386 protein-coding genes, 13 pseudogenes and 1 riboswitch (2 of these 400 cut by a window edge) are annotated in these 461,373 nt (G+C 72.2%); of the genes and pseudogenes, 230 read left to right on the forward strand and 169 right to left on the reverse strand.

The features are described 5' to 3' along the window. A protein-coding gene (locus HYQ63_RS31080) for a serine protease (protein ID WP_179937126.1) crosses the window boundary here: on the reverse strand, positions 1-746 show its 5' portion. Its footprint begins 430 nt before the window's first position; 746 of the gene's 1,176 nt are visible here — the first part of the coding sequence; the start codon lies at positions 744-746; the stop codon falls past the left edge of the window. Positions 747-1,005: 259 nt separating this feature from the next. Here HYQ63_RS31080 and HYQ63_RS31085 point away from each other — a divergent pair, with 259 nt between their 5' ends. From HYQ63_RS31085 to HYQ63_RS31100, 4 genes are all read left to right on the forward strand, one after another. After that, complete coding sequence (locus HYQ63_RS31085) at positions 1,006-2,532, forward strand: diaminobutyrate--2-oxoglutarate transaminase family protein (protein ID WP_179940679.1); 1,527 nt, start codon at positions 1,006-1,008, stop codon at positions 2,530-2,532. 349 nt (positions 2,533-2,881) lie between these two features. Then, the gene (locus HYQ63_RS31090) at positions 2,882-5,248 is read left to right on the forward strand and encodes an IucA/IucC family protein (protein ID WP_257232261.1); all 2,367 of its coding nucleotides are present in this window, start codon (positions 2,882-2,884) and stop codon (positions 5,246-5,248) included. Between the two features lie 67 nt (positions 5,249-5,315). After that, positions 5,316-5,999 carry a GNAT family N-acetyltransferase gene (locus HYQ63_RS31095; RefSeq protein WP_179937127.1) on the forward strand — a complete coding sequence of 228 codons (684 nt, stop codon included), beginning with the start codon at positions 5,316-5,318 and terminating at the stop codon, positions 5,997-5,999. A gap of 167 nt (positions 6,000-6,166) precedes the next feature. Next, positions 6,167-8,167 carry an ATP-dependent DNA helicase gene (locus HYQ63_RS31100; RefSeq protein ID WP_179937128.1) on the forward strand — a complete coding sequence of 667 codons (2,001 nt, stop codon included), beginning with the start codon at positions 6,167-6,169 and terminating at the stop codon, positions 8,165-8,167. Positions 8,168-8,260: 93 nt separating this feature from the next. Here HYQ63_RS31100 and lexA read toward each other — a convergent pair whose 3' ends face one another. Next, complete coding sequence (gene lexA, locus HYQ63_RS31105; RefSeq protein ID WP_179937129.1) at positions 8,261-9,064, reverse strand: transcriptional repressor LexA; 804 nt, start codon at positions 9,062-9,064, stop codon at positions 8,261-8,263. Between the two features lie 523 nt (positions 9,065-9,587). On the opposite strand from lexA, the gene nrdR reads away from it, so the two are divergent. The 4 genes and pseudogenes from nrdR (at position 9,588) to HYQ63_RS31125 (ending at position 15,379) form a co-directional block, all read left to right on the forward strand. Beyond that, complete coding sequence (gene nrdR / locus HYQ63_RS31110; RefSeq protein ID WP_179937130.1) at positions 9,588-10,109, forward strand: transcriptional regulator NrdR; 522 nt, start codon at positions 9,588-9,590, stop codon at positions 10,107-10,109. Between the two features lie 114 nt (positions 10,110-10,223). Further along, entirely contained in the window at positions 10,224-13,088 is a 2,865-nt protein-coding gene (locus tag HYQ63_RS31115; RefSeq protein ID WP_179937131.1) for a vitamin B12-dependent ribonucleotide reductase, read from the forward strand. 357 nt (positions 13,089-13,445) lie between these two features. Further along, positions 13,446-14,630: pseudogene (locus HYQ63_RS31120) on the forward strand (histidinol-phosphate transaminase); the annotation flags it as partial. 143 nt (positions 14,631-14,773) lie between these two features. Further along, on the forward strand, positions 14,774-15,379 hold the full coding sequence (locus HYQ63_RS31125) for a YdbC family protein (protein ID WP_179937132.1): 606 nt from the start codon (positions 14,774-14,776) through the stop codon (positions 15,377-15,379). Positions 15,380-15,425: 46 nt separating this feature from the next. Here HYQ63_RS31125 and HYQ63_RS31130 read toward each other — a convergent pair whose 3' ends face one another. Beyond that, entirely contained in the window at positions 15,426-16,052 is a 627-nt protein-coding gene (locus HYQ63_RS31130; RefSeq protein WP_179937133.1) for a TetR/AcrR family transcriptional regulator, read from the reverse strand. A 92-nt stretch (positions 16,053-16,144) separates the two neighbouring features. Here HYQ63_RS31130 and abc-f point away from each other — a divergent pair, with 92 nt between their 5' ends. From abc-f to HYQ63_RS31155, 5 genes are all read left to right on the forward strand, one after another. After that, complete coding sequence (gene abc-f / locus HYQ63_RS31135; protein WP_179937134.1) at positions 16,145-17,809, forward strand: ribosomal protection-like ABC-F family protein; 1,665 nt, start codon at positions 16,145-16,147, stop codon at positions 17,807-17,809. 10 nt (positions 17,810-17,819) lie between these two features. Next, entirely contained in the window at positions 17,820-18,479 is a 660-nt protein-coding gene (locus tag HYQ63_RS31140; RefSeq protein WP_063735930.1) for a histidine phosphatase family protein, read from the forward strand. An 11-nt stretch (positions 18,480-18,490) separates the two neighbouring features. Further along, positions 18,491-19,381, forward strand: a complete 891-nt coding sequence (locus HYQ63_RS31145) for an ADP-ribosylglycohydrolase family protein (protein WP_179937135.1) — start codon at positions 18,491-18,493, stop codon at positions 19,379-19,381. A 192-nt stretch (positions 19,382-19,573) separates the two neighbouring features. Then, on the forward strand, positions 19,574-20,275 hold the full coding sequence (locus tag HYQ63_RS31150; RefSeq protein WP_179937136.1) for a ribonuclease HII: 702 nt from the start codon (positions 19,574-19,576) through the stop codon (positions 20,273-20,275). A 68-nt stretch (positions 20,276-20,343) separates the two neighbouring features. Next, a complete protein-coding gene (locus HYQ63_RS31155) occupies positions 20,344-21,000 on the forward strand; it encodes a hypothetical protein (protein WP_179937137.1) in 657 nt (218 codons plus the stop codon). Positions 21,001-21,080: 80 nt separating this feature from the next. Here HYQ63_RS31155 and HYQ63_RS31160 read toward each other — a convergent pair whose 3' ends face one another. Further along, entirely contained in the window at positions 21,081-21,701 is a 621-nt protein-coding gene (locus tag HYQ63_RS31160) for a hypothetical protein (RefSeq protein ID WP_179937138.1), read from the reverse strand. A 220-nt stretch (positions 21,702-21,921) separates the two neighbouring features. Further along, a pseudogene (locus HYQ63_RS31165) lies at positions 21,922-22,420 on the reverse strand (recombinase RecQ); the annotation flags it as partial. Between the two features lie 338 nt (positions 22,421-22,758). Between HYQ63_RS31165 and HYQ63_RS31170 the strand changes: the two are divergent. Beyond that, positions 22,759-24,918 (forward strand): RecQ family ATP-dependent DNA helicase, encoded by a 2,160-nt coding sequence (locus HYQ63_RS31170; protein ID WP_179937139.1) that lies wholly within the window; start codon positions 22,759-22,761, stop codon positions 24,916-24,918. Between the two features lie 164 nt (positions 24,919-25,082). After that, positions 25,083-25,191: pseudogene (locus HYQ63_RS46115) on the forward strand (site-specific integrase); the annotation flags it as partial. Between the two features lie 29 nt (positions 25,192-25,220). Here the strand turns inward: HYQ63_RS46115 and HYQ63_RS31175 are convergent. Continuing rightward, on the reverse strand, positions 25,221-26,465 hold the full coding sequence (locus HYQ63_RS31175; RefSeq protein ID WP_179937140.1) for an MFS transporter: 1,245 nt from the start codon (positions 26,463-26,465) through the stop codon (positions 25,221-25,223). Between the two features lie 95 nt (positions 26,466-26,560). Here HYQ63_RS31175 and HYQ63_RS31180 point away from each other — a divergent pair. Then, a pseudogene (locus HYQ63_RS31180) lies at positions 26,561-27,566 on the forward strand (DUF5937 family protein); the annotation flags it as partial. A 238-nt stretch (positions 27,567-27,804) separates the two neighbouring features. After that, a complete protein-coding gene (locus HYQ63_RS45005) occupies positions 27,805-28,080 on the forward strand; it encodes a transposase (protein WP_257232671.1) in 276 nt (91 codons plus the stop codon). Here the strand turns inward: HYQ63_RS45005 and HYQ63_RS46120 are convergent. Continuing rightward, positions 28,050-28,523, reverse strand: a complete 474-nt coding sequence (locus tag HYQ63_RS46120; RefSeq protein WP_373689163.1) for a response regulator transcription factor — start codon at positions 28,521-28,523, stop codon at positions 28,050-28,052. The two genes, HYQ63_RS45005 and HYQ63_RS46120, sit on opposite strands and share 31 nt — an antisense overlap. A 930-nt stretch (positions 28,524-29,453) precedes the next feature. Between HYQ63_RS46120 and HYQ63_RS31195 the strand changes: the two are divergent. Then, positions 29,454-29,755, forward strand: a pseudogene (locus tag HYQ63_RS31195) (IS701 family transposase); the annotation flags it as partial. 488 nt (positions 29,756-30,243) lie between these two features. Here HYQ63_RS31195 and hisC read toward each other — a convergent pair. Together hisC and aroA are read right to left on the reverse strand one after the other, a co-directional pair. Then, positions 30,244-31,314: a histidinol-phosphate transaminase gene (gene hisC / locus HYQ63_RS31200; protein ID WP_179937141.1), complete on the reverse strand. Its 1,071-nt coding sequence runs from the start codon at positions 31,312-31,314 to the stop codon at positions 30,244-30,246. 218 nt (positions 31,315-31,532) lie between these two features. Continuing rightward, positions 31,533-33,125: a 3-phosphoshikimate 1-carboxyvinyltransferase gene (aroA, locus tag HYQ63_RS31205; RefSeq protein ID WP_306664848.1), complete on the reverse strand. Its 1,593-nt coding sequence runs from the start codon at positions 33,123-33,125 to the stop codon at positions 31,533-31,535. 786 nt (positions 33,126-33,911) lie between these two features. Here aroA and HYQ63_RS46125 point away from each other — a divergent pair. The 13 genes from HYQ63_RS46125 to HYQ63_RS31270 all read left to right on the forward strand — a co-directional run bounded on the left by HYQ63_RS46125 (position 33,912) and on the right by HYQ63_RS31270 (position 50,351). Beyond that, positions 33,912-34,331, forward strand: coding sequence for a hypothetical protein (locus tag HYQ63_RS46125; RefSeq protein ID WP_179937143.1), 420 nt, complete (start codon positions 33,912-33,914; stop codon positions 34,329-34,331). 181 nt (positions 34,332-34,512) lie between these two features. Then, positions 34,513-35,754 (forward strand): acetyl-CoA carboxylase biotin carboxylase subunit family protein, encoded by a 1,242-nt coding sequence (locus HYQ63_RS31215; RefSeq protein ID WP_179937144.1) that lies wholly within the window; start codon positions 34,513-34,515, stop codon positions 35,752-35,754. A 58-nt stretch (positions 35,755-35,812) separates the two neighbouring features. Next, positions 35,813-36,907 (forward strand): DUF1611 domain-containing protein, encoded by a 1,095-nt coding sequence (locus HYQ63_RS31220; protein WP_179937145.1) that lies wholly within the window; start codon positions 35,813-35,815, stop codon positions 36,905-36,907. A gap of 32 nt (positions 36,908-36,939) precedes the next feature. Further along, on the forward strand, positions 36,940-38,256 hold the full coding sequence (locus HYQ63_RS31225) for an acetyl-CoA carboxylase biotin carboxylase subunit family protein (RefSeq protein ID WP_179937146.1): 1,317 nt from the start codon (positions 36,940-36,942) through the stop codon (positions 38,254-38,256). A gap of 222 nt (positions 38,257-38,478) precedes the next feature. Next, the gene (locus HYQ63_RS31230) at positions 38,479-39,228 is read left to right on the forward strand and encodes an iron-containing redox enzyme family protein (protein WP_179937147.1); all 750 of its coding nucleotides are present in this window, start codon (positions 38,479-38,481) and stop codon (positions 39,226-39,228) included. Between the two features lie 325 nt (positions 39,229-39,553). After that, the gene (locus HYQ63_RS31235) at positions 39,554-40,435 is read left to right on the forward strand and encodes a phytanoyl-CoA dioxygenase family protein (RefSeq protein ID WP_179937148.1); all 882 of its coding nucleotides are present in this window, start codon (positions 39,554-39,556) and stop codon (positions 40,433-40,435) included. A 7-nt stretch (positions 40,436-40,442) separates the two neighbouring features. After that, complete coding sequence (locus HYQ63_RS31240; protein ID WP_179937149.1) at positions 40,443-41,309, forward strand: PhzF family phenazine biosynthesis protein; 867 nt, start codon at positions 40,443-40,445, stop codon at positions 41,307-41,309. A 264-nt stretch (positions 41,310-41,573) separates the two neighbouring features. Beyond that, positions 41,574-42,962, forward strand: a complete 1,389-nt coding sequence (locus HYQ63_RS31245) for a DUF4192 domain-containing protein (RefSeq protein ID WP_179937150.1) — start codon at positions 41,574-41,576, stop codon at positions 42,960-42,962. Between the two features lie 166 nt (positions 42,963-43,128). After that, on the forward strand, positions 43,129-43,890 hold the full coding sequence (locus HYQ63_RS31250; RefSeq protein WP_009714572.1) for an NUDIX domain-containing protein: 762 nt from the start codon (positions 43,129-43,131) through the stop codon (positions 43,888-43,890). A gap of 130 nt (positions 43,891-44,020) precedes the next feature. Continuing rightward, positions 44,021-46,069: an ABC transporter ATP-binding protein gene (locus HYQ63_RS31255; protein WP_179937151.1), complete on the forward strand. Its 2,049-nt coding sequence runs from the start codon at positions 44,021-44,023 to the stop codon at positions 46,067-46,069. A gap of 193 nt (positions 46,070-46,262) precedes the next feature. Continuing rightward, entirely contained in the window at positions 46,263-47,213 is a 951-nt protein-coding gene (locus HYQ63_RS31260) for a FadR/GntR family transcriptional regulator (RefSeq protein ID WP_063631560.1), read from the forward strand. 505 nt (positions 47,214-47,718) lie between these two features. Continuing rightward, positions 47,719-49,290: an RNA polymerase sigma factor gene (locus tag HYQ63_RS31265; protein WP_179937152.1), complete on the forward strand. Its 1,572-nt coding sequence runs from the start codon at positions 47,719-47,721 to the stop codon at positions 49,288-49,290. Between the two features lie 218 nt (positions 49,291-49,508). Beyond that, a complete protein-coding gene (locus HYQ63_RS31270; protein WP_179937153.1) occupies positions 49,509-50,351 on the forward strand; it encodes a trypsin-like serine protease in 843 nt (280 codons plus the stop codon). 200 nt (positions 50,352-50,551) lie between these two features. Here HYQ63_RS31270 and HYQ63_RS31275 read toward each other — a convergent pair whose 3' ends face one another. Beyond that, positions 50,552-50,782, reverse strand: coding sequence for a hypothetical protein (locus tag HYQ63_RS31275; RefSeq protein WP_123103422.1), 231 nt, complete (start codon positions 50,780-50,782; stop codon positions 50,552-50,554). Positions 50,783-51,224: 442 nt separating this feature from the next. Here HYQ63_RS31275 and HYQ63_RS31280 point away from each other — a divergent pair, with 442 nt between their 5' ends. The 3 genes from HYQ63_RS31280 to HYQ63_RS31290 all read left to right on the forward strand — a co-directional run bounded on the left by HYQ63_RS31280 (position 51,225) and on the right by HYQ63_RS31290 (position 55,634). Further along, positions 51,225-53,348, forward strand: coding sequence for a type IIA DNA topoisomerase subunit B (locus HYQ63_RS31280; protein ID WP_179937154.1), 2,124 nt, complete (start codon positions 51,225-51,227; stop codon positions 53,346-53,348). 220 nt (positions 53,349-53,568) lie between these two features. After that, complete coding sequence (locus HYQ63_RS31285) at positions 53,569-54,030, forward strand: DUF485 domain-containing protein (protein WP_179937155.1); 462 nt, start codon at positions 53,569-53,571, stop codon at positions 54,028-54,030. After that, positions 54,027-55,634, forward strand: coding sequence for a cation acetate symporter (locus tag HYQ63_RS31290; protein WP_179937156.1), 1,608 nt, complete (start codon positions 54,027-54,029; stop codon positions 55,632-55,634). Before HYQ63_RS31285 ends, HYQ63_RS31290 begins: the two co-directional genes overlap by 4 nt. 22 nt (positions 55,635-55,656) lie before the next feature. Here the strand turns inward: HYQ63_RS31290 and HYQ63_RS31295 are convergent, their stop codons facing one another. The 3 genes from HYQ63_RS31295 to HYQ63_RS31305 all read right to left on the reverse strand — a co-directional run bounded on the left by HYQ63_RS31295 (position 55,657) and on the right by HYQ63_RS31305 (position 59,127). Then, entirely contained in the window at positions 55,657-56,358 is a 702-nt protein-coding gene (locus HYQ63_RS31295; protein WP_179937157.1) for a response regulator, read from the reverse strand. After that, positions 56,355-58,037 carry a sensor histidine kinase gene (locus HYQ63_RS31300; protein WP_179937158.1) on the reverse strand — a complete coding sequence of 561 codons (1,683 nt, stop codon included), beginning with the start codon at positions 58,035-58,037 and terminating at the stop codon, positions 56,355-56,357. Before HYQ63_RS31300 ends, HYQ63_RS31295 begins: the two co-directional genes overlap by 4 nt. Before the next feature lie 103 nt (positions 58,038-58,140). Continuing rightward, entirely contained in the window at positions 58,141-59,127 is a 987-nt protein-coding gene (locus tag HYQ63_RS31305; protein ID WP_179937159.1) for a sucrase ferredoxin, read from the reverse strand. Between the two features lie 227 nt (positions 59,128-59,354). Here HYQ63_RS31305 and HYQ63_RS31310 point away from each other — a divergent pair, with 227 nt between their 5' ends. After that, complete coding sequence (locus tag HYQ63_RS31310) at positions 59,355-59,690, forward strand: tetratricopeptide repeat protein (RefSeq protein WP_257232262.1); 336 nt, start codon at positions 59,355-59,357, stop codon at positions 59,688-59,690. 93 nt (positions 59,691-59,783) lie between these two features. Here HYQ63_RS31310 and HYQ63_RS31315 read toward each other — a convergent pair whose 3' ends face one another. Next, positions 59,784-62,234 carry a DNA topoisomerase (ATP-hydrolyzing) subunit A gene (locus tag HYQ63_RS31315; protein WP_179937161.1) on the reverse strand — a complete coding sequence of 817 codons (2,451 nt, stop codon included), beginning with the start codon at positions 62,232-62,234 and terminating at the stop codon, positions 59,784-59,786. A 230-nt stretch (positions 62,235-62,464) separates the two neighbouring features. Between HYQ63_RS31315 and HYQ63_RS31320 the strand changes: the two genes are divergently transcribed. The 4 genes from HYQ63_RS31320 (at position 62,465) to HYQ63_RS31335 (ending at position 67,442) form a co-directional block, all read left to right on the forward strand. Then, entirely contained in the window at positions 62,465-63,841 is a 1,377-nt protein-coding gene (locus tag HYQ63_RS31320) for a pitrilysin family protein (RefSeq protein WP_179937162.1), read from the forward strand. Between the two features lie 20 nt (positions 63,842-63,861). Continuing rightward, positions 63,862-65,247 carry a M16 family metallopeptidase gene (locus HYQ63_RS31325; RefSeq protein ID WP_373689220.1) on the forward strand — a complete coding sequence of 462 codons (1,386 nt, stop codon included), beginning with the start codon at positions 63,862-63,864 and terminating at the stop codon, positions 65,245-65,247. Positions 65,248-65,471: 224 nt separating this feature from the next. Next, positions 65,472-65,634, forward strand: a riboswitch (cyclic di-AMP (ydaO/yuaA leader). A 14-nt stretch (positions 65,635-65,648) separates the two neighbouring features. Beyond that, on the forward strand, positions 65,649-66,443 hold the full coding sequence (locus tag HYQ63_RS31330) for a M23 family metallopeptidase (protein ID WP_179937164.1): 795 nt from the start codon (positions 65,649-65,651) through the stop codon (positions 66,441-66,443). Between the two features lie 210 nt (positions 66,444-66,653). Beyond that, on the forward strand, positions 66,654-67,442 hold the full coding sequence (locus HYQ63_RS31335; RefSeq protein WP_257232263.1) for a GntR family transcriptional regulator: 789 nt from the start codon (positions 66,654-66,656) through the stop codon (positions 67,440-67,442). A gap of 114 nt (positions 67,443-67,556) precedes the next feature. Here HYQ63_RS31335 and HYQ63_RS31340 read toward each other — a convergent pair whose 3' ends face one another. Then, on the reverse strand, positions 67,557-67,838 hold the full coding sequence (locus HYQ63_RS31340; protein WP_179937166.1) for an HPr family phosphocarrier protein: 282 nt from the start codon (positions 67,836-67,838) through the stop codon (positions 67,557-67,559). A gap of 200 nt (positions 67,839-68,038) precedes the next feature. On the opposite strand from HYQ63_RS31340, the gene HYQ63_RS31345 reads away from it, so the two are divergent. The 4 genes from HYQ63_RS31345 to HYQ63_RS31360 all read left to right on the forward strand — a co-directional run bounded on the left by HYQ63_RS31345 (position 68,039) and on the right by HYQ63_RS31360 (position 73,607). After that, complete coding sequence (locus HYQ63_RS31345; RefSeq protein ID WP_179937167.1) at positions 68,039-70,978, forward strand: bifunctional GNAT family N-acetyltransferase/acetate--CoA ligase family protein; 2,940 nt, start codon at positions 68,039-68,041, stop codon at positions 70,976-70,978. A gap of 62 nt (positions 70,979-71,040) precedes the next feature. Beyond that, positions 71,041-71,637 carry a DUF5998 family protein gene (locus tag HYQ63_RS31350; RefSeq protein WP_063735875.1) on the forward strand — a complete coding sequence of 199 codons (597 nt, stop codon included), beginning with the start codon at positions 71,041-71,043 and terminating at the stop codon, positions 71,635-71,637. After that, positions 71,637-72,866: an alkaline phosphatase family protein gene (locus tag HYQ63_RS31355; RefSeq protein ID WP_179937168.1), complete on the forward strand. Its 1,230-nt coding sequence runs from the start codon at positions 71,637-71,639 to the stop codon at positions 72,864-72,866. The genes HYQ63_RS31350 and HYQ63_RS31355 overlap by 1 nt, the downstream gene beginning before the upstream one ends. 66 nt (positions 72,867-72,932) lie before the next feature. Then, positions 72,933-73,607, forward strand: coding sequence for a thymidine kinase (locus tag HYQ63_RS31360; RefSeq protein WP_179937169.1), 675 nt, complete (start codon positions 72,933-72,935; stop codon positions 73,605-73,607). Here the strand turns inward: HYQ63_RS31360 and HYQ63_RS31365 are convergent. After that, on the reverse strand, positions 73,604-74,398 hold the full coding sequence (locus tag HYQ63_RS31365; protein ID WP_179937170.1) for a VOC family protein: 795 nt from the start codon (positions 74,396-74,398) through the stop codon (positions 73,604-73,606). The two genes, HYQ63_RS31360 and HYQ63_RS31365, sit on opposite strands and share 4 nt — an antisense overlap. A gap of 286 nt (positions 74,399-74,684) precedes the next feature. Here HYQ63_RS31365 and HYQ63_RS31370 point away from each other — a divergent pair, with 286 nt between their 5' ends. Beyond that, entirely contained in the window at positions 74,685-75,521 is an 837-nt protein-coding gene (locus HYQ63_RS31370; RefSeq protein WP_179937171.1) for a sulfurtransferase, read from the forward strand. A gap of 82 nt (positions 75,522-75,603) precedes the next feature. Here HYQ63_RS31370 and sepH read toward each other — a convergent pair whose 3' ends face one another. The 3 genes from sepH to HYQ63_RS31385 form a co-directional block, all read right to left on the reverse strand. After that, positions 75,604-76,731: a septation protein SepH gene (gene sepH / locus HYQ63_RS31375; protein ID WP_179937172.1), complete on the reverse strand. Its 1,128-nt coding sequence runs from the start codon at positions 76,729-76,731 to the stop codon at positions 75,604-75,606. 407 nt (positions 76,732-77,138) lie between these two features. Continuing rightward, positions 77,139-78,464: a D-arabinono-1,4-lactone oxidase gene (locus HYQ63_RS31380; RefSeq protein ID WP_179937173.1), complete on the reverse strand. Its 1,326-nt coding sequence runs from the start codon at positions 78,462-78,464 to the stop codon at positions 77,139-77,141. Next, a complete protein-coding gene (locus HYQ63_RS31385; RefSeq protein ID WP_179937174.1) occupies positions 78,418-79,674 on the reverse strand; it encodes an MFS transporter in 1,257 nt (418 codons plus the stop codon). Before HYQ63_RS31385 ends, HYQ63_RS31380 begins: the two co-directional genes overlap by 47 nt. A 172-nt stretch (positions 79,675-79,846) precedes the next feature. Between HYQ63_RS31385 and HYQ63_RS31390 the strand changes: the two genes are divergently transcribed. Continuing rightward, positions 79,847-80,989, forward strand: coding sequence for a ferrochelatase (locus HYQ63_RS31390; protein ID WP_179937175.1), 1,143 nt, complete (start codon positions 79,847-79,849; stop codon positions 80,987-80,989). Between the two features lie 84 nt (positions 80,990-81,073). After that, the gene (locus HYQ63_RS31395) at positions 81,074-81,874 is read left to right on the forward strand and encodes an inositol monophosphatase family protein (protein WP_179937176.1); all 801 of its coding nucleotides are present in this window, start codon (positions 81,074-81,076) and stop codon (positions 81,872-81,874) included. 185 nt (positions 81,875-82,059) lie between these two features. Here the strand turns inward: HYQ63_RS31395 and HYQ63_RS31400 are convergent, their stop codons facing one another. After that, complete coding sequence (locus tag HYQ63_RS31400) at positions 82,060-82,227, reverse strand: hypothetical protein (RefSeq protein ID WP_179937177.1); 168 nt, start codon at positions 82,225-82,227, stop codon at positions 82,060-82,062. 312 nt (positions 82,228-82,539) lie between these two features. Here HYQ63_RS31400 and HYQ63_RS31405 point away from each other — a divergent pair, with 312 nt between their 5' ends. The 4 genes from HYQ63_RS31405 (at position 82,540) to HYQ63_RS31420 (ending at position 85,965) form a co-directional block, all read left to right on the forward strand. After that, on the forward strand, positions 82,540-83,193 hold the full coding sequence (locus HYQ63_RS31405; protein ID WP_009714539.1) for a response regulator transcription factor: 654 nt from the start codon (positions 82,540-82,542) through the stop codon (positions 83,191-83,193). Between the two features lie 6 nt (positions 83,194-83,199). Then, positions 83,200-84,435, forward strand: a complete 1,236-nt coding sequence (locus tag HYQ63_RS31410; RefSeq protein ID WP_179937178.1) for a cell wall metabolism sensor histidine kinase WalK — start codon at positions 83,200-83,202, stop codon at positions 84,433-84,435. Positions 84,436-84,848: 413 nt separating this feature from the next. Continuing rightward, entirely contained in the window at positions 84,849-85,151 is a 303-nt protein-coding gene (locus tag HYQ63_RS31415; protein ID WP_123101731.1) for a DUF4193 domain-containing protein, read from the forward strand. A 19-nt stretch (positions 85,152-85,170) separates the two neighbouring features. Continuing rightward, complete coding sequence (locus HYQ63_RS31420; protein ID WP_373689164.1) at positions 85,171-85,965, forward strand: hypothetical protein; 795 nt, start codon at positions 85,171-85,173, stop codon at positions 85,963-85,965. Here HYQ63_RS31420 and HYQ63_RS31425 read toward each other — a convergent pair. Beyond that, positions 85,962-86,414 carry a DUF3093 domain-containing protein gene (locus HYQ63_RS31425; RefSeq protein WP_179937179.1) on the reverse strand — a complete coding sequence of 151 codons (453 nt, stop codon included), beginning with the start codon at positions 86,412-86,414 and terminating at the stop codon, positions 85,962-85,964. The genes HYQ63_RS31420 and HYQ63_RS31425 overlap by 4 nt on opposite strands. 59 nt (positions 86,415-86,473) lie before the next feature. On the opposite strand from HYQ63_RS31425, the gene HYQ63_RS31430 reads away from it, so the two are divergent. The 12 genes from HYQ63_RS31430 to HYQ63_RS31485 all read left to right on the forward strand — a co-directional run bounded on the left by HYQ63_RS31430 (position 86,474) and on the right by HYQ63_RS31485 (position 98,945). Next, positions 86,474-87,055 (forward strand): PaaI family thioesterase, encoded by a 582-nt coding sequence (locus tag HYQ63_RS31430; RefSeq protein ID WP_179937180.1) that lies wholly within the window; start codon positions 86,474-86,476, stop codon positions 87,053-87,055. Then, positions 87,052-87,567, forward strand: a complete 516-nt coding sequence (dut, locus tag HYQ63_RS31435) for a dUTP diphosphatase (RefSeq protein WP_179937181.1) — start codon at positions 87,052-87,054, stop codon at positions 87,565-87,567. Before HYQ63_RS31430 ends, dut begins: the two co-directional genes overlap by 4 nt. 1 nt (position 87,568) lies before the next feature. Next, positions 87,569-88,351: a DUF3710 domain-containing protein gene (locus HYQ63_RS31440; RefSeq protein ID WP_179937182.1), complete on the forward strand. Its 783-nt coding sequence runs from the start codon at positions 87,569-87,571 to the stop codon at positions 88,349-88,351. A 215-nt stretch (positions 88,352-88,566) separates the two neighbouring features. Continuing rightward, the gene (locus tag HYQ63_RS31445) at positions 88,567-89,442 is read left to right on the forward strand and encodes a hypothetical protein (RefSeq protein WP_179937183.1); all 876 of its coding nucleotides are present in this window, start codon (positions 88,567-88,569) and stop codon (positions 89,440-89,442) included. Between the two features lie 318 nt (positions 89,443-89,760). Next, complete coding sequence (gene kdpF, locus HYQ63_RS31450; RefSeq protein WP_037817630.1) at positions 89,761-89,850, forward strand: K(+)-transporting ATPase subunit F; 90 nt, start codon at positions 89,761-89,763, stop codon at positions 89,848-89,850. A 7-nt stretch (positions 89,851-89,857) separates the two neighbouring features. After that, positions 89,858-91,543, forward strand: coding sequence for a potassium-transporting ATPase subunit KdpA (kdpA, locus tag HYQ63_RS31455; RefSeq protein WP_179937184.1), 1,686 nt, complete (start codon positions 89,858-89,860; stop codon positions 91,541-91,543). Beyond that, complete coding sequence (gene kdpB, locus HYQ63_RS31460; protein WP_179937185.1) at positions 91,540-93,648, forward strand: potassium-transporting ATPase subunit KdpB; 2,109 nt, start codon at positions 91,540-91,542, stop codon at positions 93,646-93,648. The genes kdpA and kdpB overlap by 4 nt, the downstream gene beginning before the upstream one ends. 9 nt (positions 93,649-93,657) lie before the next feature. Continuing rightward, positions 93,658-94,314, forward strand: coding sequence for a potassium-transporting ATPase subunit KdpC (kdpC, locus tag HYQ63_RS31465; RefSeq protein WP_179937186.1), 657 nt, complete (start codon positions 93,658-93,660; stop codon positions 94,312-94,314). A gap of 59 nt (positions 94,315-94,373) precedes the next feature. Beyond that, the gene (locus HYQ63_RS31470) at positions 94,374-96,953 is read left to right on the forward strand and encodes a sensor histidine kinase KdpD (protein WP_179937187.1); all 2,580 of its coding nucleotides are present in this window, start codon (positions 94,374-94,376) and stop codon (positions 96,951-96,953) included. After that, positions 96,950-97,633 carry a response regulator gene (locus HYQ63_RS31475; RefSeq protein ID WP_179937188.1) on the forward strand — a complete coding sequence of 228 codons (684 nt, stop codon included), beginning with the start codon at positions 96,950-96,952 and terminating at the stop codon, positions 97,631-97,633. The genes HYQ63_RS31470 and HYQ63_RS31475 overlap by 4 nt, the downstream gene beginning before the upstream one ends. A gap of 61 nt (positions 97,634-97,694) precedes the next feature. After that, a complete protein-coding gene (locus tag HYQ63_RS31480) occupies positions 97,695-98,105 on the forward strand; it encodes an OB-fold nucleic acid binding domain-containing protein (RefSeq protein WP_179937189.1) in 411 nt (136 codons plus the stop codon). 3 nt (positions 98,106-98,108) lie between these two features. Further along, a complete protein-coding gene (locus HYQ63_RS31485; RefSeq protein ID WP_179937190.1) occupies positions 98,109-98,945 on the forward strand; it encodes a DUF3159 domain-containing protein in 837 nt (278 codons plus the stop codon). A gap of 78 nt (positions 98,946-99,023) precedes the next feature. On the opposite strand, the gene HYQ63_RS31490 is transcribed toward HYQ63_RS31485, so the two are convergent. Continuing rightward, positions 99,024-99,707: a TrkA family potassium uptake protein gene (locus tag HYQ63_RS31490; protein ID WP_179937191.1), complete on the reverse strand. Its 684-nt coding sequence runs from the start codon at positions 99,705-99,707 to the stop codon at positions 99,024-99,026. Further along, positions 99,704-100,372, reverse strand: a complete 669-nt coding sequence (locus HYQ63_RS31495) for a TrkA family potassium uptake protein (protein WP_009714521.1) — start codon at positions 100,370-100,372, stop codon at positions 99,704-99,706. The genes HYQ63_RS31490 and HYQ63_RS31495 overlap by 4 nt, the downstream gene beginning before the upstream one ends. A 483-nt stretch (positions 100,373-100,855) precedes the next feature. Between HYQ63_RS31495 and HYQ63_RS31500 the strand changes: the two genes are divergently transcribed. The 8 genes from HYQ63_RS31500 to HYQ63_RS31530 all read left to right on the forward strand — a co-directional run bounded on the left by HYQ63_RS31500 (position 100,856) and on the right by HYQ63_RS31530 (position 109,971). Beyond that, on the forward strand, positions 100,856-102,349 hold the full coding sequence (locus HYQ63_RS31500; protein WP_179937192.1) for an ATP-binding protein: 1,494 nt from the start codon (positions 100,856-100,858) through the stop codon (positions 102,347-102,349). Further along, complete coding sequence (locus tag HYQ63_RS31505) at positions 102,346-102,774, forward strand: roadblock/LC7 domain-containing protein (RefSeq protein ID WP_123103938.1); 429 nt, start codon at positions 102,346-102,348, stop codon at positions 102,772-102,774. Before HYQ63_RS31500 ends, HYQ63_RS31505 begins: the two co-directional genes overlap by 4 nt. Next, a complete protein-coding gene (locus tag HYQ63_RS31510) occupies positions 102,771-103,127 on the forward strand; it encodes a DUF742 domain-containing protein (protein ID WP_179937193.1) in 357 nt (118 codons plus the stop codon). The genes HYQ63_RS31505 and HYQ63_RS31510 overlap by 4 nt, the downstream gene beginning before the upstream one ends. Then, entirely contained in the window at positions 103,105-103,701 is a 597-nt protein-coding gene (locus HYQ63_RS31515) for an ATP/GTP-binding protein (protein ID WP_179937194.1), read from the forward strand. The genes HYQ63_RS31510 and HYQ63_RS31515 overlap by 23 nt, the downstream gene beginning before the upstream one ends. Before the next feature lie 138 nt (positions 103,702-103,839). Continuing rightward, positions 103,840-105,225 carry a cytochrome P450 gene (locus HYQ63_RS45030; RefSeq protein ID WP_373689221.1) on the forward strand — a complete coding sequence of 462 codons (1,386 nt, stop codon included), beginning with the start codon at positions 103,840-103,842 and terminating at the stop codon, positions 105,223-105,225. Further along, entirely contained in the window at positions 105,207-106,322 is a 1,116-nt protein-coding gene (locus tag HYQ63_RS31520; RefSeq protein ID WP_257232267.1) for a cytochrome P450, read from the forward strand. The genes HYQ63_RS45030 and HYQ63_RS31520 overlap by 19 nt, the downstream gene beginning before the upstream one ends. An 88-nt stretch (positions 106,323-106,410) precedes the next feature. Beyond that, positions 106,411-108,492, forward strand: coding sequence for an APC family permease (locus HYQ63_RS31525; RefSeq protein ID WP_179937196.1), 2,082 nt, complete (start codon positions 106,411-106,413; stop codon positions 108,490-108,492). Between the two features lie 135 nt (positions 108,493-108,627). Then, positions 108,628-109,971, forward strand: coding sequence for a class I SAM-dependent RNA methyltransferase (locus HYQ63_RS31530; RefSeq protein ID WP_179937197.1), 1,344 nt, complete (start codon positions 108,628-108,630; stop codon positions 109,969-109,971). A gap of 75 nt (positions 109,972-110,046) precedes the next feature. Here the strand turns inward: HYQ63_RS31530 and HYQ63_RS31535 are convergent, their stop codons facing one another. Both HYQ63_RS31535 and HYQ63_RS31540 read right to left on the reverse strand, forming a co-directional pair. Continuing rightward, positions 110,047-110,457 carry an MmpS family transport accessory protein gene (locus HYQ63_RS31535; RefSeq protein ID WP_179937198.1) on the reverse strand — a complete coding sequence of 137 codons (411 nt, stop codon included), beginning with the start codon at positions 110,455-110,457 and terminating at the stop codon, positions 110,047-110,049. Between the two features lie 86 nt (positions 110,458-110,543). After that, on the reverse strand, positions 110,544-111,068 hold the full coding sequence (locus tag HYQ63_RS31540) for a hypothetical protein (RefSeq protein ID WP_179937199.1): 525 nt from the start codon (positions 111,066-111,068) through the stop codon (positions 110,544-110,546). Between the two features lie 106 nt (positions 111,069-111,174). On the opposite strand from HYQ63_RS31540, the gene HYQ63_RS31545 reads away from it, so the two are divergent. The 13 genes from HYQ63_RS31545 to argF all read left to right on the forward strand — a co-directional run bounded on the left by HYQ63_RS31545 (position 111,175) and on the right by argF (position 126,296). Beyond that, positions 111,175-112,329 (forward strand): AAA family ATPase, encoded by a 1,155-nt coding sequence (locus tag HYQ63_RS31545; RefSeq protein ID WP_179937200.1) that lies wholly within the window; start codon positions 111,175-111,177, stop codon positions 112,327-112,329. A 55-nt stretch (positions 112,330-112,384) separates the two neighbouring features. Next, positions 112,385-112,723 (forward strand): nucleotide pyrophosphohydrolase, encoded by a 339-nt coding sequence (locus HYQ63_RS31550; protein WP_179940685.1) that lies wholly within the window; start codon positions 112,385-112,387, stop codon positions 112,721-112,723. 132 nt (positions 112,724-112,855) lie between these two features. Then, positions 112,856-113,341 (forward strand): DUF6099 family protein, encoded by a 486-nt coding sequence (locus HYQ63_RS31555; protein WP_123107935.1) that lies wholly within the window; start codon positions 112,856-112,858, stop codon positions 113,339-113,341. An 18-nt stretch (positions 113,342-113,359) separates the two neighbouring features. Continuing rightward, a complete protein-coding gene (locus HYQ63_RS31560) occupies positions 113,360-114,283 on the forward strand; it encodes an LLM class F420-dependent oxidoreductase (RefSeq protein WP_179937201.1) in 924 nt (307 codons plus the stop codon). A 109-nt stretch (positions 114,284-114,392) separates the two neighbouring features. Next, complete coding sequence (gene mmuM / locus HYQ63_RS31565) at positions 114,393-115,310, forward strand: homocysteine S-methyltransferase (RefSeq protein WP_179937202.1); 918 nt, start codon at positions 114,393-114,395, stop codon at positions 115,308-115,310. 34 nt (positions 115,311-115,344) lie between these two features. Further along, a complete protein-coding gene (locus HYQ63_RS31570; RefSeq protein ID WP_179937203.1) occupies positions 115,345-116,955 on the forward strand; it encodes a 3' terminal RNA ribose 2'-O-methyltransferase Hen1 in 1,611 nt (536 codons plus the stop codon). Continuing rightward, positions 116,952-119,558 (forward strand): polynucleotide kinase-phosphatase, encoded by a 2,607-nt coding sequence (locus HYQ63_RS31575; protein ID WP_373689165.1) that lies wholly within the window; start codon positions 116,952-116,954, stop codon positions 119,556-119,558. Before HYQ63_RS31570 ends, HYQ63_RS31575 begins: the two co-directional genes overlap by 4 nt. A gap of 53 nt (positions 119,559-119,611) precedes the next feature. Next, complete coding sequence (locus HYQ63_RS31580) at positions 119,612-119,890, forward strand: hypothetical protein (RefSeq protein ID WP_179931906.1); 279 nt, start codon at positions 119,612-119,614, stop codon at positions 119,888-119,890. Positions 119,891-119,974: 84 nt separating this feature from the next. Beyond that, on the forward strand, positions 119,975-120,694 hold the full coding sequence (locus tag HYQ63_RS31585) for a Crp/Fnr family transcriptional regulator (protein ID WP_179937204.1): 720 nt from the start codon (positions 119,975-119,977) through the stop codon (positions 120,692-120,694). A 260-nt stretch (positions 120,695-120,954) separates the two neighbouring features. After that, a complete protein-coding gene (locus HYQ63_RS31590) occupies positions 120,955-123,000 on the forward strand; it encodes a hypothetical protein (RefSeq protein ID WP_257232268.1) in 2,046 nt (681 codons plus the stop codon). A gap of 14 nt (positions 123,001-123,014) precedes the next feature. Next, complete coding sequence (locus HYQ63_RS31595; protein ID WP_179937206.1) at positions 123,015-123,806, forward strand: hypothetical protein; 792 nt, start codon at positions 123,015-123,017, stop codon at positions 123,804-123,806. A 105-nt stretch (positions 123,807-123,911) separates the two neighbouring features. Continuing rightward, positions 123,912-125,141, forward strand: coding sequence for an arginine deiminase (locus tag HYQ63_RS31600; protein WP_179937207.1), 1,230 nt, complete (start codon positions 123,912-123,914; stop codon positions 125,139-125,141). A 150-nt stretch (positions 125,142-125,291) separates the two neighbouring features. Next, a complete protein-coding gene (gene argF, locus HYQ63_RS31605; protein ID WP_179937208.1) occupies positions 125,292-126,296 on the forward strand; it encodes an ornithine carbamoyltransferase in 1,005 nt (334 codons plus the stop codon). Positions 126,297-126,299: 3 nt separating this feature from the next. Here the strand turns inward: argF and HYQ63_RS31610 are convergent, their stop codons facing one another. Beyond that, a complete protein-coding gene (locus HYQ63_RS31610; RefSeq protein WP_373689222.1) occupies positions 126,300-126,869 on the reverse strand; it encodes an ATP-binding protein in 570 nt (189 codons plus the stop codon). Positions 126,870-127,096: 227 nt separating this feature from the next. On the opposite strand from HYQ63_RS31610, the gene HYQ63_RS31615 reads away from it, so the two are divergent. Together HYQ63_RS31615 and HYQ63_RS31620 are read left to right on the forward strand one after the other, a co-directional pair. Beyond that, positions 127,097-127,924: an enoyl-CoA hydratase family protein gene (locus tag HYQ63_RS31615; protein ID WP_123100735.1), complete on the forward strand. Its 828-nt coding sequence runs from the start codon at positions 127,097-127,099 to the stop codon at positions 127,922-127,924. Further along, a complete protein-coding gene (locus tag HYQ63_RS31620) occupies positions 127,921-130,224 on the forward strand; it encodes a bifunctional salicylyl-CoA 5-hydroxylase/oxidoreductase (protein ID WP_179937210.1) in 2,304 nt (767 codons plus the stop codon). The genes HYQ63_RS31615 and HYQ63_RS31620 overlap by 4 nt, the downstream gene beginning before the upstream one ends. On the opposite strand, the gene HYQ63_RS31625 is transcribed toward HYQ63_RS31620, so the two are convergent. The 3 genes from HYQ63_RS31625 to HYQ63_RS31635 are packed head-to-tail and all read right to left on the reverse strand — an operon-like array spanning position 130,221 to position 132,350. After that, the gene (locus HYQ63_RS31625) at positions 130,221-130,892 is read right to left on the reverse strand and encodes a TetR/AcrR family transcriptional regulator (protein WP_179937211.1); all 672 of its coding nucleotides are present in this window, start codon (positions 130,890-130,892) and stop codon (positions 130,221-130,223) included. The genes HYQ63_RS31620 and HYQ63_RS31625 overlap by 4 nt on opposite strands. 28 nt (positions 130,893-130,920) lie before the next feature. Further along, positions 130,921-131,115, reverse strand: coding sequence for a ferredoxin (locus HYQ63_RS31630; RefSeq protein WP_179937212.1), 195 nt, complete (start codon positions 131,113-131,115; stop codon positions 130,921-130,923). Between the two features lie 20 nt (positions 131,116-131,135). After that, entirely contained in the window at positions 131,136-132,350 is a 1,215-nt protein-coding gene (locus tag HYQ63_RS31635; protein WP_179937213.1) for a cytochrome P450, read from the reverse strand. 143 nt (positions 132,351-132,493) lie between these two features. Between HYQ63_RS31635 and HYQ63_RS31640 the strand changes: the two genes are divergently transcribed. Continuing rightward, entirely contained in the window at positions 132,494-134,494 is a 2,001-nt protein-coding gene (locus HYQ63_RS31640; RefSeq protein ID WP_179937214.1) for a PE-PGRS family protein, read from the forward strand. 17 nt (positions 134,495-134,511) lie between these two features. Here the strand turns inward: HYQ63_RS31640 and HYQ63_RS31645 are convergent, their stop codons facing one another. Next, complete coding sequence (locus HYQ63_RS31645; RefSeq protein ID WP_373689223.1) at positions 134,512-135,204, reverse strand: 5-formyltetrahydrofolate cyclo-ligase; 693 nt, start codon at positions 135,202-135,204, stop codon at positions 134,512-134,514. 130 nt (positions 135,205-135,334) lie between these two features. Further along, positions 135,335-135,814 carry a helix-turn-helix transcriptional regulator gene (locus tag HYQ63_RS31650; RefSeq protein WP_306664849.1) on the reverse strand — a complete coding sequence of 160 codons (480 nt, stop codon included), beginning with the start codon at positions 135,812-135,814 and terminating at the stop codon, positions 135,335-135,337. Positions 135,815-135,900: 86 nt separating this feature from the next. Here HYQ63_RS31650 and HYQ63_RS45035 point away from each other — a divergent pair, with 86 nt between their 5' ends. Both HYQ63_RS45035 and HYQ63_RS31660 read left to right on the forward strand, forming a co-directional pair. Next, the gene (locus HYQ63_RS45035) at positions 135,901-136,701 is read left to right on the forward strand and encodes a recombinase family protein (RefSeq protein WP_257232269.1); all 801 of its coding nucleotides are present in this window, start codon (positions 135,901-135,903) and stop codon (positions 136,699-136,701) included. A gap of 5 nt (positions 136,702-136,706) precedes the next feature. Further along, positions 136,707-136,907, forward strand: coding sequence for a hypothetical protein (locus HYQ63_RS31660; RefSeq protein WP_179937216.1), 201 nt, complete (start codon positions 136,707-136,709; stop codon positions 136,905-136,907). Positions 136,908-136,933: 26 nt separating this feature from the next. On the opposite strand, the gene HYQ63_RS31665 is transcribed toward HYQ63_RS31660, so the two are convergent. Genes HYQ63_RS31665 through HYQ63_RS31675 form a run of 3 tightly spaced genes read right to left on the reverse strand, consistent with a single transcriptional unit; the run spans position 136,934 to position 139,684 of the window. Next, complete coding sequence (locus tag HYQ63_RS31665; RefSeq protein ID WP_179937217.1) at positions 136,934-137,203, reverse strand: hypothetical protein; 270 nt, start codon at positions 137,201-137,203, stop codon at positions 136,934-136,936. Next, positions 137,203-138,045, reverse strand: a complete 843-nt coding sequence (locus tag HYQ63_RS31670; RefSeq protein WP_179937218.1) for a PaaX family transcriptional regulator C-terminal domain-containing protein — start codon at positions 138,043-138,045, stop codon at positions 137,203-137,205. The genes HYQ63_RS31665 and HYQ63_RS31670 overlap by 1 nt, the downstream gene beginning before the upstream one ends. A 4-nt stretch (positions 138,046-138,049) precedes the next feature. Beyond that, complete coding sequence (locus HYQ63_RS31675; protein WP_179937219.1) at positions 138,050-139,684, reverse strand: AMP-binding protein; 1,635 nt, start codon at positions 139,682-139,684, stop codon at positions 138,050-138,052. A gap of 127 nt (positions 139,685-139,811) precedes the next feature. Between HYQ63_RS31675 and HYQ63_RS31680 the strand changes: the two genes are divergently transcribed. From HYQ63_RS31680 to HYQ63_RS31695, 4 genes are read left to right on the forward strand one after another with little or no spacing between them, the layout of a single operon-like run. Further along, positions 139,812-140,936 carry an acyl-CoA dehydrogenase family protein gene (locus HYQ63_RS31680; RefSeq protein ID WP_179937220.1) on the forward strand — a complete coding sequence of 375 codons (1,125 nt, stop codon included), beginning with the start codon at positions 139,812-139,814 and terminating at the stop codon, positions 140,934-140,936. After that, positions 140,933-141,337 (forward strand): RidA family protein, encoded by a 405-nt coding sequence (locus HYQ63_RS31685; protein ID WP_179937221.1) that lies wholly within the window; start codon positions 140,933-140,935, stop codon positions 141,335-141,337. Before HYQ63_RS31680 ends, HYQ63_RS31685 begins: the two co-directional genes overlap by 4 nt. A 47-nt stretch (positions 141,338-141,384) precedes the next feature. Then, on the forward strand, positions 141,385-141,900 hold the full coding sequence (locus HYQ63_RS31690) for a helix-turn-helix transcriptional regulator (protein ID WP_179937222.1): 516 nt from the start codon (positions 141,385-141,387) through the stop codon (positions 141,898-141,900). A gap of 3 nt (positions 141,901-141,903) precedes the next feature. Continuing rightward, a complete protein-coding gene (locus tag HYQ63_RS31695; RefSeq protein ID WP_179937223.1) occupies positions 141,904-142,998 on the forward strand; it encodes a serine hydrolase in 1,095 nt (364 codons plus the stop codon). A 124-nt stretch (positions 142,999-143,122) separates the two neighbouring features. Here the strand turns inward: HYQ63_RS31695 and HYQ63_RS31700 are convergent, their stop codons facing one another. Continuing rightward, positions 143,123-144,652 (reverse strand): UDP-N-acetylglucosamine 1-carboxyvinyltransferase, encoded by a 1,530-nt coding sequence (locus tag HYQ63_RS31700; RefSeq protein WP_123100717.1) that lies wholly within the window; start codon positions 144,650-144,652, stop codon positions 143,123-143,125. Positions 144,653-144,763: 111 nt separating this feature from the next. Here HYQ63_RS31700 and HYQ63_RS31705 point away from each other — a divergent pair, with 111 nt between their 5' ends. Beyond that, positions 144,764-145,426, forward strand: coding sequence for a hypothetical protein (locus HYQ63_RS31705; protein ID WP_179937224.1), 663 nt, complete (start codon positions 144,764-144,766; stop codon positions 145,424-145,426). A gap of 2 nt (positions 145,427-145,428) precedes the next feature. Then, positions 145,429-145,788 (forward strand): GntR family transcriptional regulator, encoded by a 360-nt coding sequence (locus HYQ63_RS31710; RefSeq protein WP_123100715.1) that lies wholly within the window; start codon positions 145,429-145,431, stop codon positions 145,786-145,788. A gap of 18 nt (positions 145,789-145,806) precedes the next feature. On the opposite strand, the gene HYQ63_RS31715 is transcribed toward HYQ63_RS31710, so the two are convergent. Together HYQ63_RS31715 and HYQ63_RS31720 are read right to left on the reverse strand one after the other, a co-directional pair. After that, positions 145,807-146,373, reverse strand: coding sequence for a Uma2 family endonuclease (locus tag HYQ63_RS31715; RefSeq protein WP_179937225.1), 567 nt, complete (start codon positions 146,371-146,373; stop codon positions 145,807-145,809). Positions 146,374-146,463: 90 nt separating this feature from the next. Then, positions 146,464-147,363 carry a LysR family transcriptional regulator gene (locus tag HYQ63_RS31720; RefSeq protein WP_179937226.1) on the reverse strand — a complete coding sequence of 300 codons (900 nt, stop codon included), beginning with the start codon at positions 147,361-147,363 and terminating at the stop codon, positions 146,464-146,466. A gap of 193 nt (positions 147,364-147,556) precedes the next feature. Here HYQ63_RS31720 and HYQ63_RS31725 point away from each other — a divergent pair, with 193 nt between their 5' ends. Together HYQ63_RS31725 and acnA are read left to right on the forward strand one after the other, a co-directional pair. After that, entirely contained in the window at positions 147,557-148,399 is an 843-nt protein-coding gene (locus HYQ63_RS31725; protein ID WP_179937227.1) for an urea carboxylase-associated family protein, read from the forward strand. Positions 148,400-148,605: 206 nt separating this feature from the next. Continuing rightward, a complete protein-coding gene (gene acnA, locus HYQ63_RS31730) occupies positions 148,606-151,323 on the forward strand; it encodes an aconitate hydratase AcnA (protein WP_306664850.1) in 2,718 nt (905 codons plus the stop codon). A 76-nt stretch (positions 151,324-151,399) separates the two neighbouring features. Here the strand turns inward: acnA and HYQ63_RS31735 are convergent, their stop codons facing one another. Next, positions 151,400-152,287, reverse strand: a complete 888-nt coding sequence (locus tag HYQ63_RS31735) for a GNAT family N-acetyltransferase (protein WP_179937229.1) — start codon at positions 152,285-152,287, stop codon at positions 151,400-151,402. 74 nt (positions 152,288-152,361) lie between these two features. Here HYQ63_RS31735 and HYQ63_RS31740 point away from each other — a divergent pair, with 74 nt between their 5' ends. The 3 genes from HYQ63_RS31740 to HYQ63_RS31750 all read left to right on the forward strand — a co-directional run bounded on the left by HYQ63_RS31740 (position 152,362) and on the right by HYQ63_RS31750 (position 154,755). Beyond that, a complete protein-coding gene (locus tag HYQ63_RS31740; protein WP_179937230.1) occupies positions 152,362-153,360 on the forward strand; it encodes an NAD-dependent epimerase/dehydratase family protein in 999 nt (332 codons plus the stop codon). A 73-nt stretch (positions 153,361-153,433) separates the two neighbouring features. Beyond that, a complete protein-coding gene (locus tag HYQ63_RS31745) occupies positions 153,434-154,291 on the forward strand; it encodes a hypothetical protein (protein WP_179937231.1) in 858 nt (285 codons plus the stop codon). Further along, entirely contained in the window at positions 154,291-154,755 is a 465-nt protein-coding gene (locus HYQ63_RS31750; RefSeq protein WP_179937232.1) for a hypothetical protein, read from the forward strand. Before HYQ63_RS31745 ends, HYQ63_RS31750 begins: the two co-directional genes overlap by 1 nt. On the opposite strand, the gene HYQ63_RS31755 is transcribed toward HYQ63_RS31750, so the two are convergent. The 3 genes from HYQ63_RS31755 to HYQ63_RS31765 all read right to left on the reverse strand — a co-directional run bounded on the left by HYQ63_RS31755 (position 154,752) and on the right by HYQ63_RS31765 (position 160,202). Continuing rightward, complete coding sequence (locus HYQ63_RS31755; protein WP_179937233.1) at positions 154,752-155,522, reverse strand: PIG-L deacetylase family protein; 771 nt, start codon at positions 155,520-155,522, stop codon at positions 154,752-154,754. The genes HYQ63_RS31750 and HYQ63_RS31755 overlap by 4 nt on opposite strands. 44 nt (positions 155,523-155,566) lie before the next feature. Then, entirely contained in the window at positions 155,567-159,430 is a 3,864-nt protein-coding gene (locus tag HYQ63_RS31760; protein ID WP_179937234.1) for a GH92 family glycosyl hydrolase, read from the reverse strand. 238 nt (positions 159,431-159,668) lie between these two features. Next, the gene (locus tag HYQ63_RS31765) at positions 159,669-160,202 is read right to left on the reverse strand and encodes a hypothetical protein (RefSeq protein WP_179937235.1); all 534 of its coding nucleotides are present in this window, start codon (positions 160,200-160,202) and stop codon (positions 159,669-159,671) included. 338 nt (positions 160,203-160,540) lie between these two features. On the opposite strand from HYQ63_RS31765, the gene ngcE reads away from it, so the two are divergent. From ngcE to HYQ63_RS31810, 9 genes are all read left to right on the forward strand, one after another. Continuing rightward, positions 160,541-161,980, forward strand: coding sequence for an N-acetylglucosamine/diacetylchitobiose ABC transporter substrate-binding protein (gene ngcE / locus HYQ63_RS31770; protein WP_179937236.1), 1,440 nt, complete (start codon positions 160,541-160,543; stop codon positions 161,978-161,980). A 73-nt stretch (positions 161,981-162,053) separates the two neighbouring features. After that, complete coding sequence (locus HYQ63_RS31775; RefSeq protein WP_179937237.1) at positions 162,054-162,971, forward strand: carbohydrate ABC transporter permease; 918 nt, start codon at positions 162,054-162,056, stop codon at positions 162,969-162,971. A gap of 61 nt (positions 162,972-163,032) precedes the next feature. Beyond that, positions 163,033-163,977, forward strand: a complete 945-nt coding sequence (locus HYQ63_RS31780) for a carbohydrate ABC transporter permease (RefSeq protein ID WP_179937238.1) — start codon at positions 163,033-163,035, stop codon at positions 163,975-163,977. A 270-nt stretch (positions 163,978-164,247) separates the two neighbouring features. Further along, on the forward strand, positions 164,248-165,447 hold the full coding sequence (locus tag HYQ63_RS31785; protein ID WP_306664884.1) for an ROK family transcriptional regulator: 1,200 nt from the start codon (positions 164,248-164,250) through the stop codon (positions 165,445-165,447). 239 nt (positions 165,448-165,686) lie between these two features. After that, complete coding sequence (locus HYQ63_RS31790; RefSeq protein ID WP_179937240.1) at positions 165,687-166,784, forward strand: substrate-binding domain-containing protein; 1,098 nt, start codon at positions 165,687-165,689, stop codon at positions 166,782-166,784. A 134-nt stretch (positions 166,785-166,918) separates the two neighbouring features. Continuing rightward, positions 166,919-167,707, forward strand: coding sequence for an ATP-binding cassette domain-containing protein (locus HYQ63_RS31795; RefSeq protein ID WP_179937241.1), 789 nt, complete (start codon positions 166,919-166,921; stop codon positions 167,705-167,707). Further along, positions 167,704-169,044: a sugar ABC transporter permease gene (locus tag HYQ63_RS31800; RefSeq protein WP_179937242.1), complete on the forward strand. Its 1,341-nt coding sequence runs from the start codon at positions 167,704-167,706 to the stop codon at positions 169,042-169,044. Before HYQ63_RS31795 ends, HYQ63_RS31800 begins: the two co-directional genes overlap by 4 nt. A 163-nt stretch (positions 169,045-169,207) precedes the next feature. Then, the gene (gene dxs / locus HYQ63_RS31805) at positions 169,208-171,196 is read left to right on the forward strand and encodes a 1-deoxy-D-xylulose-5-phosphate synthase (protein WP_179937243.1); all 1,989 of its coding nucleotides are present in this window, start codon (positions 169,208-169,210) and stop codon (positions 171,194-171,196) included. Between the two features lie 185 nt (positions 171,197-171,381). After that, positions 171,382-172,929, forward strand: coding sequence for an amino acid permease (locus HYQ63_RS31810; protein WP_373689224.1), 1,548 nt, complete (start codon positions 171,382-171,384; stop codon positions 172,927-172,929). A gap of 48 nt (positions 172,930-172,977) precedes the next feature. On the opposite strand, the gene HYQ63_RS31815 is transcribed toward HYQ63_RS31810, so the two are convergent. After that, a complete protein-coding gene (locus tag HYQ63_RS31815) occupies positions 172,978-173,382 on the reverse strand; it encodes an NTP pyrophosphohydrolase (protein ID WP_179937244.1) in 405 nt (134 codons plus the stop codon). 67 nt (positions 173,383-173,449) lie between these two features. On the opposite strand from HYQ63_RS31815, the gene HYQ63_RS31820 reads away from it, so the two are divergent. Continuing rightward, positions 173,450-174,496: a hypothetical protein gene (locus HYQ63_RS31820; RefSeq protein ID WP_179937245.1), complete on the forward strand. Its 1,047-nt coding sequence runs from the start codon at positions 173,450-173,452 to the stop codon at positions 174,494-174,496. A gap of 89 nt (positions 174,497-174,585) precedes the next feature. On the opposite strand, the gene HYQ63_RS31825 is transcribed toward HYQ63_RS31820, so the two are convergent. The 5 genes from HYQ63_RS31825 to HYQ63_RS31845 all read right to left on the reverse strand — a co-directional run bounded on the left by HYQ63_RS31825 (position 174,586) and on the right by HYQ63_RS31845 (position 181,163). Next, a complete protein-coding gene (locus HYQ63_RS31825) occupies positions 174,586-176,715 on the reverse strand; it encodes a 3-hydroxyacyl-CoA dehydrogenase NAD-binding domain-containing protein (protein ID WP_179937246.1) in 2,130 nt (709 codons plus the stop codon). Further along, positions 176,712-177,929, reverse strand: coding sequence for an acetyl-CoA C-acyltransferase (locus HYQ63_RS31830; RefSeq protein ID WP_179937247.1), 1,218 nt, complete (start codon positions 177,927-177,929; stop codon positions 176,712-176,714). Before HYQ63_RS31830 ends, HYQ63_RS31825 begins: the two co-directional genes overlap by 4 nt. Positions 177,930-178,132: 203 nt before the next feature. Next, on the reverse strand, positions 178,133-179,410 hold the full coding sequence (locus tag HYQ63_RS31835; RefSeq protein ID WP_179937248.1) for a ribonuclease D: 1,278 nt from the start codon (positions 179,408-179,410) through the stop codon (positions 178,133-178,135). A 106-nt stretch (positions 179,411-179,516) separates the two neighbouring features. Further along, on the reverse strand, positions 179,517-180,179 hold the full coding sequence (locus HYQ63_RS31840) for a response regulator transcription factor (protein WP_063730929.1): 663 nt from the start codon (positions 180,177-180,179) through the stop codon (positions 179,517-179,519). Between the two features lie 255 nt (positions 180,180-180,434). Beyond that, a complete protein-coding gene (locus tag HYQ63_RS31845) occupies positions 180,435-181,163 on the reverse strand; it encodes a DUF3000 domain-containing protein (RefSeq protein WP_179937249.1) in 729 nt (242 codons plus the stop codon). Between the two features lie 91 nt (positions 181,164-181,254). Here HYQ63_RS31845 and hemE point away from each other — a divergent pair, with 91 nt between their 5' ends. Further along, a complete protein-coding gene (gene hemE, locus HYQ63_RS31850) occupies positions 181,255-182,340 on the forward strand; it encodes a uroporphyrinogen decarboxylase (protein WP_179937250.1) in 1,086 nt (361 codons plus the stop codon). 44 nt (positions 182,341-182,384) lie between these two features. Here the strand turns inward: hemE and HYQ63_RS31855 are convergent, their stop codons facing one another. From HYQ63_RS31855 to HYQ63_RS31870, 4 genes are all read right to left on the reverse strand, one after another. After that, the gene (locus tag HYQ63_RS31855; RefSeq protein WP_179937251.1) at positions 182,385-183,776 is read right to left on the reverse strand and encodes an FAD-dependent oxidoreductase; all 1,392 of its coding nucleotides are present in this window, start codon (positions 183,774-183,776) and stop codon (positions 182,385-182,387) included. Between the two features lie 48 nt (positions 183,777-183,824). Continuing rightward, positions 183,825-185,270 (reverse strand): MFS transporter, encoded by a 1,446-nt coding sequence (locus tag HYQ63_RS31860; protein ID WP_179937252.1) that lies wholly within the window; start codon positions 185,268-185,270, stop codon positions 183,825-183,827. 205 nt (positions 185,271-185,475) lie between these two features. Continuing rightward, a complete protein-coding gene (locus HYQ63_RS31865; RefSeq protein WP_257232271.1) occupies positions 185,476-186,270 on the reverse strand; it encodes an IclR family transcriptional regulator in 795 nt (264 codons plus the stop codon). Further along, positions 186,267-187,463: a 4-hydroxybenzoate 3-monooxygenase gene (locus HYQ63_RS31870; protein ID WP_179937253.1), complete on the reverse strand. Its 1,197-nt coding sequence runs from the start codon at positions 187,461-187,463 to the stop codon at positions 186,267-186,269. The genes HYQ63_RS31865 and HYQ63_RS31870 overlap by 4 nt, the downstream gene beginning before the upstream one ends. Positions 187,464-187,546: 83 nt before the next feature. Between HYQ63_RS31870 and HYQ63_RS31875 the strand changes: the two genes are divergently transcribed. The 3 genes from HYQ63_RS31875 to hemQ are packed head-to-tail and all read left to right on the forward strand — an operon-like array spanning position 187,547 to position 191,519. Beyond that, complete coding sequence (locus HYQ63_RS31875) at positions 187,547-189,319, forward strand: IclR family transcriptional regulator C-terminal domain-containing protein (RefSeq protein ID WP_179937254.1); 1,773 nt, start codon at positions 187,547-187,549, stop codon at positions 189,317-189,319. Further along, positions 189,316-190,764 carry a protoporphyrinogen oxidase gene (gene hemG / locus HYQ63_RS31880; RefSeq protein WP_179937255.1) on the forward strand — a complete coding sequence of 483 codons (1,449 nt, stop codon included), beginning with the start codon at positions 189,316-189,318 and terminating at the stop codon, positions 190,762-190,764. Before HYQ63_RS31875 ends, hemG begins: the two co-directional genes overlap by 4 nt. A gap of 5 nt (positions 190,765-190,769) precedes the next feature. Then, a complete protein-coding gene (gene hemQ / locus HYQ63_RS31885) occupies positions 190,770-191,519 on the forward strand; it encodes a hydrogen peroxide-dependent heme synthase (RefSeq protein WP_179937256.1) in 750 nt (249 codons plus the stop codon). A gap of 18 nt (positions 191,520-191,537) precedes the next feature. Here hemQ and HYQ63_RS31890 read toward each other — a convergent pair whose 3' ends face one another. The 3 genes from HYQ63_RS31890 to HYQ63_RS31900 all read right to left on the reverse strand — a co-directional run bounded on the left by HYQ63_RS31890 (position 191,538) and on the right by HYQ63_RS31900 (position 195,646). Continuing rightward, positions 191,538-193,325, reverse strand: coding sequence for an alpha/beta hydrolase (locus HYQ63_RS31890; protein ID WP_179937257.1), 1,788 nt, complete (start codon positions 193,323-193,325; stop codon positions 191,538-191,540). Between the two features lie 108 nt (positions 193,326-193,433). Further along, a complete protein-coding gene (locus HYQ63_RS31895) occupies positions 193,434-194,246 on the reverse strand; it encodes a TIGR04222 domain-containing membrane protein (RefSeq protein ID WP_179937258.1) in 813 nt (270 codons plus the stop codon). Positions 194,247-194,341: 95 nt separating this feature from the next. Next, positions 194,342-195,646, reverse strand: coding sequence for a DUF692 domain-containing protein (locus HYQ63_RS31900; protein ID WP_179937259.1), 1,305 nt, complete (start codon positions 195,644-195,646; stop codon positions 194,342-194,344). Between the two features lie 361 nt (positions 195,647-196,007). Here HYQ63_RS31900 and HYQ63_RS31905 point away from each other — a divergent pair, with 361 nt between their 5' ends. Further along, entirely contained in the window at positions 196,008-198,041 is a 2,034-nt protein-coding gene (locus HYQ63_RS31905; RefSeq protein ID WP_257232674.1) for a transglycosylase domain-containing protein, read from the forward strand. Between the two features lie 77 nt (positions 198,042-198,118). Here the strand turns inward: HYQ63_RS31905 and HYQ63_RS31910 are convergent, their stop codons facing one another. Both HYQ63_RS31910 and HYQ63_RS31915 read right to left on the reverse strand, forming a co-directional pair. After that, positions 198,119-199,369, reverse strand: a complete 1,251-nt coding sequence (locus tag HYQ63_RS31910; protein WP_257232272.1) for a hypothetical protein — start codon at positions 199,367-199,369, stop codon at positions 198,119-198,121. Between the two features lie 174 nt (positions 199,370-199,543). Next, positions 199,544-200,953 (reverse strand): hypothetical protein, encoded by a 1,410-nt coding sequence (locus HYQ63_RS31915; RefSeq protein ID WP_179937261.1) that lies wholly within the window; start codon positions 200,951-200,953, stop codon positions 199,544-199,546. A 186-nt stretch (positions 200,954-201,139) separates the two neighbouring features. Here HYQ63_RS31915 and HYQ63_RS31920 point away from each other — a divergent pair, with 186 nt between their 5' ends. Together HYQ63_RS31920 and HYQ63_RS31925 are read left to right on the forward strand one after the other, a co-directional pair. Further along, positions 201,140-202,417 (forward strand): molybdopterin-dependent oxidoreductase, encoded by a 1,278-nt coding sequence (locus HYQ63_RS31920; RefSeq protein ID WP_179937262.1) that lies wholly within the window; start codon positions 201,140-201,142, stop codon positions 202,415-202,417. Continuing rightward, positions 202,414-202,887 carry a hypothetical protein gene (locus tag HYQ63_RS31925; RefSeq protein ID WP_179937263.1) on the forward strand — a complete coding sequence of 158 codons (474 nt, stop codon included), beginning with the start codon at positions 202,414-202,416 and terminating at the stop codon, positions 202,885-202,887. Before HYQ63_RS31920 ends, HYQ63_RS31925 begins: the two co-directional genes overlap by 4 nt. On the opposite strand, the gene HYQ63_RS31930 is transcribed toward HYQ63_RS31925, so the two are convergent. The 3 genes from HYQ63_RS31930 to HYQ63_RS31940 are packed head-to-tail and all read right to left on the reverse strand — an operon-like array spanning position 202,835 to position 204,938. Next, the gene (locus HYQ63_RS31930; protein WP_179937264.1) at positions 202,835-203,539 is read right to left on the reverse strand and encodes a methyltransferase domain-containing protein; all 705 of its coding nucleotides are present in this window, start codon (positions 203,537-203,539) and stop codon (positions 202,835-202,837) included. The two genes, HYQ63_RS31925 and HYQ63_RS31930, sit on opposite strands and share 53 nt — an antisense overlap. Further along, the gene (locus tag HYQ63_RS31935) at positions 203,536-204,216 is read right to left on the reverse strand and encodes a DUF2064 domain-containing protein (RefSeq protein ID WP_257232273.1); all 681 of its coding nucleotides are present in this window, start codon (positions 204,214-204,216) and stop codon (positions 203,536-203,538) included. Before HYQ63_RS31935 ends, HYQ63_RS31930 begins: the two co-directional genes overlap by 4 nt. Beyond that, a complete protein-coding gene (locus HYQ63_RS31940; RefSeq protein WP_179937265.1) occupies positions 204,213-204,938 on the reverse strand; it encodes a glycosyltransferase family 2 protein in 726 nt (241 codons plus the stop codon). The genes HYQ63_RS31935 and HYQ63_RS31940 overlap by 4 nt, the downstream gene beginning before the upstream one ends. A 115-nt stretch (positions 204,939-205,053) precedes the next feature. On the opposite strand from HYQ63_RS31940, the gene HYQ63_RS31945 reads away from it, so the two are divergent. After that, positions 205,054-205,869, forward strand: coding sequence for a response regulator transcription factor (locus HYQ63_RS31945; protein ID WP_179937266.1), 816 nt, complete (start codon positions 205,054-205,056; stop codon positions 205,867-205,869). Further along, positions 205,862-206,974 (forward strand): sensor histidine kinase KdpD, encoded by a 1,113-nt coding sequence (locus HYQ63_RS31950; protein ID WP_179937267.1) that lies wholly within the window; start codon positions 205,862-205,864, stop codon positions 206,972-206,974. Before HYQ63_RS31945 ends, HYQ63_RS31950 begins: the two co-directional genes overlap by 8 nt. A 6-nt stretch (positions 206,975-206,980) precedes the next feature. Here the strand turns inward: HYQ63_RS31950 and HYQ63_RS31955 are convergent, their stop codons facing one another. Beyond that, entirely contained in the window at positions 206,981-208,060 is a 1,080-nt protein-coding gene (locus HYQ63_RS31955; protein ID WP_179937268.1) for an NAD(P)-dependent oxidoreductase, read from the reverse strand. A gap of 235 nt (positions 208,061-208,295) precedes the next feature. Between HYQ63_RS31955 and HYQ63_RS31960 the strand changes: the two genes are divergently transcribed. Next, positions 208,296-209,213, forward strand: coding sequence for a class I SAM-dependent methyltransferase (locus HYQ63_RS31960; protein ID WP_179937269.1), 918 nt, complete (start codon positions 208,296-208,298; stop codon positions 209,211-209,213). A gap of 47 nt (positions 209,214-209,260) precedes the next feature. Here the strand turns inward: HYQ63_RS31960 and HYQ63_RS46130 are convergent. Both HYQ63_RS46130 and HYQ63_RS31965 read right to left on the reverse strand, forming a co-directional pair. After that, positions 209,261-209,371 (reverse strand): annotated as a pseudogene (locus HYQ63_RS46130) (LysR family transcriptional regulator); the annotation flags it as partial. A 12-nt stretch (positions 209,372-209,383) separates the two neighbouring features. Continuing rightward, positions 209,384-210,157 carry a peptidyl-tRNA hydrolase gene (locus HYQ63_RS31965; RefSeq protein ID WP_306664851.1) on the reverse strand — a complete coding sequence of 258 codons (774 nt, stop codon included), beginning with the start codon at positions 210,155-210,157 and terminating at the stop codon, positions 209,384-209,386. A gap of 70 nt (positions 210,158-210,227) precedes the next feature. Between HYQ63_RS31965 and HYQ63_RS31970 the strand changes: the two genes are divergently transcribed. Together HYQ63_RS31970 and HYQ63_RS31975 are read left to right on the forward strand one after the other, a co-directional pair. Beyond that, the gene (locus HYQ63_RS31970) at positions 210,228-211,250 is read left to right on the forward strand and encodes an ATP-binding cassette domain-containing protein (RefSeq protein ID WP_179937271.1); all 1,023 of its coding nucleotides are present in this window, start codon (positions 210,228-210,230) and stop codon (positions 211,248-211,250) included. Continuing rightward, a complete protein-coding gene (locus tag HYQ63_RS31975; RefSeq protein WP_179937272.1) occupies positions 211,247-211,915 on the forward strand; it encodes an ABC transporter in 669 nt (222 codons plus the stop codon). Before HYQ63_RS31970 ends, HYQ63_RS31975 begins: the two co-directional genes overlap by 4 nt. A gap of 59 nt (positions 211,916-211,974) precedes the next feature. Here HYQ63_RS31975 and HYQ63_RS31980 read toward each other — a convergent pair whose 3' ends face one another. Together HYQ63_RS31980 and zapE are read right to left on the reverse strand one after the other, a co-directional pair. Next, positions 211,975-213,387, reverse strand: coding sequence for an alkaline phosphatase PhoX (locus HYQ63_RS31980; RefSeq protein ID WP_179937273.1), 1,413 nt, complete (start codon positions 213,385-213,387; stop codon positions 211,975-211,977). Positions 213,388-213,501: 114 nt separating this feature from the next. Then, positions 213,502-214,608 carry a cell division protein ZapE gene (zapE, locus tag HYQ63_RS31985; RefSeq protein ID WP_257232274.1) on the reverse strand — a complete coding sequence of 369 codons (1,107 nt, stop codon included), beginning with the start codon at positions 214,606-214,608 and terminating at the stop codon, positions 213,502-213,504. Between the two features lie 66 nt (positions 214,609-214,674). On the opposite strand from zapE, the gene HYQ63_RS31990 reads away from it, so the two are divergent. The 4 genes from HYQ63_RS31990 to msrB all read left to right on the forward strand — a co-directional run bounded on the left by HYQ63_RS31990 (position 214,675) and on the right by msrB (position 218,054). Then, a complete protein-coding gene (locus tag HYQ63_RS31990; protein WP_179937274.1) occupies positions 214,675-215,475 on the forward strand; it encodes a pyrimidine reductase family protein in 801 nt (266 codons plus the stop codon). A gap of 86 nt (positions 215,476-215,561) precedes the next feature. After that, the gene (locus tag HYQ63_RS31995) at positions 215,562-216,047 is read left to right on the forward strand and encodes an indole-3-glycerol phosphate synthase (protein WP_179940703.1); all 486 of its coding nucleotides are present in this window, start codon (positions 215,562-215,564) and stop codon (positions 216,045-216,047) included. A gap of 149 nt (positions 216,048-216,196) precedes the next feature. Then, positions 216,197-217,618: a UDP-N-acetylmuramate--L-alanine ligase gene (gene murC / locus HYQ63_RS32000; RefSeq protein ID WP_179937275.1), complete on the forward strand. Its 1,422-nt coding sequence runs from the start codon at positions 216,197-216,199 to the stop codon at positions 217,616-217,618. A gap of 28 nt (positions 217,619-217,646) precedes the next feature. Continuing rightward, entirely contained in the window at positions 217,647-218,054 is a 408-nt protein-coding gene (gene msrB, locus HYQ63_RS32005) for a peptide-methionine (R)-S-oxide reductase MsrB (RefSeq protein WP_123103251.1), read from the forward strand. Here msrB and treZ read toward each other — a convergent pair. The 3 genes from treZ to lpdA form a co-directional block, all read right to left on the reverse strand. Beyond that, entirely contained in the window at positions 218,014-219,834 is a 1,821-nt protein-coding gene (gene treZ, locus HYQ63_RS32010) for a malto-oligosyltrehalose trehalohydrolase (RefSeq protein ID WP_179937276.1), read from the reverse strand. The two genes, msrB and treZ, sit on opposite strands and share 41 nt — an antisense overlap. A gap of 96 nt (positions 219,835-219,930) precedes the next feature. Continuing rightward, positions 219,931-220,839, reverse strand: coding sequence for a GNAT family N-acetyltransferase (locus HYQ63_RS32015; RefSeq protein ID WP_179937277.1), 909 nt, complete (start codon positions 220,837-220,839; stop codon positions 219,931-219,933). 201 nt (positions 220,840-221,040) lie between these two features. Next, positions 221,041-222,465 (reverse strand): dihydrolipoyl dehydrogenase, encoded by a 1,425-nt coding sequence (gene lpdA / locus HYQ63_RS32020; RefSeq protein WP_179937278.1) that lies wholly within the window; start codon positions 222,463-222,465, stop codon positions 221,041-221,043. 89 nt (positions 222,466-222,554) lie between these two features. Between lpdA and HYQ63_RS32025 the strand changes: the two genes are divergently transcribed. Together HYQ63_RS32025 and HYQ63_RS32030 are read left to right on the forward strand one after the other, a co-directional pair. After that, entirely contained in the window at positions 222,555-223,478 is a 924-nt protein-coding gene (locus tag HYQ63_RS32025) for a LysR family transcriptional regulator (protein ID WP_179937279.1), read from the forward strand. A 9-nt stretch (positions 223,479-223,487) separates the two neighbouring features. Continuing rightward, entirely contained in the window at positions 223,488-224,084 is a 597-nt protein-coding gene (locus HYQ63_RS32030) for a hypothetical protein (RefSeq protein WP_179937280.1), read from the forward strand. 72 nt (positions 224,085-224,156) lie between these two features. Here the strand turns inward: HYQ63_RS32030 and HYQ63_RS32035 are convergent, their stop codons facing one another. The 3 genes from HYQ63_RS32035 to treY form a co-directional block, all read right to left on the reverse strand. After that, positions 224,157-224,546 (reverse strand): VOC family protein, encoded by a 390-nt coding sequence (locus HYQ63_RS32035; protein WP_179937281.1) that lies wholly within the window; start codon positions 224,544-224,546, stop codon positions 224,157-224,159. 160 nt (positions 224,547-224,706) lie between these two features. Beyond that, positions 224,707-225,807: a lytic polysaccharide monooxygenase gene (locus HYQ63_RS32040; RefSeq protein WP_179937282.1), complete on the reverse strand. Its 1,101-nt coding sequence runs from the start codon at positions 225,805-225,807 to the stop codon at positions 224,707-224,709. A gap of 163 nt (positions 225,808-225,970) precedes the next feature. Beyond that, the gene (treY, locus tag HYQ63_RS32045) at positions 225,971-228,388 is read right to left on the reverse strand and encodes a malto-oligosyltrehalose synthase (protein WP_179937283.1); all 2,418 of its coding nucleotides are present in this window, start codon (positions 228,386-228,388) and stop codon (positions 225,971-225,973) included. Positions 228,389-228,569: 181 nt separating this feature from the next. Between treY and HYQ63_RS32050 the strand changes: the two genes are divergently transcribed. Then, positions 228,570-229,037 (forward strand): hypothetical protein, encoded by a 468-nt coding sequence (locus HYQ63_RS32050; RefSeq protein ID WP_179937284.1) that lies wholly within the window; start codon positions 228,570-228,572, stop codon positions 229,035-229,037. A 15-nt stretch (positions 229,038-229,052) separates the two neighbouring features. Here the strand turns inward: HYQ63_RS32050 and glgX are convergent, their stop codons facing one another. Next, positions 229,053-231,191 carry a glycogen debranching protein GlgX gene (gene glgX, locus HYQ63_RS32055; protein ID WP_179937285.1) on the reverse strand — a complete coding sequence of 713 codons (2,139 nt, stop codon included), beginning with the start codon at positions 231,189-231,191 and terminating at the stop codon, positions 229,053-229,055. Between the two features lie 242 nt (positions 231,192-231,433). Between glgX and HYQ63_RS32060 the strand changes: the two genes are divergently transcribed. The 4 genes from HYQ63_RS32060 to HYQ63_RS32075 all read left to right on the forward strand — a co-directional run bounded on the left by HYQ63_RS32060 (position 231,434) and on the right by HYQ63_RS32075 (position 235,521). Beyond that, positions 231,434-232,243: a Tat pathway signal sequence domain protein gene (locus HYQ63_RS32060; protein WP_257232275.1), complete on the forward strand. Its 810-nt coding sequence runs from the start codon at positions 231,434-231,436 to the stop codon at positions 232,241-232,243. 61 nt (positions 232,244-232,304) lie between these two features. Then, positions 232,305-233,615 (forward strand): copper amine oxidase, encoded by a 1,311-nt coding sequence (locus HYQ63_RS32065; protein WP_179937287.1) that lies wholly within the window; start codon positions 232,305-232,307, stop codon positions 233,613-233,615. A 94-nt stretch (positions 233,616-233,709) separates the two neighbouring features. After that, the gene (locus HYQ63_RS32070; protein WP_179937288.1) at positions 233,710-234,960 is read left to right on the forward strand and encodes an SAV2148 family HEPN domain-containing protein; all 1,251 of its coding nucleotides are present in this window, start codon (positions 233,710-233,712) and stop codon (positions 234,958-234,960) included. A 39-nt stretch (positions 234,961-234,999) separates the two neighbouring features. Beyond that, positions 235,000-235,521, forward strand: coding sequence for a hypothetical protein (locus tag HYQ63_RS32075; protein ID WP_179937289.1), 522 nt, complete (start codon positions 235,000-235,002; stop codon positions 235,519-235,521). On the opposite strand, the gene HYQ63_RS32080 is transcribed toward HYQ63_RS32075, so the two are convergent. Together HYQ63_RS32080 and HYQ63_RS32085 are read right to left on the reverse strand one after the other, a co-directional pair. Then, the gene (locus HYQ63_RS32080; RefSeq protein ID WP_179937290.1) at positions 235,467-236,315 is read right to left on the reverse strand and encodes an ABC transporter ATP-binding protein; all 849 of its coding nucleotides are present in this window, start codon (positions 236,313-236,315) and stop codon (positions 235,467-235,469) included. The two genes, HYQ63_RS32075 and HYQ63_RS32080, sit on opposite strands and share 55 nt — an antisense overlap. Beyond that, positions 236,312-237,001, reverse strand: coding sequence for a FadR/GntR family transcriptional regulator (locus HYQ63_RS32085; protein WP_179937291.1), 690 nt, complete (start codon positions 236,999-237,001; stop codon positions 236,312-236,314). The genes HYQ63_RS32080 and HYQ63_RS32085 overlap by 4 nt, the downstream gene beginning before the upstream one ends. Before the next feature lie 195 nt (positions 237,002-237,196). On the opposite strand from HYQ63_RS32085, the gene HYQ63_RS32090 reads away from it, so the two are divergent. Genes HYQ63_RS32090 through HYQ63_RS32115 form a run of 6 tightly spaced genes read left to right on the forward strand, consistent with a single transcriptional unit; the run spans position 237,197 to position 245,301 of the window. After that, entirely contained in the window at positions 237,197-238,285 is a 1,089-nt protein-coding gene (locus HYQ63_RS32090; RefSeq protein WP_179937292.1) for a radical SAM protein, read from the forward strand. Then, complete coding sequence (locus HYQ63_RS32095) at positions 238,282-238,992, forward strand: iron-containing redox enzyme family protein (protein WP_179937293.1); 711 nt, start codon at positions 238,282-238,284, stop codon at positions 238,990-238,992. The genes HYQ63_RS32090 and HYQ63_RS32095 overlap by 4 nt, the downstream gene beginning before the upstream one ends. Further along, complete coding sequence (locus HYQ63_RS32100; RefSeq protein WP_179937294.1) at positions 238,992-240,491, forward strand: MFS transporter; 1,500 nt, start codon at positions 238,992-238,994, stop codon at positions 240,489-240,491. The genes HYQ63_RS32095 and HYQ63_RS32100 overlap by 1 nt, the downstream gene beginning before the upstream one ends. 50 nt (positions 240,492-240,541) lie before the next feature. Then, positions 240,542-243,853: an adenylate/guanylate cyclase domain-containing protein gene (locus tag HYQ63_RS32105; protein WP_257232676.1), complete on the forward strand. Its 3,312-nt coding sequence runs from the start codon at positions 240,542-240,544 to the stop codon at positions 243,851-243,853. After that, positions 243,850-244,671, forward strand: a complete 822-nt coding sequence (locus tag HYQ63_RS32110) for a S8 family serine peptidase (RefSeq protein WP_179937296.1) — start codon at positions 243,850-243,852, stop codon at positions 244,669-244,671. Before HYQ63_RS32105 ends, HYQ63_RS32110 begins: the two co-directional genes overlap by 4 nt. Beyond that, positions 244,672-245,301: a GAF domain-containing protein gene (locus HYQ63_RS32115; protein ID WP_179937297.1), complete on the forward strand. Its 630-nt coding sequence runs from the start codon at positions 244,672-244,674 to the stop codon at positions 245,299-245,301. Positions 245,302-245,477: 176 nt separating this feature from the next. On the opposite strand, the gene HYQ63_RS32120 is transcribed toward HYQ63_RS32115, so the two are convergent. The 8 genes from HYQ63_RS32120 to HYQ63_RS32155 all read right to left on the reverse strand — a co-directional run bounded on the left by HYQ63_RS32120 (position 245,478) and on the right by HYQ63_RS32155 (position 256,711). Continuing rightward, complete coding sequence (locus HYQ63_RS32120; RefSeq protein ID WP_179937298.1) at positions 245,478-247,310, reverse strand: BTAD domain-containing putative transcriptional regulator; 1,833 nt, start codon at positions 247,308-247,310, stop codon at positions 245,478-245,480. Between the two features lie 144 nt (positions 247,311-247,454). Beyond that, a complete protein-coding gene (locus HYQ63_RS32125; protein ID WP_039937244.1) occupies positions 247,455-247,655 on the reverse strand; it encodes an aroma-sacti cluster domain-containing protein in 201 nt (66 codons plus the stop codon). A 110-nt stretch (positions 247,656-247,765) separates the two neighbouring features. After that, entirely contained in the window at positions 247,766-248,398 is a 633-nt protein-coding gene (locus HYQ63_RS32130; RefSeq protein WP_257232276.1) for an iron-containing redox enzyme family protein, read from the reverse strand. A 102-nt stretch (positions 248,399-248,500) separates the two neighbouring features. Continuing rightward, the gene (locus HYQ63_RS32135) at positions 248,501-249,481 is read right to left on the reverse strand and encodes a radical SAM protein (RefSeq protein WP_179937300.1); all 981 of its coding nucleotides are present in this window, start codon (positions 249,479-249,481) and stop codon (positions 248,501-248,503) included. After that, positions 249,478-250,617, reverse strand: a complete 1,140-nt coding sequence (locus tag HYQ63_RS32140; protein ID WP_179937301.1) for a radical SAM protein — start codon at positions 250,615-250,617, stop codon at positions 249,478-249,480. Before HYQ63_RS32140 ends, HYQ63_RS32135 begins: the two co-directional genes overlap by 4 nt. Before the next feature lie 130 nt (positions 250,618-250,747). After that, on the reverse strand, positions 250,748-253,315 hold the full coding sequence (locus HYQ63_RS32145; protein ID WP_179937302.1) for an FtsX-like permease family protein: 2,568 nt from the start codon (positions 253,313-253,315) through the stop codon (positions 250,748-250,750). A gap of 2 nt (positions 253,316-253,317) precedes the next feature. Next, positions 253,318-254,085, reverse strand: a complete 768-nt coding sequence (locus HYQ63_RS32150) for an ABC transporter ATP-binding protein (protein WP_257232277.1) — start codon at positions 254,083-254,085, stop codon at positions 253,318-253,320. A gap of 49 nt (positions 254,086-254,134) precedes the next feature. After that, a complete protein-coding gene (locus HYQ63_RS32155) occupies positions 254,135-256,711 on the reverse strand; it encodes an FtsX-like permease family protein (RefSeq protein WP_179937303.1) in 2,577 nt (858 codons plus the stop codon). 166 nt (positions 256,712-256,877) lie between these two features. On the opposite strand from HYQ63_RS32155, the gene HYQ63_RS32160 reads away from it, so the two are divergent. From HYQ63_RS32160 to HYQ63_RS32170, 3 genes are all read left to right on the forward strand, one after another. After that, positions 256,878-260,036 (forward strand): BTAD domain-containing putative transcriptional regulator, encoded by a 3,159-nt coding sequence (locus tag HYQ63_RS32160; protein WP_179937304.1) that lies wholly within the window; start codon positions 256,878-256,880, stop codon positions 260,034-260,036. Positions 260,037-260,116: 80 nt separating this feature from the next. Beyond that, a complete protein-coding gene (locus HYQ63_RS32165) occupies positions 260,117-260,836 on the forward strand; it encodes a 3'-5' exonuclease (protein WP_179937305.1) in 720 nt (239 codons plus the stop codon). Between the two features lie 80 nt (positions 260,837-260,916). Then, positions 260,917-261,498: a TIGR03086 family metal-binding protein gene (locus HYQ63_RS32170; RefSeq protein WP_179937306.1), complete on the forward strand. Its 582-nt coding sequence runs from the start codon at positions 260,917-260,919 to the stop codon at positions 261,496-261,498. A 9-nt stretch (positions 261,499-261,507) separates the two neighbouring features. Here the strand turns inward: HYQ63_RS32170 and HYQ63_RS32175 are convergent, their stop codons facing one another. The 8 genes from HYQ63_RS32175 to HYQ63_RS32210 all read right to left on the reverse strand — a co-directional run bounded on the left by HYQ63_RS32175 (position 261,508) and on the right by HYQ63_RS32210 (position 271,123). Further along, positions 261,508-262,416 (reverse strand): phosphotransferase enzyme family protein, encoded by a 909-nt coding sequence (locus tag HYQ63_RS32175; RefSeq protein ID WP_179937307.1) that lies wholly within the window; start codon positions 262,414-262,416, stop codon positions 261,508-261,510. 288 nt (positions 262,417-262,704) lie between these two features. After that, entirely contained in the window at positions 262,705-263,253 is a 549-nt protein-coding gene (locus HYQ63_RS32180) for a nitroreductase (protein WP_179937308.1), read from the reverse strand. Then, positions 263,244-264,311: an NAD(P)/FAD-dependent oxidoreductase gene (locus HYQ63_RS32185; RefSeq protein ID WP_257232278.1), complete on the reverse strand. Its 1,068-nt coding sequence runs from the start codon at positions 264,309-264,311 to the stop codon at positions 263,244-263,246. The genes HYQ63_RS32180 and HYQ63_RS32185 overlap by 10 nt, the downstream gene beginning before the upstream one ends. Then, positions 264,308-265,720 (reverse strand): FAD-dependent oxidoreductase, encoded by a 1,413-nt coding sequence (locus HYQ63_RS32190; RefSeq protein WP_179937309.1) that lies wholly within the window; start codon positions 265,718-265,720, stop codon positions 264,308-264,310. The genes HYQ63_RS32185 and HYQ63_RS32190 overlap by 4 nt, the downstream gene beginning before the upstream one ends. Then, positions 265,717-267,861: a molybdopterin oxidoreductase family protein gene (locus HYQ63_RS32195; RefSeq protein ID WP_257232279.1), complete on the reverse strand. Its 2,145-nt coding sequence runs from the start codon at positions 267,859-267,861 to the stop codon at positions 265,717-265,719. Before HYQ63_RS32195 ends, HYQ63_RS32190 begins: the two co-directional genes overlap by 4 nt. Next, entirely contained in the window at positions 267,854-269,239 is a 1,386-nt protein-coding gene (locus tag HYQ63_RS32200) for an MFS transporter (RefSeq protein ID WP_179937310.1), read from the reverse strand. Before HYQ63_RS32200 ends, HYQ63_RS32195 begins: the two co-directional genes overlap by 8 nt. Positions 269,240-269,496: 257 nt before the next feature. Then, positions 269,497-269,799, reverse strand: coding sequence for a response regulator transcription factor (locus HYQ63_RS32205; protein WP_179937311.1), 303 nt, complete (start codon positions 269,797-269,799; stop codon positions 269,497-269,499). A 328-nt stretch (positions 269,800-270,127) separates the two neighbouring features. Next, the gene (locus HYQ63_RS32210; protein ID WP_179937312.1) at positions 270,128-271,123 is read right to left on the reverse strand and encodes a DMT family transporter; all 996 of its coding nucleotides are present in this window, start codon (positions 271,121-271,123) and stop codon (positions 270,128-270,130) included. A gap of 458 nt (positions 271,124-271,581) precedes the next feature. Here HYQ63_RS32210 and HYQ63_RS32215 point away from each other — a divergent pair, with 458 nt between their 5' ends. The 8 genes from HYQ63_RS32215 to HYQ63_RS32250 all read left to right on the forward strand — a co-directional run bounded on the left by HYQ63_RS32215 (position 271,582) and on the right by HYQ63_RS32250 (position 279,656). Then, positions 271,582-273,117: an amino acid adenylation domain-containing protein gene (locus HYQ63_RS32215; protein WP_257232280.1), complete on the forward strand. Its 1,536-nt coding sequence runs from the start codon at positions 271,582-271,584 to the stop codon at positions 273,115-273,117. Then, on the forward strand, positions 273,114-273,377 hold the full coding sequence (locus HYQ63_RS32220) for a phosphopantetheine-binding protein (RefSeq protein ID WP_179937314.1): 264 nt from the start codon (positions 273,114-273,116) through the stop codon (positions 273,375-273,377). The genes HYQ63_RS32215 and HYQ63_RS32220 overlap by 4 nt, the downstream gene beginning before the upstream one ends. Before the next feature lie 16 nt (positions 273,378-273,393). Beyond that, positions 273,394-274,368 (forward strand): chlorinating enzyme, encoded by a 975-nt coding sequence (locus tag HYQ63_RS32225; protein WP_179937315.1) that lies wholly within the window; start codon positions 273,394-273,396, stop codon positions 274,366-274,368. Positions 274,369-274,478: 110 nt separating this feature from the next. Continuing rightward, the gene (locus tag HYQ63_RS32230; RefSeq protein ID WP_123100362.1) at positions 274,479-275,213 is read left to right on the forward strand and encodes a thioesterase II family protein; all 735 of its coding nucleotides are present in this window, start codon (positions 274,479-274,481) and stop codon (positions 275,211-275,213) included. Positions 275,214-275,253: 40 nt separating this feature from the next. Further along, positions 275,254-276,204 (forward strand): carbohydrate ABC transporter permease, encoded by a 951-nt coding sequence (locus HYQ63_RS32235; RefSeq protein ID WP_179937316.1) that lies wholly within the window; start codon positions 275,254-275,256, stop codon positions 276,202-276,204. Continuing rightward, complete coding sequence (locus tag HYQ63_RS32240; protein ID WP_179937317.1) at positions 276,201-277,055, forward strand: carbohydrate ABC transporter permease; 855 nt, start codon at positions 276,201-276,203, stop codon at positions 277,053-277,055. The genes HYQ63_RS32235 and HYQ63_RS32240 overlap by 4 nt, the downstream gene beginning before the upstream one ends. Next, positions 277,055-278,320: an ABC transporter substrate-binding protein gene (locus HYQ63_RS32245; protein WP_179937318.1), complete on the forward strand. Its 1,266-nt coding sequence runs from the start codon at positions 277,055-277,057 to the stop codon at positions 278,318-278,320. Before HYQ63_RS32240 ends, HYQ63_RS32245 begins: the two co-directional genes overlap by 1 nt. 28 nt (positions 278,321-278,348) lie before the next feature. Next, positions 278,349-279,656 (forward strand): macrolide family glycosyltransferase, encoded by a 1,308-nt coding sequence (locus HYQ63_RS32250; protein WP_373689166.1) that lies wholly within the window; start codon positions 278,349-278,351, stop codon positions 279,654-279,656. Between the two features lie 126 nt (positions 279,657-279,782). On the opposite strand, the pseudogene HYQ63_RS46135 reads toward HYQ63_RS32250, so the two are convergent. After that, a pseudogene (locus tag HYQ63_RS46135) lies at positions 279,783-279,875 on the reverse strand (MMPL family transporter); the annotation flags it as partial. Then, positions 279,875-280,135, reverse strand: a pseudogene (locus HYQ63_RS32260) (hypothetical protein); the annotation flags it as partial. The pseudogenes HYQ63_RS32260 and HYQ63_RS46135, both read right to left, overlap by 1 nt. 338 nt (positions 280,136-280,473) lie before the next feature. Here HYQ63_RS32260 and HYQ63_RS32265 point away from each other — a divergent pair. After that, positions 280,474-281,694 (forward strand): S8 family peptidase, encoded by a 1,221-nt coding sequence (locus HYQ63_RS32265; protein WP_179937320.1) that lies wholly within the window; start codon positions 280,474-280,476, stop codon positions 281,692-281,694. A gap of 138 nt (positions 281,695-281,832) precedes the next feature. Then, positions 281,833-282,156 (forward strand): cupin domain-containing protein, encoded by a 324-nt coding sequence (locus HYQ63_RS32270; protein WP_179937321.1) that lies wholly within the window; start codon positions 281,833-281,835, stop codon positions 282,154-282,156. Positions 282,157-282,263: 107 nt separating this feature from the next. Here the strand turns inward: HYQ63_RS32270 and HYQ63_RS32275 are convergent, their stop codons facing one another. The 11 genes from HYQ63_RS32275 to HYQ63_RS32325 form a co-directional block, all read right to left on the reverse strand. Continuing rightward, complete coding sequence (locus tag HYQ63_RS32275; RefSeq protein ID WP_179937322.1) at positions 282,264-283,016, reverse strand: sirohydrochlorin chelatase; 753 nt, start codon at positions 283,014-283,016, stop codon at positions 282,264-282,266. A 20-nt stretch (positions 283,017-283,036) separates the two neighbouring features. Continuing rightward, positions 283,037-283,960: an ABC transporter permease gene (locus HYQ63_RS32280; protein ID WP_179937323.1), complete on the reverse strand. Its 924-nt coding sequence runs from the start codon at positions 283,958-283,960 to the stop codon at positions 283,037-283,039. Further along, positions 283,947-284,741 (reverse strand): ABC transporter ATP-binding protein, encoded by a 795-nt coding sequence (locus HYQ63_RS32285; RefSeq protein ID WP_179937324.1) that lies wholly within the window; start codon positions 284,739-284,741, stop codon positions 283,947-283,949. Before HYQ63_RS32285 ends, HYQ63_RS32280 begins: the two co-directional genes overlap by 14 nt. A gap of 54 nt (positions 284,742-284,795) precedes the next feature. Further along, a complete protein-coding gene (locus HYQ63_RS32290; protein WP_179937325.1) occupies positions 284,796-285,932 on the reverse strand; it encodes an aliphatic sulfonate ABC transporter substrate-binding protein in 1,137 nt (378 codons plus the stop codon). Between the two features lie 209 nt (positions 285,933-286,141). Next, the gene (locus HYQ63_RS32295; protein ID WP_179937326.1) at positions 286,142-287,524 is read right to left on the reverse strand and encodes a sulfate adenylyltransferase subunit 1; all 1,383 of its coding nucleotides are present in this window, start codon (positions 287,522-287,524) and stop codon (positions 286,142-286,144) included. Positions 287,525-287,526: 2 nt separating this feature from the next. Continuing rightward, on the reverse strand, positions 287,527-288,477 hold the full coding sequence (gene cysD / locus HYQ63_RS32300; protein ID WP_179937327.1) for a sulfate adenylyltransferase subunit CysD: 951 nt from the start codon (positions 288,475-288,477) through the stop codon (positions 287,527-287,529). After that, the gene (gene cysC / locus HYQ63_RS32305) at positions 288,474-289,046 is read right to left on the reverse strand and encodes an adenylyl-sulfate kinase (RefSeq protein WP_373689167.1); all 573 of its coding nucleotides are present in this window, start codon (positions 289,044-289,046) and stop codon (positions 288,474-288,476) included. Before cysC ends, cysD begins: the two co-directional genes overlap by 4 nt. Next, positions 289,046-289,747, reverse strand: a complete 702-nt coding sequence (locus HYQ63_RS32310; protein ID WP_179937329.1) for a phosphoadenylyl-sulfate reductase — start codon at positions 289,745-289,747, stop codon at positions 289,046-289,048. Before HYQ63_RS32310 ends, cysC begins: the two co-directional genes overlap by 1 nt. Further along, positions 289,744-289,929, reverse strand: coding sequence for a hypothetical protein (locus HYQ63_RS32315; protein WP_179937330.1), 186 nt, complete (start codon positions 289,927-289,929; stop codon positions 289,744-289,746). The genes HYQ63_RS32310 and HYQ63_RS32315 overlap by 4 nt, the downstream gene beginning before the upstream one ends. Positions 289,930-290,044: 115 nt before the next feature. Next, positions 290,045-291,739: a nitrite/sulfite reductase gene (locus HYQ63_RS32320; protein ID WP_179937331.1), complete on the reverse strand. Its 1,695-nt coding sequence runs from the start codon at positions 291,737-291,739 to the stop codon at positions 290,045-290,047. Positions 291,740-292,128: 389 nt separating this feature from the next. Next, complete coding sequence (locus tag HYQ63_RS32325) at positions 292,129-292,662, reverse strand: GNAT family N-acetyltransferase (RefSeq protein WP_179937332.1); 534 nt, start codon at positions 292,660-292,662, stop codon at positions 292,129-292,131. Between the two features lie 293 nt (positions 292,663-292,955). Between HYQ63_RS32325 and HYQ63_RS32330 the strand changes: the two genes are divergently transcribed. From HYQ63_RS32330 to HYQ63_RS32340, 3 genes are all read left to right on the forward strand, one after another. After that, positions 292,956-294,224, forward strand: coding sequence for a YihY/virulence factor BrkB family protein (locus HYQ63_RS32330; protein WP_257232282.1), 1,269 nt, complete (start codon positions 292,956-292,958; stop codon positions 294,222-294,224). Positions 294,225-294,267: 43 nt separating this feature from the next. Further along, on the forward strand, positions 294,268-294,969 hold the full coding sequence (locus tag HYQ63_RS32335) for a class I SAM-dependent methyltransferase (protein ID WP_179937333.1): 702 nt from the start codon (positions 294,268-294,270) through the stop codon (positions 294,967-294,969). A gap of 108 nt (positions 294,970-295,077) precedes the next feature. Further along, on the forward strand, positions 295,078-295,215 hold the full coding sequence (locus tag HYQ63_RS32340; protein ID WP_179937334.1) for a hypothetical protein: 138 nt from the start codon (positions 295,078-295,080) through the stop codon (positions 295,213-295,215). Between the two features lie 34 nt (positions 295,216-295,249). On the opposite strand, the gene HYQ63_RS32345 is transcribed toward HYQ63_RS32340, so the two are convergent. Continuing rightward, the gene (locus HYQ63_RS32345; RefSeq protein ID WP_306664852.1) at positions 295,250-298,372 is read right to left on the reverse strand and encodes a BTAD domain-containing putative transcriptional regulator; all 3,123 of its coding nucleotides are present in this window, start codon (positions 298,370-298,372) and stop codon (positions 295,250-295,252) included. A gap of 381 nt (positions 298,373-298,753) precedes the next feature. On the opposite strand from HYQ63_RS32345, the gene HYQ63_RS32350 reads away from it, so the two are divergent. Beyond that, the gene (locus HYQ63_RS32350) at positions 298,754-300,037 is read left to right on the forward strand and encodes a hypothetical protein (RefSeq protein WP_179937336.1); all 1,284 of its coding nucleotides are present in this window, start codon (positions 298,754-298,756) and stop codon (positions 300,035-300,037) included. 571 nt (positions 300,038-300,608) lie between these two features. On the opposite strand, the gene HYQ63_RS32355 is transcribed toward HYQ63_RS32350, so the two are convergent. Further along, the gene (locus tag HYQ63_RS32355) at positions 300,609-302,792 is read right to left on the reverse strand and encodes an NB-ARC domain-containing protein (RefSeq protein ID WP_179940713.1); all 2,184 of its coding nucleotides are present in this window, start codon (positions 302,790-302,792) and stop codon (positions 300,609-300,611) included. A 566-nt stretch (positions 302,793-303,358) separates the two neighbouring features. Between HYQ63_RS32355 and rsgA the strand changes: the two genes are divergently transcribed. The 4 genes and pseudogenes from rsgA (at position 303,359) to HYQ63_RS32375 (ending at position 309,433) form a co-directional block, all read left to right on the forward strand. After that, entirely contained in the window at positions 303,359-304,477 is a 1,119-nt protein-coding gene (rsgA, locus tag HYQ63_RS32360) for a ribosome small subunit-dependent GTPase A (protein ID WP_373689168.1), read from the forward strand. Between the two features lie 139 nt (positions 304,478-304,616). Continuing rightward, on the forward strand, positions 304,617-306,056 hold the full coding sequence (locus HYQ63_RS32365; RefSeq protein WP_179937338.1) for an NAD(P)/FAD-dependent oxidoreductase: 1,440 nt from the start codon (positions 304,617-304,619) through the stop codon (positions 306,054-306,056). A 103-nt stretch (positions 306,057-306,159) separates the two neighbouring features. Further along, positions 306,160-307,515 (forward strand): protein phosphatase 2C domain-containing protein, encoded by a 1,356-nt coding sequence (locus HYQ63_RS32370; protein ID WP_306664853.1) that lies wholly within the window; start codon positions 306,160-306,162, stop codon positions 307,513-307,515. Positions 307,516-307,637: 122 nt separating this feature from the next. Then, positions 307,638-309,433: pseudogene (locus HYQ63_RS32375) on the forward strand (pyruvate oxidase). A 39-nt stretch (positions 309,434-309,472) separates the two neighbouring features. Here the strand turns inward: HYQ63_RS32375 and HYQ63_RS32380 are convergent. After that, entirely contained in the window at positions 309,473-310,225 is a 753-nt protein-coding gene (locus HYQ63_RS32380; RefSeq protein ID WP_179937339.1) for an ABC transporter permease, read from the reverse strand. A 27-nt stretch (positions 310,226-310,252) separates the two neighbouring features. Continuing rightward, a complete protein-coding gene (locus HYQ63_RS32385; RefSeq protein ID WP_179937340.1) occupies positions 310,253-311,050 on the reverse strand; it encodes an ABC transporter ATP-binding protein in 798 nt (265 codons plus the stop codon). Positions 311,051-311,123: 73 nt separating this feature from the next. Between HYQ63_RS32385 and HYQ63_RS32390 the strand changes: the two genes are divergently transcribed. Both HYQ63_RS32390 and HYQ63_RS32395 read left to right on the forward strand, forming a co-directional pair. Beyond that, positions 311,124-311,783: a TetR/AcrR family transcriptional regulator gene (locus tag HYQ63_RS32390; RefSeq protein WP_179937341.1), complete on the forward strand. Its 660-nt coding sequence runs from the start codon at positions 311,124-311,126 to the stop codon at positions 311,781-311,783. Next, positions 311,771-312,079: a DUF6204 family protein gene (locus HYQ63_RS32395; RefSeq protein WP_179937342.1), complete on the forward strand. Its 309-nt coding sequence runs from the start codon at positions 311,771-311,773 to the stop codon at positions 312,077-312,079. Before HYQ63_RS32390 ends, HYQ63_RS32395 begins: the two co-directional genes overlap by 13 nt. Positions 312,080-312,138: 59 nt before the next feature. Here HYQ63_RS32395 and HYQ63_RS32400 read toward each other — a convergent pair whose 3' ends face one another. Continuing rightward, a complete protein-coding gene (locus HYQ63_RS32400; protein WP_179937343.1) occupies positions 312,139-315,303 on the reverse strand; it encodes a glycoside hydrolase family 38 C-terminal domain-containing protein in 3,165 nt (1,054 codons plus the stop codon). Between the two features lie 148 nt (positions 315,304-315,451). Here HYQ63_RS32400 and HYQ63_RS32405 point away from each other — a divergent pair, with 148 nt between their 5' ends. Beyond that, positions 315,452-315,934, forward strand: a complete 483-nt coding sequence (locus HYQ63_RS32405; protein WP_257232283.1) for an ATP-binding protein — start codon at positions 315,452-315,454, stop codon at positions 315,932-315,934. A gap of 37 nt (positions 315,935-315,971) precedes the next feature. Here HYQ63_RS32405 and HYQ63_RS32410 read toward each other — a convergent pair whose 3' ends face one another. Then, complete coding sequence (locus HYQ63_RS32410; RefSeq protein WP_179937344.1) at positions 315,972-317,195, reverse strand: DUF2637 domain-containing protein; 1,224 nt, start codon at positions 317,193-317,195, stop codon at positions 315,972-315,974. 568 nt (positions 317,196-317,763) lie between these two features. On the opposite strand from HYQ63_RS32410, the gene HYQ63_RS32415 reads away from it, so the two are divergent. Next, complete coding sequence (locus HYQ63_RS32415; protein WP_179937345.1) at positions 317,764-318,453, forward strand: GntR family transcriptional regulator; 690 nt, start codon at positions 317,764-317,766, stop codon at positions 318,451-318,453. Positions 318,454-318,844: 391 nt separating this feature from the next. On the opposite strand, the gene HYQ63_RS32420 is transcribed toward HYQ63_RS32415, so the two are convergent. Then, on the reverse strand, positions 318,845-319,648 hold the full coding sequence (locus tag HYQ63_RS32420; RefSeq protein ID WP_179937346.1) for a hypothetical protein: 804 nt from the start codon (positions 319,646-319,648) through the stop codon (positions 318,845-318,847). A 202-nt stretch (positions 319,649-319,850) separates the two neighbouring features. Further along, positions 319,851-321,569, reverse strand: a complete 1,719-nt coding sequence (locus tag HYQ63_RS32425; protein WP_179937347.1) for a PucR family transcriptional regulator ligand-binding domain-containing protein — start codon at positions 321,567-321,569, stop codon at positions 319,851-319,853. Between the two features lie 219 nt (positions 321,570-321,788). On the opposite strand from HYQ63_RS32425, the gene HYQ63_RS32430 reads away from it, so the two are divergent. The 4 genes from HYQ63_RS32430 to HYQ63_RS32445 all read left to right on the forward strand — a co-directional run bounded on the left by HYQ63_RS32430 (position 321,789) and on the right by HYQ63_RS32445 (position 327,377). Beyond that, on the forward strand, positions 321,789-322,679 hold the full coding sequence (locus HYQ63_RS32430; RefSeq protein WP_179937348.1) for a xanthine dehydrogenase family protein subunit M: 891 nt from the start codon (positions 321,789-321,791) through the stop codon (positions 322,677-322,679). Further along, positions 322,670-323,194: a (2Fe-2S)-binding protein gene (locus HYQ63_RS32435; RefSeq protein WP_179937349.1), complete on the forward strand. Its 525-nt coding sequence runs from the start codon at positions 322,670-322,672 to the stop codon at positions 323,192-323,194. The genes HYQ63_RS32430 and HYQ63_RS32435 overlap by 10 nt, the downstream gene beginning before the upstream one ends. Before the next feature lie 2 nt (positions 323,195-323,196). Further along, positions 323,197-325,566, forward strand: a complete 2,370-nt coding sequence (gene pucD / locus HYQ63_RS32440; protein ID WP_179937350.1) for a xanthine dehydrogenase subunit D — start codon at positions 323,197-323,199, stop codon at positions 325,564-325,566. A gap of 197 nt (positions 325,567-325,763) precedes the next feature. Beyond that, the gene (locus tag HYQ63_RS32445) at positions 325,764-327,377 is read left to right on the forward strand and encodes a glycoside hydrolase family 6 protein (RefSeq protein ID WP_257232284.1); all 1,614 of its coding nucleotides are present in this window, start codon (positions 325,764-325,766) and stop codon (positions 327,375-327,377) included. Positions 327,378-327,434: 57 nt separating this feature from the next. Here the strand turns inward: HYQ63_RS32445 and HYQ63_RS32450 are convergent, their stop codons facing one another. Continuing rightward, complete coding sequence (locus tag HYQ63_RS32450; protein ID WP_179937351.1) at positions 327,435-328,319, reverse strand: phosphatidylinositol-specific phospholipase C; 885 nt, start codon at positions 328,317-328,319, stop codon at positions 327,435-327,437. Between the two features lie 340 nt (positions 328,320-328,659). Between HYQ63_RS32450 and HYQ63_RS32455 the strand changes: the two genes are divergently transcribed. Next, positions 328,660-329,826, forward strand: coding sequence for a transposase (locus HYQ63_RS32455; protein ID WP_257232285.1), 1,167 nt, complete (start codon positions 328,660-328,662; stop codon positions 329,824-329,826). A gap of 106 nt (positions 329,827-329,932) precedes the next feature. Continuing rightward, positions 329,933-330,217: pseudogene (locus HYQ63_RS32460) on the forward strand (hypothetical protein); the annotation flags it as partial. A 64-nt stretch (positions 330,218-330,281) separates the two neighbouring features. Here the strand turns inward: HYQ63_RS32460 and HYQ63_RS32465 are convergent. The 4 genes and pseudogenes from HYQ63_RS32465 to HYQ63_RS32485 all read right to left on the reverse strand — a co-directional run bounded on the left by HYQ63_RS32465 (position 330,282) and on the right by HYQ63_RS32485 (position 334,636). After that, positions 330,282-330,923 (reverse strand): cutinase family protein, encoded by a 642-nt coding sequence (locus tag HYQ63_RS32465; protein ID WP_179937353.1) that lies wholly within the window; start codon positions 330,921-330,923, stop codon positions 330,282-330,284. Positions 330,924-331,004: 81 nt separating this feature from the next. Further along, on the reverse strand, positions 331,005-332,426 hold the full coding sequence (locus tag HYQ63_RS45040) for a CdaR family transcriptional regulator (protein ID WP_257232286.1): 1,422 nt from the start codon (positions 332,424-332,426) through the stop codon (positions 331,005-331,007). Between the two features lie 122 nt (positions 332,427-332,548). Then, positions 332,549-333,115, reverse strand: a pseudogene (locus HYQ63_RS32480) (alpha/beta hydrolase); the annotation flags it as partial. A 333-nt stretch (positions 333,116-333,448) separates the two neighbouring features. Beyond that, a complete protein-coding gene (locus HYQ63_RS32485; RefSeq protein WP_179937354.1) occupies positions 333,449-334,636 on the reverse strand; it encodes a magnesium and cobalt transport protein CorA in 1,188 nt (395 codons plus the stop codon). 341 nt (positions 334,637-334,977) lie between these two features. On the opposite strand from HYQ63_RS32485, the gene HYQ63_RS32490 reads away from it, so the two are divergent. Then, positions 334,978-335,607, forward strand: coding sequence for a TetR family transcriptional regulator (locus HYQ63_RS32490; RefSeq protein ID WP_179937355.1), 630 nt, complete (start codon positions 334,978-334,980; stop codon positions 335,605-335,607). A gap of 34 nt (positions 335,608-335,641) precedes the next feature. Here the strand turns inward: HYQ63_RS32490 and HYQ63_RS32495 are convergent, their stop codons facing one another. Next, the gene (locus HYQ63_RS32495) at positions 335,642-336,487 is read right to left on the reverse strand and encodes a LuxR family transcriptional regulator (protein WP_257232287.1); all 846 of its coding nucleotides are present in this window, start codon (positions 336,485-336,487) and stop codon (positions 335,642-335,644) included. Positions 336,488-336,598: 111 nt separating this feature from the next. On the opposite strand from HYQ63_RS32495, the gene HYQ63_RS32500 reads away from it, so the two are divergent. Beyond that, entirely contained in the window at positions 336,599-338,326 is a 1,728-nt protein-coding gene (locus tag HYQ63_RS32500; protein ID WP_179937356.1) for an AMP-binding protein, read from the forward strand. Positions 338,327-338,379: 53 nt separating this feature from the next. Further along, on the forward strand, positions 338,380-340,083 hold the full coding sequence (locus HYQ63_RS32505) for an AMP-binding protein (RefSeq protein WP_179937357.1): 1,704 nt from the start codon (positions 338,380-338,382) through the stop codon (positions 340,081-340,083). A 6-nt stretch (positions 340,084-340,089) separates the two neighbouring features. On the opposite strand, the gene HYQ63_RS32510 is transcribed toward HYQ63_RS32505, so the two are convergent. The 3 genes from HYQ63_RS32510 to HYQ63_RS32520 all read right to left on the reverse strand — a co-directional run bounded on the left by HYQ63_RS32510 (position 340,090) and on the right by HYQ63_RS32520 (position 342,702). Continuing rightward, a complete protein-coding gene (locus HYQ63_RS32510; RefSeq protein WP_257232288.1) occupies positions 340,090-340,779 on the reverse strand; it encodes a neutral zinc metallopeptidase in 690 nt (229 codons plus the stop codon). A 102-nt stretch (positions 340,780-340,881) separates the two neighbouring features. Continuing rightward, positions 340,882-341,808 (reverse strand): alpha/beta fold hydrolase, encoded by a 927-nt coding sequence (locus HYQ63_RS32515; RefSeq protein WP_179937359.1) that lies wholly within the window; start codon positions 341,806-341,808, stop codon positions 340,882-340,884. Between the two features lie 135 nt (positions 341,809-341,943). Further along, entirely contained in the window at positions 341,944-342,702 is a 759-nt protein-coding gene (locus HYQ63_RS32520) for a hypothetical protein (RefSeq protein WP_179937360.1), read from the reverse strand. Positions 342,703-342,920: 218 nt separating this feature from the next. On the opposite strand from HYQ63_RS32520, the gene HYQ63_RS32525 reads away from it, so the two are divergent. After that, entirely contained in the window at positions 342,921-343,172 is a 252-nt protein-coding gene (locus HYQ63_RS32525; protein ID WP_009714285.1) for a hypothetical protein, read from the forward strand. After that, positions 343,169-343,567, forward strand: coding sequence for a helix-turn-helix domain-containing protein (locus HYQ63_RS32530; RefSeq protein WP_179937361.1), 399 nt, complete (start codon positions 343,169-343,171; stop codon positions 343,565-343,567). Before HYQ63_RS32525 ends, HYQ63_RS32530 begins: the two co-directional genes overlap by 4 nt. Here the strand turns inward: HYQ63_RS32530 and HYQ63_RS32535 are convergent. Further along, positions 343,515-343,979 (reverse strand): hydrolase, encoded by a 465-nt coding sequence (locus HYQ63_RS32535; protein WP_179937362.1) that lies wholly within the window; start codon positions 343,977-343,979, stop codon positions 343,515-343,517. The two genes, HYQ63_RS32530 and HYQ63_RS32535, sit on opposite strands and share 53 nt — an antisense overlap. A 102-nt stretch (positions 343,980-344,081) precedes the next feature. Between HYQ63_RS32535 and uraD the strand changes: the two genes are divergently transcribed. The 5 genes from uraD to HYQ63_RS32560 all read left to right on the forward strand — a co-directional run bounded on the left by uraD (position 344,082) and on the right by HYQ63_RS32560 (position 349,260). After that, complete coding sequence (gene uraD / locus HYQ63_RS32540) at positions 344,082-344,633, forward strand: 2-oxo-4-hydroxy-4-carboxy-5-ureidoimidazoline decarboxylase (RefSeq protein WP_179937363.1); 552 nt, start codon at positions 344,082-344,084, stop codon at positions 344,631-344,633. After that, positions 344,633-344,962: a hydroxyisourate hydrolase gene (gene uraH / locus HYQ63_RS32545; protein ID WP_179937364.1), complete on the forward strand. Its 330-nt coding sequence runs from the start codon at positions 344,633-344,635 to the stop codon at positions 344,960-344,962. The genes uraD and uraH overlap by 1 nt, the downstream gene beginning before the upstream one ends. Before the next feature lie 5 nt (positions 344,963-344,967). Beyond that, complete coding sequence (pucL, locus tag HYQ63_RS32550; RefSeq protein ID WP_179937365.1) at positions 344,968-345,849, forward strand: factor-independent urate hydroxylase; 882 nt, start codon at positions 344,968-344,970, stop codon at positions 345,847-345,849. Positions 345,850-345,874: 25 nt separating this feature from the next. Next, complete coding sequence (locus HYQ63_RS32555; protein WP_179937366.1) at positions 345,875-347,245, forward strand: 8-oxoguanine deaminase; 1,371 nt, start codon at positions 345,875-345,877, stop codon at positions 347,243-347,245. Between the two features lie 146 nt (positions 347,246-347,391). Beyond that, positions 347,392-349,260 (forward strand): alpha-L-fucosidase, encoded by a 1,869-nt coding sequence (locus HYQ63_RS32560; protein ID WP_179937367.1) that lies wholly within the window; start codon positions 347,392-347,394, stop codon positions 349,258-349,260. Between the two features lie 69 nt (positions 349,261-349,329). Here the strand turns inward: HYQ63_RS32560 and aceB are convergent, their stop codons facing one another. Next, positions 349,330-350,949 (reverse strand): malate synthase A, encoded by a 1,620-nt coding sequence (gene aceB, locus HYQ63_RS32565; RefSeq protein ID WP_179937368.1) that lies wholly within the window; start codon positions 350,947-350,949, stop codon positions 349,330-349,332. A gap of 122 nt (positions 350,950-351,071) precedes the next feature. Next, positions 351,072-351,680 (reverse strand): NTP transferase domain-containing protein, encoded by a 609-nt coding sequence (locus HYQ63_RS32570; protein WP_179937369.1) that lies wholly within the window; start codon positions 351,678-351,680, stop codon positions 351,072-351,074. 221 nt (positions 351,681-351,901) lie between these two features. Here HYQ63_RS32570 and HYQ63_RS32575 point away from each other — a divergent pair, with 221 nt between their 5' ends. Further along, on the forward strand, positions 351,902-352,186 hold the full coding sequence (locus HYQ63_RS32575) for a DUF5955 family protein (RefSeq protein ID WP_179940722.1): 285 nt from the start codon (positions 351,902-351,904) through the stop codon (positions 352,184-352,186). A 40-nt stretch (positions 352,187-352,226) separates the two neighbouring features. Here the strand turns inward: HYQ63_RS32575 and HYQ63_RS32580 are convergent, their stop codons facing one another. Beyond that, positions 352,227-353,039 (reverse strand): IclR family transcriptional regulator, encoded by an 813-nt coding sequence (locus tag HYQ63_RS32580; protein WP_373689225.1) that lies wholly within the window; start codon positions 353,037-353,039, stop codon positions 352,227-352,229. 213 nt (positions 353,040-353,252) lie between these two features. Here HYQ63_RS32580 and allB point away from each other — a divergent pair, with 213 nt between their 5' ends. Together allB and alc are read left to right on the forward strand one after the other, a co-directional pair. Further along, positions 353,253-354,626, forward strand: a complete 1,374-nt coding sequence (allB, locus tag HYQ63_RS32585; protein ID WP_373689169.1) for an allantoinase AllB — start codon at positions 353,253-353,255, stop codon at positions 354,624-354,626. Continuing rightward, positions 354,623-355,753 carry an allantoicase gene (alc, locus tag HYQ63_RS32590; RefSeq protein WP_179937371.1) on the forward strand — a complete coding sequence of 377 codons (1,131 nt, stop codon included), beginning with the start codon at positions 354,623-354,625 and terminating at the stop codon, positions 355,751-355,753. The genes allB and alc overlap by 4 nt, the downstream gene beginning before the upstream one ends. A 58-nt stretch (positions 355,754-355,811) precedes the next feature. Here the strand turns inward: alc and HYQ63_RS32595 are convergent, their stop codons facing one another. Beyond that, positions 355,812-356,630 (reverse strand): SDR family NAD(P)-dependent oxidoreductase, encoded by an 819-nt coding sequence (locus HYQ63_RS32595; protein ID WP_179937372.1) that lies wholly within the window; start codon positions 356,628-356,630, stop codon positions 355,812-355,814. Positions 356,631-356,716: 86 nt separating this feature from the next. On the opposite strand from HYQ63_RS32595, the gene HYQ63_RS32600 reads away from it, so the two are divergent. Further along, entirely contained in the window at positions 356,717-357,568 is an 852-nt protein-coding gene (locus HYQ63_RS32600) for a helix-turn-helix transcriptional regulator (protein ID WP_179937373.1), read from the forward strand. A gap of 76 nt (positions 357,569-357,644) precedes the next feature. Next, entirely contained in the window at positions 357,645-358,904 is a 1,260-nt protein-coding gene (locus HYQ63_RS32605) for an APC family permease (RefSeq protein ID WP_179937374.1), read from the forward strand. A 46-nt stretch (positions 358,905-358,950) separates the two neighbouring features. On the opposite strand, the gene HYQ63_RS32610 is transcribed toward HYQ63_RS32605, so the two are convergent. The 5 genes from HYQ63_RS32610 to HYQ63_RS32630 all read right to left on the reverse strand — a co-directional run bounded on the left by HYQ63_RS32610 (position 358,951) and on the right by HYQ63_RS32630 (position 362,176). Continuing rightward, positions 358,951-359,424 (reverse strand): carboxymuconolactone decarboxylase family protein, encoded by a 474-nt coding sequence (locus tag HYQ63_RS32610; protein WP_179937375.1) that lies wholly within the window; start codon positions 359,422-359,424, stop codon positions 358,951-358,953. A gap of 86 nt (positions 359,425-359,510) precedes the next feature. Next, positions 359,511-360,371, reverse strand: coding sequence for a hypothetical protein (locus tag HYQ63_RS32615; protein WP_179937376.1), 861 nt, complete (start codon positions 360,369-360,371; stop codon positions 359,511-359,513). A gap of 48 nt (positions 360,372-360,419) precedes the next feature. Then, complete coding sequence (locus HYQ63_RS32620; RefSeq protein WP_179937377.1) at positions 360,420-361,277, reverse strand: maleylpyruvate isomerase family mycothiol-dependent enzyme; 858 nt, start codon at positions 361,275-361,277, stop codon at positions 360,420-360,422. Between the two features lie 69 nt (positions 361,278-361,346). Continuing rightward, entirely contained in the window at positions 361,347-361,523 is a 177-nt protein-coding gene (locus tag HYQ63_RS32625) for a DUF6126 family protein (protein WP_179937378.1), read from the reverse strand. Continuing rightward, a complete protein-coding gene (locus tag HYQ63_RS32630; RefSeq protein WP_179937379.1) occupies positions 361,520-362,176 on the reverse strand; it encodes a helix-turn-helix domain-containing protein in 657 nt (218 codons plus the stop codon). The genes HYQ63_RS32625 and HYQ63_RS32630 overlap by 4 nt, the downstream gene beginning before the upstream one ends. Positions 362,177-362,345: 169 nt before the next feature. Between HYQ63_RS32630 and HYQ63_RS32635 the strand changes: the two genes are divergently transcribed. From HYQ63_RS32635 to HYQ63_RS32655, 5 genes are all read left to right on the forward strand, one after another. Continuing rightward, positions 362,346-362,771 (forward strand): ribonuclease, encoded by a 426-nt coding sequence (locus HYQ63_RS32635; protein WP_179937380.1) that lies wholly within the window; start codon positions 362,346-362,348, stop codon positions 362,769-362,771. 205 nt (positions 362,772-362,976) lie between these two features. Next, positions 362,977-363,942: a sugar kinase gene (locus tag HYQ63_RS32640; protein ID WP_179937381.1), complete on the forward strand. Its 966-nt coding sequence runs from the start codon at positions 362,977-362,979 to the stop codon at positions 363,940-363,942. A gap of 207 nt (positions 363,943-364,149) precedes the next feature. Continuing rightward, positions 364,150-364,803, forward strand: coding sequence for a bifunctional 4-hydroxy-2-oxoglutarate aldolase/2-dehydro-3-deoxy-phosphogluconate aldolase (locus tag HYQ63_RS32645; protein ID WP_179937382.1), 654 nt, complete (start codon positions 364,150-364,152; stop codon positions 364,801-364,803). 191 nt (positions 364,804-364,994) lie between these two features. Further along, positions 364,995-365,843 (forward strand): transporter substrate-binding domain-containing protein, encoded by an 849-nt coding sequence (locus HYQ63_RS32650; protein ID WP_179937383.1) that lies wholly within the window; start codon positions 364,995-364,997, stop codon positions 365,841-365,843. 148 nt (positions 365,844-365,991) lie between these two features. After that, on the forward strand, positions 365,992-367,275 hold the full coding sequence (locus HYQ63_RS32655; protein ID WP_257232289.1) for a cytochrome P450: 1,284 nt from the start codon (positions 365,992-365,994) through the stop codon (positions 367,273-367,275). Between the two features lie 61 nt (positions 367,276-367,336). Here HYQ63_RS32655 and HYQ63_RS32660 read toward each other — a convergent pair. Together HYQ63_RS32660 and sigJ are read right to left on the reverse strand one after the other, a co-directional pair. Beyond that, a pseudogene (locus HYQ63_RS32660) lies at positions 367,337-368,784 on the reverse strand (oxidoreductase). A gap of 9 nt (positions 368,785-368,793) precedes the next feature. Beyond that, positions 368,794-369,722, reverse strand: a pseudogene (gene sigJ / locus HYQ63_RS32665) (RNA polymerase sigma factor SigJ). Positions 369,723-369,830: 108 nt separating this feature from the next. Here sigJ and HYQ63_RS32670 point away from each other — a divergent pair. Both HYQ63_RS32670 and HYQ63_RS32675 read left to right on the forward strand, forming a co-directional pair. After that, on the forward strand, positions 369,831-370,205 hold the full coding sequence (locus HYQ63_RS32670; RefSeq protein WP_179937384.1) for a hypothetical protein: 375 nt from the start codon (positions 369,831-369,833) through the stop codon (positions 370,203-370,205). A gap of 63 nt (positions 370,206-370,268) precedes the next feature. After that, positions 370,269-370,847: a GNAT family N-acetyltransferase gene (locus HYQ63_RS32675; RefSeq protein ID WP_179937385.1), complete on the forward strand. Its 579-nt coding sequence runs from the start codon at positions 370,269-370,271 to the stop codon at positions 370,845-370,847. Positions 370,848-370,891: 44 nt separating this feature from the next. Here HYQ63_RS32675 and HYQ63_RS32680 read toward each other — a convergent pair whose 3' ends face one another. Beyond that, positions 370,892-372,115 carry an MFS transporter gene (locus HYQ63_RS32680; RefSeq protein WP_179937386.1) on the reverse strand — a complete coding sequence of 408 codons (1,224 nt, stop codon included), beginning with the start codon at positions 372,113-372,115 and terminating at the stop codon, positions 370,892-370,894. Between the two features lie 53 nt (positions 372,116-372,168). Here HYQ63_RS32680 and HYQ63_RS32685 point away from each other — a divergent pair, with 53 nt between their 5' ends. Both HYQ63_RS32685 and HYQ63_RS32690 read left to right on the forward strand, forming a co-directional pair. Then, the gene (locus HYQ63_RS32685; RefSeq protein WP_179937387.1) at positions 372,169-372,576 is read left to right on the forward strand and encodes a MerR family transcriptional regulator; all 408 of its coding nucleotides are present in this window, start codon (positions 372,169-372,171) and stop codon (positions 372,574-372,576) included. A 50-nt stretch (positions 372,577-372,626) separates the two neighbouring features. Continuing rightward, positions 372,627-372,770 (forward strand): hypothetical protein, encoded by a 144-nt coding sequence (locus HYQ63_RS32690; RefSeq protein WP_179937388.1) that lies wholly within the window; start codon positions 372,627-372,629, stop codon positions 372,768-372,770. A 24-nt stretch (positions 372,771-372,794) separates the two neighbouring features. Here the strand turns inward: HYQ63_RS32690 and HYQ63_RS32695 are convergent, their stop codons facing one another. Then, a complete protein-coding gene (locus HYQ63_RS32695; protein ID WP_179937389.1) occupies positions 372,795-374,756 on the reverse strand; it encodes a cellulase family glycosylhydrolase in 1,962 nt (653 codons plus the stop codon). Between the two features lie 319 nt (positions 374,757-375,075). Here HYQ63_RS32695 and HYQ63_RS32700 point away from each other — a divergent pair, with 319 nt between their 5' ends. The 14 genes from HYQ63_RS32700 (at position 375,076) to HYQ63_RS32765 (ending at position 389,450) form a co-directional block, all read left to right on the forward strand. Beyond that, on the forward strand, positions 375,076-376,818 hold the full coding sequence (locus HYQ63_RS32700; protein WP_257232291.1) for an ABC transporter substrate-binding protein: 1,743 nt from the start codon (positions 375,076-375,078) through the stop codon (positions 376,816-376,818). A gap of 17 nt (positions 376,819-376,835) precedes the next feature. Next, a complete protein-coding gene (locus HYQ63_RS32705) occupies positions 376,836-377,819 on the forward strand; it encodes an ABC transporter permease (RefSeq protein WP_179937390.1) in 984 nt (327 codons plus the stop codon). 8 nt (positions 377,820-377,827) lie between these two features. Further along, positions 377,828-378,700: an ABC transporter permease gene (locus tag HYQ63_RS32710; protein WP_257232292.1), complete on the forward strand. Its 873-nt coding sequence runs from the start codon at positions 377,828-377,830 to the stop codon at positions 378,698-378,700. Further along, positions 378,697-379,722, forward strand: coding sequence for an ABC transporter ATP-binding protein (locus HYQ63_RS32715; protein ID WP_179937392.1), 1,026 nt, complete (start codon positions 378,697-378,699; stop codon positions 379,720-379,722). Before HYQ63_RS32710 ends, HYQ63_RS32715 begins: the two co-directional genes overlap by 4 nt. Further along, entirely contained in the window at positions 379,719-380,714 is a 996-nt protein-coding gene (locus tag HYQ63_RS32720; protein ID WP_179937393.1) for an ABC transporter ATP-binding protein, read from the forward strand. Before HYQ63_RS32715 ends, HYQ63_RS32720 begins: the two co-directional genes overlap by 4 nt. A 116-nt stretch (positions 380,715-380,830) precedes the next feature. After that, complete coding sequence (locus HYQ63_RS32725; protein ID WP_179940727.1) at positions 380,831-381,550, forward strand: GntR family transcriptional regulator; 720 nt, start codon at positions 380,831-380,833, stop codon at positions 381,548-381,550. 158 nt (positions 381,551-381,708) lie between these two features. Beyond that, entirely contained in the window at positions 381,709-382,692 is a 984-nt protein-coding gene (locus tag HYQ63_RS32730; RefSeq protein WP_179940729.1) for a sugar ABC transporter substrate-binding protein, read from the forward strand. Continuing rightward, positions 382,689-383,768 carry an ABC transporter permease gene (locus HYQ63_RS32735; protein WP_179937394.1) on the forward strand — a complete coding sequence of 360 codons (1,080 nt, stop codon included), beginning with the start codon at positions 382,689-382,691 and terminating at the stop codon, positions 383,766-383,768. Before HYQ63_RS32730 ends, HYQ63_RS32735 begins: the two co-directional genes overlap by 4 nt. Next, entirely contained in the window at positions 383,765-384,547 is a 783-nt protein-coding gene (locus HYQ63_RS32740; protein ID WP_179937395.1) for an ATP-binding cassette domain-containing protein, read from the forward strand. Before HYQ63_RS32735 ends, HYQ63_RS32740 begins: the two co-directional genes overlap by 4 nt. Positions 384,548-384,751: 204 nt before the next feature. Further along, a complete protein-coding gene (locus HYQ63_RS32745; RefSeq protein ID WP_063730771.1) occupies positions 384,752-385,906 on the forward strand; it encodes an ROK family glucokinase in 1,155 nt (384 codons plus the stop codon). Further along, positions 385,903-386,547, forward strand: a complete 645-nt coding sequence (locus HYQ63_RS32750; RefSeq protein WP_179937396.1) for a hypothetical protein — start codon at positions 385,903-385,905, stop codon at positions 386,545-386,547. The genes HYQ63_RS32745 and HYQ63_RS32750 overlap by 4 nt, the downstream gene beginning before the upstream one ends. Before the next feature lie 33 nt (positions 386,548-386,580). Next, positions 386,581-387,921, forward strand: coding sequence for a 4-carboxymuconolactone decarboxylase (pcaC, locus tag HYQ63_RS32755; RefSeq protein WP_179937397.1), 1,341 nt, complete (start codon positions 386,581-386,583; stop codon positions 387,919-387,921). A gap of 53 nt (positions 387,922-387,974) precedes the next feature. Beyond that, on the forward strand, positions 387,975-388,619 hold the full coding sequence (locus tag HYQ63_RS32760) for an MBL fold metallo-hydrolase (protein WP_179937398.1): 645 nt from the start codon (positions 387,975-387,977) through the stop codon (positions 388,617-388,619). A 51-nt stretch (positions 388,620-388,670) separates the two neighbouring features. After that, positions 388,671-389,450: an exodeoxyribonuclease III gene (locus tag HYQ63_RS32765; protein ID WP_179937399.1), complete on the forward strand. Its 780-nt coding sequence runs from the start codon at positions 388,671-388,673 to the stop codon at positions 389,448-389,450. 85 nt (positions 389,451-389,535) lie between these two features. Here the strand turns inward: HYQ63_RS32765 and HYQ63_RS32770 are convergent, their stop codons facing one another. Together HYQ63_RS32770 and HYQ63_RS32775 are read right to left on the reverse strand one after the other, a co-directional pair. After that, positions 389,536-389,922 carry a hypothetical protein gene (locus HYQ63_RS32770; RefSeq protein ID WP_179937400.1) on the reverse strand — a complete coding sequence of 129 codons (387 nt, stop codon included), beginning with the start codon at positions 389,920-389,922 and terminating at the stop codon, positions 389,536-389,538. A gap of 180 nt (positions 389,923-390,102) precedes the next feature. After that, a complete protein-coding gene (locus HYQ63_RS32775) occupies positions 390,103-391,929 on the reverse strand; it encodes an SGNH/GDSL hydrolase family protein (RefSeq protein WP_179937401.1) in 1,827 nt (608 codons plus the stop codon). Between the two features lie 154 nt (positions 391,930-392,083). On the opposite strand from HYQ63_RS32775, the gene HYQ63_RS32780 reads away from it, so the two are divergent. From HYQ63_RS32780 to HYQ63_RS32800, 5 genes are all read left to right on the forward strand, one after another. After that, complete coding sequence (locus HYQ63_RS32780; protein ID WP_179937402.1) at positions 392,084-392,524, forward strand: DUF6278 family protein; 441 nt, start codon at positions 392,084-392,086, stop codon at positions 392,522-392,524. Positions 392,525-392,608: 84 nt separating this feature from the next. Next, entirely contained in the window at positions 392,609-393,355 is a 747-nt protein-coding gene (locus tag HYQ63_RS32785; RefSeq protein ID WP_306664854.1) for an amino acid ABC transporter ATP-binding protein, read from the forward strand. An 8-nt stretch (positions 393,356-393,363) separates the two neighbouring features. Further along, on the forward strand, positions 393,364-394,272 hold the full coding sequence (locus HYQ63_RS32790) for a glutamate ABC transporter substrate-binding protein (RefSeq protein ID WP_179937403.1): 909 nt from the start codon (positions 393,364-393,366) through the stop codon (positions 394,270-394,272). Between the two features lie 11 nt (positions 394,273-394,283). Beyond that, complete coding sequence (locus tag HYQ63_RS32795) at positions 394,284-394,928, forward strand: amino acid ABC transporter permease (protein WP_179937404.1); 645 nt, start codon at positions 394,284-394,286, stop codon at positions 394,926-394,928. Further along, positions 394,925-395,785: an amino acid ABC transporter permease gene (locus HYQ63_RS32800; protein WP_179937405.1), complete on the forward strand. Its 861-nt coding sequence runs from the start codon at positions 394,925-394,927 to the stop codon at positions 395,783-395,785. Before HYQ63_RS32795 ends, HYQ63_RS32800 begins: the two co-directional genes overlap by 4 nt. On the opposite strand, the gene HYQ63_RS32805 is transcribed toward HYQ63_RS32800, so the two are convergent. Both HYQ63_RS32805 and HYQ63_RS32810 read right to left on the reverse strand, forming a co-directional pair. Next, complete coding sequence (locus HYQ63_RS32805) at positions 395,786-397,384, reverse strand: alpha/beta fold hydrolase (RefSeq protein WP_179937406.1); 1,599 nt, start codon at positions 397,382-397,384, stop codon at positions 395,786-395,788. It lies immediately after the preceding gene. A gap of 233 nt (positions 397,385-397,617) precedes the next feature. Then, complete coding sequence (locus tag HYQ63_RS32810; protein ID WP_179937407.1) at positions 397,618-398,370, reverse strand: hypothetical protein; 753 nt, start codon at positions 398,368-398,370, stop codon at positions 397,618-397,620. A 227-nt stretch (positions 398,371-398,597) separates the two neighbouring features. Here HYQ63_RS32810 and ggt point away from each other — a divergent pair, with 227 nt between their 5' ends. From ggt to HYQ63_RS32840, 6 genes are all read left to right on the forward strand, one after another. Then, a complete protein-coding gene (ggt, locus tag HYQ63_RS32815; protein WP_257232677.1) occupies positions 398,598-400,376 on the forward strand; it encodes a gamma-glutamyltransferase in 1,779 nt (592 codons plus the stop codon). A 148-nt stretch (positions 400,377-400,524) separates the two neighbouring features. Beyond that, positions 400,525-402,411, forward strand: a complete 1,887-nt coding sequence (locus HYQ63_RS32820; protein ID WP_179937409.1) for a hypothetical protein — start codon at positions 400,525-400,527, stop codon at positions 402,409-402,411. 176 nt (positions 402,412-402,587) lie between these two features. After that, positions 402,588-403,430 carry a nitrilase-related carbon-nitrogen hydrolase gene (locus HYQ63_RS32825; protein WP_179937410.1) on the forward strand — a complete coding sequence of 281 codons (843 nt, stop codon included), beginning with the start codon at positions 402,588-402,590 and terminating at the stop codon, positions 403,428-403,430. Beyond that, positions 403,427-404,770, forward strand: a complete 1,344-nt coding sequence (locus tag HYQ63_RS32830; RefSeq protein ID WP_179937411.1) for an aspartate aminotransferase family protein — start codon at positions 403,427-403,429, stop codon at positions 404,768-404,770. Before HYQ63_RS32825 ends, HYQ63_RS32830 begins: the two co-directional genes overlap by 4 nt. Further along, positions 404,767-406,170, forward strand: a complete 1,404-nt coding sequence (gene hydA, locus HYQ63_RS32835) for a dihydropyrimidinase (RefSeq protein WP_179940733.1) — start codon at positions 404,767-404,769, stop codon at positions 406,168-406,170. Before HYQ63_RS32830 ends, hydA begins: the two co-directional genes overlap by 4 nt. 11 nt (positions 406,171-406,181) lie before the next feature. Further along, the gene (locus tag HYQ63_RS32840; protein ID WP_179937412.1) at positions 406,182-407,186 is read left to right on the forward strand and encodes a TIGR03842 family LLM class F420-dependent oxidoreductase; all 1,005 of its coding nucleotides are present in this window, start codon (positions 406,182-406,184) and stop codon (positions 407,184-407,186) included. 66 nt (positions 407,187-407,252) lie between these two features. Here HYQ63_RS32840 and HYQ63_RS32845 read toward each other — a convergent pair whose 3' ends face one another. The 5 genes from HYQ63_RS32845 to HYQ63_RS32865 all read right to left on the reverse strand — a co-directional run bounded on the left by HYQ63_RS32845 (position 407,253) and on the right by HYQ63_RS32865 (position 412,369). Then, positions 407,253-407,684 carry a hypothetical protein gene (locus HYQ63_RS32845; protein ID WP_179937413.1) on the reverse strand — a complete coding sequence of 144 codons (432 nt, stop codon included), beginning with the start codon at positions 407,682-407,684 and terminating at the stop codon, positions 407,253-407,255. A gap of 128 nt (positions 407,685-407,812) precedes the next feature. Continuing rightward, positions 407,813-408,412: a bifunctional 2-polyprenyl-6-hydroxyphenol methylase/3-demethylubiquinol 3-O-methyltransferase UbiG gene (locus HYQ63_RS32850; protein WP_179937414.1), complete on the reverse strand. Its 600-nt coding sequence runs from the start codon at positions 408,410-408,412 to the stop codon at positions 407,813-407,815. A gap of 30 nt (positions 408,413-408,442) precedes the next feature. Beyond that, the gene (locus HYQ63_RS32855; RefSeq protein WP_179937415.1) at positions 408,443-409,768 is read right to left on the reverse strand and encodes an MFS transporter; all 1,326 of its coding nucleotides are present in this window, start codon (positions 409,766-409,768) and stop codon (positions 408,443-408,445) included. A 54-nt stretch (positions 409,769-409,822) separates the two neighbouring features. Further along, positions 409,823-410,947, reverse strand: coding sequence for a Gfo/Idh/MocA family protein (locus tag HYQ63_RS32860; protein ID WP_179937416.1), 1,125 nt, complete (start codon positions 410,945-410,947; stop codon positions 409,823-409,825). A 156-nt stretch (positions 410,948-411,103) separates the two neighbouring features. Further along, a complete protein-coding gene (locus tag HYQ63_RS32865; protein ID WP_179937417.1) occupies positions 411,104-412,369 on the reverse strand; it encodes an ROK family transcriptional regulator in 1,266 nt (421 codons plus the stop codon). A 180-nt stretch (positions 412,370-412,549) separates the two neighbouring features. Between HYQ63_RS32865 and HYQ63_RS32870 the strand changes: the two genes are divergently transcribed. The 3 genes from HYQ63_RS32870 to HYQ63_RS32880 are packed head-to-tail and all read left to right on the forward strand — an operon-like array spanning position 412,550 to position 415,408. Then, entirely contained in the window at positions 412,550-413,653 is a 1,104-nt protein-coding gene (locus tag HYQ63_RS32870; RefSeq protein WP_257232678.1) for a Gfo/Idh/MocA family protein, read from the forward strand. A 4-nt stretch (positions 413,654-413,657) separates the two neighbouring features. Then, a complete protein-coding gene (locus HYQ63_RS32875) occupies positions 413,658-414,578 on the forward strand; it encodes a sugar phosphate isomerase/epimerase (protein ID WP_179937418.1) in 921 nt (306 codons plus the stop codon). Between the two features lie 26 nt (positions 414,579-414,604). Then, positions 414,605-415,408, forward strand: coding sequence for a sugar phosphate isomerase/epimerase (locus tag HYQ63_RS32880; protein WP_257232293.1), 804 nt, complete (start codon positions 414,605-414,607; stop codon positions 415,406-415,408). Positions 415,409-415,433: 25 nt separating this feature from the next. On the opposite strand, the gene HYQ63_RS32885 is transcribed toward HYQ63_RS32880, so the two are convergent. From HYQ63_RS32885 to HYQ63_RS32925, 9 genes are all read right to left on the reverse strand, one after another. Beyond that, positions 415,434-416,201, reverse strand: coding sequence for an SDR family oxidoreductase (locus HYQ63_RS32885; protein WP_179937419.1), 768 nt, complete (start codon positions 416,199-416,201; stop codon positions 415,434-415,436). Between the two features lie 40 nt (positions 416,202-416,241). Further along, positions 416,242-417,270 carry a sugar-binding transcriptional regulator gene (locus tag HYQ63_RS32890; RefSeq protein ID WP_257232294.1) on the reverse strand — a complete coding sequence of 343 codons (1,029 nt, stop codon included), beginning with the start codon at positions 417,268-417,270 and terminating at the stop codon, positions 416,242-416,244. 7 nt (positions 417,271-417,277) lie between these two features. Continuing rightward, the gene (locus tag HYQ63_RS32895) at positions 417,278-418,783 is read right to left on the reverse strand and encodes a sugar ABC transporter ATP-binding protein (protein WP_179937420.1); all 1,506 of its coding nucleotides are present in this window, start codon (positions 418,781-418,783) and stop codon (positions 417,278-417,280) included. Positions 418,784-418,817: 34 nt separating this feature from the next. After that, positions 418,818-419,795, reverse strand: coding sequence for a sugar ABC transporter substrate-binding protein (locus HYQ63_RS32900; protein WP_257232295.1), 978 nt, complete (start codon positions 419,793-419,795; stop codon positions 418,818-418,820). 76 nt (positions 419,796-419,871) lie between these two features. Next, positions 419,872-420,894 (reverse strand): ABC transporter permease, encoded by a 1,023-nt coding sequence (locus HYQ63_RS32905; RefSeq protein WP_179937421.1) that lies wholly within the window; start codon positions 420,892-420,894, stop codon positions 419,872-419,874. A gap of 35 nt (positions 420,895-420,929) precedes the next feature. After that, positions 420,930-421,718 carry an SDR family oxidoreductase gene (locus tag HYQ63_RS32910; RefSeq protein ID WP_179937422.1) on the reverse strand — a complete coding sequence of 263 codons (789 nt, stop codon included), beginning with the start codon at positions 421,716-421,718 and terminating at the stop codon, positions 420,930-420,932. Further along, positions 421,715-423,289 carry an FGGY family carbohydrate kinase gene (locus tag HYQ63_RS32915; protein ID WP_179937423.1) on the reverse strand — a complete coding sequence of 525 codons (1,575 nt, stop codon included), beginning with the start codon at positions 423,287-423,289 and terminating at the stop codon, positions 421,715-421,717. The genes HYQ63_RS32910 and HYQ63_RS32915 overlap by 4 nt, the downstream gene beginning before the upstream one ends. Then, positions 423,276-424,247 (reverse strand): transketolase family protein, encoded by a 972-nt coding sequence (locus HYQ63_RS32920; protein WP_179937424.1) that lies wholly within the window; start codon positions 424,245-424,247, stop codon positions 423,276-423,278. The genes HYQ63_RS32915 and HYQ63_RS32920 overlap by 14 nt, the downstream gene beginning before the upstream one ends. After that, positions 424,244-425,125, reverse strand: a complete 882-nt coding sequence (locus HYQ63_RS32925; protein ID WP_179937425.1) for a transketolase — start codon at positions 425,123-425,125, stop codon at positions 424,244-424,246. Before HYQ63_RS32925 ends, HYQ63_RS32920 begins: the two co-directional genes overlap by 4 nt. A 239-nt stretch (positions 425,126-425,364) precedes the next feature. Between HYQ63_RS32925 and HYQ63_RS32930 the strand changes: the two genes are divergently transcribed. Together HYQ63_RS32930 and HYQ63_RS32935 are read left to right on the forward strand one after the other, a co-directional pair. Further along, positions 425,365-426,192, forward strand: coding sequence for an inositol monophosphatase family protein (locus HYQ63_RS32930; RefSeq protein WP_179937426.1), 828 nt, complete (start codon positions 425,365-425,367; stop codon positions 426,190-426,192). 59 nt (positions 426,193-426,251) lie between these two features. After that, the gene (locus HYQ63_RS32935) at positions 426,252-427,658 is read left to right on the forward strand and encodes an NAD(P)/FAD-dependent oxidoreductase (RefSeq protein ID WP_179940742.1); all 1,407 of its coding nucleotides are present in this window, start codon (positions 426,252-426,254) and stop codon (positions 427,656-427,658) included. Positions 427,659-427,717: 59 nt separating this feature from the next. On the opposite strand, the gene HYQ63_RS32940 is transcribed toward HYQ63_RS32935, so the two are convergent. Then, positions 427,718-428,218, reverse strand: a complete 501-nt coding sequence (locus HYQ63_RS32940) for a hypothetical protein (protein ID WP_179937427.1) — start codon at positions 428,216-428,218, stop codon at positions 427,718-427,720. A gap of 238 nt (positions 428,219-428,456) precedes the next feature. On the opposite strand from HYQ63_RS32940, the gene HYQ63_RS32945 reads away from it, so the two are divergent. Next, entirely contained in the window at positions 428,457-429,440 is a 984-nt protein-coding gene (locus HYQ63_RS32945) for a winged helix-turn-helix domain-containing protein (RefSeq protein ID WP_179937428.1), read from the forward strand. Here the strand turns inward: HYQ63_RS32945 and hemC are convergent. The 5 genes from hemC to HYQ63_RS32970 all read right to left on the reverse strand — a co-directional run bounded on the left by hemC (position 429,437) and on the right by HYQ63_RS32970 (position 438,336). Continuing rightward, the gene (gene hemC / locus HYQ63_RS32950) at positions 429,437-430,372 is read right to left on the reverse strand and encodes a hydroxymethylbilane synthase (RefSeq protein ID WP_179937429.1); all 936 of its coding nucleotides are present in this window, start codon (positions 430,370-430,372) and stop codon (positions 429,437-429,439) included. The two genes, HYQ63_RS32945 and hemC, sit on opposite strands and share 4 nt — an antisense overlap. Before the next feature lie 30 nt (positions 430,373-430,402). Further along, complete coding sequence (locus HYQ63_RS32955) at positions 430,403-434,602, reverse strand: SAV_2336 N-terminal domain-related protein (RefSeq protein WP_257232296.1); 4,200 nt, start codon at positions 434,600-434,602, stop codon at positions 430,403-430,405. Between the two features lie 3 nt (positions 434,603-434,605). After that, positions 434,606-435,589, reverse strand: a complete 984-nt coding sequence (locus HYQ63_RS32960; RefSeq protein WP_179937430.1) for a MoxR family ATPase — start codon at positions 435,587-435,589, stop codon at positions 434,606-434,608. A gap of 68 nt (positions 435,590-435,657) precedes the next feature. After that, the gene (locus HYQ63_RS32965) at positions 435,658-437,853 is read right to left on the reverse strand and encodes a trypsin-like peptidase domain-containing protein (RefSeq protein WP_179937431.1); all 2,196 of its coding nucleotides are present in this window, start codon (positions 437,851-437,853) and stop codon (positions 435,658-435,660) included. 3 nt (positions 437,854-437,856) lie between these two features. Next, complete coding sequence (locus tag HYQ63_RS32970; RefSeq protein WP_179937432.1) at positions 437,857-438,336, reverse strand: CU044_2847 family protein; 480 nt, start codon at positions 438,334-438,336, stop codon at positions 437,857-437,859. 150 nt (positions 438,337-438,486) lie between these two features. On the opposite strand from HYQ63_RS32970, the gene HYQ63_RS32975 reads away from it, so the two are divergent. After that, on the forward strand, positions 438,487-439,959 hold the full coding sequence (locus HYQ63_RS32975) for an AlkA N-terminal domain-containing protein (RefSeq protein ID WP_179937433.1): 1,473 nt from the start codon (positions 438,487-438,489) through the stop codon (positions 439,957-439,959). Between the two features lie 80 nt (positions 439,960-440,039). Continuing rightward, positions 440,040-440,534 carry a methylated-DNA--[protein]-cysteine S-methyltransferase gene (locus HYQ63_RS32980; protein ID WP_179937434.1) on the forward strand — a complete coding sequence of 165 codons (495 nt, stop codon included), beginning with the start codon at positions 440,040-440,042 and terminating at the stop codon, positions 440,532-440,534. A gap of 11 nt (positions 440,535-440,545) precedes the next feature. Here the strand turns inward: HYQ63_RS32980 and HYQ63_RS32985 are convergent, their stop codons facing one another. Continuing rightward, the gene (locus tag HYQ63_RS32985; RefSeq protein WP_179937435.1) at positions 440,546-441,295 is read right to left on the reverse strand and encodes a Sir2 family NAD-dependent protein deacetylase; all 750 of its coding nucleotides are present in this window, start codon (positions 441,293-441,295) and stop codon (positions 440,546-440,548) included. A 107-nt stretch (positions 441,296-441,402) separates the two neighbouring features. Here HYQ63_RS32985 and HYQ63_RS32990 point away from each other — a divergent pair, with 107 nt between their 5' ends. Continuing rightward, the gene (locus tag HYQ63_RS32990) at positions 441,403-442,107 is read left to right on the forward strand and encodes a hypothetical protein (RefSeq protein ID WP_179937436.1); all 705 of its coding nucleotides are present in this window, start codon (positions 441,403-441,405) and stop codon (positions 442,105-442,107) included. 159 nt (positions 442,108-442,266) lie between these two features. Continuing rightward, a complete protein-coding gene (locus tag HYQ63_RS32995) occupies positions 442,267-442,980 on the forward strand; it encodes a hypothetical protein (RefSeq protein ID WP_179937437.1) in 714 nt (237 codons plus the stop codon). Positions 442,981-443,015: 35 nt separating this feature from the next. On the opposite strand, the gene HYQ63_RS33000 is transcribed toward HYQ63_RS32995, so the two are convergent. Next, positions 443,016-444,161, reverse strand: a complete 1,146-nt coding sequence (locus HYQ63_RS33000) for an ADP-ribosylglycohydrolase family protein (protein ID WP_257232297.1) — start codon at positions 444,159-444,161, stop codon at positions 443,016-443,018. Between the two features lie 181 nt (positions 444,162-444,342). Between HYQ63_RS33000 and HYQ63_RS33005 the strand changes: the two genes are divergently transcribed. Continuing rightward, positions 444,343-445,476, forward strand: a complete 1,134-nt coding sequence (locus tag HYQ63_RS33005) for a glycerate kinase (RefSeq protein WP_179940747.1) — start codon at positions 444,343-444,345, stop codon at positions 445,474-445,476. 316 nt (positions 445,477-445,792) lie between these two features. On the opposite strand, the gene pssA is transcribed toward HYQ63_RS33005, so the two are convergent. From pssA to HYQ63_RS33045, 8 genes are all read right to left on the reverse strand, one after another. Beyond that, positions 445,793-446,653, reverse strand: coding sequence for a CDP-diacylglycerol--serine O-phosphatidyltransferase (gene pssA / locus HYQ63_RS33010; protein ID WP_179937438.1), 861 nt, complete (start codon positions 446,651-446,653; stop codon positions 445,793-445,795). Next, complete coding sequence (locus HYQ63_RS33015; protein WP_009714172.1) at positions 446,640-447,287, reverse strand: phosphatidylserine decarboxylase; 648 nt, start codon at positions 447,285-447,287, stop codon at positions 446,640-446,642. Before HYQ63_RS33015 ends, pssA begins: the two co-directional genes overlap by 14 nt. A gap of 179 nt (positions 447,288-447,466) precedes the next feature. Continuing rightward, on the reverse strand, positions 447,467-448,669 hold the full coding sequence (locus HYQ63_RS33020; RefSeq protein WP_123107388.1) for an acyl-CoA dehydrogenase family protein: 1,203 nt from the start codon (positions 448,667-448,669) through the stop codon (positions 447,467-447,469). Position 448,670: 1 nt separating this feature from the next. Then, positions 448,671-449,177, reverse strand: a complete 507-nt coding sequence (locus HYQ63_RS33025) for a MaoC family dehydratase (RefSeq protein WP_179940749.1) — start codon at positions 449,175-449,177, stop codon at positions 448,671-448,673. A gap of 5 nt (positions 449,178-449,182) precedes the next feature. Beyond that, positions 449,183-450,157, reverse strand: a complete 975-nt coding sequence (locus tag HYQ63_RS33030) for a CoA ester lyase (protein WP_179937439.1) — start codon at positions 450,155-450,157, stop codon at positions 449,183-449,185. After that, positions 450,154-452,172 (reverse strand): protein meaA, encoded by a 2,019-nt coding sequence (locus tag HYQ63_RS33035; protein WP_179937440.1) that lies wholly within the window; start codon positions 452,170-452,172, stop codon positions 450,154-450,156. Before HYQ63_RS33035 ends, HYQ63_RS33030 begins: the two co-directional genes overlap by 4 nt. Continuing rightward, positions 452,172-453,509 (reverse strand): crotonyl-CoA carboxylase/reductase, encoded by a 1,338-nt coding sequence (gene ccrA, locus HYQ63_RS33040; RefSeq protein WP_179937441.1) that lies wholly within the window; start codon positions 453,507-453,509, stop codon positions 452,172-452,174. The genes HYQ63_RS33035 and ccrA overlap by 1 nt, the downstream gene beginning before the upstream one ends. A gap of 383 nt (positions 453,510-453,892) precedes the next feature. Further along, positions 453,893-456,769 (reverse strand): twin-arginine translocation signal domain-containing protein, encoded by a 2,877-nt coding sequence (locus HYQ63_RS33045; protein WP_179937442.1) that lies wholly within the window; start codon positions 456,767-456,769, stop codon positions 453,893-453,895. Positions 456,770-456,951: 182 nt separating this feature from the next. Between HYQ63_RS33045 and HYQ63_RS33050 the strand changes: the two genes are divergently transcribed. Continuing rightward, on the forward strand, positions 456,952-458,820 hold the full coding sequence (locus HYQ63_RS33050) for a glycoside hydrolase family 97 protein (protein WP_179937443.1): 1,869 nt from the start codon (positions 456,952-456,954) through the stop codon (positions 458,818-458,820). 566 nt (positions 458,821-459,386) lie between these two features. Here the strand turns inward: HYQ63_RS33050 and HYQ63_RS33055 are convergent. After that, positions 459,387-460,208, reverse strand: coding sequence for a TetR family transcriptional regulator (locus HYQ63_RS33055; RefSeq protein ID WP_179937444.1), 822 nt, complete (start codon positions 460,206-460,208; stop codon positions 459,387-459,389). An 85-nt stretch (positions 460,209-460,293) separates the two neighbouring features. After that, positions 460,294-461,373, reverse strand: partial view of a 3-hydroxyacyl-CoA dehydrogenase family protein gene (locus tag HYQ63_RS33060; protein ID WP_179937445.1) — the 3' portion only. The gene runs 756 nt beyond the window's last position; only the last 1,080 of its 1,836 coding nucleotides appear in the window; the start codon falls outside the window, past its right edge; the stop codon is at positions 460,294-460,296.

Raw genomic sequence — 461,373 nt, forward strand, 5'->3', positions numbered from 1 at the left:
CCCTTGCCGCCGGTGGCCGCGCCGCTGTCGATCCACTGGGAGGAGGTCTGCGCCCAGTCGGCCCACCAGACACCCTTGGGGGCGAGCTCTTCCCGGGTGGCGTTCTCCAGCTCGGCCGCCGACTTGCCGGAGTCGTTGTACGAGGGCACGAACATCAGGTTCTTGTACCAGCCGCCGCCCTTGCCCGCGTGGACGCAGTGGCCCGCGGTCCAGACCATGTTGGACTTGCCGGGGTGGGCGGGGTCCTTGACCACGGTCGCGGAGCAGACCATCGACCCCTCGGGGCCGTCGAAGAAGACCTTGCCCGCGTAGGGGACGCGGGAGCTGTACGGGCTGTCGACCTCCTGCGCCTTCACCGGCTGCGGATCGGGGTCGGTCACCCCCTGGTCGTCAGCGATGTCGCTGTCGTCGACCTGCTCCTCCGGCTCCTGGGCATCCCGCATCCGGTCCGGCTTCCACAGCCCCTTGATGATCGGGTTGATGAAGTCGCCCGCCTCGCGGAGCCAGTCGTCCCGGTCCCACTTGTTCCAGGCGCCGTTCTTCCACTCGTCCAGGTCGACGCCGAGGTTCTTCAGCTTGTCGTTGATGTTGTCGGGCAGCTTGATGTCGTCCGCGCCCTGCTGCGCCGACGATGCGGACGCCTTGGCATCGGCCGAGTCGTCCGACGATCCGCACGCGGTGGCGGTGAGCGCCAGCACCGCGGCGATGGCCGCCGTGGCGAGCGCGGGTCGGCGTTTGAAAGGCATGGGCGGGACTCCCCCTGATGTTCTGAACTGCTTCACGGCCTGTCCGGAATTGTCATGCTCCCCCCGACAGTGGGGTGATCCCCCACTATGCCGGTGCCGCCTACGACGGCTACAGGCGGGTCCTTGGTTCCCTGCGGCAAGGATCTTCGGTCAGCCCGTGATCCCGGGCCTGACCCGTCGTTGGTACGTACGGGGGACAGTCGGAGGGCGTTCAGCAGCGAGAGGACCGTGAGCCGTGGCCATGACCCAGCTCCCGCCGATGAGGCCGGACCCTTCGCCGCCCGTCGTGCCGGACGGCGAAGGGTCCGGCGAGGACGCTCCGGCCATCCTGCGGCGCCAGTCGCTGCGGGAGTCGGCCGCCCGCACCTACGCCCGGGCGCTGCCCATCGTCCCGGTGCGCGCCCGCGGGCTGACGATCGAGGGCGCCGACGGCCGCCGCTACCTCGACTGCCTCTCCGGAGCCGGGGCGCTGGCGCTCGGTCACAACCACCCGGTGGTGCTGGAAGCGATCCGAGCCGTCCTGGACTCGGGAGCCCCGCTCCAGGTCCTGGACCTGGCCACGCCGGTCAAGGACGCCTTCACGGACGAGCTGTTCGCCACGCTGCCGCCCGAACTCGCCGCCCACGCACGGATCCAGTTCTGCGGGCCCGCGGGCACGGACGCGGTCGAAGCCGCACTCAAGCTGGTACGGACCGCCACGGGGCGAGACGGTCTGCTGGCCTTCTCCGGGGCCTACCACGGGATGACGGCCGGGGCGCTGGCGGCCTCCGGCGGCACCCCCGCGGTGAGCGTGACCCGGCTGCCCTTCCCCTACGACTATCGCTGCCCGTTCGGGGTGGGCGGCGAGCGCGGCGCGGACCTCGCGGCGCGCTGGACCGAGCGACTGCTGGACGACCCGAAAGGCGGGGTCGCCGCACCGGCCGGGATGATCCTCGAACCGGTGCAGGGCGAGGGCGGGGTGATCCCCGCACCGGACGGCTGGCTGCGCCGGATGCGGGAGATTACCGCGGCCCGCGGCATCCCCCTCATCGCGGACGAGGTGCAGACCGGCGTGGGGCGCACCGGTTCCTTCTGGGCGGTCGGACACAGCGGCGTGGTGCCCGATGTGATGGTGCTGTCGAAAGCCATCGGCGGCAGCTTGCCGCTGGCCGTCGTGGTCTACCGGGAGGAGCTGGACGCCTGGCCGCCCGGCGCCCACGCGGGCACGTTCCGGGGCAACCAGCTGGCCATGGCGGCGGGCGCGGCCACCCTCGCGTACGTCCGCGAGAACGACCTCGCGCAGCGGGCCGCGGTCGTCGGCGAGCGGATGCTGACCCGGCTGCGCGCCCTCGCCGCGCAGTGCCCCCACATCGGGGACGTCCGCGGCCGCGGCCTCATGATCGGCCTGGAGCTGGTCGACCCGGCGCAGCCGGACTCCGGCCCGGGGTGCCCCGAGGATACGACCGAGACCGCCCTGACGACCGGTGCCTTCGCCGGTGCGGACGGCCGCGCGGACGGCCGCGCAGGCGACCGTACGGACACCGGTGCCGCCGCCCGTCGCGCCGCCCCGATGCTGGCGGCGGAAGTGCAGCGGGAGTGCCTGCACCGCGGCCTCATCGTCGAACTCGGCGGCCGCCACTCCGCCGTGATCCGTCTCCTTCCTCCATTGACCATCACCGACGAGCAGGCCGAAGCCGTTCTGGACCGGCTCGCCGATGCCCTGGACGCCGCGATCCGCGCCCTGGGCGACCGCGCCGCCCATGAACTCCCGCCACCCGCCCCGCCCTTCACCAGAGGCCGCCGGTGACGCGCCCCGCGGCCGTAGGGGGTGTCTTGCCGATCATGCCGGGCTCCCGACGCCTGGCACGGCACCTCGCGGCGCCGCATTCGTCGCACGCAGCGCCGCTGCGCTCTCCTCACGCGGGTTGCGATGTTCCCCCAGCTACCGCTGGGAGGTGCCCCCTGCACCAGACGCCGCTCGCTGATCCGGCCCGATCGACAAGACACCCCCTAGGACCGCACCACCACCGCACCATCGAAGGAGGCAGGCGCCAGGCTCCCGGCGTGAAGGCCGTGACGCGAGCGCCGCACCCACCATGCCGCACTCCCCTGGGCGAGCCCCCCTGTATCCCCAGCCGGACCCGGAGGACGGCGCCATGAGCGACCGGACGGCCCGCACCGCTCCCGGGCACCCCCAAGCCGGAGGCGAGGCACCGCCCGCCGCGCCCTCTGCGCCGCCGCGGGCCGCCGCGGAGACGACGACGGGGTCCCCACCCGCGACCGCGCCGAAGGGACCACAGCGACAGGTGCTGCACTCCGCGGCGGCACGGCCCCAGCCCGCAGCCCCGCCGCCCGAGTCGGCAACACCCCCGGCCGGGCCGCCGGTTGTAGGGCCCTCCACCACCGAGCCGTTCGTGCCCCAGCCGCCCGCAGCCGTGACCGCCGGGAAGCCCACCACCGGACTCCCGCCCGCGCTGCCCAAGGCCGCGCCGTCCCACCCGGCACCGCCCCAGGCCGCGCCGACCGGGCCCGCGCCGACACAGGCCACGGTGACCCAGCCCGCACCGTCGCAGTCCGCATCGCCTGAGCCTGAGCCTGAGCCTGAGCCCGCGCCGACCCGGGCCACGGCACTCGCACCGTCGGAAGCCTCTGCCGAGCCGCCCCTCGCCGGGACGGCCCCTGTACCGCGCCAGGACCACAGCGGTCATGACGCACCCGAGGTGCCCGCTCCCACCGCCGGGCAGGACCCGCTCGACCACCCCGACCCGCAGCTCGCTGCCGATGCCGCGGGGGTCGAGAACCTGCTGCGCTGCTGGGCACGGGAGACCGCCGCAGGGCCCCCGGACGGCGACATCCTCCGCATCCCCCTCGCCGCGAGTGGCACCTCCCTCCAGGTGCCCGTGCGCTACTGGTCGGCCACCGGCTGCCACCGCTTCGGCGAACCGGTGCTGGAACACGGCCCCTGGGACGCCCCCGCAGTCGGCGCGGTGGCCCTCGCGGCGCTGCTCACCCGGGAGGCGGCGTACGCAGCCCGGCAGGACGAGACCACCGCGGAGGCCTCCGAACTCATCGGCCGGGTAGCGGACTCCGTACGACGCACCGCCCAATTCCTGGCCCACCGCCGGGCCGCGCCCGCCGACCCTGACGCCGGAACCCCCTTTCTCAGCGCGGAACAGTCCCTCCTTCTCGGTCACCCCCTTCATCCCACGCCGAAGAGCCGCGAAGGTCTCTCCGACGCTGCCTCACCTGTGTGCTCACCCGAATCGCGTGGCTCCTTTCCCCTGCACTGGCTCGCCGTTGACCGGTCCGTGCTCGCCTGCGAGTCGGCCTGGACCGAACGTGGCAGAACGGTGCCCGCCGAGAGGCTGGCCCTCTCTCTCGCGGGCAGTGGTCTGCAACTGCCCCCCGGATCCGTGCCCTTGCCCCTGCACCCCTGGCAGGCCCACGAGATCCGGCACCGCCCGGCCGTCGCCGCGCTGTTCGACGCGGGCCTGCTGCACGACCTCGGCCCGGCCGGCGGACACTGGCACCCCACCTCCTCGGTTCGCACCGTCTACCGGCCCGGTGCGCCCGCGATGCTCAAACTCTCCCTCGGTCTGCGGATCACCAACTCCCGCCGTGAGAACCTCCGCAAGGAGCTTCGCCGCGGCGTCGAGGTGCACCGGCTGCTGCGCAGCGGGCTGGCGGAGCAGTGGCGGTGCGCCTTCCCCGGATCCGGCTTCGACATCGTCCGTGACCCGGCCTGGCTCGCGGTGGACGGGCCGGATGGCGACCCCCTGACCGGGCTCGACGTCGTCATCCGGCACAACCCGTTCGGCCCGGGCGACGACGCCGTCTGCGTCGCCGGGCTCCTCTCCCTCCGGACCTGGCCGGGGCAGTCCGCGATGCGCTCACGCCTGGCCCACCTCGTCGCCCGGCTCGCCGCCCGCACCGGCCGCTCCTCCGCGGCCGTCAGCGCCGAGTGGTTCCTGCGCTATCTGCACACGGTCGTACGCCCCGTGCTCTGGCTGGACGGAGAGGCAGGCATCGCCCTGGAGGCACACCAGCAGAACACCCTGGTGCTGCTGGACCCGGACGGCTGGCCGGTCGGGGGCCGCTACCGGGACAACCAGGGCTACTACTTCCGTGAGTCCCGCTATGACGATCTCCAGCGGCGGCTGCCCGGGATCGGCGGGCGCAGCGACACCTTCGTGTCCGACGAGGTCACCGATGAGCGCTTCGCCTACTACCTCGGCGTCAACAACGTCCTCGGTGTGATCGGAGCGTTCGGGTCGCAGCGGCTCGCGGACGAGCGCGTGCTGCTGGCCGCGTTCCGCCGGTTCCTCGCCGACGCCGCGTCCGGCCCCGGCAAGCTCCGCTCGCGGTTGCCCGCCCGCCTCCTCGAGACGCCCACCCTGCGCTGCAAGGCCAATCTGCTCACCCGCCTGCGCGGCCTGGACGAACTCGTCGGGCCGGTCGACACCCAGTCCGTCTACGTCACCATCACCAACCCCCTTGTCACTTCCGCCGCTTCCACGGCATGACGTCCGTCCACCCCGCCGATCACGCCCCTCACGGCGCGTCTGACATCCATGAGAGGAGAGCGTCGCCGTGTCGCACTCCGACTCCAGCACCGACGACACCATCGACATGCGGATGCGCCAGGAAGACACCGCGCGTATCCCCGAGAGCCAGCTGACCGGCCCGGAGTTCGGCAGCCGCCCCGATCTCCTCGACCGCATCGCCGAATGGGGGCCCACCAGCACCCCGGCGGGGGCCTTCCAACTGGTCCCGGTCCGCATCGGGCGCGATCTGCGGCTCATCGCCCGATGGATGAACGACCCCGCCGTGGCCGCCTTCTGGGAACTCGGCGGCCCGGACGACATCACGGCGAGCCACCTGGACGGCCAGCTCGACGGCGATGGCCGGAGCGTGCCCTGTCTGGGAGTGCTGGACGGAGTCCCGATGAGCTACTGGGAGGTCTACCGCGCCGACCTCGACCCGCTCGCCCGGTACTATCCGGCCCGGCCGCACGACACCGGCATCCACCTGCTCATCGGTCGTGTCAGGGACCGTGGCCAGGGCCTCGGCACGACTCTGCTTCGCGCCGCGGCCGATCTCGTACTCGAACACCGCCCGTCCTGCGCGCGCGTCGTGGCCGAACCCGACCTGCGCAACACGCCCTCCGTCGCGGCCTTCCTCGGCGCCGGTTTCCGCTTCTCCGCCGAGGTGGACCTTCCCGGCAAACGCGCCGCACTGATGCTGCGCGACCGCGCCCTGCGCCACCTGCTGTGAGCCATCGTGACCCCCTGCGATCCGCGGCGGCTTCCGATCGCCGCCCTTTCCTGTGATACACCGCTCGGCCCGGCCAGGTTCCGCCGATGCCACGCGTTCTCTCCACGGAGGGTGATGCGACCGCCAGCGAGAGTGATGTCGGTGCCGCCGCGTAGGCTGGCAGCCCTATGACTGACACGTCCTCGCCTCAGCTCGCAGATCTGCTGCATGCCGCCGTCACCGCCGTCGGCGGCACCGAACGCCCTGGTCAGACAGCCATGGCCGAAGCCGTGGCCGAGGCGATCGACGACAACTCCCATCTGCTGGTCCAGGCCGGTACCGGCACCGGAAAGTCCCTCGGCTATCTGGTGCCCGCTCTCGCCCACGGCGAGCCCGTCGTCGTCGCCACGGCGACCCTCGCCCTCCAGCGCCAGCTCGTCGAGCGCGATCTGCCGCGTACCGTCGACGCCCTGCATCCGCTGCTGCGCCGCCGCCCCGAGTTCGCCATGCTCAAGGGGCGGTCCAACTACCTGTGCCTGCACCGCCTCCACGAAGGCGTGCCGCAGGACGACGCCGACGAGGCCGGGCTGTTCGACCCCTTCGAGGCGGCCGCGCCCACCAGCAAGCTGGGCAAGGACCTGATGCGGCTGCGCGACTGGTCCGACGAGACCGAGACCGGTGACCGCGACGACCTGACGCCAGGCGTCTCCGACCGTGCGTGGTCCCAGGTGTCGGTCACCTCCCGGGAGTGCCTCGGCGCGTCCAAGTGCGCCTACGGTGCGGAGTGCTTCGCCGAGGCCGCCCGCGAGCGCGCCAAGCTCGCCGAGGTGATCGTCACCAACCACGCGCTGCTCGCCATCGATGCCATCGAGGGTGCCCCGGTTCTGCCCAGCCACGAGGTGCTGATCGTCGACGAGGCGCATGAGCTGGTCTCCCGCGTCACCGGCGTCGCCAGCGGCGAGCTCACCCCCGGCCAGGTCAACCGGGCCGTGCGGCGCGCCGCCAAGCTGGTCAACGAGAAGGCGGCCGACGCTCTCCAGACCGCCTCGGAGACCTTCGAGCGGATCATGGAGCTGGCTCTGCCCGGCCGCCTCGAGACCATCCCCGAGGACCTGAGCTATGCCCTGATGGCGTTGCGCGACGCGGCCCGCACGGTGATCTCCGCGCTCGGCGCCACCCGTGATGCCTCGGTTCAGGACGAGGACGCCGTCCGCAAGCAGGCCCTGGGTGCGGTGGAGAACATCCACCAGGTGGCGGAGCGGATCGTGGAGGGCTCCGAGTTCGACGTGGTCTGGTACGAGCGGCACGACCGTTTCGGTGCCTCGCTGCGCGTCGCCCCGCTGTCCGTGTCCGGCCTGCTGCGCGAGAAGCTGTTCGAGGACCGCTCGGTGATCCTCACCTCCGCCACTCTCAAGATCGGTGGGGATTTCAACGGGGTGGCCGCGTCGCTCGGTCTCGCTCCCGAGAGCCCGCAGGACCCCGAGGGCGGCGAGGAGTCCGCGCCGCGCTGGCAGGGCCTCGACGTCGGCTCGCCCTTCGACTACGCGAAGCAGGGGATCCTCTACGTCGCCAAGCATCTCGCCCAGCCCGGCCGCGAGGGCAGCCGCAGCGACATGCTGGATGAGCTGGCCGAGCTGGTGGAGGCCGCGGGCGGGCGCACGCTCGGGCTGTTCTCGTCCATGCGCGCCGCGCAGGCCGCCGCGGAGGAGCTGCGCGGACGGCTCGACATGCCCATCCTCCTCCAGGGCGAGGAGACCCTCGGCGAGCTGATCCGGGCCTTCGCCGCCGACGCCAGGACCTGCCTGTTCGGCACGCTGTCGCTGTGGCAGGGCGTGGATGTGCCCGGCCCGAGCTGTCAGCTGGTGGTCATGGACCGGGTGCCCTTCCCGCGCCCCGACGACCCGCTGATGAGCGCTCGCCAGAAGGCCGTGGAGGAGGCCGGTGGCAATGGCTTCATGGCGGTCGCGGCCACGCACGCCGCCCTTTTGATGGCGCAGGGCGCGGGCCGACTCGTGCGGGCCTCCGGGGACCGCGGCATCGTCGCCGTCCTCGACCCGCGGGTCGAGCGGGCCCGCTACGGCTCGTTCCTGCGCAAGACCATGCCGGACTTCTGGTACACGACCGACCGCAACCAGGTGCGCCGTTCCCTGGCCGCGATCGACGCGGCGGCCAAGGCCGAGGGGGCGTAGGGGGCACGGGCATACAGCAGGGCCCCGGAACCGGCGCAGTGGTCCCGGGGCCCGGTCGTTGGGCGCGCCAGTGGCGCACCTCGGTCCGTCGGCTCAGACGCGCCGCAGCACCGCGACGACCTTGCCCAGAATGGTCGCCTCGTCACCGGGGATCGGCTGGTACGCGGCGTTGTGCGGGAGCAGCCAGACATGGCCGTCCTCGCGCTTGAACCGCTTCACCGTCGCTTCCCCGTCGAGCATCGCGGCGACGATGTCACCGTTCTCTGCGACGGGCTGGCGGCGCACCGTGACCCAGTCCCCGTCGCAGATGGCGGCCTCGATCATGGAGTCGCCGACCACCTTCAGGACGAACAGCTCACCGTCGCCGACCAGCTGGCGGGGGAGGGGGAAGACATCCTCGACCGACTCCTCGGCGAGGATGGGCCCGCCGGCCGCGATCCGGCCGACCAGCGGCACATAGGAGGCGGCGGGCTTGCCGGTGGTGTCTGTCGGCTGCGCGCTGGGCTGGTCCGAGCCACGGACCTCGTACGCCCGGGGCCGGTGGGGGTCACGCCGCAGGAAGCCCTTGCGCTCCAGGGCCATCAGCTGATGGGCGACGGACGAGGTGCTGGAGAGGCCCACCGCCTGACCGATCTCCCGCATGGACGGGGGGTAGCCGCGCCGCTGCACAGAGTCGCGGATGACTTCGATGACGCGACGCTGCCGGTCGGTCAGCCCTGAACTGTCCGCCCGGATGCCTGGAGGTCGCCCGGGTAGTGATCGGGTCGTCTTCTGCCCCTCCGGGTTCGTGCTCGCGTCGTTGATCGCCTGAGTCTGATTCATCGCGTGCGTCTGTTCGAGTCGGCTCTGGGAGCGCTCCTGGGCGGTAACAGTGGCGCTCTCTGCGGTGGTGGTCACGACGGCCCCTCTCGAGATGTTCTCCCTAGTTGGACAACGGTAGTTGCTTTCGAAAGGTTGCGCCAAACACACGTTCGAGTGAAATTTCCCAGATGAGCTGACGTGATCACAGGCATGGGTGTATAAGGCGGTTCCGGTACGGGCTGAGGAGTGGGCTTCGGCCGTACCCGGTGGCGGGTTTCGGTCGTGTCCTGCGGCAGGCTTCGGCCATGTCCGGTGGCGGGTTTCGGCCGTGTCCGGCGTCGGGTCTCAGTCTTGCATCCCGGCCCCTGTGAATCCGGGACCCGTGGGGTTCGCGTAGTCTCGTGCCTGCTCCCGAGTCGTGACACGCCACGCGGTGCGAATGGGTGCCAGACCCCAGATCTAGTGGTTTGATGGATGTCAGCCACCCACAGCTTGTGGTCCCTGGTGATTCGTTGCCGAGATCTTCGCCTATGCTTGTGGTCGCTTCGACGGGCCCGCGCGGCCGGTCGGAGCTTGTCAGTCATGCGCCGTTCTTGAGGGTGAGGGAGGGTACGGAATCATGCACTGCCCCTTCTGTAGGCACCCCGACAGCCGCGTCGTCGACAGCCGGACCACGGACGACGGCTGCTCGATCCGCAGGCGCCGCCAGTGCCCCGACTGTGCACGCCGCTTCACGACCGTGGAGACCGCGTCACTGATGGTGATCAAGCGGAGCGGGGTCACCGAGCCCTTCAGCCGCGACAAGGTCATCTCCGGGGTCCGCAAGGCATGCCAGGGCCGTCCCGTCACCGAGGACGCCCTCGCCAAGCTCGGCCAGCGCGTGGAGGAGGCCGTACGGGCCACCGGAAGCGCCGAGCTGTCCACCCATGACGTGGGGCTCGCCATACTCGGCCCGCTCCAGGAGCTCGACCTCGTCGCCTACCTCCGCTTCGCCTCCGTCTACCGCGCCTTCGACTCGCTCGAGGATTTCGAGGCCGCGGTCGCGGAGCTGCGTGACCAGCAACGGCCTCCCGCGCGCGACCGCGGGCCCGGCGCCGAAGGGGCCGCGGAGGCCCCCGCGCCCGTCACTGCCGCCGACTGACCGGCGGCCGAAGACCTGCCCGGGGCGCATCGCGCCTCCGGGTGAAAGACAGAGACACCGTGCCCGGGAAGAAATGGGCACATCAGGGCGTTTTCGCCCGTACAGGGAGGCGGAATGACAGAGACGACGAGCGGCCCCGCACGAGGCTCCCGCTCCAAGGGAAGCAAGAACAAGGGTCTGCGTATCGAGCGCGTCCACACCACCCCCGGCGTGCATCCGTACGACGAGGTGGTCTGGGAGCGTCGTGACGTCGTCATGACCAACTGGCGTGACGGGTCGGTCAATTTCGAGCAGCGCGGCGTGGAGTTCCCCGACTTCTGGTCGGTGAACGCGGTCAACATCGTCACGAGCAAGTACTTCCGCGGCGCGGTCGGCTCCCCGACCCGTGAGGCGAGCCTGAAGCAGCTCATCGACCGGGTGGTGGGCACCTACCGCAAGTCCGGCGAGGCCAATGGCTACTTCGCCTCCCCCGAGGACGCCGAGATCTTCGATCACGAGCTCACGTACGCGTTGCTGCACCAGGTCTTCAGCTTCAACTCGCCCGTGTGGTTCAACGTCGGCACCAAGCAGCCGCAGCAGGTCAGCGCCTGCTTCATCCTCTCCGTGGACGACTCCATGGAGTCGATCCTGGACTGGTACAAGGAAGAGGGGATGATCTTCAAGGGCGGCTCCGGCGCCGGCCTGAACCTCTCCCGCATCCGCTCCTCCAAGGAGCTGCTCTCCTCCGGCGGCAACGCCTCCGGGCCCGTCTCCTTCATGCGCGGCGCCGACGCCTCCGCCGGAACGATCAAGTCGGGCGGTGCGACGCGCCGGGCCGCCAAGATGGTCGTGCTCGACGTCGACCACCCTGACGTCGAGGCGTTCATCGAGACCAAGGTCAAGGAGGAGGAGAAGATCCGCGCCCTGCGCGACGCGGGCTTCGACATGGACCTGGGCGGCGACGACATCACGTCCGTCCAGTACCAGAACGCCAACAACTCGGTCCGTGTGAACGACACGTTCATGAAGGCCGTGGAGTCCGGCTCGCAGTTCGGCCTGCGCAGCCGCCTGAACGGTGAGCCCATCGAGGAGGTCGACGCCAAGTCCCTCTTCCGCAAGATGGCCGAGGCGGCCTGGGCCTGCGCCGACCCGGGCATTCAGTACGACGACACGATCAACCACTGGCACACCTCGCCGGAGACGGGCCGGATCACCGCCTCCAACCCGTGCAGCGAGTACATGCACCTGGACAACTCCTCGTGCAACCTGGCGTCGCTCAACCTCATGAAGTTCCTCGAGGACGACGACGCCGGCAACCAGCGCTTCGACGCCGAGCGCTTCGCCAAGGTCGTCGAGCTGGTCATCACGGCGATGGACATCTCCATCTGCTTCGCGGACTTCCCGACCCAGAAGATCGGCGAGACGACCCGCGCCTTCCGCCAGCTGGGCATCGGCTACGCCAACCTCGGCGCCCTGCTGATGGCCACCGGCCACGCCTACGACAGCGACGGCGGCCGGGCCCTGGCCGGAGCCATCACCTCCCTGATGACCGGCACCTCGTACAAGCGCTCCGCCGAGCTGGCGGCCGTCGTCGGCCCGTACGACGGCTACGCCCGCAACGCGGACGCCCACCAGCGCGTCATGAAGCAGCACTCGGACGCCAACGCCATCGCGAAGCGCGTGGACGACCTGGACACCCCGGTCTGGGCGGCGGCCACCGAGGCATGGCAGGACGTGCTGCGCCTCGGCGAGAAGAGCGGCTTCCGTAACGCTCAGGCATCGGTGCTCGCCCCCACCGGCACCATCGGCCTGATGATGGACTGCGACACCACGGGCGTCGAGCCGGATCTGGCCCTGGTGAAGTTCAAGAAGCTGGTCGGCGGCGGCTCGATGCAGATCGTGAACAACACGGTCCCCAAGGCGCTCAAGCGGCTCGGCTACCAGCCGGAGCAGGTCGAGGCGATCGTCGCCCACATCGCCGAGCACGGCAATGTGATCGACGCGCCGGGGCTGAAGCTCGAGCACTACGAGGTCTTCGACTGCGCGATGGGCGATCGCTCCATCTCGCCGATGGGCCATGTGCGGATGATGGCGGCTGCCCAGCCGTTCCTGTCCGGCGCGATCTCCAAGACGGTCAACATGCCGGAGTCGGCCTCCATCGAGGAGATCGAGGAGATCTACTTCGAGGGCTGGAAGCTGGGCCTCAAGGCGCTGGCGATCTACCGCGACAACTGCAAGGTCGGCCAGCCGCTCTCCGCCAAGAAGAAGGAGGAGAAGGCGGCGGAGCAGGCCGAGCCGGTGGTCGAGAAGGTCGTCGAGTACCGCCCGGTCCGCAAGCGCCTGCCCAAGGGGCGCCCCGGCATCACCACCTCCTTCACGGTCGGCGGCGCCGAGGGCTACATGACGGCGAACTCCTACCCCGACGACGGGCTCGGTGAGGTCTTCCTGAAGATGTCCAAGCAGGGCTCGACCCTCGCGGGCATGATGGACGCCTTCTCCATCGCCGTCTCGGTCGGCCTCCAGTACGGGGTGCCGCTGGAGACGTACGTCTCGAAGTTCACCAACATGCGCTTCGAGCCGGCCGGTATGACCGACGACCCGGACGTGCGGATGGCCCAGTCGATCGTCGACTACATCTTCCGCCGGCTGGCGCTGGACTTCCTGCCGTTCGAGACCCGGTCGGCGCTCGGCATCCACTCCGCCGAGGAGCGCCAGCGTCACCTGGAGACCGGTTCCTACGAGGCGTCCGAGGACGATGTCGACGTCGAGGGCCTGGCCCAGTCGGCGCCGCGGCGGCTGGAGGCCCCGAAGGCCACCACGACCGCGGCCCAGTCCGAGACGTCCGCCCCTAAGGAGGCCCACAGCTCGACCGAGCTGGTCGAGATCCAGCTGGGCCTGAACGCCGACGCACCGCTGTGCTTCTCCTGCGGCACCAAGATGCGCCGCGCGGGCAGCTGCTACCTGTGCGAGGGCTGCGGCTCGACGAGCGGTTGCAGCTGATCGTCCGCCCTGGCGGGTGACCTTCGACGCGGGGCGTGGCCTTCGGGCCGCGCCCCGCTCGCGTGGGTGGAGGCGGGTTCGCCGGTGCCGTGGTCTCCCGGGAGGCAGACAGAAGTCGGGGGGACTGTAGCGGTTCCGGTATCTCCTGTCACTCGACTTCTCACACGCACCATGAAATTCGGCAACGCCCCGACTGGCGGTGGCTCGTGCGCGACGCTCTGTGCAAGCGGAGCCGAACGTCGTGCCCAGCACGGCCCATGTGACCGAGGAGGTCTTGCTGTGACTGTCGCCGCCATCGGCAACACGGGTAATGCCGCACAGCTCTTCCGGGGCACCAACCACAGTCCGTCGTACTTCATGCTGAATCGCGCGGGAGTTTCAGGCGGCGGACAGGACATCGTGGATTTCTGTATCCCCTGTAATCCCTACTTCCCCACCCCCGGCATGTTCGACGAGCTGTCGGCCATGCTGCGGGACATTCTCACCTATTACCCCAGCTCCGCCGATACGATCACAGCCGAACTGGCGCACCTGCTCGATCTCCAGCCACAGACCATGGCGATGGGCAACGGCTCGACGGAACTCATCACCTGGATCGACCATTTGCTGGTCAAGGACAGCCTGGCCGTGCCGATCCCCACCTTCGGCCGGTGGACGGATCAGCCGGACGAAACCGGCAAGCGCGTGGACATGTTCCGGCTGCCGGAACGGCACGGCTTCGCCCTCGATCCCGATGCCTTCGTTTCGTTCATTCGGCAGCGAGGATCACGTACCGCCGTCATCTGCAATCCCAACAATCCCGACGGTGGTCTCCTCTCCCGTGACGCCGTCATATCGTTCATGGACTCCCTCGCGGACCTCGATCTGGTCGTCATCGACGAGTCCTTCCTGGAGTTCGTCGACCCTGAGTCCGGTCCGTGGCCGAGCGTCGTCGACGAGGCCGTGGTGCGTCCGAACGTCGTCGTCCTGCGCAGTCTGGGAAAGAACTTCGGTCTGCACGGCGTGCGCTTCGGCTACCTGGTGGCGAACCCCTCGCTCGCCCGGAAGGTCCGCTCCAGGCTGCCGAAGTGGAACCTCAATTCTTTCGCCGAGATCATCGTCTTCATGCTCAAGGACCACCAGCAGGATTACGAGATGAGCCTGCGGATGCTCGCCCGCGACCGGCAGGAAATGATTTCGCAGCTGGGATGTCTGCCGGGAATGACCGTCTTCCCCTCACAGGGAAACTTCGTGTTCGTCAAACTGCCGGAGGGGGCGGACGGCGTGCAGGTGCGGGACCGGCTGCTGTCCGAACACGGCGTGCTGGTGCGCGAGTGCGGCAACAAGCTCGGCAGCAGCAGCCAGTTCATGCGGCTGGTGGTGCGATCGGAACCCGATGTGCAACGGCTGTTGTCCGGGCTCAGCAACGTCCTGTACGGAAGCGCCTGGTACGCGCCTCTGCCCGGGGGGCAGCAATTGCAGGCGGCGTACGCGCCGAGTCCGGGCATGCGGATGTCGGCCCCCGGTGCCGGAATGCCAGGTGCGGGTGCGGGACTTCCGGGGCCGGGGCGCAGGCGGCGCTGACCGGAGGCCCATGGGGCGACCGGATACGGCCTCCGTCGTGGCACCGCCCGTCCACCCCCGATGCGCGGGGCGGACGGTTCGCTGTGTGATGCGGGCCACCGTCGGGGCCGTAGGATGGCGCGGTGCTGGTCAAGTGGATTCGCTGCACCGTGGTGGACCGCCCGGGGTTCGAGCGGGGGCAGCGGAAGTGGGCGGGGATGCCCGGCGAGCCGGGATTCCGGGGGCAGGGCGGTGGCTGGAGCCGGGGGCGGCCGAACGTGGCGCACATCTTCGCGTTCTGGGAGAGCCGGGCGTTCTACGACTCCTTCATGGCGCGGTCGCACAATCGGTTGGCGGCCGCGCAGTCGGGCACGTACCGGAATATGCAGGTCCGGCTCTTCGAGCATCGCTTCGATGTGAAGGTCGGCTTCCAGCCCCGGTTCAACGACGCGGACGTGCTGCGGGTCGCGCACTGCCGGGTGCACGCGGACCGGGTGGACCACTTCACGCTGGTGCAGGAGAAGGTGTGGAATCCGGCGATGGCCGGGTCGCCCGGCATGCTGCGCGGGGTCTTCGGCGAGGCGCCGGGAAACGAGTTCCTCGTGCTGTCGATGTGGGACTCGGCCGCCGAATACGGGAAGTACCGGGTGGAGCGGGTGGAGCGGCTGGGGCTGCGCGCGCAGACGGAGGCGGACGTGGCCGCGATAGCCGGCGATGTGGTGGGCGTCGAGTCCGCCTGGACGGTCTGAGGGCGCGACCGCGCCCGGTTGCGGCTTTGGGCCGCGCGTCCGATAGTCACCCGGCCGGGAGGTACGCCCCGGCCCGGACGGCGGCGGCGACGGCGGCCGCCGACTGGTCGGCGAGCGGTGTGCCGATGGGTTCGCGGGTGATCAGTACCCGGAAGAACAGCGGGGCGGACACGGCCCGGACGACCGCCGCGGCATCGGTGCCGACGGGCGCCTCGCCGCGCTCGACCGCCCGCGTCACCACGGATTCACACCGGGCGAACCGCTCGGCGTAGAAGTCATGGAGCGCCTCCGCCGCGCGCCGGGACTGGAACGCGGCGGCGACGAAGGCGGTTGGTGCGGCCGCGGCCGGTGCGTCGCCGAACGTCTCGGTCACCTCGCGGGCCAGGGTCCGTAGATCGCCGTCGAGGCTGCCGGTGTCGGGGGGCGTCCAGGAATCCTCCCCGGCGAGCTGGAGCGCGTCGGCCACCAGCCCCTCGACGCTGCCCCAGCGCCGGTAGACCGTCGTCTTGTGGACGCCCGAGTGCTCGGCGACGTACTCGACCGTCAGACCCGGGTAGCCGTGCTCGGCGAGGCCGGTGAGCACGGCGTCACGCACCGCGGCACGGGTGCGCGCGGTGCGCCCGCCGGGACGGACGGTGCCGGGCGTGTGGGACGCACTCTCCGACAATTGCAACTCCGGTTGTGTTAGTGAGTTTCCTGTGTCACCCTGAGGGTAATGCAACTATGGTTGTGTTTACAGGCTCTGTCGTATGACGTACCGCTCAGATGCGCGGAGGTGTGCCCTTGCCCACTCAGATCTCACTGCACGGTGTGACGCTGTCCCGAGGTGACCGGACCCTGCTCGACGACGTGTCGTTCGCGGTGCGCCCCGGTGAGCGCGTGGGCATCGTCGGGGAGAACGGCGCAGGAAAGTCCACGCTCCTGCGTGCCCTGGCCGGTACCGAACCGCCGGACGACGGCGCGGTGGTCACCATGGCCGACGGCGGACTGGGGCACCTCGGCCAGACGCCCGAGTTGCCCCCTGACCGCACGGTCCGCGACGCCATCGACGCTGCCCTGGCCGAGGTCCGTGCCATGGAGCGCAGACTGCGCGAGCTGGAGGCCGACCTCACCGGCTCCGCTCCGGACGCGCTCACCGAGTACGGCGAGGTGCTCACGGCCTTCGAGGCGCGCGGGGGCTATGCCGCGGACAGCCGGGTCGACAAGGCTCTGCACGGTCTGGGGCTGGGGTCTGTCGGGAGGGAGCGACGGCTCGGCAGCCTCTCCGGGGGCGAGCAGGCCCGGCTCGGGCTGGCCTGTCTGATCGCCGCGGCTCCCGAGGTGATGCTTCTCGACGAGCCCACGAACCATCTCGACGGCGCGGCGCTCACCTGGCTCGAGGAGGCGCTGCGGGCCCATCCGGGCACGCTCGTGGCGGTCTCCCACGACCGCATGTTCCTGGAGCGGGTGGCGACCGCGATCGTCGAGGTGGACGCCGACCGGCACACCTTGGTGCGGTACGGCGGGGGCTATCGCGGATTCCTCGCCGAACAGGCCGCCGCCCGCCGCCGCTGGGAGCAGGCCTACGAGGAGTGGTGCGCGGAGACGGCCGCGCTGGCCGAGTCCGCCACGACGGTGGCACGGCGGGTCGCGCCGGGCCGGGGCATGAAAGACGGCAACAAGATGGCCTACGACCGCGACAAGGGGCGGGTGCAGTCCTCGGTCTCCAGCCGTGTGCGCAACGCCCGGGAGCGGCTGCGCAGGCTCCAGGAGGACCCGGTGCCGCGCCCGCCGGAACCGCTGCGGTTCGCCGGGAGCCCCGCGGCGGGCGGCGAGCAAGGGACGCTCGTCGGCCTGGACGGGGTCCGGGTGGGTGACCGGCTGGCGGTGGACGCGCTCACGGTGGCCGCGGGCGAGAGGCTGCTCGTCCACGGTGCGAACGGGGCGGGCAAGTCCACACTGCTGCGGGTGATGGCCGGTGTGGAGCAGCCGGACGAGGGCCACGTGGTGCGTCGAGGCCGCATCGGCTACCTCGCGCAGGAGATCCCGGTCGCCCGCCCGAGGGAGCGGTTGTTATCGGCCTTCGGGCTCGGGCTGCCGGGGACGGCGGAGGAGCACGCCGCCTTGCTGCTGTCATACGGCCTGTTCCACGAGCGTGATCTCCATGTGCCGGTGGGGGCGCTCTCCGCGGGCCAGCGCCGCCGCCTGGCCCTCGCCCGGCTGCTGGCCCGCCCCGCCGATCTCCTGCTGCTCGACGAGCCCGCCAACCATCTCGCCCTCGGCCTCGTGGAGCAGCTGGAGCAGGCGCTGGACCGGTGGGAAGGCGCGCTGGTGGTGGTCTCGCACGACCGGCTGCTGCGCCGCCGGTTCACCGGCCGTCTCTGCGAGATACGCGACGGCCGTCTGGTGACGGAGGAGGGGAGCGAGGCGCTTCCCGCACGCCCGATCTAGGGTGGGCGGCATGGCACGACCCCGGCGCATCATCCTCATACGGCACGGAGAATCGGAGGGGAATGCCGATGACTCGGTGTACGAACGCGTGCCCGACCATGCCCTGAGGCTGACCGAGACCGGGCGGCAGCAGGCGCAGGAGGCGGGTGTCGGGCTGCGTGCCACCTTCGCCGACGAGCGCGTTTCGGTCTATGTGTCGCCGTACCGTCGCACCCACCAGACCCTGGAGCTGCTCGGCCTGGATCCGTCCCGCACCCGGGTCAGGGAGGAGCCGCGGCTGCGCGAGCAGGACTGGGGAAACTGGCAGGACCGCGAGGACGTGCGGAAGCAGAAGGCGTACCGCGACGCCTACGGGCACTTCTTCTACCGCTTCGCGCAGGGCGAGTCCGGGGCCGACGTCTACGACCGGGTGGACGCGTTCCTGGAGAGCCTGTGGCGCAGCTTCGAGGACCCGGCGCACCCGCCGAACGTCCTGCTGGTCACCCATGGGCTGACCATGAGGCTGTTCTGCATGCGCTGGCTGCACTGGAGCGTGGCCGAATTCGAGTCCCTGTCCAATCCGGACAACGCCGAGACGCGGATGCTGCTGCTGGGTTCCGACGGCCGCTACCACCTCGACCGCCCCTTCGAGCGCTGGTGTACGCCCGAGCCCTACGGACTCACCGGTTAGAGTGCCCAGCGATGACCGCTGACCGTTACCACCGGGCTCTGGGGAGCCTGCGCGGGCTGTCCGTGGGCGACGCCCTCGGCTCCCAGTTCTTCGTTCCCGCCAACTATCCCTTCCTCAAGCGCCGCAAACTGCCGCCGGCCCCCTGGCAGTGGACCGACGACACCGAGATGGGCTGCTCCGTGCTGGCCGTCCTCGCCGAGCACGGCCGGATCGACCAGGACGACCTGGCCCGGTCGTTCGCCGTGCGCCATGACTTCGACCGGGGGTACGGCCCCGCCGTGAACCGGATGCTCCGGCTGGTCAGGGAGGGCGGCGACTGGCGCGATCTGGCCTCCGGACTGTTCCAGGGGCAGGGATCATGGGGTAACGGCGCCGCCATGCGGATCGCTCCGCTGGGCGCCTGGTACGCCGGGGACGTGGAGCAGGCGACGCATCAGGCGGAGATCTCCGCGTACACCACGCACCAGCACCGGGAAGCCGTGGCGGGGGCGATGGCGGTGGCCGCCGCGGCAGCCGTGGTGGCCGACCCGGCGGGCCACGGCGGGCCGGAAGCCCTGCTGGACCGGGTGGTCGAGGCGGTCCCGCGCAGCGCCGTCCAGGCAGGGCTGCGGCGCGCCCGCGACATGCTGGACTACGCGGACGCCGGTACCGTCGCCGCGGTGCTGGGGTGCGGCCGCCGCACCAGCGCCCATGACACCGTGCCCTTCGCCCTGTGGGCCGCGGCCCGGCACCTGGACTCCTTCGAGGACGCGTTCTGGACGACCGCCCAGGCCGGCGGGGACGTGGACACCACCTGCGCGATCGCAGGGGGAGTGGTCGCGTCCGGTTCTGGCGGCGCACCGCCTCGCGCATGGCAGGAGCTCACCGAGCCGCTCCCGGCCTGGATCCCGGCGGCGGACTGACGGACGGCACCGAGTGCCGTCCCAGATCGCGGCCGGGTACCCCGCACCGCCGAATCGCCCCCGCGCCGCCTCCGGTTGGGTACGGAGGGGCGCCGAAGCCGTCCGCGGCCGGACCCGTTCCGGCCACCCGGGGGCGCAGCGCCTGATCCGGGTACACGCCGCCCCGGTGAGCGGCGTAATGTTGTCCTCGCCATGGCCTACCAACCGCCCACCCACAGTGTCGAGCGCTCGCTCCGCGCCACGACAGGAGCCAAGATCGTCGTCGGTGTCGACGAGGTCGGGCGAGGGGCCTGGGCGGGCCCGGTGACGGTCTGCGCGGCGGTCACCGGTCTGCGGCGCCCGCCGACCGGACTCACGGACTCCAAGCTGCTGAGCCCCAAGAGGCGCACGGAGCTGGCGCACGAGTTGGAGACGTGGGTCACCGCGCACGCCCTGGGTCACTCCTCGCCCGAGGAGATCGACGACCTGGGGATGACGGCCGCCCTCCGGCTCGCCGCCACCCGGGCTCTCGAAGGGCTGCCCGTCCGTCCGGACGCGGTGATCCTCGATGGCAAGCACGACTACCTCGGCGCTCCCTGGAGGGTCCGCACGGTCATCAAGGGCGATCAGTCCTGCGTGGCCGTCGCTGCCGCCTCCGTGATCGCCAAGGTGCGGCGGGACGCGTTGATGGCCGAACTGGGAGACGCACACGCGGACTTCCGGTTCGGGGACAACGCCGGATACCCGTCCCCCGTGCACCGCGCCGCCCTGCGGGAACAGGGGCCCACGCCCCACCACCGGCTGTCCTGGGCCTACCTGGACGGGCTGCCCCGCTGGCGGCATCTCAAGCGCGTGCGCACCACACCTGGACCGTCCGAGCTGGAGGTCGACGGCCAACTCGGCTTCGACTTCTGAGCAGACCGAACGGTCCAAACCACCACCCGCCGGTGCGACTCGCACCGACGTTTGATAGACATCAGCCCATGCCTCTCATCCCCGAGGAGCCTCAGATTCACGAGAGTGTCCCGGGTCCTCGCGCGACACCGGCCGCAGGCCGCACCGCGCCGACCCCTCGTCCTGTCCCTGGTCCCGGCCCCCGGCCCGCCCCGCGGCGGCCCGGCAGCCCCGGTCCGAACCGTGGTTCCGCCGGGACCTCGTCGGCTCCGTCGCAGCGCACCACGAGCGATGCGGCGAAGCCTGCGCCGACCGCACCGACGGCCTCGGCTGCCAAGACTGCCCCCGCCTCGACGGCCGCGCCCCAGATCCAGCTGATCCCCGCCTCGGTGGACGGCGCCCTGGACGCGGCGGACGAGGCGGTCGACCTGCTGCTGGACTCCGGCCGGGCGCCAGGCGACATCCTGGTGCTCACCACCGGGGACCAGCATCCGTGGGCGGCACACGAGTTGTCCTTCGGCGAGGCGTCCTACTGGGCGCAGCACGACGCCGGTGACGACGTCTTCTACGCCGCTGCGGACGCCGACCGCCCCAAGGGCCGCCCGGTCGTGGTCGTCGCCGTCAACGGCGGAGCGGACGATGCCGTGGCCGGCGCCCTGCCCCAGGCGATGAGCCGTGCCTCGGCGCTGCTGATCGTCTGCGGTGACCCGCAGCGCATCAACAGCCTCATGACCGCGGGCGTCTGATTCCGCAGTTCCCGTACGCCCGGTGCCCGGCAGCCCATGACGCACGTCACGGAGCTGTCCGGCGTCCGGACGGTCGGCGGTCACACGGCCGCTGAGCGGTGCAGCACCTCGTGTGTCCCGTTCAAGGGACGCGGCAGGGGCGCCGCGTCGCCATCGGGTGCGGGGGCGATCCCCAGGGTGGTCCGGAGCGAAGCGGAGTGCGGCCGACGGCCGCCCCGCCCCTCTCCCAGGACCTGCCAGCCCTCCCGGGTCAGCGTGATGTACGCACCACAGCGCAGCCCGTGCAGGGTGCAGGCGTCCCGGAGACCCCACATCCAGGCGCCGTCCTCTTCGGTCCACCGGCTCTCACCCTCGCGGCAGTAGAGCAGCACGGCGGTGCGGATCGGTGAGCGGCGCCGCAGATCGTGCGCGATCACCCGGCGCAGCTGCGCCAGGAGCGCGTTGCGGAAGGCCCATCCGTCGGGTGCGGCGGAGCCGTGCTGCCTGAACGAGGCGCTTGCCGTCAGGCGCTCCTCCGGATCGAGGACCGCGACGACGGCCGTCGAGGGAATCGGCAGATGGCGGCTGTGCAGCCCGAGGACGACCTCGCGCGGATTGCGCAGCAGCGGAATGCCGGCGGCGGCCCATTCGGCGGGTTCGAGCATCCGGCCCAGCCGGACAGCGGGGTCGGCGGACGGTGGCGGAGCGAAGCCGAAGGTCACGGTCCTCCCTTCGTCTGCGCGCCCATGGTCCGTGCGAGGGTCGGGCGCGGGCGCACACCACGACACGGCCCCGTCAGGACCACGAGAGGGCCGGCGCGGGGAGCTTCTGACAATTCTTGCGGGAAGCGCTCGCGCGCGGCAATGAGCAGTTGGCACACCTGGCCGGTTTGCGGCTATGTGCCTCCTATATTCCTCACCCCTCCCCGGACCACCGCCGTGCTCAGCCCTGCACGGCGAGGACCAGCGGAAACACCGCGGCCGAACCGGCCCGGCGGAGCGATCGGGTTGCGACCGCCAAGGTCCGTCCGGTGTCCGTCAGGTCGTCGACCAGCAGCACCGGACCGTCGGCCTCGGCGAAGCCGCCGCCAGTGCGGGCGGCACGGTCAGCGCCCCGTGCAGCGCCCGCAGCCGCTGCGCGCTGTTGGTCCGCGGCACGCGGGTGCCCACCCCGGTGTCGTGGTAGGAGAAGGTTCCCAGCAGCGGCATCCGGCCGATGGCGGCGATCCGCTCCGCGAGGCTCTGGATGAGCTGAGGCGGGGTGTGCGAGGTGATCGAGACAACCCCGACCGGACGGGCCGGTGCGTCCTGGTCGCCCACCGGGATACGTCCCTTGAGGTCGACGCCGACTGCGGCAGCCCGGTCGGCCACTTGCGGCGCGGCTCCACCTCCACACCGGGCCGCCCCAACTCGCCACGCGCCGCGTCGAGCGAAGCGTCGGACCGCCCCGTCCACGTCGAACTGCTCCTCGGGCGGGAAGGCGAGTGAGGCGAAACAGCGCCAGTCGGAGATGCGGTGTGCCTCGTCCACGACCAGCAGTCCGGTGGCGGCGGCGAGCCGCGGCAGCACCTGATCGCGGAAATCGGGGTTGTTCAGCCGCTCCGGGTACAGAACCGGGAAGGCATTCAAATTCCAGGCGGAATTGGGGCCCTGACCTGTATAAACGGGTCGATCGACCCTCGCCGTCCTTGATCCGTGCGCGGCAGGCGAGCCCTGATCGAGCCCTTTGCCACGCTGGATGAATTGGCCGATTGTCAGTGCCATCGGGTTGCATGGAGGCATGGACAACCTGGAGCTCCGCACTGAAGCCGACGCCATCCTCGCTGAGCTCGTCGGTGCCCCGGAGGGTTCGGCGCGGCTGCGGGAGGATCAGTGGCAGGCGGTGGCGGCGCTGGTGGAGGAGCGTCGGCGGGCACTGGTGGTGCAGCGGACCGGCTGGGGCAAGTCGGCGGTGTATTTCGTCGCCACCGCTTTGCTGCGGCGGCGTGGCTCGGGTCCTACGGTGATCATCTCGCCGCTGCTGGCGCTGATGCGTAACCAGGTCGACTCAGCGGCGCGTGCCGGTATCCAGGCGCGCACGATCAACTCGGCCAACCCGGAGGAATGGGACACCATCTACGGAGAGGTCGAGCGTGGCGAGACCGATGTTCTCCTCGTAAGTCCGGAACGTCTCAATTCCGTGGATTTCCGCGATCAGGTGCTGCCCAAGCTTGCGGCCACGACTGGTCTGCTGGTGGTTGACGAGGCGCACTGTATTTCCGACTGGGGGCACGACTTCCGGCCCGACTACCGTCGGTTGCGCACGATGCTGGCGGAGTTGCCGACGGGTGTGCCGGTCCTGGCCACGACGGCGACCGCGAACGCGCGGGTGACCACGGACGTGGCCGAGCAGTTGGGCACGGGGGGTGGGGATGCTCTGGTGCTGCGGGGGCCGCTGGACCGGGAGAGCCTGCGCTTGGGGGTGCTGGAGCTGCCGGATGCGGCGCATCGGCTGGCGTGGCTGGGGGAGCGGCTGGGGGATCTGCCGGGTTCGGGGATCATTTACACGCTGACGGTGGCGGCGGCGGAGGAGGTCGCGGCGTTCCTGCGGCAGCGCGGGTATCCGGTGGCTTCGTACACGGGGAAGACGGAGAACGCTGATCGGTTGCAGGCGGAGGAGGACCTGCTGGCGAACCGGGTGAAGGCGCTGGTGGCGACCTCGGCGCTGGGGATGGGCTTTGACAAGCCGGACCTGGGGTTCGTGGTGCACCTGGGGTCGCCCTCGTCCCCGATCGCCTATTACCAGCAAGTGGGCCGTGCGGGGCGTGGTGTGGACCATGCGGATGTGCTGCTGCTGCCGGGGCGGGAGGACGAGGCGATCTGGGCGTACTTCGCGTCGGTGGGCTTCCCGCCCGAGGAGCAGGTGCGGCGCACGCTGGGGGTTCTGGAGCAGGCGGGGCGTCCGTTGTCGCTGCCGGCGCTGGAGCCGTTGGTGGATCTTCGGCGTTCGCGGCTGGAGACGATGCTGAAGGTCCTGGACGTGGACGGGGCGGTCAAGCGAGTGAAGGGGGGCTGGACTGCCACCGGCGAGCCGTGGGTGTACGACGCGGAGCGGTATGCGTGGGTGGCCCGGCAGCGGGAGGCGGAGCAGCAGGCCATGCGGGACTACGTGGCGACCACGGGGTGCCGGATGGAGTTCCTGCAACGGCAGCTCGACGACGAGAAGGCGGCTCCGTGCGGTCGCTGCGACACCTGCGCCGGGCCCTGGCTCGATCCCGCCGTCTCGCCCGGAGCCCTCGCGGCAGCGACAGGCGAGCTGGACCGCCCGGGAGTCGAGGTCGAGCCACGCCGCATGTGGCCTACGGGTATGTCCGCGGTCGGGGTCGACCTCAAGGGCCGTATCCCAGCGGCCCAGCAGGCGGCCCCCGGGCGCGCGCTCGGCAGGCTCTCGGACATCGGCTGGGGCAACCGCCTACGTCCGCTGCTGTCGGAGCAGGCCACGGATGGGCCGGTCCCAGACGACGTACTGGCTGCCGTCGTGACGACGGTTGCCGACTGGGCCCGCTCCCCGGGCGGCTGGGCCAGCGGCTCCCCTGACGCGGCGGCACGACCCGTGGGGGTCGTCGCCATGCCGTCCCGCACTCGCCCGCAGCTGGTCGCCTCACTGGCCGGGGGCCTGGCCCGGGTCGGCAGGCTCCCGCTGCTGGGCAGCCTGACCTACACCCCGCAGGCTGACGAGCATGCGGCGCACCGCAGCAACTCCGCCCAGCGGCTGCGCGCCCTGGCCGCCTCGTTCACCGTGCCCGACGAACTCACCGCCGCCCTGGCCGGCACCCCCGGCCCGGTCCTGCTCGTCGACGACTACACCGACTCCGGCTGGACCCTGGCCGTAGGCGCACGCCTCCTGCGCCAGAACGGAGCCGACCAGGTACTCCCACTCGTCCTTGCTCTGGCCGGGTAAGCGTGCCTCGCTGACCGCAGCACTCCTCAAGCGCGTGCCGCAGGTTCGCTCGGCAACCCGAAACACAATCCGGAACTACGGGATTGGGGTGGGCAAGACCGCCGAACGACTCGGCGAGGTCCGGCCGCTGGCATCGGTCGCGGACGACGAGATCGGCGAGGCTCTACGTGCTGGAGCCCGTGTACTGGGGTGCCGGTACCGCTCGGCTGCTGCCCCGTCTGCTGAAAGGCCCGCACCCGCGGGCCGGTGTTCGTCACCCACCGCCGTCCGGGGCAAGCCGTCCCCCGAGGCGATCGCCGAGCTCACGAGCCTGCTCGCGCCCGGCGGAAGCAACCGCTGAGCCGCGGCGTTCCTTGATCCTTCTCGGTGGCAACAGCGAAGGCGGACAGAAGCGTCGCAGCGGCGAGGCTGCCCCAGAGGGCAGCCGAGCTGTGGGAGGCGAGAGTGGTGATGATCGCCGGGGAGATGGCGAGGCCGAAGCCCCAGGTGAGCTGGAAGCGGGCGAGGGCGCGTCCCAGGACATGGGCCGGGGCGAGGGCGGTGACGAGCGCGGTTGCGCTGCCGGTATAGATGATCTCGCCGATGGTGCAGACCACGGACACCGCGGCGACGGCCGGGGCACTCCAGCCGTGTCCCAGCGAGGTGGCCGCGAGGAAGCCGAGGTAGGACGCGGCGAGCACCACGCCGGCAAGAGCCATCGCGGTCCGCCGGGAGAAGCGGGACATCAGGACAGTGACCGGAACCTGCAGGGTGACCACCAGCACGGTGTTCGCCACGAAGATGGCTGCCGACCACACCGGGGATGCATGTAACTGTGTCACCAGGACCAGAGGCAGAGCGATTTCGGGGACGTTGAGGCAGAAGACGTAGACCACGTTGGCGGCCAGCAGCACGCGCATCCGGGGTGTTGGCCCGTCGGCCTTGTCCTTGGCCGAAATAGCGGCCGGATGCGTGTGCACGTGAACCGACCATGCCAAGACGGCCGCAGCGAAATAGGCGAGCCCGGTGACGGCTGCCAGCGCCTGCAACGCGGTGGTGCCGCCCGCCAGGCATGCGGTGGCGATGAGCGCGCCGACGCCCAGGCCGGCGTTGCGCAGAGCGCGGCCTGCCGCGAGGGCGGCGTCACGTTCCCGGCCCTGGGCGACCGTGGCGACGAGAGCCGCGTGGGCGGCCGGCCAGGCCTGGTTGCCGATGCCGAGGAAGAGCGCAGCCGTCGCGAACAGCCAGACGTGCCCCGCCGGGGCGATCAGCAGCAGCGCCACGCCCACCACCCGCACCAGCATCGACGCCGCCACGACCGTGCTGCGTGCGCCCCGGTCCAGCCATCGACCCACCGCGGGCGTGCACACCAGACCCACGACGATGCCGGCCGTCATGGCGACGCCGGTGGCCGCCGCGGACAGCTTCAGCACCGTTATCCCGTAGAGCAGCAGAAAGGGCCGCAGCAAGCCGGTGCCGAGCGCGTCCACGGCCAGGGCGACGGCATAGCGGGGGCCTCCGGAGGCACGGACGAGGACGCGCGGCCGGATCTTGGTGGTGGTTTCCATGGCGTCAATGGTGCGTTCCGCCGCCGGGCCGACCATGTCAGTTGACGGACATCGTCAATCGACGTGGCGGTCATCCGGCCAGCGATGATGAGGGGATGACGTTGAGGATCGACATCGGCGGCCTGCCTTCCGTGCGACTGCGGTTCGCTGCCTCCCCGCTGGCCGAGCTGACCGCGATGCTGCACGTGCTGGCCGAACCCGCGCATCACCCGCAGCTCGCTGGCTGGGCCGGGGACGTCTGGGCTGGGCTGTGGCCGGAGCTGGCCGAGCGGCTCACGGAGGCGGAGTTCCTCTGGCGTTCCTCACGAGCCGACTTCCTGGTCCCCGCTCGCCCCCGGCCGACCCTCACCGAGGAACTGGACGATGTAGACCGGATCGACGATGAAGCCTATGTGACCGCCGCGCTCATCACCACGTGCGGCAGCAACCGGGTCCACTTCGCCGCGCCGTCGCCGCTCGCCGACGCGACGGCGCGTGAGCGGGCCCTGGACCTGGCCCAGGCCCGCGGCGCGCTCCAAGAGGCCTTCGCGGAACGGCTGCTCGCGGACCCGGCCGTCGTGCGGGCACGGGTGCGGCACACCCGCGAACAGTGCGCCGAGGCCTTCTTCGACGCCGCTTGGACGGGCGTCGCCGTGCACTCGCCACCGACCTGCGCCTGAAGAACGACCTGCTGAAGCGCCAGGGCATCGGGGCGGCACTCGCATCGGTCTCCAGCGCCGTCACCTTGGCACCGGACGGCAACTGCATCATCGTGGACAAGTTGCAGGACACTGCGACCGCCGCCCACGGTACCGGGGTCACCTTCCTCCTCAGCGTCTTCGGCCGCCCGCACCTGGTGGTGGTCCACGCGCCCGGGTGGCAGCCGGTGGTGCAGTACCCGGTGGCCGGGGCGAGTCCATCGGAGCCGGTATCGCTGGAAACGGTCACGTTACGGCTGGAGGCACTTGCGCATCCGGTACGGCTGCGGCTGCTGCGCACCCTGGCCCGCGGCCCGCACACCACCGGTGAGCCGGCCACGCCTGGGAACTTTCACCGCCGGAGGTTTCCCGCCACCTCGCTGTCCCGCGCCGCGCGGGCCTGCTCACGGCCCGGCGGCAGGGCGACCACCGGCTGACCCCGCCGGACAACCTCCAGCTACTCGCCTCCCGTATCCCCGGTGCCCGCACCCGCCTCTTCCTGGGTGCCCGGCACGCTTACTTCGAGGAGTGCCAGGACGAGGCGGGGAAGCTGGCGCGGAGGTTCCTCGTCGAGGGGGGATGACGGTGAGCGGCAGTAGGAACGCTGAGATTGTCCCTCCCCTCATAGCGTGGAGCCCGTGATTGCAGGCGAGTTGGGGTTCATGGGGTCCAAGCAACGGACATGTACACCTGAGTTTCGTGAGGGTGCCGTACGCATCGTGATCGAGGCCGGGAGGCCGATCCCGGAGGTCGCTGAGGAGCTCGGTGTCCACTCGGGCACGCTGCACAGCTGGGTCTCGGCGCTGGCGGAGCGCGCCGAGCGGAAGTGGGAATCCCCCTCCACACGGCAGTGCTCTGGCTCCATGTGGGAGGGATGCCCTCGGAGAAAGGTCCCGCTGCGGGCCGCTCAGGAGGCGAGGTCGACGTCTTGGGCGTAGAGGGCGGCCTGAGTGCGGTGGGCGGCGCCGATCTTGAGGTATATGCTGCTGAGATGGTTCTTGACGGTCTTCTCGGATATGTCAAGCCTTCGGGCGATGAGCCGGTTACTTAACCCCCGGGCCAGCAGGCAGAGTACGCCCCGCTCGCGTGCGGTGAGGGCGGGGCCGGCGGGCGGCGCATCTTTCTCGGGGACGGGAGCGGACGCCGGAGCGGACGGAGCCGCTTCCTCGAGGTCGGTCAGGCCGACGTGTCGAGCGTAGAGGGCGGCCTGAATGCGGTCGGTGGCGCCGATCTTCGAGTAGATGCTGCTGAGATGGTTCTTCGCGGTCTTCTCGGATATGTCGAGTCTTCGGGCGATGAGCCGGTTACTTAACCCCCGGGCCAGCAGGCGGAGTACATCTAACTCCCGGGAGGTGAGTTTTGCGACCGGTGCTTCTTCCACGTCTTGCCTCTTCCTTGCTTCTCCGAAAGGGCATGAGAAAAAACGTCCAAGGACTTCATTCACGCGGCACCCCCTGGCGCTGAGCGGTGAGCGCCGGCAGGTCACCTGACAGGCGGCGGTCACGGCAGGCGGCCCAGCGTCTCGCTCAGCCAGGCCGTTCAGGCCGGGGAGCGCAGGACGTCGGTGTGGCCGCCGGGGAAGGTGTGAAGGGGGAAGGGGCCGGACGTGACGCGGCGCCAGGGGACCAGGCCAAGGGCGCTGGTGAGGGGGTCGGCGTCACCGCGCAGCGCGAGGGCGGAGGCGGCCCCTAACCGGGCAAGGAGGCGGAGGTCCTGGAAGGTGGTCCACGACGATCTCCCGCCATTCGTCGCAGGGGGGCATCGGCCAGGGCGGCGTGGGAGGCGGTGGCCTTCTCGGGCAGTTTCAGGAGCCCTGGGCGGCGGCTCCGGACCTCAGCAGGGCGGCGACCTCGCTTCCGGCCTCCTCCAGTCAAGCTATGCCCTGTTATTGACCTATCCGTAACTCCGCCGGGTAGATCGAATTTCACCGCTGGACTGATGGCCCTCATTTTGGAAGTCTCGCCATGAATGTCGAAGCCCAGCGGAACGATGGAAAGCGCATATGGGCATGACGTCAAAGCAATCTCCCCTGTGTAAGCATGCCAAATCGTTCGCAGACGAAATGGCAACGCTGCAAAGAACCGGTGGCGCGACTGCAAAACGGCACGCATCTGGCCGGCGACGGCGTCCCCCCCCTGACGCTCGCTCGAGGCGCAGACTGAAACTGCTCAAGCGTGGTTCAAGCTACATGCTTGTGCGAGCAATTGACTAGTGTTTCTCGGTCAAATATTGGACTAACGATGAGACAGTAGCCGTAAGTCACAGCATAATGCCGTATCACGGGACGGTTCGCCCGGGGGGTCGAACCACGGTGCTGGTCGTGGACGAGACCGGCGATGTGAAGAAGGGCGTCCACACTGTCGGGGGCCAGCGCCAGTACACCGGCACGGCCGGGCTCGACCAGGACATCGCCTTCGCGACCAGACCAGAGCTGGCCCGCAGGATGATCGAACGGTTCCGGGACGCCGGACACCGTGTCGGCTGGGTCGCCGGCGACGAGGTCTACGGCGGCAACCCCGGCAGAAGCTGTCGGCAGGCGCGGGAGCCAAGGGCAACCGCTTCTACGACTGGGCCGTCATCGACCTGGCCGAGCCCGGCCCCGGCCACCGGCAATCAAGCCCGATCCCGCACCAGCCACTACCAACGACAAGCCGCTGCTCAGACATCAGGGTGACCGCATCGTATTGCCGGGGTCCGTTCAAAGCTGCCGGCGCCCGTGTCATGGAGTCGGGGCCAGCAGGACGGCGGATGCCTCGGCCCGCTTCACGACGGCCGGGGAGCCCGGGATCGTCAATCCCCTCGCGTCGTGGAGACCTTTCAAGCGGCCAACTCCACAGCGGGGCCGGCCTGGTGGTCTCGTCTTGGGCCTGACGAGGCAGAACCTGCCGTCCTGGACCGCTCCGAAGGCAGTGGCATGGCATCCGCCCACGGGGTGTCTGGCGGCGGCTACGTCCTGGCCGAGGCGTCCGGCGACCAGCCGCGGGTGATCCTCGTCGCCACCGGCAGCGAAGTGCTGCCGGATCCAGCCTCGACCGTATGGACTCGGTCTGACCCGCCTCGTACCGCTCCACTTCTGGGACGCGGGGTCTGCGGCGGGGGCCTCACACCCGTCGCCAGTCGCCCGCGATCTTCAGCAGATGGTCGTTCTCCTCGGGAGTACCGATGGTGATCCGCACCCCCTCGTCGCCGAAGGGGCGCACCATGACACCCGCCGCCTCGCACGCGTCGGCGAACGCCGGTGTATGCGAGCCGAGGCGCAGCCAGACGAAGTTGGCCTGGCTGTCAGGAACGTTCCAGCCCGCGGCCCGCAGAGCACGGGTGACCCGGGCGCGCTCGGCCACCAGGGTCTGTACCCGCTCCAGCAGTTCGGGTCCCGCGTTCAGCGAGGCCCGCGCGGCGGCCTGGGCGAGTCCGCTGACGCCGAACGGCACGGCGCAGGCCCGCAGCGCGGCCGCGACCGGCGGATGCGCGACCGCGTAGCCGACGCGCAGTCGCGCCAGCCCGTACGCCTTGGAGAAGGTGCGCAGAACGGCGATGTTGGGACGGTCGCGGTAGAGCTCGATGCCGTCGGGTACGTCGGTGTCGTCGACGAACTCGCGGTACGCCTCGTCGAGCACCACCAGCACGTGGCCCGGCACCCGGTCGAGGAAGCGCTCGAGCTCACCGCGGTGCACGGCCGTGCCGGTCGGGTTGTTGGGATTGCACACGATGATCATGCGAGTGCGGTGTGTCACCGCATCGGCCATGGCCTCCAGATCATGCCGCTCGTCACGCAGCGGAATCTGCACACCAGTTGCCCCGGTGGCCCAGATGAGCAGCGGGTACGCCTCGAACGAGCGCCAGGCGAACAGCACCTCGTCCCCTTCGCCGGCCGCGGCGCACAACAGGTCCTTGGTGACCCCGAGGGATCCGGTGCCGGGCACGAGGTGCTCCGGGGGCACCGCGAGGGCTGCGGACAGCTCCGTGACCAGTTCACTGCTCTTGGAATCGGGATAGCGGTTGACGCGCCCCAGCTCCTCGCGCATCGAGGCGACGACCGACGGCAGCGGGGGGTAGGGGTTCTCGTTCGATGACAACTTGTCCACCAGGTCGCTGGGCGCGGCCCGGCCGGGGACGTAGCGAGGCAACCCGGAGACATCGGCGCGCAGCCGGGGGGCAGGTGCAGAAGGCATCGAGGGAACTTCCTGAACGGGGGAAGCGGACGGTCGTGCGGGGGTGTCCTGCATCCGGGGTTTCGGGGGGCATGCGCCGCGACGGGGCGCGCGGGCGTGAGATCCAGCCCGCGCGCCGACACCTCTGCCATGGTCAGCAGCGCGTCTCGCTCACCTGTTGGGTCCGGCGGCGCGCGCCACTGCGGCACAGCGGACCGCCGAGGTTGCCGCGGGCAGGGTCAGCCGACGGCCCCAGCGGGCGCGTTCTCCTCCTCAACGGCCGTGGTCCGTACCCCTGCCTTGGTGAACTCCTCCATGAAGGTGGGGAAGGACAGCCGGACGTCTTCGAAGCCCGAGAACCGGTTGGCGGACTGCATCCGCAGGCCTGCCACGAACAGCGACATGAAGATGCGGTGGTCGCCCCAACTGGACAGCGTCACTCCGCCGGGGTACGTCCGCGCGCCGCGGACCTCGAAGCCGTCGCAGATCCCATCGTCGTACAGAACCTCGATGTCCACGCCCGCGCGGGTCAGTTCGGCGGCCATGGCCTCGATGCGTGACGCCTTGTGGAAGCGGGTCAGGCGTCCGCCGGTCACCCGCAGGCTGCCCTGCACGTACGCCCCGAGGGCGGCGAGCGTGGGCACGATGTTGGGGCAGTCCCGCACATCCACCTCGAAGGCGCCGCACAGACTGCCCGGCGGGTTGTCGACGGTCAGCGACGAGGTGGCCCGGTCGAAGGTGACGCTCACCCCGAGCTGCTCCAGGATCGGGACGATCGCGAACTCGCCCTGCATGCTGTCGCCATACACGTTGGTCAGGACAGTCCGGCCCGGGAAGAGCGCGGCGGCGGCCAGCAGGTACGAGGCCGAGGTGTAGTCCTCGTGAATGGTGACGTCCTGGGCCTGGTAGGAGGAGGGCTCCACCTGGTAGTGACGCATGTCCTCCGACGCGGAGACCTTGATACCCGCGTCAGTCAGGCTCGCCAGCGTCTGCCGGATGTATGACTGGGAATAGACCTCGCCCGTCACCTCGATCTCCACCGGGCCGTCGGCCAGCGGCGCGGCGAACAGGATGGCGGTGATGAACTGCGAGCTGATGTCGCCCGGCAGCCGGCATGTGCCGCCCTTCAGGCCGCGTCCCCAGTTGACGACCGGGGCCTTGTTCTCGCTGACGATCGACTCGATGTCCGCGCCGAGTTCGCGCAGCGCCTGTAGCAGGGGCTCCATCACGCGGTTGCACAGGGTCGCGTCGCCCGTCACCACGACCGGCGACGGCAGTACGGACGCCAGCGCCGTCACGACGCGGAACACCAGACCCGAGCCGCGGGACTGGATGACGCGCCGGATCTGCGGGAGCGCCCCTCCGATGCCCTGGATCTCCAGGAATCCGTCGTGCTCGGTTATCTTGGCACCGAAGGCACGGCAGGCGTTCTTCATGGTCTCCGTCTCGTCGCAACGGAGGTCGTTGTAAACGCGTGACGTGCCCTCGGCCAGTGTGCCGGTCAGAATTGCCCGTTGCGTCTCCGGTTTCGAAGACGGGACGCGGAAAGTTCCGGAAAAGGAATCGACCGGATCAACCTTCAGCAGCATCCTCGTATCTCCCGTTTCCCATCGTTCGCCGTCTGATACCTTGCAAGCGATGTCGCTTTGACGTCCGGGGCCGGCGATATCCGCGGAGCGAGAACATGTCATCCCACCGCTTGGCGCTTCGATGTCGGGGCGGCAGTTCGAGAAAAGCCTCCTGGCGCACACGACAGCCCTCCTCCGGCGGTGGGGGCGCGATAAGAATTCTGTGTCCCGTGCGGCGCGCGGGCAATAGGTCCATCTGCCCATGGCGTTTCCGGCGCAAAGTGGTCCGGACCCTCTTTACCACCGAGTGTGTTGCCACGTCGGCGGACATGAGATGACCTTGGTCGGGGTGGGGGAGAGGCCGGTGGTAGTGGGTGAGTCACCGTCGTACAAGGACACTGGTACCCGGCGGAAATACCCTGTGGCGGGTCGCGAGCCAGGATTTCCGGCTCACCCGATCCCACCGGAGCCACCAGTAGAACTGGTCCAGAAGGCCGGCCGTTCGGGTCATCGCGCCGTGCGGAGACCTCGCTACCGCATGGGGAGATTGCCTCTCCAGCTCGACGAGCGTTCCCGCGGCAGTCGGCAGTCGGCAGTCGGCAGTCCGCCGGACGTACGGGACAGGCCGTTCGATGCGAATGTGGCGGCGCCTTTGGTCGCGAACTGCTTGCCAGCGGTGTGTTCGGGGCCCAGCACGCTCACCGCGAAGTACCCGCAGGAGGCGAACGCCGCGAAGGAGTCGGCCGAGTTCGCTGGACAGACCAAGATCAGCGGTGGCGCAGTGACACCGAGGTCGTCACCACCACGACCCCGGCCGCGAGCCGAACCATCGCCGCCCGGAAGCCCTCGGAGCTCACCCGCCGTACCGTCTCCGTCCCCTCCGGCACGGCAGCACCACCACCTGTCCCGCGAAATTGGCGCGCACGACAGCCGTCCTCCGGCGGTGGGGGCGCGATAAGAATTCTGTGTCCCGTGCGGCGCGCGGGCAATAGGTCCATCTGCCCATGGCGTTTCCGGCACAAGGCGGTCCGGACCCTCTTTACCGCCGGGATGACGCAATCGTCGGTGCTCAGCGACATCACCGGGGCCGGCGGCCGGGCCATCATCAACGCATTGATCAACGGCGAACGTGCCCCGCAGACCCTGGCCGAGCTGGCCATCCGCCGGGCCCGCAGCAAGATCCCGGCCCTCATCGAAGCCCTGGACGGAACCTTCACCGAACACCACGCGTTCATGTGCCGGCATTACCTGGACGAGATCGACCACCTCGCCACCGTGGTCGGCCAGTTGGACACAGGGATCACCGCGCTGCTGGCCCGGATGGAGCTGGTCGCAGTGATGCACGATCTCAGCGGCCTGAACCGCACACTCACCCAATTTTTTCGTGTCAGAGTCCCGGTATTGAGGCTAGCCAGGCAGCACGTGCCCGCGTGCTCGCGCACCTGCAACGCCGGGGGCGCCGGGACTTAGGTCCTATTCTGACCAGGCCGGTCCCATGCGAGGCTGAGGCAGTGCGAACAACGCGTGCCGTTCCCGGGATTCAGGTTCGGGTTCATTCTTCGGTTCCGAAAGGCCCGCCGTCGCCGCCGCCGTCAACCGGCCCCCCGGCCGGGCACGTCCATGCACCATGTGAACCGTGAGGACGACATCCATGTCCGGCGCAATCCTGTTTTTGAACCGCTGGCCCTTGTACGAGGACGAGCGGCGCTGGGAGAACCGCCTTGCCGCTCCCGAGATCGTCTTCCGCCCGGAGACCGACCGCGTCACGTACGTTTGCGACGAGGGCGGCCGCAGCGGAGTGCCCGCCGACGCCGAACGGGTCCACGTCGTACCGGACTTCGGCGACCTGGACGGCGTGCTGGGGCTCGTTGACGCCGTCGTTCGCGACGAAGGCCCGTTCGACCACGTCATCTGCTTCTCCGAAATGCTCCTCGACCTCGCGGCGACCCTGCGCGAGCGGTACTGCATCCCGGGCTCCAGCCCCGAGGAGACCTCCCGGCTCCGCGACAAGACCGTCATGAAGGAGACGGTGTCGCGGGCTGGCATCCGAGTGCCGCGTTGGGCGCCCTGCCGCACCGAGGACCAGGTCCTCGCGGCCGCCGAGGAGTTCGGCTACCCCGTGATCGTCAAGCCGGTGCGAGGGGCGTCCAGCCAGGGTGTGCGCGAGATCGCCTCTGCCGAGGAGCTGCGGGCCCTGTGCGCCGAACGGAGCCTGCACGACCTCGAGATCGAGGAGTTCGTACGGGGCGAGATCCTGCACGTCGACGGCGTCCTGGACGCCGCGGGCAAACCGCTGTTCCTGTGTACCTCGCGCTACGTCTCCTCCTGCCTGGACTTCGAGCTCCTGGGCGAACCGCTCGGCTCCGTCTTCCAGACGGATCCCGCGGTGCGCGGCCGCTGCGAGGACTTCGCTGTGCGCTGCCTGACCGCGCTCGGCCTGCGGAGCTCCGCCTTCCACCTCGAACTCTTCGACACCGGCGACGAGCTGGTGTTCCTGGAGGTCGGAGCCCGGGTGCCAGGCGCCGACGTGCCGTACGTCATCCACGACGTCCACGGCGTCAATCTCTTCCGGCTGTGGGTCGACGTGCTGCTGGGCCGCCTGGTGGACCCGCCGGCCCCCGACCCGGAGCAGAGCGGCGGCTGGCTGATCATCCCAGGGCCCAAGCCGCTGCCCCAGAAGGTCACCGCCGCCACCTCGCTCCTGGGTGAAGTTACCTACCTGTACCGGGAGTTGGTGCCGAGGGCGGGTGAGGTTCTGGTCTCCCGGCCCGGCTCGTACGCCACGCTCCAAGGCGGCCGCTTCCTTTTCCGGGGCGGCACCCAGGAGCAGATCGAGGAGGCCGTGCGCCAGGTGCGTGCGCGGTACCGCCTGACGACTGAGCCCGTGCCGTAGACCGCCCGAACCATCTCGTGCCGTCGACAATCGAACCGTCGAGTCCGTGGAGGAAGACGTGGGTCAGTTGAACCATGCGGAGCTGGTCGACAAGAACTTCGTGGTGTTCGCCGAGGGGTGCTTCGGGCTCTTTACGAGCAAGATCGCCGCCTCACTGATCCGCTACCGCGGGGACCGCTGCGTCGCCGTGATCGACAGCCGCAAGGCCGGCCGGACCGTCCAGGACGAGCTCGGCTACGGCGGCCCGATCCCGATCGTCGGCCGCGTCGAGGACGCTTTGCACCTGCGCCCCGAGGTCCTGGTCATCGGCAAGGGCCTGCATTCCGCCGAACTGCCCTCCGGCTGGAAGCCGCACCTCCTCGCGGCCGTCCAGAACGGCCTCCACCTGATCAACTCGATCCACTTCCGCCTTACCGGCGACCCGGACATCGCCCGTGCCGTCCGTGAGAAGGGCATCACCGTCTGGGAGACCAAGGACGCGCCGAAGGTGCCGCTCAACAAGGCCCGCGTCCTGGACCTGGACACCTGGGTCATCCACACGTGCGGCAGCGACTCCAACATCGGCAAGAAGACCGCCGGCCTGGAGATCTGGAACGAGGCCAACCGCCGTGGCATCCCCACCGGCTTCGCTGCCACCGGCCAGAGCGGCATGATGATCTCCGGCCATGGCGTCGCGGTCGACGGCGTGCCCGGCGACTTCATGGCCGGCGCCGTCGAGCAGGTCGTCATGGAGGCCGCCGCCGGCAACGAATGGGTCGTCGTCGAGGGCCAGGGTTCCCTCAACCACATCGGGTTCAGCAGCGTCGCCCTCGCCATCCTCCACGGCGCCCTGCCGCACGCCCTGGTCTTCTGCCACCGCCTCGGCGCCGAGCGCACCAAGGTCTGGGAGACGCCCATCATCCCTATCCCCGAGCTCATCCGCATCAACGAGGAGCTCACCGTCTTCGAACGACCCGCCAAGGTCGCCGCCGTCAGCGTCAACAGCAGCGGCTTCACCGAGGAGGAATACCGCCGCGAGGCCGAGAAGCTGGAGGCCGATACCGGACTGCCCGTCGTCGACCCGGTCCGTGAGGGCGGCGCCGCCCAGCTCGTGGACATCCTGCGCGCCCACCAGCGCGAGACCGTGGACCGGCTGCCGGTCCGCCAGCGCTGAGGACGGACCCGGAACTCCAAGGAGGTGCACAGATGAAGAGAGCGGTCCTGCTCCTCATGCACCAAGGCAAGTCGTACACCGAGGAGGTCGCCGCGGCCACCGCCGGGCTCGGCCTGACCCTGGTCGCCCTCAGCTCCCGGCCGGAGACGCCAGGGGTCCTGGACGCGAGCCGCCGCCACGTGGCGGACTGCGTGGTCACCGAGGAACCCGAACTGCGCTCCAGCGACGTCGAGAAGGCCGTTCGCGAACTCGCCGACCGGGGCTACCGGGTCGAGGCCGCCATCGCCACCTTCGAGGGCTACCGGCTCCTGATGGCCGAGCTCAACGAGCGGCTCGGCGCGCGCGACTCCGCCGAGCCCGCGCTGCGCCTCTGCCTCGACAAGTACGAACTGCGCCGCTACCTCTTCGCCGAGGGACTGAGCGAGGTCCGGGTCCGCCGGCTCGCCCCTGGCGTGACCCCCGAACTCGACTCTTCCACACGCTGGTTCGTCAAGCCGGTGCGCGGTGCCTCGTCCTTCGCGACCTTCGTCCTGGAGGACGTCAACGACCTGGCCGACCTGCCCGCAATCCAGGAGCAGATGCGCGCCGACCAGCGCATGAAGGCGATCTTCATGGACCGGTACGACTTCCTCGTCGAGGAGTACGTCGAGGGCCCGGAGTTCAGCTTCGAGACGTTCGTCCTCGACGGACGGGTCCACCACCTGTGCGTCCACGAGAAGGCCCGCGTGGAACGCCTGGAGCGGACCACCCTGGAGGGGATGTCGGTCAGCCCGCCCGCCAGCCTCGACCGTGAACTCGTCCTGGAGGGATCCGACTACGTCACCCGGTGCCTCGCCGCGCTGGCGGAGCACGGGCTGACCGCCGGCGCCTTCCACATCGAGGTCAAGTACTGGGAGTCGAAGAAGCGCTGGGAGATCATCGAGATCAACCCCCGGGTCGGCGGCAGTCTCATCGACGCCAGCGTCCAGACCGTCACCGGACACTCCCTCCTCGACCTGTGGACCGAGTCCCTGCTGCTGCCCGACGGCGAACGGGACGCCTTCCACGACCGGCTCACCCGTGCCTCCCAGTTGGAGGCCCTGCGCACCGGCGCGCCCGTCCAGGCGACCGTGTTCCTCAGCAAGTACGGAGAGAAGGGGCGGACCGTCGACGCGATCGGCTTCGACCCGCCCACCCGGCCGCCCCGGATCCTGCGCATCCACGTGGCGGAGGGAACCCGACTCGATGTGTCCGACCGGGCGATCTGCCTGATGGACGCCCTGTGGGACGTGGCGGCCGACGACCTCGACGCCGAGACCGCCTTCCTCGACCGGCACGCGACGGAGCATTTCCATGTCCGCTACCGCTGACCCGACGACCCGATCCCCGGCCCGCACGCGGGCGCCGAACCGGAGATCCGGGCCACCGTCCCGCTGTGCGGCGGCGAGAACCTCGTCCGCCGGGGTCCACACCCCCGGGGTCACCCGGGTCGCCGAGCGGATCGCCCGCGACCCCGCCGCCGCGCCGGGCGGAACCACACTCTGACTTTTCCGTGAACGTCCCCCGCGAACCCTCTCGTGAAGGAGAACGCGATGAACCGCGTGCAGAACACCGGGATCACCCACCCGAAGCCGTTCTACAACGAGGAGCAGAGCCGTCTGAAGAAGGCTGAGCTCGACCGCTACTTGGACAAGAAGATGGCGGAGTGGAAGGCCACCGTCCCCTTCGCGTCCCACCTGACCGAGCCTGAGCTCCACAAGGCGTACTACCGCCGCACCCTCATCGAGCACGTGTGGCGGATCCGCCTCTCCCGGGTCAGCCAGTCCAAGGCCATCTACAAGATCGCCCAGGTCGCGCCCAGGGCCGCCCGCGACTACGCGCAGTACCAGGCCGACGAGATGCTCCACGACAAGCTGTACATCAGCGACGCCGCGGCCGCCGGCGTCACCGAGGAAGAGATCCTCGCCACCGAGCCTTACCTCTCCACCCGCCTTTTCGAGGGGTTCTTCTACTACGCCCTGGAGCACGAGTCGGCCCTCGCCCCGGTCGTCTCCAACTACCTGGTCGAGTACACCCAGATCAAGCTCCAGCCGGCCATCGTCGAAAACCTCCAGGAGCGGCTCGGCAAGGAGAACGTCAAGGGGCAGGCCGCCCACCTCCACGTCGACAGCACCGAAGACCACTCCCAGGAGATGTGGGACATCCTCCACCAGCTGATCTTCAGCGAGGAGGACTTCCAGCGGGTGTTCAAGTACATCGACGACGTCCAGGAGATCCTCGCGATGTTCTTCCGGGAGATCTACGAGGACACCGTCGCCAAGCACGCGGAGACCGCCGTGTGACCCGCACGTCCCGGGCCCACGCCGACGACAGGACCAGCACGCGCAGACCTCATGCGCCTGAGGGTTGAACCGATCGAGAGCTTCACGGGACGTTCCGCGTCCCCGCCTCGAAGCCAGGGACACAGCGGGCGATCCTGACGAGCGACGTGGCCGAGGGACGCTCCCGGCCGCCTTGCCCGGCCCGCGCGGGGCCCCAGCTGCGATGCCGGTCGGTGGCGCCTCTGAGCCATCGCGGGTCCGCCGGGCAGTCGTCGCCCGGCGGACCCGTACGGACCCCACCCCACCCCACCGCACCCCCGCCGCCCAGCAGAGAGGAACCCCGCGAATGTCCGCACCCAACACAGCCGCGTTCGTCAAGGAGTACCGCGAGAACGGCTTTGCGGTCGTCGAGCGTCTCTTCGATCCGAGCGAAGTCGCCGAGCTCAACACCGCCATCACGGAGATTCTGGACGTCCCCGACATCGGCTCCGTCGCCGAAGTGGAGCCGGGCGACAACGGCATGGCCCGCCGGATCTGGTCGCCCACCAAACAGCACTCCGCGTTCGAGCGGGCCGCCGCCCACCCCAAACTGCTCGACCATGTCGAGGCACTCATCGGCCCCGACATCCTGTTCCACTACAGCAAGCTCCACCTCAAGGCCCCGCAGGTGGGCAGTGTCGTGGAGTGGCACCAGGACTTCGCCTACTACCCCCACACCAACACCGACCTGGTGACGGCCCTCGTCTACCTCGACGACACCACCACCGAGAACTCCGCCCTCCAGGCCGTCCCCGGCTCTCACCGGCGCGGCCTCGCCGACCACTACGTCGACGGCTACTTCCGCGGCAAGGTGGCGGGTGCCGGCGCCCCCGACCCGGCGCTCGCCGTGCCCATCGAGGCGCCCGCTGGCAGCGTGGTCTTCATCCACTGCCTGCTCCTGCACTACTCCTCCCCGAACCGCTCCGACCGGTACCGCCGCGCCTTCCTGCCGGCCTACCGGGCGGCCGACGCCTACCCGATCCACTTCGGCGCGCACGCCGGCCACAACGAGCCCGGAGTGAAGCTGCTGCGCGGTAGCGTGTCGGACACGGCACGTGTGGAAGCCGGGGCGTGGCGCCTCCCGCTCGCGGAGCGCCCCTTCGGCTCGCTCTTCCAGCTCCAGGAGGGCGCCAACCAGACCGCCACTGCGGCGACCACCGGGTACGCCACGCTGGAGGAGGCGAAGTGACAGCCCCATGAGCACACCGAACGTGACAATCGTCCGCGCCTGCCTGCGGGGCGGCGCGGGCGGCAGCCCCACGGCCGTCATCCTGGAGGACGACGCGGACGGCCCGCCGCCGGGCGACGACGAGCGGCGCTCGATCCCCGTCGCACGGGGCACCTCGCACGCTGTGTACGTACGGCACGCCGGCGACACGACCGAGCTGCGCTTCTTCACAGCGGAAGGGGAACTGCCCGCCTGCGGTCACGGCACGGTCGCCGCCCTCGCCCTCCTCGCGGCACGGCACGGCGGTGTCGGGCCCTACCGGGCCACCCTCCGTGCCGGGGGGCGCGTCTTCGCCGGGCGGGCCGAGCGTGCCGGCGAGCTGATCAGCGCCGCCTTCGACCCCGGACCCGTTGACCTGCGCGAACCCACCGCAGAGGAACGCGCCCTCGTTCTTCCGGCCCTCGGTCTTGCGCCGGACGAGGCCGGGCCGGACGTCCGGATCGCCGGCGTGGGCCGCGAACGCATTCTGGTGCCAGTCCGTACCCGGGCCGCGCTCGCCGCGCTACGCCCGGACCTCGACCGCCTCAGGGCGGCCTGCGACCGGTTCGGCCTGCTCGGCGCGTACGTCCACTCGGAACCTTCGCCCGAGGGCGCGCTCGCGGCCCGGATGTTCGCCCCTTCGATCGGCGTTCCAGAGGACCTCGCCAACGCCAACAGCACGGCCTGTCTCGTCGCACACCTGGCTGGCCGGGGCGTCCACCGGATCGCCGTCGACATGGGCGACGCCCTCGGCGGCCCCGCCACCATCACCGCCACGGCGGGACCGGACCTGCGAGTCGAACTCGGCGGCACCGCACGGATCCTGACGGAGCAACCGGCCCATCGGCTCTCTTGAAAATGACCGAGCCGTTTGGCTTTGACGTCGTCGATCGGGCTCTGTCAGCGATCATGGGGGCTGTCACGGGTGGTCACTAAAGCGGGATCATCTTCCTGAGCAGATCAAACTCTGGGTCAATCCCGGGCCAGATGCGCAGGTCTTCGTCGCTCATGCCCCCATGCAACCCGATCCCCCCGACAACGCGCGAGCGGGGCCCGCAGCCTGTGGATAACGTTATCCACAGGGCTGGCGGAGCCGACCGGGCTGAGGGACCGTCGGGTCATGACTCGAGACAACGACACGGCCGGTCTGTCCGGCGAGGAGCAGGTCACCCTTCGCAGCCCCGCCGAGCTCGCCGACGCCCTGCCCTACGTTCTGGGCTTCCACCCCGATGACAGCGTGGTGATGATCGCGCTGCACGGACCGCGCGGCCGGTTCGGCGGCAGACTCCGGCTCGGCATCCCCCGCGTCCGCGAGGAGTGGCCCGACGTGTGCGATCAGCTCGCCGAATGCCTGATCGGGGGCAGTGAGCGGCGTGGTGACCGGCCCGACGGGATCGTGCTGTTCCTGTGCCAGGAACCGGCCGAGGGCGAGTCCGGGCGGGATGTGATGGAGCGGCTGCGGCCCCTCGCTCAGCGTCTGCGCACCGCGTGCGGCGGCTTCGAGGTGCCGGTCTTCGAGGCGCTGTGCCTTTCCGGCGGCCGGTTCTGGTCGTATGTCTGTCCCGACCGGCGCTGCTGTCCGCCGGAAGGGGTGCCGCTCGCCATGCCGGGCACCTCGGTGATGGCCGCGGCCGCGACCTTCGCAGGGGTGCATGTGCGCGGTTCGCTGCGTGAGATGGAGGCCAGGCTCGCGCCGCTCGCCGGGGCCCGCGCCGAGGGGCAGGAGCGGACGCTGGACATGGCCGGGAGCCGGCTCGTACCGAAGATCCTGGGAGGTGTGGGCTGTGCCGCCGTGCGGGAGGAGACCCTGGGTCTCGCGCGCCGGATGATGGACCGCTTGCGTGGCGCCCCGCCGATCGCCGACCCGAGCGCGGCCGACGCCCGCGACGACGGCCTGCTGGACGACGAGGAAGCCGCCTCGGTGATCATCGGGCTACAGGACCGGATGGCGCGCGACCGGGCCGCCCAGTGGATGGAGGGGCCGGACGCCGAGGCGGCACTGCGGCTGTGGCGCGCACTGGCCCGCCGCTGCGTCGGCTCGTACGGGGAGCACGCCGCGGCCCCGCTCACGCTTGCCGGATGGGTCGCCTGGTCGTCCGGCGACGAGCCCTCGGCCCGGGTCGCGCTCGGCCGAGCGCTGCGGGTCGATCCCCACTACCTCTTCGCCAAGCTGCTCCATCAGGCGTGCAACGAGGGGCTCGATCCCGAGCTGTTGCGCCAGTGTCTGCGCCGCGACGGTGCGGACCAGGCGGTGCACGCCGCGGTCCACGAGGAGCTGCGACGGCTCGACGGCGCCGCAGCCGGGGCGGCTCCCGAGCCCGCGGGTGCGGAGCCCCCGGCGGCGGACGGCGGAGAGCATCCGGAGCGGACCGGACGGCGATGGCCCGTGCGCACCACCGGACCGGGCGGCCCCACCGGACCGGGCGCGTCCGCTGCCAGGCGGCGGCCGGAAGGCAGGGCCCGGACCCGGCGCAGGTCGGGCGGGCGCGGCACGCGCAGCCGCCGCTGACCATGCGCGGCGCCGGACGGATCGTCAGGAACGCCACGGGGTGATCACCCATACGGAAGGAAGTGCGAGCGCCGAACGGGAAAACGCCTGGAAGAGCGGTTTCGGGAACATCGCCGATCATGCTCAACGGCCTGATTATCGTCAGGCAGACGACTATGATCGAGTCATGCCCTACGACCCATCGGCCTTCCCGGCTTTCGCCGTCACCGTGGATCTGGTCGTGCTCACCGTGCGGCGGCACGCGCTGTGTGCGTTGGCCGTCCGTCGCGGCGAGCCGCCCTTCAAGGGGCGATGGGCGCTGCCCGGCGGTTTCGTGCGCGCCGACGAGGACCTGACGGCCGCCGCGGCCAGGGAGCTGGCCGAGGAGACCGGGCTGCACGCCCATGACCCGGCGCTCCCGGTCCCGCCGAACGCCGCACACCTCGAACAGCTCGCCACCTACGGCGACCCGAAGCGGGACCCCAGGATGCGGGTGGTCAGCGTCGCCCATCTGGCGCTGGCGCCCGACCTGCCCGCGCCCCGGCCCGGGGGTGACGCCCACAGCGTCCGCTGGGCCCCGGTGGAGTCGCTGCTCGACCAGGAAGGAGCCTTCAGCCGGGACGCGGACCTGGCCGCCCCGCTCGCCTTCGATCACGCCCGCATCCTGGCGGACGGCGTCGAGCGCGCCCGCTCCAAGATCGAGTACTCCTCGCTGGCCACCGCCTTCTGCCCGCAGGAGTTCACGGTCGGCGAGCTGCGCCGGGTGTACGAGGCGGTGTGGGGCGTGGCCCTGGATCCCCGCAACTTCCACCGCAAAGTCACCGGAACTCCGGGATTCCTGGTGCCCACCGGGGGCACGACCACCCGTCAGGGCGGTCGCCCCGCCCAGCTGTTCCGGGCCGGGGGTGCCACGCTGCTCAATCCGCCCATGCTTCGTCCCGAGGTATGACGGCCCGTGACACGACGACTCGTCAGGGGGTGTATGTGCCGACGAAATAGGACATAGCGGGTTACCGTGCTCCGGTACGTCACCAGTCCCCACGTGCCACCGAGCGGTTCCATGCCCCGCGGGAGAAGCCATGATCCAGGCCACCGGACTGACCAGCGCCCGCCGCCGCAACCACGCGCCCGCCATCGACGATCTCACCTTCGAGGCCCCGCCGGGGCGGGTCACCGCCCTGCTCGGTGGTCCCGGCGCCGGGAAGACCAGCGCGTTGCGGCTGCTGCTGCAGCTCGACCGGGGCCATGGCTCCGCGTTCTTCCGGGGCCGCCCCCTGCACCGCATCCGGCGCCCGGCCCGTGAGATCGGCGTCCTCCTCGACGATGTCCCGGGACATCCGGGGCGCACGGTGCGCGGTCATCTGAGAATGCTCGGTGCCGCCGCCGGGGTGCCCGCCGCGCGCGCCGATGTCGTCCTCGACGTCGTCGGCCTCACGGATCTGGCGGACGAGCGCCTCGGCGATCTGGCCCTCGGGATGGAGCGCCGCCTCGGCATCGCCACCGCGCTGCTCGGAGACCCCCACGCCCTCGTGCTGGACGAACCGGCCCGGGGCCTGTCGGCCCGTGAGACCGACTGGCTCAACGGGCTGCTGCGCGGGTTCGCCGACCAGGGCGGCGCCGTGCTGATCACCACCGAGGACGCCGAAGGCGTCGCCCGCGTCGCGGACCGCGTCCTCACCCTGGAAGAGGGTCGACTGGTGGCCGATCAGCCGGTCGACGAGTTCGCCCGTACCCGGCTGCGCCCCCGCGTCGTCGTCCGCTCGCCGCTCGCCGGACGGCTGGCCGCCGTCCTGGAGGAGGAGGCGCAGGCCGCCCGGGAGGCGGCGGAGGCCGAGCGGCGCGCGGAGCGTGCGGCGGCGGCCGAGGCGGCGGCTCGCGCCCAGGCGGAAGAGGCCGCGGCCGAGGGCGAGGCCAAGGCCGGGATCAAGCTCAAGGCCAAGTCCAGGTTCGGCGGCCTCGGCCGAACCAAGGACAAGGCGGAGGACGAGGGCGACACCGCGCCCGCGGGAGTGAGCACGCCCGAGGGGGACGCCGAGCCCGCCACCGTGCCCGTGCCCGTTTCTGTCCCGGGGCCCGCAGCCGCGGTCCCCGCGAGTGCCGCGGCGACCGAGGAGGGGCCCGAGGTCGAGGAGGAGGCGGTCGCCGACCCGTTCTCGGTGGTGCGGGACGACGAGACCCGCATTTCCGTCTACGGCCTCCCCAGCGCCTCCGTCGGCGAGGCCGCCTACCGCCACGGCATCGTGGTGCACCGGCTGGTCGAGGAGACCGCCGACCTGGGACCCGCGACCCCCGCGGGAGCCCATGCCCGCGACCCCGAGACCTCATCGCCCCGGGTGCTCCACAGGCTCCGGCTCCCGGGTCCCGCCTGGCCGATGCGGTACGAACTGCGCCGGGCCACCGGCGTCCGGTCCGGCTGGCTGATCGGCGCCGCGGCGCTCGCACTCTCGCTTCTCGCCTCCGTGCTGCTGGCCCGCGAGGGCGGTGCCGGGGAACTGCACCGGCTCACCGGCTGGCCCGCCGACCTTCCGCTGCCGCCCATCGCGATCGCCGCCGGACTGCTGGGAGCCCTGGCCTTCGGCGACGAGTTCCGCTATCCGGCGCTGGCCCCCGCCCGGGACGCCGTACCGCACCAGATCGGTCTGCTGACCGCCAAGTTCGTCGTCTGCGCGGTCGGTGCCACGGTGCTGTCGCTCGGCGCCATCGTCCTCGACAGCGCGGCGCTCCTCCTGCTCGTCGGCGGAAACGCGGTTCCGCTCCCGAGCGACTGGCCGGTGCTGATGGCGAGTGTTTTCGGCCTCACCATCGGCTGCTCATGGGCCGGACTGCTCGCCGCGGGCGTCTTCCGGTCCACCGCGCTCGGGCTGGCCACGCTCCTCGCGGTGCCGCTCCTGGCGGTTCCCGTGGTCCGGCGTGCGATGGACGAGCCGTCGCTGCACTCGCTCGTCGGGCTGCCGCACCGGCTGCGCGCCGTGGCGCTGGACCGTCCGCCGTCCATGCTCAACCGGGGAGTGGCGGCTGTGCTGCGGCTCGCGGGCCAGCCCGTGGGGCAGGCCCTGATGCTGTCGGTGGCGGTGCTGCTGTTCGCCTACGCCCTCACCGGGCTGCGCGGGAGAAGAGCCCGCCAGTAGGCGGCCCTGCCGCGGACCGGGACGCAGGGGCCGGTCCGCGGCAGGGGATCCCGGACCGGTCCCTGTGCCCCGGGAGCGGCTCGCCGGTGGTTGCGCAGGGGCTGCTCATGAAGTGGTCGCAACTCCGGTGAAGGGTGCTGCTTTCTGTCCGAATCAGCGTCAATTGTGAGGTAATGGGCGATCACCCTTTCGTGTGCTTTTCACCAAAGACCTCAAGGGTCTCCGGAGCGTCGCCGACAAAGGATGCGTGAGTACCCTTGCGCACACCACCATGACCGCGGCTCGCCCCGCCGACTCCGGCCTCGCCGGCTCGGGCGAGCTTGACCGCTACTCCTACGCCGACGCCCCCGGCGCCGACCGCGGCAGCGCCCCCTCCTGGGACGGCGCGGACGCGGAGATCGGCCGGGTGGGCCGCCGCGCGGCCGGCAACCGGGGCCGCGGGCTGCACGGCCAACTCGTTCAACAGCTCGGCCAGATGATCGTTTCCGGCGACCTGGGCGCGGACCGCCCGCTGGTCCCGGAGGAGATCGGCCAGCGCTTCGAGGTCTCCCGCACCGTCGTCCGGGAATCGCTGCGCGTCCTCGAGGCCAAGGGCCTGGTCAGCGCCCGCCCCAACGTCGGCACCCGGGTCCGCCCGGTCAGCGACTGGAACCTGCTGGATCCGGACATCATCGAGTGGCGCGCCTTCGGGCCGCAGCGTGACGACCAGCGCCGCGAGCTGTGCGAGCTGCGCTGGACGATCGAGCCGCTCGCGGCGCGCCTCGCAGCGGGGCACGGCCGTGAGGACGTGCAGCAGCGGCTGGCCGACATGGCGGAGATCATGGGGCACTCGCTGACCCAGGGTGACACCCTCACCTTCTCCCGCGCCGACGCCGAGTTCCACGCCCTGCTGCTCCAGGTCGGGGGCAACCGGATGCTGGAGCACCTGGCGGGCATCGTCGCCGCCGCCCTCCACGTCTCCGGCGCGCCGGCCAGCGGCTGTGACCGGCTCACCGAGGCGAGCGTCGGCCACCACCGCCGGATCGTCGAGGCGGTCGGGTCGGGAGACGCCGCCGCGGCCGAAGGGGCGATGCGTCAACTCCTGACCGTCCACCCGGATCTCGATCACGCCGAGGTCGGGGTGCCCGCGCCGCGCGAGCACTGACCCGCGGCGCGTACGGCGCCCGGGGTGTACGGCGTATGGCACGCCGCGGGCGGCGGGCCGCCGGCGGTGGGCGGCGTACGGCGTACGGAGCGGCGTCGCCGGATCCCGCCCGCGGGTTCGGCGGCGCGGCGCGGAGTGTGGCGGCGGCGCGGAGCGTGACGACGGTGCGGAACGTGGAGTGCGGGACGTGACATGAGACGCAGTTCGGGCGGACCAGGAGAGCCGCCCGGGAGTCGGCGCGTGATCGACTCGGAGTTATCTGTCCCGTTGGGTGGGTATTAAGACCGATATGTGGTGTGACTCGGGCCACGACGATTGGGCGTAACGCTCTTTGGGGCAGCGCGATGATTAAAGAGGTGGCAGCCGCGGAGGGAATACGGATGTCGCTCGCGACGCTGTACTCCTCCGCACTCCGCCCGCGCGCCGTCGGTTCATCCCTGCCGGCGGTCGTCGGCTCCGGTCCACAGCGGACGGGGCCGGAAGCCGTTTCCAACGTTCCGAGAGGTTGTTCGTGTCGGCCAGCACATCCCGTACGCTCCCGCCGGAGATCGCCGAGTCCGAGTCTGTCATGGCGCTCATCGAGCGGGGAAAGGCTGAGGGGCAGATTGCCGGCGATGACGTGCGTCGGGCCTTCGAGGCTGACCAGATTCCGCCAACCCAGTGGAAGAACGTTCTGCGCAGCCTCAACCAGATCCTCGACGAGGAGGGTGTGACGCTGATGGTCAGTGCCGCAGAGGCGCCCAAGCGCACCCGCAAGAGCGTCGCAGCGAAGAGTCCGGCAAAGCGCACCGCCACCAAGACCGTCGCGGCCAAGACGGTCGCAGCCAAGAAGGCCCCCGCCGCTCCGGCCGCTCCCGCGACCGCCGCGGGAGGCCCGGCCGAGGAGGCGTCGGCGGCCCCCGCGAAGAAGGCCGCCGCCAAGAAGACCACCGCCAAGAAGACGGCGGCGAAGAAGACCACCGCCGCGAAGAAGACGGTCGCGAAGAAGACCACCGCCAAGAAGGACGTCACCGACGAGATCCTCGAGGCCGAGGACGTCATCGAGGAGGTGCCGACGGGCGGCAAGCCGGCCCCCGAGGGTGCCGAGCCCGAGCCGGAGAACGCGGGCTTCGTGCTCTCCGACGAGGACGAGGACGACGCCCCCGCGCAGCAGGTCGCCGCGGCCGGTGCCACCGCCGACCCGGTCAAGGACTACCTGAAGCAGATCGGCAAGGTCCCGCTGCTCAACGCCGAGCAGGAGGTCGAGCTCGCGAAGCGGATCGAGGCCGGTCTGTTCGCCGAGGACAAGCTCGCCAACTCCGACAAGCTCGCCCCCAAGCTCAAGCGCGAGCTGGAGATCATCGCCGAGGACGGCCGTCGCGCCAAGAACCACCTCCTGGAGGCCAACCTCCGTCTGGTGGTCTCCCTGGCCAAGCGGTACACGGGCCGCGGCATGCTCTTCCTGGACCTGATCCAGGAGGGCAACCTCGGTCTGATCCGCGCCGTCGAGAAGTTCGACTACACCAAGGGCTACAAGTTCTCGACGTACGCCACCTGGTGGATCCGCCAGGCGATCACGCGTGCCATGGCCGACCAGGCCCGCACCATCCGTATCCCGGTGCACATGGTCGAGGTCATCAACAAGCTCGCGCGGGTGCAGCGCCAGATGCTCCAGGACCTGGGCCGTGAGCCCACTCCGGAGGAGCTGGCCAAGGAGCTGGACATGACCCCCGAGAAGGTCATCGAGGTCCAGAAGTACGGCCGTGAGCCGATCTCCCTGCACACCCCGCTGGGTGAGGACGGGGACAGCGAGTTCGGTGACCTCATCGAGGACTCCGAGGCCGTCGTCCCGGCCGACGCCGTGAGCTTCACCCTGCTCCAGGAGCAGCTGCACTCGGTGCTCGACACGCTCAGCGAGCGCGAGGCGGGCGTGGTGTCCATGCGCTTCGGCCTCACCGACGGTCAGCCGAAGACGCTCGACGAGATCGGCAAGGTCTATGGCGTGACGCGTGAGCGCATCCGCCAGATCGAGTCCAAGACCATGTCGAAGCTGCGCCACCCGTCCCGCTCCCAGGTCCTCCGGGACTACCTGGACTGATGGGCGGTTTCCGCACCGCATAGCGCCTACACGAAGGCCGGGCCTCCTCGGAGGGCCCGGCCTTCGTGCTGTCGGAAGTGCTGTCTGCGTGCTGTCCGGGGACGAATCACCCGGTTGGCCGAGGAGCGTCCGCCCCGGTTGGCCCTCTCCGGGATGCGGATCACGCCGGGCGGGGTGACGCTGGGTGGGCGACTCGCTCCGTACGGTCAGGAGGCTGCATGCGTAAGTCGCTGCCCTCGCTCCCCGCCCGCCTCGCCGTGCTGCTCGCGGCCGCGCTTGCCGCCGCGCTCGCGCTGCTGCTGCTCGCGCCCGCCCCGGCGACGGCCGATCGTGCCGTGGTGGGCGGGCACCGGGTCCGTACGGTCGAGGCGCCCTGGGCCGTCGCGCTGGCCAGCCGTGAGCTGTTCGGAGGGAAGCGCTCGGGGCAGTTCTGCGGGGGTGTGGCGGTGACCCCCACGAAGGTCATCACGGCGGCGCACTGCCTGAGCCGGGCGGTGCTGGGCAAGAAGTGGCAGGAGGTGCGGGACCTGCGGGTGATCGTCGGCCGCAATGATCTGCGGGGGACCCGCGGGGTGGAGATGGCGCCCGCGAAGGTGTGGGTCAACCCGGCGTACCAGGCCGACGATCGGGCCGGTGACCTCGCGGTGCTCACCCTGGGGCGGCCGCTGCCGCCCGCCTACGTCATCCGCATGGCGCGGGCCGGGGATCCGGCGTACCAGCCCGGGAGCAAGGCGCTGGTGTACGGCTGGGGCGACACGGACGGTGACGGCAGCTATGCGCTGACGCTGCGGGCCACGGCGGTACGCGTCCTGACCGACGCGACGTGCCGGAGCGCCTACCCCGGCAACACGGAGGGCGATTACCAGCCGGCTTCGATGGTCTGTGCCGGGGTTCCGGGTGGTGGCCGGGACGCCTGTCAGGGGGACAGCGGAGGTCCGCTGGTCGCCGATGGGCGGCTGGTGGGCCTGGTGTCCTGGGGGAGTGGCTGTGCGGTGGCCGGGCGGCCGGGTGTCTACACCCGGATCTCGGCGGTGGTGTCGCTGGTGGCCGCCTATGGCTGAGACGGCCGAAGGGGTGCCTCAGGCCCGCCGGGAGGCCTGGGATGCCTGGGAGGGGCCGGAGGGGTCCCCGGGGCCCTGGGGGCAGGGCGTCAGTGGGTCGCGACACGCCGCGACGAGCGCGGGCGGCCCTCCCCTGGCTGGGGCGGGCCGCCCGACGTCCGGCCCTTGGCCGGTTTCGCTCGTCGTCGTGGCGCGAGGCGTCAGCGTTCGTCGTCCGACGCAGACGCCGGAGCGGCGGTCAGCCGCTCGGTCTCGTCCTGTATTTCCGCGGCGATCTTCTTGAGTTCCGGCTCGAACTTGCGACCGTGGTGGGCGCAGAAGAGCAGTTCACCGCCGCTCATCAGGACGACGCGCAGGTATGCCTGGGCGCCGCAGCGGTCGCAGCGGTCAGCGGCCGTCAGCGGGCTCGCGGGGGTCAGAACAGTAGTCACGTCGCCTCTTCTCTAGCTCGACGAGCTGTCGTACCAGGGTCAACATCCAACCAGCCCGATATCGTTCCCGCTCGTGGCTTTTTCTCAAAAATTGCTTCTGAGTGGGCCGGATGGTGACGGTTGGCGGCGAATGAGCCGTATTGCGTTGGTTTACGGATTCACGTCGCTTGTCGGGTTTTGTCCTCCCGGCCGGGTTGCCGGTTGTGAATGAGGACGTGCCCGGAGCCTAAATGGTTCATGCCTCCAAGGGAACGTGATGTGTGCTTCACGCCAAACGGGCTATCGAACGTACGAGCGAAACCGGGGTGGCCTGGACTAGGATGGACGTTTCACGGGTGGCGGCACGAAGGCTCTATCAGGCCTCGGTACGCTCTGACGGGCGACCCGTGCCACCATCGTGCCCAAAGTCGGGCCAACAGAAATTCAGCGAGGAGCGAACCGCGTGACCGCCGACACGTCCGTGCCGTCCACTGCGCTGCTGACCGGAGCAGACCGGGGCGGCTCCAACTACACCGCGCGGCACCTTCTCGTCCTCGAGGGGCTCGAGGCAGTGCGCAAGCGGCCCGGTATGTACATCGGATCGACCGACAGCCGCGGTCTCATGCACTGCCTCTGGGAGATCATCGACAACTCGGTGGACGAGGCCCTGGGCGGCTATTGTGACCGCATCGAGGTGCATCTGCACGACGACGGTTCCGTGGAGGTCCGGGACAACGGCCGGGGGATCCCGGTCGACGTCGAGCCCAAGACCGGGCTGTCCGGCGTCGAGGTCGTGATGACCAAGCTGCACGCCGGCGGCAAGTTCGGCGGTGGCTCGTACGCGGCCTCCGGCGGTCTGCACGGCGTCGGTGCCTCCGTGGTGAACGCGCTGTCCAGCCGCCTCGACGTCGAGGTGGACCGGGACGGCAAGACCCACTCGATCAGCTTCCGGCGCGGCGTTCCCGGGATCTTCACCGAATCCGGGCCGGACGCCCCCTTCGACCCCTCCGGCGGTCTTCTCAAGGGGAAGCGGGTTCCCAAGACCCGCACCGGCACCCGCATCCGCTACTGGTCGGACCGGCAGATCTTCCTCAAGGACGCCAAGCTCTCCCTGGAGAACCTGCACGCCCGCGCCCGCCAGACCGCCTTCCTGGTGCCGGGCCTGACGCTCGTCGTCCGGGACGAGCGGGCCCTCGAGGGCCGGGAGGGGGTCGTCGAGGAGACGTTCCGCTATGACGGCGGCATCAGCGAGTTCTGCGAGTACCTCGCCCAGGACAAGGCCGTCTGTGACGTGATGCGCCTGTCCGGGCAGGGCACCTTCAAGGAGACCGTGCCGGTCCTCGACGAGCGCGGCCACATGACGCCGACCGAGGTCACCCGGGAGCTGGGCGTCGACATCGCGCTGCGCTGGGGCACCGGCTACGACGCCACCACCAAGTCCTTCGTGAACATCATCGCCACGCCCAAGGGCGGCACGCACGTCTCGGGCTTCGAGCGCTCGGTCACCAAGACCGTCAACGAGGTACTGCGCTCCGCCAAGCTGCTGCGCGTCGCCGAGGACGACGTCGTCAAGGACGACGTCATGGAGGGCCTGACCGCCGTCGTGACCGTGCGGCTCGCGGAGCCGCAGTTCGAGGGCCAGACCAAGGAGGTGCTGGGCACTTCGGCCGCCTCCCGGATCGTGGCCAACGTGGTCGCCAAGGAGCTGAAGGCGTTCCTCACGTCCGGGAAGCGGGACGCCAAGCAGCAGGCCCGGGCCGTCCTGGAGAAGATCGTCGCCGCGGCCCGTACGCGCATCGCGGCCCGCCAGCACAAGGAGGCGCAGCGCCGCAAGACCGCGCTGGAGTCCTCCTCGCTGCCCGCGAAGCTGGCCGACTGCCGCAGCGACGACGTGGACCGCAGCGAACTGTTCATCGTCGAGGGCGACTCGGCGCTCGGTACGGCCAAACTCGCCCGGAACTCCGAGTTCCAGGCGCTGCTGCCGATCCGCGGCAAGATCCTCAACGTTCAGAAGTCGTCCGTATCGGACATGCTGAAGAACGCCGAGTGCGGGTCGATCATCCAGGTCATAGGGGCCGGATCGGGCCGTACGTTCGACATCGACCAGGCCCGCTACGGCAAGGTGATCTTCCTTGCCGACGCCGATGTCGACGGCGCCCACATCCGCTGTCTGCTGCTCACCCTCTTCCAGCGCTACATGCGGCCGATGGTGGAGCAGGGGCGGGTCTTCTCGGCCGTGCCACCGCTGCACCGGGTGGAGCTGGTCAACCCGAAGCGGGGTCAGGAGAAGTACATCTACACGTACTCCGACAACGAGCTGCGGGAAACGCTGCTGGACCTGGAGCGCCGTGGGGTCCGCTACAAGGACGGCATCCAGCGCTACAAGGGTCTCGGCGAGATGGACGCCGACCAGCTCGCGGAGACCACGATGGACCCGCGTCACCGCACGCTGCGGCGCATCAACATCAGCGACCTGGAGGCCGCCGAGCAGGCGTTCCACCTGCTCATGGGCAACGAGGTCGCGCCGCGCAAGGAGTTCATCACCAACTCGGCGGCGACCCTGGACCGCTCGCGCATCGACGTCTGAGGTGGCTCCACGTCTGAGGAGGCCGTCTCTCCACCCCCGGGTGGCGAGACGGCTGTAGCGGCTGGTCGCGGAGCGGGGCGAGCCCGAGCGGGAACGATTCCGGGCCGTTCATCACCTGAGTCACCTGATGGGGTGAACGTCCGGTATTGGAGTATCCGCGATCTTCTCCCTCTGTCCATCCTTGGGCACGCCAACGCGGCAGTGAACAAGGAGCTTTCGGGTGGACATGCACAACGCGCGCGATGCCGGGGCGGCCCGGCTGGACGATCCCTGGTACGACGCGCTCGCCTCCGGCTGGGGCGAGCCGGACGAGCAGGACGAGACAGCCGGTCCGCCCCGGCGCGCCCGCCCGCCCGCCGCCGAGGAGGTGTACACGGAGGTGCACGGCAGCGCCGCCTTCCAGGAGGTGCGCAGGCGCTACCGCCGCTTCGTCTTCCCGGCGGCCGCCGCCTTTCTGCTCTGGTACCTCGCGTATGTGGTAGCGGCGACGACCGCGCCCGGCATGATGGCCCGCCCGGTGGTGGGGGCGCTCAACGTCGCGATGGTCGCGGGCCTCGCCCAGTTCGCCACCACCTTCCTGCTGACGTGGGCGTACGCTCGCCACGCCCGGCTGCGCAGGGACCGGGTCGCGCTGGAGCTGCGCTGGGTGACGCAGGAGATGATGCGGGGGCACGGGCGGTGACCGGCAATCAGCAGAGCCTCGCGCTGCTGCTCTTCGGCGTCTTCGTGGCCGCCACGCTCGCGATCACCACTTGGGCGAGCCGCCGACGGCAGGGCTCCCCGGAGGAGTTCTACGCGGGCGGGCGGCTGTTCTCCCCGATGGAGAACGGCTTCGCCATCGCGGGCGACTACATGTCGGCCGCCTCCTTCCTCGGCATCTCCGGACTCATCGCGCTCTTCGGCTACGACGGGGTGCTCTACTGCGTCGGCTTCCTGGTGGCCTGGCTGGTGGTGCTGCTGCTGGTCGCCGAACTCGTCCGCAACTGCGGCCGGTTCACCCTCGCCGACGTGCTGGCCGCGCGGATGAGCGAGCGCCCGGTCCGGATCGCCGCGGGCGTCTCCTCGGTCACCGTCTGCGTGCTCTACCTCGTCGCCCAGATGGTCGGTGCGGGCAGCCTGGTCGCCCTGCTGCTGGACGAGACGGGGTCCCGGGCCCGGTCCTGGACGGTCATCGGCGTCGGCACCCTGATGGTGGTCTTCGTCGCGCTGGGCGGGATGCGGGCCACGACCTGGATCCAGATCGTGAAGGCCGTCCTGCTGATGGGCGGCGCGGTGACGCTCACCGTGCTCGTCCTGGTCCGCTTCCACGGCGACATCGACAGCCTGCTGAGCACCGCGGCGCGGCACAGCGGGCAGGGCAGCGACTTCCTCGCCCCGGGGCTCGCGTACGGCGACGGCTGGACCGCACGGCTGGACTTCGTGAGCCTGGGCGTCGCCCTCGTGCTGGGCACCGCGGGGCTGCCGCATATCCTCTCGCGCTTCTACACCGTGCCGACCGCCCCGGCCGCCCGCCGGTCCGTCATCTGGTCGATCGGGCTGATCGGCGGCTTCTACCTGATGACGATCGTGCTGGGCTTCGGCGCGGCGGCCGTGCTGGGCACCGATGCCGTGCGCAGCTCCAACGCGGCGGGCAACACGGCCGTGCCGCTGCTCGCGCTCGACCTCGGCGGGGGCGCCGGGTCGACGGGCGGGACGGTGCTGTTCGCGATCGTCGCCGCCGTCGCGTTCGCCACCATCCTCGCCGTCGTGGCCGGGATCACCCTCGCCTCCTCGGCCTCCGTCGCCCATGACCTGTACGCCTCGCTGAGCCGGCGCAAAGACCGCACACCGCGCAGCGAGGTCGCGGTCGCGCGCGTCGCGGCGGTCGGGATCGGGGCGGCGGCGATCGGCCTGGGGCTGCTCGCCGACGACCTCAACGTGGCCTTCCTGGTGGGGCTCGCCTTCGCGGCCGCCGCGTCGGCGAACCTCCCGGTGCTGCTGTACTCGCTGTTCTGGCGGCGGTTCACCACGCGCGGAGCGGTGTGGTCGGTCTACGGCGGCCTGGTCCCTGCGGTGGTGCTGGTGGTGTTCTCCCCGGTGGTCTCCGGCGGGCCCGAGGCGATCTTCTCCGGGGTGGACTTCCATCTCTTCCCGCTACAGAACCCCGGGCTGGTCTCGGTTCCCCTCGGCTTCCTCGCCGGCTGGCTCGGCACGGTCCTCTCCGACGAGGCCGCGGACGCCCGCGGGCACGCGGCCCGGCACGCGGAGACGGAGGTGCGGGCCCTCACCGGGGCGGGCGCGGCCTGATCGACAAGACACCCCCTGGACCTCAGACCCAGTCGTAGCGGTGTTCCGGGCGGCCGGTCTCGCCGTACTTGAGGCTGAGCCGCACCCGGCCCGTGCGCTCCAGGAGCTTCAGATAGCGCTGGGCGGTCTGTCTGCTGAGCGACGCGCGCTCGGCGACCTCCTGGGCCGACAGCGGGCCGTCGGCGCCGCGCAGCACCTCCCGTACGAGGTCGGCGGTGAGCGCCGAGTGGCCCTTGGGCAGCTCGGCGGGGCCCGCCGAGGCGCCGCCCAGGGCGCCGAAGATCCGGTCCACCTGGTCCTGTCCGGCCTCGCCGCCGCCCGCCAGGGCGCGGCGCAGTGCCGCGTAGCCCTCCAGCTTGGCGCGCAGCCCGGCGAACGTGAACGGCTTGACCAGGTACTGGAGCGCGCCGTGGCGCATCGCGGCCTGCACGGTGCCGATGTCGCGGGCGGCGGTCACCATGATGATGTCCGTGTGGTGGCCCAGCTGCCGCAGCCGCCCCACCAGCGCGAGCCCGGTCTCGTCCGGCAGGTAGTGGTCGAGCAGGACGAGATCGGCGTGGCCGCGCTCCAGGTAGGCCAGCGCGTCGGCGGCCGTGTGTGCCTGCCCGGCGACGCGGAAGCCCGGCACCTTGCCGACGTAGGCCGCGTTGACGCGGGCGACCCGTACGTCGTCGTCCACGACCAGCACCTCGATGAGACCGCCCGGCCCGGTGTCCCATGTCATCGCGGCTCTCCTGTCGCGGTCAGCGGCGCCCCGGCCGCTTCCTCGGCCGGTTCCTCGGTCAGCGCCTCGGGGAGGACGACGGTGAACTCGGCGCCGCCGCCGTCGCGGTCGGCCACCCGTGCGCTGCCGCCCTGGCGCTCGGCGAGGCGGCGCACCAGGGCCAGCCCGATGCCGCGCTGTCCGTGCGCGGGCGGCTTCTTGGTGGACCAGCCCTCGGTGAACACCAGGTCGCGCCGGTCGGCGGGGATGCCGGGTCCGGTGTCCGAGACCCGCAGCAGCACCGTACGGTCGTCCGCGCACAGCTCAACCTCGACCCGCGGCTCGGCCGAACCCACCGCCGCGTCCAGCGCGTTGTCGATCAGGTTGCCGACGATCGTCACCAGCCCCGGCGGATCCACCAGCCGGTCCGGCAGCAGGGTGCCCTCGGCGATGCGCAGGGACACCCCGCGCTCCGTGGCGACCGTGGCCTTGCCGACCAGCAGGGCGGCCAGCAGCGGGTCGTGCACCCGCTCGGTGACCTGCTCGGCGGTGGCGCGGTGGACGCCGACCGCCTCGGTGATGAACTCCACCGCCTCCTCGTGGAGTTCGAGTTCGAGCAGGCCGAGGAGGGTGTGCATCCGGTTGGCGTGCTCGTGGTCCTGGGCGCGCAGCGCGTCGATCAGCCCGCGGGTGCCGTCCAGTTCGCGGCCGAGCCGCTCCAGTTCGGTGCGGTCGCGCAGGGTGGCCACCGCGCCGCCGTCGTCCGTGGGCATCCGGTTGGCGACCAGCACCCGGCCGCCGCTGACGGTCAGCAGATCGGCGCCGGTGACCCGCCCGGCCAGCACATCGGTCGTACGGCCGGGCGGCAGCACCGCCTCCAGCGGCTGTCCGGTGTCCTCGGTGCGCAGGTCCAGCAGCCGCTGCGCCTCGTCGTTCATCAGCCGGATGCGGCCGTGCGCGTCCAGCGCGACGACGCCCTCGCGGATGCCGTGCAGCATGGCCTCGCGCTCGGCGAGTAGCGCGGAGATGTCGGAGAAGGCCAGGTCATGGGTGCGCCGCTGGAGCCTGCGGGACACCAGATAGGCCGCCAGGGCGCCGACGGCGAGCGCGCCGCCCGCGTACGCGAGCAGCCCGGGCAGCGCGCCGAGCAGCCGTCCGCGCACGGTCTCGTACGCGATGCCGACCGACACCGCGCCCACGATGCGGCCGTCCCCGTCGCGCAGCGGCACCTTGCCGCGGGCCGAGCGGCCGAGCGTGCCGTTGTCGATCTGCATGACCTCATGGCCCGCGAGGGCTTGATCGGGGCTGGTCGAGACGTGCTTGCCGATCTCGTCAGGGGAGGTGTGCGACCAGCGGACCCCGCGCCGGTCCATGATCACGACGTATTCGGCGCCGGTCGCCCGGCGGATGCGTTCCGCCGCGGCCTGGACCGGTCCTTCCCGGCTGGGCCGGGTGTGTTGGAGCGCCGTGACCAGCCGCGGTTCGGAGGCCGTGGTCTGGGCGATGGACAGCGCCCGGCGCATGGCCTGGTCGTCGAGCTGGGAGCCGAGCGGGCGCAGGAAGAGGCCGGTCGCGAGCACGGTGACGCCCGTGGCGATGGCCAGCTGCATCAGCAGCACCTGGGAGAAGACGCGTCGGGGCCAGCCGATGCGCCACCTTGTGGCCGCGGAGGGCGGCCCCGGCGGTATCGCGGCGCTCATGGCAACGAAGGGTAACGAAGGGCAGGGCGCGGACACGCCCCAGTACCCCCGGCGGCCACGCGCGCGGTGGGGGAGGCCGGGGGCCGTCCGGGAGGGCGGTCGCTCAGCGCCGGGCGGCGGTGACCGTCCGTCCGTCGCGCGCGGGCCGCACGGCCCGGATGCCGACCACGTCCATGCGGGCCGGGGAGCCCAGCGGCGAGCCGCAGCTCTGCGGCCGCGGCGGGGCGGCGGCCACCTGAGCCACGCTCACCCGCCACACCCGGCCGTCGGTGTGCGCCACGGTCACCGACCAGGCGGGGGCGGCGCTCTCGGTGCGTACGACGGTCAGCGCGTCGGCCCCGTCCTCACCGGTCAGCTCGCGGACCGCCAGCTCGGCCGCCTGTCCGGGCCGCTCCCAGGCGGAGCGGCCGCGGCAGCCCTCGGTGGCCACCCGGTTCTCGCGCAGGGCCGCGAGGGTGTCCTTGACGTCCTGGGCGGTGACCCGGCCGTAGGCGTAGCCGTGCGGGAGGACGACGAGCGTCGGCGAGAAGCGGTGGCCGCCGATGTGGGTGATCTCCCAGGTGCCCTCCACTCCGGCGGTGGTCAGCTCGGCGGCCAGCGGGCGGCCGAGCAGCGCGCAGCAGCGGTCGCGCTTTCCGTTGGTGCACACCAGCACCAGCGGATCGCCGGTGTACTCCCCCCACTCCCCGGGGAGGCCGCCGGGAGCGTCGTCGGCCGCACCGGTGAGGCCGCTCGCGTCTCCCGCGCCCAGCGCGGCGAAGTCCAGGTCGAGCAGTTGCCCCGGGTCGGCGAGGGCGGTCGTGCGGATCCAGGAGCGGCCGGGCCGGGTGTGCGCCACGAACACCCGGTGACGGCTGCCCGCGTGCAGGTCGGCATGGCGGCCCGGCCGGCGGATCAGCGCGACCCGGACGCCGGTGCCTTCGGCGGCGTGCTCCAGGGCGCGCCCCACGGCCGGGTCCAGGCGGCTGGCGGTCAGGGCCTCGGTGCCCCAGGGGCCCGGTTGTTCGACAAGCAGCCAGGTGGGGGCGGTGGCCGCCGTCCCGGCGAGCGGCTCGGACAGGTCCCGGGAAGCGGTCGTGCACGTGCTCACGAAGGTAAGCCTAACCTCTGTCGATCAACTTCGCGCACGGGTGGGGTAATCAGGGTGACGGGGGAGCGGGAAGGTCCGGTTCCCCGGGGCGCGCACCCTGTTCCGCGGGGGCGGGGACGGCGGGAGAATGACTGTTCCGGGGGCGGAGGGGGGTTCTGATGTGCGGGCTGTGGGCGCGGTGGCGCGGACGCCGCGGGAAGCGCGGGGCGCGACGGCTGGATCCGGCGGTGAGAGCGAGGGTGCGGGCGGCGTACGCCGAGGGACGGCCGATCCCCGAGGCGCTCGCCCGGCAGGCGGCGCTCGCCGGTGACCGGGAGGGCATGACGGTCTACGGCATCGGGCTCGGCAACCGCGGTGCGTACCAGGAGGCCCTGCACTGGCTCGGCAAGGCGGTGGACGCCGGGGACCTCACCGCGCTGGTGGTGCTCGGCACCCTGCATCTGGACCTCGGCGATCCGGTCGAGGCGGAGCGGCACTTCCGGAAGGCGGCCGACCGCGGCCACCCCGGCGCCCGGGTAGCGCTCCGGCAGCTGCGGGCCCGGCGCAACGGGGCCGGGCACTGAGCCCCGCGCCGCGCTCATCGCTCCCGGTGGCCGCATGCGCAGGGCGCGGCACCTCTCCGGTGCCGCGCCCCTGATCGTCCGTTCCCGCCGTGCCTACACCGGCCCGGCGACCACCGCCACCGGCTTGGCGAGCGGCACTCCGGAGCCGTCCCGGCGCGGATCGGGCTCCGGCAGCGGCACCGGGGCGCCGGTGGCCGACGCCGCGCGGGCCGGGGCCGCGCCCGCCCAGGCCAGCACCAGACAGTCCTCGCCCTTGAGGAACCGCTGACAGCGCACCCCGCCCGTGGCCCGCCCCTTGCGCGGGTACTGGTCGAAGGGGGTGAGCTTGGCCGTCTGCTGTACGGAGTCGTCGAGCGTGCCGTGCGTACCCGAGACCGTGAACACCACCGCGTCGGCAGCCGGGTCGACCGCCGTGAACGAGATCACCTTCGCGTCAGGCGCGAGCTTGATGCCCGCCATGCCGCCCGCGGCCCGCCCCTGCGGCCGCACCTGGCCCGCCGGATAGCGCAGCAGATGGGCGTTGTCGGTGATGAAGACCAGATCCTCCTCGCCGGTGCGCAGCTCGACCGCGCCCACGATCCGGTCGCCCTCCTTGAGGCCGATGACCTCCAGCTCCTCCTTGTGGGCCGGATAGTCCGGGACCACGCGCTTGACGACGCCCTGCTCCGTGCCGATCGCGAGCCCCGGCGAGGACTCGTCCAGGGTGGTGAGGCAGATCAGCTCCTCGCCCTCCTCCAGGGACAGGAACTCGGCGATCGGCGCCCCGCCCGCCAGGTTCGGCGTCGCGGAGGACTCCGGCAGCTGGGGCAGGTCGATCACCTGGAGCCGCAGCAGCCGCCCGGTCGAGGTCACCGCCCCGACCTCCGCGCGGGCCGTCGCCGGGACCGCCGAGACGATCACGTCGTGCTTGCTGCGCTTGGTCTGCTCGCCCGCGAACGGCTCCCCGTTCGCCGTACGGGCCAGCAGCCCGGTGGAGGACAGCAGCACCCGGCACGGGTCGTCCGCGACCTCTAGCGGCACCGCGGCCACCGGGGCGTCGGCGGACTCCAGCAGCACCGTGCGCCGCGGGGTGCCGAACTTCTTGCCCACCGTGGCCAGTTCGGAGGAGACCAGCTTGCGCAGCTCCGCGTCCGAGTCGAGGATCCGGGTCAGCTCCTCGATCTCCGCGTTGAGCTTGTCGCGCTCCGACTCCAGCTCGATCCGGTCGAACTTGGTCAGCCGGCGCAGCGGAGTGTCCAGGATGTACTGCGTCTGGACGTCCGACAGGTCGAAGCGGTCCATCAGCGTTTCCTTGGCCTGCGCCGAGTTCTCGCTGGACCGGATGAGGCGGATGACCTCGTCGATGTCGAGCAGGGCCACCAGCAGCCCCTCGACCAGGTGCAGCCGGTTGCGTCGCTTGGTGCGCCGGAACTCGCTGCGCCGCCGCACGACGTCGAAGCGGTGGTCGAGGTAGACCTCCAGCAGCTCCTTGAGCCCCAGCGTGAGCGGCTGGCCGTCCACCAGCGCCACGTTGTTGATGCCGAAGGACTCCTCCATCGGCGTGAGCTTGTAGAGCTGCTCCAGCACGGCCTCCGGGTTGAAGCCGTTCTTGATCTCGATCACCAGGCGCAGGCCGTGCGCACGGTCGGTGAGGTCCTTGACGTCCGCGATGCCCTGGAGCTTCTTGGCGCCGACCAGATCCTTGATCTTGGAGATGACCTTCTCGGGGCCGACGGTGAAGGGCAGTTCGGTGACGACGAGGCCCTTGCGGCGGGGCGTCACGTCCTCCACGGCCACCGTGGCGCGGATCTTGAAGCTGCCGCGCCCCGTCTCGTACGCGTCCCGGACGCCGCTGAGCCCGACGATCTGTCCGCCGGTCGGCAGGTCGGGACCCGGCACGTGCCGCATCAGCGTGTCGAGGTCCGCACCCGGGTGCTTGATCAGGTGGCGGGCGGCGGCGACCACCTCGCCCAGGTTGTGCGGCGGCATGTTCGTCGCCATGCCGACCGCGATCCCGGACGTGCCGTTGACCAGCAGGTTCGGATAGGCGGCGGGGAGGGTGACGGGCTCCTGCTCGCTGCCGTCGTAGTTCGGCGAGAAGTCGACCGTGTCCTCGTCGATGGACTCGGTCATCAGCGACGTCGCCGAGGCCATCCGGCACTCGGTGTACCGCATCGCGGCGGGCGGGTCGTCGTTGCCCAGCGAGCCGAAGTTCCCGTGGCCGTCGACCATGGGCAGGCGCATCGAGAACGGCTGCGCCATGCGCACCAGCGCGTCGTAGATCGACGCGTCACCGTGCGGGTGGAGCTTACCCATCACCTCGCCGACGACGCGGGCGCACTTCACGAAGCCGCGCTCGGGGCGCAGCCCCATCTCGTTCATCTGGTAGAGGATGCGTCGGTGCACGGGCTTGAGCCCGTCGCGGGCGTCGGGCAGCGCGCGCGAATAGATGACCGAGTAGGCGTACTCCAGGTAGGAGCCCTGCATCTCGTCGACGACGTCGATGTCGAGGATGCGCTCCTCGAAGTCGTCCGGCGGCGGACTCTTCGTGCTGCGGCGGGCCATCGCGCTTGCGGCTCCTTCAACGGCAGAGCGGGATCTGACGCGGACCATTGTGGCCCCGTCCACCGACAACTGTGGAACGGGCCGTCCCCGAACGGCACGGCGGGACCTTGGCCGGACCTTTGCGTGACGGGAACTTCGCCAGATGTCCGTGCGGTTGCATACAGTGACAGAAGCGCTCATCACAGCGGTTCACACGCGCTCCACACGCGATCGAAGGGACGTACATGCCCATGGGTCACACGGCCACGCAACAGGCCGGCTCCGGCGGCCTGAAAGCGACCGAGCACCGTCTGGCCAACGGCCTGCGGGTGGTGCTCTCCGAGGATCACCTGACCCCGGTCGCCGCGATCTGCCTCTGGTACGACGTCGGCTCACGCCACGAAGTCAAGGGGCGTACCGGCCTCGCCCACCTCTTCGAGCACCTGATGTTCCAGGGCTCGGCCCAGGTGACGGGGAACGGCCACTTCGAGCTGGTCCAGGGGGCCGGCGGCTCGCTCAACGGCACGACCAGCTTCGAGCGCACCAACTACTTCGAGACGATGCCCGCCCACCAGGTCGAGCTGGCGCTCTGGCTGGAGGCGGACCGGATGGGGTCCCTCCTGACCGCGCTGGACGACGAGAGCCTGGAGAACCAGCGGGACGTCGTCAAGAACGAGCGCCGCCAGCGCTACGACAACGTTCCGTACGGCACGGCCTTCGAGAAGCTCGTCGCCATGGCCTACCCCGACGGCCACCCGTACCACCACACCCCGATCGGCTCGATGGCCGACCTGGACGCCGCCTCCCTGGAGGACGCCCGGGAGTTCTTCCGCACGTACTACGCGCCGAACAACGCGGTGCTGTCCGTCGTCGGCGACATCGACCCCGAGCAGACGCTCGCGTGGATCGAGAAGTACTTCGGCACCATCCCCTCCCACGAGGGCAAGCGGCCGCCCCGCGACGGCACGCTCCCGGAGGTCATCGGCGGGCAGCTGCGCGAGGTCGTGGAGGAGGAGGTCCCGGCCCGCGCCCTGATGGCCGCCTACCGGCTGCCGCACGACGGCACCCGTGAGGCCGACGCCGCCGACCTGGCGCTGACCGTCCTCGGCGGCGGCGAGTCCTCCCGGCTGCACAACCGCCTGGTCCGCCGCGACCGTACGGCCGTCGCCGCCGGGTTCGGCCTGCTGCGGCTGGCGGGCGCGCCGTCGCTGGGCTGGCTGGACGTGAAGACCTCCGGCGGGGTCGAGGTGCCCGGCATCGAGGCCGCCGTCGACGAGGAGCTGGCCCGCTTCGCGGAGGAGGGCCCGACGCCGCAGGAGATGGAGCGCGCCCAGGCGCAGATCGAGCGCGAGTGGCTGGACCGGCTGGCCACCGTCGGCGGCCGCGCCGACGAGCTGTGCCGGTTCGCCGTGCTCTTCGGCGACCCGCAGCTGGCGCTGACCGCCGTGGGGCGGGTGCTGGACATCACCGCCGAGGAGGTGCGGGCCGTGGCCGCGGCGCGGCTGCGCCCCGACAACCGGGCCGTGCTGGTCTACGAGCCCGTCCAGGGCGCCGAGGACGCGGACGACGAGTCCTCCGGCGCCGCAGAAGCCGCCGACACCGACGCAGAAGGGGAGGCGGCCCAGTGAGCGACGCCGTCACCGCCACCATGACCTTCCACCCGCAGCCGCAGGGGGGTGCCCCCAAGCCGTGGGCCTTCCCGGCGCCGGAGCGCACTGAGCTGTCCAACGGGCTCACCGTGCTGCGCTGCCACCGCCCCGGCCAGCAGGTCGTCGCCGTGGAGATCAACCTCGACGCCCCGCTGGACACCGAGCCGGCCGGTCTGGACGGCGTCGGCACGATCATGGCGCGCGCCCTGTCCGAGGGCACCGACAAGCACACCGCCGAGGAGTTCGCCGCCGAGCTGGAGCGCTGCGGCGCCACCCTGGACGCCCACGCGGACCACCCCGGCGTCCGGGTCTCCCTGGAGGTGCCGGTCTCCCGGCTGCCCAAGGCGCTCGGCCTGCTCGCCGACGCGCTGCGCGCCCCCGCCTTCCCCGACGGCGAAATCGAGCGGCTGGTGCGCAACCGGCTGGACGAGATCCCGCACGAGCTGGCCAACCCGGCCCGCCGCGCCTCCATGGCCCTGGCGAAGGAGCTGTTCCCGGCCGAGTCGCGGATGTCCCGGCCGCGCCAGGGCACCGAGGAGACCATCGAGGGCATCGACGCCGCGGCGGTGCGCGCCTTCTACGAGGCGCACGTCCGGCCGTCCACCGCGACCGCGGTCGTCGTCGGCGACCTGGCCGGTGTCGACCTCGACCAGGCGCTCGCCGACACCCTCGGCGCCTGGACCGGAGGCCCGGCCCCGCAGCGCTCGGTCCCGCCGGTCATCGCCGACGACACCGGCCGTGTGGTGATCGTCGACCGGCCCGGCGCGGTCCAGACCCAGCTGCTCATCGGGCGCATCGGCGCCGACCGGCACGACCGCGTCTGGCCCGCGCAGGTGCTCGGCACCTACTGCCTGGGCGGCACCCTCACCTCCCGGCTGGACCGGGTGCTGCGCGAGGAGAAGGGCTACACCTACGGGGTGCGCGCCTTCGGCCAGGTGCTGCGCTCGACGCCGCCCTCGCCGGCCGGCGGCGGCTCGGCGGGCGCCTCGCTGCTGGCGATCAGCGGTTCGGTGGCCACCGAGGTCACCGGCCCGGCGCTGGACGACCTGTGGACGGTGCTGCGGACGCTGAAGGAGGAGGGGCTGACGGACGCCGAGCGCGATGTCGCCGTGCAGAACCTCGTCGGCGTCGCCCCGCTGAAGTACGAGACGGCCGCCGCCGTGGCGGGCACGCTCGCCGACCAGGTCGAGCAGCACCTGCCGGACGACTTCCAGGCGCAGCTGTACGCCCGGCTCGCCGAGGCGGGGACGGTGGAGGCGACCGCGGCGGTCGTGAGCGCCTTCCCGGCCGACCGGCTGGTGACGGTGCTCGTGGGTGACGCCTCGAAGATCGAGGCGCCGGTCAGGGCGCTCGGCATCGGAGAGGTGCGCGTCATCACCGGCTGAACCGCGTGCCGCCGGGCCCGACATGTCCCGGGCCCGGCTCAACGCACCATCAGTACAAGGACCCTGGCGTCAAGTGAGACGTCAGGGTCCTCCCGTATGTCCGATTTGAGGGGCGTTTGGTTTGTGGCGAGAACAACAAAAACCCGTAACCGTTTGGTGATCGAAACGCGGCCCGTTTAGCGTCAGTGCGGCTGTTCGCCGGATACCCGCCGCGCCCGCGGCACGGACAGCCATCGCCGAGTCCCACTGGTGCGAGTGCCAGGGGAGCCGGGGACCCAAACGTCCCTGGGGTGAATCGGACGCCTTCCCCGGCCGGGGGAGGGGCCCGTAGGAGACCTTCCTGCTCCGAACCCGTCAGCTAACCCGGTAGGCGAGAAGGAAGGAAAGGAGTGCGCCACACCATGGCGTTCACCCGTGCCGCCGGGAAGCACCGACGTCCCAGCCAGACCGCCGTCCGCACCGGCGCGAACATCGCTGGCATCACCACGGTCGCTTCGGGCGTCGTCGCCGGCATCGCCGGCCCGGCCCTCGCCGCGACCGGCGAGACGCCGTCTCCCCAGGACACCGGTCTCCGCCAGGCGATGGTGATGGGCGACGGTCTCTCCGACCAGATCGACGCGCAGGCCCAGTCCCAGGAGAGCGCCGCCGAGGCCGCCGCCGCCAAGGCGAAGGCCGAGGCCGTGGCCCGCCAGGAGGCCGCGCGGAAGGCCGAGGCGGCCGCGAAGAAGGCCAAGGCGGAGCGCGAGGCCAAGGAGCGCGCCGCGCGTGAGGCCGAGCGCAAGCGCCTCAACACGTTCGTCTCGCCCATCGACGGCTCCTCCGTCTCCACCGGCTACGCGGCGTCCAGCGGCCTGTGGTCCTCCGGCAGCCACACCGGGATCGACTTCTCGGCCTCCACCGGCACCGAGGTGCAGTCGGTGGGCATGGGCGAGGTCGTCGAGGCGGGCTGGGGCGGCGCCTACGGCAACAACGTCGTCATCAAGATGAACGACGGCACCTACACCCAGTACGGCCACCTCTCCTCGATCGGCGTCTCGGTCGGCGAGAAGGTCACCCCCGGCCAGCAGATCGGCCTGTCCGGTGCCACCGGCAACGTCACCGGCCCGCACCTGCACTTCGAGGCCCGCACCACCGCGGAGTACGGCTCGGACATGGACCCGCTGTCGTACCTGCGCTCGCACGGCGTCAACCTCTGACCCGTCGCCGTCCCCGTCGAAAGGCCCCGTCCGCTCCGGACGGGGCCTTCGGCGTTACCCGGCCGGGACGCTCCACTGTGACCAAAAAATATCCCTGAATTGCCTTCGCCCATCGGAAATCCCGGCGGCTTCGAATAGAGTCGCTGAACACGCGTCAATCGGATGCGTTTCGCGGGGTTGAGGCGGAGGTTCGACAATGCGGGACCGGAAGTGAACGGGGATACGGCCGCACTCCAGGGCGGTCGCCGGATTTCGGCACATGCGGTGTGCACGGCGATCCGTGACGACATCATCTCCGGTACCTATCCGCCCGGCAGCCGGCTGACCGAGGAGCTGCTCGCCCGGCGCTACGGAGTCTCCCGGGTGCCCGTCCGCGAGGCGCTGCGCACCCTGGAGTCCGAGGGCTTCGTGACGACCCGGCGGCATGCCGGCGCGTGCGTCGCGCAGCCGTCCGAGAAGGAGGCGGCCGACCTCCTGGACATCCGGGCCCTGCTGGAGCCGCTGGGTGCCGCCAGGGCCGCCCAGCGGCGCACCGAGGGGCATCTGAAGGTGCTGCGCGGTCTGGTCCGGCTCGGCCAGGAGCGGGCCCAGCGCGGCCGGCTGGGCGAGCTGCGCTCGCTGGGCGACTGGTTCCACGAGACGCTCGCCCAGGCGTCCGGCAGCCCGAGCCTGGCGGGAATGCTGGTGCAGCTGCGGCGCAAGACGGCGTGGGTGTACGCGGCGGACCCGGCCCGGCAGGCCGCGCAGGCGGTGCAGCCCGCGCAGGTCATGCAGGCCGTACCGGGCGCGGCCGGGTGCGCCGACCCGTCGGTGCGCGCCATCGAGTCCTGGGCGGAGCACGGGGCGATCGTGGACGCGGTCGCGCGCGGCGACGCCGACCGGGCGCGGGCGCTCGCCGCCGCGCACACCGAGCGCTCGCTGGCCGAATACCGATTGCGAAACGCGTCCCAGGTGAGAACTTCGAAACATTCCGTAAACACGGCGAGCGGCCGGAATTAACAGCCGCTCGGTATATAGCTCAATGGAATTCGCGATGCGGAAAAGCAACGGGGCCGCGGTGATCCGTAATGGTTCACCGCGGCCCCGCCGCGCCGAAATGCGATTCGGACGGAATCAGACGGTCTCCGGAAGCTCCTCGAGACCCTCGGCCACCAGCTTCGCCAGACGGTCGAGCGCGACCTCCGCGTCGTCGGCCTCGGAGGCGAGCACGACCTCGTCGCCACCCTGAGCGCCCAGGCCGAGCACGGCGAGCATGGAAGCGGCGTTGACCGGGGTGCCGCCCGCCTTGGCGATCGTGATGGGGACGCCGGCGGCGGTCGCCGCACGGACGAAGATCGACGCCGGGCGGGCGTGCAGGCCCTCGGCCCAGCCGATGTTGACGCGGCGCTCAGCCATGGTGTTGCCCTTCAGATCTGCGGGTGCTGTTGTCTAGACCAGATCATACGGTGTCCGGTCTCGCCCGGGTTCGGGCCCGAGTGGGTCCGGTCATGTCCGAACAGGTCCGATACGGACTTTCCCTCGACACCCCCCGTTCACGCAAGGGTGTCCGCCATGCGGACCTCTCCGTCCCGGACTTCAGCCCGTACCCTGTCCCCATGCCGAGCTCGTCGGATCATCACGCGTACCCCACCCACTGGGAGGCCGACGTGGTGCTCAGGGACGGTGGCACCGCGCAGATCCGCCCCATCACGCCCGATGACGCGCAGCGCCTGGTCAGCTTCTACGAACACGTCTCGGACGAGTCGAAGTACTACCGCTTCTTCGCGCCCTACCCCCGGCTCTCCGACCGCGACGTCCACCGCTTCACCCACCACGACTACGTCGACCGGGTCGGCCTCGCGGCGACCGTCGGGGGCGAGTTCATCGCCACCGTCCGCTACGACCGCATCGGCGAGGACGGGCTGCCCGCCCACCTCCCGCCCCCCGGTGAGGGCGACGCCGATCGGGCCCCCGCCGACGAGGCCGAGGTCGCCTTCCTGGTCCAGGACGCCCACCAGGGCCGCGGCGTGGCCTCCGCCCTCCTCGAACACATCGGGGCCGTCGCCCGCGAGCGCGGCATCCGCCGCTTCGCCGCCGAGGTGCTGCCCGCCAACACCAAGATGATCAAGGTGTTCACGGACGCCGGCTACACCCAGAAGCGCAGCTTCGACGACGGCGTCGTCCGCCTCGAATTCGACCTCGAACCCACCGACCGCTCCCTCGCCGTCATGCGCGCCCGTGAGCAGCGCGCCGAGGCCCGCTCCGTGCAGCGGCTGCTCACCCCCGGCTCCGTCGCCGTCATCGGAACCGGCCGGGCCCCCGGCGGGGTCGGCCGCACCGTGCTGCGCAACCTCCTCGACGGCGGCTTCACCGGGCGGGTCCACGCCGTCAACCACGCCTTCCCCGAGGACTGGACGCGCCTGGAGCCCGACGGCGTCCCGGCCCACCGCTCCCTGCGCGAGGTCGACGGACCGGTCGACCTGGCCGTCGTCGCCGTCCCCGCCGCGCAGGTGCCCGCCGTCGTCGCCGACTGCGGCGAACACGGCGTCCAGGGGCTCGTCGTCCTCTCCGCCGGGTACGCCGAGAGCGGCCCCGAGGGCCGCGACCGCCAGCGCGACCTGGTCCGCCAGGCCCGCACCTACGGCATGCGCGTCATCGGGCCCAACGCCTTCGGCATCATCAACACCGCCGAGGGCGTGCGGCTGAACGCCTCCCTCTCACCCCGGCTGCCCGTCCCCGGCCGCATCGGGCTGTTCACCCAGTCCGGCGCGATCGGCATCGCCCTGCTGTCCGGGCTGCACCGGCGCGGCACCGGACTCACCCGGCCCACCGGCACCGAGGGGATGGCGGGTCTCGCGGGGCTGGCGGGCCTTGCGGGTCTCGCGGGTCTGGCGGGTATCTCTTCGTTCATCTCCACCGGGAACCGCGCCGACGTCTCCGGCAACGACCTCCTCCAGTACTGGTACGAGGACCCGGAGACCGACGTCGCCCTCATGTACCTCGAATCCATCGGCAACCCCCGCAAGTTCACCCGGCTCGCCCGGCGCACCGCCGCCGTCAAGCCCGTCGTGGTCGTCAAGGGCGCCCGGCACAGCGGCAGCGCCCCCACCGGGCACGCCGTGCCCACCACCCGCATCCCCGACGCCACCGTCTCCGACCTGCTGCGACAGGCGGGCGTCCTGCGCGTGGACACCGTTACCCAGCTCGCCGACGCCGGGGTCCTGCTCGCCTCCCAGCCGCTCCCGGACGGGCCGCGCGTCGCCATCCTCGGCAACTCCGAATCCCTCGGCCTGCTCACCTACGACGCCTGCCTCACCGAAGGGCTGTGCCCGCTGCCGCCCCGCGACCTCACCACGGCCGCCGCCCCCGAGGACTTCCACCGCGCCCTGACCGGGGCGCTCGGCGACGACGAGTGCGACGCCGTCGTCGTCACCGCTATCCCGTGGGTCGGCGACGCCCGCACGGCGGACCTCGCCGCGGCCGTCCGCACGGCGGCCACCGAGGCGTCCGGGCGCGGCGCGGCCAAGCCGGTGGCGGTGGTCCACCTGGAGATCCCCGGCCTCGCGGAGGCCCTCGCGGGCGTCGGCGACCCGGCCTCGGCGCCCGGCGCCGAACCGTCGGCCGAACCACCGGCCGGGACCCGCCGGATCCCGGCCTATCCGGCCGCCGAGCGCGCGGTGCGGGCGCTCGCCGAGGCCGTGCGGTACGCGAGCTGGCGGCGGGAATCCGAGGAGCCCGGCCGGGTGCCGGAGTACGACGACATCGACGAGGCCGGGGCCGCCGCCGACATCGAGGTGCTGCTGGCCCCGCCCGAGGGAGCCCCGCACCAGGGCATCCCGCCGCCCGACGCCCCCGCGGCCGACGGCGCAGGCATCGAGCTGTCCGCCGCCGACACCCAGCGCCTGCTGGCCCGCTACGGCGTCAGCGTGCTGCCCGCGCTGCCCGCGCCCGACCCCGACAGCGCCGTACGGGCCGCCGGGCGGCTCGGCTACCCGGTCGCGCTGAAGCCCACCGCCCCGCAGCTGCGCCACCGCACCGACCTGGGCGGGGTGCGGCTCGACCTCGGCGGCGAGGCGGAACTGCGCCGCGCGTACGCCGAACTGACCGCGCATCTCGGCCCCGCCGAGGAGCTGGGCCTGGTCGTGCAGCGGATGGCGCCGCGCGGCGTCGACACCGTCGTACGGGCCGCGATAGACCCCGGCGCCGGAGCCGTGCTCTCCTTCGGGCTCGCGGGCGCCCCGTCCGAACTGCTGGGCGACACCGCCCACCGGCTCGTCCCCGCCACCGACCGGGACGCGGCCGAGCTGATCCGGTCCATCCGGACCGCGCCGCTCCTCTTCGGCTGGCGGGGTTCCAAGCCGGTGGACACCGCGGCCCTCGAAGAGCTGCTGCTGAGGGTGTCGCGGCTGGTGGACGACCATCCCGAGGTGGTCGCCGTCGACCTGGAGCCGGTGGTCGTCGCCCAGCGCGGCCTCTCCGTGCTCGGCGCGTCCGCGCGGCTGGCGCCGCCGCCCGTGCGCACCGACCTCGGCCCCCGCCATCTGCCCGCCTACTGACGGGCCGGGACCGGTGACGGGCATGGGAGCCGGTGTCGGCGCCGCCCCGTAGGATGGTGCCCATGGCGAAGACCGGTACGACGACCCAGGGGCTGCGCGCGGCGATCGAGCGCAGCGGCTATTACCCGGCACTCGTGGCCGAGGCGGTGGAGGCCGCCGTGGGCGGCGAGCCGATCGTGTCGTACCTGGTCCATCAGGAGACCACGTTCGACGCCAACGAGGTCCGCCGCCATGTCACGGTCCTCGTCCTCACCGGAAACCGCTTCATCGTCAGCCACACCGACGAGCAGGCCGCGGACGGCACCTCCCCGTCGCCGTACGCGACCACCTCCACCGAGTCCGTGAAGCTCCAGCGGATCTCGTCGGTCGTGCTCAGCCGTGTCGTCGCCAACCCCGAGTCGTACACCCCGGGCACGCTGCCCCGCGAGGTCGTGCTGACCATCGGCTGGGGCGCCGTCAACCGCCTCGACCTGGAGCCCGCCGCCTGCGGCGACCCCAACTGCGAGGCCGACCACGGCTACACCGGCTCGTCCACCGCCGACGACCTGAGCCTGCGGGTCAGCGAGGCGGGCGACGGCCCCGACACCGTCCGCCAGACCCTCGCCTTCGCCCAGGCGCTCTCCGAGGCCACCGCGGCCACCCCGGACACCGGCCGCTGATGCCCGGCTCCGCCACCGGCCCGACCACCGCCGCCGACTCCGTCTGGCCCGAGCCGGTGCCGCTCGATCCCCGTACCGCTCCGCTGCCGCGCTACGGCACGGGCTCGCTCGCCGATCTGCTGCCCGCGATCGCCGCGGGCCAGGAGGTCCCAGGGCTGACGTCCGGGCTCGCCCTCGCGCCCGCCGACCGGGTGTGCGTCTTCCTGGTCGACGGCCTGGGCTGGGAGCTGCTGCGCGACCACCCCGCCGAGGCGCCCTTTCTGACCTCGCTGCTCTCCACCTCGCTGAACGGCACCGGCGCCCCGCTCACCGCGGGCTTCCCGTCCACCACCGCGACGTCGCTCGCCTCCGTGGGCACGGGCCTGCCGCCCGGCGCCCACGGGCTGCCGGGCTATACGGTGGCCGACCCCGCCACCGGCCAGCTCATGAACCAGCTGCGCTGGCAGCCCTGGACGGATCCGCACGCCTGGCAGCCGTATCCCACGGTCTTCCAGCTGGCCGACGCCGCGGGCGTGCACACCTGCCAGGTCTCCGCGCCGACCTTCGCGGAGACCCCGCTCACCAAGATCGCGCTGAGCGGCGGCACCTTCCACGGCCGGCTCTCCGGCGAGGAGCGGATGGACCTCGCGGCCGAGCAGCTCGGCGCCGCGGACCGCTCGCTCGTCTACACGTACTACAGCGAAGTGGATGGCAAGGGTCATCGCTTCGGCGTCGACTCCGCGGAGTGGCGTGACCAACTCCGCTACGTCGACGGGCTGGCCCGGCGGCTCGCCGAACAACTCCCGCCCCGCGCCGTGCTGTACGTGACCGCCGACCACGGCATGATCGACATCCCCTTCGACCCGGAGTCGCGCCTCGACTTCGACACCGACTGGGAGCTGCGGGCGGGCGTCGCGCTGCTGGGCGGCGAGGGCCGGGCCCGCCATCTGTACGCGGTCCCCGGCGCGGCCGGCGACGTGCTCGCCGTATGGCGTGAGGTGGTGGGGGAGCGGATGTGGGTGGCCAGCCGTGACGAGGCCATCGAGGCGGGCTGGTTCGGGCCGCCCGGCGGCACCGGCGGCGTGGACGACCGGGTCTACCGGCGCATCGGCGACATCGTGGCCGCCGCCCGCGACGACATCGCGATCGTCGCCTCGGAGACCGAGCCGAAGGAGTCCGCGATGGTCGGGCTGCACGGTTCGATGACCCCGGTGGAGCAGCTCGTCCCGCTGCTCGAAGTACGCTCCTGAGCGACCGCGTCACCCGCGCGATCGCGTCACCGCCACCTGTCTCGTACGAAAGGCTCCGCCACCCCCATGCCCGAGCTGGTGTTCTTCTCCGGAACCATGGACTGCGGAAAGAGCACGCTGGCTCTTCAGATCGAGCACAACCGCTCGGCCCGCGGGCTCCAGGGGATGATCTACGCCCGGGACGACCGGGCGGGCCACGGCAAGCTCTCCTCGCGGCTCGGGCTGGTCACCGAGGCCGTCGAGGCCGTGCCGGACCTGGACTTCTACGCCCATGTGGTCGGCGTGCTGACGGCCGGGAACCGCGCCGACTACGTCATCGTGGACGAGGCGCAGTTCCTCACCCCGCTCCAGATCGACCAACTCGCCCGCATCGTCGACGACCTGGGGCTGGACGTCTTCGCCTTCGGCATCACCACCGACTTCCGCAGCAAGCTCTTCCCCGGCTCCCAGCGGCTGGTCGAACTCGCGGACCGCGTGGAGGTGCTCCAGGTCGAGGCGCTGTGCTGGTGCGGTGCCCGGGCCACGCACAACGCCCGTACGGTCGGCGGCGAGATGGTCGTCGAGGGCGCCCAGGTCGTCGTGGGCGACGTCAACCGGCCGGAGAGCGAGGTGGGTTACGAGGTGCTGTGCCGTCGCCACCACCGGCGCCGGATGACGGCCGCCGGCGCGCGGGCCGCCAGCCTGTCACCCGACGTGCTCCCGGTCGACTCCTCGCCCGCCAGTCCGCCGACCGCTCCCTAAACTCCCGCAGCCCGGACGACGGTGAAGGCCGCCCCCTCCCGGTCCGTGACCAGGGCCGCGCGACCGGTCGCCCGGTCCGACGGCGGTTCGACCACCCGGCCGCCCAACTCGGCGACCCGGCGCACCGCTTCGTCCACGTCCCGTACCGCGAAGTGCGTCATCCAGTGCGCGCCCCGGTCGCGGGGCAGGGCCTGGCCCACGCTCCGGATCGCGCACACCGGCCGCCCGGCCAGGTGCAGGGTCCGGCGGCCGGGCTCGCCTGGCTCGGACGACGACGCGCTCCGCGTGCCGTCCGGTTCGTAGCCGAAGACCATCTGGTAGAACTTCGCGACCGCCCCGGAGTCGCGGGCCGTCAGCTCGTGCCAGACCGGGGTGCCGGGCGCCCCCGACTCCCGGAGGGCGGCGTGCTCCTCCTCCTGCCACACCCCGAACACGGCGCCCTCCGGGTCGGCGGCGATCAGCATCCGGCCCGCCTCGTCCGCGTCCAGCGGGCCCACGGCCACGGTGCCGCCGCAGGCGCGGATCATCTCCGCCGTCTCATCGGCGTCGGGGGAGGCCAGATAGGTCATCCAGGAGACCGGAAGCTGACGCTCCGGCGGCAGCTCGCCCAGCCCGGCGACCGGCACGCCGTCCCGTACGGCGCGGACGTACGCGCCGAGCTGCTGGGGCCCCGGTGTGAACTCCCAGTCGAACAGAGCGCGGTAGAAGTCCTGTGTCGCGGCAAGGCTGTGCACCATCAAACTCGTCCAGCAGGGCGTGCCCGGTGTGCGCCGAGTCGCTGCCTCGGTCATACGTCACTCTCTCCTCGGACCATCGTCGTGGCCGTGCGGCCCCGGGCCGTTCGGCGGCGCGGGGCGGTGATGCGGAGGTGCTGATGTGGGGGCCCGAACGATATTTGCACCACCTGCCGCGACAAGCGCCCCGGCCGCGCCGCAATATGGCTGCTCCGGAGGAAGAATGACCGGTTTATTGCCGCGCATCCGTTTCGCTTTGCTTGCCGTTGAGTGACGATCAGCTGTGCGTTGAGTGATCGGGGGGTCCAAACGTCGCAGGCGGATCTACGCAAGGATGGTTCCCATGAATGCCATCATCACCGCACCCGATCTCATGAACGCGCTGGCGGGGGAGCGCCCCCCGCTGCTGCTGGACGTGCGCTGGCAGCTCGGCGGCCCTCCCGGCCGCCCGGCCTACGAGGCCGGACATCTGCCCGGCGCCGTGTACGTCGACCTCGACACCGAGCTGGCGAGCCCGGCCGGGGCGGCGGGGCGCCATCCGCTGCCCGATCTTTCCGCGTTCGCGGCCGCGATGCGCCGGGCCGGGGTCGGCCGGGACCGGCGCGTGGTGGCGTATGACGGCGGACAGGGGTGGGCGGCGGCGCGCGCCTGGTGGCTGCTCCGCTGGGCGGGCCACCCCGACGTCCGCGTGCTCGACGGCGGTCTGCCCGCCTGGACCGCGGCCGGTGGCGCGCTGACCACCGACCTCCCGGGCGAGCCCGAGGGGGACTTCGTCCCGGAGCCCGGCGCCCTGCCGCTGCTCACGGCGGATGACGCGGCCGCGCTCGCCCGGCGCGGGGTGCTGCTGGACGCGCGGGCGGGCGAGCGCTACCGCGGCGAGGTCGAGCCGATCGACCGGGTCGGCGGCCACATCCCGGGCGCGATCTCCGCTCCCACCGCCGAGAACGTCACCGCCGACGGCCATCTGCTGCCCGCCGAGCGGCTCGCCGAGCGCTTCGCGGAGCTCGGCGCCACCGGGGACGCCGAGGTCGGGGTGTACTGCGGTTCGGGCGTCTCGGCCGCGCACCAGGTCCTGGCGCTGGCGGAAGCCGGGATTCCGGCGGCTCTGTACGTGGGGTCGTGGAGCGAGTGGTCCGCCGACGGCAGCCGTCCGGTGGCCACCGGCCCCCAGCCCGGCTGAGCTGAACCGCCGCAGAGCTCCGGGCCCGTCACCGAACTGCGGTGACGGGCCCGGAGCCTGTGGAGAACGAGTGGCCCGGAGGCTACTCCTGCTTCTTGCGGCGCGTACCGAAGACGATCTCGTCCCAGCTCGGCACCGCCGCCCGGCGACCCGGACGGACACCGTCCGCCTCCGCCTGGCGGTCCGTCGTACCGGTCAGCCGGTCGCGGTGGCCCGCGACCGAACGGGGCATCAGCACATCCGCGTACGCCGAACCCGCGCTCGCCGCCGGGGCGGGCGGCTCGACGGCCTCCGCCTCCTCCACCGGCTCGTCCGGCGGGGGTGGCGGCGCCACGACCGGCGCCTCGGGCACGACCATGTCACCACGGAAGTTGGGCACGGCCTCCAGCAGGCTGGTCAGCGAGTCGCGCTCGCCGCCGAGCCCGTCGTCCGCCGAGGCGGACGGCGACACCGGCAGGGCGGACTCGTCCTCGTCGTCGCCGTACTCGGAAGACGTCCCCCGGTCCCGGTCTCTTTCTCTGTCCCGGTCTCTGTCCCTGTCCTTGTCCCGGTCCCGGGGCAGCCGGGCGATGCGCGGGACGAAGGGGAAGCTGGGCTCCGGGGTGTCGTCGGCCTCGCCGATGAGCGTCCGCGCCTCGTCGTCCACGGCCTGGACCAGCCGCCGGGGCGGGTCGTACGTCCAGCTCGCCGAGTGCGGCTCACCGGCGACCCGGTAGACCAGCAGCACCTCCCAGGTGCCGTCGTCACGCCGCCACGAGTCCCACTGCGCGGTGTCCTTCTCGGCGCCGCGCAGCAGCAGCCGCTCCGCCACGGCCTCGCCGAGCTGCGGTCCGGTGTTCTCGCCGGGGCGGCGCACGGGTGTCTTACGGGCGCGCTCGGCCATGAACGCGCGCTCCGCGAGCACCGGGCCCTCGAAGCGGCGCACACGGTCGACGGGAATGCCGGCCATCTGCGCGACCTCTTCGGCCGTGGCGCCGGCACGTATACGGGCCTGGATGTCACGGGGCCGCAGATGGCTCTCGACCTCGATCTCGATCTGGCCGAGCCGAGCGCGGTCGTTGCGCACCGCGGCGCGCAGTCGCTCGTCGATGGGAAGTGTGTACTCCGTGCTGTCCGCAGCCTTGAGCACCAGCCGTGTGCCGTCGTTGCTGACGGCCACGACACGCAGTTCGGGCATGGGGACCTCCCGGGTGGTGCCTGCCGACGTCACGGTTGCGTCGCTGCTCTCCCGCTAGACGAGTGTGGCCTGCCCGGGTGCAGCCTGCCACAACTTTGCCGAGTTGCCCGGGCCGGTTGGTTGCCGCCCTCTGCCCCCTCCCGTTGGGTCCGGGCGGCCGGACGGGAAAGCGGGGCCAGGGCTCGCCACAGTACTCCATTTGGGCCGCTCGGGTGGAGCGGCGCGCCAGCCGAGTTCGGGCGTGGCGTGGTGATCCAGCGCCGAATCCTTCGAAGTGGGGCGCATTTTGGGCCGCAAGTTTCACAGGAACGTCAGAATCGGAATGATCCGTTTCGTTTATAGTCCGCTTCCCCCTGCGAGCTGGAACGAATGTCCACGCCGGGGCCGGAGGCGCCGGAGCGGCCGCGGCCCGAGGGCGCACCCGCTCCCGGCCGGGCGGCTCAGCCGCCGAGCACCCGCCGCAGGTAGTCGTTGCCGAACACCCGGTCCGGGTCGAGCCGGTCGCGGAGCGCGGTGAACTCGCCGAACCGCGGATAGACCCCGGAGAGATACGCGGCGTCGCGGCTGTGCAGCTTGCCCCAGTGCGGGCGTCCGCCGTGCGCGGTCATGATCTGCTCGGCGGCCGTGAAGTACGCCCGGTGCGGGGTGCCCCGGTAGAGGTGGACGGCGATGTACGCGGTGTCCCGGCCGGAGGCGGTGGACAGCGGGATGTCGTCGGCGGGCGCCGTCCGCACCTCCACCGGGAAGCTGACCCGCAGCCCCGACCGTTCGACGGTCTCCTTCAGTTCGCGCAGCGCCGGGACGGCGGCCTCGCGCGGCACCGCGTACTCCATTTCCAGGAAGCGGACCCGGCGTGGGCTGGTGAAGACTTTGTAAGGAATGTCCGTGTAGGTGCGGGCGGACAGGGCACGACTGGAGATCTTTGCGATCCCGGGGATGGTGGCGGGGACCGCCCGGCCCACCGTGCAGGCCACCTGGAAGATGCCGTTGGACAGCAGTTCGTCGTCCACCCAGCCGCTGACCCGGCCGACGGGGGAGGCGGGGCCGGTGCTGCGGTTGTTGCGCTTGGTGTTGCAGTTGCCCGTGTGTGGGAACCAGTAGAACTCGAAGTGCTCGTTCTCGGCGACGAGTTGTTCGAAGTCCGTCATCACCCGGTCGAAGGACATCGGCTCCTCGCGCGCCGTGAGCAGGAACTCCCGCTCCACCCCGAAGGTGATCGCCGTGACCACGCCGAGCGCGCCGAGGCCGACCCGGGCGGCCGCGAAGATCTCCGGGTGTTCGGTCGCCGAGCAGCGCAGCACCGAGCCGTCCGCCGTGACCAGCTCCAGCCCCTTGATCTGGGCGGCGATCGAGGCGCTGTCGCGCCCCGTCCCATGGGTGCCGGTGGAGGTGGCCCCCGCCACCGTCTGCTCCATGATGTCGCCCATGTTGGCCAGCGACAGGCCGTGGGCCGACAGGGTCTCGTTGAGCTGACGCAGCGTCGTGCCCGCCGCGACGGTCACCGTGCCCGCCTCCCGGTCCACCTCCCGCACGCCCACCAGGCGGTCCGGGCGTATCAGCACGCCGTCGGTGGCGGCCGTGGTGGTGAAGGAGTGGCCGGTGCCCACCGGCTTGACCCGCAGCCCGTCCGCCACGGCCTGCCGCACCGCCTCGGCCAGCTCCTGGGTCGAGGAGGGGGCCACGCTCCGCACCGGACGGGCGATGACGTTCCCCGCCCAGTTACGCCACACGCTGTTCCGCTCGGTTCTTACGGTCTTGACGGCCATCCGCACCCGACCCCTCCCGCTGTGGCGCCGGCCGGAGCCGGCGATACCCGAGGAACGCCACCGCCGCCGCGAGCGCCCCGGCCACGGCCGGCACCGCGTACCCCGCGCGGGCCCCGGCGGCGTCCACCACCCCTCCAGTGGCCGACGAGCCGAGCGCCACGCCGACCGCGAGCCCGGTGCTCACCCAGGTCATGCCCTCGGTCAGACGCGCGCGTGGTACGTGCTGTTCGACGAGGGCCATGGTCGTGACCATCGTCGGTGCGACGGCCAGGCCCGCGACAAAGAGCGCCACGGCCAGAAACGAAAGGTTCCCGACCAGTTGGAGGGGGATCATACTCACGGTCATCGCACAAATACCCAGCAACCAGCGGAAAGACAGCGATCTTTTGAGCGGCAGCAGCCCGAAGACGGCTCCCGCCGTGCACGAGCCCAGCGCGTACACCGCCAGGACCAGGCTCGCCGCCGCCTTGTGACCCTCCTCCTCGGCGAACGCCACCGTCGCCACGTCGACCGCTCCGAAGATCGTCCCGACCGCGACAAAGGTGAGGACCAGCACCTGGAGCGCGCGCGACCGCAGCGCGGAGCCACCGGTGTGCGGCCCGCGCGGATGCGGCGCGGGCTCGGTGGCCCGCTGCGCGGTGAGCCAGAAGACGCCGACGGCCAGGAAGCAGCCCGCCAGCAGCGGGCCCGCCTCCGGGAACCAGGCGGTGGACAGCCCGATCGCGATCATCGGCCCGAGGATGAAGCACGCCTCGTCGACGATGGCCTCCCAGGCGTACGCGGCGTGCAGTTCACGCGGCGCGTCCTGGTGGATCGCCGCCCAGCGGGCGCGCACCATGGAGCCGACGCTCGGCACACAGCCGGCCGTGGCGGCGAACACGAACAGCGTCCAGTCCGGCCAGCCCCGGTGGGCCGCCAGCAGCAGCCCGGCCAGCGAGCTGAGCGTGATGAGGGTCGCGGGGCGCAGCACCCGGCGCTGGCCGTACCGGTCGACCAGCCGGGAGGTCTGCGGGCCGAGGACGGCGACGGAGAGCGCGAGGGTGGCCGCCAGCGCACCGGCGAGCCCGTACCGCCCGGTGAGTTGGGAGACCATCGTGACCACGCCGATGCTCGTCATGGCCACGGTCATCCGCCCGATGAACCCGGCCGCGGAGAACGCCTTGGCGCCGGGGGCGGCGAAGATCACACGGTACGGACTGGGGCCGGGCATGGGGGGCCTCCGCGGGCGGGCAGAGCGGCAGGACGGGACGGCGGGAGCAAAGAGAGCAGGTCGGCGGGGCCGAGGGGGTAAGGAACGTCGAAGCTGATACAGCTTACGGTCACCGCGGGGCCCGCGCAGGGGCATTTCCCGCCGGTCCAAGGCTGGTGGCAGGATCAGAACCATGCCGGAACAGCCACCGCAGCCATCCCCCGCCCCGTACGACGCCCTGCTGTTGCTCTCCTTCGGCGGGCCCGAGGGCCCGGACGACGTCGTGCCGTTCCTGGAGAACGTCACGCGGGGCCGGGGCATCCCGCGGGAGCGGCTCAAGGAGGTCGGGCAGCACTACTTCCTGTTCGGCGGCGTCAGCCCGATCAACGCCCAGAACCGCGAGCTGCTGCACGCGCTGCGCAAGGACTTCGCCGAGCACGGGCTGGACCTGCCGGTCTACTGGGGCAACCGCAACTGGGCCCCGTACCTGACCGACACCCTGCGCGAGATGGTCACCGACGGCCACCGCCGCATCGCGGTGCTCGCCACCAGCGCGTACGCCTCGTACTCGGGCTGCCGTCAGTACCGCGAGAACCTCGCGGACGCGCTCGCCGCCCTGGAGGACGAGGGGCTGCCGCTGCCGCGCGTGGACAAGCTGCGGCACTACTTCAACCACCCCGGCTTCGTCCGGCCCATGGTGGACGCGACGCTCGCCGCGCTCGCCGAGCTGCCCGAGGGGCTGCGGGCGGGCGCGCACCTCGCCTTCACCACCCACTCCATCCCGACCGCCGCCGCGGACACCTCCGGCCCGGTCCCGGACCACGGCGAGGGCGGTGCGTACGTCGCCCAGCACCTCGACGTCGCCCGGCTGATCGCTGAGGCGGTGCGGGGGGAGACCGGCGCCGTGCATCCCTGGCGGCTGGTCTACCAGTCCCGCAGCGGCGCCCCGCACATCCCCTGGCTGGAGCCGGACATCTGCGACCACCTGGAGGAGCTGCACGGCGAGGGGGCGCCCGCCGCCGTGATGGTCCCGATCGGCTTCGTCTCGGACCACATGGAGGTCAAGTACGACCTGGACACCGAGGCGGCCGCCAAGGCGGCCGACCTGGGCCTGCCGGTCGCCCGCGCCTCGACCGTGGGCGCCGATCCGCGGTTCGCGGCGGCGGTGCGCGATCTGCTGCTGGAGCGCGCGGCCACCGAGCGGTTCGCCGCAGGGGACGCCCCGGCGGCGCCCGAGCGCTGCGCGCTGGGCGCGCTGGGCCCGTCCCACGACCTCTGCCCGGTGGGCTGCTGCCCGGCCCGCTCGCCGCGACCGGCCGCCGCCGGGGCCGACTAGCCGGGGCCGACCAGGGGACCGTTCCGGCGGATCTCCAGGGCAGTCGCACACGCAGGACGCACGGGTAATCCACCAAGGAGCACGATGACCGACTCGCTCAACGCCGAACTGCTCGATCTGGCCCTGGAGGTCGCCCGCAGGGCCGGGGACCTGCTGCGCGACGGCCGCCCTGCCGACCTCGGCGTGGCCGCCACCAAGTCCAGCCCGATCGATGTCGTCACCGAGATGGACGTCGCCTCCGAGAAGCTGATCACCGACTTCCTCGCGCAGCACCGCCCGCAGGACGGCGTGCTGGGGGAGGAGGGCGCGAGCAGCGAGGGCAGCAGCGGTGTCCGCTGGGTGATCGACCCGATCGACGGCACGGTGAACTACCTCTACGGCCTCCCCTCCTGGGCGGTCAGCATCGCCGTGGAGCGGGACGGCGAGACGGTCGTCGGCGTGGTGGCGGCGCCGATGCGCGGCGAGACGTACCACGCGGTGCTCGGCCAGGGCGCGTACGTCGACGGGGAGCGGGTGCGGGTGCGCACCGCACCCCCCTTCGAGCAGGCGCTGATCGGCACCGGCTTCGGCTATGTGCGCGAGCGCCGCATCGGGCAGGCCAGGGTCCTCCACGAGCTGCTGCCCCAGGTGCGCGACATCCGGCGCGGCGGATCGGCCGCCATCGACCTGTGCGACGTGGCCTGCGGCCGGCTCAACGCGTACTACGAGCGCGGGCTCAACCCCTGGGACTACGCGGCCGGTGCCCTCATAGCCCGCGAGGCGGGCGCGCTGACCGGCGGACGGCCGGGTGTACCCGCCTCGACGGAGCTGACCATCGCCGCCGCCCCCGGCCTCTTCGAGCCGCTCCAGGCGCTGCTGGAGGACCTGGGCGCCTGGCACGACTGAGCCGGGTCGTACCACCCCAGGGCACGCGAAGCGCCCCGGTGCCAGGAGGGCACCGGGGCGCTTCGGCGTGGATTGTGCCGGTCGTGCTGGGCGGATCGGCGTACCGGAGCTGGATCGGTCTCCGTCACACCGGGCGATCAAACCGCCGAACGAAACCGGCGGCGCACTGGATCAAGCAGCCTGGATCAAGCGGCGCTTACTTCGACGCCGTGCTCGGCGGCCAGCCGACGGAGGTCTTCCAGCTCCGCCAGCTCCACGTCGGCGAGGAATTCGTCGCCCGTCTCACGGGCGCGGGTGAGGTCGGACTTGGTGGTCTCTATACGCTGCAGAATGCCTGCGGTGAACGCGTCCATGGTGCGCCCCCTCGTCGTGGGTCGGTGGCACGGGGGTGTGCCGACGGCGGGAGCGATCACGTACGTGAATCCCTGAGGGTGGCAGCGGCATCAATGGATAGCCACATACAGGGCGTGATCGCGGGGTGTGCAGTCGTCCTCCCCACCCCACTCGGAGGGGAAACCTCCGGCGCCAAAAGTTTCTTGATGATCTTGAAGTCGGCCACCCGGCACCTCTTACCGCCGGTTTATGAGACTTCGAGGCAGGATGGAGGCGCCGAACGCTGTGGAGCACGAGAGCTCGCACGCGGCCATGAGGGAAGGACGAACGACGTGCGTGTACTCGTCGTCGAGGACGAGCAACTGCTCGCCGACGCGGTGGCCACCGGACTGCGCCGGGAGGCCATGGCTGTCGACGTCGTGTATGACGGTGCCGCCGCCCTGGAGCGCATCGCCGTCAACGACTACGACGTCGTGGTCCTCGACCGTGACCTGCCGCTCGTCCACGGTGACGACGTGTGCCGCAAGATCGTCGAACTCGGCATGCCCACCCGCGTCCTGATGCTCACCGCCTCCGGTGATGTCAGCGACCGCGTCGAGGGGCTGGAGATCGGCGCCGACGACTACCTCCCCAAGCCGTTCGCATTCAGCGAGCTGATCGCCCGGGTGCGGGCGCTCGGCCGCCGCACCACCGTCGCCCTGCCGCCGGTCCTGGAGCGGGCCGGGATCAAGCTGGACCCGAACCGCCGCGAGGTGTTCCGGGACGGCAAGGAGATCCAGCTGGCGCCCAAGGAGTTCGCGGTGCTGGAGGTCCTGATGCGCAGCGAGGGCGCCGTCGTCTCCGCCGAGCAGCTGCTGGAGAAGGCCTGGGACGAGAACACCGACCCGTTCACCAACGTCGTCCGGGTGACCGTCATGACGCTGCGCCGCAAGCTCGGCGAGCCCGCCGTGATCGTCACCGTCCCCGGCTCGGGATACCGGATCTGACCGGGCATGGCCACGACTCCGCTTCCGCCGGCGGCACCGCCCAAGCCCAGCTGGGACCCGCAGCACACCTCGCCGCCCAACCCCTGGCTGCGCCCCACCATCCGGATACGGCTCACCCTGCTGTACGGCGGGATGTTCCTGATCGCTGGTGTGGTGCTGCTGACGATCATCTATCTGCTGGCGGCCGACGCCATCCGCCGGGGCAGCGAGTTCCCGCTCCAGATCGTGCGGATCGACTACAAGCCCTCCGACACCTGCCATCTGCCCAGCCAGGGCAACAACGACGCGTTCAACCGGGCGGTGGCCCAGTGCATGCAGCAGCAGCGCGACTACGCCCTGGACGGGCTGCTGCGCCGCTCGCTGCTGGCGCTGCTGGGGCTGGCCGTGGTCGCGTTCGCGTTCGGCTACGCCATGGCCGGGCGGGTGCTGTCGCCGCTGGGCCGCATCACCCGTACGGCGCGTCAGGTGGCGGGCTCGGACCTGTCCCGCCGGATCGAGCTGGACGGGCCGGACGACGAGCTGAAGGAGCTGGCGGACACCTTCGACGAGATGCTGGAACGGCTGGACCGGGCGTTCACCGCCCAGCAGCGGTTCGTCGCCAACGCCTCGCACGAGCTGCGCACCCCGCTGGCGATCAACCGCACCCTGCTGGAGGTGCAGTTGTCCGATCCACAGGCGCCCCCGGAGCTGGTCCAGCTCGGCAAGACGCTGCTGGCCACCAACGAGCGCAGCGAGCAGCTGGTGGAGGGTCTGCTGCTGCTGGCCCGCAGCGACAACGAGATCGTGGACCGCAAGCCGGTGGATCTCGCCGAGGTGGCCTCCCAGGCCCTCGAACAGGTCCGGGCCGAGGCCCAGGCCAAGGGCGTGGAGATCCGCGGCGAGCGGGCGGCCGCGGTGGTCCAGGGCAACGGGGTGCTGCTGGAACGCATCGCGCTGAACCTGGTACAGAACGCCGTGCGCTACAACATCCCGGACCACGGCTGGGTGGAGGTGACCACCGAGGTGCGGCAGGGGCAGGCGCTGCTGGTCGTCGCGAACACCGGACCGGTGATCCCGGCGTACGAGATGGACGCCATCTTCGAGCCCTTCCGCAGGCTCCGCACCGAGCGCACCGGCAGCGACAAGGGCGTGGGCCTCGGGCTGTCGATCGCCCGCTCGGTCGCGCGCGCCCACGGCGGCCGGATCGCGGCCGAGCCGCGGGAGGGCGGTGGCCTGGTGATGCGGGTGGTGCTCCCGGTCTGAGCGCGGAACGGCGGAACGACGAAAGGGGGAGTACCCTCGTGGGGTGTTCGCTTTGGGCGGAATTTTCGTGATCCGCCCGCCGCCTGTATCGTGTGTGATCGATCACATGGGCGATTTTCAAGCCATACACTCTGCGTGATCGTGCCGGTTGCCGGAAAGCCGTAAAAATCCGGGTTTTCAGGCACCGTGATCACGGGAAGTACACGTCATGGCGCGCGAGAGTGCGACATTCGGACCGTGTACGGTCCCGATGGCCATCCAACCCGATCACCTCTTCAGGGGTGCGGTTGGGTGTCGATTGAGTAACAGACCTTGATGTGAGGCAAAATCTCCGCCTCAGGTCGGGCACAAGTCCGGCCTCTCACGCGTTACGAGCGCTGAGACACCGCAGACACCCAGAGGGGGAGAGCGACATGGCAACGGATTACGACACCCCACGCAAGACCGACGATGACGTCAACGAGGACAGCATCGAGGAACTCAAGGCCCGGCGGAACGACAAGTCGGCGTCCACCGTCGACGTCGACGAGTTCGAGCAGGCCGAGGGCCTGGAGCTGCCCGGTGCGGACCTCTCCAACGAGGAGCTGTCCGTGCGGGTGCTGCCTCGCCAGGCCGACGAGTTCACCTGCATGACCTGCTTCCTCGTGCACCACCGCAGCCAGCTGGCCGCCGAGACCAAGAACGGCCAGCCGATCTGCCGCGACTGCGCGGCCTGAGCCGCAGGCCAGGCCAGTCGTGGACGCGGAGCACGGCGGCGTGGACGGGGCACATGTCGAGCGAGGCCGGGCGGCCTCGCTCGCGGCCGCCCTCGGCCGCGGCGTCCGGCAGGGCGGTGACCGTGCCCGGGCGGGGGTGTACGCGGTCGCCGACCGGATCGTGGCGAACGCACCGCGTATTCCGGTCCGCGACCTCGCGACGCTCCGCAAGCAGTTCCCCGGGCTCGGCCCGGAAGAGATCGCGGACAAGCTGGTGGCGGGTGCGGCGAACGGCACCTCCACCGTGGGCGCGGGCGTCGGTGCCGCGGCGATGCTGCCGGCCCCGCCCGCCATGCCCACCGAGCTGGCCGCCGAGATCGTCGGCGTGGCGTCCATAGAGTTCAAGCTCATCGCCGAGCTGCACGAGGTCTACGGGCTGCGGGCGCCCGGGACCGTGCGGCAGCGGGCCACCGTCTACCTCAGCTCATGGGCCGAGGAGCGCGGTATCGACCCGACCGTCCCCGGCAGCGTCAACGCCGCGCTGAACGTCCGGATGAAGCGCGAGCTGCGCCAGCAGGTGCTGAGACGGAGCTTCCGGAACCTGCCGGTCCTTGCGCCCTTCATGGTCGGCGCGGCCGTCGGCGCCTCGATGAACCGGCGCGACACCAAGAGACTCGCGCGCAAGATCCGCAAGGATCTGCGCGACCGCCAGGTGCCCTGGGAAGCCCTCCCCCCGTCCCCGGGTGCCCCCGGTGAGCCGCCCGGCGCCCCGGGCGAGCTGCCGCCCCCACAGCCCCCGCAGCCCCCGTGGCAGGGCCCTCGGGACGCTCCCTAGGCCGTCTCGGCGCTTACGGCCGTCAGCGCCGCGGCCAGACCCTCGGGGTCCCGGGTGGAGACGTACACGTACGGCGTGGGGTCCTGCGGATCGGTGACCTCGACCCGCAGCGCGGTCGGGATGTAGCTCCGCAGCAGCATGAAGGCCCGCGGATCGGCCTTGTGGCTCCGCCAGGCGGCCGCCTCGTCGGCGTCCAGCACCTCGGCGGTCCCGAGGGCCGACACCGGGATCCTGGCCTCTCCCGCGACCAGGGAGCCCGCCACCACCCGCACCCGGGCCGAGCCGTACGAACTCACCGCGACACAGGCCAGCGCCGCGCCTCCGATCAGGCCGCCGAGCATCGGCAGGGCGCCGAAGGGCAGCATGATCAACGCCGTGGCGAACCCGATCAGAATCGCGATGAACCACCATGAACGGGGCGCGGTGAGACGTTCGTCGTAAGGCTGCATGCGTATCAGCTTGGCATGGCCGCCTGCCGGGGCATCTGTCGCGGGTAAGGTCAGCCGTTGTGAGTGGAAGAACGACAGTGCTGAAGCCGCCGGAAGGCGCCACGGCACCCGTGCGCCACCCCGACGCGCCCGCGCCCGGGGAGCTCCTCGGCGCGCACTACGACCAGTGCTTCGGCTGCGGCGAGCAGAGCGGGGGCTTGCGCCTGCGGGTGCGGGCGGGCGAGGGCGTCGGCCTCACGGCCGAGTTCACCGTGGACGCCGCCCACCAGGGCGCTCCCGGCCTGGCCCACGGCGGGGTGCTGACCGCGGCGCTGGACGAGACGCTCGGGGCGCTCAACTGGCTCCAGCGCGTGATCGCGGTGACCGGGCGGCTGGAGACGGACTTCGTCCGGCCGGTGCCCGTCGGCACCGTGCTGCACCTGGAGGCACGGGTGACCGCCGTGCACGGCCGCAAGATCTACTGTGCGGCCACGGGCCGCATCGGGGGTCCCGAGGGGCCCGTCGCGGTGCGCGCGCAGGCCCTCTTCATAGAGGTGCAGGTCGACCACTTCATCAAGAACGGCCGGTCGGAGGAGATCAACGCGGCGCTCGCCGACCCGGATCAGGTGAAGGTCGCGCGCGCATTCGAGGTGAATCCGTGACTCCCGTACCGGTGGACGTGTTGATCCGCAGGGTGGACCCCCAGGTGCCGATCCCGGGGTATGCCCACCCGGGGGACGCCGGTGCCGATCTCGTCACCACCGAGGCCGCGGAGCTGGCCCCGGGGGAGCGTGCGGTTCTGCCCACCGGAGTGTCTATCGCGCTCCCGGAGGGGTATGCCGCCTTCGTGCATCCGAGGTCCGGACTCGCCGCCCGCTGCGGGGTCGCCATGGTGAATGCCCCGGGGACCATCGATGCCGGGTACCGTGGAGAGATCAAGGTGATCGTGGTCAACCTCGACCCGCGCGAGAGGGTGCGGTTCGAGCGCTACGACCGGGTCGCCCAGATGGTCGTCCAGCAGGTCGAGAAGGTGCGCTTCCAGGAGGTGGCGGAGCTTCCCGAGTCGGCGCGGGCCGAAGGGGGCTTCGGGTCCACCGGCGGTCATGCCGCCGTGGGCGGCACAACGGGTGGGAATGGATACGCTTCGGTCGGTTCCGACCGGGAAGGACGATGACGTGTTCGGACGTCGCCGCAAGCGCAGCGAGGAGGACGTCGAGTCGCTCGACGTGACCTCCGAGGAGTTGGCCGAGGACGCGGAGGATGCGGCGGGCCTCGTCGACGAGGGCGACGAGGAGGCTCCCAGGGTGAGCCTGCCCCCCGCGCCGCGTCCCGACGGCCCGTGGGACGTGTCCGAGGTGCGGGAGCCCGGCGAGGGCCGGGTGGACCTCGGCGGCATGTTCGTGCCCGGTGTCGAGGGCATGGAGCTGCGGGTGGAGGTCGCGGGGGACGCGATCGTGGCCGCGACCGTGGTGCTGCGGGACAGTGCCGTGCAGTTGCAGGCGTTCGCCGCGCCCAAGAAGGAAGGCATCTGGGGCGAGGTGCGGGACGAGATCGCCACCGGCATCACCCAGCAGGGCGGTGTGGTGGACGAGGTCGAGGGGCCGCTCGGCTGGGAGCTGCGGGCCCAGGTGCCGGTGCAGCTGCCGGACGGCAAGAACGGCGTCCAGGTGGTGCGCTTCATCGGCGTCGACGGGCCGCGCTGGTTCCTGCGCGGAGTGATCTCCGGGCAGGGCGCCGTGCAGCCCGAGACCGGCAGCCTGCTGGAGGCGATCTTCCAGGACACCGTCGTGGTGCGCGGTGAGGGCCCGATGGCCCCGCGCGACCCGATCGTGCTCAAGCTGCCGAACGACGCGCAGATGGTGCCCGACGGCGTGCAGCAGGAGGAGGCGCAGGGCTCGCGGTTCGCGGGCGGCGCCGACCGGCTCCAGCGCGGTCCGGAGATCACCGAGGTGCGCTGACCGCAGGCCGCTGAGCCGCGCCGCGTACGTATGACCAGGTCCGAAGGGGCCCGGGGAGTCTCCCCGGGCCCCTTCGACTTTTTTCTGTGAATCGTTGAACACCCGTGCCACCCGGGGCGTACTGATGGGCGAGAGACCCCCGGCGCGCCCGCGGCAGTGGGAGAGCGGACGCGACGGGTTCATCCCCTGTCCGACCTCAACGAGGTGAGTGATCAATGTCCCGAGGCCTTCCGTTACTCCACCGTCGGCGGATCGTCGTCGCCGGTGTGATCGGCGGTATTACCTGTGCGTCCGTCGCGGTGGGAGCCGCCATGGCGGGTCAGGACGACAGCAGCAGCGATGCGAAGGCGTCGGTCAAGGCCGCGTCCTCCATTAGCTGCCCCGCCGTGGAGGGTTCCCTTCCGGAGATCCCCGCGGAGGCCAAGGCGGAGGTGGACCGTAACCTCGCGCTTCTGGACACGCAGCTCGCCGAGGCGAACAAGCGGCTGAGCACCAGCCAGGGCGAGGGCGGCCCGAACTTCGTGCAGAACGCGATCCTCGGTCCGCTGGCGGACAAGCGGAAGTCGACCCTCGACCGCATCGCGATCTCCATCGGGCGCCGGGCCGAGAAGCCGACGGGTCTGGACGCGCTCGCCGAGTGCACGCTGTCCGGCGGCGACGCCGGGGCGGGGGCCGGGGCGAGCCCGACGGCCGCCGCGAGCGGCGCGGCCTCGGCCGACCCCGCCGCGGAGGAGTCCGGTGCCGACGCGGGCGCCGGTGCGGACGAGGGCGCGGACGCGGGCGCCGGTTCCGGCGAGACGATCAGCTGCCCGGACGTCGCCGGTGAGATCGGCGACGTGCCGGCCGCCGCCCAGGCGGAGGTTGACCGTAACCTCGCGCTCCTGGACACCCAGCTCAGCGAGGCCAACAAGAGACTTTCGACCTCCGCGGGCGAAGGCGGCCCGAACTTCGTGCAGAACGCGATCCTGGGCCCGCTGGAGGACAAGCGGAAGTCCACGATCGACCGCATCAAGATCTCATTCTCCCGCCAGGGCTCGACCGCCCCCTCCGGTCTTGACGCTCTGGCGGGCTGCTCGCTCGCATCCGGCTGAGTCCCCGGCGTAAGGCTCGGCTGATGTGAGCGTTCTACCGGTGGGCCGTACTTTTCTCTGCGGAGTACGGCCCACCGGCTATTTCCTGTGCGCGGGTTCGTGTGCGCGGGCCCCGGCGTCAGGGAGGCGTCAAGACGCCGCCCGGCGCCGTAAGGGAGCCGTCAACGGCGGGCTCACGCGCTCCCCGCAGGGGTTTCCTCAAGAGGACAGCACTCCACCGATCCTCTAGGAGCCCACGATGGCCGATCTGGCCTTCGTCGTCGCCACGCTCGCGGTCTTCGCGCTGGTGGCCCTCGTCGCCAAAGGGGTGACGAAGCTGTGACCGCCGAGAACGTCGTCGGTCTGGTCGTGGCCGTCGCGCTGTTGGGCTATCTGGTCCTCGCCCTCCTCTTCCCCGAGAGGTTCTGAGGGCGACATGAGTTCCGAACTTTCCGCGGTGCTCCAGCTCGCCGCGCTCATCGGCGCGCTCGCCCTGGTGTACCGGCCGCTCGGCGACTACATGGCCGCCGTGTACCGCTCCGACAGGCATCTGCGGGCAGAGCGGTGGATCTACCGCTGCGTCGGGGCCGACCCCGACACCGCGATGCGCTGGCCCGCGTATCTCCGCGGAGTGCTCGCCTTCTCCGGCGTCGGCGTCCTGTTCCTGTACCTGCTCCAGCGCGTCCAGGGCGGTCTGCCGCTCTCGCTCGGCTTCTCCTCGATCACCCCGGCGCAGGCGTTCAACACCGCCGCGTCCTTCGTCTCCAACACCAACTGGCAGTCCTACGCGGGCGAGCAGGCCATGGGTCATGTCGTCCAGACGGCCGGGCTCGCGGTGCAGAACTTCCTGTCCGCCGCCGTCGGCATCGCGGTGGCCATCGCCCTCGTCCGGGGCTTCGCCCGCTCCCGCACCGGCGAACTGGGCAACTTCTGGGCCGATCTGGTGCGCACGGTCGTCCGCGTCCTGATCCCGCTGTCGGTGATCGCGGCGGTCGTGCTGGTCGCGTGCGGTGCGATCCAGAACTTCGCGGGCATCCACGAGGTCGGGCAGCTCACCGGCGGCAGCCGGCAGATGAACGGCGGCGCGGTCGCCTCGCAGGAGGCCATCAAGGAGATCGGCACCAACGGCGGCGGCTTCTTCAACGCCAACTCCGCCTTCCCGTTCGAGAACCCCAACGCCTTCACCAACCTCTTCGAGATCTTCCTGATCCTGGTCATCCCGTTCGCGCTCACCCGCACCTTCGGCGTGCTCGTCGGGAACGTCCGGCAGGGGTACGCGATCCTCGCCGCCATGGGCCTGATCTGGCTCGGCTTCACGGCGCTGATGATGTGGACCGAGTTCCACCACGGCGGTCCGGCGCTCCAGGCGGCGGGCGGCGCGATGGAGGGCAAGGAGCAGCGCTTCGGCGTCGGCGCGTCCTCGATCTTCGCGACGAGTACGACGCTGACCTCCACCGGTGCGGTGGACGCCATGCACTCCTCGCTCACCGGCTTCGGCGGCGGCATCGCGCTGCTGGGCATGATGCTCGGCGAGATCGCCCCCGGCGGGGTGGGCTCCGGCCTCTACGGCATGCTGGTCATGGCCGTGATCGCGGTCTTCATCGCGGGGCTCATGGTCGGCCGGACGCCCGAGTACCTGGGCAAGAAGATCGGCTCCCGCGAGATCAAGCTCGCGGCCTGCTACATCCTCGTCACCCCGACCCTGGCGCTCGGCTTCACCGCCCTGTCGATGGTGCTGTCCACCCCGCCCGACTCGATCCTCAACACCGCGGGGAACGCGACCGGCCACAGCGGGGCGCACGGCTTCTCCGAGGTGCTGTACGCCTACACCTCCGGCGCCAACAACAACGGCTCCGCCTTCGCGGGGCTCAATGCCAACACCGACTGGTACAACACCACGATCGGCCTGGCGATGCTGCTCGGCCGCTTCCTGCCGATGGTCTTCATCCTGGCGCTGGCCGGTTCGCTCGCCGAGCAGAAGCCCGTCCCCGAGACGGTAGGCACCCTGCGCACCGAGAAGCCGCTCTTCGCGGGGCTGCTGGTCGGCGCGATCGTCATCGTCACCGGTCTCACCTACTTCCCGGCCCTGGCCCTTGGCCCGATGGCGGAGGGACTCTCATGAGCACCACCACCCCCGTACGCCCCGCCTCCGACGGGACGAGCCCGCACCGGCACGACCCGGACGGCGGCCGGGTCTCCGGCGGCCTCTTCGACCCGAGGCAGCTGCTCACCTCGCTGCCGGACGCCTTCCGCAAGCTCGATCCGCGGGTGATGGCGAAGTCCCCGGTGATGTTCGTGGTGGAGATCGGCTCGGTGCTCACCACCGTGCTGGCCGCCACCGATCCGGGCGACTGGTTCGGCTGGGCGATCACGGCCTGGCTCTGGCTGACGGTGCTCTTCGCGAATCTCGCCGAGGCCGTCGCCGAGGGCCGGGGCAAGGCCCAGGCCGACACGCTGCGCAAGGCCAAGACCGACACCGAGGCCCGGCGGCTCGCCGACGGCGGCGAGGAGCGGGTCCCCGGCACCGCGCTGCGCGTCGGCGACCTGGTGGTCTGCGAGGCGGGCGACGTCATCCCGGGCGACGGGGACGTCGTCGAGGGCGTGGCGTCCGTCGACGAGTCCGCCATCACCGGCGAGTCGGCGCCGGTGATCCGCGAGTCCGGCGGCGACCGGTGTGCGGTCACCGGGGGGACGAAGGTGCTCTCCGACCGCATCGTCATCAAGATCACGACGAAGCCCGGTGAGACCTTCATCGATCGGATGATCAACCTGGTCGAGGGCGCGGCCCGGCAGAAGACCCCGAACGAGATCGCGCTCAACATCCTGCTCGCCTCGCTCACCATCGTCTTCCTGCTCGCCGTCGTCACCCTCCAGCCGTTCGCGATCCACGCGGGCGCCGAGCAGACGATGATCGTGCTCACCGCGCTGCTGGTCTGTCTCATCCCCACCACCATCGGCGCGCTGCTCTCCGCGATCGGCATCGCGGGCATGGACCGGCTGGTGCAGCGGAACGTCCTCGCCATGTCCGGCCGCGCGGTCGAGGCGGCGGGCGACGTGTCGACGCTGCTGCTCGACAAGACCGGAACGATCACGCTCGGCAACCGGCAGGCCGCCGAGTTCGTCCCGGTGAACGGCGCGACCGAGGAGGAGCTGGCGGACGCCGCCCAGCTGTCCTCGCTCGCCGACGAGACGCCCGAGGGCCGCTCGATCGTCGTCCTCGCCAAGGAGGCGTACGGTCTGCGGGCCCGCCACGAGGGCGAACTGGGCCACGCCGCCTTCGTACCCTTCACCGCGCAGACCCGGATGTCCGGCGTCGACGTGGACGGCACCCGGGTCCGCAAGGGCGCGGCCGGAGCCATCGTCGACTGGGTCCGCGAACGGGGCGGCCAGGTCTCGGACGACGCCCAGGAGAAGGTCGACGCGATCTCCGCGGCGGGCGGTACCCCGCTGCTGGTGGCCGTCGACGACCCCCGGGGCGCGCGCGTGCTGGGCGTCATCCACCTCAAGGACGTCGTCAAGGAGGGCATGCGGGAACGGTTCGACGAGCTGCGCCGGATGGGCATCAAGACCGTGATGATCACCGGCGACAACCCGCTGACCGCAAAGGCCATCGCCGACGAGGCGGGCGTGGACGACTTCCTGGCGGAGGCCACGCCCGAGGACAAGATGGCGCTCATCAAGCGCGAGCAGGCGGGCGGCAAGCTGGTCGCGATGACCGGCGACGGCACCAACGACGCCCCGGCGCTCGCCCAGGCCGACGTCGGCGTGGCCATGAACACCGGCACCTCGGCCGCCAAGGAGGCCGGGAACATGGTCGACCTGGACTCCAACCCGACCAAGCTCATCGAGGTCGTGGAGATCGGCAAACAGCTGCTGATCACCCGCGGCGCGCTGACCACCTTCTCGATCGCCAACGACGTCGCGAAGTACTTCGCGATCATCCCGGCGATGTTCGCGGGCGTGGCGGGCTACCAGGGCTTGGACGCGCTCAACATCATGCGGCTGGCCTCGGCCCAGTCGGCGATCCTGTCCGCGGTCGTCTTCAACGCGCTCGTCATCGTCGCGCTGGTGCCGCTCGCCCTCAAGGGCGTGCGCTACCGCCCGATGAGCGCGGACCGGATGCTCCGCCGCAACCTCGCCCTCTACGGACTGGGCGGGCTCATCGCCCCGTTCGTCGGCATCAAACTCATCGACCTCCTCATCTCCCTCATACCGGGCATCGGGTGACGTAAAGACATGACCCTCCGACACGGCACAGCACGCTCCACCGCCCGGCTGGCGGGCGCCGCACTGCGCGCCCTGCTCGCCCTCACGGTGCTCTGCGGGGTGCTCTATCCGCTCGCCGTCACCGGCATCGCGCAAGCCGCCTTCCCCCACCAGGCGAACGGCTCCGAGGTGCGGGCGGACGGCCGGACCGCGGGCTCCGCGCTCATCGGCCAGACGTACACCCTCGACCGGAAGGACAAGGACGGGAACCCGCTGCCGGACCCGAAGTACTTCCAGCCCCGCCCCTCGGCGGCGGGCACCAACACCGTCAACACCCAGTACAAGCTCCTGGTCTCCGGCGGGTCCAACCTCGCCGCCGACAGCACGGTGCTGAGCGGGCAGATCAAGGACCGCCGCGCGCAGATCGCCGCCTTCAACGGGGTCGCGCCCGGCGCCGTGCCCCCGGACGCGGTCACCGCCTCCGGCTCCGGCGTCGACCCGGACGTCTCGCCCGCGTACGCCACCCTCCAGGTGACCCGCGTGGCACGGGCCAACGGGCTGCCCCGCGCCGAGGTCGCCCGGCTGGTCGAGGACCACACCGACGGCCGCGCCCTGGGCTTCCTCGGCGAGCCGCACGTCAATGTGCTGGAGCTGAACATCGCGCTCCGCACGCTCGCCCGGCGCTGACACCGGCGAACGGGAAAGCGGCGAGCAGGGAAAACCCAGCGAACGGGGAAAATAGGCTCATGGGACGCGGCAAACTCCGGATCTACCTCGGCGCGGCGCCGGGCGTCGGCAAGACCTACGCGATGCTGTCCGAGGGGCACCGGCGGGTCGAGCGGGGCACGGACCTCGTGGTCGGCTTCGTGGAGCACCACGGCCGCCGCCGCACCGAGGTGATGATGGCCGGTCTGGAGGAGGTGCCGCGCCGGGAGCTGGAGTACCGGGGCGCCGCCTTCACCGAGATGGACGTGGACGCGGTGCTCGCCCGCCGCCCCGGCGTCGCGCTCGTCGACGAGCTGGCCCACACCAACGTCCCCGGCTCCCGCAACACCAAGCGCTGGCAGGACGTCGAGGAGCTGCTGAAGGCCGGGATCGACGTCGTCTCCACCGTCAACATCCAGCACCTGGAGTCGCTGGGGGACGTGGTCGAGTCGATAACGGGCGTACGGCAGCGGGAGACCGTGCCCGACGAGGTGGTGCGCCGCGCCGACCAGATCGAGCTGGTCGACATGTCGCCCCAGGCGCTGCGCCGCCGCATGGCGCACGGCAACATCTACGCGCCCGACAAGGTCGACGCCGCGCTGTCCAACTACTTCCGGCCCGGGAACCTCACCGCGCTGCGCGAGCTGGCCCTGCTGTGGACCGCCGACCGGGTCGACGAGTACCTCCAGCAGTACCGCGACGAGCACAGCATCCGCTCCACCTGGCAGGCGCGCGAGCGCATCGTCGTCGGGCTCACCGGCGGCCCCGAGGGGCGCACGCTCATCCGGCGCGCCTCCCGGATGGCGGCCAAGGGCTCCGGCAGCGAGATCCTGGCCGTCTACATCGCCCGCAGCGACGGCCTCACCTCGGCCTCCCCGAAGGAGCTGGCGGTCCAGCGCACCCTGGTCGAGGACCTGGGCGGCACCTTCCACCACGTCATTGGGGAGGACATCCCGGCCGCGCTGCTGGAGTTCGCGCGCGGCGTCAACGCCACCCAGATCGTGCTCGGCTCCAGCCGCCGCAAGGCGTGGCAGTACGTCTTCGGGCCGGGGGTGGGCGCGACCGTCGCCCGGGACTCCGGGCCCGACCTGGACGTGCACATCGTCACCCACGACGAGGTCGCCAAGGGGCGCGGCCTGCCGGTCGCGCGCGGCGCCCGGCTCGGCCGCTCCCGGCTGATCGCGGGCTGGCTGGTGGGGGTCGCCGGGCCCGCCCTGCTCACCCTGGGGCTCACCGGCACGGGCGCCACGCTCACCGCGGACGCCGGTCCCGGCTTCGCCAACGAGGTGCTGCTGTTCCTCTTCCTCAACGTGCTGGCGGCCCTGCTGGGCGGGATGCTGCCCGCCCTCGCCTCGGCGGCCGTCGGATCGCTGCTGCTCAACTACTACTTCACCCCGCCCACCCACACGCTGACCATCGCCGACCCCGAGAACCTCGTCGCCATAGTGATCTTCCTGGCGGTGGCGGTCAGCGTCGCCTCCGTCGTCGACCTGGCCGCGCGCCGCACCCACCAGGCCGCCCGGCTGCGCGCCGAGTCCGAGGTGCTGTCGTTCCTCGCGGGCAGCGTGCTGCGCGGCGAGACCAGCCTGGAGGCGCTGCTGGAGCGGGTCCGCGAGACCTTCGGCATGGACACGGTGGCCCTGCTGGAGCGGGAGAGCGACGTCGCGCCCTGGACCCGCGCGGGAAGCGTCGGCGGCACCGCGGGCGTGCCGCCGCCGGAGCGGCCCGAGGACGCGGACGTGGACATGCCGGTCGGCGACCACATGGCGCTCGCGCTGTCCGGCCGGGTGCTGCCCGCCGAGGACCGCCGCGTGCTTGCCGCCTTCGCCGCCCAGGCCGCCGTCGTACTGGACCGGCAGCGGCTGATGGGGGAGGCGGAGCGGGCCCGCGAGCTGGCCGAGGGCAATCGCATCCGTACCGCGCTGCTCGCCGCCGTCAGCCATGACCTGCGCACCCCTCTCGCGGCCATCAAGGCGGCCGTGTCGTCCCTGCGCGCGGACGACGTGGCCTGGTCCGCCGAGGACGAGGCCGAGCTGCTGGAGGGCATCGAGGACGGCGCCGACCGCCTCGACCACCTGGTCGGCAATCTGCTCGACATGTCCCGGCTCCAGACCGGCACCGTCGCCCCGCTCATCCGGGAGATCGACCTGGACGAGGTGGTGCCGATGGCGCTCGTCGGCGTCCCGGAGAGCGACGTCACCCTGGAGATCCCCGAGGACCTGCCGATGGTCGAGGTCGACCCCGGGCTGCTGGAGCGCAGCGTCGCCAACATCGTCGAGAACGCGGTGAAGTACAGCCCGCGGGACCGGCCCGTGCTGGTGTCCGCGAGCGCCCTGGGCGAGCGGGTCGAACTGCGCGTCGCCGACCGTGGCCCCGGCGTGCCGGACGCCGCGAAGGACCGTATCTTCGAACCCTTCCAGCGGTACGGGGACGCCCCGCGAGGCGCCGGGGTCGGCCTCGGCCTCGCCGTCGCCCGCGGCTTCGTGGAGGCGATGGGCGGATCGCTGGCCGCCGAGGACACCCCCGGAGGCGGGATGACCATGGTGCTGACCCTGCGGGCCGCCTCCGGGCCCCTGAGGGACGGCGCACGCGGCACAACGGAAAGGCAGGCCGTCAGATGAACCGGGTGCTCGTGGTGGACGACGAGCCGCAGATCGTACGCGCCCTCGTGATCAACCTGAAGGCGCGCAAGTACGAGGTCGACGCCGCCGGGGACGGTGCGACCGCCCTGAAGCTCGCCGCCACCCGCCACCCCGATGTGGTCGTGCTCGACCTGGGCCTGCCCGACATGGACGGCGTGGAAGTGATCAAGGGGCTGCGGGGCTGGACCCGGGTCCCGATCCTGGTGCTCTCGGCCCGCCAGACCTCCGACGAGAAGGTCGAGGCCCTGGACGCCGGGGCCGACGACTACGTCACCAAGCCCTTCGGCATGGACGAGCTGCTGGCCCGGCTGCGCGCCGCGGTCCGCCGAGCCGAGCCCTCCGGTCCTTCGGACGCCGCGGTGGTCGTCGAGACCGACGGGTTCAGCGTCGACCTGGCCGCCAAGAAGGCGCACCGCGACGGCCGCGACGTCCGGCTGACGCCCACCGAATGGCATCTGCTGGAGGTGCTGGTGCGCAACGAGGGCCGCCTCGTCAGCCAGAAGCAGCTGCTCCAGGAGGTCTGGGGGCCCTCGTACGGCACCGAGACCAACTACCTGCGGGTCTACATGGCGCAGTTGCGCCGCAAGCTGGAGAACGACCCCTCGCACCCGCGGCACTTCATTACGGAGCCGGGCATGGGGTACCGCTTCGAACGGTGAGTCACGGGCGGGGATGCGGCGGCGCCGGGATTCGGCGGGGGCGCACCGGTACGCTGGCCGTATGAGTTCCGTACCCCAGCCCCCCGGGAAGCGTGACAAGCCGGTTGGCCGCTTCCGGCGGATGATCGACCGGCTGTCGAGCTCCCAGGAGGAGCTGCACTCCGCCGAGCTCCAGCAGGACGCGGAGGAGGCGGGCTGCACCAAGATCGGCGACTGCGGCGACCGTCAGATCGTCAAGGTGACGGGTACACTGCGCACGGTCACGCTGCGGCCGCGGGCCGGAGTGCCCGCGCTGGAGGCAGAGCTCTTCGACGGGACTGCCGCCCTCGACGTGGTGTGGCTGGGCCGCCGCTCCATCATCGGCATAGAACCGGGCCGCAAGCTGATCGCCACCGGCCGGATCTCCATGAGCCACGGGCGCCGGGTGCTGTTCAATCCGAAGTACGAACTCCGACCGCTCGGACAGGAGTAGCCGGTGACGTCTGACGACAAGACGACCCCGACCGATCATCAGGATGCCGCCGCCGGCGCACAGAGCAGGGCGGCGGCGGACACCGCGCTCCTGGAGGCGTTCGGCGGGGTGCGGGGCATGGTGGACACCACCGTCCCCGGGCTGGTCTTCGTCCTGCTGTACACGATCAAGCGCGACATCCACCTGGCCGCGATCGGCGCGCTCGGTCTGACCGTGCTGCTCGCGCTGGCCCGGCTGGTGCGCAAGGAGACGCTGAAGCACGCCTTCAGCGGGGTCTTCGGGGTCGCGTTCGGCGCGATCTTCGCGATGATGTCCGGCGACGCCAAGAACTTCTACCTGCCGGGCATGCTCTACACGCTCGGCCTGGCCGTCGCGTACGTCCTCTCGGCGATCTTCCGCTATCCGCTGATCGGCGTGCTGCTCGGACCGATGCTCAAGGAGAACCTCTCCTGGCGCACCCGCAACCCCGGCCGGTTCCGCGCCTACACACGGGCCACCTGGGCGTGGGGGCTGATCCTGCTCGCCAAGTCGGCGATCCTCTTCCCGCTCTACTGGTGGGGTGACGTCACCCAGCTCGGCTGGGTGAAGGTGGCGCTCGGCATTCCGCCGTTCCTGCTGTGCGTCTACCTGACGTGGATCTTCCTCGCCAAGGCCCCGCCGCCGATCGACGTGATCGCCGAGATGGAGGCCGAGGAGAAGGCGGAGCGGGAGCGCGAGCGCGCGAAGCGGGAGGCCGAGCAGGCCGAGCGGATCGCCGACCCGATGCTTTCGGAGTGGACCGACCAGATCGTGAACGAGGCCCGCACCGAGTCGGCCGACCGGCGCCCGCCCCGGCACTGAGCACCGACCGGCACCACGAAGGCCCCGGGCTCCCGCACAGGGAACCCGGGGCCTTCCGCGTGGCTCTGAGGCCCTGCCCTAAACCTGGCCCGCGGCGTCCTGACGCTGCACGGACAGCAGCTGCTCCAGCTGCTCCTCGCGCGCCTGGGCCGCGACGAACAGCAGCTCGTCGCCCGCCTCCAGGACGTCGTCGTTGTTCGGGGTCAGCACCCGGGTGCCCCGGATGATGGTGACCAGTGTGGTGTCCTCCGGCCACTCCACGTCGCCGACCCGGGTGCCGACCAGGGCGGCCTCCGGCGGCAGCGTCAGCTCCACCAGGTTGGCGTCGCCGTGGCTGAAGCGCAGCAGCCGCACCAGATCGCCGACGCTCACCGCCTCCTCGACCAGCGCCGACATCAGCCGCGGCGTGGAGACGGCGACGTCGACGCCCCACGCCTCGTTGAACAGCCACTCGTTCTTGGGGTTGTTCACCCGCGCGACCACCCGCGGCACCGCGTACTCGGTCTTCGCGAGCAGGGACACGACCAGGTTGACCTTGTCGTCACCGGTGGCCGCGATGACCACGTTGCAGCGCTGGAGCGCCGCCTCGTCCAGCGAGGTGATCTCGCACGCGTCGGCCAGCAGCCATTCGGCCTGCGGCACCCGCTCCACCGAGATGGCGGTCGGTGCCTTGTCGATGAGGAGGACCTCGTGCCCGTTCTCCAGCAGCTCGCCCGCGATGGAGCGCCCCACGGCGCCCGCTCCGGCAATGGCAACCCTCATCGGGCTCCCTCCTCAGGCCCCTCGTCGAAGGAGGCTTCGACCTTCTCGACCTCATCGGTGCGCATCATCACATGCACCAGGTCGCCTTCCTGTAGGACCGTCTGCGAGGTGGGCAGCATCGCCTCGCCGAGCCGGGTCAGGAACGCGACCCGCACCCCGGTCTCCTCCTGGAGCTTGCTGACCTTGTGCCCCACCCACGCGGGGGAGGTGTGCACCTCGGCGAGCTGCACCCCGCCGCTGGGGTCCCGCCACAGCGGCTCGGCGCCGGACGGCAGCAGCCGCCGCAGCATCTGGTCGGCGGTCCACCGCACGGTGGCCACGGTCGGGATGCCCAGGCGCTGGTAGACCTCGGCGCGGCGCGGGTCGTAGATCCGGGCCGCGACGTTCTCCACGCCGAACATCTCGCGGGCCACCCGGGCCGCGATGATGTTGGAGTTGTCGCCGCTGCTGACCGCGGCGAAGGCCCCGGCCTCCTCGATGCCCGCCTCGCGGAGCGTGTCCTGGTCGAATCCGACCCCTGTCACCCGGCGGCCGCCGAAGCCCGCGCCGAGGCGGCGGAAGGCGGTGGGGTCCTGGTCGACGACCGCGACCGTGTGTCCCTGTTGCTCCAGGGTCTGGGCGAGCGCCGCGCCCACCCGGCCACAGCCCATGATCACGATATGCATGCGTCTTACCCCGCACTCCTGATGACCGTGCTGACCTGCGCAAACACCCTGCTCACATCTTCCTTCCAGGACCTACGGGGCGACAGCGGGGCGAAGGGCCCCGATGCCGGTGCCGCACGGCGACGGAGGTCGTCCGCCACGGCGTCTGTTCCCACCGTATCCATACCCATGGGACGATTCCCCGCCCGAGTGCACCGGGCGGGAGGAAACGTGGTGCGCGGGCGGTCCGGCGGCTACGGTGTGGGGGCGGGCGCGGATGACCGCCGCCGGGGGGTGTGCTCCCTCATCTTTGCCCGATATCCAGGATCTTCACTGAACCCTTACGGGAATTGGCAATAGAGTCCCGTGAGTTCGAACTTTGTTACGGCCGTCGGACACTCGGTCACGGCGTGGCTAAGATGATCGCCGTATTCCGTTTTCGGACGGGACATCAGGGCACTGAATCGTTCCTTCCGCGCCCGCGTTCTCTGCACGAGGTTCCTGATGACAGATCACATGACGGAGGCGGTGAGCTGGTGCCTGGCCGTCGTCCTTCTGGTCGTGTCGGTGCTTCTGATACGCCAGCGCCGGATCACCGCCGGAGTGCGCAGGCGTAACGCCACGCTCGAGGACAATGTGCGCGCCCGCGACGAGGAAGTGCAGCATCTGGTCGAGGTCCGCCTCCCGGCGATCGCGGACGCGCTGAGCCAGCCCACCCCGCTTCCCGGGCTGCGGGACGAAAAGCTGGCCGGGACCGCCTACGCGCAGAGCCTGCACGCGGTCATGGAGCACTTCGCACGCGCGGTGGACAAGGCGCAGTCGCGGGCCGACGCCTCCGCCAAGGCCGCGCTCAAGGCGTCGATGCGCGCTCTCCAGGGCCTCGCCAACGAACAGCAGGTGTCGATCTCGGAGATGCAGGAGCGGCACGACAACCCCGACGTGCTGCGCGACCTCCTGGAGATCGACCACGCCAACGCGCAGTTCGGCCGGCGCGCCCAGGCCATCGCCGTGCTGTGCGGCTCCTGGCCCGGCCGTCAGCGCACCGCCTCCCCGATGACCGACGTCGTCCGGGGCGCCAAGTCACGCATCCGCGACTACCGGCGGGTCCAGGTGCACGCCCTGATCGACATCGGCGTGGTGAGCCGCGCGGTGGAGCCCGTGGTGCTCGCGGTCGCCGAGCTGCTGGACAACGCCGCCCGGCACTCCCAGCCCAACACCAACGTCGAGGTCAGCCTCCAGCCCGTGCACAACGGCGCCTGCATCGTGATCGACGACGCCGGGGTCGGCATGGACGGCCTGGAGGTCCAGCGGGCCGCCGGGCTGCTGTCCGGCCAGCGCGCCGTCGACGTCTCGCGGCTGGGCGACCCGCCGCAGTTCGGCTTCGCCGTGGTGGGCCTGCTCGCCGCCCGGTACGGCTTCAGCGTCTCGGTGGACACCCGGTCCCCGTACGGCGGTGTGCGCGCCGTCCTGTTCCTCCCCAGCGCGCTGCTCACCCACGTCGACGCGGACGCGCCCGCCGCTCCGGCGGCCCATGACCCGTACGAGGCCGAGGCCGCCGCCCCGCTGCGTACCCTCCCGTCCCGCCCGACCCGCCGCCGGGCCGCGCCCCAGGCCCCCGCCGAGGCCCAGGCCCCCGCCGAGGCCCAGGCGCCCGCACAGGCCCCCGTACCGGCCCAGGAGCCCGCTCCGGCACCGGCCCAGCCCGCGGCCCCGGCCCACGCGCCCGCGGACGACGAGGCGACGCGCGTGTACGGGGAGACCGCGGGCGGTCTGCCCAAGCGCCGCCGCCGGCAGCCCACGGCCGCCCCACCCGTGGACGGGCCCACCGCGTCCGGGCCGCGGTCCGGCGCCCCCGAAACCGACACGGGGTCGCACCGTGTCCGCTCGGCCGAAGAGACCGCCAAGCGCATGGGCGCGTTCGCGCGCGGTACGCGCTCCGGCCGTGGCGTCACACAGGATGCCGCCCCTCACACCGAAGAAGGGAACCGCCAGGCATGAACGACCACATGAACAACGAGCTGGGCTGGATGCTCGACGAGGTGGTCAAGATGCCGGAGGCACGGCACGCGATCCTGCTCTCCGCGGACGGGATGCTGCGGGCGCACTCCGCGGGCATCGCGCGGGACGAGGCCGAACGCCAGGCCGCGGCGCTCTCCGGGCTCCAGTCGATCAGCCGCAGCACCTCCGAGTTCTGCGACCGAGAGGAGACGCCCTGGCAGCAGACGCTGGTCGAGTTCGTGGGCGGCTACGTCTTCCTGATCGCCGCCGGCCCCGGCGCGTACCTGGCCGTCTCGGCCACCGAGCACGTGGACATGGAGGCCGTCAGCTACCGGATGCAGAAGCTGGTCGACCGGCTGGGCAAGGAACTGACCAGCCCGCCGCGGCAGGGCGCGGCCTGGCAGGGGATCGGCAGCCCCGCATGAGTCCGGGCAGGCGCGAACGAGGACTGGTACGGCCGTATGTCGTGACCGACGGCCGTGCCTACCCGAGCCGCAACACCTTCGACCTGGTGACCCTGGTCATGGCCCACCCCGACCGGCCGCTCGCCGGGCTCAGCCCGGAGAAGCGGGGGGTCATGGACCTCTGCCTCGGCGGCGCGCTGTCGGTCGCCGAGGTCGCCGGGTATCTGGAGCTGCCGGTGAGCGTCACCAAGGTCTTGCTGGGCGATCTGGTCGACAGCGGGCACATCAGCACCCGGGCCCCCATCCCGAAGGCCGAACTCCCCGAGACCCAGCTCCTCCAGGAGGTGCTCGATGGACTCCGCGCTCGCCTCTGACCGGGGCGCGGTCTATCTGCCCCAGACCGTACGGACCGCGGCCAAGCTGCTGGTCGTCGGGCACTTCGCGGTCGGCAAGACGACCTTCGTGGGCTCGCTGTCCGAAATCCGCCCGCTGCGCACCGAGGAGACGATGACTCAGGCCGGTGCGCTCATCGACGACCTCGCCGGCATCGAGGAGAAGACGACCACCACGGTCGCCATGGACTTCGGCCGGCTCACCCTCAGCGAGTCCCTGGTCCTGTACCTCTTCGGCGCGCCCGGACAGCAGCGCTTCACCCGGATGTGGAAGGACATGACGCACGGCGCGCTGGGCGCTCTGGTGCTCGCCGACACCCGTCGGCTGGAGCAGTCCTTCCCGGTGATGGCCGTCCTGGAGGAGCAGGGCCTGCCGTACGCCGTCGCCGTCAACCACTTCGAGGGCGCGCCCCGCTTCGCCGAGACGGAGGTCCGGGAGGCGCTCGATCTGCTGCCGGAGACCCCGCTGGTCACCTGTGACGCCAGGGACCGGATCTCCTCCACCCACGCCCTGATCGCCCTCGTCCAGTATTTGCAGGCCCGGCACACCAGCTAGTTCGTCCCAGGAGAATGTGTGACCCACCGTCCAGACCTCGAGGCCGTCACCGGAACCGCACCACCGCCGGGCTGCCCCGCGCACCAAGGCGGTGCGGCCGGTTCCGCCGGTCCCCTGGGGCATGGCGCCCGGGTGCCGATGTACGGCGCCGACTTCGCCGCCGATCCGCACGGGTTCTACGCGCGGATGCGGGCCGCGGGGCCCATCACCCCGGTGGAACTCGCCCCGGGCGTCGACGCGTATCTGGTCACCGGCTACTCCACGGCGCTGGAGGTCCTGCGCGACACCGAGCGGTTCGCCAAGGACCCGCGCAACTGGGCCGCCCTCAACGAGGGCCGGCTTCCGGAAGACAGCCCCGTGCTGCCGATGATGATGTTCCGGCCCAACGCCCTGTTCACCGACGGCGAGCAGCACGCCCGCTACCGCGGGGCGATCACCGACAGCCTCAGCCGGGTGGACTCGCACGCGCTGAGCGACTACGTGGAGCGCAGCGCGGACACCCTCATCGACTCCTTCGTGGAGCGGGGCGAGGCCGAGCTGCTGAGCGAGTACGCGGGGATCATCCCGCTGATGGTGTTCAACCGGCTCTTCGGCGCCCCTCCGGAGCAGAGCAGCGAACTGATCCGGATCCTCACCATCCTGTTCGACGCGAACAGCGCCGAAGCGGGGCAGGCCAACGAGGACCTGTCGCGCTACATGGCGGACCTCGTCGACGCCAAGCGGCAGAAGCCCGGCGCCGACGTCACCTCCTGGATGATCGCCCACCCCTCGCGGCTGGCCGACGACGAGCTGATGCAGCAGATCGCCCTGCTGATGGCGGCCGGTACCGAACCCCAGGTGAACCTGATCGCCAACGCGCTGCGGCTGCTGCTGTCGGACGACCGGTTCGCCGGTGAGCTGTCCGGGGGCAGCCTGCCCGTCCAGGACGCCCTGGACGAGGTGCTGTGGGCCGATCCGCCGCTGGCCAACTTCGGCACCCGGTTCGCCCGCTACGATGTCGAGATGGGCGGCGTACGGCTGCGCAAGGGCGACGCGGTGCTCACCAGCTACGCCGCGGCCAACACCGACCCCGAGCTGACCTCCCAGGGCCGCGCCGGCAACCGGGCCCACCTCGCCTGGAGCGTGGGCGCCCACCGCTGCCCCGCCGAGGGCCCCGCCCGGGTCATCGCCTCCGTCGCCATCGAAAGGCTCCTCGACCGCCTCCCCGACATGCAACTCGCGGTGTCGTCCGACCAGTTGACCTGGCGCCCCGGCCCCTTCAACCGGGCCCTGGCGTCGCTGCCCGTGCGGTTCCCCGTCCTGACGAAGCCGACCCCCGGACCCGCCTCCATGCCGCCCGCCGCGGCCGTGCCCGCGCAACGACAGCCCGCCGAGTCCCAGGGAGGCACCCAGTGGTCCACGAGTCCCGTCCCCTCGTCCTCGACCCCACCGGCAGCGATATCCACGCCGAAGCCGAGCGCGTCCGAGGCCAGGGGCCCGCGACGCCTGTGGAGCTTCCTGGGGGCTTGGTGGCGTGGGCAATAAGCCGCCAGAGCCTGCTCAAGAAGCTCCTGACCGACCCGCGGGTGTCCAAGAACCCGCGCCTGCACTGGCGGGCCTGGAACGAGGGTGAGGTCCCGTCCGACTGGCCGCTGATCGCCTGGGTGGCCGTGCAGAACATGTTCACGGCCTACGGCGCCGACCACCGCAGGCTGCGCACCCTGGTCTCCAAGGCGTTCACCGCGCGGCGCACCGCCGCCCTGCGGCCGCGCATCGAGGAGATCTGCGCCGACCTGCTGGACCGGCTGGCGGCCACCCCGCCGGGCCGGCCGGTCGATCTGCGTGACGGGTACGCGTACCCGCTGCCGCTGCGGGTGATCTACGAGCTGTTCGGGCTCACCGACGAGGGGCTGCGCGCGCGGATGAGCGCGTTCGCCGACAGCTCCTTCCGCACCACCACCTCGCCGGAGGAGGTCGCGGCCGCCTCCGCCGAGATGGACGCCATCATGGAGGCGCTCGTGGCCTCCAAGCGCGAGCGGCCCGGCGACGACCTGACCAGCGGCCTGATCGCCGTGCGCAGCGAGGAGGACTCGCCGCTGAGCGAGCGTGAGCTGTGCGACACCCTCGCGCTGATGCTCACCGCCGGGCACGAGACCACGGTCAACCTCCTGGACAACGCCGTCCACGCGCTCCTCACCCACCCCGAGCAGCTGGCCCATGTGCGCGAGGGCCGGGCCTCGTGGGAGGACGTGATCGAGGAGACACTGCGGCACTCCGCCCCGGTCGCCAACCTGCCGCTGCGCTACGCCGTCGAGGACATTGAGCTGGAGGACGGGGTGGTGCTGCGCAAGGGCGACGCGATCCTCGCCGCGTACGCGGCCGCCGGACGCGACCCCGAGATCCACGGCGAGGACGCCGCCGCCTTCGACGTCACCCGGCAGATCAAGAGCCATCTCGCCTTCGGCCACGGTGTCCATCTGTGCGTCGGCGCACCGCTGGCCCGGCTGGAGGCCGCGATCGCGCTCCCGGCCCTTTTCGACCGCTTCCCTCGACTCTCGCTAGCGTCCGGGCAGGACGCGCTGGAGCCGGTGGAGTCCTTCATTTCCAACGGCCACCGCGCCCTGCCGGTGCGGCTGTCCTGACCGCCGTGCGGCCCGCCCGGCCGCCCGCCCGTCTCAGGGTGGGCAGGCGGCTGGGCGGGCGCCCGGCCCACCCTTTACGATCCTCTGCGTGTCCAAACTGACCGACGTCCCGAAACGGATCCTGATCGGGCGCGCGCTGCGCAGCGACAAGCTGGGGGAGACTCTTCTCCCGAAGCGCATCGCGCTCCCCGTCTTCGCCTCCGACCCCCTGTCCTCCGTCGCGTATGCGCCTGGGCAGGTGATGATCGTCCTTTCCGTGGCGGGTGCGTCGGCCTACCACTACTCACCGTGGATCACGATCGCGATCATCGTGCTCATGTTCACGGTGGTCGCCTCGTACCGCCAGAACGTGCACGCGTACCCCAGCGGGGGCGGTGACTACGAGGTCGCCAACACCAACCTCGGCCCCAAGGCGGGCCTCACCGTCGCCAGCGCCCTGCTGGTGGACTACGTCCTGACGGTGGCCGTGTCGATCTCCTCCGGGGTGGAGAACCTCGGCTCCGCCGTCCCCTTCATCGTCGAGCACAAGACGCTCTGCGCGGTCGCGATCATCCTGTTGCTGACCCTGATGAACCTGCGCGGCGTCCGCGAGTCGGGCAAGCTCTTCGCGATCCCCACGTACGTCTTCGTCGGCGGCGTCTTCGTGATGATCCTCTGGGGCGCCTACCGCGCGCTCGTCCTCGGCGACGACATGAAGGCCCCCACCGCCGGTTTCGAGGTCCACGCCGAAGAGACCGGGCTGGCCGGCTTCGCCCTCGTCTTCCTGCTGCTGCGCGCCTTCTCCGACGGCTGCGCCGCGCTCACCGGCGTCGAGGCCATCAGCAACGGGGTGCCCGCCTTCCGCAAGCCCAAGAGCCGGAACGCCGCGACGACGCTGGCGCTGATGGGCGGCCTCGCCGTCACCATGTTCGTCGGCATCATCACCCTCGCCATGGTCACCAACGTCAAGATGGCCGAGGACCCGGCCCACGACCTGTTCAAGGACGGCGCCGCGCTCGGCTCCGGTTACACCCAGAACCCCGTGATCTCGCAGGTCGCGGCCGCCGTCTTCGGCGACGGCTCGTTCCTGTTCGTGGTGCTCGCCGCGGCCACCGCGCTCGTCCTGTTCCTGGCCGCCAACACCGCGTACAACGGCTTCCCGCTGCTCGGCTCGATCCTCGCCCAGGACCGCTACCTGCCGCGCCAGCTGCACACCCGCGGCGACCGGCTCGCCTTCTCCAACGGCATCGTGCTGCTCGCCGGGGCCGCCGCGGTCCTCGTCTACGTCTACGGCGCGGATTCGACCCGGCTGATCCAGCTCTACATCGTCGGCGTCTTCGTCTCCTTCACCCTCAGCCAGACCGGCATGGTGCGGCACTGGAACCGCCACCTGGCCACCGAGCGCGACCCGGCCGCCCGCCGCCGCATGATCCGCGCCCGCGCGATCAACACCTTCGGCGCCTTCTTCACCGGGCTGGTCCTGGTCGTCGTGCTGCTCACCAAGTTCACCCACGGCGCGTGGGTGGCACTGCTCGGCATGGCCGTCTTCTACATCACCATGACCGCGATCCGCCGCCACTACGACGGCGTCTCCGAGGAACTGGCCGCGGCCGAGGAGCAGCACGACGAGGACGAGGTCCGCCCCTCCCGGGTGCACTCCATCGTCCTCGTCTCCAAGATCCACAAGCCGACGCTGCGCGCCCTGGCCTACGCCAAGCTGATGCGCTCCCACCGGCTGGAGGCGCTGAGCATCAACGTCGATCCCGCCGAGACCAAGGCGCTTCAGACCGCGTGGAGCGAGCGCGGCATCGACGTCCCGCTGAAGATCCTCGACTCGCCGTACCGCGAGATCACCCGGCCGGTCATCGACTACGTCAAGGGGCTGCGCCGGGAGAGCCCGCGCGATGTGGTCTCCGTCTACATCCCCGAGTACGTGGTCGGCCACTGGTACGAGCACCTGCTGCACAACCAGAGCGCGCTGCGCCTCAAGGGCCGGCTGCTGTTCACCCCCGGCGTGATGGTGACCTCCGTGCCCTGGCAGCTGGACTCCTCCGAGCTGGCCCGCAAGCGCGCCCGCAAGCGCGCCGAGTGGAACGCCCCGGGCTCGGTCCGGCGCGGCCCCGTGGTGCCGCCGCGGCCGAAGGGCGAGCGCAAGGCCGAGAAGGCGGGCGTCCGCACGCCGGGGCGGTAGCCGCCGCCCTTGGCGGCCCTTTGGTGGGGGCCGGGGGTGCGGGGACGTAGACTGGTGGGCTGCTGTTGCCCCGCGTGGGCCGCTGTCGCCCCGCCCGCACCCTCACCCCCTACCCCCTCTGGAGCCGTGCCCGCCATGCCAAGTCAGCCCAAGACGTCGCTGGTCGGCGAGGAGTACGAGGTCGAGGTCGGCCCGGTGGCGCACGGCGGCCACTGCATCGCCCGCACGGCCGAGGGCCAGGTGCTCTTCGTACGCCACACCCTGCCCGGTGAACGGGTCGTCGCCCGGGTCACCGAGGGCGAGGAGGGCGCGCGCTTCCTGCGCGCCGACGCGGTGCGGATCCTGGACCCCGCCAAGGACCGGGTGGAAGCCCCCTGCCCGTTCTCCGGCCCCGGCCGGTGCGGCGGCTGCGACTGGCAGCACGTCGCCCCCGGCGCCCAGCGCAGGCTCAAGGCCGAGGTGATCACCGAGCAGCTCCAGCGGCTGGCCGGGCTCACCCCCGAGGCCGCCCGCTGGGACGGCACCGTCGAACCCGCCCCCGGCGACAAGGTGGCCCGCGGCGAGGTCCCGGCCTGGCGCACCCGGCTCCAGTACGCGGTGGACGAGGCGGGCCGCCCCGGGCTGCGCCGCCACCGCTCGCACGAGGTGGAACCCGTCGACCACTGCCTGATCGCCGCGCCCGAGGTCACCGAACTCGGCATCGAGAAGCGGGAATGGCCGCAGATCGAAAGCGTCGAGGCCATCGCCGCCACCGGCTCCTCCGACCGCCAGGTCGTCCTCACCCCCCGCCCCGGCGCCCGGCTGCCGATCGTCGAACTCGACCGCCCGGTCTCCGTCCTGCGCATCGCCGAGTCCCGCGGCCGCGAGCGCCAACGCCTCGTGCACCGCGTCCACGGCCGCCCCTTCGTCCGCGAACGCGCCGCGGGCCGCACCTGGCGCGTCGGCGAGGGCGGCTTCTGGCAGGTCCACCCCAAGGCCGCGGACCTGCTGGTCGAGGCCGTCATGCAGGGCCTCATGCCGCGCAAGGGCGACACCGCGCTCGACCTCTACTGCGGCGTCGGCCTCTTCGCGGGCGCCCTCGGCGAGCGCGTCGGCGAGCGCGGCGCGGTGCTGGGCATCGAGTCCTCCAAGCGCGCGGCCGACGACGCCCGCCACAACCTCCAGGACCTGGACCGCGTCCGCATCGAACACGGCAAGGTCGAGCAGGTCCTGCCCCGCACCGGCATCACCGAGGCCGACCTGATCGTCCTCGACCCGCCCCGCTCCGGCGCGGGCAAGGACACGGTCGCCCACCTCGCCTCCCTGGGCGCCCGCCGCATCGCCTACGTAGCCTGCGACCCGGCAGCCCTGGCCCGCGACCTCGCCTACTTCCACGACGCGGGCTACGCCCCGCGCCGCCTGCGCGCGTTCGACCTGTTCCCGGTGACCCACCACGTGGAGTGCGTGGCGGTGCTGGAGCCGGCGGGGAAGGGCGCGTGAACGATCTGGCGTTCGCCCCCGTCGGCCTGCCGCAGCCGGAGCGGCTCGAACACCTTCGGGGGCTGCTGCCCGGCATCACCCGCCGATCGGTGACTCCGCGACGCAGCCACCGGCGTTGATCAGGCTCTCGCCCTTCTGCTCGGCGATGACCTTGCCCTTGTGCACGATCTTGCAGCTCACCGTGGGGTCGCTGGAGACCGGCATCACCGCCGACGGCATGATGCCCCGCAAGGTCACGGTCTTCTTCCAGGGCAGCGCGGGCTTGTTCACCGTTGCGGTCTCGGGGTCCATGGCCTTGCCGCCGCCCCCGTTGAACTCGATCGAGGTGACGTTCTTCCCCGTCACCTCGTAGGTGACCTCGTACGTCTGGTCCACCACCTTGTCGACGGTGTCGACGTTCTGTTCCTCCGTACAGGCGGAGAGGCCGAGCGCGACGAGGCCGGTGAGGGCGACGTATAAGACGGCGGTACGGACGGTGCGATTCATGCGGATTCCCCCAAGGTCTCGGATTTCAGACGCCGCAACTCATCGCAGATAGACAGCCGAGTGAAGCCGAAGGTTGCCCCCGGAGCCTACGGCTCCTGGAGCGATGTCTTCGCGGCGTCCACGAAGTCCCCGAGGGCGGCCCAGAAGGGGCTGTAGGCGTCGTTGAAGCGGCGTATCGCCTCCGGGTCGTCGGCGGCCATGGCCTGGAGTGAGCGGTGGAACCGGCCGGTTGACTTCTGGAGTTTGTGCGCCGCCTCGCCCGCGGCGGCAGGGCCCTCCAGCTCGACCACCCGCGCGCAGTGCCGCAGCTTTCCGTAGTGGTCGCGCTCGCGCTCGATGATCTCGTCCAGCAGGGCGGGGCGGCTGCGGAAGTCACCGTTCCGCTGGGCGGCGGAAACCTCCCAGTAGAAGTCGCCCATGTTGTGGACCTGCTCGATCAATTCGAGGTACGCGGCCCGCCTGCTGTCGCGCAGCCGCTCCGCCTGCTGGGCGCGGGCCGCGGTGTCGGCCTGGATCCGGGCGGCCCGGGTGTTGCCGCGGCTGGTGACCCAGCTGGCCACGACGGCGGTGCCGCCGGTGAGGGCCGCGATCCAGAACGTGCTGTCGGCCATCGTGCGCCCCCGTGGTCATCTTCGGTCACGTCCACCATCCCCCGATGGTAGGAAGATACGGAAGGAGTAACGGTTCGGCGGTATGCGCCACAGATATGTTCCGGGCATGAGCGCATCCGGGCTGCGGCCCGCCGTGACCGAGTTGAGGCTGTCCGCCTTCAAGTCCCATCGACGTGCGGTCTTTTCTCTGGGGCCGCTGACGCTGTTCGCCGGGCCGAGCGGAAGCGGTAAATCGGGCGTACTGGAGGCGTACGCGGCGCTCGCGCGCCTGGCGGGCGGCGCCCGGCTCGCGGAGGTGTTCCGCGAGCCGGCGTCGTACATCCCGCGCCGGGCGCGGCCGGACCGGCAGGGGCGGCGCGGCTTCCGCATCGGGTGCACTGTGGACGGCCCGGTCGGGCCGGTGCGGCTCGATGTCGCCGTACAGGCCGAGCCCGAACTGCGCATCGTGGGCGAGCGGTTGACGGGGGCGGGGGAGACGCTGCTGGAGACGGCGCTGCGCGACCCGGAGCGGCGCTCCGTCCAGGCCGCCTGGCACACGGCGGGGGCGGTCGCGGTCACCCGGGCTCCGCTGCCCGACGACCGGCTGGCGACCTCGCTGCTGCCGCTGCGGGTGGCGGGCATCACCGAGGGGCAGCGGCTGGCGCTGGCCGGGGCCGAGCAGGTGGTGATCGCGCTGCGCTCGGTGTTCGCCTGCGATCCGCGGCCGGATCGGATGCGGGCGCCGGCGGCGCCGCGCGACGGGCGGCTGCGCGGCGGCTGCGAGAACCTCGCGGCGGTGCTGCGGCGCACCAGCCGGGAGTGCGTCTCCCGGCACGCGGCGCTGGTCGCGGCGGTGCGGGCGGGGTGTGCGGGGCCGGTGGAGGGCCTGGTGACCGAGGGGTCCGGGGGAGGAGGGGTGCGGGCCCTGGTGGAGCAGGGGGAGTTGGGCGCGATGCCGGTGGAGCGGCTGGGCGACGGGGAGTTGCGCTATCTGGCGCTCGCGCTGGTGCTGCTGACCGGTCCGGGGGTGCTGGCGATGGACCCGGCGGCGGATGTGCTTCCCGCGCGGCAGGTGCTGACGGTGCTGGCGGACGGTTTCGACCGCTGCCTGGACCGGAGGCAGGCGCGGGAGCTGCTGGGGGTGGCGGTCCGGATGTGCGCACGGGGGCACATCCGGCTGGTGGGGACCGTGGGGGACGTGGCGGGGGCGGTCGGGGACGCCCCCGCCACGGGGGACGCTCCCGTCACGGTGGTAAACCTGGAGCGTGAGCGAGTCTCTTGAACCCGAGTCCGGTGCGCGTTCCGCCGCGTGTGAGCGACGATCCGACGGCCTTGATGTGGCGGGCCTCCAGCGCAGGCTGGCGGCCTTCGCGGCGGTGCGCGACTGGCAGCAGTACCACACCCCGAAGAACCTCGCGGCGGCGCTGAGCGTCGAGGCGTCGGAGCTGGTGGAGATCTTCCAGTGGCTGACGCCGGAGGAATCGGCGCGGGTGATGGAGGAGCCGGGGAAGGCGGCCCGGGTCGAGGACGAGGTCGCCGATGTGCTGGCGTATCTGCTCCAGTTCTGCGAGGTGCTGGGGATCGACGCGCTCGCCGCGCTGGCCGCGAAGATCGACCGCAACGAGGGCCGGTTCCCGATTGCGGCGCCTGGAAGCCCCATTCGTCACTCTCAGTAGTGATGAAGTTATCCACAACGCAACTGTTGTCAACAGATTCCTGAATTCCCCTAGCTTTTCGGCCTGTTAGTCATCACTCTGGGTAGTGGAGGAGTGACGGGTGCGGAAAGTCCGTTGAGAGGGGTTCGGGGCATGGACGCGATGCGGCTGATCGGTGTCACCCGGCACGCCCTGGCGAAGGCCGGAGGCGTGCACGACATCGTGGCCGAGGCCTGGCAGGTCCAGGCGCTGGCGGAAGCGGTCGGCGGATACTTCATGGTGAGCGGCCCGGCGGCGGCGCGGGCGGAGGCGCGCGGCCTGTGCGAGGCGGGCGGCAGGGCGCGCGGGGCGCTGTTTCACCCGGCGCTGCACCATCCCGCGTTGCGCGGCGCGGGCTTACGGGCGGCTCAGCTGTCGGAGGTGCGGGATCCCAGAGGCGTGCTGCTGGCGCTGGGGGATCTGCTGGCGGAGGCGGGATTCGCGCTGGTGGGCGTCGCCTCCAGCACGGAGGAGGAGGCGCTGTACTGGCAGTGCGTCGAGGCGATCGACGCGGCGGACGAGGCGAGGGACCGGGTGCTCGGGATGCTGAGGCATCTCACGGGGCTGGAGTGGGGTGGGGAGTGGGGTGGTGCGGCATGAGAAGGCAGGATGGGGTGCATGGATCTCCGCATTTTCACCGAGCCCCAGCAGGGGGCGACCTACGAGACTCTGCTGTCCGTTGCGAAGGCCACCGAAGACCTCGGGTTCGACGCCTTCTTCCGCTCCGACCATTACCTGCACATGGGGGGTGTCGACGGACTGCCGGGTCCGACCGACGCGTGGCTCACCCTGGCCGGGCTGGCCCGCGAGACGAAGCGGATCCGGCTGGGCACCCTGATGACCGCCGCCACCTTCCGGCTGCCGGGCGTCCTCGCGATCCAGGTCGCGCAGGTCGACCAGATGTCGGGTGGACGAGTCGAGCTGGGCCTGGGCGCGGGCTGGTACGAGCAGGAGCACACCGCGTACGGCATCCCCTTCCCGAAGGAGAAGTTCGCGCGGCTGGAGGAGCAGCTGGCCATCGTCACCGGCCTGTGGAAGACGCCGGTCGGCGAGACCTTCAGCCATGACGGTGCGCACTACCAGCTCACCGACTCGCCCGCGCTGCCCAAGCCCGCCCAGGACCGGGTGCCGGTGCTGGTCGGCGGCCAGGGGCCGACCCGTACCCCGCGGCTGGCCGCGCGGTTCGCGGACGAGTTCAATATGCCGTTCGCGTCGGTCGAGGACAGTGAGCGCCAGTTCGGCCGGGTGCGGGCGGCCGCCGAGGAGGCCGGGCGCAAGGGCGACGACCTGGTGTACTCGAACGCGCTGGTGGCCTGCGTGGGCAAGGACGACGCCGAGGTCGCCCGGCGGGCCGCGGCCATCGGCCGCGAGGTCCCGGAGCTGAAGGAGAACGGGCTGGCGGGCTCCCCCGCCGAGGTGGTCGAGAAGATCGGCCGCTATGCGGAGGCCGGGGCGTCCCGGGTCTACCTCCAGATCCTGGACCTCGACGACCTCGATCACCTTGAGCTGATTTCATCCCAGGTCCAGGCCCAGCTGGGCTGACCGGCCCACCGTCCGGGCCTGTCGGCTCGGTCCGACCGACCCGTCGGCCAGGCCCGGCCGCCGGGCCGACCGAGCCGCGTGGCTCACCGAACCACCAGGAGTACCCGTGATGTCCGTCCCACCTACGCCACTGGCCACCGCTCTGGAAGGCGGGCCGCTCGTTCTTGACGGCGGGCTGTCCAACCAGTTGGAGGCGCAGGGCTGCGACCTTTCCGACGAGCTGTGGTCGGCCCGGCTGCTCGCCGATGACCCGGGGCAGATCGAGGCGGCGCACGCCGCGTATGTGCGGGCGGGCGCACGGGTGCTCATCACCAGCAGCTACCAGGCCACCTACGAGGGCTTCGCCCACCGGGGCGTGGCCCGCGAGGAGGCCACGGCGCTGCTGGGCCGCAGCGTCGAGCTGGCGCGCAGCGCGGCCGGGGGAGCGGCCGACCCGGCCGCCCCGGTGTGGGTGGCGGCCTCCGTGGGGCCCTACGGGGCGATGCTGGCCGACGGCAGCGAGTACCGGGGGCGGTACGGGCTGAGCGTGGCCGAGCTGGAGCGGTTCCACCGGCCGCGGATCGAGGCGCTGGTCGCGGCCGGGCCCGATGTGCTCGCCCTGGAGACGGTGCCGGATGCCGACGAGGCGGCGGCCATGCTGCGGGCCGTCGAGGGCTGCGGGGTGCCCGTCTGGCTGTCGTACAGCATCGCGGGGGAGACCACCCGGGCCGGGCAGCCGCTCCGGGACGCGTTCGCCGTCGCCGCCGGGAACGAGCAGGTGATCGCCGTCGGCATCAACTGCTGCGAGCCGGGAGACGCGGACCGGGCCGTGGAGATAGCGGCCGAGGCCACCGAAAAGCCGGTGGTGGTGTATCCGAACAGCGGAGAGGAGTGGGATGCGACGGCCCGGAGCTGGCGCGGGCGGTCGACCTTCGACCCGGCACGGGTGAAGGGGTGGCGGGATGCCGGTGCGCGGCTCATCGGCGGCTGCTGCCGGGTCGGGCCGGACCGGATCGCCGAGCTGGCGGGCGTGGTGAGAAACCATTAGGTAGGAGGGCTTGCACCCGGCGATACTCGGACGGGTGTTCTTGACGATAACCACCACCGGCACCATCGAGCGCCCCGCGACCGACCTCGGGTTTCTACTGCACAAGCACCCCGACAAGGCGCAGCGGTTCTCGACCTCCCACGGCACCGCGCACGTCCTCTATCCCGAGGCCGACGCCGAGCGCTGTACGGCGGCGCTGCTGCTGGAGGTCGACCCCGTCGCGCTGGTGCGGCGGGGCCGGGGCAAGGGGCGGGGCGGCGCGCCCGACTCCGCGCTCGCCCAGTACGTCAACGACCGTCCGTACGCGGCCTCCTCGCTGCTGGCCGTCGCGCTGAGCACCGTCTTCTCCAGCGCACTGAGGGGACACTGCAAGGCGCGGCCCGAGCTGCCGGAGCGGCCGCTGCCCCTGCGGATCGAGGTGCCCGCGCTGCCCGCCCGCGGCGGCGCCGCCCTCGTCGAGCGGCTCTTCGCGCCGCTGGGCTGGGCGGTGGCGGCCGAGCCGGTGCCGCTGGACGAGCGGTTCCCGCAGTGGGGCGACTCGCGGTACGTACGGCTGGTGCTGGAGGGCGAGCTGCGGCTCGCCGACGCGCTGCGCCATCTGTATGTGCTGCTGCCGGTGCTGGACGACGCGAAGCACTACTGGGTCGCGCCGGACGAGGTGGACAAGCTGCTGCGTTCCGGCGAGGGCTGGCTGGAGCACCACCCCGAGCAGCGGCTGATCACCAACCGCTATCTGGCCCGCCGCTGGTCGCTGACCCGCAGCGCGCTGGAGCGGCTGGAGCTGGCGCGGCTCGCGGAGACGGACGACGCCGAGGTGGAGGAGATCGACAACGCGGTGGAGGAGTTGGCCGCCGAGTTCGCCGAGCAGGAAGGACAGCCGGAGCAGGAAGGACAGACGGAGGAGGCAGGGCAGACGGAGCAGGGGGAGCGGGAAGAGGCGGAGCCGGAGGAGGAGAGCACGCCGCGGCCGGTGCCACTGGCCGTGCGGCGGCGCGAGGCGATCCTCGACGCGCTGCGGACAGCGGGGGCGTCCCGGGTGCTGGATCTCGGCTGCGGCCAGGGCCAGTTGCTGGGCGAGTTGCTCAAGGACGCGCGGTTCACCGAGATCGTCGGTGTCGACGTGTCGATACGCGCGCTGAACGAGGCGGCGCGGCGGCTGCGGCTGGACCGGATGCCCGAGCGGCAGTCGGCGCGGCTGAAGCTGACGCAGGGCTCGCTCGCGTACACCGACTCCCGGCTGACCGGCTATGACGCGGCGGTGCTCAGCGAGGTGATCGAGCATGTGGATCCGCCCCGGCTGCCCGCCCTGGAGTACGCGGTGTTCGGCGCCGCCCGGCCCACGGTCGTCGTGGTGACCACGCCCAACGTCGAGTACAACGTGCGCTGGGAGTCCCTGCCCGCAGGGCAGGTCCGCCACCCCGACCACCGCTTCGAGTGGACGCGGGAGCAGTTCCGCGACTGGGCGCGGGGAGTGGCCGAACGGCACGGCTACGCGGTGGAGTTCCGTCCCGTCGGCCCCGAGGACCCCGAGGTCGGCCCGCCGACCCAGCTCGCGCTCTTCCGGCAGGAGACCGGGGAAACCGGCGAAACCAGCACGACCACCAGCACGACACCGACCACGACACCGAAGGAGGCCGCCGCATGACCGACACCACCATGACGCTCGACAGGCGCAGCCTCGGCGTGCCCGACCTGTCCCTCGTGGTCCTCGTCGGCACCACCGGCTCCGGCAAGTCCACCTTCGCCCGGCGCCACTTCCTGCCCACCCAGATCGTCTCGTCCGACGTCTGCCGGGGCCTGGTCTCCGACGACGAGAACGACCAGAGCGCCACCCCGGACGCCTTCGACCTGCTCCACTACATCGCGGGCAAGCGGCTGGCGGCGGGGCGGCTGACCGTGGTCGACGCGACCAACGTCCAGCCCGAGGCCCGCCGCAGCCTGATCCAGCTGGCGCGCGAGCACGACGTCCTCCCGGTCGCGATCGTCCTCGACGTCCCCGAAGGCGAATGCGCGCGGCGCAACGCGGCCCGCCCCGACCGGGCCGATATGCCCTCCCACGTCATCCCGCGTCAGCGCCGTGAGCTGCGCCGCTCCCTGAAGTCCCTGGAGCGCGAGGGGTTCCGCAAGGTGCACATCCTGCGCGGCGTCGAGCAGGTCGAGGCCGCGGAGATCGCCATCGAGCGCCGCTACAACGATCTGCGCCACCTCACCGGCCCGTTCGACATCATCGGCGACATCCACGGCTGCCGCTCCGAGCTGGAAACCCTGCTGGGCAAGCTCGGATACGGCCTGCGCCGCGACGGGCAGGGCCGCCCGGTCGACGCCGTCCACCCCGAGGGGCGCACCGCCGTCTTCGTCGGCGACCTCGTCGACCGCGGGCCGGACAGCCCCGGGGTGCTGCGCCTGGTGATGGGCATGGTCGCCTCCGGGGCGGCGCTGTGCGTGCCCGGCAACCACGAGAACAAGCTCGCCCGCTACCTCAAGGGCCGCAAGGTCAAGCTCATCCACGGCCTCGCCGAGACGGTCGAGCAGCTGGACCGTGAGCACGCCGCGGACCCGGAGTTCGCCGACCGGGCGCGGGAGTTCATCGAGTCGCTGGTCAGCCACTATGTGCTGGACGGCGGGGCGCTGGTGGTCTGTCACGCCGGGCTGCCCGAGAAGTACCACGGCCGCACGTCGGGCCGGGTGCGCTCGCACGCGCTGTACGGGGAGACGACCGGTGAGACCGATGAGTTCGGCCTGCCGGTGCGCTACCCGTGGGCCGAGGACTACCGGGGCCGCGCGGCGGTCGTCTACGGACACACGCCGACCCCTCGGGCGTCGTGGCTCAACAACACCCTCTGCCTGGACACTGGTTGTGTCTTCGGCGGCCGGATGACCGCGCTGCGCTGGCCGGAGCGCGAGATCGTGGACGTCCCGGCCGAGCGGGTCTGGTACGAGCCGGTCAGACCGCTGGGCAACGAGGCCCCGGGCGGCACCGACGGCCGTCCGCTCGACCTCGCCGATGTGCGCGGCCGCCGTATCGTCGAGACCCGGCACATGGGCCGGATCGCGGTCAAGGAGGAGAACGCGGCGGCGGCCCTGGAAGTCATGAGCCGCTTCGCCGTCGACCCTCGGCTGCTCGGCTACCTCCCGCCCACCATGGCGCCCGCCGCCACCTCCACCGAAGAGGGCTACTTGGAGCACCCGGCCGAGGCGTTCGCCGCCTACCGCGCGGACGGGGTGCGCCAGGTGATCTGCGAGGAGAAGCACATGGGCTCCCGGGCGGTGGCGCTGGTCTGCCGCGACCCGGAGGTGGCGAAGGAGCGCTTCGGGGCGCCCGACGGCGTGTCCGGCATGGTGTACACGCGCACCGGGCGGCCGTTCTTCGACGACCCGCGGCTGACCGAGTCCGTCCTCGACGGGGTGCGCGGCGGCATCGAGGGCGCCGGTCTGTGGCAGGAGCTGGAGACCGACTGGCTGCTGCTGGACGCCGAGTTGATGCCGTGGTCGCTCAAGGCCGCGGGGCTGCTGCGCAACCAGTACGCGGCGGTGGGCGCGGCTTCGGGCGCCGTCTTCCCCGGGGTGCTCTCGGCGCTGGAGGGCGCGGCGGCGCGCGGCGTCGAGGTGTCCGCGCTCCTCGACAAGCAGCGCGGGCGGGCCGTGGACGCGGCCGCGTTCACCGAGGCGTACCGGCGTTACTGCTGGCCGGTCGACGGGCTGGACGGCATACGGATGGCACCGTTCCAGATTCTGGCCGCCCAGGGCCGAAGCCTCGCCGCGCTCCCGCACGACCGGCAACTCGCCCTGATCGACCGCATGATCGAGGCGGAGAAACCGGGACCGGACGGCGGCCCGCTGCTCGCCCCCACCCGCCGCCTGATCGTCGACACCGAGGACGATGCGTCGGTGGCCGAGGGCGTCGCGTGGTGGCGGGAGCTGACGGAGGCCGGTGGCGAGGGCATGGTCGTCAAACCGCTCCAGGGCTTCGTCCGCAAGGGCGACGGCCGACTCGTCCAGCCGGGCGTCAAGTGCCGGGGCCGGGAGTATCTGCGGATCGTCTACGGCCCGGAGTACACCCGCTCGGAGAACCTGGACCAGCTGCGTCAGCGCCACCTCGGCCACAAGCGATCGCTCGCCCTGCGGGAGTACGCGCTGGGGCTGGAGGCCCTGGACCGACTGGCCGACGGGGAGCCGCTGTGGCGGGTGCACGAGGCGGTGTTCGCGGTGCTGGCCCTGGAGTCGGAGCCGGTGGACCCGCGGCTGTAGCGGCCAGGTGATCCCCGGGCCGCCGCCGCGAGGTGGCTCCCGGGGCCGTAGCCGTGAGGTGGGCCCCGGGCCGCGGCCGCGCGGTCGTGGCCCTGGGCGGGCCCGGGATGGGTGTGGCGGCGCTGGTCGTGATCACGGGGGGCGCCGCACGGCCGGACCTGGGAGCGCTGCGCGGGGGCTGGGTCTTCGCCGCGGTGACCGCGGGGCTCGCCGCGCTCGCGGCGATGGCCCTGCGCGGCGGCGGGGTCTCCGGCGCGGGGGTCCGCAGGGGTGTTCGAGTGGATTCCGCCGCAGGTCCGCCCGTGGACACCGGTTCCGTCCGGCCCCATTGACGTGCCCGTGCCACCTGCCTAGCGTGCTCGTCATCCCATCGGTTCTCCGCAACCTGACGAGCGACCAGTGAAGCGGGAGGGCGGATGAGTCTCTTCGAGGACGGCCGGCCCTTTCTGCACGCGCTCCCCGCCGACGACCGGCGCGCCCTGCTCGCGCTCGGCACCCCGCGGACGTACGGCCCCTCCGAAGTCGTCCTGCGCGAGCACGACCGCACCACCTTCGTCGTCGCGATCGTCTCCGGCTGGGCCACCGTCTCCGTGGAGACCGAACGCGGGGTGCGGCTGATCCTGGCGCTGCGCGGCGCGGGCGAGGTGGTGGGGGACCAGGCCGCGGTGGACCACGGTTCGCGCAGCGCCACCGTGACCGCGCTCGGCCGGATGGAGGCGGTCGTGGTCTCCGGCGACCGGTTCCGCGCCTATCTGGCGGCGCGGCCGGTCGCCACCGTACTGATCATGCGTCAGTTCAGTTCCCGGCTGCGCAGTTCCGACGGCGAACGGCGCTCCCTCGCCTCCGAGAAGGTGCTCCAGCGGCTGGCCGCCCGGCTGGTCGAGATCGCCGAACGCACCGGCCACCCCGGTCCCGGCGGGGCCATCGACGTCGATCTGCCGCTGCCGCAGCACGACATCGCGGCCGCCGTGGGCTCGACCCGGGAGGCCGTCGCCAAGGCGCTGCGGCTGCTGCGCGACCAGGGCGTCGTACGGACCGCCTCGCGCCGCTTCGAGGTGCGGGACATCGGGCTGCTGCGGCTCCTGGCCGAGGGGCGCGCGACCGGGGAGCACATTCCGGCGCGCCCCTGCGAATGAGCGCGGGCGCGCACGCCCCGCGAATGCGCGCGACTGTGTAAACGGCTACAGCCCCCGTCCCGCCCCCGGCCCACCCTGGTGGTGGCACAGGTGAACGGGACCGTGTGCGACGGGGGTGCACACGGCCCAGCGCCTGGCACCGGAGAAGGGCGGCGGGGCGGATCGAGGGAGAGGTCCCGCCGCCCGCTTCGGACCTCCCTCCAGGGACGCCACCCCCGAGGACGTACATACGGGGACCACGGCATGGAGGACGGCGGGCGATGAGCGGACCGGACGGCATCGACACCCCGGCGGACCCGGGCCCGCGGCGGCTGGACGTCCCGAGGGGCGGCCCGCTGGACGGCGCGGGGGAGGCGGGCGGCGCCCGCACGGCGCGCGAGGCGCGCGCCCACCTGCGCCTCACCGACTGCCCGCCGCGTCCGCCCGGCGCGGACGAGCACCGTCCGCTCCCCGAAGGACCGGTGGCCCGCGAGGAGTTGGCGCTGTTGCGCCGCCTCCACCGGCCCGCCCCCGGCCACGCCGCGATGCGGGAGCGGCTGCGCCACACCCATCTCCTCGCCCTGTGCGGCGAACCCGGCACCGGCCGCGCCTGGACGGGTCTCGCGCTCCTCGCCGAACTGACCGAAGAACCGGCCGAAAGCGGCGAAGTGGTCCGGCTCGGCTCCGGTGCCGTCCCCGCCGGGCCGCAGGTCGAGCGCGGTCACGGCTATCTCCTCGAACTGCCCGCCGACGAGACCGACCCCGGGACCCTCCTGGACCGGCTGCGCGCCCGCTTCGCCGAGGGCGGGGCGTTCGGCGTCGTCCTGGTCGCGGACGGCCCGGCCGCCGACCGGCTGCTGAGCGCCCGCCGCCACGCCGTACCGTACGAACCCCCGCCGGCCGCCGAGGTGCTGGACCACCAGCTGTCCGATCTGCTCGCGGACAAGCCCGCCGAGCTGCTGGACCTCGCCCGCGCCACCGCCGCCCGCCCCGATGTGGCCGACGCCCTCGGCCTGGACGAGCCGCGCCCCGGCGAGGCCGCACGGCTCGCCCGGCACCTCGCCGCCCACGCCGAGGGTCGGCTGTCCGAGGAAGGGCTGTTGGAGCGCTGCCGGGCCTTCGCCCCGGACCAGGCCCGCGCGTGGTTCGACGGAGCGGGCTGCCCCGGAACCCTGCCCGCCGCGCTGCCCGCCCTGCGGACGGCGGCGCTGCGGATCGCGCTCGCCGTCTTCAACGGCTCCGCGCACAGCCTCACCGCCGAGGCCGCCGAGCTGCTGACCTGGGAGCTGGCCGTCACCCTCGATCCCCAATACGCGCCCGGGCGCCCGCTGTTCGCCGCCCGCCCCGGGGCCGGGCTCGCCGCGGCGCGCGCGGTGTGCTGCGACGGCGTGGAGGACCTGGGCGACGCGTCGGTCCCGGTCCGCGCCGTCCGGTTCCAGGGGCGGCGGCTGGCGTCCGCGGTGCTGTACGAGGCATGGGACGGCCACCACAACGTCCGCGGCCCGATGGCCCGCTGGCTGCGCGCCCTGTGCGACGACCCGCGCCCCCAGGTGTGGGTGCGCGCGGCGGTCGCCGCGGGCGTGCTCTGCGCCCGCGACTATCTGTACGGCTTCGTCGAACTGCTGCTGCCGCTGGCCCGCGCCGACAGCCCGGTGCAGCGCATGGCGGCCGCCACGGCGCTCGCCGAGGCCGCCCGCGACGACGGCGTACGGCCCGCCGTGGACGGCCTGTTGCGCGGCTGGGCGCTCGGCGACGACGCACGCGAGCGCGAGACGGCGGTCCTCGCCCACGGCTACGGCCTCGCCGCGGGCTCGGTCCGGGCGTCCCTGGAGGAGCTGGCCCGGCTGGCGTCCGCCGACGACGGCCGGACCACCTCGTACAGCGTGCTGCGGCTGCTGGCCGGGACGGACCCGGAGGCCGTGCTCGCCGCACTCGCCACCTGGCTGCACGACACCCGGCGGCCGCGCCGGGACCTCGCGCTGCTGACGGTGCTGCGCGCCGTCACCACCCGTACCTCCCATCTGTGGGGGCTCGGCGAGGTGCCGGAGCTGGAGCCGTACGCCGCCTGGCCGCTGGCCACCGCGCTGCTGGCCGCCCGACCGGGCAGCGCACCGCGGCTCGCCGAACTGCTGCGGGCCGCCCTGACCTGGGCCCGCTCGGCGGCCGCGGCCGAGGACGCGTTGGTCGGCTGGATCCGGCGGGCCGCCCGCGACGACCGCCAGCTGGCGGTGTTGTACGGCTTCCTGCCCCGGCTGGCGCACGACGGTGACGAACCGCTCGACGTACGGGCGGCCACCCGGATCCGGGAGGTGCTGGAAGCGCTGTGAGGAAAGGGACGTCGATGGTGAAGGACACGGACTGCACGCGGGACACGGAGCAGACACAGAACACGCCGCACACAACCGACATAGAGCGGGCACATCACCCGGAGGGCGGCCCGTCCCCGACGCCGGTGGGCGCCGTACGCACCCTCCGCACCCTGCGCGAGGCGCTGCGCCACGGCGGCGACGCCCTGCCCGCGGCGCTGCGCGAGGCCGACGACGGGCTGCTGCTGAGCGCACTCGACGCGGGGCTGCCCGCCGACCGGGCCACCCGCGTCGTCGTCGAGTTGGTGCGCCGCGCGCCCGAGCGCGGGCCACGGCTCGCCGACGCGGTCTGCGAGAAGGTGCTGATCGCCCACCTCTACCTCGATCAGCCGGGCGGAAGCGGCCGCCTCCGAGTGCGCAACGCGCTGATGCTGTACGAGGGCCTGGTACGCCCGTACGCGGACCGGGGCGCCGTCCCCGAGCTGATGGCGTGCGTCCTGCCCGGGCTGTGGGCGGCGGGCGACGGCGCGGGGCGCGAGGTGGTGCGCCGTATCGTCACCACCCGGCAGGTCACCGGTTTCGGGGAGAAGGGCTGGAAGGCGCTGTTCGGCGGCCTGGCCGAGGAGTGCCGGGAGCATGAGGCGTGCCGGGAGCGAGCGGAGGCCGTCCACCGCGGCACTCGGCGGGCCGTCCGGTGGCCCGCCCGCCGCCGCGGCACCGAGGACGGCGGCCGTATCGATCTCCAGCCCGGTCAGCTGTGGGTCTCGGCCCTGCTGGGCTTCCTGGCCGTGGCCCTGGTCCTGATCGTCATCCTGGCCGCGGCCTGACCCCGGCCACCGCCTGATCCCGGCCGTGGCCCGGACAGGGGCCCTTGGTCACGACTTGTGTCGCGGGTCATCCGCGGCGAGCCCGAAGCGGCGAAGATGGGAATCATGGGATTCCATGTGGACTCGGAGGCCGGGCGGCTGCGCCGCGTCATTCTGCACCGTCCCGACTTGGAGCTGAAGCGGCTCACCCCCACCAACCGGGACGCGCTCCTCTTCGACGACGTCCTGTGGGTGCGTCGGGCCCGCCAGGAGCACGACGGATTCGCGGACGTGCTGCGCGACCGGGGCGTCGAGGTCCATCTCTTCGGCGACCTGCTGGCCGAGAGCCTGGCCCTGCCGGTGGCGCGGTCCCTGGTGCTGGACCGGGTCTTCGACGAGAAGGAGTACGGTCCGCTGGCCACCGACCGGCTGCGCGCGGCCTTCGACGAGCTGACCGCCCCGGAGCTGACGGAGGCGCTGATCGGCGGTATGACGAAGCGCGAGTACCTCGCCCGGTTCGCGGAGCCGGTGTCCATCCGCTTCCACGCCATGGAGCCGGACGACTTCCTGGTGAACCCGCTCCCCAACCACCTCTTCACCCGGGACGCCTCCGCCTGGGTGTACGACGGGGTGGCCATCAACGCGATGCGCTGGCCCGCCCGCTGGCACGAGACGGTGCACTACGAGGCCGTCTACCGCCACCACCCCCTGTTCGCGGACGAGGACTTCCACGTCTGGTCGGAGGGCCAGGCCGCGTACCCCTCGACCATCGAGGGCGGCGACGTCCTGGTGATCGGCAAGGGCGCGGTGCTGATCGGGATGAGCGAGCGGACCACCCCGCAGGCGGTGGAGATGATGGCGCACCGGCTCTTCGAGGCCGGTTCCGCCCGTACGATCGTGGCGCTCGACATGCCCAAGGGGCGGGCCTTCATGCACCTCGACACGGTGATGACGATGGTCGACGGGGACACCTTCACCCAGTACGCGGGGCTCGGGATGCTCCGCTCGTACACCATCGAGCCGGGCGCGGGCAGCCGGGAGCTGAAGGTCACCGACCATCCGCCGGAGCACATGCACCGGGCCATAGCCGCGGCCCTCGGCCTGGACGCCATCCGGGTGCTCACCGCCACCCAGGACGTGCACGCGGCGGAGCGCGAGCAGTGGGACGACGGCTGCAACGTGCTCGCGGTCGAGCCGGGTGTGGTGGTCGCCTACGAGCGGAACGCGACGACCAACACGTTCCTGCGCAAGCGCGGCATCGAGGTCATCGACATCCCGGGCAGTGAGCTGGGCCGCGGCCGGGGCGGACCGCGCTGCATGAGCTGCCCGGTCGAGCGGGACGCCGTGGAGTCGTGACGGCGGGGTTACCACCGAGCCTCCGTATATATACAGTGTCTCGTATATGCTTCCAGGGCTCGACCTTGCTTGGCCCCGTTTGACCTGCCCGACCCGCTGCACCCGCTCGACCCGCTGCACCCGCTCGACCGCGACCTAGGAGCCCACCCCATGGCGATTGACCTCACCGGCCGCCACTTCCTCAAGGAGCTGGACTTCACCGCAGAGGAGTTCCGGCACCTGGTCGACCTGTCGGCCGAGCTGAAGGCGGCCAAGCGCGCGGGCACGGAGGCGCGTCGGCTCCAGGGCAGGAACATCGCCCTGATCTTCGAGAAGACCTCCACCCGCACCCGCTGCGCCTTCGAGGTCGCCGCCGCCGACCAGGGCGGCTCGACCACGTACCTCGACCCGACCGGCTCGCAGATCGGCCACAAGGAGTCGGTCAAGGACACGGCGCGGGTGCTCGGCCGGATGTACGACGCGATCGAGTACCGCGGACACGGCCAGGGCGTCGTCGAGGAGCTGGCCACCCACGCCGGGGTGCCGGTCTACAACGGCCTCACCGACGAGTGGCACCCCACCCAGATGCTCGCCGACGTCCTCACCATGGCCGAGCACAGCGAGAAGCCGCTGGACCGGGTCGCCTACGCCTACCTCGGCGACGCCCGGTACAACATGGGCAACTCCTACCTCGTCACCGGCGCCCTGCTGGGCATGGACGTGCGGATCGTCGCGCCCAAGCTGCTGTGGCCGGACAACACCATCGTGGAGCTGGCCCGCCAGATGGCCGCGGCCTCCGGCGCCCGGATCACGCTCACCGAGGACGTCTCCGAGGGTGTGCGCGGCGCGGACTTCATCGCCACCGACGTGTGGGTGTCGATGGGCGAGCCCAAGGAGGTGTGGGACGAGCGGATAGCCCTGCTGGGGCCGTACGCGGTGACGATGGACGTGCTGCGGGCCACCGGCAACGACGCCGTGAAGTTCATGCACTGCCTCCCGGCCTTCCACGACCTGGGCACCGACGTGGGCCGGGAGATCTACGAGCGGCACGGGCTGACCGAGCTGGAGGTCACCGAGGAGGTCTTCGAGTCGGAGCACTCGGTCGTCTTCGACGAGGCGGAGAACCGGATGCACACCATCAAGGCGGTGCTGGTCGCGACGCTCGGCACGGCGTAGCCGTCAGCCCTCCGCGGCTTCCGCCGGGGGAAGGGTGAACCAGACGGCCTTGCCGTAGGGGGTGGGGCGGTAGCCGGTGTCCGCGCTGAGGGCCCGGATGAGCAGCAGTCCGCGTCCCCGTTCGGGGAGGGTTTCGGGTCTCTTGGGGCCCTCGGGGCGGCCCGGGCCGTCGGCCTCGCGGACGCCCTCGTGAGCGTCCTCGCGTACGTCTTCCCGTACGTCCTTGCGTACGTCTCGCCGTGCGCCGTCCCCTGTGCCGTGCGGGCCCTGGCCGTCCGGGCCGCTGAAACCGCCGGGCGGGGTGGGGTCCTGGTCGTGCACCTCGACCTGCCAGCCGCCGGTCGGCACCAGCTCCACCACCAGCTCTATCGGCTCGTCCCCGGCCGTGTGCTGCACCGCGTTGGCGACCAGCTCGGCCGTCAGCAGTTCCGCCGTGTCGCCGTCCACGGGCGCGCCGATGTCCGCCAGTGTGTTGCGGATCAGGGCACGGGCCAGCGGCACCGCGGCGGTGGTGTGAGGCAGTGCGAAGCGCCAGGTGGCGGCGTGGAGGGGTTCGGGCACGTACGGGTCCAGACGGTCGGCGAGGAGCGGGATACCGCAGCCCTTGACGGTATGAAGCGGACGATAGTGCCGGAAGGGGCCATGGACCACTCATGGGGGGACTTTGGTCTTATCGATCACGCCCTCGCTCTATCGCGCGCTCGTGACGACAGTCACGTACCGGTGATAACTTCGAAGGGCAGGCACCAGGAAGGCACCCGGCAGACCCAGCCGTCCGGCTGAAGGAGGCCATGGCCCCCATGAGTCCATTCACCGGTTCCGCGCCCCGCACCGAGGACTGGCGGCATCTGCGCCTCACCCTCGACCAGGGCGTCGCCACCGTCACCCTCGCCCGCCCCGAGAAGCTCAACGCGCTCACCTTCGGCGCCTACGCCGATCTGCGCGACCTCCTCGCCGAGCTGGCCCGCGACGGCTCCGTACACGCCCTCGTGCTCGGCGGCGAGGGGCGCGGCTTCTGCTCCGGCGGCGACGTCGACGAGATCATCGGCGCCACCCTCGCCATGGACACCCGCCAACTGCTCGACTTCAACCGGATGACCGGGCAGGTGGTCCGCGCGCTGCGGGAGTGCCCCTTCCCCGTGGTGGCCGCCGTGCACGGCGCCGCCGCGGGCGCGGGCGCCGTCCTCGCCCTCGCCGCCGACTTCCGGGTCGCCGACCCCTCCGCCCGCTTCTCGTTCCTCTTCACCAAGGTCGGGCTCTCCGGCGGCGACATGGGTGCCGCCTATCTGCTGCCCCGCGTGGTGGGGCTCGGCCACGCCACCCGGCTGCTGATGCTCGGCGAACCGGTCCGCGCCCCCGAGGCCGAGCGCATCGGCCTGATCAGCGTGCTGGCCGACGAGGGACAGGCCGGGGCGGAGGCGGCGGCGCTCGCCCGGCGGCTGGCCGACGGGCCCTCCCTCGCCCTCGCCCAGACCAAGGCGCTGCTCACCGCCGAACTCGACATGCCGCTGTCCGCCGCGATCGAGATGGACGCGTCGACCCAGGCGCTGCTGATGACCGGCGCGGACTACGCCGAGTTCCACGCCGCGTTCACCGCCCGCCGCGCCCCGCTGTGGCAGGGCCGATGACCACCGCGCCTGCCACCGCCCCCGGCCGCCCGCTCCGCGTCGCCGTCGTCGGCGGCGGGCCCGGCGGGCTCTACGCGGCGGCGCTGCTCGCCCGCCTCGACCCGCGGCGCGAGATCACCGTCTGGGAGCGGGGCGGCCCCGACGAGACCTTCGGCTTCGGCGTCGTCCTCTCCGACGAGACGCTCGGCGGCATCGAGCACGCCGACCCGGTCGTCTACGCCGCCCTCCGCGACGCGTTCGTCCGCTGGGACGACATCGACGTGACCCACCGCGGCCATGTCCTCACCTCCGGCGGCCACGGCTTCGCCGCGCTCGGCCGCCGCCGGCTGCTGCGCATCCTCCATGAGCGCTGCCAGGCCCTCGGCGTAGACCTCCGGTTCCGCACCCAGGCGCCGCCCGCCGAGCAGCTGTCACGCACGTACGACCTGGTCATCGCGGCCGACGGGGCGGGCAGCACCACCCGCCAGGCCCACGCCGACGCCTTCCGCCCCCGCATCACCACCCACCGCTGCCGCTACATCTGGCTCGCCGCCGACATCGCCTTCGACGCCTTCCGCTTCGAGATCGCCGAGACCGAGCACGGCGTCATGCAGCTGCACGGCTACCCCTATGAGCCGGACGCCAGCACCGTCATCATCGAGACGCGGGAAGAGGTGTGGCGACGGGCCGGGCTCGACCGCTGCACCGAACGCGAGTCCACCGAGCGCTGCGCCAAGCTCTTCACCGACGCCCTCGGCGGCCACCCCCTGCGCGGCAACCACTCCCAGTGGACCGCCTTCCGCACGGTCGTCAACGAGCGCTGGTCACACGGCAATACGGTCCTCATCGGCGACGCCGCGCACACCGCCCACTTCTCCATCGGCTCCGGCACCAAACTCGCCGTCGAGGACGCCCTCGCCCTGGCCGCCTGCCTCGAAGAACACCCCGCCCTCCCCGACGCGCTCGCCGCGTACGAGGCCGAACGCCGCCCGGTCGTGGCATCCACCCAGCGCGCGGCGCGCGCCAGCCTGGAGTGGTTCGAGAACCTGGAGCTGTACCTCGACCAGCCGCCGCGGCAGTTCGCCTTCAACCTCCTCACCCGCAGCCGCCGCGTCACCCACGACAACCTGCGGCTGCGCGACGGGGAGTTCGTCGACTCGGTGGAGCGCGAGGCCTCCGTGCCGGCCGCCACCCCGCCCATGTTCACCCCCTTCCGCCTCCGCGACCTCACCCTCCGCAACCGCGTCGTCGTGTCCCCCATGGACATGTATTCCGCCGCCCCCGACGGCACCCCCGGCGACTTCCACCTCGTCCACCTCGGCGGCCGGGCGCTCGGCGGGGCCGGGCTGGTGATGACGGAAATGGTCTGCGTCAGCCCGGAGGGCCGTATCACCCCCGGCTGCACCGGCCTCTACGCCGACGCCCACGAATCCGCCTGGCGCCGCGTCACCGACTTCGCCCACACCCACTCCCCGGGCGTGGCCATCGGCGTCCAGCTCGGCCACAGCGGGCGCAAGGGCTCCACCCGGCTCATGTGGGAGGGCATCGACACCCCCCTCCCGCACGGCAACTGGCCCCTCGTCGCCCCCTCGCCCCTCCCGTACCGCCCCGGCGTCAACCAGACCCCGCAGGCCCTCGACGCCGCCGGACTCGCCGCCGTCCGCGACCAGTTCGTCCGCGCCGCCGAACGCGCCGCCCGCGCGGGCTTCGACCTCCTCGAACTCCACTGTGCCCACGGCTATCTGCTCTCCAGCTTCCTCTCCCCGCTCACCAACCACCGCACCGACGCCTACGGCGGCTCCCTCGACGCCCGCCTCCGCTACCCCCTGGAGGTCTTCGACGCCGTCCGCGCCGTCTGGCCCGACGACCGCCCCATGACGGTCCGCATCTCCGCCACCGACTGGGCCGACGGCGGCACCACGGCCGACGACGCCGTCGCCATCGCCGCCGCCTTCACCGCCCACGGCGCCGACGCCATCGACGTCTCGACCGGCCAGGTCGTCCCCGACGAGACCCCCGACTACGGCCGCTCGTACCAGACCCCCTACGCCGACCGCATCCGCAACGAACTCGGCGTCCCCGTCATCGCGGTCGGCGCCATCTCCTCCTGGGACGACGTCAACTCCCTGATCCTGGCGGGCCGCGCCGACCTCTGCGCCCTCGCCCGCCCCCACCTCTACGACCCCCACTGGACCCTGCACGCCGCCGCCGACCAGAACTACACCGGCCCCGCCACCCCCTGGCCCCTCCCGTACCAGGCGGGCAGCCGCACACCCCCGACGGGCCGCACCGACGCCCCCAAACCCCGGCTCGCGCTCTAGAGGGGACCGAGCAGGGCAGTGGTGAGCCCGCACAGTGCCGTGATCAGGTCCCGGCCCAGGGTGTGCCACGACTCCTCCGCCCTGGCCGGGTCGACGCGGCCGTTGGCCAGGTCGTACTCCAACTCGGCGAAGGCGTGCACCGAGAGCTGGCGCACCATGGTGCCGTGCCGGGCCCAGAGGTCGGGGCGGATGTCGTCCCGGCGAACGGCGCCGATCTCGTCGAGGAGGCGGAGGGACGGCGTGTTGAGATGCTCTTGGAGCACGTACTCGCGCAGCGCGGGCTCGACGACGGCCTGGGCGAAGAAGCGCGCGTACCACGTGGGGGTGCCCGCCTCGATGTGGGTCCGGACCGTCGGCAGGATGAGGCAGCCGTAGTGGTCCTCGAGGGACACCGTGTCCTGCCCGCGCAGCGCCTCCACCATGGCGATGCGGTGCTTCTCGACGAGAGCGGTGTGGTTCGACAGGATCGTCCTGATGAGCCCGTCACGGCTCTCGAAGTGGTACTGCACCGCCGAGTTGTTGCGCTGCCCGGCTGCCTCGCTGATCTGCCGCACCGAGACGCCCGCGAAGCCGCGCTCGGCGTACAGCCGCTCGGCGGTGCGCATCAGTTTGTCCCGCGCGAGCACCGAGCGCGCGGACGGTGGGGCAGCCGGGCCGGGAAGCGTCATTCCACAGGAGTCATTTCGCCGGAGAGATTCATTCCGTCAGGCTGATGGCTCCGGTCGGGCACGCCGTGGCGGCCTCACGGACGGCATCGCGGTGCTCCGGCGGCGGAGCGTCGTCCAGCACGACCACGATCCCGTCCTCCTCCCGCTGGTCGAAGACCTGATCGGCCCTGACCACGCACATCCCGCTGGCGCAGCAGAGCCCCTCGTCAACAGTGATCTTCATGCTACCTTCCTCGCCGCCCGTCACCAGGTGACCCACATGTCCTCGAAACCGCCCGCGGCGACCCCCTCGCGGATGCGGAGCGTCTCGGGGGCGTCCCGCAGCCGCAGCTCGGGCAGCCGCCTGACGAACGTCCCCAGCACCACCTGGAGTTCCACCCGTGCGAGCGTCTGGCCGACGCAGAAATGCGGTCCCGCGCCGAAGGCGAGGTGCTGGGCGTTGTTCTCGCGGCGCGGATCGAACCGGTCGGGGTCGGGGAACTTGCGCTCGTCCCGGTTGGCGGCGGGCAGATTGACGAACAACGTGCTCCCGGCGCCCACCGGCACCCCGCTGACCTCCGTGTCCTCGGTGATGAACCGGGGGATGCCCACCCCGCCGTTCGCGTCCATCCGCAGGGCTTCCTCCACCACGCCCGGCACCAGCCCGGGATCGGCGAGCACCGCTTCGTAGCGCTCCCGCTCCGACAGCAGCATCGCCGTCATCTTCAGGATCATGTTGGACGTGGTCTCGTGCCCCGCCAGCAGGAGGCCGACCGCGGTGGAGATCAGCTCGTCGTGGCTGAGCCGCCCGTCCTCGCTGTCGGAGATCTGCGTCAGCTCACTGAGCAGGTCGTCGCCCGGCTCCGCCCGCTTGCGCTCGACCAGATCCGACGCGTAGGCGTGGAAGTCCCGCTGCGCGTCGTCCACTTCGGCCTGCGTATAACGCGTCAGCGTCAGCAGGACCTCCGACCAGCGCGCGAACCTGTCCTGGTCCTCGCTCGGCGCACCCAGCAGCGCGCAGATGACCCGCACCGGCAGCGGAAGCGCCAGCGCCGCGCGCAGATCCGCGGGCGACCCCTTGGCCACCATGTCGTCCACCAGCGCGTCGGCCATCTCCTGCACCCGCGGCCGCCACGCCTCCATCTTCTTCACCGTGAACGCGCGGCTGATCAGCCGCCGCCACCGCCGGTGCCCCGGCCCCTCCTTGTTGTCCACCTGCCCCTGGGCCGGCCGGCTGAACATGCCACCGTCCTCGGTGGTCGACATGCGCGCCGCGCCCTTCCGGTCGAGGTTGCGGCTGAACCGCTGATCGGTCAGCAGCCCGCGCACCTCCTCGTACCCGGTCAGCAGGCCGACCACATCCCCACTCGGCATCCGCACATGCGCCACGGGACACGCGGCCCGCGTCTCGGCCCACTCCCGCGGGGGCTCCAGCACATTCGGCTGCTCGAACGGGTAGTCAGGAACGGCTTCAGTCATGGGGGGACTCCTCCGGTGTCGGGGACCTCTGAGCACCGTAAGACGATCGTCTTATTAAATCAACGGACTTAGGAACTGTGGCCGACATTCGATCCGCGGGGTGGGATGCCGGTGGTCCTGGGCCTCGGCCAGGATGGAGTCCTATGACGGGTGGAAGAGACGAACTCTCGCAACTGCTCAGGCGCGCCGGCCTGGAAATACTGGAGTGGCGGATCGAGAACGTTCTGTCGCCCTCGGCCGCATGGCGCCCTGTCATCGCGGGCGATACCCAGCCGACCGCCACCGTAGGCGGAGAGCTGCCAGACCTGGTCGCCCAAATCAACGCCCAGTGGCACCGGCTCGCGGCCAAGCACAAGGTCATGGACGACGACGGTGCGTTCCTTATCGATGTCGCGGGGCCTTGGACGGGCTGCGGGCCCCGGCGCTGGACGCGGGTCCGACTCACCGACCAGTGGGACCTCGCCGGAGTGCTGGGCGACCGCCCCGGGCAACCGGAGTTCGTCACGCTCTCCACCAACGGTGACGTGTTGCTGGGCGCGACATCCGAGGAGTACGAGGTCTGGCTTGTCGCCGTGGACCGCGTCAAGGAACGGCAGGAGGAAGCCGCACGCGCAGCGGCCGAGGAGGCCACCGAGGACCGCGAGGCCGCCTGGGCATCGTTGTTCCGCATTCCGGGCCCACCGGGCACACTGTGCGAGATGTGGGCACACGGGTTGGCACGCAACCTGGCCGTGCCCGACGACGTACAGGAAGGCTTGCTGGGCCTTTCGTATCACCTTCTGTGGCGCAGCCTGCCGACCGCGATCGTCGATGCGGCCATTGACCACCCAGCATGGAAGGTGCGCGGGCTACTGGCCGAAGCCCAGCCCAACATCACCGCCGAACAGTGGACACGCCTCATCCTCGGTGAAACGGACCCCAGACACCGGTGGATCCTCACCACGATCGCAGCGGACCGGCGCGCCCGGCTCACCGAGACCGCGTACGACCAGCTCACCGCGGACCCCGCGGTGCGGATCCGCGAAGAGGCCGCCCGACTCTCCGGACTGCCCGCCAAGATGCGGATCGCCCTGGCCCTTGACCCCGATCCGGCCGTACGGGCATCGGCCTGCCCGCACGCCTGGTCGTACCTGGACGGCTCCGCACGACAGAGGCTGCTCACCGACCCCGACGCCACGGTTCGTGCCGTGGCGCTACTACAGCACCACCAGGACCATCCGCTGCCCCGGTCGACCTTCGACTCCGGTGACCTCGGCGATCGCGCGGTGGAAACGTGCCGCCTGGAATACGACCTTGCCGACCATCTGGCCCACCACGGCGACGAGCCCCGGCGCCGCTCCCTCGCCGGCAACCCACACCTGGCCCCCGACCTGGTCGCAGTCCTCGCCCGAGACCCGGACGCCTCCGTGCGCTTCGTCATATCGATACGCCCTGAACTCACCGAGGAACAACGGGCAGACGTCCGCGTCGACCACGATCCGAATGCCATGTCCCACGCGCTCGACTGGGTCACGGCACTCCACGACGACCCCGACGCCATGCGCCGCTTGGCCGCCTCTTCTCACCCTCTCGTACGCAGAAGCGTCGCCCGGGCCAAGCACCTTCCACCGGAGGCCGTCGAACTCCTCGCCCGGGACGAAGACCGTGTCGTACGGCTCTTCCTCGCCGAATCCTGCGACGACGCCCCCGCCGACATGCTCTTGGAGGTGTGGCAGTGGTGGACCGGCAGCCTCAGCCACCCCGATCGCCCGCGCAGCCACCCCAACTTCCCGCGCCAAGGACTCCTCCGCCACGCGGACGACCCGAACCCGCGTATGCGGCAACTGGCGCTGGACGATCCCGAGTCGCCGACCGAACTGGTGGAGAGATTCAGCCGGGATGCGCATGCCGAAGTACGACGCCGGGCCGCCAAAGACTCGCGGCTCTCGGCCGCTTCGGCGGTACGGCTGCTCGACGACTCGGACGAACAGGTGCGCCGTATGGCCATCAGGCACCCACGGCTGCCCGCACGGATTCTCGTCCGGCTGCTGCGGGACGCCGACACCGCGCAGGAGGCGGCGCAGCATCCTGGGCTCCCCAGTGACGTGATGCGGCGCATGGCCCAGCGGGTCCAGCCCGGAACCGGTGCCCTCATGAAGCCATGAGGATGGGTTCCTGCGGATCAGCAGGAACCATTGGCACCCCGAAATCGTGCCGAGAGGACCGGGATGGCAGTGATCTTCTCGGCGGTGAGGTTCTTTCGTACGAGGCCGTCAGGGCGGCGCGGGCTGGTGCAAGGAATGACCTCGTCGGGCGTGACGATGTAGTCCACCCGGAAGTCGTGCTCGCTCTCGGGGATCTCCCCCTCGATCACCTGAAGCGAGTGGACCGGCGCGACGATCACCGTCTCGGTCGTGACCAGGCCCGCCTCGATCAACAGCGCGACCTCCAGGTCGGAGTATCCAGCGCCTTTCCCGATCCGTGCTCCCGACCGGTTCACGGCCACGCTGCCGCACACCACCACGTCGATGGGTCCCATGGCGTCCACCCCGACTTGGCGCGCGACGCGGGCCGCGCCCTTCTTCCCGGCGGCCTCCTCGGCCGACACACCGAGGGTGTCGGGGTCGAGCAGATAGAACGGCTGAAGCGACGCCATCCTCGGTACGGCCATGTAGACCCGCTTGCCGTCCCTCAGCGCACGGATGCGGACAGGGAGCTGTGCCCAGTCCGGGTTGGCCTTGACGGTGGTGGCGTGCTGCCAGAAGTCGAGACCGGCCAGCCGCTCGGCTGCCGCCTCCGCGCCGTGAAAGCCGGGGATCTTCCCGTACGAATCGGCGGGGGCGCCGTCCCCGTCCACGAGACGGCGCCACGCCATTTCCCGCACGGCCTGCTTGGCCTCGCCGATGTTCTTCACAAGCCCCCGCTCAGATTGCGGCCCGGGCCGCGCTCACGGCTTCTGCGAAGTACATGAGCGGTGCCTGAAGGTCGCGTCTCGGGCTGACGTCCTATACCAGTTGGCCCATGAGCGTCGCCGAGTCGGCCTCTACCTCGTACAGCGCACGTCGTACCCGCGGATTGGTGGCGTTCTCCCGCAGGAACGTCACCTGCCCGTGTACCTGTCCGGCAGGGCCGAGTAATGTCGTGGACGACGCTTGGTCGTAGGATTCGTCGAGTTGCCGTAGCCGTTCGTGAAGATGAGCCACGACCACCATGTCCGCAGAGCCGGGGCCTTGAAGCACGTACGTCATGCGCTCGGTAGGTTGCTGCTTGATTGCAGTGACATCATCAAGCAGCTCTTGAAGCTGATCATCCGAGATGAGCAGAGTGCGCGCCAACTTTGGGCGAAGCCACGGCTGCGGCTCGGTCTCCGCGTTTTCCCAGCGGACAACTGTCGAGCGTTCGACACCGAGGAGATGGGCGAGCTTCTCCTGCGTGAAACCGGAAGCCTTCCGCCGCTGGGCTAACCGCACCCGCTTTGTCGCCATCGATCACTCCTCCGGGCGTAGAAGCCTCACGATCACATCGAGCGCGAGCTCGGCGCCCGTCTGTGGGTGGTCTAGGGGGCGCACCGATGAGCGTCGGAAAGCCGTTGGTCTTCGGTTACATGCGCGTGCCGGATGACATGTCCGATGAGGAGGCCAAGCAGAAGCAAGACGGCATGACTGCCTACGCAGAGGCCAACGGCTACCAACTGGCCATGATTTTTCATGAGTACATCTTGGGTGTGCAGTCGGCGTTCACGGATCTGGTCGAGACGGTCAGGCGCGCCGAGGCGCGTCATGTGATCGTGCCCTCCTACCGGGAACTGGCACTGACGCGGCCGCTCCAAGACGCCATGACGTTGCAGCTCACCTGCGTGACACAGGCCGAGATCATCAGCTTGGACGAGTGCCATGAGAGAGCTGCGACCGCCATGGACCAACTGACACTGGCTGCGGCACCTGAGGCCGTTTCTGCCTCGCGCCACTTCCTCAGGCTTGCGCTGTCCAAGTGGCGCGCGGCCACTATCGAAGAAGACGCGCTTCTGATCGCCTCGGAGTTGGTAACCAACGCGGTGACTGCGACGGACATGGCAGCCGACCACCGGGCCTTGGCTGAACCCGGGACACTCGCCCTTTCATTCACCTGCCCCTGTCAGTCCCAGGCGTTGAACAGCACTCCGCCCAGCGTGGTGATCCCGAAGTACCCGATCTGGTGCCACTCGGCCCGCGAGAGCCCTGACGTGTCCAGGTCGGCGAGAGGCGTCCCCAACTGCTCGGCCGTCAGCACGTCGAATCCCGAGGCCGGGAAGACGTCCGACCAGGGAGGTGGGGAGGCGAAGCCGTCGTCGTACCCTGTCCGCCGCTCCTCGGCGAAGGCGATCCAGGGGTGATGGGCGTGGCACAGGACGACATGTTCGTCGGCGCGCCGGATGATCGAGGCGGTGTGGAAGGTCCGGGGGTACGTCCGCTCCTCCACCGTGCCGACCCGGCCCCCGCTCGCTCGGGCGGCGGCGTGGAGGGCGGTGCGGAAGGCGCGCACGTCGGTTTCCGGGAGCGGGCCGTGCTCGGGTCGGAAGAAACCGGTCGCGCCTCGTGACAGAGGAAACACCGTGCCTCCTGGGCTCAGGGCTTGTTGTGAGTGTGGCCGGTGAGGTGGCGGTGGATCTCGTAGACGAGCCGGATGCCGCCGGCGAGCAGTGGCGGGGCGAGGAGCTTCCTCAGAGTTGCCGACTCCACGCCCGCGTCGGCGCGCAGCCACAGCAGGAGGGCGCCGGTGGCGGAGACGTGGAGGAGGGCCCAGAGCACTCCCGTTCGGGCCTCGCGGGAGGGGACGGTGGCGGCGAGGGCCCATAACCACGGTATGAGGGAGAACCCCAGGGCTGCGAGTGCCATCAGGCCGGTCTCACCGTCGTCCCGTGCAGCACGGCGGCGGCGTGCTCCGCGGCCGCGTCGCGCAGGCGGGCGTGGAGGGCCGTGAAGACCTCGGCGGCGCGGGCGCCGGGCCAGTCGTCGGGGAGCAGCGACGGGGGGAGGCCGGGGTCGGCGTAGGGGAGGTGGCGCCAGGAGTCGAGGGCCAGGAGGTGGTCACGGTAGGCGGCTTCGGGGGTGGGGGTGTGGTCGGTCCAGTGGGCGAGGACCGGTTCGTGGGCGGTGAGGAACGCGTGGTGGAGGGCGGCGAGTTCGTCCAGGTCCCACCAGCGGCGGACCGCCTCGGCGGTGGGGGTGAAGCCCGCGTGGTCGCCCCGGAAGAGGTCGACGTAGGAGGCGAGACCGAGGCGTTCCAGGGTGTGGCGGGTCTCGTCGTAGAGGCGGTCCGGCGCGATCCAGACGCCGGGGGCGGCGGTGCCGAAGCCGAGGCGGGAGAGGCGGGAGCGGAGCAGGTGGCGCTTGTTGCGCTCCTGTTCGGGTACGGAGAAGACGGCGAGCAGCCAGCGGTCGGGACCGGGGGCGGGGCGGGGGTAGATGCGGTGGTCGCCGTCGTCGAGGAGCTGGCGGGCGTCGGCGGACAGGGCGTAGCCCGCGGCGCCGGTGGCGGTGCGGTCGGCGACCAGCAGGCCGCGCCGCTTGAGGCGGGAGACGGCCGAGCGCACCGAGGGCGGGTCGACGCCGACGGTGCCCAGCAGCCGGATGAGGGCGGCGACGGGCACCGGCCCGGCCGGGTGGCCGGGGGTGCCGCGCCCGTGGGCGCCGTAGTGGGTGACGATGAGGGAGCGCGGGGTGTGCTGGCCGTTCACGGGGTCACTGTAAAGCGCCGTCGCGGAGGCGGTAGCGCTGGAGCTTGCCGGTGGCGGTGCGGGGGAGCGCGTCGAGGAAGACGAAGCGGCGGGGGCATTTGTAGGGGGTGAGTTCGGCGGTGGTGTGGGTTTTGAGGGCGGCTGTCGTCTCCTCGGTGCGCGGGATGCCCGTGCGCAGCACCACATGGGCGACGACGATCGTGCCGCGCTCCGCGTCCGGCTGTCCGGTGACGGCGGCTTCGACCACGTCGGGGTGGCGCAGCAGGGCGTCTTCGACCTCGGGGCCCGCGATGTTGTACCCGGACGAGATGATCATGTCGTCGGCGCGTGCCACATAGCGGAAGTAGCCGTCCGGATCGCGGATGTAGGTGTCGCCCGTGAGGTTCCAGCCGTCGCGTACGTAGGTGCGCTGGCGCTCGTCCTCCAGGTAGCGGCAGCCGGTCGGGCCGCGCACGGCGAGCAGGCCCGGTTCGCCGTCGGGGACGGGACGCAGGTCGGCGCCGACCACCCGGGCCTCGTAACCGGGCACCGGAACGCCCGTCGTCCCCGGGCGGATCGCGTCGTCGGCGGCGGACAAGAAGATGTGGAGCAGTTCGGTGGCGCCGATGCCGTTGATGATGCGCAGCCCGGTGGTCTCGTGCCAGTCGTGCCAGGTGGCGGCGGGCAGGTTCTCCCCGGCGGAGACGCAGCGGCGCAGCGAGGAGACGTCGTACGCCCCGGGTTCGGTGCGCAGCCGGTTCAGCATGGCCCGGTAGGCGGTCGGGGCGGTGAACAGCACCGACACCCGGTGCCGTGCGATGTCGTCGAGCAGCCGCTCCGGCCCGCCCCCGCGGTCGGTCAGCAGCGCCGACGCCCCGGCGCGCAGCGGGAAGACGACGAGACCGCCGAGGCCGAAGGTGAAGCCGAGCGGCGGGCTGCCCGCGAACACGTCGTCGGGGGTGGGCCGCAGCACCTGGGCCGAGAAGGTGTCGGCGATGGCGAGGACATCGCGGTGGAAGTGCATGCAGCCCTTGGGGCGCCCGGTGGTTCCCGAGGTGAAGGCGATGAGGGCGACGTCGTCGGCGGAGGTCGGGACGGCCTCGTACGACGCGGGCGCGCGGGCCGCGAGCCGCAGCAGGTCGTCGGGCGCGTCACCGCCGTAGGTGAGGGTGCGCAGCCCCGGCACCTCGGCCTTGACCAGGTCGTCCGCGCACCGCGCGTCGCACAGCGCGAGCCCGACCCGGGCGATGTCGCAGATCGTGGCCAGTTCGCGGGACCGCTGGGCGGCCAGGACGGTCACCGCGACCGCGCCCGCCTTCATGACGGCGAGCCAGCAGGCGGCCAGCCAGGGCGAGGTGGGGCCGCGCAGCAGCACCCGGTTGCCGGGGACGACGCCGAGCGTGGTGGTGAGGGTGTGCGCGATGCGGTCGACGTGTGCGCGCAAGTCCCCGTACGTCCACACCGCGCCGGAGCCGTCGCGCACGGCGGCCCGCTCCGGGCCGTACCGCTCCACCGTGCGATCCAGTAACTCCGCCCCGCAGTTGAGCCGGTCGGGGCGGCGTGGCCCCGGCAGGTCCAGGAGGAGCCCGGGCCACTGGTCGGCGGGCGGGAGGTGGTCACGGGCGAAGGTGTCGACGTGTGCCGAAGGCCTGAGCTCCATCGAGGATGCGCCCCCTGCCTGCCCGATGTGCCTGCCGGATGGCTGTCTGAAGCCGCCTTGTCAGCGTAACGTGATGGTGACGACAGTCAATATGCCGCGATAAGGGTTGTGCCGAGGGAGGCCCCCGATGCCGTCATTCGCACTGGATCCGGAACAGCGGCGCTGGTGCGCGCGGCTGCGCGCGCTGGCCCGCGACCGGCTGCGTCCGCTCGCGGACGCCGGTACGCCGGGGCGGATCAACCGGCCGTTGACCGAGGCGCTGGGCGAACTGGGCCTGCTGGAGCGGCTGTTCCCGGAGGACGGGCCGGTCCGGGCGCTCGATCTGTGCCTGCTGCGCGAGTCGCTGGCCATGGAGTGCACCGAGGCCGAGACCGCGCTCGCCCTCCAGGGGCTCGGCGCGTACCCGATCGTGCTGTCCGGCGGCGAGAAGCTGTACGAGCGCTGGATGCCCGGGATCCGGGCGGGCCGGACCGTCACCGCCTTCGCGCTGAGCGAGTCGGACGCCGGGTCGGACGCGGCCGCGCTCACCCTGCGGGCCGACCGGGACGGGGCCGGGGGGTGGCGGCTGACCGGCGAGAAGTGCTGGATCTCCAACGCGCCCGAGGCCGACGTCACCACCGTCTTCGCCCGCACCACCCCGGGCGCGGGCTCACGCGGCGTCACCGCCTTCCTGGTCCCCGCCGACCGCCCCGGACTCGGCGGCGAACCCCTGGAGATGCTCAGCCCGCACCCCATCGGCCGTCTCGTCTTCGACGGCGTCCCGGTCACCGCCGAGGACGTGCTGGGCGTGCCGGACGCGGGCTTCCGCGTCGCGATGCGCACCCTCAACCTGCTGCGGCCGAGCGTGGGCGCGTTCGCCGTCGGCATGGCGCAGGCGGCGCTGGATGCCTCGCTGGCGCACGCCGGAAGCCGAACCGCCTTCGGCGGTCCGCTCAAGGACCTCCAGTCGGTCGCGCACCAGCTCGCCGAGATGGCCACCCGCACCGAGGCCGCCCGGCTGCTGGTGTACGCGGCGGCCGCCGCGTACGACGACGGCGAGCCCGGCATCGCCCGGCGCTCGGCCATGGCCAAGCTGCTGGCCACCGAGACCGCGCAGTACGTCGTGGACGCGGCCGTCCAGATCCACGGCGCCCGCGCGCTGCGCCGCGGCCATCTGCTGGAACACCTCTACCGCGAGGTGCGCGCGCCCCGCATCTACGAGGGCGCCACCGAGGTCCAGCGCACGATCATCGCGAAGGAGCTGTACCGATGACCGAGCCCCTGCACCGGATCAACCCCGCCGAGCTGTCCCCGCCCACCGGATTCAGCCACGCCGTCACCGCGACCGGCGGGCAGCTGGTCTTCCTGGCCGGTCAGACCGCGCTGGACCAGGACGGCAAGGTCGTCGGGGACACCCTCCCCGCCCAGTTCCGCCGGGCGCTCACCAACCTGTTCACCGCGTTGGCGGCCGCCGGTGGCAGCCCCGCCGACCTCGCCCGGCTGACCGTCTACGCCACCGACATCGCCGACTACCGCGAGTGCGCTCCCGAACTGGGCCGGATCTGGCGGGAGATGGCCGGTCGCGACTATCCGGCGATGGCCGTCATCGGCATCGTCCGGCTGTGGGACGAGGAGGCGATGGTCGAACTGGACGGCATCGCGGTGCTGCCGTAGCCCATCGGGCTTGCTCTGTTATTCCGAAATAACGTAGTCTCCGGTCCATGGCCGACGAGTCCCTGCACGAGCGGGTCGCCGCACTCGAAGAACGGGTGTCGCGGCTGGAGTCCGAAGCGCCGGACACCCCGCGGAACGAAGTGTTCTGGGCCCTGGAGGGGCTGCGCCGACGGAGCACGGGACACGGGCAGGTGCTGTTCACCGGTGCGGTCGAGCTGCCCACCGGCAAGCACTACGAATGGCAGCAGGGCGCCACGACCGACGGGCTGCTGGACGCGGACTGGTCCGAACACGCCGCGCCCTACGCCGCGCTGGGCCACCCGGTGCGGCTCACCCTGCTGCGCGCCGTGCTGGGCGGCACCCGTTCCGCGGCCGAACTCCAGGAGACCGCCGGGCTGAACACCACCGGCCAGCTCTACCACCACCTCAAGCAGCTGACGGCCACGGGCTGGCTCCAGGCCGAGGGCCGCGGCCACTACCAGGTGCCCGCGGGCCGGGTCGTGCCGCTGCTCGTGCTGCTGTCCGCGGTGGTGCCACCAGGCAATCCGACCACGGGGGAATGACGCATGAACCGACGTAAATTCATCACCACTGCGGCTGCCGCTGCCACAGGCACCTCGCTGCTGTCCGGCACCGCCGCCGCGGCCGACGACACCCTGCCCGCACGGGTGCGGCGCACCCTGGACCAGGCGCTGGCCGCCGGGAGCCCGAGCGCGGTGTGCGGCGTCATCCAGGGCGGACGGACGTACGTGGCGGGCGCGGCCGGAAAGGGGAAGCGGACGCCGAACGGCCGGACCGTGTTCCAGCTCGGTTCGATCGGCAAGACGCTCACCGCCACCGCCCTCGCCCGTGCCGTCAGCGCGGGTGAAACGCGCCTCGACGCACCGCTCACCCTGCCCGCCCGCTTCCCCATACCCCGCAAGGGCCCCCGCCGGATCACCCTCGCCGACCTGGCGACCCACTCCTCCGGCCTGCCCCGACTGCCGCAGGGCCTCCTCGACGGTGCGAACCCGTACGACCCGTACGCGCACTACACGCTGGACGACCTGGCCGAGGACCTCGGCGAGACCACCCTCGCCACCGAGCCGGGCGAGAAGTACGCGTACTCCAACCTCGGCTTCGGACTCCTCGGCCAGGCACTGGCCTTCGACCGCGTGGACGAGATGCTGCGGCACCGAGTGGCCGCACCGCTGGGCCTGACCGACACCACGACGACACTGCGGCCGGACATGCTGCTCCGCAAGGCCGTGGGCCACGCCGGGGGAGTGCCGGTGCCCGACTGGCACGACCGCGTGCTCAGCGGCGCGGGCACCTCCATCTACAGCACCGCCAACGACATGCTGCGTTTCCTGGCCGCCCAACTCCGCCCCGAGCGCTCCCCGTTGCGGGCGGCCATCGAACTCACCCAGCGGCGCCACTTCACCGACGGCGATGCCCAGCTCGGCCTCGCCTGGCACCTCGCCCCACTGCCCAGCGGCCGCACCATGACCTTGCACGACGGCGGCACCGGCGGCTTCACCACCTGCGTGGCGTTCTGTAGGGACAGCGGGACGGCCGTGGTGATGCTGGTGAACACCGTCAGCCAGGGGGCCGATGGCAAGCAGTACCCGATCGGCCCGCTCACCGTACGGCTGCTCAGCGCCCTCGACGCCGACCGCTGAGTCGTCGACCGCTGAGCCGTCGACCGCTGACCGTCGTCTGATACCCGCGGGGCCGTCTGGAGCGAACGCGACGGCAACGGCTGACGGGCGGGGCGCCGCGTGCCGCGGCGCCCCGTGGCGGGCCTCAGATGTCGCGGAACGTCTCGATCTGCGCGCCGATCGAGTTCAGCCGCTCGGCCAGGTCCTCGTAACCACGGTTGATCACGTACACGTTGCGCAGGACGGAGGTGCCGGGCGCGGCCATCATCGCCAGCAGGACGACCACGGCGGGGCGCAGCGCGGGCGGGCACATCATCTCGGCGGAGCGCCAGCGGGTGGGGCCCTCGACCAGGACCCGGTGCGGGTCGAGGAGTTTGACGTGGGCGCCGAGCCGGTTCAGCTCCGTCAGATAGATGGCGCGGTTGTCGTAGACCCAGTCGTGGATCAGCGTCGAGCCCTGGGCGGCGGCCGCGATGGCGGCGAAGAAGGGCACGTTGTCGATGTTGACGCCGGGGAACGGCATCGGGTGGATCTTGTCGATGGGAGCCTGGAGCTTCGACGGCCGGACCGTCAGATCGATCAGGCGGGTGCGGCCGTTATCCGCCGCGTACTCCGCGCTGCGCTCGTGGTCGAGCCCCATCTCCTCCAGGATGGCCAGCTCGATCTCCAGGAACTCGACCGGCACCCGGCGGATCGTCAGCTCCGACTCGGTGACGACGGCGGCGGCGAGCAGGCTCATCGCCTCCACCGGGTCCTCGGAGGGTGCGTAGTCGACGTCACGGTCGATGTGGGTGACGCCGTGGACGGTCAGCGTCGTGGTGCCCACGCCCTCGACCTTGACGCCCAACTCCTCCAGGAAGAAGCAGAGGTCCTGGACCATGTAGTTGGAGGAGGCGTTGCGGATGACCGTGACGCCGTCGTGGCGGGCGGCCGCGAGCAGGGCGTTCTCGGTGACCGTGTCGCCCCGTTCGGTCAGCACGATCGCGCGGGTGGGGGAGACCGAGCGGTCGACGCGGGCGTGGTACATGCCGTCGGTGGCGGTCACTTCGAGGCCGAAGGGGCGCAGCGCGGTCATGTGCGGCTGCACGGTGCGGGTGCCGAGGTCGCAGCCGCCCGCGTAGGGGATCCGGAAGCGGTCCATCCGGTGCAGCAGCGGGCCGAGGAACATGATGACGCTGCGCGTGCGGCGCGCGGCCTCGGTGTCCATGGAGTCGAGGTCCAGTTCGGCGGGCGGCACGATCTCCAGGTCGTTCCCGTCGTTGAGCCAGCGGGTGCGGACGCCGATGCTGCCCAGCACTTCGAGGATGCGGTAGACCTCCTCGATCCTGGCGACCCTCCGCAGCGTGGTGCGGCCCGCGTTGAGGAGGGTGGCGCACAGCAGCGCCACGCACGCGTTCTTGCTCGTCTTCACATCGATGGCGCCGGACAGCCGACGGCCGCCGACCACGCGCAGATGCATCGGACCCGCGTAGCCCAGCGAGACGATTTCGCTGTCCAGCGCCTCACCGATACGGGCGATCATCTCAAGGCTGATGTTCTGATTCCCGCGCTCAATGCGGTTGACGGCACTCTGGCTGGTGCCGAGCGCCTCCGCGAGCTGCGACTGGGTCCAGCCACGGTGCTGACGGGCGTCACGGATGAGCTTGCCGATGCGGGAGAGGTAGTCGTCAGTCATACAGAAGAGGCTATCTCAGATATGAGATGCGCATGTGACCGGGGTGGGCGGAAGTGTGGGGGCTGTCCATCGGGGCATTGTTCTAGTAGTACGCGAACAATGGAGGTTGTCGTGACCCGCTCCTGGCGGTGCGCAGGCGTCGTCGCTCTGCCCTTTCTGCTGGCCTGGGCCGCTGTCCTGGCCGTCTTCGCCGCGTTGCGCGACCGGCTGCCGGATCCGGCCGCCACGCATATCGGCCCCGGCGGGCAGGCCGACGGATTCACCGGTCTGGGTGCCTTCCTCCCGGTGGCCACCACCCTTCTGCTGCTGCCCGGCCTCATCGCCTCGGCCGTCCGTGCCGCCCAGGTGACCTTCCCTCTGTGGCACCCGGCCGTGTCCTTCGCCGTCGCCGGGGCCGTCGGCTGGGCGGGATGGCTGCTGGCGGGGCGGGACGCGGCCCCCGCCGATGAGGCCGCCGAGGCGGCCGGACCCCGGCTGCCGCTCGCCACGGGCGAGACCGCCGTCTGGACGCGCAGCGTCGGATCGCCCGTGCTGGTCGTCGTGGGAGCGGGCATCACCCTGCTGGGTGTGGTGCTCACCGTGGTCACGGACGTGACGGCGGAGTCGGCGCTGATCGCCGCCGGGCTGATCTCGCTGGCGCTGTCCCGCTGCCGGGTCACCGTCGACCGCCGCGGTCTCTCCGTCGCGCCGTGGTTCGCCCCGCGCCCGCGGCCGGCGGCCCTGCTCAACACCCTGGTCGAGCGCGGCCGGACCGCGGCCGGAGCGCGAGGCTGATCATGCTCTTCCGTGTCGACCTCGGTTCCCCGGTCCCCCTGGGGGACCAGATCGCCGCCACCGTCCGCGGCGCCATCGCCGACGGCACCCTCCGCCCCGGCGAGCGCCTCCCCGCCGCCCGCGCCCTCGCCGACTCCCTCGGCGTCAACGTCCACACGGTCCTCCGCGGCTACCAGCGCCTCCGCGAAGAGGACCTGATCGACCTGCGCCGCGGCCGCGGCGCCGTGGTCATCGGCGAACAGCCCACCGCCCGGGCCCGGCTCCTGGAGGGCGTCCAGAACCTGGTGGAGGAGGCCCGGGCGCTCGGCCTGTCGGACGAGGAGGTCCTGTCCCTGGTACGCACCCGGCTGGCGGGCGGCTGAGCCGGGCGGAAAGTCGGATCAGAAGTCCGAGGTGTCCAACTCCAGGCCGAACGGCTCGGGGAGCGCGAGGGATGTGCCGAAGGGGTGCGGGCCGTCCACCTTGGTGTAGCCGAGGGGCCCGGGCGCGGCGTGGAGCGTGCAGGTGCGCTCCTGCCGGTCGACGAGCAGATACAGCGGAGCGCCGTACTCGGCGTAGCGGCGGCGCTTGACGATCCGGTCGGTGTCTCCGTTGGAGTCCGCGGTGATCTCGACGACCAGCAGGGTCTGGTCCGGTACCAGCGCTCCGCCGCCCTTCGCGAGCTCGCGCGGCACGATGGCCAGATCCGGCACGTACCAGTTGCTGCTGCCTGGCAGATCAAGGTTTCCCGAGCCTGCTCGGCAGTCGAGCTTGCTCAGCGAAGGGCCGATCTGCTCACGGATCAGATCAGCCGCGTTTTCGTGGTCCCAGCTCGGAGACAACGGTTCGATGACCCCCTCGACGATCTGCACCCGGTCCCCCTGGTGGTGCTGGATCGCGTACTTCAGTGCGGTTTCGGGGTCGTCGGCCACATACGAAGCCGTGTACGAATGGGGTTGCGCGCTCATCGGTCCTCCACCAGGCGTCGTAATCGCAGCATGACGACTGCGCAAGGTCTATCGCAATCCTCAACGGGCTGGGGCGAACTTGCCCAGCGATCACCCGTACCGGTGACCGTCTCCCGTCAGCACCGCCGCCAGGGTGCGGGCCGGGCCGTCCACGGCGGGGCCGTGGAGGAGTTCGGTGCGGTGGATCAGGCGGGGTGCGGTCAGGGGGATCGTGGCGATGCCGGGGGCGTTCTCGGCGGCCGTATGCGGGAGCAGGGCCAGGCCGTGCCCGGCCGCGGCCAGGGCGAGGAGGGCGCGTACGTCCGTGCCCTCGTACGACAGCGAGGCGCGGAAGCCGCCGGTGCCGCTCGCGGTGCGCAGGGCGCCCAGCGGCACCGCGGTGTCCGGGGCGTCCAGCCAGGGGGCATCGGCGAGGTCGGCCAGCCGCAGGCCGAGCCGGCGGGCCAGCGGATGGCCGGGCGGCAGGGCGACGACCAGCGGCGTCTCCGCGACCGCGACCGTGGTCAGCGGCCCGGCGTCGGGCAGCGGCAGGGGTGCGCCGGGGGCGGCCGGGCCGTCGAGGAGCCCCAGGTCCAGGGCGCCGGTCGCGACGGCCGCCGGGATCTCCCGGCGGCGGAGGATCCGTACGGCGGCGCCCGCGTCGGGGCAGGAGCGGCGCGTCTCGTCGAGGGCCGTGGCGACCGCGGGCGCCATGGCCAGCGGTGAGGCGCCGAGGACCAGTCGCACGGCGGCGGGCCCGGCCAGCCGCTCGACGTCCGCCCGGGCCGCGTCCAGCCGTCGCAGCAGCGGACCCGCGTGCTCCAGCAGCCGCGCCCCGGCGGTGGTGAGCGTCACCGGCCGCCGGGTCAGCAGCGGCGTGCGCAGATCGGCTTCCAGGGTCGCGATCTGCTGGGAGACGGCCGACTGCGTGGAGCCGAGCTGGTGGGCGGCGTCGGAGAAGGAGCCGCAGTGGGCCACGGAGACGAAGGTGCGGAGCAGATGCGGATCCATGCGGACAAGTATCGCGGCTCGGAAGGGGCGTTCATGGGGTCTCCGGACATCACGGCGGGCACCGTTCCGGCACCCGTTCGGGAGCGAGCGGTCCGGGTAGGCCCACCCCAGCGGCGCCGTCCGGTGGACGGCGATCGCCCACCCGCATCGCACCCGCCCGCACCACCGCACCCCACCGAGGAGAGGTAATCCGATGACCGGCACCGCAGCCGCCTACCAGGCCTCCGAGGGCGGCCCGCTCGACGTCGACCGGGCCTTCTACGACCGGGTGTCCGGCACCGGGGAGGGCCGCGAACTGGTCGACTCCTTCACCGTGCCCATCCGCTCGGGCCGCGCCTGGGAGGTGCCCGCCGGGCATCTGTGCAGGCTGATCACCGTGGACGGACCGCAGGTCGGCGACCTCAACGTGTGGAACCGCCACGATCCGCGCGAGCGCATGTGGGCCGCCCGCACCCGCCAGCTCCAGCGCGCCCACATCTCCACGTACGACCGCATCTGGTCCACGCTGCCGTTCCTGCGCCCCCTGCTCACCGTGACCGATGACACCCTCGCGGGCTACGGGCCCGACGCCGAGGGCGGCCGCGTCCACGATCTGCTGGGCACGCGGTGCGATCCGTACGTCAACCGCATGCTCACCGGCGAGGACTTCGACTACCACTGCCACTCCAACCTGGTGCGCGCCGTGCTGCCCTACGGCCTCACCGAGTTCGACGTGCACGATGTGCTGAACGTCTTCCAGTGCACCGGGCTGAACGAGGACGACCAGTACTTCATGAAGGACTGCCCGGCCCGCCCCGGGGATCACTTCGAGTTCTTCGCCGAGCTGGATCTGCTCTGCGCGCTGTCCACCTGCCCCGGCGGCGATCTCTCCGTCCCGCTGTGGGGGCCCGGCGCCCATGACCCGGTGGAGGTGTGCCACCCGATCGGCGTCGAGGTCTACCGGGTCGACCCCCGGTTGCTGCACGGCTGGGCCCCGCCGGAGCCCGCCGCGTACCGCAATCTTCACGGCATGACGCTGCCCAGGTGGCAGGCGTGACGCTGTCCCGGTGGCAGGGCTGAGCTGCCCACCGCGAGGGCCATGTATTAGAGTTATCTCGACATCGAGATATCTGTCGACGGGCGCACCGTCGCGCCGCACCGGTAAGGGTTACCTAACTTAGCCCTACCTTAGCGGATCGGCGCGGGCATGTCGCGGCAGCATTGCGGTGGTACGCGCGTAATTCATGCATGAAGGAGACTGTCGTGTCGGCGAACAGCTTCGATGCCCGCAGCACCCTGCAGGTGGGCGACGAGTCGTACGAGATCTTCAGGCTGGACAAGGTGGAGGGGGCCGCCCGCCTCCCCTACAGCCTGAAGGTTCTGCTGGAGAACCTGCTCCGCACGGAGGACGGCGCCAACATCACCGCCGACCACATCCGAGCGCTCGGTGGGTGGGACTCGCAGGCCCAGCCCAACCAGGAGATCCAGTTCACGCCGGCCCGCGTGATCATGCAGGACTTCACCGGTGTGCCCTGTGTGGTCGACCTCGCCACCATGCGCGAGGCCGTCAAGGAGCTGGGCGGCGACCCGGCGAAGATCAACCCGCTGGCCCCGGCCGAGCTGGTCATCGACCACTCCGTGATCGCCGACAAGTTCGGCACCAACGACGCCTTCTCCCAGAACGTGGAGCTGGAGTACGGGCGCAACAAGGAGCGCTACCAGTTCCTGCGCTGGGGCCAGACCGCGTTCGACGAGTTCAAGGTCGTCCCGCCCGGCACCGGCATCGTCCACCAGGTGAACATCGAGCACCTGGCCCGCACGGTCATGGTCCGCAACGGCCAGGCCTACCCGGACACCCTCGTCGGCACCGACTCGCACACCACCATGGTCAACGGCCTCGGCGTGCTCGGCTGGGGCGTCGGCGGCATCGAGGCCGAGGCCGCGATGCTCGGCCAGCCGGTGTCGATGCTCATCCCGCGCGTCGTCGGCTTCAAGCTGACGGGTGAGCTTAAGCCCGGCACCACGGCCACCGACCTCGTGCTGACCATCACCGAGATGCTGCGCAAGCACGGTGTCGTCGGCAAGTTCGTCGAGTTCTACGGCGAGGGCGTCGCCGCCACCTCGCTCGCCAACCGCGCCACCATCGGCAACATGTCGCCGGAGTTCGGCTCCACCGCCGCGATCTTCCCGATCGACGACGAGACGATCAACTACCTGAAGCTCACCGGCCGCAGCGAGCAGCAGCTCGCGCTGGTCGAGGCGTACGCCAAGGAGCAGGGCCTGTGGCTGGACCCGGCCGCCGAGCCGGACTTCTCCGAGAAGCTGGAGCTGGACCTGTCGACGGTCGTCCCGTCGATCGCCGGCCCGAAGCGCCCGCAGGACCGCATCGTGCTCGCCGAGGCGGCGCAGCAGTTCGCGCAGGACGTCCGTAACTACGTCCCCGACGCGGAGGAGGACGAGGCGGGCAAGGAGTCCTTCCCGGCCTCCGACGCCCCGGCCGTCTCCAACGGCGTGCCGAGCAAGCCGACCCAGGTCACCGCCCCCGACGGTTCGACGTACGAGATCGACCACGGCGCCGTCACCGTCGCCGCGATCACCTCCTGCACCAACACCTCGAACCCGTACGTCATGGTCGCCGCCGCGCTGGTGGCCAAGAAGGCGGTCGAGAAGGGCCTGACCCGCAAGCCGTGGGTCAAGACCACCCTGGCCCCGGGCTCGAAGGTCGTCACCGACTACTTCGACAAGGCGGGCCTGACCCCCTACCTCGACAAGGTCGGCTTCAACCTGGTCGGCTACGGCTGCACCACCTGCATCGGCAACTCCGGCCCGCTGCCGGAGGAGGTCTCCAAGGCCGTCAACGAGGCCGACCTCGCCGTCACCTCCGTCCTCTCCGGCAACCGGAACTTCGAGGGCCGGATCAACCCGGACGTCAAGATGAACTACCTGGCGTCCCCGCCGCTGGTCGTCGCGTACGCCATCGCCGGTTCGATGAAGGTGAACATCACCACGGACGCGCTGGGCACCGACCAGGACGGCAACCCGGTCTTCCTCGAGGACATCTGGCCGACCGAGGCCGAGGTCAACGACGTCGTGGCCAACGCCATCGGCGAGGACATGTTCAACAAGTCCTACCAGGACGTCTTCGCCGGTGACGCCCAGTGGCAGGCGCTGCCCGTGCCGACCGGCAACACCTTCGAGTGGGACACCGAGTCCACCTACGTGCGCAAGCCCCCGTACTTCGAGGGCATGACCATGGAGACGAGCCCGGTCGAGGACGTCACCGGCGCCCGCGTCCTGGCCAAGCTGGGCGACTCGGTCACCACCGACCACATCTCCCCGGCCGGTGCGATCAAGGCCGACACCCCGGCGGGCAAGTACCTCACCGAGCACGGTGTCGAGCGTCGCGACTTCAACTCCTACGGCTCCCGCCGAGGCAACCACGAGGTCATGATCCGCGGCACCTTCGCCAACATCCGGCTGCGCAACCAGATCGCGCCCGGCACCGAGGGCGGCTTCACCCGCGACTTCACCCAGGACGGCGGGCCGGTCTCCTTCATCTACGACGCCTCGCAGAACTACCAGGCGGCCGGCACCCCGCTGGTCATCCTGGCGGGCAAGGAGTACGGCTCCGGCTCGTCCCGCGACTGGGCCGCCAAGGGCACCGCGCTGCTCGGCGTCAAGGCCGTCATCGCCGAGTCGTACGAGCGCATCCACCGCTCGAACCTCATCGGCATGGGCGTCCTCCCGCTCCAGTTCCCCGAGGGCGCCTCGGCGCAGTCGCTGGGCCTGACCGGCGAGGAGACCTTCGACATCACCGGCGTCACCGCGCTCAACGAGGGCGGCATCCCGGAGACCGTCAAGGTCAAGGCCGGCGGTGTGGAGTTCGACGCCAAGGTGCGCATCGACACCCCCGGCGAGGCGGACTACTACCGCAACGGCGGCATCATGCAGTACGTGCTGCGCTCGCTGATCCGCAAGTAAGAGGCCTGCGACGCCTGTACGCCACGGACGGGCCGCACCCCCGCGCATCGGGGGTGCGGCCCGTCCGCACGTGTCCTCACAGGAACGCGCCGGAGGGGATGTACGGGGACGGCGGCCGCATCCCGCGCAGGCAGACGTAGCCCGCGTTGGACAGCTCCAGACCCGCCGCGAGGCCGACGTCCACCGCCCACTCCTGCTCGGCCGTCAGGTTCTCCACCGCCACCTCCGTGCCCTCCGGGAGGCTGAGCAGGGCGGCGGTCAGCAGGCGGCCCGCCAGCCGCCGGGAGGTAGCGGCGAGCAGTTCGACGTCTCCGTCGGCGCCGACGTAGCAGTAGCCGCTCCCGGTCAGCTCGTCGACGACCAGCAGCCGCGAGTGGCGCAGCATCTCCTCGTGGTCGGGGCCGTGCGCCCCACCGCGGGTGCGGCGGTCCAGGGAGTCCATCAGGTCCCGGTGCCGCGCCGTGCCCTCATGGACCGCGCCGTCCAGCGATGGCAGCCGGGTCTTCAGCTCCTTGTCGACGGTGCCGCGCAGCCGCATCGCCGGATGCAGGGTGAAGCCCGCCCGCCGGTACGTGGCCGCCGCGCGCGGATCCCGGGACCCGCAGATGATCCCGCGCAGACAGGCCCGTCCGTACAGCAGCGCCGCGGCCATCAGCTCCCGGCCGATCCCGCGCCGCTGGGCCCGGGGCAGCACGGCGAACAGCGCGAGCCCCCAGGTGCCTTCGCGGCGCGTGGACAACACCGTGCCGACCGGCATCCCGACATCGTCCACGGCGAGCCAGCAGCCGCCCGGATCCGTCCGCGCCAGATGGCGGTTGCGGCTGTCGATGCGGGCGAGCCGGTCGGGCGGCCAGTCGGCCGCCGGTTCGCCCCGCAGGGCGCGCGAGGTGTCGAAGGCGGCCGAGGCCACGGTCCTCACCGCCTCGGCGTCCTCCTCGGTGTCACGTAGCTGGCGGAGGATCATGCGCACCATCATGGCGATCTGCTGAGGGCTAATCCACCGGGCGCGCATCACCCCGAGCGGGCAGAGTCCTCGTCATGAGACTTCTGATGCTGGGCGGAACGGAATTCGTGGGACGCGCCGTCACCGAGGCGGCCCTGGCCCGCGGCTGGGAGGTCACGGTGTTCCACCGCGGCCGCCATGCCCCGCCGCCGGGAGCCACCGCACTGCGGGGCGACCGCACCGCCCCCGGGGGGCTCACCGCCCTCGAACACGGCACGTGGGACGCCGTCGTGGACACCTGGTCCGGCGCCCCCGCGGCCGTCCGCGCCACGGCCGGGCTCCTCGCCGACCGCGCCCGTTCGTATCTCTACGTCTCCAGCCGCTCCGTCTACACCTACCCGGCCCGCGCCGGACTCGCCGAAGACGGCCCCCTGGTGGAGGCGTCCCCCGACTCCGTTGACGTCGACTACGCGCAGGCCAAACGCGGCGGCGAACTCGCCGCCCTCTCCGCCTTCGGCGACCGCGCGCTGCTGGCCCGCGCCGGGCTGATCCTCGGCCCGTACGAGAACGTCGGCCGCCTGCCCTGGTGGCTGACCCGCATCGCCCGCGGCGGCCCGGTCCTCGCCCCCGGCCCGCGCGACCTCCCCTTGCAGTACATCGACGCCCGCGACCTGGCCACCTGGCTCCTGGACGCCGCCGAACGCGGCCTCGGCGGCCCGTACAACCTGGTCAGCCCGCCGGGCCACACCACGATGGGCGAACTCCTGGAGACCTGCGTACGCACCACCGGCTCGCCCGCCGAACTCCACTGGACCGACCCGGACCGCATCCTCGCCGCCGACATCGCCCCCTGGACCGACCTCCCGATCTGGCTCCCCCCGGGCGAGCTGTACGACACGCTGCACGCCGCCGACGTCTCGAAGGCGCTCGCGACGGGCCTCCGATGCCGCCCCATCGCCGAGACGGTGACCGATACGTGGGCCTGGCTGCGTGGTTTGGACGGCCAGACGCCGCAGCGTGCGGACCGACCTCGGGTGGGGCTGGATCCGCAGCGGGAGGCGGAGGTACTGGCCGCCCAGTGTCAACGCCAATAGTGGCTTCATGCGTTCGAGTGGCGAGGGGGCAAATGCCATCGGCACTTGCCTCTGCGTCTTTAGCGTTCACCGCATGGTCAGTTCCTCACACGAAGCCCTCCACCGGATTTTCCAGGAGGACACCGGGGCCATCGTCCGAGCACTCCGAAAACTGCTCGGCGTTCCGTTCCCGGACACGAGCAAGACGTTCGTAGTCAGCCCCGACCTCACCGAGATCGCGCCCGTCGAGAGACGTGTGGACACCCTGCTCCAGGTCGAGACCGAGAAGCACGGCACGTACCTGTTCGCGATCGAGTCGCAGAGCAGACGGGACAAGGACAAACCGGCGGCCTGGGCGTACTACCTCTCCTACATGTACGCGAAGTTCCGGCACCAGCCGGTGCTGATCGTGCTCTGCCCCGACGACGCCACGGCTCGCTGGGCAGCTCGGCCCATCACGCTGGGCTTACCGAGCCATCCGTCGCTGACGGTCCGCCCGCTGGTCCTGGGCCCCAGCAACACTCCCGTCGTCACCGATGAGAGGGAAGTCGTCCGGGACATCCCGATAGCTGTCTTCTCTGCGATTACGCATAGTAAGAGTGAAAACGCAGATGCGATACTGAAGGTACTGGCAACCACGCTCAGCAGGCTTGGCCCTGTTCAGGGAATGATGTACGCCGAACTCGTTGAGGCCGGTCTCGGAAACACCCCGGCACGAGAGATCTGGAGAGACCTGATGCCCGTGCTGATGAACTTCTTCCGTTCCCAGCAAGTCCAGCACGCCTTCGCGGAGGTGCGCGCCGATGCTCTGCTCCGGGTCCTCAAGGCTCGGGGGCTCGAGGTCACTGACGAGACGCGTGAGCGCATTGAGTCGTGCAAGGACATGGATGTCCTCGGTACCTGGCTGGACCGGGCCGGGACCGTCTCTTGTGTAGAGGATTTGTTCGACTGATGTCCGCGTTACTGAACTTCTTCCGCTCTGAACGCTCCCAGGTAGCCTTCGCCAAGGTTCGGGCCGAGAGCCGTGCCGAACATATTCTGCGGGTTCTTGAGCAGCGGGGCTTTGAAGTCGTTGGCATGGCTCGTGAGCGTATTCAGTTGTGTGCCGACTTGGAGCTTCTCGGGGACTGGTTGGATGGAGCTCTGACGGTGTCTTCCGCTGAGGACCTGTGTCGCCTGATCGACGTGGAGCCCAACTTCTTCTACTGCTCCGACATCGGCCAGCGAGCCTTCGCTGACGTTCGGATCGAGAGCCGCGCTGAGGACATCTTGCGGGTCCTTGGCCAACGGGAGCTTGTCGTCACCGCCGAGACGCGTAAGCGTATTGAGACGTGCAGGGATCTGGACGTCCTCGGTACCTGGCTGGACCGGGCCGTGACCGTCTCTCGCTCGGAGGAGCTGTTCGCCGACGGCTAGGGCTGTGGGGAGCGGACGGGGGAGACGTCGATGAACCACTCTCGGCCGAGCAGCAGGCCGAAGAGTGGGGGCGGTAGGCGGAGCAGCTTTTGCATGGCGGCGCTCATGCGGCCCGTGCCGTTGACCTGGGAGTGGTGGGCCGCCAGGGCCGCCTGCTTCTGGCGGGCGTAGGGGCGGACGTCGAGGCGGTGGGTGATGGCCGACCGAGGGCTGAAGCGGGTGCTCAGCTCCTCGGGGGTGAAGCGGAGGGGGATCCTCAGTCGGTGGGCCAGGCGGACCAGGCGTTCGGCGCTGTCGCGGGGGAGCGTGGCCTCCAGCACCCTCGGGGTTTTGGCCAGTTCGGCGGCGCGGCGGCCGACCTGGTGGACCTTGATGTGGTCGCGGTGGCCGTAGCCGCCGTGGGGGTCGTAGTGGAGCAGCATCGACGCGTCCTCGTCGCGGAGGATCGTGGCCAGCCGCTCGGCGGCCTCCTCCGTGTCCGCCCGGACGAAGCGCGCGCGGTCCGGCGGGTCGGGGTAGAGGATCGGGCCGTGCCCGCTGTCCGCGTAGCCGAGGTGGACGACGCGGTCGACGCCCAACAGGGCGGCGCTGGTGCGCAGTTCGTGCAGGCGGGGTGACTCGGCCTCCGTTGGCGCGGCGTCCATCAGCCCGTCCGTGGCGACCACGACCACCACCCGGTGCCCCTCATGGGCAAGCCGCGCCAGCGTGCCGCCGGTCAGCAGCGCCTCGTCGTCGGGGTGGGCATGGAATGCCAGGACGGTAGCCATGCGCCCATCCTGGCACTCCTGCCGTGCCTCTGCCGCACCTGCGCTCAGCCGAGCAGTTCGACCTCGGCCAGGGTGGCCTTGCCGTCCGGCACCAGGCGGTAGTGCGCGTAGGTGCCGGGGGCGTGGACCGTGAAGACGCGGGTCTGTTTGTCCCAGGACCACGACTCATTCGAGCGCCGGTCCAGGGGCTGCCACGTCTCACCGTCTCGTGAGCCTTCGAGGACCCAGCCGGTGGGGGCCTTGGTGCGGTCGGCGGAGGTGAGGGTGTATTGGACCGCGCGGCCCGCATCCCCGACCCGCAGGGTCGCCGACTCGAACGCCGCCTCCGTGCCCGACGTGTCGTCCAGCAGCGCCGTACCCCCGCTCGGCACGGTCAGATCGCGGCGCGGGGTGGGCACCTTGTCGTCCTGGGTGATGGAGGAGGGCGCGGACTTCGCACCCGTGCCCCAATTCGACGGCTTGGCGCCCATCGTGAACTCCAGCGTGCCGCCCTCGGCGAGCACCGAGTGGGGGAGGGCGGTGGAGTTCCAGGGCTTGCCGTTGACCTTCAGGGCCTGGACGTAGACGTTGGAGCGGCTGTTGCGCGGCGCCTTGACGACCAGGTCGCGCCCGTTCTCCAGGTGCACCGTGGCCTTGGTGAACAGCGGCGAGCCGATCGCGTACTCGGAGCCGCCCATCACCAGGGGGTAGAAGCCGAGCGCGCTGAAGATGTACCACGCGGACTGCTCGCCGTTGTCCTCGTCGCCGTGGTAGCCCTGGCCTATCTCGCTGCCGGTGTAGAGGCGGGAGAGCACCTCGCGGACCTTCTCCTGGGTCTTCCAGGGCTGTCCGGCCGCGTCGTACATGTACGCCGCGTGGTGGGCGACCTGGTTGCTGTGCCCGTACATGCCCATCCGGACGTCGCGGGCCTCGGTCATCTCATGGATGACGCCGTTGTACGAACCGGCGAACTCGGGGGAGGCGGTCTCCGGGGTGGAGAAGTAGGTGTCGAGCTTCTCGGCGAGGCCGGAGCGCCCGCCGTACAGATTGGCCAGGCCCCGGCTGTCCTGCGGGGCGGTGAAGGCGTAGCCCCAGCCGTTGGTCTCGGTGTAGTCGTAGCCCCAGATCCGCGGGTCGTACTTCTCGGACGGGACGCGCCACTTCCCGGCGGCGTCCCGACCCTGGAAGAAGCCCGCCTTGTCGTCGAAGAGCGTGACGTAGTTCTGGGCGCGGTGGAGGAAGTAGTCGGATTCTTCCTTGTAGCGGGGCTTCTTGGTCTTCGTGTACAGGGCGCGGCCCATCTTCGCCAGGCCGAAGTCGTTGAGGTAGCCCTCCAGCGCCCAGGACAGGCCCTCGTGGGTCTCGGTGCTGGTGTAGCCGAGGAAGGGGGAGGTGGACATGCCCTTGCGGCCGACGCCCGACGAGGGCGGCACCGCGGTGGCGTTCTTCAGCGCCGCCTCGTACGCGGCCTCGGCGTCGAAGCGGACGCCCTTGAGGTACGCGTCCGCGAAGGCCACGTCCGAGCTGGTGCCGGTCATGAGGTCGGCGTAGCCGGGGGAGGACCAGCGGGAGATCCAGCCGCCGTCCTTGTACTGCTGGACGAAGCCGTCGACCATCGTCCCCGCCCGCTTCGGGGTCAGCAGGGAGTAGGCGGGCCAGGTGGTGCGGTAGGTGTCCCAGAAGCCGTTGTTGACGTACACCTTGCCGTCGACGATCTTCGCGCCGGTGCGGGTCGGGGTGTTCTCCCCGACGGCGGGGGAGAAGGCGCTCGCGTACTGGTAGCGCGGCTTCCGCGCGGTCCCGGTGTTCTCGTAAGCGGAATTGGGATAGAGGTACAGCCGGTAGAGGCTGGAGTAGAGCGTGGTGAGCTGGTCGCGGCTGGCTCCCTCGACCTCGATACGGCCCAGGATGTCGTCCCAGGCGCTCTGGGCACGCCGCTTGACCTGCTCGAACGACGTCGAGGCGGGGATTTCGCGCTCCAGGTTGGTCTTCGCCTGGTCGACGCCGATGAGGGAGGTGGCGAGCCTGAGGGTGACGACGCGGTCCTTGCCCGGGCTGAAGCGGAAGTAGCCGGTGACGTCTTGCCCGCCGCCTCCGGGCAGCTTGCCGCTCGCGCTGACGGGCGCGTCGAAGACGCCGTAGACGAACATCCGGGTGGCGCCGGTGGACAGTCCGCTCTTGACGTCGGAGTAGCCGGTGACGACGCCGTGCTCGGGGTCGAGGGTGAGCCCGCCGTTGTTGTTGACGTTGTCGAAGACGACGCTCGCGTCCTCACCCGGATAGGTGAAGCGCATGACGGCCGCGTGGTCGGTGGGCGCGATCTCGGCCTTGAGGCCGTTCTCGAACGTCACGCCGTAGCCGTACGGCCGGGCGGTCTCCTTGCCGTGGCGGAAGGGGAGAGCGCGGGCGGTGCGGGAGGCGTCCGGGGTGCCGGACGCGGCGGACGGCATCACCTGGAACGTCTGCCGGTCGCCCATCCACGGGCTCGGCTCATGGCTCGCGCCGAACGCCTGGATGGTGGGGAGGTTGTCGGCGTTGTTGGCGCGGGCGTACTCGTAGAGCCAGCTGGTGGAGCCCGCGTTGGTCACCGGCGTCCAGAAGTTGAAGCCGCCCGGGACGGCGGTCGCGGGGAAGTTGTTGCCGCGCGAGAAGCTGCCGCTGGAGTGGGTGCCGCGGGTGGTCACCGCGTAGTCGGAGAGGTGCTTCAGGGGCTTCTCGGGCGCCTTGGGGGCGAGGGAGATGTCGTCCACCCAGCCGCGGAACTTCGCCGGGCCCTCGGGGGAGTCGTACGCGACGAGGATCCGGTCGACGGTCTTGCCCGCCGCGACGGCCCCGATCCGGGACTCCTTGTGGTTCCACTGGTTGACGTACAGCGTCTTGGAGGCCGCCTGCCCCTGGGGGCTCATCCGGGCGCCGTGCTGGTCCAGCGCGCGGGGCAGCTCACTCAGATAGGTGCCATCGGTGAAGGCGAGGTCGACGGAGACGTGGGTGGCCGGGTAGTTCAGATCGGTCTCGGGCATCGACGGGAAGATCCGGTACGAGAGCAGGGTGTCGCGGGTGACGGCCGTGTTCACGTCGAAGACCTTGTTGTACGAGTACGCCCGGCCGTCCGGCTTGTGGGTGCCCGCGTAGCGCAGGGCGTGGGTGCCGCTGAATCCCGCGTTCCCCTTGGCGGTGGGGGAGCCGGACGGACCGCGGTCGACCAGGCTGCGCATGTCGGCGGGGGCGGGCGGGCTGGTGTCGCCGTTCGCGAACTGCGTCTCGGCGAGCTGGGTGGCGTCCGCCCCCTTGTTGCGGGTGATCTCCAGGCGTAAGTGGCGGTAGGCGGCGGCGCCCTCGACGGAGAACTCCCTGGTCTGGTGGCGCTTGTCGAAGACCTCGTCCTCGCGGGTGTCCAGCGTGGTCCAGTCGGAGCCGTCGGCGGAGCCCTTGAGCGTCCAGTCGGCCGGGTCGCGCTCCGGGGCGTCGTTGGCGGAGGTGAGGGCGTAACGGACGACGTCGACGGGCTCGGACAGGTCGAATTCGAGCCAGGGCGTCCGGTCGAACGCGAGCCACTTGGTGGTGTCCTCGCCGTCGACCAGGTTCTCCTTGGTCTCGCCCGCGTCGGCGTACTCGCCGCTCGCCCGGACCTCGGTGACCTTGTCGGTCACGTTCCCCGGGATGCCGGAGGTGTAGCCCCCGTCGACGCCGTCGGCCTTCTTCCCACCGCCCGGGGTGGTCTCGACGGTGTTGCGCCAGTCGGGCTGCGGATCGTCCGTCTCGAAGGACGAGGCAAACGCTGAAGCGGCCGCGGCACGGTCCGCGGCCGCTCCGGGGCCGCGCGGAACGGCGGCCGCCGCGCCCTGGGCGGTCACCACCAGCAGAGCGGCCGCCACCAGGGCGGCCGCTCGACCTGCCGGAGGTCTGCGTCTGAGCCGTCTCTGTCGCATACTCAGCCTCTCAACGAGTCTGACAACGTTGTCGATTGGGTGGGGCAGGGATAAGTAGGGCGTTGCGGGGAGGGTGGTGTCAAGGTGACGGACGTGCACAAGCCATGCGGGTGATCACTCCATGCGAGTGATCTTGGGGCGGCGACCGCGCGACGCGGGCCGCACCCACGCCGGGATGCGGCCCCTGTCCATGACGGCCGGTCAATAATCCATCAGCAGGATCCATCGGCGCGACCCATCAGCCGGGAGAGCTGGACTTGGTGGCCATCGACAGACGGCACTTCTTCGCCTTCTTGGAGGAGTCCGCCTGGAGGCCGGAGACCTTGATGGTCTTGTCGGAGTTCCCCGCCACCGAGGCGTCGGACTCGGTGCCCGTGGTCACGACCTCTCCGGAGCTGTCCACGAACCCGACGAGGAGGAAGTAGTAGGCCGTGGAGGAGCTGGAGTTGCTGATCTTCACATTGGCGTACGGCTTGCCGTCCGTGCTCCAGCCGCACGTGCCCATCTTGGCGTCCGCCGATATCAGCCCGGAGCCGCCGGTGGGCGTGTCCGAGGGGTCGTCGGTGCGGTCGGTGGCGGGGTCGTCGGTGGGCTCCTCGGTCGGCTCCTCCGTCGGTTCCACCGGGAGCCGGGCCATGCCCTTGCCGATCGCGGCACCGCCCTTGGTGTCCTCGGCCGGAGAGCCGCCTCCGTCCGTGCCGCAGCCCGCGGAGAGCGCGAGTGTCGCGGCCACGACAACACTGGTGGCGAGGGGAAGCTGCTTCCGGGGCACGAGGACCGCCTCTCATGGATCGCGCGCACGGCTGAGTGCCGTACGGGCTGGGCCCCCCACGGTATGTCGGACAGGTCTCAACTCGGGAAAGATGCCACCCCGATGACCATTCGATCTTGCCCTCTCGATGCCCAGTGGACTATACCTGTCGCCCCAGGGGGAGGCCGCGCCGCGGCCATGCCGAGCCGGCCTCGGCGGTTCTGAGCTCTCCCGGCGCACACCCAGCAATTCCGCTTCACGCTTCAACTGACCCGCGGTGTCGGGCCCCTCGCCCGGAGGCGAGCATGTACGGGAGACCGTTACACCGCCTGAGTCCTGACGAAGGCGAGGACTTGAGCATGGGATCCACCCCAGATTTCGGACGGCGTGACCTGATCAAGCGGTCGGCGGCACTCGGATTGATCACCGTGCCGGCGATGAGTGTGCTCTCCGCCTGTGCCAGCGGTGGTGGCGACGACGACACCAAGAAGGTCGACAAGGGCGAGAAGACCGCCAAGAACCCGCTCGCCGTCAACGCGAGCGCGCCCCTCGACGTCGTCATCTTCGACGGCGGCTTCGGCCAGCAGTACGCCAAGGACGCCGAGGCGGAGTACACCAAGGCGTTCCCGAAGACCAAGGGCAAGGTCAAGCACGCCGCGACCCAGAAGATCCAGACCGTGCTCCAGCCGCGGTTCAACGGCGGCACCCCGCCGGACCTCGTCGACAACTCCGGTGCCGAGCAAATGGACTTCGGCACCTTGGTCGGCAAGAACCAGCTGACCGACCTCACCCCGCTGCTGGACTCGCCCTCCCTCGACGACCCGAACAAGACGGTGCGCGAGACGCTGCGCCCCGGCGTGGTCGAGATGGGCCAGTTCGACGGCAAGCCGGTGTGGATCCTCTACTACGCCTACACCGTCTACGGCGTCTGGTACTCCAAGACCAATCTGGCCAAGCTCGACGCGGAGTACCCCGAGACCTGGGACGACATGCTCAAGGTCTGCGAGAAGGCGAAGAAGAAGGGCGTCGCGGGCTGGACCTACCCGGGCAAGTTCCCGTACTACCTGCCGTTCAGCCTCTACCCCTTCATCGCCAAGATCGGCGGCCGGGACGTCCTGGACTCGATCGACAACCTGGAGCCGAACGCCTGGAAGAACCCGGCCGTGAAGGCCGCCTTCGAGGCGTACTACGAGCTGTACAAGAAGGGCTACATCCTCAGGGGCACCCCCGGGCTCACCCACATCGAGTCGCAGACCGCCTGGAACGAGGGGAAGGCGCTGTTCATCCCCAACGGCTCCTGGGTGGAGAACGAGGCGAAGAAGACCACGCCGAAGGACTTCCAGATGGCGGTGGGCGCGCCCTCCAGCCTCGACAAGAGCGACAAGTTGCCGTTCGGCACCCTCTGGGCCTCCGGCGGTGAGCCCTTCATCGTGCCGAAGGCGGCCAAGAACCCCCAGGGCGGCATGGAGCTGCTGCGGATCATGCTCGGCGAGAAGTCGACCAAGAACTTCGTCCAGCAGGTCTCCTCGCTCTCCTCGCTCAACGGCGGCACCGACGGGCTGACCCTGCCGCCGGGCCTGTCGTCCGCGCAGCAGGTGCTGGAGAAGGCGGGCAAGAACGTCGTCAACCCGCGCCTCCAGGACTGGTACGTGACGCTCCAGAAGCAGCAGATCGGCGTGGGCGCGCTCGGCGAGATGATGGCGGGCCGGATGACTCCGGCCGAGGCGATCAAGAAGTGCCAGAAGTTCGCCGACGCCACGGCGAAGGACGACGCCGTCAAGAAGTACAAGCACGTCTGACCGAGGCACATCTGATGGGATTCGATGCGTCACCGGCGGCATTATCCGCGAGGGAAGTCCGAGGTCGGTAGAAATGCAGCATGGTAAATACCGGTTCATCGCGGGCTTCCTGGCCCTGCCGGTGATCCTTTACGCGGTCTTCGTGATCTCGCCGTTCGTCCAGGCCATCTACTATTCGTTCACGGACTGGACGGGCCTGAGTTCCGACTTCAAGATGGTCGGGTTCAAGAACTATGACTGGCTGCTGAAGGACGACCTCTTCTGGAAAGCGGTCGGCCACAATGTCCTTCTGCTGCTGGTCGTGCCGCTGGTGACGCTCGGTCTCGGACTCTTCTTCGCCTTCATGCTCAACGTCGGCGGCCGCGGAAGGAAGAACGCGGCCGTCACGGGCGTGCGCGGGTCGAGCGTCTACAAGGTGATCTATTTCTTTCCGCAGGTGCTGTCGATCGCGATCGTCGCCCTGCTGTTCCAGTTCACCTACAACCCGCGCAACGGCGCGCTCAACGCCTTCCTCGGCGGAATCGGCCTGGACGCGCTCCAGCAGCAGTGGCTGGCCGATCCCAAGCTCGCGCTGTGGTGCCTCATGGCCGTGATGGTGTGGAGCAACGTCGGCTTCTACGTCGTCCTCTTCTCCGCCGGGATGAGCTCCATCCCCAGGGACTTCTACGAGGCCGCGCTGCTCGACGGCGCCAACCGCGTGAACACCTTCTTCCGGATCACCCTGCCGCTGCTGTGGGACACGGTCCAGACCGGCTGGATCTACATGGGCATCATCGCCCTCGACGCCTTCGCCGTCGTGCAGATCATGACGGTGGGGCCGGGCGGACCCGCCGACTCCACCCAGGTCCTGGGCTACTACGTGTACACCAAGACCTTCCACGACGGGCAGGCCGGACGCGCGACCACGATCGGCGTCGCGATGCTGATCGTCACCCTGATCTTCGCGGTCGTCGTGGGCAAGCTCGGTCGGCGCGAACGGCTGGAGTACTGATGCCGGGGCCCGCGACCGTAACCGCGCACCACCGCTCGACCGCCGACCTGGGGGGATCACAGTGACCTCGCAAGCAGAGCCCTCGGAACTCCCCGGCGTCACCAAGGACGACGAGCCGCCGCTCGCCGCCCCCGCCGGCAAGCAGCCGCCGCGCTTCACCCCCGAGGGGCGGATCGGCAGCGAGGGCAAGGTCCTCAACGTCTTCTCGCACGGCATGCTGGTGATCTGGGGGCTGCTCGTCACCATGCCGCTGCTGTGGGCGGTGATGAGCTCCCTCAAGACCGACAAGGAGATCTTCACCTCCCCCTGGGGGCTGCCCTCCGCGCTGCACTTCGACAACTGGTCGCGCGCCTGGAGCAAGTCCAACATCGGTGACTTCTTCTTCAACACCGTTCTGGTGGTGGGCTGTTCGCTGTTCGGCACGATGCTGCTGGGGGCGATGGCGGCGTATGTGCTGGCCCGGTTCGAATTCCCCGGGAAGCGCGTCGTCTACTTCATGTTCGTCGGCGGGATGAGCTTTCCCATCATCCTGGCGCTGGTGCCGCTGTTCTTCGTCATGAAGAACATGAGCCTGCTCAACACCTTCCACGGGCTGATCCTGGTCTATATCGCCTATTCGCTGCCGTTCACCGTCTTCTTCCTCACCTCCTTCTTCAAGACCCTGCCCACCTCGGTGGCGGAGGCGGCACTGATCGACGGCGCGTCCCACACCCGGACGTTCTTCCAGGTCATGCTGCCCATGGCGAAGCCCGGACTGATCAGCGTGGGCATCTTCAATTTCCTCGGCCAGTGGAACCAGTACATGCTGCCCACCGTGCTCAACACGGACGAGGACAAGCGGGTGCTCACCCAGGGTCTGGTGCAGCTCGCGGCCAGCCAGCAATACAAGGGGGACTGGTCGGCGCTGTTCGCCGGGCTGGTGCTGGCGATGCTTCCGGTGCTCGCGGCCTACATCGTCTTCCAGCGCCAGGTCCAGAGCGGACTGACCGCCGGGGCGCTCAAGTAAAACCCCGCATAGTATTCGGTATGTGAACGAAACGGATGCGATCGCTCCGTCGTACGCTGGCGGGATATCGCGATTGTGTGAGGGAAGGCGGGGAAGTCTCCTGCCACACCCTCGCTCAAAGGGCCGTCTGCCCACATCAAGGACTTGACGTGGAACAAGCGAGGCGGCTCAGCTTAGAGTTCACATGTTGGAGACAAAGCCGGGCCTCATGCTGCGGCCCGGCCGACGGAGCGGCCGGCGTGCCGCCCGTGAAGGCGGGAGTGGATGGGCGTGGAGACTCCGGGATCGCAGTCGTCGCTGCACCGGGCCAATCTCGAGCGGGTGGTCCGTGCGGTGCGCATGGCGGGCTCGCTGACCCAGGCGGAGATCGCCCGGTCCACCGGGCTGTCCGCGGCCACCGTCTCCAACATCGTGCGCGAGCTGAAGGACGGCGGAACGGTCGAGGTCACGCCCACCTCGGCGGGTGGCCGCCGGGCGCGCAGCGTCTCGCTCAGCGGGGACGCGGGCATCGTCGTGGGCGTGGATTTCGGCCATACGCACCTCAGGGTCGCGGTCGGCAACCTGGCCCACCAGGTCCTGGCCGAGGAGGCGGAGCCGCTGGATGTGGACGCCTCCTCCGCGCAGGGCCTGGACCGGGCGGAGCAGCTGGTCAACAGGCTGATCGCCGGCACCGGCCTGAGCCAGGACAAGGTCGTCGGCGTCGGCCTCGGCGTCCCGGCCCCGATAGACGTGGAGACCGGCACGCTCGGCTCGACCGCGATCCTGCCGGGCTGGGCGGGCACCAATCCGCGCGACGACCTGGCCCAGCGGCTCGGGGTGCCGGTGCACGTGGACAACGACGCCAACCTCGGCGCGCTCGGCGAGCTGGTCTGGGGCTCCGGGCGCGGGGTCGCCGACCTCGCGTACATCAAGGTCGCCGACGGTGTCGGCGCGGGGCTGGTGATCAGCGGCCAGATCTACCGCGGCCCGGGTGGCACGGCGGGCGAGATCGGCCACATCACCCTCGACGAGTCGGGTCCGGTGTGCCGCTGCGGCAACCGCGGCTGTCTGGAGACCTTCGCCGCGGCCCGCTACGTCCTGCCGCTGCTGTACTCCGCTCACGGCACGGATCTCACCATCGAGCGCATGGTGCAGCTCGCCCGGGACGGCGACCCGGGCTGCCGCCGGGTGATCGCGGACGTCGGTCGCCACATCGGCAGCGGTGTGGCGAACCTGTGCAACCTGATCAACCCCAGCCGCATGGTGCTCGGCGGTCACCTCGCCGAGGCGGGGGAGCTGGTGCTGGGCCCGATCCGCGAGTCGGTCGCGCGGTACGCCATTCCGAGCGCCGCCCGTCAGCTGGCCGTGATGCCCGGGGCGCTCGGCGGCCGGGCCGAGGTGCTGGGCGCCCTCGCGCTGGTGCTGAGCGAGATGGGCGACTCGACGCTGCTGGAGGGCGCGCTGTCGGCGGGCACCCCGGCGCTCGCCTGAGCCACCGCCGTACGCCCTGACGGCCTGCCATTCTTCCTGCCCCCGAGGACCTTTGCCGCGTCCTCGGGGGCATTTTCGTTTCCCCCGTGGGCAACTCTGGGCTGCGTTCACTCAGATAACGAATGGCACCGTTGCCATCTCGTTAAGGATTTACTTCTTGACGCCATGACGGGGTCGGAGTTGACTTCACGCCACCTCGGCCGCAATGACGCGGCCTCGTCAGGGAGGTCACCCCCGTTATGAACGCAACGATGCGTCGCGTCGCCATTGCCACCGCCGTCGTATCGATGGCCGCCTCGCTCGCCGCCTGCGGTTCGGCGAAGGAAGCCGATGACAAGGGCGAAAAGAAGAAGAAGTCGGGTCCGCTGACCATCGGGCTCCTTCTGCCCGAGGACCAGACGGCGAGATACGAGAACTTCGACCGGCCGCTGATCAAGAAGAAGATCCTGGCCGACTGCGCCGACTGCGAGATCAAGTACGTCAACGCCAAGTCGGACCCCTCGGTGCAGCAGCAGCAGGTCGACTCCATGATCACCAAAAAGGTCGACGTCATCATTCTGGATTCGGTCGACTCCAAGTCCATTGCCGGTTCGGTCAGGAAGGCCGCCGAGGCGCATATCCCGGTCGTCGCCTACGACCGGCTCGCCGAGGGCCCGGTGTCCGCGTACACGTCCTTCGACAACGAGACGGTCGGCAAGGTCCAGGGCGAGGCGCTGCTGAAGGCCCTCGGGAAGAAGGCCAAGGACGGCAAGGTCGTCATGCTCAATGGCTGGGAGGCCGACCCCAACGCCGCCATGTTCAAGAAGGGCGCGCTCTCGGTCCTCAAGGGCAAGGTGGACATCGCCAAGTCGTACGACGTCGACCGCTGGCTGGCCGAGGAGGCCAACAAGGCCATGACGGGCGCCATTTCGTCCGTCGGCAAGAGCAACATCATCGGCGTCTACTCCGCCAACGACAGCATGGCGGGCGGCGCGATCACCGCGCTCAAGAGCGGCGGCGTGAAGCCGCTGCCCCCGGTCACCGGCCAGGACGCCGAACTCGCCGGTGTGCAGCGGGTGGTGAGCGGCGAGCAGTACATGAGCGTCTACAAGTCCTACGTGGAGGAGGCGACCGCGGCCGCGAAGATGGCCATCGCCCTCGGCCGCGGTGAGAAGGTCGCCGGGACCAGTACGGTCGACAGCCCGACCACCAAGGACATCCCGGCCACGCTCATCCCCCCGGTCTCGCTGACCAAGGACAAGATCAAGAGCACCGTCGTCAAGGACGGTCTGTACTCGGTCAGCCAGATCTGCACGGCGAAGTTGAAGGCCGCCTGCGCCGCGGCCGGGCTCAAGTAGCCCCTGCCGGACCGGAGCGGGCCGCCGTGACCACACCGGCGGCCCGCCCGCCGACCCCTCTCACACCCCCGTCCGAGGGGAGAGCTCTCTCCCCTCCGTCACACAGCAGGGGACGCCCCCTGCCCGGAACGGAGATGGCCATCGTGGGATACGAACCCGTGTTGGCGTTGCGCGGGATCTCCAAGCGGTTCGGCGCCGTCCAGGCGCTCACCGACATCCACTTGGAGGTCCGCGCCGGTGAAGTGGTCGCCCTGGTGGGCGACAACGGCGCCGGAAAGTCGACCCTCGTCAAGGCGATCGCCGGAGTCGGCCCCGCCGACGAGGGCGTCCTCGAATGGCAGGGCAAGCCCGTCGAGATCGCCCGCCCGCACGACGCCCAGGACCTGGGCATCGCGACGGTGTACCAGGACCTCGCCCTGTGCGACAACATCGACGTCGTCGGCAACCTCTTCCTCGGCCGCGAGATCCTGCGCGCCGGGGTGCTGGACGAGGTCGAGATGGAGCGCCGCGCCCGCGAACTGCTGAGCACCCTGTCGATCCGCATCCCCAGCGTGCGCATCCCGATCGCCTCGCTCTCCGGCGGCCAGCGGCAGACCGTCGCCATCGCCCGGTCGATGCTGGGCGAGCCCAAGCTGGTCATCCTGGACGAGCCGACCGCCGCCCTCGGCGTCGAGCAGACCGCGCAGGTCCTGGACCTGGTCGAGCGGCTGCGCGAGCGCGGGCTCGCCGTGATCCTCATCAGCCACAACATGGCCGACGTCAAGGCGGTCGCGGACCGGGTCGCGGTGCTGCGGCTGGGTCGCAACAACGGCATCTTCGACGTCCGCACCACCTCTCAAGAAGAGATCATTTCCGCCATCACCGGCGCCACGGACAACGCCGTGACCCGCCGCAAGGCGCGCAGCGGGGAGGCCGCCAAGTGAGCACCCGTCTCGACAAGACCAATGACGCCCATGGCGGGGAGGGGGCCGGCGGGGACGGCGGCAGCAACAAGGCCCCGGCCGGTCCGGCCGACGCCGGTCCGGTCGCCAAGGACGCCGTCACCGTGGTCGATCCGCGGCTGCTGGTGCGCCAGGAGGGCTTCAAGGGCTACCTCAACGAGTTCGTCCGCAAGATGCGCAGCGGCGACCTGGGCGCGGTCCCGGTGATCGTCGGCATCGCCGTCATCTGGGCGGTCTTCCAGTGGAAGGACAGCGCCTTCCTCTCGCCCAAGAACCTCTCCGACCTGTCGATCCTCATCGGCGGCACCGGCATGATCTCGGTCGGGATCGTCTTCGTGCTGCTGCTCGGCGAGATCGACCTGTCCGTCGGATCGCTCAGCGGCCTGGCCGCGGCCACCCTCGCGGTGCTCAACGTGCGCGAAGGCGTGCCCGAGGGCATCGCCGTGATCGCGGCGCTGGCCGTCGGCGCGGCGCTGGGCGCCGTGCACGGCTTCTTCTTCGCCAGGATCGGCGTCCCGGCGTTCGTCGTCACCCTCGCCGGTCTCCTGGCCTGGAACGGGCTGATGCTCCAGGTGCTCGGCACCACCGGCACCATCGGCATCGACGACGACAGCTTCGTGCGCATGCTCACCGATCACTACTTCAGCCAGCTCGTCGCCGCCTACGGCGCGGCGACCGTAGCGGTGGCCGGATTCTTTCTCGCCCAGTTCCTGGACAGCCGGCGCCGCAAGGCGGTCGGCATACCCTCCCGGCCGCTGAGCGAGATCCTGGTGCGCACCGCCGTGCTCGCGGTGATCGTCTACGCGGCGGCCTGGCGGCTCAACGAGTACATGGGCCTGCCGCTCGCCCTGGTGATCTTCGTGGTGGTGCTGGTCGCGCTCGACTTCGTGGTGCGCCGCACCCCGTACGGACGCAAGGTGATCGCGCTCGGCGGCAGCGTCGAGGCGGCCCGCCGCGCGGGCATCAACGTGGTCGCCGTGCGGATCTCGGTGTTCGCGCTGTCCGGGCTCATGGCCGCGTTCGGCGGTCTCATGATCGCGTCCCGGATCGGCTCCGCGAGCCAGCAGGCCGGTACCGGCAACCTGCTCATGGAGGCCATCGCGGCCGCGGTCATCGGCGGCACCAGCCTCTTCGGCGGGCGCGGCTCGGTGTGGTCGGCGATGCTCGGCATGCTGGTCATCGGGTCGATCTCGTCGGGGATGAACCTGCTGGGCGTCGCGAACTCCGTGCAGTACATGATCACCGGTGCGGTGCTGCTGGCCGCCGTGGTGATCGACTCGGTGTCGCGCAGAACACAGCGCTCGGCGGGGCGTGGGTGAGGAACCTCCTCCGCTTCGGGGACGTCTTCGGGGCCGGGGGTCATGTCGACACCCTCAACCGCCCCGGAGGCGGACCGGGCCTTCCCGTAGGGCAGCATTAGACTCTCGGGGGCCAGGGGGAGCCCGGCATGGTCGGCAAGACACCCCCTGACGGCAAGGCTCGATGGAGACGCTCGACAGCAAGGAGGCACGGGTGCTGCTGACCGGCATCAGGGGACCGCGCGATCTGGACCGGCTCGCCCCGGAGCAGCTGAACCAGCTGGCCGCGGAGATCCGCACCTTTCTCGTCGACGCCGTGTCCAAGACCGGCGGGCACCTCGGGCCCAACCTGGGCGTGGTCGAGCTGACCATCGCCCTGCACCGGGTCTTCGAGTCGCCGAAGGACAAGGTGCTGCTGGACACCGGGCACCAGTCCTACGTCCACAAGCTGCTCACCGGGCGCCAGGACTTCTCGCGGCTCAAGAAGAAGGGCGGGCTGTCGGGTTACCCGTCGCGCGCCGAGTCGGAGCACGACGTCATCGAGAACAGCCACGCCTCCGCCGTCCTCGGCTGGGCCGAGGGCATCGCCAAGGCGAACGAGATCCAGGGCAAGCAGGACCATGTGGTCGCGGTCATCGGGGACGGCGCGCTGACCGGCGGGATGGCCTGGGAGGCGCTGAACAACATCGCCGCCGCGAAGAACCGCCCGCTCGTCATCGTCGTGAACGACAACGAGTGGTCGTACTCGCCGACCATCGGCGGTCTCGCGAACCATCTCGCCACCCTGCGCACCACCGACGGCTACGAGCGCTTCCTGGCCCGCGGCAAGGACCTGCTGGAGCGCACCCCGGTCGTCGGCCGCCCGCTGTACGAGACGCTGCACGGCGCCAAGAAGGGGCTGAAGGACTTCATCGCCCCGCAGGGCATGTTCGAGGACCTGGGGCTGAAGTACGTCGGCCCGATCGACGGCCATGACATCGAGGCGCTGGAGTCCGCGTTCCAGCGGGCGAAGCGTTTCGGCGGCCCGGTCATCGTGCACTGCCTCACCGAGAAGGGCCGCGGCTACACCCCGGCCGAGCAGGACGAGACCGACCGTTTCCACGGCATCGGCCCGATCCACCCCGACACCGGGCTGCCGATCTCGGCGGGCGGCGCGGACTGGACCTCGGTCTTCGGCGAGGAGATGGTCAAGCTCGGTGAGGAGCGGGAGGACATCGTCGCGATCACGGCGGCGATGCTGCACCCGGTGGGCCTCACCGAGTTCGCGAAACGGTTCCCCGAGCGGGTCTACGACGTGGGCATCGCCGAGCAGCACGGCGCCGTGTCCGCGGCGGGGCTGGCCACCGGCGGTCTGCACCCGGTCTTCGCCGTCTACGCCACGTTCCTCAACCGCGCCTTCGACCAGGTGCTGATGGATGTGGCGCTGCACAAGTGCGGGGTCACCTTCGTCCTCGACCGCGCCGGGATCACCGGTTCGGACGGGCCGTCGCACAACGGCATGTGGGACATGTCGCTCCTCCAGGTCGTCCCCGGGCTGCGGATCGCCGCCCCGCGTGACGCGAACCAGGTCCGTGCCCAGCTGCGGGAGGCCGTCGAGGTGGACGACGCCCCGACGGTGGTGCGGTACTCCAAGGGTGCGGTCGGCCCGGAGGTCGCCGCCGTCGGCCGGATCGGCGGCATGGACGTGCTGCGCGAGCCCGCGGCGAGCGCTGCGGACCACCCCGATGTGCTGCTCGTCTCGGTCGGCGCGCTGGCGCCGATGTGCCTGGAGATCGCGGACCTCCTGGACAAGCAGGGCATTTCGGCCACCGTGGTCGACCCGCGCTGGGTCAAGCCGGTGGACGAGGAGCTTCCCGCGCTCGCCGAGCGCCACCGCGTCGTCGTCACCGTCGAGGACAACAGCCGGGTCGGCGGTGTGGGCTCCGCCATCGCCCAGGCGCTGCGCGACACCGGCGTCGACATGCCGGTGCGCGACTTCGGCATCCCGCCGCGCTTCCTGGAGCACGCCTCCCGCAAGGAGGTCATGTCCGAGATCGGGCTGACCGCACCGGACATCGCCCGCCAGGTCACCGGCCTGGTGTCGCGGATCGGCGGCCGCTACGAGCAGTCGGCCGGTACGGAGGAGGCGGGCGTGGCGACGCGTCCGGCGACCGCCGAGCCGGTGCGCGACTGACGGTTTCGCTTCGAGGGCCCCGGCCCGGACCCGCGCGGTCCGGGCCGGGGCCGTTTCGTGCTCCGACCGGCCCAGCCCCGTCCCGCCTGCCCGCCCCCATCGGGTGAATCGGCGGGGCCGCCGAGTGTGCGCGCTCCGCTCCCGGGCGGTTGGCAGAACCATGACGCGCAGGGGCAGGCGTGGAGGTGTCACCGGTGAGCGAAGAGGAACCAGGCGGCGACGGAGGCCGGAACGGCCCCCGGGGCAAGGCCCGGCCGGACTATCTGCGGACGAAGTCGATCGAGCAGTCCATCCAGGACACCGAGGAGCCCGAGCACGCCCTCACCCGGTCGCTGTCCGCCCTGGACCTCACGGTCTTCGGCGTCGGCGTCATCATCGGCACCGGCATCTTCGTGCTCACCGGGGCCGTCGCCAAGGAGCAGGCGGGCCCCGCGACCGCGCTGGCCTTCGTGGTCGCGGGCGTGGTGTGTGCGCTGGCCGCGCTGTGCTACGCCGAGTTCGCGTCGACCGTGCCGGTGGCCGGGTCCGCGTACACCTTCTCGTACGCCTCGCTCGGCGAGTTGCCCGCCTGGATCATCGGCTGGGACCTGGTCCTGGAGTTCGCGCTCGGCACCGCCGTGGTCGCGGTCGGCTGGGCGGGCTACGTACGCTCCCTCCTGGACAACGCCGGCTGGCGGCTGCCCGCCGTGCTCTCCGGCCCCGACGAGGCGAGCGGCTTCACCTTCGACCTGCTGGCCGCCCTCCTGGTGCTGGTGCTGACCGCGATCCTGGTCCTCGGCATGAAGCTGTCCGCGCGCGTCACCTCCGTCGTGGTCGCGGTGAAGGTGACCGTCGTGCTGCTCGTCATCATCGCGGGCTCCTTCTTCATCGACCCGGACAACTACCACCCCTTCATCCCCGAGGCCCAGGGCACGCTGTCCGCCTCCGGGCTGAAGGCGCCGCTGATCCAGTTGATGGCCGGGTACGAGCCGACGACCTTCGGCGTCCCCGGGATCTTCACCGCAGCCGCCGTGGTCTTCTTCGCGTTCATCGGCTTCGACGTCGTGGCCACCGCGGCGGAGGAGACCAAGAACCCGCAGCACGACATGCCGCGCGGCATCCTCGGCTCGCTCTTCATCTGCACCACGCTCTACGTCGCGGTGTCCATCGTGGTCACCGGCATGCAGAAGTACAGCCGGCTGACGGTCGACGCCCCGCTCGCCGACGCCTTCAAGGCGACCGGGCACCCCTTCTACGCGGGCCTCATCAGCTTCGGCGCGGCGGTCGGGCTGACCACCGTGTGCATGATCCTGCTGCTCGGTCAGACCCGGGTCTTCTTCGCGATGAGCCGCGACGGGCTGCTGCCCCGGGTCTTCGCCAAGGTGCATCCGCGGTTCGGCACCCCGTACCGCTCGACGGTCCTGCTGGGCGTCCTCATCGCCGTGGTCGCCGGGTTCACCAGCATCAAGGAACTGGCGGCCCTGGTGAACATCGGCACCCTCTTCGCGTTCGTCGTCGTGGCGCTCGGCATCATCGTCCTCCGCCGCACCCGCCCCGACCTGCCCCGCGCCTTCCGCGCGCCGTGGGTGCCGGTGCTTCCGGTCGTGTCGGTGGCGGCGTCGGTGTGGCTGATGCTCAATCTGCCCGCGGAGACCTGGCTGCGGTTCGCGGTGTGGATGGTGCTGGGCGTCGTCATCTACGTCCTCTACGGGCGCAGGCACAGCCGGGTGACCGAGGCGGGCACGCGCCGCTGACGCCGGTGCTCCTCCCCTGACGGTGGGGGGCCGCCCCGGACTGCGGGACTATCCCCGGACGGCGCGGGGGCCCACGACCTCCGCGCCCAGCGCCGTCACCCGCTCCCGCAGCTCCCGGTCGGCGGTGACGACCAGGCAGAGCAGCCCCGGCTCGCGCGCCGCCACCAGATCCACGATCAGGTCGTCCCCGCTGCCCGGCGCGGCCTCCACGCGTACGCCCTCCACCGGCTCCACCCCGCGTGCCGCGCCCTCCACCACCAGGACGATGTCCAGCGGCGGTTGCCGGGCCCAGTCGGGGACGCCCGCGCGCTCCGGGACGCCGCTCACCGCGACCGCGCCGAGCCGGTCGCGCAGCCGCTCGGCGGCCCCGTGCCGGTCGCGCCACCAGCCGTCCGGCACCGAGCCGACCACGTTCGCTGCGTCCACGACGACGAGCCCGACGAGACCACTCATAGACCAGGCAAAATACTATGGGCGACGGGGATCAGGAAGATCGACGCGGGAAGGTTGGCGGCGGGCCATGGTGTTGCGGTTGCTCCGCGGCAAGGACGGCAGGCTCACGGCCTACGCGCCGGTGGCGGGCGGTGTCGCCCGCTGGACCGAGGAGCGTCCCGGCGGACCGGACTGGACGGGACCCTGGCTGATCGAGGTACCCGGACTCGTCCAGCTGACGGTCGCCCAGGGAGCCGACGGCTACGCCCATCTCGTGGGGCTCCGGCACAGGGAGGGCAAGGACGGGCCACAGGTCGACCTCGTCCACGCCACCCAGTTCCAGACCGGCCGTGCGCTCACCGCATGGCACGCCCTGGGCACCCCGCACCCCAAGGACCGCACCAAGGCGCAGCGGATCGGGGCACCGGCCGCGGCCGTGGACTCCACGGGCGCCCTCCGCGTCTTCGTCCGCAACGCCGGGGGCGGGGTCAGCGCGCGGCGGCAGGACCCCAAGAAGGGGACGTGGGAGCGCTGGACCGACTGGAAGGGCACGGACGTGCTGGACGGACTGTCGGCGGCCGTGACCGCCGACGGCCGTCTCGAACTGCTCGCACCGGCCGGGAAGGGCGTCTCGCTGCGCTGGTACCAGCCCACGCCCGGCGCCGCCCCGAAGCGGGGCGAGGACGTCCCCGCCGACGCCCGGCCGGATTCCGCGTCCGCGGTGGAGAGCAGCCCCGGCACCGTCACCCACTACTGGCGCGACGCGGCCAGCGGGGAGGTCCTGGCCTGGCGGCCGGAGGCCCCGGCCCCGGCGCCGCTGGGCGGGGCGTCGGGCACCGGCCCGGTCGCGGCGCTGCGCGCCCCGGTGGACGGCCACGACTGCGTCGTCCTGGCGCACCGCGACGCCTCGAGCGGCCGGCTGGCGGTCGCCGCGCATCCGGCGGAGGACGAGGCGGCGGGCGTGTGGTGGACGCCGTCCGGCGACCCCGGCGCCCAGCACCCGGCGCTGGCCCTCGACGGGCGCGGGCTGGTGGTCCTGGCCGCGCTCGCGCCGGACGGCGGTCTGCTGGTGGCGCGTCAGAAGACGGACGAACGGGGCCTGGCCCTGCGCGCCTGGTCCAGGGCCGGGGAATGACCCCGTGGCGATGACCCCGTAACGACGACACGGGCGCCGGGCGGACCATCGGCCCGCCCGGCGCCCGACATCGGCGCGGCGTTATGGAGTTACGCCGGGACGCTCGCGACCCCCGGGGCCAGGAACCGCTTCCCGTTCACCCGCTCCGAGACGCCCTCACGGTCCAGGTACGGCGTGAGGCCGCCCAGGTGGAAGGGCCACCCGGCGCCGGTGATCAGGCACAGGTCGATGTCCTGCGCCTCGGCGACGACACCCTCGTCCAGCATCAGGCCGATCTCCTGCGCGACGGCGTCCAGCACCCGGGCGCGCACCTGCTCCTCCGTCAGGACCGTGTCGCCCTGCTGGAGCAGCGCGGCGACCTCCGGGTCCAGCTCCGGCTTCCCGGAGTCGTACACGTAGAAGCCGCGCTTGCCCGCCTCGACCACGCGCTTGAGGTTCTCCGAGACCGTGAAGCGGTCCGGGAAGGCGCCGTGCAGCGTCTCGGAGACGTGCAGGCCGATTGCCGGGCCGACCAGCTCCAGCAGCACCAGCGGGGACATCGGCAGCCCGAGCGGCTCGACCGCGCGCTCCGCGACGTCGACCGGGGTGCCCTCGTCGATGACGTTCTGGATCTCGCCCATGAAGCGGGTCAGGATCCGGTTGACGACGAACGCCGGGGCGTCCTTGACCAGGACGGCGGTCTTCTTCAGCTTCTTGGCCACCCCGAAGGCCGTGGCCAGCGACGCGTCATCGGTCTGCTCGCCGCGGACGATCTCCAGCAGCGGCAGGATCGCGACCGGGTTGAAGAAGTGGAAGCCGACGACCCGCTCGGGGTGCTTCAGCTTGGACGCCATCTCGCTGACCGACAGCGAGGAGGTGTTGGTGGCGAGGATGGCGTGCTCCGGCACGACCGCCTCGACCTCGGCGAACACCTGCTGCTTGACGCCCATCTCCTCGAAGACGGCCTCGATGACGAAGTCGGCGTCCCCGAAGGCGGCGGCCTTGTCCAGCGAGCCGGTCACCGCGGCCTTGAGCCGGTTGGCCTTGTCCTGGTTGATCCGGCCCTTGAGCAGCAGCTTGTCGATCTCGTCGTGGACGTAGCCGACGCCCTTGTCGACGCGTTCCTGGTCGATGTCGGTCAGCACGACCGGCACCTCCAGGCGGCGCGCGAACAGCAGCGCGAGCTGCGAGGCCATCAGCCCCGCGCCCACCACGCCGACCTTGGAGACCGGGCGGGCGAGCGACTTGTCCGGGGCACCGGCCGGCCGCTTGGCGCGCTTCTGCACCAGGTTGAAGGCGTAGATGCCGCTGCGCAGCTCGCTGCCCATGATGAGGTCGGCGAGCGCCTTCTCCTCGGCCTCGTAGCCACGGGCGAGGTCGCCGTTGCGGGCCGCGTCGATGATCTCCAGCGCGCGGTACGCGGCCGGGGCCGCCCCGTGCACCTTGCCGTCGGCGATGGCGCGGCCGCGCACCACGGCCTCGTGCCAGGCGTCGCCGCGGTCGATCTCGGGCCGTACGATCTCCAGCTCGCCCTTGAGGACGGACGCCGTCCAGATCAGCGACTGCTCCAGGAAGTCGGCGCCCTCGAAGATGGCGTCCGCGATCCCCAGCTCGTAGACCTGCTTGCCCTTGAGCTGCTTGTTCTGGTTGAGCGAGTTCTCGATGATGACCGAGACCGCGCGGTCCGCGCCGATCAGGTTCGGCAGCAGGGTGCAGCCGCCCCAGCCGGGGACCAGGCCGAGGAACACCTCGGGCAGCGAGAACGCGGGCAGCGCGCCGGAGACGGTGCGGTAGGTGCAGTGCAGGCCGACCTCGACGCCGCCGCCCATCGCCGCGCCGTTGTAGTACGCGAAGGTGGGCACGGCGAGGGTGGACAGCCGCTTGAAGACGTCGTGGCCGCCCTTGCCGATGGCGAGCGCGTCCTCGTGGCGCTTCAGCAGCTCCACGCCCTTGAGGTCGGCGCCGACGGCGAAGATGAACGGCTTGCCGGTGATGCCGACGCCGGTGATCGCGCCGTCCGCGGCCTCCTGCTCGACCTGGTCGATCGCCGCGTTGAGGTTGGCGAGCGAGGCCGGGCCGAAGGTGGTGGGCTTGGTGTGGTCCAGCCCGTTGTCCAGGGTGATGAGCGCGAAGCGGCCCGCGTCCTGGGGGAGGTCGAGGTGGCGGACGTGCGCCTGCGTCACGACCTCGTCCGGGAACAGCTCGGCCGCTCCCTTGAGAAGCTCTGCGGTGGTAGTCACTTGTTCCCCTCGAAGTGCGGGTTCTCCCAGATCACGGTGCCACCCATGCCGAAGCCGATGCACATGGTGGTGATGCCGTAGCGGACTTCCGGCTGCTCCTCGAACTGCCGCGCCAGCTGCGTCATCAGGCGGACACCGGAGGAGGCGAGCGGGTGGCCGAAGGCGATCGCGCCGCCGTACTGGTTGACGCGCGGGTCGTCGTCCGCGATGCCGTAGTGGTCGAGGAACGACAGCACCTGGACGGCGAACGCCTCGTTGACCTCGAAGAGGCCGATGTCATCGATCGTCAGCCCGGCCTTGGCCAGGGCCTTCTGGGTGGCCGGGACCGGGCCGTAGCCCATCACCTCGGGCTCGACGCCCGCGAAGGCGAACGACACCAGGCGCATCCTGACCGGAAGGTCCAGCTCCCGGGCGAAGTCCTCGGAGGCGATCAGGGAGGCGGTGGCGCCGTCGTTGAGCCCCGCGGAGTTGCCCGCGGTGATCCGGCCGTGCGGCCGGAACGGGGTCTTCAGCGTGGCCAGGTTCTCCAGCGTGGTGCCCGGGCGCATCGGCTCGTCGGAGGTCGCGAGCCCCCAGCCGGTCTCCCCGCCCTCGGGGGTGGTGCGGCGCACCGAGACCGGCACCAGGTCCTGCTGGATCTTGCCGTTGGCGTACGCCTTGGCGGCCTTCTCCTGGCTGCGCACCGCGTACTCGTCGGCGCGCTGCTTGGTGAGGTGCGGCAGCCGGTCGTGCAGGTTCTCCGCCGTCATGCCCATGAAGAGGGCCGACTCGTCGACCAGCTTCTCGGAGACGAACCGCGGGTTCGGGTCGACGCCCTCGCCCATCGGGTGGCGGCCCATGTGCTCCACGCCGCCCGCGACGACCGCGTCGTACGCGCCGAAGGCGATGGAGCCCGCGGTGGTGGTCACGGCGGTCATCGCACCGGCGCACATCCGGTCGATCGAGTAGCCGGGGACGGACTGCGGCAGCCCGGCCAGGATGCCCGCGGTGCGGCCGATGGTCAGGCCCTGGTCCCCGATCTGGGTGGTCGCGGCGACGGCCACCTCGTCGATGCGCTCCGGCGGCAGATCCGGGTTGCGTCGCAGCAGCTCCCGGATGCACTTGACGACCAGGTCGTCGGCGCGGGTCTCGTGGTAGATGCCCTTCGGGCCCGCCTTGCCGAACGGGGTACGGACGCCGTCGACGAAGACGACGTCCCTAGCGGTACGAGGCACGTTGGCTCTCCTCCAGGTGCGGGATGGCACTGCTGCGGGCACGCCATCGGCGCGCCTCCACACCCTCATGCTACTTATGAGTAACCACGCTGCCCAGTCTTCGCCGCCGTAGCGTCGAACGTCACAGGTCGGGGCGGGGAGCCGCGCGGGAACGGACCGGCGGCCGAGGCCGCCGGTCCACGCGCGTCACATCGCGACGGAGATCACGCCGAGTCCGTCCGCAGGGCGCCGGTCAGGACCGTCGCCACCTGGTCGATCTGCCAGGGACGGGCCCCATGGCCAGCGAGGACGTCCGCCACCGCGTCCGTCGTCGGCTCCGCCGGGGGCTCCCAGCACAGCCGCCGGACCGTATCCGGGGCGATCAGGTTCTCCTGCGGCAGATTCAGCCGTTCGGCCAGCGCCGTCACCGCGGCGCGGGCCGCCGAGAGCCGGGCCGCCGCGGCGGGGTCCTTGTCGGCCCAGGCGCGCGGCGGGGGCGGACCGGCCACCGGCTGGCCGGGCTGCGGAAGTTCGGCCTCCGGCAGCTCCCGGGCCCGGTCCACCGCGGCCTGCCACTGCTCCAGCTGGCGGCGGCTCATCCGGTGGCCGAAGCCGCTGAGCGCGGACAGCGCCCGGGCGTTCACCGGCAGCGCCAGCGCGGCCTCCACGATCGCCGCGTCGCCCAGCACCTTGCCGGGCGACACGTCGCGGCGCTGGGCGATGCGGTCCCGGGCCGTCCACAGCTCGCGCACCACGGCCATCTGCCGTCGTCGCCGGACCTTGTGCATCCCCGACGTACGTCGCCAGGGGTCCTTGCGCGGCGGGGCGGGCGGGGCCGCGGCGATGGCCGCGAACTCCTGGTGGGCCCACTCCAGCTTCCCCTGCCGGGTCAGCTCCTCCTCCAGCGCGTCCCGCAGGTCGACCAGCAGCTCCACATCGAGCGCGGCGTAGTGCAGCCACGGCTCGGGCAGCGGGCGGGTCGACCAGTCGACGGCCGAATGTCCCTTCTCCAGCGCGTAGCCGAGGATGTTCTCGACCATGGCGCCGAGCCCCACCCGGGCGAACCCGGCCAGCCGGCCCGCGAGTTCGGTGTCGAAGAGCCGGTCCGGGACCATGCCTATGTCGCGCAGACACGGCAGATCCTGGGTCGCGGCATGCAGCACCCACTCGGCGTCGGCGACGGCGGCCCCCAGACCCGACAGGTCGGGGCAGCCGACGGGGTCGATCAGTGCGGTCCCCGCTCCGGCCCGGCGCAGCTGGACCAGATAGGCCCGCTGTCCGTAGCGGTAGCCGGAGGCGCGCTCGGCGTCGACGGCCACGGGGCCGTGGCCCGCGGCGAAGGCCGCGACGACTTCGGCGAGCGCGTCCGGGTCGGCGGTGACGGGCGGAATGCCCTCACGCGGCTCCAGCAAGGGGACCGGCGCCGGGGGGAGGTCGTCCGGAGGAGCGCCCCCGGTGGTTCGCAGTGTCGTCTCTGCTGCGGTCTCTTGGGCGTCGGTCACCTGTCAAGGGTAGCTGTGTACGCCGCGTACACAGGGCGCCCGTCGACGGAACGTTCCGTCGACGGGCGCGGGGCCGGTGCGCGGCGGGTGATCCCCGCCGTACGGCTCAGTGGATGATGCCGGTACGCAGCGCGACCGCGACCATGCCGGCCCGGTCGCCGGTGCCGAGCTTGCGGGCGATCCGGGCGAGGTGGCTCTTGACGGTGAGTGCGGACAGGCCCATCGAGACGCCGATGGCCTTGTTGGACTGGCCCTCCGCAACCAGCCTCAGCACCTCGACCTCGCGTCCCGACAGCTCCCGGTAGCCACCCGGGTGACCGGGGGCGCCCGGCGGGCGGCGGTGCATCCGGGCGGCGGCGGCGCCGATGGGGGCGGCGCCGGGGCGGCCCGGGATGCCCAGGTTGGTGCGGGTGCCGGTGACGACGTAGCCCTTGACGCCGCCGGCCAGCGCGTTCCGCACGGCGCCGATGTCGTCGGCGGCGGAGAGGGCCAGGCCGTTCGGCCAGCCCGCGGCGCGGGTCTCGGAGAGCAGGGTGAGGCCGGAGCCATCGGGGAGGTGGACGTCGGCGACGCAGATGTCGCGCGGGTTGCCGATACGGGGGCGGGCCTCCGCGACGGACGACGCCTCGATGACGTCGCGCACCCCGAGGGCCCACAGGTGACGGGTGACGGTGGAACGAACGCGGGGGTCGGCGACGACGACCATGGCCGTCGGCTTGTTCGGGCGGTAGGCGACCAGGCTGGACGGTTGCTCGAGGAGAACAGACACCAGGCCTCCTGGGAAGTGGTGGGACGGGTCACCACTCCTTCGGCACCGATACGGTCCAGCTTTAGGGAATGATCACGATTTGGTGAGTAACAATTCGGGCAATCTCGGTCAGACGGGGTTGCCCGAGCGCCGGAAGCGCACAGCAAAGACCCGCTGGGCGGGGCTGATGACCGCTCAGCGGGGCTGATGAACTGCCCGGCGGGGCCGGGGACTGCTCGACGGGGCCGAGGTCTGCCCGGCGGGGCCGGGGACCGTTCAGCGGGGCTGGGGGCCGCGGCGCTGGGGGAGGGACACCACCCCCGCCTCCGTGGTCCCGGCCGGGGGCAGACCGGCGATCTGGCACAGCAGATCGCACCAGGCCGCCAGGTGCGCCCCGGTGTCCGGCACGCCCAGCGGCTCCGCGGCCGCCTCGTCCGACCGCTCCGGCCGCTCCGGGCGGGCCGGCTCGGGGGACGGGTGGTCCGACGGCGTCCACGAGGCCCGGATCTCGATCCGGGTCGAGGGCTCACGCTCCCCGATCCCGCCGAAGTAGTGCGAGCTGGCGCGCGTCACCGTGCCGCTGGGCTCCGAGCAGCCGAGGCCGCGCGCCTCCAGCGCCCCGGTGAGCCACGACCAGCACACCTCGGGCAGCAGGGGATCCGCCGCGATCTCCGGCTCCAGGTCGGCGTGGATCAGCGTGACCAGCCGGAAGGTGCCGCGCCAGGAGTCATGGCCCGCCGGGTCGTGCAGCAGGATGAGTCGGCCCTCGGCCAGCTCCTCGTCGTCGTCGGCGGTGGGGTCCGTGACCACCGCTTCGAGTGCGTACGCGAACGGCGCCAGGCGGCGCGGTGGTGGGGTCGGGTCGAGCTCCACCTCGGGCCGCACCCGTGCCGCGCGCAGACCGGCGACCGCACGCCGGAAGGCGAGCGGGGCGCCTTCCCCGCCCGCGTCCGGGCCGTCAGCACCGTCAGCACCGTTCGAGACGTGTCCTTGAACCGCTGCCATGCCCGGAAGACTAGGCGCAGTGAGGGCTCCAACCGGGGAGGAACACCCGGGTTGGCGGGTCACTCGTTCGGCCCGTGCGAAGATTTGGTGCATGAGCGCCACAGAGCGGCCCTCGGGCCAGCAGCAGACCGGCCGCCCGGCGGCGAACCCCTGCGCCGATTCGGCCTTCCTCCGGGCCTGTCGACGCGAACCGGTGCCGCACACCCCGGTGTGGTTCATGCGGCAGGCGGGGCGCTCGCTGCCGGAGTACCGGAAGGTCCGTGAGGGCACCGCCATGCTGGAGTCCTGCATGCGGCCCGACCTGGTCACGGAGATCACGCTCCAGCCGGTGCGCCGTCACCGGGTGGACGCGGCGATCTACTTCAGCGACATCGTGGTGCCGCTCAAGGCGATCGGGATCGACCTCGACATCAAGCCCGGCGTCGGCCCCGTCGTGGAGCGTCCGATCCGCAGCCGCGCGGATCTGGAGCAGCTGCGTCCGCTCGACCCCGACGATGTGAAGTACGTCACCGAGGCCGTCGGATCGCTCGTCGGCGAACTGGGCGCCACCCCCCTCATCGGCTTCGCGGGCGCGCCCTTCACGCTCGCCAGCTATCTGGTCGAGGGCGGGCCGTCGCGCAACCACGAGCACACCAAGGCGCTCATGTACGGCGACCCGGAGCTGTGGGCCGATCTGCTCGACCGGCTCGCGGACATCACCGCCACCTTCCTGACGGTGCAGATCGAGGCGGGCGCCTCGGCCGTGCAGCTCTTCGACTCCTGGGTCGGCGCCCTGGCCCCGTCCGACTACCGCCGCAGCGTGATGCCCGCCTCCACGAAGGTCTTCGAGGCCGTCGCCGGGTACGGCGTGCCGCGCATCCACTTCGGCGTCGGCACCGGCGAGCTGCTCGGCCTGCTCGGCGAGGCGGGCGCGGACGTCGTGGGCGCCGACTGGCGGGTGCCGCTGGACGAGGCCGCCCGGCGGGTGGGCCCCGGCAAGGCGCTCCAGGGCAACCTCGACCCCGCCGTGCTGTTCGCGCCGCGCGAGGCCGTGGAGGCCAAGGCCGCCGAGGTGCTGGACGCGGCCCAGGGTCTTGAGGGGCACATCTTCAACCTCGGCCACGGCGTGCTGCCCACCACCGACCCGGACGCCCTGACCCGGCTCGTCGAGTACGTCCACACCCACACCGCGCGCTGACGCCCCGGCCGGACGTACCGGGCCGATGCACCGGCGGCGGGCCGTTACCGGTCCGCCGCCTCCCGTACGACGGCCGCCGCCTTGCGCGCCGCCACCTGCACCGGGTCCCACACGGGGGAGAACGGCGGGGCGTACCCCAGGTCCAGCGACGCCACCTGCTCGACCGTCATCCCGGCGGTCAGCGCGACCGCCGCGATGTCCACGCGCTTGCCCGCGCCCTCCCGGCCGACGATCTGCGCGCCGAGCAGCCGCCCCGTGCGGCGCTCGGCGAGCACCTTCACCGTCATCGGGCGGGCGTCCGGGTAGTACCCGGCGCGGCTGGTCGACTCCGCGGTGACGGCGTGGAAGCGCAGCCCGACCTCCTCCGCCTGGGCCTCCAGCAGCCCGGTGCGGGCGATCTCCAGATCGCAGACCTTGCTGACCGCGGTGCCGACCACGCCGGGGAACGTGGCGTAGCCGCCGCCGATGTTGGTGCCGATGACCTGGCCCTGCTTGTTGGCGTGGGTGCCCAGCGGGATGTGCCGGGTGCGGCCGGACACCAGGTCGAGGACCTCCACGCAGTCGCCGCCCGCCCAGATGTTGGCGTGGCCGCGGACCCGCATGGCCAGGTCGGTGAGCAGCCCGCCCGACGCGCCCAGCGGCAGCCCCGCCTCCCGGGCGAGCCCGGTCTCGGGGACCACCCCGAGGCCCAGGACGACCAGCTCGGCCGGGTATTCGCTGACCTTGGTGGCCACCCCGCGCACCCGGCCGTCCTCGCCGGTCAGCACCTCGGCGACCTCCGCGCCGGTCACGGTGTCGATGCCGAGCCCGGTCATCGCCTCCCGCACCAGCCGCCCCATGTCGGGGTCGAGGGTGGCCATCGGCTGTTCGCCGCGCTCCAGGACGGTGACCCGGCAGCCGCGGCGGGTCAGCGCCTCGGCCATCTCCACCCCGATGTATCCGGCGCCGACCACGACGGCCCGCTCGACCGTCCGGCCCTCCAGGGTCTCCAGCAGCGCCCGCCCGTCGTCCAGGGTCTGCACCCCGTGCACCCCGGGCGCGTCGATGCCGGGCATGGCGGGGCGGCGCGGGCGGGCGCCGGTGGCGATGACCAGGTCGTCGAAGCCGTGCCAGCGCTCGGCGCCGCCGGACGCGTCCAGCTCCCGGACCCGGACCCGCTGCCCGGCGACGTCGATCTCGGTGACCTCGCTGCGGAGGCGGACGTCGATGCCGCGCCCGCGATGTGCCTCCGGGGTCCGGGCGACGAGGTCGTCGGGGCCGGCCACCAGGCCCCCGGCCCAGTACGGGATGCCGCAGGCCGAGTACGACGTGAAGTGGCCGCGCTCGAAGGCGAGGATCTCCAGCTCACCCCGCTTGCTGAGCCTGCGCGCCCGGGACGCGGCGGACATCCCCGCCGCGTCGCCCCCGATGACCACCATCCGCCGTGCTGCCGCCATCGAATCCGCCCCTTCGCCGCCGAATGTCCCGCTCCGTCACGGGCCAGGCTACGAGCGGGCGGTGGGCTCGCGTACCAGGACGTACAGAACAGCACTCGTGAGCATCAGCGCGCCGTCGATGTAGACGGCGGACGTCCAGCTGCCGTAGTGGTCGAACAGGGTGCCGCTGAGCGCCGGGCTGATCACCGCGCCTATCTCCCCGACCAGGTTGAACAGGCCGAAGGCGGCACCGCGCTCGGACGCGTCGACCACGTCGTTCAGCAGGGCGTGCGCCATCGGCTGGAGGGCGTTGAAGAACAGGCTGGTGACGAAGAGCAGGACGGACATCACCAGCAGGGACGGCTTCTCCTGGGCCTGGAGATAGGCCGCGAAGACCAGCACCAGCACGCCCTGGACCACGGTGAACGCGATCAGCAGCGGCCGCCGCCCCCACCCCCGGTCCTTCGCCAGGTCCGACAGGCGGCCGCCCACCGGGAACCCGAGGATGCCCGCGCCCGCGTTGAACGTCGCGACCAGCGCCGCGTTCTGGAAGGAGCTGTGGGCGGCGTCGGCGACGATCGACACCGACCAGAAGCTGAAGAACCACAGGTTCCACATGACCGCGATGAAGGCGAAGCTGAGCAGCAGCACATTGCGGTTCCGGGAGATGGAGCCGAGCCGCGACCCGCGCCGGGCGAAGATCGCCCCGATCAGCACGAACGCGAGCACGCATTCCAGGACGGCCACGCCCCAGCTCGGCATCCCCGCCCCGTCGGCGATCAGATAGACCGCCATGACGGCCGCGCACAGCACCGCCGATATCCCCAGCAGCCGCAGGGTGGAGCCGGTGGCCTTGAGCGGGCCGCCGATGCGGCGCAGATAGACCGTGGTGATCCAGCCGAACGCGAGCGTCGCGCCGCCCAGCACCAGGAACGGCATCCGCCAGGCGTCCTCGTGGCCGAACACCTGGGCGCCCCAGTCGATCAGATAGGGCGTGCTGATGGTCGCGATCGTCAGCCCGATCGACAGCCCGGTGATGGCGACGCCCATGCCGAGACTGGTTTTCTCGGGCGGGGTCCGCTGGGCGATCAGCGAGCGGTCGTTGGAGTAGAAGACGCCCTCGCCCAGCCCGGTCAGCACCCGCAGGACGACGAACGCGATCAGCCCGCTCACCACCCCGCTGGCCAGGGTCGCCACCCCCGCCCACACCAGCGAGACCGCGAGCATCGTGCGATGCCCGAAGCGGTCCCCGAGATAGCCGCCGGGGAACTGGGTGAGCATGTAGCCCGCGAAGAAGAGGCTGCCGATCAGACCGCCGAGGGCATGCGGATGGCTGGCGGAGCCCAGCATGCCGTGGTCGTTCTCGATCAGCCAGGTCACCACCGGGCCGGTGATGGTGCGGTCGGCGTAGGAGAAGAGCCAGCCGCCCAGCAGCATGGCCCACAGCGTGTGGTACGGCTGCCAGCCGGTGCGGTGGGCCGTCGGCTCCCGCGCGGCGGTGTCCTCGGTGGTCACTTCGGGCGCCCCCCTCGGGCGTTGGGTGTTCCAGCTCGGAGCGCGGTGTGCCCCACGGAATGTGGCGCCCCACAGAATGTGGCGTGAACGCACCCCCGGCAAGGGGGTAGATCCAGGTCTTCCGTCAGCCGGAAGCCTCGGCGAGGGACTCTTGCCCCGATGCGGCGGCTTGCCGATCATGCCGGGCTGATCGACAAGCCACCCCCTAGGCGGCGGCGAGGGTACGGGATATACCGTGGGCGGCGACCCGCACCGCGGGTATCAGCCCCGGCGCCCGGCCCTCCGCGGCCGGGACCACCACCGACAGCGAGGCCACCACTTCCCCGCGCGGACCCCGCACCGGGGCGGCGATGGACAGCCCGTCCATGGTGATCTGCCGGTCGCTGACCGCGATCCCGGTGCGCCGCACCTCGGCGAGCGTGGCCCGCAGCCGCGCCGGGTCCTGAATGGTCCGCTCGGTGAACCGGCGCATCGGCCGGGCGCACACCCGCTCGCCAAGACCCGGCGGCCCGTACGCGAGCAGCACCAGGCCGACGCCCGTGGCGTGCAGCGGCCAGCGGCTGCCGACCCGGGTGCGCACATGGACCGCGGAGCGGCCGGAGATCAGCTCGACGTAGACCACTTCCAGGCCGTCGCGCACCGCCAGCTGAACGTTCTCATGGGTGGCCTCGTACAGGTCCTCCATGAACGGCAGCGCCGCCTCGCGCACCCCGACCCCGCGCGGCGACAGCGTCGCCACCTCCCACAGGCGCAGCCCGATGTGGTACGCCCCCGAGGCGTCGCGCTCCAGGGCGCCCCAGCGGGTGAGCGAGGCGACCAGCCGGTGCGCGGTGGCCAGCGGCAGCCCGGCGCGCCGGGCGAGGGCGGTGAGCGACAGCGACCGGTGCGAGGCGTCGAACGCGTCCAGCACGGCCAGCACCCGGCCCGCGACCGACCGCCCGGCGTCCGGGCGCCCCGTGTCCGGGCGGTGGCCGATCCGGGGGCCCGTCGGGGCCGTCATGACAGCGGGAGGCCGACGTAGTTCTCGGCCAGCTCGGCGGATGCGGTGGGGGAGGTGGCGATCCGGTCCAGCTGGGCGATCTGGAGCCGGTCCTCGAACGGGCTCTGCTCCGGGCGGCGGTGCAGGGTGTCCGTCATGAAGTACGAGAAGCGCTCGGCCTGCCACACCCGGGCGAGGCAGGTCGCGGAGTAGCCGTCCAGCAGCTCGGTCGACCCCGTGGTGTGGTGGTGGGCGAGCGCGCGGGCCAGGGTGACCACGTCGCCGACCGCGAGGTTGAGCCCCTTGGCCCCGGTCGGCGGCACGATGTGCGCCGCGTCGCCCGCCAGGAAGAGGCGGCCGTGGCGCATGGGCTCCTGCACGAAGCTGCGCATCGGGGTCACCGACGTGGCGGTGATCGGGCCCCGCTCCAGGCGCCAGCCGCTGTCGCCATCGCCGCCGTCGAGCGCGAAGCGGGCGGACAGCTCGTCCCAGATCTGCTCGTCGGACCAGTCGGCGGGGTCGGTGTCGTTCGGCACCTGGAGGTAGAGCCGGGAGACCTGCGGGGAGCGCATGCTGTGCAGCGCGAAGCCGCGCTGATGGCGGGCGTAGATCAACTCCTCGCAGGACGGCGGCACATCGGCCAGCACCCCCAGCCAGGAGTAGGGATAGGTGCGCTCGAAGGTGCGGACCCGGTCGGCCGGGACCGCGCGCCGGGCGATGCCGTGGAAGCCGTCGCAGCCCGCCACGAAGTCGCAGCTCAGCGTCTCTTCCCGGCCCTCGTGGCGGAAGCGGATGACCGGGGCCCCGGAATCCGGCTTCTCGATCGCCAGGGCCTCGGCCTCGAACAGCAGGGGAGGACCCCCGGGGTCGGCGAGCTGGAGCCGGACCAGATCCTTGACGATCTCCGTCTGGGCGTAGACCGTCACCGACTTGCCGCCGGTGGCGGCGGGGAAGTCGATGCGGTGGCCGCGGCCCTCGAAGCGCAGCTCGATGCCCTGGTGCGGCAGCCCCTCGCGGTCCAGGCGCTCGGCCGCGCCGCACTCCCGCAGCACGTCCACGGTGCCCTGCTCCAGGATTCCGGCCCGCTGCCGCTGCTCGACATAGGCCCGGTCCCGGCTCTCCAGCACCACGCAGTCCACCCCCGCGCGGTGCAGCAGACGGGCGAGCAGCAGCCCGGCGGGCCCCGCGCCGATGATCCCGACCGTCGTGCGCATCGAAAGTCCCTTCGTCCGGATCCGATGAAGCGAGGATCCCCGCTTGTTCGCGGAGTGAAACTTCGTTCATAATCGAGCTTGTGATGAGTCTCGGTCCGGTGTCCCCACCTGTCAATGGCCCCGTCGGTCCTCTCGAGCGCGGCCTCGCCGTGCTCTGCGAGCTGACGCGGCTGGCCGCGCACCGGGGTGAGGCCGCGGTGCGGCCCGGCGATCTCGTGCGCGGCACCGGGCTCGCCCGGTCCGTCGTCGACCGCGTCGTGGGCACGCTCGAACAGCTGGGGTATGTGCGGCTCGACGGGCGCGACGTCAGCCTCGCGACCCGGCTCATGGAGCTGGGCAACGCCTACCTGGCCGCCAGCGGCCTGCCGGACGCGCTCGGCCCGTTCGCCGAGCGGCTCGCCGACGGGCTCGACGAATCGGTCTCGGTCGCCGTGCCGGACGGCGACGGGGCGCGCTTCGTCGTCCAGGCCACCCGCCGCCGCACCATGTCCCTCGCCTTCCGCATCGGCGACCTGCTCCCCGCCGAGCGCTGCGCCCCGGGTGCGCTCTTCGCCGCCGAGTGGGACGAGCGGGCGTGGGCGGCCTGGCGCGCCCGCCGCGCCGCCGACCCCCTCGACGCGGCCTTCCCCGCCGTTCCGCCGCGTCACCGGCCCGCCGCGGACACCGGGTTCGAGGCGCGCGTACGGGAGGCCGCCCGGACCGGCTGGGCGGCCGACGACCAGCTGATCGAGCCCGGTCTGGTGGCGGTTTCCGTTCCGGTCCAGGACGGATCGGGGCGCACCGTGTGCGCGGTGAACGTCGTCAGCCACACCAGCCGCCATGACGTGGCCTCGCTGCGGGCCGCCGTCTTGGGCCCCCTGCGCGCGGAGGTCCCGGCGATGGAGGCGGCCCTCGCGTCCCCGCCCGCCCGCCGCCGCCCACCGGAGGCCGGGCCCGCCGCACCCGAGGCCGGGCCCGATGCCCAGGACCCGGTGGCCGGGCCCGGTGCGGAGGATCCGGCGCGGGCGGCCAAGCGGGAGCTGGGGGCCGGCTATCTCCAGTCGCTCGCGCGCGGACTCACCGTGCTGCGGGCGCTGGGTACGCCGGGGGAGGGGGAGGAGGGCGACGGCGCGCGGCACGGGCGCACGCTCACCGCCGTCGCCGAGATCACCGGGCTGCCGCGGGCCACCGCGCGCCGCTCCCTGCTGACCCTCGTCGAGCTGGGATACGCCGAGTACGCGGAGGCCGACGGCCGGGTCTTCCGCCCGCTGCCGCGGGTGCTGGAGCTGGGGTACGCACCGCTGGGCGACCTGTCGTTCACCGAGCTGGCCCAGCCCCATATGCGCGAACTCGTCCGCACCGTCCACGAGTCGGCGTCCCTGGCGGTCCTCGACGGCGCCGACATCCGGTATGTGGCGCGCGTACCGACCGTGCGGATCATGAGCGTCAACATCACCATCGGCACCCGCTTCCCCGCCTACGCGACCTCCATGGGCCGGGTGCTGCTCGCCGGGCTGGACCCGGGTGAGCGCGCCGCGTATCTCGCCGGGCTCGACCCCACGCCGCTGACCCGGCACACCGTGACCGCCGTGCCCGAGCTGGCCCGCGTCCTGGAGCGGACCGGGAGGGACGGATACGCCCTGGTGGACGAGGAGTTGGAGGAGGGGCTGCGGTCGCTGGCGGTGCCCGTCCGGGACGCGGACCGCCAGGTGGTGGCCGCGCTCAACATCGCCACCCACGCGGGCCGCGGCAGCGCGGAGGCAGCCGTCAAGGAGCTGCTTCCGGCGCTGCGGACCGCCGCCGCCCGCATCGAGGCCGACCTCGCCACGGCCTCGGCCCATCACCCCCTGGGGGCGGGTGAGAGAGTGGGGGCATGAGCGCAGTGACCTCCCCGCCCCCGGGGCACACCGGCCATGCCGTCGTCATCGGTGGCGGGATCTCGGGCCTCGCGGCCGCCCACCGGCTCCAGGCGGGCGGGGCGCGGGTGACGGTGCTGGAGGCGTCGGGGCGGCTGGGCGGCAAGCTGTGCGCGGGCGAGATCGAGGGCGTCGCCGTGGACCTGGGCGCCGAATCGATGCTCGCCCGGCGCCCGGAGGCGGTGGAGCTGGCGCGCGCCGTCGGCCTCGGCGAGCGGCTCCAGCCGCCCGCGACCGCGACCGCCTCCCTGTGGACGCGCGGCACGCTGCGGCCGATGCCCAAGGGCCATGTGATGGGCGTGCCCGGCGATCCGGCGCCGCTCGCCGCGTCCGGGGTGATCTCGGACGAGGGGCTGGCGCGCATCGCCCGTGACGCGGAGCTGCCGCCCACACCGGTCGGCGAGGACGTGGCGCTCGGCGAGTTCATCGCGGCCCGGCTCGGCCGGGAGGTCGTGGACCGGCTGGTCGAGCCGCTGCTCGGCGGGGTGTATGCGGGGGATGTGTACCGCACCTCGATGCGGGCCGCGGTGCCCACCCTCTTCGAACTGGCCCGCGCGAACCGCCCGCTGGCCGAGGGGGTCCGGGAGCTGACCGAGCGGGCCGCCCAGCGGCAGGGCGGGGCCGGGCCGGTGTTCATGGGCATCGACGGCGGCATCGGGCGGCTGCCGCTCGCGGTGGCCGACGCCGTACGGGCATCGGGCGGCGACATCCGCACCGGCGCGCCGGTACGAGAACTGCGGCGGACCGCCGACGGCTGGACCGTCGTCACCGACGACGAGGTGCTGCGGGCCGACGCGGTCGTGGTGGCGGCCCCCGCGCCCGCCGCCGCCCGGCTGCTGGCGGCCGACTCCCCGGCCGCCTCCGCCGAGCTGGCCACCGTCGACTACGCCTCCATGGCGCTGATCACCATGGCATTCCGCCGCGACGACGTGGTGTCGCTCGCCGACGGCAGCGGCTTCCTGGTCCCGCCGGTCGACGGCCACACGATCAAGGCGGCCACGTTCTCCAGCCGCAAGTGGGGCTGGCTCCGGGACGCCGCCCCCGATCTCTTCGTGCTGCGTACCTCGATCGGGCGGTTCGAGGACGAGGAGCACCTGAAGCGCGACGACGCCGATCTGGTAGGGATGTCGCTCGCCGATCTCGGCGCGGCCACCGGCCTCGACGCCCGGCCGGTGGCGACCCGGGTGAGCCGCTGGGACGGCGGGCTGCCGCAGTACCCGGTCGGCCATCTCGACCGGGTCGCCCGGATCCGCGCGGAGGTCGCCAAGCTGCCCGGGCTGCGGGTGTGCGGCGCGGTCTACGACGGCGTCGGCATCCCCGCGTGCATCGGATCCGCCCGCACGGCCGCCGATGAGCTGCTGACGGCGACCCTGGCGGCGGGCGCCGTCGGCGGAGAGCGAGAATAGGCACCATGACTGCTGCTCCCGAGACCCCCGACACGCCCCAGAGCGTCCCGTCGCCCAAGGCGCCCAACGCGGGGAAGAAGGCCAAGGACCTCAACGAGGTCATCCGCTACACCCTGTGGTCGGTGTTCCGGCTGCGCGACGTGCTGCCGGAGGACCGCACCGGCTACGCCGACGAGGTCGAGCAGCTCTTCGCACAGCTCGCCGCCAAGGACGTCACCGTGCGCGGCACCTATGACGTCTCGGGGCTGCGGGCGGACGCGGACGTCATGATCTGGTGGCACTCGGAGACCTCCGACGCGCTTCAGGAGGCGTACAACCTCTTCCGCCGCACCCGGCTCGGCCGCGCCCTGGAGCCGGTGTGGTCGAACATGGCGCTGCACCGCCCGGCGGAGTTCAACAAGTCGCACATCCCCGCGTTCCTCGCGGACGAGAACGCGCGCGACTACGTCAGCGTCTACCCCTTCGTGCGGTCCTACGAGTGGTACCTGCTGCCCGACGAGGAGCGCCGCACGATGCTCGCGGACCACGGCAAGATGGCGCGGGGCTTCCCCGATGTGCGCGCCAACACCGTCGCGTCGTTCTCCCTCGGCGACTACGAGTGGATCCTGGCCTTCGAGGCGGACGAGCTGCACCGGATCGTCGACCTGATGCGCCATCTGCGCGCCTCCGAGGCGCGCCGTCATGTGCGCGAGGAGGTGCCGTTCTACACCGGGCGGCGCAAGCCGGTCTCCGAGCTGGTCGCCGGTCTGGCCTGACCGCAACGAGCCCGACCGTCACGGCATCCCGGGCGCCCCGGACCCTCCCGGGCCGCCGGGGAGCGCGGGCTGCTTGCCGGACTCGGGCACCGGGGCCGGGCGCGGCTCCGGTGCCGGGCGCGGTGCGCAGGAGGCCGTCCGGCCCGGCGTCCTGCCGGTCAGCAGATACGTGTCGACCTTGCGGTTGACGCAGGCGTTCGGGCCGCCCCACAGGCCGTGCGTACCGGCCTTCCGCTCGGTCACCAGGGAGGCGCCGGGGAGTCTGCGCCACAGCGCCTTGGCGCCCGCGTACGGAGTGGCCGCGTCCCGTTCGGCCGCCAGCAGCAGCACCGGCGGCAGCCCCGGCCGGGCGGTCACGTCCATGGGGGTGTCGTGCCCCAGCGGCCAGTAGGCGCAGGGCAGGTTCATCGCCACGTTGTCCCAGGTCTCGAAGGGCGCCCGGCGCGCGAGGGCGGTGTTCTCCCGGTTCCAGCTCGCCCAGCGGCGCGGCCAGGGCGCGTCGTTGCACTCCACGGCGGTGTAGACGGCGTTGGCGTTCTCGTCGGCCACCGCGTCCCCGGATTCGGACGCGGCCAGCGCGATCAGCGGCCGGGGATTGCCGCGCAGATAGGCGGCGAGGGCCCGGGCGCTGGGGTCCCAGTAGGCGTCGTTGTAGCCCGCCCGCACGAACGCGTCCTGGAGCTCCCCGGTGCCGACGCGGCCGCCCGCCGGTTTCCGCGCCAGGCGGTGGGCCGCCTTCCGGTACGCGGCGAGGACCCGGGCGGGGGTCGCGCCGAGGTGGTAGACGGCGTGGTGCCGGGCGGCCCAGCGGCGCCAGTCGGCCCAGCGCCGCTCGAAGGCCAGGGACTGGTCCAGGTTGTTGCGGTACCAGATCTGCCAGGGGCCGGGGTTGACCACGCTGTCGAACACCATGCGGCGGACATGGCGGGGGAAGAGCGTCGCGTACACGGCGCCGTAGTACGTGCCGTACGAGGCGCCCACGAAGGTGAGCCGCTTCTCGCCGAGCGCGGCGCGCAGGACATCGAGGTCGCGGGCGTTGTTCAGCGTGGTGATGTGCCGCAGGGCCGCCCCCGTACGGCGCACACAGCCCCGGGCGTACGCGCGCGCCCGCGCCACCATCGCCCGCAGATACGCCGCGGAGGGGTGTTGCGGGGAGCTGGTCGGCGTCTTTGCGAAGGCCGCCGGGCGCTGGCAGGACACCGGTGCGGAGCGGCCGACTCCGCGGGGCGCGTAGCCGACGAAGTCGTAGGCCGCGGCCGTCTTGCGGAAGCCGTCCTCGGCGGCGTACTCGGGGAACGTCATGCCGGACGCGCCCGGCCCGCCCGGGTTGTAGACCAGCGCGCCCTGCCGCCGGGCCTTGGGCCCGGAGGCGCGGACGCGGCTGACGGTGAGACGGATGTGCTTGCCGTGCGGCCGCGCGTAGTTCAGCGGCACGGAGACGGTGCCGCAGCGAACGTCCGACGACAGCTCTTCGGAGCTCGGGCAGCGGCCGAAGGCGATGCCCCGGGCGGCCGCCTCCCGGGCCGCCACGATCACCCCGCGGGCCTCGGCGGCGCCGCCCCGGGGCACGGCCAGCGCGGGGGAGGCCAGCACGGCGGAGGCGGGGGAGCCGAACGAGGCAGTCCAGGCGGGCGCCGCCGCCGCGACGGCGGTCGGCGCCGGGGGCCCGGCGGCGGCCACGGCGGTGGGGTGTGTGGGCGGCGGCGCGGCGAGCGGTCTGCCGGTGGCGGGGGTGGCGAGCAGCGCCGTCATGGCCAGGGACAGGGACAGCGGCCCGAGGATGCCGTACAGCGCTGCTGCTCTCACAAGCCATCCCTCCGCACATCACGCAACAAAGGGGATACTTGGTGGGGTGATTGGCCATGTAAAGCACCGGGCCGCGGTGTCGGGGCCATTGGACCCCAAGGTGTCGGGTCAATGACCCCAATGCGCCCTCAGCGCCGCGCGCAGCGCCGGATCGGGCAGGGCGGCCGTGCCGTGGACCGCGAGGGCGGTGAGCAGCTCGCCGTCGTCGGGCTCCTCGTCGGCCCCGCCCCCGGTGCGCTGGGCGACGGGCCGCCGGGGCGGCACATCGATCCGGCTCAGCAGCTGCTGCCCGGCGGGGGAGGCCCAGCGCGAGTACGGATGCACCTCGACCCGCGCGATCACCAGGCAGCTGGCGGTCAGGAGCAGCGGAAGCGCGAACCACGCCAGTGCCGGTCCCGGGCCCGACGCGGGCGGCACCATCAGCAGCGCGATCACGCCCGTCAGCAGGACCACGCCGCACGCCACCCGCACCTGCCGTACCGCGGCCGCCACGTTCGCGCGGGCCCCCGCGGGCACCGCGAGCCCCGCCGCCACCAGCCGGTCGGCCAGCGCCCGCACCGGGTCGGCGGTGGCCAGCGCGGTGCGGACCGGCGGCACGGGGGACTGGCCCCGCGGGCCTATCGCGGCGATGACCGAGCGTTCGAGATCGTCCCGGCCGTCCGGGTCCACGACGGTGACCCAGCCGGTGTGGGCGAGCAGCAGTCGGCGCTCACGGGACATCGACACCAGGGCGAGATCGACCACCCGCCGCGGCCCGCCCGCCAGGAACGCCGCCTCGTACAGGCTCAGGGGCCGCCCGTCCGATCGCGGACCGGCGGTGGCTTCCATCGGTTGGGCGGCCGCGACCGCGGCGAGGCACAGGCGGGTGCAGCTGACCACCGCCGAGCCCCACGCGACGAGCAGGAACAGGACCCACAACATGGCCGAGTTCTACTGGACCCGACCGCTTCCACGCCAGAGATTTCGCGAAATGCGCGATTCAGGTGCCGAATGCTGATCGCCGCGTACGCCCGCGCTCACCCTCCGCTCAGCACGAGCCGGGCCCGGCGGGCGAAGCGCGCCAGCGGGTGCGAGGACAGCGGGGCGGGCCCGGAGCGCTCCTGCCACCACAGCGTCAGCCGACGCCGCGTCGCCGCGTCCCGGACGTCACCGGCCGCCAGCAGATGCTCGACGAACGCCATCGCGTCGCGGCGGTAGCCGCCGGTCATCGGGCGGCCGTCGGCGTACCCCTCGAACGCCCGCCGGTAGCCGTCGCCCAGGATCTCCGGCAGCTCGGGGGCGACCTTGGCGACCACCCCGGCCCGCTTGGACGTCAGCGCCCGGCTCTGGACCCCCAGCCGCTGCCGGTCGAAGCCCTCCGGCGCCGGGGCGCCCGCGACGAGCGCCGACAGCAGCGCGGTCTGGGCGCGCGCCAGCCGCTCCCGCGCGCCATCGATGTCCGGTATGTCGTTTCCGTTCGGGACGTGCTTCGACGTGGTCCCGGCATCGGCGGCCGTCACCCCGGCCGCCGTCACCGCGCGGATCGCGTCCAGCTCGCCCGCCAGCTCCTCGGCCGCCGGGAAGTCCTCGTCCCGCTCCAGCAGCACCCCGGGCGGCGTCGTACGGGCGCACAGCTCGGCGAGCACGTCGAGCACCGGCTGCGTCACCGGGTGGGCGTGGCTGTCGTGCCACACCCCGTCCCGTTCGACGCCGCCCGCCACATGGACGTACGCGATGGCCTCGGTCGGCAGCTCGTCCAGCGCCTTGGCCGGGTCCTCGCCCCGGTTGACGTGGTTGGTGTGCAGGTTGGCGACGTCGATGAGCAGCCGCACGCCGGTCCGCTCGACCAGTTCGGCCAGGAACTGCCCCTCGGTCATCTCCTCGCCGGGCCAGGAGATCAGTGCCGCGATGTTCTCCAGCGCGAGCGGCACCGGCAGCGCCTCCTGGGCCATCGCCACGTTCTCGCACAGCACGTCCAGCGCGTCCCGGGTGCGCGGCACCGGCAGCAGATGCCCGGCCTCGATGGCGGGCGACCCGGCCAGTGGCCCCCCGGCCCGTACGAACGCGATGTGCTCGGTGACCAGCGGCGAGCCCAGCGCCTCCGCCCGCTCCGCGAGGGCGCTCAGCCGCTCGGGATCCGGCCGCTCGGCGCCGCCGAGGCCGAGCGAGACGCCGTGCGGGACCACCGTCGTACCGCGCTCGCGCAGCCGCAGCAGCGCGTCCGGCACATGGCCGGGGCAGACGTTCTCGGCCACCACCTCCACCCAGTCGATGCCGGGCAGGCGCGCGATGTCCTCGGCGATTTCCGGTCGCCAGCCGATTCCGGTACCGAGGCGCGTCATGGCTCCCCCTTCTCCTGCCGGTCCCATGCCGGACGTTCTCACCTGTCGGGGTAATGACCCCCGGGGGAGAGGACGAATCCACGGCGCTTGTGGTTCAGAGGTTCATTTGAGCTTCGGGGTGTCACGCTACGCCCCTCCGTGCGCCCCCGGTCGCCCGCCTTCACGGTCTCCGACGGCCGTGGCAGGGCGGTGAGTTGCGGAATATCTGCACTGTTACAAAATTTTGGGGCCCTGTGGCGACAGATGTTCGGAAGGGAGAATAAGGTCGTGTGGTCTGGGGGGATGGAAGATCACACCTTTGTGCCGCGCCCGCGCGCGGAGCGAGCGTGGGGGAACACACGTGCTGGGCAGCAACAATGCCATGGGGAAGCACCGCCGTAACGCACACCGTAAGCCGCCGCCGTCGTCGGCCGGGCGCAGGTTGCAGCTGCGTCGCTGGGCGGCCCGCCATATCCGGATCGACTACCCCCGGGCCGGGAGGCGGGGCGCGCGGCGGTGGCTGCCGTCGTGGCGTCAGATGGGTCTCCTCTTCGTGTTCTGCCTCGGGAGTCTGACCGGTGTCCTGAGCTTTCTCTACATGCAGACCGAGATACCCAAGAACCTCAACGACTTCGCCACCCAGCAGGACAACGTCTACTACTGGGCCGACGGCTCCGAGATGGCCCGCACGGGCCCGGTCAACCGTCAGGAGGTGGCGTTGTCCAAGGTGCCGGAAAAGGTCCAGTGGGCGATCCTCGCCGCCGAGAACGCCAGTTTCTACTCGGACAGCGGCATCTCCCCGAGCGGTCTGATGCGCGCCGTGACCCGGATGGTGACGGGCGGTGAGACCCAGGGTGGCTCGACCATCACCCAGCAGTATGTGAAGAACGCCTATCTGAATCAGCGCCAGACGTTCTCCCGCAAGCTCACCGAGATGTTCATGGCCATCAAGCTCGACGACCGGATGAGCAAGCAGGAGATTCTCGAACGCTATCTGAACACCAGCTGGTTCGGGCGCGGCACCTACGGCATTCAGCGGGCCTCCTACGCCTACTACGGCAAGGACGTCTCCCGGCTCAACGCGAGCGAGGGCGCGATGCTCGCCTCACTGCTCAAGGGCGCCGGAACTTTCGACCCGACGCTCAGCGCCAAGAACCACACACGGGCGGTCGAGCGCTGGAAATGGGTGCTGGACCGGATGGTCGACATCGGAAAGCTCTCCAAGGCCGAGCGGGCGAAGTACACCACCTTCCCCGACCCCCATCCGGCACCCCGTCCGGCCGGGCTCACCGGACAGGTCGGCTATCTGGTGGAGACCGCGAAGGCGTATGTGGGTTCCCACACCGACATCTCCGACGCCGACTTCGACCTGGGTGGCTATCAGATCCACACCACCTTCGAGAAGTCGAAGGTCAAGGCGCTCGCCGCCTCGGTGAAGAAGACCCGCGACGGCCTCGACCCCAAGAACCGCCGGGAGGACCGGTACGTACGCATCGGCGCCGCCTCCGTGACGCCGGGCGGGCGCATCGAGGCGCTGTACGGCGGCCCCGGCTATCTGGAACAGGGCTTCAACGACGCGAACGCCTCCGTCGTCCCGGCCGGTACCGCCTTCACACCCTTCGTCTACGCGGCGGCGCTGCGCGACGGCGTGCTCAAGGAGCGGAACAGCCCCCGGACGCCCGTCGCCCCCACCACGCTCTACGACGGCAACAACAAGGTCGCCGTGAAAACCCCCGAGGGGCCCTACTGGGACCGCAGCGGCAAGATCGTGCGGGGCGAGAACGACGGCGAGCAGTCCTATGGGCAGGTCAGCCTGCGCCAGGCGATCGTCCAGTCCATCAACACCCCGATGATGCAGCTCGGCATGGACGTCGGCCTCGACCGCGTCCGCCAGGCCTCCATCGACGCGGGGCTGTTGCCCAGCAGCTTCGGCGCGCGGGTGCCCATGTTCTCGCTCGGCACCGCGACGCCCAGCTCCATCCGGATGGCCAGCGCCTACGCGACGTTCACCGCGAACGGCACCCATGTGCCGCCGTTCTCCGTGAGCGGACTGACCCGTAACGGCGAGAAGTTCGCCCTGCGCAAGGACCGCGCCAAGCGGGCGTTCAGCGCCCAGGTGGCGGCGCAGGTGGACGACGCGCTGCACGGCGCGGTCCAGGGCGGCACCGGGCAGGCGGCGGCCGTGGTCGGGCCCGATACGGCGGGGAAGACGGGCACGGCGCAGGACGGCACGTCGTCCTGGTTCGTGGGCTACACCGATGAGGTGTCCACGGCCGTGTCGCTGTCGCGGGTGGACCCCAAGACCCAGGAACTGCTGCCGCTGAAGGGAATGGGCGGAGACGCCACCGGAAAGGCGAGCGACACCTATCCCCTGGACATCTGGACGCGCTATATGGCGGGCGCGGGCAAGAAGTAGCCGGGAGACAGATAAAAGCCCGGCCCGGTGCGTTCCGTTCGACGCACCGGGCCGGGCTTTTGCTTCCCGCCGTATGACTACTTGGTGTACGACTTCCAGTCCGGCGATTCCGCCGGGTCGAGCATCCGCAGCTTGTCCAGGACCTTCGGATCCTGGGCGTCCAGCCAGTCCGCGAGCTGCTTGAACGAAACGCACCGCACGCCCTGGCGCTTGCACACGCTGCGCATCACGTCTTCGATGGCCTGCATATAGATGCCGCCGTTCCAGGTTTCGAAGTGGTTGCCGATGAACAGGGGTGCCCGGCTGCCGTTGTAGACGCGTTCGAAACCGTTCAGATAGCCCTCTCGGGTCAGCCGCTCCCATTCGGCGTACTTCGCCGGATCGCCCTCGGTGCTGTCGCCGGACTGGTTGAAGAGGAAATTGAAGTCCATGGAGAGGACCTGCTTCTCGCTCTCCGGGTACGGCACCAGCTGGAGCGGGAAGTTCCAGATGCCGTCGATCTTGGACGGCCAGATCTGGAAGTCGCCCGGAGAACTCGCGTCGTAGCGCCAGCCCATCGACTTGATCGCCGGGATCAGATTCTTCTGTCCTTCGAGGCAGGGGGCGCGGCCGCCGACCAGTTCCTCGTCGTAGTCGAAGGGCAGCGGTTCGATGTCGGTGAAACCGGTATTGGTCTTCCAGTTCTTCACGAAGGAGTACGCCTGCTCGGTCTCACTCTTCCACTGCCGGGTGGTCCACTCGCCGCCGCCCTTGGAGCCGCAGAAATGCCCGTTGAAGTGCGAGCCGATCTCATTGCCCTCCAGCCACGCCCCGCGCAGCTGCTCCAGCGTCTCGCGTATGTGCTCATCCGTGGGGAAGGATATGGCGGCCGCGCCCTGCTTGTGCATCGGCGGCCGATAGAGGCTGCTCTTGTACTTGGGCAGCAGATACATGCCGCTCAGGAAGAACGTCATCTGGGCGTCGCTCTCCTTGGCGACCTGGCGGAAGCGGGAGAAGAGGTGATCGCCGTTCTCCAGCGCGCCGTCCCAGGAGAAGACCACGAACTGTGGGGGCTTCTGCCCCGGCTTCAGCTTCTCGATCTTCGGCTGCTTCGGCTGGGGGCCGGTGTAGGACGTCGAGCCGTCCCCGATCACCTTCACCTTGCCGTCCCAGTCGGCGTACTTGTTCTTCTTCTTGGTGCCTCTGGGGGCCTTGTCCGCTCGCGGCACGGGGGCGGCGGCCTGGACGCTGCCGTCCACCGCGCCGCTCGTATCCCCCGGCGAGGTCAGGGCGATGAGCAGCGCCACGACCACGGCCACGGCCGTGAGCGCGCCCAGGGGCGCGGCCATGCCATAGGCGTTCCGCGCCGATAATGCCTTCAACGCCTTCAAGGACTGTGATGCCTTCAAGGTCTTCAACGCCTTCAACGGGTCCCGCCCCCTGGCAACGGTTCAGTTGTGTGCCCCGCTCAGTATCACAGAAGTATCACCTGCTCTTCACATCGGCTACTCACCGACGGACACTCACCAACCGGTCAGCAGCAGATGGTTCACCAGCAGCGCGAGACCCGCCTGCACCGCCAGCCAGCGGCGCAGGTCACGGGCGGGAAGGAGGGCGGCGGCCGGAAGCAGCCAGAGCACGAACGGCAGCCAGATGCGCTCCGTTTCGGCCTTGCTCATCCCGGACAGATCGGCGGTGGCCAGCGCGAGCAATGCGGCGAGCACGAGCACCACGAGCCCATCCGTCCCGACCTCACCGCCCAGACCCCCGCGGCGCAGCCGCCGTACCGCCCCCGGCGCCGCCCCCACCGCCCGGCGGGCCCCGGCGACGGAGGCGAGACCGGCCGCGATCGCCGCGTTGGCCAGGTTGGCCCACACCCAATAGCCGTACGGGCGATCCGCCGCGACCCCTTGGTAGTAGCGCTCGACCAGCAGGTCGTACCCCTCCCACCAGGCGAAACCGGCCAGGGTGAACGCGCCTGCCACCACCGACGTCCCGGCCAGCGCGTACGGCAGCGGCCGCACCGTACGGGCGAGGAGCAGCACGGCCGCGGCGGGCAGCGCCATGAGGGTGAGCCCGTACGACACATACGCGGTGAGGCCGAGCAGCAGCCCGGCGGCCAGCGCGACGGCGCCCGGCGCCCGGGTCGCACGGGTCGCCGCCAGCGCGAGCAGCGCCAGCCCCCAGGCCGCGACCGCCGCGAAATAGCCGTCCGCCGACGCCCCCACCCACACCGCGGCCGGGGCAAGCACGAGGAAGGGCGCGGCGGTGCGCGCCGCGCGCTCCTGCCCCAGCGCGCGCAGCGCGACCAGGACGGCGGCCACCGCCGAGCTTCCGGCGGTGATGCAGAACGCCCCCGCCCATCCGCCGCCGCCGAGCCCGAGGCGGTCCAGCCCGACGAAGGTGAGCACGGCGCCCGGCGGATGTCCGGCGATGTGCGCGGGCCAGTGGTCGGGCTGGGTGATCAGGATGTGCCCGGTGAAGCCGCGGAGCGCGGCGCCGACGTCCTGGAAGCGGTCGAGGCCGCGCAGATACTCATGACGCTGCGTCAGTCGCCCGGCCACGCCCCGCCCCCAGCCGTCGACGAGCGCCAGCGCCCAGGTCCAGGCCATCGCGGTCGCCCAGCCCGCCCACAGCAGCCGACGCCACGGCAGCGTCGCCGCGATCCGCGGGCCGTGGGCGACGACGGCCACGGCGAGGGCCACGGCGGCGGGCGTGCCGGGGCCCGCGTGGGGCAGCCAGTCGGCGTACAGCGGCGCCCAGTCGACGTACAGGGTGTGGTCGGTCCGCTGGATCAGGGTGCCGACGACGGCCGCGACGGAGAAGAGGAGCGCGGCGGCAACGGCGGCGAGCACATCCCGGCGGCGGCCGGTCCGCTCGTCGCCGTCCGGGGTACGAAGGGTCGGGTCATCGGTGCGGAGGGGGAGCTTCACGGCCTCACGCTATGCCGGTGACCTGCCCCGTCGGCCGTTGTGGCGCGCTCCGTCACCGAACCGTCAGATCCAGCCACCCCGGGGCGCCGCCGGGTGCCGACGTCCGCCTCCGGGGGAGGGCGACGTCAGCATTTCGTCATGCGTCGGAGCCCCTGAGGACCGGTCCGGCGGCCATACCGTCGTGCCATGAGCCCCCGTCCCCCCGCTTGGCGGAGCCCCTTGCGCGGTCCCTGGCTGACGTCCGTCTTCGGCCTGATCCTGCTGTTCGGGATTCCGGTGCTGTTCGTCACCGGACTGCTGTCGTACGCCGCGTACAACCCGGATCTGTCCCCGGTCAACGACAAGACGCCGGACAAGGGGCTGCTCGGCTTCTACCTCTTCTCCTGGCCGACCCACCCCGTCTGGCTCTACCGCGTCACCCAAGGGGTGCACGTCACGCTCGGCGTCGTGCTGGTCCCGGTGCTGCTGGCCAAGCTGTGGTCCGTCGTCCCCAAGCTGTTCGAGCGACCGCCGGTGCGGTCCCTCGGGCACGGGCTGGAGCGGCTGTCGCTGCTCGCGCTGGTCGGCGGCGGGCTGTTCGAGTTCGTGACCGGGGTGCTCAACGTCCAGCTGGAGTACGTCTTTCCCGGGTCCTTCTACCCGCTGCACTTCTACGGGGCGTGGATCTTCATGGGCGCGTTCGCCGTCCACGTGGCGCTCCGGTTCCCCCGCATGGTGCGCGCGCTGCGCGGCCGCGACCTGCGGGCGGAGCTGCGCACCCCCGTCTCCCGCACCCGTCCGGAACCGCCCGACGAGACCGGTCTGGTCAGCCCGGATCCCGCCCCTCCCACCATGTCGCGGCGGGGCGCGCTCGCGATGGTGGGCACCGGCTCGGCCGCGCTGCTGGTGGTGACGGCCGGGCAGAGCGTCGACGGGCCGCTGCGGAACACCGCGCTGCTCGCGCCGCACGGCAGGGAGCCGGGCCGGGGGCCGAACGGCTTCCAGATCAACAAGACCGCCGCGGCCGTCGGCATCGGCGCCCGCGACATCGGCCCCGGCTGGCGGCTGGTGGTGCGTGGCCCGGGCCGTGAGGTCGTCCTGACCCGTGAGCAGGTGCTGCGGCTGCCGCGGCACGGGGCGGCGCTGCCGATCGCCTGCGTCGAGGGGTGGTCCACCCCCGACCAGCGGTGGGAGGGGGTGCGGCTGTCCGACCTCGCCGGGCTGGTCGGTCTGGGCGAGCGGCCGCCGGGCGTCCTCGTCGAATCGCTCCAGCGGCACGGCTCGTTCCGCTCGGTCGTGCTGCGCGACAACCAGGTCCGCGATCCGCGCTCCCTGCTCGCCCTGCGGGTCAATGGCGCGGACCTGTCGCCGGACCACGGCTACCCGGCGCGCGTCATCGTCCCGAACGCCCCGGGCGTGCACAACACCAAGTGGGTGGCCCGGCTGAGCTTCGGGGAGACCGGGGAGACCGGGGGGACGGCATGAAGAACTGCTCCGGTTTCCGGCGGGGTTACGGCGACTCGCCGCTGCATCTGCTCCTGCTGCTGTGCTCCTTCGCGCTGACCGCGTACGCGGGGGTGCGGCTGCTGCGCGGCGACTGGCTCGGGATCGTGCTCTGGTTCGTCGGCGCCGCCGTCCTGCACGACCTGGTGCTGCTGCCGCTGTACGGGCTCGCCGACCGGGCGCTCCGGCGGGCGGTCCCGGCGCCCGCCTCGTACGTCAACTTCGTACGGGTGCCCGCCTTCGTCTCGGGACTGTTGCTGCTGGTGTGGTTCCCGCTGATCGCGGGGACGCAGCGGAGCCGCTACGAGCGTTCGGCCGGGCTGTCCGCCGATGTCTTCTGGCCGCGCTGGCTGCTGATCACCGCCGGGCTGTTCGCCGTCTCCGCGCTCTGGCTGTCGGTCAGGACGGCGGTGTGGCGGGCCCGGGCACGGCGGCGCGACGCAGGGTCATGAAGTCGCGGCCCCGTGCCGTCCAGCGTTCGACGGCGGTCCAGCCCGCCGCCCGGGCGTGGCGCAGCAGCGCGGGGGCGCCCACCCGGGCCCAGGGGAACGCGGTGCCGACCCGGCCGCGCCCGTCGTCCACCCGCACCCGGACCCGTTCGTCGATGTCGGCCGCGGCCGCCTCGACGATCAGCAGCCCCTCGGGGGCGAGGAGCTGCGTCACCCGTGCCAGCAGGGCCCGGGGGTCGCCGCCGATGCCGATGTTGCCGTCGAGCAGCAGCGCCGTGCCCCAGCGCCCTTCGTCCGGCAGCGGCTCGAAAACCGAGCGGCACAGGGCCGGGCCGCCGGTGCGGACGGTACGGGCGACCGCCGCCCGGCTCACGTCGATGCCGAGGCAGGGGCGGCCGTACGGGGCGAGCGCGGCCACCAGTCGCCCGGGGCCGCAGCCGATGTCGAGTACGGGCCCCCGGCACCGGCGCAGCACGGTGCGGTCCGCCGCGTCGGCGTCCGCGCACCAGCGCTCGACCTCCAGGGGAAGCAGCCAGCCGTCCGCGCGGCGCAGGAACAGCGGACCCCGGCCCGCGCTCAGCGCCCGCGTATAGGGGTCGGCGTGCCAGGACCCGGCCCTGGCGTCGCCCGCGTCTTCGCGTATCGCCGTGCTCATCGGGCGGCGGCCCGGGACAGCCCGGTGAGGGTGCGGGCGAACCGGCTGCCCGGGGCGAGGGCCGCCACCCACGCGGCGTCGTCCGCCGTGTCGACGTCGCGCAGCACGGGCAGTTCGCGCACCCGCAGCCCCGCGTCCACCAGACGGCGCCGCTGTGCGGCGCCGGTGGTGGGGGTGGACATCGGCACGCCGCGCAGCAGCTCCGGATCGGGTTCCGCCAGGCCCAGGGCCCAGAACCCGCCGTCGGCGGCGGGGCCGAACCAGGCGTCGCAGTCCCGCCAGCCGCCCCTGCCCAGTGCGGGCGCCAGCAGGACGGGGGTGATCTGCGGGGTGTCCATGCCGACCAGCAGCGTGGGCCCCTGGCATCCGGCGAAGGCCGCGGCCAGCCGCTCGTCCAGGCCGCCGCCGCCCTGCGGCACGACCTCGATGCCCGGCGGCAGCCAGGGCCCGGGAGCCCCGTCGAGCGCCAGCACCCTGCGCCGGGCGGGCATCCCGAGCACGGCGTGCAGGGTGTCCGCGAGGGCGGCCTCGGCGAGCGCCGCCGCCTCCGCCGGGGCGTACGGGGGAGTGAGCCGGGTCTTCACCCGCCCGGCCACGGGTTCCTTGGCGATGACGATCACCGTGGACTCCGGGGGTGCGTCAGCGCTGCGGTGCGATCCGGTCGTCGTCGCGGTCACCGGGCGGCCCCGGCCCGATCGCCGGGGGAGGTGGCCGCGGGCGGCGGTTGGCGCAGGACCGCCCGCATGTCGCGCACCGCGTGCCAGGTGCCCCGCCAGGTGCCGGTGACCTTCGACTTTCCGGTTCGCGACCGGTACGGCACGTCGCGCTCCTCGATCCGCCAGCCCGCGTCCGCGGCCCGCACGACCATCTGGAGCGGATAGCCGCTGCGGCGGTCGGTGAGGCCCAGGGCCAGCAGCGGTTCGCGCCGGGCGGCCCGCAGGGGGCCGAGGTCGTGCAGGGCGGTTCCGGTGCGCCGCCGCACCATGCGGGACAGGGCGATGTTGCCGAGCCTGGCGTGCACGGGCCAGGCGCCGCGCTCCTGGGGACGGCGGCGCCCCAGGACGAGATCCGCGTCGCCGTCGGCGACGCTCCGTACGAAGCCCGCCAGCAGTCCGGGGTCGAGCGAGGCGTCGCAGTCGCAGAAGCAGACGACGTCGGCGTCGGCGGCGAGCAGCCCGGCGTGGCAGGCGGCCCCGAAGCCCCGGCGGGGCTCATGGACGACGGTGGCGCCGAGGGAGCGGGCGATCGCGGCCGAGTCGTCCGTCGAACCGTTGTCGACGACGATGGCGCGCCAGCCGGCGGGGATGCGTTCCAGCACCCAGGGCAGGGCAGCGGCCTCGTCCAGACACGGAAGGACGACGTCCGCATGAGGAGCGGTCGAGTCTGTCACCCGGCCCACCCTACGAACGAAAAAGCCACATTCCGGACTTCAGGTCCTTACGAAACGCGGACGTCGCCACCGTCCCCCGTCCTGGGCGGGACGGTCCGTCCGGCCCGGTGCCAGGCTGGAGGGCATGCAGCAGACCCCACCTCCCGGCCGCGTGCTCGTCGTGGACGACGATCCGACCGTTGCCGAGGTCGTCGCCGGGTACCTCACCCGCGCCGGCTTCGCCGTCGACCGGGCCGCCGACGGCCCCGGCGCGCTCGCCCGCGCCGACGCCCGATGGCCCGACCTGGTCGTCCTCGACCTGATGCTGCCCGGCATGGACGGCCTGGACGTGTGCCGCACGCTCCGCGGCAAGGGCCCGGTGCCCGTGATCATGCTGACCGCCCGCGGCGACGAGGACGACCGGATCCTCGGTCTTGAGATCGGCGCGGACGATTACGTCACCAAGCCGTTCAGCCCGCGTGAGCTGGTGCTGCGGGTGGAGTCGGTGCTGCGCCGCAGCCGTACCGGACCGCGCACCTCCGCTGCCCCCGCCGGTGCGCGGGGCCCCGGTTCCGACCGGCCGGACACCGTACTCCGCCGCGCCGGGATCACCCTCGATCCGATGGCCCGCCGCGCCACCAAGGACGGCCGGGAACTCGCCCTCACCCTCCGCGAGTTCGACCTGCTGGCCTTTCTGCTGCGCCACCCCGGGGTCGCCTGCACCCGCGAGGAGCTGATGCGGGACGTATGGGGCTGGGACTTCGGTGATCTGTCCACCGTCACCGTCCATGTGCGGCGGCTGCGCGGAAAGATCGAGGACGACCCCGCCGCGCCGCGCCTCATCCAGACCGTCTGGGGCGTGGGCTACCGCTTCGACGCGGCGGACGCGGCGGACGCGTCGGACGCGGCGGACGCGCACGACGCGGCGGCCGGGGCGGAGGAGCCGGACCGCCATGCGTGACGTCCTGCTGATGGCGCTGTTCGCGTTCCTCGGCGCCGCCGCGGCCGGGCTGCTCGGCGCGCTCGCCTTGCGGCTGCTGCGCGGCCGTTCCGTCGTCGTGTCCCTCGCGGTCGTGGCCGCCGTCGCGGTGACGGCCATGCTCACCGGGACGCTCGCGGTCGCCTGGGCGATGTTCCTGTCCACCCACGACCTGACGGTCGTCACCACCGTCTGCGCCATGGCCGCGGTGGTGTCCCTGGCCACCGCGCTGCTGCTGGGCCGCTGGGTGGTGGCCCGCAGCCATGAACTGACCCTCGCCGCCCGCTCCTTCGGGGACGGCGGCAGCTTCGCCGCCCCCGACGGCGCGGCCACCGCCGAACTCGCCGAACTCGGCCGCGAACTGGCCGCGACCAGCGCCAAACTGGCCCGGTCCCGTGAGCGCGAACGGGCCCTGGAGTCCTCCCGCCGCGAGCTGGTCGCCTGGATCTCGCACGATCTGCGCACCCCGCTGGCCGGGCTGCGGGCCATGTCCGAGGCGCTCGAGGACGGCGTGGTGGAGGACCCGGACCGCTACCACCGCCAGATCCGCACCGAGGTGGAGCGGCTCAACACGATGGTCGGCGACCTCTTCGAACTGTCCCGCATCCACGCCGGGGCGCTGTCCCTCGCCCCCACCCGGATCTCCGTCTACGACCTGGTCGGCGACGCCCTCGCGGGGGCCGACCCGCTCGCCCGCGAGCTGGGCGTCCAGCTGATCGGCGACCCCGTGGATCCCATTCCGGTCGAGGTCGACGGGAAGGAGATGACCCGCGTCCTCGGCAACCTCCTCATCAACGCCATCCGCCGCACCCCGGCCGACGGCACGGTCGCCGTGGCCGCCCGGCGCGAGGCCGACACCGTCGTGCTGTCCGTCACCGACGGCTGCGGCGGCATCCCGGAGGAGGATCTGCCGCGGGTGTTCGACACCGGCTGGCGCGGCACCCACGCCCGTACGCCCCCGGCGGGCGCCGGGCTGGGCCTCGCCATCGTCCGCGGCATCGTCGAGGCCCACCACGGCCACGCGGCCGTGCGGAACGTGGACGGCGGCTGCCGTTTCGAGGTCCGCCTGCCCGCCGCCCGCGCGTAGGGGGTGTTACCGGATGGGCTGTGCCGCCGGGGCGGCTCCCGCGCGCTGGGGTGCGTGGGCGAACTCGGTCATGCCTTGGGCGAACGGGACCGCGGGCCGCCAGCCCAGCTGTTCGCGGAGCCGCCGCGACGAGGCCGTGATGTGTCGTACGTCGCCCAGCCGGTACGCGCCCGTGACCTGCGGAGCGGGCCCGCCGCAGGCCGCCGCCAGCGCCTCGGCCATCTCGCCGATCGTATGGGGGTCGTCGCTGCCGGTGTTGTACGCGGTGAGGCCGCCCGTGGCCGCCGTGGCGGCGACCGCCTCCAGGGCGGCGGCGTTGGCCGAGGCCACGTCCCGTACGTGGATGAAGTCGCGGCGCTGCCCGCCGTCCTCGTACACCGTGGGCGCCTCGCCGCGGGCGAGGGCCGAGCGGAAGAAGGAGGCGACGCCCGCGTACGGGGTGTCGCGCGGCATGCCCGGCCCGTAGACGTTGTGGTAGCGCAGCGAGACCGCGCGGCCGTCCACGGACCGCGCCCACGCCGCCGCCAGATGCTCCTGCGCCAGCTTCGTGGTGGCGTAGACGTTGCGCGGGTCGGCCGGTGCGTCCTCGTCGACCAGGCCCGGTCGCAGCGGGGTGCCGCAGTCCGGGCAGCCGGGCTCGAACCGCCCCGCCGCCAGGTCGGCCTCGGCGCGCGGGCCGGGGCGCACCCGGCCGTGCCGCGGGCAGTCGTAGCGCCCCTCCCCGTACACCACCATCGACCCGGCCAGCACCAGGGAGCGCACCCCGCGTTCGGCCATGGCCGCCAGCAGCACCGCCGTGCCCAGGTCGTTGCAGCCGACGTAGTCCGGCGCGTCGGCGAAGTCCTTGCCGAGGCCGACCATCGCCGCCTGATGGCAGACGGCGTCCACCCCATGCAGTGCCTCCTCCGCCGCCGCCCGGTCCCGCACATCGGCGTGGATCCACTCGGCGCCGGACAGCCGCGGCGGTGCCGGATGGGCGGCGGGCAGCAGGGCATCGAGGACGACCGGCTCATGGCCGCGGGCGGTGAGAGCGGTGACGACGTGCGAGCCGATGAAGCCCGCGCCTCCGGTGACCAGTACGCGCATGGCCCCGACGCTAGGCGTTCACCGGCCGCCGGGCCCGTGTCCGCGCCGTCCCGTCATCGGTCCGTAAGACCTCATTCCGGATGCTCTCCGTCCACTTACCCCCCGTGCCTGCTCGCTCGCCCGGTGTTCCGGTCACAGAAAACACACAACCGTGACGTCCCGGCGTTGCCTGTCACTGCCAGCGTGGCCAGCGATTCACGTCTCTCCCGACCGCCTCCGAGGAACAGAGAGCACCATGACGGCCACCACCGCCGAAGCAGCGCAGCGCCCCCGCAGCCTCAATGACGTCAAGGGGTGGTTCCCCAGCCTTGACCAAGTGCTGTTCGACTTTTTCCTGAGGCGCCAGGAGCGCCTCGGGGAACACGGCGACCTCCTCGAGATGGGCGCCTACATGGGCAAGAGCGCCATCTTCACCGCCGCGTACCTGCGGGCCGGTGAGCGCTTCACGGTCTGCGACCTCTTCGACGCGGAGGACGCGCCGGACGAGAACAACGCGGCGGAGGCCCGGAAGTCGTACTCCACCCTCACCCGCACCGCCTTCGAGCAGAACTACCTGGCGTTCCACGACGAGCTGCCCCACATCATCCAGGGCACGACCTCCGTCGTGCCCAGCCACGTGGACGACAACACCTGCCGCTTCGTCCACGTCGACGCCTCGCACCTGTACGAGCACGTCGAGGGCGACATCGGCGCCGCGCGCGACGTCCTGCTGCCCGGCGGCATCGTCGTGCTCGACGACTTCCGCTCCGAGCACACCCCCGGCGTGGCCGCCGCCGCGTGGGAGGCCGTCTTCAACCGCGGACTGCGGCCCATCTGCCTGACCACCCAGAAGCTCTACGGCATGTGGGGCGACCCCGGCCCGATCCAGGACGAGATGCTCGCGGACGACGCATGGCGCCGCGGGATGCACACCAGCAGGCAGGAGATCGCGGGCAGCCGGGTGCTGAGGTTCTCCGGAAAGCCCAAGAACCCGGCGGCACCGCGGTCCCGCTACGCCCTGGAGGCGCCCGCCTCCGCCCCCGCCGCCAAGGCGGGCCGGGCCCCGGCCGCCCCGGCGTCCGCCCCGCGCCGCCCCAGCCAGGTCCGGCGCCTGGCCGCCGATGTGCTCCCGCCGGTGGTGACCCGCGCGATCCGCAAGCGCCGCCGCGCCTGACCCGGCCGCGCGCCCCGGCTGGCCGCCGCCTTCCGGCGACGGTCACGCCGGGGGTGCCAGGCCATGCCGATGATCACCGGCGGCAGCGGCAGGGGGATGTCGAGGAGGTGCAGGCCGAGAGCGGTGGCGGCGCCGGGGGGAGTGGGGACGAGGCAGACCGGCGGGACTTCCTAGGGCCGGCGCAGGGCCGGGTGGTCCGCCACCACCGTGCAGGACCCCGGTGCGATCTCGGTGAAGCCCGCGTCCCGTACGACCGGCAGACCGCTCCGGGTGAGCGCGCTCCACCGCTCGGCCGACGCCACCCGCACCGCCAGCGGGAAACCGGCCTCGCGCCAGGCCGCCCGCTGGGCGTCGTCCAGCTCCCACCACGCCAGCTGCGCACCGTGCCCGGCCTGCGCCATCGCCTTGCCCGCGGACATCCCGACCTCCGGGCTCAGCCACAGGACCGGCCCGGCCGGGTCCGGCGGGGGCGGTGGCGCGGGATCGTCCAGGTCGGTGCCGGAGACCTGGAGCTTGGCCAGCTCCTTGGGCCAGCCGTCCAGCGGCACCGGCGGGAACACCCGCACCTCGGCCGCCGGGCCGTCGCCCCCGGCCGCTTCCGCACGGCCCGTGAGCGTGATGCCCGGCAGCGTCTGGGCGCGCCGCCACTCCGCGCCCCGCGCCCGCCGTACGACCTTGCGGATCCGGGCGTCCTGCCAGTCCCGCACGGCCTCGGCCCACTCGCCGTCCTCCGCGGTCGACCGCTCGTCCGACAGCAGCACCAGCACCGCCCGCGCCGCCGTCTCCAGGGCGTCCGTACGGGCCGGGGGCGCGGCCTTCTCGATCCGCACCACCAGGGGCAGCACGAACTGCGGTGCCGCGTCCCGGTCCGTCTCCGCGTGCCGGAACGGACTGCTGCGCGGGACGGGCGGAGGGCTCGTGGGGAGGGCATCTGAGCTGGTCACGCGGTCCAGTCTGCCAGCACCCGCCGACAGCGGCGGCGGGCCGCCGCCCGAGTGCCTATGCTCAACCAGCATGAGACTGCGAGGAGTCGGGCGCCGTTACGGCCTGGCCGGGCCCTGGGTGCTGCGCGGCGTCGACCTCGATGTGCCGGCCGGTTCGCTGACCCGGGTCGAGGGGACGAACGGCAGCGGCAAGTCCACCCTGCTGCGGCTGCTCGCCGGAATCGACGCCCCCACCTCGGGCCGGATCACCGGCCGCCCGCGCACCGCGTACGTCCCCGAGCGGTTCCCGGCCGAGCTGCCCTTCTCCGTGCTCGGCTACCTCACCCACCTGGGCCGGATCCACGGCCTGGGCCGGTCCGAGGCGGCGCGCGGGGCGGGGGAGTGGCTGGAGCGGTTCGGCGCGGACGAGTACGCGGCCACCCCGCTCGCCGAGCTGTCCAAGGGCACCAGCCAGAAGGTCGCCGTCGCCCAGGCGCTGCTGGCCGCGCCCGCCCTGCTCGTCCTCGACGAGGCCTGGACCGGCCTCGACCGGGCGGCGCGCGGCGTTCTGGACGAGGCGGTCGCCGAGCGGGTCGCCGACGGCGCCGCGGTCGTCTTCGTCGACCACGACCCGCGCCGCCTGGCCGGGGCCCCGGACGCGGTGTTCCGCGTCGCGGACGCCCGCCTGGAGCCGGTGCCGGTCCCGGCGGCCGGGGGCCCGCCGCCGTCCGGTGCGGCGCCGGTCCCGGTAAGCGGGCCTCTGCCGGACTCCGGAGCGTCCGCTGCCACCGCCGGACCACGGGTCCGCATCGAGGCCGAGCCTCCGCCGGGAGCCACCCTCCCGCCGAACCTCCCCGGCGCCCCACGGTACGAGCCCGCACCCGGGCCACCCCCCGTGCCGGGCCCCCGCGACGAGACCGGGCCGGGCGCACCTCCCGGGCCGGGCGGGCAGGACATCTCCCCGCAGGCCACCCCCGGCGGCGATCCGCGGCTTGTGCGGCTGACCGTCGCCGCAGCGGACTCCGATGACCTGCTTCGGGCCCTCCTCACCACCCGGCCGCCCTGGCACATCCGCGCGGTGACCGAGGTCCCCGCAGATCCGGAGGCCGCATGATCGCCCTGTTGCGCTATCAGGCCGCGCTGCTGGTCCGTTCGCAGCGCTGGCTGCCGCCGTTGCTCCTCTACGTCGCCTTCATGGGCATCGGGGTGCAGGCCGGGCAGCCGATCCTGGACTCCTTCGGGTTCGCCGCCGCCGGGGTGCTGCCGGTCGCGGCCTGGCTGGTGCGGGTGTGCGTCACCAACGAGCCCGCCGCGGCGCGGTCCTGCGCGGCCGCCGCGCAGAGTCCGGGCCGGGTGCATCTGGCCGGGGTGCTGACCGCGCTGGGCGCGGCGGTCGTCCTCGGGGGTGCCGGGACGCTGTTCGTCGCGCTGGTCGGCGATCCGCGCAGTGCGGACGGCCGGGTCGGGGTGCCCGTGGCCCCGGCGACCGTCGCCGGGCTGCTGGCCGCGCTCGCCTGCGCGCTGCTGGGCACGGCCGTGGGCGCGCTGTGCAACCGGCCGCTGCTGCGCCGCCCCGGCTGGGCCATCCTCTCGACCGCGCTCGCCGCGCTGCTGGTGTCCGTGGTCGGCGCCTCGCCCGCGAACGCAGCCGTATCGGGGCTGGTCAACGGTTCGCGGAGCGGCACCGTGACCATGCCGCTGCTGCCCCTCGCCGTGACCGCCGTGCTCGCCGCCGGGGCGACGGCGATCGCCTGTGCGCTCAGTTCGCGGCGGCAGTGACGGTGTGCCTCCTGCCCCGTACGGACGGACGGGGCAGGAGGCACAGCGCACACGCGTGCTCAGTGCCGCCAGGGCCCGGTGATCGCGAAGGTGGTGCCCGGGGTGTAGCAGTTCACGTACATCGTGCGGCGGTCCGGGGCGAAGGTGACGCCCGCGAACTCACCCCACTCGGGCTCCTCGTCGGTGCCGATGTTCTGGCGTCCACGGGCCATCGGGTAGACCTCGCCGCGCCGGGTCAGCCCGTAGACGTGCTGGGCGCCCTCGCCGTCCTCGCACACCATCAGCCCGCCGCTGGGGGCGAGCGTGATGTTGTCGGGTGATTCGCCGGGCAGCTGGATGTCCGTGTCCGGCCCGAAGACGATCACCAGGGTGAGCCGGTGCCGCTGCGGGTCGTAGCGCCAGATCTGACCGAAGTGGTCGGCGGCCGAGCCGTCCGCGCTCTTGGCGAAGCTGGAGACGAAGTAGACCGACGTCCCGCCCCAGTAGCAGCCCTCCAGCTTCTGGGCGTGGGTGATGCCGCCCGGGCCGAAGTCCTGGAAGCGGATGGGGGTTTCCGTCGCGAGCGGGTCGGGGACGGTGACCCACTCGATGCCGCTGAAGGACGTCCCCGGCTCCTGGACGGTGGACAGGTCGGCCACCCCCGGCACCCGCAGGGCCTGGAGCTTTCCGCCCGCGCGCAGCGACCCGGTCCCGCCGAGGGGTTTACGGGGCAGGAAGCGGTAGAAGAGCCCGAAGGGCTTCTCGAAGGCGTCCTCGGTCTCGTAGACGACCCCGCTGCGCGGGTCGACGGCGATCGCCTCGTGCTGGAAGCGGCCCATGGCGGTGAGCGGTACGGCGCCGGTGCGGCGCGGATCGTACGGGTCGACCTCGAAGATGAACCCGTGGTCCTTGGTGTAGCCGTTCGTACCGGCCTTGTCCTCGGTCTCCTCGCACGTCAGCCACGTGTGCCAGGGCGTGGGGCCGCCCGCGCAGTTGACGGCCGTACCGGCGATGGCGACCCGCTCCGACTGCACCCGGTTGGCGGAGTCGAGCGCGAGGGCGGTGCAGCCGCCCATGCCCATCGGGTCGTAGGTGAGGCCCTTGACGGCGGGGACGCGGATCGCGGCGTCCTTGCGGTTCTCATGGTTGCGGACCAGGTGCGTACGGGCACCTCTGCCGCCGGCCCGGCCCGGGAAGGCGGCCATGCCGTCGCAGTGGCTGGGGACCTTGCCCTCACCGGAGCGCAGCGCGTCGCCCTCGCGGGACAGCACGCGGTAGCGGAAGCCCTCGGGGAGGTCGAGCAGGCCGTCCGGATCGGGCACGAGCGGGCCGTAGCCGCCGCGCCCGGCGGCGTCCGCGGCGTCCGCGGCCGCCCCGTCCGGGCTGTCGGCCGTGGCCGTACCGGCGAAGAGTTCCTGGATGCTGCCGGTGAAGGCGATGGAGGCGCCCAGCGCACCGGTACGGCCCAGGATCTGACGTCGTGTCGCTGACATGCGGTAACTCCCTGCTGGCGGACAGGAAAGATGACCGCACGTGTGTATCACGCGCCCCCGGCGTGCGGGAACCATCTGATCAATACGACGCGCGGGTGCCCCGGCCGGAAAGTCCTACGCCTCGGCCAGTTGCCTCGCGTCCCGGGCGAGCGCGGTGAGGCGGGATATCGCCCGGAAGTACTTCTTGCGGTAGCCCCCGTTCAGCATCTCCTCGCTGAACAGCTGGTCGAACGGCACCCCGGAGGCCAGCACCGGCACCTCGCGGTCGTACAGCCGGTCCGCCAGCACCACCAGCCGCAGCGCGGTCGACTGGTCCGGCACGGGGCCGACCCCGGTCAGGCAGACGGCCTGGACGCCGTCGCACATCGCGCCGTAACGGCTCGGGTGCACCTGGGACAGGTGCTCCAGCAGGGCGGGGAAGGCGTCCAGGGAGGCGCCGGGCGTGCGCTTGGCCGCGCGGGTGACCACCTCGTCGGCGTGCGGGGCGGGGGCCTCGGGCAGCCCGCGGTGGCGGTAGTCCTCGCCGTCGATGCGCACCGGCTGGAAGTGCGCGGACAGCCCCTGGATCTCGCGCAGGAAGTCGGCGGCGGCGAACCGGCCCTCGCCGAGCTTGCCGGGGAGGGTGTTGGACGTCGCGGCGAGCGCCACGCCCGCCTCGACCAGCTTGCCCAGCAGGGTCGAGACGAGGACGGTGTCGCCCGGGTCGTCCAGCTCGAATTCGTCGATGCACAGCAGCCGGTGCTCGCTCAGCGTCTTCACGGTCTGCTGGAAGCCGAGCGCGCCGACCAGGTTCGTCAGCTCCACGAAGGTGCCGAACGCCTTCTGCTCGGCCGCGGCCGGGGTGGCGTGCCACAGGGAGGCCAGCAGATGGGTCTTGCCGACGCCGTAGCCGCCGTCGAGGTACACCCCGCGCGGACCGCTGGGGGCGGCGGGCTTGGCCGCCCGGCGGAACCACTGTCTGCGGCCGCCCTTGCCCGCGCCCGCTCCGCCGCCGCCCAGCCGCTCGGCGAACCCGCGCAGCACGGTGACGGCCTCGGCCTGGCTGGGCTGGTTGCGGTCGGGGATGTAGTTGTCGAAGCTCACCGTGGCGAACCGGGGCGGCGGCACCATCTCGGCCACCAAGCGCTCGGCGGGCACCTGCGGCGCGCGGGCGGTGAGGGCGATGGGGGCTTCGGCGGCTATTGAGCCTGCCGAGCCGGACGTGGTGATTGGTGCAGACACGGGTGTCCAGGGTAGTCGCTTTTCCCGAGCGGACCGTCCCGGAGGGAGCCATGTCACACTGCGGCCATGCGACGCCTGTTCCCCTTGCCCACCGAATTGCCCACCGAACGTTCCACTTCGTCCACCGAGCCGTGGGGGCTCGACGAGCTGGCCGACGCGTACGCCTATCCGGAGCGGCCGCAGAGCCCCTCGGGGGCGTATCTGCGGGCCAACATGGTGTCCTCGCTGGACGGCGCCGCGCACCACGACGGCCGGTCGCAGCCGCTGTCGTCCGAGACCGACATGCGGATCTTCGGGGTGCTGCGCGGGCTCGCCGACGCGGTGGTGGTCGGCGCCGAGACCGTGCGCCAGGAGGGCTACCGGCCCGCCCGCGCCCGGGACGCCTTCTCGGCACGCCGGGCCGCGCTCGGCCAGCCCCCGGCGCCCGCGATCGCCGTGGTCAGCGCGAGCCTGGAGCTGGACTTCTCGCTGCCGCTGTTCACCGAGCCGCTGGTGCCGACCGTGGTGATCACCGGCGCGCAGGCCGCGGAGGACCGGGTCGAGGCCGCGAAGGCGGCCGGGGCCCGGGTGGTGCGCGCGGGGACCGGGCCCTCGGGGCGGGTCGACGTGGCGGCGATCCCGGCGGCCCTCGCCGAGCTGGGCCACACCCGGCTGCTGACCGAGGGCGGCCCCAGGCTGCTGGCGCAGTTCGTGACCGCCGGGGTGCTGGACGAGCTGTGCCTGGCGGTGGCCCCGCTGATGGTCGCGGGCGACGCGGCCCGGATCGCGAACGGTCCCCTGGCCGCGGAACCGGAGCAGTTCGCTCTCGCTTCCGTGCTGGAGGACGCCGGTTTCCTTTTCACCCGCTACCGTCGGATTTACCCATAGTTTTGCGCTAAACGGACTGCATTCCTACCGCTTCGATGAAGGCTTGAAGAACGAGAAGGGCGCACGTCGTGTTCACGAGCATTTTGATGATCGAAAAGCCGCTGACCCCCGCCGACGTGGAGTTCGTCACCACCCTGCACGGCGACGACCCGGTCTCCTTCGTCGTGCTGATGCAGCCCCGGGGCAGCAAGGACCGGCTGCTCCGCGCCATCGACGACATCGCCCTGGGCGAGCTGGAACAGGCCGCCCAGGAAGGCGAGGAGCCGGAGGGCAGCGCGGCGCTGGAGCCCGCCGAGCGGGCCCTGAACCACTCGGTGGCGGCCCTGCGCGCGGCGGGCAGCGAGGCCCGCGGCCACGTCGTGCAGCGGCGCCCGCTGGACGTCCTGCGCGGGGTGGTGGAGGAGACCGGCGCCGACGAGGTGATCGTCCTCACCGCGCCGCACTTCGTGGAGGAGTTCTTCCACCGCGACTGGGCCTCCCGGGCGCGCCACAAGGTCGGCGTCCCGGTGCTGAAGCTGTTCTCGCACACGGACGACGAGGTCGGCGAGGGGCAGGCCACCGCGGGCGGCTGAGCGCCGTACGGACGGCGTTCGGTCGGCGTACGCACCCGTACGGGAGGCGTACGCGGGACCGTACGGGAGGCGTACGGAAGGGACGCGGCGGGGTGCGAGAATCGGGCCGACAGAACCGAGAAGACCGCTCACCCAGGGGAGACCCGTACATGGCACCGGCCGGCATTGCCCCCGACGCGCTGGACCGTCCGCATTTCATCGGCATCGGCGGCGCCGGCATGTCGGGCGTCGCGAAGGTCCTCGTCCAGCGCGGCGCGCGGGTCGCGGGCAGTGACTCCAAGGACTCCCCGATCGTGGCGGCGCTGCGCGAGCTGGGCGCGACCGTGCACATCGGGCACGCCGCCGGGAACGTCGCGCCCGACGCCACCAGCGTCGTCGTCTCCAGCGCCATCCGCGCCGACAACCTCGAACTGGTCGCGGCGCGCGAGCGCGGCATCCCCGTCGTGCACCGCTCCGACGCGCTGGCCGCCCTGATGGACGGCCACCGCCCGATCGCGGTCGCCGGTACGCACGGCAAGACGACCACGACCTCGATGCTCGCCGTCTCGCTGCGCACCCTCGGCCTCGACCCGTCGTACGTGATCGGCGGCGACCTGGACGCGCCCGGCTCCAGCGCCGAGCACGGCGGCGGCGAGATCTTCGTCGCGGAGGCGGATGAAAGCGACCGCAGCTTCCACAAGTACGCGCCCGAGGTCGCGATCATCCTCAACGTGGAGCTGGACCACCACGCCAACTACGCCTCCATGGACGAGATCTACGACTCGTTCCGGACCTTCGTGGAGCGGGTCCGGCCGGGCGGCACCCTGGTCGTCTCCGCCGACCACCCCGGGGCCCGCGAGCTGACCGCCAAGGTCGCGGGCCGCGAGGGCTTGCGGGTGCTCACCTACGGTGAGGCCGCCGACGCCGACGTGCGGGTCCTGGACGTCGTCCCGCACGGGCTGACCAGCGAGGTCACCGTGCAGCTCGCGGAAGCCTTCGGGGGAGGGGAGATCACCTTCACCGTCTCCGTGCCCGGCCGCCACTACGCGCACAACGCCGTCGCCGCGCTCGCCGCGGGCGCCGCCCTCGACGTCCCCGCCCGCGATCTCGCTCCCGCGATCGCCTCGTACACCGGCGTCAAGCGGCGCCTCCAGCTCAAGGGCACCGCGGCCGGGGTGCAGGTCATCGACTCGTACGCGCACCACCCCACCGAGATCGCCGCCGACCTGGAGGCGATCCGCGGCGGCGCCGGGGAGGGCCGGGTCCTGGTGGTCTTCCAGCCGCATCTGTTCAGCCGGACGCAGGAGCTGGGCGCCGAGATGGGCGAGGCCCTGGCGCTGGCCGACGCGTCCGTCGTCCTCGACATCTACCCGGCCCGCGAGGACCCGGTCCCCGGCATCACCAGCGCCCTGGTGATCGACGCCGCCGCCCGCCACGGCGCGGACGTGGCCGCCGAGCACGACCGGTCCGCGATTCCCGGCCTGATCGCCGGAATGGCCAAGCCCGGTGACCTTGTTCTCACCATGGGCGCGGGAGACGTCACCGACCTCGGACCGGAGATCCTCGCCCGTCTACAGAGCCCGGAGAGCTGAGGCCGGAGAGCTGAGGAGGGTCCCGACCATGGCGTACGAGATCGACAAGCCGGATGAGCAGTGGCGCGCGGAGCTGACCCCGCAGGAGTACCACGTCCTGCGCGAGGCGGGCACCGAGCGCCCCTTCACCGGTGAATACACCGACACGAAGACCGAGGGCGTCTACTCCTGCCGGGCGTGCGGCGGGGAGCTGTTCCGCTCCGAGACGAAGTTCGAGAGCCACTGCGGCTGGCCGTCGTTCTACGACCCCGCGGACTCGTCCGCGGTCGAGCTGATCGACGACCGCTCGCACGGCATGGTCCGCACCGAGGTGCGGTGTGCCCGCTGCGGCTCGCACCTCGGCCATGTCTTCGCGGGCGAGGGCTATCCGACCCCGACCGACCAGCGGTACTGCATCAACTCCATCTCGCTGCGGCTCGCCCCCCAGGAGGGCTGACCCCCTCGGGAGGGCTGACCCTCAGCACGACGGCCGTCTCCGGCGGCAGCCGCACCGTGCCGTCGGGGCCCGGTGGCTCGACCGGCCGCCAGGCGGCGACCACCTCGGGGACCGCCTCGGGGACCCCGGCGGGGCACGGCTCCAGCCGGGCGTCCGCCGGGCGGTCGTGCGGGTTGAGGACGATGCACAGCGGGCCGCGCCGGAAGCCGAAGCAGTCCGGCCCCGTCGTCAGCGGGGCGCACGACCAGGCGGGGTCGGTCAGGGCGGGCTCGGCGCGGCGCAGCGCGATCAGCCGCCGGTGCCAGTCCAGCAGCGCCCGGTGCGGCTCCCGGTCCGGCTCCGTCCAGTCCAGACAGGACCGCAGCCGGGTCGCCGGGTCCTGTGGGTCCGGGATGTCCGCCTCCGCCCAGCCGTGGGCGGCGAACTCGCGGCGGCGGCCGCGCCGTACCGCGTCGGCCAGCTCCGGGTCCCGGTGGTCGGTGAAGTACTGCCAGGGCGTCCCCGCGCCCCACTCCTCGCCCATGAAGAGCATCGGGGTGAACGGCGCGCACAGCACCACGGCCGCCGCGCAGGCCAGCAGCCCGGGGGAGAGCCGGGCGGACAGCCGGTCGCCGGTCGCGCGATTCCCCACCTGATCGTGCGTCTGGGCGTAGCCGAGGAGCCGGTGCGCGGGGGTGGTGAGCGGGTTCAGGGGGCTGCCGTGGCGGCGTCCGCGGAACGCCGAGTACGTACCGTCGTGGAAGAAGCCGCCGCTCAGCGTCTTGGCCAGGGCCGCGGGCCCCTCGGCGGCGAAGTCGGCGTAGTAGCCCTGCCGTTCCCCGGTGAGAAACGTGTGCAGGGCGTGATGGAAGTCGTCGTTCCACTGGGCGTGCAAGCCGTGGCCGCCCGCCTCGCGCGGGGCGGTGGTGCGCGGGTCGTTCAGATCCGACTCGCCGATCAGGAACAGCGGGCGGCCGACCTCGGCCGCCAGCGCGTCCACCGCGGCGGACAGCTCGGCCAGGAAGTGCCGGGCCCGGGTGTCGTGCAGCGCGTGCACGGCGTCCAGCCGCAGCCCGTCCAGCCGGAAGTCGCGCAGCCAGGCGAGCGCGCTGCCGATGAAGTACGCGCGGACCTCGTCGGAGCCGGGCGCGTCCAGGTTGACCGCCGCGCCCCACGGGGTGTGGTGGGTGTCGGTGAAGTACGGCCCGAAGTCCGGCAGCCGGTTGCCGGACGGGCCCAGGTGGTTGTGCACCACGTCCAGGACGACGCCGAGGCCGTGCCGGTGCGCGGCGGCCACGAACCGGGCCAGCCCCTCGGGGCCGCCGTACGGCTCGTGCACGGCCCACGGCGCGACCCCGTCGTAGCCCCAGCCGTGCGTCCCGGGGAACGGGCACACCGGCATCAGCTCCACGTGCGTGACGCCCAGCGCGGCCAGATGCGGAAGCCGTGCGGCCGCCGCGTCGAACGTGCCCTCCGGGGTGAACGTCCCGATGTGCAGCTCGTACAGCACCGCGCCCGGCAGCGGCCGCCCGAACCACTCCCGCTCCCACGGGAACCGGGAGTGGTCCACCACCGCGCTCAGCCCCTCCGGGCCGTCCGGCTGGCGGCGGGAGCGCGGATCGGGCAGCGGGGGGCCGTCGTCGAGCGCGAAGCCGTAGAGCGTCCCGTGCCCCGCCGCGGCCTCGGTCCGCCACCAGCCCTCGCGGCCGGGGTCGCGCTCCATGGGCTGCGTACGGCCCCCGCCGCGGACGACATGAAGCCCCACCTGTCCGGCATGCGGTGCCCACACCTCGAACAGCACTGACGTCTCCTCACATCGTCACGCGGACGGGTTCGTGACCATGCTGCGGGATGCGGCACCGGGCGCGCAGCAGGGCGGCACCGGCCAGACGGGGTGTCAGACCAGGTCGATGCGCTCCTGGGTGATGGGGTAGCCCGCCCTGGCGAAGTGCGCGGCCATCGGCCGGTTGCCCCGGTCGGTCGCGGCGGCGATCCTCGTCGCGCCCCGTTCCACCAGGTCGTGGGTGCACTCCACGAGCAGGTCGTACGCGTACCCGTGGCCGCGCTGCCCGGCCACGACCCCGATGAAGCCGACGCACGGCCCGACCGGATTGTGCGCGGGCACCTGGATGCCGACCACCTCCCCGCCCGGCGTCCACGCCAGCCGCCACCAGTCGCGGGGCGACGGGAACCAGTGGAACAGCCGCAGGTTCTCGCGGACCGCGGCCTCGACGCCGCCCTCGGCGATGGCCCGCCGGTCGTGCGCGTCCAGCGTGCCCTGGTGGACGCGGCGCAGTACGTCGGCGATCACCGCGTCGTCGGGCTCCGGCCGGAACACCAGCCGCCCCGGCCGCTCGGGCACCCCGAGGTCGGGCGTCCACTCGTAGCGGTAGCGCTCGACCAGGGGGTTGAGGCCGCCCGCCACGGCCGCGTCGACCCGGGCCCGCACTGCCGCGCTCTCGTCCGGCCGGTCGCGCCATCCGGGCGGCGCCAGCAGGGCGTACTCGGTGCGCAGGGGAGCGGTGCGCAGCAGCTCCGCGGCGGCATCGGCCTCGCCCTCGGCGAAGTCGAACCAGTCCAGGGCGATGGGCGCGTCGTCGTCCGGCCCGCCCCACCACGCGGCGCGGGCCACGACCCGCTTCCCGCGCAGCGCCACCCAGGTCCACTCCGGGCGGTAGTCACCGCCCTGGCCGACGGTGGCGTAGGTGTGCCCGAAGCGGCCCCGGCCGACGAGCGCGGGGACGGACAGTGCGTGAAACAGATGCGCGTCGCTCTCGGTGAGCGCGCGGATGACCAGTCCGGTCATGGGGTTCCTTCCAGGAGGTGTGCGCTCCCGGTCGGATCGCCTGATCAGACGGGGGTACGCCCTGGAGGGAAGGGGCGGGAGCGCGGAATGACGAACGTACGCATGGCTCGACGCCTCCTTCCTCGTCTCACGGGCGTTGATGCGCACTCTAAGAGGGCCAACGGGCCCCCGTCCACGCCATTTCCGTCACCGCTGATGCCGCTACTGCTGGTGCAACCCCCGCCCGGCCAGCGTCAGATACGCCTCGCCGACCGCCTCCGAGAGGGTGGGATGCGGGTGGATGTGCTGGGCCACATCGGCCGGTTCGGCGTCCCAGCCGACGACGAGCTGGCTTTCGGCGATCATCTCCGAGACGTGCGGGCCCACCAGATGGATGCCGAGGACGCGGCCGCCCGGCCCTTCGGTCACCACCTTCACCATCCCGCCCTGCCCGTGCACCATGCCCTTGGCGACGGCGGTCAGCGGCATGGTGTTGGCGACGGCCTCGCCGCCCGTACGGTCCCGGGCCTCGGCCTCCGTAAGCCCCACCGAGGCGGTCTGCGGGCTCGAATACGTCACGCGCGGCACCGCGTCGTAGTCCACCGGCCGGGGAGAGCCGCCCGCCAGCGTCTCGGCCACCAACAGCCCCTCCGCGAACGACGCGTGGGCCAGCCCCGGGGACGGCGGCGGCAGCACGTCGCCCACGGCGTGGACGCCCGGCACCGCCGTCTCCAGCCGCGACCAGTCGGCGGGCGCGAGGAAGCCGCGCCCGTCGGTGGCGAGCCCGGCGGCGGCCAGGTCCAGCCCGTCCGTCACCGGCGCGCGGCCGACGGCGACCAGCAGCCGCTCGACGTCCAGCTCGCGCACCTCGCCGCGCCCCGTACGGACCGTGGCGCGCGCCCCGTCCTCGTACGGCTCGGCCGCCTCCAGCCGGGCCCCGGTCAACACCTCCACGCCGCGCTTCTTCAACCCGCGCGTCAGATGACGGCTGACATCGGCGTCCTCCAGCGGCAGCAGCCGGTCCGCCGCCTCGACCAGCACCACCCGCGCGCCCATGGAACGGTGCAGCGAGGCGTACTCGACCCCGATGGCGCCCCCGCCCAGCACCAGCACGGACGCCGGGAGGCCGGGCGCGAACAGCGCGTCGTCGCTGGTGACGACCCGCCGCCCGTCCGGCGTCAGGCCCGGCAGGGTGCGGGGCCGGGACCCGGTGGCCACGACGACACCCCGGCGCGCGGTCCATTCCGCGTGCGGCTCCCCGTGCCGCGCGATGCGCACCGTACGGGGACCGGTGAGCGCGGCGTCGCCCCGGACCACCTCGACACCCGCGTGGGAGAGATGGCCCTCCACCCCGCGGTGGTTACGGGCCACGATGTCGTCGCGCGTCGCGGTCAGCGCCGCCCAGTCCACCGCGTCCAGCGTGGCCTTCACCCCCCAGCGCTCGCGCGCCTCCGCGATCCCGTCCACCAACTCGGCCGCGTGCAGCATCGCCTTGCTGGGGATGCAGCCGCGGTGCAGACAGGTCCCGCCGATCAGATCCCGCTCGGCGAGGACGACCCGCAGGCCCAGGGCGGCGGCGCGCAGCGCGGTGCTGTAACCGCCGGTGCCGCCCCCGATGACGATGACGTCCGTCTCATGCTCAGGCATGCCCCCAGACTCCGCCTCGACAGCGCCATGAGTCCAAGGCATTGTCCTTATGCATCCCATGAACAACCTTCATGCCCTGGGGGAGCCGCATGAGCCTACGTCAGATGGAATACCTGGTCACGGTCGTCGAGGAGGCGTCCTTCACCCGCGCCGCCGAACTGCTGGGCGTCACCCAGTCCGCGCTCTCCCACCAGATCAAGGCCCTGGAACGGGAGGCGGGCGGCCCGCTGCTGGAGCGCCTGCCGCGCGGCGTACGGCTCACCCCCATGGGGCGCGCCTTCCTCCCGCACGCCGAACTGGCGGTGCGCAGCGCGGGCCGGGCCTGGCGCGCCGCACACGCCGCCGCCGGGGCGGAGGGCGGCGAACTGCACCTCGCGACGCTCCACGCCCTCGCCTACGGCGTCCTCCCCGGCCTCTTCGCCCGCTGGCGCCGCGAACGCCCGGGCATGCGCCTGGTGGTGCACGAGTACGCCACCGGCGAGGAGTTGCGCGACGCCATGGAACACGGTGTCGCGGACCTCGCGGTCGGCCACCGCCCGAAGGGCTGGCCGGGGCCCGTGGTGTCCCTGGGCGAGGAGGAAGTGGTGGCGGTCGTGGCCCCGGACGACCCACTGGCCGGACGGCCCGTCGTACGCCTCGCCGACCTGGCCGACCGCGACTGGGTGCGCTGCGCCCTGGAACCCGTCGTGGACGGCCGCCGCTTCCTCGACCTGGCCTGCGAACGCGCCGGGTTCACCCCGCGCACCGCCGTCGACACGGAACACAGCTCCACGGCCGTGAGCATGGCCGCCGCCGGGGTCGGGGTCCTCATCTCCGCCGCGCACGCGGCGACGCGGCAGGACTGCGTGACGCTGCCCCTGGACCCACCGTGGCGCCGCGAGGTGACGGCGTTCTCCCGAGTCCGCCTCACCGGCGCGGCCGCCGCGTTCGTCACCCTGCTCGGCAGGGCCGGTTGTCAGGGGGTGACCTTAAAGTCATCTGACCATCCTGCTTCCACGAGTTCCGACGAATGACGAGGGACCATGTACGAAGAACGGCTCGCCGAGTTCTCCCGCGAGCGTCTGGACGGCCGTCCGATCCCGGACGACCTGCGCACGATGCTGGTGGCGCAGTGGGAGAACCGCACCGGCTTCAGCGAGCTTCTCGACCTCACGTTCTTCGGATCCGGACAGCTCAGCCCGCTCCTCGACATCAGCTATCTCAGTGAAGCGGAACGCGCCGACCCCGAGATGCAGGCCATCAACGCCGGAGCCGCCGCGATGGCCACGTACGTCAAGCTCGTCGCAGAAGGCGGCAAGGGCTGGATCGGCTACTGGCTGCACCCCGACGAGCCCACGGACGGCCCTTGGCCCGTCATCGAGCTCGACACCGAGTTCTCGTACTGGAGCATGGCGGGCAGCACCCTGGCCGAAGCGTGTGCCGCCGACAGGGCCCGTTACCAGGACGAGCCCGACGAACGGACCGCCTTCTCCCAGCTGTCCGCCCGGCTCACCGACCTCGGCCTCCCCCTCAGCGGGCAGGACTTCGACGACCTCCATGATCCCGAATGGACGGTGGATCCGGAGGAGCTCACCGAAGAACTCATCGAAGCCGAGCGCGCCAAGCGCGGTCTCGCCTGAGACGGGGGCGCACGAAGGGCCCCAGGACCAGCCCCACCTCGGGGTGCGGCGTATCCATGCGAACAACGGAACTCAGCTCCGACGACGGCCCTCGACGCAGAACCGGTTGCCTTCCGGGTCGGCCAGCACCACGTACGGCCGCGCTCCTGGAGGCGGGGTTTCCGGATAGTGCGGCCAGTCGACAGGCCGCGCTCCCAGGGCCACAAGGCGGTCCACTTCGTCCTCCAGATCGCGGTCACCGGCGTCCAGGTCGAAGTGGATACGAGGGAATGCCTCCGCGGGACTTTCGCTCACGTCCATGGCGATGGCGACACCGGATGCGCCTGGGGGCGGTTCCAAGACGATCCAGTCATCTTCCTCGTAGCGCGGCGGTCGCTGCACGTATCCCAGCGCCTGACGCCAGAACCGGCTCGCCCTCTTGTCGTCGTTCACGCCTAACGACACCTGTTTGATCGTCGCCATGCCAGCACAGTAGGCGGGGTGTGAGGCGGGAAGCACCAGTGGGACACCGCAGGGCCGGTCTGCCGTCCGGAGGGGACGGGGCGGCAGACCGGCTGGGTGAGGTGCACCTGACAGATCACGGAGCGGGCCAGGGGCACTTCGGTGGGGTGCTTCGGGGAGGTCAGTGCACCATGCAGATCGGGGCGGCCGCGGTGTCCGGGGAGCCGCCGCTGGCGACGTAGCCGAAGGTGGTCGAGGCACCGGCGGCCAGGGAGCCGTTCCAGTCGGCGTTGGTGACCGAGGCCGCCGTACTGGTGGTGGTCAGTTTGCCGTTCCAGACGCTGTCGACCCGCTGGCCGGAGGGCAGGGTCCAGTCGACCATCCACGAGGAGATGGGCGTGGCGCCGGTGTTGGACACCGTCACCTCGGCCTGGTAGCCGCCGTTCCAGGTGCCGGTGGTCTTCTGTGTCGCGGTGCACTTGGCGGTGGGCGGGTTGGTGGGGTCGCTGCCGCCGCCGGAGCCGGCGCCGGGGACGGTCACTTCGCCGTTGCCGCCGTCGAAGACCACGTCGGAGCAGCTGTAGAAGGTCTCCTGGCTGTCCGAGCGGGTCCAGACGGTGTAGATGATGTGGCGCCCGCTCTTGCCCGAGGGCAGGGTGGCGTTCCACGTGTACTTGCCGTCGACCGTGCCGACCTGGCCGGACAGCGGCGGGTTGGTCACCGTGTCGAACGGCTGGTCCTCCAGGTCGTTCCAGGTGAGCGGCTTCGTCGGGTCGATCGGGCTCTTGGTGACGTAGCTGCGGAACGAACCCGGGTGCGCGGCCCAGGCGTTGTACGAGAACTGCATCGACTTGCCGGCGGTCAGATGGGTCACCGGCCAGGAGCTGCTGCCCAGGTCGAAGCCGGAGAAGTCGTAGACGGTGGCGGCGCCGCTGCACAGCTTGCCGTCGGGGATGAAGCCCTTGGTCCGGCCCGCACCGTCCGAGCGGAGCACCGCGAACCAGTTGTAGAACGGCGTCGCGCCGCTCTTGTCGAACGCGGCCTTGCACGCCGGGTTGGTCGGCTTGACCTCACCGGTGCTGGACAGGCTGTACTTCCAGCACAGATAGGTGCGGCTGCCCGGCGCCATGGGCGCGCCGTGGGCGGAGGCGCTGCCTCCGGAGAAGAAGACAAGACCCAGGGCGGGCAGTACGGAGAGCAGTACCAGCAGGACGGATCTGCGGGCGCGGGGGCTGCCCGGCGGGTGTGGGGGGCGTGCGGGGGCGAGTAATCGTCGAGCCATTGCGCTGGTCTTCCCTTCGACGTGATCGGATCAGAAACCGTCGATATGGGAGCGCTCCCAATTTCCTTGTGAACGTAGCGCGCGGGGGTGTGACTGTAAATGCTTCAGGACGCGAACCCGCGCGCCCGTCCTCAGGTACGGCCCACCTCGGGTACGGACCACCTCAGGTACGGACCAGGAGGGCCACCGGGAGCCGGTCCAGCAGATCGCCGAGCGGGGCGGGGCGCTCGGTCGTGCGGTCGGTCAGCAGGTCCCGCCAGGGACCGGGAGGGAGGGGGAGGCGGGTGTGAGGGTCCCAGCCGCCCGCCTCCGCCAGGCGCCGGGACAGGCGGGTGGTGACGGTGATCGCGCCCCCGTCGCGGCTCTCAGGGGCCGTTCGCCAGAAGGCCAGGCAGTGGGCGGCCGCCGGGCCCGCGGCGATCAGGGGCGTGTACGAACTCCCGGGGCCGAACCACTCCGGGTGGTCGCGGCGCAGCCGCAGCGCCGCCCGGGTGAGCAGCAGCTTCTCGGCGGACAGCCCGTCGGCCGCCGGGGTGTCCAGGGTGGGCGGGCGGCGGTTGTCGGGGTCGACCAGGGCGCGGTAGCCGCGCTCGGTCTCCGTGTACAGGTCGGGCACACCCGGCATGGTCAGGTGCAGCAGGGCCGCGCCGAGCGTGTTGACCCGGGCGGGGGCGGCGATGTCGGCGTCGAAGGCGTCCAGCGCCGCCCACGCCCGGGAGGCGGGATCGCCGGGGCCCGCCTCCAGGAAGGCGGTCACGGCGTCCTCGTACGCGGCGTTCTGCTCGGTCCAGGTCGTGTGCAGCCCAGCCTCCCGGACCGCCTTCAGCACCGCCGGTACGAGGCGTTCCGCGTCCGCGGCGCCCAGGCCGAGCGCGGTCTGCCAGGCCGTCCAGGCGAGCTGTGGATCGGGGGCTTCCGGGTGCGCCGACAGGTCCGCCAGCAGCCGCCCCCACCGGGCCGGGGACTCGGTGAGCGCCGCGATCCGCGCCCGTACGTCGGCGCTGCGCTTGGTGTCGTGGGTGGACAGCACCGTGCCGGTAGCGGGCCAGTCACGCAGGAGACGGGCGGCGAAGGCGTGGAACTCCCCGGGGGAGACGGCCGGGTGCCCCGGGTCGCCGCCCACCTCCGCCGCGGAGAGCAGCGGGGTGTAGCGGTAGAAGGCGGTGTCCTCGACGGACTTGGCGCGCAGCGCGGCGGCGGTCTGGGCGAAGCGGGCGCAGAAGTCGCGGTGGTCCGGGCCGTCGCCGAGCCTGCCGAGCGCCGCGTCCCGTACGGTGTCCACCGCCCGGCGCTCCCCTTCGACCGCGAAGGCGGGGAAGGCCGTACGGGCGTCCTCCGCGGCCCGGTGCAGCATCTGCCCGTCCGCCTCGGCCGCCGGGGCGGTGACGGTGGCGTACGGGCGGTACACCGGCAGCCGGACCAGCAGCGCGCGGATCGCCGTGCGCAGGGCCCAGGGCGCGTGGTCGCGCAGCGGCGGCGAGGCGGCGCAGATCCGGGAGGCGGTGCGGGTCAGGCGCTCCACCTCGGCGGCCAGTTCGTGCGTCACGACGTGCCGCGCGGCGCGGCGGACGGTGGCCGCCCACTCGCCGCCCCGGTCCGGCGGGGCGGCGGTGAAACTCCGGTAGGCCGCGGTCAGCTTCTCCAGCCCGTCCGGGTCGACGAAGAGGCCGTCGATGTGGTGCAGCGCGTCGTAGCCGGTCGTCCCGGCGACGGGCCAGTGGGCGGGCAGCGGTTCGTCCCGGGCGAGGATTTTCTCCACGACGGTCCAGCGGCCCTCGCCGCCCGTCGCCGCCCGCACCGCCCCGTCCAGCGCCCGCAGGTAGCCCTCGGGGTCGGCGAGGCCGTCCGGGTGGTCCACCCGCAGCCCGTCGAGCACCCCGTCGCGCAGCAGCCCCAGCAGCGTGCCGTGGGTCGCGTCGAAGACCTCCGGGTCCTCGACGCGCACCGCGATCAGCTCGGAGATGGTGAAGAAGCGGCGGTAGTTCAGCTCGGTGCGGGCCAGCCGCCACCAGCCGAGCCGGTACCACTGGGCGTCCAGCATCTCGGCGAGCGGCAGCCGCTCGGTGCCGGGCCGCAGCGGGAACGCGTGGTCGTCGTAGCGCAGCACCCCGTCGTCGCCCGGCCGCAGCCGCTCCCACTCGTCGCCGAGCGGCCCGCCGAGCACGGGCAGCAGCACCTTGCGGCCGTGCTCGGCCCAGTCGATGTCGAACCACCGCGCGTAACGCGACTCGGGCCCGTCCCTCAGCACCTCCCACAGCGGGCCGTTGAGCCACTCCGGGACGGGCACCGCCATGTGGTTCGGCACGATGTCGGCGATCAGCCCGAGGCCGTGCGCCCGGGCCGTACGGGCGAGGGCGCGCAGCCCCCGCTCGCCGCCCAGCTCCGCCCGTACGGCGGTGTGGTCCACGATGTCGTAGCCGTGCGACGACCCGGGCCGGGCCTCCAGCACGGGCGACAGATGCAGATGGGAGACGCCGAGCGAGGCCAGATGCGGCACGGCCCGCTCGGCGGCCGCGAAGGGGAAACCGGGCTGGAGCTGAAGCCGATAGGTGGCGGTGGGCACGGTGTGGTCAGCCGTCATATGAACGTACGTACCCACGCGGGGCGCCCGATGAGATGCCGCACCCCCGTCCGGGCGCACCGGGGGTGCCGGTATGGCGCGTTCCGCCGCGGCGCGGACCCGGCGTTCGCCGCACGGTAAAGTCCGCGGTCACGGTCCGCTGAGCCGAGAACGCCACCGTCCGTCGTGGGGGGATGCAGAAGTGCCCGTCCTGGGTGACCAGCCGATCTGTTCCCCGCTGTGCGTTTCCCGCGCGCAGCGTGCCGTCGCCGCCGCGCTCTGGCATTACACGGCCGCGCCGGTGGCCAAGCCGTACTACGTGCGCGGCTGCGTACCGGACGGGGACGAGGCCGCGGTGACGGTCGCCCTGTGGACCGGCCCCGCGGCACGGGAGAAGCGGAACCTCTTCTTCTACGTCCGGCTCGTGTCCGGCGGCCTGCCCGTTCCGGCGGTGGGCGTCGTGGCGGGAATCATGCGGCTGGGCCGGGGCACGCACCTGTTCGGCTCCAGCGGTCGCCGTTTCGACGGCAAGCGCGTCCTCAACGGCAGCGGGCTGGTCGAGGGACGGGACGCGCCGTGTCTGTGCGGGGGCGGGGGCACCGGCGAGCAGGAGGGGCCGCGCGGCTTCTACTTCGAGCGGCCCGGAGAGCCGGACACGCCCTACGGCTGAGGCCCCGGATCCGCGTCACGCCGGGCGCTGGAGGACCATCAGGCTGCGGTCCACCAGGGTCAGCCGGTCGCCCGCGGCGACCTTCTGGCCGCTGCCCGGCTCCACGCCCCCGGGGACCGCCGTGTCCACGATGACCTGCCACTGCTTGCCGTGGTCGACGGGCACGACGAAGTCCAGCGGCTCGTGGTGGGCGTTGAACAGCAGCAGGAACGAGTCGTCGGTGATGCGCTCGCCCCGCACCCCCGGCTCGGAGATCGCGTTGCCGTTGAGGAACACCGCGAGGGACTGGGCGTGGGCGGCCTGCCAGTCGCGCTGGCGCATCTCCTCGCCCTCGTGGGTGAACCACGCGATGTCGGACAGCTCGTCGTGGGTGCCCTCCACCGGGCGGCCGTGGAAGAAGCGGCGGCGGCGGAAGACCGGGTGGTCGCGGCGGAGCCAGATCAGCGAGCGGGTGAAGCGCAGCAGCTCCAGGGCCTCCCGGTCGCCCTCGGCGGCGTCCTTGCCGGGGACGGGCCACCGCACCCAGGAGGTCTCGTTGTCCTGGCAGTACGCGTTGTTGTTGCCGCCCTGGGTGCGGGCGAACTCGTCGCCGTGGCTGAGCATGGGCACGCCCTGGGAGAGCATCAGGGTGGCGATGAAGTTGCGCATCTGGCGGCTGCGCAGGGCCCGCACCGCGGGGTCGTCGGTCTCGCCCTCGACGCCGCAGTTCCAGGAGCGGTTGTAGCTCTCGCCGTCCTGGTTGGACTCCCCGTTGGCCTCGTTGTGCTTCGCGTCGTAGCTCACCAGGTCGCGCAGGGTGAAGCCGTCGTGGCAGGTGACGAAGTTGACGGAGGCGAGCGGGCGGCGGCCGTCGTTCTGGTAGAGGTCGGAGGAGCCGGTGAGCCGGGAGGCGAATTCGGCCAGGGTGCGCGGTTCACCGCGCCACAGATCGCGGACCGTGTCCCGGAACTTTCCGTTCCACTCGGTCCACAGCGGCGGGAAGTTCCCCACCTGGTAGCCGCCCTCGCCGACGTCCCACGGCTCGGCGATCAGCTTCACCTGGCTGACCACGGGGTCCTGCTGCACCAGGTCGAAGAACGACGACAGCCGGTCCACCTCGTGGAACTGGCGGGCCAGCGTCGCCGCCAGATCGAAGCGGAAGCCGTCCACCCGCATCTCGGTCACCCAGTACCGCAGCGAGTCCATGATCAGCTGGAGGACGTGCGGGCTCCGCATCAGCAGGGAGTTCCCGGTGCCGGTGGTGTCCATGTAGTACCGCCGGTCCTCGGTCAGCCGGTAGTACGAGGCGTTGTCCAGCCCCCGGAACGAGAGCGTCGGGCCCAGGTGGTTGCCCTCGGCGGTGTGGTTGTAGACGACGTCGAGGATGACCTCGATGCCCGCCTGGTGCAGCGCCCGCACCGCCGATTTGAACTCCAGCACCTGCTGCCCCCGGTCGCCCCAGGATGCGTAGGCGTTGTGCGGGGCGAAGAAGCCGATGGTGTTGTAGCCCCAGTAGTTGGCGAGCCCGGAGTCGACCAGCCGGTGGTCGTGGACGAACTGGTGTACGGGCATCAGCTCCAGCGTGGTGACGCCCAGCTCCGTCAGATGCTCGATGATCGCCGGATGGGCCAGCGCCGCGTAGGTCCCGCGCAGCTCCTCCGGGAGCCGCGGATGGCGCATCGTCAGGCCCTTCACATGGGCCTCGTAGATGACCGTGCGGTGGTAGTCGGTGCGCGGCGGCCGGTCGTCGCCCCAGTCGAAGTACGGATTGACCACGACCGAGGCCATCGTGTGGGGCGCCGAGTCCAGGTCATTGCGCTTGTCCGGCCGGTAGAAGTGGTAGCCGTAGACCTCCTCGCCCCAGTCGATCTTGCCGCTGATGGCCTTGGCGTACGGATCCAGCAGCAGCTTGGCGGAATTGCAGCGGTCGCCCTGCTCCGGTTCGTACGGGCCGTGGGCCCGGAAGCCGTAGCGCTGGCCCGGCATGATGCCCGGCAGATAGGCATGGCGGACGAACGCGTCGGTCTCGCGCAGCTCGACCGCCGTCTCGGAGCCGTCGTCGTGCAGCAGACACAGCTCGATCCGCGTGGCGGCCTCGGAGAACACCGCGAAGTTGGTTCCGGCGCCGTCGTACGTGGCGCCCAGGGGATAAGCGTGTCCCGGCCAGACCTGCATACGCCGACTCTTCCACTTCTTCTCCCGGGGCCGCGAGCACCGCGGGCCCCGGCCGGAACCGACCGACGACGCATCCTTTCCCAACTTGGGCGGGAGAGCGGCGGTTTCAGCGGAACTTCCTCGAAGGGGAGGCAACCTACGGCCATATCGGTTCGTCCTACCGGGTGACCTTGACGTATGCGATATCCGGTTATGCGGGTGCATACATCTTGATGCGGCGACAGGGGGGATTGGGGAAGAATGTGCGCACGGTGAACCATCGCCATCTGGGGAGAGTGCTGGCGGGCGCGGCCGTGGCCGCCACGGCGACGGCGGTCATGATCGGGGTGACGCTGCCGGACAGCGCGTCCGGCGGGGAGGGGTCGGGCGGCGGACCGCAGGGTTCCGCGGCGGAGCAGGGGCAGGCGGCCCGCCAGCTGCCCGGCGTGGTCGAGTCCGCGCCCGCCCAGGGGAAGACCGGCAAGGGCCGGGACCCGCTCACCGATGCCGAGCTGAAGCGCGCCCGGACGCTCACGCTCGGCCAGTCCTTCCGGGAGAGCGGCGAGGACGTCACGGGCGGCAAGGGCCCGGAGCAGCTCTCCACCGACCTCGCCGAACTGACCCCCGACGAGGTCGGCGCCGCCGACCCGCCCCGCCGGGCCGACGTCACGTACTACGACTACAGCGACGACACCTATGTGACGAAGACCGTCGACCTGGGCTCGGGCAAGGTCGAGCGCACCGACACCCAGCGCGGCGTCCAGCCGCCGCCCAACCGGGACGAGGCGCGCGAGGCGGCCCGGCTCCTGATCGCCGACACGCTCGGCCAGGAGCTGAAGAAGGACTTCAAGGACGCCACCGGCAAGACGCTGACCAGCCCCGACCAGCTGACCGTCACCGGCTTCGTCTACCGCACGGGCGTGGACGGCCCCGGCCCCGCCGCCACCCGGGACTGCGGCAAGCACCGCTGCGTACGGCTGTTCACCAAGGTGGCGGGCGGCGGCCCCTGGATCGACACCCGGCAGCTGGTGATCGACCTGAGCGCCCGGTCCGTCGCCCGGCTGGGCGCATAGCCCCCGGCTCCGCGCACCCCCTCACCCCCGCACTCTCGCATCCTCAGGACAGGAGTCACCCATGCGTGAAAGAAGGCTGCGCCGGGCCCGTGCCCGGTTCGCGGCGGCCCTCGGCGCCTCGGCGCTGGTCGGCTCGGCGGCGGTCGCCGCCGGACCGGCCCAGGCCGCGCCGCGGGTACCGGCCAAGGCCACGGCGGCCGCCGCGGAGTGCAGCGCCGCGTACACGATCCAGGAGACCCTGGACGGCGGCACCACCTGGCGGATGTGCTGGCACTACGAGAGCAAGGCCGGGCTGGTCCTCGACAACGTCTCGTACCAGCCCAAGGGCGAAGCCCGCCCGATCAAGGTGCTGACGTCGGCGAAACTCGGCCAGATCCATGTCCCGTACGACGACGGCAAGCACGAGTACGACGACCTCACCGGCCAGGGCTTCGCCCAGGGGCTGCAACAGCTGAACCCGGCCGAATGCCCCGGCGGCACCATCAAGACCGTGCGGGTGCCGGACGCCTGGGATCCCGACCATCCCGACGTCAAGGGGCTGTGCGCCACCACCCGGGCCCGCGGCCACGCCTACCGCATGAACGACGGCCGGAAGCTCTACCAGGCCCAGGGCAAGGACCTGCTGGTCTACACCGTCAACCAGGTCGGCTGGTACGAGTACGTCACCGAGTGGCGGTTCGCGGGCGACGGCACGATGTCGATGCAGGTCGGCGCCACCGGCACGCTCTCCCCGATGGACTACGACGCGGGCGACGGCCGCGGCTGGCCCATCGGCAAGGGCGCCAAGGACTACGCCACCAGCCACGCCCACAACGTCTTCTGGCGGCTGAACTTCGGCCTCGACGGCTCGCCTAGAGCCAAGGTCGAGCAGTACGACTCCAAGACCACGGCCACCGCCGGGCGCATCCCCACGACCAAGACCACCCGCACCCCGGTCGGCAAGGAGCTGGCGGGCGACGCGGCGGGGGCGCGCTGGTGGCGCGTGGTGAGCACGGCGGGCAAGAACAAGGACGGCCATCCGCGCAGCTACGAGATCGTGCCCGGCCACACCACCAAGTACCAGGGACGCAGTTACACCAAGCACGACGTCTACTTCACGCAGTACAACAAATGTGAACAGTTTGCGAGCAACAATCTGGCGAACTGCGGCGCCGGGGCCGGTAAGAGTGTCGACAAGTGGGTCAACGGCCAGACGCTCACCCATCCCGTGGTGTGGGTCAACATCGGGTTCCACCACATCGCCCGTGATGAGGACCAGGAACCGATGCCGGTGCACTGGCAGGGCTTCCAGCTCGCGCCCCGCGACGTGACCGCGATGAGTCCCCTTACGCCCCCTGCACTCGCCCGTCACAACGGTCATACAGAAGAATAAGGTTGACCTTCAGGCCGACCGGAGTGTCGCACCGCCTCCGCCCGAGCAGTAGTCTGCGGTGATCGTTGGAGCGGGGGCGGAAGGCGGTGCACAGGTGAGCTCGGGCGGGCTGGAGCTGCCCCCTGGTGACGGAGGTCCCGGGGGTGACGGCTCCACCGAGGCACCCCCCGGTGCGGTGTCCCTGGTGCGTCCGATGGAGATCGGAGCGGAACTGGACTGGGGCGCCGAGGCCTGGGACGAGGTGCGGACGCGCGCACGCCGGGCCGGGCGGGCCTACATCTGGCTGAATCTGGTCGAACAGCGGCTGCGCGCGGTGGTCGGCGCGGTGCTCCGGCCGATCTACGAACCGGTCCACGGCGACGACTGGGTCATCGCCGCCGCCGGACCGGCCGGCCAGGAGTGGGTGCAGCGGGCCGTGGCGGTCCGGGAGGTGAGCCGCCGCAAGGGCTACCTGCTCGACCCGGCCGACGACAATGTGCTCAGCTTCCTCACCCTGCCCCAGCTGCGCGAACTCCTCGTCCAGCACTGGCCGTGCTTCGAGCCCTACCTGGACGACCGGCGCGAGGTGGAGCTGGCCCTGGACGAGCTGGAGGTCGCCCGTAACGTCGTCTCCCGCAACCGTGCCCTGTCCGGGACCGTGCTGGCCCAGGCCGAGCGCGCCTCGGCCCGGCTGCTGGAGATCCTCGGCAGCGGCACCGGAAACCCCTCCACCGACCGGCTGCCCATCGACGCGGTCGAGGACCTGGTCGGCGACCGGTACGCGGACGTGGTGGGGGTCCACTCCGACCGGGTGCGGCTCCAGCGGCAACTGCCCGTCGAGGACCTGTTCGCGGGCGCCCGCCGGCTGGACGCGGTCGGCATCGGACTCAACCTCCTGGTCCAGAACTACTCCGGCCGCCGCCTGGTCCGCCTGGCCGAGTCCGGCTGCCGCACCCGGCTGCTCTTCCTCAACCCCGCGAGCAGCGCGGTCCGGCGGCGGGAGCGCGAGCTGGGGCTGAAGAAGGGCGAGCTGAGCCGCTCGGTGGAGATGAACATCCTCCACATGCGCCGGGTGCGCGCCGCCCTGCGCGACCCGGGGGCCTTCGAGATCCACGTCTTCGACGAAACCCCCCGCTTCACCGCCTACCTGGTCAACGGCGACGGCACCGACGGCCTCGCGGTCGTCCAGTCGTACCTGCGCAAGGCCCGCGGCATGGAGGCCCCGGTCCTGGTCCTGCGCGGCGGCGGCCGCGGCCGCGAGGTGGTGCGCGACGGGCGCGACCCGAACGAGGGCGACGGCGGGCTCTTCGGCACCTACCGCGAGGAGTTCGAAAGCGTCTGGTCGGACTCCCGCCCGGTGTCCTGAGCCTGCGCTGTCGTACCCCCCCCGGTTAGCGTCCGGGGCATGGCCAACGCGTATACGACCTTGTGGACCAACGATGTCTGCCGCCACCTCGGGCGGCAGGGGCACGAGGGGGAGCGTCTGGTCATCCTCTTCGGGGGGCCGTTCCAGTCGCAGCCGAGCTTCGTACGGGCCGGGGTGAAGGAGGGCGACCACATCTATCCGGTGCGCGCCCACCGCAAGCGGCTGTGGGCGCTCGGCCGGATGGAGGTCGGCCGGATCCTTCCGTACGAGACGTTCGGCGAGCGGACCGCCACCGAGGACTGGGTCCGCATCGTGCGCTGGGATGGGCTGAAGGCCGGGGTCACGACCGAGGTGCTGCTCGGGCCGCCCGGCTCGCCGCTGCGCTTCGACCGGGCGGTGCCGCCCGGGCTCCTGACCGAGCTGACCTTCCGGTCCCGGCGCGGTGAGCGCCGTCTGAAGCACGTGGTGGACGGTGAGCTGACCCGCTCCCACGGGGTGCAGGGCATCTACCGGCTGGCCCCCGCGTCGGCCGAGGCCATGGCCGCGCTGGTGGCCGGGTGAGGGGTGCTCGTCGTGGTACGGGCCGTCCAGCGGCCGTCGGTGCGGGTGATGCGGACCGGGTGGTCGAAGCACTTGGTGATGGCGTCGGTGGTCACCACCTCGTCCACCGCGCCCGACGCCAGGCACTGCCCGTCGCGCAGCAGCATCGCGTGCGTGGTGGACGCGGGCAGCTCCTCCAGGTGGTGGGTCACCAGGACCGTGGCCAGCTCCGGGTGGGCGAGCCGCAGGGCGTCCAGGCTGTCCAGGAGCTGTTCGCGGGCGGCCAGGTCGAGGCCGGTGGCCGGTTCGTCGAGCAGCAGCAGCCGGGGCCGGGGCATCAGGGCCCGGGCGATCAGCACCCGGCCGCGCTGCCCCTGGGAGAGCGTCGGCCAGCGCGCGTCGAGCTTGTCGGCCATGCCCAGGGTGGTCAGCAGCCGCTCGGCCCGCTCGCGCTGGGCGGGGTCGGGGTGGCGGCGGGGGACCGGCTCGACGGTGTTGGTCAGCCCGGTCAGCACGACGTCCCGCGCCCGCAGCGGGGAGCGCAGCGGATGCCGGGGGTCGACATGGCCCACGTACGCGCGCAGCTCCCGCAGATCCACCCGGCCCAGGGTGCGGCCCAGCACCTCCACCGCGCCCCGGGTGGGGTGGGCGTGCGCGCCCAGAAGGCTGAGGAGGGTGGATTTGCCCGCGCCGTTGGGGCCGAGCAGGGCCCAGTGCTCGCCCTGGCGGACGGTCAGCGAGATCGAGCGCAGCAGGTGGCTGCCGTCGCGGACCACGTCGACGTCGTCGGCCCTCAGGACGGGGGTGCGCGTCATGGTGCCTCCTCGGCGATGAGCGTCATCACGGATTCCAGGTTCTTCACGGTGGCGGCGATCGCGGCGTCGGGGTCGCCGTCCGCCAGGGCGTCCAGCAGCGCCGTATGGGCGCACGTCAGATCGGGCAGCCCGGTCTCGTGGACGACCATCTCGACCAGCTCCTCGCGCAGCACCGGCAGAACGGAGGTGAACAGGCCGAGCAGCACGGCGTTGCCGGACAGCTCCACGACCGTGCGGTGGAAAGCGAGGTCGGCGTCCACGAAGGCGGCGGGACCGGCTCCGGCCGCCTTCTGGCGGCGCTTCAGGTCGTCGGTGAGCCGGGTGAGGTCCTCGGGGCGGACCCGTCGCGCGGCCAGCCGGGCGGCCTCCACCTCGAGCGCCCGGCGGACCTCGTAGACCTCCAGCAGTCGGGCGCGGCGCAGCAGTTGCCGTACGTCGCGCGCCTCCCGCGGCTCCTCGGCGGCGTAGGTGCCCGAGCCGTGGCGTACGTCCAGCAGGCCGTCGTGGGCCAGCAGGCGGACGGCCTCGCGCACCGAGGAGCGGCCGACGCCGAGCTCGGCGGCGAGGGTCACCTCGCTGGGGAGGCGTTGGCCGGGGCGCCAGCGCCCCTCGGCGAGCATCGTGCGCAGCGCGCTCTCGACCTGCGGCACCACGCGGCCGTGCCGCAGCTGTGAGGCTTCCGCCATCTCATCTCTCCCGGCGGGCTGTTGATCATGTCCGATGGCCTCGCGGACTCTAGCAGAAGTCCTCAGACGTCTGAGGAGTTGGGTGCGGGGCGTGGGCACAAGAGGTGCGCAACCGCCCGCAAACCGGCGTCCAAGCGGCCCGGCCCAAGCTGCCCTTGGGTCACATGCCAGGACGGAACCGGGGGGAGTGGTCCAGTGCATCTGCTCGACCTGCTCGCGGCCCGTGCCGAACCGGCGGCCGCGGTCCTGCTGACCGTCACCCGGCGCTGCCCGCTCGCCTGCGCGCACTGCTCGACCGCCTCCTCAATGGGGAGCGAACAGATCGACGCCGCCGTGCTGAAGCGTTTCGTCGGGACGTTCACCCCGGCCGACCGCCCCGCATACGTCCTGCTGACGGGCGGCGAACCGCTGCTGCGGCCCCCACTGGTCCGGGAGATCGCGGAGCGCGTACGGGACGTGGGCGGCCGGACCCAGCTGCTGTCCGGCATGTTCTTCGCGGCCCACGGCCGGATCCCCGCGCCGGTGCGGCGGGCCATCGACGCGGTGGACCACTTCGCCGCCAGCGTCGACGCCTTCCACGAACGCGAGGTGCCGCGCGCCGCGGTGCTGCGCGTCCTGCGGCGGCTCCTGGACGAGGGCAAGGACGTCAGCGTCCAGCTCACCGGCCGCACCCCTGACGATCCGTATCTGCGGGAGGCCGCCGAGGACATCCGCCGCGAGCTGGACGACCGGGCGCCGATCCTGGTCACCGTCGTCAAGCGCGCCGGGCGAGCCCGCACCTGGCTCCCGGAGCCGGGGGCCGCCACCGGGCATCGGGGCACTGTGCCCGCGCCCTGTGCGCTGGCCGCATGGCCGGTCGTGTGCTTCGACGGCAGCGTCGTGGCCTGCTGCAACCAGGACGTGGTCGACGCCGCCGCCCTCGGGCGGCTCCCCGCCCATCTGCGGCTCGGGCACATCGCCCACGACGCCTGGGCCACGATCCGCGAACGGCTTCTGGAGCGCGAACTGCTGCGGGGCATCCGGGCCTTCGGCCCTCGCCATCTGGCCTCGCTCGCGGGCGTGGGGTGTGACGGTTACTGCGCCGCCTGCGTGGGAGCGCTGGGTGAGCCAGGGACCGCCGCGCGGGCCACAGAGGTACTGGAGCGGCCGGGCGTGCGCGCGGTGGAACGGCGGCTCGCCGGGCTCACCCGCGAGGGCGGGGCGGAGACGTTCCTGCGGCGCTATGGGACCGACGGATACCGCGAACTCGCCGCGCTCGGACGACACGCGGGCGGTGCGCCATGACCACCACCGGTGCCGCGCTCGACGCCAGGATCGGGCTGCTGCGGCCAGGGCTGCGGGCGACGCTGGCGCGGGTCTGGGCGGTGCCCGACCCGGCCGCCGTCTATCCCGAATACCTGCATCTGACGCACCAGATCATCCGCGCGACCGTCCCCGTGATGGAGGCGGCCGCCGCCCGCAGCCGGGAGCTGGCCGACCGGGCGGCCGATCCGGTGGCGGCCGCGCTCGTCCCGTACTGGGCGCGCCACATCCCCGAGGAGCGCGGCCATGACGCCTGGGTGTGCGAGGACCTGGCCGCCCTCGGCCATGACCCCGGCGAGCCCTGGCGGCGGATTCCGCCCGCCCCGGTGGCGGCGCTGGCGGGTGCCCAGTACTTCTGGATCGAACGCCTCCACCCGGTCTGTCTGCTCGGCTACATCGCCGTACTGGAGGGCGACCCTCCGCACCCCCGGGCGGCCGAGCGGCTGAGCGCGCGCACCGGCCATCCGCGCGCCGCGTTCCGTACGCTCGCCCGCCACGCCGAGGACGACCCCGGTCACCGGGACGCGCTCCGTCAACTCCTCGACACCCTGCCGCTGGACGCCCGGCTGCGGCGCGGGTTGAGCGTGTCCGCCCTGAACACCGTCCAGCTGCTGGTGGCCGCCTTCGGCGCGCTCGCCGACCGGTTCACGCCGTCGCACGACACCCTGCCGGGCGAGAGGAGCGCGTGATGGAACGGCTCTCGCTCACCGCAGCCCTGCGCCACCCCCGTTTCCGTCTGCTCTACGGCGGCCAGGCCATCTCCAGCGTCGGGGACTGGCTGGACTACCTCGCCCTCGTCGTCCTCCTCACCTACACCTGGGGCCACGGCGCGGGCGCGCTCGCCGCGCTGAGCGTGGCGGTGGCCGTCCCGATGGTGGCGCTCGCCCCGGTGGCGGGGGCGCTCGCCGACCGGATGAGCGACCGGATACGGGTGCTGGTGGGCTGCGATCTGATCCGCGCGGCGCTGGCGCTCGGCTATCTCGCCGCGCCCAACCTGCCGGTGCTGCTGGTGCTCGTGGTGTGCAAGGTGTCGTTCGGGGCCCTGTTCAACCCCGTCCACCAGTCCACGCTGCGCTCCGTCGTCCCGGAGAAGGACCTGCTCTCCGCGATGTCGCTCACGGTCTTCACCAACCAGGCCGCCAAGGTGGCAGGACCGGCGATGAGCGGGCTGCTCATCGCGGGCTTCGGGGTGCGGGCGGCCTTCATCGTGGACGCCGCGACGTTCGTCGTCTCGGCCGCCCTGCTGTCCGCCGTACGGCTGCCGCGGCGGCCGGACCCGAAGACCACGGCACCGACCGGCGACGGTGAACCCAGCGGGCTGCGCGCCGACATCGCCGAGGGGATACGGTTCATCGCCCGCACCCCCGCGCTGATCGCGCTGATCGGCAGCGTCGCGGCGACCCTCTTCCTCGTCCTCACCTTCGACACCCTCTCCCCGCTGGCCATGCGCGAACTGGGCGTCGGCGAATCCTCCCTGGGCTACGTGGTGGCCGCGGTGGGGCTCGGCGCGGCGCTCGGCACGCTGGCCATCAGCGGGCGCGCCATGGAGGCGGGGCCGTTCGTGGTGCTGGGCGTGGCCCAGATCGTGGTCGGCGCGGCGGTCAGCGGCATCGGCACCGGGCTGGGCCTCGACGCCCACGGCATGGTCTGGCTGTGGATGCCGATCGCCGGGGTGCTCGGCTTCGCCGCCGCCGGGATCATGGTCGTCTTCCCGTACGTACTGCACCGCGAGACGCCCCCGGAGCTGACCGGCCGGGTCACCGCGATCGCCAACGCGTTCCCGGTGCTGCTCCAGCTGGCCGCCCCGCCGCTGGGCGCGGCGCTCGCGAGCTGGTCGGGCGTCGGCTTCGTGTTCCTGACCGCCGGACCGGCGCTCGCGGTGCTCGGCGCGGTGGTCTGGCTCTACGGGATGCGCGTACGGCGCCGGAGCCCGCACAGCGACGATGAACAACCCCCACCACCCCCCACCGGGAGGGCCGACACCATGCCGGACACTCAGCGCCTGGACGCCCTGCGGGCCGCCGGGTTCCCCGTCGACGGGCTCACCCCGGGTCAGCTGGAGGCGCTCCACGGGCTCAGCGACGAAGAGGCCGACCTGCTGATCTCCGTACAGCTGCGGCTCCAGGAGACCGCCGACGAGGTGGAGGCGCACAGCGGGGAGCCCATCATCGGCGGGGTTCTGTTCTGAGCTTCGACCTTCTCAGCTTCGACCTGGCCGAAGGGGGCGCCGTGCACGACATGAGCCGCAAGACCATCACCGTCGTCTTCTGCGACATGGTCGGCTCCACGGCGCTCAGCGAGCGGCTCGACGCGGAGGCGCTGCGCCATGTGATGCTGCGCTACTACGACCTGCTGCGCGCCTGCCTGGAGCGGCACGGCGGCACCGTCGAGAAGTTCATCGGGGACGCGGTCATGGCCGTCTTCGGCATCCCCGTCGTGCACGAGGACGACGCGCTGCGCGCCGCCCGCGCCGCGCTCGACATGCTGGCGGCCGTCGAGGAGTCGGGGGAGGAGCTGGAGCGCGAGACCGGGGCCCGGATCGCGGTGCGCATCGGCATCCACACCGGCGAGGTGGTCACCTCGGGCGCCGCCGACGCGGGCCACGCCCTGGTGTCCGGGGAGGCGGTCAACGTCGCCGCCCGGCTCGAACAGCACGCCCCCGCCGGGCAGATCCTCATCGGCGCCGACACCCACGGGCTCATCGCGGCACACGCCGAGACCACCGAAGTGGAGCCGCTGACCGTACGGGGCAAGTCCGAGCCGGTGCCCGCCTGGCGGCTGACCGGGATACGGGACGAGGCGCGGGCGCTCGCCGGGCCGCCGGGCGCCCCCATGGTCGACCGGGGCGACGAACTGGCCCAGCTGCGCATGGCGTTCGCCCGGGTGGTCCGCGACCGGTCCTGCCATCTGGTGACCCTGTTCGGCGACCCGGGCGTGGGGAAGAGCAGGCTGGCGCGGGCGTTCGCGGCCGAGGCGGAACGCGACGGCGCGCTGGTGGCGGGCGCCCACTGCCCGCCGTACGGCAGCGCCGGGCCGCTGGCCCCGCTCGCACCGCTGCTGACGCAGGCGCTAGGGGGTGTCCGCACAGTCGCGTCGGGTCAGCCCGCGGCGTCTGGTGCGTGCGATCGCAAGGCGGAGGGTCGTCCTCGTGGGGGCACCTCCCGGACGGAGTCTGGGGGCGGGCCTACTTGGACTGGCCCGACAACGCAGCGAGCGTGCGTGCCAGGCGTCGCGGGCCCGGCGGGACTGTGCGGACACCCCCTGGGGCCGAACCCCCGGGCGCGGCTGGCCGAGGTGCTGGGCGGCGGCGAGGCCGAACGGGACGCCGCCACCGCGCTGGCGCGGCTCGCCCGCACCGGCGTCTCCGGTACGTCCTTCGACGAGACGCGCTGGGCGCTGCAACTGCTGTGCACCGCGCTGGCGGGGACCCGGCCGCTGGTCGCCGTCGTGGACGATCTGCACTGGGCGCACGAGGACCTGCTCGGCGCGCTCGACCACCTCGCCGATTGGGTCCAGGGCGCCCCCGTGCTGCTGCTGTGCGTCGCCCGGCCCGATCTGCTGGAGCGCCACCCCCACTGGGGCAGCGGCAAGCTCAACGCCACCGCGCTGGTGGTGCCGCCGCTCGCCGCCGACGACTGCCGGGAACTGGTGCTGCGGCTGTACGAGCCCGCGGCCGACCCCGAGGTGGTGCCGCACGCCACCGCCACCGCCCACGACGAGATCGTGGAGCGACTGGTGCACCGCTCCGAGGGCAACCCGCTGTTCGTCGAGCAGATCGTGGGGATGGTCAGCGAGAGCGACGACCCCCGGTTCGTACCCCCTTCGGTGCGGGCCGTCGTCGCCGCCCGGCTGGACCGGCTGGAGCCCGCAGAACGGGCGGTGCTGGAGTGCGCGGCCGTCACCGGCGCCGAGTTCACGGCCGCGGACCTCACGGCGCTGCTGCCCCCGGGGGCCGGTCCGGTCGAGCACGCGGTCCGCACCCTGGTGCGCCGCCGCCTCCTGGAGGCCGCCGGGGCGCACGCCCCGGCGGAGCCCGGCGCGGCCCGCTGGCGCTTCGTCAGCCAGTTGATCCGCGACGAGGTCTACAGCGGCATGTCCAAGCTGGTGCGCGCCCGGCAGCACGAGCGGTTCGCGGAGTACCACGCCGAACGCGCCCCCGACGGCCACCACACCATCGGCACCCACCTGGAGGAGGCGTTCCGGCTCCGGCTGGACCTGGGCCCCGCCGACGCCAGTGCCCGGAGCACCGGCGCCCGCGCCGCCGACCACCTCGCGGCGGCGGGCACCGCGGCGCTCGGCCGCGGCGACGTCCGCTGGGCCGTCGACCTGCTGCGCCGGGCGCTCGCCCTCACCGATGCCCTCCCGGAACCCCAGCCCCACGCCGCGCTCGCCGTACGGACCGCCCTCGCCGAGGCGCGGCTGGCCGCCGGGGACGCGGCCGAGGCGGTCGGCGCGCTGCGACAGCTGCTCACCGACGCGCGCGCCGCGGGCGACCGGGGCGTCGAGGCCCGGGTCCGGCTCCAGCTCGCGTACCTCGAACCGGGCGCGGACGGCTTCGGCACCGTCCTCGACGCGGCCCGCGACGCGGTCGCCGTCTTCACCGGATCCGACGACGCGCTCGGCCTGGCCCGCGCCTGGCTGGCCATCGGCCAGGAGCGGCAGAGCCGCAGCCGGCACGGCGAGGCGGCCCGCCATCTGACCCGCGCCCTGCACGAATCGGTGCGTGCCGGGGCCGGTCTGGAGCGCGCCGGGATCCTGGGCGCGCTCGCCGTCTCCCTGTGGCTCGGCCCGGAACCGGCGCCCGTGGCGCTGAGCCGCTGCGGCGCGTTCCTGGACGATCTGCTCGCCGGTCGCCGGATGGCGCGGGCCACGGTGTCCTGCCCGATGGCCGCCCTGCTGGCGATGCGCGGCGACCACACCGAGGCGCGGCGGCTGCTCGCCGACGCCGTACGCACCCTCAGCGACCTCGGCCACCTCTTCGCCGTACCGGCCGTCCACCTCTTCCAGGCCACGGTGGAGGAGTCGGCGGGGTGCTGGGACGACGCGATACGGCTGCTGCGCGCCGCCCGCACCGAGCTGGAGCGGCTGGGCGACGGGCAGTTGCACGCCACCGCGACCCGCGATCTGGCCCGGGTGCTGCTCTCCCGCGGCGGCGCCGAGGACGAGGTGGCGCGGCTGGTCGGCGGGCTGCTCGACACCGACCTGGACGCCCTGCCCGCGGCCGCCGCCGACGTCCACGGCATCCGCGCCCGGCTGGCCGCGGCGGACGGCGACGAGGCCACCGCCGCCCGCCACCTCGACCGGGCCCTCGACGCGGCCCGCAGGACCGATGCGCCGGTGTGCCTGGCCGGTGCGGAGTTCGACCGGGCCGAGGCCCTCGCCGCCCTCGGCCGGGAGCGCGAGGCGGTGGCCGCGGCCGGTGAGGCGCGGCGCCGCTTCACCGCCAAGGGCCATCTGGTCGGGGCGGCACGGGCCTCGGCGTTCGCCGCCGCGCTCGGGGACACGGGCCCGCTCGGAGGCCCGGACACACGCGGGGGTACGGGCACATGACGACCACCGGCGCACGGCTCACCTGGAGCCTCCTCGGCCGCGACCGCGCCGAGATCGAGATCCGCACCGACTGGGCGGGCGCGGGCGGCGCCGAGTGGGCCTGGGGTGGCGGCGACGGCCGGGGCGTGCGCGTCTGCGTCCTGGACAGCGGGGTGGACGTCGGCCACCCCGCGGTGGGCCCCGTCGCGTCCTCGCACACGGTCCGCGACGCGGTCGGCGGCGGGGTGGAGGTCGTCGGGACGGAAGGGGGCGACTCCTGCGGACACGGCACCGCCTGCGCGTCGATCATCCGGATGATGGCCCCGGAATGCGAACTGCACAGCGTGCAGGTGCTGCGCTCCGGCTACCGCGGCACCGGGGACGCGCTGATCGAGGGCGTGCGCTGGGCGGTCGACCAGGGCTACGACGTGATCAACATGAGCCTGTCCACGACCCGCCGGGAGTTCGCCCAGGCCCTGCACGAGATCGCCGACCGCGCCTACTTCGGCCGCAGCCTGCTCGTCGCCTCCGCGCACAACATGCCGGTGGAGAGCTTCCCGTGGCGGTTCTCCTCGGTGATCTCCGTGGGCAGCCACGAGGAGGACCGCCCCGATCTGCTGCTCTACAACCCCGCCCCACCGGTGGAGTTCTTCGCCCGCGGCGTCCGCGTCCCCGCCGCCTGGCCCGGCGGCACCACCCGCCGCTGCACCGGCAACAGCTTCGCGACCCCGCACGTGGCCGGGATGTGCGCCCGGATCCTCGGCACACACCCGGACATGACGCCGTTCCAGGTCAAGCAGGCGCTCTTCCTCGCCTCGGCCAACGTCAGGAGGGCCTAGATGACCGCGTACGAGCCCGAGGCCGAACACCGGCTGCTGCTCCAGTCCGTGGTGGAGACCGCGCGGGCGATCTTCGACGCCCAGGCCAGCTCCATCTTCCTGCTGGACGAGGCGGACGGCGCCCTGGTCTTCGAGGCCGTCTCCGGCAAGGGGGAGGGCGATCTCGTCGGCCGCCGCTTCCCGGCGGGGCGCGGCGTGGCGGGCTGGGTGCTCCAGTCCCGTCAGCCCATCGAGGTCGACGACGTGGACGAGGACGAGCGCTTCGCCCGCGACCTCGCCGAGTCCACCGACTACGTCCCGCGGGCGCTGATGGCCGCGCCGCTGTTGCACGGGGACGAGGTGCTGGGCGTCCTCGAAGTCCTCGACCGCAGCCGGGAGGTACGGACCACCCTGGCGGCCATGGACCTGCTGGCGCTCTTCAGCGCCCAGGCGTCGGTGGCGCTGCGGCTGGTACGCCACGGCCGCCGGACCCGCCCGGCGGAGGGCGGGCCCGGCGCGGACGCCCTGGGTGCGGAAGAGCTGGGCGCGGAGCGGCTGGTACGGGCGCTGGCCGCGCTGCGCGGCGAACGTCGCGAGGCCGGACGGCGGCTGGTCGGGGCGCTGGAGGAGCTGCTGAGCGGGGAGGGGTGACCTAGGGCGCCCGTTGTGCTCGGGCAACCCCGTTCTTCCGGCGAGAGAGCCGAAGGGGCGCGCCGGTGTCGAAAGGGAGAGCGCGCGGAGACTCCGAGGAACGAGGAGTCGAGCACGGTCGACCGTCGACACCGGCTGAGGCGCCCCGGAGGCGAACCGCCGCAAAAAGGGGCGAATCAAAGACCCAGCAGCTCCACGTCGGCCCGCATCTGGTCGCGGGCCAGGTCGAGCACCAGGCGGGGGAGCCGGAACCGGCAGTGGCCGTCCGGGCCGGGGTCGGGGGCGAAGCCGATCAGCTGGGCGTCGAGCAGTCTGCCCAGCACCCGCCGGGCCTCGGTGGGACCCGCGCCGAGCCGGTGCAGCGCCTCCCGGAAGGAGAACTCGCCCTCGTGGGCGAGCAGCCGCACCGCCGACCAGTCCGCCTCCCCGGCGGACGCGTAGCCGCGCATCAGGCGCTTGCGCAGATCGACGTCCCCGACCGCGAACTCGTCCAGCCGGTCCGGCGACTCCAGCGCGTCCGCCAGCCCCTCCATGGGCCAGCGGCGGTGTGCGGCCAGCCGTCCGCCCGCGATGCGCAGCGCGAGGGGAAGCCCCTCGCACGCCTCCACGATGCGCCGGGCGGCCCCGGGTTCGGCCGCGACCCGCTGGGCGCCGACGATGCGCCGCAGCAGGGCCAGGGAGTCGTCCGGGGGCAGCGGGTCCAGCTCCACGACGTGGGCGCCGTCCAGCCCGGCCAGCGGGGTGCAGCTGGTGACGACGGTGGTGAAGACGGGCGAGTTGGGCAGCAGCGGCCGCACCTGGGAGGCGCTGGTGGCGTTGTCGAGCACCACCAGCGCCGGATCGGCGTCGTCGGCGTGGGCCCGGTAGCGCCACAGGAGTTCGCTCAGCTCGCACAGGGGAGGGGCGGCGTGGTCGAGTTCCTGGAGGAGTTCGGCCAGGGCCTGGGAGGCGTCCTTGGGGCGGCCCTGCGGATCCATCAGGTCCACGTAGTACCGGCCGCCGGGGAACGCCCCTGCGGCGGCGTGCGCGGCGGCCACCGCGAGCGAGGACTTGCCCACCCCCGGGCGGCCGGTGATCACCGTGATCTGCCAGGGGGCGGGCGCCTCCGCCGTATGGGCCTGGACGTCCGGGAACAGGTCGGCCAGCTCGCGTCGCCGTCCGGTGAAGTCGGCGAGGCCGGGCGGCAGTTGGACGGCGGCGGTGTCCCGGCCGGTGGGGGCGGCCGGCGGGGGCGTCGCGCACAGGGAGTCGCGCGGTGCGGGGGTGGGGGAGGTGCCGGCGAGGATGTCCTGCTGGAGGCGGCGCAGGACGGTGCCCGGCTCAAGACCGAGTTCGAGGGAGAACAGGCGGCGCGCGTCGTCGAAGGCGATGAGCGCGTCGCTCTGTCGTCCCACCCCGTGCAGGGCCTGCATGTACTGGGCGCGCAGCTGCTCCCGGTAGGGGTGGGCCAGGATCAGCGGCTCGACCTCTTCCAGCACCTCGTGGTAGAGCCCCAGGCCCAGCCGCGCCGTGAACAGCACCTCCAGCGCGGACAGTCGGCGCTCCTCCAGGCGGGCGGCCTCGTCCTCCAGCAGGGCGGGGCCTTCGAGACCGGTGAAGGGGCGGCCCCGCCACAGCGCCATCGCGTCGCCCGTGAGGCGGTCGACGCGGGCCGGATCGCCCGCGGTGGCCGCGCGGCGCGCGAGGTCGACGGTGTGCTCGAAGCGCACCGTGTCGATCTTTTCGGGGTCGATGGCCAGCCGGTAGCCGGGGCGCTGGTGGACGACCCGGGCGGTCTCGTCGGCCGCCGCGAGCGTACGGCGCAGATGGTGGACGTACACCTGGATGTTCTTGGCCGCGCTCTTCGGCGGGTCCTCGTTCCACAGGGCGTCGACCAAGAGGTCCACGGAGACGACCTGGTCGGGCCGGCACAGGAGTGCGGCGAGCAGAAGCTGCTGTTTGTGCGGACCCAGGGTTACGGATCCCGTCGCTGTCGTGGCGATGAGCGGGCCGAGCACACTGAACTGCATATCCCCGCGTTTCCTTCCCCGTCATTTTTGGTGCCCGTTGTTAATTTTTGGCGGCCGTCACATAGGCGATGGGTGGTATGGGCAATGGCCGCAGGGCCCAGGCGGTACACCGCCTGGGCCCTTTTCATCACGGTGTCCGGTTGATTACCAGACGAAGGCGCCGCTCAGCGGGGCGTCCACGCCGTGCGGGACGACGTCCTCGGCGGAGTCCAGGCGCTGCTTGATGGAGTTGAGCAGGGTCACTTCCTCCTGGCTGAGGGAGGAGATGGCCTCCAGCTGCTGCGGGTTGGCGCCCTTGAAGTTGTGCCCCGCGGCGGCCAGTTCCTTGAGAGCGTCGAACGACATGGTGAATCTCCTTCGTAGGGTGTGTGGTGCGGGAAATTCTCGGGTCGCGCCGTTGCCTTTTTGTTCGGGCGGCGATCTGCCGCTCCCGTCCCCCATGTCCCTCCTCGGACCTAGGCGTTGGCGGTCGTCATTGCCGGATGGGCATCGAGCACCGTCGCGAGCGCGTTGTTGGCGGCGTCGATGGAATGGAGAGCGCTGAGCCCGATCGCCGTGACCAGTTCCGGCGTGAGCGGCGCCTCGTCGAGGGTGCGCATCAGTTCGTCGCGGTGCTTGATGTCGAGCGCGGCATGGCGCTCCAGGGTGCGGAAACCGGTCCGCGGGAACCCGGTGCGGCGCATCAGCTCGGGCACCAGCTCCGTGGACGGCGGATTTCCCTCCAGGACCGCGATGTGGCCGAGCAGACAGGCCGGGTGATAATGCTGGATCCAGTAGTACTGGGCGCCGACCAGGTTGGCCACGGAAGCGGTCGGAAGGCGGCGCAGCGGCTCGTCGGGATCGCATCCGATCGCGGCGAGATCCTGCCGGAGCCATTCGTCATGGCCCTGTTCCTCGCGGATGTGCCGGGTGAAGTACGGTACGAGCGCGGCGGCGACCGGATCGTCGTCGGCCAGTTCCCGGCAGCGGGCCACAGCGCGTTCCATCAGCGGCACCGTCGAGCGAATGGAACTGTGCAGCATGCAAAGGTATTCGGGATACAGCTCGTTCAGCCGCGGGGAATTCCATAGCCTGCGGGTCGTCGCCATGAGCTGGGGGAGCAGGAGGCCGGTTTTGGCGCGCAGGGCCTGGCTGTGCCGTGTCATATCAGAACGCCTTTTCCGTGATGTTCCCGTGGATGAACCCGTGGATTAGGAATTCAGGGTGGCGATCGCCGCCAGCATCCGGTCGCTTTCTCCCGCGGACCTGCGCTTCGTCATCGTCCAGCACAGTCCGCAGATGGATGAGAACTGCCGGTCGGCCAGGTCGCTGAAGCCGGGGAGGCCGGTGAGCGGTCCCGGTCCGACGGTCCCGAGCGCGGTGAAGAAGGCGTCGTTCGTGAAGTCGGTTACGGCGGCCGCCACATCGGAGCCGTCCGCGCAGTCCCGGCGCAGCGCCGCCGGGCCCGCACCCATGATCACGGACTCGTTGCAGCAGGCCGTGACCCGGCCGTCGTAGCGCACCACCGCGGCGTCCACGACGTCACAGGGCCCGAAGGAGCGCCCCGAGTGCCGCACCGGCTGGGCGTACAGACCGGCGCCCCGGCCGTGCGGAAGGCCGTGGGTGGGCACCAGTTCGGCGTGGTCGGCCCAGTCCGGTCCCAGCGCCGCGGCGAGCGATTCGCGGGTGCGGTCCAGGGTGTCGCCCTCGTCGATGGCCTGGACCACGATCGGCAGCCCGTGCCGGGCGATGATCCGCGCCGCGTTCCGGAACCGCTCGGGCCCCTGGCTCGCGACATGGTGGGCGTCGGTGCTCAGGTAGACGGCCGCCGACTGCTCCAGGACCCGGTGGATCCACTGCGGGGCGTGGTCGCTGCGGGCCCAGAAGCCGCTGGTGTAGAGCACCACGTGCTTGCCCGCGGCGGCCAGCCGGGTGACCGCGAGGGCCAGGGCGCGCCGCTCGACGAAGGGTTCGCCGCCGGAGATGCCCACCATCCGCAACTCCGGCAGGGCGGCGAGCCGGTCGACGATGGAGGCGAAGAGCGCGTGGTCGGTGATCCGCGGGCTGTCCGGGCGGGAGTCCACCGAGCAGTGGGCGCAGCCCACCGGACAGCGGTCGGTGATGAACAGCAGCACCGAGGCGCCCCGGGTGCGCCGGATGCTCAGCACCTCCCGGTGGCCGAGCCGGCTCATGCCAGGCTCCCCGCGGGTGTTCTGCGCGACGGATCGTGGCCCAGGGACACCAGGTCGGCGTACTTGGCGATGCCGTATTGCCGGGCGAAGGCCAGCGGTCCGGCCTCCACCAGCAGCGATTCGGTCTGCCGCTCGATCAGCCGGGTGGCGGGCCGGTCGGCCAGCTCCCGGACCGCCCGGGGTACTGCCGTGTCCTTGGAGAGCACCCAGCAGGTCTCGCAGTATCCGGCGCTGCCGCAGCCGTCGCCGATGCTCCCGCCGTTGCCGCCGCTACTGGCCTCGCCGGTGCGGCCATGGCGGTCCATCAGGTATTCGGGTCCCGCGGCCCGGATCGCCCGCACCATCGGGTTCTCCAGCGCGCGTTGCTTGATGGCGGGCCAGTCGTCGCGGGCGATGTGGCCCAGGTAGAGATGGGGCGGCAGCGGTACCTTGCCGTCCATCACGTCCTGGTTGCCGCACGCCGTCACCTGCCCGTTGAAGCCGATCACGGGCCAGGCGGAGACCGCGCAGGGCGAGGGGTCGACGGTGGACTTGGGCAGCGGCATGCGCTTGAGCAGCCAGGCGTCGGCGCGGCCGTGCGGGCTGATCGGGGCCACCAGCATCGGCACCCGGTCGTCGAAGACCCTCCGCACCTCGGCGGTGATGTCGGCGAGATACGGATCGTCCGGGCCGAGGCCGGTCAGCTGGAGGCTGACGTCCTTGCCCTCGTCCAGCAGCTCCCGCAGGATCCGGAAGACCGAGGCCCGGGGCACCTCCTCCTCGTGGAAGCGGTCGAGGCTGGCCGAGAAGTGGTCGACCGCGTCGATGGCCCGCTTGAGCGGCCGTGGAATGCGGCCGCGGTCCGCGAAGTAGAGGCCCGAGAGGACGTGGGAGCGGGACCCGGCGGCACGTGCCAGTTCGGCGATCTCCCGTACCAGACGGGGCCGTAGCAGGGCCTCGCCCCCGGACATGAGCACGAACTCCGGCCGGTTTTCCGGTGTGAAGGATTCCGCGAATTTCCGGAACATCTGCTCCGGATATTCCTCACTGTCCAGCATGGAACTGGTGGAGCAGTGCTTGCAGTGCAGCGGGCACCTTCGGGTGATACCGAAAAAGACGGCGGAGGCCGGCACCGGTCGGTAACGCAAGATCTCCATGAGGTGCACCAGGAATCCCCCTCCTGTGACGGCTCATTGGGGTGTTGCGCTTTCTATGGTGCGGCGCCGGCCTTGAATCGAACTTTGGCGCCGGTTGCGAACTGGTTTTCTAGTCCGCTGTGAAATGGCGTCAGGCCGCCGGAAGGGCTCCGTCCGCCCGATTGCGCAGGGCCAATGCGGCCGGAAGGGCCGTGGACACCAGGGCCAGTGCGGCGACTCCGGCGAGCACCAGGGTGTAGCCGCCGGGAGGAATGCTGAATTCCATGGATCCGGTGAGCGCCCCGTTGGCCCCCGCGAGGCCCGCACAAGCGATGGCCGTGCCGACCGCGGCGCCGATCAGGACCGCGATGAAGGTCTCCAGATAGAGCATGCGGCTGATTTGTCCCCGGCTCGCGCCCAGGAGCCGCAGCAGTGCGAACTCCCGCGCCCGCTCGGCCGTTCCCATGAGAAGTCCGTTGACGACCGAGACCGCCGTGAACATCACCAGCACGGACAGCACGAGATAGGTGCCGGTGGTGTTCTGCGCGAGGGCGGTGCGGGTGGCGGAGGCGTATTGCCCGACATCCGTCACCTTTGCCGTCGGATGGTCGCGCACCAGCGCCGCGGCCGCTTCCCGCAGCCGCTTCTCCTCACCCGATTTCGCCCGCACCAGCACCGAGTCGTCCAGTTTCTGATGCATATGGGAGGCGAGATAGCGCTCGGAGAGCAGAATGTCGCCCAGCCCCAGCGGCCGGTCGAATACCGCGCCGACGGTCAGCGACACCTTCGTACCGTCACCGAGCCAGCCGCGCAGCCGGTCGCCCACGTGCAGCGAGTGCTCCTTGGCATGGGTGCGGCTGACCGCCACCGTGCCGTCCTTCGCGAGGCTCGTCAGCGCACCCTCCCGCAGCCCCAGGTCGAGCACCTTGGCCGCGGCCGCCGGGTCCAGCGCCTGCGCCCCCAGGACGTCCGGGGTGCCCAGCACGTACGACACGAAGGTGGTCGAACGGGTCGCCGCCACCGCCTCCGCGCCCGGCAACCGGCGCGCCGCCGCCACCACATCGGGCGGCAGCCCCGGCGCGTCCCGGGGCAGGAGCACCACATCGGCGCGGGTGCGGCGGTCGGTCTGCTCGGCGGTGATCCGGTTCAGCGACCCGGTGACCAGCAGCACCGTGCACGCCATCGTCGTGGTGAGCATCAGCGCCGACGCCACCGACGCCACCCGGCGCACCGAGGTGCGGGAGTTGGCGTGCGCGAGCCGTCCGGTGGCGCCGATCCAGGACACCAGGGCGCCCAGCGGCGGCTCCAGCACCCGGGTGAGCAGCGGGCCCAGCAGCACCGCGGCCCCCATCAGCAGCATCACGACCAGGTACTGGAAGGCCACCCCGACCTCGCCGCCGATGTGCTGGGTGGCGAGGAACAGCGCGATCCCGCCGCCGAGCGCCACCAGAGCCAGCAGCAGCCGGGTCACCGGCATGATCCGGCGCGGCGCGGCCGCCTCCTGGAGCGCGTCCGCGGCCCGGATGCGGGCGACCCGCCCGGCGGCGAAGACCCCGGCGAGCAGGGCGAGCAGCAGGGTCGCGGCCGCCGCGATCAGGAACGGCACCGGCCCCACCACCAGCTCGTACGCGGACGGCACCGAGCCGCGGTCCCGCAGCGTCCCCAGGACCACGGTGGCCAGCGGCACCGCGAGCGCGAACCCGGGCACCAGCCCGAGACACGCGGCCAGCACCGTCTCCCAGGTGACGACGCGCCGGACCTGCCAGGGCGTCGCCCCGACCGCCCGCAGCAGCGCGATCTCATGGGTGCGCTGGAGGACGCCGAGGGCGATGGTGCCGCCGAGCACGAAGACGGCGAGGAAGCCGCCGAACCCGGCCATCGGCCCGAACAGCAGCGTCGCGTCGTCCAGTTGCCGCGTGGTCTCCGGCGCCCCCGCCTCCGCCCGTGCGTCCCCGGTGAGCACGTCGGTGCCCGGCTCGTCGAGCGCCTGCTTCAGCCGCCCGGCCAGCTCGTCCGCGTCCACTCCCCGCGCGGGAAAGACGCCGACGGCCGCGGCCTCGCCGCCGGCCCGGGACAGCCGCTCGGCGGTGGCCGCGGAGAAGAACAGCGCCGACTGGTCGGGCAGCGCGTCCCGGCCGCTGGGCGCGGCGACGCCGGAGACCCGGAACCGCTGGGTGCCCGAGTCCGTGACGACCCGTACGGTGTCGCCCGCCTTCAGGTGTGCGCGGGCCGCGACCGAGGCGTCCACCGCGACCTCGTCGTCCGCGCCAGGAGCCTGTCCCGAGCGCAGCGTGAACGGGGTCAGCGCGGCGGCCTCCCAGGCGTGGCCCTGGGCGGGCCCGTCCTCCGGTCCGGCCAGCGGCACCCCGTCCGTGCCGACGGCCTGGGCGTAGAACGGGGTGTCGGCGACCACCCGGCCCACGCCGTCGACCGCCCGCACCGCGTCGACGGCCCGTTCGGTCATCCGCGGCGGCTGGTCCAGGGGATAGTGCTCATGGTCGACGTTCTGCCCCGATCCGGTCCTTACGACCAGGTCGGGATCCATGCGGACGACGGCCGCCGTGGCGCCGAAGCGATCCGTCTCCGGGACGGCCCGCAGCCCCGACTCGATCAGCACTCCGCACGCGGCGAGCAGCATCGCGGCCAGGGCCGAGGCGCACAGCGCGCCGATGAATCCGTACCGGTGGTGCCGGATTCCGCCGAGAGCGAGGCGCAGCACCGTCAGGCCCCCATCCGGGCCATGCGGTCGGCGACCCGCTGCGGCGTCGGGTTCTCCATCGCGTCGACCAGGGTGCCGTCGGCGAGGAACAGCACCCGGTCCGCGTACGCGGCGGCGCCCGGATCGTGGGTGACCATGATCAGGGTCTGGCCGGTGCCGTCGACCACGTCGCGCAGCAGCCGCAGCACGTCCTGGCCCGACGACAGGTCCAGGGCGCCGGTCGGTTCGTCGGCGAAGACCACCTCGGGCCGGGTGACCAGGGCGCGGGCGACGGCCACCCGCTGCTGCTGGCCGCCGGACAGCTCGGCGGGCCGGTGGCCCAGCCGCTCGGTGAGCCCGGTGCGGTGCACCACGTCCCGCATCCAGTCGCGGTCCGGCCGCTTCCCGGCGAGCCGGAACGGCAGCAGGATGTTGTCCTTCGCGGTCAGCGACGGCACCAGGTTGAACGACTGGAAGACAAAGCCGATCCGCTCCCGCCGCAGCAGCGTCAGCTTGTGCTCGCGCAGCCTGCTGATCTCGGTGTCGCCCAGGAAGACCCCGCCGGAGGTGGGGCGGTCAAGCCCGGCGGCGCAGCGCAGGAACGTGGACTTGCCCGAGCCGGACGGCCCCATGATGGAGGTGAACGACCCGGGCGGCAGCGCCACGGTGACGCCGCGCAGCGCGTGGACCGTGCCGTCCCCCCGGCCGTAGCGCCTGGTCACGTTCTCCAGCCGCATGGCGGGGAGCGTGCCCCGCGTGGTCATGCGCGCCGTCTGATCCGGCAGCGTCATCAGATGCCTTCCTCTCCATGGTCGTTCATCGCGTCGTCAGAGATGTCACTCAGCGCGCGGGCCGCTCGCGCAGCATCCGCCAGGCCGGGACCAGGGCCGAGACGAGCGCGAGCGCCACCGCGCCCGCGGCCGCGGCGAGGAGGAATCCGGGCGGGCCGCTGATGTGGACGCCGCCGGTCAGCGCCAGGCTGGTGGCGGACAGCACGATCCCGGCGACCGCCGCGCCGAGCAGCACTCCACAGCCCGCGACGACCACGCTCTCCCAGGCGACCAGGGCCAGGACGTTCCGCCGGGTCGCCCCGATCAGCCGGAGCGTCGCGAACTCCCCGGTCCGCACGAGCGTCGCCATGACGACCGTGTTGGCCAGCGCGAGGGCCGTGAAGGCGGCGATGAGCGCGCTGAAGAGATAGACCGGCCAGGTCTCGTCCACCGCGCCCGCGGCCCCGGCCTCCTCGACCTGGTCGCGGTCGGCGGCCCGGACCGAGGGCCAGGCTTGCGTCAGCCGCGCCAGGTCCCGGTCCAGGGAGGGCCGGTGGTCCGGCCCGGTGACCAGGTAGACGGCGTCCAGCAGCGGGTCGGGGGTGTGCGGGCGCAGCACGGCGGCGGGGACGACGAGGTCGGCGAAGCCGAGGGAGCGGTCGAAGCGGGCGCCGATCGTCAGCTCCCGCCGGGTGCCGTCGGGCAGCCGCAGCCGGATGCGCTCGCCGGTCTTCCAGCCGTACTCCTTGGCCTGCTCCACGCTGACCGCGACCGCCCGCCCGGCGGTCAGCCCGCGCAGATCCCCGTCCTCGAGGTGGATGTCCAGGGCGCGGGTCACGTTGTCGTCGGCGCCCAGCGCCCGCGCGGTCACGCTCTCCGCCTCGTCGGTGTGCACGGACGTACGCACCCAGGCGGTGCTGGTCGAGGAGACCGCGGTCACGCCCGGCAGCCGCGCCGCCTCCTCGGCGAGCCCCGGCGGCAGCCCCTCCGCCTTCTGCGGCAGCAGCACATGACCGGCCGTCAGCCGCTGCCCTGCCCAGTCGGCCGCGACGTTCTGCTGGGTGGTCTGCATGAACAGCGCCGATACGGCGAAGCCGACCATCAGCACGATCGGCACCGCTGCGGCCGCGACCTGGCGCGGCGCGGCCGTGGTGTTGGCCAGCGCCAGCTGCCCGGTGCGCCGGGAGAAGGCTCGTAGGAGCGCTCCCACAAACGGCGTGAGGGGCCGGACCAGCGCGGGACCGAGGGCGGCCGCCGCGATCAGCAGCGTCAGCACGCCGCCGAACGCCAGCCCCGCCCCCGACAGCCCGCCCATCGAGATGCCGAACGCCAGGAACAGCCCGGTGAAGACGAGGAAGGCCAGCCCGGTCAGCAGCCGCGACCGCGGCATCCGCCGCTCCGGCGCCGCCGCCTCGCGCAGCGCCTCGGCCGGGCGCACCCGTGCGGCGCGGCGCGCGGCCGACCAGACGGCGAGCCGGGTGATGACGAGCCCGGCGACGGCGGCCCCGGCCAGCGGCCACGGCCCGACCTCGACCCTCAGCTCCTCCGGCGCGATCCCGAGCGAGACCAGCGCGTCGGCCAGCGGCCCGGCCAGCGCGGCGCCCGCCGGGATGGCGATCACCCCGCCGACGATCGCGACCAGCAGCGTCTCCCAGCCCAGCATGCGCTTGATCTGACGGGGCGTGGCGCCGACCACCCGCAGCAGTGCGATCTCCTGGTAGCGCTGGAGGATCGCGAAGGCGAAGCCACCGGCCATCACGAACAGGGCGACGAACACGGCCAGAGAGCCCATGGACACCACGAAGACCAGGGTGTCGATGAAGAGCACATCGCTGGAGGAGACCTCGGTCTCGCCGGTGTCGGTCAGCACCGTCACCGCCGGGCCCGCACCGAGCGCCGCGCGCACCCGGCTCGCCACCGCCTCCGGATCGGCGTCCGAGGCGGTGGTCACCGCGATCGCGTGCACCCGGTCGCCGTCCGGGGCGAGCCGGGCTGCGGTGTCCGGGGCGAAGAACAGCGCCGACTGATCCTTCGTCAGCCCGCCGCGCGGCCCGGCGGCGATGCCGCTCAGCCGGTACGTATCGCGGCCCTCGGCCCCGGTCAGCACGGTGACGGGGCCGCCGACCCGCAAGGCCCCGCGGCGCGCCGTGGCCGCGTCCACCACCACCTCGTCGTCCGCGGCCGGGGCCCTGCCCGCGCGCAGCGTGTACGGGGTGACGCGCGCGCTCGCCCAGGAGTGGCCGAAGGACCGGGTGCTCTGCTCGGGGGTGACGGGGCTGCCGTCCGAGCCCACCGCCTGCGCGTAGAAGGCCAGGTCCGGGACGGCCGAGCGGACGCCCTCCACGCCGCGCACCGTCTCCACCAGCCGGGCCGGAACGGGCGGGCGCGGCACCAGCGGCGCTTCCACGTCGCCGAACCCGGGGCGGTGCTCCTTCCCGTCCAGGCCCACGTCGGCGTTGCCCGCGACCACCAGGGACGCCCCGTGGAAGCGGTTCGGCTCGCCGTGGCCGCGCAGCGCGGACTCCAGCAGGATCCCGGCGGAGGTGAGCAGCATCAGGGCCAGCGTCACCGCCGCGAGTGACCCCGCGAACAGGGAACGCCGGGCGCGAAGCGTACTGAAGGCGAGCCGCAGCACGGCGCTCCTCATGTCGAGATTCGTGTCGACCGCCTGATCGGCAAGACACCCCCTAGGCAGCATCCTCCGCCGGTCTGTCCGAATTCTGTCCGCCGTCTGTCCGTTTGGGCCGTCCGTGTCGGCTGGTCCGGGCCGGTTCGCGGGACAGCCGTACCCGTCCCATGGTCCGATATCACCCATGGAGTTCGAATTACTCGGCGACCTCACGGTTCGTAACGGCTCCGGCATGGCGCTCGTCGTCGCCGGAGCGCGGCCGCGCGCCCTGCTGGCCCTGTTGCTGCTGCACGCCCCCTCGGCGGTCAGCACCGGCCGGATCCTGGACGAACTGTGGACGGGGGCACGAGCCAAGGACCCGATGGCGGCCCTCCACACGGCGGTGGCCAAGCTCCGCCGCGCCCTCCAGCCGCACGCCCCCGGCCTGGTGGTCACGGGTCCCGCGGGCTACCGGCTGGACCTGACCGGGCACACCGTCGATGTGCGGCTGCTGGACGGGGAGTTGGCGCGCGCCCGCGCCACCGAGGACCCCGGCCGCCGGGCGGCCCTGCTGCGCGCCGCGCTCGACCGGTGGTCCGGGACCCCGCTCGCCGGACTGCCCGCGCTGCCGTTCGTCCAGGCGGAGCGGGCCCGGCTGGAGGCGCTGCGGCTGACCGTCCTCGAAGAGCGCGCCGACGCCGAACTCGCCGCGCACGCCGCGGCGGGCGGGGTGACCGGGGGAGCGGCCGGTGGAGCGGATCCGGCCGATCTGGTCGAGGCGCTGCGGGCCGCCGCCCGGGCCGACCCGGACCGGGAGCGGCTGCACGCCCTGCTCATCCGCACGCTCCAGGCGTGCGGCCGGCAGGCCGAGGCGCTCGGCGTGTACCGGGCGGCGCGCGCCGATCTGCGCGAGCGGCTCGGCATCGAGCCGGGACGCGAGATGCGCGCCGCCCAGCAGGCCGTCCTGCGCGGCTTCTCCGGTACGGGGACGGGCACGGGGACCGCGACGGCGACCGGCACCGCGCCCGGGACGGTGCGCGCGCGGCGCGGCCCCGCGGCCGATGCCACCGCCCACCCGGGCCTCCCGCACGGCGCCGACTTCGTCGGGCGCGGCCCCGAACTCGCCGCGATCGCCGCCCAGCTGGCCGAGGCCCGGCTGGTCACCGTGACCGGCACCGCGGGCATCGGCAAGACCCGGCTGTCCCTGGCCGCCGCGGCCCGCGAACAGGAGGCCGGTGCCACCGTCTGGCGGGTGGACCTGGTGCCCTGCTCACCCGCCGACGTACCCGGCGCCGTCGCCGCGGCCCTGGGCATCGCGCCCGGCCCTGCCGAAACCCTCGCCGACCGGATGCGGCTCGCCATCGACCGCGCCCCCCGATGCCTGCTGCTCCTCGACAACTGCGAACACCTCACCGAGGCCGCCGCGGACCTCACGGCCCGCCTGCTCGACGCCTGCCCCCGGCTGCGGGTGCTGGCCACCAGCAGGGAAGGGCTCGGCGTCGCCGGGGAATCCCGCCTCGCCCTGCGGCCGCTGACCGACCAGGACGCCATCCGGCTCTTCCTCGACCGGCTCGCCAGGGTCTCCCCGCCCGCCGCCCGCGCCGCCAACTGGGACGAGGTCCGCGACCTGTGCGAGGCCGTCGACCGGCTTCCGCTCGGCATCGAACTCGTCGCCCCCAAGGCCGCGTCCACCCCGCTGCCCGTCATCGTCCGCCAGCTCCGCACCCGCCGCGGGCTGCTGGAAGTGCCGCTGCGCTCGGCCGACGCCCGCCACGGCACCCTGCGCGCCGCCCTCGACTGGAGCTACCGCCTCATCACCGACGAGGAGCGGGAGGTGTGGCGGGCGGTGTCGGTGTTCGCCGCGCCCTTCACCGTCGACGCCGCCGAGGCGGTCGCCGGGCCCGGCGCGGGCGACACCCTCGCCCTGCTCGCCGAGAAGTCGCTGCTGGTCTACGACCCCGGCCCCGGCAGTCCCCGCTACCGGATGCTGGTCTCCTTGCGCCAGTACGCCCGGCAGGCGCTCGCCGAGCGCGGCGAGGAGACCGGCGCGCTGCGCCGCCACGCCGACTGGGTCGCCGCCCTCGCGCACCGCACCGACGCCGCGCTGCGCACCGGCAGCGGCCCGGCCGCCTTCGCCGAGATGACCGCCGTGACCCCCGAAGTGGCCTGCTGCCTGGACTGGCTCCAGGACAGCGCCGACCCCGCCGACCGGCTGCTCGGCTCCCGCATCGCCACCCATCTCTCCCTCTACTGGATGGCCGCGGGCCAGCGCCAGGAGGGCCACCGGCGGCTGCTGCGGGCCCTGGAATCCACCCCGCCCACCGCCGACTGGTACGCCGAGACCCTGGCCTGGTGCGGCTGGCTGGGCGTCAACATCCGCCGCGCCGGGGACGACGACGAACTGCTGCGCCAGGCCCTGCCCGCCGCCGAGAAGCGCGGCGACCCCGCCGTGGTGACCCTGGTCGGAGCGCTCGCCCTCACCGCCCACGTCCGCCAGGAGCGGCTGGCCGAGGCGCGCGAGGTGGCCCGGGCGACCGTCTCCGCCCTCGACGAGCACGGCCACCGCTGGGAGACCGGGGTGTGGCAGCTGTTCCACAGCGAACTCCTGGTCGCCGAGGACGAGCGGCGCGCCGCCCTCACCTCCGCCATGACCGCCCGGGAGCTGCTGACCACCCTCGACCCGCACTCCGCCGCCACCGCGCAGATCATGACCGGCATGGCGTACGAGCGGCTGGGCGAGCGCGCCCTGTCGGTGCGCGCCTTCCGCGCCGCCCACGACGAACTGCGGCTCATCGGTGCCGAACACGAGGCCGCCTACGCCAAGGCGGTGCTCGCCTGCGCGGCCGCGGGCGACGGCGACTGGGACGACGCCACCTCCTTCGCCGACGCCCTGGAGACCTACGCCCGCGAGAGCGCCGAGGGCTATCTGCTGGCCAAGGTGGAGACCGTACGGGCGCTGGCCGCCCGCGCCCGCGGCGACCTCGACCAGGCCGAGCGGCTGCATCTGCGCGCCTCCGAGCGCTACCGATGCGACAACCGCCCCGAATGCGCCGCCCATGACCTCACCATGCTCGGCGTGGTCGCGGCCGAGCGCGGCGAAGCGGTGCTCGCCCAGGTCCGCTGGGAACACGCGCTGCGCACCGCCCGCCTGTCCAAGCGCCGCTACGCCGAGGCGCTGCCGCTGCGCGGCCTGATCGCCCTGCGCGAGGCCCAGGGCGACGAGACGGCCGCCGCCGAGCTGCGCGAGCGGCTGGCGCTCACGGTCCGCGAGGCCTCGCCGTCGCGGACCACCGAGTGCCCGTTCCACCTCGCGGTCTCCTCGATCGCGTGCGACGAGACCGCCCGCGCCCTGTCGGGCGGTTGACGGGCCCGGCGCCCGTTGTCAGTGGTGCGTGCGAAGGTGGCGACACCTGGGGGAAGCACAACAAAGGGAGGGCAACCGCCATGGGCTGGCACAGGGAGCTGCTGATCGGGTTCGATCTGGAGACGACGGGCACCGATCCGCGCACGGCACGGATCGTGAGCGCCGCGGTGGTCGAGGTGCGGGGCGGGGAGCCGATCGGACGGCACGAGTGGCTGGCCGCGCCGGAAGTACCCATTCCGGACGATGCGGTGGCCGTGCACGGGATCACCAACGAGCGGGCGGCGGCCGGTCGGCCCATACGCGAGGTGGCCGACGAGATCGCGGACGTGCTGGTGGCGCACTGGCGCACGGGCGCGCCGGTGGTGGCGTACAACGCGGCGTTCGATCTGAGCCTGCTCGCCGCCGAGTTGGACCGCCACGGGCTGCGCTCGCTGGGCGAGCGGCTGGGCGGCGCGCCCACCGGCCCGGTCGTGGATCCGTACACGATAGACCGCGCCGTCGACCGCTACCGCAAGGGCAAGCGCACGCTGGAGGCGGTCTGCGGGGAGTACGGGGTGGCGCACGAGCGCGCCCACGAGGCCGGGGCGGACGCCCTCGCCGCGGTGCGCGTCGCCTGCGCGCTCGCCGAGCGGCACCGGGAGGTCGCCGGTCTCGAGCTGTGGGATCTGCACCACAAGCAGGTGGGGTGGTATGCGCACTGGGCCGCCGACTTCCAGTCCTGGCTGCGCCGCAAGGGCACCCCGGACGCGGTCGTGGACGGCAACTGGCCGCTGCGTGAGGCGCGGGCGGCGGTCGGGTAGTCCCGGGGCACCGATGAGTTCCCGCCGCCCGGCCGGTCCGTACAGGTGAGGGGGAACGGACCGGAGAAGGAGAGTGAGCGATGACCGACCAGACCTCACGTATCGACCTCGGCCCCGCGGCCCAGCGGGTGACGGCGCTGCTCAGCGGCGTCTCGGACGATCAGCTGGGGGCGCCCACGCCCTGCTCGGCCTACTCCGTGGGAGATCTGCTCGACCACTTCATGGGGCTGGCCACCGCCATGCGTCAGGCCGCGGAGAAGCACCCCGGTGAGAATCCCGGTCTTGGGCAGGCCGAGAGCCTGGACCCCGACTGGCGCCGGGAGCTGCCCCGGCGGCTGGAGGCGATGGCCGCCGCATGGCGGGACCCGGCTGCCTGGGAGGGCAGCACCCAGGCCGGCGGTGTCACCCTGCCCGCCGAGGCCATGGGCGTCGTCGCGCTGGACGAGCTGGTGATCCACGGCTGGGACCTCGCCCGCGCCACCGGGCAGCCCTACGACTGCGACCCGGACAGCGCCGAGGCGATCATCGGGTGGCTGTCGTCGTTCCCGGACGAGGAGCGGCCGAAGGAGATCTTCGGATCCGTCGTCGCCGTGCCCGAGGGCGCGTCCGCGCTGGACCGCGCCGTCGCGCTCAGCGGCCGCGACCCCGCGTGGACGGCGTGAAACCGCGCTTCAGAAGGCGTACCAGCGCACCGCCGCATCGCCCTCCCGCAGCGAGGCGACCCGACGGCGGAACTCGGCCAGCGCCGCCGGGTTCCCCGGCGCGTGCTGGGCCACCCACGCACAGCTGGCCGTCTCCCGCGCGCCCCGCAGCACCGCGCACCCCGGCCACTCCCGCACGTCCCAGCCGTACGCCGCGGTGAACTCGTCGTACGCCGCCGCGCCGAGCCCGTAGCGGTCCCGGGACAGCGCCATCACCACGAGGTCGTGCTCGCGCAGATCGGTGGCGAACGTCTCCAGGTCGACCAGGACCGGACCGTCCGGCCCGATGTGCACATTGCGCGGCAGCGCGTCGCCGTGGATCGGACCGGGCGCCAGGTGCGGGGTCAGCTCCGCGGTGGCTGCCGCGATGTCGTCCCGGCGGGCGCGCAGATACGCGGCGTCCGCCGGATCGATCGCCTCCCCGGCCAGCCGCAGCCAGCGCTCGACCCCGCCCAGCAGATCGCGGCGCGGCAGCGCGAGGTCCGGCGGCGCATCCGGCAGGGCGTGCACCCGCCGCAGCAGCGCGGCGAGGTCGCGCGGCCCGGCGGGGCGCTCCGGCGGCGGGAGCTGCTGCCAGTAGGTGACCAGGTGGCCGTCGTGCGCGAGCGGCTGCTCCGCGCCGCCGAAGCGGCGGTCCGGGCGCACCGCGGGCACCCCCTCCCGGGCCAGCCAGTCGGCGACCCGCAACTCCCGCGCCGCCCGCTCCCGTACGGCGAGGTCGCGGCTGACACGGACCACCAGGGAGAGGTGGTCGAGGGCGAAGACGGCGTTCTCGCCGAGCGCCAGCAGCCGGGCCCCGGTGGCGTCGCCCGTGCCGTGCGGCAGTGCGGCGGCGAGCACCGCCCGCGCCCGCTCCTCCGTGAACCCCGCGTCCGCCACGCCGCACCTCTCCTGCCCGCTGCCGAAGCCCTGCCCGGCCGGGCAGGACCGCCCGGGCCGGACCCCCGGCCCCGGACGGCCCAGTCTCGCACCCGGCCGGTCACCCCCGGCCGCTGCTGGCCGCCCCTGGGTGCGGTCGGCGCTCCGGCAACCCCGTTCTTCCGGCGAGTGAGCCGAAGGGGCGCGCCGCTGTCGAAAGGGAGAGCGCGCGGAGGTCCCGAGGAACGAGGGACCGAGCACGGTCGACCGTCGACAGGGGCTCTTGCGCCCCGGAGGCGAACCGAGCCCCTAAAGAGAGGGGCTGAAGATCTTCAGGCGGTCGCCTACGTCCGGGGTCTCGCGGCGGCGGGTCGGGCGGCCCGGCTCCACGGTGCCGATGTACAGCCAGCCCAGGGCGCGTTCGGGTTGGTCGAGGTCGAGCAGTTTGCGGACCGGTTCGGCGTCGAGCTGGGCACCGGTCCGCCAGATACTGCCGAAGCCGCGGGCGTGGAGCAGCAGCATCAGCGAGGTGGTCATGGCGCTGACGGCGGCCATCTGTTCCCATTCCGGCACCGGGGAGACGGGGTCGGGGGAGAACACGAGCGTGGCCAGCAGGGGCGCCCGCCGGGTCTTGGCGCGCATCGCCTCGATGCTCTTGCCGTTGTCCTCGGCCAGGGCGGCGGCGAGCGCGTCCCGGGCGTCTCCGGACATCAGCAGCCATCGCCAGGGCCGCAGCATGCCGTGGTCGGGGGCGCATGAGGCCGCCTTGAGCAGGTAGCGGAACTCTTCGGGGCTGGGTGCGGGACCGGCGAGCTTCTGCTCGCTGCGGCGGGTGAGGATGGCCGTCATCACGTCCATGCTGGTTCCCTTTCGTGGTGGGGTCCGTGGTGGGGCGTGCCGAGCAGCAACTGTTCGGGGCCGGCGGGCATCTCGCGGCCCATCAGGGAGTGCAGGAGCGGGTAGGCGCTGGTGTCGCCCGCCAGGACGCCGCCGAGCAGGGTGCGGGCGTCGTCGGCGAGGACGAGCTTGGCGTAGCTGCCCGCCCGGTGGTGGTGGCGGATGTATTCGAGGGCGCCGGGTGTCTCGGCGTGGCAGTCGCCGAAGCTGGCGACGTCGACGCCGAGCAGTTTGAGCCGGGTGGAGGTGTCGGCCTCCGCGAAGGGCCGCGCCGGGAGGCCCAGGAGCTGCGCGGCGACGCTTTCGGCCATGCGGTAGCCGGGGGCGACGAGCCCGTAGCAGCGGCCTTCGACGGCGGCGCATTCGCCGATCGCCCAGATCCGGGGGTCGGCCGTGCGGCAGTGGTCGTCGACGAGGATGCCGCCGCGCGGCCCGCGCGTCAGACCGGAGGGTTCGGCCAGGTCGTCGCGGGGGCGTACGCCGGTCGCGAAGACGACCAGGGCCGCTTCCAGCCGGGTGCGGTCGTCGAGGGTCACCGCGCAGACCCGCCCGTCGGGGCCGGGGTCGACGGACCGGGTGATGGTCCCGCAGTGGGGTTGCACGCCGAGCTTGCCGATGAGGTCGGCGAGGACCTGTCCGGCTCCGGCGTCGATCTGCAGCGGCAGCAGGTGCGGGGCCGTCTCCACCACATGGGACCGCATGCCCAGCAGCCGCAGCGCGTTGGCCGCTTCGAGGCCGAGGAGCCCGCCGCCGCCGATGGCCTCGATGTCCTCGACGGTGCGGTACGGGAGGTCATGGCCTCGATGCGACCCGGAAGCCGTCCCGCAGGTCGCGTCCCGCGATCGGCGGGACGAAGGGCCGGGAGCCGGTGGCCAGGACCAGCGCGTCGTAGGCGGGCGTCGCGGTTCCTCGGCGAGGACGACGATGCGCCACCGGCCCTCCCGGTCCCGGTCCCGGATCCGTTCCACCAGCCAGTGGCCGACCATGCCGTGGCCGACGACGACGAGGGTGCGGGTCACCGGAGTGCCTCCGCCACGGCCGGTTCGGGCCGCGGCCCGGCGGCGGCGTGCAGGGCGGCGCACAGGTCGCGGACCGCGCCCGCGCAAGAGCCGCAGCCGGTGGTCGCGCGGGTGGCCGCGGCGAGCGCGGCCGCGTCGCGGGCGCCGCCGCGCCAACTGTCGGCCAGGGTGCGCTTGGTGACGTTGTTGCAGTGGCAGACGACCGCGTCGTCCGGCAGTTCCACCGGTCCGCCGCGCCCGGCGGGGATGCCGAGCAGGAACGCCAGCCGGTCCGAGGGCACCGGCAGCCCCTGGTCGCCCAGGGCGCCGAGGGCGGCGATGGCCTGCGGGTAGCCGACCAGGACGGCGCCGAGGAGCCGTTGGTCGCGCAGCTCCAGCCGGGCGTAGCCGCCGCGGGCGGGGTCCTGGAGCGTCACCGTCTCCTCGACCTCGTCGGCCGGTCCCGGCGGACCGTACGCCGCGATGTCCAGCCCGGGCGCCTTCAGCCGGGTCACGGACGCGCAGGTGGCGGGCCGGGTGGGGCGGCCGCAGAGGATCGCCGCGAGCCGGTCCGCGTGGTGCCAGGCGGTGGTCGCGAGCCCGGGGACCGTGCCGCCTTCCTCGGCGCAGTCGCCGATGGCGTGGATGTGCGGATCGTCGGTGGTCAGGGCGGTGTCGACCACCACGCCGGTGCGGACGGCGAGTCCGGCGGCGCGGGCCAGGCGGGTGTCCGGCCGGACACCGGCGCACACCATCACGGTGTCGGTGCCGATGGCCTGGCCGCGGTCGAGGGTGAGGGAGCCGGGGGAGTACGCGACCGCCTGCCGGGACAGTTCCAGCCGTATGCCGTGGTCGCGCAGTCCGCGGGCGAGGAGCGCCCCCGCCGCGGCGTCGAGCTGGCGGTTCATCGGGTACGGGCGCGGATGCACCAGGGTGACGCGGGTGCCGCCGCGCCGCAGCGCGAGCGCCGTCTCCACTCCGAGCACCCCGGCGCCGACCACCGCCACCTGACCGCCGGTGACGCGCCGGCTGTCGGCGAGGGTACGCAGCGGGGTGACGCCGTCGGCGAGCCGGCCGGCTTCCGTCAGCAGGCCGGGGACGGCGGGTATCCGGGGCCGGGCGCCGGTCGCGAGCACCAGGTGGTCGTAGGGGTGGCTGGTGCCGTCCGACGCGTGCACCAGGCGGCGTTCCCGGTCGATGCCGGTGACCCGGGTGCCCAGCAGCACCACGGTGCCGTCGGGTGGAGCGGGCAGGGCCAGGGCGCGGGCCGGGAGTGTGCCGTCCAGCACGGAGGGGAGCAGCACCCGGTTGTACGCGGGCACCGGCTCCGCCCCCAGGACGGTGACGGTGCCCTGGTGGCCGTGGTGGTGCAGCCGGTCCACGAGGCGGTGGGCGGCGATGCCGTTGCCCACGACGACGACGGCGCTCATGCCGTGGCCGTCCAGGGCTCGATGCGGACCGCGCAGACCTTGAACTCGGGCATGTGGCTCTCCGGATCGAGGGCGGTACTGGTGATGAGGTTGGCCCGGCCGTCCGCGGTGAAGTGGAACGGCAGGAAGACGGTGTCGGCGCGCAGGGTCGGCACCAGCCGCACCCGGGCCACGGCCGTGCCGCGCGCCGAGCTGATCCGCGCGAGGTCGCCCTCGGCGAGCCCGGCCCGCTCGGCGGTGTCCGGGTGCACTTCGAGATACGACTCCGGCTCGGCCGCCAGCAGTTCGGGGACCTCGCGGGTCTGGGCGCCGGACTGGTAGTGCGCCAGCGCCCGGCCGGTCGTGGCGTACAGGGGGAAGCGGCCGTCGGGGAGTTCGGCGGCGTCCCGGTGGTCCACCGCGCGGAACCGGGCCCGGCCGTCGGGGTGGGCGAAGCGGTCGAGGAACAGCCGGGGCGTGCCCGCGTGCGGCGGCTGCCCGGGCGGGGTGGCGGGGCAGGGCCAGTGCAGGGCCTCACCGGCGTCGAGCCGTTCGTAGCTGATGCCGGAGTAGTCGGCCCGGCCGCCCCGGGTGGTGCGGCGCAGCTCCTCGAACACCTGGTGCGGTTCGGCGGGGAAACGTTCCGGCGGCTGGCCGAGCCGGATCGCCAGCCCGCGCAGCACGTCCAGGTCGCTCCGTACGCCCGGCGGCGGCCCGGAGAGCCTGCGGCGGCGCAGCACCCGGCCCTCCAGATTGGTCATGGTGCCCTCCTCCTCGGCCCACTGCGTCACCGGCAGCACCACATCGGCCAGCAGCGCCGTCTCGGAGGGCATGAAGTCGGCCACCACCAGCAGGTCCAGCGCGGCCAGCCGCTCGGCGATCCGCGCGGCGCGCGGTGCGGACACGACCGGGTTGGAGCCGAACACCAGCAGCGCGCGCGGTCCGCCGGGGCGGCCGAGGGAGTCCAGCAGCTCATAGGCGCTCGGCCCGGGGCCGGGCAGCTCCTGTGGCGCCACGCCCCAGACGGCGGCCACGTCGGCGCGCGCACCGGGGTCCGCGATGGACCGGTAGCCGGGCAGCTGGTCGGCCTTCTGGCCCATCTCCCGGCCGCCCTGCCCGTTGCCCTGTCCGGTGAGGCAGCCGTAGCCGCTGCCCGCCCGGCCGGGCAGGCCCAGGGCGAGCGCCAGGTTGATGAAGGCCGCCACCGTGTCGGTGCCCTTGCTGTGCTGTTCGGCGCCGCGCCCGGTGAGGACGTAACGCCGCCGGGCCTCGCCGAGCATCCGCACCGCCTCGCGCTGGGCGGCCACCGGCACCCCGGTGACGCGTTCGACGCGCTCCGGCCACCAGGCCACCGCCCGTTGCCACGCGGCGTCGAACCCGACGGTGCGCCGGTGCACATAGCCCTCGTCCATCCGGCCCTCGGTGACGGCGAGATGGAGCAGCCCGAGGGCGAGCGCCAGATCGGTGCCGGGCTGCGGCTGGAGGTGGAGGGCGGCGGTCTCCGCGGTCCGGGTCCGGCGCGGATCGATGACGATGAGCCGCGCGCCCGCCAGGTGGCGCATCAGCGGCGGCATGGTCTCGGCCGGGTTCGCCCCAGCGAGCAGGATCACCTCGGCGTCGTCGAGGTCGCCCACCGGGAACGGCAGTCCGCGGTCGACGCCGAAGGCGGCGTTCCCGGCGGCCGCCGCGGAGGACATGCAGAACCGGCCGTTGTAGTCGATGCGGCTGGTGCCCAGCGCCACCCGGGCGAACTTGCCCAGCAGATACGCCTTCTCATTGGTCAGCCCGCCGCCGCCGAACACCGCCACCGCGTCCGGGCCGTGCGCGTCCCGGATCCGGCGCAGCCGGTCCGCGACGGTGTCCAGCGCCTGGTGCCAGCCGACCGGTTCCAGCGTCCCGCGCGGGTAGCGGATCAGCGGGTTGTGGAGCCGCACCGGGGTGTCGAGGAGGGCGGGGGCGGTCCACCCCTTCTGGCACAGCCCGCCCCGGTTGACGGGGAAGTCGGAGGGCCGCACGACGACCGTGCCGTCCTCGTGGCCCAGCCAGGTGCCGCACTGGAGGGCGCAGTACGGGCAGTGGGTCGCCACGGACGGGGAGACGGCGGACGGCGCGGCGGGGCCCGCGGGTCTGGCAGGGGACGCGGGGGAGCGGGATTCAGACATGGGAGACCTCCGCACGCCGGGCGGAGCTGCCGGTTCCGGGCCCGCCGCCGGGTGCGCCGCGCAGATAGACCGCCCAGGTCACCACCGCGCAGACCGCGTAGTAGCCGAGGAAGGCGGTGAACGCGGCGTCACCGGTGCCGCCGGGGCCGTCGTAGCAGGCGCGGAAGGCCAGGTTCACGGCGACGCCGCCGAGCGTGCCGATCGCGCCCGTGACGCCGATGACCGCGCCGGACAGCTCACGGGCCCGGGCGAAGGCGCGGGTGGCGTCCTCGCCCGCGGTGACGGCCTTCTCCGCGTCCTGGGCGAAGACCGCCGGAATCATGGTGTACGCCGAGCCGTTGCCGATCCCCGACAGCACGAAGAGCACGCAGAAGGCGGCCACGAACAGGGTGAACGAATGCGTTGCGGAGGCCAGCAGCAGCACCCCGGTCCCGGCGGCCATGGCGGCGAGGTCCACGAGGGTCACCCGCGCACCGCCCCACCGGTCGGCCAGCAACCCGCCGAGCGGCCGGAACAGCGAGCCGAGCAGCGGGCCGAGGAAGGTGTACGAGACGGCCTCCAGCGCGCTGGCGCCGAACTCGTACTGGAGGACCAGGCCGAACGCGAAGCCGTAGCCGATGAACGAGCCGAAGGTGCCGACGTACAGCAGCGACATCCACCAGGTGTGGCGGCTGCCCAGGGCCTCGCGCAGCGCCCCCGGGCGGGCCCGTACGGCGGTGAAGTTGTCCATCCGCCGGGCGGCGAGCACCGCCAGCAGTGCCGCCAGCGGCAGATATCCCGCGGCCAGGTACTCGGGGTGGCCGAGCCCCGCGGTGGCCGCCACCAGCAGCCCGAGCAGCTGCACCACGGCCACGCCCAGATTGCCGCCGCCCGCGTTGATGCCCAGCGCCCGGCCCTGGTGGCGGCGGGGGAAGATGCCGCTGATGTTGGTCATCGACGAGGCGAAGTTGCCGCCGCCGAGCCCGGCCGTCGTCCCGGCCACCAGGAACACCCACAGCGGGGCGTCCGGCCGCTGGATCACCCAGACCGCGAGCGCGATGGGGAGCAGCAGGGAGGCGGTGGCGAACACCGTCCAGTCGCGGCCGCCGAAGCGGGTCACGGCGTAGCGGTAGGGCAGCCGGAGCGCCGCCCCGGCCAGCGTGGGGACGACGACCAGCAGGAACTTCTCCCCGGCGTCGAAGGTGAATCCGGTCGCGGGGGACATGAAGAGGACCAGGACCGACCACAGGCTCCACACCGAGAAGCCGAGGTGTTCGGTCGCGACGGACAGCACCAGATTGCGCCGTGCGACGCGGCTGCCCTCGCGTTTCCAGAACTCCCGGTCCTCGGGGTTCCAGTGATGTATCCAGCGGCCGGAACCGGCCCGAGCCTTGCCCATGAGTTGCCTCGGCCTCCACTCGCATCTGAAACACGGTCACAGTCATCAGTGGTGGTGATGGTGATGGTGTTGAAGGTGGTGCTTGGTGTGGCACGAGAATGCTGATGCCGGATTCCTCCACGGGATGTGGAAGATCCAGAGGCATATCCAGGGTGCCGGGAGGCCGAAAGCGGGCTCAATTGAACCTTGGTACACACGGACGGGCCGGCCTCACGCAGGGCAGCAGAGGCCGGCCGGATGGGAGTGGTGCGTGCCCGTCACATGGTCGTGCGCAGTGATTCAATCCAGGCATACGAGACCAGACCCGCTTGCAGCCGGGACTCCACATGCAGCTTTGTCAGGATCTGCGCCACATGTGCTTTGACCGTGCGTTCGGTGACGGCAAGCCGGGACGCTATGGACCGGTTGGACTCCCCGTCACCGAGCAAGCGGAACACGTCGAATTCGCGATTCGAAAGCGAGGGCACCCGGTCCAGCTCTTCCTGCCAGGTCCGGCGAGCGTTCGGGGCCAGAGCAACTTTCCTGTTGGCTAAACCGATCAGGCTTCCCTGTGTGGCCATGTATCTCCCTCTCCCGAAAACGCGGGTCGCGGGTCCGGGCAATAGGTGAATTCACGTCAGCCTTATGGGCCCCGGCAGTATACGGAAGACGCCGATGTCAGAGCTGTGTGACGAGCTTCACTTCCCGTTCGTGCAGCCCGCCGGATGTGGCCGTCTACCTGCGAGTCTGTGGTGACGGACGATGCGGAATCGTCTTGCTCTCTGAGACGGCATCACCGGCGGGCCGCAATGGCGCATTCTCGATCGAGGCGCGGACGAGCGATCATGCTAGATTCACTCGATTTCCGGTCAAGCGAGCCGGTCAGCGGCGTCGCTCATCCGCGCCCCGTCATCCGCGCCGCTCGGCGGAGCCGCGTTCGCGGTCCTCCGCGCCCGCCGCGGCCACCGCCTCGGCCGCTTCCCCGGTCTTCGGCCGCACCCGGCCCTGGGTGACCGCCAGCACCGCGCCGGCCAGCAGTACGACCGCGCCGATGGCCTGGACCGCGCCGAACGTCTCGCCCAGGAAGAGGTAGGAACACAGGGTGCCGACCGCGGGCACCATGAACATCATGATCGAGGCGGAGGCCGGGCCCACCGCCCCGACGCCTCGGTAGTAGAAGAGGTTCGCCACGGCCGTCGGCCCGATCGCCACGAACACCGCGTTGATCCAGGTGGTGGCGGGCACCGCGCCCCAGTCCGCGTCCATCGCGGAGGGCACGCTGTACAGGCCCAGCAGGATGGCGCCGCAGCTCATCGCGTACGCCGTGGCCCGAAGCGGTTCGATCCCGGCGAGCACCCGGGGGCCGAGCAGGGTGAACGCCGCCCAGCAGGCCGCGCTCAGCAGGAACAGCACATCGCCGAGGAACCGGTCGCCGCCCGCGCCCGCGTCGGTCCGCGCGCCGATCAGGAAGATCACGGCCCCGGTCAGCCCCAGCGCCAGCCCCGCGACCCGTCCGGCGGACGCCCGCTCCTTGCGGGTGACCAGCAGGAATCCGGTGGTCAGCACGGGGCTCATGACGGGGATGATGGTGGTGCTGTCCATCGCCGGCGCCAGCGAAAGTCCCCAGAAGAACAGCAGGTTGTACAGGAAGACGCCGAGCACTCCCGCCCCGGCCGCGCGCCCCACGTCGCGCCCGGACGTGGCCTGCTGGGAGGGGACGAAGCGCAGCGCGATGAGCAGGACCACCGCCCCGCCGCCGAAGCGCAGCAGGGCCGCCACGGCGTGCGGCAGATGGTCGACGACCACCTTGGAACTGCTGAAGCCGCTGCCCCATAAGACCATCGTGGTCGTCAGTAAGAGATAGGGGTTGGTGCCCCCTTGGGGCCTTTGCTGCTTCTGCGACATGCGCTTCCCCCTTTGCCTGGTGCGTTAGTGCCGTTGCGTTGTTGCCCGTGCGTTGCTGCCGGTGCAGTTGCTGCTGGTGCGTTGCCGCTGGTGCGGGTGATGCTGAAGTGGCCGAGCGCCCCGGTGCGCGCAGGGGCGGGGCCGTGCAGGTGACGTCCCGTCATCTGCGGTGGTCGGGCCACAGCGTAACGGGCCGGTGAAGGGCCCGTGCCCCCCGCCTCGCCGACGGCACCGGAACTCGCCTGTACGAAGGTTCAATTGAGGCGCTCAGTGCCCCGCGGTGATAGTGAATCGCGTCCCGGTCAGACGCCGGGTCATCGCGAACACTCGTGGCGGGCACGGCCCCACGCGGTGCGCTGCGCAATGTCTTCTGTCATTTCCGACGGCCGCAAGAAGGGTTTCCCGAAATGCTGCTGCAATCCATGACATCGGACCCCATCGCGCGGAATTCCGATCTCGTGAGCCTCTTCCGAGACGTCGCCGCGACGGCGCCGGAGCGGACGGCGCTGTCCGCCGAGGACGACCGCGTCTCCTACCGGCGGCTCGACGCCTGGTCGGACGCGGTGGCCCGGACCCTGCTCGCCGAGGGGGTACGGCCCGGGGACCGCGTCGGCTTGCGCATGACGCCGGGTGCCGAGGCCATCGTCGCGATCCTGGCCATCCTCAAGTGCGGCGCCGCGTACGTCCCGGTGGACCTGCGCAACCCGGTCTCCCGGAGCGACTTCATCCTCGCCGACAGCGGTGCGAGCGCGCTGATCGGCGAGCCCTACGAGGGGTGCGCGGTCACCAGGGTGGTCCGCACCGCAGCCGTCGCGGAGTGCCGGGACGCGCGGCCGGAGCCCGTGACGCACGCCGGGGACACGGTGCGCCCGGGCGCCGACGACACGGCGTACGTCATCTACACCTCCGGGACCACCGGCAATCCGAAGGGCGTGCCGGTACGCCACGCCAATGTGCTGGCCCTGCTCACCGGCGCGCCATCGGTGTTCGACTTCACGGCGGACGACCGCTGGCTGCTGTTCCACTCGCTGTCGTTCGACTTCTCGGTGTGGGAGATCTGGGGGCCGTTCTCCACCGGCGCGGAGCTGGTGGTGCTGCCGCACTGGGCGGCGCGTACGCCCGAGCAGTACCTGTCGGTCATCATCGACCGGGGCGTCACCGTCATCAACCAGACGCCCACCGCCTTCCTCGCGCTCACCGAGGCGGCGGTGCGCGGCGGCCGGGACGTCTCGGGGCTGCGCTACGTCATCTTCGGCGGCGAGAAGCTCACCGCGCCCATGCTGCGGCCCTGGGCCAAGGCGTTCGGGCTGGACCGGCCGCGGCTGGTCAACGGTTACGGGATCACCGAGACCACGGTGTTCACGACCTTCGAGGAGATCGGCGAGGCGTACCTGGCGCAGGACGCCTCGGTCATCGGCCGCGCGCTGCCGTCGTTCCGTACCCGGGTCGTCGGCGACGACGGCCGGGACGTGGCCCTGGGCGAGACCGGTGAACTGTGGCTGGCCGGGGCCCAGTTGGCCGAGGGCTATCTGAGCCGCCCGGAGCTGACCGCGGAGAAGTTCCCGGTGGTGACCGACGGCAGGACCGGCGAGTCCGTCCGCTACTACCGCTCCGGGGACCTGGTCAGCGAGCTGCCGGACGGCCGGTTCGCGTACGAGGGCCGCGCCGACCTCCAGGTCAAACTGCGCGGCTATCGCATCGAGCTGAGCGACATCGAGACCGCCGTGCGCCGCCACGACGACGTCGTCGACGCGGTCGTCACGGTGCGCGAGTTCAAGCCCGGCGACCTCCGGCTGGTCTGCGCCTACGTGGCCCGTGAGGGCAGCGGCGCGACCACCGCACGGGAGCTGCGGGACCACATCAAGACCCTGTTGCCGGCCTATATGCACCCGGCGCGCTATCTGCGGCTGCCGGGGCTGCCCCGCACCGTCAACGGAAAAGTCGACCGGGCGGCCGTCGCCCGGTCCTGGGAGGAAGAGGTGGCACGTTCATGACGGGACAACAGATCACCGAGGCGCAGACCGCGCACCCCGACAACCTGGCCGTCACCTGGGTGGGTGAGCTGCTGGAGGAGTCCGACCTGTCCGCCCAGGACAACTTCCTCGACCTCGGCGGCCACTCCGTCCTGGCCCTGGAGCTGAGCGAGCGGGTCAAGAAGGACCTCGGCGTCGACCTGGACATGCAGATCCTCTTCGAGCGCAGCATCGGCGAGGCCATCGCCGACGCCGTCACCCGCGCCCGGACCGCCAAGTAGGAGAAGGAGAATCCCCATGACCACTGTGAGCGAGAAGGCCAACTTCACCTTCAGCCCCGAAGAGGTGGCCCGGTTCGAGCGGGACGGCTACATCGGCCCGGTCAAGGTCTTCGAGCCCGAGGAGATGACCCGCCGCTGGAACACCATCCGGCGCCAGCTCCTCGACCGCTCCCTGGCCATCTACCCGGACAGCAACGGCAAGGCCAACATCTCCAACTACGACCGCCACCTCGACATCGACCTGCTGGCCGAGCACATCATGCGGCCCGAGATCGTCGACCGTGTCGCCTCCCTCATCGGCCCCAACCTGCTCTGCTGGCGCAGCGAGTTCTTCCCCAAGTACCAGGGCGACGAGGGCACCGACTGGCACCAGGCGGCCACCTTCGCCCACGCGACCGGCAAGCCGCAGATCATCTGGCCGTCCGACGAGGGCCGCCCCGCCTTCATCGGCACCATCACGGTGTGGACCGCGTTCACCCACTCCACCGAGCAGAACGGCTGCCTCCAGCTCATGCCGGGCACCCACACGTCGATGAACTACGACGAGTCCAAGGGCATGGACTACGACGCGGACGCCATCAACCAGCGCGAGAAGGACGGCATCAAGCGCGGCTTCTTCGGCTACGACTACCGGTCCCTCCAGAAGGACCCCAACTGGAAGCCGGACGAGTCGCAGGCGTACCCGATGGTCCTCAAGCCGGGCGAGGCCGTCATCTTCTGGTCGAACACCATGCACGCCTCGCTGCCGCACACCGGCAGCAAGACCGACTACCGCATGGGCTTCGCCGCCCGCTACGTGCCCACCCAGGTGCAGGTCTACCCCGGCACCGAGAACCTGACCGAGTACGGCGACGGCATCAACCTCGAAAAGTACGGAGCGGTCCTCGCCTCCGGCGTCGACGAGTACGGACACAACCGGATAGCCCGCACGAGCCAGCGCGGTTACGAGTTCGTGCCGCGCCAGGTCCCCAGCCACCCGACGGCCGGCTGACCTCGTTCCGGCGCCACGGCGGGGCGGCCCCGGGCCGCCCCGCCGTGCCCCCTTCCCGCCCGTCCCACTCTTCCCGCGGTGCTCGCCGCGACGGTCCGCAGGAGGTACGTATGACGCCCCGCCCCCTCATCATGCTGCACCACGCGGGCGGCTCCGCCGCCGTCTTCGACCGGCTCGCCGAGGCCCTGCCGGACGGCATCCAGCCGCTGCCGCTGGAGCTGCCCGGCCGCGGCAAGCGGTGGCGCGAGGCGCCCGTCACCACCATCGAGGACGCCGTCGACGACCTGCTGCGGGCGGTCGCCGGGCAGCCGGACGAGATCGCGATCTTCGGCCACAGCGTGGGCGCGTACCTCGGCCTCTGCCTGGCGGCTCGGCTGGCGGAGACCGGCGGTCCGCGCTGCTCCACCCTCTTCGCCTCCGCCAACGCGGGCCCGGTGAGCGCCGAACTGCCGTGTGAGGGCTCGCCGTTGCTCACCACCGACGAGGAGATCTTCGCCATCGCCGAGAAGTCCGGCGGCACGATCTCCCCGCAGATCCGCGAACACCCCGTGCTGCGGGAGCGCACCGCGGCCCTGCTGCGCGCCGACTTCTCGCTCGGCGACTCGTTCCTGCGCAAGCGCCCGGCCACCACCGTCGTGAGCGCCGATCTCGTGGTGTGCTGCGGCACTGACGACGTCTTCACCGATGCCCAGCTGGACAGCTGGCGGCACAGCACGACCGGACGGACCTCCGTCACGCCCCGCCTCCCCGGCGACCACTTCTACCTCGAACAGCCCGCCCAGGCGGCGGCCCTGGCCGAGACCATCACCCGTACGCTGCTGGGATCGGCCGACCGGACTCCTTGATCGGCCGGACTCCTTGACGGGGCCCCGCGCCGTCCGCACGATGACGGGCGTGACACCCACGACCGCGACGGCGCGGTCCGACAAGCCTCCGGCCCGCGGGCCGGACGGCGGCGGCGCCCCCGCCGCGCGGCGGGGGCCCGGAACCGGCCACGGCGCGTGGTTCCTGGTGCTGCCCGCGCTGCTGCCCATCCTGCTGCTCAGCGTCGGCCCGCTGCTGTACGGGATCGCGCTGGCCTTCACCGACGCCCAGTCCGGCCGCACCGAGCCGACCCAGTGGACCGGGCTGCTCAACTTCCAGGACCTGGCCCGCGACACGCTCTTCTGGGAGTCGTTCCGGATCGGTCTGGTGTGGGCGGTCGCGGTGACCGTTCCGCAGTTCGTGCTGGCGCTCGGGCTGGCGCTGCTGCTGGTGCAGAACCTCCGCTTCCGCTGGCTGGCGCGGGCGCTGGCGATCGTGCCGTGGGCGATGCCCGAGGTCGTCGTCGGCATCATGTGGCGCCTGGTGTACCACCCCGACGCGGGGGTGCTGGGCGAGGCGCTGGGCACCGACCGGGACTGGCTGGGCAGCCTCTCCACCGCCCTGCCCGCCGTGATCGTCGTCGGCATCTGGGCGCGGCTGCCGCAGGTGACGGTCACCCTGCTGGCCGCGCTCGCCAACGTACCGCGCGAGCTGCACGAGGCCGCGGCGGTGGACGGCGCGGGCGCCTGGCGCCGCTTCCGCACCGTCACCTGGCCCGCCATCAGGCCCGTGGCGCTGGCCATCAGCGCGCTCAGCCTCATCTGGAACATCAACTCCTTCGCGCTGGTCTACGTCCTGACCGGGGGCGGGCCCGGCGGGCGCACCCGGCTGCCGATGCTCTTCGCGTACGAAGAAGCCTTTGGCTACGGGCAGTTCGGGTACGCGGCCGCCATGGGATGCGTGCTGGTCGCGGTGGTCTCCGTGCTCCTCGCGCTCTTCCTCGTCGGGCGGCTCAAGGGGGACGACGCATGAACCGGGCCGCCGTCGTGCGCAGGCGCCGGGCAGCCCGCGCCGGGCAGTACCTCGCCCTGCTGGGCTACCTCGTCTTCCTCGCGTTCCCGCTGCTGTGGCTGCTGTCCACCGCGTTCAAACCGCCGCGCGAGCTGGCGAGCCCGGACCCCGGCTGGATCCCCCTGGACCCGACCCTCGACAACTTCCGCCAGGCGTTCGACGAGCAGCCGCTGCTGCGGGCTGCGGCGAACAGCCTGACCGCCTCCGTCGCCGCCGCGGTCATCACCGTCGTCATCGCGACCCCGATGGCGTACGTCATGGCCCGGCACCACCGCTCCCCGCTGTCCCGGGCGGCCACCGGCTGGGTCGTGGTCAGCCAGGCGTTCCCCTTCGTCCTGGTGATCATCCCGCTGTTCCTCGTGCTCAAGAACCTGTACCTGATCAACTCCCTGTCCGGGCTGATCATGGTGTACGTGGTGTGGTCCCTGCCGTTCGCCCTGTGGATGCTGGCGGGGTACGCCCGCGCCGTGCCCAGGGAGTTGGAGGAGGCCGCGGCCGTGGACGGAGCGGGGCGGCTGCGCGTCCTCGTCTCGGTCACCATGCCGCTGCTGGCGCCCGGCCTCGTGGCCACCGCCCTCTTCGCCTTCATCACCGCGTGGAACGAGTTCTTCTTCGCGCTGGTGCTGCTCAAGACCCCGCAGAAGCAGACCATGCCCGTCGTCCTCACCCACTTCATCGGCGCGGAGGGCGTCGCCGACCTCGGCCCGCTGGCCGCCGCCTCGCTGCTCGCCACCCTGCCCTCGCTCGTCCTGTTCGCCGTCATCCAGCGGCGGATCACCAGCGGGACGCTGGCCGGGGCGGTGAAGTCCTGATGCGCCGCCGTACGCTGCTGACCGTCGGCGCCGCCGCTCTGGCGCCCGGGTGCGCGCCCGCGCGGCGCCGCGCCCGCGGGGGACACGTGACCCTCCGCTTCCAGTCGCTGGCCTGGCAGAAGGAGTCCGTCGAGGCCAACAAGCGGCTGGTGGCGGAGTGGAACGCGGCCCACCCCCGGATCAGAGTCGAGTACGTCCAGGGCAGCTGGGACGGCGTCCACGACCAGCTCCTCACCTCCTTCGAGGGCGGTGAGGCGCCCGACATCATCCACGACGCCGCCGACGACCTCGCCGACTTCGCGTACGGCGGCTATCTCGCCGATCTGCGCGGGCTGCTGCCGGACCGGCTGAAGGCCGACATCCCGGCCCACAGCTGGGCGACCACCACCTTCGGCGATGGCGTCTACGGGGTGCCGTTCCTCCAGGAGCCGCGCGTGATCATCGCCAACCGGGCGCTGCTGGAGCGGGCGCGGGTGCGGATCCCGACCGTGCGCGACCCCTGGAGCTGGGCGGAGTTCGAGGACGTGGCGCGGGCGCTCACCCGGGGCGGGACGTACGGGGTCGGCTGGCCGCTCAAGGACCCCGTCGCCGCGACCCTGGGCCTCGCCCTCTCCACCGGCGGCCGGGTCTTCCACCGCGGCGACGACGGCAAGGTCACCGTCCGCTTCGGCGCCGCCGATCAGCGCGTCCCGCGCGCGATCGCCCGTACGGCGGCCAAGTCCACGCTCGGCATGGGCGGTTCGGACACCCTCCCCGGCTTCTTCGGCGGCAAGTACGCCATGGTGCCGCTCGGCTTCTCGTACCGTCAGCAGATCGTCCAGCAGGCCCCCGAGGGCTTCGCCTGGACGGTGCTGCCCGCGCCCGCCGGGCCCGGCGGCGACCGGCGCCAGGGGGTCGGCCCGCAGACCCTGTCCATCGCCGAGGACAGCCCGTACCGGCGGGAGGCGGCCCGCTTCCTCGAATTCTTCCTGCGCCCGCGCAACATGGCGCGGCTCGCGCTGGGCGACTGGATGCTGCCCACGGGCACCGGCGCGCTGCGCGACCCGGCGCTGCACACATCCGAGCACGGCTGGGCCACCGGAACGGCCCTGGCCGCCCAACTGCGTCCGGCCCCCGCCCTGTCGGTGCGCGGCTACCGGGAGTGGAAGGACAAGGTGGCCACACCCGCGCTCCAGGAGTACTACAGCGGAGCCATCGGAATGGAAAGACTGAGAAAAAGATTGATCAAGGACGGGGGACTGGTGCTCGCTCGATACCAGCGTTAGGGTGTGGGGCGGGTGTGTTGATAGTTGCATGAGGCAATCGGCCTCGCCTAAGTTCCGCACCATGACCTCAGCGATGCGTGCCCAAGAGCCCGCCCATATAGCCATGTTCGGCATCGCGGCGCACGGGCACGTCAACCCCAGCCTTGAGGTGATCCGCGAGTTGGTGGCCCGCGGCCACCGGGTCACTTACGCCATTCCCCAATCGTTCGCCGACAAGGTCGCCGAAACCGGCGCCGAGCCCAGGACCTACGACACGGTCCTCTTCCAGGACGACATGCCGGAAGACGCCGAACTGATCGATTACGTCGAGCCCTTCCTGACCGAGGCCATCCAGGCGCTGCCCCAGCACCTGAAGGCGTACGAGGGCGACGAGCCGGACCTGATCCTCTACGACATCACCGCCTACCCGGCGCACCTCCTCGCCCGCCGCTGGGGCGTGCCCGCCGTCGAGCTGGCGCCGAGCTTCGTGGCCTGGGAGGGCTACAAGGAAGAGGTCTTCGATCCGAAGTACGGGCACCTGCGCCACTCCGAGCGGGGCCGGGCCTATTACGCGCGCTTCAGCGCCTGGCTCGCCGAGAACGGAATGCCCGGCACCGACCCCGACCGCCTCACCGGCCGCCCCCGCCGCTGCCTCGCCCTCATCCCCGAGCTGTTCCAGCCCCACGCCGACCGCGTCGACACCTCCGTCTACTCCTTCGTCGGCCGCTGCCACGCCACCCGCCACGACGACGGCCAGTGGCATCGCCCGGACGCCCTCGCCCCCACGGACCGCGTCCTGCTGATCTCACTCGGCTCGACCTGGACCAGGGAACCCGGCTTCTACCGCGCCTGCGTCGACGCCTTCGGCGACCTCCCCGGCTGGCACGTCGTCCTCCAGATCGGCGGATACGTCGACCCGGACGGCCTCGGCGCCCTGCCCGCCAACATCGAAACCCACACCTGGGTGCCCCAGGTCAGCGTCCTCCAGCAGGCCGACGCCTTCGTCACCCACGCGGGCGCGGGCGGCAGCCAGGAGGCACTGAGCTGCGGCGTCCCGATGGTGGCCGTGCCCCAGGCCGTCGACCAGTTCCGCAACACCGCCACCCTCCAATCGCTCGGTGTCGCCCGGCAGTTGCCCAAGGAAGAGGTCACGGCGGAATCGCTGCGAGCGGCCGTCCTCGCCCTCACGGACGACCCCCGGGTGGCCGCCCGCTGCGCCGAGGTCAAGGCCCGCATGGCTGCCGAAGGCGGCCCGGAGCGAGCCGCCGACCTGATCGAAGCCGAACTCCCGGCCGGGCCGCTCAGCGGTACGACGGAACCGGCCGCGCGGCTCATGGGGAGCCACGCGACCGGGTGAGGGAGAGCGGCGGTCCGTCAGACCTTGGCGTACCCGGGTCGGTCATCCAGCTTTGGGGCGGGGAGCGTGCCCGGCGGGGCGGTCGCCGGGGGCGGGGTGGGCGCCGTCTCGTCGTGGGTGACCACGTCCGTGCACCACCGCGTCCCGGGTGGTGCGCCCGGCCAGCCGCGCCTCGCGGATCCGGGAGACCACGAACACGTGGTAGTCCATGCTCAGCCCGGGGACTTCACCGCGGTGGCCTCACCGGTGCCGCGCACCGCGGACAGCACCGCGTCGACCGCGCGCCGGAACTCCGGGTCGTCCGCGGTCACTCCGCCGTCCTTCGCCTGGATCAGGACGGTTTCCCCGGCCGGTTCGACAATGCCCGCGTCGTCCAGAATCTTCAGGGCATGCCCGGACTCGCCCGGACGCTCCTCACTGTTGGTCGAGTCGACCCGGCCCGTCATCGACCCCACGGCCAGCACGAGAACGACCAGCAGCAGCCAGCCCCCGACCGCCGTCCAGCGGTGCCGGGCGCTCCAACTGCCCGCGCGGGCGGCCCGGTGAGGCGGGGGGGCGGGGTCCTCCACCTCGGGGAAGGGGGCCGACCCTACCTCTTCGGTCCAAGCCCCTTACAGGTAAAGGGACTTGTCGTGATCGTGCTGTGATGACGTTGCATATGTCACACATGGACCAGGATCTTGAATTGCCCGGTTCCATCCGCCAGGGTTTCGTCTCAGCCCGGAGTGATCCGAACACGCTCCGGTGCCATCGCAACCGCGTGTGAAAACACCGTGCGCGAAAACCCCCCACAACCGCACGAGGAGGATCCCTCGTCATGGCAGTACACAAGCAGCGCAACGCGCGTCGACTCACCCTGGCGATAGCCGCGGCGGGCGCCGTCACCGCCGGTGCCTTCGTGGCCGTCCCGGCCGGCGCCGCCACCGCGAAGCCCGCCGAGGGCACCGTCTACGGCACCCAGGCCAAGAACGCCGTCGACGGCAGCTACATCGTCATGCTCAAGGGCGGACAGACCGTCAAGGCCGCCTCCGAGGGCAAGGACCTGGCCGAGCAGTACGGCGGCAAGCTGCGCCGCAGCTACGACTCCGCCGTCAACGGCTTCTCCGCCACCAGCCTCAGCGAGACCGAGGCCAAGCGGCTGGCCGCCGACCCGTCGGTCGCCAAGGTCGTCCAGAACCACCGCTACTCCATCAAGACCACCCAGGCGGACCCGCCGTCCTGGGGTCTGGACCGGATCGACCAGGCCGACACCAAGGGCGACAAGAAGTACACCTACCCGGACAGCGCGGGTGAGGGTGTCACCGCGTACGTCATCGACACCGGGGTCCGTGCCTCGCACAAGGACTTCGACGGCCGCGTCACCTCCGGCTTCGACGCCATCGACAACGACGAGGACGCCGACGACGGCAACGGCCACGGCACCCACGTCGCGGGCACCATCGCCGGTACCGACCACGGCGTGGCCAAGAAGGCCAAGGTCGTGGGCGTAAGAGTCCTGGACGACCAGGGCTCGGGGACCACCGAACAGGTGGTCTCCGGCATCGACTGGGTTACCAAGAACCACAAGGGCCCGTCCGTCGCCAACATGAGCCTCGGCGGCACCCCCGACGAGGCCCTGGACGCGGCGGTGCAGAAGGCCATCGACTCCGGTGTCACCTTCGGTGTCGCGGCGGGCAACGAGTCCGCCGACGCGAGCGAGAGCTCGCCCGCCCGGGTCAAGGACGCGATCACCGTCGCCTCCAGCACCGACGCCGACGAGCAGTCCGACTTCTCCAACTTCGGCAAGGTCGTCGACATCTACGCCCCCGGCTCGGACATCACCTCCGACTGGAACACCGGCGACGACGCCACCAACACCATCTCCGGTACGTCGATGGCCACCCCGCACGTCGTGGGCGCCGCCGCCGTCTACCTGAGCGGCCACCAGGACGCCAAGCCCGCCGACGTGGCGAAGGCGCTCACCGACGGTGCCACCGCCGACAAGATCTCCAACCCGAGCGAGGGCACCCCGAACAAGCTGCTGAAGGTCGTCAAGTAAGTCACCGTCACCTGAGACGCAACTGAACACCCGGCCGCCGTGTCCACCCCACTGGGCACGGCGGCCGCTTCAGTGGGGTACCGAGAGCAACTGGCTGACATCTTGGGGGCGTTGTTCCACCGTGTCAGTGTTGCGAGCATGAACATCACGGACGGATACACATGGTCGGCGGTCGCGGACGCGCCGGCGAAGGAACTCTTCCCGGGCATCCGGCTGCGCCCGCTGTGGACCGGCGAGAACGGCGCGAAGGCCCACGTCCTGGAGATGGACCCGGGCAGCATTTGGGAGGGGCTGGACGTCCACGAGCCGGGCCCCGAGGAGGTCTTCGTCGTCTCCGGCACCTTCAACGACGGCCACCGCGACTACCCGGCGGGCACCTTCCTCCACGCCCCGGCGGGCTCCTCGCACATCCCGCAGACCACCACCGGCTGCACCCTCTTCGTCTTCTATCCCGAAGGCTGACGCAGCTCGGACAGTCGCGTCGCGGCTGACCGCCCTGGGCTATCGGCTGCCCGACGAGGTGGATTATCCGGAGGTGTGCGGCGCGCCGCGCCGGTGAGGCGGAGCGCTCAGGCGGTCAGCAGGACCCGCTGCGCCGCCCGCGCCTCGTCGTAGCGCGTCAGCAGCAGCCGGGCCAGCTCGGGCGCCGGGCCGAGGACGTCGGCCAGGGTGTCCGCGCCCGCCGCCTCGGCGCCGTGCGCGATGCGGTCGGGGAGGCGGCCGGGGGCGATGACGTACGGCGCCACCGCCACCCGCTCGACGCCCTCGGCGCGCAGGGCGCGCACCGCGTCCTCGGTGCGGGGGAGGGAAGCGGAGGCGAACGCGGGTCGCACGGCGCACCATCCGGTGTGCCGCCACTCCCGCGCGATTTCAGCGATCACCGCGATCGCCTCCGGGTCGGTGGAGCCCGCCGAGGCCAGGACGATGCCGGTCCGGTGCCGGTCGCCGGGGCGCAGCCCGGCCTCGTACAGGCGGTGTTCCAGGGCCTCCACGAGGAGCGGGGAGGGGCCCAGGACATCGGCCTGGCGCACGGTCAGGCGGGGGTGGCGGGCCGTGTTCTCGCGCAGGACCGCCGGGATGTCGGCCTTCGCGTGGAAGGCGCGGGTCAGCAGGAGGGGGAGGGCGACCACCTCGTCCGCCCCCTCCGCGGCGAGCCGGTCCAGGACCTGGCCCACCCGTGGTGCGTTGAACTCCAGGAAGGACGGTTCGACGCGCAGCCCCGGCCGCAGCGACCGCACCCGCGCGCACAGCGCGTCGACGGTCGCCGCGTGGCGGGGGTCGCGGCTGCCGTGGGCAACGAGGAGGAAGGTCGGGGCAGACATGATGCTTCCGTGGTTTCCGTTCAGCGGGCGTTCGCCAGCAGGCCGCGGCTGCGCAGCACCCGCCGCTCGATCGGGGCGAAGATCAGCAGCTCGATGCCGATGCCGACGATGAGGATGAGCAGGATGGCGGCGAGCACGAGGGACATGTCCTGGTCCACGCGGGCCTGGTCGAGCAGCTGGCCGAGGCCGGTGCCCAGGTCGGGGGAGGTGGCGATCAGCTCGGCGGCCATCAGGGAGCGCCAGGAGAACGCCCAGCCCTGCTTGAGTCCCGCGATGTAGCCGGGCAGCGCGGCCGGGAGCAGGATGTGCCGGATCCCGGCGACGCCGGTCGCGCCGATCGTACGGCCCGCGCGCAGGTATAGCGGCGGGATCCGGTCGACGCCGGAGACCAGGCCGTTGGCGATGGAGGGGACCGCGCCGAGCAGCACCACCGCGTAGATGGTGGAGTCGGTCAGCCCGAACCAGATGATCGCGGCCGGCACCCAGGCGACCGACGGAAGCGACTGGAGGCCGGACAGGATCGGGCCGATGGCCGCCCGTACGAACCGCACGCGCGCCACCAGCAGGCCCAGCGGCGTGCCGATGACCAGCGAGGCGGCGAAACCGAGCGCGCCACGCGACACGCTGTGCCACACGTACCCCAGCAGCGTGCCGTCCAGCCACTTCTCCTGGAGCGAGTGGCCGACGTCGACCGGGCTGGGCAGCTGGTAGTGCGGCTTCAGCTCCAGGGTGTAGGCGAGCTGCCAGAGCGCCAGCACGATCACGATGGCGACGACCGGCGGCAGCACCTTGTCGAGCAGGACCCGGCTGACCGGCACCCGGTCCTTGACCCGGGTCTCCAGGGCGTCCAGGCCCGCTTCGAGCCCCGCGAGCTGGTCGGGGGCGGCCTCGGCGTCGGCCGGGGTCTTTGCGGAGGCGTCCTGCTGGGCCTCAGTGCTGGCCATGTCGGCGAATCTCCCCACGGAGCTGTTCGGTGATTTCGACGGACAGGTCGGCGACGGCCGCGTCCTCGATCCGGCGCGGCTGCGGCATCTCGACGTCCCACTCGCGGGCGACGCGCCCGGGCCGGGAGGACATCAGGACCACGCGCTGGGCGAGCCGGACCGCCTCGCGCACGTTGTGCGTGACGAAGAGGACGGACAGATTCGTCTCCCTCCAGATGCGGGTCAGCTCGTCGTGCAGCACGTCGCGGGTGATGGCGTCGAGCGCGGCGAACGGCTCGTCCATCAGCAGCAGCCGGCTGTCCTGCGCCAGCGCGCGGGCCATCGCGACCCGCTGCCGCATGCCGCCGGACAGCTCGTGCACCCGCTTGCCGTGCGCGCCCTTGAGGCGTACGAGCTCCAGCAGCCGCTCGGCCTCGTCGCGCCGCTCGGCGCGCGGCACCCCGCGCATGCGCAGCGCGAGTTCGATGTTCTTGCCCGCGGTGAGCCACGGGAAGAGCGCGTGCTCCTGGAACATCAGGGCGGGTCGCCCGCCCGGGACGTCGATGCTGCCGCCGGTCGGCTTGTCGAGACCGGCGACGAGGTTGAGGAGCGTGGACTTGCCACACCCCGAGGCACCCAGGAGGCAGACGAACTCGCCTGGTGCGACATCGAGCGTGATGTCGTCCAGCACCAGCTGCTGCGCGCCGGGGCGGCCGAACGACTTCGACACGTGGTCGAAACGCGCGGCATAGGTACCCGCGCCATTCTTGTCGACGGGCTTTTGGGTGAGCGTAGCGGTCATGGCCGTCACCTCCTGAGGACTGCGTTTGCTGACGGGATCCAAGGCGGCGAGGCCCTACTTGCTGCCGAGTCCGGCGGAGTCGACCTCCGGCTCGCCCTGGGCCTTGAGGACCTTGTTGAGCAGCGTGAGGTCGTAGATGTCCTTGAGACGGGGCTTCTCCAGCAGACCTGCCTTGACCGCGTGCTGCGCCTCGTCCTGGAGCGTGGAGGCCAGCGGGTCATTGGTGACGTCGATGTTCTTGAACGCCGGGTCGAGCACGTTGGGGGGCAGATCGCTGCCGGTGATCTGCTTCAGCGAGGTGTTGATGTCCTGGGCGGCCTTGTCCGGGTGGGACTTGATCCAGGCGTTGGTCTTCACCGAGCCGCGCAGCACCGCCTCGACGACCTTCGGGTGCTCCTTGAGGAACTGCTTGGAGACGATCATGTTCGTGATGACGAACTTGCCGTCCTTCCACAGCTTCTTCTCGTCCAGCAGCACCTTGCCGCCCTGGGAGACGATCTTCGACGCGGTCGGCTCGGGCACCCATGCGCCGTCGACACCGCCCGTCTTGAGGGTCGTCGGGATTTCCTTGTTGTCCTGCCGGAGGACGTTCACATCGCCCTTGCCGGTCTGCGGGTCGACCTTGTAGCCCTTTTCGGCAAGGTAGTTGAGGAGGGCCACGTCCTGCGTGTTGCCCTTCTGCGGCGTCGCGATGGTCTTGCCCTTGAGGTCATCGACGGACTTGATCTTGTCCGGGTTGACCACGAGCGACACGCCGCCGGACGTCGAACCCGAGATGATCTTGAGGTTCTGGCCGCCGGACTTGGTGTAGCCGTTGATGGCGGGGGAGGGGCCGATCCAGCCGATGTCGATGGACTTCGCGTTGAGCGCCTCGATCTCGGAGGGGCCCGCGTTGAAGATGAACGGCTTGACCTCCGTGCCGCCCAGCTCCTTCTGGATCAGACCTTCCTGGCGGTCGACCATCGGGGTGGCGTGGGTGACGTTGGCGAAGTAGCCGACCTTCACCTCGTCGAGGCCGTCGACCTTCTTGCCCTTCGCCTCGACCTTCGGTCCGTCGTCGGCCTTCTTCGAGCCGTAGCCGCAGGCGCCGAGCGAGCCGATCAGCAGCGGGAGGACGGCGGAGGCCGCCAGCAGGCGGGTGGTACGGCGGCGGGGCGAGGGCGCTATGGCACGCGGAGTGGCAGACGACACGGGAGGTGTTCCTCTCGGAGGGCCGGGCGGCCCGATGTCAGGGGGCGCCCGGCAGTTCAGACGATCTTCGTACGGAGTGGGACGGCAGAGCGGGGAAGGCGCGGTTCAGCGCACACATCGCCCGACTCCGCCCTGACCACTGCCCAGGGCGCCGCTGCCTACGCGGCCGCCCTCCTTCGCGAACGTCGAGAACACCTCACCGGCCATGGTCAGAAATCCCACCCGTCATCGTCGCCCGCGTCGGCGCCGTCCGCGCCGTCCGCGCCCGACGCCTGCTCGGCGAACGAGTCGCCCGCCATGCCCGCGGTCAGCGTCGTGCCGTCGGCCGGGTCGATCAGCAGGAAGGACCCGGTGCGGCGGGAGGCGGCGTACGCGTCCAGCGCCAGCGGCTCCGACGTCCGCAGGACGACGCGGCCGATGTCGTTGGCGGCCAGCTCACCCGGCGCCGGGTGGTGCGACAGGTCGGCGAGCGTGAGCCGGGACGGGATGTCCTTGACGATGGCCTTCACCGTCCGGGTGGTGTGCTTGAGCAGCACCCGGTCCCCGACCCGCAGCGGCCGGTCGTGCAGATGGCACACGGTCGCCTCGACGTCCTGGGTGGGGGTGGGCGCGTGCGCGCTCGGGGCGAGGACGTCGCCGCGCGAGATGTCGAGGTCGTCGGCGAGCCGGAGCGTCACCGACTGCGGCGCCCAGGCCAATTCGGCGGACTGGCCCAGCGCGTCGATCCCGGTGATGGTGCTCGTACGGCCGGACGGCAGCACCGTCACCTCGTCACCGACCCGCAGCACACCGGAGGCCACCTGGCCCGCGTAGCCGCGGTAGTCGGGGTGCTCCGCGCTCTGCGGACGGATCACGTACTGCACCGGGAAGCGCGCCGGGTCCTGCGACGGGTCGGTGCCCACCGGCACCGTCTCCAGGTGCTCCAGCACGGTCGGCCCGCCGTACCAGTCCATGTTCGCGGACGCGGTCACCACGTTGTCCCCGGCCAGCGCCGAGATCGGGATGGCGGTGATCTCGGGGACGCCCAGCGAGGCCGCGTACGTCGTGAACTCCTCGGCTATCGCGGCGAACACCGGCTCCGCGTAGTCCACCAGGTCCATCTTGTTGACGGCCAGGACGACGTGCGGGACCCGCAGCAGGGCGGCGACCGCGGCGTGCCGCCGGGTCTGCTCCACCACGCCGTTGCGCGCGTCCACCAGGACCACCGCCAGCTCCGCGGTGGAAGCGCCGGTGACCATGTTGCGGGTGTACTGCACATGGCCCGGGGTGTCGGCGAGGATGAACCGCCGCCGCGGGGTGGCGAAGTAGCGGTACGCGACATCGATGGTGATGCCCTGCTCGCGCTCCGCCCGCAGCCCGTCGGTCAGCAGCGCCAGGTCCGGGGCCTCCTGGCCACGGCTGCGCGACGCGTGCTCGACCGCCTCCAACTGGTCGGCCAGCACCGACTTGGAGTCGTGCAGCAGCCGCCCGACCAGGGTCGACTTGCCGTCGTCCACCGAACCGGCGGTCGCGAAGCGCAGCTGGGAGGAGGCCGCGGACTGCTCCACCGCGGTCACCACGGCCTGCTCCTCGGCACTGAGATTGCTCGTCATGACTAGAAGTACCCCTCGCGCTTCCGGTCCTCCATGGCGGCCTCCGACAGCTTGTCGTCGGCGCGCGTCGCACCCCGCTCGGTCAGGCGGGATGCCGCGATCTCGTCGATGACCTGCTCGATCGTGACCGCGTCCGACTCGACGGCACCGGTGCACGACATGTCGCCCACCGTGCGGTAGCGCACCTGGCGCCGCTCCACCGTCTCGTCGTCCTTCGGACCGCCCCACTCACCGGGGGCCAGCCACATGCCGCTGCGCCGGAACACCTCGCGCTCGTGCGCGTAGTAGATCTGCGGAAGCTCGATCTTCTCGCGCTCGATGTACTGCCACACGTCCAGCTCGGTCCAGTTGGACAGCGGGAACACGCGCACGTGCTCACCGGCGGAGTGCCGGCCGTTGTACAGCTGCCACAGCTCGGGGCGCTGACGGCGCGGGTCCCAGCCGCCGAACTCGTCGCGCAGCGAGAACACCCGCTCCTTGGCGCGCGCCTTCTCCTCGTCCCGGCGGCCACCACCGAACACCGCGTCGAAGCGGTTCTTCTCGATGGCGTCCAGCAGCGGCACCGTCTGGAGCGGATTGCGGGTGCCGTCCGGGCGCTCCCGCAGCCGCCCGTCGTCGATGAACTCCTGCACGGACGCCACGTGCAGGCGCAGCCCGTGCTCGGCGACGGTGCGGTCCCGGTAGTCGATGACCTCGGGGAAGTTGTGCCCGGTGTCCACGTGCAGCAGCGAGAACGGCACCGGCGCGGGCGCAAAGGCCTTCAGCGCCAGGTGCAGCATGACGATGGAGTCCTTGCCGCCGGAGAACAGGATCACCGGCCGCTCGAACTCGCCCGCCACCTCGCGGAAGATGTGCACCGCCTCGGACTCCAGTGCGTCCAGGTGCGAGAGCGCGTAGAGGTCGCCCTCGCTCGCACCGGATCCGGTCCCGTTGATCGGAGCCACGGTCGTCATGCCAGTCCCCTCTCGCTCAGCAGTCCACGCAACGCCGTCGCCGATTCCAGGACACCCTGCTCATGGGTCTCGATCCGCAGATCCGGGTCGGCCGGGGCCTCGTACGGGTCGTCGACCCCGGTCAGCCCCTTGATCTCGCCCGCCGCCTGCTTCGCGTACAGCCCCTTGACGTCGCGCTCGGAGCACACCTCGACCGGCGTCGCGACGTGCACCTCCAGATACGCGGTGCCCTCGGCCTGGTGGCGCTTGCGCACCGCCTCACGGCTGTCCGCGAACGGCGCGATCACCGGCACCAGCACCTTGACCCCGTTGGAGGCCAGCAGCTCGGCCACGAAGCCGATCCGCTGCACATTGGTGTGCCGGTCCTCGCGCGAGAAGCCGAGCCCGGCGGAGAGGAACTCGCGTATCTCGTCGCCGTCCAGCACCTCCACCCGATGGCCCTCGCTGCGCAGCCGCTCCGCGAGCGCGTACGCGATCGTCGTCTTTCCGGCGCTCGGCAGACCGGTCAGCCACACGGTGGCTCCGGTGTGTATCGGCGCGCTCATCTCGTTCTCCTGGTCGACAGCCATCAGCCGTGCAGTCCGCATTCCGTCTTGTTGCTCCCCGCCCAGCGGCCCGACCGGGCGTCCTCGCCCTCCAGCACCCGGCGGGTGCAGGGCGCGCAGCCGACGGAAGGATATCCGTCCATGAGCAGGGGGTTGGTCAGCACACCGTGTTCTGCTACGTACGCGTCCACATCGGCCTGGGTCCAGCGCGCTATGGGCGATATCTTCACCTTCTGTCGCCTGTTGTCCCAGCTCACGACCGGGGTGTTCGCCCGGGTCGGGGACTCGTCGCGGCGCAGCCCGGTGGCCCACGCGTCGTACTCCTTCAACCCTTCCTCAAGCGGCTGCACCTTGCGCAGGGCGCAGCACAGGTCGGGGTTGCGGTCGTGCAGCTTCGGCCCGTACTCGGCGTCCTGCTCGGCCACCGTCTGGCGCGGGGTGAGGGTGATGACGTTGACGTCCATCACGGCCGCCACCGCGTCACGGGTGCCGATGGTCTCCGGGAAGTGGTAGCCGGTGTCGAGGAACACCACGTCGACACCGGGGAACACCCGGGAGGCGAGATGGGCCACCACCGCGTCCTCCATCGAGGAGGTGACACAGAACCGCGGCCCGAACGTGTCGGCCGCCCAGCGCAGGATGTCGAGCGCCGGGGCGTCCTCGAGGTCGCGGCCCGCCTGCGTGGCGAGCGCTTCGAGATCGGTGTGCTGCTGAAGCTGGGTCATATCGATGTGTCCCCTTCTCCGGCTTGGTCGCGCCGCAGGCCCTTGGCCAGCAGCCCGAGGAACGCCAGGCGGAACGCCCGATTGCAGGACGCGCATTCCCAGGACCCGTGGCCCTCCTCGGAGGGCCGCAGGTCCTCGTCCCCGCAATAGGGGCAGTAGAACGGGGCCGCGCGCTCGCTCACCGTGCCTCCCGCTCAGCCTCGGCGCGCTCCGACGCGCTGGCTTCCCTCGTCACTGCTCGCTCCTTCGTCGCTGCGCGGCTCCTCAGTCCAGCCAGCGCCGCGCGCCGAGGCTCGCTCACTTGAGAGCATCCTCACTCGCACGCCCCGCCCAGGTGGCGAACCGCTCGCCGTCCTCGCGCTCCTCCTGGAAGCGGCGCAGCACGCGCTCGACGTAGTCGGGGAGTTCGGCGGCGGTGACCTTCAGGCCGCGCACCTTGCGGCCGAAGCCCGGGTCCAGGCCGAGCGCGCCGCCCAGGTGCACCTGGTAGCCCTCGACCTGCTCGCCGTTGTCGTCCATGACCAGCTGGCCCTTGAGACCGATGTCCGCGACCTGGATGCGGGCGCAGGCGTTCGGGCAGCCGTTGAGGTTGATGGTGAGCGGCTCGTCGAACTCGGGCAGCCGGCGCTCCAGCTCGTCGATGAGCCAGGAGCCGCGCGCCTTGGTCTCGACGATCGCGAGCTTGCAGAACTCGATGCCGGTGCAGGCCATCGTGCCGCGCCGGAACGGGGACGGCTTGACCTGGAGGTCCAGCGCCTCCAGCCCGGACACCAGCGACTCGACCTGGTCCTCGGTCACATCGAGCACGATCATCTTCTGCTCGACGGTGGTGGTCAGCCGCCCGGAGCCGTGGGCCTCGGCCAGGTCGGCGATCTTGGTCAGGGTCGTGCCGTCCACCCGGCCGACGCGCGGTGCGAAGCCGACGTAGTAGCGGCCGTCCTGCTGGCGGTGGACGCCGATGTGGTCGCGCCACCGCTGGACGGGCTCATCGGGCGCCGGGCCGTCGGCCAGCGGGCGCTTCAGGTACTCCTCCTCCAGCACCTGGCGGAACTTCTCCGGGCCCCAGTCGGCGACCAGGAACTTCAGCCGGGCGCGGGTGCGCAGCCGCCGGTAGCCGTAGTCGCGGAAGATCGAGGTGACCCCGGCCCAGACCTCCGGGACGTCCTCCAGCGGCACCCAGGCGCCGAGCCGGACGCCGATCTTGGGGTTGGTGGACAGCCCGCCGCCGACCCACAGGTCGAAGCCGGGGCCGTGTTCGGGGTGGCGCACGCCGACGAACGCGACGTCGTTGATCTCGTGCACGACGTCGAGCACCGGGGAGCCGGAGACCGCGGTCTTGAACTTGCGCGGCAGGTTGGAGAACTCCTTGCTGCCGATGTAGCGGCGGTGGATCTCCTCGATGGCGGGGGTGCCGTCGATGATCTCGTCCTCGGCTATCCCGGCGACCGGGGAGCCGATGATCACGCGGGGGGTGTCGCCGCACGCCTCGGTGGTGGACAGGCCGACCGCTTCCAGCCGCTTCCAGATCTCGGGGACGTCCTCGATCCGGATCCAGTGGTACTGGACGTTCTGCCGGTCGGTGATGTCGGCGGTGCCGCGCGCGAACTCCTCCGAGATCTCGCCGACGACCCGCAGCTGCTCGGTGGTCAGCCGCCCGCCGTCGATCCGGACCCGCATCATGAAGTGCTCGTCGTCCAGCTCCTCCGGCTCCAGGATGGCGGTCTTGCCGCCGTCGATCCCGGGCTTGCGCTGGGTGTACAGGCCCCACCAGCGCATCCGGCCGCGCAGGTCGGCACCGTCGATGGAGTCGAAACCACGGTGGGCGTAGATCGTCTCAATGCGTGTCCGCACATTGAGACCGTCGTCGTCCTTCTTGGTCTGCTCGTTGCCGTTGAGCGGGGTGAAGTGACCCGCGGCCCACTGGCCTTCGCCGCGATGGCGTCCGGCCTTACGGCGGGGCGTGGCTGCTGCGCGTTCCGGTGTGGCGGGCATGGCGGTGTGTGTCCTTCTGAGCGGCTCGGTGCGGCGGATGCTCTCGCGCGCACGCTCTGACCTGCGCAGGAGCGCAGGCGGGCACGGCGCTGCGGCGGATACCGGTGCGGTGGGCGATGGGGGTGTGAGGCGTGCGCGCTCGCCCACGTCATCGGGGGCGGCGGGAAGTGCGAGGAGGTGGTCCGGGGGCCGGTACGGGCCCTGCTGAGTGCCTCAGCTCGCCGGACAGATCGCGCTGGACATGCGGCCGAGGTCGACGTGGCGTCGACTCACCAAGGCAATTCCAGCTCGAGACATGAGGGAAGCGTGGCACGCCCCTCTTCGGCGAGTCCACCTTTGTCCACTATCCGGACGTCTCTGTCTCGTTTTGTGGGACGGTGTGGGGTTGGTCACCCTTCCGTCTCGGTCTTGACGTCGAAGACCCGGAAGCCCCGGCGGCGGTAGTTGTCGAGCGCGTACGGCCCGTCCTTGCTGCACGTGTGCACCCACACCCGCTTGGTCGGCGGCAGACCGGGCCAGCGGTCGGCCAGGTCCCAGGCCCGGCGGGCGCCCCAGGTCAGCAGGTGCCCGCCGATGCGGCGGCCCCGGAAGGCGGGCAGCAGCCCGAAGTACGAGATCTCCACCACGCCCGCGTCCTGCGGGTCCAGCTCGATGTACCCGGCCGGGGTGCCGCGCTCGTACGCGACCCACGTCTCCGCCCCGGGCCGGTCCAGGAACTCCAGCCACCGCTGGTGCGACCACTCCAGCCGGTCGGTCCAGTCGTTGTCCGCTCCGACGGCCGTGTAGAGGAAGCGGCTGAACTCGGGGCTCGGCACCTCGGCGCGGACGATCCGCACCCCCGCCTCGGCCGCGGGCTCCCGCGCCGGGATGAGGTCCGTGGACGAGGTCTGCTCCAGGGACCAGGTGGTCACGTCGATGGCCATGGGGGAAAGCCAACCATGGATCGGGCCGTGACAGGTACCGACCCTGGCCTGACGGGTACCGACCCTTGTCGACGGGTACCGGCCCTTGTCTGACAGGTACCGCTCAGTGGCTGATCGACGTGAGGTGCAACGCGACGCAACCTTTGCCGCCCGGCGCACCGGGCGCGGACAGTGTCCGCAGCGGGCGGAGGGCGGTGCCGAGTCGGCGCGGCGTCCCCTCCGCCGACGCGTTCCGGCCGTTGTGCAGCGGTGACGTGTCCGTCAGGCCGAAGGGCGCCGGATACGGTTGGGGCGTGCAGCCAGCAGAAGACATCCCGAAGCCGTCCGGACGGCTGAACAAGGCCCGCGCCATGTACCGCAACGTGTCCAAGCGCAGGATGGCCTGGCTGCTGCTGAAGGACACCGTCAACTCCTGCATGGAGTACCGGGTCACCGGACTCGCCGCCGAGGCCGCCTTCTTCACCCTGCTCTCGCTGCCGCCGCTGCTGCTCGGCCTGATCGGGCTGCTCGGCTACTTCGACGCCTGGACCGACACCGACACCGTGGCCACCATCCGGCAGAACATCCTCGACGCCTCGGGCACCGTGCTCTCCGACAAGGGCGTCAAGGAGATCGCCCGGCCGCTCCTGGACGACGTCATCGAGGGCGGCCGCCCCGATGTCATCTCGCTCGGCTTCGGCATCGCGCTGTGGTCCGGCTCCCGCGCGGTGAACGTGTTCGTGGACACCATCACCATCATGTACGGGCTGGAGGGGCGCCGCGGCATCGTCCGGACCCGGCTGCTCGCCTTCCTCCTCTACCTGGTGGCCCTCATCATCGGGGCGGTGGCGCTGCCGCTGATGGTCATCGGCCCGGAGACCGTGGTGGACTTCGTGCCGTCCAGCGCCACCCTCGTACGGTTCCTGTACTGGCCCACCGTGATCCTGCTGTCCGTCGCCTTCCTCACCACGCTGTACCACGTGTCGGTGCCGGTGCGCTCCGCGTGGCGGGAGGACATCCCGGGGGCGCTGGTGGCGCTCACCATGTGGGTGCTCGGCAGCTTCCTGCTGCGGATCTACCTCATCCACACCGTGGAGGGCCCGACGATCTACGGATCGCTCGCGGCGCCCGTGGCCGTCCTGCTGTGGATCGGCGTGTCCGCCTTCGCGGTGCTCGTCGGCGCGGCCGTCAACGCCGCCATCGACCGGGTGTGGCCCTCGGTCGCCACCGCCGCCGGCCGCGCCCAGCGGGCGGCCTGGACCCGGGAACAGGCGGCCCTGGGGCGCGCCCGGCAGCAGCGCACGGCCGACGACGGGTCGGCCGAGATCGCCCCGCCGTCGGAGTTCCCCGAGCGGTGGGCCCAGTTCCTGCCCCACGCGGACATACGGAGTCGGCTGCACCACCACGGCAAGCGCGACCGCGAGTCGGGCGCGGAGCGCGAGCCGAAGCGGGCCGAGGCACAGCGGACCGAGCCCGGGCGTCCCGACGTTGGGCAGCCCGAAGCCGGGCAGTCCGAAGCCAGGCAGCCAGAGGTCAGGGCCGCGGAGGACGGCGCCACGCGGGACGGGGCGCCCCCGGCGTAAAACCCGTCGCGCCCCGTCCCGGCGGTCGCCGATACTGCGGCGCATGGTTCACTTCTCCGACTTCGACACGCGCGGATACCGCACGGTGGACGTCGCCACCGGCTACGGGCAGTGGGTCGAGACCTACGAGCAGACCGTCGAGGACGTCATGGACCTCGCCCTCCTCGACGAACTCACCGACCCCCGATGGGCCTCCGTCCGCCGCGCCGCCGACCTCGGCTGCGGCACCGGCCGCACCGCCACGTGGCTGCGACGCAACGGGGTGCCCGCGATCGACGGAGTCGACCTCACCCCCGAAATGCTCGACCGCGCCCGCGCCCGCGGCGTCCACGACCGCCTCATCGAGGGCGACGTCCGCGCCACCGGTCTCGACGCGGGCGCGTACGACCTGGTCATCGCCTCGCTCATCGACGAACACCTGCCCGAGCTGCGCCCGTTCTACGACGAGGCGTGGCGGCTCGCGGAGCCCGGCGCGGCCTGTGTGGTGGTGGCCTTCCACCCGCACTTCATCATGACCACGGGCATGCCGACCCACTTCACCAGCGGCACGGGCGAGTCGGTCGCCATCAGCACCCATGTCCATTTGCTCAGCGAACACATCACGGCGGGGCTGGGCGCGGGCTGGACACTCGCCGAGATGCGGGAGGGTGTGGTGGACGAGCGGTGGCTGTCCGTGAAGCCGAAGTGGGAGCGTTTCCGCCACCACCCGGTGTCCGCCGCGCTGGTGTGGCGGAAGCGGATCTGACGGGGCATATGCCAAACGTTTCTGCGCTGCTGCGATTGGGTGTATACCTTTGCCACGCCTTGGCGATCAAGGTGTTCCCCGGTAACTCCTGTCTCCCTTAGGGGCGTTGTGAGCAGTAGCGCACGGAGCTTTTTCGTCGTCGTGGCCACCGCGGCCGTACTCGTCGTGAGCCTGGCGACCGTCGCCGAATCCGATCAGTGGATGTGGCTGACGCACATGTCGGCAGGTCACCAGGTGGCGGCCTGACCGAGACCCCGCACCACCCGCCGGGCGCGTGACGCTACGTCAGGCGCCCGGCGGCGCCATGTGGCCCGTCGAGAAGACACCGCAGCCGCTCCGCCTCCACCCCCGCTTCCAGGCTCTCGTACAGGGCCACCGCCTGTGCGCCGTGGTGGTGTGCGCTCTCCCGGTCCGCGGCGGACAGCGCCGTACGGGCCAGCCCCGCGAGGGCGTGGGCGCAGCCGAGCGGGAAACCGATGCCCTGGGCCAGGGCCAGCGCCTGCCGGTAGACCTCCGTGGCGGTGGCGAGGTGTCCCGAGCGGTGGTGTGCGTCGGCCGTGCCGATGAGCGCCCGCTGCCGTTCGTACGCGTTGTCGATGCTGCGGGCCGCCCGGTCCGCCTGCGCGAAGTGGCGCAACGCCTCGTCCGTGCGGCCGCTTTCGGCGTACGCGGTCCCCATGCTGATCAGCACGTTCGCCTCACCGAGGGTGTCCCCGGCCGCCCGGTGGCTGTCGAGGGCGTGCCGGAAACACTTCAGCGCCCGCGCGGTGTCCCCGGTGGCCTGGTGCACCCGGCCGAGGTTGGTGTCGAGGATGGCCAGCTCCTGACGGCCGCCGAACTGCCGCACCAGGGCGAGGGAGCGTTCGTAGTGGGCGCGGGCGTCCTCGTAGCGCTCCCGGAGGTAGAAGAGCTCGCCCAGGTTGTTGAGCGCCTTGGCCTGCCCGGGGAGGTTGCCGAGCGCTTCGTGGACGCTGAGCATGGCCCGCACCCGCTCCAGCGCCTCGGCGTACCGGCCCGCGTAGTGCAGCGCCGCGCCCTGGATGTTGAGGCAGTCCGCTTCCCCGCCGCGGTCGCCGACCTGCCGGTAGCGCCCGATGGCCCGGTCCAGGACCCGCAGGGCCATCTCGCCGTGGCCCGCGGCGAGATGGGCGCGCCCGGACTGGAGGAGGGCGTCGGCGCAGCCGTGCGGATCGCGGAGGCCGCGGAAGAGGATCAGGGCCTCGGTGGCGCAGCGCTGGGCCTCGTCGTGGCGCTTCTGGGCCAGCACCTCCGCGCGTTCGACGAGGGTTCTGGCGAGGGCGGGCCGGTCGCGGCGGGTGCGCAGGACGGTCAGGGCGGCGCCGTACAGCTCGGCGGCGGTGTCCCAGGTCCCCCAGGTCTTCAGCGCGCCCGCCAGCACGTGCGGGAAGAGGGCCGCGTACGACGGGGAGCGGCCGGGCGCGGTGCGGGCCGCGGCCAACAGGTTGGCCCGCTCCAGGGTGAGCCACACGACCGCCTCGTCGGCGTCGGCGAACTCGGGCGCGTACGGGGACTCCTGGGGCGGGCCGGGCGGCCGGGGCCGTCGATGCGGATGGACGAGGCGGTCGGCGCGGTGTGCGGCGGTGAGGTGGTAGCCGAGCAGCCGCTCGACGGCCTCGTGGCGGGCGGATTCGGGCTCCTCCCGGGCACAGATCTGGAGGCCGAACGCGCGGCCGAGGTCGTGGAACCGGTAGCGGTCGCGCACGGGTTCCTCCAGCAGATGGCTGTCCAGCAGCTCTTCGACCACCCGCCGGATCCGCGCGGCCTCCGGCCCGGCGAGCGCGGTGGCCGCGCGGAGGGTGATGTCGGGGCCGGTGTGCAGGGCGAGCCTGCGGAACAAGCGCTGGGCGGGGGCGCTGAGTTCGGCGTACGAGAGCTGGAAGGCCGATGCCACCGCGGGGTCGAACTCGTCCAGCGGATCGGTGGCTTCCGCCAGCCGGTCCAGGAGGTGGTGCAGGTCCCAGGAGTCCCGGTGCCGGAAGCGGCTGGCGAGCAGCTGGACGGCCAGGGGATGGCAGCCGCACGCGGACACCACCCGCCGCAGCGCCTCGGCGTCGGAAGCGGAGGGGGAGGCGGCGAGCCGGGCGGGGCCCGCGATCCGGGTGAAGAGCGCGATGGCCTCCGCCTCGGAGAGGACGTCCAGATGGAGCGAGGTGGCGCCGTTCAGCCCGACCAGCCGGTTGCGGCTGGTGACGATCGCACGGCAGCCGGGGGAGCCCGGCAGCAGCGGGCCGACCTGGGCGGCGTCCCGGGCGTTGTCGAGGAGGACGAGCACCCGGTGGCGGGCGGTCCAGGCGCGCCACCGGGCCGCGCGTTCGTCCAGCGAGTGGGGGAGCGGGCCGGGCGCGCCGGAGGCGTGCAGCAGGACGGCGAGCGCCTCGGCGGGGGCGCAGGGCTGCTGTCCGCCGTAGGCGTGGAGGTCCACGTAGAACTGCCCGGCCGGATACGCGCCGCACAGCCCGTTCGCGGCGCGGATGGCCAGCGCGGTCTTGCCGACGCCGGGCATGCCGTGGATGACGGTGAGGGGCAGCCCGCCGTCGTCCCCGGGCCCGCCGTCGTCCCCGGCAGTGGTGGTTGCGGTCAGCAGGATGCGTAATTCGCTCGTCCGTCCGGTGAACTCCCGGACGTCGCGCGGGAGGGTGTTGCCGGGCTCGCGGACCGGGGGTGCGGGTGGGGGCGTGGCCGGGCGGCCGGTGCCCATCAGCGCGCGGTCCTGATCGAGGATGCGCTGATGCAGTGCGCGCAGTTCCGCCCCGGGCTCGATGCCCTGGTCCTGCCGCAGCAACCGCCGGGTGTCCCGGTAGACGGTGAGCGCCTCGTCCTCCCGCCCGGAGCGGTAGAGCGCCAGCATCAGCGAGGCGATCACCCTCTGGGCGTACGGGTTCTGCGCGGCCAGCTCGCGCAGCTCGCCGATGAGGTCCGCGTGCTGCCCCAACTCCAGCTGAAGCCGGATCCGTTCCTCCCGCACCCGGCGGTGGTCCTCGACCAGCCGGGTGCGGGCCGCCGCCGCCCAGGCGCCGGTGAACTCCGTCAGCGGCTCGCCCCGCCACAGCTCCTCGGCGGCCCGCAGCAGCCCCACGGCCCGCTCCTGCTCGCCGCGTGCGGCCGCCGCACCCGCGTCGTTGCGTAGCCGCTGGAAGCGCAGCAGATCGATGTCCTCCGGATCGACCCGCAGCCGGTACAGCCGCGGCGACGTCCGCTCGACCTCCGCCCGGTCCCCGACGGCCTGGCTGAGCCGTTTGCGCAGCCGGGACAGATAGCTCTGGAGCGTGTCCAGGCCGGTCGGCGGCGGATCACCGTCCCAGACCCGCTCCATCAGCGTGTCGGCGGTGACCGGTTCGCCGCGGGCGTGGACCAGCACGGCGAGCACACAGCGCTCTTTCACCGAACCGAGCGTGTGACGCCGCTCGTGATGCCATAGTTCAAGGGGTCCCAGAGCAAGCAGTTTCACCGTCGGCCCCCGATGGGTGTGCTTCTCCCCGCCGTGTCCGGCGGCCCGCGCACGTTCGTACGGCACTCAATTTCACTGTTGCCGCGAAGCCGGGTGGCGGACAGAGGCGCACGGGTGCGTGCCGGGCGCACGGCCTCACCGCTGTGATCAGGTCGTTCGTCACCGCGGGGCGCACGCAGGACCGCAGGGCCGGTGCAGGAATTCTGCAACCTCCGCATCCAGTCCCCCGGGCACGCCCTCCTCCGGCGGCCGACCGGGTCGCCGACCGGAATCGGGCGCGTGGCCCGAAAAGGAAGACCGGGGGAAGTCGAACCGATGAGCGTGACCATGCTGGAAGCCCACCCGCGCCATGTGCCGGTGCGCCCGGACGTCGAGTACTGGGCCACCCGGGAGATCCGCCGAAGGGTCCTGGCCGTGGTGCACACGGTGACCGCCGGACAGCGGCTGCTGGACGCCATCCGGCTGCTGGAGGGCGACGCGCGGGTACAGGTGTTCTTCACCGCGGCGCCCGATGTGTTCAGCAACGGCGTCGCCGCGTTCCTGGAGGGGCTGCGGGGGCTGGTGCTGCCCTGGAGCCAGGCGGTGCAGACGCCGTTCGACCTGGCGCTGGCCGCGGGCCACGGCAGCCTGCACGAACTGCACGCGCCCGTCATCGTGTTGCCGCACGGCGCCGGACACAACAAGATCGTGCCCGGTCGGCGGCGGGGCCGCGCGGTGGCGGCGCAGCGCAGTGTCTACGGGCTCAGCAGGCAGCGGCTGGTACGGGACGGGGCCGTGGTGCCCGAGGCCATCGTCCTGGCGCACCAGGAGGAGCTGGCCCGGCTGGGCCGGGAGTGCCCCGAGGCGCTGCCCGTCGCGGAGGTGGTCGGCGACCCGTGCTTCGACCGCATCACCGCGAGCCTGCCCGCCCGCGCCCTGTACCGGGAGGCGCTGGGCGCCCGGGCCCGGCAGCGGCTCGTGCTCGCCTGCTCCACCTGGGGGCCGAACTCGCTGCTGGGACGGGGGTTCGAGGTGCTGGAGCGGCTGGTGGCGGAGCTGCCGAAAGAGGAGTTCCGGGTCGCCGCGCTGTTGCACCCTCATGTGTGGAACGCACACGGCGAGTGGCAGGTCCGCGCCTGGCTCGCCCGGCTGGGCCGCTCCGGGCTCACCGTGCTCAGCCACTACGCCGACTGGGTCGGGGCGCTCGTCGCGGCCGACTACATCGTCGGCGACCACGGCTCGGTCACGCTCTACGGCGCGATGACCGGGGTGCCCGTCCTGATGGCCGCCCTGCCCGACGGCGATGTCGACCCCCGGTCGCCGCTGGCCGAACTGGGCTCGTTCGCGCCCCGGCTGCACGAGGACCGTCCGCTGCGCGAGCAGTTCAAGCGCAGCTCGGCGACGTACCGGGCGCACCGCCACCAGCGGGTGGCGGACCGGATCACCTCGGAACCGGGCCGGTTCGCCCGCAAGATGCGCGCGCTGCTCTACCGCAAGCTACGGCTGCGGGCGCCCGCCGGGCGGCCGACCACCGAGCCCGCCCGGCTGCCGTTCACGGTGCCGTACGACGAGCCGGGCAGCGTCGCGCCGGGTGGCATGCCGCCGGGGGCCGTGTCATGACGCCGGTGACCGCGATGAGCCGTGCGGCCACGGCGACCGCCGTGGTGACCGGGCCCGCCCCCGGGGTGCTGACGGGCCGCGTCCGGGTCGCGCTGTTGTGCGCGGGGCGCGGTGCGCGGGGTACGCGGGCCTCCAGGGCCGCTCCCGGGACGGTCTCCCGGGCCGCTTCCGGGGCCGCTTCCCGGACTGCCTCCCGGACCGTCTCCTGGACTGCCTCCCGGACCGTCTTCCGAACCGCGGACGAGCATCTGCGGGTCGTGCTCCCCGCGCCGATGCCCTCGCTCTCCCCGCTCGCGGATGTGCTGCTGGCCGCGGCGGAAGCCGGGACCGAGCCGCATCGGCAGGCCGCCGCGCTGGCCGCCGGGCACCCCGGTGCCCTGGTGGTGGCGGTGCACCGGGGGCCCGACCTCTGGATGCGGCTGGGACCCGACGGGCTCGCGCTCACGCTGCGCGCGCGGTGCCCGGCGGCCGGGCCGCCGTGGGCGGTGTGGGCCTCGGTGGCCCACACCTGGCTGGTGGCCGGGCTCCCCGCCGCGGAGCTGGGGACGGTGCCGATGCGGCTGGTGTGGGGTCAGTCCGGCGGGTCCGCGGTGCCGTCCGTGTCCTCGGTGCGGTCCGTACCGGGGTCTTCCAGCCGCCCGAGCCGGGTGCGTACGGCCTCGGCGTGGGCCGACTTCGAACGGCCCACCGCCGAGTAGAGGTCCAGGGCCTCCCGGTAGCGCTCCCGGGCCAGGTCCGGCTGGCCACGCCGCTCGGCGAGCGTGGCCAGGCTCTCCACGGCGCGCGCCGTCTCGTAGTGCGCGGCCATGCCGCGCAGAGTGGTCAGCGCCGCGGACAGCCGCTCCTCCGCGGGGCCGAGTTGGTCCCGGCCGAGGTGTGCGCGGCCGAGCAGGGTGGCCGCGCGGGCGGCGTTGTACGCGTCGCCCGCCTCGTTCAGGGTGGTGTGCGCGGCGTCGGCGTCCGTCGCCGCCTGCTCCCACAGCCCCCGCTCCAGGGCGATGTCGGCGAGGTTGAGCCGGGCCAGTCCACCGGCCCGCGCGTCGCCGACTCCTGGCAACTCCGCGGCGGCCCGGGCGAACAGCTCGGCCGCCCGGTCCAGGCGGCCCAGCCGCTGATGGGCCAGGCCCTGGTAGTTGAGCGTACGGGCGTGGCCGAGCGCGTTGCCGCTGTCGCGGAACGTACCAGCCGCGCGCTCGAACATCTCCAGGGCCCGTTCGTGGTCGCCGATGCCCAGCTCGCCCATCCCGCCCGAGGTCAGCATCCGGCACTCCGCGACCGCGTCCCCCAGCTCCTCCGCGGCCAGCAGCCCTTCGCGGTGGGCGGCCCGCCAGTCCCCGTAGAACTTCCGGCGCAGGAACAGCGGCCACAGGGCGTCGGCGAGCTGCCAGGCGACGGTCGGGAAACCGGCGGGACGGGCGATGCGGATCACCGCCATCAGATTGGGCAGTTCGCTCTCCAGCCAGCCCAGCGCCGCGTCGGTGTCCTCGCCGAATTCCGCGCACACAGGGTCCGTTGGCCCGTAGTCCCGGGCCAGGGTCCGATGCTGCGGATCGACGATCTCCTCGGCGCGGGTCGCGGTGGCGAGGTAGTGGTCGGCGATGCGGCGCAGCGCCGCCGCGCGCTCCTCCGCGGTCTCGTCCGCCTCCGCCTTCTCGGCGGCGTGCAGCCGTACGAGGTCGTGGAAGCGGTAGCGCTCGTCCCCGGCGTCGATGAGCAGATTCGCGTCGTACAGCAGATCCAGTGGCCCGGACGCGTCCCCGCCGCCCAGCGCCGCCCCCGCCACCGCGCTCCCGAACTCCGGGCCCGGATGCAGGCCCAAGCGCCGGTACAGCCGGGCGGCCTCGGGCGGCAGCCCCTGGTACGACAGGTCCAGAGCGGCCCGCACGTTGTGGTCCCCTTCGATGGCCAACGCCTCCAGTAAGCCGCGAGGGCGCGCACCGTCGCCCGCGGCCACCCGCACCGCCAGCGGCAGCCCGGCGCACAGTTCGACCAGCGCCCGCGCCTCCGCGGGCTGCGCGGCCACCCGGCCGTCGGCGAGCGTGACCGCCAGCAGCTCGACCGCCGCCTCCGTGGCCAGCGGATCGAGGTGCACCGCGTAACACCCGTCGACCGTCAGCCCCGGCATCCGCCACCGGCTGGTCACGGCCGTCACGTTGCGGCCGCCCGGCAGCAGCGGCCGGACCTGCGCGGCGGTCGCGGCGTCGTCGAGCAGCACCACCAGCCGCCGGTCCGCGGTCAGCGAGCGGTACAGCGCCACCCGCTCGGCGAACGCCGTGGGTATCTGCCCGGTCTCCACCCCCAGCGCCCGCAGGAACCGCCCCACCACCTCCTCGGGCGCCACGGGCCCGGCCGCGGCCTCGGCGCCGAGGTGGGCGTAGAGCTGCCCGTCCGGAAACCGCTCGCGCAGCCCGTGCAGCCACGCGAGCGCCACCGCCGTCTTCCCGACCCCGCCCAGCCCGCTGACCGCGGCCAGCGTCCCGTACCCCTCCGCGGCCGCCCGCTCCCGATGGCCCTCCAGCGCCCCCAGCTCCGCCGTCCGATCGGTGATCCGCACCAACGGTGGCAGCTGCCACGGCACTTGGGGCCTGCGCCCCTCGCCGGAGCCCCCGGCCCGGATGTGAATCCCCCCGTAGACCGCCCCCGCCTGCACGGCCCCGCCGTGCACCGTCCCGCTCAACTCGTTGTGGTCACCGCGCGCTTGCTCCTGCACCCGTCCCCCTCCGAACGCATGAGTGACACGGCCCTTGGAGAGCATCATTTCCCTCGCCCGAACTGATATTCGCCGTCCGGGGGTGATGTGACTCTCTCCGCTGCCGGTTCACTTTCCGTGACGAGGTTAGTGCAATTGCCTATGTCATATGCCTTCTCGGGTATTCGGAAAAGCCTGCCGTGCGTTCGTTCTTCGAAGGAATGTCGGGGAATCGGGGGCGGTCCGGTGCGGACATTCTCGGCGACCGCGGTCGCGGCGGCCTTGACCCGATCGATGCCCGTCGCGCCGCCGCGGCATGCGCGAGCGGCCGTCAGGGGAGGCCGGGGCCGTCGAGGGCACGGCCCGGCCTCCGGCGCCGGTGCCGCGGGTCCCGCACCGTGCGCGCCGTGCGCGGAAAATCGGTGGAGCCGCGTCCCCGGTGGGGATATGGTGGCGTCGCATCCGCCGAGAGCGAGGAAAACGGGAGGTGAGGACATTGATGACGGTCACGGTTCCGGGCTGCGCAGCCCGCGTCTCGAAGTGCATCAATCCCATCCCCGTGGTCTCCGGCTGACCTTTCCGCAGATTCTGTAGCGCGCCGGGGACCGCCCTTCGAAGGGTTTCCCTTGAGCTTGAGCAACGCTTTTTCCGACGCTGCCTCACGTCACGCCGTCCTCGCCCCTTACGGCTGGGACGATGGGTGGGAGGCCGCGTTCGGTCCGTACGCGCGACAGGGGCTGATCCCCGGGCGCGTGGTGCGGGTGGACCGTGGCCGGTGCGATGTGGTGACGCCCGACGGCACCGTCCGCGCCGACACCGAGTTCGTCGTTCCCCGTGACCCGATGAAGGTCGTGTGCACCGGCGACTGGGCCGCCGTGGACGCCGCGGACGCGGGCGAGCCGCGCTACGTACGGACGCTGCTGCCGCGGCGCACGGAAGTGGCGCGGTCGACCTCGTCCAAGCGCTCCGACGGCCAGGTGCTGGCCGCCAACGTCGACCACGCCGTCATCGCCGTATCGCTCGCCGCCGAGCTGGACCTCGGGCGGGTGGAGCGCTTCGTGGCGCTCGCCTGGGAGAGCGGGGCGCAGCCGGTCGTGGTCCTCACCAAGGCGGATCTGGTGGACGACCCGGGTGCGCTGGCGCACCTCGTCGCCGACACCGAGACCTCCGCCCCCGGGGTGCAGGTGCTGCCGGTGAGCGCCACGACCGGGCAGGGGGTGGAGGTGCTGGCCGCGCTGCTCGCGGCCGGGACCTCCGTCCTCCTCGGCCAGTCGGGCGCGGGCAAGTCGACGCTGGCCAACGCCCTGGTGGGCGAGGACGTCCAGGATGTACGCGAGATCCGGGACAGCGACGGCAAGGGGCGGCACACCACGACCACCCGCAATCTGCTGCCGCTCCCCTCGGGCGGTGCGCTCATCGACACACCCGGGCTGCGCGGCGTCGGGCTGTGGGACGCGGAGGGCGGGGTGTCGCAGGCGTTCGCCGAGATCGAGGCGTACGCCGCGGACTGCCGCTTCCACGACTGCGCGCACGAGACCGAGCCGGGGTGCGCGGTGCTCGCCGCGGTCGAGGACGGTTCGCTGCCGCCCCGGCGGCTGGACAGTTACCGCAAGCTGCTGCGCGAGAACGCCTACCTCGCGGCCCGCACCGACGCCCGGCTGCGGTCCGAGATGCGGCGGGAGTGGAAGCATCGGCAGGCGCTCGGCCGCCACATGGTCGAACGCAAGCGCGGACCGCAGCGCAAGCCGTAGCGTTGCGCGGCGCCCGCGGGTGTCCGATTCGGGTGGCCGTCGGCGGGGACTCGACGCGAGGATGGGGGAAGCGTCATCCCACGGTCGGGCATACCGCCGGCGGTCGGCACGGTCGGCCGTCGGCAGAGAGCGGGTCGCGATGAACTCCGGTACGGATGAGTACGACGTCGTCGTCCTGGGCGCGGGCCCGGTCGGGGAGAACCTGGCCGACCGGGCGCGCGCTGCCGGGCTCTCCACGGCGATCGTGGAGAGCGAACTGGTCGGCGGCGAGTGCTCGTACTGGGCCTGCGTCCCCAGCAAGGCGCTGTTGCGCCCCGTCATCGCGCGCGCCGAGGCGCGGCGTACGCCCGGGGCGCGGCAGGGCCCGGACGCGCCGCTGGACGTGGCCGCCGTGCTCGCCCACCGGGACGCGTTCGTGTCGAACTGGAAGGACGACGGCCAGGTCGGCTGGCTCGACTCGGCGGGCATCGACCTGGTCCGCGGCCATGGGCGGCTCGTCGAGCCGCGCCGTATCGCGGTCAGCCAGCCGGACGGGCAGGAGCGCTTCCTGGTCGCCCGGCACGCCGTGGCCATCTGCACCGGCAGCCGCGCCGCGCTGCCCCCTCTGCCCGGCCTCGCGGAGGCCCGCCCGTGGACCAGCCGGGAGGCGACCAGCTCGTCCACGGTGCCGCGGCGGCTGGCCGTGGTGGGCGGCGGGGTGGTCGCCGTCGAGATGGCCACCGCGTGGAGCGCCCTCGGCTCCGAGGTCACCATGCTGATCCGCGGCCCGGGGCTGCTGGAGCGCATGGAGGCGTTCGCGGGCGAGTTGGTGGCGGAGTCGCTCACCGAGGCGGGGGTGAAGATCCGTACGGGGACGTCCGCGACGGCCGTACGGCGCGACGGCGCGAAGGGGCCGGTGACGCTCACGCTGGACGGCGGGGAGACCGTCGAGGCCGACGAGGTGCTGTTCGCCACCGGCCGCGCACCGCGCACCGACGACCTCGGCCTGGAGACGGTCGGGCTCGCGCCCGGCGGCTGGCTGGACGTCGACGACACCTGCCGGGTGCGGAACGTGCCGGGCGGCTGGCTGTACGCCGTGGGCGACGTCAACCACCGCGCGCTCCTCACCCACCAGGGCAAATACCAGGCGCGGATCGCGGGCGCGGCCATCGGCGCCCGCGCCCAGGGCGTACCGCTGCTGGAGACCGACCGCTGGGGCGCCCACGCGGCGACGGCGGACCATGGCGCGGTGCCGCAGGTCGTCTTCACCGACCCGGAGGTCGGCGCGGTCGGGCTGACCGCCGAACAGGCCGAGGCCGAGGGCCGCAGCATCCGGGTCGTCGACTACGACATCGGCCAGGTCTCCGGCGCCGCCCTGTACGCGGACGGCTACCGCGGACGCGCCCGCATGGTCGTCGACCTGGACCGGGGCCATCTGGTCGGCGTGACGTTCGTGGGGCCGGGCGTGGGGGAGCTGCTGCACTCGGCGACCGTGGCGGTGGCCGGTGAGGTGCCGATCGAGCGGCTGTGGCATGCGGTGCCGTCGTTCCCCACGGTGAGCGAGGTGTGGCTGCGGCTGCTGGAGGCGTACCGGGGGTAGACGGGCGTGCCGGGGGGCGCGGGGCCGCGTCGGGCGCCCTTTTGGGAGCCCCGGAGACCGTCGCGTGGTGTTCGCGTGAAGCTCCCCTGTGGACAATATGGGGATGAGCCAGCAGGGGGACGACCGACGCCGTCACGAAAACGACTGGTGGGGCGAGTTGTACGACCCCGCGCGGGCCGACGCCGGGCCCGCCGCCGCGGCCGACTCGGTGGACGAGCGCTTCGACTCCGCGTCCCGCACCCTCGGCGGCAGACGGCCGGCCGGCGGGGACCAGCGGCCCGCCGCGGGGGCTCCCTGGGGCCCGACGGAGGGCGAGCGCGAGCCGGGCGGTGCCGCGCCGGGCCCGGGCGGTGCCGCGGGAGGTGGCCCGCAGGGGTGGCGACCTCCCGAGGGTGGCGACGGCCCCGGCGCGGCACCGCCCCCGTCCGCCCCCGCCCCTGCGCCCCGGCGGTCCTCGGGCGCCGCGCCCGCCTCCGCACCCGCTCCCGCGCCCCGGCCGTGGCGTGCCGCCGCGTCCGGGTACGTCGGCGACGAGCCGCCCGCGTACGAGGCCGAGCCGACCACCCTGCCCGTCGCCGACCCGGAGGAGCCGGGCGGCCCGGTGCCCGACACCGTGCTCGACGGCGCCCGCTACGGGACGTTCACCCTCCGCGCCGTGTCGCTGCGCGGCGACGCGGCGCGTTCCCGTGGCGAGCCCCGCCGGGACGTGCTGCTCACGGCTCGCTTCGGGACCGGGGACGGCGCCCTGGTCCTGGTGGCCGTGGCCAGTGGGGACGGGGCGTCGCCGGATGCCGCGCGGGAGCTGTGCGACGGGATCGGCGCGGCCGTCGGCCGCAGCCACGCACGGCTCGCGGAGGACATCCGCGCCGCCCGGCGCGGCGCGCTCAAGTCCGGGTTGCACCGGCTCACCGACCGCGGCTACGGGCGGTTGCGCACCCGCGCGGCCGAACGAGGCATCGACCCCGCCGCGTACACCGCCCCGGTGCGCTGTCTGCTGCTGCCCGCCCATCCGGACTGCCGGGTCCGGGTGTTCTTCGGCGTCGGCGACGGCGGGCTGTTCCGGCTGCGCGACGGCGCCTGGCAGGACCTGGAGCCGGACGCGCGGGAGCACGACACGGTCGGCGGGCCCGTGCTCGGCTTCGGCGGCGGTCGCCCGACCGCCCCGACCCGCCCGCCCCCGACCCGCCCGCCCCCAACCCGACCGCCCCCGGCCCGTCCGCGCCCGAGCTGCCCGCCGACTGGGAGGCCGCCCCGCACGACGGCGGCCCACCCTCCGTCGGCCCCTTCCGCTTCCGCGCCTCCGTCGCCCGACCGGGTGACACCCTGCTGCTGTGCGGCGCGGGCCTCGCCGAGCCGCTGCGCGCCGCGCCGGCGCTCGCCGCCCACTGGGCGGAACGCTGGGCGGCGACCGAGCCGCCGGGCCTCGCCGGGTTCCTCGCCGACGCCCAAGTGGGGGTGAAGGGGTACGCCGACGACCGTACGGCGGCGGCCGTCTGGGAGGCGTGAGCGTCCCGTCCGTGGGTTGATAGAGGGGCTGATAGAGCTCGACAACCCGGGACGACAGGGACGGAAGGCGCCGCGATGGGCAAGCAGACCGTGGCCGAGCAATTCGTGGACATCCTGGCCCGCGCCGGGGTGCGGCGGCTGTACGGGGTGGTCGGCGACAGCCTCAACCCCGTCGTGGACGCGATCCGCCGCAACTCCGCCATCGACTGGATCCAGGTGCGGCACGAGGAGACCGCCGCGTTCGCCGCGGGCGCCGAGGCCCAGCTCACCGGCAAGCTCGCGGGCTGCGCGGGCTCCTGCGGCCCCGGCAATCTGCACCTGATCAACGGGCTGTACGACGCCCACCGCTCCATGGCCCCGGTCCTCGCCCTCGCCTCGCACATCCCCAGCAGCGAGATCGGCACCGGCTACTTCCAGGAGACCCACCCCGACCAGCTGTTCCGCGAGTGCAGCCACTACAGCGAGCTGATCTCCAACCCCCAGCAGATGCCGCGCGTCCTCCAGACCGCGATCCAGCACGCGGTCGGCCGCCGCGGCGTCAGCGTCGTCTCGCTCCCCGGCGACATCGCGGCCCGCCCGGCGCCCGAGCGCGCCGAGGAGCATGCGCTGGTGACCTCACGCCCCACCGTGCGCCCCGGCGACGCGGAGATCGACGCGCTCGCGCGCATGGTCGACGAGGCGGACCGGGTGACGCTCTTCTGCGGCCGCGGCACCGCCGGGGCCCATGAGGAGGTGATGGCCTTCGCCGAGCGGGTGAAGGCCCCGGTGGGGCACGCCCTGCGCGGCAAGGAACACATCCAGTACGAGTGAAGGCCCCGGTGGGGCACGCCCTGCGCGGCAAGGAACACATCCAGTACGACAACCCGTACGACGTCGGAATGAGCGGCCTGCTCGGCTACGGCGCGGCGTACGAGGCCACCAACGAGTGCGATCTGCTGATCCTGCTGGGCACCGACTTCCCGTACAACGCCTTCCTCCCCGACGACGTCCGCACCGTCCAGGTCGACGTCCGCCCCGAGCACCTGGGCCGCCGCTCCAAGCTCGACCTGGCCGTATGGGGCGACGTCCGCGAGACGCTGCGCTGCCTGACGCCGAAGGTGCGCCCCAAGACGGACCGCCGGTTCCTGGACCGGATGCTGAAGAAGCACGCGGAGGCGCTGGAGGGCGTGGTCAAGGCGTACACCCGCAAGGTGGAGAAGCACATTCCGATCCACCCGGAGTACGTGGCCTCGGTCCTGGACGAGGAGGCCGCCGACGATGCGGTCTTCACCGTCGACACCGGGATGTGCAACGTCTGGGCGGCCCGCTATCTGACCCCCAACGGCCGTCGCCGGGTGATCGGTTCGTTCACCCACGGCTCGATGGCCAACGCGCTGCCGCAGGCCATCGGCGCCCAGTTCCTCGACCGCCGCCGCCAGGTCGTCTCGATGTCCGGCGACGGCGGGTTCACGATGCTGATGGGCGACTTCCTCACCCTCGTCCAGTACGACCTGCCGGTGAAGGTCATCCTCTTCAACAACTCCTCCCTGGGCATGGTCGAGCTGGAGATGCTGGTCTCGGGCCTGCCCGCGTACGGCACCGGCAACCACAACCCCAACTTCGCCCAACTCGCCCGCGCCGCCGGGGCGTACGCCGAACGCGTCGAGAAGCCCAAGCACCTGCGGTCCGCGCTGCGCACCGCCCTGCACCACAAGGGCCCCGCCCTGGTCGACATCGTCACCGACCCCAACGCGCTGTCCATCCCGCCGAAGATCAGGGCCGAGATGGTGACCGGGTTCGCGCTGTCGGCCAGCAAGATGGTGCTGGACGGCGGCGTCGGCAGGATGGTCCAGATGGCCCGCTCCAACCTCCGCAACGTGCCCCGCCCCTGATCAGCCGGCGGAACCGCCCCCACCAGACGAAAAGGCTCCTCAGCCTTTCGCTTGGCGGAACAGGCGGGCGCCGGCGAACAGGCAGAGGGCGGTCAGGCCCAGGGTGATGGCGGCGCCGAGGGCGACGGTGCCGTTGGCGTAGTGGCCCAGGAAGGTCTGGCGCACGGCGTCCACGGTGTAGCGGAACGGCACGGCGTGGGAGGCGCCGTCCAGCCAGCCCGGGGCGAGGGACATCGGCAGCAGCAGCCCGGACAGCAGCATCAGCGGCATGCACGCGGTGTTGGCGATGGCGGCGAACTCCGGTGGTGTCCTGACGTTCATGGCCAGCCCGTACGAGAGGGCGGACAGCGCCGCCGAGAGCACGGCCACGAACAGCAGGCCGATCAGGATTCCGGCGAGGGGCGCGCGGAGGCCGAAGGCCAGGCCGAGGAGCACGAGCAGCACCGACTGGACGACCAGCTGGACGACATCGCGCAGGACCCGGCCCAGCAACAAGGCCAGGGGGTTCACCGGGGTGACCCGCATGCGGTCGATGATGCCGAGGTTGCGGTCCATCAGCAGGCCGAGCCCCACGTACGAGCCGCCGAGCAGGGCGAGCTGGATGAGGACGCCGGGGACCAGGGCCTGCCAGGACGAACCGCTCACGCCCAGGCTGAGCTCGGTCAGCAGCGGTCCGAAGAGGGCCAGGAAGAGCAGCGGTTGGAGCATGCCGAAGAAGAGATTGGTCTTCGAGCGGAGGGTGGCCCGCAGGTAGCGGCCGAAGACGACGCCGGTGTCGGCGAGCAGGGTCATGGAAGTGCCTCAAAGGTGTTAAAAGGGTCAGATGGCGAGGGGTTCGTCTGCCGCCGCGGACCGGCCGGTGATGGCCAGGAAGGCGTCCTGGAGGCTCGCGGTGGGATCGCCCGCGTGGCGGGCCTTGAGGTCGGCGGGGGTGCCCTCGGCGACGATCACCCCGGCGTCCACGACCACGATCCGGTCGGCGAGCGCGTCGGCCTCGTCCAGGTAGTGCGTGGTCAGGAAGACCGTGGTGCCGTGTTCGGCGCGGATCCGCCGGACCAGGTCCCACAGTTCGGCGCGGCTGCCGGGGTCGAGCCCGGTGGTCGGTTCGTCGAGGAAGACCACCTCGGGCCGGTTGATCAGGCCGAGCGCGATCTCCACCCGGCGGCGCTGACCGCCGGAGAGCGCGCCGGTGGGGCGGTCCAGCAGGGGGGTGAGGCCGAGGTCCCGGGCGAGTTCCCCGGCGCGCTCGCGCGCCTCGGCCCTGGGCAGCCGGTGCAGCCGCCCCTGGGTGACCAGTTCCTCGCGTACGGCGCAGGCGGGGTCCAGGCCGCCGGACTGGGCCACGTACCCGATCCGGCGGCGCACCCCCGCGGGGTCGCGCCGCAGATCGTGCCCGGCGACCGTGGCCTCGCCGCCGCTGGGCGGCAGGAGGGTGGTGAGCATGCGCAGGGTCGTGGTCTTGCCCGCCCCGTTGGGGCCGAGGAAGCCGAGGATCTCGCCGCGGTCGACAGTCAGGTCGATGCCGCGGACGGCGTGCACCGGGCCCGTCGGGAGCGGATAAGTCCGGGCGAGGCCCCGGGTCTCGATGACCGGGGTGCGAGTGGGTGGTGTGGACATGGCGCCGATAAAAACACAGTGCATTGCAAAACTGCAATGCATTTCGTTTTTGCAGTACGGTTAGACTTCATGCATGGCAGAAGGGCTACGAGAGCGCAAGAAGCGGGAGACGCGGCAGCGCATCTACCGGGTCGCGCTCGATCTGTTCGTGGAGCGGGGCTTCGACCACGTCACGATCGCCGAGGTCGCGGCCGCGGCGGAGGTATCGGTCAACACCCTCTACAACTACTTCGAGGCGAAGGAGGACCTGGTGCTGCCGCCGGACCAGGCGTCCCCGCAGCGGCTCGCCGACATCGTGCGGGACCGCGGCCCCGGCGAGTCGGCGGCCGCTGCGGTGCTGGCGCGGCTGCGGGACGAGGTGGAGCGGCGGGACCGCTCGCTGGGGCTGACCGAGGGCTTCGGACGGGTCTTCGCGATGATGCGGGCCGCGCCCACGCTCATCGCCCGGCTGGAGGACCTCGGCCGGGAGATGACCGACGCGCTGACCGCCGTGCTGGCCGAGGAGACCGGCGCCGGACCGGACGATCCGCTGCCGCGCGTGGTGGCCACCCAGCTCGGGGCGTTCCACTCGCTGGTCTTCGCCGAGATCGGCAGGCGGACCGAGGCGGGGGAGGAGCCCGAGGCGATCGCCGCGGCCGTGATCGGTCTGCTGGACGCGTTCCAGGGGGTGCTGGGCGAGCCGCTCGCCACCTATGCCGTACGAGGGAAGGGGGAGCAGACGTGTTCCGGGTGACGATCCGTGGTGTGTTCGAGGAGTTGGGCGAGGAGGACCGGGCCGCGCTGCTCGCGGAGGTCGACGCCTTCCGGACCGCCTTCACCGAGGAGGGCACCTTCACCTACGACCGTGGGCTCTCGGCGTTCACCTTCCGCTGCCAGGTGCCCGCGGAAGCCGACGACGACGGCGAGGCGGAGGCGACCGAGCGGGCCATGGCGGCGCTGGTGGCGCACGGCTATCCGCACCGGGTCCTGCGGGTCGGGGTGACGGACATGCGCCACATCAAGATCCGCCGCAAGGGGCGTAGTAGGTGAGCGGGAGATGAGCGGACCGCCCGGCGCCGCGCGGGGGCGGCACCGGGCGGTCGACACCTCTACGCGGGCACCGGCCGCAGCCGCAGGGTGAGGATCTGATGCGGCCGCAGGGCCAGGCTCAGCCCGGCCGGGCCGGTGGCGGCCGGGTGCAGCGGACGCTCCAGCAGATCGGTGACGTCCGCCGAGAGCACCGGGAAACCGGCGACGAGCGTGCCCGCCGCGCGGCCGCCGTGCGACTCGTACAGCCGCACCACCACATCCCCGCTGCGGTCCTCGGCGAGCTTCACCGACTCCACCGTGATCGCCGGGTTGTCCACGGAGAGCAGCGGGGCGGGCCCGGTCGGGCCGCTGGGCAGGGTGCGCAGCGGCAGGTTGAGGGCGAGGCCGCCCTCGACCGCGTCGCCGACGCTCGCGCCCGGCAGCAGCGCGTAGCGGAAGCGGTGGGTGCCGAGGTCCGTCTCGGGGTCGGGGCTGTGCGGGGCGCGCAGCAGCGTCAGCCGCACGGTGGTGCCGAGCACGTCGCCGTCGTCGGTCGAGCCGTCGGCCGGCTCGTGCGTCGTACGGGTCACGTCGTGGCCGTACGTCGAGTCGTTGAGCAGCGCGGCCCCGTACCCCGGTTCGGCGACCCGCAGCCAGCGGTGGGCGCAGATCTCGAAACGGGCCGCGTCCCAGCTGGTGTTGGTGTGCGTGGGGCGGTCCACGTGCCCGAACTGGATCTCCGCCGTGGACTCCCGCGCGTGGACGTCCAGCGGGAACGCCGCCTTGAGCACCTTCTCCGACTCCTGCCAGTCCACCTCGGTCGCGATGTCGAGGCGGCCGCTGCCCGCGGCCAGGGTCAGTTCCTCGACGATCCGCGAGGCGCCGAAGGTCCGCACGACGCGGACGGTCGCGCGCAGCGGACCGGACTCGGTCAGCTCGACGGACTCGGCGGCCGTGAGGTCGGTGTGGGTGCGCCGGTAGTGGCGGTCGATGTCCCAGGCGTCCCAGTGGTTGGGGTGGTCGGGGTGCAGCTGGAGGAGGTTGCCGCGCGCGCCCGGGGCCAGCACCTCGCGGCCCGCCGTCAGGTCGAGGACGGAGGTGAGCAGCCCGTCCCCGTCGATGGTGACGCGCAGCAGATCGTTGTCGAGGACGATGGCGTGGCCGTCGCTCAGCGAGGTCACCGGCAGCGCGGTCCACGTCGTACCGGCGAGGGCCGCCGTGCCCAGCGCGCCCACCCGTACCCCGGCCGCCGCGCGCCCGTCGCCGAGCGGCTGCACGGGGACGTCGGTGGGCAGGGCCGCCGCGGTCTCCGCGTCCAGGACGGCGACCTCCTCGCGCTCGTACGGCGAGGCGTTGAGGACCGCCGGGGCGCCGGGCCCGCCGGGACCCGCGGTGCCCAGGGCGCCCACCGCGTCCGCGACGATGCCCTCCAGCTCGGCGCGCACCCGCGCGTACGTCTCGCGCGCCTCGCGGTGCACCCAGGCGATCGAGGAGCCGGGCAGGATGTCATGGAACTGGTGCAGCAGCACCGTCTTCCAGATCCGGTCCAGGTCGTCGTACGGATAGGCGTACCCGGGCACGTGGAGCGCGGCGGCCGTGGCCCACAACTCGGCCTCCCGCAGCAGGTGTTCGCTGCGCCGGTTGCCCTGCTTGGTGGCCGCCTGGGTGGTGTACGTGGCCCGGTGCAGCTCCAGGTACAGCTCGCCCGACCACACCGGCGCCTTGGCCCCGTACTCCCGCTCCGCCTCCGCGAAGAACACCGACGGCTTGTGGATCTCGACCCGCGGCGAGCCCTCCAGGGAGCCCAGCCGGCGCGCCTTCTCCAGCATCTCCCGCGTGGGGCCGCCCCCGCCGTCGCCCCAGCCGAAGGGGACGAGGGAGCGGGTGGCGAGGCCCTTGTCGGCGAAGTTCTTCTCCGCGTGGGCGAGTTCGGCCGCACTGAACTGGGCGTTGTAGGTGTCCACCGGCGGGAAGTGGGTGAACACGCGGGTGCCGTCGATGCCCTCCCACCAGAAGGTGTGGTGCGGCATCTTGTTGGACTGGTTCCAGGACAGCTTCTGGGTCAGGAACCACTTCACCCCCGCCAGCTTGGCCAGCTGCGGGAAGGCCGCGGTGTAGCCGAAGGAGTCCGGCAGCCAGATCTCCTCGGTGTCCACCCCCAGCTCCTCCACGAAGAACCGCTTGCCGTGCACGATCTGCCGGGCCAGGGCCTCGCCGCCGGGCATGTTGGCGTCCGACTCGACCCACATCGAGCCGACCGGCGCCCAACTGCCGTCCGCGACCGCCTTCTTGATGCGCTCCCAGATGTGCGGCTGGTGCTCCTTGACCCAGGCGTACTGCTGCGCCTGCGAGCACGCGAACACCAGCTCCGGATAGTCGCCCGCGAGCGCGGTGACATTGGCGAACGTACGGGACGCCTTGCGCACCGTCTCGCGCAGCGGCCACAGCCACGCCGAGTCGATGTGCGCGTGCCCGGCCGCCGAGACGCGGTGCGCGCTGGCGTGCGCGGGCCGCTTGAGCACCCCGGTCAGCTCGGCGCGCGCGGCGGCCGCGGTGGCGGGCACGTCGTGCAGGTCGAGCGCGTCGAGCGCGTTCTCCAGGGCGCGCAGGATCTCGTGGCGGCGCGGCCGGTCCGCGGGCAGCTCGCCCATCAGCTCGGACAGCACCTCGATGTCCAGCACCAGATGCCACACGTCCTCGTCGAGGACGGCCACATCGGCGGAGGCGAAGCGGTAGAGCGGCCGGTCCCCGGCGGTCAGGACGTCGCCGAGCGGGGTGGGCGTGAAGCCGTCGCGCAGCACGGACGGATTGGCGGCCGCCTCCAGCAGCAGCCGCACGGGCTCGCCGCCGTCGGCCGGGGAGGCGAGGGGGATGTGGCGGTTACGGGGGTGGATGCCCTTCAGCGGTACGCCGTGCGCGTCGTACACCAGCCCCTCGGCCTGGAAGCCCGGACCGTCGTCGGTGAAGCCGGGGTCGATGACCACCTCGACCCGACGCCCCGCCCACTCCGCGGGCACCGCGCCCTCCAGCCGGAACCACCAGGTCGACCACGGCTCGCCCCACTCCGTACCGGCCTCGAACGGCTCGTACGCCGCGGCGAGCGCGTCGGCGACCGGGACCGGCTCACCGGGGGCGCGCCAGGCGTAGAGGGCCAGCGGCACGCGCGCCGGGTACTGGGCGGGCCGGATGAACTGGTGCAGCGCCCGCTCCAGGCGCCCCTCCACCAACAGTCGGTCGTCGTGCATCACGGCTCCTCGGGGCTCGGCGCTCAGCGGATCACCTCTGATGCTTTCCCCCGGTGTGTGGCGCGGCAACAGGCGGGAATGCATTCCGTGAGCATGTTCGACGGCATTCGACGCTGGCCGCGCCGAGGGCGGCCAGGGGCGGGGGAGGATGAAGCGTCAGCCTGTACGGCGGGGCCGGGTGACCAACCGGCCGGACTCCGGGGCGGTGGCCATCGAAGGGGAGCGGGGCCGGGGCTTCAGCAAGCGACTGAGGCATGACGACTATGCGGCGGTGGCGGACGTCCGCGCCGCGCTGCGCGAGATGCTGCGGCACTGGGGCGAGCCCGGCCGGGCCGATCTCGCCGAGCTGCTGACGAGCGAGCTGGTGACGAACGCACTGGTGCACACCGACCGGGGTGCGCTGGTCACGGCCACCTTCGGCGGTGGGATCGCCGGGCCGGTGGCGGGCCGATTACGGGTCGAGGTGCGGGACTTCGTGTCCCGTCACCCGAGACTGCGCGGCCACCCCCCGGAGGACAGCACCTCCGGGAGGGGCCTGCTGCTGGTGCACACGCTCGCGGACGCGTGGGGCGTACGGGCCCACGGCGTGGGCAAAGCGGTCTGGTTCGAGCTGGACGCGGACGGCGGCTGACCGCCGCCGACCGCCCCTCGGTCTTCGGGGTCCGGCCTCAGCCGAACTGCCGCTCGATCTCCGCGAGCTTCTCCTCCAGGGAGTCCAGCCGCGGAATGGTCAGGGTGTCGTCCTCGGCGGTGAGGTCGACGGTCCGCGCCCTGTCCGAGTCCTTGTCGTCCTTGTCGCCCGCGTCCTTGGCCTTGTCCTTGGCCTTGTCCCGGTCGGCTTCGGTGGCATCGGTGTCACCGAAGCCGAAGCTGAAATCCAGGTCGCGGCTCCAGTCCCGGCGACCGTCGTCGTCGCGGTCGTCGCGGTGGGTGGACTCAGCCGCGTCCGCGGACTGCAAGGCGGGCCGAGCTGAGGGCGCTGACAGCTCGGCCGCTTCGGCTTTTCCCAGCGCGTTGTCCTCCAGGGCAGACTCCGCGGTGAGCTGCGGCGGCTGTGCCGCGGGGGTGATGTCCACCTGGCGGCCGCCGCCCCGGCCCCACGCCCGGTGCTGCCGGTTGAGCGCCCGGATCCTGGCCTTGTCCAGCTTCTCCTGGTCCCGGCGGCGGGTGCGGTTCTGCTCCTTCTCCCGCCGGTCCTCGCGGACCTCCTCGACCGCCTCGTCCAGCGTCCGTACGTTCTCCAGCAGCATCAGCGACCATGCGCCGAAGGTCTCGCGGGGCGCCCGCAGCCAGCGGACGATACGGATCTGCGGCAACGGGCGGGGCACCAGGCCCTGTTCGCGCAGCGCCGCCCGGCGGGTCTGCTTGAGCGCCCGGTCGAACAGGACCGCGGCCGACAGCGACATGCCCGCGAAGAACTGCGGCGCACCGTCGTGGCCCATGCCGCGCGGCGCGTGCACCCAGTTGAACCAGGCGGCCGCGCCCGCGAACAGCCACACCAGCAGCCGCGAGCCGAGCGCCGCGTCACCGTGGCTGGCCTCGCGCACCGCCAGCACCGAGCAGAACATCGCCGCGCCGTCCAGCCCGAACGGCACCAGGTACTCCCAGCCGCCCGAGAGGTTCAAGTTCTGCTGCCCGAAGCCCACGAGACCGTGGAAGGAGAGCGCGGCCGCGACCGCGGCACAGCAGAACAGCAGGACGTACGAGGCCATCCCGTAGATGGCCTCCTTGCGCCGCCTGCGCTCCTCGCTGCGCTCCCAGGAGTCGGTGATCCCGTTCTCCTCCTTCTTCCCGTTACGGCCGCGCGCGAGGACAACTCCCGCCCCCACGACTCCGACGAGCGCTATGACGACTGGCAGGGCCCAGCCCAGCGATATGTCGGTCAGTCTCATCCGGTGCCCCTTGCCTCGCTTCCGTGAAGTTCTGGCCGCAGTACGGCCCTACTCGCGCGACATCCTGGCGGAATCCTGCCGGGCCTCAAGCAGTTTCTGGACAAGAGGCCGCCAAGTGGGCGGGGGGACACGCGGATAGGTGCGATACGGTTCGAACGCTCGCTCGTTGCAAGCGGCTTGATTCTATTCACGGAACCCGAGCGCGGGTAAATCCGATCCAACCGCTTACCGTCGGCCACCCGAATCCCTTGGTGATCTTTTCCCGCCCCTGTCCCCTCATGGGCGCTTCGGGAGCCCCGTATCCGTGGCCGAAAGGCATCGCTCCCCGTGTCCGGTCCGGCCGGAATGCGACGTGGGGGTGTGGTCGGAGTGTGGTCAGGGTCATGCCGGGGCCGTGCCGGGGTCGTACGAAGACCTCGCGACGACTGTGCGACGAGCTTGCGGCGAGCGTGCGAATCCGGAACGTCGTACGAGGTCGGCCGCGTCCGCTCGCGGCAACCGGTGCGTGTGGGCTTTGTCCTCGGGCGGCATCCGCATATCGTTTCGATGGAATGTCAGGAGGACCCGAGTGGAGCAGGCCAAAGCCGAGGCGGCGACCGAGCCGCGGGACCACTCCGGCGTGCCCGGGGCGCGCAGGTCACCGCGCCGCCACTCGGTGCGCGGCCAGATCCTGGACGCCCTGCGGGACGCGCTGGTCGGGGGTGAGCTGACCCCGGGCGAGGTGTACTCCGCCCCGGCCCTCGCCGACCGCTTCGGCGTCTCGCCCACGCCCGTGCGCGAAGCCATGCAGCAGCTCGCGGGCGAGGGCGCCGTCGAGGTCGTACCGAACCGCGGCTTCCGGGTGGCCCGGCGCAGTGCACGCGAGCTCGCCGAGCTGGCCGAGGTCCGCGCCCTGCTGGAGGTCCCGGTGATGCTCAGCCTGGCCCGGGCGGTCGCGCCCGAGCGCTGGGCGCTGTTGCGGCCGTTCGCGGAGGCGACGGCGGCGGCCGCCGCGAAGGGCGACCGGGCCGCCTACCTGGAGTCGGACCGTACGTTCCACCAGGCGGTGCTGAGCCTGGCCGGGAACCACCAGCTGGTCGTCGTCGCCGACGAGCTGCACCGGCGGGCGCAGTGGCCGCTGGCCTGCGGTCGTGCCGTGCGCACCGCCGATCTGGTCGCCGATGCGGCCGAGCACATGGCGTTGCTCGATGCGCTCGCCGCCCGCGATCTGGATGTGGTGGAATCGCTGGTCCGCGAACACTTCACGTCCGGCGCCTGAGCTTTCCCCTACCCGCCCCGCCCCGAACCCGGGGCTCCGCCCCGGCCCCCGGGCGGGGGCTCCGCCCCCTGCACCCCGCTCCTCAAACGCCGGAGGGGCTGGGTAGTGGGCCACGTCCGCCCCGGGCCCCGCTGCGGGGGCTCCGCCCCCTGCACCCCCGCCGGGGCTCCGCCCCTGGACCCCGCTCCTCAAACGCCGGAGGGGCTGGGTGGTCTCCTCAAGCGCCGGAGGGGCGGGGACGTGACCGGGTTGTGGGCAATCGTTCCGCAGGGCGGAACGGGTGGGCACAACCGGCCACCGGCCCGCACCCCGGAGCGAAACCCCCAGGGGCACAGCCCGGCCACCGGCCCGCGCCTGGCGGCGAAGCCCCCGGCGGCACCGCGGGGCGCCGTCAGGGCGGGCCGGCACCGTCCGGGTGGTGTGCTAACTGCTCGGCCAGCCAGACCGGGACCCCGCCCAGCAGCCGCACCAGCCGCCCCGCCTCGGTCCGCAGCCGGTGCGCCTCCGGCTCCTCCTCGACGTCCGCCAGGGACGCCAGGGCGGGGGCGATGCCGACCAGGTAGCCCAGCTCCTCGCGGATCCGCAGCGATTCGGCGAAGCCGCGGTGGGCCTCGGCGAGGTTGCCCTCCTCCTCGGCCATCCCGGCCAGATGGCGCCAGGTGAACGAGCGCAGCAGCGTGTCGCCGTGCGCGGCGGCGCCCGCGTGGGCGCGCTGGAACGCGGCCTGGGCGCCGGTGGGGTTGTGGGCGAGGTGCTGGGAGATCAGCCCGCGGCGGAAGTCCAGCAGCGGGCGGGTGGGCGAGCCGGGCCCGAGCAGCGCGGCGGCCCGGCCGAGGGCGGTGCGCGCCTCGTCGGCGCGGTCGCGGTTGCCGAGCAGGGTGGAGGCGTACGCGAGGTAGCCGCGCTCGCACGCGGTGGCGCCGCGCTCGTCGTCGGTGAGGGCCAGGGCCTCCGCCGCCCGCAGCGCGTCCTCGGCCGCGTCCCAGCCCCGGGAGGTGTACATGCACCGCTCGATCAGGATGGCGCCGCGCTTGAGGGCCGCGGCCGCGTCGTCCGCGGCGCGCGGGGCGAGCAGCTCGGCGGCGTCCTTCCAGCACGCGCGCGAGCGCAGCCGCCACACCGCCGTGTCGAGCGGGTCATCCGCTCGCCCGGTCCCTGCGTCGGGATCGAAGTTCGATGATCCAGGTGGTGACATGGCGGTGTCCGCCACATTGCCCTCCCCAAGCGCGCCATCGAGCCGGAAGCCGTTGCCGAATCTCAACACGGAAGCGCGGGCCCGGCCAAGAGGTTGGTGTGAATGAATTCACAAACCACCGGCGAGAGTGGTGGTTTCCAGGGTTCCCGGGGTGCGCGGGGTGCTCGGGGTGTTCAGGGGGCGCGCGGGGGCGCTCCGCCCGTCAGCTCATGCGCAGGGCGAGGAAGAAGTCCAGCTTGTCCTCCAGCCGGGCCAGGTCGCGCCCGGTCAGCTGCTCTATCCGGCCCACCCGGTAGCGCAGCGTGTTGACGTGCAGATGCAGCCGTGTCGCGCACCGCGTCCAGGAGCCGTCGCACTCCAGGAACGCTTCCAGGGTCGGGATCAGCTCGGCCCGGTGGCGGCGGTCGTACGCGCGCAGCGGGTCCAGCAGCCGGGCGGTGAAGGCGCGGCGTACGTCGTCCGGGACGAAGGGGAGCAGCAGCACGTGCGAGGCCAGCTCCTGGTGTCCGGCCGCGCTGACCCGGCCCGGCCGCGCGGCGGCCACCCGGCGGGCGTGCCGGGCCTCCTCCAGCGCGCCGCGCAGCGCCTCGGCGGAGTGCACGGGGGCGCTGACGCCCAGCGTGAGCCGGGCGTCGTCGCCCAGCCCGCGGGCGAGCGGTTCGCCGACGGCCGCGAGCAGGGCGTCCGCGTGCAGCCCCGCCTCGTGGTCCGCCGCGTCCGCCTCCGCGGACGTGGCGTCGGTGTCGGCATCGGCGGGCGCGGGCAGCGGGAGGAGGGCCACCGCCTCGTCCCCGGTGTGCGCCACGGCGATCCGGTCCGAGGGCCCGGCCCCGGCCGACCGCGGGTCCACCAGGATTTCTTCCAGCAGCGCCTGGGCGACCACGCCGCCGTCCGGCTCCGCGCCGTCCGGTGTCCCTTCCATCCGCGCCACGACGACCTGCCAGTGCGGCGCGTCGCCGCTGCCGAGCCCCGGCAGCAGTACCGGCGCCGCCACCCGCAGCCGGGCAGCGACCTCGGCGGACGGCGCGCCCGCCTGGACCAGCTCCAGCACCTCCTGGGCGAGCTGCCGCCGCACCGTACCGGCCGCGTCCCGCCGGTCGCGCTCGACGGCGATCAGCTGGGTGACCCCGTGCAGCAGGTCCAGTCGCTCGTCCGGCCAGTCGCCCGCGTCCGCGGCGACCGCCAGCAGCCAGTCGGCGAGCGGGGGCGCGGGCGTGTCGCCGGTGTCGCCGCCGCTCGTACCGCCGCGGATGGGGAAGAGGGAGTACGTCACCCCGTTGGCGGCGGTCAGCCGGTGCGGGCCGCGGCGCCCGGCGCGCTGGGCGGCCAGATGCTCACCGGCGAGCCGGGTGCGGACCGGCTGCGGCAGCTCCGCGGCCCCGGGACCGGTCGGCCCCGCGATCGGGCGGCCGGTGGGGGAGAGCACCCAGGCGGGCAGGTCGAGGTCCGAGCCGAGCAGGTCGAGCACCACTTCGGGGCCGCCGCCCGCGGCCCCCGGGGTCATCAGCCGCCGGTGCCGGTCCACGACGGCGGCCAGGTCCCCGGCCCGCTCGCCGGAGACCTGGCGTACGACATGCTCGGTGATCGACGCGAACGCCACGTCCTCGACCACGGAGAACAGCGGCAGCCGGTGCCGTGCGCAGGCCAGCACCAGGTCCTCGGGCACGGGGCCCAGCTCGGCCTCGCCCGCCGCGAGCCCGGCCACCCCGGCGGCCGCCAGGATGCGTACGAACCGCTCGGAGTCGTCCGGCTGCCGCCGCCACGCCAGCCCCGTCAGCACCAGTTCGCCGCCCGACAGATAGCGGCTCGGATCGCGCAGATCGGTGGTCATCACGCCGCGTACGGTGCGGTCCAGCTCGTCCTCGCCGCCGAGCAGGCGCAGGCCCAGGGCATCGGTTTCCAGCAGTGCGCGCAGCCGCATGGTGGTGCCAGCCGATCTCGTCTTGTCACTCGTCTTTTGTCACCGGTCGAATACCGCGAGGTTTCCATTCCCCGTCGTTCGTTCGAATCTACAAGACCGGCCCGCTGGCCAGCCAATTGCTTCATGTCTTCGGTGACTGCCCCGGGGGCCCGCGGCCGGGTCTACTGGACTGGGAGCCGCGTGCACGAGTTCCTTCAGGACTGGTGAGAAGAGAGGCCCATGGACTTCCTGCGCCCCGCCGACTGGCGGGAGGCGCTCGCCGCGAAGGCCGAGCACCCCGACGCCGTACCCATCGCGGGCGGCACCGATGTGATGGTCGAGATCAACTTTGATCACCGGCGGCCCGAACGGCTGCTGGATCTGACCCGTATCGGCGAACTGGGTGAGTGGGAGAGCAGCGGGCGGACGGTCCGGCTGGGCGCCGGCGTTCCGTACAGCCGGATCATCGAGCGGCTACACCCCGAGCTGCCCGCCCTCGCGCTCGCCTCGCGCACCGTCGGCTCGCCCCAGATCCGCAACCGCGGCACCGTCGGCGGCAACCTCGGCGCCGCCTCGCCCGCCGGGGACGCGCATCCGGCGCTGCTGGCGGCCGGGGCCGAGGTGGAGGTGGCCTCGGTGCGCGGCACCCGGATGATCCCGGTCGAGGAGTTCTACACCGGGGTGAAGCGCAACGCGCTGGCGCCCGACGAGCTGATCAGGGCCGTCCACATCGAGCAGGCCGACGGGCCGCAGCAGTTCTCCAAGGTCGGCACCCGCAACGCCATGGTCATCGCGGTGTGCGCGTTCGCCCTCGCCCTGCATCCGCGCACCCGCACCGTACGGACCGGCATCGGCTCGGCCGCGCCCACGCCGGTCCGGGCCCGGGCGGCGGAGGACTTCCTGAACGCGGCGCTCACGGAGGGCGCCTTCTGGGACAGCGGCGAAACGATTCCGCCCGCGGTCGCCCGGGAGTTCGCCCAGCTGTGCGCGGGCGCGTGCGACCCCATCGACGACGTACGCGGCAGCGCCGCCTACCGCCGCCACGCGGTGACGGTCATGGCGCGCCGCACGCTCGGCTGGACCTGGCAGGCGTACCGCGAAGGCGAAGGGAGGGCCGCGGCATGCGCGTGAACATGACCGTCAACGGGCGGCCGCAGCAGGCCGACGACGTCTGGGAGGGCGAGTCCCTGCTGTACGTGCTGCGCGAACGACTGGGCCTTCCGGGCTCGAAGAACGCCTGTGAACAGGGCGAATGCGGATCGTGCACGGTCCGGCTCGACGGGGTGCCGGTGTGCGCGTGCCTGGTGGCCGCGGGGCAGGCCGAGGGCCGCGAGGTGGTGACCGTCGAGGGGCTTCCGGAGTACGCGGAGCAGCGACGTACCGCGGGCGAGGCGGGCGCCGGGGGAAGCGCGCTGGCCCCCGTCCAGCAGGCGTTCATCGACGCGGGCGCCGTGCAGTGCGGCTTCTGCACCCCGGGACTGCTGGTCGCCGCCGACGAGCTGCTGGAACGGCATCCCGACCCCTCCGACGCCGACATCCGCGAGGCGCTCTCCGGCAACCTGTGCCGCTGCACCGGCTACGAGAAGATCCTCGACGCGGTGCGCCTCGCCGCCGCCCGCACCTCGGCGCCGGGGGAGGCGAGCTGACCATGGGACCCGACCGCGCCCCCGCCAGGATCACCCAGGCCCATCTGACCGAGAGCCGGAGCAAGGGCCACATCGGCGAATCCACCCTCCGCCCCGACGGCACGCTCAAGGTGACCGGCGAGTTCGCCTACTCCTCCGACCTGTGGCACGAGGACATGCTGTGGGGCTTCACCCTGCGCAGCCCCCACGCCCACGCCGAGATCCGGTCCATCGACATCAGCGGCGCGCTGACCCTGCCCGGCGTCCACGCCGTCATGACGCACGACGACCTCCCGGCCGCCACCCACTACGGCCTGGAGATCCACGATCAGCCCGTCCTCGCCAAGGACCGGGTCCGCTACCACGGCGAGGCCGTCGCGATCGTCGCCGCCGACCACCCCGAGACCGCCCGCCGCGCCGCCGCCCGGATCAAGGTCGAGTACGCCGAGCTGCCGCTCGTGGTCGACGAGGCCACCGCCACCGCGCCCGGCGCGCCGCTGCTCCACCCCGGCCGCACCGACCACCACGCCGCCCACGCCCCGCACCCCAACGTCGTCCACCGCCAGCCCGTGCGGCGCGGTGACGTCGCCGCCGCCAAGGCCCGCGCCGATGTCGTCGTACGCCGGGACTACGAGGTCGGCATGCAGGACCAGGCGTTCCTGGGCCCCGAATCCGGGCTCGCGGTGCCCGCCGAGGACGGCGGCATCGACCTCTACATCGCCACCCAGTGGCTGCACGTGGACCGCGACCAGCTGGCCCCGGTGCTGGGCCTGCCCGCCGACAAGGTGCGGCTGACGCTCTCCGGCGTGGGCGGGGCGTTCGGGGCGCGCGAGGACCTGTCCATGCAGGCGCACGCCAGCCTGCTGGCGCTCCGCACCGGCAAGCCCGTGAAGATCGTTTACAACCGGTACGAGTCGTTTTTCGGCCATGTCCACCGGCACCCGGCCAAGCTCACCTACGAGCACGGCGCCACCCGGGACGGCCGACTGCTCTACGTCCAGTGCCGCATCGTGCTGGACGGCGGAGCGTACGCCTCCTCCTCCCCGGCGGTCGTCGGCAACGCCGCCTCCCTGGCGATCGGCCCCTACGTCGTCGACCACGTGGACGTCGAGGCGCTCGCCCTCTACTCCAACAACCCGCCCTGCGGTGCGATGCGCGGCTTCGGCGCCGTCCAGGCGTGCTTCGCGTACGAGGCCCAGATGGACGCCGTGGCCCGGGAACTCGGCCTGCACCCCGTCGAGTTCCGGCAGCGCAACGCCATGGCGCAGGGCGCCGTCATGCCCACCGGCCAGATCGTGGACTCCCCGGCCCCGGTCGCCGAGATCCTGCGCCGGGTCCGGGAGCTGCCCCTCCCGCCGGAGCGCGCCTGGGAGACGGCGGACGGGGACGTCGACGTCCGCGCCCTGCCCGGCGGCCTGTCCAACACCACCCACGGCGAGGGTGTGGTGCGGGGCGTCGGCTATGCGGTCGGCATCAAGAACGTCGGTTTCTCGGAAGGCTTCGACGACTACTCCACGGCCCGGGTGCGTCTGGAGGTCATCGGCGGCGAGCCCGTCGCCCTGGTCCACACCGCGATGGCCGAGGTCGGCCAGGGCGGCGTCACCGTCCACGCCCAGATCGCCCGTACCGAACTCGGCGTCAGCCGGGTCACCATCCACCCCGCCGACACCCGGGTCGGCTCCGCGGGCTCCACCTCCGCCTCCCGCCAGACGTACATGACCGGCGGCGCCATCAAGCACACCTGCGAGGCGGTACGGGAGGAGGTCTTCCGCCGCTGCGGCCTGCCGAGCGGTGCCGCGGGCCTGCTGCTGCGGGACGGCAAGGTGGTCACGGACACCGGTGAGGTCGTCGCCGACCTCGCGGACCTCCTCGGTGACGACGCGATCGACATCGAGAAGGAATTCCGGCACCGGCCCACCGAGCCCTTCGACCTCACGACCGGTCAGGGCTTCGGCCACGTCCAGTACTCCTTCTGCGCCCATCGCGCCGTCGTCGAGGTCGACACCGAACTCGGACTGGTCAAGGTCATCGAACTGGCGGCCGCACAGGACGTCGGCAAGGCGCTCAATCCCCTCTCCGTCATCGGCCAGATCCAGGGCGGCTCCACGCAGGGCCTCGGCCTCGCCGTGATGGAGGAGATCCTCGTCTCGGACGGCGCCCGCGTCCGCAACCCGTCCTTCACCGACTATCTGATCCCCACCATCCTCGACACCCCGACCATGCCGGTCGACATCCTGGAACTGGCGGACCACCACGCCCCCTACGGACTGCGGGGCGTCGGCGAGGCCCCGACCCTCTCCTCCACCCCCGCGGTCGTCGCGGCCATCCGCGCCGCGACGGGCCTGCGGCTGGGACGGGTGCCGGTGCGGCCGGAGCATCTGACGGGTACGTGACGCCGACGGGTACGTGACGCGCTCCCGGCCCCCGGGCCGGGAGTACGTCGATACGGTCATCTGACGGAACGCCACCCCTGGGCGGGAATCCGGTTGCGCCACTCGGCGGACGCTCGCGTTGCCGGGTCCCGGTTTCTGAGTGAGCCTCAGAAACCGACCCATGCGACCCTACGCGACCCGCCCCTTGGAGTACGCCCGTGCGAACGAGACGGAAAACCCTCGCCGTGTCGATGGCCGTTCTGGCCGCAACTTCCCTGCCCCTACTGAGCGGTTCAGCCGTTCAGGCCGCCGTACAGGAGCGCGCCGCCGCGCCCTCGCACGGAAGCCCCCTCTACGTCCCCCCGGCCGACCGCGCGTCATACCGTCAGGTGACGCGGCTCGCCTGGCGGGGCGACTACCGCACGGCCTCCGGGCTCCTCGCCATGGTGCGCACCCCGCAGGCGGTCTGGTACGGGGACGAGTCCCCGGCCCGGGTCGCCCGCCTGGTCCGGAGGACCACGAGCGATGCGGCGCGGCAGGGCAGGCTTCCGGTGCTCGCCCTCTACAACGTCCCCGGCCGTGACTGCGGCAGCTATTCCGCCGGGGGAGCGCGGACCACCGACGAGTACAAGGCGTGGATCGACGCCGTGGCCCAGGGCATCGGCGACCGCGAGGTGATGATCGTCCTCGAACCCGACTCGCTGGCGCTGCTGCCCTCGGACTGCGGTGAGCAGGCGAGCGAGGACACTCCCGCCGAGGCCACGACCCCGACCCCGGCGGTCACCCCGTCCGCCCCGGCCGATGCGGACGCGGCCGCGGGCGCGGCGGCGGGCCCGGCGGAGGGCACGACCGAGCCCACCACGGCGCCCGCGCTCACCGAGCCCACGACGGCCCCGGCGCTCACCGAACCCACGACCGCCCCCGCGCTCACCGAACCCACCACGGCCCCCAGCCCGGAACCGCAGCCCGGCACCGTCCCCACCCCCACCCCCGGCGCGTCCGTCGCCCCCGAGACCCCGGCCGCCGAACCGGCCGTCCCGACCCCCAGCCCCTCCCCGTTCCTCCCCGACGACCCCGCCGACCTCGACAGGGAGCCGGAGGTCGGCGAACCGGCGGCCGCCGAGCCCGAGCCCAAGGTGGCGGCGGAGACGCAGACCGGCGGCGACGCGCTCACCGACGCCCGCTTCACCGAGATCACGTACGCGGTCGACACCCTCATGGCCCTCACCAACGCCAAGGTGTACCTCGACGCGGGCCACGCGGACTGGCACGCCGTCAGCAGCATCGTGCCCCGTCTCGTCAAGGCCGGTATCGACGGGGCCACCGGCTTCGCCCTCAACGTCTCGCACTACCAGACGGACCAGGCCACCGCCCTGTACGGACGGCTCGTCTCGGTGTGCCTGGCCTACGTCGCCGACGGCGGCGACCCGGACGCCTGCCCCGACCAGAGCTGGTCGCGACGGCACCTGAGGGCCTGGCTGCGCGCGCATGAGCCGCACGACCCGTCGGAGATGAAGCACTTCGTCACCGACACCAGCCGCAACGGCCGCGGCCCCTGGACGCCGCGGTACAGCCGGAACGCGGACCCCCAGTCCTGGTGCAACCCGCCCCACCGCGGCCTCGGCGCCCGCCCCACCACCGCCACGGGCGACCCGCTGCACGACGCCGCCCTCTGGGTGAAGACGCCCGGCCAGTCCGACGGCCGCTGCCTCCGCGGCACCTCCGGCCCCTCGGACCCGGTGCGCGGGACGGTGAACCCCGAGGCGGGCCAGTGGTTCCCCGACCAGGCCCTGGAACTCGTACGCTTCGCCCGCCCCTCGGTCACCCCCTGACGCACCCCCGACGGTGCGGCGGCGGCCCGTCGACCACGGGCCGCCGCCCACCCGGCGTCATCCCGCCGGGTTGTGCCGCACCAGGGCGTCGACCAGGCCCGAGGTGGTGTTCGGGAAGTCCATCGGAACGATGCCGAGCCCCGTCCAACCCTGGCTGCCCGCGCTCTCCAACAGCGTCTTGACCTGCGGGTTGAGCCGGTCCGCGGTGGACCGGGGCGGGAGGAGCGCGGCGGTGCTGACGTAGTTCATGTACAGCTTGCCGGGCTGGGCCACCGCCTTGCGGAACTGCGCCTCGATCTTGGGGTACTTACGATAAGGCTCCGCCATGTAGTCGTCCTGGATGTCGAACAGCTGCGGATCCGCGTAGCGGACGCCCGGCATGTTGCCGGAGTCGGCGAGCAGCACGACCCGGCCGCGGGCCTGACCCAGGGTCGGGAGGGTGGCGTCGAGGCGGAAGAGGGACCGCCAGCCCTTGTCGTCGAGGTAGAGGTCGAAGATCCGGCGGAACTCGGCGGCGCTCGCCTCCGAGTACTCCTGCTTGACGCGCATCAGCACGGTCTCGGAGGGATGCGCGGAGAGGAAGGCACGGCACGCGCCGAGCACATCGTCGAAGTTGAGGTGCTGGTAGAAGGCGCCGTGGTGGATCGGGAAGGCGTTGTCGAACGCGCGGCAGCGGATGTCCAGGAAGCGGATGCCGCTGGTGAGCTGGTCGGCGATGGTGGTGTTCTGGCACTCGGTCCACGGCCCGCCGTAGCGGGCCCCGGAGTCGTGTGTTCCGGGGAGGGTCAGCCGCTGCACGGGCGTGGCGTCGGCGATGCCGGAAAGCCAGTCCTGCGCGGCCGGCGCCCGGGCCGGCGCCGCGGTGGCGACCCCGCCTAACGCCGAGACCACCCCGGCGGTGGACAGTGCGGCCGCGCCCTTGAGGAACCCTCGCCGATCCATACGCAGACTCCCGTCGCTCACCCGTTCGTACCGTGCGCACGGCATCGAAGCACAAACGAGGCCCGCAGAGGAACGGTTGAGGCACGTCACGGCTCCACCGGTCTGCGGACCAGAAGGGACGCCTGCGGCGCCCGCGTTGGTGTCCGGCTCGTGATTAGCGTGCTTCACGCCGCCAGCCCGGTGACCCCGGTCGGGCGGCAGAAGGTTCTGTGTGCGCGGAGCGTCCGTCCCAGGGCCCGGCGAGCGGGCAATGCGTACATACGTACTGCTGGTCGCCGATCGTGATGAAGGGGCCGGGAGGCTGGCATGTATGTCGCATGTTCGCACTATCGTCTGGGTTGTGAAGCTGGTGGTGCAGGTGAAGCTGCTGCCGACGCCCGTGCAGGCGGCGGCACTTGAGGCAACCTTGCGTGCCTGCAACCGGGCCGCCGACCAGGCTTCGAAGGTTGCGTACGAGACGGGTGTGACGAGCCGCAACGACCTGCAAAGGGCCGTCTACACAGATCTGAAGGCTCGGTACGCACTGTCCGCGCAGCCCGTGGTGCGGGTGGTGAAGAAAGTCGTGGACGCTTACGCCACCCTGCGCGCGAACCTGAAGGCGGGCCATCTCGGCCCGGCGGGCTCGAAGAGGTACCGCAAGGCCACCGGCTCCCCGATCGCCTTCCGGCCGCAGGCGGCCCAGCCCTTCGCCGACCGCTGCCTGTCCTGGCAGATGGACACCCGCACCGTCTCGATCTGGACCGTCCACGGCCGTCTGAGGAACATCGGCTTCGCTGCCTCGCCCGACCAGCTCAAGACCCTGGGCGCGTACCGCAAGGGCGAAAGTGACCTGATCTTCCGGGATGGGAAGTGGTTCCTGGCTGCGACCTGTGAGATCCCCGACCCCGAGGTGTTCGAGCCGGTCGACTGGATCGGAGTGGACCGCGGCATCGTCAATCTCGCCACTACCAGCGACAACACCAACTACCAGGGACGGCGCCTGTCCCGTTACCGGCGTTGGCAGGCCCGCAAACGCGCCGAACTCCAGGCCAGGAAGACCCGCTCGGCCACCCGTCGGCTGGCCCGCCGAGCCAAGAGGCAGCGCCGTCATGCCACCTACATGAATCATGTGATCAGCAAGGAGATCGTGTCGGTCGCGCAACGCACCGGTCGCGGGATGGCTGTCGAGGAACTCGGCGGGGTCCGGGACCGGGTACGGCTACGCCGCGACCAGCGCGGCACGCTCTCCGCTTGGCCCTTTCACCAGTTGGGACAGCACCTCGCTTACAAGGCCCGCCGGGCCGGGGTGCCGTTCCTCGAAGTGGATCCGGCCTACACCTCGCAGCGCTGTCCGCGCTGTGGGCACACCGGTCGGGCCAACCGGCCCGACCGGGACCATTTCCGTTGTCGTCGGTGCGGGCTCGCTGGCCCCGCCGACCTCGTCGCCGGGGTCAACGTGCGCGATCGCGCACGCTCGGCGTGGGTATTCGTCACCATGCCCGTCGCTCCAGAGCCCACCCTGGCCTGAAGCGAGATGCGACCCGTGACCGTCCCGTCGTAGGGGGCAGTCGGGAGCGCGACAAGGCGTGAACCACCGAGCCACACAAGCTCGGCCGTTCACGGCCGAGAAGGTGACAGAGCATTACTTCCCGACCAAGCTGGTCACCGACCTCCAACTGGCCACCTCGCCGCAGGTGAAGCGGCTCGTCGTCCACCCGAAGGGGCTCACCGCCCATCCGACGCTGACCGTGCTCGCGGGCGACGGCCTGCTCGCGGGCCGTATCCCCTCCGACCTCCACCCCGTGGTCGCCGACGGCTACCAGCACCTCGATGTGCTGACCGCGGCGCCCGCGCAGAACAACGGCCGCCCCGAACCCGTCTCCACGAACCTCGCGGAGTTCGCCCGGGACCCGCGGTAGCCCGTCCCGTCACGGGAGAAGGGCCCGGGAGGATTCCCGGGCCCTTCTCGTGCGCGTACGGGGATCAGACCTTGCCCGCGGCGAAGGTGGCCGCCGCGTCCGCGTTCGCGGTGTAGCCGAGGTGCGCTCCCACGTCGAGACCACCGCTCTGACAGATGGGGTCGCCCTTGGCGCAGAAGTCGATGGTGCGGCTCTGGTAGGTGCCGGTGACGCTCTTGCCGATGGCCCGGATCGGGTTGCCGAACAGCAGCACGGCGGCGACCTTCGGTTCGAGCGCGGCGGGGATCGTGGCGACGATGGGGCTGCCGACCACCGCGCCCGCGCTGCTGATGCCGATCGAGTTGTCGACGACGTTCGCGCCCTGCGAATACCCGACCAGCACGAAACGCTGGTTCGGGCACGCGGCCGCCTGGCTCTTGACGTGGTTCACCACGTCCGCGTTGCCCTGCGCGGCCGAGGTGAGGGAAAGGTTGGCGGGGTAGTTCACCTTGTAGCTGGAGAGGGTTTTGCCGGTGATTTTCTTCTGGAGCGCGGAATACACGGGGTCGCCGACGATGAAGCCGAGGTTGCCCGGTTCGAAGGTGCCGCGGGCCGCGACGACGTCGATGTCGGTGCAGGCGGCGGCCGTTGCCGGGGGCGCCGAGAGGGTGACCAGTCCGGCCCCGCCGAGCAGCGAGAGCGCGGCGAGGCCCAAGCGAATACGCATGGGGGATCCTTTGAGGGTGGGGCGCGTGGAGCGCCTGCGAACAAGGACGTCCCGAAGGTATTCACGTGAACTGACCCAGTGTTATGGCCGGGAATTCAAATAATCCTCGCCTTTTTGTGCGGACGTGAGTCCGGGGGTGAGCGAGGGGAATTCGTTGCGGAGCGCTTCGGCGCGCAGGGCGAGGATCAGATCCAGACGGCTGCCGGGGTCGTGCAGCGCGTCGCCGAACAGCTTCTCCAACTGCCGCAGGCGATAGCGGACCGTCTGCGGGTGGATGTGGAGGCGGGCGGCGACATCGGGCACGTTGCTGCCGCTGAGCAGCCACGCCAGCAGCGTTTCGGCGAGCCGTCCGCGCTGGCCCTCCGAGACGGTGGCGAAGGGCGCGAGGGCCCGCGCCCGGAGCTGGGCCAGCATCGGTTCGTCGCTGTGCAGCAGCAGCGTCGACAGGTGGTCGGCGCAGCGCACCACGCCCTGCCGGGGCAGGATCCCGCGGCCCATCAGCCCCAGCGCCCGGGTGGCCCAGTGCAGCGACCGGGCGGCCTCGACGAGCGGGACGGTGGGGCCGATCGCGGCGGGCCGCCCGCGCAGCGCGAGGGTGAGCGCCCGCCCGCCGAAGCCGCCGGAGCCGGAGCCGAAGCCGCCGGAGCCGGAACCGGAACCGAAGCCGCCCGAACCGCCGAAGCCGCCGGAGCCGGAACCGGAACCGAAGCCGCCCGAACCGCCGAAGCCGCCGGAGCCGCCCGTACCTCCAGAACCGCGGGAGGTGCCCTCGGCCACGGGCACCAGCATCCGGGGCGGCCGGGACTCCATGTCCACCAGCGCCCCCGCCGCCGTCAGCGGCCACTCCTCCTCCCGCTGATCCGGCGTGGCCGCTAGCGCGACGACCGCGACGTGCCCCGGCACCGGCCACCGGGCGGAGTGCGCCAGGTCCTGCACCGCCTCCGGGGCCACCGGCCCCTCGCCCAGCAGCAGTTCGAGCAGACGGCGGCGGCGCCGCTCCAGCTCGTCGGTGCTGCGCAGCCGGGCCTCCGCGTACCCGGCCGCGGCCGCCTCCGCGACCTCGTGCACGGTACGGAACGCCAGCTCGCCCAGGGCGGCCACGACCGCGGAGTCCAGGCCCAGTTCCTCCGCCGTACGGCCCATCAGCCGCCACGCGTGCAGGCCGCCGACCCGCAGCGCGGACTGGAGCGCGTCCAGGCTGCGGCCCTCCAGCGCCTCGCCGCGCCCGAGTTCGTAGTACGTCGTGGTGATCGAGGCGCCCTGGCCGCGCGGTTCGGCGATGTGGTCGACGAACAGGGTCAGCGCCTGGACGACCCCCGACCTGAGGTGCGCGCGGTACGTCCCGTCGCCCGGCCGCGCGTACTCCGGGACCTGTCGGCGCACCTCCTCCTCCACCTCGTCGGCGACGGCCGTCAGCTGGTCGCGCAGCAGTTTGGCCAGTTCGGGAGGGACCGGGGCGGCCTCGGGGCCGTCCGGTGCGCTGTGCGGGGTGGGGGCGGCCACGGCGGACCCTCCGTTCAGCCGGAAGCGGCTCACCCGCGGGCCGTTGCCCGGGGCACGCGGGGTGCGTCCGGGGTTGGACGGAAGTCCCCTGCGCTCCGTTCCGTGCCCCGACGGCAGCGTCCTCACTCCGGCACTCCCAGCGCACCGGCGAGCATCGGCCACGACGCGGTGAACTCCCGCTTCCAGTAGGTCCAGCTGTGTCCTCCTCCCGCGTAGTAGTGGGTCGTGACCGGGATGCGCAGCAGCGCGAGCCAGTCGGTGAAGGAGTGGGCGGAGGGCCACAGCACGCTCTCCAGCGCCTCGGGGAGCCAGTCGCCGATGCCGCCGACCACCCCGCTGCCGCTGGACACGTACAGCGGTGTGCCGCGCAGCCCCTCGGCGCGGGCCCGTGGGTTGAAGTCGCGCCAGGTGAGCACGTTCAGGACCGGGCTGCCCCACAGGGAGCGGGGCGGCAGCTTCTCGCGGGCCACGATGGCGTCCATCAGGGCGGGCATGCCGGGCGCCATGGTGTCGAGGGTGCCGCTGTACGAGGCCGCGGCGCCGAACAGGCCCGGGTGGCGGGCCGCGTGCGCCATCGCGCCGTAGCCGCCCGTGGACACCCCGGCGACGGCCCGGACGCCGGAGGCCCGCCAGTCGCGCGCGAGCAGCGCGGGCACCTCGGTGAGCTGGAACGCCTCGTAGTCGGGGCCGACCGGTCAGAGCGGGATGTTGCCGTGCCTGCGCTCCGACATCGCGGTGCGCTTGCCGCGCAGCGGGCGCAGGACGCGGCAGACGTGGGAGCGGGTGTTGCGCGGGGCGAGATCGGCGATGCGGGAAGCCGGGGATGCGGTGGATGCCGGAGAGGTTGGGGGGTGCTTGGGATGTTCGGAATGTCGTCGCTTCTGGCGTCACAGCCACCTCCGAAGGGGCCTTCGAACATGGCAGCGCAGGAGGGGCGGACCGGGACTATCGCGGTCGCGTGTGGCCGAGGTGAGTCCCGGCGGGCCGGGCTTCGTGCGTGGAAGACAACGTTCCGGCGGGACTCAGAGCCAGTCGCGCCGCTTGAAGATGACGTACAGGCTGACGCACACCACCGCCATCAGCAGCAGGGCGAAGGGATAGCCCAGCGCCCAGTGCAGCTCCGGCATGTGCGTGAAGTTCATGCCGTAGATGGTGCCGACCAGGGTCGGGGCGAAGAGGATGGCCGCCCATGCGGAGATCTTCTTGACCTCCTCGTTCTGCTCGAAGCCCGCCTCGGCCAGCGCCCTCATCTCGGCGTTCTGCTGCTGGGTGACCAGGGTGGCGTTGACCGCGAGGATGTCGGTGAGGGCCGAGCGGAAGCCGTCCACGCGCTCGCTGGTGTGGGTGACGTGGTCGGCGACGTCCCGCAGGTAGCGCTGGAGCTCCTCGTCGGTGCCGTACTTGTCGAAACCGGCCATCAGCCCGCGCAGCATCCCCACCAGCGGGCGGGTGGCGCGCTGGAACTCGACCATTTCGCGGGAGAGTTCGTAGATGCGGCGCGATACGGCGGGGTCGCCGCGGAAGACCTCGGTCTCGATCTCGTCGATGTCGTTCTGCACACCCGACACGACCGGGGCGTAGCCGTCCACCACCGCGTCCAGGATGGCGTACAGCACGGCCTCCGGGCCGAGGGCCAGCAGCTCCGGGGTGGACTCCATCCGGGCGCGCACCGCGGACAGGTCCGGGGCGGCGCCGTGCCGGACGGTGATGACGAAGTCGGGGCCGACGAAGACGTGCAGCTCGCCGAAGTCCACCTCCTCGACCGCGTCGAGGTAGCGGGCCGCGCGCAGCACCACGAAGAGCGTCTCGCCGTAGCGCTCCAGCTTGGGCCGCTGATGCGCCTCCATCGCGTCCTCGATGGCCAGCTTGTGCAGATCGAATTCCTCGGCGACCGACAGCAGCTCCGCCTCGGTCGGCCGGTACAGCCCGATCCACGCCATCGCGCCCGGCTCCTCGCGCAGCCGCCGGAAGGTGGCGGCCAGGCCGTCGGGCGTGCCGACCCGGCGGCCGTCGCGGTAGACGGCCGCGTCCACCACGCTCTGCTCGTCGGCGACCGCGGTGCCGTCGACCGCGGCGGGCGCGGTCCCGGCGGGCGGCTGACCCGCCCCGGCCCCGGCGCGCGGGCCGTGGCCCGCCCCGCGTGCCGCCGTGGGCCGCAGCCAGGGGTACTTCTTCAGCGGGCGCGGGGTGTGGGATCGGCGCTCGGACATGAGGGGTCCTTTACGGGTAGCTGGCGCCGGGTGGCCGGCGCTGGGCGGGGCATCCGGGCACCGCCCCGGGGCGCCGGGCGCGCTGCGCTCAGCGCGGCCGGGCCGGGGTGGCGGCTCGCGGCATGCGACTGGGAGGTTCGCTGGTCATCGCGTAGACCTCACCTCCTTGTCGCGGTCCCCTCGGCGCGGGCGCGCGGACCACTGGCCTCAGTGCAGGATATCCCCCGATATGCCCAGGCCGCGGCCGGGGCGGGCGGCCCGCCCGCGCTGTCGTCGTGCCGTCGATGAGCGCGGGTACCCGCGCCTGGCGCGCCAACGACTGTTTGCCTACGATTGTTGGCATGAACGATCCCGGGCGGCGCCTCCCCTCCGGAAGCGAACCCGTCCCGGACCCGGCGGACGGCCCGACAGACGGCCCGGCGGGCGGCCTGACGGGCGCCCGCAGCTCCGACCGCACCCGCGCCGCCATCCTCCGCGCCGCCCGCGCGCACTTCGCCCGGCACGGCTACGAGCGCACCACCATCCGCGCCGTCGCCGCCGACGCGGCCATCGACGCCTCGATGGTCATGCGCTACTTCGGCAGCAAGGAGAACCTCTTCGACGCGGCCCTCACCATCGACCTGCGGCTGCCCGACCTCGCCGCCGTGGCCCGCGACGACCTCCCGCGCGTCCTCGTACGCCACTTCCTCGACCGCTGGGAGGGCGACCCCGCCGACGACGCCCTGCTCCTCCTGCTGCGCTCCGCCGTCACCCACGAGCGGGCCGCCGAGCGGATGCGCGAGATCTTCGCCGAGCAGGTCGCGCCCGCCCTCGGCGAGGCCGTCGACCCGCGCCGCGCCGGGCTGGTCTCCGCCCAGCTGCTCGGCCTCGCCCTCACCCGCTATCTGCTGCGCGCCCCGGGCGTGACCGCCCTGACGCCGGACGAGGTCACCGAGCTGTACGCCCCGGCCCTCGCCGCGGTGCTCTCATAGCCGCAGCGGCAGCAGTCACCGCACCATGACATTCCTACGGCAGCAGGCCCGCGCGCCGGGCCTCGACCACCGCGTGCAGGCGGGTGCGCGCCCCCAACTTGCGCATGCACGACCGCAGGTAGCTCTTCACCGTCTCCGGCCGCAGCCCCAGCCGGTCGGCCGCCGCCGAGTTCGTCGCGCCCGAGGCGACGCAGGCCAGGACGTCCACCTCGCGCGGGGACAGTCGCACGCGTCCGCGGGACGCGGAGTCACCGCCCGACGAGGCGCGGGCCAGGCGGCCGCAGGCGCTCAGGATCTCCTCCCGCAGCTGCGGGTCGGCCACCCGGTGGGCCAGGGCCCGGAGGTCGACATGGGCCGCGCGGACCTCCTCCCAGATCGCCGGGTCGGGCTCGGGCTCCGGCGCCGGCTGCTCCGCGACCGTCATCAGCCGCTGTGCCTCGTCCTGTGCGGCGAGGGCCCGTTCCAGCTCGCGGGCGGCCTCCACCGCCGTGCTCAGCGCGCGGTCGCCGAGGATCAGCGGCTGCCGCAGCGCGCCGTACAGGACGCCGCGCACCCGGCCCCGGACGACCACCGGGACGGCCATCATCGAGCGCAGCCCCTCGGCGCCGACCGCGCCGTCGTATTCATGGCTGATCGCGCGGGAGACGGGGTAGTCGATCACGGATATCGGCCGGGACAGGGTCAGGACCTTGCCGCCGAGCCCGTTGCCCGCCGCGATGGCGAGCCCGCGCAAGGAGTTCGTGGTGGTTCCGGTGAGTTCGGAGATGCGGAACTGCTGTGCGCCGGAGAACAGTCCGCCGAAGGCGACGGGCAGCCCGCCGCGTCGGCGCATCCGCAGCAGTGCTGTCCGTATGTCTACGGCACGCTCCGATTCCGCCACGGTCGCCTCCCCGAAACGCCGTCACCCCCGTCCGGGGGTGGTGAGACACAGATCACCCGTCGCACGATGCTAGCGAGCGGCACGTCAAATCAGGAGGACGAAGTGACAGCAATGAGTCCGTCTCACGAATTCCGCGTGGCACGGGACTTCCTTCTCGACCGCCGCGAGGATTACGCGGCGGCGTACGAAGGGTTCAGCTGGCCCCGCCCGGAGCGCTTCAACTGGGCCCTGGACTGGTTCGACCGGATCGCGGAGGGGAACGGACGCACCGCCCTGCACATCGTGGAGGAGGACGGCCGGGAGACCCGGCTGAGCTTCGACGCGATGCGCCGCCGCTCCGACCGGGCCGCGAACTGGCTGCGCGCGCGGGGCGTGCGGCCGGGGGACCGGATCGTGGTCATGCTCGGCAACCAGAAGGAGCTGTGGGAGACCGCGCTGGCGGCGATGAAGCTGCGCGCCGTCGTCATCCCCGCCACCCCGCTGCTCGGCCCGCTGGACCTGGCGGACCGCATCGGCCGCGGCCGGGCGAAGCACGTGATCGTGCGGGCGGAGGACACCGGCAAGTTCGCGGAGGTGGCGGGCGGCTACACCCGGATCGCGGTCGGCGGAGACAGCGGATACGACGGCGCGCCGGACGGCTGGCTGGCGTACGAGGACGCCAAGACGGACGCCGTGCCGGACGGGGCGCCGGACGAGGCGACGGCCGCGGCGGACCGCTTCGTACCGGACGGGCCGACCCTCGCCTCCGACCCCCTCATGCTCTACTTCACCTCCGGCACCACCGCTCAGCCCAAGCTCGTCCAGCACACCCACATCTCGTACCCCATCGGCCATCTGTCGACGATGTACTGGGTCGGGGTCAGGCCCGGAGACGTCCACCTCAACATCTCCTCCCCGGGCTGGGCCAAGCACGCCTGGTCCAACCTCTTCGCCCCCTGGAACGCCGAGGCGACCGTCTTCATCCACAACTACACCCGCTTCGACGCCACCCGGCTCATGGCCGAGATGGACCGCTGCGGCGTCACCACCTTCTGCGCCCCGCCCACCGTGTGGCGCATGCTCATCCAGGCCGATCTGACGCAGCTGCGACGCCCCCCGCGGGAGGCCGTCGCCGCCGGTGAGCCGCTGAACCCGGAGGTCATCGAGCACGTCCGGCGCGACTGGGGCGTGACGATCCGGGACGGCTTCGGCCAGACCGAGACCGCCGTCCAGGTCGCCAACACCCCCGGTCAGCCGCTCAAGACCGGCTCGATGGGCCGCCCGACGCCCGGCTTCAGCGTCGTCCTCCTGGACCCGGTCACCGGCGAACCCGGCGACGAGGGCGAGATCAGCCTCGACCTGACCGGACGGCACGGCCGCCCGGTCGGCCTGATGACGGGGTACGAGGGCGACGAGGAGCGCACCGCCGAGGCCACCGCGGGCGGTTACTACCGCACCGGCGACATCGGATCGCGCGACGCGGACGGCTACATCACCTACATCGGGCGCGCGGACGACGTATTCAAGGCGTCCGACTACAAGATTTCGCCCTTCGAGCTGGAGAGCGCCCTGCTGGAGCACGAGGCGGTCGCCGAGGCCGCCGTCGTCCCCGCGCCCGATCCGCTGCGGCTGGCCGTGCCGAAGGCGTACATCGTGCTGGCCGAGGGCTGGGAGCCGGGGCCCGAAACGGCGAAGGTGCTGTTCGCGCACTCCAGGGCGGTGCTGGCGCCGTACAAGCGGGTGCGGCGGCTGGAGTTCGCGGAGCTGCCCAAGACGGTGTCGGGCAAGATTCGCCGGATCGAACTACGGGAACGCACGGCGAGTGGAGATGGCGTCGAGTTTCATGAGGGAACCTCATGAACAGCAGCTCCCCTTCATGTGACCAACACGGCATGTGACCGCAAGGAGACACCATGACCGACCCGATCTCCGAGGCACCGCCCCCGGCCCCCGCCGCCCTGTCGTACGCGAGCGGCACCGGGGGCCTGCCGCTGCTCGGCGACACCATCGGCGCCAACCTCGCCCGGGCCATCGCGGCTTACGGCGACCGCGAGGCGCTGGTCGACGTCCCCTCCGGCCGCCGCTGGACGTACGCCGAGTTCGGCCGGTCGGTCGAGGAGGTCGCGCTCGGGCTGATGGCCAAGGGGGTCGGCAAGGGCGACCGGGTCGGCATCTGGGCGGTCAACTGCCCCGAATGGGTGCTGGTGCAGTACGCCACCGCACGCATCGGCGCGATCATGGTCAACGTCAACCCCGCCTACCGCGTCCATGAGCTGCGGTACGTGCTGCGGCAGGCCGGGGTGTCGGTCCTCGTCTCGTCCACCGAGCACAAGGACAGCGACTACCGCCGCATGGTCGAGCAGGTGCGCGCCGAATGCCCCGCCCTGCGCGACGTCGTCTACATCGGCGACCGCACCTGGGACGGCCTGGTGCGCGCGGGCGAAGGGGTGCCGAAGGGGAAGCTGGCCGAGCGCGAGGCCCGGCTGTCCTGCGACGACCCGGTCAACATCCAGTACACCTCGGGCACCACCGGCTTCCCCAAGGGCGCGACCCTCTCCCACCACAACATCCTCAACAACGGCTACTTCGTGGGGGAGACGGTCGGCTACACCGAGCGCGACCGGATCTGTCTGCCGGTGCCCTTCTACCACTGCTTCGGCATGGTGATGGGCAACCTGGGCGCCACCACCCACGGCGCCTGCGTCGTCATCCCGGCCCCCGCCTTCGACCCGGCAGCCACCCTCTCCGCCGTCGAACGGGAGCGCTGCACCTCGCTGTACGGCGTCCCCACCATGTTCATCGCCGAGGTGGCCCTGCCCGACTTCGCCACCTTCGACCTCTCCTCCCTGCGCACCGGGATCATGGCCGGATCGCCCTGTCCGGTGGAGGTGATGCGGCGGGTGGTCGCCGAGATGCACATGGCCGAGGTGTCCATCTGCTACGGCATGACCGAGACCTCCCCGGTCTCCACCCAGACCCGGCGCGACGACGACCTCGCGCGCCGCACCGGCACGGTCGGCCGGGTGCTGCCGTACGTCGAGGTCAAGGTCATGGACCCGGCCACCGGCCTGACCGTTCCCCGCGGCACCCGGGGCGAGCTGTGCACCCGCGGCTACTCGGTGATGCTCGGCTACTGGGAGGAACCGGAGCTGACGGCCGAGGCGATCGACCCGGCGGGCTGGATGCACACCGGGGACCTGGCGGTGATGGACGAGGACGGCTACGTCCAGATCGTCGGCCGGATCAAGGACATGATCATCCGGGGCGGGGAGAACGTGTACCCGCGGGAGATCGAGGAGTTCCTGCACACCCACCCCAAGATCGCCGATGTGCAGGTGGTGGGCGTACCGGACGAGAAGTACGGCGAGGAGATCCTGGCCTGCGTGATCCTGCGCGAGGGCGCCACCGCGCTCACCCGTGACGAGCTGGCCCGCTTCTGCCGCGGTCGGCTGGCCGCCTTCAAGGTGCCGCGCCATCTGCGCGTCATGGACGCCTTCCCGATGACGGTCAGCGGCAAGGTCCGCAAGGTCGAGCTGAGGGAGGCGGGCGCCCGCGAGCTGGCGGGGGTGCCGGAGTCCCGTACCGACCCGGACCGGAGACCCCAGCCCACGCGATAACGCGTTCTATTGCACCGCGTTCGGGAGGCAGCCCTTCACCCCGGACTCGGCGCCCCGGCTGAACGCCGACACCCGCTGCGAGGCGTTGCCGTGGTCGGAGGTGTCCGTCCACGGCGTCTCGTCGGCGAGCGCCGACAGCGCGTCGGCCAGCTCGTCCGTATCGCCGTCCTCGAAGGTCAGCGTGTTGTCGCGGGCCGCGCCGAAGAGGACGGCACCGGCCAGGCAGTCGGCCTGGAGTTCGCGGGCCAGATCGACCAGGCCCGCGTCCAGCCGGTTCTGGATGGCGTGCCCCCACTCATGGGCGATCACCAGGTAGACCCAGGCGTCGCCCCGCTGGTGGCCCGCCCGCATCAGGTCCATGTCCCACGCCACGTAGTCGCTGCCCGGGCAGTAGACGGCGTTGTCGTTGGGGAGCGGGGTGCCGCCGCAGGCGGGCGCGGTGCCGGTGGCGCCGTCGTACGCGCCCAGGACCCGCGGCGGGCGATAGGTGCCGGTGAAGAACTCGTTCCAGTGGGTGGACCAGTAGGTGTTGGTGATGGACACCGCCGCGTTGATGTCCCCCTCCACGCTGTCCCCCGTCCCCGGATCGGGCACGCTCGGCGTGGTCGCGGACCGGCTCGTCTCCGACGGCTGCGGCAGCCCACCACCGCCGCAGCCGGCGACCGTCAGCAGGGTCAGGACGGTCGCGACGGTCACGAGCCACGCCGCGATCCTCGGGTACCACGGAACAGCCATCGAATGCGGCCTCCGGCCGGTCGTGAACGGTGGGGGCGGTGCCTCAACCGAAGCGCCCCCCGGTCATGAGCGCAAGTCCAGGCCGGAGGTGAAGGAGCGCACCAGCTCCGCCAGCGCACGCGGGCGCTCCAGCAGCATCGCGTGCGACGCGTCCAGCGTGTGCACCGCGATGTGCGGGCGGTCGGCGGCGAGCGCCGCCAGATGTGTTTCCAGCCCCTTCAGGTGCGCGGCCATCAGCTCGCCGAACCACGCCAGCTCCGGGCCCTGGTCCGCGAGCCGCGTGCCGCGGACGAGCAGCAGCGGGCGGGTCAGCCGGCGGTAGACGGCGAACATGTCCAGCTCCTCCAGCGCGTCCAGCATCTCCACCCCCCGCTCCCGCTCGGGCCGCAGATACAGCTGCCCGTCGCCGGTCTCGCCGAGCGACCGCTGTATGCCCTCCTCCAGCAGCTCGGGCGCGAAGCCCAGCTGGTCGGCCATGGCGGCCTGCTGGGCGCGTACGGTCTCCAGCCCCTCGGGCGGGAACGCCTGGCCCGAGGCGGCCCGGGCGAACTGCCGGGCCCGGTCCAGGCCCTCGGCCACGGTCTGCGGGTCGAGCCCGGCGTAGTGCTCGGGCCGCCCCAGCCCGAAGCCGTCGAGGTTGATCGCGCCGGGGGTGTGCGGGTGGGCATCTGCGTACAGCGCGGCCAGCATGCCGCCGAGCGAGTGGCCGACGAGCACCGCCTCCGGGACGCCGCACGCGTTCAGGACGGCCTCGATGTCGCCGAGCACGGCCGCGCTCGTCCAGCGTTCCGTCCCGCGCTCCGAGCGGCCGTGCGCCCGCAGGTCCATCGAGAGGACCCGGTGATCGGCGACCAGCTCCTCCGCGATCCCCGACCAGTCGGCGAGGGTGCGGCCGGCGCCGTGGATCAGCAGCAGCGGGACACCGCTGCCGCCGTGGTCGCGGACGGCCAGGGTGACGTCGGCGTGGTCGACGGTGAGATCAGTGGGCATGGTTGAGCGCTCCAAGAGGTCGTGGACGGGATCGGGGACCACGGTAGAGCGCCGGAGAACGGCGAAGATCGTCCGCGAAGAGGAGGCGAAACGGCCCTCGTTCGGGTGACAATGAATGAGGCTCATCCGCGGGGCTCATCCGCGGGGCGGGCCACAGCGGATCAGCGCGTCCGCGGGATCGTTGACGGGCTGTGGGGTGCCGGTCAGGTCCATGATGAAGAGCGGAATGTGCAGCGCGTCCGCGCGGGCCCGCGCCTCCCTGGCGTAGCCCGCCAGCGAGAAGAAGACGCTCAGCGCCGACTCGTTGAGCCCGTTCAGCCACAGGCACTCGACCTCGCGCAGCCCGGTGGGGCGGGTGGTCGGATCGACCTGGGCGACGACGCCCTTCCCGTACAGGTCCACCCCGGACGCCTCCGGGTCGTCCGGCCGCCGCAGACACCCGAAGCCGAGCCACCGCAGATACTGGGCGGCGGCGGTGACCGCGTCCCGCGCGGTACGGATCGTCACCGGCCGGAACGCCGGGCGCGCCCCGGGCTCGCCGTCCTGCGTACCGCCCGGGGCCTGCGTACCCCCCGGGGCCTGCGTACCGCCCGGGGACGGGGCCTGCGGCACCGGCTGCACCGGCCCCGGCGCGACCGGGACGACCGGCACCCGGACGACCGCCCCGCATCCGCAGCCGAACTCCGGCTGCGGCCAGTGGCCCTGACGCCCGCAGGACGGGCAGTCCACCGTCACCCATATGTCCTGCCACGTGCGGTGCCCGATCTCCTCCGGCGTGCCGTCGCGCAGCACCGGGAGGGTGAGCGGCGCGCCGCACGAGCACGGGAAGGTGGGCGGAGTGAACGACTGCTCGCGGCGGCACGCGGGGCAGCGCACCGGCACGCTCTCTGTCATCTGACGCTCCGTAGCGGATGTCTGCGGTAACTGGGCCATGCTCCACGAAGCGGGGGAGTGACGGGAGGGACTTGGGCGTTCTGCCCACCTCCAGTGGGACGCCCGTGTGAGGCCCGGCTGGACGCCTGGCGGATGGCGGCCGGAGCCCGCGTCGGGTGAGCGCGGGGGACACGCTCGAGGGCTGCCGGAGGCGCGGCCGGGCGCAGTAGGTTGGCCGCGTGAGATTGAGGGTTGAGTTCACCACCGAGCCGTTCGACCTCGACGAGGTGCCGCCGCATGCCGTGGTCGCCCGCGAGGCGGTTCAGGCCGCACCGCTGGACACCGTCGACGTCGGCCCGTTCGGCAACACCGCGGAGGGCCGCGCGGACGCCGTGCTGGCCGCCGTGGACGACCTGTTGCGCAAGTCCCTGGAGGCGGGCGCCACCCGGGTGTCGCTCCAGGTCAACGTCGTCGCGGAGCCCGACGCGTGACCGGCCCCGCGGACCACCCCTTCGTCTCGGCGGTCCGGCCGCTGGTCGACGCGATGGGCGGCGAGATGATCGCCCCGGACCGGGCCCGGGACGACGACGTGGTGCTGTCCTGGGAGGGCCGCGCGGTCGTGGCCGTGCGCCTGCCCCACCTCTCGGCGTCCCTCGACCACATCCTCGCCGACCTCCAGCGCCGCCACGGTGTCCCGCTGTCGGCCCTGGACCGCAAGACGAAGCAGGGAATCGTCCGCGCCCTCGAACAGCGCGGCGCCTTCACGGTGCGCCACGGCGTCGAAACGGTCGCGAGCGCTCTCGGCGTGAGCCGCTTCACCGTCTACAACTACCTCAACCGGGAGAAGGGCGCCGAGCGCTCGGAGCCCGAGCGCTCCGAGCCGTGACCCGCTTGACGCCGATCAGGGTGCGGTAGCGGGGCCGGGCGGCGAAGGCGCTCAGGGGCCATACGGCGGGGAGCCCGGCCTCGGCGCACAGGTGGAGGACCTGGTCCGGCCCGGCCCAGACGCCCACGTGGGCGCCGTACGCGTCGTCGGTGGCGTTGAAGAGCAGCAGGTCCAGGGGGCGGGGCGCCGTGACGCGGGTCGTCGTCGCGCTGTCGGCCCACAGCTCGCCGGAGCGCAGGGCGGGCGGTTCCAGGCCGTGGTGGCGGAGTACCGCGTACGCGAACAGCTGGCAGTTGGCGCCCTCGGCGAGGTCCGGGCGCTCGGCGACCGCCGGGGAGCCGGGGAAGCGCGCGCCGACGTAGGGCACGGACCAGAACCGGTCCGGCAGCCGTGCGGCGAGGTCAGCGGTCATGGGCCCATCCTGGCGTGCCCGGGCGGTGCCCGGAACCCACGTTTCCGGCCTTCTCTTCAACAAAGTGTTGACGCATCCCGGGGAAGCTCTTAGCTTTCGGGTGTGACTACCAGCGCTCCACCGGGCCTGGCCCGGTTCAACGCGGCGGACCGGCCGGACGTGGCCGCGCTGCTGCACGCGGTGTGCACCAGCCGGGCCTGGGGCGCGGCGGTGGCCGACGGGCGGCCTTACCGCCACGTGGACGCCCTGCTCGACGCGTCCGACGCGGCCATGGCCGGGCTGACCGGTGCCGATCTCGCCGAGGCCATGGCCGGGCATCCGCCCATCGGCCGCCCGACGCCGGGCGACGCCACCTCGGCGCGCGAGCAGAGCGGGGTGGGCGACGAGCTGCGCGCGGAGCTGCTGGAGCTGAATCTCGCGTACCAGGAGCGCCACGGCCACGTCTTCCTGATCTGCGCCACCGGCCGCACCGGCGAGGAGATGCTCGTCGCCCTCCGCCGCCGGATCGGCAACGACACCGGCACCGAACGCGAGATCGTCCGCACCGAACTGGGAAAGATCAACCGCATCCGGCTGACCCACCTCGTGACCGCGGAAGCGTCAGACACTGCGGAAGCGGCAGACACCGCGGAAGCGGCGGAAGGAGAGCGGTGATGGCGACCGCCACCTCCGTGTCCACGCATATCCTGGACACCAGCCTGGGCCGCCCGGCCCCCGGCGTCCCCGTCGAGCTGTCGGTGCGCCCCGCGGGCGGTGCCGACTGGGCGGCGCACGCCGCCTCCCGCACCGACCCGGACGGGCGCTGCAAGGATCTGCCCGCCCTGCCCGAGGGCACCACCCACGTACGGCTGCGTTTCGAGACCGAGTCGCGCGGGCCCTTCTTCCCGGAGGTGACGGTCGTGTTCGCCGTCGAGCCCGGCGAGCACTACCACGTGCCGCTGCTGCTCACCCCGTTCGGCTACTCCGTATACCGAGGGAGTTGAGCCCGATGCCCATGCTCGGCCAGAACCAGTACGGCAAGGCGGAGACCCGCGTGGTCCGGATGGTGCGCGACGGCGACGTCCACCACATCAAGGACCTGAACGTCTCCGTCGCGCTCTCCGGCGACATGGCGGACGTCCACCGCCACGGCGACAACACCGGCGTCCTGCCGACCGACACCATGAAGAACACGGTGTACGCCTTCGCCAAGGAGCGCGGCATCGCCACCGCCGAACACTTCGGCATCGAGCTGGCCCGCCACTTCGTCGGCAGCCAGGAGACGATCCGCACCGCCCGCGTCCGGATCGAGGAGTACGCCTGGGAGCGGATCGAGACCGGAGCCGAGGCCCGGCACTCCTTCGTCCGCGCCGGGCAGGAGACCCGTACCGCCCAGGTCCGCTACGACGGCCGGGACTGGGAGGTGCTCTCCGGCCTGCGGGACCTCACGGTCATGAACTCCACCGACTCCGAGTTCCACGGATACGTCAAGGACCCGTACACGACCCTGCCGGAGGCGCGCGACCGCATCCTCGCCACCGATGTGCACGCCCGCTGGCGCCACGCCTGGAGCGACGCCGCGCAGCCGGAGCCGGACTGGGACGCCGCGTACGACGGGACACGCGCCGATCTGCTGGCCGCGTTCGCCGAGACGTACTCGCTCTCGCTCCAGCAGACGCTGTACGCGATGGGCACGCGCGTCATAGAGCGGCGCCCCGGGATAGACGAGATACGGCTCTCGCTGCCCAACAAGCACCACTTCCTGGTCGACCTCGCGCCCTTCGGCCTCACCAACGACAACGAGGTCTACTTCGCCGCCGACCGGCCGTACGGGCTCATCGAGGCCACCGTCCTGCGGGACGGCGCCGAGTCCAGGATTCCCACCGACTGACCCCCGACCCGAAGGGCCACGCCCCGTGCACCGCATCGTCATCGAGAACTGCGCCATCGCGACCGTGGACGCGCAGGACACCGAGCACGCCTCGGGCCATGTCGTCGTCGCGGGCAACCGCATCGAGTCGGTGGGCCCGGGCCCCGCGCCGCGGGGCCTGGACGGGGTGGCGCGCCGGGTCGACGGCACCGGCCATCTGGTCACCCCGGGCCTGGTCAACACCCATCACCACTTCTACCAGTGGCTCACCCGCGGCCTCGCCCAGGACCACAACCTCTTCGACTGGCTGGTGGCGCTCTACCCCACCTGGGCCCGGATCGACGAGCCGATGGTGTACGCCGCCGCCCGCGGCTCGCTCGCGATGATGGTGCGCGGCGGCGTCACCACCGCCATGGACCACCACTACGTCTTCCCGCGCGGCGCGGGCGATCTGCTGGGCGCCGAGATCCGCGCGGCGCGCGAGCTGGGCGTGCGGTTCACCGCCGCGCGCGGCTCCATGGACCTCGGCAGCTCGGATGGCGGGCTGCCGCCGGACTTCGCCGTCGAGACCACCGAGGGCGCCCTGGCCGCGACCGAGGAGGCCATCGACACCCACCACGACCCCTCGCCGGACGCAATGCTGCGGATCGCGGTCGCGCCCTGCTCACCCTTCTCCGTCACCACCGAACTGCTGCGGGAGAGCGCCGAGTTGGCCCGCCGCAAGGGCGTGCGGCTGCACACGCACGGCTCGGAGACGGTCGAGGAGGAGAAGTTCTGCCACGAGCGGTTCGGGATGGGGCCGACCGACTACTTCGCTGACACCGGCTGGCTCGGCGAGGACGTGTGGATGGCCCACTGCGTCCACATGAACGACGCCGACATCGCCGCCTTCGCCCGCACCGGCACCGGCGTCGCCCACTGCCCGTCGTCCAACGCCCGGCTCGCCGCCGGGATCGCCCGGGTGCCGGATCTGCTCGCCGCGGGCGTGCCGGTGGGGCTCGGGGTGGACGGCACCGCCTCGAACGAGTCCGGCGAGCTGCACACCGAGCTGCGCAACGCGCTGCTGATCAACCGGCTCGGCGACCACCGCGAGAAGGCGCTGACGGTCCGCCAGGCGCTGCGGCTCGGCACCCACGGCGGCGCCCGGGTGCTGGGCCGCGAGGGCGAGATCGGGTCGCTGGAGCCGGGCAAGCTGGCCGACCTGGTGCTGTGGAAGCTGGACGGCATCGGCCACTCGACGATCGCCGACCCGGTCGCGGCGCTGGTGCTGGGCCCGGCGGCGCCGGTGACCCTGTCGCTGGTGAACGGCGAGCCGGTGGTGGAGGCGGGGCGGCTGCTCACCGCCGACGAGGACGCCATCGCGCGCGACGCGCGGGACGAGGCGCGGCGGCTGGCCCGTATCGCCGCGGAGGGGTGATACATCGGAGGGGTCGGGTCTCCCTGATGGCTATGTGGCGGCCATGGCTCTTTATCTCCCGTTGACATCCCACCTTTGCGGTTCTAGGTTCCGGTACGCGGCTGGCCAGCCCTCCTGTCCGACCACCCATGAGCACAGGAGCCGCCATGCGTGTGTCCCCACGGGCGTTATCCCTGTCCGGCCTGTCCCGAGGGCTGAGCCTGCTGCTCGGCCTGTTCCTGGCGCTGACCCTCACCGGACCGTCCGCCGCCGCCGCGCCGTCCGCCGCCGCACCGGAGGCCGACCGGGCGGCCGAACCCGGTCCCGGCACCGACTACGCGGCCGACGACCCGTTCACCTCCGCCCGCACCAGTTGGTGGCGGCAGGACCGGTTCGGGATGTTCATCCACTTCGGCGCGTACTCCCAACTGGAAGGCGAGTACACCCGGCCGGACGGCACCGTGTGCCGGGACGCGGAGTGGATCAAGCGCAACTGCCAGATCCCCATGAGCGACTACGAGGACATGGCGCAGGGCTTCAACCCGTCGTCCTTCGACGCGAAGGTCGTCGTCAAGGCGGCCAAGGACGCCGGTCAGCGCTACATCGTCATCACGTCCAAGCACCACGACGGATACGCGATGTGGCCGACGCAGCAGAACACCTGGAACCTGCGCGACCACTCCTCGTTCGACAAGAAGCGCGACATCCTCGCCGAGCTGAAGACCGCCGCCGACCGGGCCGGGATCAAGCTCGGCTTCTACTACTCCATCTGGGACTGGCACGACCCCGACTTCGCGGACCCGGCCACCTTCCCGCAGTACCGGAAGCGGATGTACGCGCAGCTCAAAGAGCTGATCGACGGCTATGACCCGGCGCTGCTGTGGTTCGACGGCGAATGGGACGCGGACGACCCCACCAACACCTGGTCCCCGAAGGACGGCGAGCAGCTCGAAGCGTATCTGCGCGGTCTCGACCCGGACCTGGTCATCAACAACCGGGTCGGCAAGCGCCGCGTCGTGGACGGCGACTACGGCACCCCCGAGCAGGAGATCCCGGACGCCCAGGTCGACGGCCAGCTCTGGGAATCCTGCATGACCCTCAACGGCCACTGGGGATTCGCGAAGTACGACGAGAACTGGAAGTCGCCCCGGACCCTCGCCCGCAACCTCCTCGACATCGCCGGCCGCGGCGGCAACTACCTGCTCAACGTCGGCCCCGACAAGCTCGGCCGGATACCCCAGCCGTCCGTCGACCGACTGCGCGAGATCGGCTCCTGGCTGGGGACGTCCGGGCAGGGCCGGGCCGTGTACGGCGCGGGGAGCGCCGGGCTGGTGGCCGAGCCCGGATGGGGCGCGGTCAGCCGGTCCGGGAACACGCTCTACGCGTCCGTGACCTCCTGGCCCGCCGCCGGACAGCCCCTCCACCTCACCGCGCGGGCGCCGTTTCAGGTGACCGGGGCGCGGGTGCTGGGCAGCGATCAGAAGGTCGCGGTCACGGCGGCCGGGGACGGCTTCGACCTTAACCCCTCCGGCGGACCGGTCAACGACGTCGCGTCGGTCATCAAGCTGACCGTCGAGCCGTCCGGGGCGTCCGTGCCCCCGGGCCGGGGCACGGGGCTGCGGCAGGAGGTGTTCGCGAACGACACCTTCACCGGGCCGCCCGTCATCACCCGGACCGACCGCACCGTCAACCACGCCTGGCGGAACGCCGGTTCACCGGACGCCCGGGTCCCGGCCGACCGCTTCAGCGTCCGCTGGACCGGCTCCCTGGTGCCGCGCCACAGCCAGACGTACACGCTCACCACCGTCCCCGACGACACGGTACGGGTGTGGATCGACGGCAAACTCCTCATCGACGACACCACGCCGCACACGGCGCAGGTCGACAAGGCGACCGTCGACCTGCGGGCCGGGCAGCGCCACGCCATCAAGATCGAGTACACCGAGCAGACCGGCGAGGCGCATATGAAGCTGCTGTGGTCCAGCCCCGACCAGCCGCAGCAGATCGTGCCGCGCACCCAGCTCCACACGTCGTAACGCCAACACGGCGACCCCACGACGAGGGGCCCCGGGTCGTCCCGGGGCCCCTCATCCACTGTGCCGCGCTCAGCCCAGCAGCTCGTACGCGGGCAGCGTCAGGAACTCCGCGTAGTCCTCGTCCAGCGCGACCTTCAGCAGCAGATCGTGCGCCTGCTGCCAGCGGCCCGCCGCGAACGCCTCCGGGCCGACCTCCTCGCGGATCGCGGCCAGCTCCTCGGCGGCGACGGTGCGCACCAGGTCGGCGGTGGCCTTCTCGCCGTTCTCGAAGACCACTCCGGCGTTGATCCACTGCCAGATCTGGGAGCGGGAGATCTCCGCGGTGGCGGCGTCCTCCATCAGGTTGAAGATGGCGACGGCGCCCAGTCCGCGCAGCCACGCCTCGATGTAGCGGGTGCCGACCTGGACGGCGTTGCGCAGGCCCTCGAAGGTGGGCTTGGCGTCCAGCGAGGCGACGTCGATCAGCTCGGCCGCCGTGACCCGGACGTCCTCGCGCAGCCGGTCCTTCTGGTGCGGACGGTCGCCGAGGACCGCGTCGAACGACTCACGGGCCACCGGAACGAGATCGGGGTGGGCGACCCACGAGCCGTCGAAGCCGTCGTTCGCCTCACGGTCCTTGTCGGCCCGCACCTTGTCGAACGCGACCGCGTTGACCTCGGCGTCCCGGCGCGAGGGGATGAACGCGGCCATTCCGCCGATCGCGTGGGCACCCCGCTTGTGGCAGGTGCGGACCAGCAGCTCGGTGTAGGCGCGCATGAAGGGCGCGGTCATCGTCACCGCGTTGCGGTCGGGCAGGACGAAGCCGGGGCCCGCGTCACGGAAGTTCTTGACGATGGAGAAGAGGTAGTCCCAGCGGCCCGCGTTGAGCCCGGAGGCGTGGTCGCGCAACTCGTACAGGATCTCGTCCATCTCGTACGCGGCCGTGATCGTCTCGATGAGCACGGTGGCGCGGATGCTCCCTTGCGGAACGCCCACGTAGTCCTGTGCGAAGACGAAGACGTCGTTCCAGAGCCGGGCCTCCAGGTGCGACTCGGTCTTCGGCAGATAGAAGTACGGGCCCTTGCCCTGGTCGAGCAGGCGGCGCGCGTTGTGGAAGAAGTACAGGCCGAAGTCGACAAGACCGCCGGGCACCGCCCGGCCCTCCGCGTCCCGCAGATGGCGCTCGTCCAGGTGCCAGCCGCGAGGCCGGGCGACGACGGTGGCCAGCTCCTCGGCGGGGCGCAGCGCGTAGCTCTTGCCCTCGGGGGTGGCGAAGTCGATCCGGCGCTCATACGCGTCGGTCAGATTCAGCTGGCCGCCGATCACATTCGCCCAGGTGGGCGCGGAGGCGTCCTCGAAGTCGGCGAGCCAGACCTTGGCGCCCGAGTTGAGCGCGTTGATCGTCATCTTGCGGTCGGTGGGACCGGTGATCTCCACCCGGCGGTCCTGGAGGGCGGGCGGGGCCTCGGCCACGCGCCAGTCCGGGTCCTCGCGGATGTGCGCGGTCTCCGGAAGGAAGTCCAGCGTGCTCGTACGGGCGATCTCGGCCCGTCGCTCGGCGCGCCGCGCGAGCAGCTCGTCGCGGCGAGGGGTGAAGCGGTGATGCAGCTCGGCCAGGAAGGCCAGGGCCGCATCGGTCAGCACCTCTCCCTGACGCTCCAGTGGCTCGGCGTCGACGATGGCCAGCGGGGATGGCGCTGGTGCGGACATGGGCGTTCACTCCTCAGTCGATAGCGATTCTGGATATTAATTTCCTCATCGTGGAAGTTCAATCGGCTGTCGGTGTGAGACTCGCTGCATGGGGTCCACGGTTGGGCTCCACTGTCCGCGGCTCACCGCAGCAGCGCCAGATCCTCCGGGGTGTCGATGTCGTCCACGCGGGCGATGTCCGCGCAGTCGACCCGGATGATCTCGGCCTGATGTTCCCTCAGGTACGCGCGTGCCCCACGATCCCCCTCCGCACTCGCCGCGACATCCGCCCAGCGGTCCGCGCCGAACAGCACCGGATGCCCCCGCTCGGCGCCGTACGCCGCCGTCACCAGGCTCCCCGCGTCGCGGCAGGCGGCCCGTACGCGGGCCACCGCCGGTGCCCCGATCCCGGGCTGGTCCACCAGGGTGACCAGTACCGCACGCGCCCCCGTGCCGCTCAGCGAGGCCAGCCCGGCCCGGAGCGAGGTGCCCATGCCGTCCGCCCAGTCGGGGTTGTCGACCAGGACGCACCCCGGCAGCTCGGCCCGCTCCCGCACCGCCCCGGCGGCGGCGCCCAGCACGATGTGCACCGGTGCGCAGCCACCCTCCAGCAGCGCGCGCGCCGCGTGCTCCACCAGCGGCCTGCCCCGGTACTCCAGCAGCGCCTTGGCCCGCCCGCCCAGCCGCCGTCCCCCGCCCGCCGCCAGCAGCAACCCGGCGACCTGCGCATTGTCATCAGTGGTGCGATCCATGGCCCCTGCTTACCGCACCGGGGCGCCGTGTGGACGGTTCATCCCAGCCGGTCTGATTTTCGCTCTCCGTATGGCGCACTGCGCACACGGTGGCGTTAACTGATCCGCAGCCCCTTGTGTCCGATTCGACGTCCGGAGGGGCAGGGGAGAGGGAGGGCGGGCTCGTGCAGCCGCGCGCGAGGGGGAGAAGGGCCGTGTTGTCCGACGTGGAGGGCGCCGCAATGGCGTGCACCGAGGAAGACCCGAGGGTGGCGGAGCTGCGCCTGGCCGTGGCCCGGCTCAGGCGTGACCTGGCCGCCCATCCGGCGGAATTGCCGGACCGGGCGATCGCGGACGACGAGCTGGCCGCGCTGGACGCCATGGCCCGCACCGGCACCCCCGAACTGCACCGCCTCCGCCGCTCCCTGCTCCTGGTGGCGGGCGCCCTGGGCTCGGTCAGCGCCCTGAACCCGTCGCTGAGGGCGGTCCGCTCGGCGATCGACCTCTTCGGCACGGTGGCGCGCTAGCGCGCGTTGTTCAGGTCCCGTCAGGTCCCGTCAGGTCCCGTCAGGTCCCGTCCGTGCTGGCGAGCGCGGCCGACAGGTCGGCGGCGACCTCCTTCAGGACCGGCACGATCTCCTGCGTGGCCTCGTCCGTCACCCGCCCCGCCGGGCCCGAGATCGAGATGGCGGCCGCCGTCGGGGAGTCCGGCACGGGCACCGCCAGGCAGCGCACGCCCATCTCCTGCTCGTTGTCGTCCACCGCGTACCCCGTCTCGCGTACGTGCCGCAGCGCCTCCAGGAACGCGTCCGGCGAGGTGATCGTCTTCGCCGTCGCGGCGGGCATGCCGGTCCGGGCCAGCAGGGCGCGTACCTCGTCCGGGGGCGCGGTGGCCAGCAGCGCCTTGCCGACGCCGGTGCTGTGCGGCAGGACCCGCCGCCCGACCTCGGTGAACATGCGCATGGAGTGGCGGGAGGGCACCTGGGCGACGTACACCACCTCGTCCCCGTCCAGCAGCGCCATGTTCGCGGTCTCGCCTGTCTCCTCCACCAGGCGCGCCAGATACGGCCGCGCCCAGGTGCCCAGCAGCCGGGCCGAGCTTTCGCCGAGCCGGATCAGCCGGGGGCCGAGGGCGTAGCGGCGGTTGGGCTGCTGGCGTACGTAACCGCAGGCCACGAGCGTGCGCATCAGTCGGTGGATGGTGGGCAGCGGAAGGCCGCTGCTGCCGGAGAGTTCGCTCAGCCCGACCTCGCCCCCGGCGTCGGCCATCCGCTCCAGAAGGTCGAAGGCGCGCTCCAGGGACTGGACGCCACCGGCGTTGGCGGCGGCGGTCTTGGACTCGGCGGACGGCACGTCGGCGTTTCCTTTCGCAGCGGGCAGCACCGGTCTCGCGCCCGCGTCGGATATCGCGGCCGACCGGCCATCGGAAGCCTACCGGTCCCTCTCGGCGCCACGTTCTACGTATCGAAAATCCACTTTCATGCTACGGAATCGAACGGGGGTGCCCGGGAAGTCTTGACCAGATCGGAGGAGAAGGGAAGACTTCAAGCGGAAAACTTATTCCGTGTTGCGGAATTATCGAGGGGAGTAGGGGTGCCCGAGCTGGACCCGGAACTGGACCCGGACCTGGTACTGCGTTCGACGCGCGTGATCACCCCCGACGGCCCGCGCGCCGCGTCCGTCGCCGTGTCCGCCGACGAGGGCCGCATTCTGGCCGTCCTGCCGTACGACACCGGCGTCCCGCCGGGGGCGCGTCTCGAAGACCTCGGGGACGACGTCCTCCTCCCCGGGCTCGTCGACACCCACGTCCACGTCAACGACCCCGGCCGGACCGACTGGGAGGGCTTCGCCACCGCCACCCGCGCCGCCGCGGCCGGTGGCGTCACCACCCTGGTCGACATGCCCCTCAACAGCATCCCGCCCACCACCAGCGTCGAGGCGCTGGAGGTCAAGCAGGCCGTCGCCCGCCGGGCGGCCCACATCGACGTCGGCTTCTGGGGCGGTGCGATCCCCGGCAACACGGCCGACCTGCGGCCGCTGCACGACGCCGGGGTCCTCGGCTTCAAGTGCTTCCTGCTGCACTCCGGCGTGGACGAGTTCCCGCACCTCGACCCGGCCGGGCTCAAGGGCGCCCTCGGCGAGATCGCGGGCTTCGGCGGGCTGCTCATCGTCCACGCGGAGGACCCGCACCTGATCGAGGGCGCCCCGCCGCCCAGCGGCCCCCGCTACGCCGACTTCCTCGCCTCCCGCCCGCGCGCCGCCGAGAACCGGGCCATCGAGGGCCTGATCGACCTCGCCCGCGACCTGGACACCCGGGTCCACATCCTGCATCTGTCCTCCGCGGAATCCCTGCCGCGCATCGCCGCCGCGCGCCGCGAAGGCGTCCGGATCACCGTCGAGACCTGCCCGCACTTCCTCACCCTCACCGCCGAGGAAGTTCCCGACGGCGCCACCGAGTTCAAGTGCTGCCCGCCGATACGCGAGGCGGCCAACCAGGACGCGCTGTGGCAGGGCATGGCCGACGGCACCATCGACTGCGTCGTCTCCGACCACTCGCCCTGCACCGCGGACCTGAAGACCGACGACTTCGGGCAGGCCTGGGGCGGCATCTCCTCCCTCCAGCTCGGCCTGCCCGCCATCTGGACCGAGGCCCGCCGCCGCGGCCACACCCTCGCGGACGTCGCCCAGTGGATGTCCACGGCCCCCGCCGCCCTGGTCGGCCTCCGCCACAAGGGCGCCATCGAGGTGGGCCGGGACGCCGACTTCGCGGTCCTGGCGCACGAGGAGACCTTCACCGTCGACCCCGCCGCCCTCCACCACCGCAACCAGGTCACCGCGTACGCCGGGAAGACGCTGCACGGCGTCGTACGGTCCACCTGGCTGCGCGGCCACAAGATCGCCGAGCACGGCGCACCGACCGGCCCCCTCCCCACAGGCCGACTCCTGGAAAGGCAGCCCCGCGTATGACCGCGCCGACCCCCCGTTTCACCGGCGACGCCCACCCGTACGGCGGCGGCGACCCGTACGCCGACTACCGCACCGCCGAGTTCCCCTTCGACCACCTCCCCGACCTCGCCGACCGGCGGCTCGGCGGCAGCGTGACCGCGGCCAACGACGAGTTCTTCGCCGAGCGCGAGAACCTGCTGCGGCCCGAGGCGCCGCACTTCGACCCCGCGGACTTCGGCCACAAGGGCAAGGTCATGGACGGCTGGGAGACCAGGCGGCGCCGCGGGGCCTCCGCCGACACCCCGCACCCCGCGGACGAGGACCACGACTGGGCCCTGATCCGGCTGGGCGCGCCGGGCGTCATCCACGGCATCGTGGTCGACACCGCCCACTTCCGCGGCAACTACCCGCAGGCGGTGAGCGTGGAGGCCACCTCGCTGCCGGGCACCCCGTCCCCCGCGGACCTGCTCGCCGACGACACCGAGTGGACGACCCTCGTCCCCCGCACCCCCGTCGGCGGCCACGCCGCCAACGGCTTCCCCGTCTCCGTTCCCCGCCGCTTCACCCACCTGCGCCTCAAGCAGCACCCCGACGGCGGCATCGCCCGCCTCCGCGTCCACGGCGAGGTCGTCCCCGACCCGGCCTGGCTCACCGCCCTGGGCACCTTCGACCTGGCCGCCCTGGAGAACGGCGGCGCGGCCGAGGACGCCTCCGACCGCTTCTACTCCCCGCCCGCCAACTCCATCCAGCCGGGCCGCTCCCACAAGATGGACGAGGGCTGGGAGACCCGCCGCCGCCGCGACCGGGGCAACGACTGGGTCCGCTACCGCCTCACCGAACAGGCCCTGATCCGCGCCGTCGAGATCGACACCGGCTGCTACAAGGGCAACTCACCCGGCTGGGCGGCCCTCTACGGCCGCGACACCACGGCGGACGCGGACGCCCCCTGGACCGAACTCCTGCCCCGCACCCCCCTCCAGCCGGACACCGTCCACCGCTTCCTCCTCGACCAGGCCCCACCGGTGACCCACGTCCGCATCGACATCTACCCGGACGGCGGCATCGCCCGCCTCCGCCTCCACGGCTCCCTGACCCCCGAGGGCGCGAAGCGGCTGGCCGCGCGGCACGGGGAGCTGGGCGACGGCTGAATCCCGTCCGCAGAACTCGGTGACGAGACCGGCGCAGCAGGGCTGACCCCCGGCCGCGTCAGGCCCGCGCGCCGCCGTCGACCCTGAGGACCGTGCCGGTCACATAGGAGGCGCGGTCGCTGAGGAGCCAGGCGGCGGCCTGGGCGATCTCCTCGGGGTCGGCCGTGCGGCGCAGCGGGGTGTGCGCCGTGATCCGCTCCAGCAGGTCGGGCGCATGCGTCTCCCAGGTGCGGATCATCTCGGTCACCGTGCCGCCGGGGGCGATGGCGTTGACCCGGATGCCCTCCGGGCCGTACGTGACGGCGGCCGACTCGGTGAGGCTGTTGACCGCCCGCTTCATCGCCCCGTAGGCGGGCAGTTCGGGGTTGCCCCGCAGGCTGCCGATGCTGGAGTTGTTGACGATGGCGCCCGTCCCGGCGGTGGCCCGGATGGCGGCGATCTCGGCGGCCATGGCCAGCCACGGGCCCTTGAGGTTCACGGCGTAGAGGTGGTCGAAGTCGGCCTCCGGCACCTGGTCCAGCGGGCCGGGCGGAGTGATCGTCGCACCGTTGTTGAAGGCGACGTCGAGGCGGCCGTACAGATCCACGGTGCGGTCCACGGCGGCGCGTACGCTCGCCGCGTCGGCCAGATCGCACACCACGTGGTCGGCGGTGCCACCCGCGGCCCGGATCTCCTCGGCCACCGCCTTCAGCTGCTCCTCCGTCCGGGCGGCGAGCAGCACCCGGGCGCCCTCCCGGGCGAAGAGCCGCGCCGCGGCGGCGCCGATGCCGCGCCCGGCGCCGGTGATGAAGGCGACCTTGCCGGTCAGCAGGCCCGGCGAGGCGGTCGCGGATGTGCCGGTGGTCGTGGTTGTCTCGGTGGTCGGTGTGTCGTCCATGGCAGCGAGCCTGCGTCCGGCCGCGGCGCCCATCCAGGCACCGGCGGTACCTGGATACGCCCCGCGGTCCCGCCCACACTGGAGGCGTGGACAAACGAGAACTGGCCGACTTCCTGCGCAGCAGGCGCGAGCGGATCACCCCCGCAGACGTGGGGCTGCCCGCCGGGCCGCGGCGGCGCACCCCGGGGCTGCGCCGTGAGGAGGCGGCGCAGCTCGCATTCATCTCGACCGAGTACTACACGCGGCTGGAGCAGGCCCGCGGCCCGCGCCCGTCGCGCGAGGTGCTGACCGGGCTGGCCCGGGCCCTGCGCCTGTCGGACGCCGAACGCGCCCACCTCCACCACCTCGCAGGCGCCCCGCCGGCCCCTCCGCCCGGGCCCTCGCGCGAGGTGCGGCAGAGCATCCTCGACCTGCTGAACCGGCTGCCGCAGGCCGCCGCGATCGTCACCTCCGCGATCTACGAGGTGATCGCCTGGAACGACCTCGCGTGCGCCCTCATGGAGGACTTCTCCGCCCTGCCCCGGCGCGACCGCAACCTGGCGCGCCGCGCCTTCCTCGGCCCGCACCGGAACGGGCGGCGGCTGTACGGAGTGTCGGACGCGGACGCGTTCGCCCGGACCACGGCCCGGACCCTGCGCGCCACCGCCGCCCGCTACCCCGACGATCCCGAGGTGGCCGAACTGATCGCCGAACTCCTCGACGGAAGCGAGGAGTTCGCCCGGCTGTGGGCCTCCCACGACGTGTGCGCCGCGCCGACCCTGTGCAAGACCTTCCACCACCCGATGGTCGGCCCCGTCACCGTCAACTGCGACGCCCTCGACATCACCGACCGGGACCAGCGGGTGGTGTTCTACACCGCGACCCCCGGCTCCTCGTCCGAGGAGGCGCTGCGGCTGCTGTCGGTCGTCGGCACCCAGCGCATGGACGTGAGCGGCTGAGCCACGGCGTGGCCCGCCGTCACCTCGCTCCTCTATCGTCGGGTGCCGATGTACGGCCGTACTGAGGAGCGAGTCGATGGGGACGCCGACGGGAGCCGCCACCGGGGAGCTGAAGCGGCACCTCGGAGTGTTCGACGCGGTGGTGATCGGGCTCGGGGCGATGATCGGCGCGGGGATCTTCGCCGCGCTCGGACCGGCCGCCGCCGCTGCCGGGTCCGGGCTGCTGCCGGGGCTGGCCCTGGCCGCCGTCGTCGCGTACTGCAACGCCACCTCCTCCGCCCGGCTGGCCGCCCGCTATCCGCAGTCCGGCGGCACCTATGTCTACGGCCGTGAGCGGCTGGGGGAGTTCTGGGGCTATCTGGCCGGGTGGGGCTTCGTCGTCGGCAAGACCGCCTCCTGCGCGGCGATGGCCCTCACGGTGGGCTCCTACGTGTGGCCCGGGCAGGCGCACGCGATCGCCGTCGCGGCCGTCGTGGCGCTGACCGCAGTGAACTACGCGGGCGTACAGAAGGCCGCCTGGCTGACCCGGCTGATCGTCGCCCTCGTGCTGGCCGTGCTCGCCGCCGTGGTCATCGCCTGCCTGACCGGCGGCGCCGCCCGGGCCACCCGCCTCGACCTCGGCGCCGACGCCACGCTCGGCGGCACCCTCCAGGCCGCCGGACTGCTGTTCTTCGCCTTCGCCGGGTACGCGCGCATCGCGACCCTCGGCGAGGAGGTGCGCGACCCGGAGCGCACCATCCCGCGCGCGATCCCGCTCGCCCTCGGCATCACGCTGGTCACGTACGCGGCCGTCGCCCTCGCGGTCCTCGCCGTCCTCGGCCCGGACCGCCTCGCCCACGCCACCGCCCCGCTCGCCGAAGCGGTCCGCGCCGCGGGCGCCCCCGGGCTCGCGCCCGTCGTCCGCACCGGCGCGGCGGTCGCCGCGCTCGGCTCCCTCCTCGCCCTCATCCTCGGCGTCTCGCGCACCACCCTCGCGATGGCCCGCGACCGCCATCTGCCGCCCGCCCTCGCCGCCGTCCACCCCCGCTTCCACGTCCCGCACCGCGCCGAACTCGCCGTCGGCGCGGTCGTCGCCGTCCTCGCCGCGACCACGGACGTCCGCGGCGCGATCGGCTTCTCCTCGTTCGGCGTGCTCGTCTACTACGCCATCGCCAACGCCTCCGCCCGGACCCTCACCCCCGCGGAGGGCCGCCCCGCCCGCGCCGTCCCGATCGTGGGCCTGCTCGGCTGCGCGGCCCTGGCGTGCGCCCTGCCCCTCACGTCCGTCGTGGCGGGAGCCGCGGTGATCGCGGCGGGCGCGGTGGCGTACGGGCTGCGGGGGCGCCTGCGGCGCTGAGCGACGCCCCGGGCCCCGCGAGAGGGGCCGGGGCGGGCGCTGCCGACTATCCGAACTGGCCGACCCGGTAGTCACCGGCGGGCTGCTGGACGATGACGTTCAGGCGGTTGTAGGCGTTGATGAGGGCGATGAGGGATACCAGGGCGGCGAGCTGGTCCTCGTCGTAGTGCTTGGCGGCGTTGGCCCAGGCCTCGTCCGTGACGCCACCGGCCGCGTCGGCGATGCGGGTGCCCTGCTCCGTCAGCTCCAGCGCGGCCCGCTCGGCGTCGGTGAAGACCGTGGCCTCTCGCCAGGCCGCGACCAGGTTGAGGCGCACCGAGGTCTCCCCGGCGTGCGCGGCCTCCTTGGTGTGCATGTCGGTGCAGAAGCCGCAGCCGTTGATCTGGCTGGCGCGAAGCTTCACCAGCTCCTGCGTCGTGGTCGGCAGGGCCGAGTCCGAGACCGCCTTGCCTCCCGTGGTGAGGTGCTTGAGGAACTTCGCCGCGGTCGGGGTGCCGAAAAGGTTCAGGCGAGCATCCATGGTGTGCTCCTCGTGTCGTCGTAGGTCGTTACACCTCTCTGACGGAACAGCTCGGCGGAGTGTGACATGGGTCGGTGTGTCCTGCGTCACCCGCCGCTCGGCTCGGGCAGGCCGATCGGGTTCGGGAAGCGGAGCGCGGCGGCGCAGGCGCGGGAGACGGGGGTGAGGAGGGCGGTGAGGGCCTGGACCGCGTCCGGGGCGAGGGCGCGCCAGGGGCGTTCCGCGGCGCGGTCGGTGGCGGACTCGACGGCGCGCAGCAGTTCGCGCCCGTTGCGGCTCGCGGTGCCGTCCGGGATGAGCAGGCCGCGTTCGGTGAGGTGGAGGCGGGCCGCCTCCCACTCCTGGTCGGTCCAGCCGCGGTAGGGCTGGAGTTCGCTGCGGGGGATGTCGGTGCCCGCGCGGAGGGCGAGGGCCTCGCAGCCGTCCAGTCCGGCGGCGACGAGGGCGGCGACATGGCCGTCGCCGCGGTGTTCGCGCAGCAGGGTGGCGGCGTGCCACAGGCGGTCCAGCGGCTGGTCGGGGAAGTCCAGCGAGGCGTGGGCGGCGGCCAGGACGCGCCCGGCGGTGTCGAGCCCGGCGGCCCGCGGGACGAGGGCCTCCGCCGCTCGTTCCGCCGCGGGTTCGTGGCCGGTGAGGAGGCGTCGCAGGGCGGCCACGGCGCCCGCGCGCCGTATCTCCAGGGCGCGTTCGGGGGCGGTCAGCTGCCAGACGTCGGGCAGGGCGTGGGCGACCATGGCGGGCGCGAAGGAGAAGAAGGCGGCGGCGACGGGCTCCGGCCCGACCGGGCCCAGCGGCGCGGCACGGCACGCGAAGTAGCCGCGCCAGAAGCCGCGCAGGCCCGCGTCCTCGTACGCTGCCAGGGCCTCCGGGGCGAAGTAGGCGACGGCGTGGATCGGTTCGAACAGGGTCCACATCCTGCGGGCGGTCGACGCCGCGCGGTCCTCCATCGTGGGCTCCCCTTCCGGGTGGTTACGGAGCTGCCTGGCTCCGTCGGTTCAGGCCGGTTCGTCGGGCTCCCGGATGATCGCCAGGAGGGTCAGCGCGGCACCGGCCAGCCGCTCGTCCCCGTGGATCGTCGCCCGGGAGCGGGCCGCCTCCGGGGTGATGCCGCGGGTGGCCAGGCGCCACAGCGCGTCCGCGTCGATCCCCACCTCGGCGGTGGGCGGTGCGTCGGTCGTGCCGAGGCGCCAGCGGTGCCCCGCGCGTACGGCCGTCCACTGCCCGCCCGCCGGGCCGGGCACCCGGATCCGCAACGAGGCGCCGTCCGGGGCCGGATGGTCGCGGAGGGTGTGGGGGAGGGCGCGCAGGAACGTGTCGAGCACCGGGTGCAGCAGTTCCGGGCCGGTGGCGCCCGGTTGGCCCACCGCGTCGCGCATCTGCTGCTGGTGGACCCAGAACTCGGTGAATTCGCGGGCGGTGTCCAGCCAGTTCGGGGCCTGGACCCCGGGCGCGGCCCAGGACACGTCGAAACCGGCGGGCGCGTCCGGGTCGCAGCGCGCCCAGTACTCGTCCAGCTGCGGCCCCAGCGTGGCCAGCAGGTCGGTCAGCAGCCGGGGGCTGAGCTGCCGGGTGGTGCCGCGTACGAACTCCTCGTTGGTGCGGGTGATGTACGCGGGCAGCGTCTCGCCGGGGCCGAAGGGCGGCCCGGGGTGGCCGTCGCGGCCGCCGGACAGCCGGCGGACGTGGTCGTGGAGGAGGTGCCCGGCCACATCGTGGACGTCCCACCCGGGGCATGCGGTCGGGCGCCGCCAGTCGTCGGGACCGAGCCCGGCCAGCAGGTCCAGCAGGGCGCCGCGCTCGACGGGGAAGAGGGGGCGTACGTCCAGCGGGGGGCCGAGGTGTGACCAGTCCATGCCCGGGGATTGTGCCATCGCGCGCGGAGTGGGGGGCCGGGATTTCTTACGGTGCCGCCGGTGCCGGGGCTACTTGGAGGCACCCAGGTAGAACAGCAGATAGAGGAAACCGGCGAAGACGTGCACGCCGACGACGTAGATGAAGACCCGGACCGTGACCGGGATCGGCGCCCGGTCCTGCTCCCGCGTCACCCTCGGGGCGGCCGGGTCCGGGTGGGGGTTCGGGGTCGGGGTCGCGTCGTTCACGGCGTTCCGGGCCTTCCTCCGCGGCGGGCGGCGTCGCCGAGGCACAGCTCGGCGGCCCCGCTCTGTAGCAGGGTGTGGACGAAGAGCAGATCCGTACCGCCGGCGGAGGCGGCGGCGATGCGGTGCGGGGTGAGCGAGTCGAAGTGGGCCGCGTCGCCGGGGCCCAGTACGTGGACGGCGTCCCCGAGGGTCAGCCGCAGCCGTCCGCCGATGACGTACAGCCACTCCTCGCCCGCGTGGACGCGCACCAGTTCGTCCTGGGCGCCCGAGCCCTCCGGCACGTGCAGCCGCAGCGCCTGCATCGCCCGGCCGGAGCCACCGGCCCGCCGGTACGTCCAGCCGCCCGCCTCCTGCGCCTCCATCCGGTCGGCGCGCACGATGGGGTCCTGACTCGGCGGCACCTCGCCGAGGAGGTCGGATACCGTGGTTCCGTAGGTACGGGCCAGGGCCAGCAGCATGGGCAGCGACGGCTGGCGGCGGCCCGTCTCCAGCCGGGACAGATGCGCGGGGGAGAGCCCGACGCGGTGGGCCGCCGCCTCCAGGGTCAGCCCGCTGCCGCGCCGCAGGTCGCGCAGGCGGGGAGCGACGGTGGGCAGCTCGGCGGAGGGTTCCGCGGGCGGCTCGGCGGGGTCCCCCTCGGGGAACGGCTTCATGTCTCCGGTATAGCGAGGGCTTCGCCTGTCAGGCAAAAAGCTTGCCTCGGAGGCAAAATCACGGTTCGGTCACGCCCCCTCGTGCTTCGCCCGCATCATGTGAACTCGCCGAAAACTCCCGTCACTTGGCATTGACATGTCACTGTCTACGCGCGTCATGCTAGGGGCCATGAAAATCCCCCCACGGATGACCCGCATCGGCGCCCTCGGCGCCCTCGCCGCCTCGCTCTTCATCGGCGGCACGGCCGTCACGGCCACCGCGACCCCGGCCGCACCCGCGGCCGCCGTATCGGTACGGGCCGTCGCGGACGTCGGCGACATCTGCTACTCGAAGCTGCCGTCCCAGGCCCATGACACCCTCGACCTGATCGAGAAGGGAGGCCCGTACCCGTTCCCGCAGGACGGCACGGTCTTCCAGAACCGCGAGGGCATCCTTCCGGCCCAGTCCTCCGGTTATTACCACGAGTACACCGTCATCACCCCCGGCTCCGACGACCGCGGCGCCCGCCGCATCGTGACCGGGGACAAGAAGGACGAGGACTACTACACCGCGGACCACTACGAGTCGTTCGACCTGGTGGACTACGCCTGCTGAGCCCCGTCCCCAGCCGCACGGCGCACCGCAAGAGCCGCCACCCCCCACGCACAACGGCCGCCGCCCGCCAGGGCAGCGGCCGTTGTGCTGTGCCCATGTGCCAATGATCTCGGTCTCTTTACGAACGATCTCGTCACCCCGGCCCGCCGTTTGTCGGTGGTTGCCGATACCGTTCCCGTAGAACTGGACGTGTGGGGAGGCAGCGGTGGCGAACGGTCCGGAAGTGGTCACGTGCGGCGAGGCGATGCTGCTGCTGCTCGCGGAGCCGGGAATCCCGCTCGACCGCGCCGTGCACTTCCGCCGCTCCGTGGCGGGCGCCGAGTCCAATGTGGCGGCCGGGCTGTCCCGGCTCGGCCACACGGTGCGCTGGCTCGGCCGGGTCGGCGCGGACCCGGCGGGCGAGGCCGTGCTGCGCGAGCTGCGCGCCGACGGGGTGGACGTCTCGCGGGCCGTCGTGGACGAGCAGGCGCCCACCGGGCTGCTGCTGCGCGACAGCCATCCGCACCGCTCGATCGACGTGCAGTACTACCGCATGGGATCGGCCGCGTCCCGTCTCACCCCCGACGAGATCGGCCCCGACGCGCTGGACGGCGCCCGGCTGCTGCACATCTCCGGGATCACGCCGATGCTCTCGCCGACCGCCGCGGCCGCCAGCCGCCGGCTGGTGGATCTGGCCCGGGAGGCCGGGGCGAAGGTGTCCTTCGACCCCAACGTCCGGCGCAAGCTGGGCGGTGCCGCCCAGTGGGCGCAGACGGCGGGGCCGTTGCTGCGCGAGGCGGACCTCGTCCTGGCGGGGGAGGACGAGCTGGAGCTGCTCACCGCCCAGCCCGCCGACGGAGCCGCGCAGGAGCTGCTGGACGGCGGCACCCAGGAGGTCGTGATCAAGCGCGCCGACCACTCCGCCACCGTCATCACCGCGGACGGCCGCTGGCAGCAGTCGCCGCACTCGGTGACGCTGGTCGACCCGATCGGCGCGGGTGACGGCTTCGCCGCGGGGTACCTGTCGGCCAGGCTGCGCGGGCTCTCCGAGCCCCGGGCGCTGGCCGAGGCCGCGTGCGTCGCCTCGCTCGTCGTCCAGGCCGCCTCCGATACGGACGGGCTGCCCTCCGCGGTCGCGCGGGACCGGGCGCTCGCCGAGCTCGTCACCGGCGGCGACGGGGTCCACCGCTAGCCCCTCCACCGGGACCCGGGCCCGGGTCTCCGGCCCCCGACCTCCGGCCCGGCGCCCGTCGTACGGTTCGGAAGAAGCACGATCACCAAGCGCACCACAGCACCGCACATCGTCAACCGCACACCGCTCAGCGCCGCATATCCCGGAGGCACAGGGGCGCGGCACGATCAGGCAGCAGACCCTAGGAGAGGAAAGGCGGCGACTGCCGTGTATCGCTGGGAGACCACCCGGGCCGCGTTCGCGCAGCGCGTCCTCGCCATCGTCCGCAGCGACAGCTACGACCACGCCACGGCGACGGCGGACAGCCTGCTCTCCGCGGGCATCACCAGCCTGGAGATCTCGCTGACCACCCCCTTCGCGCTGGAGGCGGTCACCACCCTGATCCGGGAGGTCGGCGACGACGCGGTGATCGGCGCGGGCACGGTGCTCGACGGCGCCTCCGCGCGGATGGCCGTCGACGCGGGCGCCCGCTTCCTCGTCTCCCCGAGCCTGGACCCCGACGTCATCCGCACCGGCCACCGCTACGGCCTGCCGGTCTTCCCCGGCGTCTCCACCCCCACCGAGGCGGTGCGCGCGATGGAGCTGGGCGCGGACGCGCTGAAGCTGTTCCCCGCCGCGGCGTACGGGCCGCGCTGGGTCAAGGACGTACGGGCCGCCCTGCCGCAGGCCGCCTTCGTACCGACCGGTGGGGTGACCGTGGCCGACGCGCCGGACTGGATCGCCGCCGGGGCGGTCGCCTGCGGAATGGCCTCGGCGCTGTCCGAGGGCGACCGCGACACCGTGGCCAAGCGCGCCGCCGAGCTGCTGGCCCGCCTCGCGGAGGTCGGCCCGCCGCTCGACCCGGACCCGGAGCGGTACTGACGGGCCCGGGTCCGGACTGACGGGCCAGGCTCGGGCTGACGGGCCCGGCTCGGGCCCGGCTCGGGCCCGGCCCGGACTGACGGGCCCGGGTCCGGAGGGCCGGATTCCAGCAGGTGGTCGACGGGTTCACCCGGACGGCGTCTTCTGGCAGCCTGAGCGCGCCGTGATCACGCCGCTGCCGAGGAGTCCCCATGAGACGCGCCGTCACGCTCGCCACCGTCGCCGCCGTGCTCGCCGCCACCGCCGCGGGCTCGGCCCTGGCCGACGGCACGGCGGCCAAGCGCACTGCCGACTCGGCCGCCAACTCGACCGCGGGGCACGGCACTCTGCTGGACCGGGTGCCCCGGCGCGGGGTGCTGCGCGTCTGCACCACGGGCGACTACCGGCCGTTCAGCCATCGCGACGCCAAGACCGGCGCCTACACCGGCATCGACATCTCGATGGCGGGCAACCTGGCCAAAAGCCTCGATGCCAAGCCGAAGTTCGTCGCCACGACCTGGGCGAAGCTCGTCGACGACCTCGCCGCCGGGCGCTGCGACATCGGCATGGGCGGGGTGTCGGTGACCCTGGCCCGGGCGCGTAAGGCGGCCTTCAGCGAGCCGTATCTCACCGACGGCAAGACGCCGATCGTGCGCTGCGAGGACGAGAAGAAGTACCAGACGCTGGATGACATCGACCGGCCGGGCGTGCGCGTGGTGGTCAACCCGGGCGGCACCAACGAGGAGTTCGCCCGCGCCCACATCAAGCGCGCCACCCTCACCGTCCACCCCGACAACACCACGATCTTCGACGAGATCATCGACGGCCGGGCGGATGTGATGATGACGGACGCCAGCGAGACGCGCTACCAGTCGAAGATCCACCCCGAACTGTGCGCGGTCCACCCGGACAAGCCGTTCTCGTTCTCGGAGAAGGCGTACGCGCTGCCCCGCGCCGATGCGCAGTTCAAGGAGTACGTCGACCAGTGGGTGCACCTGGCGACGCACGACGGGACGTACCGGAAGTACGCGGACGACTGGCTGGCCTCGTCCCGCTCCTGACCGCGGCCCCGGCGCGTTCGTCGCGCGCCGGGGTTTGCCGTTCCCGGAGGTGCTTCGCCCCAGCGAATCCGGTGGCCCCGTCACAAAGCCGACTGTGCGATCTATTCTGTCCTGGCTCACGTCTACCCGGCCGCAAGGATCCCGATCGATGACAGCACACCCCCGACCGTCCGAGAACGCCGCGGCCACCTCCGCCACACCGCCGCCCGGCTGCCCCGCCCACCAGGGCGCGCGGCCACTGAGCGGGCCCGGCTTCCAGACCAACCCCTTCGGGGTGTACGGGGAGATGCGGGGCGAGCACGGGCCGGTGGCCCCGGTGCTGCTCGACGGCGACATACCCGGCTGGCTGGTGCTCGGCTACCGCGAGCTGCACCAGGTGACCAACGACGCCGAGCTGTTCACGCGGGACGCGAACCAGTGGAACCAGTGGGACAACGTGCCCGAGAACTGGCCGCTCGCCCCCATGATCAGCCGCGATCAGACGTCCGTGGTGTACGCGACCGGCGAGGACCACCAGCGCCGCGCCGAGGCCATCGGGGAGGCCCTGGAGGCCGTCGATCCGTACGAACTGCGCAGCCAGGCCGAGCTGATCGCCGACCGGCTGGTGGACGAGTTCTGCCACGAGGGCGAGGCCGAGCTGATCGCCGACTACGCCCGGCAGCTGCCGGAACTGGTCCTCGCCCACATCTACGGCATCCCCGACGCCGAGGGCCCGGCCCTCGTGCAGGCGATGAACGACGCGATCGACGGCAAGGAGAACGCCTTCGAGGCGTACCAGCACGTCTACCTGGTGATGCGTCAGCTCGCCTCGACCAAGCGGACCACCCCCGCGCCCGACGTGGCGTCCCGGCTGGTCGCCGCGTACCGGGGATACTCCGACGAACTGCTCGTCCAGGACTTCATCGTCATCATGACGGCCGGTCACCAGCCGACGGCCGACTGGATCGGCAACACCCTGCGGCTGCTCCTCACCGACGAGCGCTTCGCGCTCTCCCTCTCCGGCGGCCGCCACAGCGTCGGCCAGGCCATGAACGAAGTCCTGTGGGAGGACACCCCCGTCGCCAACCTCGCAGCCCGCTGGGCCACCCGCGACACCACCCTTGCGGGCAAGCACATCCGCAAGGGCGACCTGCTGGTCCTCGGCTTCCACGGCGCCAACACCGACCCCCTGGTCCGCCCCGACTCCCACGCCTTCACCGAGGGCAACAGCGCCTTCCTCTCCTTCGGCCACGGCGAACACCGCTGCCCCCACCCGGCCCAGGAGATCGCCGAGACGATCGCCAAGACCGCCGTGGAAGTCCTCCTGGACCGCCTGCCGGACGTACGCCTCGCCGTCCCGAGCGACACCCTCCTCTGGCGCCCCTCAGCCTGGGTCCGCGGCCTGTCCGCCCTCCCCGTCACCTTCACCCCCACCCCCAAGGGCGCCCGCTGAGCCCCCGGCCCCATGGGCGGAGCCCCGTTCTACGACTTCCGGGATTCGCCCGCCGGGCGTGTCAGTTCCTGTTCAGGGTGCGGGATACGCCAGCGACGATAGCTGTGGTGAGGAGCCATCCGACGGCGATCAGCAGGTATGACAGCCACTGTGTCGCCCCTGTCCAATGCCATGCGCTGCGCTGGCCGAAGTCGCCGATGGGGAAGAGCAGGTCGATGGTGTAGATGAAGGGATTGAACGGGTTGCCTTCTCCGGGCTTCGTCTGAATCGGTGAGCGGGCACTGAACACCAGGGTGCCGAGCAGGCAGAGCGTGGTCATCCAGAGGGCGGCCAGCCAGGGGCGATAGCCGTACCCGACGGCGGCATCGAGCAGGTATCCCCACACCCGTCCGGGTGGGGTCAGGGTGCGGCGGCGGTGGCGTTGCTTCTCCAGCAGCACCCTCCGGGCGGCGTCGTCGTGGCCAGTCTGGCGGTAACAGGCAGCGAGTTGCTCGTACGGCTGCGGGGCGTAGCCGGGATTCCGGCGGATCCACGCCAAGCGGTGGGCCACGTCGTCCTGCGGGGATGTCCTGTCGGAGCGGAGGGAGCCGTAGACGAAGCCATCCATCCGTACCTCCTTCGGCCAGCTCTGCTCGTGGTCGTGGAGAACAGCGGCTCTGGCACCCTGAAGGTCCACCGCTCCCGGGGGCGGCGTGGAAAGGATGAAGTCGAAGGTTCCCACCTGCAATCCCACGCCGAGCAGCGCCGTGTCGCTGCCGCCGAGGGTGGCTCTCTCAAGGGTCAGCAGGTCCGATATCTGAGCACCCCGGATCCGCAGGGTGCCTGCCGCGCTGAACCCCTTGGACATATCCACCACCGGGGCTGTCACGTTGTCCGCGATCAGTGCCACGCCGTCGGGGTTCTCCAGGCGTGCGCCCCGCATGAACAGGCCACCGGACAGCTGCGCGCCCGGCAGCCGCACCCCGCCTCGCGCGGTGAAGCCGTCCCGGCAATAGATGCCGCCGCCCATGGCCAGACCCCCCGCCCACACCGCCCATTCCCCGGGCGCCAAGAACCGCGTGCCGTCCATGTCCAGTTCCCCGGCCACGTGAGCATTCATGAGGGAAAGACGGCCCGTTTCCATCACGGACCCCTCCAGGTCGAGGTGGCCGTCGATGCGGGCCAGTTCGGCCTCCACCCCGGGGATCCGGCTGCCCGTGATCCGGATCGTGCGCGTCGATGCGGCGTGGAAGTTGACTTCCTGGGCCAACCGGCATTCCCGCAGCCAGAGCAACCGGGCAGCCAGAGGGGGCTGATGACGCAGGCGACACTGCTCGACTGTTCCGTGTTGCTGCCCAGTAGAAGGGCAGCCACGACCTCGGCGCGGACCGTGCGTTCGGGGTCCCAATGTGCTCCCCCAGCGGGATCGTCGTCCTCAGGCGTCCCGGTGCGCAGATCCACCCACCGCCCTTCGGGGAAGGCATCCCACAACGCACGCTCAGCTGTGGACAGTTCGTCGTAGGTCAGCACCGCTACAGGTTACGGCTGGCCAGCCCTCCCGCGGCCCCACGGCCGCAGCTTGTCCGGATTGCGGGCCGCCCAGATCCGGGTGACGCGCCCGTCGGAGACGTCGAACGAGGCTACCGTCATGACGACACCGGCACGCTGGGCCACCAGGCCCGGCACACCGTTGACCGACCGCTCCAGGAGTTCGAGCCCCGGAGCCTTGTCGGCAATGGCGACCATGTATTGGGCGATGCGCGCGCCGCCCTCGACCGGGCGCAGGACGGTGTCGACCATGCCGCCGCCGTCGGCGGTCATCACGGCGGCCGGGTTCAGGAGACCGACGAGGGCTGCGATGTCCTTGTCTCCCATGCCTCCTTGACGTGCCTCACCACGTCGGCCTGGCCGGTCGCCGTCACCGGAGCGTGCGCGACGCTCACCCGGCGCCGGGCGGAGGCCGCCAGCTGCTTGCAGGCCGCGGGGGTCCGGCCGAGGACGTCGGCGATCTGGGCGAATGGGTACCGGAAGACGTCGTGCAGGACGAACGCCACCCGCTCGGCGGGCGTCATCGACTCCAGGACGACGAGGAAGGCCATGGACACCGACTCGTCCAGGACGATCTGGTCGGCGGGGTCTGCGGCGCCGGTGGGGTCGGCGCCGTCCGCGCGATCCCACTCGGTGCGGTCGGGCAGCGGCTCGGGCAGCCACGCGCCGACATATCGTTCACGGCGGACCCGCGCCGAGCCGAGCAGGTCCAGGCAGATGCGGCTGGTCACCGTCGTCAGCCAGGCGCCGGGGGACAGGATCTCGTCCTGGCTGCTTTGTGGCAGCCCGTACCAGCGTGCGTAGGCATCCTGTACGGCGTCCTCGGCCTCGGTCACCGAACCGAGCAAGCGGTAAGCGACATTGATCAGTTGGCCTCGCTCGCCGACTACCCCATCTGCGCTGGTCCCGACAGTCCCCATGCTTCCGGCCGCCCCTCGCCTTACCTTTCGCAGGCCCGCGTCGTCGGACTGGTGAGACCTTATCGGCTTACTGCCCGAGCGCCCGAGGGCGGAAATGGGGACTGTGACATGGCCACTCAGTTGACGGCGAGGGCGAAGGCACAGCGCGGCTCCTCGTTCCTCCGGATCGCGATCGCCCTCCAGACACTGACCATCTTTCTTCAGGCGGTCTCCGCCGGACTGCTGCTGACCGCGCCCTACGGAGAGACGCTGCACAGTGTCGGAGCCCGGGTGACGTACGGGGCGTCGATGCTGTACGTGCTCGCGGCGGTGCTGGCCTGGAAGCCGGGCGGCGGCTCGCCCCGGCCTGTCTGGCACGCGTCTGGTTTCCTCGTACTCGCCTCGGTCCAGGTCGTGCTCGGCATCGCGCACGTCTCGTCGGTCCATCTCCCCCTGGGTGTCTTGATGTTCGGCCTGAGTGTGCTGGCGCTGGCCCGGCGCTAGGTGTCCGGCGGATCCTGGGTGTGGGCACCGGCTGGAACCCGGACGAGCTCCACCGCAGCAAGAATGGACGTCATGGAGCGGCCGAATCAGATCATCGACTGCGGAGACTTCGCCCTCCGACGCTGGCGGGGACAGAGCGACTTCGCTTCGGCGTTCACGTTGATCGAGGAGTCTCTGGACCACCTGCGCCCGTGGATGCCGTGGGTCGCCCGGCACAGCGAGGAGAGCACCCGAGACTTCCTCGCGAAGTCCACGTCGAAGTGGGCGAGCGGCGATGCGTACAACTACGCCATCACCGAAGACAGCACGCTCATCGGCATGTGCTCGACCCGCCGCGGGGCCGAACCCCAGGGTTGGAGCATGGGGTACTGGCTGCACCCTGCCGTCTCCGGCCGGGGCATTGCCACGAGAGCGACGGCGGCCATGGTCACGGAGATGTTCGCCCTACCCGACGTGGAGTACTTGGAGATCGCGCACGACTTGGCCAACACCTCCAGTGGCGCCATTCCGCGCCGGTTGCGCTTTACCGAAGTCCGGCGTGAGCCGGTGACACCCCCCGCAGCTCCCTCGGCCAGCGGCATCGACGTGGTCTGGCGCCTGAACCGCCCTACACCGCCTGTTAAGGGCACTTCCGCTCCCTGAACTCCGGACCGACGGGTCGCCCTTTCAAACTGCCGAGTTGCCCATCAGCGTGCGGCGCCGTGGTCATGCTCGACCCCGACCGGCGGTCCACCGGCCGAACCCGCTCCGCCGACGCGCGCCGTCGGGAAGCCGTGCACCCGCGCCGCGGCCACCACGATGAGCACTGGGGCCAGGAGGGCCAGGACGCTCCAGGGGAAGGACGCGGGGCCGAGGAGGTCGAGGAGGAGGCCGCCCGCGACGCCGCCGCCGGCCATGGCCCCGTTCCAGAGGGTGACGAGCATGGCCTGTGCCGCGTCCGCCGCCTCGCCTCCCGCGTCGGCCACGGCCGTCTGGAGCAGGGTGGGGGCGCCGCCCCAGCCGAGGCCCCACAGGGTGACCGCCGCGTAGACGAGGGCGGGGCTGGCGGCCACCGCCGCCAGGGCGGTGGCGGCCACGGCGAAGAGCACGGTCGCGGTGAGGGTGAGGACGCGCAGGCGGCGGTCGATGTGGACGCCGACGATCCAGATGGATGCCAGGGACGCGGCGCCGAACACCAGCAGCACCAGGTCGGTCGAGCCGCCCATGCCCACCTCGCCGAGGAAGGTGGCGATGTACGTGTACAGGATCGTGTGGGCCAGGACGAACGCCAGGGTGACGAAGAGGACCGGGGCCACCCCCGGGACGGTGAGGGTCCGCCGTACCGACGTTCGGCCCTCCGGCCGCTGCCCCGGGTAGTCCGGCACCAGCGCCACGATCCAGGCGATCAGGGCGACCGCGAGCGCGGTCATCACCGAGAACGTCACCCGCCAGCCGAGCGCCTGGCCGAGGAACGTTCCCGCGGGTACGCCCAGGGAGAGGGCGACCGGGATCCCCGTCATGACGATCGCGATCGCCTTGCCCTGCAACGGAACCGGCACCATCCGCCGTGCGTATCCGGCCAGCAGTGCCCACGCCAGCCCGGCCGCCACCCCGGCGACGAAACGGGCCACCATGGTGAGGGCGTAGTCCGACGAGGCCGCCGTCACCGTGTTGCCCACGGCGAAGCCCGCCATCGCCGTCAGCAGCAGCCGCTTGCGCCGCCACCCCGCCGTGGCCGCGGACAGGGGGATCGCGGTGAGCGCGGTCCCGAGCGCGTAGATCGTCACCGACTGCCCCATGGCGGACTCGCCCACCCCCAGATCCCCGCTCATCGCGGGCAGCACCCCGGCGGGCAGCGTCTCGGTCAGGCTGGTCAGGAATACGGCGGTGGCCAGCGCGAGCAGCGCCGGCAGAGGAAGTTTCTGCGTCATGTGCTTATGCTCAAACCGTCACACTGATGTGAAGGTCAACCAGAGAGGGGCCCATGCGCATCGGAGAGCTGTCGGAGCGCACCGGTACGTCCCGCCGACTCCTGCGGTATTACGAGGAGCAGGGCCTGATCCTCCCCATGCGCTGTGCCAACGGATACCGCGCCTACGACGAACGCAACGTCGACCGCGTCCTCCAGATCCGTGGCCTCCTCGACGCGGGCCTCCCCACCCGCATCATCAAGCAGATCCTGCCCTGCCTCGACAAGCCCCGCGTCATCCACTTCTCCGACGCCACCCCGGAGATGCTCGCCACCCTGGAACACGAACGCGACCGCATGACCGAGCGCATCGCCTTCCTGGTCCGCAACCGCGACGCGATCGCCGAGTACCTGGCCGTGGTTCGCGACAACAACACCCCGAAAGGCCGTGACGGGCTTCTGGATGACGCTGACCCGGCCTGATCCGCGAGCGCGCCGGGCTGCTGGAGGAGGCCGGGGTGTACTCCTTCCGCATGGGCGTGCAAGGGCCCGATGGCGGCATCGAGCGACTCAGCATGATCGAGGACGGCTCCCTCGCCGAGAGCCTGGAAGCCACCCGTGCCTTCTACGCCCGCGCGGCGGCCGCCGGAAACGCCGTCATCAAGGAGATCTTCTGAGGACCCACGGGTATGGAGGACAGGTCAACGCGGCGTGTCCAGCCGCAGCACCCGCACCCCGTACGGCGGCAGGGTGACGGTGTCGGCCGGGCCGCCGGTGAGGTCCCGCAGCCGGGCGCCGCCGGTGACGGCCGGTTTGACGGTCAGTTCGTCGGGGGCCTGGCTGACCAGCCAGACGAAGGTCCAGCCGTCGTCGTGGGCGAGGCGGTCGACCGCGACGCGGGGGTCGCCCACGGTGACCGGGCGGTGGACTCCGGCGTGGGTGGCGAGGGCGTCGTACAGGGTGGCGGTGGACTCGGGGTTGACGCGCGGGGTGACCGCGGCCATGTGCTCGACGGGGTAGGTGCAGAAGACGACGGAGCCCCGGCCCACCGGGCGCAGCAGCAGCGCCGGGCGGCCGTGGCCGTCGACGGCGAGGACTTCGGCGCCGTCCGGTGCGACGGGGAGGAAGGCCCGCGCGCCCGCGGCGCGGAAGGTGAGGCGGGCGCCTTCGGGGAGGGTGCCGAAGGGGCGGGTGAGGGTGAGGGTGATCTCGTCGTCCTCGATGGGGTTGAGCAGGCCGTAGTCCAGCTGGTGGCGGACGCCGAAGAGGTCGTTCAGATGCGCGTACCAGGGGCCGCGCTGCTCGTCGTGGGCGCCGGGGGAGTACGAGACGTAGACGGTCGCGCCGTCGCGGGCCCGCTGCTCCAGGGCGTACCAGGTGGGGGAGAGGAGCTGCTTGGTGGAGGGGACGAGCCACAGCGCCACGTCGGAGGGCAGCGGGCCGTCGCTTTCGCGGACCACCGCCGCGGGGGTGTCCGCGAGCCGGGCGGCGACCCACGCCTGACGGCAGGTCTGCTGGACGTAGCCGCGGTCCTCGGCGCGGGTGAAGGGGTAGGGCGTGTCGAGGTACGAGGAGACGAGGAGGGCGGTGTCGGTGGGGGCGCGGTGGCAGCGGGGGAAGTCCACCTCGTCCAGGACCCGGGCGAACGCCTTCAGTTCGAGGAGCTGTGGTTTGGGGGCGCCCTCGGACGTCGTCAGGCCGAAGTGCATCTCGAAGGCGTGGTGGCGGTAGGGGTCTTGGCCGCGCAGCCCGTCGTAGTCGCTGTTGTTCCAGGCGATCCAGCCGGTGGCCCCGGCCAGCAGGCTGTTGTGCAGGGTCTGCCGGTAGTAGCGGGCCGCGCCCGGGCCGGAGGCGAAGTCGGAGCTGACGCCGAACTCCTCCAGGATCACGGGGCGTCGATACGTGCCGGTCAGCTCGCACACCCAGGCCGCCGCGTAGTGCTGGCGCACCGGGTCGTCCTCCATGCGGTAGACGTGCGGGCCGAGGAAGTCGCACAGGTCGGCGGTGTCGCGGAGCCGGAAGCCGTTGTCGTGGCCGGTGTTCTCAAGACCCCAGGCGCCGTCGCCGAGCGAGACGGGCTGGGTGCCGCCCCCGGCGCGGACGGCGTCCACGACGAGCTGCGCCCAGGCGGCGACGGTCTCGCGCGGCGCGGGCAGGGCGGAGGTGCCCTGGGCGGTGCTGCCCGGCTCGCGCCCGTAGATCGGCATCTCGTTGGAGACCAGCCACCCGGCGACGGTCGGGTGCGCGGCGAAGCGGCGCACGGTCTCGCGGGCGAACCACGCCTGCCGGGCGACCAGCCAGACGTCGCCGTACAGATCGCGGTCGCCGCGCCAGGACGGGTCCCAGTTCTCGCCGGACATGTGGCCGACCAGGAAGGTGGGGACGGTGGTCATGCCGAGGGCGTGGTGCCGGTCGAGGAAGTCGGCGTACCGCGCGCACATGTCCTCGTCGAGCCGGTCGGGGGCCGGCATGAAGTCGGGCCAGTAGAAGAACGAGCGGGTCATGGTGAGCCCGTGGTCCCGCAGCACCCGCAACTCGGCGTCGATCACCTCGCCGTCGTAGCTCCGCCACATGAGCGGGCCGCCGGTCCTGGACCAGAAGTTGGCGCCGAGCCAGGTGACGGGGCGGTCGTGGACGGTGAGCCGGGCGGAGGGGCGCTGCATCGACGGACTCTCCCTTGGCCGGGTGGGGAAGCGGGCGGTACCGCACACACCTGCGGGGCGGCTCCTCAAGCAGTGAAGGGCTAAACCGGTTTAGAGTCAACGACATCGACGAGGATCGTACGAGGGCTGATTTCGCGATCTAGATCAACCAAATGCGGCTCACACCACCGGACCTGGGTATTCGACGGATTCGACAAGCCACCACTAAGCCGGTTCAGTGACAAGGCGCTGTCGGCTCTATTGACACCCTCTGACAGAGCCCCTTAATTTCACGGCGCCGGGGGTGTGCGGGCATACCGAGGGGGACACCATGATGTTGATGAGCACGGGCCGTCCGCGCCGCGCGATCGCCGCGGCGGCCGCACTCGCACTCTCCGGCACGCTGGCCGCCTGCGGCGGTGGCGGCAGCGGGAACGGTGGCGCCGGCGGGGTGCTGACCGTGTCCGCCGGGGCCGGGGGAAACTTCGTCCGCAACTTCAATCCGTACGCTCCGCAGCCGCTCCAGGCGACCAACGGAATGATCTACGAACCGCTGTTCCACTTCAACGCGGCGAGAACCGGCGAGGTCGACCCCTGGCTCGCCACCAAGTACACCTGGGCGGACGGCGGGAAATCCATCCGCATCCAGTTACGGACGAATGTCACCTGGAACGACGGAAAGCCCTTCACCGCCGACGATGTCGCCTACACCTTCCAGATGACGAAGGACAACAAGGCGCTGAACATGTACGCCCTCCCGGTGGCCTCCGTGAAGGCCGAGGGCAAGCACACGGTGGTCATCACCTTCACCAAGTCCGCCTACACCAAGGAGTACTTCCTCCTCGGCAAGATAAAGATGCTGCCCCGGCACATCTGGTCCAAGCTCCCCGCCAAGGAGAAGGCGACCACACTCAACCCCAACCCGGTGGGCACCGGCCCCTGGAAGGTGAAGTCCGTCAAGGGCACGACGCTCGACCTCGTCGCCCGCAAGGACTACTACATCAAGGGGCTTCCGCACTTCAAAATCATGCGGTATCGCGCCTTCACCGGGAACAACGCCGCCAACGCCGCGGTCACCTCCGGGCAGATCGACTGGGCGGGCGGATTCATCCCCGACATCGAGAAGAACTACCTCGCCAAGAACAAGAAGTTCGACCTGGTCAACATTCCGCTGGCCACCACGTCCTTCATACCCAACGCCCAGCGCGGCCCCACCGCCGACGTCAGGGTCCGCAAGGCGATCAGCGCGGCACTCGACCGCGACTTCATGAACAGAAGCGTGTACGACGGCCAGGCGCCCGCGGCCAACCCCATGGCGCTGCTGCTGCCCAACTACCAGTCCGTCCTGGACCCGTCGCTGAAGGGCGCGACGATGGAGACCGGACAGGACAAGGTCGACGGCTATCTCACCGACTCCGGCTACGCCAAGGGGCCGGACGGCATGTGGCGGAAGAACGGCAAGAAGCTGTCGGTATCGGTCGAACTCGTCTCCGGCTGGACCGACTACGTCAGCGTCGCCCAGATGGCCAAGGAGCAGCTCAAGAAGGCCGGTATCGACCTCGTCGTCAAGGCCGAGTCGTACAGCCAGTGGTCCAACAACCGCGCCCGCGGACAGTTCCAGATGCTGCTGGACAACGCCGGATACACCCCCGACCCGCGCGCCTACTACGCCCAGATGCTGGACAGCTCCATCCCGCCGGAGATCGGCCAGTCCACCAACGTCGGCAATTTCGGCCGCTATGCCAATGACACGATCGACAAGGCGCTCGACAAGATCGGCGAAACCACGGATCTGGCGCGGCAGAAGCCCTGGTATTACAAGATCCAGCAGGAATTCATCAAGGACATGCCGCTGATCCCGCTCTTCTCCGCGCAGAACGAGCAGGAATTCAACGGCAATCGGGTCACCGGCTATCCCACCGAGGACAATCTGTACGCCGCGCCCTCCATCTGGCTCGACCCCGACGGCGGCTGGGTCGCCGCCCGCATCAAACCGGCCGCGGGCAAGGCCGCGGGCAAATCTGCGGGCAAGTCCGCGGGCAAGTCCGCGGGCAAGTCCGCGGGCAAAACCGCGGGCAAGTAGCGGCGGGGGCGGACGGCGTGCGCTACCTCCTGCGCAAGCTCGGCTTCTACGCCATCGCCGCATGGATGGCGCTCACGGTCAACTTCTTCCTGCCGCGCCTCATCCCCGGCGACCCGGTGGAGATGATGCTCGCCCGCCAGGCCCAGTCCGGGCCCGTCGAACCCGGCCAGGAAGAGGCCCTGGCCGCGATGCTCGGGCTCGGCCACGGCAACCTCTTCGTCCAGTACGGCGACTATCTGCACGCGCTCGTCCGCCTCGACTTCGGGCTCTCCGTCACGTACTTCCCGAGCCCGGTCACCGATGTCGTCGGCGACGCCGTCCCCTGGACCCTCGTCCTGGTCGGCGCCGCCACCTTCCTCAGCGTCGCCCTCGGCCTCACCCTGGGCACCCTGGCCGGGTGGCGGCGCGGCAGCTGGTTCGACTCCCTCGTCCCGTCCACCACCTTCCTCGCCGCGATCCCCTACTTCTGGCTCGCCCTGCTGCTCCTCTACCTCTTCAGCCAGGTGTGGGGCGTGCTGCCGCTCGGCGGCGGCTACGACGAGACGCTGGACCTCGGCCTCAGCGGCGCCTTCCTCGGCTCCGCCGCCGAACACGCCGTGCTGCCGGCCGCGACCATCGTGCTCAGCTCGGTCGGCGGCTGGATGCTCGGCATGCGCAACATGATGGTCTCCACCCTGGCCGAGGACTACGTGGTCGCCGCCGAGGCCAAGGGGCTGCCGCCGCGCACGGTCATGGTCGGCTACGCGGCCCGCAACGCCGTGCTGCCCTCGGTCGCCGGATTCGCCATCTCGCTCGGCTTCATCGTCAGCGGCTCGCTCGTGATGGAGATCGTCTTCTCGTACCCCGGCATGGGCTTCACCCTGCTCCAGGCCGTCCAGAACACCGACTACCCGCTCATGCAGGCCGTGTTCCTCGTCATCACCTTCGGCGTCCTCGCCGCCAACTTCCTGGTGGACCTGGTGTACGGCTTCGTCGACCCCCGCACCAGGCAGGCCCGATGACACCCCCGGTGACCACACCACCCCGCGCGACCGGCCGCGGCTGGCTGCGGCCCGCGCTGCGCTCCCGCCGCTTCGCCGCCGGGCTCGCCCTGCTCGCCGTCTTCGTCCTCACCGCGGCGTTGAGCCCCTGGCTGGTCGGGGACCCGAACGCCTTCACCACCGACCTGGGCCAGGCACCCTCCGGGGCGCACTGGCTCGGCACCACCCAGACCGGGCAGGACGTCCTCGCCCAGCTCGTGGTCTCCGCCCGCGGCACGCTCCTGATCGGCGCCGCCTCCGCCCTCATCGCGACCGTCGTCTCCGTCGTCGTCGGGATCGGCGGCGGCTTCCTCGGCGGTCTCGCGGACGAGGCGCTGTCCCTGGTCAGCAACGTCTTCCTGGTGATCCCCGGGCTGCCGCTGGTCATCGTCGTCTCCGCGTACGTCAAGGGCGGCGGCGCCTGGTCCACCATCCTCGTCATCGCCCTCACCAGCTGGGCCGCCTCCGCCCGGGTGCTGCGCGCCCAGACGCTGTCGCTGCGCAGCCGCGACTATGTGCTGGCGGCGCGGGTGTATGGGGAGAAGCGGTGGCGGATCGTGCTGGTGGAGATCCTGCCCAACGAACTCGCCATCATCGTCTCCCAGTTCATCTTCGCGGTGATCTTCGCGATCCTCACCCAGGCCGGTCTGGCGTTCCTGGGCCTCGCCGACCCGTCCCACCTCACCTGGGGCACGATGCTCTACTTCGCCCAGAACGCGGAGGCGCTCACCAGCGGCGCCTGGTGGTGGTTCATCCCGCCCGGCCTGTGCATCGCCGCACTCGGCACGGCCCTGTCGTTGATCAGCTTCGGCCTGGACGAGGTCCTGGACCCGCGGCTGCGCGTACGGAAGGTGAGCCCATGAGCGACGATGTGGTGCTGCGCGCCGAGCACATCAGTGTGACGTACGAGGGCGAGCGCCCCACCCACGCCGTTCGCGACGTCGGCTTCGAGCTGCGGCGCGGCGAACTCCTCGGCATCGCGGGCGAGTCCGGCTGCGGCAAGTCGACGCTCGCGTACGCCGTCGCCCGGATGCTGGGACCCCCGGCGCGGCTCACCGAGGGGCGGGTGCTGTACCGGGACCGTACGGGCGCCGAAACGGACCTGCTCGCGCTGGAGGGGGACGCGCTGCGGGCCTTCCGCTGGTCCCGGCTGTCCGTCGTCTTCCAGAGCGCCATGAACGCGCTCAACCCGGTGACCACCGTCGGCCGCCAGTTCGACGACATCTTCCGCGCCCACCGCCCCCGCATGCGCCGCCCCGAGCGGTACGAGCGCGCCCGCGCCCTCCTCGACATGGTCGGCATCGACCCCGCCCGGGTACGGGCGTATCCGCACGAGCTGTCCGGCGGCATGCGGCAGCGCGTCGTCATCGCGATGGCCCTCGCGCTCGAACCCGAGATCGTCATCATGGACGAGCCGACGACCGCGCTCGATGTCGTCGTCCAGCGCGAGATCCTGGACGAGGTGCAGCGGCTCCGCGACGAACTGGGCTTCAGCGTCGTCTTCATCACCCATGACCTGTCGCTGCTGCTGGAGATCAGCGACCGGCTGGCCGTGATGTACGCGGGCTCCTTCGCCGAGTACGGCCCCGCGGAGCGGATCGCCGCCGACCCCGCCCACCCCTACACCCAGGGCCTGCTGCGCTCCTTCCCCGACCTCGCGGGCGAACGCCGCGCCCTGCGCGGCATCCCCGGCTCCCCGCCGGACCTCCGCGACGCCCAGCCCGGCTGCCCCTTCGCCCCGCGCTGCGACCACGCCTTCGACCCCTGCGGCACGGTGCCGCCGACCCTCGTCCCCCTCGCCCCGGGCACCTCCGCCGCCTGCCATCTGCACGCGGTGGCGCGGGCGGGGGCGGGACCCCGACCGGAAGAAGGGCGGCAGCCGTGACCGCACTGGACGTGCAGAACCTCACCGTCGACTTCCCGCAGCGCGGCAGGGTGCCGTTCCGGGCCGTGGACCGGGTGTCGTTCTCGCTGCACGCGGGGCGGACTCTCGCGCTCGTGGGGGAGTCCGGGAGCGGCAAGTCGACCGTCGTACGCGCCCTCTCGCGGCTGGTGGCGCCCACCGCGGGGGAGGTGCGGCTGGGCGGGGCGCGGCGGACGCGGGGGAAGGAGTACCGGCGGGCCGTACAGATGGTGTTCCAGGACCCGTTCGCCTCGCTCAACCCCGCGCACACCGTCGGCCATCACCTCGTCCGCCCGCTGCTGGTGGGCGGCCGGGCGCGGCGCGGGGCGGATGCCGAGGAGAAGGCGCGGGAACTGCTGCGGTCGGTGAACCTCACGCCCGCCGACGACATGGCGCGCAAGCGCCCCCATGAGCTGTCGGGCGGGCAGCGCCAGCGCGTCGCGATCGCCCGCGCGCTGGCGCCGGGGCCCGAGGTGCTGCTGGCCGACGAGCCGGTGTCGATGCTGGACGTGTCGATCCGGCTGGAAATCCTGGGGCTGCTGGACCGGCTCAAGGACGAGCGCGGGCTCGCCCTGCTGTACGTCACGCACGATCTGGCCACCGCCCGGCACTTCGCCTCCGAGGTGATGGTCATGTACCGGGGGGAGATCGTGGAGCGCGGCCCCAGCGACGAGGTGATCCTCGCGCCCCGCCACCCCTACACCCAGGCGCTGGCCGCCGCCGCGCCCAGCTCGGCCGCCGGCCGTGAGCGGGCGCGGGCGGCCCGCGCGGAGCGGCTGGCGGCGCGGGTGCGGCGGGACGCGGAGCGGCGGGAGGTGGTGGTGGGGGACGGCTGCCGGTTCCGGCCGCGCTGCCCGTACGCCATGGACGCCTGTACGCGGCGGCCGCCCGAGGCGGAGGTGGGCCCGGGCCATCGCTCGCTGTGCTGGTTACGGACGGACACGAACGACAGCGTTGTCGGCTCCTCTGCGTAGTTTGTCCGGACAACCGAACTTCACGACTTCCCGTCATCTGTTCATCCGGCTACGCTCGCCCCGTGGCAAAGCAGGAAGAAGACTCATCCGGCGGGGCGGATGCGCTCCAGTTCAGTGTGGACCGCAGCAGCCCGGTCCCGCTCTACTTCCAGCTGTCCCAACAGCTCGAGTCGGCGATCGAAAAAGGGCGGCTGGCACCCGGGAGTCTGCTCGGCAACGAGATCGAGCTGGCCGGGCGGCTGGGGCTCTCCCGCCCCACGGTCCGCCAGGCGATCCAGTCCCTGGTCGACAAGGGACTGCTGGTGCGGCGCCGCGGCGTCGGCACCCAGGTGGTGCACAGCCAGGTCAAGCGCCCCCTGGAGCTGAGCAGCCTCTACGACGACCTGGAGGCCGCGGGCCAGCGCCCCGCCACCCGTGTGCTGCTGAACACCACCGAGTCCGCCACCGCCGAGGTGGCCGCGGCGCTCGGCATCGCGGAGGGCACCGAGGTGGTGGTGATCGAGCGGCTGCGGCTGGCGCACGGCGAGCCCATGGCGCACCTGTCCAACCGGCTCCCGGCCGGGCTGCTCAAGCTGGACAGCGCGGAACTGGAGGACACCGGCCTCTACCGGCTGATGCGCGCCGCGGGGATCACCCTGCACAGCGCCCGCCAGGCGGTCGGCGCCCGCTCGGCGACCGCCGACGAGGGGAAGCAGCTCGGCGAGCCCGAGGGCGCGCCGCTGCTGACCATGGAGCGGACGACCTTCGACGACACGGGCCGGGCCGTCGAGTTCGGCTCGCACACTTATCGCGCCTCGCGCTACGCGTTCGAGTTCCAGCTGCTCGTACGTCCCTGACTCATAGGAGGGCCTGGCCCCCCACCACCCCGGTCGCGCCTCGTAACGGATACTTGGCGGCGGCCGGGGCCGATCATGTCGCTCCCGGCCGCCGACATGAAACGGGACGAGAGGGACGAGGCTTCTTCGTGGCCAGAGTTGGGACAGGGGCACGCGCGCTGACCGCCGCCGTGCTGGCGACACTGCTGGGCGCGGCCCTGGCGGGATGCAGCAGCACCGGCGGGCTGCGTGCCGAGAAGCGGGCCGCGCAGGCGGCCTCGGGGCACGCGGCGGTCAACACCCCGCGGATGACCTTCGCCATGGTCACCCACTCCGGCGATGGCGACACCTTCTGGGACATCGTGCAGAACGGTGCCGAGCAGGCCGCCGTCAAGGACAACGTCAAGTTCCTCTACGCCCACAACGAGGAGGGCAAGGAACAGGCCCAGCTGGTCCAGTCGTACATCGACCAGAAGGTCGACGGCCTGATCGTCACCCTCGCCAAGCCCGACGCCATGAAGTCCGTCGTGCGGCGCGCCGAGAAGGCCGGAATACCGGTGATCACGGTCAACTCCGGATCCGCGGAGTCCAAGAAGTTCGGCGCGCTCACCCACGTCGGCCAGGACGAGACCATCGCGGGCGAGGCCGTCGGCGACGAGCTGAACAAGCGCGGCCGCAAGAAGGCCCTGTGCGTCCTGCACGAGCAGGGCAACGTGGGCCACGAGCAGCGCTGCGACGGCGCGGCCGAGACCTTCGACGGCAAGCTGGAGAAGATCTACGTCGAGGGCACCAACATGCCCGACGTGCAGTCCTCCATCGAGGCCAAACTCCAGTCCGACCAGGACATCGACACCGTCCTCACGCTGGGCGCGCCGTTCGCCGACACCGCTGCTCAGGCCGCCGAGCAGGCGGGCAGCGAGGCGGAGATCGACACCTTCGACCTCAACGCGAAGGTCGCGGCCGGGCTGGAGGACGGCACGCTGGGCTTCGCCGTCGACCAGCAGCCGTACCTCCAGGGGTACGAGGCGGTCGACCTGCTCTGGCTCCAGCGCTACAACGCGGACGTGCTCGGCGGCGGCAAGCCGGTCCTCACCGGCCCGCAGATCGTCACCAAGGACGACGCGAAGAAGCTGGCGGCGTTCACGAAGCGGGGCACCCGATGAGCGCCGCGGACACCACCGACACGCCGGACGCGACAGACGCGACGGAAACGGAGAAGGCCGACGCGCGCCCGGTGGCGCGGACCCCGCTGCTGCGCCGCCTGGCGGGCCGCCCGGAGCTGGGCGCGGTCGTCGGCGCCGCCGCCGTCTTCGTCTTCTTCTCGATCGCCGCCGACGCCTTCCTCCAGTGGTCGAGCTTCAGCACCGTGCTGTACGCCTCCTCGACCATCGGGATCATGGCGGTGCCGGTCGCGCTGCTGATGATCGGCGGCGAGTTCGACCTGTCGACCGGCGTCCTGGTCACCTCGTCCGCGCTGATCTCGTCGATGTTCTCGTACCAGATGACGGCGAACGTCTGGGTCGGCGCCGGGGTCTCCCTGCTGGTCACCCTCGCCATCGGCTTCTTCAACGGCTATCTGCTGGTGCGCACCAACCTGCCGAGCTTCATCATCACGCTCGGCACCTTCCTGATCCTCCAGGGCTGCAACCTCGGCTTCACCAAGCTGATCAGCGAGACCGTCTCCACCAAGACCATCGCCGACATGGAGGGCTTCCCCTCCGCCCGGCAGGTCTTCGCCTCCCACCTGACCATCGGGGACGTGGAACTCCAGATCACCGTGGTGTGGTGGTTCGCCCTGATCGCGCTCGCCACCTGGATCCTGCTGCGCACCCGCGCCGGGAACTGGATCTTCGCCGTGGGCGGCGCCAAGGAGGCGGCCCGCGCGGTCGGCGTGCCCGTGAACGGCACCAAGATCGGGCTGTACATGGGGGTCGCCCTGGCGGCCTGGATTTCCGGGCAGCATCTGCTGTTCAAGTACGACACCGTCCAGTCCGGTGAGGGCGTCGGCAACGAACTGCTGTACATCATCGCGGCCGTCATCGGCGGCTGCCTGCTGACCGGCGGCTACGGCTCTGCGGTCGGCGCCGCCGTCGGTGCGTTCATCTTCGGCATGACCAACAAGGGCATCGTGTACGCGCAGTGGGGCGCGGACTGGTTCAAGTTCTTCCTCGGGGCGATGCTGCTGCTCGCCACGCTGCTCAACTGGTGGGTCCGCAAGCGGGCGGAGGCAAGCGCATGACCACATCCGGGACCCCGCTGATCGCGCTGCGCGACATCGGCAAGCGCTACGGCAACGTCACGGCCCTGGAGGGCGTCTCGCTCGACGTCCACGCCGGGCAGATCACCTGCGTCCTCGGCGACAACGGCGCGGGCAAGTCCACCCTCATCAAGATCGTCGCGGGGCTGCACCAGCACGACGAGGGCGCTTTCGCCATCGAGGGGGAGGAGACCCGGCTCGGCTCGCCGCGCGAGGCCCTGGACCGCGGCATCGCCACGGTCTACCAGGACCTCGCCGTCGTCCCGCTGATGCCGGTGTGGCGGAACTTCTTCCTCGGCTCCGAGCTACGCAAGGGCCGCGGCCCCTTCGCCCGCCTCGACGTGTCCGCCATGCGCGAGACCACCCATCGCGAGCTGCTGCGCATGGGCATCGACCTGCGCGACGTCGACCAGCCCATCGGCACCCTCTCCGGCGGCCAGCGCCAGTGCGTGGCAATCGCCCGCGCCGTCCACTTCGGCGCCAAGGTCCTCGTCCTGGACGAGCCGACGGCGGCGCTGGGCGTCAAGCAGTCCGGGGTGGTGCTGAAGTACGTCGCCGCCGCGCGCGACGCCGGGCTCGGAGTGGTCCTCATCACGCACAACCCGCACCACGCCTACCTGGTCGGTGACCGGTTCGTCCTGCTCAAGCGGGGCACCATGGCGGGCAGCCACACCAAGGACGAGATCGCCCTGGACGACCTGACCCGCCAGATGGCGGGCGGCAGTGAGCTGGAACAACTCACCCACGAGCTGGCGCGCTGAGACGGCCGGGACCGGTCGGGTGTCCGGCGGCTCACCATGCACCGTGAGGCGCGGTTGAGGCACAATCGCACGGCGGGCCCCACCCGCGTCATGACCACCGCACGCCGAGGCCCCGGCCTCCCGAGACACCCGCAGGGACGACGAACTCTTGCGAGCATGCACCCGCAGCGACCGCATCCCCCGCACCGGTGAAGGGGCCGGCCGATGAGCATCTACCGCGAAAGAGTGCACCGGGGCTCGGCCCGGGCCACCGTGCTGCGGACCGTCGGCACGCGTGAGCGCCGCTCGCATCTGAGCGCGCCCCGGGTCCCCACGGTCGGCATCGACATCGGCGGCACGAAGGTGATGGCCGGGGTCGTCGACGCCGACGGCAACATCCTGGAGAAGGTGCGCACCGAGACGCCCGACAAGTCCAAGAGCCCGAAGGTCGTCGAGGACACCATCACCGAACTCGTCCTGGACCTGTCCGACCGGCACGATGTGCACGCGGTCGGCATCGGGGCGGCGGGCTGGGTGGACGCGGACCGCAACCGGGTCCTGTTCGCACCGCATCTGTCCTGGCGCAACGAACCGCTGCGCGACCGGCTCGCCGAGCGTCTCGCCGTCCCCGTCATGGTCGACAACGACGCGAACGCGGCCGCGTGGGCCGAGTGGCGGTTCGGCGCCGGGCGCGGCGAGGACCATCTCGTCATGATCACGCTCGGCACCGGCATCGGCGGCGCGATCCTGGAGGACGGCCAGGTCAAGCGCGGCAAGTACGGGGTCGCGGGGGAGTTCGGCCATATGCAGGTCGTGCCCGCCGGACACCGCTGCCCGTGCGGCAACCGGGGCTGCTGGGAGCAGTACAGCTCCGGCAACGCGCTGGTCCGGGAGGCCCGTGAGCTGGCGGCCGCCGAGTCGCCGGTGGCGTACGGGATCACCGACCGGGTCGGCGGCAACATCCAGGAGATCACCGGGCCGCTGATCACCGAGCTGGCCCGGGACGGCGATGCCATGTGCATCGAGCTCCTCCAGGACATCGGCCAGTGGCTCGGGGTCGGCATCGCCAACCTCGCCGCCGCCCTCGACCCCTCCTGCTTCGTGATCGGGGGTGGCGTCAGCGCCGCCGACGATCTGCTGATCGTCCCGGCCCGGGACGCCTTCCGGCGCACCCTGACCGGGCGCGGCTACCGGCCGGAGGCCCGTATCGTCAAGGCCCAGCTGGGGCCCGAGGCGGGGATGGTCGGCGCCGCCGACCTCGCCCGGCTCGTCGCCCGCCGCTTCCGCCGCGCCACCCGCCGCCGGGTCGAGCGGTACGAACGCGCCGGATCCTCCCCGCTGCGGCTGGCGCCGCGGGGTCAGGCAGGAGGCCGCGAGTGACCACCGCAGAGCAGCGCCCGGGAGCGCCCGTGTCCGGTACCAACGGAAGCCCCGCGTCCGACCGGCCCGGCGGGTCCGGTGCGCCGGGTGCGCCCGGTTCGTCCGGCATGTCCGGCGGTGACGGTGGTCGTCCGCCGCGCCGCTGGCTCAAGGCCGTGATCGTCTTCCTGCTGATCGCGATCCCGGCGGGCTATCTGGCGATCTCCGCCATGCAGAGCCGCGACGGCGGCTCGGAGAAGGTCCAGGCGGCCAAGGCCAAGGGTCTGTCCGCGGGCTATCCGTCCCGGGTGCAGCGGCGCATCTACGACATTCCGGTTCCGCCGAACTCGCTCAAGGTCGCCTCGTACGAGACCAACTCCTGGAAGGTCAGCTCGCTGTACGTGCAGTTCGTCACCTCCCGCGACGGGCTGGACCGCTTCCTGGCCAAGCTCGGCACCGGTCCCTCCGCGCTGAAGAAGGGCGCGGTGACCATCACGGACGAGCAGGCGAAGAAGGTCGGCTGGCAGGTCGGGGCCGCCGGTCACGACTGGTCGGGGATGGTCATCAAGCAGAAGGAACCGCAGCCCAAGCTGAGGATTACGGTCAGGAACGACAACCCGGCCCATCCGAAGGTCTACGTGGTCTCCACCATTACGCCGTAGGGACCGCCGCGACGTTCGGGATACCGTTTCCGGGTGAGCGAGACCAAGACACTTCAGTACCGGACCGACGGCCCCGAGGACGGGCCCGTACTCGTCCTCGGCCCGTCGCTGGGCACCACCTGGCACATGTGGGACCGCCAGATACCCGAGCTGTCCCGCCACTGGCGCGTCCTCCGCTTCGACCTGCCGGGCCACGGTGGCGCACCCGCCCACCCCGCCCCCTCCGTCGCGGAACTCGCCGCCCGGCTGCTGGCCACCCTCGACATGCTGGGCATCGACCGCTTCGGCTACGCGGGTTGCTCGATCGGCGGGGCCATCGGCGCCGAACTGGCGCTACGACATCCCCTGAGAGTGGGCTCACTCGCGCTCGTCTCCGCCTCCCCGCGCTTCGGCACCGCCGACTCCTTCCGGCAGCGCGGCGTCGTGGTCCGCACCAACGGCCTCGACCCGATCGCCCGCGCCACCCCCGAGCGCTGGTTCACCCCCACCTTCGCCGCCGCCCAGCCCGCCATCGTCGACTGGGCCGTCCAGATGGTCCGCACCACCGACCCCGGCTGCTACATCGCCGCGTGCGAGGCGCTGGCCGCCTTCGACATCCGCCCCGAGCTGGGCCGGATCGGCGTCCCCACGCTCGTCCTGGCCGGGGCCGAGGACCAGGTCACCCCGGCCGCCGACGCCCGCGTCCTCGTCGCGGGCATACCCGACGCCCGGCTCGCGCTCGTGCCCGGCACCTCGCACCTGGCGCCCGTCGAGCAGCCCGCCGCCGTCACCGACCTGCTCGTACGCCACTTCTCCAGCTCGTGGCAGTCCTCGGACCACCCGACCGGGATGACCGCGGTCTCCGCCCCGCCCGTCAAGCCCGTGCTGACGCCGGTGCCGCCGCCGGCCACCGCCCCGGCCCCGCCGCGTACCGCCCCGGCCGCCCCCGCACCCACCGGCCCGCCCGTCGAGATCGGCTACACCCAGCCGCCCGAGCCCGCGCCGGACGGCCGCGCCGACACCTACGACCAGGGCATGAAGGTCCGGCGCGAGGTGCTGGGCGACGCCCACGTGGACCGCGCGGAATCGCAGGTCGACGAGTTCACCGGCGACTTCCAGGACTTCATCACCCGCTATGTGTGGGGCGAGGTGTGGACCCGGCCCGGCATCGACCGCCGCACCCGCAGCGTGATCACCCTCACCGCCATGGCCGCCCGCGGCCACCTCGACGAACTCGCCTTCCACACCCGGGCCGCGCTGCGCAACGGGCTGACGCCGACCGAGATCAAGGAAGTGCTGCTGCACACCGGCATCTACTGCGGGGTGCCCGCCGCGAACTCCGCCTTCGCCGTCGCCCAGCGGGTCATCCGCGAGGAGACCAGCCCCGAGGAGTAGGCCGCGTGGTCCCGGGCGCGAAACGCGGGCGCCTGGGGAGGACAATGATCCTCATGAAGCTCACCAAGAAGGGCCACGCCTGCGTCCGGCTGGAGAAGGACGGGCAGCGGCTCGTCATCGACCCCGGAGCCTTCACCGAACAGGACGCGGCGGTCGGCGCGGACGCGATCCTCGTCACCCACGAGCACCCCGACCACTTCAGCGAGGAGCAGCTGCGGGCGGCGCTCGACGCCAACCCCGCCGCACAGATCTGGACCCTCGACAGCGTCGCCGGACAGATCTCGGCGGCCTACCCGGGCCGGGTCCACACGGTCGGCGAGGGCGACACGTTCACCGCGGCCGGTTTCGACATTGAGGTGCACGGACAGCTGCACGCCGTCATCCACCCCGACATTCCGCGGATCACCAATGTCGGTTACGTGGTGGACGGCGCGGTCTTCCACCCCGGCGACGCGCTCACCGTGCCGGACCGCCCCGTGGAGACCCTGCTGCTGCCGTTGCACGCGCCCTGGAACAAGTTCTCCGAGATCCTCGACTACGTCCGCGAGGTCGCCCCGCGGCGCGCGGTCGACATCCACGACGCCCTGCTGTCCGACCTGGCGCCGCTGGTGTACGGCCGGATGCTGGGCCCTGACGGGCCGGGGACCGGCGCGGCGGAGCACGTCCGGCTGAACCCGGGCGAAACCCTCCCGCTCTGAGGACTCTGAGGGCTCTCAGGGTTGTCGGACCCGGGATGTAGGTTGTCCCCCATGCGCATCGCGACCTGGAACGTCAATTCGATCACCGCCCGGCTGCCCCGGCTGCTCGCCTGGCTGGAAAGCAGCGGCACGGATGTGCTGTGCGTCCAGGAGACCAAGTGCGCCGAGGCCGCCTTCCCCTTCGAGCCCCTGCGCGAGCTGGGCTACGAGGCCGCGGTCAACGCCACCGGCCGGTGGAACGGGGTGGCCGTCCTCTCCCGCGTCGGCCTCGACGACGTGGTCTCCGGCCTCCCCGGCGGCCCCGACTACGACGGCGGCCAGGAGCCCCGCGCCATAGCCGCCACGTGCGGTCCCGTGCGCGTCTGGTCGGTCTACGTGCCCAATGGGCGCGAGATCGGCCACCCGCACTACGACTACAAGCTGCGCTGGCTGGACGCGTTGCGGGAGACCGTGGGCGAGGACGCGAAGGGTCCCCGGCCCTTCGCCGTCCTCGGCGACTTCAACGTGGCTCCCACTGATGACGACGTCTGGGACCGCACCCGCTTCGACGGCCTCACCCACGTCACCGACAAGGAGCGCGAGGCCCTGGCCGCCCTGCGGGGCGCGGGCCTGTCGGACGTCGTCCCCCGCCCCCTGAAGTACGACCACCCCTTCACGTACTGGGACTACCGGGAGCTGTGCTTCCCGAAGAACCGTGGCATGCGGATCGACCTGGTCTACGGCAACGTTCCCTTTGCCGACGCCGTCGGCGACGCGTACGTGGACCGCGAGGAACGCAAGGGCAAGGGCGCCTCCGACCACGCCCCGGTGGTCGTCGACCTGAACGTCTGACCGGTCCGGGCCCGGACCGGACCGGTCGAGCGCCGACGGCGGTCCGCCGCACCGGGGGTGCGCCGGACCGCCGTCGATACGGGGCTCAGCCCAGCACGGTGATGCCCAGGGTGCCGCCGCCCAGCGCGGAGACATCCACCGTCTGCCCGGGGGCCACGGTGATGGTGCCGCCGCCGCTCGCGGACAACTGGAGGGTGGCGTTGGTGTTGTTGGTCACCTCGGTGATCAGGCTGACTCCGAGGTTGGTGTTGAGGGTGGATCCGATGGACAGCAGCGAGCCCGGCATGGTGAGGGTGACGCCGCTGGTCAGCTCGATCGCCACCGAGCCGGTGACGGCGGCGGTGCTCTGCGCGGCCGAGGCCGACGACGCGGCCGGTGCGGCCAGGGCCGCGGGCGTTGCCGCCAGGCAGCCGGCCGTCACCAGCGCGCACACCAGGAAGCTCACACCACGACGTCGGGATGCAGCAGACATGGCACTCCTGTCAGTAAGGGAGTAACTCACGCAAGGGGACCGGATGTCCCCGCACCGCATATGCAACCCGTCCATATGATGATGTGACTACCGGCGCATATGGGGCGCGGGATGCGCCGCGACGAACGGCAAACACGCCCGCGCCCCCGGCCGCCTTCCGCACAACCGCCTCTCCAGCAGTCACTGGCCCATCAGCGTCCGCAAGGGGATCGCATCCGCCATCGCCTTCAACCCCGCGTCTCCCGGGTGCAGATGGTCGCCGCTGTCGTAGGCCGGGAGGATGCGCGACGGGTGCGCGGGGTCGCGTACGACCGCGTCGAAGTCCAGGACCGCGTCGAACACCCCGCCGTTGTCGCGGATGAAGGCGTTCACCACGGAACGCCGCGCATCCGCGTCGGCGGTGCACCGCGCCTCGCCCTCGCAGGGCGTGATCGTCCCGCCCACCACCCGCAGCCCCCGCGCATGCGCCCGGGCGGCGAGGGCCTTCAGCCCCGTGATGACGTCCTCGGCCGAGGTGCCCCAGCGCAGGTCGTTGATGCCCTGGAAGACGACGACCGTGCGGGCGGAGGTCTGGGCGAGGACGTCCCGCTCCAGGCGGCTGCCCGCGCTCACCCCGCTGGTGACCGTGCTGACCCCGTCGCCGGGGTAGACGTCCGTGACGACGCGGTTGGCGGAGATGCCGCTGTTGACGACGCCGTACGCGGGCACGCCGGACGACGGGTCGCGCAGCCGCCGGGCGAGGACGTCGGGCCAGCGCCGGTTGGCGTCCATCGTGGACTTGGTGCCGTCGGTGATGGAGTCGCCGAGGGCGACCACCGACCCCGGGCCGCCCCGGACGTCGACGCCGGTGAGGAACGGCCAGGTGGTGAGGGTGCCGGTGTACGCGTCGGCGCCCGCCTCACCCGTACGGTCACCGCTGCCCGGCGCGCTCAAGAACGAGCGCTGCGTGGCCTGCGTGTGCACCGGCACCGCCGCGACCGGACCGGGAAGGTGAAGGCTGACCAAAAGGTTCGCGTCGGCCGGTACGGGGAAGTTCACGGGATCGCTGAAGACCTGCGCGCCCGCCGGGATCGACGTACCGGCCCGGCCCCGGAAGGTCAGCGGCACCGGGGTGCCGCTCGCCGCCGCGCCGGTGGCCTGGAGGGCGACCGTGGCGTGGCCGATGTCGACGGGGATGGCGGCGAAGGTGTTCTCCAGCCGGACCCGGGCGCCCGGCCCGCCCGCGCTGGTGTGCACGACGAGCCGTAGCGTCTGGTCGGTCCACGGCCCGACCTTGGTGTATCCGGCGGTGCTGGCGGCCCAGCTGCCGGTCCAGCCCCGCGCGGGCTGCCGCAGCGAGACGGCGAAGACGTGCAGATCGGCCCCCGGCCCCGGGTCCTTCGGCAGGGTCACCGACGCGACCTGCCGGTCGCCGCGCAGGGGCACCGTCACCGCGTACAGCCGGGCCGCCTCCGGCCGCTGCCCGTCGGCGGTGTTGACGTGCGGGAGGCCGACCGCCTTGGTGGCGGCGGGGCCCGCGCGCCAGTCGGGGGCGCTCAGGGTGTACGTACCCGTCGACCCGTCCCGGTAGCGGACCCGGCCGGTGCCGCTCGCCCCGGCGCCGGGGCCGCCGGGGGAACTGCTCGCGACCAGGAAGGTGAGCGCGTCGCCGCGCCCCCGCAGCAGCACCGGCTGCCCGTCGGCGATCACGTTGTCGGGCCGGGCGGGCCCGGACCCCGCGCTCCGCGGCCAGGTGAGCCGCGCCGCGTCGAGGGAGATGGTGCGCCCGGGGGTCCAGCCGGCGGCGCGCAGGTCCTGTGCGGAGAGGGAGTTGCCCGCCCCGTCGAAGTCCGCCGTGCCCGGCGCGGTGTCGTCACCGACCGCCCGGTTGTCGAAAAGCCGCTCCAGAGGGAGCGGCTTGGTGGTGGTGGGGGCCTGGGCCACCGAGGGTGCGGCCGGTGCGAGGAGTACGAGGATGGCACCTCCCGCGACGATTCCGGCCGCTGACCATGGTCTGCCGACGCGCATATGTGTCCCCTCTCGTAACCGACCCGACCGGCGATTCGACAGGTGCATGGCGAACGTAGAAAGACGGCGGGGTGTCGTCAAGACAAGCAACGGGTCACGGAGCCCACCGCGCGCCCTGTGGTGCGCCCGTGCGCTTGGTGCGACGCTGAGCTGTATGAACATCCCCTTCCTGGACAACTGGCGCAAGCGGCATGGTGCGGCCTCCGGTACGGCTCTGATGAGCGCCCAGGAGGCGGACCCCCAAGGCGTGGCACAACTCCTCTCCGAGTGCGAACTCCTGCGTGCCCGGGCCGCGCAGGCGGGCATCGGGCTCGACGACTCGGTCGGGTCCCTGGAGGCGCTGGACCAACTGGTGCCGCGCTGGCGCGACGACCCGGAGGAGCTGCCCTGGCTCGGTAACGACGCCGGGCTGTACCTGGGCACGGTCATCGTCCGCACCGTGCCGGGCGCCGTCTGGCAGGTGTGGCCCAACGGCCGTCCCGTGGTCCGGCTCGACTCAGGCCGGGAGGTCGACGTGGTCGAGGCGGGCCACCAGTGGGCCGCGGACGGTGCCCCCGAGCTGTCCCAGCTGTACGCGGAGGTCTCGGAGGCCTGAGAGGCCGCCCACTATCGGGCGTTATCCACCCCTCGGTGCGTGTCCTGACCGAAGTGCCGCTTTCATGTGGATAGTTTGCGCGGTATGGCCGTGGGCGAACCGTTGATCGAGCTGCGCAACGTCAACAAGTACTTCGGCGCGCTCCACGTCCTCCAGGACATCGACCTCACCGTCGGCCGCGGGGAAGTGGTGGTGGTCATCGGGCCCTCCGGGTCCGGGAAGTCGACGCTGTGCCGGACGATCAACCGGCTGGAGACCATCCAGTCCGGTTCCATCGTGGTGGACGGGCGGCCGCTGCCGGAGGAGGGGAAGGATCTGGCGCGGCTGCGGGCCGAAGTGGGGATGGTCTTCCAGTCGTTCAATCTGTTCGCCCACCGGACCGTGCTGGACAATCTGATGCTCGCCCAGGTGAAGGTCCGCAAGCGCGCCAAGGCGGAGGCCCAGCGGCGGGCCCGGGAGCTGCTGGACCGGGTGGGGCTCGCGGACCAGGCGGACAAGTACCCCGCGCAGCTCTCCGGCGGGCAGCAGCAGCGGGTGGCGATCGCCCGCGCGCTGGCCATGGACCCGAAGGTGATGCTCTTCGACGAGCCGACCTCGGCGCTCGACCCGGAGATGATCAACGAGGTGCTGGAGGTCATGCGGCAGCTCGCCCGGGACGGCATGACGATGGCCGTCGTCACCCATGAGATGGGGTTCGCCCGTTACGCCGCGAACCGCGTGGTCTTCATGGACGACGGCCGCATCGTGGAGGACCGCAGCCCGGAGGAGTTCTTCAAGGCGCCGGAGTCCGCTCGGGCCCGGGACTTCCTGTCCAAGATCCTCAAGCACTGATCCGGGTGATGACGGACATGAGGCGCCCCGTGACCGTGATCCTCGCGCTGCTCCTGGCCCTCACCGGCTCCGGGTGCGGCAAGGAGGGCAGCCCGCCCGCCAAGGGTCCCGCGCCCGAGGCGCTGCCGCGCTACCGGGTGGCCACCGACTTCCGGCTGCCCTCCTCGCCCACCTGGCAGAGGGCGAAGCGGCGCGGCTACCTGGTCGTCGGGGTCAAGGAGGACCAGCCCTATCTGGGCGAGAAGGACCCGGCCACCGGCCGTTACTCCGGCTTCGACATCGAGATCGCGAAGATGATGTCGGCCTCCCTCGGCCTCCCGCCCCGGACCATCCGCTTCCGGAGCATCGCCTCCGCCAACCGGGAAACCGCCCTCCAGAACGGCCAGATCGACTACTACGTCGGCACCTACACCATCAATCCGCTGCGCAAGCGGCTGGTCGGTTTCGCCGGTCCGTACTACATGGCCGGGCAGTCGCTGCTGGTGCGCACCGATACGGACGACATCCACGGCCCCGCCGACCTGGCGGGCAAGACGGTCTGCTCGGCGGCCGGTTCCACCCCGCTCCAGCGCATCCAGCACGACTACCCCAAGGCGCACGCGGTCGCGTACGACAACTACTCGGTGTGCGTCGACAACCTGCTCAGCTACCAGGTCGACGCGGTCACCACGGACAACGTCATCCTGCTCGGCTACGCGGCCAAGGCCCCCGAGGAGCTGAAGGTCGTCGGCAAGCCCTTCTCCAAGGAGCCGTACGGCATCGGCGTGCCCAAGCGGGACAACGCGCTGCGCTTCGCGCTGGACGACGCCATCGAGGCCCATGAGCGCAACGGCGACTGGAAGAAGGCGTACGGCGCGACCCTCGGCCTGTCCGGTGTGCCCGCCCCGAAACCGCCCGCCGTCGACCGCTACCACTGAGAGCCCGAACCATGGACGTGCTCACCCGGAACTTCTCGCTCTACGGCCGCGGTCTGCTCGGCACCGTCCAGCTGACCGTCTACGCCTCGCTGCTCGCCCTCGCGCTCGGCGTCCTGATGGCCGCCTTCCGGGTCGCGCCGGTCGCGAGCCTGCGCGCCTTCGGCACCGCCTGGGTGACGGTGCTCCGCAACACCCCGCTGACGCTGCTGTTCTTCGCGGTGATGCTGGGCCTGCCGCGCTTCGGGCTGATCCTGCCGTTCACGGCCTTCGCGGTGCTCGCCCTGGGCTGCTACACCTCGGCGTTCATCTGCGAGGCGGTGCGCTCGGGCATCAACACCGTGCCGGTCGGGCAGGGCGAGGCCGCCCGCAGCCTGGGCATGACCTTCGAGCAGACGCTGGGGGCGGTGGTGCTGCCGCAGGCGTTCCGCGCGGTCATCCCGCCGGTCGGCTCGACGCTGATCGCGCTCGCCAAGAACTCGGCCATCGCCGGGTCGTTCAGCGTCACCGAACTGCTCGGCACCTACAAACCGCTCAACGAGATGGGCTACAGCATCATCTGGTCCTTCATCTGGATCGCCGTCGGCTATCTGCTCGTGACCCTGACCATCAGCGCGATCTTCAACGTGCTGGAGAAGCGCTGGGGAGTGCCGCGTTGACCGCCACCGCCGTTCTCTACGACGCCCCCGGGCCCCGCACCGTCCGCCGCCACCGCCTCTACGGGGTGATCGCCACGCTCGTGCTGCTGGCCCTCATCGGCTGGGTGATCTATCTCCTTGTCGACACGGGTCAGTTCGCGTACCGGAAGTGGATGCCCTTCGCGTACGAGGGCATCCAGGAGCTGCTGCTGCGCGGGCTGGCCAACACGCTCAAGGCGTTCGGGCTCGCCGCCGTCCTCTCGCTGGCGCTGGGCGCGGTGCTGGCCGCCGGGCGGCTGTCCGACCACCGCCCGGTGCGCTGGCTGGCCACGCTGGTCGTGGAGTTCTTCCGGGCGATGCCCGTCCTGGTGATGATCTTCTTCGTCTTCGTAGCGCTGAAGGTGCAGCCGCTGCCCGCCCTGGTCACCGGGCTGACCCTGTACAACGGCTCGGTGCTCGCCGAGGTGTTCCGCGCGGGCGTGGCGGCGGTGGACCGCGGGCAGCGGGAGGCGGCGTACTCGCTGGGGCTGCGCAAGACGCAGGTCATGACGTACGTCTTGGTGCCCCAGGGGGTGCGGGCGATGCTGCCCGCGATCATCAGCCAGCTGGTGGTGGCCCTGAAGGACACCTCGCTCGGCTTCCTCATCACCTATGAGGAGTTCCTGCACGCGGGCAAGCTCATCGCGTCCAACCTCGACTACGACCTGCCCTTCATCCCCGTCGTGATGGTCATCTCGCCGGTCTACATCGGGATGTGCATGCTGCTGTCGTGGTGCGCGAACTGGGTGGCGAAGCGGCAGCGGCGCAGCGTGAAGACGGAGAAGGTGCGGGTGGCGGCGCCCGGCCCGGGCGCCCCGTTGCCGGGCGACACCCCTTAGCTAGTCGCGGACCGGGACCGACAGATACGAGGGGTCGGCGTCCGGCGAGGAGAACGTGAGGTGGGCGCCGGCCGGGTTGTGCTCGATGTAGAGCGGGTCGACGGTGTCGACGACCAGCGCGAGCCGATGCCCGGCCGGGACGTCGTACGCCGTCGAGAACAGCTCCAGGTCGACCGGGAACGGCTTGCCGGGCATGCGGTCGTGGAAGGTGACGGGCGCGTTGCTGATGAGCTTGCCGACGCCGAGCGGGCCCACGTCGTAGAGGTAGGCGACCGCCGTGCCGTCGGCCTTGTCGCTGGTGACGGTGGTGTGCAGGGACACCGTGCCGCGGATGCGCTGCCCGGTCGCGTACGCCCCGGTCTGCCAGACGGCGGCGTACGAGCGCGGCAGCAGCGGGATCGAGGCGAGCGGCGGGAGCTTGAGGAACTGGTCGAGCGCACCGGTCAGCATGACGGTCCCGGCGTTGGCCCCCGAGTCGTGGTTCGCGGTGACCGTCTCGGCCCGGTCGAGCGCCACCCGGCGCCGCTCCGAGGGCACGGCGGACCAGCTGCCGTAGCCCTCGTAGCCGCCGCCGGTACGGGACATGAGCTGTACCGGCTTCTCGCGGTCGATGCCGTTGCGCTCGCCCTTGAGGTACCGGTCGAGCCAGCGCCTGCTGTGCTCCCAGGTGTCGTTCGGCAGCCCGAAGAGCCCGCCGAACTCGGCGGTCGCGTGGTCGCCGGGCCGGAACTCCAGCCGCTTGGGGCCGGTCAGCTTCTCGTAGAAGTCGGCGTAGCTGTTGGGCGGGAAGATGGAGTCGCCCCAGGCGTTGCCCAGCATGATGGCCGCGCCATTGGCGTTGATCTTGTCGAGGTAGGTGGCCGCCGAGCGCTTGCGGCCCCACTCGATCATGTCCTGTTCCTTGGCCAGGTTGGAGCCGAGGAAGTCCTTGAGGATCTGGTTGAGTTCGTCGCTGGGGCGGCCGGTGAGCGCGCCCGCGCCGCCGAGCAGCCCGGCGGCCTGGGCGTGCTGGGTGCGGCCGCTGTAGATGGACCCGATGAGGTCCGACCAGCCGCTCATCGAGACGACCGCCTTGATGCGCCGGTCGAAGCCGGCGGCGAGCAGGCTGATCCCGGCGCCGTACGACACGCCCGCCATGCCGATGTGGTCGGGGTCGGCGGCGGTGTTGGCCAGTGCCCAGTCGATGACCTTGGAGGCGTCGGCGACATCGGGTGGCCCGGCCGTCTCGATCCGGCCGCCGGACTGCCAGAAGCCGCGGGTGTTGTAACTGACCACGACATAGCCGGAGTCGGCGAGCTTCTTGGCCTGCGCGAGGTATTCGATCTGCGGCATGGACCAGCTGGTGGGCAGCACGACGAGGGGATGGCGGCGCGAGGTGTCCGCGGGGGCGACGACGTTGGCGGCCAGCGTGGTGCCGCCGTCGCCGGGGATGTCGACGAACCGTACGGAGGTGTCGGCCGCCGCGGACGCCGTGGACGCGTGAGGCGCGGCGGGGGCGGCCTGGGCGGTGGGGGCGAGGACGGAGGTCGCACCGGCCAGGACGGTCGCCGAAAGGGCGGCGGCGGTGGTGGTACGCAGCGCTCGGCGGGCAGGGGTCACTGTCGCTCCAGACGTGGATGCCGTGGGGGGCGGGGAGCACCGGTGCGGGCCCGGGAGGGCCCAGGTCCTGTCCGGTGGGCCTTCGCGGGGCCGCGAAGGCCCACCGGACAGGACCAAGTGACCTGACGGTAACTCGGCGCCTTACCGCTGGTAATAGGGCGGTAAGTTACGCCTGGGTAACGATGCGGCCGTAGTGACCCCGTGGACCGTCCGCCATACGATATCCCCCCGGCTCAGCCCTCCTTGAGGATCGCCTTGGCCGACGCCCGGCCGCCCGACGTGGTCGCGGCCTTGGTGACGTCCGCGACCAGTTCGACCACATCCGGGCCGTACGCCTGCGAGTTGACCACCTTCAGCAGCAGGCAGAACGAGCCCTGCGCCCCGTACTTGCGGGCCAGCTTGGCGCGGTTGCGCACCAGGTGGCGTACGGCGGCGCGGTGCGTGACCGGGCGCTGCCCGGCGGCCAGGAAGACGGGACGGCCGCCTTCGCCCGCCGTCAGCCGCGCCACCAGCACGTGCTCCAGCGCGCCGGGCTCCGGCCGGTACTCGGTGCCGCCGATGGTGAAGGTGCCGCGCTCGGCGCCGGACTCGTCGGCCTGGGTCACGGTCACGCCCGGCAGCAGGTTCGTCATGTGCGCGGACAGCCGGCGGTGCGCGGTCGGGTCGCCGACGCAGAACTCGGTGCGCGCCCCGAAGCCCTGGAGCCCCGTGTCGTGCGGGGCCACCTCGGCGTGCGCCCCGCAGTTCTCCACGACGGAGGCGAGCCCGAGCAGCGCGAGGGCGTCATGGCGCGGGATGGACCAGTGTGCCGAGGTGCTGTCCCGGTGAGTGACCAGGACGCATTCCGAGCCGTCCGGCAGGCCGAAGAAGCGCTGCTCGCGGGTGCGCCCCCGGCGCCCGGCGGCCGAGTGCACGGCCCAGCCGAGCGCCAGTCCCACGATCAGGGCCGCTCCGGAAGCGATCAGGTCCTGCACGGTGTCAGTCATGGCCGCGCATCGTAGCCGCCATCCGAGTGGTGTTCGAGCGAATCTCCAAGGGGCACTCAAGGGTCACTCGCCCCCTGTCGTGAGCATGAGCGTCGCCGGTAGGCTCCGCTCTCTCTGTCGTCCGCTTGGAGGTCCGGATGGGACACGCCGCACGACCAGCCGCAGCAACCAGAACCACGGCGCGAGCCGCACGGCGCGCGCTGCCCGCGCTCGCCGCCGCGGCCGGGATGGTCGCCGTGCTCGGCGTCGCCCCGGCCGGTGCGCAGACCGCCACGCAGGGTTCCGCCGCCGGTACGCCCGCCAAGACGCCGGTCGCCACCGGCTACGGCGGCGCGGTCTCCAGCGTGGACCCGGACGCCTCGGCGGCCGGGATCGACGTGCTGCGGCGCGGTGGCAACGCGGTGGACGCGGCGGTGGCGACGGCGGCCGCGCTCGGGGTCACCGAGCCGTACTCGGCGGGCGTCGGCGGCGGCGGATACTTCGTCTACTACAACGCCAAGCGGCACACCGTCTCCACCCTCGACGGCCGCGAGACCGCCCCGCTCAGCGCGGACAAGGACCTCTTCCTGGACGACGACGGCAAGCCGCTGCCGTTCGACGACGCCGTCACCAGCGGGCTCAGCGTCGGCACCCCCGGCACCCCGGCCACTTGGAGCGACGCGCTCCGCACCTGGGGCACCCGGTCGCTCGCCCAGGTGCTGAAGCCCGCCGAGCGGCTGGCCCGCGACGGCTTCACCGTCGACAGGACCTTCCGCGAGCAGACCGCCGACAACGAGGACCGCTTCAAGGACTTCCCGGCCTCCGCCGAGCTGTTCCTGCCCGGCGGAAAGCTCCCGGTCGTCGGCTCGACCCTCCGCAACCCGGACCTCGCCCGCACCTACGCCCTGCTCGCCAAGAAGGGCGTCGGCGCGATCTACAAGGGCGAGCTGGGCCGCGACATCGTCTCCACGGTGCGCAAGCCCCCCGTCGACCCCAAGGCGCAGCGCGTCGTGCACCCCGGCGATCTGCGCGCCGAGGACCTGCGGGCGTACGCGACGAAACGGCAGGCCCCGACCCGCACCTCCTACCGCGGGCTGGACGTGTACGGCATGGCGCCCTCGTCCTCCGGCGGCACCAGCGTCGCCGAGGCGCTCAACATCCTGGAGCGCACCGACCTCACCAAGCTCGGCGAGCGCGACTATCTGCACCGCTTCATCGAGGCCAGCCGGATAGCGTTCGCCGACCGCGGCCGCTGGGTCGGTGACCCGGCCGCCGAGGACGTACCGACCAAGGCGCTCACCTCCCAGCGGTACGCCGACTCCCGGGCCTGCCTCATCAAGCCCGACAAGGTGCTGAAGAGCCCGCTCGCCCCCGGCGACCCCACGAACCCGGGCGCCCCCGGCACCTGCGACACCCGCGGACACGCCGCCCCGACCACCTACGAGGGCCAGAGCACCACGCACCTGACGACCGCCGACAAGTGGGGCAACGTCGTCGCGTACACCCTCACCATCGAGCAGACCGGCGGCAGCGGCATCACCGTCCCCGGCCGGGGCTTCCTGCTCAACAACGAGCTGACCGACTTCTCCTTCGCGCCCGCCGACCCCGCCGTCCACGACCCGAACCTGCCCGGCCCCGGGAAGCGGCCGCGCTCGTCCATGTCGCCGACCATCGTGCTCGACGGCCACAAGCCGTTGCTGGCGCTCGGCTCACCGGGCGGCGCCACGATCATCACCACCGTGCTCCAGACCCTGCTGAACCACCTCGACCGGGGCATGCCGCTGGTCGACGCGATCGCCGCACCGCGCGCCAGCCAGCGCAACGCCGCCCAGACGGAGCTGGAGCCCGGGCTGTGGAACAGCCCGGAGCGGGCCCGGCTGGAGGCGCTGGGCCATGCCTTCAAGCAGAACCCCGAGATCGGGGCCGCGACCGGCGTCCAGCGGCTCGCCGACGGCCGGTGGCTGGCCGCGGCCGAGACGAAGCGGCGCGGCGGCGGCGCGGCGATGGTGGTCCGTCCCGCGGGCTGATCCGCGGCGTCGCGTCACGGTGGCGGCCGGGCACTGTCCCGGCCGCCACCGTAAAATCCCCGCAGGAACCCGCTCCAACCTTGCCGGTCGTGTGCGAATCCGGAAATGTGCCCGTAGCGCGCCGGTAACCAGGTCCGTAACATGCGGGGTGTCGAATGCGGGGGTGGCGATGGCGGGCAGACAACTCCCGGCGGCGATCGAGGAGTTCGCGAGCTATCTGCGTGCGCTGACACGGCGGATCGACTCGGACAAGGGCTGGTACGCCGTCTTCGCGCAACGCGACCCCGACGGGCTGCGCGCCTGTCTCGACGGCCAGGAGATCCCGCCCTGGGACGTCGTCCAGGCCCTCCTCCAGGACCTCTCCGCCCAGCGTGGCGCCCAGACCGCCAACGTGGCCGCCGCCCGCGCCGCCGCGCTGTACCGCGCCTCGATCACCGCCCACGACGCGGCCCCCGGCACCCGCGAGGCGCTCCGCGCCCGCCTGGCCGCGATGCAGCGCGAACGGCTCGCCGCAGCCGACCGCGAACGCGACCTCCACGCGGCGCAACGGGCCGGAGCCGAAACCACCCCCGACGGCGACCCCGTCGACGCCGCCCTGGCCTGGGCCCAGGACGACCACCACCGCGCCACGGCCCGCTGCGAAGAACTCACCGCCCGCCTGGCCGCCCTCCCCGCCCCGGCGGGCGGGGACCCGCCGCCCGCTGCCCCGGGTGGCGTGCCGTCCGCCCCGGCGGGCGAGGGTGTGCAGCCCGCCGAGCCGGGTGCGGGGCCTGCGGGCACTACGTCCGCGACGGCGCGATGGCCGGTGGCGGGCCCGGGCGGCCCGGCTCGATCGCCGGGTGCCGCCGGGTGGGCGGAGGCCGGACCGCAGGCCGCGCCGCCTGGCGCCCCGGGCGCGCAGGCGCCTGGTGCCCCGCCGGGGCCCGGCGGTGGGCCGTCGCCGTGGGCCGGCGAGAGGGGTCCGCAGGGCGCGCCAGGCGGGGGTCCGGCCGGGCGGCCCCAGCCAGGTGGTGCGGGGCCCGCCCTGGCGGGCGCGGGCGCGCCGACCGCTGCCCCGGGGGCGCAGGCGCCCGGCGGCGGGTCTTCGCCGTGGGGCGCGGGCGGTTCGCAGGCTGAGTCGGGCGGCGGGCAGGCCGAGTCTGGCGCGGGGGCCGCGGGGGCTCCGCCCGGGCCTGCGCGCGGTTCGTCGTGGGGGGCGGGCGGGTTGCAGGATCCGTCGATCGCAGGCTTGGCCGGGCGCCCCCAGCCGGACGATGCGCCTTCCGCCCCGCCCCGGCCGCGGGGGGCGCGGTTCGCCGCGGCGTACGACAGCGCCCCGGACCCCGCCCCCGTACCGCCCGCGGAGCCGACGGCCCGGCCGCGGGGGGCGCGGTTCGCGGGGGCGGGGGAGCAGCCGCCCTCGCCGCGCGGGGCACGGTTCCCCGGGGTGCGGGGCGGGGCGCGCAAGCGGGAGCGGGAGGCCGAGCAGCGGGCCCGGGCCAGTGAGCAGCAGGAGCTGGCCGAGGCCCGGCGGGCGGCCGGTGGAGCCGTCGCGCGGCTGGGGCGGCTGCGGGCGGAGGGGCGCAGCGGGGAGGCGCACGCCGTGCTGTGCGAGACGGCCGTCTGGCCCGCCGGGCGGCTGCCGGTGCTGGCGGCCGAGCTGGAGCGCGCTGGGCTTGGCGCCGACGTGGCCACGCTGCTGTGGGAGATGGCCTGTCTGCCGCCCGAGCCGCTCGCCGCCGCCGCGGAGGCGCTGATCGCGGCGGGCCGCGAGTCCGACGGGGAGCGGCTGCTGCGGCAGAGCGTCGCGCGGCCCGTCGCCGAGGTGGCGCAGACCGCGCTCGCGCTGCTCGGGAACGCCGCGCACCAGGAGGTGGCGTTGCTGCTGACGGCGTTCCTGCGGGCCCGTACGCCCGCCGAGGTGGCCGAGGCGGCGGCCGAGGACCCGGGCGCGCTGGTGCCGCCGCTGCTGGACGCGGCGGGCGCGGTGTCCCCGGGCAGTCAGCACGATCTCGCCCACGCCCTCCGCGTGGCGGGCATACACGGCGCCACCTGATCCTTGTCAGGTCCGACATAACACGAAAAGTGATTGTCTTCGTTGAGTAACGGCGGCGGTATTGCCAGAGTGGTGAGTGCGCTTCTACGTTCTTCACCACAGCGAAATTCTACGTGCGTAGACACAGGTTGACGACGGGGGCAGGCCCCCGGAGCCCTGCTGTGAAGGAGCTGATCATGGCCAACGTCGTACGTGCCGCGCTCGTCCAGTGCACCTGGACCGGCGACACCGAATCAATGATCGCGAAGCATGAGGAGTACGCCCGGCAGGCCGCCGCCCAGGGGGCCAAGGTGATCGGCTTCCAGGAGGTGTTCAACGCCCCGTACTTCTGCCAGGTGCAGGAGGCGGAGCACTATCGGTGGGCGGAGCCGGTCCCGGACGGGCCGACGGTGCGGCGGATGCAGGCGCTGGCCCGGGAGACCGGGATGGTCATGGTGGTCCCGGTCTACGAGGTCGAGCAGGCCGGCTTCTACTACAACACCGCGGCCGTGATCGACGCCGACGGCAGCTACCTCGGCAAGTACCGCAAGCACCACATCCCCCAGCTCAAGGGGTTCTGGGAGAAGTACTACTTCAAGCCGGGCAACCTGGGCTGGCCGGTGTTCGACACCGCCGTCGGCAAGGTCGGCGTCTACATCTGCTACGACCGCCACTTCCCGGAGGGCTGGCGCGCCCTGGGGCTGGCCGGTGCGCAGCTCGTCTACAACCCGTCGGCCACCTCCCGCGGGCTGTCGTCGCACCTGTGGCAGCTGGAGCAGCCCGCGTCGGCGGTCGCGAACGCGTACTACATCGCGGCGATCAACCGCGTCGGCACCGAGAGTTACGGCGACAACGACTTCTACGGCACCAGCTACTTCGTGGACCCGCGCGGCCAGTTCGTCGGGGACGTGGCCAGCGACAGGAAAGAGGAACTGGTCGTCCGCGACCTCGACTTCGGCCTCATCGACGAGGTGCGGCAGCAATGGGCGTTCTACCGCGACCGCCGCCCGGACGCCTACGACGAGCTGGTGAAGCCATGACCGCCGAGCACGCCACCGGCGGCCAGCTGTACGCACGCCACCGGGCCGTCCTCCCGGACTGGCTGGCGCTGTACTACCAGCGGCCCATCGAGATCACCCACGGCGAGGGGCGCCACGTCTGGGACGCGGACGGCAACCGCTACCTCGACTTCTTCGGCGGCATCCTCACCACCATGACCGCCCACGCGCTGCCCGAGGTCACCAAGGCCATCACCGAGCAGGCGGGCCGGATCCTGCACACCTCCACGCTGTACCTCGACCGCCCGATGGTCGACCTCGCCGAGCGCGTCGCGCATCTGTCCGGCATCCCCGACGCCCGGGTCTTCTTCACCACCTCCGGCACCGAGGCCAACGACACGGCCCTGTTGCTCGCCACCACGTACCGCCGCTCCAACCAGGTCCTGGCGATGCGCAACAGCTACCACGGCCGGTCGTTCTCGACGGTCGGCATCACGGGCAACCGCTCGTGGTCACCGACCAGCATCTCCCCGCTCCAGACGCTGTACGTGCACGGCGGCGTGCGGGGCCGGGGGCCGTTCGCCGGGCTGTCGGACGGCGAGTTCATCGACGCGTGCGTGGCCGACCTCGAGGACATCCTCGGCCAGGCGCACGGCACCGTCGCCGCGCTGATCGCCGAACCCATCCAGGGCGTGGGCGGCTTCACCTCCCCGCCCGACGGGCTGTTCGCCGCCTTCCGGGAGGTGCTGGACCGGCACGGCATCCTGTGGATCACCGACGAGGTGCAGACCGGCTGGGGCCGCACCGGCGACCACTTCTGGGGCTGGCAGGCCCATGACGCCGCGGGCCCGCCGGACCTCCTCACCTTCGCCAAGGGCATCGGCAACGGCATGTCGATCGGCGGGGTCGTGGCGCGCGCGGAGGTCATGAACTGCCTGGGCGCCAACTCCATCTCCACCTTCGGCGGCAGCCCGGTCACCATGGCCGCCGGTCTCGCCAACCTCAACCATCTCGTCGAGCACGACCTCCAGGGCAACGCCCGCCGCGTCGGCGGACTGCTCATCGAGCGGCTGCGCGCGGCCTGCGCCGGGCTCGACGGCGTACGCGAAGTACGCGGCCGCGGGCTGATGATCGGCGTCGAGCTGGTCGAGCCCGGCACCGGCGCCCCGGCACCCGAGGCCGCCTCGGCCGTTCTGGAGGCCGCCCGCGAGGGCGGGCTGCTCCTCGGCAAGGGCGGCGGCCACAACAGCAGCGTCCTGCGCATCGCCCCGCCGCTGAGCCTCACCGTGGCGGAGGCGGAGGAGGGCGCGGACATCCTCGAAGCCGCCCTGCAAGCCACCCAAGGTCAGTCGGGCACCCAGTCGGGAAGGAGCGCGGGCTGATGCCTCGTACCGTGATCCGCGGCGGGCTCGTCATCACCGCCGCCGAGGAGACCCACGCCGACGTCCTGGTCGAGGACGAACGGGTGGTGGCGCTGGCCGCGTCCGACAGCGATGTCGCGCGCGGCTGGACCGCCGACCGTACGATCGACGCGACCGGCAAGTACGTCATCCCGGGCGGTGTCGATCCGCACACCCACATGGAGATGCCGTTCGGCGGCACGTTCGCCGCCGACACCTTCGCGACCGGCACCCGGGCCGCGGCCTGGGGCGGCACGACCACCATCGTGGACTTCGCCATCCAGACCAAGGGGCACGCCCTGCGGGAGGGCCTGGACGCCTGGCATCTGAAGGCGGGCGGCAACTGCGCGATCGACTACGGCTTCCACATGATCCTGTCCGATGTCGACGAGGGCTCCCTGAAGGAGATGGACCTCCTCGTGGACGAGGGCGTGACCTCGTTCAAGCTCTTCATGGCGTACCCGGGCGTCTTCTACAGCGACGACGGGCAGATCCTGCGCGCCATGCAGCGCGGCGCCGCCAACGGCGGGCTCATCATGATGCACGCCGAGAACGGCATCGCCATCGACGTCCTGGTCGAACAGGCCCTCGCCGAGGGCAGGACCGACCCCCGCTACCACGGCGAGGTCCGCAAGGCGCTGCTGGAGTCCGAGGCCACCCACCGCGCCATCCAGCTGGCGCGGGTGGCCGGGGCGCCGCTGTACGTCGTCCACGTGTCGGCGGAGGAGGCCGTCGCGGAGCTGACGCAGGCGCGCGACAAGGGGCTTCCGGTCTTCGGCGAGACCTGTCCGCAGTATCTGTTCCTGTCCACCGACAACCTCGCCGAACCGGACTTCGAGGGCGCCAAGTACGTCTGCTCGACACCGCTGCGGCCCCGGGAGCACCAGGCGGCGCTGTGGCGGGGACTGCGGACCAACGACCTCCAGGTCGTCTCCACCGACCACTGCCCGTTCTGCTTCACCGGCCAGAAGGAGATGGGCCGCGGCGACTTCTCCAAGATCCCCAACGGGATGCCGGGCGTGGAGAACCGCATGGACCTGCTCCACCAGGGCGTCGTGGACGGCCATATCACCCGCCGTCGCTGGATCGAGATCGCCTGCGCCACCCCGGCCCGGATGTTCGGCCTCTACCCCAGGAAGGGCACCATCGCGCCGGGCTCGGACGCCGACATCGTCATCTACGACCCGACCGCCCAGCAGACCATCTCCGCCGAGACCCACCACATGAACGTCGACTACTCGGCCTACGAGGGCAAGCAGATCACCGGGCAGGTCGAGACCGTGCTCTCGCGCGGCCTCCCGGTCATCGACGGGCGCGCCTACGCCGGGCGCGCCGGGCACGGCCAGTATGTCCGCCGCTCGACCTGTCAGTACCTCACCTAGGAGGCCAGGCCATGGACTTCGGACTCGTACTGCAGACCGATCCGCCCGCGTCGGACGTCGTCGATCTGATGCGCCGTGCCGAGCGCAACGGCTTCGGCTACGGCTGGACCTTCGACTCCGCCGTGCTCTGGCAGGAGCCGTTCGTCATCTACAGCCGCATCCTGGAACACACCGAGCGGCTCACCGTCGGCCCCATGGTCACCAACCCCGGCACCCGCACCTGGGAGGTGACGGCCTCCACCTTCGCCACCCTCAACGACATGTACGGCAACCGCACCGTGTGCGGCATCGGCCGCGGCGACTCCGCCTTGCGGGTCGCTGGCCGCACACCCAACACCCTCGCCCGGCTGAGCGATGCCATCGACGCCATCCGCGATCTGGCGGAGGGGCGGGAGGCCGAGGTGGACGGCAGCCGGATGCGCATCCCCTGGATCAAGGACGGCGGTCGGCTGCCGGTCTGGATGGCGGCGTACGGGCCGAAGGCGCTGGCCCTTGCCGGACAGAAGGCCGACGGCTTCATCCTCCAGCTCGCCGACCCGTTCCTGACGGAGTGGATGGTCCACGCGGTCCGCACCGCCGCCACCGAGGCGGGCCGCGACCCGGACGCGATCACCATCTGTGTCGCCGCGCCCGCGTACATCGGGGACGACCTGGCCTACGCCCGGGAGCAGTGCCGCTGGTTCGGCGGCATGGTCGGCAACCACGTCGCGGACCTGGTCTCCCGCTACGGCGAGCACTCCGGCGCCATCCCCGAATCCCTGACCGCGTACATCGCACAGCGCCAGGGCTACGATTACAGCCACCACGGCCGCACCGGAAACCCGGACACGGCCTTCGTCCCGGACGACATCGTCGACCGCTTCTGCCTGCTGGGTCCTGCTGAGGCCCATGTGGAAAAGCTGCGCACGCTGCGGGAGCTGGGCGTGGACCAGTTCGCGGTGTATGCGATGCACGACGCGAAGGAGCGGACGATCGACGCGTACGGCGCCGAGGTCATCCCGGCCCTGAGCAGTTAGCCGGAAAAGAGCTGCTCAATTATGAGAAGGGCGGGGCGGGAGCGTTTCGTTCCCGCCCCCGCAATATTAACCGGCGCTCGGAGGGGTCTGGGCAGCCGCCTTCTTGGCGGGCCGGCCGCGCTTCTTGGGGGCGGGCTCCTCCGACGGCCTGGACACCGTCGCGAAGGGCCGCAGCGCCTCCTGGAGGGCCTTCAGCGAATCCGGTCCCAGGTCCACGGTCCGGCGCTCCGTCCGCAGGACCTGCCGCACGCCGATGGCGTTGCTGCCGTCCTCGTTCTGCTCCCCGGTTTCGTATTCCTCCTCGACCCAGGCGGGAACCTGGATTTCCACCGAATGCACATCCGCGGTGACATCGGGCTCGATATCGCAGTGAATTACGGTGCGTCCGTAGATTCGCGTCTCGACCGTCTGTCCGTTTACGACGACCGGCGTGACGGTTTCCTGAACTCCTTCCTCGTCCTTCTGGGTTTCCGGAACCTGAACAAAGCGAACTGCCACTGCTTCCCCTTTTCTTGGTGCCGACTCAAATTCTAGCGGGGCAGCCGCTGTTGACGCCAATCCGGAAATGCGGAAAGCCCCTTCTGGTCGGAAGGGGCTTTTCGGCGCGGGTGGCGGGAAATGCGTGCTCAGTGCGCCGGCTTGTGCCAGACGATGCTGTAGCGGAACAGGACGTGACGGCGGTACCGGGCGCCGGGCAGCACCTCGGCGGCCAGCGCCCGCATCTGCCGGTACGTCACCGGCGGCGGCCACACGACGGGGGACGGGTGCTGCCACTGGCCCTTCACCGCGCGGTGGGCGGTGCCGACGGCGACCCCGGCGAGGACGTGCGGCAGGTCGCGCGGGGTGTCGCGGGCGAGGCCGACGACGGCGAGGACGCCGCCCGGGCGCAGCAGGTCGCGCATGCGGGCCAGCCCGGTGGCGGCGTCCATGTGGTGCAGGGTGGCCACCGACGCGATGACGTCGAACGAGGCCGGTTCGAAGGGATGGGTGAGGAAGTCCCCGAGGACGTAGTCGATGTCGTCCGGGTGGGCACGGGCCTGGTCGATGCTCGGCTCGTGGAGGTCGATGCCGGTGACGTGCGGCACGGTCCGCCTCAGTTCACGGGCGAGCATGCCCTCGCCGCAGCCGACGTCGAGGGCGCGCCGGGCGCCGTCGGGGACCGCGCGGAGGATGCGGGGGTGGTAGTGGATGTTGTGGTTCCATCGCCTGCCGTTCTTCGCCGTCATGCGGTCATTCTGCGGGGACGCGGCCCCGGGTCACCGTGCGCCGCGTATCAGCCGGATGGCGAACGCGCCCGCGACGCAGAAGACCGCCGCGGCGATGTACAGGGCGCTGTAGTTTGCGTCGCTTCCGATGGCGAGGAAGAGCGGGGCGAGGACGGGGGAGATGGTCTGGGGGATCGTGGTGGACAGGTTGAACACGCCCATGCCCTTGGCGGCCTCGGTGTCCTTGTTGGGCAGGACCGAGGCCACGAGGGCGTAGTCGACGCCCATGTACATGCCCTGGCCGAGACCGGAGATCCCCACGCCCACGAGGAACATCTCGGTCGACTGGGCCGTGGCCACCACCACCATGGCGCAGGCGAAGACGACGGACGCCGCGGCGACGAAGACCTTGCGGCGCCGCACGCGATCGGAGAGCCACCCGGCGGTGAAGCTGCTGAGGGTGGTGGTGGCGGCCAGGATCAGCATCGACCAGAACAGCACGGGGCTGGCGTCCTCGGCGGTGTAGCCGAGCCGGTCCATCAGGAAGTACGCCTTGTAGGTGGTCAGGAAGCTCAGACCGGTCCAGGTCAGGAACCGTCCGCACCAGGCCCAGGCGAAGTCGGGGTGGCGCACCGGGTTGATCCACATGCTCTGGGGGATGTCGGCCCAGCGGAGCCGGGGGAGTTCGGCCCGGGAGCGGGGGACTTCCCTGAGGTAGCAGACGAAGATCCCGACCATGGCCAGACCGAGCAGCCCCGGCGCGACGAACATCCACAGGTTCTCCGTCCCGGTGAACTGGACGAGGAACGTGCCGCTGACGATGCCGATCTGGGTGGTCATGCCCATCAGGCCGGAGACGCGCCCCCGGTACCGGTCCGTCACCCGCTCGGGGAGGAGCGCGGTCGCGGCGGCGAGGGCCGCGTTGAACAGCATCTGGGCCAGACACCAGCCGAGGCCCAGCACGAACAGGTTGGGCGCCGTGCCCATCACCAGCAGCGCCCCGAAGCCCAGGACCATGCCGCCGAGGATGTACGGCCTGCGCTGGCCCCAGCGGGACGCGGACAGGTCGCTGAGCCTGCCGAAGACGGGGTTGGCCACCAGCGCGCAGAAGGCGCCCGCGCCCGCGATGGTCGACAGGCTCCCGGCCTTGCCGTCCGGGTCGAGGTCGGCGACCCGGAGGGAGAGGGTGACCGAGGCGGGGGTGCACAGGGCGATCCACAGGCCGATGTAGGCGAGGATGAACAGGGTGATGAACACCCCGTTCACCTCTTGGCCGGTGGCCTTCGCGATCCGTTCCGGCCCGTGCGGCGGCACGGGGGTTTCGGGGCTTTCGGGGGCGTGGGGGGTGGCGGCGCCGGGCTTCCGGGCAGACAGCATCGTCCGCTCCTTTGCGGATGAGGTCCCGTGGGGGGGAGAGGGGGAGGGAGCGGGCTAGCGGGTCAGGGGTCCGGCGTCGATGCCGAGGAGGGGCGCCGGGCGCTTCACCGTGCTGGTGATCTCGACGGCGCCGTCCTCCGGTGCGATGCGCTCCAGCCGTTCCAGGACCTCCAGCACGTGGAACGCGAAGTCGGCGGAGGCCCGGTGGAGGTCTCCGCCGAGGTGGCGTACGAGGTCCTGCACCCCGGGGCCGCGGATGGCGCGGGCGCCCGCGGGGGTGAGCGGGTCCATCACGGCCGGGAGTTCGGTCCACTCCTCGTCACCGCGCCGCTTCACCAGGACGGGGTCGTCGAAGCGGTTGGGGTTGGGCACCTGAAGGGTGCCCTCGGTGCCGTAGACCTCCAGGTGCGGGAGGGTGGTGTCCCATACGTCGAAGCTGTACATGGCGGTGGCCAGGGCGCCGGAGGCGAACTGGAGGATCGCCGTCGCGTGGGTGTCGACGGTGACGCCGACGCGCTCGACGCGGCGCTCGGGGGCCGTCACGGTCAGCTCGTCGGCGGCGCGGGTGGTCGCCCCGACCACCCGGCTGACCGGTCCGAGCAGATTGACCAGCGCGGCGATGTGGTACGGGCCCCAGTCCAGGACCGGGCCGCCGCCCTCGGTGAACAGGAACGTGGGGTCCGGGTGCCAGGTCTCGGCGCGCGAGGAGCGGACGAAGGAGGACGCGGCGAACGGACGCCCGATCAGCCCGGCGTCGACGGCGGCGCGGGCCGTCTGCCCGGAGGGGCCGAGGAAGGTGTCGGGCGCGCCGCCGAGCAGCTTGCCGGTCTCCCGGGCGGTCTCTATGTTCCGCCGGGCCTCCTCGGCGGTGGCGGCGAGCGGCTTCTCGACGTACACGTGCTTTCCGGCGCGCAGGGCCGCGTCGGTCAGGGCCGCATGGGCCCTGGGCGGGGTGATGTTGACGACGACCTGCACCTCGGGGTCGGCGAGCAGCTCCTCGGTCGTGCCCCACGCCGGGATGTTCCACTCCTCGGCGGCGGCGCGGGCGCGCTCGCCGTCGAGGTCGGCGACGCGCACGATGGGCAGTTGGGGGATGGTCGAGAGGCCGAGCGCGTAGGCGTTGAAGATCGAGCCGGTACCGATGACGCCGACGGGGACGCGCCGCGTGGTTTCGTCCATGGTTCTCTCCCGGTCTTGCACAGGGCGCTGTCCGCTTCGGCGGCGGTGGGCCGCGCGGGGCAGAACGGCGCCTGGGGGCAACGGAGTTGGACGAAACCGCTGTCCGTAAACGGTGCACATGCAAGCACCGGCTTCCCGGCGGGGTCAAGGGTTCGGTCAGGCGGAATGCGCCAGCAGGTCGCCGATGCCCTCGGGGGAGAGGACGTGTTCCACGCCGACGACCGTCCCGCCGACGACACCGGCGGACATCCCCAGCACGCTCTGGGTCAGCGACAGCCGGCGGGTGGCCAGGGGCAGCGCCCGCCGGTAGACGACGCCGCGGATCCGGGCCAGCAGGTCGTCGCTGGCGGCGGCGATCGCCCCGCCGATGACGATCCGCGCCGGGTTGTAGACGTGCACGAGCAGCGCCACCACCTCGCCGATCGTCACCGCGGCCTCGCGGACGACGCGGACGGCCCCGGGGTGGCCGTCGCGGACGAGCCGGGCCAGGTCGGCGGCGCCGCGCGGACCGTCCTGCCCGGCGAGGCCCGCGTCCTCCCGGCCGAGCCGGGCCGCCATCGCGGCGGCCGACGCCACGGCCTCGACGCAGCCGATGTTCCCGCAGCTGCACACGGTGTCGTCGGCGCCGGGCACCCGCAGATGTCCGATGTCGCCCGCGGCCCCCTCGGCCCCGCGGTGCAGTTCCCCGGAGGCCGAGATGAGGCCGCCGCCGATACCGGTACCGATCTTGATGAAGAGCAGCGGCGCCTCACCCTCCGGCAGGGCGCGGGCCTCGCCGAGGGCCATGAGGTTCACGTCGTTGTCGACGAAGGTCCGGCAGCCGAACCGTTCGGTCAAGGTCCGGCCGACGGGGAAGCCGTCCCAGCCGGGCATGATGGGCGGCCGCACCGGCGTACCGGCGCGCGCGTCGACGGGCCCGGGGAGTCCGACGACGAGGGCGGAGGGCCGGTCGGCCCCTCCTGACGCCGCGGCCTCGGCCAGCATGCCGCGCAGCCGGTCGGTCAGCACATCGAGCGTCGCTTCGGGGCCCTGCGCCACGTCCAGCGCGACCTCCTCCTGCGCCACGAGGTTCTGCGACAGGTCGGCGAGGGCCAGCCGGGCGCTGTGGGCGCCGACGTCGGCCACCGCGACCACCCCGGCCCGGGGGTTGAGCGCCAGCCGGAGCGGCGGACGGCCGCGGCCGGGCCGGGCGACGGTTCCGCCCTCGGTGACCACCCCGGCGTCGATCATGGTGTCGAGGTGCCGGGTCACCGTGGACCGTGCCAGGCCGGTGGCCTTGACCAGGTCGGCGCGGCTGTCGGCGAGGCCCGACGCGATGAGCCGGGCCAGCGAGCTGTGGACCGGGCCGCCGGTGTTCTGCGCCCGCAGTCCGGCGACCGACAGCCGGGGTATCGGGCGGGGGTCCGTCGTCTGCGCTCCCATGGCCGGTCACGGTACCGCAATTCTGGCGGCTTTTTTGACTCACAAGATGCAGAATTCAATGTCTTGTGAGGCTCTAATGGCTGTCTTAGGCTCACCGCCGGACGAAACCGCTCCGCAGACGTTCCTCCTGGGAGGGCTGTCATCACACCCCCACTGCACGGCACAGCAATCGGTACCGCCATCGTCGGCGCCGGGATGATCGGCGCGATCCACCGCAGGGCCGCGGCGCTGGCCGGCGCCCGCATCACCGGCGTCCTGGCCTCCTCGCCCCCACGGTCCGCCCGGGTGGCCGCGGAGTGGCAGGTCCCCGCCTATCCGTCCCTGGACGCGCTCCTCGAAGACGACTCCGTGGACGTGGTCCACATCTGTTCGCCCAACGCCACCCACGCGCCCTTCGCGATGCGCGCCCTCGCCGCCGGGAAGCACGTGGTGTGCGAGAAACCCCTCGCGGTCTCCGTCGCGGACGCGGAGCGCATGGCGGAGACGGCCCGCCGCAGCGGGCTGGTGGCCGCCGTCCCGTTCGTCTACCGCTACCACCCCCTGGTCCGGGAGATCCGGGCGCGCCGGATCGACGGCGAGTTCGGCGGCTGGCACCTGATCCACGGCAGCTACCTCCAGGACTGGATGCTCTCGCCGCAGGCTTCCGGCTGGCGCGTGGACCCGGCGGCTGGGGGCCCGTCCCGCGCCTTCGCGGACATCGGCTCCCACTGGTGCGATCTGGTCGAGTGGGTGTCGGGCGAACGGTTCGCCGAGGTCACCGCCTCGACGTCGATCGCCGTGGACAAGCGGCCTGCCGCCAGTTCGCGCACCTTCGCGGCGGCGGACTCCCCGGACCTGTCGTCGGAATACATGGACGTCCGTACCGAGGACTGCGCCGCGCTGCTGCTGCGCACCGCCTCCGGCGTCCTGGCGTCCACCACCGTCTCCCAGGTCTCCGCCGGTCGGAAGAACCGGCTGTGGTTCGAGCTGGACGGCGCGCGGGCCAGCGCGGTCTTCGACCAGGAGAACCCGGAGACCATCTGGCTGGGCGGCGAGGACGGCGCCCGGGTCATCAGCCGCGACCCCGGCCACGGCTCGGCCGAACAGCGGCGGCTGTCGGTCCTGCCCCCGGGCCACGCCCAGGGGTACGCGGAATGCTTCGAGGCGTTCGTCGCCGACACCTACGCCGCGATCGGCGGCGACCGGCCGGAGGGCCTGCCGACCTTCGACGACGGACTCCGTGCCGCCCGCATCACCGAGGCGGTTCTCCGATCCTCCCGTAACGGCTCGTGGACAGAGGTGTGAAGAGATGAAACTCGGCTTCCTGACGGCATGTCTCCCCGGCTGGTCCCTCCCGCGCATCGCGGAGTGGGCGAGTGGCAACGGCTACGAGGCGCTCGAGGTCGCCGTCTGGCCGCGGACCGGAGGACGCGACTTCGAGGCGAGCCATCTGCCCGTCGCCGACTTCCCCGCGGCGCGCGCGGAGGAGACGCTCGCGCTGTTCGCCAAGCACGATCTCGAACTGTCCGCGCTCGCCTACTACGAGAACCAGCTGCACCCCGACCCGGAGCGCCGGGCGGAGATCCGTACCCACTTCAAGCACGCGGTGGACGCGGCCGCGGCGCTCGGCGTCCCGTACGTCGGCACGTTCATCGGCCGGGACTGGACCAAGCCCGTCGCGGACAACCTCAGGGAGGCCGAGCGCGTCTTCCCCGAACTCGTCGACTACGCGGGCGAGCGCGGTGTGAAGGTCATCATCGAGAACTGCGTCATGGAGGGCTGGCACCCCGACGGCTACCCGGGCAACCTGGCCTACTCCCCGGAGCTGTGGGAGTGGATGTTCTCGCTGGACCTCTACCTCAACTGGGACCCCTCGCACCTCACCTGGATCGGCATCGACCCGGTGAAGACCATCGCGCCCTACATCGACCGCATCGTGCACGCCCAGGCCAAGGACGTCGAGCTGGGCAGCGGCGACATCGACCGGTACGGCTTCTTCGGCAGGGCGGTCGACCGCCCGGACCCCTGGGACAACGGCTGGTGGCGCTACCGGGTGCCGGGGCTCGGCCAGGTCGACTGGACGCGCGTCGTCGACCGCCTCTACGAGCACGGCTTCACCGGAACGCTCTCCGTCGAGCACGAGGACCCGGTCTGGGGCGGAACGGAGGAGAAGGTCGCCCAGGGGCTGAAGATCGCCCACCGCACCCTGCGCCCGCTGGTCATCGGCTGAAGCCCGCCCCACCCGAGAGGAGTCCCATGGATCGGCAAGGTCTGCTGTCCGTGCAGCTGTACAGCGTCCGTGACGCGCTCGCCGAGAACCAGGACCGTACGCTGGCCCGCCTGGCGGAGATCGGCTTCCGCTACGTCGAGCCCTTCGGCCTGGGGTCCGCGGACAGGAGCGCCGCGGAGCGGCTGGTGGCCGCCAAAGCCCTGCGGCGCGGGCTGGACGCCGCGGGCCTGCGCGTCTCGGCCACCCACGCCGGGCTGCCCGACGACGTGGGCTCGCTGGCCGAGGAGTGCGCCGAGATCGGCGCGGACACGGTGTTCGTGCCGCACCCCCGACTGGTCGGCGGCTTCGACGCGGACGTCTTCGGCGACCCCGGACGGCTGGCGGCGTTCGCGGACGCCGTGAACGCCGCCGGGCAGGCCCTGGCCGGTGCCGGGCTGCGGCTCGGCTACCACAACCACGACTTCGAATGGGCGACGCTGCCCGACGGGCGCAGCGGCTACGACGCCTTCTGGGCGGCGGCGGACGACGCGATCCTCGCCGAACTCGACGTCTACTGGGCGACCGTGGCCGGGGCCAACCCCGCCGAGGTGCTGGCCCGGCTCGGCGCCCGCGCCGTGTCCGTCCACCTCAAGGACGGCCCCGCGCGGCGCGGCGAGCCGCAGACCCCGCTCGGCACCGGCGACGTCGACGCCCCGGCCGCCGTCCGGGCCGCCGGGCCCGGGCTGCGCTGGCACGTCGCGGAGATCGACATCACCGATCACGACCCGTTCGACCTGCTGGCGGGCAACGCCGCCCAGCTTGCGGAGTCGGGGCTGTCGCGCTGGTCCTGAACCCAAGAGGCGGGGTGACGGGCTGTTACCAGCAGGTGACCCCGCCGTCCACCAGCAGGTCCGCACCGGTGACGAAGCTCGCCGCGTCGCTCAGCAGGAACACGGTGGGGCCGACCATCTCGTCCACCGTCGCCATCCGGCCCAGCGGGGTGTCCGCCTCGAACTGGGCCACGCGTTCGGCCACTTCGGGGCGGAGGTTCATCGGCGTGGCCGTATAGCCCGGGCTCACGCTGTTGACCCGGATGCCGCGGGTGCACCACTCCGTGGCCAGGCTCTTCGTCAGGTGCATCACGGCGGCCTTGGAGGCGTTGTAGTGGGCCTGGGTCAGCCCCCGGTTGGCGATGGTGCCCGACATGGACGCGATGTTGACGATGGAACCGCCACCGTTGCGCAGCAGCGCCCGGCCCTCCGCCTGGCAGGAGAGGAACACACCGGTGAGGTTGACGTCCACGACCCGCTGCCACTGCTCCGGCGGCATGTCCTCGGCCGGGGCGGCGTTGGCGATGCCCGCGGCGTTGACCGCCAGCCGGAGGGCGCCCAGGTCGCGTTCGACCGTGGCCACCGCCTCCGCCAGGTCCTCCGCCCGGGTCACATCGGCGGGGAGGGCGACCGCGCGCCGCCCCGCGTTCCCGATCGCCTCGACCGTACCGGCCAGATCGCTGCCCGGCAGGTCCAGGCAGCCGACGTCGGCTCCCGTCTCGGCGAGCCCGATCGCCAGCCGCCGGCCGATGCCGCTGCCGGCTCCGGTCACCAGGGCCACGCTGTCGTCGAGGCGGAAGGAGGGGACGGGCATGAGTGCTCCTTGAGGGATGCTGCCGCGGCGCTCGTCGCCGCTACGCTTGTCGTTCGGTTCGGTCGGGCCGGCCCGCCAGCCGACGGGCCACTCCCAGGTCGGTGATCAGGACATCGACCCAGCCGCCCAGCACCGCGGCCCGTATCGCCGCGTACTTGCGGTCGCCGCCGGCCACCGCGACGCGGCGTGGCACGGCGCGGTAGACATCGGGGGTGATGCCGATGACGCGGTCGTTCAACTCGGTGTCGAGCAGGGTGCCGTGCTCGTCGAAGAAGTGGAGGCAGATGTCGCCCACCGCGCCGAGCCCGCGCAGCTGTTCCTGGTCGTCGTCGGAGAAGATGTTGCCGCTGCGGCGCAGCAGCGGCGAGGGTTCGAGGCTGCCGATGCCCACGATGGCGATGGTGAGGTTCTTCCACGCCGCGGCCACGCTGCTCACCTTGGGGTCGGCGAGGATGGCGTCCCGCACGGTGGCCCCGGCGACCAGGCCGGGGGCCGACATGAAGACCGGTTCCGCACCGGTCAGCTCGGCGAGCCGCCCCATCAGCCGGGTCGCCTGGACCTGGACCTGCGGATCGCCCACTCCGCCCATCAGCTGGACGACCTCTTCCAGGAACCGCCCGCCCGGCCGGGAGCGCATGGCCTCGACCGCCGCGAGCAGCGTGGCGCTCCACGAGGAGATGCCCAGCCGGTCGCCCTCCATGAGCGTGGTCTCCAGATAGACCGCGGTCGCCGCGCCGAGCGCCGGGATGACGGAGTCGGCCTCGCCCTCGACATCGACGACCACCACGTCGCGCAGCCCGTACCGGGCCGCGATCTCCTCCTCCAGCTCGGCGAAGACCCCCTCGGGCGGCACCACGATGGTGCGCACGATGCCGAGCTTGGCGGCCTGGGTGAGCAGCCTGGAGACGCGCGCCTGGGAGATGTGCAGCTCCTCGGCGATGCGCGGCTGCCGCATGCCCTGCTCGTGGTAGAGCCGGGCGATCCGGGTCATCAGCCGCAACTGCTCGTCGCTGGTCGCCATGCGTGTGGTGCGGGTCACGGGGGTGCCGGTCCGGTTGTGGGGATGCATAACGGCATCATGCCGTGGCCAGTCGCATGACCGCGGCGTCGGTCGCCTCGGCCGCCGGGAGGATGCCGCGCTGCCGCCCCCGGCTGAGCACGAGCACCCGGTGGGACAGGCCCAGGACCTCGTCGAGGTCGGAGCTGACCACGATGACCGCCATACCGGAGCGGGCCAGGTCCGCGATCACCTCGTAGATCGCGGCACGCGCCCCGACGTCGATACCGCGGGTCGGCTCGTCCAGGATGACCACCTTGGGCTTGCGCTCCAGCCACTTGGCGATGACGACCTTCTGCTGGTTGCCGCCGGACAGCGTCCGTACCGGCTGCCCGGCCCGCCCCTTGACGGTCATCAGGCTGATCGCCTCACCGGCCACCGCCGCCACCCGGCGCGGGCTGAGCCAGCCGCGGTGGGAGATGCGGTCGAGGTTGGGCAGGGCCACGTTGTCGCCGATCGACAGGTCCAGGACGGCGCCCTGGCCCTTGCGGTCCTCGGGCACCAGCACCACACCCGCCTCGATGGCCTCCTTGGGCCCGCGCAGCCGCAGGGCCCGGCCCTCGACGGCCACCGTGCCGCCGGTCACCGGATCGACGCCCGCGACGGCCCGCACCAGTTCGGTGCGGCCCGCTCCCACGATGCCCGCGATGCCGAGGACTTCGCTCTCGTGGACGCTGAACGACACGTCCTGGAAGGAGGGCCCGGTCAGGTTCCGCACCCGGAGCACTTCCCGGGCGCCCGCGGTTCCGGTGTCGGGGAAGATGCGCTCGATGCTGCGCCCGACCATCTCCTCCACCAGCTGGACCACCGGCACCTGCGCGGTGTCGTGGGTGGCGACGAGCTGTCCGTCGCGCATCACCACGACGCGGTCACAGATGCGGGCGATCTCCTCCAGCCGGTGGCTCACGTAGATGAACGACATGCCCTCGTCGCGGAGGGCGTCGATCCGCTCGAAGAGGTGATCGGTCTCCTCGCCGCCGAGGGCGGCCGTGGGCTCGTCGAGGATCAGCAGGCGCGCGTTCAGGGTCAGCGCCTTGGCGATCTCGACCTGTTGCTGCTCGGCCACCCGCAGGGTGCGCACCAGGCGGGTCGGGGAGATGTCGAGGCCCAGCCGCCGCAGCTGTTCCCGTGCCCGCCGGTTCATCTCGCCGCGGTCGATCCGCCCGCCCCGGCGCAGCAGCCGCCCGAGGAACACGTTCTCGGCCACGGACAGGTCCGGCAGCAGGCGCATCTCCTGGTGGATCAGGCCGATGCCGTGGCTGATGGCGTCTCCGGGGGACTTCGGCTCGTACGGCTGTCCCTGCCAGGTCATCTCGCCGGTGTCGGAGGGGAAGGTGCCCGCGATGACGTTGGACACGGTGGACTTGCCCGCGCCGTTCTCGCCGAGCAGCGCCACCACTTCCCCGGGGCGCACCTCCAGGTCGAACCGGTCGAGCGCCTGGGTGACCCCGAACCGCTTGGATATCCCCCGGACGACCAGGCCCTGGGAGGGCCCCGCCGCCGGGTGCTTTCCGGCGTCTGTCATCGCCGCGGCTCCTCTCTGCCGTTCCTGCCGCCTTTTACGGGTGGGTGTTGATGAACTGGGTGGCCTTCTTCTTGTCCTTGCTGGTCAGGAGGAAGGCGGGCTGAAGCTGTTCGGCCGGGACCTTCTTGCCCTTGATGATGTCCACGGCGGTGTTCACCGACATCCGGCCCATCTTGCGCGTCTGCTGCACCATGGTGGCGTCGATGGTGCCCCGGCGGACGGCCTTGAGCCCGGCGATGTCGCCGTCGAAGCCGACGATGAGGTGCTTCTTGTGCGAGCCGGACGCCTTGACGGCCTGGGCGGCGCCGAGTGCCATCGCGTCGGCCTGGCCCCACAGGATGTCGATGCCGGGGTGGGCCTGGAGCATGTCCTGGGAGACGGAGTACGCCTTGTCCTGGGCCCAGTCGGCGGGCTGCTGGGACACCACCTTGATGCCGGGCGCGTTCTTCAGGGCCTGCCCGAACCCCTTCTGCCGGTCCACCTGCGGGGTGGTGCCGATCTGGCCCTGGAGGATGGCGAGCTGCCCCTTGCCGCCGGACTCCTTGACCACGTAGTTCCCCAGCGTCCGCGCGGCCGCGACGCTGTCGCTGGCGATGAACGACTTGCCGGGCTCACCGGGTGGGTTGCGGTCCACGGTGACCACGGGGATCTTGGCGCGGTTGGCCGCCTTCACGGGGACGCCCGCCGCCGTGGCGCCGGCGGGGATGTAGATGATGGCGCTGACCTGACGGCTGATGAAGTCCTGGATCTGGTTGACCTGGGTGGCCGCGTCGCCGCGTGCGTCCGAGACGATGACCTTGATGCCCTTCTTCTTGGCCTCGGCGGTCACGGACTGCTTGATCTGGTTGAAGAAGTCGGCCTGGAGGTTGGCCACGGCCAGCCCGATGGTGATCTGCTTGCCGTCGGCGGTCTTCGCGCCGTTGCCACCGCGTCCGCAGGCGGTGACGCCGACCACCATGGCGGCCGCGACTCCGGTGGCTATCACGACGCGTGTCGTCGCTCGTGTCTTCATGGGAACCAACTCCTTGGCTTGTGCCCGGGGGAGAGAAGGGGGGGGAGGGGGAGGGGAGAAAGGGGGCGGGGCGCGGTCAGCGCGCTTCGCGGCGACGGAGCACGTCGAGCATGACGGCCAGCGCGATCACCAGGCCGATGACGATCTGCTGGATGAACGGCGAGACCCCCAGCAGGTTGAGGCCGTTGCGCAGAACCCCGATGATCAGCACGCCGATCAGGGTTCCGGTGATCGAGCCGACGCCACCGCTGAGGCTGGCCCCGCCGATCACCACGGCGGCGATGGTGTCGAGTTCGTAGCCGGTTCCCGCGCTCGGCTGGGAGGAGTCCAGGCGCATGGTCAGGAAGACCCCGGCCAGGCCCGCCAGCAGACCGGTGACGGTGTAGACGAGCACGGTCCGCTGCTTGACCTTGATCCCGGCGAGCCGGGCGACCTCGGCGCTGCCGCCGATCGCGTACAGGGCGCGCCCCCCGCTCCGGTAGCGCATGTACGCCCACCCCGCCACGTACAGCGCGGCGAGCACGGCGGTGCACGCGGTGAAGATGCCGAGGTACCGGATGGTGGACAGGTTGTCGAACCAGTCGGGGAAGCCGACGATCTGCTGCCCGTCGGTGATGACGTTGGCCAGGCCGCGGGCGATCGACATCATGGCCAGCGTGGCGATGAACGGTGGCAGCTTGGTGTAGGTGATGCCCAGCCCGTTGGCGAGCCCGCATCCGCCCGCGACGGCGATCGCGGCCACCGCGCTCAGCCACAGCGGCCATCCCTGGTCGTGCGAGAGCCAGCCGACCACCATGGTGGCGAGGGCCAGCACGGCGCCGACCGAGAGGTCGATGCCGCCCATCACGATGACCGCGGTCATGCCGAGCGCGAGCAGACCGAGGACGGCGGTCTGGTCGACGATGTTGAGCAGATTGCTCTGGGTGAGGAAGTACGGCGTCGCGATGAAGAAGACGACGCACATGGCGAGCAGGCCGAGGGCGGGACCGCGCGATCCGGTGAGGATGCCCGTCACCCAGGACGGCAGCCGGGAGCGGTCGGCGTCTGCGGGGGGTGGTGGTGTGTCAACGGCCGTTGCGGCGTTGCCGGTCGTGCTCATCGAAACCTCCGAGTGGTCCTCCGACGTCGTCGGAGCTAGTTCATGAACATCCCGCCGTCGACGTTGATCGTCTGGCCGGTGATGTACTCCGCCTCCCGCGAGGCGAGGAAGAGCAGCAGGTTGGCGATGTCGTCATGGGTTCCGGCGCGTCCGAGGGGGATTCCCGCGATCCACTCGGCCATCAGTTCCCCGGGTGCGTAGTCGCCCAGCAGACGGCCCCACGCGCGGTCGTTGTAGTCCCACATCTCGCTGCCGACGATCCCGGGGCAGTAGGCGTTGACCGTGATCCCGTCCCCGGCCAGCTCCTTGGCCAGGGACTGGGTGAGGCCGACCACCCCGAACTTGCTGGCCGCGTAGTGCGGTGTGTAGAGGAATCCCTGCCGTGCCTGTCCCGAGGCCGCGTTGAGGATGCGTCCGCCGCGCCCGTACCGCCGCATGACGGCCGCGGCGGCCTGGGCGCACAGGAAGGTGCCGGTGGTGTTGACGGCGAGGACCTTCTGCCAGTCGTCGTGGGTCAGGTCTTCGAGCCTGCTGATGGTGATGACGCCCGCGTTGTTGACCAGGACGTCCAGCCGTCCCCAGGTGGACTCGGCGAGCCCGACGGCGCGGGCCACGTCCTCGGGGGAGGTGACGTCCGCCCGGACGCCGAGGGTGCGGGTCCCGCTGTCGTCGGCCAGCTCCCGCGCGGAGTCCTCGACGGAGGGGTCCGTGTCCACCAGCAGCACATCGGCGCCCTCACCGGCGAACCGGGCGGCGATTCCCCGGCCGATGCCGCGCGCGGCCCCGGTGACCATGACGCCCTGTCCCGCGTATCGCGCTGTCATGACGCTCCTTTGGCGGTCGAGGGTTCGGGAGTGCGGTGCGGTACGGCGGCCCGCGGCGGGGGTTCCGGGGTGCGGCCGACCTCACCGGTGGCGGTCTCATCGGTGGTGGCCCGGAGGCGGGAGCGGCGTACCGCCGTGTGCCAGTGGGCGAGCCTGCGGGCCCGGGTGGTCTCGTCGCCGGTCGGCGCGTAGCTCTCCCGGGGCCGGTCCAGCCGTTCCAGGGCGGCCCGGTCCCACACCCCGCGGGTCAGCCCCGCGAGATGGGCGGCGCCGAGGGCCGACAGGTCGCGGGCCAGGGCCCGTTCGACGAGCCGCCCGCTGGTGTCGGCCTGGAGCCGCATCAGCACCGGGTTGCCGGTCGGCCCGCCGTCCGCGAGCAGCCGGGTGACCGGGCCCGTCTCCCGCTCGACCGCCGCCACCACGTCCTCGACCTGGAACGCGATCGACTCCAGCGCGGCCCGTGCGAGGTGCCCGGGGTGGGTGCCCAGGGTGAGCCCGCTGATCAGCCCCACCGCGTTCTCGTCCCACCAGGGGGCGCCCAGCCCGCCGAAGGCGGGGACGACGACCACGCCCTCGCTGCTGTCGGCGGCCAGTTCCGCCAGCTCGGCGGGGCCCCGGCCGAGCACGCCCGCCAGCCAGTTCACGGTGGCGCCGGTGGAACGGACGTTCCCCTCCACCGCCCAGGTCGGGTTCCCGCCGGTCTGCCAGGCGACGGTCAGGCACAGCCCGGAGGAGACCCGGGCCGCCGAGGGGACCACCGCCATCACCGACGACCCGGTGCCGTAGGTCGCCTTGACCGTCCCCGGGGCCCAGCCCGCGTGGGCGAACAGCGCCGCGTGGGAGTCACCGAGCACCGCGGTGACCGGCACCCCGTCGGCCAGCGGCGCCAGTCCGCGGGCGCTGGGGAACGGGCCCTGCGACGGTACGACCCGGGGCAGCACCTCCAGCGGTACGTCGAAGATCTGCGTCAGCCGCCGGTCCCAGGCACACCGGCGCACATCGAGCAGCTGGGTGCGCGCCGCGTTGCCGACCTCGATGAGATGAGCGCCGCCGAGCTTGAACAGCAGCCAGGAGTCGACCGTGCCCAGGCACAGCTCGCCCGCGCGGCTGCGGCGGCGGTCGGGGTCGTACCGGTCCAGCAGCCAGGCGGCCTTCGGAGCCGAGAACATCGGGTCCAGCGGCAGCCCGCTGACCTCGCGGACCAGCTCCGCGCGGGGCACGGCCCGCAGCAGGGCCGGATCGCCCGCGGTGCGCTTGTCCAGCCAGCTCACCAGCGGACTCAGCGGTTCCCCGGTCGCCCGGTCCCAGAGCAGCAGCGATTCGCGCTGGGTGCTCAGGCCGATGGCGGCGACGGACGAGGCGTTTCGGCCGTCGAGACATGCGGCGACGGCCCGCCCGCAACCGGCCCAGATCTCCTCCGCCGACTGTTCGACCCACCCCGGGGCGGGGGTGGACAGCTCCAGGGGGACCGAGCCGTGGGCGACGATGTCCCCGCGCCGGTCGACCAGGATCGCCTTGGTCGCGCTGGTGCCCTGGTCGATGGCGAGGACGAGCGGTTCAGCGGTGCTCATGGGCCAGCAGCTCCCGGACGGCGACGGCGATGCCGTCGGCGGTCAGGCCGAAGTGTTCCAGCAGGAAGGAGGCGCTGCCGGTGGGCGCGAACCTGCGGTGCACCCCCAGGATCCGCATGGGCACCGGACGGTTCTGGGCGACGACGCTGGCCACCGCCGCGCCGAGCCCGCCCGTGGTGGTCGCCTCCTCGGCGGTGACGATGCCGCGGGTCTCGCGGGCGGCGCGCAGCACCGCGCCGACGTCCATCGGCTCGACGAAGGTCATGTTCAGCACGCGGACGCCGATGCCCTCGGTGCGCAGCGTCTCGGCGGCGGTGAGCGCCCGGGACACCATCGTGCCGACGGCCATCACCGTGATGTCGTCCCCGTCGGTCAGCTGGAGGGAGCGCCCTGGCTGGAACGGCGCGTCCTCCGGGGTGACGGCGGGGATCTTGAACCGGGGAATGCGCAGATAGACCGGGCCGTCGTGGGAGGCCGCCCAGCGGACGGCGGCGCGCGTCTGGGCGGGGTCGGCCGGGACCGCGACGGCCAGGTCCGCGATGGCCCGCATCCACGACAGGTCCTCGATCGAGTGGTGCGTCGGCCCCAGCTCCCCGTACGCCATGCCGGGGCTCTGTCCGCACAGGACGACGGGCAGCCCGTTGTAGGCGGCGTCGGTCTTGATCTGCTCGGTGGCCCGGCCGGTGAGGAACGGGCCCGCCGCGCTCACGAAGGGGATGAGCCCGCCGTTGGCGAGCCCGGCCCCGACGCCGACGAGGTCCTGCTCGGCGATGCCGACGTTGATCAGACGGTCGGGGTACAGCTCCCGGAAGCGCACCAGGTTGCTCGATCCCACCGAGTCGTTGCAGACGGCGACGACGCGCGGGTCCTCGGCGGCCAGGGCGATCAGTTCCTCGGCGAAGGCCTGGCGGCAGTCGTAGGTCTGCGCGGCGTTCTCGGGTATGAGTCCGGCGGTCATCGGCTCAGCTCCTCCAGTGCGGCGTGCACCTGGCCGGTGTCGGGCACCTTGTGGTGCCACTCGACCCGGTCCTCGATGAACGACACGCCTTTGCCCTTGACGGTCCGTGCGATCACCGCGACCGGTTTGCCGGAGGAGGAGGGGCCCAGCGCGGACAGCAGTCCCGCGTGGTCGTGCCCGTCCACCTCGCGCGCCTCCCAGCCGAAGCTGGTCCACTTCTCCGCCAGTGGCTCCAGGCGCTTGGTCTCCTCGGTGCGGGCGCCCTGCTGGAGGCGGTTGCGGTCGACGATCGCGGTGAGGGAGCCGAGGTCGTAGTGGGCGGCGGTCATGGCCGCCTCCCAGTTGCTGCCCTCCTGTAGCTCGCCGTCGCCGAGGACGACGTACGTGCGGTACGAGCGGCCCGCGAGCCGGGCGGCGAGGGCGCAGCCGACCGCGACGGGGAAGCCGTGGCCCAGCGGTCCGGTGTTGGTCTCGACGCCCGGGACCTTGGTCCGGTTCGGATGGCCGTTGAGCGCGGAGAGCGGAGCCATGAAAGTGGACAACTCGGATGTCGGGAAGTAGCCGCAGTGGGCGAGCGTGGCGTACAGGGAGGCCGCGCAGTGTCCCTTGCTGAGGATGAACCGGTCGCGGTCGGGTCTGCGGGGCTGGGCGGGATCCACGTCGAGCACCCGTCCGAAGAGGGTGACGAGGATGTCGGTCACCGACAGGTCGCCGCCGATATGGCCGAGTTGCGCCTTGTCGATCATCTGCACCACGGTCCGGCGCACCTCGGCGGCCAGCTGCCGGAGCTCGCGGACCTGTGCGTCCGGGTCTGCGTCGGCGATGCGGCGGCGGCGCGCCCGGAACCGCTCGGCGCCGGATGGGTCTGTGCTGAGCATCTGAACGTCCTTGGTCGCCGTGGGGAGGGGGCGAAGAGGAGGAGAGGGGAGGGAGGGGAGAGGAGAGAGAGAAGTGAATATTTATTCACTAGTGAATTGTGGTGCTGAGAAAGTAAGTCGGGTTTCAGCCATGTGTCAATGGGGTTGCACCGCGGCCTTCTGGGAGGCGTTCACGTCGATGCCATCGTCCGGTCGCCGCCGGGTCACCGGTTGTCGGCGGCGCGTGATTCGATGACCACATGTTCGATGACGTTCTTGCCAGTGATCTCTCCGAGGTGGAGCAGGCGGTGCGCGCGGCGGCCGCCGCGGAGATCATGCCGCGCTACCGGCAGCTCGCCGCCCACGAGATCGTGGAGAAGAAGGGCCCGCATGACCTGGTGACCACCGCCGACCGGCAGGCCGAGGAGCACCTGACCGCCTCGCTCACCGCGCTGCTGCCCGGCTCGGTCGTGGTGGGCGAGGAGGGTGTGCACGCCGATCCCGGCCTCCTCGAGCACCTCGGTGGCGACGCGCCCGTATGGATCGTCGACCCGGTGGACGGCACCCGGCAGTTCGTCCACGGCGACACGGGCTTCGCGACCCTCGTCGCCCTCGCCCACCACGGCGAACTCCTCGCCTCCTGGACCTACGCCCCCGCACAGGAGCTGATGGCCGTGGCGCGCCGCGGCGGGGGCGCCGTCCTCAACGGCGAGCCGCTCCGGGCCGGGGCCCCGGAGCCGGGCAAGCCCCTCGAAGTCGCCATCTCCCACTACGACTTCACCACCGACCATGAGAAGCGCGCCCTGTCCGGGCTGCGGACCGACGGCGTGGCACCGCGTCCGTGCGGCTCGGCCGGTCTCGAGTATCTGAACATCGCCCGCGGCCGGCTCGACGCGATCGCCTTCACCTGGGAGAACGCCTGGGATCACGCCGCCGGGCTACTGCTGGTCGCCGAGGCCGGCGGGGCGAGCGCGACGCTGTCGGGCGAGCCGTTCCGTATCGCCGGAGGCAACGCGCTTCCCTTCACGGCGGCGCGGAACGAGGTGACCGTACGGCATATCCTGGGCCTGCTGGCCGCCGCCGGCTGAGTGGATCCATCGGCCCCGGAGGGGCCGTCCTCAACGACGAGGAGGCCGACGTGCCGTCGATGCTCGACGCGGTAGTGGTGGGTGCCGGGCCGAACGGGCTGACCGCGGCGGTCGAACTCGCCCGCCGTGGCTGCGCGGTGGAGATCTTCGAGGCCGCCGACGCGATCGGCGGCGGCTCCCGCACCGAAGAGCTGACCCTGCCCGGCTTCCGGCACGACCCCTGCTCCGCCGTGCACCCCCTCGCCATCGGCTCCCCGGCCTTCGACCGGATGCCGCTCGGCCGCCACGGGCTGGAGTGGCTGCACCCCGAACTGCCGCTCGCCCACCCCTTCCCGGACGGCAGCGCCGCCGTACTGGCCCGCTCGGTCGGCGAGACCGCCCGGTCGCTCGGCCCGCGCGACGCGGGGGCGTACCGCCGTCTCATGGCGCCCTACCTCGGCAACTGGGCCACGTTCGCCCCCGATGTGCTGCGCGCCCAGTGGGACGGGGTCCCGCGCGACCCGCTGACCTGGGCCCGCTTCGGGCTGAACGCCGTCCTGCCGGTCTCGCTCCTCAGCCGCCGCTTCCGCGGCGAGAAGGCGCGCGCCATACTCGCCGGGCTCGCCGGCCACGCCATCGCGCCCACCAGCGCCCCGGCCACCGCCGGTCCGGCCCTCATCTTCGCGATCGCGGCCCATGAGGTCGGCTGGCCGATCCCGCGCGGCGGCTCGCAGTCGATCGCGGACGCGCTCGGCTCGTACCTGCGCGAACAGGGCGGGGTCATCCACACCGGCACGGAGGTCAAGCGGCTCGACGAGCTGCCCCCGGCCCGCGCGTACATCTTCGACACCTCACCGCGCGCTCTGGCCCGGATCGCGGGGCTGGGCAACGCGTACCGCCGCTACCGCTACGGGCCCAGCGCCTTCAAGATCGACTACGCGCTGGACGGCCCGATGCCGTGGACCGCGCCGGAGGCGCGCCGCGCCGGGACCGTCCACATCGGCCCGACCGCGGGCGAGATCGGCACCGCCCTGCGCTCCGCCTTCGACGGCCACCCCCCGGCCGTCCCCTTCCTGATCTCCGCCCAGCCCAGCCTGGTCGACCCGACCCGCGCCCCCGAGGGCAAGCACACCTTCTGGGTCTACGGCCACGCCCCCAGCGGCTGGACGGGAGACCTCACCGATGCCATCGAGCGCCAGCTCGACCGCTTCGCCCCCGGCTTCCGCGATCTGGTGCTGGCCCGCGCGGTCACCGGGCCCCCCGAACTCGCCGCCCGCAACGCCAACTACATCGACGGCGACATCGCCTGCGGCGCCTTCGAGGGCCTCCAGTCCGTCATCCGCCCCAAGCTCGCCCGCGTCCCCTACGCCACGCCCCACCCCGCGGTCTTCCTCTGCTCCTCCGCCACCCCGCCGGGCCCCGGCGTCCACGGCATGTCGGGCCACCACGCGGCCCGCGCGGTGTGGCGGCGGCTGCGGGGACGGTAGCGGGGACCCGCGGAGGGGCGGGTCCACCGACGTCCACCGGCAGGGCCTGTCGCTGCGGCCTAGTACCAGGCGGTCGAGGCCAGGGTCTGGTTGTTGCAGATGAGGACGGCCCGGCTCTGCCGCCCGTCGAGGTTGTTGATCACCTTGGTGTAGGCGTAGTCGATGCCCGGGTCGACGGTCTCCAGCACCCACACGATCTTGCCGCCGTCGAGCCGGTTGCTGTGCGCCGCGCAGCCCTGCGGTGCGTTCTCGATGCGGGCGAACGAGCCGCAGCCGGAGTTGTAGAAGTACTTCAGGGTGATGGTGCGGCCCTGGTACACCGCCGTCTTCGTCGCCCCGCCCGGCACGTTCGGCTGGGTGTAGCGGCCCGAGCACGCCGTCTGCTCGGGGTACCGGCCCTCATGGGGCAGATTGCCGTAGCTCGCGCTCTGCCCGGGCGCGGCCTCGGCCGTGAGCGGGGTGAGGGCCGCCAGGCCGAACGCGAGGGCGGCGCCGAAGAGTGTGCGTCGCAGTCCGCGTCGGCGAGGGCCCTGCTCGGCCCGGTTCGTCGTCGAGGTCATGTCCGTCTTCCTCCCGGAGGTCGGATGGTACGAGTCCGCTGAAAGCGCCTCCAAGGCTGCCCAGTCATGACCCGGTCCGCCATGACCTTCGGTGCGTGCCTAAATAAGCAGGCCAGATCGTAAAGTGAGGAAATTCGGTCGATCAGCTGATCCTCCGGGCGTGTCGTGGCATGACCACTTCACCGGGCACCCGCACCATGGGGACGGACCGCTGCACGGAGTACCGGGGGAGGCCGCTGTGTTGCGTCTGCACTTCACGCGCGAGGATCTGCTCAGAACCACCGTCGCGGCCGGGCCCGATCCGCTGTGGGAGACGGTGCTCAGCGCCAACCTCCTCGGCACCGCCCAGGGCCGGGCCGTCTTCGACCGCTGGCGCCTGCACACCCGGCCCCGGCTGCGCCGACTGCCGCCGGACTCCGTACGCCTGGTCCGCACCCTGGCCCCGCCGCAGGGCAGGTTCCCCGACTTCCTCAACCCGCGGGAGTCCGCGGGCGGCCTCGCCGAGGGCATCGAGGCCGTGCTGTCCACCCCGCGGCGGCGGCTGCGGCGGGAGATCGGCCTGCTGCGCTCGGCACCCCCGTGGCTGCGCCCGCTCGCCGACGGCGAACCGGACACGCTGCGCACCCTCGGACGGGCGCTCAAGGGGTACTTCGACGCCGCGCTCGCCCCCTGCTGGACGGCGATACGCGCCCAGGCCGAGGCCGATCGCGCGCTACGGGCCCGGGCCCTGCTCACCGGGGGCACCGAGGCGCTGCTGTCGACCCTCGGGCCCACGCTGACCTGGCGTTCTCCGGTGCTGGAGGCGGATTATCCGCTCGACCGGGATCTCCACCTGGGCGGGCGGGGACTGCTGCTGATCCCCTCGGTGTTCTGCTGGCGCAACCCGATCACCCTGGCCGACCCCGGGCTCCCGCCCGTGCTGGTCTACCCCGTGCGGCGCGGCCCCGGCTGGTGGCCGTCGCAGGGGACGCCGCCGACCGGCCGGAGCACCCTCGGATCGCTGCTGGGCCGGGGACGGGCCGCCGTCCTGCGGGCGGTCGAGGGCGGCTGCACCACGAGCGAACTGGCCCGGCGCACCGGCGTCACCCCGGCCACCGCCAGCGAGCACGCCCGGATCCTGCGCGACGCGGGCCTGCTCGCCTCCGTACGCGACCGCAACACGGTCCTGCACACGCCCACCCCGCTGGGCACGGACCTGCTGGCCGCGAACCGGACTTCTTAGTGCGGGATGCTGTCGATGACCTCGCGCGCGCCCTGCCGCAGCAGGGCCACCGCGACCGACGTCCCCAGGGTGGCCGGGTCCAGCGGGCCCGCCCACTCGTGCGCGTCCAGCACCGTCTTGCCGTCCGGGCTGAAGACCCGGGCGCGCAGCGACAGCCGCCCGTCCCGCTCGGCCTTGGCGTAGCCGGCGATGGGGGAGTTGCAGTGCCCCTGGAGCACGTGCAGGAGCATCCGCTCGGCGGTGATCTCCTTCCACACGTCGGTGTCACCGAGCCCGGCGACCGCCTCGATCGTGGTGGTGTCGTCCTCCCGGCACTGGAGCCCGAGCACCCCGGCCCCGATGGGCGGGCACATCGTCTCCACGGGAAGGATTTCGCTGATCACGTCCGCGCGGTCGATCCGCTCCAGCCCCGAGACGGCCAGCATCAGCGCGTCGCAGTCGCCCGCCGCCAGCTTCTCCAGCCGCCGGTTGGCGTTGCCGCGCATCGGGACGCACTCCACATGGGGGTGGGTGACGGCCAGTTGGGCGACGCGCCGCACCGACGAGGTGCCGATCCGGGTCCCCTCCGGCATCTGGTCCAGCGTCAGCCCCTCGGGGTGGATCACCGCGTCCCGGATGTCGTCCCGCTTGAGGTAGGCCGCGAAGACCGTGCCCGCGGGCAGCGGCCGGTCGGCGGGCACGTCCTTGATGCAGTGCACCGCGAGATCCGCCTCACCCGCCAGCAGCGCGGCGTCCACCTCCTTGGTGAACGCGCCCTTCCCGCCCAGCTTCGACAGATCACCCATCCAGCGGTCGCCGGAGGTGGTGACCGGCACGACCTCCGTACGGATACCGGGCCGCAGCGCGGCCAGCTCGGTGCGGACCCGCTCGACCTGGGCGAGGGCCATGGGCGAGGAACGGGAGACGATGCGGATCAGATCGGCGGACGACATGGCGTAGAGGATAGGCCCTCCGCGGGGCCGCTATTGCCCGGCCCCGGGGAACCGTTCCGCGACCAGCACCGCGAGGTCGATGTACGCGTCGAGGGTCTTGGGGGCGAGCCGTTCGAGGTCGATGTCGCGCTGGGTGGCCACGTAGTCGTCGTACGGCACGACCACCACATCACGGCACCGGTTCCGGAACCCCTCCGCCAGCTCGTCGTTCGTCAGGGCCTCGGTCTCGGACGACCTCTTGATCACGGTGATGGCGTCGCGCACCAGCTCCGCGTGACCGTCCTCCTCCAGCCTGTCCAGGACCGTGCGCACGGTAAATCCGTGCTCATCGTGGGTGGTGGTGACGACGATCAGCTGGTCGGCGAGGTCGAGGATTCCCCGTCTGGCGTCATGGAACGAACCGATGTCGGTGAGGACGACCGCGTAGCGGCCGCTCAAGTTGGTGATGACGCGGCGGTGCTCCTCGTGGGTGGCGGGGTCCATGGGGTCGCGCAGTGTGGAGTTCCCGGCGAAAAGCTCAAGCCCGGACGGGGGTGGTGGGGTGCCAGGCACATTGAGACCGAAGGGGCTCGCGTCGAACGCGATGACCCTGTCCTCGCGTTCGCTCGCGAGGATCGAGCCGAGCACGAGCGTCGTCGCGGATCGCTCGGCCCCCGCCAGGTGACTGATCACCATGATGCGGTGGGTGGTCGTCAGCGGTGTACGGATGAGGTCGAGTTTGCGCTGTCGCTGGGCCCTTCCGCCGAAGCGGAAACGGGACGACGGACGGCGGGGGCGGGCCTGGGGGGTGGGGGCGGGGGTGTCCGGTGTCTCGGCCGGGAGTTGGGCGTCCGTGGACTCCAGGTCGTACGGCGTGGTGTCGCCATACGTCTGCGTGGACGGCAGGCACCGCACGATGACATCAGCCACATGACCCGCCGTCGGGCGCCGTCCCGGACGGTCGCTGAGGCAGGCACCGATGATCGAGAGCAGCTGGGGGTCGCGCCACAGCGCCCCTGTCTGGCTGAGCTGGGCGGTCGGCTGCGCGTCGGCTATGGCACGGAGAATCACCCCCAGGGCGTAGACGTTGTCCGCGCGGGCGTTGCTGACGTTGTCAAGGGCCGCGTCCGTCCAGCTGGTCAGCTTCACGGTACGGCCGATGACGAGCACGCTGTCCGCCGTCAGCTCCCTGAGCGCGAGGCCCCTGAGCGCGCACATGTTCACCGCCTCGGCGAGGCGCAGGCCGATAGTGGCGGCGTGCACGGGGTCCAGCCGGGATGCGCTGCCGCCCAGCAACGAGGACAGCGTCGGGGCCGGGGAGCCGTCGGGGAGGCTGACGAACTCCGTCGCGATCCAGGGCGGAACGGATTCGAATGCCCCCTCGATCCACTGCGGTGCGTAGTGCCCGGACATCCGCCGCAGCGCCTCGGCCTCGGCCCGTAGTTCCCGCTTGGCGCCCGGGGCGGTGCGGATCACGACTTTGCGGAAGTCGCGTGTCCGACGGGCCAGATAGACGCCGTACCCCCCGCTGCCGCCGAGCCTGCGGTCGATCTCGTACCCCGGGAACGACGGCTGTCCGCTCTCCGGTTCGGCATCCGGGGCGTAGGACGTCGACCGTGGTGGTGCTGTGGCCAGGTCCACGCCGCACATGTCGCAGAATTGGTCGCCCGCTTCGAGCGGATAGTCGCAGAGCGAGCAGACGTCGACCCGCTCGGCGCGTTCGGCTCGCCTCTTCGGCGCCTCGGCGGCCTCCGGCCGGAAATCCATGAGGAGCTGCCAGACCTCGTGCGCGGTGGGACGGTTCTGCCGCTCCAGGCATGCCAGCACCAGGGCGCGGACTGGCGCCCAGGCGTCGCCGTCCCAGCGCGGCATGTCGTAGTCGTCGATGCGGGGTCGATGCGTGCGGCCGCTGCCACCGAGACGCAGCAGGATTTCGCCCAGCGCCGCGACGTTGTCCTCGGGGGTCGGCGGGACTCGGCCGTACGAGTCGGCGGACGGCACGCCGTCGATGCAGGCCGAGGACCAGGCGCTCAGGATGACGTCCTCGCCGGCGAGGTGCACGGTGCTGATGGTGAGGTCGCCGTGCACCATTCCCTCCGCGGCACACACGCGCACGGCGTCCGCGATCCGCCGGGCGATCCGGAGGGCGGTGCGCGCGTCCCACGTCACGGCGCTCGAGAGGAGGAGGTCGTCCAGCCGGTCCGCGACGAAGGGCTCCTCCGCGATCCACGGAGGGTCGTCGTCCAGCCCCTCGCGCAGCAGGGCGCACGCGTGGCGTCCGTTCATCCGGCGCAGCGCCTCCGCCTGTACGCCCAGCAGCGCGGCGCCGTAGGGCTGATGCTCGGGGTGGACGATGCTGACGACGGCCTCCTCGCCGTACGCGTCCCGGCCCAGGTAGCGCGCGACGCGCAGGCCCGGCGTACCGACTCTGCGCAGCCGGTACGGACCGATCACGTCCGGATCCCGGGCTTCGAGGCGGCGCCACTGTTGCGCCGCCGCACGGGTCGCCAGCACCGAGGACTGCGACGGCGCCCCCAGCCGGGCCGCCAGCCGTCGCTCGACCGTGCTGAAGGGCCGGGCGCCGGGTGGGAGGCGGTCGGTGCCCGCCGTGTGGGCGAGCCAGGCGGGGAAGTCGGGGGAGCGGCCCGCCAGTTCCTCCAGCCGTCGGCCGATGGTCCGGCTGGTCGCGACCAGTTCGGCCAGCGGCACCGCGCCCAGCAGCGCCTGCTGGGCGGCGTCGGTGAAGGCGAAGGGCCGGTGTTCGGGCGGCAGGGGGTCCGGACCCGCCGAGGCGGGCGGCTCGACCGGGCGCATCAGCCCGCCGAGGAACACTTCGGCCAGCCGGCCGGTGTCGGACCGCCCGTCCACCGCCTTCTGCACCATCCGCATCACCGGCACCGGCAGCGGGGCGACCGCCGACAGGTGGGCCGCCAGGCGGTACGCCTCCGGGGACGCCGCGTCCCGGAAGAGCTGGACGCGGCCCAGCTCATCGGCCGGGGACGGAACCGAGGCCGGGCGGGTGGCGGCGGGAGCGCCGCGCGGTGGGGCGAGCAGCGGCAGGACGGCCGTGCCGCTCGCGGAGGCGATCAGCCGCGCCCAGTCCGCCAGCGGCCCGGCCTCCGGTTCCAGTACGGGCACGGGCACCCCGTCGAACCGGGCCAGGGCGGTGGGCAGCACCGGATCGGTGACCGACCAGTCCGCGTTGGCCGAGCCGGGTCTGCGGGTCCGTACCTGCCAGCGCCGCGTCCGGATGCCGGAGCTGTCCCACAGCCGGGGCGGCAGGGCGTGCACGACGGCGGTGGGCCCCACCCCCGCCCAGCGCGCCAGCACCTGGCCCATCCGTCCATCACGCCACGCGGCCCCGACCCCGTCGCTCACCACCAGCACCAGCGTGTGCCCGGACGGGTCGGACAGCGCCGTGGTGGGGAGGTGGGGCGCGTCCGGGTCGTAGGGCCGGGTCCGCAGCGCGGGGGCGGCGCGGCCGCGCGTGTGCAGGCCGAGCACCCGTACGACGCGGAAGGCGCCCGAGCGTTGCAGCACCGTGCGCAACTCGACGGCCAGCCGCCGCCACAGCAGCATCGACGTGCCGTCGTCGACGACGAGCGCGAGGTCGAGCCAGCGCTCGCGGGCCGGGCGGGTGACCACGTCCGGCAGACCGGTCTCGGCGAGTGCCGCCGCGGTGGCGACCTCGTCGAACTCCCGCTTCAGCGGATTGGGGCGGTGCTGCTTGAGCGGGCGCAGGGCACGGCCGATGGAGAGTTCCTGGTGCAGCGCCTTGTCCTCGGGCACGCGCAGCGGCAGCCCGCGCCGCGCGTCGGGCGACTCGGCGTCCGCGTCGGGCCCGCCGGGTGTGTGGCCTCCGCCGTAGAGGCCGTGCGGCGCGCGGCCGGCGGGGTGGTGACGGTCCCGGGGATCGGGGAGTGGGGAGGGTGCTTCTCGCTCCTGCGGCGGCGGATCGGTCGGCGCGGCGTCCTGCCGTGCGGCCTCGGTCTGCCGCACCGGGGCGGGCCGTACGACGGGGGAGACGGGCACGGCCGGGGCGGCGGGGCGCGCGTCGGGCAGGGGCAGCCCGGTGCGCGCCGCCGCGCGCTCCAGGGGCGCCCCCGCGGCGTCGCGCTCGGGCAGCCGCCCGGCCAGCCAGAGGGCGTCGAGCAGCTCTTCCCGCGACAGATATACGCCGCCGGACGCGAGGACCGTGATGGCCTCGTCGAGCCGATCCAACCGCCCCTGGTGGCCGTCCCCTCGGGCCATGGGTCACACCGCCCCGCCCAGCCGGTGCAGCACCGCTTCCAGCAGCCCCTGCGCCGTCACATCCACTCCGCCCGACCGCAGGAACACGGCGTTCAGCAGCTGATCGGTGGCCAGCTCGCGCGCCGCGCGCCGCCGCAGGAAGACGTCCAGGAGCTGATCGACCTCCGCCAGCGCCTCCTCGCCCAGGTGCGCGGTGACGATCGCCCGCAGCCGCTCCTCGTCGGGGGTGGGCAGCTCCAGCCGTACGCAGCGGCGGAGGAAGGCGGGCGGGAAGTCGCGTTCGCCGTTGCTGGTGATCACCACGACGGGGAACTCCTCGCAGGCCAGCCGCCCCCGCCGCACCGTGGCGCGTTCGCCCGCCCGCTCGGTGAGCACCTCCACCACCGACTGCTCCTCCGGCAGCCGGGCCAGCTCGGGGATCTCGAACTCGCCCTCCTCGAAGACGGTCAGCAGGTCGTTCGGCAGATCGACATCGCCCTTGTCGAGTTCGTCGACGAGCAGCGCCCTGGGCCGGTCGCCCGGCACCAGCGCGGTGCCCAGCGGGCCGAGCCGCACGAAGCTGCCGATGTCGGGTTCGGCCTCGCCGCGGTCCCGCATCAGGGTCGTCTCGCGCAGTCGCCCGATCGCGTCGTAACGGTAGAGCGCGTCCTGCACGGTGGACCGGCTGTTGACGGGCCAGCGCAGCACCTCGCCCAGCCCCAGTTCGTGCGCGACCGCCCGAGCGAGGGACGACTTGCCGGTGCCAGGGCTGCCGGTGACGAGCAGCGGACGGCGCAGATGCAGGGCCGCGTTGACCACGTCCGCGTGCTCGGGCGAGATCAGATACGGCGATGTCCGGGTGGCATCGGAAGCCGCTCGATCCGGGTCACCCGCAGCGCTGCCGAAGCGGCGCCACGGCGGCGCGGGCGGCATGTCGACCTGCCGGGGTACGCCGTCCCCCCGGAACAGCCGCCAGCCCTGCTGTTCGTGCTGTTCCCGTGCGTTCATCGGGGAACCTCCCTTTCGGTCCGCGTCCGCCTCCGCGGACATCGCGCGCGTCTCACCGTCACCGCCCGTCACTCCGTGGGGTCCACGAGGTCCAGCCGGGGCAGCGCCCGCCCGGCGTCGGCCCAGGCGAGGACCGGCCGCCCGGTGTACTCGGCCGGTCGCTGAAGGGTCTTCGTGCGGTACATCCGTATCGCCTCGGGCAGTTCCCGCGCCCGCACCTCGGTCGCGTGCCGCACCGCCGGGGACCCCGGCTGTCCGCTGCGGTCCCACAGGACCACCGGAACGCCCGCCGCCAGACACATCTGGACGACACCCGCCCGCCGGTGCGCCGCGACATCGACCGTGACATGAGCGGTGAGCCGCTCCATGAGCAGACCGCACACCGCCTCCGGGTCGGGGGCCGTGGCGTCGTCGATGTGCACCGGCTCCTCGGAGTCCAGCCGCGCCCAGCGCTCCCGCCACTGGTCCAGCATCGCTTCCCCGTTCAGCTCCCGCAGCTCGGGGCAGTTGACGACCAGCGGATACGGGGCGCCGAGCGGCACGGGGAGCAGCGCCTTGGCGCCCGCCGGTTTCCAGGAGTCGGCGGGCACCTCCAAGGCGTCCCGGTCCACGATCAGTTCGATGACGAAGCGCGGGCCCGCCGGGTCCGGCCTGCGCAGCGAACCGACCGCGTCCAGGATCTCCTGGGCCGCCTCTTCCGCGCTGCGCGGCCGTTCGCTGTCGTCCGACACCTGGCGCAGCCCGTCCCCGTCGTCGCACCACAGGCGCAGCCGGTAGCGCTCCGGCTGCTCTCCCGGGTCCGTTACCGCCGCGCTCCCGCAGGACGACAGCTTCGCCACGACCCGGGGCGGCGCGGAGCCCCGGGACGCGCCCTGGGCCCACTGCTTGGCGTCGTGGCGGCGATCCTGCAACGCCGCGTCATGGATGCCGAGACGGCGGGCCACGGCCGCGTTCCACTGCCACAGGTCGGCGCGCTGTGCCGCCGTCGGGCAGCAGCCCGCGGCCACGAACTCCACGGCGCGCAGCAGCCCCGGGACGGCCAGGCGGCCGTCGTCGGTCGGCGTGCTGTCGCCGTACAGGCCCTCCAGATGGGCGATCAGCGCCTCGAAGCGCCCGTTGCCGTTCCCCTCATGACCGTCGTGTGGGACGTCACCGTCCTGTGGGACGTCGGCGCCGAATCCGGCCAGGAGCGCGCTGGGCAGGGCCGCCGCCAGCGACAGCGCCGCCCGTACGGCCCCGGGGACACCGGCGGCCGAGGCCGGGGGCAGGGCGCGCAGTTGCCGCAGCAGCCCGCCGTACTCGCCCGGCGTGAGCAGCTTGGGCAGACCGTACCGGCGCCCCAGGACGAGGAGTTCGTCGGCGATCGGCCCCGCCGTCGGGCGCACCGCCTCGACCAGCGCCGGGAGGGCGCGCCCCCGGGTGAGCAGCAGCCGGGCGAACTCGTCGGCGGAGGGCACGCCGTCCGCGCGGTGGTCCAGGCCGCACTGGCGGGCGACCGCGCGGCAGCACCGCACCCAGCCGTCGGACAGCGACAGCGGCCCGTCCAGCAGGGTGGTCAGTTCCGCGTAGACCGGGTGGTCGCGTACGTCCTCGTCGGGCCGGGGGAGGAGGTGGTCCACCCCGGCGCTCCGCAGCTCCCATGCCACGCGCTGCCAGGGGATGCCCCAGGCGCGCCGCAGCTCGCCCTGGATGCGCAGCTTCGCCGTCACGAGTCCGACGACGGCGCTCTCCTCGTTCGACCACAGCGGGCCGCCGCTGTAGGCGGGTTCGATGTCCAGGGTGCGTTCGGCCCCGTCGAAGTAGCCGAACCGCCCGTCGCATTCGCTCACTTCGGCGTCGGCGAAGACCCCGGGCTCGCCGCTGCCGTGCCAGGCGCGGACGAACTGCCGCCGGGCCATGGGGTGCCAGCGCGGTGGCTCGAACGCGGGCGGCAGCGCACCGGCCAGCCGCAGTACGGCCAGGTCGCCGTTCCACTCGAAGGTGCCCAGGCCGCCGTCGTCCCGCCTGGGCGGGATCCAGGCCGTCAGCTCGGCGTCGGCCTCGACGGTGTGCTCCGGCCCGTGGATCCGTACCGAGACGGCGACCGCCCCCGGGTGGTCCGGGGCCAGCATGTCCTTGCCGAGGGCGCTGTTGACCACATGGGCACAGGTCAGCAGGTGCTGGCGGGGCAACAGGACCCCCGCGCCCGCCGGTCGTCCGTCGTCCTTGGCCAGGATGGACACGGCGGGCCGTGGCGCGGACCCGCGGGGGTGGAACCAGCCCATGGCTCAGACCGCGGGGTCGGGCAAGGGGGGCTGCTGCGGGGGCTGTTGCGGGGGCGTGGGCTCGCCCGGCGGGGGCTGGTCCGGCGGGGGCTGGTCCGGCGGGCGCTGGTCCGGGGGCGTCTGGTCCGGCCGCCAGGTGGCCGAAATGGTGAGGCTGGCGTTCCCGTTCGCCCCCACGATGCCGAGCTTGAGGTCCTGGCCCACCTGCACCCCGAACTGCACGGTGAACTCCTGCGGCGGATGGGGCGCCGAGCGGACCGCGTCGTGCACGTCCTGGAGCACCGAGCCCAGCCCCTGGAGGACGACGCCGAGACCGGCGTCGGCGAGCGCGGCCGCGGCCCGCGTCCCGCGCCCCACCGGGGTCACGCCGCCCACGCCCCCCACGCCGCCGTAGGCGTCCGCGATCGAGGCGTCTCCCACGGGGGCGAGTTCCAGTCGTACGGACGTGCCGTCTGCCAGGGGTATCTCTCGGTGTTCCGTCACCTCTTCATCATGCCGATCACCAGGCCCCCGGTCTGCTGTTCCGTCGCAAAATCCCCGGAAGAGGGGCCGGTTGCCCAGCGGCGGCCGCCCGCCGACGTCGATGTCGGATTCCCGCGAGCCCGGGGGCGCGCGGTGGCCGATGCTGGAGCCATGTACACCGATACCGACCGGTGCCTCAGGGCCGCACGGGCCAAGGACGCCCGCTTCGACGGATGGTTCTTCATCGCCGTCGTCACCACCCGCATCTACTGCCGTCCGAGCTGTCCGGTCGTCGGTCCGAAGCCCGAGAACATGCGGTTCTACCCGAGCGCCGCGGCCGCTCAGCAGGCCGGGTTCCGGGCCTGCAAGCGGTGCCGCCCCGACGCCAGCCCCGGATCGCCGCAGTGGAACGAGCGGGCCGACCTCGTCGCCCGCGCCATGCGGCTGATCGCCGACGGGGTGGTCGACCGGGAGGGGGTGCCGGGGCTGGCCGCCCGGCTCGGCTACAGCACCCGGCAGATCGAGCGGCAGCTGCTGGCCGAACTGGGCGCCGGGCCGCTCGCGCTGGCCCGGGCGCAGCGGGCGCAGACCGCGCGGCTGCTGATCGAGACGAGCGGGCTGCCGATGGCGGACATCGCGTTCGCGGCCGGGTTCGCCAGCATCCGGGCGTTCAACGAGACCGTACGGGAGGTGTTCGCGCTCTCCCCGACCGAGCTGCGGCAGCGCGCCGGGCGCGGGCCGCGGCCCGCCGTGCCGGGGGCGCTGACACTGCGGCTGCCGTTCCGGGCGCCGCTGTGCCCGGACAACCTCTTCGGCCACCTCGCCGCCACCGCCGTACCCGGGGTGGAGGAGTGGCGCGACGGGGCGTACCGGCGCACGCTGCGGCTGCCGTACGGGCCCGGGGTCGTCGCCCTCGCCCCGCGCCCCGACCACATCGCCTGCCAGCTGTCCCTGGCCGACCTGCGGGATCTGTCCGGGGCGATCAGCCGCTGCCGGCGGCTGCTCGACCTGGACGCCGACCCGGCCGCCGTGGACGAGCTGCTGCGCACCGACCACCAGCTGCAACCGCTGGTCGACAAGGCGCCGGGGCGGCGGGTGCCGCGGTCGGCGGACGCGGAGGAGTTCGCGGTGCGGGCGGTCCTCGGGCAGCAGGTGTCCACGGCCGCGGCCCGCACCCTCGCGGCCCGGCTGGTGACCGCGCACGGCGACCCGGTCGCCGACCCGGGCGGCGGGCTCACCCACCTCTTCCCGACCGCCGGGGCCCTCGCCGGACTGGACCCCGAGGCGCTGGCCATGCCGCGCACCCGCCGCGCCACGCTCACCGGGCTGGTCGACGCGCTCGCCGAGGGGCGGGTCGCGCTCGGCGTCGGCAGCGACTGGGACGAGGCCCGGGCGGGCCTCGGCGCCCTGCCCGGGCTCGGGCCCTGGACCGTCGAGGTCATCGCGATGCGCGGGCTCGGCGACCCGGACGCGTTCCTCGCCACCGACCTCGGCGTCCGCAAGGCCGCCGCCGACCTGGGGCTGCCCGCCACGCCCGGCGCCCTCACCCGGCACTCCGCGCGCTGGCGGCCCTGGCGCGCGTACGCCGTCCAGTACCTCTGGGCCACCGACGGCGGCCACGCCATCAACCGCCTGCCCGCCTGAACGACGGGCTGCCCCACCTGACCCTCCGTAGCCGCCCGATCCGCCTGCACCGGGCCCGCCCGAACCAGGAGAATCCACCCGTGACCCGCACCCACACCACCATCGACAGCCCGTACGGTCCGCTCACCCTGGTGGCCACCGGCGCCGAACTGTCCGGCCTCTACATGACCGAACAGCGCCACCGCCCGCCCGAGGAGACCTTCGGCGCGCCCGGCGACCCCGACGACGCCCCCTTCGCCGCCGCCGTCCGCCAGCTCGCCGCCTACTTCGCGGGCGAGCTGACGGAGTTCGACCTGCCGCTCCACCTCGACGGCACACCCTTCCAGCGCCGCGTCTGGGACGAGCTGCGCCGCATCCCGTACGGCGAGACCTGGACGTACGGCCAACTCGCCGACCGCATCGGGCAGCCCACCGCCTCCCGCGCCGTGGGCCTGGCCAACGGCAAGAACCCGGTCGGCATCATCGTCCCCTGCCATCGCGTCGTCGGCTCCACCGGCAGCCTCACCGGCTACGGCGGCGGGCTGGACCGCAAGCGGCGGCTGCTGGACTTCGAGGGCCGCGCCGGGAACCGCTGATCCCCCGGGCGTCAGCCACCCTCCGAGGCGATCCGCTCCAGCAGCGCGGGCAGCGCCGTACCGATGGGCTCGCGGACGACCTCGTCCGCGAGTTCGTCGTACGGCGTCGGCTCGGCGTTGACGATGATCAGCCGGGCGCCGCTCTCGGCGGCCATCCCGGCGAGCGACGCCGCGGGCTGCACCTGGAGGCTGGTGCCGACCGCGATGAAGACCTGGCACGCCCGCGCCACCGCGACCGCCTCGGTCAGCACCTCCGGGTCGAGCCCCTGCCCGAACATGACCGTCGCCGACTTCAGGATCCCGCCGCACTCCCGGCACGCCGGGTCCGCCTCGCCCGCCGCGACCCGCTCCAGCGCCTCGTCCATCCCGGAGCGCTCCTCGCAGTGGGTGCACTGCACGACGCGCGCGGTGCCGTGCAGTTCGAGCACCTTGCGCTCGGGCATCCCGGCCAGCTGGTGCAGCCCGTCCACGTTCTGCGTGATCACGCGCACCGGGACCCCCGACCGCTCCAGCCGCGCCACGGCCTCGTGCGCGCCGTTCGGCCGGGCGTGCAGCGCCTTGCTCTCCCGGCGCATCTGCCAGGAGCGGCGCCGGATGTCCGGGTCGGTCATGTAGTAGTCGTACGTCACGAGCTTCTCGGCCTCGGGATCGCGCCGCCACAGCCCCTGCGGGCCGCGGTAGTCGGGAATGCCGGAATCCGTCGAGATGCCCGCCCCGCTGAGGATCGCGACGAGGGGCCGCCGCGTCGTCTCGCTGCTCATGCGGCGAGCGTACGCACGCCATGTGGGCGGCGGCGAACGCGTTTAACCGGACCGGTAAAGTCCGCCCCTGCACCAGGTCGAACACGGCGTGACGGGGAGAGTGCAGGATGGGCCGGTTCCTATGGCTGAGCGAACACACCCTGAGCAAGGGGGAACAACCACCGCAGGACGGGCGCGTCACCCGGCAGATACGGATCTCCGACACAGCCCCCCAGCCCGACCGCGCCTTCGGCCCCCTCGCCTTCCCCGAGCGCCGCGACCCACCCGGCGGCGGCCCGAAGGCGTACCGCACCGCCCGCAAGGACGGCACCCGCGCCTTCACCCTCTGGACCGACCATTACCGGCAGCAGGTGTTCGCGCACGTGGTCACCAAGTCGGCGGTCAAGGGCGGCCCGGCCACGTACGAGGTGCTGGGCGCCGCCGGTGAGCCCCTCGCCCTCATCACCCGCGATCCGGCCATGAGGCGAGGCCGCGTCCGCACCCGCTGGACCGTCCAGCAGGCGGGGGCGCCGACTGCGGTCGGGCTGAAGGGGCGGGCCTTCTGGTGGTTCGTGTGGTGGCTGATCTCGCCCATCCAGCTGGCCATCGCGATCGGCAGCATCATCGGCGGCGGCGACATCGCCCGCACCCCGCGCCGCACCAAGTGGCGCACCGACGGCCGGGTGGTGCTCGACTTCCAGAACGATGCCGGCAACTTCGTGCTGGAGGTCCTCGCGGACTGGTGGGACGACCGCGTCACCGCCGCCCTCGTCGCCCTCCTCGGCTCCCACGACAGCTGGCTGGGCAACGCGTGGGATCTGGCGGACGACTGACCGGCGTCGGTGGCTCAGCCCTCGTCGTCGCGCTGCTCTTGCTGCTCTTGCTGCTCTTGCGGCGAGCCTGCGCACGCCGCGCGGGCGAGGGCGAGCGCCCTCCGGAACGATAGGGTCCGGTCGGGCGCAAGATCATCGCCGCGGACGGGGAGGACACGGATGAGGCGGTTCCTATGGCTGGGCGGGTCGACCCCGGACGAGGGCGGGCCGGACGGGCGCGTGGCCCACACGATACGGATGTCCGACCAGCGCACCGCGCGCGACCGCACCGTGACGCCGCTGGCTTTCCCCGAGCGGCAGGACCCGCCCGGCGGCGGCCTGGACGAGTACCGCGCCGCCCGCAAGGACGGCACCCGCGCCTTCACCCTCTGGGCCGATTCCCGTCGCGAGCGCGTGTTCGCGCGGGTGGCCACCACCTCGGCGCGGAAGGGCGGTGCGGCCACGTACGAGGTGCTGGGCGCCGCCGGTGAGTCCCTGGCCGTCATCACCCGTCACCCGGCCATGAAGCGCGGACTCCGCACCCGCTGGACCGTCCAGCAGACCGGGGCGGGGCGAGCGGCCGGAGTGAAGGGCCGGCTCTTCTGGTGGCTCGTGTGGTGGCTGACCCTGCCCCTCCAGGCCGTCATCGTCCTCCTCAGCGCCGTCCAGAGCGGCATGGCTGACGAGGCCGCCCGCACCCCGCGCCGCACCAAGTGGCGCGCGGGCTGGCGCGAGGGCCGGCGAGTGATCCTCGACTACCGCCGCGGCCCATCGAGCAGCTTCGAACTGGAGGCGCGCGCGGACTGGTGGGACGACCGCGTCACCGCCGCCCTCGTCGCCCTCCTGCGCAGCCACGACGGCTGGCTGGGGGCCGATTGGGACATGGCGGGGTGAGACGGGAACCGCCGGGCTGCCGTCGCGGCCACACCTCACGGTCCGCCGGGACGGCTGGTCCCTGAAGGCCGTATCGCCAGACGGTGAGTGCGGGCCGCGAGGTCGCTGATGCGGGCGGCGTCGAAGCCGAAGACGGCGCTGCGGATCCGGTCCTCCAGCGGCTCGGTCCACTGCGGCGGGATGGCGGCCGCGCCGCACAGGACGCCCGCGACGGAGCCCGCGGTGGCGCCGTTGGAGTCGGTGTCCAGGCCGCCGCGCACGGTCAGGGTGATCGTGGCGGTGAAGTCGCCCGCGCCGTAGAGGAGCCCGGCGGTGAGGACGGCGGCGTTCGGCACGGTGTGGATCCAGGGCAGCCCGCTCGTCTCGCGTTCCAGCTGGTCCAGCGCGTCCTGCCAGGTCACGCCCGCGTCGTACAGGGACGCGGCGCGGCGGACGGTACGGGCCAGGCGGCAGCGCGGCGGGATGCGGTCGAGCGCGGCCTCGACCGCCGCACGCGCGCCGTCGGCCGTGAACGCGGCGGCGATCAGCGCGGCCGCCCACATCGCCCCGTACACCCCGTTGCCGGTGTGGGACAGCACGGCGTCGCGGCGGGCCATGGCGGCGGCGCGGGGCGGATCGCCGGGGTTGACCCAGCCGTGGATGTCGGCGCGGATCAGGGCGCCGATCCACTCCTGGTAGGGGTTGTCGACGGTGGCGGTGAGCGGGGGCCGCACCCCCGCCGCGAGATTGCGGTACGCGGCCCGCTCGGCGGTGAACGTCTGGAGGTACGGCAGCCGCAGCAGCCACATCTCGCCCACCTGCTCGGTGGTGAAGCCGAAGCCGTGGGTCTCCAGGAGGTGCAGGCCGAGGACGGTGTAGTCGATGTCGTCGTCCCGTGCGCTGCCGTGGATCCGGCCGCGCACGCACTCCTGCCATTCGGGGCGCAGCTCGAACTCCACCGGGTCGGGTGGCGGCTCCAGGGCGGGCAGATAGTCGGTGAGCGGGAGGGCGTCGGCGCGGCGCAGATAGCGGTCGATGCGGTCGCGGGTCCAGACGTCGCCGCGCTCGATGGGCTTGCCGAGCATGTTCCCGGCGACGCGGCCGAGCCAGCCGCCGAGGATCTGGTCCGCGGTCCGGGTCGCGGTCCGGGTGGCGGTCCGGTCCGCGGTCCGGGTCGCGCGTGCGCTGCCGCTGTGGCCCATGTGTCAGGTGTACCCGGATGATGTGGGTGTACCGCGTTGGCCACCCCAGCGGATAAGGTCACAACGGCTTCGACCGCCTGAGCGACAAGCAAGGGGTACCAGGGTGACGGACGCTGCGAAGGCCGAGGCGACGGCAGAAGTGAAGACGTGGGCGCAGGGGCAGGCCACGCCCCCGACGCGGGTGCTGATCGCCGCCGACAAGTTCAAGGGCTCGCTCACGGCCGTCGAGGTCGCCGAACGGGTGACGGCGGGGCTGCGGCGCGGCTGGTCCGGCGGGGCCGATCTGCTCCGTATCGACGCGCTGCCGGTCGCCGACGGCGGGGACGGCACGGTGGACGCGGCGGTCGCGGCCGGGTTCGAACGGCGCGAGGCGCGGGTGACCGGGCCGCTGGGCACCCCGGTCACGGCGGCGTACGCGCTGCGCGACGGGACGGCCGTGGTGGAGATGGCCGAGGCGTCCGGGCTGCGGCACCTCCCGGACGGGGTCTTCGCGCCGCTCACCGCCACCACGTACGGCAGCGGTGAGCTGCTGCGGGCGGCGCTCGACGCGGGCGCCCGCACGATCGTCTTCGGCGTCGGCGGCAGCGCCACGACCGACGGCGGCGCCGGAATGCTGAGCGCGCTCGGCGCGCGCTTCCTGCGCGGCGACGGCACGCCCGTCGCACCGGGCGGCGGCCCGCTGGGCGAACTGGCCACGGCGGACCTGTCCGGGTTGGACCCGCGGCTCGCGGCGACGGAGGTCGTACTGGCCAGCGACGTCGACAACCCGCTGACCGGGCCGAAGGGCGCGGCGGCGGTCTACGGGCCGCAGAAGGGCGCGAGCGAGGCCGATGTGGCGGCCCTGGACGCCGCCCTCGCCACGTACGTACGCGTCCTGGAGCGGGCCGTCGGGTCCCGGGCCGCCGAGTACGCGGCCGCGCCGGGCGCCGGCGCCGCGGGCGGCATCGGCTTCGGCGCCCTGCTGGGCCTCGGCGCGGCGTTCCGCCCCGGGATCGACGTCATGCTGGACGTCCTGGGCTTCGCCGCCGCGCTGGAGGGGGCCGACCTGGTGATCACGGGGGAGGGCTCGCTGGACGAGCAGACCCTGCACGGCAAGGCCCCGGCGGGCGTCGCGGCGGCGGCGCGGGCGCGCGGCATCGACGTGGTCGCGGTCTGCGGGCGCCTCGCCCTCTCCCCGGCCGCCCTGGGCGGCGCGGGCATCCGCCGCGCGTACGCCCTGACCGACCTGGAACAGGACCCCGCCCGCTGCATCGCCCAGGCAGGCCCCCTCCTGGAACAAACCGCGGCCCGCCTGGCGGCAGACTTCCTGCCCTGACGGGGGACTGTCCCCCACCCCGCCCCTTCCCGAAACCGGGGGCAAGCCCCCGGGCCCCCGGGCTGCGCCCCCGGCCCTCGTACAGCGGCCGGGGCTGCGCCCCTGGCCCGCGCCGGGGCTGCGTCCCCGGACCCGGCGATGGCCGGGCCCCGCCACTGGGGCCGCGCCGGGGTCCGGCGTGCGCTCCGCACCGGGGCGCACGCTGCGGGGCGCCTGGCCTGGCGTGGGGTTGGGGGCCCGGGGCCGTGACGCGCAACGCCGTGGGGCCCGAGCGTCATGCGCTCGGGCCCCACGGCGTCGGGATGGAAGGGCGGGCCTAAGGGAGCTGGGCCGCCCTCGCCTCGCGGCGGTTGTCGCGGAAGGCGTTGACTCGGCGGGCGGTGGCGAAGAGGGGGATCACCGCGCCCATGACGACCTGGAGGGCGCACGCCGACTGGAGCAGGAGCTCGCCGCCGGGGGCCTCGAAGGCCCAGGCGGCCAGCAGCGCCATGCTGGTCACGATCCAGCCGAGCATGGCCACGGCGAGGCGGCCGCGCGGCTTGGGGTATTCGACGCGGCTCACCATCAGCCACGCCACGCCGATGATCGCCAGCAGGGTCGGCACGAAGGGCAGGCCCAGCAGGACGACCGAGACGACGGTGAGCGCCCCGAAGGGGCTCGGCATGCCCTGGAAGACGCCGTCGCGCAGCGTGACGCAGGAGAATCTGGCCAGCCGTAGCACGACCGCGAGGAGCACCACGATCGCCCCCACCACCGACACCCGCTGGTAGGTGTTGTCGGTGACCATGCCCCAGACCAGGACGAAGTACGCCGGGGCGAGCCCGAAGCTGATCAGGTCGGAGAGGTTGTCCAGCTCCGCGCCCATGGCCGAGCTGCGCAGCTTCCGCGCGACGAGCCCGTCGAAGAGGTCGAAGACGGACGCCAGCAGCATGAGCATGACCGCCGAGGCCGCGCTGTGGCGGGTCATGCCGCCGTCCTCGCTGCCCGTGAGGTGCGGGATGAGGACGCCGGTGGTGGTGAAGTAGACCGCCAGGAAGCCGCAGGTCGCGTTGCCCAGGGTCAGGGTGTCCGCTATCGACAGCCGGGTCGACAGCGGCATGTCGTCCGTCTCGTCTGCGGCGTCCACGTCGGCCTCGGGGACCCAGGCGGCCTGGGTATCGGGATCAATCACGGTCAAGGCGAGTCACCCCCGCGGTGGTGGCCTGGCCGACCTCGACCGCGACATCGACGCCCTCGGGAAGGTAGACGTCCACGCGCGAGCCGAAGCGGATGAGACCGATCCGCTCACCCTGTTCGACCTTGGTGCCCTGCGGCACGTACGGAACGATGCGGCGGGCGACCGCGCCCGCGATCTGGACCATCTCGATGTCGCCCAGCTCGGTGTCGAAGTGCCAGACGACCCGCTCGTTGTTCTCGCTTTCCTTGTTGAACGCGGGAACGAAGCCGCCCGGGATGTGCTCGACGGAGGTCACGGTGCCGGCCAGCGGAGCCCGGTTCACGTGCACGTTGAGCGGGCTCATGAAGATCGCGACGCGGGTGCGCCCGTCCTTCCACGGCATGATGCTCTGCACCACGCCGTCGGCCGGGGAGATGACGCGGCCCTGAGTGATCTCTCTCTCGGGGTCGCGGAAGAACCACAGCATGCCCGCCGCGAGCGCGGTGGCGGGCACGGCGACTGCCGCCCAGCGTCCGGAGCGACGGGCGCGGGTGAGGCTGACCGCCGCCGTGGCGACGGTCGGGAGGAGCCACGGCGACGCTCCGCGCGCGAGGCGGACGCGGCCGCGTTGTGCAGAGGATTGGCTGTGGGGCATGGATGACCTTCGTAGCGGAGGATGCCGCGACGCAAGACTGGGGACGGCGGCTTTCCCGGATGGTATCGGTTGCGAGCGGTAACTGGGCAAGCGCCAGGGCCTGTCGGTGGCTTGTCAGTGGCCGAAGACCCATGGCGCGGTGTGACCTTCTTCTCTCGGATACCACCCCAAAAGGGACATCAGCCTTGGCTTCGGTAATCCTCCAGCAGTCGTCGTCCAATAATCATTTTCTGAATCTCAGCGGTACCTTCGCCGATGAGAAGCATCGGTGCCTCACGGTAGAGGCGCTCGATCTCGTATTCCTTGGAGAAGCCGTACCCGCCGTGGATGCGGAAGGCGTCCTCCACGACCTCTTTGCAGTACTCGGACGCCAGGTACTTCGCCATTCCCGCTTCGAGGTCGTTGCGCGCACCCGCGTCCTTCTTGCGGGCCGCATTGACCATCATCGCATGAGCCGCCTCGACCTTTGTTCCCATTTCGGCCAGTTTGAACTGGATGGCTTGGTGCTGGGCGATCGGCTTCCCGAAGGTGTGCCGCTGTTGTGCGTACGCAACACCCAGCTCGAATGCCCGCTGTGCCACGCCACAGCCGCGTGCGGCCACATTGACCCGGCCGACCTCCACTCCGTCCATCATTTGGTAAAAACCGCGGTTGGTCGTTCCGCCGAGCACCCGATCGGCCGGAATGCGCAGTCCGTCCATGATGAGCTCGGTGGTGTCGACCCCCTTGTAGCCCATCTTCTCGATCTTGCCGGGAATGGTCAGCCCGGGCCGGACCTCGCCGAAGCCGGGCTCCTTCTCGACCAGGAAGGTCGTCATGGACTTGTGCGGAGGGACGCCCTCCTGCTGGTCACCGGTCCGGCACAGGACCGCCACCAGCGTGGACGTGCCGCCGTTGGTCAGCCACATCTTCTGGCCGGTCAGCACGTACTCGTCGCCGTCCGGCACCGCCTTGCTGGTGATCGCCGACACATCGGAGCCCAGCGCCGGCTCCGACATCGAGAAGGCGCCGCGGATCTCCCCGAGTGCCATCTTGGGCAGGAAATAGTCCTTCTGCTCCTGGGTGCCGTGCTGCTTCAGCATGTACGCGACGATGAAGTGCGTGTTGATGATGCCGGACACGCTCATCCAGCCGCGCGCGATCTCCTCCACGCACAGTGCGTAAGTGAGCAGTGACTCGCCCAGTCCGCCGTATTCCTCCGGGATCATCAGCCCGAAGAGGCCCAGCTCCTTCAGGCCCTCGACGATCCGGGTCGGGTATTCGTCGCGGTGCTCCAGTTCGGTGGCGACCGGCAGGATCTCCTTGTCGACAAACTCCCTGACCGTGGCGAGGATCTCCCGCTGGATGTCGGTCAGCCCCTCGGTCTGCGCCAGACGGCCCATATCACTGCCCTCCCAGCTCCGGGCGGCCCGGCTGCTCGCCGCCCCGCTCCTTGATGTACGTGGCGGTCGGCACCATCACCTTGCGCCGGAAGACGCACACGAGGGTGCCGTCCTGCTTGTAGCCCTTCGTCTCCACGTGCACGATTCCGCGGTCGGTTTTGGACTTCGACGGCGTCTTGTCCAGCACCTCGGTCTCGCCGTAGACGGTGTCGCCGTGGAACGTCGGCGCGACGTGCTTCAGCGACTCGACCTCCAGGTTGGCGATGGCCTTTCCGGAGACGTCCGGCACGGACATGCCGAGCAGCAGGGAGTAGATGTAGTTCCCGACCACCACGTTCTTGCCGAAATCGGTCGTCTTCTCGGCGTAGTTGCTGTCCATGTGCAGCGGGTGATGATTCATGGTGAGCAGGCAGAAGAGATGGTCGTCGTACTCGGTGACCGTCTTCCCCGGCCAGTGCCGGTAGACGTCGCCCACCGTGAACTCTTCGTAAGTGCGGCCGAACTGCATCGTGCTCACGCCTCCGGAGGCTCGAAGGTGGACGTACGGGCCATCCCGGCCGCACGGCCCTTGCCCGCGATGACCAGCGCCATCTTGCGGCTGGCCTCGTCGATCATCTCGTCGCCCAGCATCGCCGAGCCCTTCATGCCGCCCGCCTCGGACGTGCAGTACTCGTACGCGTCCAGGATCAGCTCGGCGTGGTCGTAGTCCTCCTGCGACGGCGAGAAGACCTCGTTCGCCGCGTCCACCTGGCCCGGGTGCAGCACCCACTTGCCGTCGAAGCCGAGCGCCGCCGCGCGCCCGGCCACCTCGCGGTAGCCGTCCACGTTCTTGATCTGGAGGTACGGGCCGTCGATGGCCTGGAGGTCATGGGTGCGGGCGGCCATCAGGATGCGCATCAGGATGTAGTGGTACGCGTCCGCCGGGTAGCCGGGCGGCTGCTCGCCCACGACCAGCGACTTCATGTTGATGGACGCCATGAAGTCGGCCGGGCCGAAGATGATGGTCTCCAGCCGGGGCGAGGCACCGGCGATGTCGTCGACGTTGACCAGGCCCTTGGCGTTCTCGATCTGCGCCTCGATGCCGATCCGCCCGACCTCGAAGCCCATCGTCTTCTCGATCTGGGTGAGCAGCAGGTCCAGCGCCTGCACCTGCTGGGCGTCCTGCACCTTGGGCAGCATGATGCAGTCCAGGTTGGGGCCCGCGCCCTCGACGACCGTGATGACGTCCCGGTACGTCCAGTGGGTGGTCCAGTCGTTGACCCGCACCGCCCGGGTCTTGCCGGTCCAGTCGCCCTCGTTCAGCGCCTTGACGATGGAGTGCCGGGCGTCCTCCTTGGCCAGCGGCGCGCAGGCGTCCTCCAGGTCCAGGAAGACCTGGTCGGCCGGGAGGCCCTGGGCCTTCTCCAGGAAGCGCGGATTGGAACCGGGCACGGCCAGGCAGGAGCGGCGCGGCCGCAGCACGCGGTCTGCGGGGGCGGGCGTGGTCATGCGGGAACCTCCAGTGCGGGAAGCGTGTTCGCGGAACGGATCTCGTCGACGATACGGCCGATGATCTCCGTGATACCGAAGTCCTTGGGGGTGAAGACGGCGGCGACACCCGCGGCGCGCAGTGCGGCGGCGTCCGCGGCCGGGATGATGCCGCCCACGATGACGGGAATGTCCTGCGCACCCGCCAGCCGCAGCCGCTCCAGGACGTCGGGCACCAGCTCGGCGTGCGAGCCGGAGAGGATCGACAGGCCGACGCAGTGCACGTCCTCGGCGACGGCCGCCGCGACGATCTGCTCCGGGGTGAGCCGGATCCCCTGGTAGATCACCTCGAACCCGGCGTCCCGGGCCCGTACGGCGATCTGCTCGGCGCCGTTGCTGTGCCCGTCCAGGCCGGGCTTGCCGACCAGCAGCCGCAGCCGCCCGCCGCCCAGCTCGGCCGCCGTCTTCTCGACCTTCTCGCGTACGGCGGCGAGCGCGCTGCCCGCCTCCGCGGTGACGGCCAGCGGCGCCCCGCCGACCCCGGTGGGGGCCCGGAACTCGCCGAACACATCGCGCAGCGCCCAGGCCCACTCGCCCGTGGTGACCCCGGCGCGGGCGCACTCCACGGTCGCGGCCATCAGGTTGTCGGTGCCCGCGGCGGCCTTGCGGAGCGCCGAGAGGGCGCTCTCGGCGCGGTGCGCGTCGCGCTGCTCGCGCCAGGTGTGCAGGGCGGAGACCACCCGGGCCTCGTTCGCCGGGTCCACCGTCATGATCGCGGTGTCCAGGTCGGCGGTGAGCGGATTGGGTTCGGTGCCCTCGTAGCAGTTGACGCCGACGATCTTCTCCTCGCCCGTCTCGATCCGGGCCCGCCGCGCGGCGTGCGAGGCGACCAGCTGCGCCTTGAGGTAGCCGGACTCGACGGCGGCCATCGCCCCGCCCATCTCCTGGATGCGCTCGATCTCGGCCTCGGCCTCCCCGGTCAGCTCGGTGACCTTGGACTCGATGACGTGCGAGCCCGCGAAGATGTCGTCGTACTCCAGCAGATCGCTCTCCTGCGCCAGCACCTGCTGGATGCGCAGCGACCACTGCTGGTCCCAGGGCCGGGGGAGCCCCAGCGCCTCGTTCCAGGCGGGAAGCTGGACGGCGCGGGCGCGGGCGTCCTTGGAGAGGGTGACGGCGAGCATCTCCAGCACGATGCGCTGGACGTTGTTCTCCGGCTGGGCCTCGGTCAGCCCGAGCGAGTTGACCTGGACGCCGTAGCGGAAGCGGCGGTGCTTGGGGTTCTCGATGCCGTACCGCTCCCGGGTGATGCGGTCCCAGATGCGGCCGAAGGCGCGCATCTTGCACATCTCCTCGATGAACCGGACGCCCGCGTTCACGAAGAAGGAGATCCGGGCCACCACATCGCCCTTGCGCTCCTCCGGCACCTGCCCGGAGTCGAAGACCGCGTCGAGGACGGCGATCGCCGTCGACATGGCGTACGCGATCTCCTGCACCGGGGTCGCCCCGGCCTCCTGGAGGTGGTAGCTACAGATGTTGATCGGGTTCCACTTGGGGATGTGGTGGACCGTGTACGCGATCATGTCGGTGGTCAGCCGCAGGCTGGGCCCCGGCGGGAAGACGTGCGTCCCGCGCGACAGGTACTCCTTGACGATGTCGTTCTGCGTCGTCCCCTGGAGCTTGGCCGGATCGGCGCCGTGCTCCTCCGCGACCACCTGGTACAGCGCCAGCAGCCACATGGCGGTGGCGTTGATGGTCATGGAGGTGTTCATCTGCTCCAGCGGGATGTCCTGGAACAGCCGCCGCATGTCGCCCAGATGGGAGACCGGGACCCCGACCCGGCCCACCTCGCCGCGGGCGAGGATGTGGTCGGGGTCGTAGCCGGTCTGGGTGGGCAGGTCGAAGGCGACCGACAGTCCGGTCTGGCCCTTGGCCAGGTTGCGCCGGTACAGCTCGTTGGACGCCTCGGCGGTGGAGTGCCCGGCGTACGTCCGCATGAGCCACGGGCGGTCCTTGGGGCGGGGTTCGCCACTCATCAGATGTCCCTGAAGCGGTTGATCGCGTCGATGTGCTGGTCGCGCATCTCCTGGTCGCGCACGCCCATGCCCTCCTCGGGCGCCAGGCACAGAACGCCGACCTTGCCCTGGTGGAGGTTGCGGTGCACGTCGTACGCGGCCTGGCCGGTCTCGTCCAGGTGGTACGTCCTGGACAGCGTCGGGTGGATCTTGCCCTTGGCGATGAGGCGGTTGGCCTCCCACGCCTCGCGGTAGTTGGCGAAGTGCGAGCCGACGATCCGCTTCAGCGACATCCACAGGTAGCGGTTGTCGTACTCGTGGGTGTAGCCGGACGTCGACGCGCACGTGACGATCGTGCCGCCCTTGCGGGTGACGTACACGCTCGCGCCGAAGGTCTCCCGGCCCGGGTGCTCGAAGACGATGTCCGGGTCCTCGCCGCCGGTCAGTTCGCGGATCTTCTTGCCGAACCGCTTCCACTCGCGCGGGTCCTGGGTGCGCTCGTCCTTCCAGAAGCGGTAGTCCTCGGCGGTGCGGTCGATGATCGCCCTGGCGCCCATCTTCCGGCAGATCTCGGCCTTCTGCGGGGAGGAGACGACGCAGATCGGGTTCGCCCCGCCGGCCAGCGCGAACTGGGTGGCGTAACTGCCGAGTCCGCCGCTCGCGCCCCAGATCAGGACGTTGTCACCCTGCTTCATCCCGGCACCGTTGCCGGAGACGAGCTGCCGGTACGCGGTCGAGTTGACCAGGCCGGGTGCGGCCGCCTCCTCCCAGCTCAGATGGGCGGGCTTGGGCATGAGCTGGTTGGTCTTGACGAGGGCGATCTCGGCGAGCCCGCCGAAGTTGGTCTCGAAGCCCCAGATGCGCTGCTCGGGGTCGAGCATGGTGTCGTTGTGGCCGTCGGCGCTCTCCAGCTCGACCGACAGGCAGTGCGCGACGACCTCGGCGCCCGGCTGCCAGGCGTTCACGCCGGGGCCGGTGCGCAGCACGACGCCCGCGAGGTCGGAGCCGATGATGTGGTACGGCAGGTCATGGCGCTTGGCGAGCGGGGAGAGCTTGCCGTACCGCTCCAGGAAGCCGAAGGTGGGCAGCGGCTCGAAGATCGAGGTCCACACGGAGTTGTAGTTGACCGAGCTGGCCATGACGGCGACCAGGGCCTCGCCGGGGCCGAGTTCGGGCACCGGAACCTCGTCCACGTGCAGCGACTTGCGGGGGTCCTTCTCCTTGGTGGTGAGGCCGGCGAACATCTCGGCCTCGTCCTTGCGCACGGTCACCGCGCGGTACGACTCGGGAACGCGCAGGGCGGCGAAGTCCTGGGGGCTGGTGTCCGACGCCAGGATCGCGTCAAGTATCTCGTTCATCGGTGCCTCCGGCGAAGCGTCCACGAGGGGACGCCTGAGGGAACGCTGGGCTCGTGACGGGGGTGAAAGCTGCTGGCTGGCTGCTGTGCCGTCGGTTCGGCGGAGGTTCGGCCCGGGCGCGGGTGAGCGCCGTGGGCCCGCCTGGTGACGCAGGCGGTGTCCGGGCGCGCAAGGCGGCTTGCGGGGACAGCCGACGCGCGAGGTGTGCAGCGCGCCGGCCGCCCGGACACCTTCACCGTATGGCACGGTGTGCCACCTCGCAAGACACTGAGTGCCAACAAATTCTCTCAGTTGTCATCTCGGCTGCACGCATGAGCAAGAAACGGCCGCCCCGGGAGGGGCGGCCGTTGCGCGTGGTGTTCGGTTGTGTGGTTTTGGTTGGTTCAGTTCTTGCTTTCCAGGGTCAGCGCGAAGACGTGCGCCCTGGCGGTGCCCGACGCCGGGGCCGCCAGGGTGATCGAGGACAGCTCCTTGGCCGGATCCAGCGCCACCACCTGGTGGAAGATCGCCGCCTTGGTGCCCACCGGGCCGCTGCGGGCATGGATCTGGCTGGTCCGCACCGCCTCGGTCTCCCCGTACGCCGGACCCGACAGCCACGCCGTCAGCTGGATGCTCAGCTTCGCGGTCGAGCCGTCGGCGTACGTGGCCACCGCGGGGATCGTCACGTTCCCGGTGTCGCCCGCGCCCAGCACATGGAGCTTCGCGTAGCCGCCCGCCGGAACGGCGATCTTCTGGCCCGCCGCGATCACGTTGTTGTTCGAGCCCTCGCTGCCGTTGGTGAAGGCGAACGTGATCCCGTCGTCCTCGGTCTGCCCGGTCTGCGGCAGCTGCACCATCGGGTACGTGCGCCCCGTACCGTCGAAGTCCCCGTCGCCGTAGTACATCTCGGTGGTGATGGCGTCGTTGTCGAAGACCCCCACCAGGTCCACCTGGGTGCCCTGGCCCGTCTGCGGCAGCTCCGGCAGCCCCCACCGGTCGGCGGGCTCCGACACCTTCACCGGGGCGATCCGGAAGTCCGGGCGCGGCCCCGCAGCCGGGTACACCACCGCCTCCTCGTCCCGGTCCAGGTCGATCTCGATCACGCCGTCGCTCAAGGTCCGCCACGTCGGGGCCGGTCCGCGCACCCCCGCGACCCTGATCCGCCCGGTCAGCGAGTGCCGCACCCGGCACGGCTCCCCGGCCAGGCTCCGCACCCGCACCCACCGCGTCCTGCCGCCCTTGCGCACCCCGCTGACCAGGAACGCGCCCTCGGTGCGGAAGTCGTGCAGCGCCACGTCCCGCCACGCGTCCGGCACCCCGGGGAAGAAGCGGATGATCCCGCCCCAGCTCTGGCAGAGCATGTCGTGCATCGCCTGCGCGCCCGACAGCGGGGTCTCGATCACCGGACCCGCCTCGTAGTAGTGCGTGTTGGGCTGGATGAAGCGCGCCACCAGCTCGCGCAGATACTTCAACGCGTCGTCGCCCCGCCCCATCTGGGTCGAGATCGAGGCCGCACCGGAGAAGCTGTAGCCGCGCAGGGCGCCCTCGAAGCCGATCCAGTGCTCCAGCGAGCGGGTGATCAGGTCCCGGTTCTCCTTCTGGTCCCAGTTGACCAGGTAGAGCGGGTAGACGGAGAGCATGTGCGAGTAGTGGCGGTGCGACTTGGCGAACGGGACGCCGGTGCCGACCATGAAGCCGTTCTCGTCCACCGGGTACGGCACGAGCTTGTCCAGCACCTCACGCCACTTAGGCGCCAGCGGATCGTCCTTGCCCAGCAGTTCGGCCGACTCCAGCAGCGTCCGGCACGACCAGCGCAACAGCGCCAGGTCGTAGTTGCAGTCCGGGGCCGCGCCGTACTCGGGCGAGAAGGTCTTCGGCAGATGCAGCCTGCCGTCCGACCCCTCGGTCAGGAAGTGCAGGTAGTAGTTGGTGGAGCGGCGCAGCAGCGGATAGAGCACGTCCTCCAGCAGGCCCCGGTCCATGGAATGCCGGTAGTGGAGCCACACGTTGTGCAGCGCCCAGGGGAGGTTGCCGACCTCCGCCTGGTCGCCGACGCCCGGGACCGGCACCGTGCCGTTGTCCTCGCACTGCGCGTCGGTGGAGCGGCGCAGCGCGGCCGAGTCGGCGCGGTACTCCGGTTTGAGGGCGCTGATCAGGACATCGGTGTTCTCGGCGAGGGTGCGCGGAATCGCGTCCAGCTCCAGGTGGTTGGAGCCCAGCACCGGCCAGTACTCCAGCTGGACGTTGAGGTTCCACCACACCCCCGGCCAGGGGGTCGGCTCCACCCAGGGGCCGGTGGTGGCCATCACGGGGGCGTGCTCGCGGGCCGCGCACGCGAGCTTGTAGAGCTGGATCCAGTAGAAACTCTGGAGCATCGCGTCCGGGACCGACAGGAAGCTCTTGCGGTAGAAGCGGTGCCACCAGTCGCGGTGCGAGCGCAGCAGGCCGGAGACCGGCAGCGCGGACGCCTTGCGGACCGTCGTGACGGCCCGGCCCTCGGCGTCCAGGCCCGGGTACGAGTGCGCCACGCACAGGTAGTACGTACGCTCCCGGCCCGTGCCGCGCTCCCTGTGCGCGGTCACCGTCTGCCCGCCCGCCACCATGGACTGCACGGTGATGCCGAGCCCGCCCTCGGTACGGCTGACCGGCTTCGGGTTGGGCTCGAACCCCTTCGGCGGGTCCTCGCGGACGATGCGCGGGCTGACGGCGGGGGAGGGGCGGAACTCCCAGCGGAACCCCTCCTCGCCCGCGCTCGCCTCGACGGTCGCCAGCAGCATCGTCCGGTCGTTGTGGACCAGCGCGCGGAGGGTGAGACGGCCCTTGTCGGTGGTGATCGTGCCGCGCACCTCGGCGTCCCACAGGTCGAGTCGCAGATCGACGCCGGTGATCTTCCCGGCCGGGCGCAGCAGCAGATTGCCGACCGGCAGCCGCGCCACGCCCCAGTCGCTGCCGCCCTGGGCGGGGCGGTGGTCCTGGACCTCGCCGTGGTGAACGGTGAAGCGCAGGGCGTTCTCGCCGGGCTCCTGGTAGACCATCGAGCCGAGCAGGCCGTTGCCCAGGAACGGGCCCTCGTACCAGGTGCGCGGCATCCGCTTCCAGACCAGGTCCTGCCCGGACAGAAAGCGCTGCCATTCCGGGTCCGTCCGCATGCCGCTCAGGACCACGGAACGCCCGCTTTCGGCCGCCTCCGCCTCCGGTGCGGGGAGGGCCACCCCTGCCGTCGAACCCGCGGCCGCGCCGGCGGCCACCCGGCCCAGGAAACCGCGTCTGCTGACTGCCACCGTCGATCAGCTCCGTCCGAGAAGACGTCGAGATTGGTCCGATGATTTGGCTAGACGGGAGCGTAGGAAGCGACTAATGATGCGTCAAGGCGCCGGATAGATCTGATGTATGGGCTTGCTGTTTCGGGTTGCCGTTGATCTGTCGCGCCGCTATATCGCCACATGTCCCGTGGGAGGGAACGATGCGCGTCATTCGGTCCAGGGTCACCAGAGCCGCGGCGGGCATCGCCTGCACGGCGGCCGCCCTCGTACCACTCCAAGCCGAAGCCGCAGGTCAGTCGGACGGCTCGAACAGCTCGGACGGCCGCAGCTGGCGGCTCACCGGGCAGGGCCAGGTCAGCGGGCAGCTCAGCCTCACCCGCGACGGGGGCCTCACCCTCACCGCCCGGCACGGCTCCACGACCGTCCTGCGCCCCTCCGCGCTCGGCATCCGCACCGCCGACACCGACTTCGGCAAGGGCTTGCGGTTCGCCGGGCGCAGCGACCGCGCCATTCACGAGACCTACACGACCACCACCGGCCGCCGGACCCACCACACCTCCGATGCCTCCGAGTCGACCTTCACCTTCCGCAAGGACGGACGGACGCTGAAGGTGATCGTCCGCGTCTCGGCCGACGGACTGGCGTACCGCTACGCCCTGCCGGGCAAGGACACCGTCACCGTGCTCGGCGAGGAGTCGGAGTTCGCCGTGCCGCCGACCGCCGACTCCTATCTGCTGCCGTACGACAACGGGCGCTCGGACTACGAGTCCGCCCACGACCACGGGAGCGTCGCCGACGCCGAGGCGGGCGACTACGGCTATCCGTCGCTGTTCCACATCGGCAAGAGCTGGATGCTGGTCGAGGAAGCCGACCTCAACAGCTCCTACGGCGGCTCCCGGCTCACCCTCGACGCCGCCACCGACCGCTTCCGCCTCACCCTCCCCGACCCCGCCGAGGTCAGCAGCCCCGGGCTCACCACCCCGTGGCGCACCATGGTCATCGGCGACCTCGCCACCGTCACCGAAAGCGACCTGCCGACCGACCTCGCCGCCCCGTCGAAGGTCGCCGACACCTCATGGATCAAGCCGGGCAAGGCGGCCTGGTCATGGTGGTCGGACGGCGGCAGCCCGGCCAGCCTCGCCGCCCAGAAGAAGTTCGTCGACTTCGCCGCCCGGGAGGGCTGGGAGTACGTCCTGGTCGACTCCGGCTGGAGCAACGACTGGATGCCCGAACTCACCAAGTACGCCAAGGAGAAGGGCGTCGGCATCTGGGCCTGGGTGCGCTGGCAGACCATCGACCAGCAGAGCGAGCGGGACCGGCTGTTCGCGCAGTACAAGTCCTGGGGCGTCGTCGGGCTCAAGGTCGACTTCCTGGAGTCCGACGGCCAGGACCGCATGCGGTGGTACGACGCCGTCTTCAAGGACAGCGCCAAGCACCGGCTCATGCTGAACTTCCACGGCGCGACGATTCCGCGCGGGCAGGAGCGGACCTGGCCGCAGATGATGAGCGTGGAGGCGGTCAAGGGCGCCGAGGGAACCCGCCCCAAGCCGGGCCGTGAGCCCTTCCCGGCCGCCCACTACACGACGCTGCCCTTCACCCGGAACCTCATCGGGCCCATGGACTTCACCCCCGTGACGTTCACCGGAGTGCGCCCCACCAGCGACGCCGCCGAGCTGGCGCTGTCCGTGGTGTACGAGTCCGGGGTGCAGCACTTCGCCGACAGCGTCGAGTCGTACGAGGCGCACCCGGCCGCCCTGAAGTTCCTGGACCAGGTGCCCACGGTGTGGGACGACACCCGGCTCGTCGACGGCGACCCGGGCGACCGCGCGGTCCTCGCCCGCCGCTCCGGCGACGACTGGTACCTCGGCGCGATCACCTCGGGCGAGGCCCGCACCCTGGACGAGCCGCTGACGTTCCTGGGGCGGGGGACGTGGCGGGCCGAGCTGTACCGGGACGGCCCGGACGGCAAGATCGTCACGGAAACCCGCGAGGTCACGGCCTCCTCGCGGCTGTCCCTCCCCGTCCCGAAGAACGGCGGCTTCGCGGCCCGCTTCACCCCGGCGGGCTAGGGGCTCCTTGTTCCCCACCCCGCCCCTCCCCGAACCCGGGGGCCTACGCCCCCGGACCCCGCCGGGGGGCTCGGCCCCGGCCCCTGCTCCGGGGCTACGCCCCTGGGCCCGGCTGGGGTTCGGCCTCCGGCTCCCGGCCGGGGGCTGCCTCTGGTGGCTGTGGGGTGCGCCTCGTGGCGGGGTTTTGTTCCCCACCCCGCCCCTTCCCGAACCCGGGGGCTACGCCCCCGGACCCCCACCAGGGGCTCGGCCCCCGGCCCCCGGTCCCGGGGCTACGCCCTGGGCCCGGCTCCCGCCCCGGGCTGCGCCTCTGGGCTCCGGCTGGGGGCTCGGCCCCCGGCTCCCGCCCTGGGCTGCGCCCTCTGAGCCCCGGCCAGGGGTGCATCCGGTCTCTCGACGGGGTCTGCGCTCTTGGGCCCCGCTCAGGGCTCCGCACGCCTCCGGGCGTGTGTCCTCAATCGCCGGACGGGCTGCAATACAGCCCGTCCGGCGATTGAGGACCGGGGTCCGGGGCGGCGCCCCGGTTGTGGGGAGGGGCGGGGTGGGGACTTGCCGCTCCGCCGAAGCTACCGCTTCAGGGCTCGTTCGATCGTTCGCATGACCTCGCCCAGGGGGGCGTCCGTGCGGGCCACCATCACCACCACGTCCTCCTCCTCGCCCGGCGAGGTCACGCTCACCGCGGGGCGGCCCGGGGCGGGGCGGCCCGCGCCGATGCCGGTGCCGAAGGTTTCGCGCACGATGGCGAAGGCGTGGTCCAGCTGGGCCTCGACGTCGCCCTCGCCCCGCGCCCGCAGCCAGCGGCGCAGTACGTGGTTGTGGGCCGTGACCACGGCGGAGGCGGCGACCTCGGCCAGCAGGGGGTCGTCGTCGCCGTCGTGGTGGGCGCCCTCGTCGAAGTGGCCCAGGAGGTAGCGGGTGAACAGCCGCTCGTAGCGGGCCACCGAGGCGATCTCGCGCTCGCGCAGGGCGGGGACCTCGCGGGTCAGCCGGTAGCGCTCGACGGAGACCGCCGGGGAGGCCGCGTACATGCGCATGACTTCCTTGATGCCCCGGCACACCGTGTCCAGCGGGTTCTCATGGGCCGGTGCCGCGTCCAGCACCGCGGCGGCCCGCACGAGCGTGTCGTCGTGGTCCGGGAAGATCGCCTCTTCCTTGGACCGGAAATGGCGGAAAAACGTGCGTCGGGCCACGCCCGCTCTGGCCGCGATCTCGTCGACCGTGGTCGCCTCGTACCCCTGCGTCGCGAACAACTCCATGGCGGCCGCCGCGAGTTTGCGGCGCATGGTCAAGCGCTGGGCGGCGGCGCGGCGACTGCCGGCGGTCTCCCCGCCGTCGGAGGAATTCGAGCGGTTACGCTGCGTACGAGTGGCCTTTACGGGCTGGGACATGTGGGGAACGTAACACGCTTGTGAGTGCTGGTGCGGGGGCGGACCGAAGGACGGTTCCAGCAGTCCGCCCCAGCCCAGCGGATGCTCAGGCCTTCGCATACTCGCGGAAGCCGCGCCCCGTCTTGCGGCCCAGGCAGCCCGCCGCGACGAGGTGTTCCAGCAGCGGCGCGGGCGCCAGGCCCGGGTCGCGGAAGGCGCGGTGCAGCACCTTCTCGATGGCCAGCGAGACGTCCAGCCCGACCACGTCCAGCAGCTCGAAGGGGCCCATCGGATAGCCGCCGCCGAGCTTCATCGCCGCGTCGATGTCATCGGGTGACGCGTAGTGATCCTGGACCATCTTCACCGCGTTGTTCAGGTACGGGAACAGCAGGGCGTTGACGATGAACCCGGCGCGGTCGCCGCAGTCCACCGGGTGCTTGCCGACCTCCCGGCACACGGTGTGCACGGTGGCCCGCGCCTCGTCCGAGGTCAGCACGGTGCGCACCACCTCGACCAGCTTCATCGCGGGGGCCGGGTTGAAGAAGTGCATGCCGATCACGTCCTGCGGGCGCGACGTGGCGCGGGCGCACGCGATGACCGGCAGCGAGGAGGTGGTGGTGGCGAGCACCGCGCCCGGCTTGCAGACCTTGTCGAGCACGGTGAACAGCTCCTGCTTGACGGCCAGATCCTCCGCCACCGCCTCCACCACCAGGTCCGCGTCCGCGAACGCGTCGAGGGAGTCGGCCGGGGTGATCCGGGCCAGCGCCCGGTCCCGCACCTTCTCCGTCATCCGCCCCTTGGTCACCGACCGGGCCAGCGACTTGGCGATACGGGCCTTCGCCGTCTCCGCCTTCTCCTGGGTACGGGCCGCCAGCACCACCTCGTGGCCCGCCTTGGCGAAGACCTCGGCGATGCCGCTGGCCATCGTGCCCGAGCCCGCGACGCCGACCGTGCGCACCGGGCGGCCCAGGTCCGGGGACGGGGCCTGCGGGTCCGCGCCGTCCGGGACGGCGGTGCCGCTGCCGGGCGCCTCGTACGTATAGAAGCCGCGGCCCGCCTTACGGCCGGTGAGCCCGGCCTCGGCCAGCTGGCCCAGGATCGGCGCGGGCGCGTGCAGCCGGTCGCCGGAGGCCGCGTACATGGCCTCCAGGACGGTACGGGCCGTATCGATCCCGATCAGGTCCAG

The organism is Streptomyces sp. Rer75 (assembly GCF_013414305.1).
In the GTDB taxonomy this organism is placed as follows: Bacteria; Actinomycetota; Actinomycetes; order Streptomycetales; family Streptomycetaceae; genus Streptomyces; species Streptomyces himastatinicus.

Coding starts and splice junctions, on each gene's coding strand:
- HYQ63_RS31085 (WP_179940679.1), top strand. CDS start 1,006: ATGAGGCCGGACCCTTCGCCGCCCGTCGTGCCGGACGGCGAAGGGTCC.
- HYQ63_RS31090 (WP_257232261.1), top strand. CDS start 2,882: ATGAGCGACCGGACGGCCCGCACCGCTCCCGGGCACCCCCAAGCCGGA.
- HYQ63_RS31100 (WP_179937128.1), top strand. CDS start 6,167: ATGACTGACACGTCCTCGCCTCAGCTCGCAGATCTGCTGCATGCCGCC.
- nrdR (WP_179937130.1), top strand. CDS start 9,588: ATGCACTGCCCCTTCTGTAGGCACCCCGACAGCCGCGTCGTCGACAGC.
- HYQ63_RS31115 (WP_179937131.1), top strand. CDS start 10,224: ATGACAGAGACGACGAGCGGCCCCGCACGAGGCTCCCGCTCCAAGGGA.
- abc-f (WP_179937134.1), top strand. CDS start 16,145: ATGCGCGGAGGTGTGCCCTTGCCCACTCAGATCTCACTGCACGGTGTG.
- HYQ63_RS31140 (WP_063735930.1), top strand. CDS start 17,820: ATGGCACGACCCCGGCGCATCATCCTCATACGGCACGGAGAATCGGAG.
- HYQ63_RS31145 (WP_179937135.1), top strand. CDS start 18,491: ATGACCGCTGACCGTTACCACCGGGCTCTGGGGAGCCTGCGCGGGCTG.
- HYQ63_RS31150 (WP_179937136.1), top strand. CDS start 19,574: ATGGCCTACCAACCGCCCACCCACAGTGTCGAGCGCTCGCTCCGCGCC.
- HYQ63_RS31155 (WP_179937137.1), top strand. CDS start 20,344: ATGCCTCTCATCCCCGAGGAGCCTCAGATTCACGAGAGTGTCCCGGGT.
- HYQ63_RS31170 (WP_179937139.1), top strand. CDS start 22,759: ATGGACAACCTGGAGCTCCGCACTGAAGCCGACGCCATCCTCGCTGAG.
- HYQ63_RS31175 (WP_179937140.1), bottom strand. CDS start 26,465: ATGGAAACCACCACCAAGATCCGGCCGCGCGTCCTCGTCCGTGCCTCC.
- HYQ63_RS45005 (WP_257232671.1), top strand. CDS start 27,805: ATGGGGTCCAAGCAACGGACATGTACACCTGAGTTTCGTGAGGGTGCC.
- hisC (WP_179937141.1), bottom strand. CDS start 31,314: ATGCCTTCTGCACCTGCCCCCCGGCTGCGCGCCGATGTCTCCGGGTTG.
- aroA (WP_306664848.1), bottom strand. CDS start 33,125: ATGGGCAGATGGACCTATTGCCCGCGCGCCGCACGGGACACAGAATTC.
- HYQ63_RS46125 (WP_179937143.1), top strand. CDS start 33,912: ATGACGCAATCGTCGGTGCTCAGCGACATCACCGGGGCCGGCGGCCGG.
- HYQ63_RS31215 (WP_179937144.1), top strand. CDS start 34,513: ATGTCCGGCGCAATCCTGTTTTTGAACCGCTGGCCCTTGTACGAGGAC.
- HYQ63_RS31225 (WP_179937146.1), top strand. CDS start 36,940: ATGAAGAGAGCGGTCCTGCTCCTCATGCACCAAGGCAAGTCGTACACC.
- HYQ63_RS31230 (WP_179937147.1), top strand. CDS start 38,479: ATGAACCGCGTGCAGAACACCGGGATCACCCACCCGAAGCCGTTCTAC.
- HYQ63_RS31235 (WP_179937148.1), top strand. CDS start 39,554: ATGTCCGCACCCAACACAGCCGCGTTCGTCAAGGAGTACCGCGAGAAC.
- HYQ63_RS31240 (WP_179937149.1), top strand. CDS start 40,443: ATGAGCACACCGAACGTGACAATCGTCCGCGCCTGCCTGCGGGGCGGC.
- HYQ63_RS31245 (WP_179937150.1), top strand. CDS start 41,574: ATGACTCGAGACAACGACACGGCCGGTCTGTCCGGCGAGGAGCAGGTC.
- HYQ63_RS31250 (WP_009714572.1), top strand. CDS start 43,129: ATGCCCTACGACCCATCGGCCTTCCCGGCTTTCGCCGTCACCGTGGAT.
- HYQ63_RS31255 (WP_179937151.1), top strand. CDS start 44,021: ATGATCCAGGCCACCGGACTGACCAGCGCCCGCCGCCGCAACCACGCG.
- HYQ63_RS31270 (WP_179937153.1), top strand. CDS start 49,509: ATGCGTAAGTCGCTGCCCTCGCTCCCCGCCCGCCTCGCCGTGCTGCTC.
- HYQ63_RS31295 (WP_179937157.1), bottom strand. CDS start 56,358: ATGACATGGGACACCGGGCCGGGCGGTCTCATCGAGGTGCTGGTCGTG.
- HYQ63_RS31300 (WP_179937158.1), bottom strand. CDS start 58,037: ATGAGCGCCGCGATACCGCCGGGGCCGCCCTCCGCGGCCACAAGGTGG.
- HYQ63_RS31315 (WP_179937161.1), bottom strand. CDS start 62,234: ATGGCCCGCCGCAGCACGAAGAGTCCGCCGCCGGACGACTTCGAGGAG.
- HYQ63_RS31320 (WP_179937162.1), top strand. CDS start 62,465: ATGGGTCACACGGCCACGCAACAGGCCGGCTCCGGCGGCCTGAAAGCG.
- HYQ63_RS31325 (WP_373689220.1), top strand. CDS start 63,862: ATGACCTTCCACCCGCAGCCGCAGGGGGGTGCCCCCAAGCCGTGGGCC.
- HYQ63_RS31330 (WP_179937164.1), top strand. CDS start 65,649: ATGGCGTTCACCCGTGCCGCCGGGAAGCACCGACGTCCCAGCCAGACC.
- HYQ63_RS31340 (WP_179937166.1), bottom strand. CDS start 67,838: ATGGCTGAGCGCCGCGTCAACATCGGCTGGGCCGAGGGCCTGCACGCC.
- HYQ63_RS31345 (WP_179937167.1), top strand. CDS start 68,039: ATGCCGAGCTCGTCGGATCATCACGCGTACCCCACCCACTGGGAGGCC.
- HYQ63_RS31350 (WP_063735875.1), top strand. CDS start 71,041: ATGGCGAAGACCGGTACGACGACCCAGGGGCTGCGCGCGGCGATCGAG.
- HYQ63_RS31355 (WP_179937168.1), top strand. CDS start 71,637: ATGCCCGGCTCCGCCACCGGCCCGACCACCGCCGCCGACTCCGTCTGG.
- HYQ63_RS31360 (WP_179937169.1), top strand. CDS start 72,933: ATGCCCGAGCTGGTGTTCTTCTCCGGAACCATGGACTGCGGAAAGAGC.
- HYQ63_RS31365 (WP_179937170.1), bottom strand. CDS start 74,398: ATGACCGAGGCAGCGACTCGGCGCACACCGGGCACGCCCTGCTGGACG.
- HYQ63_RS31370 (WP_179937171.1), top strand. CDS start 74,685: ATGAATGCCATCATCACCGCACCCGATCTCATGAACGCGCTGGCGGGG.
- HYQ63_RS31380 (WP_179937173.1), bottom strand. CDS start 78,464: ATGGCCGTCAAGACCGTAAGAACCGAGCGGAACAGCGTGTGGCGTAAC.
- HYQ63_RS31385 (WP_179937174.1), bottom strand. CDS start 79,674: ATGCCCGGCCCCAGTCCGTACCGTGTGATCTTCGCCGCCCCCGGCGCC.
- HYQ63_RS31390 (WP_179937175.1), top strand. CDS start 79,847: ATGCCGGAACAGCCACCGCAGCCATCCCCCGCCCCGTACGACGCCCTG.
- HYQ63_RS31395 (WP_179937176.1), top strand. CDS start 81,074: ATGACCGACTCGCTCAACGCCGAACTGCTCGATCTGGCCCTGGAGGTC.
- HYQ63_RS31400 (WP_179937177.1), bottom strand. CDS start 82,227: ATGGACGCGTTCACCGCAGGCATTCTGCAGCGTATAGAGACCACCAAG.
- HYQ63_RS31410 (WP_179937178.1), top strand. CDS start 83,200: ATGGCCACGACTCCGCTTCCGCCGGCGGCACCGCCCAAGCCCAGCTGG.
- HYQ63_RS31415 (WP_123101731.1), top strand. CDS start 84,849: ATGGCAACGGATTACGACACCCCACGCAAGACCGACGATGACGTCAAC.
- HYQ63_RS31425 (WP_179937179.1), bottom strand. CDS start 86,414: ATGCAGCCTTACGACGAACGTCTCACCGCGCCCCGTTCATGGTGGTTC.
- HYQ63_RS31445 (WP_179937183.1), top strand. CDS start 88,567: ATGTCCCGAGGCCTTCCGTTACTCCACCGTCGGCGGATCGTCGTCGCC.
- kdpA (WP_179937184.1), top strand. CDS start 89,858: ATGAGTTCCGAACTTTCCGCGGTGCTCCAGCTCGCCGCGCTCATCGGC.
- kdpB (WP_179937185.1), top strand. CDS start 91,540: ATGAGCACCACCACCCCCGTACGCCCCGCCTCCGACGGGACGAGCCCG.
- kdpC (WP_179937186.1), top strand. CDS start 93,658: ATGACCCTCCGACACGGCACAGCACGCTCCACCGCCCGGCTGGCGGGC.
- HYQ63_RS31470 (WP_179937187.1), top strand. CDS start 94,374: ATGGGACGCGGCAAACTCCGGATCTACCTCGGCGCGGCGCCGGGCGTC.
- HYQ63_RS31475 (WP_179937188.1), top strand. CDS start 96,950: ATGAACCGGGTGCTCGTGGTGGACGACGAGCCGCAGATCGTACGCGCC.
- HYQ63_RS31480 (WP_179937189.1), top strand. CDS start 97,695: ATGAGTTCCGTACCCCAGCCCCCCGGGAAGCGTGACAAGCCGGTTGGC.
- HYQ63_RS31490 (WP_179937191.1), bottom strand. CDS start 99,707: ATGAGGGTTGCCATTGCCGGAGCGGGCGCCGTGGGGCGCTCCATCGCG.
- HYQ63_RS31495 (WP_009714521.1), bottom strand. CDS start 100,372: ATGCATATCGTGATCATGGGCTGTGGCCGGGTGGGCGCGGCGCTCGCC.
- HYQ63_RS31500 (WP_179937192.1), top strand. CDS start 100,856: ATGACAGATCACATGACGGAGGCGGTGAGCTGGTGCCTGGCCGTCGTC.
- HYQ63_RS31505 (WP_123103938.1), top strand. CDS start 102,346: ATGAACGACCACATGAACAACGAGCTGGGCTGGATGCTCGACGAGGTG.
- HYQ63_RS31510 (WP_179937193.1), top strand. CDS start 102,771: ATGAGTCCGGGCAGGCGCGAACGAGGACTGGTACGGCCGTATGTCGTG.
- HYQ63_RS31515 (WP_179937194.1), top strand. CDS start 103,105: ATGGACTCCGCGCTCGCCTCTGACCGGGGCGCGGTCTATCTGCCCCAG.
- HYQ63_RS45030 (WP_373689221.1), top strand. CDS start 103,840: ATGTACGGCGCCGACTTCGCCGCCGATCCGCACGGGTTCTACGCGCGG.
- HYQ63_RS31530 (WP_179937197.1), top strand. CDS start 108,628: ATGCCAAGTCAGCCCAAGACGTCGCTGGTCGGCGAGGAGTACGAGGTC.
- HYQ63_RS31535 (WP_179937198.1), bottom strand. CDS start 110,457: ATGAATCGCACCGTCCGTACCGCCGTCTTATACGTCGCCCTCACCGGC.
- HYQ63_RS31540 (WP_179937199.1), bottom strand. CDS start 111,068: ATGGCCGACAGCACGTTCTGGATCGCGGCCCTCACCGGCGGCACCGCC.
- HYQ63_RS31545 (WP_179937200.1), top strand. CDS start 111,175: ATGAGCGCATCCGGGCTGCGGCCCGCCGTGACCGAGTTGAGGCTGTCC.
- HYQ63_RS31555 (WP_123107935.1), top strand. CDS start 112,856: ATGGACGCGATGCGGCTGATCGGTGTCACCCGGCACGCCCTGGCGAAG.
- HYQ63_RS31560 (WP_179937201.1), top strand. CDS start 113,360: ATGGATCTCCGCATTTTCACCGAGCCCCAGCAGGGGGCGACCTACGAG.
- mmuM (WP_179937202.1), top strand. CDS start 114,393: ATGTCCGTCCCACCTACGCCACTGGCCACCGCTCTGGAAGGCGGGCCG.
- HYQ63_RS31575 (WP_373689165.1), top strand. CDS start 116,952: ATGACCGACACCACCATGACGCTCGACAGGCGCAGCCTCGGCGTGCCC.
- HYQ63_RS31585 (WP_179937204.1), top strand. CDS start 119,975: ATGAGTCTCTTCGAGGACGGCCGGCCCTTTCTGCACGCGCTCCCCGCC.
- HYQ63_RS31590 (WP_257232268.1), top strand. CDS start 120,955: ATGAGCGGACCGGACGGCATCGACACCCCGGCGGACCCGGGCCCGCGG.
- HYQ63_RS31595 (WP_179937206.1), top strand. CDS start 123,015: ATGGTGAAGGACACGGACTGCACGCGGGACACGGAGCAGACACAGAAC.
- HYQ63_RS31600 (WP_179937207.1), top strand. CDS start 123,912: ATGGGATTCCATGTGGACTCGGAGGCCGGGCGGCTGCGCCGCGTCATT.
- argF (WP_179937208.1), top strand. CDS start 125,292: ATGGCGATTGACCTCACCGGCCGCCACTTCCTCAAGGAGCTGGACTTC.
- HYQ63_RS31615 (WP_123100735.1), top strand. CDS start 127,097: ATGAGTCCATTCACCGGTTCCGCGCCCCGCACCGAGGACTGGCGGCAT.
- HYQ63_RS31620 (WP_179937210.1), top strand. CDS start 127,921: ATGACCACCGCGCCTGCCACCGCCCCCGGCCGCCCGCTCCGCGTCGCC.
- HYQ63_RS31625 (WP_179937211.1), bottom strand. CDS start 130,892: ATGACGCTTCCCGGCCCGGCTGCCCCACCGTCCGCGCGCTCGGTGCTC.
- HYQ63_RS31630 (WP_179937212.1), bottom strand. CDS start 131,115: ATGAAGATCACTGTTGACGAGGGGCTCTGCTGCGCCAGCGGGATGTGC.
- HYQ63_RS31635 (WP_179937213.1), bottom strand. CDS start 132,350: ATGACTGAAGCCGTTCCTGACTACCCGTTCGAGCAGCCGAATGTGCTG.
- HYQ63_RS31640 (WP_179937214.1), top strand. CDS start 132,494: ATGACGGGTGGAAGAGACGAACTCTCGCAACTGCTCAGGCGCGCCGGC.
- HYQ63_RS31645 (WP_373689223.1), bottom strand. CDS start 135,204: ATGGCGTGGCGCCGTCTCGTGGACGGGGACGGCGCCCCCGCCGATTCG.
- HYQ63_RS31650 (WP_306664849.1), bottom strand. CDS start 135,814: ATGGCGACAAAGCGGGTGCGGTTAGCCCAGCGGCGGAAGGCTTCCGGT.
- HYQ63_RS45035 (WP_257232269.1), top strand. CDS start 135,901: ATGAGCGTCGGAAAGCCGTTGGTCTTCGGTTACATGCGCGTGCCGGAT.
- HYQ63_RS31665 (WP_179937217.1), bottom strand. CDS start 137,203: ATGGCACTCGCAGCCCTGGGGTTCTCCCTCATACCGTGGTTATGGGCC.
- HYQ63_RS31675 (WP_179937219.1), bottom strand. CDS start 139,684: ATGGAGCTCAGGCCTTCGGCACACGTCGACACCTTCGCCCGTGACCAC.
- HYQ63_RS31680 (WP_179937220.1), top strand. CDS start 139,812: ATGCCGTCATTCGCACTGGATCCGGAACAGCGGCGCTGGTGCGCGCGG.
- HYQ63_RS31685 (WP_179937221.1), top strand. CDS start 140,933: ATGACCGAGCCCCTGCACCGGATCAACCCCGCCGAGCTGTCCCCGCCC.
- HYQ63_RS31690 (WP_179937222.1), top strand. CDS start 141,385: ATGGCCGACGAGTCCCTGCACGAGCGGGTCGCCGCACTCGAAGAACGG.
- HYQ63_RS31695 (WP_179937223.1), top strand. CDS start 141,904: ATGAACCGACGTAAATTCATCACCACTGCGGCTGCCGCTGCCACAGGC.
- HYQ63_RS31700 (WP_123100717.1), bottom strand. CDS start 144,652: ATGACTGACGACTACCTCTCCCGCATCGGCAAGCTCATCCGTGACGCC.
- HYQ63_RS31710 (WP_123100715.1), top strand. CDS start 145,429: ATGCTCTTCCGTGTCGACCTCGGTTCCCCGGTCCCCCTGGGGGACCAG.
- HYQ63_RS31715 (WP_179937225.1), bottom strand. CDS start 146,373: ATGAGCGCGCAACCCCATTCGTACACGGCTTCGTATGTGGCCGACGAC.
- HYQ63_RS31720 (WP_179937226.1), bottom strand. CDS start 147,363: ATGGATCCGCATCTGCTCCGCACCTTCGTCTCCGTGGCCCACTGCGGC.
- HYQ63_RS31725 (WP_179937227.1), top strand. CDS start 147,557: ATGACCGGCACCGCAGCCGCCTACCAGGCCTCCGAGGGCGGCCCGCTC.
- HYQ63_RS31735 (WP_179937229.1), bottom strand. CDS start 152,287: ATGATCCTCCGCCAGCTACGTGACACCGAGGAGGACGCCGAGGCGGTG.
- HYQ63_RS31740 (WP_179937230.1), top strand. CDS start 152,362: ATGAGACTTCTGATGCTGGGCGGAACGGAATTCGTGGGACGCGCCGTC.
- HYQ63_RS31745 (WP_179937231.1), top strand. CDS start 153,434: ATGGTCAGTTCCTCACACGAAGCCCTCCACCGGATTTTCCAGGAGGAC.
- HYQ63_RS31750 (WP_179937232.1), top strand. CDS start 154,291: ATGTCCGCGTTACTGAACTTCTTCCGCTCTGAACGCTCCCAGGTAGCC.
- HYQ63_RS31755 (WP_179937233.1), bottom strand. CDS start 155,522: ATGGCTACCGTCCTGGCATTCCATGCCCACCCCGACGACGAGGCGCTG.
- HYQ63_RS31760 (WP_179937234.1), bottom strand. CDS start 159,430: ATGCGACAGAGACGGCTCAGACGCAGACCTCCGGCAGGTCGAGCGGCC.
- ngcE (WP_179937236.1), top strand. CDS start 160,541: ATGGGATCCACCCCAGATTTCGGACGGCGTGACCTGATCAAGCGGTCG.
- HYQ63_RS31775 (WP_179937237.1), top strand. CDS start 162,054: ATGCAGCATGGTAAATACCGGTTCATCGCGGGCTTCCTGGCCCTGCCG.
- HYQ63_RS31790 (WP_179937240.1), top strand. CDS start 165,687: ATGAACGCAACGATGCGTCGCGTCGCCATTGCCACCGCCGTCGTATCG.
- HYQ63_RS31795 (WP_179937241.1), top strand. CDS start 166,919: ATGGCCATCGTGGGATACGAACCCGTGTTGGCGTTGCGCGGGATCTCC.
- dxs (WP_179937243.1), top strand. CDS start 169,208: ATGGAGACGCTCGACAGCAAGGAGGCACGGGTGCTGCTGACCGGCATC.
- HYQ63_RS31815 (WP_179937244.1), bottom strand. CDS start 173,382: ATGAGTGGTCTCGTCGGGCTCGTCGTCGTGGACGCAGCGAACGTGGTC.
- HYQ63_RS31820 (WP_179937245.1), top strand. CDS start 173,450: ATGGTGTTGCGGTTGCTCCGCGGCAAGGACGGCAGGCTCACGGCCTAC.
- HYQ63_RS31845 (WP_179937249.1), bottom strand. CDS start 181,163: ATGGCAGCGGTTCAAGGACACGTCTCGAACGGTGCTGACGGTGCTGAC.
- hemE (WP_179937250.1), top strand. CDS start 181,255: ATGAGCGCCACAGAGCGGCCCTCGGGCCAGCAGCAGACCGGCCGCCCG.
- HYQ63_RS31855 (WP_179937251.1), bottom strand. CDS start 183,776: ATGGCGGCAGCACGGCGGATGGTGGTCATCGGGGGCGACGCGGCGGGG.
- HYQ63_RS31865 (WP_257232271.1), bottom strand. CDS start 186,270: ATGACGGCCCCGACGGGCCCCCGGATCGGCCACCGCCCGGACACGGGG.
- HYQ63_RS31870 (WP_179937253.1), bottom strand. CDS start 187,463: ATGCGCACGACGGTCGGGATCATCGGCGCGGGGCCCGCCGGGCTGCTG.
- HYQ63_RS31875 (WP_179937254.1), top strand. CDS start 187,547: ATGAGTCTCGGTCCGGTGTCCCCACCTGTCAATGGCCCCGTCGGTCCT.
- hemG (WP_179937255.1), top strand. CDS start 189,316: ATGAGCGCAGTGACCTCCCCGCCCCCGGGGCACACCGGCCATGCCGTC.
- hemQ (WP_179937256.1), top strand. CDS start 190,770: ATGACTGCTGCTCCCGAGACCCCCGACACGCCCCAGAGCGTCCCGTCG.
- HYQ63_RS31895 (WP_179937258.1), bottom strand. CDS start 194,246: ATGTTGTGGGTCCTGTTCCTGCTCGTCGCGTGGGGCTCGGCGGTGGTC.
- HYQ63_RS31900 (WP_179937259.1), bottom strand. CDS start 195,646: ATGACGCGCCTCGGTACCGGAATCGGCTGGCGACCGGAAATCGCCGAG.
- HYQ63_RS31905 (WP_257232674.1), top strand. CDS start 196,008: ATGGGGAAGCACCGCCGTAACGCACACCGTAAGCCGCCGCCGTCGTCG.
- HYQ63_RS31910 (WP_257232272.1), bottom strand. CDS start 199,369: ATGGCCGCGCCCCTGGGCGCGCTCACGGCCGTGGCCGTGGTCGTGGCG.
- HYQ63_RS31920 (WP_179937262.1), top strand. CDS start 201,140: ATGAGCCCCCGTCCCCCCGCTTGGCGGAGCCCCTTGCGCGGTCCCTGG.
- HYQ63_RS31925 (WP_179937263.1), top strand. CDS start 202,414: ATGAAGAACTGCTCCGGTTTCCGGCGGGGTTACGGCGACTCGCCGCTG.
- HYQ63_RS31930 (WP_179937264.1), bottom strand. CDS start 203,539: ATGAGCACGGCGATACGCGAAGACGCGGGCGACGCCAGGGCCGGGTCC.
- HYQ63_RS31945 (WP_179937266.1), top strand. CDS start 205,054: ATGCAGCAGACCCCACCTCCCGGCCGCGTGCTCGTCGTGGACGACGAT.
- HYQ63_RS31950 (WP_179937267.1), top strand. CDS start 205,862: ATGCGTGACGTCCTGCTGATGGCGCTGTTCGCGTTCCTCGGCGCCGCC.
- HYQ63_RS31955 (WP_179937268.1), bottom strand. CDS start 208,060: ATGCGCGTACTGGTCACCGGAGGCGCGGGCTTCATCGGCTCGCACGTC.
- HYQ63_RS31960 (WP_179937269.1), top strand. CDS start 208,296: ATGACGGCCACCACCGCCGAAGCAGCGCAGCGCCCCCGCAGCCTCAAT.
- HYQ63_RS31970 (WP_179937271.1), top strand. CDS start 210,228: ATGAGACTGCGAGGAGTCGGGCGCCGTTACGGCCTGGCCGGGCCCTGG.
- HYQ63_RS31975 (WP_179937272.1), top strand. CDS start 211,247: ATGATCGCCCTGTTGCGCTATCAGGCCGCGCTGCTGGTCCGTTCGCAG.
- HYQ63_RS31980 (WP_179937273.1), bottom strand. CDS start 213,387: ATGTCAGCGACACGACGTCAGATCCTGGGCCGTACCGGTGCGCTGGGC.
- HYQ63_RS31990 (WP_179937274.1), top strand. CDS start 214,675: ATGCGACGCCTGTTCCCCTTGCCCACCGAATTGCCCACCGAACGTTCC.
- HYQ63_RS31995 (WP_179940703.1), top strand. CDS start 215,562: ATGATCGAAAAGCCGCTGACCCCCGCCGACGTGGAGTTCGTCACCACC.
- murC (WP_179937275.1), top strand. CDS start 216,197: ATGGCACCGGCCGGCATTGCCCCCGACGCGCTGGACCGTCCGCATTTC.
- msrB (WP_123103251.1), top strand. CDS start 217,647: ATGGCGTACGAGATCGACAAGCCGGATGAGCAGTGGCGCGCGGAGCTG.
- HYQ63_RS32015 (WP_179937277.1), bottom strand. CDS start 220,839: ATGACCGGACTGGTCATCCGCGCGCTCACCGAGAGCGACGCGCATCTG.
- lpdA (WP_179937278.1), bottom strand. CDS start 222,465: ATGCCTGAGCATGAGACGGACGTCATCGTCATCGGGGGCGGCACCGGC.
- HYQ63_RS32025 (WP_179937279.1), top strand. CDS start 222,555: ATGAGCCTACGTCAGATGGAATACCTGGTCACGGTCGTCGAGGAGGCG.
- HYQ63_RS32030 (WP_179937280.1), top strand. CDS start 223,488: ATGTACGAAGAACGGCTCGCCGAGTTCTCCCGCGAGCGTCTGGACGGC.
- HYQ63_RS32035 (WP_179937281.1), bottom strand. CDS start 224,546: ATGGCGACGATCAAACAGGTGTCGTTAGGCGTGAACGACGACAAGAGG.
- HYQ63_RS32040 (WP_179937282.1), bottom strand. CDS start 225,807: ATGGCTCGACGATTACTCGCCCCCGCACGCCCCCCACACCCGCCGGGC.
- treY (WP_179937283.1), bottom strand. CDS start 228,388: ATGACGGCTGACCACACCGTGCCCACCGCCACCTATCGGCTTCAGCTC.
- glgX (WP_179937285.1), bottom strand. CDS start 231,191: ATGCAGGTCTGGCCGGGACACGCTTATCCCCTGGGCGCCACGTACGAC.
- HYQ63_RS32065 (WP_179937287.1), top strand. CDS start 232,305: ATGCGTGAAAGAAGGCTGCGCCGGGCCCGTGCCCGGTTCGCGGCGGCC.
- HYQ63_RS32075 (WP_179937289.1), top strand. CDS start 235,000: ATGGCCAACGCGTATACGACCTTGTGGACCAACGATGTCTGCCGCCAC.
- HYQ63_RS32080 (WP_179937290.1), bottom strand. CDS start 236,315: ATGACGCGCACCCCCGTCCTGAGGGCCGACGACGTCGACGTGGTCCGC.
- HYQ63_RS32085 (WP_179937291.1), bottom strand. CDS start 237,001: ATGGCGGAAGCCTCACAGCTGCGGCACGGCCGCGTGGTGCCGCAGGTC.
- HYQ63_RS32095 (WP_179937293.1), top strand. CDS start 238,282: ATGACCACCACCGGTGCCGCGCTCGACGCCAGGATCGGGCTGCTGCGG.
- HYQ63_RS32100 (WP_179937294.1), top strand. CDS start 238,992: ATGGAACGGCTCTCGCTCACCGCAGCCCTGCGCCACCCCCGTTTCCGT.
- HYQ63_RS32105 (WP_257232676.1), top strand. CDS start 240,542: ATGAGCCGCAAGACCATCACCGTCGTCTTCTGCGACATGGTCGGCTCC.
- HYQ63_RS32110 (WP_179937296.1), top strand. CDS start 243,850: ATGACGACCACCGGCGCACGGCTCACCTGGAGCCTCCTCGGCCGCGAC.
- HYQ63_RS32115 (WP_179937297.1), top strand. CDS start 244,672: ATGACCGCGTACGAGCCCGAGGCCGAACACCGGCTGCTGCTCCAGTCC.
- HYQ63_RS32120 (WP_179937298.1), bottom strand. CDS start 247,310: ATGCAGTTCAGTGTGCTCGGCCCGCTCATCGCCACGACAGCGACGGGA.
- HYQ63_RS32125 (WP_039937244.1), bottom strand. CDS start 247,655: ATGTCGTTCGACGCTCTCAAGGAACTGGCCGCCGCGGGGCACAACTTC.
- HYQ63_RS32130 (WP_257232276.1), bottom strand. CDS start 248,398: ATGGCGACGACCCGCAGGCTATGGAATTCCCCGCGGCTGAACGAGCTG.
- HYQ63_RS32135 (WP_179937300.1), bottom strand. CDS start 249,481: ATGAGCCGGCTCGGCCACCGGGAGGTGCTGAGCATCCGGCGCACCCGG.
- HYQ63_RS32140 (WP_179937301.1), bottom strand. CDS start 250,617: ATGGAGATCTTGCGTTACCGACCGGTGCCGGCCTCCGCCGTCTTTTTC.
- HYQ63_RS32150 (WP_257232277.1), bottom strand. CDS start 254,085: ATGACGCTGCCGGATCAGACGGCGCGCATGACCACGCGGGGCACGCTC.
- HYQ63_RS32155 (WP_179937303.1), bottom strand. CDS start 256,711: ATGAGGAGCGCCGTGCTGCGGCTCGCCTTCAGTACGCTTCGCGCCCGG.
- HYQ63_RS32160 (WP_179937304.1), top strand. CDS start 256,878: ATGGAGTTCGAATTACTCGGCGACCTCACGGTTCGTAACGGCTCCGGC.
- HYQ63_RS32165 (WP_179937305.1), top strand. CDS start 260,117: ATGGGCTGGCACAGGGAGCTGCTGATCGGGTTCGATCTGGAGACGACG.
- HYQ63_RS32170 (WP_179937306.1), top strand. CDS start 260,917: ATGACCGACCAGACCTCACGTATCGACCTCGGCCCCGCGGCCCAGCGG.
- HYQ63_RS32180 (WP_179937308.1), bottom strand. CDS start 263,253: ATGGACGTGATGACGGCCATCCTCACCCGCCGCAGCGAGCAGAAGCTC.
- HYQ63_RS32190 (WP_179937309.1), bottom strand. CDS start 265,720: ATGAGCGCCGTCGTCGTCGTGGGCAACGGCATCGCCGCCCACCGCCTC.
- HYQ63_RS32195 (WP_257232279.1), bottom strand. CDS start 267,861: ATGTCTGAATCCCGCTCCCCCGCGTCCCCTGCCAGACCCGCGGGCCCC.
- HYQ63_RS32200 (WP_179937310.1), bottom strand. CDS start 269,239: ATGGGCAAGGCTCGGGCCGGTTCCGGCCGCTGGATACATCACTGGAAC.
- HYQ63_RS32205 (WP_179937311.1), bottom strand. CDS start 269,799: ATGGCCACACAGGGAAGCCTGATCGGTTTAGCCAACAGGAAAGTTGCT.
- HYQ63_RS32210 (WP_179937312.1), bottom strand. CDS start 271,123: ATGTCGCAGAAGCAGCAAAGGCCCCAAGGGGGCACCAACCCCTATCTC.
- HYQ63_RS32220 (WP_179937314.1), top strand. CDS start 273,114: ATGACGGGACAACAGATCACCGAGGCGCAGACCGCGCACCCCGACAAC.
- HYQ63_RS32225 (WP_179937315.1), top strand. CDS start 273,394: ATGACCACTGTGAGCGAGAAGGCCAACTTCACCTTCAGCCCCGAAGAG.
- HYQ63_RS32230 (WP_123100362.1), top strand. CDS start 274,479: ATGACGCCCCGCCCCCTCATCATGCTGCACCACGCGGGCGGCTCCGCC.
- HYQ63_RS32235 (WP_179937316.1), top strand. CDS start 275,254: ATGACGGGCGTGACACCCACGACCGCGACGGCGCGGTCCGACAAGCCT.
- HYQ63_RS32240 (WP_179937317.1), top strand. CDS start 276,201: ATGAACCGGGCCGCCGTCGTGCGCAGGCGCCGGGCAGCCCGCGCCGGG.
- HYQ63_RS32245 (WP_179937318.1), top strand. CDS start 277,055: ATGCGCCGCCGTACGCTGCTGACCGTCGGCGCCGCCGCTCTGGCGCCC.
- HYQ63_RS32250 (WP_373689166.1), top strand. CDS start 278,349: ATGAGGCAATCGGCCTCGCCTAAGTTCCGCACCATGACCTCAGCGATG.
- HYQ63_RS32265 (WP_179937320.1), top strand. CDS start 280,474: ATGGCAGTACACAAGCAGCGCAACGCGCGTCGACTCACCCTGGCGATA.
- HYQ63_RS32270 (WP_179937321.1), top strand. CDS start 281,833: ATGAACATCACGGACGGATACACATGGTCGGCGGTCGCGGACGCGCCG.
- HYQ63_RS32275 (WP_179937322.1), bottom strand. CDS start 283,016: ATGTCTGCCCCGACCTTCCTCCTCGTTGCCCACGGCAGCCGCGACCCC.
- HYQ63_RS32280 (WP_179937323.1), bottom strand. CDS start 283,960: ATGGCCAGCACTGAGGCCCAGCAGGACGCCTCCGCAAAGACCCCGGCC.
- HYQ63_RS32285 (WP_179937324.1), bottom strand. CDS start 284,741: ATGACCGCTACGCTCACCCAAAAGCCCGTCGACAAGAATGGCGCGGGT.
- HYQ63_RS32295 (WP_179937326.1), bottom strand. CDS start 287,524: ATGACGAGCAATCTCAGTGCCGAGGAGCAGGCCGTGGTGACCGCGGTG.
- cysD (WP_179937327.1), bottom strand. CDS start 288,477: ATGACGACCGTGGCTCCGATCAACGGGACCGGATCCGGTGCGAGCGAG.
- cysC (WP_373689167.1), bottom strand. CDS start 289,046: ATGGCTGTCGACCAGGAGAACGAGATGAGCGCGCCGATACACACCGGA.
- HYQ63_RS32310 (WP_179937329.1), bottom strand. CDS start 289,747: ATGACCCAGCTTCAGCAGCACACCGATCTCGAAGCGCTCGCCACGCAG.
- HYQ63_RS32320 (WP_179937331.1), bottom strand. CDS start 291,739: ATGCCCGCCACACCGGAACGCGCAGCAGCCACGCCCCGCCGTAAGGCC.
- HYQ63_RS32325 (WP_179937332.1), bottom strand. CDS start 292,662: ATGGCCATCGACGTGACCACCTGGTCCCTGGAGCAGACCTCGTCCACG.
- HYQ63_RS32335 (WP_179937333.1), top strand. CDS start 294,268: ATGGTTCACTTCTCCGACTTCGACACGCGCGGATACCGCACGGTGGAC.
- HYQ63_RS32350 (WP_179937336.1), top strand. CDS start 298,754: ATGAGCGTGACCATGCTGGAAGCCCACCCGCGCCATGTGCCGGTGCGC.
- HYQ63_RS32355 (WP_179940713.1), bottom strand. CDS start 302,792: ATGCTCTCCAAGGGCCGTGTCACTCATGCGTTCGGAGGGGGACGGGTG.
- HYQ63_RS32365 (WP_179937338.1), top strand. CDS start 304,617: ATGAACTCCGGTACGGATGAGTACGACGTCGTCGTCCTGGGCGCGGGC.
- HYQ63_RS32370 (WP_306664853.1), top strand. CDS start 306,160: ATGAGCCAGCAGGGGGACGACCGACGCCGTCACGAAAACGACTGGTGG.
- HYQ63_RS32380 (WP_179937339.1), bottom strand. CDS start 310,225: ATGACCCTGCTCGCCGACACCGGCGTCGTCTTCGGCCGCTACCTGCGG.
- HYQ63_RS32385 (WP_179937340.1), bottom strand. CDS start 311,050: ATGTCCACACCACCCACTCGCACCCCGGTCATCGAGACCCGGGGCCTC.
- HYQ63_RS32390 (WP_179937341.1), top strand. CDS start 311,124: ATGGCAGAAGGGCTACGAGAGCGCAAGAAGCGGGAGACGCGGCAGCGC.
- HYQ63_RS32400 (WP_179937343.1), bottom strand. CDS start 315,303: ATGCACGACGACCGACTGTTGGTGGAGGGGCGCCTGGAGCGGGCGCTG.
- HYQ63_RS32405 (WP_257232283.1), top strand. CDS start 315,452: ATGAAGCGTCAGCCTGTACGGCGGGGCCGGGTGACCAACCGGCCGGAC.
- HYQ63_RS32410 (WP_179937344.1), bottom strand. CDS start 317,195: ATGAGACTGACCGACATATCGCTGGGCTGGGCCCTGCCAGTCGTCATA.
- HYQ63_RS32420 (WP_179937346.1), bottom strand. CDS start 319,648: ATGTCACCACCTGGATCATCGAACTTCGATCCCGACGCAGGGACCGGG.
- HYQ63_RS32425 (WP_179937347.1), bottom strand. CDS start 321,569: ATGCGGCTGCGCGCACTGCTGGAAACCGATGCCCTGGGCCTGCGCCTG.
- HYQ63_RS32430 (WP_179937348.1), top strand. CDS start 321,789: ATGGACTTCCTGCGCCCCGCCGACTGGCGGGAGGCGCTCGCCGCGAAG.
- HYQ63_RS32435 (WP_179937349.1), top strand. CDS start 322,670: ATGCGCGTGAACATGACCGTCAACGGGCGGCCGCAGCAGGCCGACGAC.
- pucD (WP_179937350.1), top strand. CDS start 323,197: ATGGGACCCGACCGCGCCCCCGCCAGGATCACCCAGGCCCATCTGACC.
- HYQ63_RS32450 (WP_179937351.1), bottom strand. CDS start 328,319: ATGGATCGGCGAGGGTTCCTCAAGGGCGCGGCCGCACTGTCCACCGCC.
- HYQ63_RS32465 (WP_179937353.1), bottom strand. CDS start 330,923: ATGCGTATTCGCTTGGGCCTCGCCGCGCTCTCGCTGCTCGGCGGGGCC.
- HYQ63_RS32485 (WP_179937354.1), bottom strand. CDS start 334,636: ATGTCCGAGCGCCGATCCCACACCCCGCGCCCGCTGAAGAAGTACCCC.
- HYQ63_RS32490 (WP_179937355.1), top strand. CDS start 334,978: ATGAACGATCCCGGGCGGCGCCTCCCCTCCGGAAGCGAACCCGTCCCG.
- HYQ63_RS32500 (WP_179937356.1), top strand. CDS start 336,599: ATGAGTCCGTCTCACGAATTCCGCGTGGCACGGGACTTCCTTCTCGAC.
- HYQ63_RS32505 (WP_179937357.1), top strand. CDS start 338,380: ATGACCGACCCGATCTCCGAGGCACCGCCCCCGGCCCCCGCCGCCCTG.
- HYQ63_RS32515 (WP_179937359.1), bottom strand. CDS start 341,808: ATGCCCACTGATCTCACCGTCGACCACGCCGACGTCACCCTGGCCGTC.
- HYQ63_RS32520 (WP_179937360.1), bottom strand. CDS start 342,702: ATGACAGAGAGCGTGCCGGTGCGCTGCCCCGCGTGCCGCCGCGAGCAG.
- HYQ63_RS32535 (WP_179937362.1), bottom strand. CDS start 343,979: ATGACCGCTGACCTCGCCGCACGGCTGCCGGACCGGTTCTGGTCCGTG.
- uraH (WP_179937364.1), top strand. CDS start 344,633: ATGGCGACCGCCACCTCCGTGTCCACGCATATCCTGGACACCAGCCTG.
- pucL (WP_179937365.1), top strand. CDS start 344,968: ATGCCCATGCTCGGCCAGAACCAGTACGGCAAGGCGGAGACCCGCGTG.
- HYQ63_RS32560 (WP_179937367.1), top strand. CDS start 347,392: ATGCGTGTGTCCCCACGGGCGTTATCCCTGTCCGGCCTGTCCCGAGGG.
- aceB (WP_179937368.1), bottom strand. CDS start 350,949: ATGTCCGCACCAGCGCCATCCCCGCTGGCCATCGTCGACGCCGAGCCA.
- HYQ63_RS32570 (WP_179937369.1), bottom strand. CDS start 351,680: ATGGATCGCACCACTGATGACAATGCGCAGGTCGCCGGGTTGCTGCTG.
- HYQ63_RS32575 (WP_179940722.1), top strand. CDS start 351,902: ATGGCGTGCACCGAGGAAGACCCGAGGGTGGCGGAGCTGCGCCTGGCC.
- alc (WP_179937371.1), top strand. CDS start 354,623: ATGACCGCGCCGACCCCCCGTTTCACCGGCGACGCCCACCCGTACGGC.
- HYQ63_RS32595 (WP_179937372.1), bottom strand. CDS start 356,630: ATGGACGACACACCGACCACCGAGACAACCACGACCACCGGCACATCC.
- HYQ63_RS32605 (WP_179937374.1), top strand. CDS start 357,645: ATGGGGACGCCGACGGGAGCCGCCACCGGGGAGCTGAAGCGGCACCTC.
- HYQ63_RS32610 (WP_179937375.1), bottom strand. CDS start 359,424: ATGGATGCTCGCCTGAACCTTTTCGGCACCCCGACCGCGGCGAAGTTC.
- HYQ63_RS32615 (WP_179937376.1), bottom strand. CDS start 360,371: ATGGAGGACCGCGCGGCGTCGACCGCCCGCAGGATGTGGACCCTGTTC.
- HYQ63_RS32620 (WP_179937377.1), bottom strand. CDS start 361,277: ATGGACTGGTCACACCTCGGCCCCCCGCTGGACGTACGCCCCCTCTTC.
- HYQ63_RS32630 (WP_179937379.1), bottom strand. CDS start 362,176: ATGAAGCCGTTCCCCGAGGGGGACCCCGCCGAGCCGCCCGCGGAACCC.
- HYQ63_RS32635 (WP_179937380.1), top strand. CDS start 362,346: ATGAAAATCCCCCCACGGATGACCCGCATCGGCGCCCTCGGCGCCCTC.
- HYQ63_RS32650 (WP_179937383.1), top strand. CDS start 364,995: ATGAGACGCGCCGTCACGCTCGCCACCGTCGCCGCCGTGCTCGCCGCC.
- HYQ63_RS32655 (WP_257232289.1), top strand. CDS start 365,992: ATGACAGCACACCCCCGACCGTCCGAGAACGCCGCGGCCACCTCCGCC.
- HYQ63_RS32670 (WP_179937384.1), top strand. CDS start 369,831: ATGGCCACTCAGTTGACGGCGAGGGCGAAGGCACAGCGCGGCTCCTCG.
- HYQ63_RS32675 (WP_179937385.1), top strand. CDS start 370,269: ATGGACGTCATGGAGCGGCCGAATCAGATCATCGACTGCGGAGACTTC.
- HYQ63_RS32680 (WP_179937386.1), bottom strand. CDS start 372,115: ATGACGCAGAAACTTCCTCTGCCGGCGCTGCTCGCGCTGGCCACCGCC.
- HYQ63_RS32685 (WP_179937387.1), top strand. CDS start 372,169: ATGCGCATCGGAGAGCTGTCGGAGCGCACCGGTACGTCCCGCCGACTC.
- HYQ63_RS32690 (WP_179937388.1), top strand. CDS start 372,627: ATGGGCGTGCAAGGGCCCGATGGCGGCATCGAGCGACTCAGCATGATC.
- HYQ63_RS32695 (WP_179937389.1), bottom strand. CDS start 374,756: ATGCAGCGCCCCTCCGCCCGGCTCACCGTCCACGACCGCCCCGTCACC.
- HYQ63_RS32700 (WP_257232291.1), top strand. CDS start 375,076: ATGAGCACGGGCCGTCCGCGCCGCGCGATCGCCGCGGCGGCCGCACTC.
- HYQ63_RS32715 (WP_179937392.1), top strand. CDS start 378,697: ATGAGCGACGATGTGGTGCTGCGCGCCGAGCACATCAGTGTGACGTAC.
- HYQ63_RS32735 (WP_179937394.1), top strand. CDS start 382,689: ATGAGCGCCGCGGACACCACCGACACGCCGGACGCGACAGACGCGACG.
- HYQ63_RS32740 (WP_179937395.1), top strand. CDS start 383,765: ATGACCACATCCGGGACCCCGCTGATCGCGCTGCGCGACATCGGCAAG.
- HYQ63_RS32745 (WP_063730771.1), top strand. CDS start 384,752: ATGAGCATCTACCGCGAAAGAGTGCACCGGGGCTCGGCCCGGGCCACC.
- HYQ63_RS32760 (WP_179937398.1), top strand. CDS start 387,975: ATGAAGCTCACCAAGAAGGGCCACGCCTGCGTCCGGCTGGAGAAGGAC.
- HYQ63_RS32765 (WP_179937399.1), top strand. CDS start 388,671: ATGCGCATCGCGACCTGGAACGTCAATTCGATCACCGCCCGGCTGCCC.
- HYQ63_RS32770 (WP_179937400.1), bottom strand. CDS start 389,922: ATGTCTGCTGCATCCCGACGTCGTGGTGTGAGCTTCCTGGTGTGCGCG.
- HYQ63_RS32775 (WP_179937401.1), bottom strand. CDS start 391,929: ATGCGCGTCGGCAGACCATGGTCAGCGGCCGGAATCGTCGCGGGAGGT.
- HYQ63_RS32780 (WP_179937402.1), top strand. CDS start 392,084: ATGAACATCCCCTTCCTGGACAACTGGCGCAAGCGGCATGGTGCGGCC.
- HYQ63_RS32785 (WP_306664854.1), top strand. CDS start 392,609: ATGGCCGTGGGCGAACCGTTGATCGAGCTGCGCAACGTCAACAAGTAC.
- HYQ63_RS32790 (WP_179937403.1), top strand. CDS start 393,364: ATGACGGACATGAGGCGCCCCGTGACCGTGATCCTCGCGCTGCTCCTG.
- HYQ63_RS32795 (WP_179937404.1), top strand. CDS start 394,284: ATGGACGTGCTCACCCGGAACTTCTCGCTCTACGGCCGCGGTCTGCTC.
- HYQ63_RS32810 (WP_179937407.1), bottom strand. CDS start 398,370: ATGACTGACACCGTGCAGGACCTGATCGCTTCCGGAGCGGCCCTGATC.
- ggt (WP_257232677.1), top strand. CDS start 398,598: ATGGTCGCCGTGCTCGGCGTCGCCCCGGCCGGTGCGCAGACCGCCACG.
- HYQ63_RS32825 (WP_179937410.1), top strand. CDS start 402,588: ATGGCCAACGTCGTACGTGCCGCGCTCGTCCAGTGCACCTGGACCGGC.
- HYQ63_RS32830 (WP_179937411.1), top strand. CDS start 403,427: ATGACCGCCGAGCACGCCACCGGCGGCCAGCTGTACGCACGCCACCGG.
- HYQ63_RS32840 (WP_179937412.1), top strand. CDS start 406,182: ATGGACTTCGGACTCGTACTGCAGACCGATCCGCCCGCGTCGGACGTC.
- HYQ63_RS32850 (WP_179937414.1), bottom strand. CDS start 408,412: ATGACGGCGAAGAACGGCAGGCGATGGAACCACAACATCCACTACCAC.
- HYQ63_RS32855 (WP_179937415.1), bottom strand. CDS start 409,768: ATGCTGTCTGCCCGGAAGCCCGGCGCCGCCACCCCCCACGCCCCCGAA.
- HYQ63_RS32860 (WP_179937416.1), bottom strand. CDS start 410,947: ATGGACGAAACCACGCGGCGCGTCCCCGTCGGCGTCATCGGTACCGGC.
- HYQ63_RS32865 (WP_179937417.1), bottom strand. CDS start 412,369: ATGGGAGCGCAGACGACGGACCCCCGCCCGATACCCCGGCTGTCGGTC.
- HYQ63_RS32875 (WP_179937418.1), top strand. CDS start 413,658: ATGAAACTCGGCTTCCTGACGGCATGTCTCCCCGGCTGGTCCCTCCCG.
- HYQ63_RS32880 (WP_257232293.1), top strand. CDS start 414,605: ATGGATCGGCAAGGTCTGCTGTCCGTGCAGCTGTACAGCGTCCGTGAC.
- HYQ63_RS32885 (WP_179937419.1), bottom strand. CDS start 416,201: ATGCCCGTCCCCTCCTTCCGCCTCGACGACAGCGTGGCCCTGGTGACC.
- HYQ63_RS32890 (WP_257232294.1), bottom strand. CDS start 417,270: ATGCATCCCCACAACCGGACCGGCACCCCCGTGACCCGCACCACACGC.
- HYQ63_RS32895 (WP_179937420.1), bottom strand. CDS start 418,783: ATGACAGACGCCGGAAAGCACCCGGCGGCGGGGCCCTCCCAGGGCCTG.
- HYQ63_RS32900 (WP_257232295.1), bottom strand. CDS start 419,795: ATGAAGACACGAGCGACGACACGCGTCGTGATAGCCACCGGAGTCGCG.
- HYQ63_RS32905 (WP_179937421.1), bottom strand. CDS start 420,894: ATGAGCACGACCGGCAACGCCGCAACGGCCGTTGACACACCACCACCC.
- HYQ63_RS32910 (WP_179937422.1), bottom strand. CDS start 421,718: ATGACAGCGCGATACGCGGGACAGGGCGTCATGGTCACCGGGGCCGCG.
- HYQ63_RS32915 (WP_179937423.1), bottom strand. CDS start 423,289: ATGAGCACCGCTGAACCGCTCGTCCTCGCCATCGACCAGGGCACCAGC.
- HYQ63_RS32920 (WP_179937424.1), bottom strand. CDS start 424,247: ATGACCGCCGGACTCATACCCGAGAACGCCGCGCAGACCTACGACTGC.
- HYQ63_RS32925 (WP_179937425.1), bottom strand. CDS start 425,125: ATGCTCAGCACAGACCCATCCGGCGCCGAGCGGTTCCGGGCGCGCCGC.
- HYQ63_RS32930 (WP_179937426.1), top strand. CDS start 425,365: ATGTTCGATGACGTTCTTGCCAGTGATCTCTCCGAGGTGGAGCAGGCG.
- HYQ63_RS32935 (WP_179940742.1), top strand. CDS start 426,252: ATGCTCGACGCGGTAGTGGTGGGTGCCGGGCCGAACGGGCTGACCGCG.
- HYQ63_RS32940 (WP_179937427.1), bottom strand. CDS start 428,218: ATGACCTCGACGACGAACCGGGCCGAGCAGGGCCCTCGCCGACGCGGA.
- hemC (WP_179937429.1), bottom strand. CDS start 430,372: ATGTCGTCCGCCGATCTGATCCGCATCGTCTCCCGTTCCTCGCCCATG.
- HYQ63_RS32955 (WP_257232296.1), bottom strand. CDS start 434,602: ATGGCCCGAGGGGACGGCCACCAGGGGCGGTTGGATCGGCTCGACGAG.
- HYQ63_RS32960 (WP_179937430.1), bottom strand. CDS start 435,589: ATGAACGCACGGGAACAGCACGAACAGCAGGGCTGGCGGCTGTTCCGG.
- HYQ63_RS32965 (WP_179937431.1), bottom strand. CDS start 437,853: ATGGGCTGGTTCCACCCCCGCGGGTCCGCGCCACGGCCCGCCGTGTCC.
- HYQ63_RS32975 (WP_179937433.1), top strand. CDS start 438,487: ATGTACACCGATACCGACCGGTGCCTCAGGGCCGCACGGGCCAAGGAC.
- HYQ63_RS32985 (WP_179937435.1), bottom strand. CDS start 441,295: ATGAGCAGCGAGACGACGCGGCGGCCCCTCGTCGCGATCCTCAGCGGG.
- HYQ63_RS32990 (WP_179937436.1), top strand. CDS start 441,403: ATGGGCCGGTTCCTATGGCTGAGCGAACACACCCTGAGCAAGGGGGAA.
- HYQ63_RS32995 (WP_179937437.1), top strand. CDS start 442,267: ATGAGGCGGTTCCTATGGCTGGGCGGGTCGACCCCGGACGAGGGCGGG.
- HYQ63_RS33000 (WP_257232297.1), bottom strand. CDS start 444,161: ATGGGCCACAGCGGCAGCGCACGCGCGACCCGGACCGCGGACCGGACC.
- HYQ63_RS33015 (WP_009714172.1), bottom strand. CDS start 447,287: ATGCCCCACAGCCAATCCTCTGCACAACGCGGCCGCGTCCGCCTCGCG.
- HYQ63_RS33020 (WP_123107388.1), bottom strand. CDS start 448,669: ATGGGCCGTCTGGCGCAGACCGAGGGGCTGACCGACATCCAGCGGGAG.
- HYQ63_RS33025 (WP_179940749.1), bottom strand. CDS start 449,177: ATGCAGTTCGGCCGCACTTACGAAGAGTTCACGGTGGGCGACGTCTAC.
- HYQ63_RS33030 (WP_179937439.1), bottom strand. CDS start 450,157: ATGACCACGCCCGCCCCCGCAGACCGCGTGCTGCGGCCGCGCCGCTCC.
- HYQ63_RS33035 (WP_179937440.1), bottom strand. CDS start 452,172: ATGAGTGGCGAACCCCGCCCCAAGGACCGCCCGTGGCTCATGCGGACG.
- ccrA (WP_179937441.1), bottom strand. CDS start 453,509: ATGAACGAGATACTTGACGCGATCCTGGCGTCGGACACCAGCCCCCAG.
- HYQ63_RS33050 (WP_179937443.1), top strand. CDS start 456,952: ATGCGCGTCATTCGGTCCAGGGTCACCAGAGCCGCGGCGGGCATCGCC.
- HYQ63_RS33055 (WP_179937444.1), bottom strand. CDS start 460,208: ATGTCCCAGCCCGTAAAGGCCACTCGTACGCAGCGTAACCGCTCGAAT.